Raw genomic sequence first — 458,779 nt, 5'->3', positions numbered from 1 at the left:
AGACAGACCCATCTGGGCCCACCCTCGACGACCTCTTCGTTGACCTGCGTCACGGCCTCCTCAAAAGAACCGTGGCCGCAGTTATCACACGGCGGGTCGTTCTCCTCGTGGGGTTTGCCACACCATTCACACCGCCATTTCATTGTTGATTCTCCGTGGTGGGCGAATAAAACCTGCCCGATGCCAGGCCACAGTGTCGCGGTTTTCTGGGGACGGTCCCCCGCAGTCGGTCGGTCAGTTGGCTCGACAGATACAATCCACCCTGTGGACAGGTCCTGCCAGTAGCTAAAAAAGATATGCCCGCAAACAGTGAGAACTGACATGGAACCTTGAGGCGCGGAGAAAACCGATGCTATCTGAGGCGTCGGGAAAACTGCGGCATACAGAGAGACAGGTACGTGTGTTTACTATTGCGACCCCAAGCCGGAGACGGCGTTACAGTCGGACCGGAATCCCCTTGCTGTCGAGATACTCCTTGGTCTCGGCGATAGAGTACTCGCCGAAGTGGAAGATAGAGGCGGCGAGGCCGGCGTCCGCGCCTGCGTCGACGAACACTTCCTCCATGTCTTCCGGACTACCACAGCCTGAGGAGGCGATGACGGGCGTCGAAACGGTGTCACAGACGGCTTTCATCAGCGGGATGTCGTAGCCATCCTTGGTCCCGTCGGCGTCGATGGAGTTGACGAACAGTTCGCCCGCGCCGCGCTCTTCGGCCTCGGTGGCCCATTCGATGACATCCAGTCCGGTCCCTTCGCGGCCGCCCTTGACCGTGCATTCGAACCAGCAGGACTCGCCGTCGACCTCGGTGTAGTGCTCACCTTCCGAATCGAAGCGACGGCGGGCGTCGACGGAGATGACGATACACTGGCTCCCGAAGGCCGCCGCGCCCTCATTGATGAGGTCGGGTTCGGCGATAGCGCCGGAGTTGATCGACACCTTATCTGCGCCAGCCCGGAGCGTCTCCTTGATGTCGGCACGGGTACGGATACCGCCGCCGACGGTCAGCGGGATGAACACCTCGTCGGCCACGGCCGAGACAGTATCAAGCATCGTTTCGCGTCCCTCAGCGGAGGCAGTGATGTCCAGAAAGACGAACTCGTCGGCGCCGGACTCGTTGTAGGCCTTTGCCATCTCCACCGGGTCGCCGGTGTACTCCAGATCCTCGAAGTTGACTCCTGTGTACACCGCCGCGTCCCCGTTCTCGTCCACGTCCACGTCGATACAGGGGATGATCCGTTTCGTAAGCGTCATTCGATACCTGTGAGTTCGACGCAACGCCGTTTGACCGTTTCGACTGGTGCAAGTGTCTGGCCGATATGCAGTGGGAATCCGACAGCTACACGTATGGCGCCCCAGAAGCACCGACCATGGCAGACGACCACCACGAGGAGGACCGGCCGGATTACGACCCCGAACACGTCGAACTGCCCGCGCGAGAACCGCCGCTTCGGTCGACGGCCCCACAGAGCTCGTTCACGATGTCTCAAGTCGGCACGGGGCTCGGCGTACTGCTGGTCGGACTGGTGCTTACCTTCGGCATCGCGCTGGCGCTTGCCTGATCGAATTGGCATGACCACGGCGGCCAGCATGAATATCAGATCTGATACTTCTGGGGAGAGTATATAGGTTTCCACGCCAACAACTGTTGTACTATGCCGTCCCAGTCGGACGCGAGTACGGTGGTCGCAACAGGAACGTCAGTGGCGACCACTGGTCGGCGCGCTGGCCGAGAGGCGACCAGCACTGCTCGTGACCGACTGGATGCCGATCGGGTGGACTTTTGTCAGGTGTTTTCCAGCACTGGGTTCGATGCTGAAGCCGTTCTGGCGGGCGTAACTGCCCTTGTCGACGATGAGACAGCCGTTGTCGGCTGTACGGCCGGCGGTACGTTCACCGAAGAGCGAGCGATGGACGCCGGCGTGGCAGTCACACTCGTTACCAGTGACTCGTTCCGGTTCGATACGGCCCTGGCCACCGGTCTCAGCGAGAACACCCGCGGGGCTGTCAGAGACGCCGTCCGGTCGCTCCCGGAAAACATCGAGGAACCATACCAGTCAGCGCTTGTCCTCCACGACGGGCTCGCGGGCGTCGGTGAACAGTTGTCGCTGTCGGTCCAGCGACGGCTTGGCCCCTATGTCGAATTTGCAGGTGGGGCGGCGTCTGACGGTCTCCGAATGGAATCGACGCCAGTGTTTTGCGATGCGTCGGTTGTTGAGGACGCAGTCGTTCTCGTGCTCATCTCCGGGAAAAAGCGTCCGGTCATTACCGTCAACCACGGGCACACCCCCATCTCAGAGCCGTGGGAGGTAACCGATGTCTCCGGAAATGTGGTTCACGAACTCAACGGTGAACCAGCGTTCGAAGTGTGGAAAGACGCTGTTCGAGACCACGTTGCGGAGAGAACAGGAATAGCGGTCGATGATGTCCCAGTCGGTTCAGCGGAGCTCAGGAAGCTCATGGTCGCATACCTGTTCGGTATCGACCAGGGCGAGACCTACAAGATACGCTGGCCCCGGACTGCGATTGAAGAGACTGGCGCACTGCAGTTCGCCGTTGATATTCCGGAGGGGACTGTCCTCCGTATAATGCATGGCAACAGAGCGGACCAGATCGCGTCCGCTGAGCAGGCTGCTGCAGACGCTGTTTCGCTGTGTGACGGGAATATCGCTGGCGCGTTCGTCTACGACTGTGCGTGCCGTCAGATTCTTTTCGACGACGCGTTTTCATCGGCTGTCGATGGGATCACATCGACCCTGTCGGCCCCAGTCGCTGGATTCGAGACGTACGGGGAGCTGTGCATGCAAGCTGGGCAACTCAGCGGCTTTCACAACACGACAACAGTGCTCTTTGCACTGCCGGAGTAACAGATGAATCGAACCGGGCTCGTTTCAAAGTTCGCAGAAACGGTTGGTATCGAAAAGGCGTCGGCTATCGTTGACGACGCAATGGCTGACCTCGGTATTGGTGGCGAAACGGAGATAGACGGCACGGATGCACAGGATATCTGTGATATAATCCAGCACAACAACGAGGGATATATCGCGCTCGTCGCGAGTGAGCTCCGCGTACAACTGGCGGCACAAGAACGGTTTGACGCGCTCCTTGGGAATATCCCTAACCCGGCTGTTGTCGTCGAGTTTAAACAACGAGAACCGTACGTCAAGTCGATCAACGAAGCGTTCGCGGACTCGTTCGGCTACGACCGGACGGATGCAGTCGGAACGGAGCTTCGGGCACTCCTCGCGCCGCCCGGAGCCGACGCCGAGGTTATCAGGGCAGACTGGTGGGAACAGACCGGCCAGTCAGAGCAAGAGGTCAGACGGATGACTGCATCAGGGGAGGTCCGGACCTACCTGTTCCGGAGCACTATTGTCACGCATGACAGCAGTCAGCTGGAAGGGTACGGGATATACACCGATATCACTGAACGAAAGCGCCGCGAACAACAGCTGAAACACCAGAACGAGCGCCTCGACGAGTTTGTCAGTATCGTCAGCCACGACCTTCGGAACCCGTTGAACGTCGCATCCGGCCGCACCCACCTCCTGCTCAATGACACCGAGGATGCGGCTGTTCAGGAGGGGCTACAGGAGGTCGCTGCGGCACATGAGCGGATGACGCGGATCCTCGATGACACCCTGACGCTCGCTCGGCAGGGGCGCGTCGTCGGAGAAACCGCAAGCGTCCCCATCGAAACCGTCGCAGCCGACGCATGGCAACAGGTCGAAACTGAGGACGGAACGCTCACGGTCGAAACTGAAGCGGTCATCGAGGCGGACTCAGAGCGCCTCCAGCAGCTATTCGAGAATCTCTACCGGAACGCCATCGAGCACGCCGGCGCGGAATGCACCGTTGTCGTTTCCGCGCCCGAGGCACACGAGCAGAACGGGTTCTCTATCGCGGACGACGGCCCTGGCATTCCACCAGACGACCGTGAGCTGGTGTTCGAACACGGCTACTCAACGAACTCGGATGGGACAGGGTTCGGCCTGTCAATCGTTCAGAGCATCGCTGAAGCGCACGGCTGGTCGGTCGCAGTCTCTGAGAGCGAAATGGGCGGTGCGCGGTTCGATATCCGCTGGTAATCAGGCTATAGTAGCCATTGCAAGTCATTACACACCCAATCGCAGGACGGCACTGCGATCGGTGTGTAAATCGTTCCAATTGTTACTATAGTTCGTCGTCGATGACCGACCGCAGGTCAGCGATGTCCGCAACGTTGTACGCCAGCGTCTCGTCGTTGACCGTAATATCGAGTCCGTTCGAGTCGTTCGCCTCGCCCAGTTCCGTCACTGGGGCGACGCCGTCGAAGGCCTCCCGGACCGCCGCCGGGTCAGTCGTCTCGAACACGACCCGGCCGGGCCGCTCGTTGAACAGGAGTCGAGCCGGAGTGCCGTGCTCGGTGGTCCCGATTTCGACCGACGCACCGGCGTCCTCGTGGACCATCTCGGCCAGCGTTACCGCGAGGCCGCCGTGGCTCACGTCGTGGCTTGCCAGCACGTGGTCGGCGTCGGCGACCTCGGCAATCGTCTCGACAACGTCCGTTGAGTCCACCGGGAGGGCGGGGAAGCGGTCGGTGCCGCCGAACTGCGCGGTGTACTCGGACCCGCCCAGACGCGGGTCGGTTTTGCCCTCCAGTGCGGTGTCCCCGACGACGACGAGCCTTCCCTCGCCGGACAGCGACAGCGGCGGGGCATCGTAGCCCTCCTTGACGCCGACCAGCGCGAGCGTCGGTGTGGGGGGAATCGGTCCGTCCTGGGAATCGTTGTACAAGGAGACGTTCCCCCCGACCACCGGCACGTCAAGGTCGCTGCACATGTCCGCCAGGCCGTCGACAATGCCTTTGAAGCCGCCGTACACGTCAGGCTTCTCGGGGTTGCCGCCGTTCAGACAGTCCACAGCCGCATGGGGTGTCGCGCCCTTCGCGGCGACGTTCGTGGCGTTTTCCAGCGCGACGGCGCGTGCGCCTTCGTACGGCGCGGCGTCGGTCCAGTTGGGGTCCGCGCCGGCAGAGAACGCCAGTCCGGTCCCGGCCTCACGGATGGCGAGCAGTGCGGCGTCGTCGCCGGGCAGGACACTCGTTCGGACCTGCACCTCGTGGTCGTACTGGCGGTACACCCACCGTTTCGAGGCGCAGTTCGGGCTGCTGACGATGCGCTCGAACGCCTCGTCCAGCGACACGGTCGGCAGGTCCCGTTCCTGTTTCGGTGGCGCGTCGCTCGGCAGGTCGTTCATCGGCGCACCGTCCCCGAGGAACGCCGCGTCCACGTCGACGACTGTCTCGCCCTCGAACGTGCAGACGTAGTTTGTGCCCGGCTCGGTGAGTTCGCCGATGACCGAACAGCCGAGGTCGAACCGCTCGGCGAGTTCGGCCACGCGGTCGACGTCCTCGGGCGCGACCTCGTACACCATCCGTTCCTGACTCTCGGCGAGCAGGTACTCCATGGCGTTCATGTTGGGCTCGCGCTCGTGGACGCGGTCGAGTTCGATACGTGCACCGAGGCCGCCCTTGGCGATCAGTTCGGACGACGCGCCGCCGAGGCCAGCGGCCCCAAGGTCGCGGGCCGACTCGACGAGTTCCTCGTCCAGCAGCGCCTCGTTGCACTCGACGAGTAGCTTCTCCGAGTACGGGTCGCCGACCTGCACGGCCGGTCGGTCCTCCGTTTCAGCGTCCTCCGCGAGGTCCTCGCTGGCGAAGGACGCCCCGCCGAGCCCGTCTCGCCCCGTCGCGTTGCCGACGAGAACGAGCTTGTTGCCCGGCTCCTGGGCTTCGGCAGTGATGGTCCGCTCGGGCTCCAGCAGGCCGATACAGGATACGTTCACGAGCGGGTTCCCCTCGTAGTCGTCGTGGAAGGCGACGCTCCCGGTGACAGTTGGAACGCCGATGCAGTTCCCGTAGTGGGAGATACCCTCGACGACGCCCTCGAAGAGATAGCGGGAGTGCTCCCGGTCAAAGTCGCCGAAGTACAGACAGTCGGCCAGCGCGATGGGGTAGGCCCCCATCGACAGTGTGTCGCGGACGATACCGCCCACGCCGGTCGCTGCCCCGTCGAACGGGTCGACGTAGGACGGGTGGTTGTGGGACTCGACGCCCATCGTGATGTACATCTCCTCGCCGTCGCCGTGGGACGGCAGGGAGACGACGGCTGCGTCGTCGCCGGGGCCGATGACGACCTGATCGCCTTCGGAGTCGAACGCCGACAGCAGGGGGCGAGAGGAGCGATACGCGCAGTGTTCGCTCCAGAGGTTCTCGAAGAGAGCGGCCTCCGCCCGTGTCGGCTCCCGACCGATCTCCTCGACCACGAGTTCGTGGTCCGCGTCGGACAGGCTCATTACCTCCTCGTGGCCGCCCACAAGATAAGTCCCTTTCCATGCACCCGCGCTGGCAGGACGCGAACGTCCGGCAGCACACAACTCGCACCTGTCGAGGCGAGCGCCTGTTCAACAACCCGACACACCGCCCATAGCTGAGACTCACAGCTGAATACGAGTGGGCACCGGCATCGGCTATGGACTTTCAGGAGGGACAATATTGGTCTTTAGAATAGCTATCCCGCGTACAATTACCTCAAAATCTCTGGAGAGCCCATATCTCTCTCCTTTTCAAATCAGATAACTGGCCCTCGCAGTATATATGGCCGCTAGCCATACCCGAATGCAGTATGGGTGCTGGCGATGGTGACTGGCTGACACTGGAGGGGAGTTCCTTCTCCAGCCGGTCCTTCTCCAGTGTGTGGGCGGTGGCGCTGGCGACCTACGGCGTCGGCGACGTGGTCACCACTATCGCCATCGTCTACTTCGTCCCGACGTTCACCGAGGCGAATCCAGCGATTCGGTGGGCGATCCAGTCGTTCGGCGGCGGCGGCTTCCTCGGACTCAAACTCCTCGTTATCTACTGCTGTCTCGGCCTGAGCATCTGGGGCGGCGTGCTTGAGGAGGACCCGCTGCTCTACTACGGGCCGCCGGCTCTCCTGACGGTGCTGGGGCTCGCCGTGACCGGGTTCAATCTCACGCTCCTGTTCTCCTGAAAGGCCCTCACGGGCGTGGTCCTTCGGAGCGGAGGCGCAAGCAAGAAGTCTCAGTCGTTGCCAGACTATTCAGCCGTCATGTTGCTGGTAGTGTTCCCGGCCGACTGGGTAGGAGCCGATGTCGGGGTTTCGGTGAGGAGCGAACTCGGCGGTGGCGAGCCACTGCCGCCGCTTTCGGTCGGTGTGGAGTCAGTTCCGTCCGGTGTCTCTGTTGGTGTCGATTCTGTCGGGCTAGGCGTCATCTCGGTGGTGGGCTGGTCGGGGGCCGAGTCGCTGCTGTCGGTGAGACCAAGGGTCCCGACGCCAGCACCGATGACGGCGAGTAGAAGGAGAAGAACCAGTCCAAGAAGCCGCTTGTTGTAGGTCCCGTCCGCATCTCGGAAGATACCGCTACTCATCTCAGCTCTGCCTCCGGCCCGCCGCGACACCACGCTGGAAGTAACCCGGTCTCATCGTTTTCTGATAGTTTGTTGCTTTTGTCGTGGAGGAGGCCTCCACTGTCCCACTAAGCCACCGATGTCCCACCCAGTTGACTCAGTATACGACATGTCGCCCAGCAAACCGTATAATGGTTTCCATGTCTTCAGCCGTCAAGACAGGCAGTTTACTCCCACAGTATTGCGGCAGTGTGAGTCCCGGGCCGACCATCTACCCAGAGATTGTCTCGATGTGAGTACACGGAAAGCGCTACTGCGATGACTGTCCGCTGTCAGAACGGCACGCTGTCGTCGGACGCTTCATCTCCACCGTCCGTCCGGAGTTCGCCGGTTTGCCGGTACCGCGTTTCGAGTTGCTGGAGTTTGTCGTTGATGCTCGCGCTCTGGTGATGGTTCGGACTCACGCGGACGCGGACACGGTCGTACTCGTGGCGGTCCGACAGCCCGTTCCAGGCGCGGAACGCGCCGACAGTCAGCGTGTCGCTCTGGGGGCAGAACTCGGTCGTCGGCGTGAACTCCGCTCTGAGTACACTGCTGTCGTCCGTTTCACGGCCGTAGCGGAAGCCCGCGTCTGGGTGCCGGTGGTCGAGGTTTAGCCGTGCGAGGTTGTACCCGAAGGTCATGTCGTACACGCCGCGCTCGTCGAACAAATCCATCGTGAGGCGGTGGAAAGTGGCGTGGTCGTCGCCGGTCAGTACTGCGGTCTCAGACAGGAACGGACCGGGGTCCGGGTTACGTTCGGGAACGAACGTCCCGTAGCTATCGAACCCGACATCTGAGCCGCCACGGAGGCCGGAGAGAAGGCTCATATTGAGCAGAACACGCGGTAGACATCAGGCCTTACTCCCGAACGTGTTCGGGGGAACCCCCTCCACGGCTCCCAGTAAACACGCAGGTGATGCCAGCAACCACACTCGACCTGCGGGAAACGCCGCCGGCGGAACGACACGCCAAGATACACGACTCGTTTGAGGCGCTGTCCGCCGGGGAGACGCTTCGGATTATCAACGACCACGAGCCAAAGCCGCTGTTCTACGAGTTGCAAGCCGAAGTCGAGGCGTTCGACGCGGCGAACTACCAGTGCGAGCAGGACGGCCCACAGAAGTATATCGCCGACCTCCCAAAGCAATGAGCGAATCGACCGCCGCAGAAACGGAGCGAGCGACACTCGACGGCGATTCGGACGGTCGGACCAGACTGTTCGACGGGGAGCCAAAAACCATCCAGTTGACGCTCGATGCAGGCGAGTCGATTCCGCCTCACACGCATCCCGATCGGGATATCGTGTTCCTCCTCCGTTCGGGCGCCGTGGACCTGACGCTTGGCGACGAGACGCTGTCACTCTCGCCCGGAGACATCGTTCGGTTTGACGGTGACCAGGACATCTCTCCCGCTGCAACGGCGGACAGCGAGGCACTGCTAGTGCTCGCAGCGTCGTCGGAATAGGCTCACTACCGGCTGTACCTTCGTACAGCTATGTGCGCCCCCGGGGGACCAATCTTATTCACGGGCGTACAGCCCAGTATCACTCGAACAGTGAGAGCGCTGTTTCGATCCGTTCGTCGTCCGAACTCCTCGCCGCGTCCCGTAGACTCGCTCGAGGGACAGCGAGCAGTCGCTCGACGAGTCGTTCGCTCAGTTCCTCAACGACGAGCCGCTGGTCAGCCGTTAGTTCGCCATCAGTCTGTAGCTGTGACAGCGTCCGTTCGAGTTGCTCCCGCTGAATCTTCGCTCCTCGGCTGTCGATCCGAGCGATCGCTTCGTCGACGTCGACAGGTGGCTCTGTGTTCCGACTCATCTGCGCCAGATGATTGTCACTGTCGCGTCGTCGGTCTCAACACTTTCGAAGTCGTAGCCTCTGTCCTTGAGTTTCGGGTAGAGATGCTGCGGGGCGCGGTCGTTGAACTGGACGAGGATGGTGTCATCGTTCAACTCCGCAAGCCGCTCTAGTGTCTGCTTGAGTGGCTTCGGTGGCCCGAGCGACTGCACATCAAGCCGTTCCATTGGCGCGTCATCGGGCGCATCCGTTTCCGAAATCAGGGCTGCGGTTTGCGCTGTTGGCTGGTGGTTCGCCGTCATGTGTTCCCGTTTGGCTGTGACCGGGCCGACTGTTTTCCCGAACATATTCGGCCACATTGCCAGCAAGGACAGGGTCGTAGTAGACAACAATGAGCGGAATACCTGCTGACGTGGACGCAGACGCCGCACCGCCAATGACGGTCCCGCTGCGTCATTTCGTCGTCGCACTGGCGTTTCTGGTCGCTGGTGTCTCCGTTGGCGTCGTCGAGGGGCGGGCCGGCCACCTCGCGCAGGTCCACCTCCTGCTTGCGGGGTGGGTCTGTCTCACGATTATGGGTGCGCTGACACAGTTTGTCCCGGTCTGGTGCGGAATCGAACTCCATTCCCGCCGCCTTGCTGCTGTGCAGTTACCGCTCGCTGCGGTCGGGTTCGCGGGGCTGGCGGCTGCGTTCCTGACAGCCACCCCCGCCATCTTACCGGTCGCCGGAGCGTTCGCGCTGGTCGGGGTCTGGACTCTCTGTTACAACATCGGTCGGACGCTACTCGCTGCAGCGCCCGATGTCACGGCGATTCATTTCGGCTGGGCGCTGGTATTTTTCGCCCTCGTGACGGCCGCCGGGTTCGTGCTGGCAATGGACCACGCCGTCGGCGTCCTCCCGCTGCTGGGAATCGGCCGACAGGGCCTCTTGCTTGCCCATGGAACACTCGCCGTGTTCGGCGCGGTCCTGACGACTGTCGCGGGCGCACTGGCACAGCTCGCTCCGATGTTCACGCAGGCAGACACCGGCAGAATCGACGCGGCGGTCCAGCGGGCTGAAACGGCCGTCTATCCGCTCGGCGTTCTTGCGTTGGCCGGTGGTCGCCTGGTCGGCTCTCCCGTTCTGGCCCGGCTCGGCGCGGTTCTCGTCGCTGCTGGTCTCGGCGCGGTGGCGGTGCTTCTGGCGCGACAGCTCGTCGGTGCGCGTGTCGAGTGGTCGCCGATGCTGACCCGCTATAGCGTCGCGGCGCTGTCGCTGTTTCTCTGGGCAGGGCTGACGGTGGTCGCGTGGTGGAACGACCCGCTCGCGTACACCGGGCTGCTCGGTCAGCCGTCGACAGCGCTACTCGTCGGCGGCATCGGCTTTGTCGTCTTCGGGACGCTGTATCACGTCGTCCCGTTCATCATCTGGGTCCACCGGTACAGCGACCGCCTCGGCTTCGAGGACGTTCCGATGGTCGATGACCTGTACGACCACCGCATCGCGGCGGTAGATGGTGTTGCAGTGACTATTGCGTACGCCCTCCTCGCGAGCAATCAGTGGTTTGCGACACCGGACGGCACGGCGCTGGTCGCCGGGATTTTCGCGTTTTTCGGGACGCTGCTGTTCGCGGGCAACCTCGTCGCTGTCCTCGTTGCGCATAGCCCACAATCGCTGCCAACACTGCTGACCGGTCGTGAACACACGCCTGCCGAGGACTCGTGACTCAAGTTGGCGTGGTCGGCTGGTCCGTATACAGCGAGTAGGTCAGAATAAAGAACCCAGCAGCGGTAAACAGTTCCTCAACAGTGACGCTCTGTGCCACCGGCAGCCCGACAAGCTGGTGCAGGCTGCCGCCGAGTATTGCGCCCAGTGTGACGAACCCGATTCCGAGACAGAGCGCTCGCATCGCCGGTGCCTGAGTACGGCGGTACGCGCGGTAAGTCAACGTTGTCAGTATCACGCCACAGAACAGCGTGACTGTTTTCATCCCGATTAACAACACTGCGTTCGCTCCAAGCATGACTCTGATTGACACGTCCTGCTAAATATACCGTCCGTAGCGTTTCCAGTCGGTGAGAATACCACTGTCACGACGCGGCACGGACGTTGCCCGCTCGAAAAAATCGAGACGTAAGAGATCAAAAGACTGCCGCGCAGGTGCGCTACGGACTCGCTACCGAACGTACAGCGAGTACAGGATGATGCCCAGGCCGATGGCCGTCAGCGAACTCGACGTGAAGACGCTCACGGGAAGCAGTTCCTGCCCGAGAAACCTGCCGACAACGATATCGAGAACGCCGCCGGCAAACGCACCGAGGGTCACCACCCCGAACCCGTATGTGAGCCACTTGTGCTGGGGGCTTTTCGTCCGGCTGTACGCCTGATACGAGTAGTACGTTATCAGTCCGCCAAGAATGAGGATCAGTGTCTTCGAGACGACGATGCCGACCTGTGAACTTGGGATGTGTACCATGGTTATGTCTCCTTTCGCACCTCAGACCAGAGGTTTTCGAGTCGTTGGTCCGGCGTCCGAGCGCGGTGTGAGATGTCGACGGTGAGCGACAGTTCCTCGTCGAGACTGATGACGACCTCCTCGAAATCAATCGCGTATCGGCTGGCGTGTTGGCCGTCCGACCGGACCTCAACGCCCTCGTACAGCAACGAGGATTCCGTCAGTAATTCGAGCTTTCGGTAGGTCGTCGATAGCGGTACGCCGCTCCGGTCGGATATCTCGCTCGCCGTCAACGGTTCCTCCAGTACGCTGACAATGGCGCGACAGTCCTCATCGTCGAGTGCGTCGAGGACCGCCTGTAACTCCGGCGTCTCCTCGTCAGCGAAGGGGTCCCGGACCATCCTTGCCCGAAACTGCCCGCCCAAGACGTTTAATGTAACCGACTTCGGAGCGCTTACCGCCCGATACAGCCGACGTTTCCGCCACACAGCACGCAATATATGGGGGACTTATCTGTAACCGTGCCCCGGTTCCCAGTAACTGAGAACGGTTCTGCCGGCCTGAGAACTGGCTTTGGGGGTTTATACTGTGGTGTCTTAGCCCCAGTTGCTTATGGAAGACCAGATCGGCGCACCCGGATCGGGCATCTCCCGTCGTGACTTCGTGAAAGCCTCTGGCCTCGGTGGCACGGTGGCGCTTGCGGGCTGTACCGCGCCGGGTGAGGTTCCAACCGAAGAGTCAGTCGACGCCAGTACGACCCCAGCACAGTCCGAGGGGGACCTCCCGACCACGTCTCCCCCGGAGATCGTCAACGTTGACGAGCAGGGTGGCGAAGTGACGCTGTCCTCCGTTCCCGCCAAACACGAGGCCCATCCCGGCAAATCGATGGGCGGCCCGGTCGAACTGCCAAAGGTGTGGGCGTTCAAGGCCGACGACGGCGAACCGAGCGTCCCCGGTCCGATTCTCCGGACGACGGAGGGCGAGGACATGGAGGTCACGTTCGACAACACGGACGGCATGCGCCCACATACGGTCCACTTCCACGCCGTCCAGAAGCAGTGGGAAGACGACGGCGTCCCGACGACCACGGGCATCCGCATCGACCCCGGCGAGAAACACACCTACACGATCCCCGCGAACGTGACGGGCACCCATCTCTACCACTGCCACTACCAGACCCATCGACATATTGACATGGGGATGTACGGTATCTTCCGCGTCGACCCGAAGGGGTACGAGCCGGCCGACAAGGAGTACTTCATGACGCTGAAGGAGTGGGACTCCCGGCTGAACCAGCAGATGGCCGGCATGGACGCCAACTACGACGTTCGCAACCGCCGCCCTGACACGTTCACGGTCAACGGCAAGTCGGCACCCCGGACGCTCCACCCGGAAGATGGCTCGCCGATCATCGTCGAGCAGGGCGATACGGTGCGCATCCACATGTGCAACAACGGGTACATGGACCACCCGATGCACATCCACAACCACCGCTTCCAGGTGACCCACAAGGACGGCGGGAAGATTCCGGAAGCCGCCCGCCACGACCAGGATATCACCAGCATCCCGCCCGCCGGTCGGCACACGATTGAGTTCGAAGCCGACGCTGATCCCGGCATCTACCTCGCACACTGTCACAAGGTCAGTCACGCGATGAACGGGACCGCGTACCCCGGTGGGATGATCACTGGTGTCGTCTACAAGGAGGCGATGGACACCGACATCTTCAAACAGCTGATGGACTACGCCGGCTACGAAGCGTAAGACGGCGACCCCGCGTGTCGATTCGCGTCGAAGCGGCTTTTATCAGACATCCCAGCCCCACAGGTGGAACTAGGTCACACTGGTCCGGTGTAGTGTGGCTGAGTGAGCGTTTGTGTTCCGGCCGCGCCGGAAATCATCGGAATGTGGCTCCTGTCCTGAGTTGGGAGCGAATGTTCGCAAGACACGGGCACCATCGCTCCGTCGGTGGGATGCTACGTTCGAAAAAAGTCGAACAGGTCTGTAGTTCAGCCCGATAGCCGATATGGCGTTACCGGACGATGACGCTGCCTTTCATCCCGAGTGCCTTGTGCGGCGTGCAGTAGTAGTTGTATACGCCGGTTTCCTCGAAGGTGTATTCGAACTTGACGCCTGTTCCACTAGCTGAGGACCCGGAATTGAACGTCTCGTCTTCCGCTACGACGTTGTGTGCGGCCCCCTTGCCGGTCCACTCCCATTGCACCGTTGTCCCGGTCGAAACCTCGATTGCGGCCGGGGCGTACGCGAAGTTCCCGTTGTTCCCCGATGCGCCGACGTCGACCGTGACGGTGTCCTGATCAGTCGCGTCGGTCGCACTGCCGTCGAAGTTACTCGTGTCGCTGAGATACGATGACACTGACGATGGGACGTCCCCGCTCCCAGACGCCGCAGCCTCCGTTTCCGTAGCGGTCGCTGTCTCCGTTGGCGCGGCCGTCTCCGTACTGGCATCCGCTTCGGTTTCGGCGCTCGGTGACTGCTCGCCCCCACTTGAGGTTGTCCCAGGTGCGGCACACCCAGCGATAGATGCTCCTGCAACCACTGTGCCGATGCTCGCGATGAACCGACGTCTGTCAAGATCGTCTGTCTCAGTCATAGGTATCGAATTGCGTTCCGCCCGACGCGTCACGCGACCATGTTGGTCATGAGGAAGTGAATATGTTCGGGGCGATAATAGCCGCGTGTGTTCCCAGGAGCTGGGAACGGTCTGGGCTACTGAAACCGTTCGTATGCCTACGCATGAACAAGGGTGCGTACGCGTTCGGTAGTTACAAACTCCTGTAGCCATCATGGACTCACACGAGTACACGAACTGCGCTGTGACCGAACGGTCTGACCGTGACGCCACACTATCGCACGATCATCTATGCAAACGAAGACACGACTACTCGTCGGCGGTGTGTTAATTCCGGTACTGTTCGGGGCGATGGCCGTCACCACGATGGGTGGTGCTGCCGAGTTTACGACGCCAACGAAGATAACGGACACCAACGAATACAACGGAGACAGAGTAAACCTCGAAGGAATCGTCATCGATATCGAACAGACAAACGATCAACTGTCTTTCAATGTCACTGACGAGAACGAATCGGTTCCTGTCGTCTATGACGGCCCGATGCCGGAAACGATGTCCGTCGGGCGGACAGTCGTTGCGAAGGGGTACTACAACGGAAGCGTAGTCGAGGCTGAGTCGCTGTCCATTCGCGCACACGAAGGTGAACACCCAGCAGGTCATAACAACTCAACGGAGTACGACGCCACGAAATACGAGTCGATGAACGGTACCCACGCGAACGTCACGGGCCACGAGAACGTGACGGCATACGGCAACGTGTCAAGCGATAACGGGACAAACAGCGAGCAAGTAGTCGCGGCACGGCCGGTATAATAACCACGTTATGATCCATGAGTGAGACGTCTGAGGTTTTTCAGGGGCGGTCCCGCCGCGCAATCACTGTCTTCACCAGCGGGGTCTCGGTTGTGGGGACCTCGTTCGCACTGTACGGGACGTCTCGGGAGTTCGTCATCATCGCGGCGAGCCGAACCGCGCTGGACATCCTCCCGAGCTCAGTAGTCGCCTCGATTATCTGGAACTTCGGCGACCTGTCGTTTTCGCTTGCTCTCCTCGTGTTCGGAATCGCACTGGCCGGGGTCACTGGTGCGGTCAGCTACGCTGGCTTTCGGACAGGTGAGCGGCTTGTCGAAGGGGCTCCGAACATCGGTGGCATGGTGCTATCGCTGCTTGCCGTCTGGGTGTTCGTCGCCGCTACTGTCTGGGCACCGCTGCCCGCCATCGTACCTGCCGCCGCCGGGACAATCGGGACCGGGCTGGTGATTGCACGCTCGACCGACAACAGCAACGGGCAGCCGGCGACCCCTGATGACAGACGTGCGTTCGTAAAGACCCTCGCCGGACTCGGGGCTTACAACGTCGTCGCGCACGCTGTCGGATTCGTGCAGGGTAGCGGGTCCCAGACAGAGGACCTTTCGACATCGTCATCAGAACGTGAAGACGAGTCTAACCCGGTTGAGCAGCGCCTCGCCACGGCCGCCGACCGGTCGTTCGATGTCGAGGGGATGACCGGCCTGGTCGACACGACGGATTCGTTTTTCACCGTCGATATCAACCCCCGTCCGCCGACTGTCGAGACGGATAGCTGGACGCTCTCAGTCACCGGCAACGTCGAGACGGAGCGAGAGTTTACATACGAAGACCTCAGACAGCGAGAAACGATCACCCGGTTCAAAACGCTCCGCTGTCTGGGCGACCCGGTCGACGGCGAGCAAATCGGGACCGCCCTCTGGACGGGCTGTTCGCTCATGGACCTCCTCTCCGAAGCCGGCGCGAACGGAAGCCACGTCGTCTTCCGCGCGGCCGACGATTACTACTACTCGATGCCGATGTCGATGCTTTCGGACGCGATGCTGGCCTACGGGATGAACGAGAGCCAACTCCCGCGCCAGCACGGGTTCCCGGTCCGCGCGCTGCTCCCTAACCGGTGGGGCAAACTCAACGTGAAGTGGCTCGACGAGATCGAGGTTGTCGACCAGTCGGAGAGCGGCTACTGGGAAGAACGAGGCTGGAACGGGATGGGAACAGTCAATACGGTCGTCAAAATCAGCACGAGTAACCGTCTTTCCGACGGGCGGGTCCAGCTCGGTGGACACGCCTATGCCGGAACAGATGGAATACGGGCGGTGCTTGTCTCACTCGATGGTGGCGAAACGTGGGACACGGCGACGCTATCGGACCAACTACCGGACCCGGACACCTGGCGGCAATGGAAGTACGAATGGCAGCCCGAACGCTCCAGCTACACTGTCATTGCGAAAGCAATCGACGGGACCGGAGCGGAGCAGACACGCGTGCGCTCAAGTCCGTTCCCGGACGGCGCGACCGGCTGGAGTCGGCTCGATTTGAGCGTCCAGTTGTAAAAACTGGCTCGGCCCGGTCAACCGGGACGGGAGCTGCGTTACTGATCGACGAGTTCCGAAATCTGTTCTTCGAGCGCCGTGACTTGGTTACGGAGATAGCCGACGTACATGATGAGTGCCAGAAAGACCGCGCTGTAGCCGACCAGAAGGAGGGGTTCCATCTTCAATCACCCCCCTGGCTTGGCCCCATCGCGTGGTCGTCGAGCGTCCGGTCGCGGCGGGCGTAGTTGACCCGACGTTTGAGTTCGCGTAGCTGTACCCGGGACCCGACGAGGTAGAGATAGACGAGCAGGAGTGCCGCGATGGAAAGGAGTAACGCCGGGACTGTAATCGTCGCGTCCGCGTCCGGATTCCCGGTCGTCGGTCGATGGAACGTGGGCGTCCAGAGCCGCGTGGACAGATACGAGAGCGGCACAGTCACGAACCCGACGATGCCGTACACCGACGTAATGCGCTTGAGAGAGGCAGAATCCCCGCCGGCGGAGTAGATGAGCAGGTAGCCCGCGTAGATGAACCAGATGACGAGGAACGTGACCAGACGGATGTCAGTCCACTCCCACCAGCTGTTCCAGATAACTTTCCCCCAGACGCTCCCGGTCACCAGCGTCAGCGTGACCATCAGGAACCCGACTTCGCCCGACGAATGGGCGAGGAACTCCCAGAACGGCGTCTCGGTCGCCAGATAGAGGGCACACCCGAGGAATGTCACTGTGAGCGCAACCGCTGCGGCCGTCGCCAGACCGATATGCCAGTACGCAATCAGGTTGATCTGATTGCTGACGCCGTACATCGAATCTGACGCCATGCCGAAGATGCTCCCCAGCGATGCAACCCCAGCGAGAAGGGTCAAGTACTTGATACTGCTAGACTGAAACAACGCGCGGAGATACGGAATCCCGCGGGTTTCGAGCCGTGACAATACGTTCATACGCTCAGTTCTTGAGGCCACACAAAAAACTGTTGTGCGGATTCTCAATCAACCACAGACCGGGAACCGATAGACTGCGCTTGTCTGCTTTAAGTATCCCCTCCCTGAATATTTACCGCTCCATTTTAAGAGGGCTAGGGAACATATGCGGTATATGTCGCGACAGCCGTTGGCTCGCGCCGTCTTCGTCGTTGGCATGTCGCTACTGTTGATTGGCGGACCTATTGTAAGCACCGTCGGTGCTGTGGATGGGGGGCCGTCAGGTGAAGCAGTGAGCGACACGCTTGACGAGACAGCGCAACAGACCGCACAGACGAGTAATCAGAGTAGCAACGAGACGTCCGATTTACCCGTCGAACCACCAACCAGTCAGCCGCTGCCGTCCTATGAGGAAGTCCGGAAGCCAAATGACACGGAGGCAAAGATCGAACTCGGCAAGAAACTGTTCTTCGATCCGCGCCTCTCTGACACCGGCTCTATCTCCTGTAACACCTGCCACAACGTGATGGAAGGTGGCGACGGCAGCCGAACTGTCGGTCGCGGTGTCCACGGCCAGACCGGGCCGCGCAACTCGCCGACGGTGTGGAACGCCGTGTTCATGAGCACTCAGTTCTGGGACGGCCGCGCCGACACGCTTGAAGCGCAGGCAAAAGGTCCCATCACCGCAGGCGTCGAGATGGGGATGCCGACCTCCGAGGCGGCGATGGAGAAGATACGTAACAACGAGGGCTACGTTGAGCTGTACGAAGATGTCTACGGCGGTGAGGACCCGGTCACGCTCAACAACACCGTCGACGCAATCGCTGCCTACGAGCGGACGCTCATCACGCCGAACAGCTCGTACGACCGGTACGTCAGAGGTGACGAGGACGCCCTGACCGAACGGCAGCTCAACGGGATGGAGACGTTCAAGGAACTGGGCTGTCAGGGCTGTCACTCCGGCCCCGCGTTCAACGGCCCGCAGTGGCAGATGGAGAACGGAAACGGATACTACCAGAAGCTAGGCGTCTACCAGGGTTCGAACCCGCAGTGTGACCAGTACATCGACCGATACAACCTGTACGCTGACTCCGGGCGCGCCGGAGTGACCGGTGACAGCAGTGACGAGCATATGTTCAAGGTTCCGACGCTCCGGAACGTCGAGCACACAGCGCCGTACTTCCACAACGGTCAGGTCCGGACGCTAGAGAACGCGACGAAGGTGATGGCGTCCTGTCAGGTCGGCCAGAATATCTCCGACCAGCAGGCCGAGAACGTCACCGCGTTCATGACCAGCCTCACCGGACAGTACCCCGAGCAGCAAATGCCGCGTATCCCGTCCCGGAGTGGCGGCGAGCCGATGCTCCCCGAAGATGCGGGCGACGCATCTGCGCCGGACACTGACGACGCTGCTTCGGTCGGAACGCCCGCAGAGACGGCCGCAGCACAGCAGACAGCGGAACCACAGCAGGCAGGGGTCAGCGGCGGTAGCAGCGACGGGAGTTCCCCGACCAGTGCCGCCGCGTTCATGATGGCCGCGGCGTTGCTCATCGCGCTCCTTGCTGTGGCGTACGCCCAGCGCAAGCGGTAACAGGAATCGACAGCCTTTCTGGCATCACATATTTTGACACAGTCACCAAATGAACGCTCGTAAAACGATCACCATCGCGTTCTTCCTGGTAGTCCTTGGGGTAGGCTACTATTCGATGAACGCTGCACCGGTGGTCCGAGACGACGCACACACGTATCAGGGCGGTTTAGAGTGGGAAACCGACCCCGGTACTGCGCTCGATGCGGCCCAGTCACAGGACAAGCCGGTTCTGGTCTACTACTGGGCGACGTGGTGTACGTACTGCGAGCGGTATGACAAGAACCACTACCGGAACGAGACTATCCGTGCTGCGATGGATGACTACGTCCTGCTCGCAATAAACATCGACGACCCGGGGAACGGGACAGCGCTGGTTCGCCAGCACCAAGCGACGTATCCGCCACAGCACCGGATTATGACGCCAAACGGCGACACTGTCGAGAGCGTTGAGGGGTACATCGGGCGGGACGAACTGCTTGCAACGCTTGAGAAGAGGTCCGAGGAGGCAACATGACAACAGTCGTATTCGGGCTAGCAGTCGGGACCTGGCTGCTGGCAATCGGCCTGTTCGGAAGCGTGCTTGCCACGGCGCTACTCGGCTACGAGTACGTGACCGGCGACGAGTCGTTCCTTCGCGTCAGCAAGGCTGCCGCGGGCGTCGCGACGGGGTCGTTCGTTATCGCACTGCTATACCTGACTTCGCAGTTTCTCAGTGGGGATTACACCAACGCGTATGTCTGGGACAACACTGCAAATTACCTCCCGACGCTGTACAAAGTCACAGGAGTGTACGCGTCCAACGCGGGATCGATACTGCTGTGGGCGATGCTCACGGCTGTTGTCGTCACGACGACCTTGCTTCTGGGCCGGTACAGCACACGCGGCGCACGTCTCTCGCAATCCCTTGGGATGGGCGTTGTCACCGTGTTCGCCTGGATGCTAGTCAACGACAGCCCGTTTACTCCCCTGTCGGCAGAGTACCCGTCGGTCGCGGCTAACGGGATTCCACAGGACGGCAGCGGGCTGAACCCGCTACTGGTCGACCCGTTCATGGCAATCCACCCGCCGATAACGTTCTCGGCGTACGCGCTCATGGTGGTTCCCTTCACCGTTGGCGTGACCCACTTCGTCGCCAAACTCCGGGGGACGGAGAGCATGTTCGACGACTGGCTGGGCAGCATGACGCGCTGGCTCCGGGGGTCGTGGCTCCTGCTGACTGCCGCGATCACGCTCGGCGGCATCTGGGCGTATCGAGTCCTCGGCTGGGGTGGCTTCTGGTCGTGGGACCCAGTCGAAACGTCAGTGCTCATCCCGTGGCTCGGACTGACCGCCGTGTTGCATACGCTCAACCAGTACCGGCGCTCCGGCCGGTACGCAGTACTCGCGCCGGCCGCCACGGCGGCGTTGCTCCCGCTCGTCATCTACGCGACGACCGTGGTCCGGAGCGGCGTCTTCCGGAGCGTCCACTCGTTCGCCGGCGGGGGCATCGGGAGCGGCGTCCTGTTCCTCCTCGGAACGACGAGCACGCTGGCGGTCGGTCCCGCGTTCATCCACTGGTTCAGGACTGAGCAAAGCGACGCCGAAGAAGCGAGCCTGCTCGACCGGGCGACAATCTACCACGCTGCCGTGCTCGGGTTCATCCTGCTTGCGTTCGTCTCGCTCTGGGGCCTCACGTTCCCCGTGGTTCGCAGCCTCGCTTCAGGTGTCGAAGTCAGCGTCGACGCGCGGTACTACAACCTCTGGAGCTTCCCGGTCGTCGTCGGGATGCTCCTTGCCGGAGGGATGTACGCACAACAAGAGCGCTTCAGTACGCGAGCGACAGTCGTGACCGCCGCTACAGTGCTCATCGCCGCCCTCGCCGTTGGTTTCGTGCTGGCACGACCTGAGTGGCAGCTGGCGTCGACTGAGCCGTTCGACCCGGTGTATTACCGCGCCATCGGGAGCCTCAGTGTGGTCACCGTGCTGCCGCCGGCCGTGTACTTCGCAGGCGCGTGGGTCGTCCGCTACGCGGGCCGTCTCCGCCGACTGACCGGACGGCAGGCGAAGCTAAACGAGACCGGCATCGCCCTCATTCACGTCGGCGCGGCGCTGCTCATCGTCTCCGTCTCCTTCGTCTATGTCTTCTCGACGACAGCGTCCGTCGGTATCGTGGGCGCGACAGAACTGGACGATACCGGCGAGCGAATCGTCCGCGACGTCGAGGGGTCGCCGTACACGGTCGAGGTAACCAACTACTCGCCGGAGAACACGCCGACGATGACCGAGGCGGCGATGACGCCGGCCGAAGTCGGCTCCGTTGACCCCTCGTCATCGGTGATTCTCGTAAAAGGAGAGGTGACCGCAGTGCAACGCTTCGAGGACACGACCATCGCACAGCTCAACGGGTCCCGCGTGTGGGTCGGTGCCGACAGCGGGACAGTGCAGTTCGAAGAGGGGTCGGTGATCGTCGCCCGCGGGACACTCTCTGACCCTCGTTCCGAGAACATCGACGCGCTCGTCTACACCAACGGGGAAAACGTCGGACCGGCGTCGGCCCCGCCGACAGACGTGTACTCGCCGCGGGTCGTCGACCATCGGTTCGACGTTCAACTGTACCGGGGCGACACGCTGGTCGCCGATGGCACTGTGGCCGAACAGTCATATCGCGGTCGCGATATGCAGACGAACGACCCGCTCATCGAACGCGGTATCACCGGCGACACGTACGTCGTGGGGACTCGAACCGCGGGCGGGCTCTCGATCGAAATCAGTCGCTACCCGCTTGCCAACCAGATCTGGTTCGGCGTCGCAGTGATGCTCGTCGGCATGGGGCTGGTCTTCCTGTTCGATCCAGCGTCGGGTGCCGCCGGTGGCCGTCGCTCCGGAAATCGCGATTGAGTCGAAGCGCGGTCAGGCCTCGATGACGAACTCGAAGCTCACCCACCCGGTGACGATGACGGTCCCGTCGTACACGAGGAGGATTCGGAACCACTCCGACAGCCAGAATGGCCCACCAGCGAGGCTCGTGAGTTCGATCCCTGCGAGGATAACCGGGACGACGAGCGGGACGAGCAACACCGGCAGGAGTGATTCGTTGACCTGTGAGTTTAACGTCAGCGCGGTCAACAACACGCCGGCGGCGCTGAATCCGGTTGCGGCGAGTGGGAACACGAGCGCCAGCTGGACGAGCAAGGCGGGTTCGAACGGCGTGCCGAGAAACACCGTTACAGCGACGAGTGTTACCCACCCGATTGCAGTCACGAACACTGCCGAACTACAGACCTTGCCGAGGTAAATCGCGGACCGGTCGACAGGTGCGAGCATCAGCCCCTCGATTGCGGCGTTGTCGTCCTCGACGGCGATGCCGCGGGAGAGGGCGAGTGTCGTGGCGAAGACGAGTGCGATCCACAGGCCACCGCGGGCGATGACCGCTTGCTCGTCCACGCGACGGACGAACACAAACGAGAAAATAACGACTATCAGCAGCGCCAGCACCGCCGCGCCGTTGGCCCGGCGCTTGCCCCGTGCTTCGAGCAGCAGGTCTTTCGCCGCGATAGCTCGGACGACGCGAAGATACTGCCGAATCATGATTGTCGAGGTGCGTTCACGTACTGTTGTTTGATCGCGTCCGGCCCGGGACACTCGGCCGTGTCGATATCCCGGACGAGCTGTCCGCCGTCGAGCACGAGCACCCGGTCGGCGTAGCGGAACCCGCGGTCCACGTCGTGTGTCGCAAAGACGACTGTCGTCTCCTCCAGTTCGCGTAGCTGATCCGTCACCCGCAGCAGTGACTCCTCGTCGAGCCCGGTGAACGGCTCGTCAAGTAACAACAGCGCGGGGTCGTGCAGCGTCGCCCGGGCGAGTGCGAGCCGCTTTGCCATGCCGTGGGAGAACTCGCTTACGGGGTCGGTCCCTCTATCGGTGAGCCCGACAGCGTCCAGTTGGGCCTCACATCGGTTCGGGTCAACCCCATGTAACCGGGCGTGCAGGCGAAGGTTCTCAAGGGCAGTCAGCTGTTCATACAGATACGTCTCGTGGGCGACGAACCCGAGTTCCCCGCGCTGTGTCGGCCGGTCGCGGGAGAACTCGGTGCCTTGCAGGGAAATCGTCCCTTCGCTCGGCCGGGTCAGCGTCGCCAGAAGTCTGAGTAACGTGGTCTTGCCTGACCCGTTGTGACCGAACAGAAGCACCGTCTCGCCGCGGCTCACGTCGATAGTAATCCCCTCAACACCGACCTTTGGGCCGAAATACTTTGAGACTGTAGACAGCGAGAGGAAGGCCATCACCGGAGACACGGACAGCAGATGTTTTTACCTTTTGTAATGCAAGTACGGGTATGGCAGCGGTTTCGCTTCTCGCGTCGTTTGCCGCCGGTGCCGTGACTGTCTTTACGCCGTGTTGCCTCCCGGTGCTTCCGCCGCTCCTATCGGGGAGCGTGGGCCATCGGCTGAAACCGCTCACGATTGTCGCCGGGAGCATCGTCTCGTTTACGCTCGTCGGCCTGCTCACGGGCTATCTGGGAACGCTCACGTCCGACTCGCTTCGGGCGCCCGCGTTCCTCATCATCATCGCCTTCGGCGCGGTCATGGCCGATGACGACCTCCACGAAGCGTACGCGGCGACCGCGTCGAAAATCTCGGGACGGGTCGACGGTATCAGCGTCCTCTCGAGTGCGGCCCACCCGCTCGCCGCCGGGTTCACGCTCGGACTCGTTATCGGGATCCTCTGGTTGCCGTGCGTCGGCCCGGTTCTGGGTGCCGTGTTGGCGTATGCGGGAACGACTGGCGATGTCTCACAGAGTGGTCTCCTGCTGTTCAGTTACGGTGCCGGATTCGGCCTCCCGATGCTCGGTGTTGCCTACGGAAGCAAGGTCGCCGGCGGACGGGTCAGAGACGCACTCCCGGGCGTCGAACAGACGGAAACGGTCCGTCGTCTCGCCGGGTATCTCTTGCTACTGAGTGGTGTCGCGCTGCTGTTCCAGCTAGACCGCGTCTTGCTCTCGAATATCTGACGCGGCAACAGCGTGGTGTCGCTGGTGTGCTATGTGGCCATTGCAGCAACACGGAGCATCAGGAACAGCATCATCACCTGCAGTGCCCCCTGGACGGTGAGCAGTGTCGCGGTACGAGCGCCGAGGGAAACAACGCGCTCGGGGTCGGGGTTCGCGCTCCGGAGTTCGCGGTAGATGAGAACGTCTGTCGGCAGCACGCCGAGCAGTGCGATGCCCGCGATAGCGACTGCGACACCGAGTACGGTCCGGATCAGCGTGGTCATCGGCCACACGATCTCGTACGTCAGCGCCATCGTGACGCCGGCGGTAATCGTCACGACTGCCAATGTGGGCAACAGGACAATCGTCGCTGGCACAAGTCGGCCCACTATCGCGTACGCCCCGTCTGTATCACGCTCCCGCAGCAGCGGTGCAACGATGAATCCATACATGAGCACGAGCGCCGTCCACGCGGTCCCGACCCATACGTGGACGGTGCGTAACGTCGCGATTGTACCAGTCAGGGACGCGTACCCGAACCCGACAGCAACGCAGGCTGCCAGTCCTGCACCGACGACCCCCGCGACGGTCGGTGTGCCTCGGTCGGCGACGGTATCGGGACGGTCCGGCATCGGTCTGTAGTACGTCCCGTCGATGAAAAACAAGTCGGTCGACACGCGCGATGGTTGGCTCACGCCGTCGTCCCGCCAGCGTCCGGCGGTGAGGATGCTGGGATTGCACAACGCTCATAGGTTCGGTCGAAAAACATCCGAACAAGGCTCCCAAATCGTGAATCGAAACCAGACGCGCCGGAAAACGCTCGCATTGCTCGGGTCCGCGCTTTCGATTCCTGTCGCCGGCTGTTCGTCCGGCGGCCTGTTCGGCGGCGAAACGACAACCCCCCCTGACACCGCGACACCGACGCCCGAGCGGACAGTGCAACGAGTGCCGACGGAGTACCAGTTCCGGCGCTGGCTCCCCCCGCTGTGGACGCTCCCGTATTCGACCCCTCAGAAGGTCGGCTATCAGACCGTGAGCGTCTCCGACCTGCGGTTCGCTCGGCTTGATGCGTCAGCCGGGAACGAACTCATCGCTGACGCGGCAAGCGATGCGCGGACGGAGAACAGCGTTCCGATGGCGATGACGTACCGGACCGAGGCGCTCGAAGTCGCCGTTATCGCCCGTGGGCCGACAGCGTCCCTGCTCGAATCGTTTGAAGCACAGGGCATGACGAAGGACTCGACCGTCGACGGCTACCAGGTGTATCACCAGACCGACGAGCAGGGCGAGCGCCAGCTCACGTACATCGGCGGCAACGAATGGAGTGTCTACGTCCGGTTCAGCGGCGAGCAAGACGACGACCTCACCTCGGCGCTCCTCGATACTAGAACGGGCAACGAGCCGTCGTGGACGGGAGCCAGCCCCGAGACTCGGCCCCTGTTTTATGACGCCTACGTCGCCGCTGACGCACAGGGCGTGCTGTTCCCGTCACCGAATCCGGGCAGCTTCGAGGGCGTTGCGGGCGACCTCTACGGTGCGCTCGCGAGTACCGTCTTTCCCAACAGCAGCGACCAGTCGTACGATACCGCGCGGATGCAGGTCACGCTCTCGTTTGCCCCCGACGCGCCCGCGGAACCCGCTGCCGTCGAAGCCGTCTATCGAGGTGCCGCAGAGTCCGCCGAACGGGAGACGTTCCGCCTGTCGTACTGGCCGGTCTTCGACGACCCGACCGTCGAGCGAGCGGGCGAGAGCACGATACGCGTCCGGCAGGACGTGGATACCCAGACGCTCCGTGACGCGCAGACCTCGGAGTGAGAAGCGGCTTGGCTGCAACAGTCTAATATCGCGCTGTGTTGGCACTGGTCACTGATATCGTTCGGATGGCGATAGCGACGTTTTCCGGTCGCTCCGAGACGCCACCGTCCGGGTAGTTCCCAGTAGCTGAGAACGCGCCAGTCCCGTTTTTCTTGGGGAGTCTAACAGGGGAGTATGGAAGAGTTCGACCACGAGGTAGACGCCCCGCGTGGCGCAACGAGTCGCGAGTGGGAGGTGTTCGTCCGCGAGGACACGGCGGACCCGCTCACTCACGTCGGCAGTGTCAGCGCGCCGTCCGTCGACATCGCCCGGGAGCAGGCCGCGTCGCTGTTCGCACGGACCGCCGTCACGCTGTGGTTGTGTCCCGCCGACAAGACCCGCCGCTACCAGACGGACGAGACGACGCTTGGGACGGGAAAGACGGAGGACGACGCTACCATGAGCGTCGACGAGATGGAATCGGAGACGCTCCGGGGTGAAAACCGATGATTTCGGTCTCGAAACTGCTCTGTGACCTCGACGCTGAGGGGGACGGGCTCCGATACGACGCGGCAAACGAGTCGACCAAACGCCAGATACGGGACAAAAAGCAGCGCCGACCCGTTGTCGTCTGGAACGTCACCAAGCAGTGCAACCTCTACTGTGACCACTGTTATGCCGCCGCCGACACGGAAATCGCCGATGGCGAGCTTTCGACCGCGGAAGGGAAGGCGCTGCTCGATGACCTCGCCGACTACGGCGCGCCGGTGGTGCTGTTCTCCGGCGGCGAGCCGCTCGTCCGGCAGGACCTCGAAGAACTGGTCGCCTACGCGAACGAGGTCGGCGTCCGACCGGTGCTTTCGACCAACGGGACACTCATCACCGAGGAACGCGCCCAGTCGCTGAAAGACGCCGGGCTGAAATACGCCGGCGTCTCCGTCGACGGCCTGCCGGAGCGAAACGACGACTTCCGCGGGGTTGACGGCGCGTTCGAGGGCGCAGTCCAGGGAATCGAGAACTGCCTCGACGCGGGCCTGAAGACGGGCCTCCGGTACACCATCACCGAGCGCAACGCCGCGGACCTAGAGGGCGTCGTTGACCTGCTAACCGACGTTGGCGTGGACCGTTTCTGCTTCTACCACCTAGATTACGGCGGCCGCGGAACTGAGATTGTCGACGCTGACCTCACGCCCGAGGCCCGCCGGGAGGCAGTGAAGCGAGTCTGTGACATGACCCGCGAGTACCACGACCGCGGCGAAGAAATCGAGACGCTACTGGTCGGGAACTACGCCGACGCGGCCTACCTCGTCGAGTACGCTCGCGAACACATGAGCGACGCGCAGGCAAAGCGGGTGTACGAGTACCTGCAGGTCAACGGCGGGGACCCGACCGGCGAACGCGTCGCCGACGTGGACTATCAGGGCAACGTCCACCTCACGCAGTTCTGGCAGGGGTACTCGCTGGGGAACGTTCGGGACCGCTCGTTCGGCGCTATCTGGGAGGACGAGTCGAACCCGCTGCTTTCGGCGCTTCGGAACCGCGAAGAGCATCTCACGGGGAAATGCGCCGACTGCCGCTACGCCGGGGTCTGCCGCGGGGCGTCCCGACTCCGGGCGCTCACCGTCGAAGACGACCTGTTCGCCCCGGACCCGCAGTGTTACCTGGAAGACACTGAGGTCCACGGGCCGGCGCCGTTTGACACCGGTGAGAACTCGCTGGCGAGCGGGAGTTCGGCCGACTGAGCCGCCAGCGTCCCACCCCATTTTAATCCCCGCCAAGCTGAGGGGCACGACTCATTCCTGCGTACCGGCAACTATCACATGCGACCGTCGACTGACGGTCGTATCGTCGGGAAACGCACGCTCAGTCTCGTGGGACAGATGGGCGTTCCTTCGGGCATTCGGCCGCCATGGACACGGCGGCCGGTTTGTTCTCTGTGAGCACTGGGGCGGACCGGGGCGTTTTTGCCCTGCCCCCCGTTATCGCCACCTGTGCAGTCGGTTGAGCTACACGCGCATTCGTCGCTGTCGTACGACGGCCGGGACCCGGTCGAGCTTCTCTTAGAGCAAGCCAGCGGCGTCGGTCTGGACGCGCTGGCCGTGACTGACCACGACGAAATCGACGCCAGCCTCCGGGCGGCCGAACTCGCCCCGGAGTACGGTCTCGTCGGGATTCCCGGGATGGAAGTCACGTGTGCCGCCGGACACGTCCTCGCTCTGGGGATTCAGGAGGCGATTCCGCCACACCTCCCGTTCGATGAGACGCTTGACCGCATCCGCGAGCAGGGCGGGCTCGCAGTCGTTCCCCATCCGTTTCAGGAGTCCCGCCACGGCGTGTTAGAACACATCTCGAAAGACGAACTCGCGACTGCCGACGCCATCGAAGTGTACAACTCGCGGCTGCTGACCGGACGGTCGAATCGACAGGCCGAGCGGTTCGCGCGACGGCGGGGGCTGCCGATGACCGCCGGCAGCGACGCCCACATCGCGGAGATGGTCGGGCAGGCGGTCACCAACGTCGGCACGGACGAGCGGACAGTCGAAGCGATTCTCGACGCCATCCGTGAGGGCAAGACGACCGTCGAGGGCAAGCGGACGCCGTGGCGAATCAGCTTCCGGCAGGCCGCCGGCGGGGCGAAGCGACGGGTCAAGAACGGCATCGCGGAGCTCCTACAGTGATGCAGGGAGCCGATGCGGACACCGTCGCCGACGCCCTCGCAAGCGACGACGCGCTCCCGGGTGCTGGCGGCTTCGCGGGCGAACTTGACGGAACGCTCGTCCGCGACGTTCTCGGACGGTACCCGCTGTTCGTGGAGCGTGCCGTTTCTGACGAGGCGCGGCTTGACCCCGGACAGTGGAGCCACGACCCGACGGCGCTGGCCGACCCGCGGTCGTTCCCTGCCGGCCATATTCGAAACGAGAGCGGGACCCAACAGCGGTGGTCGCTCCCGTCGTTGGACCCGTTCGGAGACCGTGAAACAGCTATCGAGACGGTCGGTGAGACTGTCGAGACGAGCATTGACGCTGTCGACACTGACTCTCTCGCAATCGCCTTTTCTGGCGGCGTGGACTCGGCGCTGCTCGCGGCCCGACTCGACGCGCCGCTGTACGTCGCCGGGTTCCCGGACAGCCACGATATCGAGGCGGCGCGGTCAGCCGCCGAACTGCTGGGGACCGAGGTCCGCGTGGTCGAACTCACCCACGACGCCATCGAACGGGCCGTCCCCGAGATCGCTCGCGCCACCGCACGCACGAACGCGATGGACGTACAGATAGCGCTCCCGCTGTACCTCGTCGCCGAGCGGGTTGCCGGAGACGGTTTCGACCGACTGGCGCTCGGCCAGGGAGCCGACGAGCTGTTCGGCGGCTACGCGAAAGTCGCCAAGGCTCCAGAAGACCCTCGCGTCGAGGCCGACACCGTCCGCGGGGCTCAGCGGGAGGTCATCGCCTCGCTCCCCGACCAACTGGAGCGGGACGTGCTCGCCTTGCGGGCCGCCGGCGTCGAGCCGGTAACGCCGCTGTTACACGACCGCGTTATTGGTGCCGCGCTCCGACTGGACGGCGACCTGCTCGTCGACGGCGAGACGCGAAAGGTCGCGCTCCGGGCGGCGGCCCGGGAATCGCTCCCGGACGAGATTGCGGACCGGGATAAAAAGGCCGCCCAGTACGGCTCGCTTGCCGCCCGAGAACTCGACCGGCTGGCGCGACAGGCCGGCTACAAGCGCCGGATGGACGACCACGTTACCCAGTACGTCGAATCGCTCGTGGAGTGAGCCGCGGCTACGCCTCGCGGACGGATTCGATTGCTCGCTGGCCGACCTCGACGACATCTGCCGGGAGTTCCTCACTTCGGGCCTGTAACTCATCAGCAGAGAACCATTCCCAGTCGTCAGCTGGCTGTTCGCCCGGCCCCGGTGTGATGTCGCGGCTGTCCGTCCGGCCATAGAAGATGAAGTCGATGTGCTGGTGGCCGACATCGCCCTCTGCGTTGACGTTGATGTCCTCGAGCAGGAAATGCTGTGGCTGGGGCATCGACTGAACAGTCTCGCTCTCGATGTCCTGTTGTGGTGCGATGAGGTCCACATCGAGGCCCAATTCCTCTCGGGTCTCGCGCAGCGCGGCCTCGTGAGGGAGTTCGTCGCGGTCGATGTGGCCGCCAGCGGGCAGCCACATATCGAGCTTACTGTGCTCGTGGAGCGCGACGGAACCATCGCTAACAACGTAGACGGTGGCGACAAAATGCCGAGTGGTCTCCATACCGATGGAACGGCACAATCGGTGGTTTAGGTTACGATACCGATTAGGGGTGGATGTTGTCCTCTGCTTCCAGCAGTTCGTGGTAGCGGTTGCGGATGGTAACCTCGGAGATGTTGGCGACTTCGCTGACCTGACTCTGGGTCACCTTCTCATTGGTGAGCAGTGAAGCGGCGTACACCGCCGCAGCGGCGAGGCCGACCGGGGACTTCCCGGAGTGGACGCCCTCTTGCTTGGCGTTCTGGAGGAGCTGGCGGGCGCGCCGTTCGACCTCCTCGGAGAGGTCGAGGTCTGACGCGAACCGCGGGACGTAGCTCTCGGGGTCGGCCGGCTGGATTTCGAGGCTGAGTTCCCGGACGACGTAGCGGTAGGTCCGCGCGATCTCGTCTTTCTCGACGCGGGACACGCCTGCAATCTCGTCGAGCGACCGCGGCGTGCCGGCCTGGCGCGCGGCGGCGTACAGTGACGCCGTCGAGACGCCTTCGATGGAACGGCCGGGCAGCAGGTCCTCGTCCAGTGCGCGACGATAGATGACGCTAGCTGTCTCGCGGACGTTCTCTGGCAGTCCGAGCGCCGAAGCCATCCGGTCAATCTCACCGAGGGCCTGTTTGAGGTTGCGTTCTTTGGAGTCGCGGGTGCGGAACCGCTCGTTCCAGGTCCGCAGACGCTGCATCTTCTCGCGCTGGCGCGAGGACAGGGAGTTGCCGTAGGCGTCCTTGTCTTGCCAGCCGATGTTCGTCGAGAGGCCCTTGTCGTGCATCATGTTCGTCGTCGGCGCGCCAACGCGGGACTTCTCGTCTTTCTCTTTCGAATCGAACGCGCGCCACTCGGGACCGGGGTCGATCTCGTCTTCTTCGACGACTAGCCCACAGTCTTCACACACCGTTTCACCGCGCTCGCTGTCGGAGAGTAACGCACCGCTACACTCCGGACAGACGAGTGACTCCGACTCCTCTTCCTCCGTCTGCTCTGTCTCCGTCTCGCGCTCGTTCGAGTATCGGCGGATGCTGGTATCGGTCATTTGTTGGGGGGTGGGACAACCGGGTATCGTACCCGAAAAACGTGTTGTAACCAATTATTGTATCTACGGCGACTTAAAAGTTTTGTCTGTTTCAGAAGTCCAATTTTCGGAACGGAAAACAAGAGTTGGCAAATCTTGTGTATTCCCTTCACTAATTGTTAATTGGTCTATAAGTCTGCCCGGTGTTTCGAAACGCTTACCGCGCATCCAGCACTCCGCCCCGACATGAGCGACCCCGCCGTCGATCCCGAGGAGGTTAAGCACGTCGCCGACCTCGCCCGTGTCGACCTCGCAGACGACGAGATCGAACGGTTCACTGAGCAATTTGCCGACATTCTCGACGCGTTCGAAGCGCTCGACGATGTCCCCGAGACGGAACGAGAGGCCGAACTTTCGAACGTGATGCGCCCCGACGAGACACGAGAGAGCCTCTCGCAAGAGGAGGCGCTCCAGAACGCCAGCGACACCGAAGAAGGGCAGTTCAAGGGGCCGAAGGTGTCGTAAATGACGGAGTACAACGGCTACGTCACCGACGAGACCATCGAGGGCGCGGATGACGGCCCACTGGCGGGCAAGACCGTCGCGGTCAAGGACAACATCTCCACCGAGGGCGTCCGGACGACCTGTGGCTCGGCGATGCTTGAAGACTACGTGCCGCCGTACGACGCGACGGTCGTCGAGCGGCTGAAAGACGCCGGCGCGACCATCCCCGGCAAGACGAACATGGACGAGTTTGGGATGGGGACGACCACTGAAACGTCAGCGTTCGGGGCCGTCGAGAACCCCGCCGCTGAAGGCCGCGTGCCGGGCGGCTCCTCCGGCGGATCGGCTGCTGTCGTCGCCGCTGGCGACGCTGACCTCGCACTCGGAAGCGACACTGGCGGTTCTATCCGCTGCCCGGCCGCTTTCTGTGGCGTCGTCGGCATCAAGCCGACCTACGGGCTGGTTTCCCGGTACGGCCTCATCGCCTACGCTAACAGCCTCGAACAGATCGGTCCCATCGCGCCGTCTGTTGAGGGCGCTGCGGAACTGCTGGATGTCATCGCCGGGCCCGACGAACACGACGCGACGACGCAGGAAGCGCCCGAGGCCGACGGCTCCTACGCAGCGGCCGCCGACGGTGACGTCGACGGACTCTCTATCGGCGTTCCAACGGAACTGCTTGACGGGGCTGACGAAGCGGTCGTCGAGACGTTCTGGGACGCAATGGACGACCTCGAAGCCCAGGGCGCGAGCTACCACGAGGTCGACCTCCCGTCGGTGGAACACGCCGTTGAGGCGTACTACGTCATCGCCATGTCCGAGGCGTCCTCAAACCTCGCGCGGTTCGACGGCGTCCGCTACGGCCAATCGGGCGGCTACGACGGCAACTGGAACGAGTCCTTCGCGAACGCCCGCGAACAGGGCTTCGGTGAGGAGGTCAAGCGCCGGATTCTCCTCGGAACGTACGCCCTCTCAGCGGGCTACCACGACAAGTACTACAAGAAAGCACAGGACGCCCGCGCGTGGGTCAAACAGGACTTCGACGAGGCGCTTGACGATGCCGACGTGCTCGCCTCGCCGACGATGCCCGTCCCGCCGATGAAACGCGGCGAAAGCCTCGACGACCCGCTCACGATGTATCTGGCCGACGCCAACACGACGCCGGTGAACCTTGCAAACCTTCCGGCTATCTCCGTTCCCGCTGGCGAAACCGACGATGGACTGCCGGTCGGGCTCCAGTTGGTCGGGCCGGCGTTCGGCGAGCGACAGATCATCCGGGCCGGCAGCGCACTGGCATAAGCACGCGAGTAAGCAATCATCCGAGCCGATGGCCTGAGGCTGGGGCCGAACCCTCCGTACACTTTTTATTCGTCATGACGAACAGACAATTATGGCTTCCCTCCTGTCCACTACGTGGTCCCTCCGCGCACGCCTCCTCGCGCTCGTAGTGGGACTTGTTGTGTTCGACGCCGTGGCCGTCGCCGTCGCGTACGTGCTGGGTCATGTCGCTTTTGGCCTCCTGCCGCTGGTCGGGTACGACACCGGGACGCTGTTCTGGACGATGGGGTTCGATATCGTGCCGCTGTGGCCCGTTATCCTCGTCGGGACGCCGCTCGTCCTCGCCGTCCAGTCCATCTACGGCTACCGGATGACGCTCCGGGGTGCTGGGACAACTGCAACGGAATCCAGGGCATCCGATCCCGAGTCCATCGATGAGATGCGGGCGGAGGTACGGCGCAGCGAAACCGCCGACCGTCTCCAAGGGCGAGTGGCTCGGTTAGCACAGACGGCAGACATGGCGACACCAGACGTGACGGTTATCGACGCCGAAGCGCCCAACAGCTACGTCGCCAGCCGGCCCGGCGAGCAGACGCTGTTCGTGACCACGGCGCTCGTCGACCAGCTCGACGACGCGGAACTCGACGCCGTCATCGCCCACGAACTGGCCCACCTCAAGAACGGCGACGCGTTCGTCATGACTGCGGCCGCGTTCCTCCCGACCGTCAGCGCGCTGTTTACTCGCACGCTCGGGAAGACAGTGCAGTACTCGGGGCTTTGTCACTGGTTCCTCGGCGGTGAGGACCGGGACGGGACGTGGTTCGCTGGCGGGAACATTCAAATCGTGATGCTGCTCTTTGCTGCCATTGCGATACCGGTCACGGCGACGCTGTATCTCGCTAGCACGGCCTGCTACCGGCTGTTGTCCAGAATCCGGGAGTACGCTGCAGACGCAGGCGGTGTCGCTATCTGTGGCTCCCCGGCGGCACTTGCCAGCGCGCTGGAGACGCTGACAGACAGTCAGCGCCCGGACACAGACATCCGAACCGCCGAGACCGGCGTCCGAGAACTCTGTGTGGTTCCCCACGCCATTGCGCCCGACGAGCAAACTCCGCCAGAGGGACGGGCCGAACGCCTCGCTCATCGCTGGCGAACAGTCACCGAACGTGTGCTACCCGGGTCGCATCCAGCCGTCGACGACCGCATCGATGCCCTGACGGAGCGACAGTCCACCCTCGACCAGCACGAGCAGCCGTGACGAATGGGTACAGTTTACTCGCCGGCGGCCCGAGAAGGTGTATGAGCGACGACGACGGGCGATTGAGCTGGCTCCACTGGCCGACGGTCCTGAAGGGGCTGGCCCTGGGCATCGGGGCCGGCCTGATACTGGCCGTGTCACTGGGGGATTTCTATCTCGGAATGCTGCTTGGAACGCTCAACGGGCTCGCGTTCGGTATCGGCTGGTCGCACTCGCGGGCCTGAGTTGCGTGACTCAGACGCTGCGTGGATGACGGCTACAGCACGCTGTCGTACACGTCGGCCAGTTTGTCGATGGCGTGCTCGACGCTAATAATATCGCGCCGGGCGAGACAGCGCTCTCGAAGATGTTCCTGCTCGTCGAGGACGCGCTCGATAGCTCGACGGAAGCCGTCGATATCGCCTTCGTCGTAGGTGTAGCCGGTTTCGCCGTCCTCGATAGTGTCGCTGAGTGCGCCGGCGTCGACACCGGCGACGGGCGTCCCACAGCAGTTTGCCTCCAGCGCGACCAGACCCTGCGTCTCGACGGGGCTGGGGAACGCGAACACGTCGAGCGTCGAGTACAGTTCGGGGAGCTCCACGCGGTCTAAAAAGCCGAGAAAGCGCACGTCGGCGTCGCTGTGCTCGGCCGTCGCTTCGAGTGACTCGCGGGCCGGCCCGTCACCGGCGAACACGACGGTCACGTCCAGCCCCTCGCAGGCGGTGACGATGTCCTCCAAGCATTTCTCGTAGCCGTGGCGGCCGGTGTAGCCGACGATAGGACCGTCAGGGAGGTCATAGCGCTCCCGGAACGCAGTTGTGTCGACCGGTTCGAACGCGGTCGTGTCGACGCCGTTCGGAACGACGGTCACTGTCGTATCGAGGCCAATAGACTCCCGGAGATGGGTCGCTGCGCGCTCGCTTGGCGCGATAACGGTGTCGGCACGGCCCAGGAACCAGCGTTCGTAGCTCTCGGCGCTGGAGCGGACCGCTGACTCGACAGCGCCGTTGAACGAGACGTACTCGGCGTACTCGCTCGTGGGCGTGTGATACGACGCGACGAACGGGATGTCGAGTTTCCCTGCGAGTCGCTGGCCCGCCATCCCGAGGCTGAACGGCGTGTGGGCGTGGACCAGTTCGGCGTCCCGGACGCCCTTCGGTATCTGTGGCATCCCGAGCCGAAACCCCTCGTAGAACGGGAACGGAAGGCTCCGGACAGGGTATTCGTTTTCGGATGAGTCGTGGTCGCTTTTCGGATAGACCACGTCCATGCGACCGCCGCGGTCGCGCCAGCGGTCCCGCCACGTCTCGACCGTGTAGGTCACCCCATTGACGGTCGGGAGGTACGTGTCGGTAAACGTCGCGACGTGCGGCAGTGCCATCGCCGCGGCGTAGCAGGACCAGGGCTTAAACCGTTGCCATTGGCAAGCCACACGTCAGACGACTGTCACCGGAGCACAGGCGCCAGAGCGCTTTTCAGGCACCGTGGTGGATTGTGGGTAATGGACCGGGACGGCTGGCTGTACGCCTGGGCACTCGCGTCGGTTGCGCTGGGCGGGGGCTCACTGCTTGTTCCGCTGTATTTCGTCGCCATCGGCGGCGAGACGTTCATGCTGGGCGTTCTCGCCGGGGTGGCCGCCGCCGCGGGTGCGCCGGGCGCACTCATCTTCGGACGCATCGCAGACAAAACGGGGAAGCGTCGGTCGCTCGTCCTCCTCGCACTGGGGCTTGCGACCCTTGCGCTGGTGCTTGTCTCGCTTACTGAGGAGCCGTGGCTTGTCATCGCCGGTAACGGCCTGCTATGGTTCGCAGCGGGCGCTGTCGCGCCGGTACTGACGCTGCTTGTCACCGCAGGGACCGTCGAGCGGGACTGGCCGGCGCGGTTCGCTGTATTGAACCGCTATCAGGGCTGGGGCTGGGCCGGTGGGTTAGTCCTCGGGCTCGTGTGGACGGCGTTACTCTCTGGACCACTTGGAGAGATTGCCGCCCAGCAGTCGCTGCTGTGGCTGTGTGCGGCTGCCGTCGGCCTGTCGGCGTTTCTCGCAGCGAAGTGGCTTCCGCCCGACCCCACGGAAATCGACCGTCCGCGGGCCAGCCGGGTGGCACGGGCTATCGCCCGGTCGCGCCGACTGCCGGTCCGGAGCGCAACGTTCCCGGTCGGTCAGGGCCGACTGTACTGGCTCACGCGGTCGCTACACCCCCGGGAGGTCGCGGCCCGGTTCTCCCCGGCACTGACAATCTACTTTGGCGCTGTCATCGTCTTCTTCGTCGGTTTCGGCGTGTTCTGGGGACCGTTGCCGCTGTATCTCTCGCGGACGCTCGGCTACGAATCGGGACTCGTCTTCGCGCTGTATCTCGTCTCCAGCGTCGGCTCGGCGCTGTGGTACGACCGTGCTGGCGCACTCGCTGAACGCTACAGCCCGAGCGGGCTCCAGGTCGGGGGCCTGCTCGCCCGCGCGGCGCTCCATCCGGCTGTTGCCGCTGTGGGACTGCTCCTCCCGGCCACGCTCGTCGGCACAGCGGTCAATGGTGTCGTGTTCGCCCTCATCGGCGTCGCCTGGGCCGTCATCGCCGTCACCGCGGCCAGCGTCGTCACCCAGCTCGCACCGCCGGCGATCCGCGGCGAGGCACTCGGGCTGTACACCGCTATCTCCGGGCTCGCGAGCGGTGTCGGGTCGATACTCGGCGGCTGGCTCGGGGGCTACGACTTCCTGCTCGCGTTCGGCGTCGCCGGCGCGCTGGTGCTGGTCGGCGCGGTGCTAGTCGCGGTCGTCTGGCGGCGCTCATCAACGATATCTGTCAACAGCGAACCGCTCTCAGCGTAACAACTGTCCGCTTCGAACGACCCTCAGGCTAGCTCTTCGTACGTCTCGACAAGCCGCCGGCTGACCCGGTCTAAGCTGTGTTCTCTGGCCGTCTCTCTTGCGTTCTCACCAAGCCGCTCCCGCAGGTCGGGGTTCTCGGCGAGGCGCTCCAGCGCTTCGCGGAACTCGGCCTCGTCCGCGCAAATGAGACAGTCGTGACCGTCCTCGTAGTACTCCCGGAACACCGGAATGTCCGAGAGGACGACCGCCTTCCCGCAGGCCATCGCCTCTAGCACGGCGATGCCCTGATTCTCGGCCTTCGTCGGGAACAGGTACACGTCGCCGGCCCCGAAGGCACCACGAATGTCCTCGACCCACCCGGTAAAGGTCACGTTCTCGGGCGGGTTGTTCACCCACCGGGAGACGGTCTTTGAGGCCTGTGGCCCGGCGTCGTAGGGGCCAAACCACGCGAAGTCGTGCTCCGTCTCCTGGGCGAGTTCACAGAACGTCGTCAGCCCCTTGCGCTCAAAGACGTTTCCGACAGCGAAAACCACCATCCCATCCAGGTCGTAGCGCCGCCGGTAGTCCTCTCGCATATCCTCGTGGCCCGCCAGTGCGTCGATGTCGACGCCGTTTGTCATCGGCCGTATCGGCGCGTCGACTGGGTACGATTCGAGGATACCTTTCGTGTATTCAGAGGGACAGAGGACGAGGTCGGCCTGGGAGTAAAACCACCGGAGGTAGCGGCCCAGAACCGGCGCGATCAGATTCGACCCGCGGAAGCTATCCCGGAAATCCTCGCGGGTGACGTGAGCGTGGAGGACGAGCGGGATGTCTGCCTGCGCCGCGTACCGGGCCACGGCAACGGAGCCCGGCCCGATCATGTTGCAGTGGGCGATGTCAAACTCGCGGAACATCGGGTCGTTGAACGCGATATTGCCCCCCAGCGCCCATGCCGGGTGCCCCTCCTGCCAGGGCGTCGTCTCGACCTCAATGTCGGTTTCGGACAGCGCCGCCCGCTGGTGGTCTACGGCGGTGCCGATGCCCGACCGGTCGAGGCGGTCGGCCAGTTCGAGATAGTTCAGGACGCGCACGTCTCGGGGCTCTCTGGCCGGGCCGAAAATCCTATCGACTTTCCCTGTGAGGGGCAGTGCTTGCGTCCCATACAAAAGTTCAGAACAGCCAGAAAGTACCCAAAGCATGATATCGAAGCTGCTAGCTCGTTCGGAAGGCATTTTCCCGCCGCCGACCCAGTACCGCCAATGACGGACGAGGCGACCATTGCCCGCGAGCGTATCGAGCGCCTCCAGTCGCTCGCTCGCGAGGCCGTTCAGGCCGGTAACGAGGAGCGCGCCCGGTCGTACGTCCGACGCGCTCGGCGCGTCGCCGAACGCCACCGCCTGCGCCTGCCACGGTCGTTCGAGCGGTCGACGTGTGACGCCTGTGATACGTACCTCCTCCACGGACACAACGCCCGGTCTCGAACCCAGGCCGGCCACGTCGTCATCGCGTGCGACTGTGGGTCACAGTCCCGCTATCCGTACGACTGAGGATTCTTTACGACTACTGGTTTTAAGAGGCTGTCCTCGCTAAACGGTGTACATGAGTGATTCTTCTCGACAGTCGCGGATACACGACCTCGACGCGACGCTTCGCGTCGGCAAACACGGCATCGAATCCGTCGCAGACGAACTCGACGACCAACTGGAGAACACAGACCTCGTGAAGGTGAAGTTCCTCCGCTCGTCCCGGGGCGGCACAACAGCCGAGGAACTCGCCGACGACCTTGCTGAGATGGTCAACGCCAGTGTGATTCAGGTGCGGGGCCACACCGCGGTGTTCGAGAAATGATGCAGGTCCAGCCACTCGCCGACCTGCTCGAAGGCTTTGGCGTGCCAGCCGCCGGCTCTATCGCCTCGGCGGTGGTTTTCGTCGTCGTCTTCGTCCTCGTCTACATCCTTGGGAAGGCGATTGTCCTGCCCATCGTCGACCGCTCGCTCAAGTCGCGCGACCTCGATACCCACGCTCGGCAACCGCTGAAGAAGGTCGTCAGCATCGGTATCGTGTTCGTCGCCATCTCCGTCGCCTTCGGGATGGCCGAATACGGGAACTTCCTGCAGTCGCTGGCGACCATCGCCGCGGCAGCGACGCTGGCCATCGGCTTCGCGATGCAGGACGTTATTTCGAACTTTGTCGCCGGCGTGTTCATCTACACTGACAAGCCGTTCCGGATCGGCGACTGGATAGAGTGGGACGGCAACTCCGGCGTCGTCGAGGACATTAGCCTTCGAGTCACCCGCGTCCGGACCTTCGACAACGAACTGCTGACCGTGCCGAACTCGAATCTAACCGATGGCGTTATTAAGAACCCTGTCGCCAAGGACCAGCTCCGCTTGAAGTTCGTGTTCGGCATCGACTACGACGACGACATCGACGAAGCGACTGAAATCATTCTCGACGAGGCCAGGGAACACCCAGAAATAATGGACGACCCTGAGCCATCCGTTCGCCTCGTTGAACTCGGTGATTCCTCTGTCGGACTGCAGTCCCGTATCTGGATCAAGAACCCGAGTCGGTCTGACTTCGTCAAGACGCGCGCCGAATACGTCAAGTCGGTCAAGCAACGCTTCGACGCCGAGGACATCAACATGCCGTACCCGAACCGGACCATCGGCGGCGGGCTGGAGATGACCGGGTTCGACGGCGTCGTGGAACCAGCCGACGACTGATCTGCCGCTGGCGCAACCTCGTCGTCAGGGACTGCAGCACACCGACCTACACCGACGTTTTGCGGTCTGTGTGACGTTACATGCGGTGCGGAATCGCCGTTCCGATTCTTCGTCTTCTTTTCACGCAAAATACGATGGGCACCTCACTGTTGGTCGCGTAGAAACGATGCTTCCTCAGACGGTGTTACTGCTCACCGACTTGCTCGTCGCAGAACACAGGCGCTGGGGGCGCTCGCCCATCTATCGAACGAATCAGCTTGTTAGGTTTGAGACGGCCAAATTCAATGGTTTTACTGTATAGATGGGGTTAGAAGCGCACGAAGCGCCAGCAAATACAAAGCCGCCCTGTCAGTCGTTGTCTGTCGCGAGTGTCAGCGAAACCACTGTGCCGCCCTGGTCGGTGGAGTCGATCTGGAGTGGCCCACCGTTTTTCAGACTCACCCACTGTGCGAGCCACAGTCCCATACCGCTACCATGTTCGAGTGGCGCCTCCACCGTGTCCTCGATAACTCGTGCTTCGTGTTCCGGAAGGCCCGGACCGTCGTCCACCACCTCTACCAGAGTCCGACCAGTGTCCTGTGTGCGAACGCGGATTTCTACCGTCGGACTGGGTTGGTCGTTGTGAGCGATAGCGTTCTCGACGAGTTCGAGAAGTCCAATTCTGAGTTCGTTGGATGGTGCCAGCACTGTCGTGTCGAGTGGTCCCTGGATACTGATTTCAGCGTCTGGGTTTGCCTGCGTGACTTCTTCCTGTACTGCCTCTATCGTCGGTCGCAGTTCCGTGCCCTGAGTCCGGTCATAGGATGTACCTGAATCGGCCAGTATGAGAAAGTGGTCGACTTTCTCAGTGACATTGTATAGTCGATTGGTGACTTGCCGTATGGTCTTGGACATGTCCGAAACATTCGATTCCGAGAGATCCGAGAGGTCCTCCGCGAGTCGTTTAGCCTCCACAAGTCGGGCATGCAGATCCGATGTGCGGGGAGAATCAACGTCTCTGGTCTCTACTTCCCCGTCAAGCGTCTCCAGCACATCTTGCAGTGCCCTTAGTCTATCGCTGTCAGGGAGTGTCGAGAGATGCTCGTCTAGCATCTCTGCCTGCCCCAGCAATGTGGTGACTCTGTTTCGAAGGTTGTGCCGCAGCATCCGCGTCGCCACGCTCAACTGCTGTTGCTGTCTATGCTCGTCGGTTGTGTCAACTGCAGCCTGCATGACACCCTTGATGTTGCCCTCGCTGTCACGCATGGGCTCGGCCCGGATATTGTATATCCTGTCACCTGTCGGCTTCTGGAATGTCACTTTACGAGTGACTGGTTCACCAGTCTCCAAGACGGCCTTCTTCAGTTCTAACGTCGGCTCGGCAATGTCGGGCGGAAAGAGTTCGTCATCCCGTTTTCCCAGCGCCTCTGGGTCGGAGATACTGTTGGGCCCCTGATCATTAACCCATGTGTGCCTGAGGTCAGTGTCGACCCGAGCGGCGGTGATATCGGCAAGTTTTAGAACGAGATTCAAGTGCTGTTTCGTCTTTCGCAGTTCCGCCGTGGAATCTACACTCTCCTCTTGGTTTTTATCCATCCTAGTACTTATTTGTTATAAAAAATTAGGAATCAATGCATAAATGGTTTTTGTTCATTGACTGTCAGAATCGGAATTGGCCAGCGGCACGATGACCACCACATCTATCACGTCGTGCCCAACAGAGAAAATGAAGTTAGAGGCGACAAATCGCAATATAACGGGTTGATAATGAGGGGGCGTGCCACGGACGGTTGAGTCAACCGTCATACAGCTCGACAGCGAGTTTTCCCACATCAATGCCCATCTCGAACTAAGACCGAATGCCCGGAAGCCGGACTCATAGTGATCGCAGCCGTGGTCGTCGGTGTCGACAGATTGTTGGATACGCTGGGTGGCGATACGACACAACCGGCTTCGCGGAGGGCGTGGCGCGTCCTGAGCTTCGGTCGAGACACCAAATGGGCGATCAAGTCGACTAATAGATACGCTACATCTTGCCGTCGCACTTCTCTCAATTGCTGAATAAGCCATGTCAGTGTGTGCGAGATGGAACTCACCACCTCAGGTGGCGAATTCCTTCAGTTCGTTACAGCCGGCAGTGCGGGCAAATGAATGCTGAAGACTGCATACACAGTGCAAGTCTGTCAAGGCTTTTGAAGAGACGACAGGTCGAGAGCAATTGGGTCACTCCGGAGTTTGTCGATTCGGATAATCGCCTACCGTATCGCCAGAAGACGCCAGAAGGTAGCCACCGAATGCGGGTAACCAGATGATGATAGGATAGACGACCCAGCGTTCGATGCCACCCGGTCCGAGTGGCTCAACTGGACTGGGGCCACCGACGAGCAATCCGTAGACGAAGACACTGACAAGAACCAGCAGAGAGATACCGCCGAAGAGGCCACAGAGGAACGAGAACGGTCTGGAAACGACCTGAGAAGAGAGAACGACGGTGATACCGCCGCTAAAGAAGGTGAGAAGAGCAAATATCCCGTGCCACGGTGTCACATTCCCTGGAAAAACGCCGACGCCGAACGCAGCGAACCCAAATACTGCGAGTGCGAGTGGGAACCCACGTCGGTCCATCGTCCGGTAGAGAAAGTATGCCGAGAGGAGTACCATCGCCCCCGTTACCAGCATCGTTGTGTTGAAGATTGTCGCAGACGGTTCGTGAATCACGGGGTTCGGTGGGCGGGTCGATCCCAGATCACTGATGTCCTGTCTCGTCGAATAGTTTGGGTAGAGGACCTCAGCGGTAATTATCCCCATGAAGCCAATGAACCCGGCCAACGTCAGACTAAATCCTGCCCCCGACGATTCGGAAAATCCGAGTCGAGACAGGAGACGGTCACTATTCGTCATTATTCGTCTGAACTTCTCCCAACATGTATAAAATGGTTGACTTTTTTACCCCTCGGTGCTGACTTCTCGCGCTTCATTAGGCCGGACCCTTGCCAGACGCGAGACTGCTCCCAGAGACAGTGAGGTCCCCCACACGAGCGGCGCCAATGGCCCTATTGGTGCTTAGTTTTCTCGCCGTGTTCTATGTAGATGTACGCAAATCACCAGACGATACTACTCCAATTCAGGACCGTTCAATGATTGAACGGAAAGGAACTACATTGCGTTCATCAGCAGAACCAGCCCACCGCTGTCGGGCGGTTAGAACCGCGAAATCTGATACGGGCGCTGAGGGATTTTCACCCGACTGCGAGACTCGCTCTCGCTCGTCTCGTGTGGTTCAAATCCTTCAGTTTACCGTGGCAGCCGCTCGCGAATTTGCTCGCGGCAGAACACGGGCGCTGAGGGATTTGAACCCCCGACGGTTTGGTCCGAAGCCAAGCACTCTGTCCAAGCTGAGCTAAGCGCCCTACGTACAATGGTATGATGGTGTTATGGTTTAAACCAACCGGTTCCGCCGCGCGATGGTACCGCAGTCAGGGGATTACTCTGAAACCGCTTCAGCTGTGTCGCTATCAGTGTCTGTGGCAACTTCGGCCACGATCGCGTCCGTATCGACACCCCGTTCTTCGGCGAGTGCCTCGATGAGCGCGCGCTGTTCGGCCAGTTCCTGCTCCATTCCATCGACGCGAGTATTCGTCTCGTCGACAGTGCTCCGTAGGTCCTCGAGCTGTGTCTTCAGCTCGTTGACCTTCTTATAGAGATCCTCGGCGATGTCGGCGACCTTCTGTATCTTTTTCGCGGTGGAGCCCAGTCCCATGGCCTTGGCTACGGCGAGCCGACATTTCCTCGTTTCGCTCGAACGTCGCTGTTAAGACGCCGCCGGACCGAGCGACGATATGGACGACTTGCGGCTCGCTCCGACTGTCGGCATCGTCGGGTGCGTTCTGTATCTCCTTGTACTTGCGGTCCCGTACGGCCTCGTCGAAACGGCGAGTGCCGTCGGGGCGTACTACAGTTCGGGGGCGCTCTCCCCGCTGCTGCCAGGCGTATTCGCGCTTGTTTGCATTATTGTGCTGGCGGCCGGCCGCGAGGGGCGGTCGGATCCGAGTGTCGCGGCGGGCGCGAGCATCGGCATGGGCGTATTCATCGTCGCCCTCAGTGTCCTCTGGGCGGTCACCGTCCCCGAGAGTCTCGTGCTGGGACTGACTGAGTCGACGCTGATGGAGCACCACCGCTGGGGCGTCGTCATCGCGGGCCTCCTCATCCCGATCGGTGGGACATGGTTCGCGCGGGCGCTGGACCTGCTGTAGGCCGGTCTGTCCACCGGCGCGTCGTCCAGCGGTCTGTGGGCGCATCCGAAAGGCCCTTATGGGGCGGCGGCGGACTTTCAGATGGACTAGGTCGGGGGGCTAGGCCCCCCTCCTTGCCCGCACTGTGGTCTTGAGCGGGGACCGAACACCGGGGGCGTCCGGTCTGACGGACGTGGACCCCGTGAGCTAACGTGGAAGCCTCGTCCCACGGGGACGGCGGTCCGCGTGGTCGCACCTGCAGGGGTGCGCCCACGTGGTTAAACGATGGCACTCCGCCAGGCACGGAAGTGAGCAGCGGACCATCGAACACCCGTCGCTCGTGGGGTCGCGGGGTGGAGGAGGCAAACGGGATTACCCGCGTCCGAACGCCGGGCCATCCTGGCTGTCCGTTCCATTCATACCTACAGTCACTACCCGTGAACAGTCGTACTGGACGCGTTTTTGCGGAGCTCTCTCAGTACATTGTGCGCGAAGGCCGGTATTTAGATGTAAATAGGGCATTTTATCCATAAAATCCGATATAGAAGATATATCTCACCATATATCGAGAATATATGGGCAAATATAGAGATATAGAGCAGTAATTTGCCTACTTATCCGTATATTTGTATAAAGGGGGGCTGCTTTTCAGCCTGTCGTCGTCAATATCTGGAGTCCTTAACTGATTTCGTCCATCCGACGGTATCGGTGGCGACACTTGAGACTACGGCGACTCGCCGGCGCTGTCGTCGGCATTCCACGCCTGTAATTCTTTCCGGCGGATCTTCCCGCTTGTCGTCTGTGGCAGCGCATCAGCGAACTCGATCTCGCGGGGGTATTCGTACTCGGCAAGGTGCTCTCTGACGATAGATCGGATTTCTGACCGGAGCGTCTCGTGGGCCGGCGCATCGGCCGATGCTTCCACGTACGCTTTGATGATTTCGCCCCGGGTGTCGTCCGGGACACCGATGACGCCCGCCTGAACTGCGTCGGGGTGTTCGAGAATCGCGCTCTCGACCTCCATCGGCCCGACGCGGTAGCCACTGGTGATGATAACGTCGTCCTTGCGCGATTTGAACCAGACGTAGCCGTCGGCGTCCTGTCGTGCCAAGTCGCCGGTAACGAACCAGCCGTCGACCTCTTTGGCCGCCGTCTTCTCCGGCATGTTCCAGTACTCGTCGAAGAACACCGAGCGGTCGTGCGGTCGTACCGCTATCTCGCCGAGTTCGCCGGTCGAGAGCGGCGCAGCAACGCCGCGGTCGGCGGCGTCGGGGTCCAGAATCGCTAGGTCATACCCCGGTAACGGCTTGCCCATGCTGCTGGGCTGTGTGTCGAACCAGTTCGAGTTGTTGGCGACAACGAGATTCAGTTCTGTCTGGCCGTAAAACTCGTTGATGGTGACCGAGTCGAACGTCTCCGCCACCCAGTCGACGATTTCCGGGGTCAACGACTCGCCGCCGACGGCAAACGTCTCGATGGCGAGGTCGTACGTCGTTGTCGGGTCCTCGATATCCATCAGCATTCGGAGGGCGGTGGCCGGCATGAACGACCGGGTGATATCGAACTCGGACAGCAGGTCGAACGCCGCCTCGGCCTCGAACCCTGAGGCGGGATAGCCGACGATGGTTCCACCGTGATGCCACGTCGCAAAGAGTGTCCCGCCGAGGGCCGCGCCCCAGGCCCAGTCCGCGGGCGTCCAGACTGTCGCGTCCGGTCCCAGCCCTTGGTCGAAAAAGTTGTACGCGGCTGCGGCTCGTCCGAGCCACAGTGCGTGTGAGTGCCGGACGCCTTTCGGCGGTCCCGTCGACCCGCTCGTGTACAGTATCGCCGTGTCAGTGTCCGGCGTGGAGTCGTAGGGTTCGATGTCGGTGTTTTCCGGCGCAGCAAGCATATCGCCGAAGGCGTGGACATCACCAGCCGGTGCGTCAGTTTCGATTTCGAGGACGTGCTCTAGCGTCGGACAGTCCTCGCGTATCGCGTCGATATCATCGCGCACGGTCGGGTCGATAACGGCGACGGTCGCGCCAGCGTCGTCCAGCCGGTACTGGAGCGCGTCCGTCCCGAACAGGACCGTCAACGGCACCGAGACGGCCCCGAGCTTCCAGTTCGCCAGGTGCGTTATTGGGTTCTGTGGCTTCTGTGGCACGACGACGCCGACCCGGTCACCGGCCTCGACGCCGAGACTGGCCAACCCCGCCGCGAGTCTGTCCGATAGCTCGTCCAGTTCGCGGAAGGTGTACTGCTCGCGCTGTCCGTCAGGATATGCCTGTTCGAGCGCCACCCTGCCGGGGTCCTCGTGTTTTTGCAGAAAATCGACCGCCGGATTGTACGACGACGGAAGGTCCCAGCTGAACTGCTCGTGGGCCTCGTCGTACCCCTCGAAGTCCGGCATCACTGTCCAGACCATGGCATACCGGTCGTCTGGGTGGCTGTTGCGTCTTTCGGTCGAACCACCGTCGCCACACCCGAGCCGGCAGAACTTTCCGTCTTCCCCTCCCGACTTCACCGTGGACTCTACCGACATTCGGGACGAGTGGGCCGAGCGGTCCGGCGAATACTCTCCCGCGTATTATGCCTACTATGGAGCGGACGAGACGAGTGAGCTGGTGCAGTCAATACTCGCAGAGCATGTCGAGCAGGACGCGGCTGTGCTGGAGGTTGGCTGCAGCTCCGGGCGGCACCTCGCTGCACTAGCTGAAGCTGGCTACTCGGATTTGACCGGCGTCGATATCAACGGCGATGCGTTAGATGTCCTTACTGAGACGTACCCCGACCTCGCAGCCACCGGCTCGTTTCACGCCATGGCTATTGAGGAGTTCGTCACAGATGTCGCGGACGACACGTACGATGTCGTTTTTTCCGTCGAAACACTGCAACATCTCCACCCAGATGTCGACTGGGCGTTCGAAGAACTGGCACGGATCGTAGATGACCTGCTGATTACCGTCGAGAACGAAGGCGGCGACCCGGGTGAAGTAAACTACGTCGATGACAACGTCCCGCTGTATTACCGGGACTGGAATGCGGTGTTCACAGACTGTGGACTTACCGAGGTCGATTCAATAGACGGAAAGCGGGATACTGTCCGCATCTTTCAGGTACCTGAGTAGGCCGTAGTGAAAGTAGGTTTGTATAGGGCGCTATTGAGGTGGGAAACTGATATAGATACATATATGCTCGAAGTTGAGTGGCAAAAATCTGAATGTGGCGGTAAAAATGCAGGTGGTGCTTGGAAAGCTCATGTGCAAATTTAGAGGTGTCTGTGGCTCATTAGAAATGCATATTGAACGGATGGTGACAGAGCGGAGCCTCGTTGATATTATATTGATATTAGTCCGATAATTGTGTATCTGATAGGAACTGAACTACTGAACGGCGGTGTTACACGGAACCGTTCTAGTATCATCACTCTCCGCTGTAGAAGTGGGCTTGGGAGCGGTGAGTATGTGTCTCACGACACGCTCACTGGGATACCAGAATAACGTCTGTACGCCTGTCATTCGTAGTGTTCCGTATTGCTGAACGGCAGTTCGCCCGATTGGGAATGGGTTGCCGGTCGACGGTAGTGCTTTCGCGACAGGCAAGAAGCATACCGTTGCCAGCACAAGATTCATGTATTGTTGCAGTTTGCAACTCTGTATGAGGTACTACCAGCTACGTGACGGGAACTCACAGCGGTTAGCGGTCGAAACTGGGGACGGTGTGTACGATTTGACCAGCGTCAAACCGCAGCTTCGAACGCTCCGTGACCTCCTCAAATCGGCCTCGATTGCGGATACCGCACCGGACGAACTCAGCGCCCGCCACCTCGATGCCGCTGAGGCAGTGTCCGAACAACGACTCGAAGCCACTGCTACCGATCCCGTCACTGCCGACGAAGTCTGGGCCGCTGGCGTCACGTACCAGATCAGTGAAGAAGCGCGGACAGAGGAAAGCGGCACGCCGGAGATGTACCTTGACGTGTACGATGCGGAGCGGCCGGAGATCTTTTTCAAATCGACGCCCACTCGGACTGTCGGCCCCGACGAAGCGGTCGGCATCCGAGCCGACTCAGACTGGGACGTGCCCGAGCCAGAGCTTGCAATCGTTCTCTACGAGGGCGACATCGTCGGCTACACTGTCGGCAACGACATGAGCAGTCGGTCTATCGAGGGAGAAAACCCGCTGTACCTCCCGCAGGCCAAGGTGTACGACCGCTGTTGTTCGGTTGGCCCAGCCGTCGTCACGGACATCGAAGACCCGCACTCGCTGGCACTTTCGATGTCGATTCACCGCGATGGTGACCGTGTCTACTACGGAGAGACCAACACCAGCGAGATGAAACGCACCTGTGAGGAACTCGTCTCGTACTACACCGCGCACAACGCAGTCCCCGAGCTGTCAGTGCTACTTACCGGGACCTCGCTCGTTCCCGACGACGATTTTACGCTGCAAGAGGGAGATCAAGTCAGCATCAACATTGAGTCCATCGGAACACTGAACAATTCAGTTACAGTCGTGTGAAAGGCTATGGGACCGGGGCGGTCTGGTAACCGCTTCGCAGAGGGTTTCACACTGTGATACCGTGCTCGGCTCTCGACTGGTTTCGATTGCGTGCCTGTGTGTCGGTCTGGTGGGAATTTGCGCCGACGGAATTATTACAGCCCTCCATCTGAATGCACGCTCCACGGATATCCCTACCTGCGACAATCGATCAGGGCGTACGTGTCAGTTTGCGGTGATTTGCTATCGATATGCCGTGAGAAAACCAGTGTGCCGTCGAGACCGCCGCTCTGTCCCAGATGTTTGAACAACTGTTTAGTACGAGGGGATACATGGCCGAGTATGGCAAAAACCGCTCAAAACCCAGTCAAATCCGCCGAGACGACGTTCGAGGTGCTTGACGCACTGAAAGATCTCGACGGAGCCGGTGTCACCGAACTGGCCCAGCACCTTGACATTCCAAAGAGTACCGTTCACAACTACCTGAGCACGCTGGAACAGGAAGAATACGTTGTCAACAGAGACGGTGTGTATGAGGTTGGGCTTCGGTTCCTAGAGCTGGGAGCGTACGCCCGCCACCGGCAGAAACTGTTCGAGATTGCAAAGCCAGAGGTCGACCGGCTGGCCGAAGAAACCGGCGAGCTCGCGAATATTCTCGTCGAAGAACACGGCCGCGGGTCGTACCTGTACCGTGCTCGGGGAGACAAAGCCGTGCAGGTCAAAGCCCACGTCGGAACACGCGTTCCGCTTCATACGACAGCGCTGGGAAAAACGATTCTCGCACACATGCCGACCGAACGGGTTGATGCGATCGTCGACCGCCACGGACTCGGCGGGGAGGCCAGCAAGTCGATCAGTAGCAGAGCGGCACTGGAGCAAGAGCTAGCGGACGTCCGAGAGCGCGGCGTCGCCTTCGATGATGAAGAGCGTCTCGAAGGACTCCGCTGTGTCGCTGCCCCGGTGCTCAACCACGATACCGAAATTATCGGTGCGATCAGCGTTTCGGGCCCGACAAATCGGTTCCGAGGCGATCGATTCCGCGAAGAATTCCCACAGAAAGTACTGGAAGTCGCCAACGTTATCGAGCTGAACGTTACCTATTCATAGCAGCAGTGTTCAGAAGCGGTGAACGGTATTACAGTCTTGTGGTAGTGATACCTGAACAGCCCATTTTCGACAGTAGCGCTGTATTCGGGCAGCGTTTGCAGCACGCATTGGATCCACGACGCGCATGAGTTCCTGCTTGCATTCGATAACCGCCAGTTCATAGCTCTGGCTGCTGAACGGTGTCCATACCCGATTCATGATGAGTGAACGGCTTTCCAACGCTATCTTACACTGTTCGATACGAGATACGACCACGACTCCGACACGGTCCCAATCTCAATAATGGATGTACTACTGTTACTCCAGACGAGACACATCGATTATGCGTTTCCTATCACTGGCTGTGCTCGAAATAGTAGCAAAACCCACCGTCGCTATGGCTAATATATCCAAATGTCGATTTTATATACAGCTATGCCTAATATAGACCTAATTCAGGCTCTGAAAAATCGACAGTGCAAAATACGTCTATAGATTTGGGTAGATAGAATTATATTTTGTCAATAATAAGGGTGAGCATGAACTATCCGCCCATATATATTGCTCAGGTAGCCACGCAACAGCAGCTATCGTTCCGGCGGTATCTCCCAACAAATCAGGGGTGCACGGTTACGCGAGGAACTGGACGCCCAGAGCCAGCAGGAACAGTACCACGACCCCGATCGATGACAGTTCGAGCCACCGGGACCGCACGTCTGTGGACCTGATGCTTGCGACGAACAGCGTTCCGACGACGCCGACGACGACGACCAGTGCCAGATACACTGCGTTAAGCGCTGATGCCATATAATACCATTTCACAGCAGTACAGTAAACACTGGTGGTCGAATCGCCATCCCCACAACGGTAATGAGACCCAATCACATAGTCAGGGGCATGCGCCTCGAACTACGAATCTGTAAACACTGCTACGAGGGAGAGCATGGGAACGACCAAAAGACGGCGGTGACGCAGGACATGGTCGCCTGTGCCGAACAGGTCCGCGAGTACAAGGACCTCATTGGGCTCGATGCGCTCTATATTACGAAGGTGACGGAGGGCGACCCCGGCGGCGCGGAAGCACTGGATGTCATCGTCGCCAGCATCGAGGGCGACCAGGTCGCGCTCTCCGACACACAACTGGTCATGGAGGACGGCGACGGCAACATGCTCGTCTACCCGGAGCCAAAAGACATCCTGCAGGTCCTGACCCGGAACCTGAACCAGATTCAGGAACAGACCCGGCAGGACGTCGATGTCGAGCTGTCGCCGGAAGGACAGGCACTCATCGCGTAGCTGCACGAAAAACGGCCCTCAGTCGGTTCAGTTTTCGCTGTCGTCTGATTCAGGCTGGCCGCCGTCGGTCTGGGGTTCGCCACCGTCGGCCGCGGCCGGCCGCTCGTCTCGTTCTAGCTGTTGTTCCCAGCGGATGCGCAGGACGTTCCCGTACATCGACAGCACGAGCCCGACACCGAGGACGACCATGCCGAGGTTGATACCGATAGTCAACAGAATGCTCGACGGACCGCCGCCAATGGCGAGTTCGCGGGGCACCGGATAGCCCTCGTCGAAGATGCTCCCAATGAGCACGGAAACGATGCCGATGACGGTCATCGCGCCAAAGATCGTCGAGACAGTCCGCCAGGACGGGGACAGCGAGAGGCGTTCGATCCCCGTGGTGTCCGGCTCCTCGTCGTCGTCACCGTGGTGTTCGGGCACCATGCTTCGGGGAATGAACGCCTTTGTCTCGACGGGATAGAAGGCAGGGTGCATCCCGTGCTCGAAGATGTGGAACATGACCCCCATCAGCATGATAACGCCCAGCAGGCCGTGGAACGTGACGAAGGCCATCGCGGCCGCCTTGGTCTGGAACATCGCGGCGAGGCCGGTCTTGCTCCAGATGAGCAGCCCCGATATCGCCAGCAGGGTCAGCTCGATGGAGAAGATGAACACGACGCCCTTGCCGATGTAGGACAGTAGCGGGACCTCGTCGGCCTTGTAGCCGGCGAACTGCCGCGCGCTCGGGTGTCGTTCGTCGGCTCGACCGAGCACGAACTGGATATCCTGAATGAACGCGTCGACGTCGTCTTTCGCCGGGAGGATTTTCGAGAAGTTGCTCCGGCCGGTCGAGGAGATAAGCTGGAGCGTAATCCAGAAGATGACGAGTGCAACCAGCCCGATGCCGGTGATGCGGTGGATCGCCGTCACGCCTGAGGCCCCGCCCATCAGCGTCAGCATCCACCACAGTTCGTCGTTGAACATGATGGCGTAGCCGGTGAAAAACAGGAGGAACACGTCCAGCCCCAAAAGCGAGTGGAACAGGGTCGTCACGCGCGTGAACTTCCCGTGGTCGAGATTGCTCATGCGCCGTCACCTCCCTGTCCGTCGCCGCGGGCCGGCGAACCACCGTCGGCCGCGACGGCCTCGCTGGTATCCTCACCCGGTTCGCGCATCTTGCCTGCCAGACGCTGGAACGCCGCCCAGTGGATGAACACCATCACGAGAATGAACGCGCCGAGGATGACGTCGGCCGCGTGGATGAGCGCGATGAGGAAATCGAGCGCGGGGATGGTGTTGCCGAACACCCAGTCCGCGCCGATACCGCCGCCCGCGACGCTCGGGTTGACCCGGTACAGCGATTCATAGCCGAGTCTGAATCCCTGTGCCCAGAACAGCGCCAGCGCCGCGACAGCGAGGCCGACGACCGCGCTGATGAGCACCGAAGCGCGGCTGTAGCCGTTCACCTCCGGGAGGTCTTCTGTGTTCGTCATTGGAACTCACTGGCGTCCTCGCCAAAGATGATGTCCATAGCCACGTCGTTGAAGAACGTGCCGCTGTCCCTGTTGTCCAGTTCGTCCGATATCTGGGCCGGCGTCCCGACCAGGATGGCGTCGGTGGCACACTCCTCGGCGCAGGCCGGCCCCTTGCCGACATCTTGACGTTCCTCGCACATGGTACACTTGTCCATGTTGCCACCGCTGCCGACGAGGTTGGCGACCCCGCTGTCCTCGTCGGGGAACTGTGGCGCGCCGAACGGACACGCCGAGAGGCAGTACTGGCAACCGATACAGAGGTCGTCACGGACCCGCACGAAGCCGTTCTCCTTCGAGATGAGCGAGTCGGTCGGACACACCGAGACGCACGGCGCGTTCGAACAGTGATAGCACTGCATCGGGACTGCTGTCTCGCCGGGTGACTCACCTTGGCCTATCGCCTGGCCGCTGCTGGCGTTGAGCCCCGATGCGGCTTCCTGGCCTTCGAGCATCGTCGCGATACTGATTCGCTGTTCGTCCCGTGGGACGTCCCACGTACGCTTACAGGAGACAACACAGCCACCACAGTCGATACACGCCTCAACATCCGGGAAGATGCGCGCATCCTCGCCGGTACTCATCACGCCGTCGTGCATCACTTCATTGCCTGTTGACATACTAGCTCACCTCATTGCACCGTCGAGTTGTCGCGGACATCGAAGTCCTTCTGCGTCCCGACGTCGTTCACGTCCTGCGGGAAGTCAAAGTCGAGGTCCACGTCAATATTGTACTGGTCCAGTACCTCCGGCGTCGCCGGGTTGACCGCGACCATCGATACTTTCGTCTCCTGCATCTGGGTTTCAACGTCGTAGCCGCGAGACGTGATGGCGTTCGCTGAGTCCCCGATAGCGTAGGGAACGTGCCCGTCAGGGTACTTGTCCTCCAGACTCTCGCCTTTGAACACGCCGCCCCAGTGGTACGGCAGGAACACTTCTCGGTCGTTCGGCCGGTCCGTCACGCGGGCTTTCACCAGCACGGAACCGCGGTCCGTCGAGGAGATGACGACGAGGTCGCCGCCGTCAATGCCGAGTTCTTCCGCCTTGTTCGGCGTTATCTCAGCGTACATATGCGGCTGGAGGTCGGCGGTGTGGATGTTGTTCCGCGTCTCCGCACCACCGCCCTGATGTTCGACCTGCCGACCGCTGGTCATGATCGTGTCCAGATCTGGCCCGTCGTCCTGATTGTGGATGATGTCCGTCGCCTGTTCCTGTTCGACGAGGTTGTTCTGGTCGAGTCGGTAGAAGTTCCGCTGCTGGCCGTTCGCCGGCCACTCGTTCAGCAGTTCCGTGTCCGGCCCCTCGATGGGTTCGCGGTGCACCGGCACCTTATCGAGGAAGCTCCAGACCACGGCGCGTGCCCGGCCGCGCCCGGTCGGCGCGTCGGGCTGTTTGAAGTCGTACTGCTCGTAGAATTCGGGGTCGACGCCTTCCCCGATCATCGTTTCGAGATACTCGTCGAACACTGCGCTCCCGGTGTCGGGGTTGTTCAGCGCCTGCGCGGCGGTGTACACCGACTCCTGATTGTCGAGTGCGTACTGTTGCGGGATGGTGAGTTCGTCTGGCTGGACCTCCTGATTCGGATCGATGAGGCTCTGTGGCGGCGTCACCTTCCAGCCAGGGTACTCCGGGATGCCGTGGATCATGCCGTCCGCAGCCGTGTCGTCGTCGTCGGCCCATGCGGGGTTGTACGGTGCCCGGGTCAGATCGAGCGCTTCCTCCTGACTCTCGTAGCGGTCGCCGACAGCGTCGAGCGTCTCCTGCATCGGGTAGTCGTCGTCTGTCGGCATATCGGCCCAGTCTTCAGGCGTGGGTGCCGAGACGCCCCAGCGGGTCCGGAAGTCCTGCCCCCCGTTGTTGGGGTCCAGATCGTCGTTCCAGATAATCGGCGTCCCCGGATGGTCTTCGCCCCAGCAGGGCCAGGGGAGCATCCAGTATTCGCCCGCGACAGGCGTTCCTTCGGCTCCTTTGAGGTCCTCGTTGGAGAACGCGTAGTCGTACTCCAGATGTTGCTGGAGCCGTTCGGGCGTCTGCCGGTAGCCGATGGTGTTCGTCCCGAGGTTGAACTCGCGGACGACGCCCTCGTATGAGGACTTGCCATTGTATAGCTCCGAGCCCGCGCCCCAGTCGAAGTGTTCGCCAAAGCCTAGATAGCCGGCCAGTTCCTGCATGATCTGGAGGTCCGGCTTGGAGTTGTGTGCCGGCGAGCGGACCGGTTCGGACCACTGGACCGACCGGTTCGTGTTGGTCAGCGACCGGTAGTGCTCGTACTGGCTAGACGCCGGCAACAGCAGTACCGGCGGTCCGTCCTCGTAATCCGGCAGGACGCTCGCGACGGAGGGGAACACGTCGACGACGACCAGCAGGTCGAGGTTCTCCATCCCCTCTTTCATCTGCTCCATCTCGCTGATAGAGTTCGCCGAGTGCCCCCAGAAGACCGCGATTTTCGTCTGGTCGGGCTGGTAGATCGGTGTTTCCTGATACCGGTCTTCCTGATCAAGCGCCGATTCGAACCAGCGGGCCACGGTCAGCCCGTTCTGGAACATCATCGAGTTCTCCGCCGGGTTGTTCGGCCCGTGGGCGGTGTTCGGCGGCAGCGAATCCGCGTCCTCACTCCCTTCGTAGGTCGGGCTCTGGCGGACGTACTTCTCCGGCGACATCAGCTCGAACCGGTTGTACATATCCGCAAACGACGTGTCGCCGCTGGTCTCGGGCGTCCGGTCCCAGATTTCAGCCCACCACGACCAGCCACCCGGTGACAGACCGTAATACCCCGGCAGGATGTGGCTAGCGACCGCAAGGTCGGTCGCTCCCTGAACGTTCGCGTGTCCGCGCATGACCTGCAGCCCGCCACCGCTCCGGGCCGCACTCCCGGAGGCGAGGCTCGCCACCGCGTACGAGCGGATGTTCTGGGTCCCGTTGTTGTGCTGTGTCCCGCCCATCGCCCACTCGATCTGGACGTGTGGTCGGGCCTCGTCGATCATGTCGGCGATGCGCTCTATGTCCTCGGCGGACACCCACGTGATTTCCTCGACCGTCTCCTTGTCGTACTCGTCGAGTTCCGCGTCGACGTCTTCCCAGCCCTGGACGCGGTCAGTGAGCATATTCTGCCCAATTTCGTCCGCGTCGGGGTCCATCGCGAGCCCGTGCTTGTCACGGAGCTCTTTGATGATGCCCATCATCAGAGCCACGTCGGTGCCCGGACGGAACCGCATGAACTCGTCGGCGTGAGCCGATGTCTTCGTGAACCGCGGGTCCAGATTGAGGATGGTTCCGCCCCGTTTCTGCCCTTCGAGAATGTGCTGCATCGCGATGGGGTGTGCCTCAGCCGGGTTCTGGCCGATGATGATGTTCAGGTCGAAGTTCCGGTAGTCCTGAACGGTGTTTGTCATCGCGCCGTAGCCCCAAGTGTTTGCCAGTCCCGTGACTGTCGTAGAGTGACAGATACGGGCCTGGTGGTCGATGTTGTTCGTACCCATAAACGCCGCCAGCTTCCTGATGGCGTAGGCCTCCTCGTTGGAGTGATGGGCGCTGCCGAGCAACATCACGCTCTCGCGACTGTGCTCCGCGTCGACGTCGACAGCCTCGTCCGGAGAGGTGTCGTCGTCGGGCCACAGGGCCCGGATGTCTGTCGCCAGACGGTCGTACGTTTCGTTCCACCCGAGTTTGCGCCACTCTCCGTCCTCCTGTATCATCGGGTGTTTGAGACGCTTCTCGGAGTGTTCGGTCTCGTATATGCCGGCCCCTTTCGAGCAGAGCGACCCGGCATTTATTGGGTGTTCATGCCACGGCTCCATGCCGACGAAGGAATTACCCTCCCGCTCACCACGGAAGCCACAGCCCACCGAGCAGTAGTTGCAGATCGTCTTGGTCAGTTCGGTGTCCGTATCTGTCCCGTCCGTTTCCTCGCTGTCCTCCTGAAGTGCCCGACCAGCGCCGCTGACGCCAAGGGCGACCCCGCCCGCGAGGGCGCTCGCCTTCATGAACGAGCGCCGGTCAAGATCCAGTGAGACTGGTTCCTGTTGTGTACTCATGGTGACTGGTGCCCACCCATCACCGATGCTGTCCGTGTTTGCCACGCAATCTGGTTTGTCATTGTCTATCTAGCCGTTGCACAAATTCAATGCCCTCCATGATAAAATGTGTCATAGTTAGCCATTATAGTTCATGAAATTTTCTGGTCTCCCCAGTATTTAGGGTTGAATTCATGAATAGATGTGTGAACACTCCGCAAGGTCTATTACCGGGACAGGATTTTGCATGATTAATGAATACAGGCGCCTTTGTGTGTTCCTGTGGGGGATCGTGTGACATCGACCTCGAAGCGGTTCGGGACGGTGTCGACGATGTCGATGTTGTCGCCAGTTCCGAACTGCTCTGTCAGGACGGCTTGGCGGGGATGTCGCAGGTCATCGAGGAGTACGATCTCGATCAGGTCATCGCGACGACGCCGGAACCGTCGTGTCAGGACCGCATCCGCGGGCTTGCCGACGAACACGACCTTCATCCCGAGGCATCGGTGTTCGTCGACCATCGGGAAACCAGCGCCTGGGTCCACGACGAGGCAGCGGCCACCGACAAGACGGCCCGTCTCATCAACGCGAAACAGGCCGGCCTCCGTGAGGAAGCGCCGTCGCGAACGGTGTCGAAAGACGCTGGGAACCGCGTCGCTGTCGTGGGCGACCCCGGCGCGGCGCGGTCACTGACCGACGATGCCGACGTGTTGTTCATCGCGGACGGGCGGGATTTCGCCGACGTTGACGGGCTCGGTGACGTGACGATGGAACGCGGGCGCGTCGTCGACATCGAGGGCTCCTACGGCGAGTACGAGCTCACGTTAGAGGCCCGCGTCACCGACGACTGTATCGACTGCATGGACTGTGTGCGCGAGGGGCCGGATGGGATGGTGACGGAGTTCCCCGTTGATATCCATCCGGACGCGCCCGACGGCGAGTGGACGAACACCTGCCCGACCGACGCCATCGATCTGGACGGCGTTACCCGTACTGTCGAAGTCGACCAGGTCATCTACCCCGGCGGCCGCGACGACGCTCGCGGCGGCCGGCTGGGCTTCTACACCGGGCCGGTCGACGCCGGAACCATCGCCGCAGTCGAATCGCAACTGGGCGGCATCGAGAAACCACAGTTCCTCGACCTCGAGATGGATGTCTGTGCGGCCGGGGCATCCAGTCAGGAGGGATGTACGGCCTGCGTCGACGCCTGCCCTCACGGCGCGGTCGACCGACCGACTATCGACTCCGTGGAGTTCGATGAGGTGGCCTGCGAGAACTGCGGGGCCTGTACGAGTTCCTGTCCGACGGGCGCGACACAGCTCCGCGAGCCCTCGAACCGACGGCTCGCCCGCGAGGTCGAGGCGTTGCTGGAAGACGACACGGACGAGGGACTACTCTCGCGGGGCGACAGCGCAGGTATCGACACCCAGGTCATCGCGTTCGTCTGTTCGGAGTACGCGATGGACCGCCTGCGGGCGCACGGACGCAAGGCCGTGCAGTCAGGCGACCTCGACTACCCGCCTATCCTTCCGGTTTCGGTCAACTGCACGGACACGGTCGGCAAGGCACACGTCATGCACGCGCTTGCGGCCGGTGCGGACGGCGTCGCCGTCGTCGGCTGTGGCGGCTCGTGTCTGCACTCCGGCCCGGATCCCAAGCAAGAGCTAGTCGACCGGCTCAATCAGGCGACAACCGACCTTGGGCTCGGTGACCGGGTCGGCTTCTTTGCGCCCGAGGCCGGCAACCCCGAGGCGTTCGTCGGGTCGCTGTCCGGGTTCGTCGAGTTCGGGCTCGACGAGACACCGATTCCGGCCGGCGGCTACGAGGCGACCGGCCGCAGCGACGCCGACCGGGAGGACCCTCGCCCAAACCCCGATTTCGACAGCCACGGCTGGACCTTGGAGAGCGTTCGAGCTATTCTCGACCACGTCGAGCCCGAACGCGAGGTGATTCGCGGGCTGAAGGACTTCGGGGTTATGGATGTCAACGACGCGTGTACGCTGACGCCGACCTGTACGAACCTCTGTCCGACCGACGCCATCCAGCGGACCGGTGAGGGCGAACTGGCGTTCAACCACGCGGACTGCGTCAACTGCGGCCTCTGTGAGGAGGGCTGCCCGGAAACGGCGATTACGATGCACGACGGACTGGACCTCTCCCTGCTTCCCGAGAACAGGGGCGGCGAGGCCTGGGTGACCGTCCACGAGGGCGACATGCTGGAATGTGTCCGCTGTGGCAAGCCCTTCACCAGCGTCGCCTCCGCCGACAAGATTGAGGAGGAGGTCGGCGATCAGGTCGAGGGTCTGGCTCCCGATGCCGACCACTCCGTCTTCGAGTACTGTAGCGACTGCCGGAGTCGTCTGCTGTTCGACCAGGGGGAGAAACGATGAACGACGCGGCCGTCTACGAGGCCCGCCTCGAACTGGTGGATTTCGTTATCGACGTGTTCTGGGACGTGCCCGAGGAAGCGTTCGTCGAGGGACTGTTGAGCGGCGAGGTGCAACTGCCGGAAGAATCCATCAACGACCAGCTCGACGAGGGCTTCGAGATGCTTGCGTCGTGGATCGACGAGAACGCCGACCAGTCGGTTTCGGCGGTGCAGGACACCCTCAAACGGGAGTACACGGACCTGCTTGTCGGCCCGCGACCGCCGGTGTTGCCCCACGAAACGAATTACCGCGAGGACACGGAGTTCATCGGGGAAGGGCTCGCCGAGGTCGATGCCAGCTACGGTGCGGCAGGCTGGGCACCGCCCGAGGACTACCCCGAAGAGGACGACTTCATCGCCGTCGAAATGGCGTTCCTGCGGTATCTCATCGAGCGCCAGCGAGAGGGCGACGAGGAGACCGTCGGCTACGAGCGGGTGTTCATTGAGCAACACCTCAGCGAGTGGGTTGTCGAATTCGCCGACGAGATGCGCGACGAGGCCGATGACGGACTGTTCCTCGCAGCGGCGCTCATCTGTGAAGGGCTCGTCCGCTTCGAAGACGAAATCGTCGCCCAGATCGGCTAGCAGGGCGGCTACCGGATTCGGAGCACGAGCCCGACGCTTGCGATGAGCCCGACAGCCATCAGAACCTTCACCGCGGGCAGCAGGAACGCCATCGCCTGTTCCATGAGAAAGAGCGACCGCCAGGTGTTGACCGACTGTGCGATGACCGCGACCGCTCCCGCGCCCGCGACCAGTACGCAGAGAAGCGTGACCGAGGCGGCCGCGACGACCCCGAATGGGTTCGCCCGCAATCGCTCACGCATCGGGGACCACCCGCCGACCGACGACGAGAACCACGAACAGCGGGACGAGGACGACCAGCAGGCGGCTGACGAACAGCCCGATGTAACTGATAGTCGATTCGAGGTGAATCTGCCAGTGCCAACTTCCCTTGAGCTCGGCGATGAGGCCGATCGTGCCGACGACAAGCAGTGACAACGCCAGCAGCGTAGCAAGGGTGTAGACGAGAATTCGGAGATAGCCGAGAAGTGACGCGGCAGTCAGCCGGGAGTTCGATTGTTCGGTGGCCATCAGGTACCGTCCCCAGCCCAGTGCTGCTGATAGATATCGTACGTGATGACAGCGAGGACGACCAGCCCGACACCGAGGACTGCCGCACCCATATCGGGTGGAAACGGGAGGTTAAGTCCCGATTCCGAGTGCATGAGTGTAGTTAACATGAAGTGAGGTACGGACTGGCAAGTAAAAAACCGTTGTGACCTGTTCTCATGAGACAAAGTTTTTCTCCGCGTAGCCCTACCCTGTGATAGTATACCATGACTTCGCGCCGTGGGCTGCTACTTCGGCTCTCCGCACTCACCGGAGCGGCCGGTCTCAGCGGCTGTTCATCCCTGCTAGCCAGGCAAGCGGAGTCGCCGACGGGTGACCTCGACCCGAACCCGCGGGCCGACGACCTCCCGATACGGCAACACGCCTGGAACGAGCGCCTTCGGAGCGACGGCGCTGGCAACGACCTGTTGCCACGTCATTTCCGACTGTTCATGCTCGACCTTGATGCCGCCCCGTCGGATTCTGCCGCGGAGACCGTCGAGCTAGCGATGCGGACGCTGGAGGACGCCTACGAGTTCAACAGTGCAGGGCTCCTGCATATGCTCGGCTGGGGGACGAGTTATTTCGACACCTACGGGTCGCTCGATTCGTCCCCGATACGCAGCCCGCGGGTCCTCTCTCGGACCGACGACCCCGACTTGCAGTCTTTCGACGCGATGCTCGTCCTTGCGAGCGACGTTCCGTCGAACCTCGCCGCCGCCGAGTCGGCGATGTTCGACACGCGGCCGAGGCTTGCGGATGCGGAGGTGCAGGGTCGACTCGGCGACGTGTTCTCTGTCGCAGACCGCCGCGGCGGGTTCGTCGGCGAAGGGCTTCCAGCGGCCCACGCCGACGCGGAAGGCGTCCCCGCCGATATCCCCGAAGAGTCACATATGTTCTCTGGCTTTTTTGCCGGCCGGGCCGGCACGCAGGCCAGCGAGGACCGCGTCACCATCGACGACGGCCCCTACGCCGGCGGGACGACAATACACCTCTCACGAATCAACGAGGCCTTCGACAACTGGTGGGAACTCGCCCAGTCCGACCGCGTCAAGCGACTGTTCTCGGCGGAGTTCTCCCCTGAAGACATCGACAGAGGGAGCCTCCCCTTCGCCGAGATGGTCCGTGAGCACGCGAGCAGCGAGGGAACGGTCGGCCACTTCGAGAAAGTGGCCCGCGCCCGCAAGGATGGGGAGCCGCTTCTCCTCCGGCGCGACTTCAACACGATTGACGGCGGCCAAGCCGGGATTCACTTCCTCTCGCTCCAGGAACGCCCGCGTGATTTCGAGGAAGTCCGGGACGCGATGAACGGCTGGTGGCTCCGGGAAGAACACGAAGAACTCCGGGACCGGCAGAACAACGGCCTGCTGGAATTTATCGAAGTCGCGTCACGCTCGAACTTCTACGTCCCGCCGCGTGACAGACGGGCCTTTCCGGCCCCATAGCTGTCGCTCGCGTGCAGGGTGGGCCACAAAAATAGGACAAGACCTGCCGCCGATAGCGGTTCACTCCTCGTCGTCGTCCGATGTCGTGTCGTTCTGGTTCACGTCACCCGGCCAGACGCCGTGGTCCCAGACCTCGAAGTCGTTGAATGTCTCTGTCGCGCCCTTGGGTTTCCACTCGCTTTTTTCGTGTGCCATTGTGTATCATCTGTCTCAGTGGTCGGGCTTAAGCTTTGGTGCCGTCACTCAGACGGCGTTCCCGGCGGTTTCTGCTCGTCCGTAACTTCATCAAGGAACGCGTTGGCGTAGAGGTCGACGTGCATCTTCAGGACCGCGCTCTCGTCGATGCCACTCTCTTCGGCCTGTCGACGGAGCAACGCGGCCAGTTCGGCTGTTGGTTCGTACCGTACCTCGCGACCGTCGACCTCAAACGCCACGTCGTGGGACTGTGAGACGAGGTGCTCGACCTCCAGTAACGCCTGCTCGACTTTCGTCTCCATCGCCTCGTCAATGTCCTCTAATCGCCGGTCAGCCCACTCCTCGGCGGCCGCATACAGTCGGTCACTCACCTCGAAGGCGAGCGTCAAAACGACACCCCCTCACCCTCGAACTCGGGCGTCCACAGCGTCGTCTCCTCACACACTGGACAGTCCTGTCGGCGCGGCTGTCCCTCGAACGCCGAGAGGTCTATCATCTGGCCGCATTCCTCGCAACTGTAGTAGGTCATTCTTCGGATGGCGGCCACGACTGTGGGGCCGGGTCCGACTCGGTTATCTCGGAGTACAGGACCACGAGCGCTCCGAGCACGATGGTCAACACCAGCACCCCGGCGATGCCGCCCAGCGCGTTCTGGCCGACATACGTTGCTGTGCCGGTCGCGAGGTCGATGGTCGACAGTACTTCGAACAGCGTCAGTAACAGCCAGACGAAGGCACCCAGTACCACGAACGTGAGTATCTTCGACTGTCGGACCGCGGTTCGGAGTGTCATTGTCGTTCGTGTATGACAATGACCAGCAAGCATTATAAATATACGGCGTCACTCATCAGCGAGGTCCCAGTCCGCTTTCTCGGCGGCGTCGGCGAGTGGGATGAACTCCCAGCCGGTCCGCTCTGCAATCGGCTCATCGTCCGGGCGGCCGACGAGGACCATCCGCTCGGCGTAGAACATAGAGTGCTTGTCGATGTCGGCAAGTCGCTCGGCTGGCTCCTGGCCCGCGCCGCTGAAGAAATCGGCGTCGATGCCATGGTCGCGCTGGAACTTGTTGATGACGAACGCCTCCACGTCGCCGACGATACCGACCCAGTCGGCCCATCCCCGCGCCTCACGGAACACCAGTTGCGGGTCGGCGAACTGCCGGGCCGCGTCGTAGGTCACGGCCATCGTCATGTCGTCGATACCGCCGCCGTGCGGACCGCTCGCTTCGACAGACGCCTCGCCAGCAGCGGGGTCCTCGGCGACGTTCGAGGCCGGGTCAGTGTCAGTCGCGGCTGCGCCGCCCGCGCCGCCGCTGTCCGTCGGAATGCCGACCGGCTTGTCCTTGTTCTCCCGCGGGACGTGGGGGACCGCCTGTCCCCCGGGGTCTGCGCTGGCCGTCTCTCCGCTGTTCCTCTCGGCATCAGTGGCCGCGTCGGGACTCGTATTTATGGCTGCAGCGGGACTGCCAGCCTCGGCGTCGCTGTCGGGCCGTACCGATTCAGTCCCAGTTGCTCCGGTGTCGGGTTCATCCACGGGGTCGCCTTCATCGCTCCAGAACCAGTCGCCCCGGTTCGGCGTCTCTTCGTCGTCCTGTACGTCGAGTTCATCGAGGTCTATTTCGTCTGTCATTCTCCGAGTGCTGTGTCCGCTGGTAGTGTCGACTGGTCGACGGCGTCCGCGAGGCCGAGTCGTTCGATTGTCTCGGGAGTGGGGTGGCCATCGGCGTCCCAGCCCCGTTGCCTGTAGTACTCGTCGAGCATCGCGTCGAAGGATTCGGTGTCGATTGCCGCGCCCGCGTTCGGGCCCGAGTCGAGCGGTTCCTGTAATTTTGCCGGCAGTTCGTCGTCGGCCCGGGAAATACCCTCGCGGACGTTGAACAGGCGCGTGAGTGTCCAGACCCGCTCGCCAACTGTCGCAAGGTCGCCGTCCGTGTCCAGTCCGACTGCATCAAGCCACTCAGCGCCGAGGTCGTCGAACGCGTCGCCGACGAAGTCGTCCACGACGAGACACCACAGCACCGAACGCTGGTCCTGTTCGCAGATGACGGCCGCGGCCGCCCGCTCGGGGCCCCAGTTGCCGTCGAACCCCTCCCGCTCGATGGGGAGCGCCCGCCGATGACAGGCCCCGCGGTCGCTGGTCGCGTACGCCAGTGCCATGCTCCGTGCGCCGCGGGGGTCGTACGCGGGCAGTTCCATGGCCTTGACCGTCGGCAGGAGGTCGTCCCCGCCTAGACGGGCCGAGGCCGCGTCAACGCCGTCGGCAAGAGCGTCGCCGAGCGTCGACTCCCGCGCGACGATTTCTTCGAGGAGCGCTCGCGCGTCGTCAGGACTCCCGTAATCGAGCGATTCCGCAAGCAGGCCGGCGTCGCCGGCTTTGATAGCCCACGCGACGGCGCTTCCGGCGCTGATGAGGTCGAGCCCCAGTCGGTTGCATGTCTCGCCCAGCGTCGCCACGGCGTCGAAGTCGTTGATGCCAAGCCCGGCCCCAAGGCTCATCGCCGTCGCCCCGCGGGGCACGGTCTCGCCATCTTCAGTCTGGACGCGAAAGCCGCCGGGACTGTCCGCGTCGTCGTACTCTCGGCCCGCGGCAAGTTCCTGTACGGCCTCGATACCGACGCTGTCGGCCCCCTCGAACTGGCCGTCTTCCCAGCCGCGCGTCGAGAGCGCGCCAATCGCGTTGGCGAAATCAACTGTCTCGACGGTCCCGCTGGCGTTGAGCCACTGTCCGGTGTCGCCCTCGCGGTACCGCTTGGCGTACTGCTCCCGTAGCTCCGCGAGGTCCGTCGGCGGCTCACCGCGGACGACGACGGCTTTCAGCCGTTTTGCGCCCATCACTGTTCCGGCACCGCCCCGCCCCGCGTGGTGTTCGCCGCCGTCAGAAGCGATAGTCGCGAACGCGACGCCCTGCTCGCCCGCCGGGCCGATACACGCCACCGCAGCCTCGGGGAACGCTGCGTCGGTTTCGGCTGTATCCTGCCCCCACGTCTCGGCGGGTTCGACCGTCGCGCCGTCGGCCTCGACGACGAGTTTGACCGGCTCCGAAGCGCGCCCGGTGACAAGAATCCCGGTGTGGTCCTGCAACGCGCCGGCCAGCGTGTCCGGGAACGTCCCGCCCGCATAGGAGTCGAGGAAGCCGCCAGTCAGGGGCGACTTCGTGACCGCCGCGTAGCGTGTCTCGCCGGGGAGCAGCCCGGAGACCGGCCCGAGCATGAACAACAGGATGTTCTCGGGGCCTAGCGGGTCGGTGCCGGCGTCGAGTTTGTCGTACAGGTACCGAGCGCCGAGTCCCTTGCCGCCCACAAACTGGCGACGCCAGGCCTCCGGAACCGGACAGCTCTCGACCGATGCCGACGACAGGTCGACGTGGAGCATCCGGTCCCGATTGGCTACTGTCATCATACCTCACTCTTCCGTCTGTCGACTAAAGGATTACCCACAGCACCAAGCACCTTTCTGCCAGACCCGAGAAGGCAGGGTATGCGCGCAGGTGTCATCGTTGCGGGCGGTCGGTCGACGCGGTTCGGCGACAGCGACAAAGCCGTCGCCGACCTCGCTGGGACACCGATGGTCCGCCGCGTCGCCGACCGCCTTGGCGAAGCCGTCGACGAACTCGTCGTGAACTGCCGCGAGGACCAGGTCGAGGCCATCGACACGGCGCTATCGGACCACACGCTTGAGCCGACGTTCGCGCTCGATGAGGACCCCGACCAGGGACCGATGGCTGGCATCGCGACCGGGCTGGGGGCCGTCGACAGCGAATACGCTGCGGTGGTGGCCTGCGATATGCCCTTTGTCGACCCAACGTTCGTCGACTACCTGTTCGAGCGAGCGGCGTCCCACGAGGCCGCAGTTCCACGTCCGGACGAGTGGTTTCAGACGACACAGGCGGTGTACCACGCCGACGCAATGCATGACGCCTGTCAGCGAGCACTGGAGCGCGGTGAGCACAAAATCGTCGAACCGTTGTTCGACCTTGAGTACGTTGTCGTTGAGCGCGAAGACGTACTCGCACACACCTCACTGGATACGTTCAAGAACCTCAACACCCGTGAGGAGTTCGAGGCCGCGGCCGAGCGGTTCTGAACGAGCGGGGCCGGTGTCGCCTCACTCTCAGACGACTGCCACCAGCGGGTCGTCGCTCCGCATCTCAGCAAGGACGACACGCGACACGTCGGCTTGGTCGTGAATCGCCTCGGCAACGGCCCGCGCGCTTGTTTCGAGTCCCGCGTCATCGACCATATTGAGTAGCGGAACCGCGGTCGCGTTGGCTGGCAAGTCTTTCAGCCCGCCCTGCTCGTGGGCGAGGACCGCAGCGACGTCTTGCGGTCGAATCTCGTCACCGCGAGCGAGCCCGGTAATCGCGGTAACTTCGTCGACCCGGTGGACGATGTCGTCGGTCAAGGGTTCGCCGACGACGTGGGCGCTGGCAATCGGGACGACGGTCGAGGCCGACGTGGGGAGCTGTGGCTCGCGGTCGCTCGGCGCTTTGAACTCTCGCATCCGTGCGCCGTCGGCTTTCACCAGAATCGGATGGTCGATATCAGCCAGGTCGGCAACAGTCCCCGGGTCGTAGCCGCGGTAGCGGTCCGGTCGCTCCTGTGCCGGGACGACGCCTAGCGGCCACGCAGACGCCTCGTCAATGGCTGTCCGTGGGGTTTCCGTCACGACAACGTCCTCGACCCACCCGTCGAAAATCGGAATCCGAACCGTCGCGGTGACGACGGCGTGTTCTAGTCGCGCTGCGAGCGTCGCCATCGTCGTTTTCTTGCCCCCAGCGCCGACAAAGCAGATGGTCCCATGTCGTGCGTCTAGCGCGTCGACGATGTCCATACGCAGTACACGGCGGTCGCCTGATTAATCGTTACCCCGTGTCCGATAGCGGAACCGGACCAGTCACGCCATTTAATAGGCTGTGCTGTGAACAGTTAGCAAGGATATGCTCGAAGACGACTTCGGTCGCGAGGTCTCCGGTGTCCGCGTCTCCCTCACCGACCGGTGTAACTTCGACTGCGTCTACTGTCACAACGAGGGGCTGGGCGACACACGGGGCCCGATGGAGGCACAGGACGATGAACTCACTGCTGACACCATCGTGGCCTTCCTCGAAGTCGCCGCCGAGTTCGGCGTCGACTCGGTGAAGTTCACCGGCGGGGAGCCGATGCTCCGGGAGGACCTGGAGGAAATCGTCCGGCGCGCCCCCGACGAGATGGAGGTGTCGATGACGACCAACGGCACCTTCCTCCCCGGCCGCGCCCCGGACCTCGTCGACGCGGGCCTCGAGCGGGTCAACGTCTCGCAGGACGCTCTCGACAGCGAGGCCTTCGCCGAACTGACCCAGAGCGGGGCCTACGACCGCGTCCTCGAAGGGGTCGAAGCGGCGCTGGACGCTGGCCTCGAGCCGGTAAAGCTCAACATGGTCGTCTTCGAGCCGACCGCGGGCTACGTCCCGAAGATGGTCGACCACGTCGCCGAGAACCCCGGTCTCCAGCTCCAGCTTATCGAGTACATGCCGGAACTGGCGGGCCATCCGGAGTGGGCCATCGACATCGACCGCGTCCACGACTGGCTCGAAGACCGCGCCGACAAGGTCGAACACCGCGAGATGCACGACCGCAAGCGCTACTGGATGCACAGCGGCGAGGCGGCGGTCGAAGGTGATAGTGCCTCCACCTCGCTGGCCGCGTCCGACGGCGGGATACGAACGGAGCCGGTCAACAACCACAACAGCGGGATGGTCGAAATCGTCGACCCCGTCGGCAACGAGAACTTCTGTGCGAACTGTCATCGCGTGCGGCTCACCCACGACGGCTACCTCAAGGGCTGTCTGAACCGCAACGATGACCTGCGTGACATCGGCACGACCAAAGAGTCGATGCGCGCCGCGTTCCGCGAGACGGTCGACACTCGCGTCCCCTACTACGGCGAGTACATGATTGAAACCGAGGACGGCGAGTGGGAGATAAACGAGGAGTACATCGACACCGACGGGGACCGTGCGCCCTACGAGTACTCGGAGTAGCGGCCGCCGCGGAGGGGTTCGCTCACTGTTTCGCCGTCTGACACGACCGTCATGAGTTTCACGTTCCGCGACCAGACGACAGTTTCGCTGTCGTGGAATGAACTGACCGGCGCAATCGGGGACTCGGCGACGGTACTCCCAGTTGTTGTCGCCGTCGCCGTGCTGACGAAGCTCTCGCTCCCGGTCATGCTCGTCTGGTTCGGCGTTTTTCAGGTCGTCTGGGGGCTGTACTACGGTGTCCCCATATCAGTCGAGCCGATGAAGGCGTTCGCCGCGCTGGTCATCGCCGGGACCATCTCGACTGGCGAACTCGTCGTTGCAGGGCTTTTGCTGGCCGGCATCCTGCTCGTGCTTGGAACCACACAGTCGCTCGAAGTGGTCAATCAGTACGTCGACGATACCGTTGTCCGCGGGGTGCAACTCGGCGTCGCGCTGGTCCTGCTCGAAACCGGCATCGGTCTTGGGCTCAACGACCCAAGACTCGTGACTGTCGCCGTTGGCATTGTTGCCGTCCTCGCGCTTCTGGGCCACAGCGGGCAGAGCGCCTTCGCCGTTTTTGTCCTTGGAGCCGCCATCGCCCTCGCGGAGACCGGGGTTCCGACGCCGGCCGTCCCAGCGGTTGACGCCATGTTTATGCTTCCGACAATGACGCTATCGTTGCAAACGGGGGAGGCCGTCCTCGCACAGATCGCGGTCACGGTCGGCAACGCAGCCCTCGCCACGTCGGTCCTGCTCGCCGATTATTTCGACCGGGACGTATCTGCAGACCAGCTCTCGAACAGCATGGGGCTGATGAATCTGGTCGCGGTCCCTTTCGGCGCGTTCCCGATGTGTCACGGGAGTGGCGGCGTCGCCGGGAAGTACGCATTCGGGGCCAGAACGCCCGGCGCGAATCTGCTACTCGGTGCGGGCTACGTGCTGACTGCGTTCCTCGCCGTCGGCGTCATCTCGGCCTATCCGACGGCGCTACTCGGGGTCATTCTGGTACTGATCGCATTCCAACTGGGCTGGACCGGGGTTTCCAGCACGGATGACTTGGCAGTTGTCGCTGCAATCGGTGTCGTCGGCGTGCTCGTCAACCTCGGCCTCGCGCTCGTCCTCGGCGTCCTCGTCCAGCAACTGCGTGCCCGACTGTAACTCAGCGGCTGGCCCCCACACGCTTGTAGCAGGAGCCCGAAGGGTCGACGAATAAATGCGCCCCGCAACAGAACTTGAAAATCTACTCGGAGAGGCGGAGTCGCTCACGATTGTCTGTCACAACAACCCTGACCCCGACTGTCTGGCCAGCGCGCTCGCGCTCGGTCGCATTGCGGCCGCCGTCGGCATCGACGAACGACGCATCCTCTACAGCGGCGAGATATCACACCAGCAGAACCGCTCGTTCGTCAATCTGCTGGAGATGGACATTCAGGAGTTCGATAGAGCCGACGTGATTGACCGGGACCCTTCGGAACTACTCGCCTTCGTCGACCACTCGATTCCAGGGGCGAACAACCGGGTTCCCGATGATGTCTCGGTCGATATCGTTGTCGACCATCACCCCGCCGAGGATATTACAGCCAGGTTCGTCGACCACCGTGTTGAGATCGGCGCGACGGCGACGATACTGACCGAGTACCTCCGAGACCTCAAAATCGAATTCGATGACCGTCTGGCGACAGCGTTGCTGTTTGCCATCCGCCGGGAGACGCTGGGATTCCTGCGCGGCGTGACGCCGGATGAGTACGGGGCGGCCGGCTTTCTGACGGACACGGCCGATTCGGACCTGTTGCGACAGCTCTCTTCGCCGTCGATCAGCGGTGCAACCGTCGACGCTATCGCGGACGCAATCGGAAACCGGACAGTCCGCGGGTCGGTGCTGATTTCACACGTCGGCCGGACGCCCGAGCGGGACGCCCTGCCGCAGTCGGCTGACTATCTGGCGACGCTTGAGGGCGTCGAGACGGCCATCGTCTTTGGCATTGTCGAGGACACGATTCAGCTCAGCGCCCGCTCGACGGACTCCCGGGTCAACATCGGTGACATTCTGAGTGAGTCCCTGAGCGATGTGGGGAGCGCAGGGGGACACCGCGAGATGGCCGGCGGCGAAATCCCGCTTGGCATCTTCGCCGATTACACGAGCGACGACACCGTGCTTGTCGATATTGTCGAGCAGGTGATTTCGGCGCGGCTCTTTGCCGGGTTAAATCTCTCGGAAGACAGCTAAGCCGCTGTTCAGGACAGCCGGAACGTTTCGAGGTTCTTCGGGTTGTGCGTCCGCATGTTGAACTTCTGGTACAGCGCCGAAGAGAGCTGGTTCGTCGTGGACGCGTCGCCGTGGACACAGAGGATCTTCTCCGGCCGCGGGTGCATTGTCTCGACGAACGACTCAAGCCCCTGTCGGTCGGCGTGGCCGGAGAAGCCATCGACCGTCTCCACGTTGAGTCTGAGGCTCACCCGCTCGGCGCGTGGCCCGCTCGTGTCGCCAAGGGTGATTTCGTCCTGTCCGCGCTGAATCTGGCGACCGAGGGTGCCTTCGGCCTGATAGCCGACGAACGCCATCGTGCTGTCCGGGTCGCTGCCCAGCAATCGGAGCCAGGACATCACGGGGCCGCCGGTGACCATTCCGGAGGTAGTCAGGATAATAGCCGGTTCGTCGTCGGCGATGTCCTGTCGCATCTCGTCGCCGCCGTCGACCTGCTCGAACTGCTCGGCGAGGAACGGGTTCTCGTCTTCGTAGAGGATTCGCTGGCGGAGGTCGTCCCGGAGGTACTCCGGGTACGCGGTGTGGATAGCCGTCGCCTCCCGAATCATCCCGTCGAGGTACACCGGCATCGTCGGAATATCGCCCTTCCGCATCGCTTCTTCGAGGACAAGCATGAGTTCCTGCGACCGCCCCACGGCGAATGCCGGAATCAGTACCTTGCCGTCGTTCTCGTAAGACTCGTTGATAACGTCTCTGAGAACCCGTTCGGAGTCGGACTGGTCGGTCTGGTAGTCGTTCTTGCCGCCGTAGGTCGACTCCAGCACGAGCGTCTCGACGCGGGGGAAGTCGTTGACGGCCCCGTCGAGCAGGCGGGTGTCTTTGTAATGGATGTCCCCGGAGAAGGCGACGTTGTAGCGGCCCTCGCCGATATGGAAGTGACACACTGCCGACCCAAGAATGTGGCCGGCGTTGTGCATCGTGAGCTTGATATCCGGCGCAATGTCGGTGACGTTGCCGAACTCCAGCGGAATCGTGTGTTTCAGTGCGTCCCGGACCTGCTGGCTCTCGTAGGGCGGTGTCCGCCCTTCTTTTGAGGCCACGTCGAGGTAATCCAGCTGGAGCAAGCCCATCAGGTCCCGCGTCGGTGCAGTCGTGTAAATCGGCCCGTCGTAACCGTATTTGAACAGAATAGGAATGAGCGCGGAGTGGTCGAGGTGGGCGTGTGTCAGGACGACGGCATCGAGGGAGTTCGGCCCCGCAGCGAGCGCTTCGGGAGCCTGGAGATACGGAACCTCGCCCTCAGCGCCGGGTTTGTCGCCACAGTCGATGAGGATGCGGGACTCCGGCGTCGAGAGGATGAAGGCGGCGCGCCCGACCTCACGACAGCAGCCGAGCGTGGTGAGTCGAACCCAGTCCTCGTCGCTCGTGGTTGGGCGGTTGATCTGTCGACCGACGCGCTGGAGGATATCTCGGCGTTCTTCGCGTTCCTGTTTGAGGTAGTTCCGGACGTTCGAGACAGTCGAGGACTCCATCGGCGGCGTCCGGACGACCTCGGGGGTCCAGCCGACGGATGCAGAAATCTCGTCCAGTGTTGCCCCGTGGCGGCCGATGACGCGACCGGGCTTTTCGGCCTCAATAAATACCTCGCCCGTCTGGCGGTCGAAATCCAGATTCTGGACGCCGGCGTCCTCGGGAATCGTCTGCGTGATTTGGGCCCGGGCTTCGTTCGGCGGCACGAGGGCTTCCTGCGTGGGGCGAACGTTGATACGTTTGCGGAGCGTCTGTGCGAGATTTCTGACGATGCCGTCGCGGTTGGCGACCGTCTGCGCGTCCGGCGTGTAAATAACTAGTTCCGGCCCCTCGAACGCGACCGATTCGATTTCGATGTCGTCTGGTGTCTCTTCTTCGACCTGTGCTTTGATTCGATCAAGTGTCTCGTCTGCGGAACTCATAAGTTTGGAGATGGAGGCCCGATAGCCGTCGGAAAACCACGGCTCTCGACTGCCGTTATCTAGCGGGAGTGCAAGCACGGTAAAGAACCTTTGCTTGTCTCGTTATGTCATCGCGTGGTCGTGTCTCGGCAGGAACCGGCGAATTTTAGTGTTGGACTCCGAGTTGTATCTATATGGGCTTTGGTAGCTACGATGAATCCGAACAGAAGGACAACGACGTAGACGCGGACGACAGCGAGGGCGTTGCGGTCCACGAGAACGACCACGACGGGTCGGTCTCCTTCGAGACGGAGGCGACCACGAGCGACCTCGTCGACAAGCTCGGCGACATGAAAGACGAAGACGAAGAGTAACGCCGCCACTCCCGACCGCGCTTACTGACCGACTTTTTGTGCAAGTTCGCCGCGCTCGTCGAGCTGTTCGAGGATATCACTGCCACCGATGAACTCCCCGTCGACGAACGTCTGTGGGATTGTTTCGCGCCCGCTGTGGCGCTCCAGAGCTTCCCGATAGGCGTCGGTCGCTTTGAGTACGTCCACTGTCTCGATGTCGTCGCGGTGTTGTTGCAGTAGTGCGAGTGCCTTCTTCGAGTAGCCACACTGTGGCATCAGCTCGTTGCCTTTCATGAACAGCACGACCTCGTTGTCCTCGATGACACTGTCTACCTGCTCCGTGACCTCTTCCGGGGAAAGTTCTTCGGGCTCGAATGCCATACCGCCACTAACGGCGTCGGCAATAAAGGCGTACCGACGGGGCGAGTGAGGCCCCATCATCGAGACCCGGCTACTCTGCTTCCGCAGGTGTCAGCGTCGTCAGCTCGATGGCGTGAATGTCGCGAGTGAGATGGTCCCCCAGCGCGTCGTGGACGAGCTGGTGCTGGTCAACTAGCGACTCCCCTTCGAACACCGGCGAAACCACGCGTACGGCGTAGTGTTTGTCGTCGTCAGGGTCCCGCGGTGTGGTGACCGTCGCCTGTGCTTCCGGAAGCGCTTCCTCGATGAGTTCGGCGACCGCATCCTCGTCCATACGCGTTCTGAAGAGAGCGGCGGGCAAAACAGTTGGCGTCACAGTCGCGTCGTGGGCACCAACTGAGCGACAGTGCCCGGTCGAAGGCGGCCAGTCACAGGGGTACAAGCCCGCCAGTCACGACCGGTTTGACCAACCGATTCACGTCCGCGTCTGTGGTGACCGGCTGTGAATCCCTGCCGGCTGAACCACAGGTGTTTGTGCCCCGGATGCGTAGACCGCATATGAGCGACGCAACGCTCGTCTACGACGACGACTGTGGCTTCTGTACATGGTGGGCGGACTTCATCGGCGAACGGTCTGATCTCGAAATCGTTGGCTTCTCTGCGCTCGGCGACGACCTGCTAGAGCGACTCCCAGACGACTACGAGTCCTGTTCGCATCTGGTGACCGAGGAGGACGTGTATTCCTGCGGGAAATCCATCGAAACCGCGCTTACATACACCGAACTCGGCAAGCCAGCACGACCGCTGGTCTCGTTCCTCCGGCAGTTCGAGGACTACGAGCGGTTCCGCGAGCGGGCCTATCGACAGGTCGCGGATAACCGTTCGAAGTGGGGGAAGGTCATGTCAAAGACGCCGCCAGCGCGCAGGGATAACTCGGACTGACGCCACATTCCCAAAACTGCTGGACGACGTTCACACATCAGTCAGCGGTAGTCCGCGACAGTCGCCCGTCCACTCACCTCATCAGTTGCTGGTGGGTCGGCTTCATACAGCGGTCCTGAACGACGCGGCGGCCAGCCGCCTCAGCGCGTTCGACGGCGTCGTCGTCGTGGATACCAAGCTGGAGCCAGATGACGGCGTCGTCGTCGCGTTCTAGGGCCGCGTCAACGATGTCGCGGACCTCATCGCTGGGCCTGAACACGTCAACGATGTCTATTTCACCCGGAACCTCTGCCAGTGAGTCGTAGGCCTTCTGCCCGAATATCTCGTCAGCGAAGGGGTTGACCGGAATTACCTCGTACCCCTGTTCGCTAAGATACTTCGGAATCTCGTGGGCGTCCTTGCCGGGGCTGGTCGAGCACCCGACGACGGCGACACGGTCATGTTCGAGAATCTCCCGGAGTTCGTCGTCCGAAGTAACAGGCATACACGAAGGTTCGTCGGGCAGCAACAAAAGGGATTGCCTGCTGGACCTACTCCGCGGGCTCGTCGGCCTCTGTCGGTTCCTGCAGGTACGTCTCGCCCCACGCCGCCATTTCGGTGATTACGGACTCCAGCGACTCCCCGTGTTCGGTGAGCGAATAATTGACGCGAAACGGCTGTTCGTTGATTACTTCCCGGTCGACGAGCCCTTTCTCCTGCAGGTCTTCAAGGCTGTCAGAGAGGACTTTAGAAGAAATCCCATCGACGTTCTCTTTGAGTTCGTTAAAGCCTGATGGGCCGTTATCAAGCAATCGGTGGATGATAACGGGGTGCCACTTCTTCCCGATAAGGGACGCCGTCGTGGTTATGGGGCACCAGTCCTCGCCAGCACACCAGACGGAGAGCTTCTCGGGTGAATCGCTCATATCTTGTCGGGATTTCGGCCGCGGTCGGCTAATAACTACCCCTGTGCAAGTAGCCGGACTCCATCGTTTGGGAACCACATCGAGAGACTCAGCAGGACATCGCACACTGAGGCCTACCCAGAGCTATGAGCTATTATACCCGAGTGTGCCCCTCTCCGCTATTTCCTGCGGCGCGGTTACGCTGGGAGAGAGTAGCCATATTTTTCTCCGGTTATTCAGTGTATTCTTGTATGGTTGCAGTCACCGTGTGGAACGAAAATCAGCATGAACGGGCGACAGGCCCGGCCAATGCGATGTACCCCGACGGGATCCACACGACGTTGGCTGAGACGCTTACTTCGTACGGCCACACCGTTCAGACAGCGACACTCGATGACCCAGCCCACGGACTGACCGAGACGGTGCTCGCCGAAACTGATGTGTTACTGTGGTGGAGCGATATCGCCCACGATGTTGTTAGCGATGCGACTGCGAACCGCGTCGAGCAGGCCGTCCGTGACGGGATGGGGTTCATCCCGCTCCATTCCAGTCACGAGTCGAAGCCGTTCGAGGCACTCATGGGGGGGACTGGCACCCTGCGCTGGCGCGAGGAGGGCGAGCGTGAGCACGTCTGGGTCGTCGAAGCGAGCCATCCTATTACCGATGGACTACCCGAGGAGTTCGAACTCGAACGTGCCGAGATCTACGGAAAGGGGTTCGACCTGCCGACACCGGACACGCTAGTGACTGTAAGTTGGTGTGACGACGGCACGGTGTTTCCCAGCGGGTGTTGTTACTACCGTGATGCAGGAAGAATATTCTACTTTCAGCCCGGCCACGAGACGTTTCCAGTGTACCACCGGCCGGTCGTCCAGAAGCTCTTGCACAACGCCGTTACGTGGGCCGCGCCGAATGAGCCCGACCGCCCCTGCGCCGGACAGTCCTGACAAGCAGCACAATTGTTATGCTGGCCATTGGCCCCCGGATGACCCGTCTCCTGTTCAATTGACTGGCTGGAAACGGCGGCCTGAATCCGCACGTAGGTGATTAGGAGGGGTTTTCAGGAACAGTAGGAACTGTTTGCGCTCAGGAGGGGGAGCGAAGGTGACTGCAAACTTAGGGGGCTGGGTCACAACCGCGAGCCAGCATGCGAGGACAACAGCAAAGCCGTGGACCGATTCCAAAGGGTTTGTATCTAATGACTCCGGAGAGTGGCCTATGACAGAGAACGTAGTGGTGCTTGGTTCGGGGTACGCCGGCGCGGGGGCAATAAAGAGTTTCGAGGACGAGTTAGATGGCCAGACGGACGTTGATGTGACCTGGATTTCTGAGACGGACTATCATCTGGTCTTGCACGAGTCTCACCGCTGCATCCGGGACCCGAGCGTGCAGGAGAACATCGCCATCCCTGTCCACGAAATCAAGCAGCCGTCGACGTCATTTATTCAGGACGAGGTCGTCGGCATCGACACCGACGCCCAAGAAGTGGCCCTCGCCGACTCCGACACCGTCGAGTACGACTACTTGCTCGTTGGGCTGGGCTCCCAGACGGCCTTCTTTGGCATCGAGGGCCTCAAAGAGCACGCTCTGACGCTCAAGAGCCTCGACGACGCGCTTGAAATCCACGACAAGATTCAGCAAGCGGCCCGCGAAGCCTCCACAAACGACCCAGCACAGGTCGTCATCGGCGGCGCTGGCCTCTCCGGCATTCAGACCGCCGGCGAGGTTGCCGAGTTCCGCGACGAACACAACGCGCCAATCGACATCCACCTCGTCGAAGGCCTCGACCAGGTCTTGCCCAACAGCGACCCGGAACTGCAGGGTGCCCTGCGCAAGCGTCTGGAAGCCGCCGACGTGAACATCAAGTGCGGGGAGTTCATCGGCGAAGTCGACGAGGAGACGGTCTACATCGGCGACGAGGACGAACTGGAGTACGACGTACTGGTCTGGACGGGCGGCATCACCGGCCGCGATTGTATGCAAGACGTCGATCTGGACAAGGACGAGCGCAACCACCGCGTCCACGCAGAAGGGAACTTCCAGACCGAGGACGAACACGTCTTCGCAATCGGCGACTCGGCGCTGATCGACCAGCCGGGCGACCAGCCCGCCCCGCCGACCGCGCAGGCCGCCTGGCAGGCCGCCGAAGTCGCGGGCGAGAACCTCGCTCGCGCCGTGCGAGGCCAGCCGCTGAAGACGTGGACCCACAAGGACAAGGGCACGGTCGTTTCGGTCGGCGAGAAAGCCGTCGCCCACGACGTGGTGAACATGCCTATCGAGACGTTCGGCGGGATGCCCGCGAAACTGCTGAAGAAAGCGATTGCCGCCCGCTGGATCAACGACATGACCGGTGTCGGTCGGGCCGCCAAGGCCTGGCCTGACATGTAGCGAGTCCCTTTTTACGTCACCCCCTCTCCTCGCGCCTCCGGCGCTGCGGGGAGTGGGTTCGCAAAAATCTACGCTAAAAACGACCTCCGAGTCGCGTTCTGCGAACGCGCTCGGAGTGAAACCGCGTTCGCTCCGCTCGCGCGGTATGCCGTGTCTGCCACCTTCCCCAGTAGCTATTGATATATGCCGCCGTCTGTAGGTCGCTACCAAGCAGACTCTAACACGCCGACAATATCGTCCCGGGTTGGCTCCAGCCCCGACGGGACGTTCATCATGAAGGCGTCTTCAAGGACGGCGTCGGCGACTTCGGGAAACTCCGCCCGGTCGGGGCCGGCTACGTCCCGGAGTTGTGTTGGCAGTCCCAGCGTCGTCACTACCTCACTGACTCGGTCAACGACCGCCGTCCCAGGGTTGTCAGCGTCGCCGACCCCGAGTGCGTCGGCCAGAAGTGACCGCCGGCCGTCGACCTGCTCGAAGAGGTACGAGAGCGCGTGCGGAGCAATGATTCCGTGAGCCGCGCCCTGCTGGACGTCGTCGGTCCGGGTTAGTCCGTGGCCGAGGGCGTGGATCAGCGAGAGCGTCGTCCCGTTGGCCCGCGAGATACCGTACTGGACGAGCATGAGTCCCTGCGTGACCGACTGGTACACCCATGGGTCGTCGTCACCGTTACCGAACGCGAGCAGGCCTTCTGTGAGAAGGCCGAGGCCGTGCGACGCTGTGGCGTCGGTTATCGGAGTTGCGTTGGCCGCGTACAGCGTCTCGATACCTTTGTCGAAGCCGTTCATCGCCGACGCCGCGAGGACCGACCGGGGCGTCGTCGCAATCAGTTCGGGGTCGTAACAGGCGGCCGCGGGCATCAGTTCCGGGTCACTGACACCGCCGCTGGCCGGTTCGTCCACAGGACAGGTGTCTGGTGCGGCTGTGACGCCAGCAACGATAGAGAGGTCAGCGCCGGCCAGCGTCGTCGGGACGGCGATAATCGGTGGCAGTGCTGCTTCGGGGACAGCTATCGTTCCGGAATCAGCGAACGCCGTGCCGACAGCGGTTGGGTCGCGGTCGGTCGCCGCGAGAATACTGATGATTTTTGCCACGTCGAGGCTGCTCCCGCCGCCGACGGCCACAAGACAATCGGCGTCAGCCTCGCGGAAGCGTTCGAGCCCGTCGTACGCAGTGCCGAGCCGCTTGGCTGGCGTTGTCTCCGCGAAGACGCCGGCAAGTCGGTCACCGAGTCCGTCCCGAACAGGGTCCATCACGGCCGGCGTCTCACCGACGGTAGTGCCACAGACGACCAGTGCACGGTCGTAGCCCTGCTCGTCTAACTCCGTACCCAGCGACCGCACGGCGTCAGGGGCGTATCGGAGCGTCGCGGGGTCGTACTCGAACCGAAACGGGGCCTCAAGGTCGCCGGCAACCGGTGTGTCGGCCATCGGTGTGACGCATTCGGCCCCGCTCGTCTTTAGGCCTTCAGGTCGCCAGAGCCGTCAATCGCCACGACTTGCGCTTTCGATGACTGCAACGCGGACACGTGACGGTCCCTTGCAGGACGGCAGCGTATTCTCGGCTGAAGTCCCCGCGTTCGGGTAAACGCCGTTACTGCGGTTCCATACCAGCTATCCCGTCGGCCAGCGAGTCGAGGTCGTCGAGCGCCTCCTCAAGCGCACCGACGCTGTGTTTCTCCCGTCGGTCCGGGTTCGCGAGTACCCGGACCTGCTGTGTTCCCAATGAGACGAACCCGAGGTCAAGTTTCGCCGCTGTAGCGTGAAGCCCGAGCCCCGCATCCGCACCGCCCGCCATGACCTTTCGAGCGGGACTCTCGTGGGCTTTTGTCGTGAGTTCGTAGCCTTCGATGGCATCGACGACCTCCGCGCGGCCGACGCCCCGGTCCTCGCCGAGGGCGTCGAGCGCGTCGTCGAAGCTCCGTCGCAGTCCGGAGGCAGTGTCGCGGTTGACAAAGCGGTAGTCACCGTCGACGAGGTCGCCCAAGTCGGATACGTCGGTATCAGGACCAACGACAAGCCCCCATTCGCGCTCCCAGCCGCCAATGTCGGCCGCGTCGTGGTCATCGGCGGCCGGCCCCGCAACGACGGCGACGTCGGGCACGCCGTTGTCGAGGCGGCGGAGCCCCTCAGTAGATCCAAGCGGGAGATACCGCGGCCGGCCAATCGTGTCGAGCAGGCGCGAGAGCAGCGGGTCGTCCTCGCCCATCCCCAGAAGCGTCGGCGGCCTGACTGCCGGAGAGAACAGCGTCACGTCGACTGCCTCCCCCTCTGCCAGGTAGTCCGTCCCCGGCGGGACGTCGACGAACCCGTCGGCGTCGACGAGGCTTGTCGTCGCGCCGCTGCCCTTGTCGACGGGGTAGACCAGCAGCGACCCCGTTTCGTCCTCAACCAGACCCGCCGGCATGAGGCGTCTGCGCCCCTCGCCGTAGCGTTCCTGAACTGCCATCGTGCCAGAGACCGTTGCTGTCCGTGGCGGGTCCCGTCCGGCGGCGTCCCGGACTGCCGGCGCGACAAACGTCTGGAAGATGGTCAGCGCCGACACCGGGTACCCCGGCAAACCGACGTACGCCGAGTCGCCGATAGTGCCGACGAGCATCGGCTTGCCGGGCTTGACGGCGACGCCGTGGAGCCTGAGTTCGCCCCGCTCCTCGATGACGCGGTAGATGACATCGACCGCGCTGGCGCTCGTCGACCCCGACGAGAGGACGAGGTCGCACTCGTTGGCTGCCTCGTGAAGTAACCGCTCCATCTCCTCGTAGTCGTCGCCGGCGTGGGGGTACATCACAGGGTCGCCGCCGGCCTCCGCGACCGCGCCCGCCAGCGTGTAGCTGTTTACGTCGTATATCTGGCCGGCAGCGCTGTCGAGGGGATTCCCGGGTCGGACGAGTTCGTCCCCGGTTGAGAGGATTCCAACCTGGGGCCGGCCACGCACCGGAACCTCGTCGACGCCCAGCGCGGACAGGAGTCCGATTTCCCGGGGCGTGATTCGCGTTCCGGGGCCGAGCGCGCGCGCCCCGGCCGCGATGTCCGCGCCGGCGAGCATCACGTTGTCGCCGGGCGCAACGGACGTGCGTATCTCGATGCCATCGTCAGTCTCAGTCGTTCGTTCGACCATCACGACGGCGTCCGCGCCGGCCGGCATCACCGCGCCGGTCGAGATTTCGGCGAGTGAACCCGGTTCGACGGTTACGTCGGGCTCCTCGCCCGCGTGGACCTCCCCAACGACCGACAGCGTCACCGGGTCAGCCTCGTCAGCGCCGAATGTGTCTCTGGCGTGTACAGCGTAGCCGTCCATGCTTGCGCGGTCGAACCCCGGCACGTCGATGTCGGCGTCGATCCGCTCCGCAAGGACACGGTCGCGGGCGTCCGCAAGGGGAACGCTCTCAGGTTCGGGTTCAATGTCGAGGCCAGCGACGACTTCGTGGGCCTCTTCGGGTGACGCCAGGTCGCGGAACTCGCGGCGGTCGCTCACTGTGACCACTCCCAGTCCTCGACGGTCACGGTGTCACCGGCGTCGTACCCCTCAACGGACTCCGGAACGACAACCCAGCCGTCAGCGAGCGCGACGCTTGAGAGGACACCGGAGCCGCTGGCCCGCGTCGGCGTCGCGGTCGTTTGTTCGTCCGCGTCTTCATCGTGCAGTTCCACCCGCGCGTAGGTTCGGGTCCCCGGCTCGCTGGCGATCTTCCGCGTGAGTTCGGCCTTGGTCGTCGGCGGGTCGGTCGACCGGAGATGGCCGGCCTGCCGGAGCGCTGGCCGGAGGAACTGGACGGCGTTGACGATACAAGCGACCGGATACCCCGGAAGCATGAGAATCGGCGTCCCCTCAGCCACGCCGAGCGCGACCGGGTGGCCCGGCTTCAGTGCGACCCCGTGGACCAGCACCTCGCCAATCTCGCTGACGACCTCCGGGAGCAGGTCACGCTCGCCGACAGAGGACCCGCCGGTCGTCACGACGAGGTCGTGGTCAAGGTCGTCACTGATGGCCGCCCGGAGTGCGTCCACGTCGTCGGTGACGATGTCGCGGTAGGTCGCGTCGCCGCCCCAGCGCTCGACGTACTGGGTGACGGTCTGGCCATTCGTCTCGATTACCTGCCCCGGTTCTGGGTCATTTTGGACCAGCTCCTCGCCGGTCGGGATGACGCTGACCGTGGGCCGCTCGTACACCTCGACCACGTCGTTGCCGACCGATTTTAACAGCCCGAGGTCCGACGGTCGGAGCCTGTGGCCATCCTCGTACAGCGTCTGCCCTTGCTCCACGTCCTCGCCGACAGGGGCGACGTTCTCCCCGCCAGCGACCGCATCGAACACTGTGACGCTGTCGCCGGTTACCTCGGTCTCCTCAACCATCACGACGGCGTCGGCGCCCTCGGGGAGTTCGCTCCCCGTGTGCACGCGAGCCGCTGTTCCCGTTGTCACCGCCTCATCGACCCGGAGCGATGCCGGCGACCGCTGGCTCGCGCTAAACGTGTCCTCTGCTCTGACAGCGAAGCCGTCCATCGCCGCACGGCGGTAGTGGGGCACCGCTCGCTCGGCCGTGATTTCACCCGCGACGACGCGTTCGTCGGCGTCACGCAGCGGGACACGCTCCGTCCGCTCGTGTGGGGACACTGCGTCCAGCAGCGTCTCCCTGGCCGTCGTCACCGGCGTTCGGTCCTTGAACCCGGCTGACTTCCGGGACTCGTTGCTCATACGTGTACGAATGGCCGGCACATCAAAAAGCTCGCCAGATTCAGGAGGCTTCGGGCAAACAAGAACGTATGGCTGAGTTGGACCTTCGCTGTCGGCTCTGTGGGAACGAGCTCTCGAAAGGACTGGTCGCAACCGACAGCCGGCACTGCTGTCTCAATGCCACCCCTATCGCCGGGACCTGCCCCGAACACGGTCCGGTCGGCCCGCATCACGCTGTGGAGGACTAGCCGGGCTGCGCGTCGCGGAGGTTCAAGTACGGGAACGGGGCCACGCCTCAGTGTGCTTCCGGGGCTTCCTGCCGCCGACCCGACAGCGACGCTCGCGCTCCTCACAGCGATCGGGGCAGGGGTCGGACTGGGAACGCTCAGCGGACTCGTTCCGGGGCTACACGCCAACACGTTCGCGCTCTTGCTCGCTGCTGCGGCGAGCAGTTTGCCCGGGCCGCGGCTCTACGTCGGCGTCGCGATGCTTTCGGCCGGGGTGACACACACCTTTCTCGATGTGATTCCGGCGCTGGCACTGGGCGTGCCGGACCCGGCGATGGCGGCCAGCGCGCTGCCGAGCCACCAGCTGGTGATAGAGGGCCGCGGTCGGGAGGCGCTTCGCCTGTCTGCGCTGGGGAGCGGACTCGCCGTGGTGTTTGCCGTCCCGCTCGCGGTTCCGCTCACTCTGGTAATGAAGCGTGTGTACCCGCTCCTCCGGCCGTGGCTGTCGGTGCTACTCGTCGGGGTCGCCGTCCTGCTCGTGGTCACGGAGCACGGCCGCCGCCAGCAGGTCGGCGCTGCGTGTTCGCTCGCCGCGAGCGGGCTGCTCGGAGTCAGTCTGCTCGATGCGCCAGTGACCGGCGCGTTGCCTGTGTCGGACGTGCTGGTCCCGCTGTTTTCGGGGCTGTTCGGCGCGCCGGTGCTCTTGGCCGCTATCGAGGGGGATGGCGTCCCGCCACAGTCCGACGCGGCGGTGACGACGCCGCGGCGAACAGTCGGCGTCTTAGCAGGCATCGGCACGCTCTGTGGGGGTGCAGTCGGCTACATCCCGGGAATCTCGAGTGCTATCGCGGCGACGCTAGCGTTGGGTCTGGTCTCCGACCAGGGACCTCGGGCGTTCATCGTCACGACGAGTGGGGTCAACACGGCGACAGCGGTGTTTGCCCTGTTCGCGCTCATCTCGCTCGGGACGCCCCGGACCGGGGTCCTCGTCGCGCTGGACCGGGCGGAAGTCCCGCTGGTGCTTCCAGCGCTGCTTGCGGCAGTCGCTATCGCTGCCGTCGCCGGCGCGATACTCGTCCCGACGCTGGGCGACCGGTACCTCCGAATTGTCGGCCGACTGGACCCGACATACCTCTCGCTGTCGGTGATTGCAGTACTCGTCTGTCTCTCCGCGCTCTTCGCCGGCCTCGTCGGCGTGGGCGCGTTCGGGGCCGCGACTGCAGTGGGCCACCTGCCCCCGAAGTTCGGAGCCCGGCGAGCAACCCTGATGGGGGTCTTACTCGTCCCGCTGGCGTTATAGGTAGCCCCGCTGGCGGAAATGAGCGAGCAAGACTCCGACGACGATCACCATCCCAATCATCACCGCGGGATACCCGAACGCCCAGCCCAGTTCCGGCATATTGTACGGGCTGTCGGTGAAATTCATCCCGTAGACGCCGACCACGAATGTCAGTGGGATGAAGATCGTCGCAACGACGGTCAGCATCTTCATCACCTCGTTTGTCGACTGGGACACCGTATTCAGGTAGATATCCCGCGCCCCCGAGACGAGGTCGCGGTAAGTCTCAGTCAGGTCGACAATCTGGACCAGATGGTCGTACACGTCCCGGAAGTATTTCTCCGTCTGTGGCTGGATCTGTTTGGGGTCGCCACGGGCGAGCACGCCAATTGCCTCCCGTGCCGGCCAGACCTGTTTGCGGAAAGACAACAGGTCACGCCGAACGTCGTTTATCCGTTCGAGCGTCTCGATATCGGTGGAGGTAGTCACCTCCTCTTCGATCTGTTCGATATCGGTCTCGATCTCGTCCAGCAAGTCGAAGTACGCGTCGACGATGACGTCGATGACCCGGTAGGCAGTAAAATCCGGGCCGCGGTGAAGGAGTCGCTCGTCCCCACGGCCGACAGCGTCCATCACGCGCTGGATGGATGGGACGGCGCCCGTCGACAGCGTGACAACCCAGTCGGAGCCGACAAACAGGCCGAGCGGCGTCGTTTTCACCTCCTTGTCGAAGGTCGTATCGCCGGGCGTAAGCGACGCAGATTTGACGAGCACGAACGTGTAGGCGTTGAACTCCTGAACGTTCGCCCGGACGTCGTTCTTGATGTCATCGATAGCCAGCGAATGAAGGTCGAAGGCGGAACTGACGGCGTCGACCTCATCGGCTGTCACGTCGGTGACGTGAACCCACGTCGTTCCGGCAGCCGTTCGGGCGGTCGTCAGATCCTCGTACTCTATCGCCTGCCCGTCAGCGTACACCACTGCGGAAATCACGGCGTGTCCTCCGTCGGCGTGGCGTGGCCGACGGCCGCCACAGTCAGCCCGACCATCACCGCCGTTACTGACACAGACCGGCCGGGATAGGCGACGCTCGTCCCGACGGCGTAGCCGGCGATACCGACAAGCGTGAGCACCACACCGGCGACAGACAGCCGATTCATGCCTCCGTTATCACTGGCCCGAAAGAAAACAGTGTCCCCGCAATCAGTTGCCCGAGTGCGAGAGGCCGCCAAGCAGCGTATCGACGCGCGGCCCTTCGCTGTCGTCAAGCCGCTCAGGGTAGACGGCGACGGCGACGACCACGTCGCCCTCGTGTTCGAAGCTCGTGAGGTGGATCAGGACATCGACACTCTGACCCTCAATGGTCGTCGTCCCGGAGAACACAGCCACCTCACGGGACTCACCCAGCGCTTCCACTGTGCGGTTACGCTCGAACTGGACGTCGTTGATCTGGTCGTTTCGACTGGCGACTTCCTCGACGAGGCGTTCATTGGACCAGCTCGCGGCGGGGTTCAGCGTCTGTCCCGCCACACTGGCGCTGGGCGTCGAGAAGACGATGAATCGACCGGCGTTGACCTCACCGACTGGTCCGAGATCGATGCCACGCTGGTACTGTCGGACGTGGTTCGTGACACGGATGGTTCGCTCTTGGCCGGCGACGGTGACCGTCCGCTCGATTGTTTGTTCGTCCGCCATCGACTGCTCGTAGCCGGTTTCATCGAGCGCACTGTCGCTGACTGTCGCCGGTGCGGAGTCGAACGCTACCGTCTCCCCGGTTATCAGGCCGGTACAGCCCGATGAGACGACGAGTACCCCGACAAGAAGCGTGAGTATCCCCTTTCGCATTGTTGTCCTTACACTGTGTCCAGTATATAAAGTACATGGCCGTTCAAGGTATCTGCCGGACTACAGAATTCACCGATACGCGTTTAGAGCCGGTATATCGTCCCTTCAGAGGCGATAGGTCGGCCCGTCGTCGGTGTCCTGCACCTCAACACCGAGCGCTTCGAGTTCGTCTCGGAGTTCGTCGGCGCGCTCGTAGTTACCGGCCTCCCGTTCCTGTTGACGGACGGTCAGAACGAGGTCGACGACGTCACCGGCCAGCGACACGTCGCCGCTGTCGTCGTCGCCGAAGGCCAGTCCGAGGATGCCGCCGCCGAATTCCTCGAACGTCTCGACGGCGCGGCGGAGCCCCTGGTAGTCGTACTCGTCGTGGCCGTCAACGTGCGTATTGACCGCGGCCGTCAGGTCAAGCAGCGCGGTCATCGCTTCCCGCGTGTTGAAATCGTCGTTCAGTGCCGCCTCGAACGCCGAGCGAGCATCCTCAACAGCGTCGCGAAGCGTCTCGTCGGTCACCTTCGTGTGGGCGTCCACGTCGTCGCAGGCTTCGACCGCCCGCTCGTAGCCACGGGAGAGGCGGTCCCAGCGTTCTTTGGCCTCCGCAATGGTCTCATCGCTGTATGTTGCCCGCGAAGTGTAGGCCGTCGACAGCAGGAAGGTTCGGAGTACGTCGGGGCCGAATTCCTCTACAGCGTCGGCGACGGTGAAGTAGTTGCCAAGTGAGGATGACATCTTCTCCTCCTCGGTTTCCAGCAGGCGGACGTGGAGCCAGTAGTTCGCGAACTGCTTTCCGGTCGCGGCCTCGCTCTGGGCTACCTCGTTCTCGTGGTGGGGAAAGACAAGGTCCTGCCCACCGACGTGGATGTCGATGGACTCGTCGAGGTGGGTCATCGACATCGCCGAGCACTCGATGTGCCAGCCGGGTCGCCCCTCGCCCCACGGCGAGTCCCATATCTGAGCGGTCTGGCAGGCTTCCTCGGCGGGTGCGGCCTCGGGATGTTGATGTTCGGCGATGTCTGCCGGATCGACGCCGCCAGCCTTCCAGAGCGCGAAGTCTGCGGGGTGCCGCTTCTCCCCTTCGGTGTCCGCGCCCTGTGATTCGATGTCGTCGACGGACTGGTTCGAGAGTTTCCCGTAGTCCTCGAAGCTCGTCACATCGAAGTAGACGGAGCCGTTCTGCTCGTAGGCGTGGCCCTGCTCGATGAGTCGCTCAACGAGGTCGATGATTTCCGGGACGTGCTCTGAGACGCGGGGGTACACCTCCGCGCGGCCGAGGTTGAGCGAGCGCATATCGTCGATGGCCTGCTGGACGTAGTGGCGGGCCACGTCGGCCTCGCTGTCGCCGTCCTCGCCGACGCGAGCGACGATCTTCTCGTTGACGTCGGTGAGGTTCTCGACGTGGTGGACGTCATAGCCCAGATAGTCGAGCCAGCGGGCCATCACGTCAACGTGGACCCAGCCGCGCGCGTGGCCGAGATGGGGCGGGTCGGAGGTCGTCAGCCCACAGTAGTACAGCAACACGGAGTCGGGGTCGCGCGGCTCGAAGGGCTCTTTCTCACCGGTCAACGTGTTCGTCACGCGAAGCGTCATTACCCGGGAGAACTGTGTCCGCCCGCTTTAAGCCGTCGGAAGGCGGCTCACTTTTGAACTGCAGCTTCAACTGTTCGGAGTACGTCAGGCCCCGCGCGGCGGCTCACTACCACGACGAGCGCGGCGTCGGTGACACCGGCAGCGTCGACGGAGACGTCCGCCGCTCGCAGGCGTCCTAGCACCTCGCCGAGGGCTTCCGGAGCAAGAGCACCGCTGGCGATGATGCCTGTCAGCGAGCCAGCGTCCTCGGCGAAGGCGGTGTCCGCGACTTCGAGGACAATAGCTGACTCCGCGTCGGATGATTCGACCCGCCCAAGCCCGCTCTGCATCGAGACTCTGGCGTCGCTGTCGTGTGGCGAGTCGGCAGGCAATTCCTCGGCGAACCGACGGAGCGCAGTCGCGATCGCTTCTTCCTCACCCTCGATGTCGAGCGTGCGTGCGGCGGCCGTGTAGTTGACGACGCCGGCCCGAAGTGCATCATAGAGGAACGGGCGCTCGCGGACGGCGTCTCTGGTCGCGGCTGCGAGTGACATTGGCGGCAGGCACGAACGGCGCGGGCAAAAGCGGTTCTATCAGGCGCGAGGGAACGCGGTGCGACTGGACAGTTAGCTGCAAGCCTCACATCACCCCGTGATACCCACTCTACGGACGTGTTGAACCCGCAGAATTGTGGACTGCTCCCAGCAAGTGAGAACAGTCAGGGGGGATTGTCCCTCTGGACGCTCACTCTCTACATGAGGGAAGGACAATGGCTATTGCACAACGTGAACGGCAAGTGTTCGGACAGCCCCTGAAAACGGCGGAACGAGTCATTGGTGGCCTCGTCGTGGTCGCCGGCGCGCTGGGACACGCCGCACTGCTGGCAGCCGCCGGACTGTTGTTCTACGTCCTCCTGTTCGGGCTGTGACTAAGTAGAATCAGTCGGCAACGACACACTTTCGGCACGCAACACTACACAGCTCGCCGGCTACCCGAGCAGGTCAACGAAGGCCCTAAGGACGGCTCGCACCAACCAGTGGATATGGACGAAGCACTCGTTATCGCGGCCCACGGCTCCCACCTGAACGCCGAGTCGAGTACGCCCACCTACGACCACGCGGACACGATTCGAGCGACCGGCGCGTTCGCCGAGGTCCGTGAATCCTTCTGGAAGGAGGAGCCGTCGTTCCGGGAGGCACTGCGGACCGTCGACGCCGACGAGGTGTATCTGGTTCCGTTGTTCATCTCTGAGGGCTACTTCACCGAGCAGGTCATTCCACGGGAGTTCCGGCTGGAGGACTGGGACCCTGAGCTGTGGGACTCCGACGGGACGAGCGCGACCAACGCGACGCTAGCCGCCGAGGACACGGACCAGACGGTCCACTACTGCGGCCCGGTCGGAACGCACGATTCGATGAGCGATGTCATCGTCCAGCGGGCCGAGTCCGTCACCGGTGACCCCGATGTCGGCGACGGGTTCGGCCTCGCAGTCGTCGGTCACGGTACGGAGCGCAACGAGAACTCCGCGAAGGCCATCCAGTACCACGCTGACCGCATCCGCGAGCGGGACCGCTTTGATGAGGTGCAGTCGCTGTTCATGGACGAGGACCCCGAGGTCGATGATGTCGCGGATTACTTCGAGAGCGACGACATTGTCGTCGTGCCGCTGTTCATCGCCGACGGCTTCCACACGCAGGAGGATATTCCCGAAGACATGGGCCTGACCGACGACTACCGGACGGGCTACGACGTGCCGACCACCGTCGAGGGCCACGACATCTGGTACGCCGGCGCGGTCGGGACGGAGCCGCTAATGGCTGACGTGGTGCTCGAACGGGCCGCCGACGCGGGGGCCGATGTGAGCAGCGCCATCGAGCAGGTGCGTGAGGAGACTGGCGGGGGCACCACGGCCGCTGGGGACTAGCGGTAGCGAGCGACGATTGCTTCGGTCCCCGAGTGGACTATGATGTCCTCGGTAACTGCGTAGAGAAAACTGAAGTCGAGACGAGGCTCGTGCCAGCGGAGAGTGCCGTCGGTCCCAAACTGAAACAGCCCGTGGTGCTTCGTGTTGAGAAACACTGACGCGCCGTCTGGGGCCGGGACCGCGCCCGTTGCCCCGAGATCTATCTCGAATTCGCTTCGCCCTCGTTCCATGGCCGCCAACCGCTCATCATTGAACCGCCACAGTTCTTCGCCATCGGCGGTGGCAATCGCTATCAGGGCGTGACGCTCCGGAATATAGACGATTTCGCCGTCACGGCTGAACCGCAACGGTCCATCCGGAATAGTGGTGCCCCTGTTCACCCAGCGGGGTGCCCCCGAGTCGCGGTTGAACGCCCGGAGGAATTCCGAGCGGGCGTAAACCGTGTCACCGCGCACGTGCGGCCGGCCGTTGAGGCTCCGCTGTAGGGGCTGGTCCCACAGAACCGAACCATCCGGGGCGTACACGTCGAGTTGGGACTCCTCGCTGGTCCCCCAGTCGACAGCGAGGCTGCCGTGTCCCGCACCGACTGTCGGCAGGTCGCTCTTGGATGGGTCAGTGGGGACCGGAAGCGACTTCGACCACCGCTCTGCGCCGCTCTCGCCGTCGAAGGCAACGATGCGTCCGCCGTCGGTCCCGACGTACACACGGCCGTCAGCGGCGGCGACACTGGCTACTGGGTGGTCGACGGTTTCCGTCCAGGCTCGTCCGTCGCCGGCCACCGCGACGACGTGGCTGGCTTCCGTTCCCACGTATAGGTGGGCTCCGTCGCTGGCCCAGTCCGTAGCTACGCCCTTGAACTCGAAGCGACCCAATCTGGTCCCATCAGCGAGTGTGTATCGAGCAACAGCGCCTACCGGGTAGTCGTCAACGAAGCGCGTCGCATCGAACGTCACTTCGAACAGCGTCCCGTCAACCAACGTGACCAGCCGGCCGCCGTCGTCGGCGGTTTCCCACTTCTTATCGCCCGGGCCGGGGCGATAGCCACACCCGGCGAGCGACCCGACAACGCCGGTCAGGCCCGTAAGAACCGTTCGGCGGCTGTACTCCGTCACGTCGGTCCCTCCGTGGCCATCGCCTCCAGTCGTTCGATGCGGGCCTCGGTTGGGGGATGGGTCTGGGGGAACACGTCGTTGGCAACGAAATCAGGCGCGTCTTTGAACTGTGTCTCGTCGATGGGTGCGATATAGAGCGCGTCGAGACCACCGTCTTGCGCCCGGAGGTCGTGGTCCGGGGCCGCCGCCATCTCGTCATCGATGGTCGCCAGCGCGCTGGCGAGCGCCGCAGGGTCGCCGGTGATAGCGACGGCCCCGCGGTCTGCGGCGTACTCGCGGTACCGCGAGAGCACGCGAAACAGCGTGAAACTGGCGAGCCAGAACACGGCTGAGACAGCGAGCGTCAGTAAGGCACTGACTGTCAAAATAAAGATGCCGAGTAGGAGGCCCCGGGCGCTGTCGCTATCGGTGTGTCGGAAGCCGGTGAAAGCACCGGGGATGGCCTGAAGAAGCCCGAGGGTGCTGGCTGCGAGGCTGTAGGTTAGCGTCGGGAGCACGTAGGAAAGCGACATCACGGTGGCGTCGCGGTTCTTGATGTGAGCGAGTTCGTGGGCGATGACGGCGTCGCGCTCGTCGTCGTCGAGTGCGTCGAGCAGTCCGGTCGTGAGCACCAGCGTGGCGCTGTCGGGGACTCCGGCCAACAGTGAATGCGTTCGGCGCGTCGCTGTCTGCAATGGCGACTGCCGGTGCCGGAAGGTTCACTGATTGCGCTAGCCGTGTCACGTTTTCAACCAGACCGGGTTCGTCGTCGGGGCCCACGGGGCGAGCGTCCAGCGCCCGCAGGGCGATGGTGTCACCAACGGCCAACTGGGCGGCGAACCCGAGCACGACGCCGCCAGCGACCAGCCACGGCTCGATGTAGAACTCGCCGGCCAGCACCCAGTCGGTGGCTAGCTTCGCCAGCCATATTCCGGCCGTGTTCACGAGTGCAAGGCCCGCGTAGACGAACCCCACCGGGAGGAGTCCCACAAGGACGACAGCAGTCGCCATTCGGACCTGTAACCCCCGGTCAGTCGGCCAGTCCACAGCGTCCACCTCCGGACACGGACCGCCCCCACCAAGATGTCATAAATCATCTACGATTCTTGTAAAATATAATTTTATCGAATTTGGAACTATCTCCACTCCGATTGCCAGAACAGGCGACTTTTCCCGGTGCGACACCTACGGCGGCGGTATGGACGACACCCATGTCGAGGCGTTCGCCGAGGCAGCGTCGGACGGTATCGCGTTCGACGGTATCGAGGCAGCGGTCGAGGGTGGACGCTACGCCGTCGAGACGACAGCGGAAGCAGAGAGTACGAGTATCGCGGACCTCGATGGCCTGGCCGCGTCGTACCCCGAGTACATCTCGAACTGGTACTTCTGGCACGCAAAAGCGCCTCAGGCGGAGCCTCGCTGGGCGTATCTCCGGTGGCTCGAAAACGCTGAGTCGACGCCGATTCCGGACCGATACGACCAGTTACGAGAGGGGCTGACGACGACGTGGGGTGAGCTCTCGATTACCGTGACACTGGACGAGGACGACGAGCGGGTGTACGACCTCCGCCACGTCGACGACACGGGGACAGACGCCGATTCGCTGGACGCGTACGACGACCCACTGGACGCCCGTACCCTCGCCAAACACGACGACCGTGACCGCTACCGCCCGCTGAAAACAGCCCCCACTCTCCAGTCAGGCTGGGTGTTTCCCGAACTCGGACCGACGGAGCTAGTCCAGGCGGTGGACTTCTTCTATCCGGCCACGATTTCGAACTGGCACCGTGAGCGCGAGGGCGAGTTGGACGTGAGCCACTGGCGCGACACCGTCGACCGCCAGACCGGGATTTACGGCGTCGTCAAGACCTGGGACCGCGGCGACGGCTACGAACACGTCAACTGGGTCGCCGAGGCTTGCTGTGACGATTCCCAGTGTCTCAAGCGCCGGGAGTGGCAGTACGACGACGAAACGGAACTTGACGTCGACGGTGGGTCGGGGAAATTCCCCTGCCGTGAACCCTGTTCCCTCGTCATCGCTGGCGCACGCAAGTGGACGAAACTCGAAGGCGAGCAGTCCCAGACCTACGAGTTCGAACTCACGCCAAGCGAGAAAGAACAGTTGGAAGCCATCATTGATGCTGTCGCCGACGGCGAGGCAGACGACATCCGCGAGGCGGACATCTACGAGGGAGCCAACCGGTACCGCGCACGGTTCCTGCGGGCGAAGCTGTTCGACGACGAGGAGAACCTCGGCGGCGTCGAGACGGAGCAGTAACCGGGTTTCAGGACGAGCGAAGAGTCACGGACAGGAGTCCCAACACGATTGCGACCGCAAATACGGCGGCAACGGTCAACAGCACGCTTTCGGTGAGTACCAGCGTGATGAGCCCCGCAATCAGGGCTGTGAAACCGCCAGCCGCCAGTATCGGTCCAGCCGACAGGTCTTCGAGGCTGGGTTCTGAGTCCGTCGCCGGTTTCGGCTGTGGCTTTGACAGTTCCTCGTCGACGATGACCGGTTCGTTCTCCGTCCCGCCTTCCGGGATGTAAATGTCGATGTATCGAGTCTCAGCGCCGTATCCAGTCACGACCTTTAGCTTGCCACGGACTGGTCCGTCACCGTCGACGGTCACTCTGGCCAATCGGTCGGTTTCGGCCCGCACGTGGTGATTTGTGGCGTTAAGCGAGGCGACAGAAGAGAGCGAATCGCTGAGGTGGAGATGGACGTGCAGCGCCTCGCCGTGATTGACTAGCTGTACATCGAAGCTCCCTGTCGCGTCGAACTCCTTTGGAACGTCCAGGCTGTGGATGTCCGTCCGGTTGAGGTGCACGGGCAGGGAGTCAGGCACGGATGTGACTCCGCGTGGCGAGGAAAAAAAGGTTCAGGCCGGTGCCTCGTCGCGCATGTCCGGCGGGAGCAGGTTCGGAATGCCGTCCTCGATGGGGAACGTCTCGCTACACTCGGTACAGGTGAGTTCGCCCGACAGAATCTCGCCATCGTCGCGCTCCGTCACTTCGAGGTCAAGGTCGTGCTTGTCCAGAGGGCAGCAAATAATTTCCATCAGGTCCTCTTTCATACATTCGACCAAGACCGGCGGTCGCAAAAGTCTGCCGCTCTCTCAGTGATACCGCCCCACCGCTGGGCGAAGGTAAGTGGGCACTCAAACGCCGAACCCGAGAGGAAGGGCGCTCAGAACGGCTGTTCGCGGACGATAGTTTCGCCGCGGCCGGGACCAACGCCGATGGCGTAGGCCGGTGTGTCGAGTTCTGATTCGATGTATTCGACGTAGGCTTTCGCGTTCTCGGGGAGTGCGTCGTACCCCTCTTCGGCGGCGTCCGCCCAGTCGACCTCGGGCCAGCCGTCGAACGACCGGAAGTTCGCCTCGCACTTGGCCCACTGTTCGGTGGTCGCAGGCATCGATGCCAGCTCCTCGCCGTCGAGCGTGTAGGTGTGGCCGACCTTCACTTCGTCGAGGCCGGCGAGCACGTCGAGGTGGTTGATGGCGATGCCGGTAAAGCCGGACACGCGCGTGGAGTGGCGCAACATTGGCAGGTCGAGCCAGCCGACGCGCCGCGGACGGCCGGTAACAGTGCCGTACTCGCCGCCTTCCTCGCGGATGTAGTTCGCCAGCTCCTCGTTTTCGCCCTCGCCCTGCTCGTCGTAGCCGGGCGTATCGCCGACGACACCGCCGAGTTCGGTCGGCAGCGGGCCACTGCCGACGCGGGTGAGGTACGCCTTCACAATCCCGATGACTTCGCCGTCGCCGACGACACCGGGACTGAGTCCGGTCCCGGTCGCCGCGCCGCCGGCCGTCGGGTTCGATGACGTGACGTAGGGGTAGTTCCCGTGGTCGATGTCGATGATTGTCCCCTGTGCGCCCTCCAGCATGACGTTCTGGCCCTCGTCGATGGTCGCGCTGAGGAAGGCCCCAGCGTTGACGGTCATGTCTTCGGCCTCGAAGCGGCGGCCGAACTCGCGGAACTCCTCGAAGATGGCGTCCACGTCGAAGGCGTCCGGATCGTCAAGCTCGTCGACATCGAGGTCGTACACGTCCTCGACGACGGCCCGCTTCTGCGGAACGACGTATTCGAGGCGCTCCCGGAGCACGTCCGGGTCGAGCAGGTCGCCGACGCGGACGCCGCGGCGACCGGCCTTGTCCTCGTAGGTCGGGCCGATACCCCGGCCCGTCGTCCCGACTTCGTCATCCGTTTCGCTTTTTAGTTCCTCCTCGATACCGTCGAGCACGCGGTGGAACGGAAGAATGACGTGTGCTCGTTCGGCGATGCGAACGTCCGGGTCGAGGCCCCGTTCCTGGAGCGTGTCTATCTCGTCGAACAGCGTTCGCGGATTGACGACGCACCCGTTGCCGAGTACGCCGACCTTGCCGCGGATGGCTCCGCTCGGAACCAGCGAGAGCTTGTACTCCTCGCCCTCGTGGACGACGGTGTGGCCGGCGTTGTCGCCGCCCTGATAGCGCGCGACGACGTCTACGTCGTCGCCGTACAGGTCGACGATGCCGCCCTTCCCTTCGTCGCCGAGCTGTGAGCCGACGATGGTTACGGTCATCGCACGCACCTTCCAGCCACCGTGATAAACAGATTACGGTCCGGAACTCACGCTCGTGAGCAGTACCCATGTGAATCGTTACGACGGTTTTAAGACACCCCTGTTCAAACGTATCAACGTTGTAGCGATTATCCGAGGGAGAACCTTTAAATACCGCAAACACAAGTTAACAATTGCCATGATAGACAGGCTTGAAAAGGAAGTTGACATGCTGGAGCGCCACTTGCAGGTGCTTCGCATGGTTATCGAGAACGAGCCTATCGGTATCGTGAAGATGTCCAACGAAACCGGCTACCCGCACCACAAGGTGCGGTACTCCCTGCGCGTTCTCGAAGAGGAGAACCTCATCGAGCCCTCCAGCCAGGGTGCGATCACGACCGAACAGACTGGTGAGTTCGTCGACGACCTTGACGAGAAGGTCGACGAAATCATCGACAAGCTCGAAGGTATGAAGATCGAAGACGCAGCCGAAATCGAAGGCTAAGCTTCTTTCTCAGAGTTCCGGGACCGCCAGGTGGAACTCCTGGTTTCTCGCTTCTAACAGGCAGAGGTGAAAGCCCTCTTTGCGCGAGAGGTTCACGAAGCTCTTCCGCTTATCCCGGTTGAACAGCCCGCTAGAGGTAGCTTCTTCGGCGGTTTCGAGTGCGCCCGGCTCGAAGAAACTACTCGTGACGAGAAACGCTGACGCGAGCGACCCGGAAGCGTTGCCGACCCGCTCGGCGTTCCGGATGAGATCCGACATCTGGCCCTCGGAGGCCGGTTCGCGCGAGTTGTTGATGTTTGCAACAACCAGCGGGTTCCCCATCCGGTCGCGGACGACCACGTCGAACCGTTCCTGCGAGCGGTTCTCCTGTCCATCCTCGGTGTAGGTTACCGTGACGTTGCCGTTCAGTTCGGCACGGTCGATAGCTGGAAGGCCTTCATAGAGGTCCTTCATCGCTCCCGCGTGTCCGGTGTCCCGAATCTCGTAGAGGAGGTTCCGGATGAGCCAGTTGACGAAGCGGTACTGGATGCTGTCTTCGAGGAACTCCTCGAACGGCGTCCCGTTGACCGCAGCGCCCTCGGCCTCGAACTGCGTGTGGTACTCCAGCCTGAGGTTCGCTTCGACCTCCTCGCGGCTCGCCTCGCCGTCCTTGGCCTCTTCAAGCGTCGCCTTGCCCTTCGAGTCGTACCTGACGAAGAGGTTCGTCCCGTTTATCGCCTCGCCGGCGCTGAGCCGGGTACCACCTGCGGCGTCGTCGTTTTGCTCGTCGAGTTGTTCTTCCAGCTGGTCGATCTTGGCCCGCGCGTCGGCTAGCTCCGACTCCAGGCGGTCGCGTTCGTCACGAAGCTCTTGATTTGTTGCCTCCAGATCGGTGAGTTCGGATTCGAGCTCCGACACCGTCTCGGCTCGCTGTTCGAGTTCGGATTCGAGTTCTGCGACGCGCTCCCCCTCGCGCGGTGTTGGCTCTTCGTCGGCAGGCGACTGTCGCTGGTCCCCTGTCGACGGCTGGGACTGCGGCGTATCGACCGGCTGTGGTTCTTTCGTAGGTGTGCCACGGCCTTCCTGAGCCGGTGCTGGTCCCTGCACACTGGGTTCGGTTGACGATGTCGGGTCGTCTTGGGCTGGCTGGTCACGTCGTGGCGTCGATACCTCTTGCCCACCTGTTGGTGGCGTCTGGGTGGATGACACGCTGGAGGGTGTGCTTTCCTGCGCACCGCCGGACTTGTTCGGGTCCAGCGACGGGACCGAGCGCGTCTCCAGGTCCGTACTTGCCCCGCCAGAGCCGGCTTCGGGTGTCGGAGTTGGCGAATCAGTCCCGGGCTGTGCCTTGGACGGCTGTGGCTCGGTGCTCTGGTTCGGTTTCGAGTCGGTCGGTTCAGGGTGGCGGTCTGTCGAAGCCGTCTGGTCGGTCTGTGCCGGTGAACTGCGGGTACTGGCTTGCTGGGCTTCCCGTGTCTGTGACGGCTCGGCCCCCCGGCGTTTCGGCTCTGTCTCCCCGGTAGTCTCACGCACCCCGGTCTCCCGTTCAGTCGGTTCCGTCTGTGTCGCGGTGTCGGTGTCTGCCGTCGCCCGGTCGGTCACCCTGCTGTCTGGCCGGCTGTCCGCATTCGGCTTTTCGTCCACGTTCGGTTGCTCGTCCGATTCGGAACTGCGGCGGGACCGGCCCGGATTCGCACCGGCAGCTTTCGACCCCGGCGGGCCGCTGCTTGCAGGGCCGCGGTCCGGTGTCGACTCTGCTGCGGTCCGAGTCTGCCCAGCGTCGTCGGCTCTATCGGTTCCGCTGTCCCTGGTGGCTTCCGGTGGCGTCTCGACCGACTCGTCGCTGCGAGCGTCGTCGCGTTGCGGTGCCCCGTCCGGCTCTTCCTCGCCTGTCGCCGCGGCGTCCGCCACACCAGCATCAGCCGGTTCGTCGGTAGCGGCTGTCTCGTCACCAGCGTCGAGCGGGTCGACGCCGGCAGCCGCCGGGTCCGCTGACTGCTCGTCCGTCTCGTCTTCCGGCGGTTTCAGAATCTCGATCGGCTCGATGTCGACCGGCATAACCTCGTAGATGCCGACCTCGTCGTTGGCCGTCTCGAACGCCTCATCGTCAGTGAGCAGATTGTCAGAGTTCCCGACCCACGCGACGCTCATCGAGCGGCCCTGGTGGTAGACGGTGTAGTAGTCGCCCGAGAGGACATTCTCGGAGAGTTCGATAAAGCCGGTAAAATTGCCACTCGACAGGGTCTGGTCGACTTCCGCAAGCGCCGTGTCTTCAGTGTAGTACTGTGCTTTCACCTCGTCGGCGCGCTCCTGCATCACTGCAAGCAGTGGCAAGGCCTCGTGCGGTGACCGCTTAGCTGTTCCCGACGCGTCCTCGAAATCCTCGATGGTGCCGTCGAGGACGCCGACGACGGTCCCGTTCAACATGAACAGGCGCGTCGGACCCGTGATGACCGCGCCGGAGAACTCCTGCCCGGCGAGGTCCTGTAGGCCCGCGAACCCGCCGTCGAACGGAACCGACTCCCACCCGTCGACCCGCTCGACCGTGCGTGTACTCATTACTCCCACCAAGCCGGATGGTGAACAAATAGTTTGTGCCCACGGGCGCGGTCCGATGGACATATGATGATTCGAACCGAAGTGTTGGTATGGCAGAGGAGCCGGGACTAAGCGACCAGTATCCGACTGCGAGTCCGTGGCCGCTGTTCGTTGCACTGGGATTAGCACTGTCAGAGATCGGCGTGTTCGTCGGACTCTTTCCAGTGGCTGTCTTCGGGCTGATACTGTTTGGCGGTAGTATCGCCGGCATCCTCACGGAGTCCGGGTACGTGGGGCGGCCGTGGCCGACCATGCTGGGTGTGGGCGTCATTCTCATTGTCCTCGCTGCTGCGTTTACGCTCTGGCAGGTTCCGGTCGCCGACATCGCGCTCTCGAATGTCGGGACCGGGCCGCTGTTCACTCGGCTGGTGGCTGTCGCCGTGGCGGGCACAGTGATGATCGCAATGGGTGGCGTTGCCTCGATAATGGAACAGACCGCTGTCTGAGACGGGTCCCTGCCCGATACGGAAACCAACAATCTATTTACTGGCCTGTGCTAACGGGCAGACATGGCACTGTTTGGGTTCGAAAAAGACACCCTGCTCGACCTCACCGTGAACATCATTCCGCTTGGGATCCTCTTCTTCTTCATCGTTGCATTTGCCGTGTTCCCGGCGTTCGGAACGGACCCCGTTTTCTCCGGGCTGCAGTTCGCGTTGATTATCTCGATGTTCCTGTTGCTCGCTGTCCTGACGTACTACGCGGGGAAGGCTGTCGAGAACGCCGAGAAAGAGAACGACGAACTGGGCCACGAAGGCTGAGCGGCCAGTTGCAGACAGACCGTTTCGAAGACGCCCGCGCTTGGTACCGGGCGACAGTGTGAGTGGTCCCTTATTTTTGAAGCTGTAATGCTGGATGGGAGCCGTATTTTATGGTCGTTGCTGCAGGAATCGACCCTTTGATAATGTCCCAGTCCTGAAGGACGACTATGGTAGCAGGAGATATTGTGCTGACGGGGCTGATGGCCGTCCTCCTCGTCGGCGTCGCCGCGCTTCTCACCCGTGTCGAGAACTGGCGTTCGTATACGCCGCTCGCGGGTGGCGGGGCCGTCACGGGTGACGAGACGGCGGTCATCAACCGTGAGAAACCCGCAGGTATCATTCGCTGGCTAACAACTGTCGATCACAAGGACATCGGTCTGTTGTACGGGGTGTACGCGGTCATCGCCCTGGCTGTCGGTGGGATCATGGCGATGCTCATTCGTATCCAGCTCGTCACGCCCGCAGGGGCCATCCTCGGCAACAACGCCTACAACTCCATCCTGACGAGTCACGGCATTACGATGCTGTTCCTGTTCGGGACGCCCATTATCGCGGCGTTCGCGAACTACTTCATCCCCCTGCTTATCGGGGCTGACGACATGGCGTTCCCGCGTATCAACGCCATCGCGTTCTGGCTGCTCCCACCAGCAGCACTGCTGATCTGGGCGGGGTTCTTCCTCGCGCCGGTGACCGACAACATGATCGAGCCGGCCCGCACGGCCTGGACGATGTACACGCCGCTGTCCGTCGAGCAGGCGAACCCCGGTGTCGACCTGATGCTGCTGGGGCTGCACCTTTCGGGCGTCGCAGCGACGATGGGGGCGATCAACTTCATTGCGACCATCTTCACGGAGCGCAATGAGGAGGTCAACTGGGCGAATCTCGATATTTTCTCGTGGACAATCCTCACCCAGTCCGCACTGATCCTGTTCGCCTTCCCGCTACTGGGGAGCGCCATCGTGATGCTGCTGCTGGACCGGAACCTTGCAACGACGTTCTTCGCGGTCGAGGGCGGTGGCCCGCTGCTGTGGCAACACCTGTTCTGGTTCTTCGGCCACCCTGAAGTGTACATCCTCGTCCTGCCGCCGATGGGACTGGTTAGCCTCATCCTGCCGAAGTTCTCCGGGCGAAAGCTGTTCGGCTTTAAGTTCGTCGTCTACTCGACGCTCGCCATCGGTGTACTGTCCTTCGGCGTCTGGGCCCACCACATGTTCTCGACGGGCATGGACCCGCGGCTCCGGGCCTCGTTCATGGCTGTCTCGTTGGCTATTGCAATACCGAGCGCGGTCAAGACGTTCAACTGGATCACAACGATGTGGAACGGCCGCCTGCGTCTGACGACGCCGATGCTGTTCTGTATCGGCTTCGTCTCGAACTTCATCATCGGCGGCGTGACGGGCGTGTTCCTCGCCTCCATCCCCGTTGACCTGATCCTGCACGACACCTACTACGTCGTCGGGCACTTCCACTACATCGTGATGGGGGCCATCGGCTTCGCGGCCTTCGCGGGCATCTACTACTGGTTCCCCATCTTCACCGGTCGGATGTACCAGCGCACCCTCGGGAAGGCCCACTTCTGGTTCTCGATGGTCGGGACCAACATCACGTTCTTCGCGATGCTCGCACTGGGTTACCTGGGGATGCCACGGCGGTACGCCACCTACCAGTTTGACGGCGCTATCGCACCGCTGACGCAGGTGTCGACGTTCCATCAGGCGGCGACGGTGGGCGCATTCATCCTGTTCATCGGTCAGCTGTTCTTCGTCTGGAACATTGTCCAGTCCTGGCTCGAAGGCCCGAAAGTCGAGGACGGCGACCCGTGGGACCTCGAAAGCGACGGGATGCTGGACCGCGAGTTCCAGTGGTTCGACGAGCAACTCGAAGCCGAGGCACCCGAAAAGGACCCATCGCTACTCGCTGACGGCGGCCAAGAAGAACAAGACGACTCGTAAGCGTCCCGAACCCTGTTTTCGTCCGCTTCTTTTCGTTCGCAGCCAGAACGGACAGTGCCTGTTAGCTTGCGCCAGAGACCAGTACCATAGCCGTCACGAACATCATGAGCGCGATTCCGGTCAGGACGAGAAACAGTAGCTCTTTCTGTGACATAGGATAGCTACGGCGTGGAAGTGAAAAAGGCTAATCGTCTCCGAGCCGTTGGTCTCACATGAGCGAGTCAGCCGAGGCCAGATCCGGGCAGCAAATCGTCCTTCGCCTGTACGTTGCTATCGTTGTGCTTGCCGGTGTGATGGGGTTCGTCCTTGGAAGCATTCGTCCGGAGGACCTCGAACCGGAACTGTTCGGTGTAATCGCACTGCCGCCGACGCCGTTCGGTGTCGCTATCTACGGGTTTGTCACTATCGGTATCGTCCTTGGCGTGTTGCTTGGCCTCGTCATATACGTCTCCGAGCGAATCGACGACGCGGCCAGTTCGTGACCAGAGCGACACGGTGATCAGCGGCGTTTTCGACGAAGCAACACGAACGCACTGCGATGAGACGCCTATCGTGACTCGACAGGTCCGGGCAGCGTGCTACGAGAGCGCCGTTACGCGACACTGGCCGTTTCCTGATAGCTCCCGTACTCTGCCTCGAAGACAGCCATAATCTCGCCCATCGTCGCGTAGGCTTTCACCGCGTCGATGATGATGGGCATGACGTTCCCGCCGTCGGTGACCACTTGCCGTAGGTCATCGAGCGCCGCTTCCACAGCCGCGTCGTCGCGCTCTGCCTTGACCGTCGCAAGCTTGTCCCGCTGGCGTTCCTGTACGTCTTCGTCGACGGTGAGAATCTCGGGTTCGGTGTCTTCCTCGACGGTGTACTTGTTAACGCCGACCATGACTTCTTCCTCGCTCTCGACGCGTTGCTGATACTCGTAGGCAGCGTCCTGAATCTCACGCTGGAAGTAGCCGTCCTGAATCCCCTGAATGACGCCGTCCCGGACCGACCCGTCTCCAAGTTCGTCTCTGATGTGATTGATGTAGGCCATTGCCTTCTCTTCGACCTCGTCGGTCAGTGACTCGATGGCGAAACTGCCGCCCATCGGGTCGACGATGTCGGCGGCCCCCGACTCCTCCGCAATGATCTGCTGTGTCCGGAGGGCGACCCGAACCGCCTGTTCGGACGGGAGCGCCAGCGCCTCGTCGAAGCTGTTGGTGTGCAAGCTCTGGGTTCCACCGAGAACCCCCGCGAGGGCCTGAATCGTCACGCGGACGATGTTGTTCAGCGGTTGCTGGGCAGTCAGTGACTGGCCAGCGGTCTGGGTGTGGAACTTCAGTTGCTTGCTCGCGTCGGCCTCCGCGTCGTACCAGTCGCCCATTACCCGGGCGTAGATGCGCCGGGCCGCGCGGAACTTCGCGATCTCCTCGAACATGGAGTTGTGTGAATTGAAGAAAAAGGAGAGTTGTGGGGCGAACTCGTCGACATCCAGCCCACGGTTCAGACAGTCCTCGACGTAGGCGAAGCCGTCCGCGAGCGTAAACGCGAGCTCCTGTACCGCTGTCGAGCCGGCCTCCCGGATGTGATACCCCGACACAGAGATGGGCTTGAACTTCGGCGTCTCCTGACTGGCGAACTCGATGGTGTCGGTCACAAGCTTCAGCGACGGCTCTGGCGGGATGACCCACTCTTTCTGTGCGATGAACTCTTTGAACATATCGTTCTGGAGCGTCCCACGGATTTCCTCGCGTGGGACGCCCTGCTGGTCGGCCAGCGCGATGTACATCGCATAGATGACGGGAGCGCTGGGGTTGATAGTAAAAGAGGTTGACACCTCGCCGAGATTGATGCCGTCGAACAGCCGTTCCATGTCCGCCAGTGTGTCGACGGCGACACCCTCCTTGCCCACCTCGCCGTCGGCCATCACGTCATCAGAATCGATCCCCATCAGCGTCGGCATATCGAAGGCCGTCGAGAGCCCGGTCTGGCCCTCGTCGATGAGGTAGTGAAACCGCTCGTTGGTTTCATCAGCGGTCCCGAAGCCCGCGAACTGTCGCATCGTCCACTGCCGGCCACGGTACATTGTCGGATAGACACCGCGTGTGAACGGCTCCTCGCCGGGGAAGCCGATATCTTCCTCGTAATCGAGGCCATCCACGTCGCGTGGCGTATACAGCCGGTCTACATCGAGGTTTGAGACCGTCGCGAACCGCTCCTTGCGTTCGCCGTAAGCGTCCAGTACGGGGTCCAGTGTCTCGGCTTCCCACTCGTCTTTCTGCTCGCGGATTCGTTGGAGGTCTGACTCGTCGAACATACTCCGGTGTATGTCATGATTTAGTAAGAAGGTTCGGGCAAAGCGGGGTGCTACCGTCGATCACACCGCTAGGGACTAGTCTTGGAGTCGTTCCGTTGTCTGTACGAGCGGGTGGTGTGCGTAGTCGACGACCTCGATATCGTCGATTGACTCCAGGTCGGAGTCTGCAGCCGTCTCGGCCATCCCCAGTTCGACCGTCTCATCGAGGACGATGACGTAGGCGTCCATCTCGTCGATGTCGAGTCTGGCAGCGGCTTTCACGCGGTGATGGCCATCCGCCAGCAGGAGGTCTCCGCCGTTGTCGATGACGACGAGTGGTTCCGCCAGTCCCCGTTCCAGTTCGTACACCCGGCCTTCGAGTTCGTCGGCGTACACCGTTGTCTGTGTTGGCGTCAGGTCATCGAGGTCCACCTCACGGCGGCCTTCGTGTGTCGTGATCCCGTGGATATTCTCGAGCGTCCGGCCGAGCTTGTCTACCTTGCCCGGTGTCGCCCGTTCGATCTGGGAACGGATCACGTCGGCGTTCGAGATGATGCCGACAAGATGGCCGGCGTCGTCGACAACCGGGAGTTTCTGGATGCCCGACCGCAGGATAACGCGCGCCGCGTCCTGCACGGCCATGTCTGGATGTGCCACAAGGATATCGTCGGTCATCACGCGGAACATCGGCTCGTGGTCCTCTGCGAGCAGCAGGTCGCGCGCGCTAACGAATCCCTCGACCCGGCGGCCGTCAGTCACCGGAAACCCGCTGAAGTGGTCATTGTCGGCGATTCGTCGGGCGACCTCTCCCACGGTGTCGTCGAGTTCGACGGTGGCAACCTCGCGTGTCATATAGTCCCCGACCGTCGGGCGATTCGAATCCTCCATCGGCACTGGGTTCTCGACCGACAGCAAAAAAGGCTCGCCTACAGCGGTTCGCCGTCGTCGGGTTCGACGAGCGTTTCCGGGCTGTCCTCTCCCTGTTCTGCCTCGTCGTCTGTCGGTTCAGCCGCGTCGGCTGCTTGGTCTGGCTCGTCACCACCGTCTTCGTCGCCGTTCTCCAGAAACATCACATCGCTGTTCCAGTCCGCTGTGCCGTCGTCACCAGCCTCTCCAGATGCGCCTTCGGCCGTCGCTGAGGTGTCGTCGCTGTCCTGACTAAGCGCCGTCGACTCCGTGAACGCGGCCACGTCGTAGTCAGCACGGGCGTAGACGCGCCCAAGCAGCCGGTGGGACCGCGACTGGACAGCGTCGAGGAACCGATTGGAAACGATAGCGCGGACAATCTCCTCCAGTGATTCCTCGCGGTCGTCGACGGTGATCATCCCCACGTCGATCTGTGCGCCCGCCATATCGGCGTGACCGCCCGCGGACCCGATCTGTCCGAAGGCGTCCCGCAGCGCCTCGCCGAGGTCGATATCTGCCCCACGTGCCCGAGCGGAGACGTATATTGTCCCATCGACGACGCCGTACACCATCGTCGTCTGGACGCCTTCGAGGTCGAGGAGCCTGTCAGCCGCCTGTGCGAGTGCATCCCGGTCACTGATCTCACCGACACCAGTCAGGAGCACTGAGCCCTCCTGATCGCGGTTTGTAATCGCGCGGCCGATGACCGACAGCGTCTCCGGGCTCACGCTTGGGTCTTCGATTCGCTGGAGCGTCGCCATGTCGGCGTTCGTCACGAGATGCGCGGCGGCCTCGAAGTCCGCGGCAGCGACCTCCCGGCGGAAGTCCTTCGTGTCGACCTGAATGCCGAACAGCAGGCCCGTTGCGATAGGTGTCGGAATGTCAACGTTGAACCGCTGGAGGTAGTCGACCAGCAGTGTGCTCGTCGCCCCGACGCCGCTTCGGAGATCGACGAAGCGGGCTTCGATCGGAACGCGTGGCGGATGATGGTCAATGACGATGTCGATGGGGGTCTCCGGCGGGAGTTGGTCGTTGACACCGGCTCTGGAGTGGTCAACTAGCGCAAACGCGTCGAACGCTTCCAGTTCGTCTGGTGAATCGGCGTCAAGGTTTCGGAGGTCAAACTCGAGGAGGTTGACGAACGCCCGGTTCTCCTGATGGGATATCTCCCCGTAGTAACAGATCGTCACCTCGCAGTCGGCTCGTTCAGCGAGCGCTCCGAGGGCGACAGCGCTGGCAATCGCGTCAGGGTCGGGATTGTCGTGCATGACGACAGCGAGATGGTCGTCGATGTCACGCAGTACCTGATGGAGCTGTCTGGCCCGCGTTCCTTCGTCGCCGACCGACTGGGTAACGTAGTCGGTGACGACGGTCTCCGGTGTGACCAGCCGGTCCGCCACGCTGTCAAGCCGGTCGCGCTGGTCGGTTGTCGCGCCGTGGCCGGCGTATGCGAGGAGGAACGCATCGGGAAAGCAGTCACGCGCGGCCGTTGCCGCGTCGGCGTTCTGTTTGGGATCCTCACTGGCGACGATGATGCTTTCGGGGTGAAAGTCGAGGTCGGCGAGAACAGATGGGTCGGCCTGGTCGGCTTCGAGCACGTTGATGCCGTCCGCCCGGAGCGTTTCAGCACGGTGCTCGTCCTGAGTCACGACCGCCAGCTCGCCGCGGTCGTCGCTAATCGCGTCGAGAAGGTCCGCGGCCGTCGGCCCGAGTCCGAGCACCAGCCGAGAAAGCATACCGTGCAGTCAGCACTGGAGCGTCTAAAAACCCGTTACTTCAGCCGTTCCTGCAGAAACGACGGATGTGCGGCGGTAACACCGTCGAGAGCGAGGATCTTGTCTTCGATGACGTCCGCCAGCGAGTCACCGTCCATCGCCCGGACTTCCGCCATCAGCATATGGTCGCCGCTAGACGTGTACAGTTCCTCCATCTCCGGAATCTCCTTGAGGTTCCGCGTGGCTTCGACGTAGCAGTCGCTCGCGATGTCGATGCCGACCAGCGCAATCGACTGGCCCGCCAGCTTCTTCGGGTCGACATCGGCGGAGTAGCCGACGATGACACCCTCCTCTTCGAGTTTCTGGATGTATTTCCGGACTGTCGGCTTCGATACCTCCGCTCGCTCTGCGATTTCTGCGTACGAGGCCTGTGCGTCCTGTTCAAGGACCGACAGGATTCGACGCTCCGTAGACTCGGCACTCATGCACTAATCTTTTCGGTGCATGAAAAAATATCTTCCGAACCAGAAACCCACGTTCGGGGGGTATCCGCAGTCCGGCAGCGAGCCTTATTTGTGGTGTTCGAGGAGGTTGTCGTAGGTCCGCTCCCACTCCGCGTCCTCGTCGAAGTACCGCTCTGCGAGCGGTTCCTCGGGCATTTCGCCGATCTGGCGCTTCTCCTCGCCGTAGGAGGGGCGCTCGTCTTCGATGTACATCCGACCGGTGAGCACTTCGCCTTCGTACAGTCGCTCTTCGGTCTTTCGCATCATCTCGGCGGCTTCCGCGCGGTCCGAGACGTCGAAGTCGAACTCGTCGGACTGCTGGACGTCCGTGTACGGGACGTAGTGTTTCGCGTCCTTGTTCCAGGTCGGACACTGGGTCAGGAAGTCGATGTGCGCGAAGCCGTCGTGCTCGATGGCTTCGGCGATGATTTCCTTCGCCTGGTTCGGGTTGACAGCCGCGGTCCGGGCGATGTAGGTCGCACCGGCGTTGAGCTGCTGGGACAGAGGGCGGATCGGCGACTTCGCCGAGCCGTGGGGCTGTGTCTTTGACTTGTGGCCCTTCGGCGATGTCGGGGATGTCTGGCCCTTTGTCAGCCCGAAGATCTCGTTGTTGAACACGATATACGTCATATCGTGGTTCTCACGGGCCGTGTGGATGGTGTGGTTCCCACCGATACCGTAGCCGTCGCCGTCCCCACCGGCCGCGATGACTTCGAGGTTGGGGTTGGCGAGCTTCGCGGCCCGGGCGACGGGCAGCGAGCGGCCGTGGATGGTGTGGAAGCCGTAGCTGTTGAAGTAGCTGTTGAGCTTCCCCGAACAGCCGATACCGGTGAACAGCGCGACTTCGTCGGGGTTCTTGCCGACTTCCGGCATGGCCTGCTTGAGCGCCTTGAGGACGCCGAAGTCGCCACAGCCCGGACACCAAGTCGCCTGGGGTTCGATGCCGGGTGTAAACTCGTCGCGCTCGATTTCGCGTTCTTCGTTGATTGCTGAGAATGCACTCATAGGTTAGTCACCTGCCGCGGGTACGTACTTCATGTTGCTCGCGGCGAGTTCCTCGCCGTCGATGCTGGATTCGAACCCGTCGACGATCTCGGCGGGCTCGAAGGGGTTGCCGTTGTACTTGAGCAAGCTCGACAGCTTGTCGCCGTACTTGCCGAGTTCCTTCTGGGTAAGACCGCGGAACTGGGCCGTCGCGTTCATCTCGACGACAAGTGCCTCGTCGACTGATTCGAGCCACTCAGAGACTTCTTCCTTCGGGTACGGAGCCATGTCGGAGACGCCAAGCGCCTTCACGGAGTGGCCGTTCTCGTTGAGTCGGTCGACGGCCTCGAAGACGGTCCCCTGCTGGCTGCCCCACACGAGGATGCCGTAGTCGGCTTCCTCGGGTCCGTGGTAAGTCTGGTGGGACGTGTTCTCGTCCAGATCAGCACGGATGTCGTCGAGCTTGTTGAGCCGACGGTTCATCTGGGCGATGCGGTTCTCGGGGTCCTCGCTGATGTGACCCGATGGGTTGTGCTCGTTGCCTGTCGCGAGGAAGCGGCCGTCCTTCTGGCCCGGCACGGAGCGCGGGCTGACGTTCGAGCCGTCCTCGGGCTCGTGGAGGAACCGCTGGAACTTCCCGGAGGAGTGGTGTGCGGCGTCCTGAATCTCCTCTTCGGTGAGGACCGAGCCGGGATCGGCGTTTGGCTCCTCGTCGAAGTGGCTGGCCGGGAGGTTTCGGAGTTCGCCCTGAATCTTCTGGTCGTAGATAACGATGACCGGGATCTGGTACTCGTAGGCGATGCGGAACGCCGAGCGGGTCTGCGTGTAACACTCGCGGATGTTCGCCGGTGCGAACACGACGCGGGCGGAGTCGCCCTGTGAGGTGTACAGGACGTGCTCAAGATCAGCCTGCTCGGGCTTGGTCGGCATCCCCGTCGAGGGGCCGGCCCGCATCGCTTCGACCAGCACGATAGGCGTCTCGGTCATCTCTGCCAGTCCGAGCGGTTCGGACATCAGCGCGAAGCCACCGCCGGAGGACCCGGACATGGCCTTCACGCCGGCGTGGGATGCACCGAGCGCCAGCGCAGCGGCCGCGATCTCGTCTTCGACCTGTTCGGAGATGCCGCCGAACTCGGGCAGATGCTGTGACATGATCGTGAACACGTCGGTCCACGGAGTCATGGGGTAGCCCGAGATGAAACGACAGCCCTCGTCGATTGCGCCGTAGGAGATGGCGTTCGAGCCCGAGAGAATGACCTGCTCCTCGTCGTGGGAGCCCTCGGGGACCTCGATGTCGTGGTCGACATCGAGTTCGCTGGCGGCTTCGTAGGCGTCGTGCAGGACGTTAAGGTTCGCCTCCTGCATGTCGCCGCTCATATTCTGTGTGATGAGTTTCTCGAACTCGTCGGTGCTGATATCGAGAATCGCCGCTGTCGCGCCGATACCGGCCGTGTTCCGCATAATCTCGCGGCCGTGCTCCTTGGCGATGCCGCGGAGGTCCATCGGGACGACGTGCCAGTTGTTCTCCTCGGCAGCCTCTTCGAGCCCGATTTCGTCGACATCCTCGTCGTCGAGCAGCCCCTCGTCGTAGAGGAGAACGCCGCCTTCTCGGAGGTCGTCGAAGTTCTCGTACAGCGGTTTGAGCTCTTCTTTCCCGTAGTAGGCCTCTTCCTGTGGGTTCCGGGCGAAGGAGTCACCCAGTGCCAGCAGGAAGTTGTAGCCGTCCCCACGGGACTGTACCGGTTCGTCCTTTGCACGTACTTCCACGTACGTGTGGCCGCCGCGGATACGCGACGGGTAATGACGGTGTGTGAACACGTTCAGCCCCGACCACATCAAGGCCTTCGCGAAGTTCTGGCTTGTCGAGTCGATTCCGTCACCGGAACCACCGGCGATTCGCCAGATTAGTTCGTTGTCTGTCATGGTGAAATCCTCGGCCCCAGCTCTGGTGCCGTATCATTCCGTTGGGGGGCCATGACTAAAGATTTTCCACTATGTCACCACTCATTAATCGTTATCTTTCGGCTCAGGCACCTCAGATTGCCGTTTTCGAAATGGGGGTTCGTCACTAGTGAGACAGATTCATAGGGTCGATATATTCAGCTAACCCACACGTGTCAGCCGCTACTAGTAAGTCGCGTAACTCCCTCCCGCAACGACTAACACGGTGAATACCGATGTACAGTCGAAGATGTCGTTAACGGAACTCATCACCGGCGTCGAGGACCATCAGAAGACGCTGACTATCTTTAACGCCGGGCCGACAGCGGCCGAGGACCTTCGCGAGCGCTTCGCGGACCGTAACGTCCACGTTCAGACCGAGCAGACCGAGAGCGGACGACCGGGCGAGTTTATCACCCTCAGCGAGGACACAGAGGTGATCGCGGCCGCGAGCCTCAACTCGTTCACGGACGCGCTCAACGAAGGTCGGCAGTACATCACGCGTGACAACAGCCCGTACGTGTCGATTCTCGACCACCTTGATGAGACCATGTTCACCTCGTGGTCGATTCAACGGATGACCGCCGCATCGCGCGAAATAGAGGATCGCGCATGGCGAGTGGGACAGGGAACCCTGCACGCCGGCTTTCAGACACTCTCGACGCTTCAGGGCGAACTCGACCTCTATGAACGACTGGGTGAGACCGACGTGGATGTTCACGCCTATGCCGTCCCTGACGTCGAACCGCCCGAGTACAGTACGTTCTCGCTGCATCTGGAACGGTCGAACGAGATCGCCGACTCGTGGTTCGTCGTGTTCGATGGCGGGGGTGACCCGACCCAGAAATGCGCCCTGTTGGCCGAGGAGCGCGAACCGCGCGAGTTCTACGGCTTCTGGACCTACGACGAGTCGACGGTCGACTGGATCATCGACTATCTGGAGGAGACGTACGGCTATCTCGAACAGTGACAGCCGCGCGCAAACGGGCCAACGCGGCCACTGCCACGGCACGCCGTTGGCTGCCATCTCGTCTGTGACATGACGAACGTTGCTGCGTCCCGGGAGTTCCGTATCGAAGAGACCGGCGAACGCGTCAACGGTCTCGAACTGGAGTTACACCTGTTTTTCGGCGTGTGGGCAGTCGTTGAGCGGCACGATAACCGGTGGATCGTGGCAACTGAAAACGGCGAGCGCCGAACGCTCGTCGTTGTCTCGGACTGACCCAACGAACCGCGTCTCAGTCTGTCGCCCCGGCTACGTCCTCAAACACCCCGAGGTCGTGGCCGAGTAGGACTTCAGCCCCCGTGGCCCGCTGGCGGTCGCGGCACCGTTCGAGGCTCTCCTTCCACGCGCCGTTGTTCCACAGGAGGCTTGTCGCCATTGGTTGGCCCGCGTAGTTCGCCTCAACGTAGGCTTCGTCGCCGACGACGAGGAGCGACTGGTCCGGGCGGTCGATGAATGCACCCATGAGCCCTGGGGTGTGGCCAGGGAGGTGAAGCAGTTCGATACCATCGGTGAGGTGATAGCTGTCGCCGTGAACGATCTCCCAGTTCAGGTCGCGGTCGAAATCGCTGGCGAGGTAAGCGATAGAACCGTCGTCCGTGTTGGCGCTGTAGTACGCGTATGGGAGTTCCTCGCGGTGGACGTAGATTGGCACGTCCGTTCCCGCGAAATTGCGCAGGCCGCCAGCGTGGTCCAGATGCAGGTGGCTCATCACGACGGCATCGATCTCGTCGATGCTGTAGCCCGCATCTTCGAGATCTGCCGGCAGGGCATGCTCGGCGGCATCGGTGTGTGCGAATGCCTCGTACAGCGGCGTCGGCCAGTACCCGTCGCCGGCCTCTGGGTGAGAGCCGGTGTCCCAGAGGACGGTTAGCTCGGGCGTCTCGATGATGAGGTTCCATACAACGTACGTTTCGTACTCGTGCTCCGGGTCACGGTGAGAGGCTGTCGCGACGCTGTGGCCGTCAACGACGAAGTTTCGGTCAGCCTGTACGCGGCCTCGGTCGATGAATGTCACTGTGAGGTCGTCCATACAGTGTCTACGGCCTGTCACAAAGTAAAGACGATGCCGTGCGCAGTGGGCTGGCTCGGTGCACCAGCCGCATTTCGCTGTGGAATGGGGTTTCATGCCGTGTGGACATTGAGTGAGATTTCTGCCAAAATATTCGTGACAGAGCGGGACCCACACACACCACCCTGCAAGTGTTCTCGGGGTTTGCAGGGGGTGGGGGCGGGGAGTGGCGGAACCACGTCACTATATTTAAATAGAGTGGAGATTGTTCTGTCTCGCCGAGACTGTGTGGTCGGTACTGTACCTGAATACATAGATTTAGCCGTTACAGACCCCTTCCGAAGTAGATTCTATAGACTGTGCTATTCAACAGTAACCAGACTATATTGCATATACCATAAGATATAAAAATAATATCTAGTTCCATATCTAGTCATTGACTAGAGAATGAAGAATCGCAGGAATCAAGTGTGTTAAGTCAGGTATCGGTGTAGCAGGCCGCTCGTAACTGTTTTCGAGTGGGAGCGGAGAAACACTTGCAGGGTGGTGTGTGACTGTTCGGCGTGAAAACACTTGAAACACTTGAACGGTGGTCACTGGTTTTATATAGAGCCACTCAAAAGGTGGAATACGATGGTCGACGTGAACGAGAACCCGTTCGACGGGACTGATTCGATCTTCGAACGAAAACAACCGCTGAAAAAAGACACGTTCACGCCGGATACGATCTTTCACCGCGACGAGGAAATCGAATTCTACATCAACGCACTTCAGGATGTCATTGTCGGCCACGACCCCAACAACGTCTTCGTCTATGGTCCAACAGGAGTCGGCAAAACTGCTGTTACAAAGTGGGTACGAGATAAACTCGAAGAGAAAGCCGAGGCTGAGGATATCCCGCTCACCGTTGTCGGTCCGATTAACTGCCGGAACTACCGGTCGGCGTATGCACTGGTAAATACGCTCGTCAACGAGTTCCGGGATCCTGAGAACCAGCTCCCGGAGAGCGGCTACAGCACTGACAGCGTCTTCGAGTTCCTCTACGAAGAGATAGAGGCTGTGGGCGGGAACGTGCTTATTATTCTGGACGAGATTGACAACATTCCTGCGGATGCACGGAACGACTTTCTCTACGAACTGCCGCGGGCCGAAGCGAACGAGAACACGCCGATCACCGATGCGAAGGTTGGACTTATCGGTATCTCAAACGACCTCAAGTTCGTCGACGTACTGGAACCCAAGGTGAAATCGACGCTGGGGGAGCGAGAGATCAAGTTCGGCCCATATGACGCGACTGAACTTCGAGATATTCTTGGCTACTACGCCGACATCGCGTTCCGGGAGGACGTGCTCGGCGAAGATGTCGTCCCGCTGGCAGCAGCCTTCTCTGCACAGGAACGCGGTGACGTTCGGCAGGGACTCCGAATCCTCGAAAAGGCCGGGGAGTACGCGCGGATGGAGGGTGCAGAGGGTGTAACGGAGGCACATACACGGCGGGCGACGGACACTATCGAAACCGATGAACTGCTGGATTACTTCGAGCACGATCTGAGTTCACAACAAGCATTGACCTATCTCGCCACGACGCTTGCACTCATCGAGCCGAAACACGAGGCGTCGACAAAACGGATCTACAATCTCTATTCCTCTATCGCGGAGTCGAGCGGTCGCCGCGTGAAATCCGAGCGGAAGATATACGAGTTCCTTGACCAGCTCTCAATGCAGGGACTGGTCCGTTCTGCGGAACGCAACCTTGGCCGCAAGGGCGGACGCAAGTATATTTATGAAGTCACTGATGACCCGACCGACATCATCAACGCTGCACTCCAGTCCTCCTACAGCGATGCTGTGCCGAGTAACGTCAACGGGATTCTCGAACATTATCTGGAAGACGAGGCGACTGAGTTCGAGGCACCGGACACTACTGACGACGAGCAACAGAACCTCTGGCAGTTCACGTAGCCACCCCCCGTCGGCTCACACGGCAGAACACTTGCACGGTGGTGTGTGTGTGTTCAGCGGCGGTCTAACTATTGTGGCGTCCAGAACAGTTGCAGGGTGGTGTGTGTCCCCACAGTAGACAGTGAAAGGGGGTGCAAACAGGCGGTTATCTGGTATCTGTTCCCCGCTGCAGTGTGTAGAACACTTGCAGACCGGTGTGTCCGTCCGGTTCCACCACGACCCTACGTATTCCGTTTCGAAAACACTTGCAGGGTGGTGTGAACCCGATCCGACGGGAAAACCGCCCAAAACGGCCTTTTGGAACACTTGCAGGGTGGTGTCTCAGCATACTCTCACACACCTCAAGCAGTACGTGAAACACTTGCACGGTGGTGTGCAAGGGCGAATCGGAACTCGGAACAACGCCACAAAAACACTTGCAGCGTGGTGTTTTCGTAGATTCAGACGCTTGCACACCTTCCGTGCGAACACTTGCAGGGTGGTGTGTGAACACGTGTTCACCATTCTGGTCTGGCTGTAGTCGAACTGGAAACACTCGCAGGGTGGTGATAGAACACTTGTATGGTGGTGTCGGGTCAACTGTCTGGTGATGTCAGAACACTTGTAGGGTGGTGTACCGACTCAGTATCACTCGCATGGACTTCGTACAGTAGCGTAATCCCTGTCTGGTTGGTATATCCGGGCTGTACAGGCTGTCCAGTCGTGAACAGCCGCTGGAGTGATAGCTGGCCAGCCACGCTCCTCCAAAGAACACTCGAAGGGTGGTGTTCCCGCGAAAAACACGCCGTTTGCGACGCAATCAATCGACAGTGACCGCTACTCTCTCCGTTACATCGGAGCCTGCTTGTAGATGAGGTTCCGCTGGATGTCGTTGGCTCCCTCGTAGATAACCGGAATCCGAACATCGCGATACACGCGGGAAATGCGGTTCTCCGTCAGCACGGACCGCCCACCGTGGAGTTGCATCCCCTTCTCCGCACAGTCCATTGCGGCTTCGGTCGCGTTGGTCTTTGCTAGTGCGGCCCAGTAGCCGGAGTTCTCCTGATTGGCGACGCGTTCGGCCGCGTGCCAGGTGAGGGTCCGGGCGGACTGGAGGCTGAGTTGCATATCGGCCAGTTTGTGCTGGACCGCCTGGAACTCGTCGACGGTCTTGCCGAAGGCTTCGCGGTCATGGACGAACTCCCAGGCTTCCTCGATGGCTGCGGCGGCCAGCCCGAGACCGTGTCCGCCGACGACGACGCGGCCGTGATTGAAGAACTCGGCGAGCATATAGAAGCCGGCCCCTTCGACGCCGACCAGATTCTCCTCCGGAATCCGGCAGTCGTCAAGCACGATGTGGGCCTGCTTGGACGCCCGGAAGCCCATCTTCTCGGGGATGTGCTCGGCGTGGTAGCCGTCGGCGTCTGTCGGGACGATAAACATCGAGTAGTTCCCGTAGCGGTCGTTCGGGTCGTCACCGGTCTTGGCGTACAGCGTCACCCAGTCCGCCTCGACACCGTTGCCGATCCAGTATTTTTCGCCGTTAATTACCCACTCGTCACCATCTTTCTCAGCGGCCGTCGTCATCCCAGCAAGGTCGCTCCCCGTTTCCGGTTCAGAGACGGCGAGACCGGTAAGCTGGTCGCCGGCAGCGACGGGCTTGAGGAACTCCTCTTTCTGCCAGTCCGCGCCGTGGTCCTCGACGATTTCTGCCCCGAAGCTGGCGAGCTGGATCGTCAGCGCGATTCCTGCGTCGGCTTTGTACAGTTCCTCTGCCATCGCAAGCATCTGCTGGAGGTCGTAGCCGCTCCCGCCCCACTCTTCGCCGATATCCTGTGCGACGAGCCCGGCCTCCGTCGCCGCTTCAAGCACGTCCCAGGGGTACTCCCCGGACGCGTAGTACTCACCCGCGACTGGCTCGATGTGCTCCGCGGCGAACTCCCGAGCCTCCTCCTTGACCTCGTGTGCGTGCTCCGGAACGAGTTTCTCGGATAGCAGGTCCATAGAGATTATCATGGTTTGTGTACTCATATACTCCGTGGAACTCTGCCAAACACCGTCGTAGTTGTTTCTGGGAAACTCCTGATAATCGGCCAGCACGCTTTTCCATGGCTGTAGCCTTCCTCGGACATGAATCGTCGAGACTACTTGCTCGCCGGAGCCACCCTTGGAACTGCCGGGCTTGCGGGGTGTTCGTTTCTGGCCGCAGCCGAGGCACCGCCACCGGACGTTCCGACAGCGCAACTGAACGACGGTGGCTGGACGCAAACGGCCCAGTCCTCGGAAACAGTATTCGACCGGAGCTACGGCCCGGTTTCGGTCGAGGCCGTCTCCAGTACGGTTCAGTACGTCGACGAACAGCTACAGGAGCGTGTCGCCGACCGTACTCTTGACCAGGTTCAGACTGCACTCTCCGTGTTTTTCGCCACCCGAGTGGATTTCAGCCCCAATCTGGACAATCTTCCGGCTGGCGTGGGGCGTGAGGAACTGCTGGCGGAAGTCAAAACAAACGCCCGCGACAGCTTCGAACAGCAGATGGAAGCGCAGGGGCTGACCGACATCGAGAAATCCGGCGAGGGGACAATCGATATCGACACCGGAGAGACAGCTGAGACGGTGGAACTGTCCGCCGTGTACCCATTCGAGGGGATTTCCTTCGACGTGACCGAGGACGAGGCCGTCGAGATACCAGCCAGCGACATCGACATCTCGGCGATGTTCGCCGTCTGGCACCACGGCGACTTCGTCGTCATTTCCGGGGGCGCGTACCCGGCACAGAACTTCGAGCAGGTCGTCGAAAACGACCTGAGCGACGGCATCACAGTCACCGTCGATGTCGACCTCGGACTCCAGCCCGAAACCTATCGGACCGAAGTCCGGAACCTCGTCACTGGCGTCCAGTAACGCTACTGAGCGGCTGAAAACGCGCCAACTCCCCTATTCCGGCGCGGCGTCGTCAGGGACGCGACCTTCGACGAGCGATTCGTCGGCGTACTCGTCACGGAGCGACTTTTTGTCGAACTTTCCGGTTGCCGTCTTCGGAACCTCGTCGATGGTGACGAAGTTGTCCGGAACCCACCACTTGGGGTAGGACTCGAGAATGTACTCACGGAGTTCATCACCAAGCGTCTCCTCGTCGGCATCGGCCGTCGGAACGATCATCGCAAGTGGGCGTTCCTGCCAGCGCTCGTGCGGGACACCGATGACTGCCGCCTCGTTCACGTCGTCGTGGGCTATCAGCTCGTTTTCCAGTTCGAGCGAGGAGATCCACTCTCCGCCGCTCTTGATAACGTCTTTTGCTCGGTCGACGATCTTGATGTAGCCGTCCTCGTCGACGGACACCACGTCACCAGTCTTCAGATAGCCGTCCTCGAACTCCTGTTCGTTCGCCTCCGGCCGCTTGAAGTACTCTGTCGTCACCCACGGCCCGCGGATGTGGAGTTCGCCGAAGTCCTCGCCGTTGTGTGGGACCTCGTCGCCGTTGTCGTCGATGACACGGAACTCCAGCCCGGGTGTGATGAGTCCCTGTTTCGAGCGCTTGTCCAGTTGCGTCTGGTAGTCAGCGTCCTCTAGGTCGCTCCGCAGGGACGCCACCGCACCCACCGGGGCCGTCTCGGTCATTCCCCAGGCGTGGACGAGTTCCACGTCGCGGTCGTCGAAGAACCGGATCATCGCTTCCGGTGCGGCGCTTCCGCCGACGATGAGGCGCTCAAGGGATGAGAGGTCAACGTCGTTCTCTTTGATGTACTCCATCAGTCCCAGCCAGACGGTCGGGACGCCGGCGGTGACGGTGACGTCCTCTTCTTCGATGAGCTTCGCAAGGTCCGCAGGCTCCGGCTGTGGGCCGGGGTAGACGTGCTTGGCCCCGCCGGCAGTTGCCGAGAACGGGAGACCCCACGCGTTGACGTGGAACATCGGGACGACGGGCATCATCACGTCGTCGTCGTCGAGTGGAATTCCCTGTGGCGATTGAATCGCCATCGTGTGGCTCCACAGCATTTGCTGGGTGTACTCGACGCCTTTTGGTCGCCCGGTCGTGCCGGACGTGTAACAGAGGCCGGCAGCGCGGTCTTCCTCCAGCTCGGGCCAGTCGTACTCCGTCGGCTGGTCGGCGATGAACGACTCGTAGGCAACGGCATCAAGCTCTGTCTCCGGGACGGAGTCACTCATTACGATGAACTGCTCGACCGTTTCGAAGGACTCTGGGTCCGCTGTTGCAGCGCCTTCGAGTTTCGGCAGGAGCGATTCGTCGACGAAAATGAGTTCGTCCTGTGCGTCGCTGACGATATACTGGATGTGTTCGTCGGGCAGGAGCGGATTGATAGTGTGTAGCTGCGCACCGGTTCCGGGTACCCCGAAGTACGTCTCGAAGTGACGGCTGTGGTTCCAGCAGAACGTCCCGAGCCGTTCACCGTCGCCGTAGCCGGCTTCTTCGATCGCGTTCGCTAACTGTGCCGTCCGTTCGGCATATTCGGCGTAGTCGTGGCGGACGATGCCCTCGTGGGTACGAGAGACGACCTCTGTGTCCGGATACAGTGTTTCTGCACGCCACAAGAACGGTCGTAGAGTTTGCGGGCTGCCTCCTGGCATATCATGACGCAAGGGCCCACGGTACAAGAAACACTGCTAAATCTTTCATGAGGGACAAGGAGTTCATCCGCAGTTCCCGCCGCCAGAATAAGTTCGGACCGCTTACACTTCGATTTCCTGCATCAGGTCGACCAGCTCTTCGAGTTCCGGAAATGTGTACACCTTCACGTTGATGTCGGACTCCAGTGCGTGGACGCGGGAGTCGAACATCAGCGCCATCTCGTTGTCCCGGTCGCCGACGAGCTGGTCCACCATCCCGCTCCCCGGGCCGAACGTGAAGTTCGGCGTGGAGATGTCGATGGTGGTATCGAGAACGTTTGCCCAGCCGTCGATGAAGCCGCTGGTCATGATGTTGCCGATCTCCTGAATCGCCGAGCGTTCCATGTCGGTGAAGCCGTTCGCGTTGGGGTCCGTCTCACCCATATCGCCGATCATCCCGGTGGCGAGGTCCTTTGCACTGGCGGCGTTGAACAGGAACAGGATGTGCCCGTGGGGCTTTTCCACCATTTCGATACTGATACCGATCTGCTTCTCGTCGCCGACGTGTGTTTTGATATCCGGGATATCGATGAAGTTGATCTTCGTGATCTCCATCTCCGTCTCCATCCCAGTCATCTGGCTAAGGTGGTTCGCAACGGTGTTACCGCCCTCTTTAGCCATCTGATTGAACAACCCGAGCTTCCGAATATCTATCATCAGACTCATTCGTTAGGACCAGCGTTGCCGCTGAGTTGTGTGCCCTCATACATAAGCTATGCACCCGCATTTTCGTCGGCGAGAATCGGAGCGTGTTGCTGCCGCTTGCTCACTCCACCCGGACGCTCACAGCGACGCCCTCACCGAGCGGTAGCAGCCCGGTCTCGAACGCCGGGTCGCTGCCGACGCGTTTGAGATACGCGGCGATACCGCGACTCGTTTCGTTGGCGTTGATGTCCTCGCCAGCCAGCAACGCCCGTACATCTGCAAATTCCAGCGGCCCGGCCTCGATCATGTTGTCAGCGACCACGGCCCCACCGACCGGCACCTTTGCCTGGACAGCCTCGAAGGCCTCTGCATAGCGGTGTTTCTCGTTATCAATAAGCACGACGTCGAACGGGCCGTCGTAGTTCTCGACGATTTCGATTGCGTCACCGTGCTCGAAGGCGGCTAGGTCGGCGAACCCGCCGCGGTCGAGGAACTCGCGGGCATCCTCGAGTTCGTCGGCGTCGATCTCCGTTAGGACAATCTGTCCATCGTCGGACACAGCGGGTGCCATCCAGTACGCCGAGTAGCCGAAGCCGGAGCCGAACTCGAAGACACGGTCGGCGTCGACCATCCGGGCGACGAGGCGGAGCCACCCGCCGACTGCGGGACCGACCGTCGGGAATCCCTCTCGGTCGGCTTTGGCGTCCATCTCATCGATAATTGCATCGCTGGCTGGCGCCAGTGTGCGAGCGAACTGCTCTGTCACTTCCGGGAGCGGGGTTTCGTCCATGTCAGGCTATGCCGGTAGCGGCAACATAAACGAGTGGGTCCGGACCGGAACTAGCCGAGTTCGAGGCGTTCGACGTACTGAATCACGGACTCCAGCGCGGGATTGGCGTAGTACTCAACAGTATTATCAGCTGTCTCGTACGAGAGAATCCCCAGATCGTCCAGCCGCGGAAGGTGATTGTGTGCCAGCGACACGCCAACCTCGTCGCGGGACTTCGGCGTCGTTCTGGCTGGAATAGCCTTTTCGCGTTCGTAGACGCGGTCGACGAGGTCGTCCAGTGGGACCTCGGTTTCAGACCGGTCTTTCAGGTGATACAGGAGACTGCGTCGCCGCGGAGCGGAGATCAGTTCCAGTACCTGGTCAAATGAGTACGGTATCGGAATCGTTTCGGGCTCCTCCGGGTCGCCCTTCTTCACGCCGCCAGGTGGGGTGACAGTGTCCCGAAACGTCGGCGTCTCTTCTGCGTCTTGCGACGCCGTGACGGTCCAGCCGTGGTCCGGGAGATACTCGTACACGACATCATACAGTGGCCGAAACATCTCGACTGTCTCCTCCGTATGGGCCTCGGGGTCCATGTGGTGATGGCTCGAGACGTCCATCTCGGCACATTGTCGGTTCAACGCAGTCACCAGCGCGATGACGCGGTCACGCTCCCAGCACTCGAGCAGCCCAGTTAGTGAATGCAGGCACAGAAGCAGCGGTGTATCTTCCTGCTCCAACCGACCGAGATGGCGAGAGACGGTCGCGCTGATGTCTATCGGCGCCACTGTTGCGGGAAGGGTATCAAGCGTCAATGAAGGAAACGCACCAGACGCTGCTGCCTGTGAGGTAGCCGGTAACTCGCTGCCGGCGTCGACGATGATCGCCTCTTCGGGCATCTCGTCGTCGAGGTGCTGCTGCCACAGCGAGAGGCGCGAATCGGGGGATTCGGACACTGTGACACAGATCGCCTTCGACTTACTGACCTCCTGCTCAGCCAGGAACCCGGCACACCCCTCTCGTTCGGCGTCGCTTGCATTGCGTGCCAACACCAATACGGACGCAGCCTCTTTCAGAGGCTGGTCAACTGTCCCACTCCCGGAGTTCATTGCGTACTGTATCGTATCTGGAACCATAAAGCCATCAACAAATAAGCGTTCCCTTGACATACGGTAACTTTTGATGAGCGCCACTCGAATACGAGACAGTGCTCGTCTCGGCTCTCTCTATACAACTAGCCTCTAGTGCCTATTCTATACCGTCTCAAGTCCGAGGATTTTTGCGGTACGATGCCGTATCAGTGTCTATGCCAGTCATGTCGAGTAGCGACTTTTCTATTCATATCGAGGAGTGTGATGAGTTTGATGATGGGATGCCGATAAGTTCACTTCCGGACGAAGTCACGTCCATCGACGACCTCGACTGCGAGTGCTGGAGCGGGTTCGAATCTCTGGACGAAATCTAACAGCAGGTATCGACGCCCGGGTTTCCAGAACTGGCTTCAGTTGACTGGTCGTCGAGCATCTCGTTGACGACCGTCTTCACCTCGGTGCTGAGTTTCTTATACTGTATGTATACTGACAACTAACCACTACCTAAGGTTCCCGTAGATACGATTGAAGTTATAACTAGTGCGTCTACTGGGTCACCATCTCAGCACGGGCAACGCATTTGTCTCGGTTGTCTTGCCCACGCCGGGCCATCCCGATCAAACGTCCCAGTACGCGGGTTCGTTACCGGGCTTCCACTTTATCGAGCACCCTCTGGATGGTTTCTCGACCGCCGTAATCTGGTCGCCATCCAGCAACGTTTCGACGTGTGTAGCCATCTCCCGCTCGCTCGGTTCGTCGTCCGGGTTCGGCGCGTCGTCAAGGCGGCCGTGGTACGCCAGTTTGAACGCCCCATTGTCGTTCCGGAACAAGAACGGGTCGGGGGTACAGCGGGCACCGTACGCGGCTGCGACATTTTGTGACTCGTCGAATAGATACGCGTCGTACTGTATCTCTCCGCGCTCGACGAGTTCCTGCATCCGCTCGAACGAGTCGTCGGGGTACTCCTCGGGGTCGTTGGCATTAATCCCGACGACAGCGAGGTCGTCGTATTCTGTCGCGAGGCGATTTAGCTCGTCTATCTTCGCTTTCGCGTATGGACAGTGGTTGCACGTAAATACAATTAGTAGTGCGTCCTTGTCCGCGAAATCCGACAGTGAGTACGTCGCCCCGTCGGCCCCCGGCAGTTCGAACGTCGGTGCTTCGTCCCCACGTCCGAGCACGTCGGACTCCGAATCGAGTGAAACCATCGCCTTCCACTACGGCTGTCGCCGTCAAAAGTCCACGGACGCTAGGCTGCCTTCTGTGACAGCCGTTTTTCGATCAACTGTCCACGTCGCTGGATGTCGCTGCCGCAGTATCGAAGGCCTTCGCTGCCTCGAACGCTGCGCTCCCGTCATCGACCGAGAACAACGTCTCTTCGCCCTCCGCTTCGTGCTTTTCCAGCAGCCCGACCGTCACTAGCTCTTCGAGCGTCCCGTCAAGGTATAGCGTCTTCAGCGGCACGCCAGCTTCCTCACTCAGGGCCGTTTTCGTGTACGTCTTGTCCACGTCCAGGCGGAGTATCGTGTCAATAACTGTTGCCGCCTTGTCGTGATTCGCGACATGTGCCCATCCAGTGTCAGAATCAGCCCGCTGGCCACCCTCTTCGAACATTAAGCGATATATAACCAGCAGAGATATTAAAACCGTCTGGTGCATTCCCGACCGAATGATGTGACGCTCTCTCACTATTGAGCAAGGCTTTTGTCCGCGTCACTCTGCTGGCACTGTATGAGCAGTCGCCGCGAGATACTCGACCTGCTACGGGAGAACGCTCGCTACACGACCGAGGACATCGCTCGGTTGACCGATTACTCCGAGAGCGAGGTAGCCGAGATTATCGACGAATTCGAGGAGGCAGGCATCATTCGCGGCTATCAGGCAGTCGTCGACTGGAACGCGGTCGAGAACGACGAGGAGCGCGTCCGCGCTACCGTCGAACTCAACGTCACGCTGGACCGTGAGACCAGCTACGACGACATCTCCGACCGGATCGCGAAGTTCCCGGAAGTGACTTCGCTACGCCTCGTCAGCGGCGACTACGACTTCGATCTGGAGGTCGAGGGCGATTCGATGCGCGAAGTGTCGCATTTCATCAGCGACAAAATCGCGCCGATCCCCGAGATCACGCAGACGGTAACCCACTACATCATGGAGTCGTACAAGGAGCAGGGGATGGAGTTCGACGACCACGACGACGACGACCGCCTGTCCGTCTCACCATGACATTCGAAGCAGCGGACAGAGTCGACAGCGTGCCGCCATCAGGCATCCGTCGGTTCTTCGAACTGGCCGAGGAGATGGACGACATCATCTCGCTCGGGGTCGGCGAACCGGACTTCTCGGCCCCGTGGTCGGCCCGTGAAGCCGCTATTGCGTCGCTCGAACGCGGCCAGACCTCCTACACCGCCAACCGCGGGAAACGGGAGCTCCGGGAGCGCATCGCGGACTACGAAGCGGCGACGCACAACCTGCAGTACGACCCCGATGAGGAAATCCTCGTCACGGCGGGTGCGAGCGAGGGCCTGGATCTCGCTTTTCGGGCACTGCTAAACCCCGGCGATTCGATCGCTATCGCCCAGCCGTGCTACGTCTCGTACGTCCCCGGTGCGACGTTCGCTGGTATCGACGTTATCGACGTTCCGACGCGCGCGGAAGATGAGTTCAAACTCACCCAAGAGGTGCTGGAATCGTCCGGTGCGGCGGAGGCCGACGCACTCGTATATTGCTTCCCGAACAATCCGACCGGAGCGACGATGACGGCCGAGGAGATGGCGGATGTTGCGGCCTTTTGCCGCGAAAACGACCTCCTCGTGTTCGCCGACGAGATCTACGCCGATCTCACGTACGAACACGACCACACGTCTATTGCTACTCTCCCCGGGATGCGTGAGCGGACCGTCGTGTTCAACGGCTTCTCGAAGGCCTTTGCGATGACGGGGTTCAGACTGGGATACGCGATGGCACCGCCGGAGGCTGTCGAGGCGATGAACCGAATCCATCAGTACTCGATGCTTTCGGCCCCGACGACGGCTCAGCACGCCGCTATCGAGGCGCTCGACAACTGCCGCGACGAGGTCACGGACATGGCCGCTCAGTACGACCGCCGGCGGAAGTACGTCCTCACGCGCTTCGAAGAGATGGGGCTGGACTGCTTCCCGGCGGCCGGAGCGTTCTACGCGTTCCCGGAATGTCCCTGGGACGATGCCGGTGAGTTCGCCGAGAGTCTCCTTCAGGAAAAACGGGTCGCGGTTGTCCCCGGAACCGCGTTCGGGGAGGGCGGGTCGGGCCATCTCCGAGTGTCATACGCGACGGGTCTCGACGATCTCAAGGAAGCAATGGCCCGGATTGAGTCATTCCTTAATTGACAACTAGGATCGGCGAAACATTCAGTATGGTCCACTTACTACCGTAAGGAGACCGTGATACGAACAACCGGAACTTCTTTTTCATCGACATTTGGTGGGGATAAACTTTTTTCCTGCCTAACGGGAGATAAATAACAATGGCTATCGATGATACTGGGGGAGGTGAGTCAGAACAGGTCAACAGTGGGGGGAATCTGACTGACGAGCCTGTACGGGTCGGCGAATACACGTGGGATGATCTCCGGCGAGAGGTACACGATGGGGGGCGGTTCGACCGGAGCGTGTACCTCGGCTTCGAGCCGAGAGAACTCAGTCAGCGACTCGAAGACGCGGCGAGTGCCGGGAAAACACTGCAAGCGCCGTTCGAAGAGTATCTCGACCCAACTACGACACCAGTCGCGAAAGACATCTACACGTGGGAGCATTTCAAACAGGAGTACTATTACGAGGACGGCAGTCTCCCCCGTGACAGTGACGGCGAAGTTATTCCGTTTGATGCAAGTGAGTATCTGCACTTCGACTCTGAACACACGGAAAACAAACTGTCCGCCGCTGAAGACATCGCCAGTGAACTGCACGAGTACGTCGATGAAAACACCGTTGACGTGAACCCGGAGCTGGACGAAGACGAGTTCTTCTCGACACGGGACGGCCACACGACCGTCGTCAACCGCTACGACCTCGAAAAAGCTGTTCCCCAGTCGAAGAAATCACATTTCAACGAACTGGAACGGTACTGGGTCAACAAACCCTACGCCTGCGTTATCATCTTCCACTCACGGAAAGAGAACGAGAAGAAGTACTACGTCATTGAGCCGTATCTCACCGATATTGAGATCGACCTTCGAGAGTTCCTCTCGGGCAAACTCAAGACCGCGATCAAGTACTCCGAGGACGACGTGATCGTTCAGGGGACTGATGCTGACCGGGCACAGGTCATCCAGCGGGAGGCCGAACAGCTCCTCTCGCGGTATGACCTCTACGACGGCTCAGTTTCCAGCCGTGGTGAAGAGAGCGTTCTCGGACAGGTCAAGGAACTGTTCGGGCTGGACGAGGAAACACAAAGTGAAACGACGGGACAACTCTCCGGCATTTCGACACGTCCCGAACCGGCTATTCTTGAAGATGACGAACCGAAGCTAAACGAGTATCAGGTCGAGAAGCTGCTGTATATGCTCAAGCGGGACTTCGTCGGCTACGCCCGCATCGACGGCGTCAAACACGATATCAACGTGGAAGATATCTCCTGTGACGGGTACAACTCCCGGGTGTTCGTCTATCACACTGACTACGAGCAGATCATCTCGAACGTCGAACACGGAAAAGGGGAACTCGACGACTTCGTCGTGAAGCTCGCACAGCGGTCCGGGAAGGGTATCTCGAAGCGCCAGCCACAGGTCGATGCGACGCTCCCGGACGGGTCGCGTGCCCAGCTGACACTGGGTAGGGAAGTGTCCGACCACGGGACGAACTACACTATCCGGCAGTTCAAGGACGTCCCCTTTACCCCTATCGACCTCATCAACTGGAACACGTTTTCGCTGGACGAGATGGCGTTCCTCTGGCTCTGTATCGAGAACAACAAGAGCCTCATCTTCGCCGGCGGTACTGCCTCGGGGAAGACGACAAGCCTGAACGCCGTCTCGCTGTTCATCCCATCGAACTCCAAGATCGTCTCCATTGAGGACACGCGTGAGGTCGAACTGCCACAGCGAAACTGGGTGGCAAGCGTTACGCGCCCTTCCTTTGGTGAAGACGACAAGGGTGACGTCGACGAGTTCGACCTGCTGGAAGCCGCACTCCGTCAGCGTCCGGACTACATTGTCATGGGTGAGATCCGCGGTGAAGAAGGTCGGACGCTGTTCCAGGTCATGTCGACCGGGCACACCACCTACACCACGTTCCACGCCGACTCGGTCGGTGAGGTCATCAAGCGGTTCACCACCGAACCGATCAACGTCTCGAAGACGCTGTTTACCGCGCTTGATCTGGTGTCGATTCAGACCCAGACGCGGGTCGACGGCAACAAGGTTCGCCGAAACAAGTCCCTGACCGAAATTAACGAGTACTCCGCGGAGAACGATGAGATCAACGTCCGGGACGTGTACGAGTGGCGCGCCGAGACGGATGAGTACATCCAGATGGGGAACTCGAACACGCTTGAAGAGATCAAGTTCGACCGTGGGTGGACCCAAGAAAAACTCGACGAAGAGCTGTTCAAGCGCAAAGTCGTCCTCGCATATCTCATCGAGAAGGGGCTCAACACCTACACGCAGGTTGCGGCGACCATCCAGGCGTTTATTAATGACCCCGACACCATTCTCACGCTCATCGCCAACGACCAGCTCGAACTGTCACTCGAGGACCTCCGAGAGATGGAATCTGTCAAGATCGATATCGACCCCGAAAAAGAGGAAATGGTGCCCCGGCCGGACGCGCCGCCGGAAATGGTCGAGGAGACAAAGCAGGTGCTTGACAACGCCCAGCCACTGTTTAACACCTACAAGAGCCGCGAAACGCCGGACATTGTCTCAGCGTTGATGGACGATTCCGAGGAGAGCGCTGACGAAGACAGCATCGACTTCGGTCAGTTCGTTCCGAAGGCCGGTGCGGAGGCAGATAGCGAATGAGCCTCGACACACCGGGTCAGCAACAGGTCGGCAGCGGCGGTGCGCTCGGCGACACGTTCTACCCGGCGTACCAGATGGTGTTCGACGACGAGGGCGACTTCGTCAGCAGTGTCGAGAACAAACTCGCGGAGGCCCGGATGGCCGACAACGTAGAGATGTTCCTCGCACGTGCACTCGCGGTCGGTGTCATCGCGGGTCTAGCGCTGTGGCTCGTCGGCACGTTCCTCGGGTATCTGCTGGTCCAGTTGTTGTTTGCCAGTGGAGAAGCGCCGACGCTCATCGGGATTCCAGTGTCTGAGAGCGTCTCAGAGATTCTCGCCGTGCTGAAACTCCCCTTCCTCGTCATCGTGACCGGCTTCGTCTTCGGTGCCATCGGGTTCGGTATCGGCTTCGGGTCGCTGGTCTCGATTCCGTATTTCCGTTCGAGCGCGCGTGAGCGCGAAATCAACGTCTTGTTGTCCGACTCAATTTCGTTCATGTATGCGCTGTCCGTGGGTGGGCTCAACCAACTCGAAATCCTGCAGTCGATGGGGAAAGCCGAAGACACGTACGGTGAAGTCGCAAAAGAGTTCCAGTCCATCGTACTGGAGACGGAGTATTTCGATACCGACTACCGAACCGCCGTCCGGAACCAGGCGCTTCAGACGCCCTCAGACGAACTGTCGCAGTTCCTGACGGATATGCTTTCTATCATCAATTCCGGCGGTGACATGACCTCTTTCCTCGAAGACCAGAAGGAAAAGCACATGCGAACCGCCCGGCAGGAACAGGAGAAGATGCTGGAGACGCTGGAGCTGTTCGGCGAGATGTACATGACGCTCTCGCTGTTTCCACTGCTTCTCATTATCATTCTGGTCATCATGTCGATGATGGGGAACGCACAGCAGTCGCTTATTTATGGGACTGTGTACGGGTTGATTCCCCTGACCGGCCTGGGCTTTCTCGTCCTCGTTTCGACTGTCACGCAGGACTCAATCGGGGACGGCTATCTGCGCTCGAGCCCCGGCGAGAAGGAACTCGTCGTCGATGAGGGCGTCGGCGTGTTCAACCTCGGGCTCATCGAGAGCTACACGGGGACCTACAGCGTCTTCGACCGGATCAAGAGTCGGGAGGGAACTCACGAACTTCTCGCCATCCTCACACGGCCTGACCTGTTCTTCCGTGACCATCCCCTGTTGGTGCTGTGGCTGACGGTTCCACTGTCAATTCTCGCTGTTGTCGCGGCTATCGTCATCGGCTGGGCCCCGTTATCGCTAGACGGGATGATCGCTGTCCCGGTTCGTTCGACGTTCTTCTGGGTGTACGTCCCGATGTACCTCAACTTCATCCCGCTGATGATCTTCTACGAGTGGAACCAGCGCTCGCGGAAGGCAATCATCGGGAAACTCTCGGAAAACCTCCGGAAGCTTGCATCGGCCAACGACACCGGGATGACGTTGCTAGAGTCGGTCAAGGTGGTCTCCGAGACGTCTTCCGGAAAGCTTTCCGACGAGTTCGAGACCATCCACGCAAAGGTCAACTACGGAACGAGCCTGAAAGACGCGCTTCGAGAATTCAACAACAAGTACAACGTCCCACGACTGGCGCGGACGGTCAAGCTCATCGCGGAGGCACAGGAAGCCTCCAGCCAGATTCAGGACGTGCTCTCGACGGCCGCGCAGGCCTCGGAGAATCAGGACGACATCGAACGGGAGCGCAAATCCCGGACGCGGATGCAGACGGTCATCATCCTGATGACCTACCTGACGCTGCTCGGCGTGATGGCGTTGCTAAAGACACAGTTCCTTGATGTGATGTCGGGGCTGGCGACGCAGGCCTCCGGGTCAAGCAGCTCGAGCGCGCCCGGTGGCGGCTTCGGCGGCAGCGTCGACACGGAACTGCTGTCGATGCTGTTCTTCCACGCAGTGACGCTGCAGGCGTTGCTGTCGTCGTTTATCGCCGGCTACATTCGGGAAGTGAAGCTCGTCGCAGGCGTCAAGTTTGCAGTCGTCCTGTCGACGATTGCACTGGTGGTGTGGATCGCCGTGGGTTAGCGCCTCACTCGCGGTTCGACAGCGGACGTATCAGATAATAAATAGGGTGTGTGGGATATGGATTCAAGAGCACAAACACCGCAGGACTTCGCCGTGGGGGTGAGTGTCCTGCTCGTGACGATAATCGGGGTATTGGCCTTCGTACAGGGTAGTGCGGTCGGCGTGTACGAATCCCCAGACGTACAGCGTAACCAACCAATTGCGGACAGAGCGGCGACGTACCTTGTTGAAAACCACTCGGTTGAGGGGACACGGAACCTCATTCGATACAACACGAGCGGTGGGATCAACGAGTCCCTCAACAATGACATAGCCAAGCACAGCGGAACGCTTGGCGACCTGAAATCGAGTGCCGGTCTCGACACCGCAACACAACGCCGGACAAACGCCACACTCAATGTAAGTGTGGTCAACGCGTCATCGCTCAAAGCAGGAACACGGGACCCGGCAGTTGATGACCACGACCAGCGGCTCGCTTGGGGGCCTGATGTCGCCGATAGAGACAACGTTGCGACGGCGTCCCGCGTAGTGAAACTGACCAACGCAACCGGCCAGTGCGACCCGGTCTGCTGGCTTGTCGTGAGGGTGTGGTAACGATGCGTGGCCAAGCCTACACCTTGGAAGGCGTTCTCGCGGCTATTGTCGTTGTGACCGCGACCGTTTACGGCCTGTCGGCAGTCGACACCGGCCCGTTCCAGACCGGCGCCCAGCAACGAACCGCGGCACTGGAAACCCGCGCAAGCGACACGCTATCACTGGCGGCAGAAACCGGCGCGCTGCACAACGCGACGGCGTGTTACAGCGTCGGCACACCGACACTCAACGGTAACCAGACGGGCAGCTCAACCGAGTTCGAGCGGATGTTGAACCGTACTTTCGACCGTCAGGGAGAACAGTACAATCTCTACTTCAGTTACTCGGATTCAGGCGTGCGCCAGACAGTTCTTGCCTCGCAGGAATCAGATGAGAACGTCGCTGAGCGGCCGGCTGATGCAGCTGTCGCAACCGAAACGGTGACCCTGACCGACAATATGCCTGCCCGAATCGGCGACTGCAGCGGTACCGGCCCGCCTCTCTCGGCGGTCGGCGGGTATTTTGCTCCCGACGCGGAGCCTGACTCTATCGTCTACAACGTCGTGGAGGTGCGTCTGGTCGTATGGTAGCCAACGAGCGCGGACAACTGCTGTTGATCGGTGGCGTCGCCATCGCTATCGTCGTGTTCAGTACGATACTGTTTGCCCACAGTCTCGCTGTCACTGACGGCATCACGACCACCGGCAGTGCGGATACTATTGAACGGTCGGCTGACCGCGAAGCCTCCGTTGAACGTGATCTCGGACGGCTTGCGGCCGAAACGCGGGGCGATGACCTCGATGAATTTGAGGCGCGATACGAGAACGCGCTTCAGAACTATACGGAGACGCACAATCGCGTCGTCGGAGGCAGCGGGGGGGCCTATCTGAACGCGACGCTGAACGAGTCGGCGTCGAATGGAACCGAAGTGAACCAAACGTCCTCATCTCGGTTCAATCGACCCGGCGGTACGGGATCAAACGTTGACTGGGATATCGCTCGAAGCGTGGACCGCGCTGTCGTATTCAATCTGACAGTGACCCGTATCCCTGGAGTGGGGCAAGAATTTATTGTCAAAGTGGAAGGCGACAGTGGGGATACTTGGAAGATGGTCGTGACAGAACCCGGCAATAAGGAGGTGGCGGTCACCCCACCTTCCGGATCGACGACTACCTGTTCAGGGGCCGGTGACGCCGATGTCGACCTCCTCGCCGGGACCTGTGACATCGGCGGGACGCCCGGAACATTCCCGGCGTTTACTGAAACACTCGACGCACCGTACACTGTCAGCATTGAGAAGGGAAACCGCGCACGTGGTACTTACCGCTTCGCGGCCATCGGTAACTTCCCAGGCACGAGCTACGATTCCGGAGACACCGCACCGTATCCCGTCGTTCCTGCTGTCGACTTGACCTATGACACACCATCTGCGAGCTACAACCGAACAGTCCTTGTGGAGGTGGACGACGGATGAGCCTCGACCGTCTCCTGTCCGACAGCCGTGGCGTCTCACCTGCAGTCACGCAGGCGCTCACTATCGGTATCACGTCGCTGCTGGTGACTGGTCTCCTCATCGGCGGGAGCCAGATGGTCGATTCACAGCGTGAGCGAGTGACCGAAGAAGCCCTAGAGAACGTCGGCGATGGTATCGCGCGCGACCTGGTTCGTCTGGATGCGTTCAACACTGAGAGCCTCAATTCGACGGTGTCGTTTCGTGCGACGTATCCGGAGCGGATCGCTGACCAGTCGTACAATGTCGAGGTCTCTCCAGATACCTCGCGCACACGCGTGTACGTGAATGCATCAGGACTGAATCGGTACGCTGTCGTCCGATTCGAAAATGAAACTAATGTCTGCCCATCTGTCGTTTCCAGCGGGCCACTAGCCGTCTCGTACAATGCGACGGCCGACTGCATGAAGGTGACACGCGGATGACATCGCCACTGTCAATCCCAGACAGTCACGACCGTGGCGTGTCCGATCTGCTTGCGTTTACGCTTACGTTCAGTATCATCATCACTGGCATTGCGCTGGTGACGCTCGGTGGGCTCGGTGCGTTCGACGCTATCCAACAGGGGGCAACAACTGATGTCGCCGAAACGTCGATGATCGGGTTCGCGGAGACTACAGATGACCACATCCAGGGCGATGCCCCACGACGGACCACGAGTATGAAACTCCAGGGCCACGGGCTCTCCATCCGGTCGTCAACGCTGAACGTAACTGTTGACGGACGGTCAACGAATATCTCGACCGGAGCGTTCATCCGGGAGACTGACTCCGAGACGGATATCGTCTACACCAGCGGTGCAGTGTATCGGGTCCAGCAGGAGGGACTGGTCGTCTCACGGAAACCCAGTTTCCGGTGTACCCCTGATAGCAGCAGTGCATACCTCTCCGTCCTTTCGCTTGACGGACAGACGGACTTCTCCTCGTCGAGTCGCGTCACAATCGAGACTGCTGTCCAGAATAAGACGCTCGTTTCGCCCTAGGCTGGCAAGCCACCGTCCGCGACAACCGTCTTGATCAACGTCTCGGAGACTGCGTACCCGGATGCGTGGCACCGTCTATTTGAGCAGGAACTACCAAACTGGTCGGGCCACTCGGAACCACACACGTACCAGTGTACAGGCATCAGCCGCGCTGTCGTCCACAACACAACGGTTGATATCCGTACCGTTACCTAACGGCCTGTACGCGGTGCATAGATCTGTCGCTATGGGATTTCAGTCCTGAGCGGTGAGAAAGCCGTTATGCAGCAGTCATCAGCGCCGCGATGAATGACCACTCCGTCCCGCTGTTTGCTTCTTCTTGTTTCGCCATAGCCGCAGTCTTGTCTCGTGGGTGCTTCCAGTTCATTACGACTATAGGTACGTGCTCAGCAGTCATGAAGTGTTCGATAACTAATATATTGTCGTGGTTTTTCATGATTGAGAGCGCTTCGCAGGTCAGCAGCCCACTCAATTACGTTAACCAGTATTGAGTGATAATTGACACGACAAAGTTTCCGCCGTTACATTTAATATTAGGGCCTGAAAGAAGAATATTACTATCTGTAACCGAAAGCACAAGAGGTAAACGGTACTGCGCCGGTAGACAGCTCTATTTTTGCAACTGAGATTGGTGAGTGTTGCATCCGAATGAGCATTACGTGTGGGTCATTGGCAAGGTAGTACTATTACCCTTCACTCCATAAGATTGGATACTAATGAAGAAGCAAGAACTCATTCACCTTCACAGTCTTCTCGCACAGGTACAACACCACTACGAGCACGAGGCGGACACAAGCGTTGAGCACGATCTCTACGCTGACCTTGGTGTCAAACCGACATCAATCCACAAATCGAAGACAGACCACAAAGAAGGGGTCTTTGCGCTCGCGTCCGGACTGACGGATGCGATGGCCGAGGAAGCCGACGAGCCACAGGCCCTGACTGCCGACTGAATCAACGCACTGTCGCCAGTCCGTTCTTATCGTTTCACTGCTTCCGATAGCTATTGGTCAGCTCTTGCCGTGGTACGGCCGTTGTGTCGGATCCATGGTACACGCTATCCCGCCTCTCAAACGACTTATACGGGAGGCGACCGTATTTATGCTGTGAGCGACGATTCAGGGCGGCGGAATCTCCGCATGCCTACAAACGACGAGATGTTTGCAGTGGTAACAGAGCACCTTGGCGGGAACCACGTCCGCATTCGCTGTGAGGACGGCGAAACCCGACTCGGCCGGATTCCAGGTCGGATGAAGTTCCGGACCTGGATTAACGAGGATGACATCGTTCTCGCCGAACCGTGGGACTGGCAAGACGAGAAGGCCAACATCGAATGGCGCTACAAGGGGCAAGACGCCGACCAGCTCCGTTCGGAAGGCCACATTGACTCGCTGACCGCCTAATTTTACCACTGTACCCGCGTCCTGGTTCACAACGACCTGAGATAGTTCTCTATCACAACCCCGGCGGGCCCCTGTTCTGACTGCTGTCTTCCTGCGTCTCCTGACGCCTGTTTCGTCATAGTGTCTGGTATACTACGACTGTCTACCGTCAGGTCTGTATCCCTTCCAATTGATATATAATGGCTTTCTGACCTCCGGTCATTGAACCCCATGTCAGGATTCAAGAACAAATACACATTGGATGATAGACAGACTGGCGCTGTCTTGCGATTATGCGTGTCACGCCATCACGTTACGTATGCGTCGTGTGTGTCCTATACAGGGCGGGTGTGAGACGATTCATTTATATGTTCCCCCGTCTTCTGGACTAATGCGAAGGTCGCACCGGGCAGCGAGCCCGGGTCGACACGCTCGGTCGGCCACCTGGGTCGGCTTGAGCTACGAGAGGATCTCGCTTTCCCCTCTGGGGCCTGCGAGATCCACCCTATGAGGATTCCACCCCTGCGGTCCGCCGTTAAGATGGAATCTGATGTGAGCCCACGGACCCATGCAGTAGTCAACACTGGTGTAGGAACCAGTGTGTTAGCTTCCGACGGAGTGCAACCACTTCCGCCGCTGATGTATATCAGCACATTCCGGTTGATCCTGCCGGAGGCCATTGCTATCGGAGTCCGATTTAGCCATGCTAGTTGCACGAGTTTAGACTCGTAGCATATAGCTCAGTAACACGTGGCCAAACTACCCTACAGACCGCGATAACCTCGGGAAACTGAGGCCAATAGCGGATATCACTCTCAGACTGGAGTGTCGAGAGTGAGAAACGTTCCGGCGCTGTAGGATGTGGCTGCGGCCGATTAGGTAGATGGTGGGGTAACGGCCCACCATGCCGATAATCGGTACAGGTTGTGAGAGCAAGAGCCTGGAGACGGTATCTGAGACAAGATACCGGGCCCTACGGGGCGCAGCAGGCGCGAAACCTTTACACTGCACGACAGTGCGATAGGGGGACTCCGAGTGTGAGGGCATATAGCCCTCGCTTTTCTGAACCGTAAGGTGGTTCAGGAACAAGGACTGGGCAAGACCGGTGCCAGCCGCCGCGGTAATACCGGCAGTCCAAGTGATGGCCGATATTATTGGGCCTAAAGCGTCCGTAGCTTGCTGTGTAAGTCCATTGGGAAATCGACCAGCTCAACTGGTCGGCGTCCGGTGGAAACTACACAGCTTGGGGCCGAGAGACTCAACGGGTACGTCCGGGGTAGGAGTGAAATCCTGTAATCCTGGACGGACCACCAATGGGGAAACCACGTTGAGAGACCGGACCCGACAGTGAGGGACGAAAGCCAGGGTCTCGAACCGGATTAGATACCCGGGTAGTCCTGGCTGTAAACAATGCTCGCTAGGTATGTCACGCGCCATGAGCACGTGATGTGCCGTAGTGAAGACGATAAGCGAGCCGCCTGGGAAGTACGTCCGCAAGGATGAAACTTAAAGGAATTGGCGGGGGAGCACCACAACCGGAGGAGCCTGCGGTTTAATTGGACTCAACGCCGGACATCTCACCGGTCCCGACAGTAGTAATGACAGTCAGGTTGACGACTTTACTCGACGCTACTGAGAGGAGGTGCATGGCCGCCGTCAGCTCGTACCGTGAGGCGTCCTGTTAAGTCAGGCAACGAGCGAGACCCACACTTCTAGTTGCCAGCAACACCCCTGCGGTGGTTGGGTACACTAGGAGGACTGCCATTGCTAAAATGGAGGAAGGAATGGGCAACGGTAGGTCAGTATGCCCCGAATGGACCGGGCAACACGCGGGCTACAATGGCTATGACAGTGGGATGCAACGCCGAAAGGCGAAGCTAATCTCCAAACGTAGTCGTAGTTCGGATTGCGGGCTGAAACCCGCCCGCATGAAGCTGGATTCGGTAGTAATCGCGTGTCAGAAGCGCGCGGTGAATACGTCCCTGCTCCTTGCACACACCGCCCGTCAAAGCACCCGAGTGGGGTCCGGATGAGGCCGTCATGCGACGGTCGAATCTGGGCTCCGCAAGGGGGCTTAAGTCGTAACAAGGTAGCCGTAGAGGAATCTGCGGCTGGATCACCTCCTACTGACCGGGATCAGGGCTCTGCCCTGACCCACCTACACTGACTGGTGACCACAAGTCACCGCGAGTCGGTAAGCGCCGACTACTGCATGGGCCCGCTGGGCTCACAAGACCTATCCGAGGCGGATATCCCCTCACAGGGATGTCGGGTGCAACTCCCGACGGGTCCGTACTCCGTATCGCTTCGAAATCCGTCCCCTTAAGTGTGGGACGGCGTTCGAATGTGATACGACGACAGATGCACCAAGCCGGGTAAAACCGAGCCTGGGAAGGGTCGATTCGCCCACCATCTCCACCTTGGGGGCGAGTATGAAACCGTGTGTACGTGCGATCCAGGCGTCCACTGGACTCGTTCAGTTGAACGAGTCACAACGACGTTGGCTACTATGCCAGCTGGTGGATTGCTCGGCTCAGGCGCTGATGAAGGACGTGCCAAGCTGCGATAAGCCATGGGGAGCCGCACGGAGGCGAAGAACCATGGATTTCCGAATGAGAATCTCTCTAACAATTGCTTCGCGCAATGAGGAACCCCGAGAACTGAAACATCTCAGTATCGGGAGGAACAGAAAACGCAATGTGATGTCGTCAGTAACCGCGAGTGAACGCGATACAGCCCAAACCGAAGCCCTCACGGGCAATGTGGTGTCAGGGCTACCTCTCATCGTCCGACCATCTCGACGAAGTCTCTTGGAACAGAGCGTGATACAGGGTGACAACCCCGTACTCGAGACCAGTACGACGTGCGGTAGTGCCAGAGTAGCGGGGGTTGGATATCCCTCGCGAATAACGCAGGCATCGACTGCGAAGGCTAAACACAACCTGAGACCGATAGTGAACAAGTAGTGTGAACGAACGCTGCAAAGTACCCTCAGAAGGGAGGCGAAATAGAGCATGAAATCAGTTGGCGATCGAGCGACAGGGCATACAAGGTCCCTTGACGAATGACCGAGACGCGAGTCTCCAGTAAGACTCACGGGAAGCCGATGTTCTGTCGTACGTTTTGAAAAACGAGCCAGGGAGTGTGTCTGTATGGCAAGTCTAACCGGAGTATCCGGGGAGGCACAGGGAAACCGACATGGCCGCAGGGCTTTGCCCGAGGGCCGCCGTCTTCAAGGGCGGGGAGCCATGTGGACACGACCCGAATCCGGACGATCTACGCATGGACAAGATGAAGCGTGCCGAAAGGCACGTGGAAGTCTGTTAGAGTTGGTGTCCTACAATACCCTCTCGTGATCTATGTGTAGGGGTGAAAGGCCCATCGAGTCCGGCAACAGCTGGTTCCAATCGAAACATGTCGAAGCATGACCTCCGCCGAGGTAGTCTGTGAGGTAGAGCGACCGATTGGTGTGTCCGCCTCCGAGAGGAGTCGGCACACCTGTCAAACTCCAAACTTACAGACGCTGTTTGACGCGGGGATTCCGGTGCGCGGGGTAAGCCTGTGTACCAGGAGGGGAACAACCCAGAGATAGGTTAAGGTCCCCAAGTGTGGATTAAGTGTAATCCTCTGAAGGTGGTCTCGAGCCCTAGACAGCCGGGAGGTGAGCTTAGAAGCAGCTACCCTCTAAGAAAAGCGTAACAGCTTACCGGCCGAGGTTTGAGGCGCCCAAAATGATCGGGACTCAAATCCACCACCGAGACCTGTCCGTACCACTCATACTGGTAATCGAGTAGATTGGCGCTCTAATTGGATGGAAGCAGGGGCGAGAGCTCCTGTGGACCGATTAGTGACGAAAATCCTGGCCATAGTAGCAGCGATAGTCGGGTGAGAACCCCGACGGCCTAATGGATAAGGGTTCCTCAGCACTGCTGATCAGCTGAGGGTTAGCCGGTCCTAAGTCTCACCGCAACTCGACTGAGACGAAATGGGAAACAGGTTAATATTCCTGTGCCATCATGCAGTGAAAGTTGACGCCCTGGGGTCGATCACGCCGGGCATTCGCCCGGTCGAACCGTCCAACTCCGTGGAAGCCGTAATGGCAGGAAGCGGACGAACGGCGGCATAGGGAAACGTGATTCAACCTGGGGCCCATGAAAAGACGAGCATGATGTCCGTACCGAGAACCGACACAGGTGTCCATGGCGGCGAAAGCCAAGGCCTGTCGGGAGCAACCAACGTTAGGGAATTCGGCAAGTTAGTCCCGTACCTTCGGAAGAAGGGATGCCTGCTCCGGAACGGAGCAGGTCGCAGTGACTCGGAAGCTCGGACTGTCTAGTAACAACATAGGTGACCGCAAATCCGCAAGGACTCGTACGGTCACTGAATCCTGCCCAGTGCAGGTATCTGAACACCTCGTACAAGAGGACGAAGGACCTGTCAACGGCGGGGGTAACTATGACCCTCTTAAGGTAGCGTAGTACCTTGCCGCATCAGTAGCGGCTTGCATGAATGGATTAACCAGAGCTTCACTGTCCCAACGTTGGGCCCGGTGAACTGTACATTCCAGTGCGGAGTCTGGAGACACCCAGGGGGAAGCGAAGACCCTATGGAGCTTTACTGCAGGCTGTCGCTGAGACGTGGTCGCCGATGTGCAGCATAGGTAGGAGTCGTTACAGAGGTACCCGCGCTAGCGGGCCACCCAGACAACAGTGAAATACTACCCGTCGGTGACTGCGACTCTCACTCCGGGAGGAGGACACCGATAGCCGGGCAGTTTGACTGGGGCGGTACGCGCTCGAAAAGATATCGAGCGCGCCCTATGGTCATCTCAGCCGGGACAGAGACCCGGCGAAGAGTGCAAGAGCAAAAGATGACTTGACAGTGTTCTTCCCAACGAGGAACGCTGACGCGAAAGCGTGGTCTAGCGAACCAATTAGCCTGCTTGATGCGGGCAATTGATGACAGAAAAGCTACCCTAGGGATAACAGAGTCGTCACTCGCAAGAGCACATATCGACCGAGTGGCTTGCTACCTCGATGTCGGTTCCCTCCATCCTGCCCGTGCAGAAGCGGGCAAGGGTGAGGTTGTTCGCCTATTAAAGGAGGTCGTGAGCTGGGTTTAGACCGTCGTGAGACAGGTCGGCTGCTATCTACTGGGTGTGTAATGGTGTCTGACAAGAACGACCGTATAGTACGAGAGGAACTACGGTTGGTGGCCACTGGTGTACCGGTTGTTCGAGAGAGCACGTGCCGGGTAGCCACGCCACACGGGGTAAGAGCTGAACGCATCTAAGCTCGAAACCCACTTGGAAAAGAGACACCGCCGAGGTCCCGCGTACAAGACGCGGTCGATAGACTCGGGGTGTGCGCGTCGAGGTAACGAGACGTTAAGCCCACGAGCACTAACAGACCAAAGCCATCATTCATACGCACTGTGACTCATTCACCGACGATTTAACTCGTCGCTGAACGAGTCCAGGCGCAAACTGGATCGCACGTAATCACACGGTGGAAGAGTTAATCGAGACTGGTACTATCGCGGTTCGATTCCGTGACTCGACGTTAGGCGGCCACAGCGGTGGGGTTGCCTCCCGTACCCATCCCGAACACGGAAGATAAGCCCACCAGCGTTCCGGGGAGTACTGGAGTGCGCGAGCCTCTGGGAAACGCGGTTCGCCGCCACCATTCATACCTTTCATAGCCCACTCAGGAGAGGCATCTCTCCCGAGTGGGCTTTCTGTATTTAAACAGACTCACATCAAATCGACAAGCCAGTCGCCGTAGCTTGAGAGACGAAGCGGCAGCGCTATCCGAAGGAATGCCAGTCTGTGCGGAGAGATATGAACTATTAATACTCTAACGGCGCTCAGTTAATATATGGGCGTTGTAAGTATCTCGATGCCGGACGAGCTGGAGGAGCGAATCGACACGTTCGCCGACGAACATGGGTACACGGGTCGCAGCGAAGTCGTTCGAGAAGCAGTCCGGAATCTGATGGGAGAGTTTGAGGACAAGCGGCTGGAAGACCGCGAACTGATGGCGGTCGTCACTGTGTTGTTCGACTACGAGACGACAACCGTCGAGGAGAAAATGATGCATCTCCGCCACGACCACGAGTCCATCGTCGCGTCGAACTTCCACAGCCACGTCGGCGACCGGTACTGTATGGAACTATTTGTGCTGGAGGGCCAGTTAGAGGACATCTCTGCGTTCGTCGGTAAGGTCCGAGCCACGAAAGACACGCTGTCAGTCGATTACTCGGTGCTGCCGGTCGACGACATAAATATGTTCACGTGAGACGGTGTCGACGCCGGAAAGGACTGCCGCGTCTCGGAAGTCCACGAACCGTTTGAGACCTTCAGTAGGCGTTTAAGTCGGGGCCGCGTAGCCGGCGGCGATGAAAGACTCTATTCTCGATACAATCGGGTCCCCACTGGTCTCGGTTCGCGCACCGGAGGGGGCAACCGTTGCAGCGAAGATCGAGTCGTTCAATCCCGGTGGGTCCGCGAAGGACCGGCCGGCGAAGTACATGATTGACGACGCCGAACGAAACGGCTCGCTCCAACCGGATGATACGCTTGTCGAGCCGACGAGTGGGAACACCGGCATTGGGATGGCGATGGTCGGGGCAACGAAGGGGTACGACGTGGTGCTAGTGATGCCGTCCTCGAAGTCGCCGGAGCGCCGGCAGATAATGAAGGCGTACGGCGCGGAGATCGAACTTGTCGAGGGTGATATCTCCGACGCGAAAGAGCGCGCAAACGAGCTATGCGAGCGCGATGACTACGTCCAACTCCGGCAGTTCGAGAACCCGGCGAACCCGACAGCGCACTACGAGACGACGGGCGAGGAAATACTTGAACAGGTGGGCGACCGGACTGTCGACGCGCTGGTGGCCGGTGTCGGCACCGGCGGGACACTCACCGGCACCGGCCGTCGACTGCAGGACGCGTTTCCTGGGATGGACATCGTCGCGGTCGAGCCGGCGGACAACGCTGTGCTTTCGGGGATGGAACCGGGCACTGGCGAGGATAGCTTTCAGGGAATGGGGCCGGGATTCGTCAGCGACAACTTAGACACCGATCTGCTGGACGACGTGATGACGGTCGAACTCCCGGACGCGGAAGACGAGTGCCGCCGCCTCGCCCACGAGGAGGGAATCCTCGTCGGCCAGTCCTCTGGTGCGTCGAACCTCGCGGCAAGAGAGTTTGCTGAGCAACTCATCAGGGACGGTGTTGACGACCCGCTCGTCGTCACAGTCTACTGGGACAGTGGTGAGCGATACATGTCGACCGGAATGTTCGACTGAAAACGGTCTGTCTTGCGCGCAGCGTGACCCGACTCAGGCCCCGAACTCCGACTCGGTCACTCTAACGATGAGCGTTTCGTCCACATCTTGGAGGTCGTAGTCGGGAATCGTGTCGCCAGTCCGTGTCAGGAGCATCGGCTCGACCAGTTCCGGTGGGCCGTCGGCTTCCACCGACTGCGTGTCGGGCGTTGACTCTCCTTCCGTCGGGCCTTCATCGTCAGCGTCGCTGGTCCTGTCCGGGTCGACGATGCCGTACACCTTGAGAAAGCGCCCGGTCTCTTCGGGCGCGATGTCGTCGTCTCGTATCGCTGCGGCGAGGTTTCGAGAGAGCCATTCCGTCTCACTAATTGACGGATCACGAACGAACGCGGCGTCAGCGAAGCGAACGAGATACCAGTTCAGGTCGTTGAGCAGCGCCACCGCCGCCCCGAGGCTCACGGTGTCGACGGCGACGGTATTCGCAAACGGTTCCTGCAGGTCGTAGGTGGCGAGTGCGTTCCGTGCGGTCTCGCGAGAGAGGAGTTCGTATCGAAGATTCACGTCGTCGCTCCCGACGAGACAGACCTGCGTCATGGCTCAACCCTGGCCCGCCCCGGAAATTTAGCTTTCGATGGGGACGACAGTACGGTCCTGGGCGCAGGCTTCGGCGCGCTCGAACAGGTCGTCGGGTTCGGCTACCCGAACCGCCTCTAGCGAGGCATTGGTTTCCGGATGTGATGGCGCGACGCGGTTGCAACCGGTGTCGATTGTCGAATCCTCAAAGGTCTCGATGGTTCGCGCATGATCGGTTATCTCGGACTTGTCGACGGTGAGGTTCGGTCGGTACACGGGGAGTGTGGTTGCGGCATCGGTGACTGCGATGTTCGCGCTCGTCTGGCTGGATTTCTGCCCAATAGCTTCGCCGGTGACGATGCCGACAGCGTCGTAGTCGTGCGCGATAGCCTCAGCGACTGCGAGCATGAACCGGCGGAGAACGAGCATTCGGAGCGACCCGAGATTTTGAGAGAGGTCGGTGACGACGTCACCGGCCTCAACGACGTTGACGGACAGGTCGTGCCCGGGTGCGTACGAGGCGAGTGTTTTGACGGTCGAAACGGCTCGTGCCCGGTGGTCGGGGCCGCCGTAGTCACCGAGGTCGACGTAGACTGGAATCACGGGTGCGCCGCGTTTCATGAGCTTCCAGGCGGCGACCGGCGAGTCGATACCACCGCTGATGAGGGCAACGACGGGCCGCTGGGTCCCGAGTGGGAGTCCGCCCGGGCCCGAACGTTTCTCACAGAAGACGTACGCCTCGTCGGCGCGACACTCGACGAACAGTTCGAAATCGGGGTCGTTGAGGTCGACGGCGGGCTCGCTGCCCAGTTCTTCAATTGCCTCCCAGACGGCGGTCCCGCCATCGGATTCGATGTCCGTACTCGAAAAGGGGTGTGCGTCTGCTGGCCCTGCCCGGCGAGCGTTGACAGCGAAAGTGCCGCCGTCGTGCTGTTCTCGTGCGGTCGCGGCCAGTGCCGTTTTGATTGCAGACAACGTCGGATCGACGGTCGTGACCGCCGAGGCGGAGGTGACGCCGAACGTGTCGGCCGCGGCTGCGGCCACACTCTCTGGCTGGTCAGTATGGATGAACAGCCGGTTCCGTCGCTGTTCAATGCCTCCTGACAGGTCGCGCACGTCGAGCATCGCGCGGAGATTGTCCGCCAGTTGCTGCTCCATCTTTCGACGGACTTGGTTGCTCTTGACGCCGAGTTCGCCGTGGCGGACGAGCACGCTGTCGGCGTCTGGCGGATGCATGCCAGCGAGTTGACTAGCAGTGAGTAAAGGGGTGTCGCCTCGCCGTCTCAGAACGTGGAGAGGTCGCCCTCAATGACCTGCCGCGTGATGTCGGTCACATCGGCCAGTTCGTCGTCAATTGTGGCCTGAATGTCTGCTTCGACATCGCCGACCGCAACGCCGTCTTCGGTGACGACCGTCGCGTCAGCAACGTGGGGCTCGTCAATCGGCGACCCGATCTGTGAGAGCAGGCGCATCTGGACCTGTCGGATGCCATCGACTTCATTTGCGACGGACTGTGCGATTTCTGTCGAAAGGAGATTGTAGATCTTCCCGATGTGGTTGACTGGGTTCTTGCCAGATGTCGCTTCCATGCTCATCGGGCGGTTCGGCGTGATGAGGCCGTTCGCGCGGTTCCCGCGCCCGACAGAGCCGTCATCGCCTTGCTCGGCGCTTGTCCCGGTGGTGGTGAGATAGATGGACTCGGCGTCGTAATCGTCGGCCGTGTTGACGTGGACCGTTACGTCTCGGTCGGTGTACTCTTCGGCGAGGTCAGTAACGAACGCTCGCACGTCCGAAACGGCAGTTTTGTACGCATCGAGGTCCGGGACGTGTTCGTCGACCATCGCAACGGCCACAGTCACGTCGATGTGGTCGCCCTCGCGCTTGCCCATCACCTTCACGTCTTGGCCGACGACTGGGTTGGACTCGGCGTACTCGCCGGTCAATTTCTGCTCGGTGTTGCGGACGATCTGTTCGGTTTCCGTTAGCGGGGCGTGGCCGACACCGTAGCTGGTATCGTTTGCCATCGGAATTGCTGCTTCCTCACCGAACACGGTCTGGAGGTCGCCTGACCCTTCGCCGAACTGAACGTCAACGATGACGTCGGAGCCGAGATCGAGGTGGGGGAACTGCTCGTCGAGGTAGTCGCGTGCGGCCCGGAGGGCGATGCTTTCAGCCGGGATACGCTCGCCGTCGAACTTCTTCGTCGCTCGACCGACGACCAGAATGTAGATCGGCTCAAGCACTTCGCCGCCGCCGTACGCAGGGGCGGCAGTGCCGGCGACGAGCTGTGTCTCGTCTGTGTTATAGTGCAAGACTGTGCCGAACCGGTCGATGTACGTCTGTGCCAGTGCACGTGAAACCGTCTCTGCGATGCCGTCACAGATGGTGTCCGGATGGCCGATACCCTTGCGCTCTACGACTTCGATGTCCTGATCTTCGACTGCGAGTCCGCTTGCAGGTTGGACGTGGATGTTCCGCTCAGTCATTGACTCGACTTCGTCTGGCCGGGTTCTATAACTTACGGGAACAGATAACAGCGGAATGATTACTCGTTCGCATCGCTAAGTAGCATCCCGAGATAGGAGGTCCGTTGCTGGTCGTTGGGGTTCAGACTGAGGTCCCGAAGCACCTCGTAGGCTCCTTCTCGAACGGGTTCGATATCGCCGTCGGTTTCGCGCTCGACTTCGACGAACTCGCCGACATCGTCGACAGCGTCGAGAGTGACATCGTACTCTCGGACCTCGTAGACTCGGCGGTTCTTCCGGACCGTCGCCGCGGGCTCGAAGCCGAGGTGCTGGACGATAGCGTCGATGTGGTCGCCGTTCTCGACGCCCGTTTCGAACTCTTCTCGGCTCTTCGACTCCGCTTCGAGGAGTGGCCCCTTGTAGGTGACTTTCGCGTTCGTTACCCCTTTTCTTGTTTCACGGCGGACCCGGAACGCCTCGTCTGTCTCGGCGAAATCCCGGTGGGGCGCATCGTAGTACGTGTCCGTCTGTATCACCGTATCGACCTGTTCGGCTCCGAGCTCGTCGAGTCGCTCCGCGACAGCCTCGATATCCGCCGGCACTTTCACCTCGACTTCGTACATACTGTGTGGCTGGGCCGGGCCGCTGAAAAACACTCCCGTCGACCGCGCCCTTTACTGTGTCCGCCCTCCCGGGTAGTAGTATGGCCGGTCGCTACGAACCGATCGACTCCCCGGACGAGACGACCCTCTTTCCGTACCACGACCTGACGCCGCCGACAGTTGCAACGGTCGCTCGCGCCCGGCAACGCATCCGACAGCACCTCCCGGAGACGCCCCTGGTCCGAAGCGAAGCCCTCTCCGAAGCCCTCGACGCGGATGTCTTGCTCAAGCGAGAAGATACGCTCCCGACCGGCGCGTTCAAAGTCCGCGGCGGGGTGAACCTCGTCGCGTCCCTCGACGAGGAGTTCCACGACGCCGGACTGCTCGCCGCGAGCACGGGAAACCACGGCCAGTCTATCGCCTGGGCCGGGCGTGAGTTCGACGTACCCGTTACTATCGGCGTCCCCGAAGAAGCCAACGCCGGAAAGGTCGGCGCGCTGGAGCAACTCGGCGCAGAAGTCATCCAGTACGGCGAGGACTACGACGAGGCCCGCGAACACATCGAGGACTTGGCGACCCAGCGCGAGGCGCGCTACGTCCACTCGGGCAACGAACCGAAGCTGCTCGCCGGCGTCGGCACGGCGGGGCTCGAAATCCTTGACGAGCGCCCCGACGTCGACCGTGTGTTCTGCCCCGTCGGCGGCGGCACCGCCGCGGCCGGGTACTGCACTACGCTCGGGGCGATGACCGACGCCGATGTCGTCGGCGTGCAGGCTGCGGGCGCGCCCGCGGTGTACCGCGCTTGGCAGGACGAGACGCTGGACGCCCTCGACAGCGTCGACACTATCGCCGAGGGTGTCGCAACCCGGGTTCCGTTCGCGCTCCCGACCGAAATCCTGCAGGCGGGACTCGCCGATTTCCGACTCGTGTCCGAAGACGCCATTACCGATGCCGTGGCGCGCCTGTTCGAAACAGACCGCATCGTCATGGAAGGGGCCTGTGCGACGGCTGTCGCCGCAGCGATTCAGGCTGGTGACGAACTACGGGGCGAGACGGTCGTCCTTCCCATTTCGGGACGGAACATCGACCGAGAGAAGTTTGACCGACTGCTGGCCGAAAGCGAGTACTAGCCGACCACTTCCGAAGTTCTTCGACCGCTACTGACCGGGAAACGTTGTCCTTAAGAGTGCCACGACTGACGAACAGGGTATGAGCAACGAGTCTGAGACCGACGTAGACGAGGAGACCGCAGACGAAGAAGAACAGGCTGAGGGACTCCAGAAGGGCGATGTCGTCAAGCTCGCCTACACTGCCCGCACCGTCGACGGCGGTCAGCTTGTCGATACGACCGACGAGGAAGTCGCCGAGGACGACGGTATTGATACCGAACAGCAGGAGTTCGGTCCGCGAACCATCGTGCTGGGTGAGAACCACATCTTCCCGGATGTCGAGCAGGACATCTACGGGAAGGAGGTCGGCGACGAGGGTGACGTGACCGTTGCGGCTGCCGACGCCTTCGGCGAGTACGACGAGGAAGAGGTCCGGACGGTTTCGAAGGACAAGATCCCCGAGGACGACCGCTACCCCGGCGCGCACGTCGACCTCGAGGGCGAACACGGCCACGTCGAGACCATCATCGGCGGCCGCGCGCGAGTGGACTTCAACCACCCGCTGGCCGGTGAAGACGTCGAGTACGACTACGAAGTCCTCGAAGAGGTCACGGACCGCGAGGAGAAGGCACAGGGCATCATCCAGATGATGCTCGACATGGAACTCGACGTGTGGTTCGAGACTGACACCGTCGAGGAAGAACAGCTCGTCGAGAGCGAGGACGAGGATGAAGACGAAGAGTCCGAGCCCGAGTACGAAACCGTCGAAGTCGAGAAGGAGACGCTCTACATCGAGGCGACGCCGCAGCTGACGATGAACCAGCAGTGGATGATGGGCAAACAGCAGATCGCCCAGCAGCTCACGCAGCTACTCGATATTGACCGCATCATCGTGCAGGAAGAGATCGGTGGCGGCGGCATGGGCATGCCCGGCATGATGGGCGGCATGGGCGGTGCCGGCGGTGCTGACATCGAAGACGCGCTGGAAGACGCCGACGTTGACGCCGAGGAGATCGTCGAAGAGATCGAAGGCGCCGAAGAGTAACTTCGCCGCGAGCACGCCGAGCGGTTCTACGGTGCTGAGCGACAGCGAACGGGGTTGCGGTATCGAGCGGTAGCGGGCGGTTTTACCGTTCTAGGCGCTAGCAACTGCCACTTTCTGACGGCCAATACGGGAGAACCGTTATACGCACGACACGTCATCACTACGCATGCGAGTGTCGCTGGTGTACCCGTCACTGCTCGCGCTCCCGCCGGGAATCGCGTTTGGCGTCGGCACGGTCGTGCTGACTGGAAGCACCGGCGCAGGATTGGCAGCAGGCGTTGGCGTTGGTCTCGGACTATTCTTGTTGATACTCGTCGGCACTGAGTTCGGCTCGACGGACAGAGAGCCACGGCCCGGCGGCGAATAGAATCAGGCGATGTCGCGGCTCGTATCGATGCTGACCTCTTCGACGAGATTGAGCTTGATGATATCAGTGGGAGCGCGCCCGCCGCGGAACTTCGGAATCGCGAGCCGGTTTTCGACCTCGTCACCGTTCGTTGTGGTGTTAAGCTGGAACACCACGTCAGCGAAGTGCTCGGTCGTATCTCGAAGCGGTGGCACGTCACGGCCGTCGAGACAGTGGACGATAGCGAGGCTCCCGGTGTTGACGATATGGTTCTGCAGGTCGTTCATGAACGCGCGAAAGCGCGAGTGTGGCTCTTGGGCTTCCAGCACGTCGAGCGGGTCGACGATGAGGTTTGAGGTCTCCGGCAGTGCCGAGACGAGCTTGCCGGCGTTGTCAAGCGGCGCTTCGCCGGAGATGTGCCGCACCGTCGGGTCGCCGGTATTGGCCGGCGTCTGTTCGATGCTCGCGATGACTGATTCGGCGGTCCGGTCGAGCGACAGCCACAGCGTCCCGCGCGTGGCGGTAAGTTCGTAGAGGAACAGCTCCGCTTGGCTAGCCGGCTGGGCAGAGAGCACGACGATACTCCCCGCAGGGATGCCACCATCGAGCTTTCTGTCGAGGACATCGATGCCCGTTCGCAACCGGTTGGCCATACCACTGAGAGCTTATTTACCCACGAGATTAAGTATTCCGCTTGGCGAGAACGTTCGCCATCTCGACGTATTTTGCCACCGCCCGGTCCGATTCCAACGGCCTCGACACCGATGGAACGTGAACCGTTCCCGAGCAGGACAGCAGGTCCGATGGGTCCACGGACCCGTCACCGCCGACGAGGACTGTGAGGGCGGGCGGCGCGTCAAGCGCACGGGCAATCGCCGCGGTTTTGGCTGTGTCGGTGAGGCTCTGTCGGGTTGGTGCACTCACAAGCACCGTCCTGTCGGCCGCCCGTAGCGGCTGGGCGGCATCCGGGCCAGCGCCGGCTGGACAGTCGAGTACTACAGGGCCATCACACCGAGACAGACTGTCAATAGCATTGTCGATAGCGGCTCCGGGTGCGGTCTGACAGGGAAGTACGTCGACGTTCTCGACGGTCGTGGCGGGCTGGGCAACTGCGGTCGGCTCAGCCGAGGCTGTGATATCAGCGATTCCGGGTGTCGGAGCGACGCCAGCGCGACGGTGGAGGTTCGGCATGTCGCGGTCGGTGTCCACGACTAGCGACCGCCGGGTGGGCGTTCCCAGTGCCTGACCGAGCCCGAGGGCGATGGTCGTTTTGCCACAGCCACCCTTGCCGCCAGCGATTGCGAGCATAGTGAGGGTGGACTGCCTATCGGTTTTGAATCCTCGTACTATGAATCACAAACAGTGACCGCAAAACTGGGCCGGAAGGTCTGACTTACGTCGGTTGGCTGTTGCCTACCCTTACGCGCTGGGTTCCATTGTCGGGCGCAGTTTCAGGTTGTGGCCGCTGTCGGCCGGTGTTAGCCCGGCTATAACAATACCGATGTACCCGAAGGGCTGGGACATGAACCTACACCACGAGCGCATCGAAGCCTCGCCGCCGGCGAGTACGATGAGCTTCTGTCTTACAACCGACCTCACGGGGAACGGCCGACCGGACGTCATCGTCGGGGCGCTCGGCGACACGCACGAGGTCCAGTTCCCACTCGTCGACAAGTCAGTCGACTTGCTGTCCGTATTCGGTATGGGGCCGCTGGCCCGCTGGCTCCAGACGAACGTGTTCTGGTACGAAAACCCCGGCTGGGAGCGCCACGACGTTGCCAGCGCACCGGAACTATCCGTCGGTGGCTCGCTTGGTGACATCACGGGGAACGGCCGACCGGATATGGTCGCCGGCCAGAACATCCACCAGCACAAACTGTGGTGGTTCGAGATACCGGACAACCCACGGAAGCAGTGGACGCGCCGGCTCATCACCGACGATTTCGAGAAATATCACGACACCGCTGTGGCGGACGTGGACGGCGATGGACAGAACGAGGTCGTTGGGCTGTCCCAGGAGTCAAAGACAGTGTTCTACTACGATATTCCTGCGGACCCGACGCGAGAACCGTGGCCGGTGGCCAACCGACACGTCGTCGCCGAGGACCTCGATGTTGAGGGCGTCGCTGTCGAGGACATTGACGGGGACGGTGCGGTCGAAATCGTCGCCGGCCCCAACGTCTTCCACCGGACGGCCGACGGATGGGACCGGGAGCCAATCGCCGAGGACTGGCAGTGTACTCGCGTCGCTATCAAGGACGTTGACGGCGACGGCGACCTAGAGATAATCCTCGTCGAGGGTGACGAACCGTATCTCGACGACCGCCCGGCCAGGCTGGGCGTGTTCGACCCACCCGAGTGGGACCTGACCCTGCTGCACGACGACCTTTCGAACCCGCACAGCCTCGACGTGGCGGACTTCGACGGTAACGGTAATCCCGATATCTTCGTCGCAGAAATGGGTCTAGAGGACGGACACGAACCGCGACAGCTCGTGTTCCACAACGACGGCGCGGGGAATTTTGAGCAGAAGGAACTGAACACCGGCATCCCCACCCACGAGGCGAAGGTCGTCGACCTCGACGGTGACGGCGTCCCGGACATCGTCGGCAAGGCGTACACCGAGCCCCGCGTCGATGTCTGGCAGAGCAACCCCTGACGAGTCGCCTCGTTGTGTTATTTTGGCCGCTAGGCTCTCTCTGGCCTTGCTTTCGAACCCAGCGACGATGTTCCCGAAGCCGAACCTGACGATGTAAGTGACCGTTCAATTCCCGTGTCGGGGGATTCAAGAGCGTCCGGAGCGCGGTATCGAGTGAAATGCGGCACGACCACATCATCAGCGCGAAACAACTCTCGCGGGGCGACATCGAGACGGTGCTCGACCACGCGGCTGACATCGCGGCTGACCCGGGAGCGTTCGCGGACCGGCACAGCGACACGCTGCTTGGCCTCCTCTTTTTCGAGCCGAGCACCCGGACGAAGATGAGCTTCACAACGGCGATGAAACGCCTCGGCGGCGACATCGTCGACATGGGCTCTGTCGAGTCCTCAAGCGTGAAAAAAGGCGAGTCACTGGCTGACACTGTCCGCGTCGTCGAGGGGTACACCGACGCGCTCGTGCTCCGGCACCCGATGGAGGGTTCCGCGAAGATGGCGAGCGAGTTCGTCGACGTGCCGCTCGTCAACGCCGGCGACGGGGCCGGTCAGCACCCGACACAGACGCTGCTCGACCTCTACACGATCCGTGAAAACGCCGGCTTCGACGACTTGACTATCGGCATCATGGGCGACCTGAAGTACGGACGAACCGTCCACTCGCTGGCCCACGCACTCACGACCGTCGACGCCAGCCAGCACTTCATTAGCCCGGAGTCGCTCCAGCTTCCGCGGTCGGTTCGCTACGACCTCCACGAGGCCGGCGCAGGCATCCGCGAACACACCGAACTTGACGACATACTCCCGGAACTGGACGTGCTCTACGTGACCCGCATCCAGGCCGAGCGGTTCCCCGACGAGAGCGAGTACCGCGAAGTCGCCGGCCAGTACCAGATCGACGGCGACACGCTTGCGGCGGCCAAAGACGACCTGACCGTGATGCATCCGCTCCCACGCGTTGACGAGATCGCTCACGACGTCGACGAGACCACCCACGCACAGTACTTCCAGCAGGCCCACAACGGTGTTCCCGTACGGATGGCGCTGCTTGACCTGATGCTCGGAGGCGACCAATGAGCGACAACGACCAGCAACTCCGCGTTTCGAAGATCCAGAACGGCACCGTCATCGACCACATCGCGGGCGGACAGGCGCTAAACGTCCTGGCGATTCTCGGCATTGACGGCACCAGTGGCGACTCCGTCTCCGTCGCGATGAATATGCCCTCGGACCGCCTGGGTCACAAGGATGTGGTCAAGGTTGAGGGCCGCGAACTCTCACAGAACGAGGTCGACGTGCTCTCGCTCATTGCCCCTGCGGCGACGATCAACATCATTCGCGACTACGAGGTTGTCGAAAAAGGCCGCGTCGAGCGCCCGTCGGTCGTCGAGGGTGTCCTCGAATGCCCGAACCACAACTGCATCACGACCGAGAACGAACCCGTCGACTCGCGCTTTGCCGTCGGCGACGACGGTGTCCGCTGTGAGTACTGCGATACGATCATCCGCGACGACCTGCCGGCACACATCCTCGCAGAGTAAGCCGACCTTGCTGCCGCTTTGCTACTGTAGCCAGATGCTCGCAAACGAGTCGAAGTAGTCTTCGCCGGTATTGATCAGTACGTGGTCTGCACCGAGTGCCGTAACGCGGTTTGACACCGAATCGATGTGGGCGTCGAGCCGCGACTGGTACGTCTCTGCCAGCGAGCCGCTGAAATACGATCGGCGTGTCTCGTCGCTCTCGGGGTCGGCAAACAGCACGTCACCGACGACGCCAGGGTCCCGTTCCGCTGGCGCGACCACGCGGACCAGCAACACGTCGGCGTCGTTGCGTGCGAGCGCGGCGATACCGGATTCGAGTGCCTCCGGGTCGGCCAGACAGTCGCTGAAGACGACGACGAGCGAGCGCGACCGAATGCGTTCGGCGTACGCTTCCAGCGCGGATTCGAAATCGGCCGTCCCGCCGGGCGTCATCTCGTTCAACTGGTCGATGAGCGAGAGGAGTTCGCCGCGGTTCGACTGGCCGGTATCGATCCGGTTCACACGGTCGCGGAACGTGCAGAACTGGAAGTCGTTGTTTTCCTCCGCGGTAAGGTAGGCGAAGCCGAGCCCGAGCTTGGCGGCGTACTCGAACTTGTGACTCGTCGCGTCGCCGTAGTCCATCGACGCGCTCGTGTCGACGAGCAGGTGGACGGTCAGGCTCCGCTCTTCCTCGTATTGCTTGATGAAGTACTCTTCTGTGCGGGCAAACAGCTTCCAGTCGATCCGTCGCGTGTCGTCCCCCGGCGAGTACCGCCGGTAATCGCTGAACGTGAGCCCCTCGCCGACCCGCGGGGACTGCTGGTCGCCCTGCCGAATCGAGGTCGTCTGGCGGTTCAGCGCGGCGGTGAACCGGCCGAGTTCGTCCAGAAAGTCCGGTTCGATAGTCACGACTGTCCCTCCCATTCTTGCTGTGCCGCCCGCTGAACCGCGGTCACTGAGTCGCTCATTCCAGCAGGGCTGCGATGAGGTCGTCCGCCGTTCGACCCTCCCGCTCGGCCCGGAAGTCAACGATAATCCGGTGGCGGAGCACGGGGGCTGCCAGCGCCTCAATGTCCTCGCCGGTGACGTGCGAACGGCCGTGGAGGAACGCCCGGGCCTTCGCCGTCTGGACGAGTGCCATGCTCGCCCGCGGGCTGGCACCGAACTCGATGTCGTCGGCCTCGCGCGTCCGGCGGACGAGCTGGACTGCCCGGTCGCGCAGGTCGTCTGCGATAGGCATCTCACGGACCAGTTGCTGTATCGCCTGAATTTCTGAGCGGGTCAGCGACCGCTCAACGGGGACCTGTTCTGCCCCAGCGGTGTACATGTCGACGATAGTCCGTTCCTCGTCGTAGTCCGGATAATCGACCAGCAGCTTCAGCATGAAGCGGTCGGTCTGGGCCTCCGGAAGCGCGTAGGTCCCCGACTGGTCAATCGGGTTCTGGGTGGCCAGGATAAAGAACGGGCGCGGCAGTTCGTAGGTCTCGCCCGCGGCGGTCACCTGTTTCTCCTGCATCGCTTCCAGCAGGGCGGCCTGTGTCTTCGGCGTTGCCCGGTTGATCTCGTCGGCCAGTACGACGTTGGCGAACACCGGCCCTTTCTCGAAGACGAACTCGCGGCCGCTGTCGGTCTCGCGGATAATCTCGGTCCCAGTGATATCGGACGGCATCAGGTCCGGGGTGTTCTGAATCCGGGAGAATTGGAGGTCGGTCACCTCCGCGACGGTCCGGACCATCGTCGTCTTCCCAAGCCCTGGGTTCGATTCGAGCAGGGCGTTGCCGTCGGCCAGGATACAGATGAGCAGTTGCTCCAGTACTGCCTCCTGACCGACGATCCGCGTGCTGATCTGTTCACGTGCGTTCGCGATCTTCTGCTGTAGTTCGTCGATGTCTTGCTCTGGGCTCATGGGTCGGTGTCCTCGTCGTCTGTGTCCTGATCTCGAATCCTGAGATTGTACTCGCGGATGAGGTCCGCATCCTCGACGTCTTCCTGACCGGCGAACCCGGCCTGCTGGCTGTCGACTGTCCCACTGCCGCTCCCCGGCCCCTCGGTGTCCGACGACGGGAACGACTGACTCCGGTCGATTTCTTCGTCGCCGCCCGTCGAGTCAATCTCGGCGGTGAGGTTCTCGTCGCCCGCCTGTACGTCCTCGCTGTCGCCGAGTATCGCGTCGCCGTCTTCGAGCCCCTCGTACTGGCTTGGCCGGTCGTTTGGTGACTCCGTCTCGACCGGGTCGCGGTCGAGCAGGCCGATGTCCACGACGGCTACCTGCACTGTCGCCAGACTCAGCAGGATAACGACAACAAGCGTCCCGAGCAGTCGCCGGCTGTCGACGAGCGCGACGCTTGAACTCTGTTTCAGCCCATCGAGGACATCCTCGTAGAGCCGGGCCGCCATCCGTGTCTCGGCCTCGTCTTCCACCGTATCCCGCGCCGTTCGGAGCGCGTCGGTGACGTTCGCGTTCGCCGCCTCGAACTGCTCGACGAGCGGTTGACGGACTCGGTACAGATACTCGCCGATGAGCCAGCACACTCCGATGGCGATGCCAACGACTGCGCCTGTCGGGAACGACAGCGCAGGTACCGAGCGGCCGACAGCCGCCTCAACCGGGTCCGTCACCGCCGCCGGAACCGACACCTGTGTCGGGAGTTCGGCCGGCGAGAGGACAGTCAGGAGGATGTTCACCAGAAGAAAGAGCAACACCGCGTCAACGATGGCGTAGACGAACGCCGCCTTCTTTCCCTCGCGTCTCACCTCGGCGATGGCGGCGGCCATCCGTTCGCGTGCTTGTGCCCGTTCGCTTTCAGGCGGCTCCTCACCGCCGTTCTCTCCGATGTTTGTATCTGGTTTGTCCATCAGTAGCCCTCGCAGGTAGCTTTCTCCTGGTTCTCCGGCTGGCTACAGAGCGTCTCGATATCGTCTCGCAGCTCTTGGTTCTGGTTTTCAAGCTCCTCAATATCGTCTTCGAGCGTACTTATCCGTGATTCCAGACTGTCGATGTCGTCCTGCAGGTCTGACACCTGGTCCTCCAGTTCGGCACGCTCGTCCTCTAGATCCTCGTTTTCGCTCTCCAGATCATCGATCGTCGACTCAAGGTCGTCAACCTCGTTTTGGAGCGTGTCGCGCTCATCCTGCAGGTCATCGACCGTCCCCTCTAGTTCTTCGACGCGGTCCTCGCTATCCCGGAGCGACTGCCGAGTCTCTGCTAACTGGCTCTCTGTGGCGTTCAACTGTTCTTCTGTCTGATTCAGATTGGTCGCGACCTGATCGACGTCCTCCGACCGCGTCTCCAGTTGGTCTTCGAGTTCGTCAACGCGGGTCTGGGTAGATTCCAAGTCATTTCTGGTGTCGTCTAGATTCTCCCGGAGTTCGGCGTTTTGCTGGCGAAGCTCCTGATTCTGCGAGCGCAGGTCGCTGGCTGAGTCTTGGTACAGCACCGTCGTTCCGCCGGTGCCAACCATCGAGAGGGCGACGAACACCACGAGTCCGAGGTTGATCCGGCGACCGATTGCGCTCACGGGAGCCCACTCTCCAGAGAGGTGCGACCGCGGTACACTTGAACACGCCGGGCGACCACCTCGCCGGTGAACAGCAGGAGCGCGCCGAGCAGGGCGACCCAGTCCCAGGTGTCCTGAACGGTGCGGACCCGGGTGGACTTCTGGCGTGCCTCACTGGCTATCTGTTCGCCCTGGTCTGGGGTGAAAGTCTGTCCGCCGGTCGTTTCGACGAGCGCATCGAGGCTGTCACTTGGGCCGAAGGAAGCGTACTCGACGGGGTAGTTCGCCGCATATTCAGTGTCGAGCGCCGCCTGATACCCCGCTTCTCTGGGCGTAAACTCGCCGCGATACCGGCCGTCGCCGACCTGACGGAAGGAGATGTTTGCCGCGTCCGGGCGGCTATCGCCCTGGTAGGTCAGCGTCGTTGGCCGTCCCACGCGGGCATCGCCGACCGCTGTGACGCCGGTTTGTGTGCGCATGGGGTCACCCACCGCGTAGTTGACCGATTTCGTGACGACTAGCGAGTCCGGTCGGTCGAGCAGGCCGCCCATCGTGTTATCCGAATCGTAGGCGGTAATAGAGACCACGCGGCCCAGCCCAAACCGCCAGGAGGCGATGGCCGGCTTCCCGTCCGCGGTGGCGACCTGATAGTCCGCTCCGGGCTTGACTTGGACGTTGTTCGCCTGGCCGGGATTGGCCGTCAGCTCGACGCCGGCGGTGATGAACGTGTCCTCCGTGACGATGGTGAGGTTTTCGCCCTGGTAGCGCCGCGAGGAGCCGCCAAAGAGGAGCCGCAGGCGCTCGGTCTCGTCGGCCGCAAAGTACGAGCCGCCGGACTCGCTGGCGATCTGGCGCATCGTCGCGACGCCGACGCGCTTGCCGACGCCGACCGAGACGACGCGGGTCCCCTCGCGGCCCAGTTGGTTGGCAACGGCCGCCGGCGGGCCGAGCCGGTCCTGCCCGTCACTGAGGAGGATGATCGTCCCCTCGCGGTCGTCCAGCAGTTCGTCAGCGCCCTGAAGTCCGACGGCGATGTCCGTCGCGCCGCCGCTTTCAAGCCGCCGTATCTTATCGGCAGTCTCTGCCCGGTTCTGACCGAGCGCTTGCATCTCCGAGACGCGGTACGCGTTCTGGTTGAACGCAACGACACCCACCTGATTCTCGTCGCCGAGCTGGTCGAGCACGTCAAGCGCGACAGCTTTCTGTACCGAGAGGCCGCTCTCAGCGCTGCCGGACACGTCGACGAGGATGACAATGTTCGACTCGCCGCCGGTCGCGTTCCCCACCCGGACCGGGAGCATCGAGGCCACCGGCGACGTCTCGTAACCGCCGTTCTCGTAGGCGTTGTCGCCGCCCGCGACGACCAGCCCGCCGCCGTTGATGACGAAGTCCTGCAGGGCAGTGGTGTTCCCCATATTGCCCGACGGCGTGTCTTGCATGACGACGGCGGCGTAGTCATCGAGGTCCGCCGGGACTGACGAGGCCGTCGAGACGTTGTACAGCGAGTCGAGGTAGTTCCGCAGCGGGTACTCTCCCTGTGAGACGTACAGCACGTCGGGCTGTTCGACGACGCGGACGCTCTTGTAGAACACGTCGTTTCGCGCGTACTCGTCGTCGCCGGACAGCGTCGCGGTCACCCGGTGTGACCCGAGCGCCTCGAACGTGTGGTCGACGGTGAGCGTCCCGTCCGGCCGGAGTTCGCCCTCGGTGACCGTTTCTCCGTCGATGGTCACCTCCACGGGCACTGGTTCGAGGACGCTCACGCCCTCCATCGAGACGGTGTACTGCGACCGGACGCCGCGACTCACCGTCGACGGCCCGGCTATCGTCACGGCTCGCTCTGTTCGTGGCGACTGGGGAGTGACGCTGTGGACGGTCGCGTTGAGCCCGGCGGCGTCCTCGGCAGCCGTTGCAAGGCTTCGTCCCTCCGTGACACGACCGTCGGAGACGACGACGACCGTCCCGTTTTCCTGGAGGTTTGCCGCTACGCCGTCGCCGAGCCGCGAGTTCGACCCGCTACCGATCGTCGCCCGCGTCACCGGGACGCCCTCGTCCTCGATATCCCGTACCAGCGCGTCGGTCGTGTTCGGATAGATGCCCATGCTCGCGGAGTCGTCTGTCAGCAGTGTCACGCCCGGCTCGCCCGGTGTCTCCCGGGTCTGGACGGTGTACGGCTCCATCGCACCGAGCACGAGCAGGCAGACGATGAGCACGCGGCTGGCAAGCAGGAGTCGGCGGCTCCGGTTCGAGGCCGACCGCGTCCCGCCCTCGCCACGCCGGATGAGATATGCGAGGAGCCCGACGGCGACTGGCAGGGCCAGCAGCGGCCACAGCTGCTCGACACCAACGGTGAGTCCTTCTGTGAGGGTGTAGGAGACCGCCATCAGAGGTCACCCCGCCGGCGGAGATAGCCGACCTCGGCCAGTGCGAGTACCAGCCCGCCTAGCGCGACGTACTCGGTCAACGGCTGTGGCACCGACCGCCGTTCGGTCCGGGTGAGGTTCCCGGCCGTCCCGGAGCGCTGGTCGAGTGCTTCGACATTGGTGTTTGACTCGCTTTCGTCCAGCAGCGACGCACTCACCTGCCGGCTCTGGCTCCGGTAGAGGCCGGCACGCTGGAGCGGGACCGAATTCCCGGAGACAGGGCCAGCCGGCCCCTCGACAGTGGTGTTTCCGAACCGGACGGTCTCGCCGGTCTCGTGGTTCAGCGCCGGGAGCGGTTCCCTGTCCGCGAGGTAGTACACTGCCCGCTTCCAGAACACGGGGTACTGGTAATTGAACTTGAAGCTGGACCGGTCCTCGATGTAGCCGTAGTACATGAGGCGGCCACCGTTCCGGTCCTCGGTCGCAATGAGCGGCGTCCCGTCGCTCAGTTGTACCTGGGCCGACCCGGAGCGCAGCGAGCCCGAAACGTACTCCTCGGGAGGCTGGAAGTCGATGCCGCGGGTGAGCTGTGTCTGTGCTGTCTGGCCCACCGTCGCGCCCGCCTTGGTCTCGCCGGGTTCGATGAGGAGGAGGTCCCGGTACCGCTGCGGGAGGTTGTCCTGTGCCAGCACCGCCACGCCGCCACCGTCTTCGACCAGTTCGCGCCCGGTTTCGACGTTCCCGGGGAGCAACGAACTCCTGTCGACGTTGCTGTACAGGATGATGTCGTAGTCGCCCTGAATCGTTGTCGGCGGCTGCCTGACTGTCACGTTCACCCGGTCAACGACCGACAGCGCGGTGGTCAGGTACCGGTTCCGGTCGTTTGTCAGCACCAGCACGTCGACGGCCGCGTCCGCCGGTGCGGCGACGTAAACGCTGTCATCCGTTGGGAAACTGTCGCCTGGGCTAAGCCGGGCCTCACTCCCACTGGCCGGGACCGGGAGCGTCACCGAACCCACGTCGTCGGGCCCGAGCTGGAGCTCTTGCCGGGCGTTCCCGAGCCGGACGGTCCGGGTCACGGTCGAGTCGCCGTAGTTTTTCACCGACAGCGTCACCGCCGAGCCGGAGAACCGCCGGTCGATGAAGCCGACGTTCCCGTCGCCCCCACCGTCGAACTGCTGGAGGTCGACGGAGAGCCCGCGCCCGCGAGCCGTCGTGACCGCGGTCGTCCACTCCTCGCCCGCGAAATCGCTCAGGACGACGACTCTGGCGTTCTCGCCGGCGAGCGAGGCTGCCTGCGAGATAGCGCCGCTGAGCGCTCCCGGCGCATCCGTCGGACTGAGTCCGTCCAGCGTTCCTTGGGCCGCTGTCGGCGTGCCACGCTGGAGTACCACCTCGCCACCGTTGGTCGTCGTGACGACAGAGGTTGTCCCAGTCACCTCATCTCGGGCGGCCGCGACGGCCTGCTGGAAGCGCGTCTGGCCGTCAGCGTCGGTCTGCATTGACGCGCTCGTGTCGACGACGATGACCGTCTCCGCTACTGTCGCCCGCTCGGAGACGGTGACGTACGGTGTCGCCAGTCCGACCGCGAGCACCAGCACGACCAGCACCTGCAACAGCAGCAGCAGGCTCCGTGAGATCCGTTCGAGAAACGGCGTCGCTGACTGCTGGCGTTCTCCGGCGACGAGAAACTGGAACGTCGGCAGCGTGAGTTCCTGCGGGTCCGGTCGAATGAGATACAGCACGACGATCGGCACCGTAAGGAGGAGGGCGGCCAGTCCCAGGGGGGCAAGCAAAACGTCCGAGAGGACCATTGTCGATGTATCAGGCGGAGGCGGCATTTATCTTGTGTCTCTGGTGACACCAACATGTGAACATGGCCCCGACGCCGTCTATCTGAGACACGACGTGGCACAGTTCATATTCGGAGCCGTCGTGACGTCAGGAAGCTATTCTCTATGAACGTTCTGGACAAACCTGCCGATGTCTGTCGGTTACGATGAGAATCGACAAAACGTATTTAACTGAACGTCGGAGATGAACAGACAGAATGGACCAATCCGAAAGCGGGCTCACAGGGACAACAACGGGCACCGCTTCCGAACGGACCATTGAGGTTCTGTTTGAAATTGAACTGCCCGATGACTGTTCGTGTCCACTTTCGGATCCGGATGCAGACATCGAGAACGTTCATAACCAGATCGACGACGGAGTCTGTCACGCGGAGATGACCGTCTCTGATGAAACTGGTACCCCGCGGGTCCTGCATTCGACAAATCAGGTCGGGGACGCCTGTCTCTGTCTGGCGTTTAGCGAGGTCGGGTGTGTACCACGAACCCGGCGCGTAGACGGTGACTCACTTTTTATCGAGACGTACGTCTCAGACCGGAGCGTCATCAGCGAGCTGGTCGAGCAGTTGCAACCAGCGGCTGAACGAGTGCGCCTGCGACGGCTGACATCCCGGCAGGACAACAAGACAGAGTCGGACCCTGCGACTGTCGACCTCGCCTGTCTCACGACAAAACAACGGGAAGCAGCGATAATCGCGGTCGACGAAGGCTACTACCAGCAGCCCAGACAGACGACTCTCGACGACCTCGCATCGACACTCGGTATCTCGAAATCTGCGCTCTCTCAGCGCCTGAACGCCGTTGAATCGAAACTCGCGACGGCCGCCTTCGACCCGTAACCTCATTTTTTCGGTCAGGACGTACTGGCGGTAGCATCGACGCCGGCGTTGTAGCGACCGAGACAAACGCGAACAGGCCGTTCCATGGGTGAAACCGCGTTTCGGTCGGCAGTCTAGCTTCTCGACACGCCATCGGCCTATCGGCTACACCGTGGGTTCAAGCTGAGTGGCGCGGTTCTCACCTGTATTTAAACCCCTTCATAATACAGCGCGTTTCCTACCGAGTTCCGAGAGCAATCGACAACTAGAGCCATGAATAACCCACAGCAACCGAGATTGACGCCGATTGAGGAGTGGGAAGATGAAGCAACAGCGATGCTCGACGGCGTCGAGTACGATACTGATCTGGGGCTACGGATGGCTCGTGACGCGATCCGCGTCTCAAATGGGGAGCTGAGCGACGCCGAATTCCACGAAAAGTACCACGAGGCGGTGCTGGCGGAGTTCGGTGCAGACGAGCGACCGACCAAACCTGAGGGATTCGACGATGACTGACAACGATGGGCTGTATCGGCGTGATGTACTGAAAGCCGGGGGAGCGGCTGCTGCCCTTGGTCTCGGCGGCGGTGAGTTCCTTCAGGGACTGGCCGAACGCGGGGACCACACGGCGGCGTCAAAGCACAACACGGGTATCGAGAACTACGTCGGGCAAAATGACGTCATCCAGACCGTCTGTTCGCCGAACTGTCGCGGGAAGTGTCCCATCGATGTCCACGTCCGTGACGGACAGGTGAGAAAGGTCGAGCCACACCCGCCGGAAGATGAGCAGTACAAGCGGGCCTGTGTGCTCGGGCTCTCACACACCCAGCGCGTGTACGACCCGACGAGACTGAAATACCCGATGAAGCGCACCGACTGGTCGCCCGACGACCCCAATCCCGACGGCCGCGGTCCGGATGCCGAGTTCGAGCGCGTCTCGTGGGACGAGGCGCTCGACCTCGTCGCCGACAAGATGCAGTCGTTGAAAACAGACCACGGCGCAGAGAGCGTCCTCTTCCATGAGGGGTCGGGGAACTACGGCCAGACCGGCAAGGCGTTCAGCCGCCTGGCCTCTCTATTCGGCTCAACCCAGTCTGCATGGGGAATCGACGCCAACGTCGGTCGCGGATTCAACCGGGTCACTGGGACCGGCTTCTTCCTGCCACCGACGAACGAGGCCGAGGACTGGGAGAACGCGAACACCATCATCGTCTGGGGGTCGGACATCTTCTCCAGTCAGTTCCAGATGGACGCCTCAAAGGTTCTCGATGCCGTCGAGAGCGGCGCGAAGCTTGTCGTGGTGGACCCGGTATATACGACGACAGCGTCGAAAGCCGACCTGTGGCTCCCGGTCAAGCCCGGGAAAGACGTGCATCTCGCCCTTGCGATGATGCACACCGTCTTCGAAGACGAGACGTACGACGAACAGTTCCTTCGGAAGCGGACGACCGGTCCGGCGCTGGTCCGGAAAGACACTGGTGACCTGCTCAAATCGAGCACCGTCTTCGACGACGGCAGCGATGACCAGGTTGTCGCCGTCGAGCAGGGGAGCAACACGCCGGTCGAACTCGAACCTGAGACCGACGGCCCGTATGCCCTCTTTGGGGAGTTCACTGTCGACGGCATCGAATGTGAGACAGCGCTGACCAGACTCCGGGACCACGTCGCTGACTACGCCCCATCGAAAGTCGCGGAGAAGACCGGCGTCGACGCGGAGAACATCCGCACTGCAGTCCGATGGCTGGCGACTCGTGGCCCCGGTGGCATCGCCCCGAGTTACGCGATCGGGCGGTACAAACACGGGCACGTCTTCGGCCAGACCTATGCGATGCTGATGGGGCTGACCGGTGACTACGGTCGGCACGGAAACATCCACGCGCACCATGCCGGCGGTGCGTCGCTCAGTACCGGTGGCTGGGGCACTCCGGAGGACGCCGACCCCGGACCGTCGCTGTTCTTCCCCGAATACCCGGACGCGATGATCGACGGTGACCCGCACAAGGTCAGGGCTGTCTACTCTATCGAGTCGAACATGATGGGGAACCAGTTCCCGGACCGCCAGCGGTTCAGAAAGGCCATCAGGAGCCTTGAAATGTACGTGGTCGCGGATATGCACCACACGGATACGGTCCAGCACGCGGACATCATCCTCCCGGCCCCACACTGGTTCGAACAGGAGGACATCACTTCTGGCTGGGGGTCCCATCCACACCTCGGGTACCGACACAAGGTGCAAGAACCGATGTGGGAGGCCAGAGACGACTACTACGCGGTTCGCGGGCTCGCGGAACGACTCGGCTTCGGCGACTACTTCCCGGAGACGAAACGCGAGATGCTTCGGGAACTCGCCAGCCGGGACGACGCCATCGATTTCGAGACGCTGTTCGAGCAGGGGACTCAAAAGAAGCAGGACGTTCCCATCGTCAAGTACACCGACGAGTTCCCCACCGACACGGGGCGCATCAAAATGTACGACGATGACGCCCCGAGCGAGGAGGGCGTGACGTTCGACGTCCCACGGCCGCTCGAAGACCGGACAGCCGACGACTACGAAAAGGCCGACGAGTACCCGCTGATGTTCATGCAGAAGCACAGTCGGTTCCGCATCCACTCACAGTACGAGATGGTGAACTGGGTGCGCGAGGTCAACCCCGAGCCGCAGCTGGACATCCATCCATCGGATGCGAAAGCTCGTGGTATCGAGGACGGCGAGTACGTCCGCGTGTACAACGACCGCGGCGAGATGATTGTGAAGGCAAAATACAACGAGGCATTCCAGCCGGGGCTGGTAAACACTGACCAGGGATGGTGGTCGCGTGACTACCTCAAGGGTCACCACAACGACCTCACGCACAACGAGGTCAGCGAAGTCGGCCAGACAATGTCGTTCTACGATGTCCGTGTCGCCGTCGAGCCGGCTCCTGACGACCTTGACACGGAGAAGTACGAAACGGACAACCCGCGTGGAACTGGCGCTGAAACATCACGTGTGGGAGGTGACTAACGATGACGAACTATGGCCTCGTAATCGACCAGGAGCGGTGTATCGGCTGTCAGGCATGCGCAGTGTCATGTAAACAGGAGAACAACGTCCCGATGGGACAGTTCTGGAACCGCGTCCTCACGGAGGGCGGCGACAAGATGGACACCCCGTCCGGTGGCTACCCCGAAGACGGCGGCAGCGGGGCGCTAGATATGCAGTACCAGCCGACGGCGTGCCAGCACTGCGAAAACGCGCCCTGCGTGAAGGTCTGTCCGGTCAACGCGACGTACACCCGGGACGACGGAATTGTCGAAATCGACTACGACAAATGCATCGGCTGTCGCTACTGTATGGCCGCCTGCCCGTACAACGCGCGGGTGTTCAACTGGGACGAACCCGACCATATGCCCGAGGAGGGGACGGGCGACGTTGCCGCCCGGCCACAGGGCGTCGTCGAGAAGTGTACGTTCTGTAGCCATCGCGTCGACGAGGGACTCGACCCGGCCTGTGTCGTCAACTGTCCTGCCGACGCACGCATCTTCGGTGACCTTGACGACGAGGGAAGCACCGTCTCGAAGTACATCAACGAGTACGAGACGGACCGGCTCCTCGAAGACCGCGGGACGAACCCGAAGACACACTACATCAGCGGCGAGATGAGCCCCGGTCGGCCACAGACGTCGGATAAAATGGAGAGCGAGCTCGACGATGTCTCTCCGTGGTCCGATGGGTCAGAGGACGTGCCAGCTGAGGCCGGTGAAAGCGACAGCAGTGGCTCGGGTGGAAGCCACCACTCCATCGAGGGTGATGCAGCTCCACACGTCCCAGCAGTGGGGTCCGGAGGTGATGACTGATGGCCGCTGACTCATCCCGAATCGCGATTCCGGCCTTCGGAACGAAAGGAAAGCTGTGGCTCGGCCTGCTCGCGAGCCTCATGGTCGCTGGACTGGCAGCCTGGGGCTACCAACTCACCACGGGCCTTGTGGCCACGGGGATGCGCAACGTCTTCTCGTGGGGCCTGTATATCATGATGTTCGTCCTGTTCGTCGGGCTGTCCGCCGGCGGGCTCATCATTTCGAGCGCACCGAAGTTCTTCCACTCACACCGCTACGAAGGGTTCGCGCGGCTTGGCGTGCTGGTCAGCCTCGCCTGTATCACGGTCGCGGGCCTGCTCATCCTCCCGGACATCGGGCGGCCCGAGCGGCTCTACCAGTTTTTCACCTCGCCGGACTTCCGCTCACCGATGGTGTGGGACTTCGGGATTGTCATTCTCTACGGCGTGCTAAACCTCTGGTATCTGTGGCTCCTGACTCGGCGTGACCTTGCTGCGCGGGGGTCGCCACTTGCACTGGGTGTCGATGACACCGACGCCGGACGCGAGCGTGACCGCACGCTCATGTTCTGGACCGCGGCACTCGCACTCCCGACTGCAGTCGCCCTTCACTCGGTGACCGGGTGGATTTTCGCGACGCAGATCGGACGTGGAGACTGGTTCAGCCCCCTTGTCGCACCGGTGTTCATCGCCAAGGCACTCGTCTCCGGACTCGGATTGTTGCTGGTCGTGTCGATCCTCGCAGACCGGCTCACGAACTACGAAGTCAACCGCGAGGAACTCACGAGCCTCGGCAAGCTACTCGGTATCTTCCTCGCGCTTCACGTGGTGTACCTGCTTGCGGCCGAACGACTGCCCCACGCTTGGGCGAACCACTTCGAGTTCTGGGCCATCACAGAGAGCTTCCTCATCGGCGAGTCCGTTTATTTCTGGCTCTGGACCGTCGTCGGCGGGGCAGTCCCGCTTGTCATGCTGATGATTCCATCGCTGCGAAAGCGCGTGTCGGTCATCTTCACCGCGAGCCTTCTCGCGGTCTTTGGCACAATGTTCGAAGGCATCCGTCTGGTGTTCACGGGATACGAGGTCGCTAACATCAACCTCCCACCGGGCATCTCGCTCGGTGGCGAGTATGCCGGCATCACGACCGGCATCTGGGCGACTGCCGGAGCCTACACCCCGACGCTGGTCGAGGTGGTTGTCACCCTCGGTATCGTCGCCTTCGGCGCGCTCATCGTCACGCTCGGCCTCAAGTACGTCCCGATTCAGCGAGTCGACGGACAGTATGCAACTGATGGCGGCACACAGGAACGACAATGACTGGACAGACTGACACCTCCACCACACGTGAGCGATCTCCTGAGCACGACATCGGGAGCGATGGGTTTCGGTCGGACGCCGCGGCGACCTACGCTGTCCTCGCCGAATGTTGGCGAGAACCGACCGAGCAACTGACCGAAGCCATTGAAGCCGGTGAGTTGGCTCCGGTGGTCGGTGACCTCGGCTCGGCTGACCGACATCGTCTCAGGACCGAGTACACCCGACTGTTTATTGGGCCAGCGGGACCGCCATGTCCGCCCTACGAGAGCGTCTATCGCGACGGCGAAGACCCAGATGCACTCGGCCCGGTCAAGGGACCAGCCACGATGGCTGTCGTGCGCTGGTACAGAGAGTTCGGCGTCCAGCCCGCGGCTGCCTATTCGGACCTCCCGGACCATATCGCCACGGAACTGGAGTTCGCTGCCTATCTGGCAGAAGCGGGCTTCGACGACCAGCTTGACCAGTTCTTCGAGGAGCACCTCGCTGCTTGGACTGACGAGTTCCTCAGGCAAGTCGAGACAGAAACACGGGAACCGTTCTACGCGTCGCTGGCAACGACGACCCGAGAGGTCATACATCAGTAGTGACGCTTCGGGGCGCTCCCCGGATTTGTAGCGGCGACTAGACGCGTTCTCTACGGGTGGTCACCCCACAGAACTGCTATTCTCACTTGGGGTCGTGACAGACCGGTTCTGGGGTGACAAACCGCACCTATCGGCGGTTGGACCGACACCCGCCTCGCCGGCGGCGTCGGGGAGCGTCCGCTACGGCGGCGTCTATTTGCTTCTCGGCGTCGAATTCCGCGTATGCGTTTCAGTCGCGCCCGTACGGAGGAGGTTCTGCGCGCTCTCGTTCACGAAATCAGGGCGGAACGGCTCACGTTCATGGCTGGCTCGATAGCCTACCACGCGTTCCTGTCGATTCTTCCGCTGTTATTGCTGGTGTTGACCTTCGTCCAGCGAACGGAGAACGTCACGCTACGGGCCTCCATCGTCGGCATCATGGAGGCTGTTCTGACCACACAGGCAAGCGGCATCATCCAGCAGGGACTGACCGAGGCCGACGCGTCCGTGTCGGCGCTGGGCGTGGGCTTTCTTCTCTGGGGCTCGCTGCGAATCTTCCGGGGGCTTGACACGGCCTTCTCCGACATCTACGAGACGGGCGCGTCGAACACCTTCCTCGACCAGCTCGGCGACGGGCTGGTACTGCTCGTGACCGTCGCAGTGGCGATACTCAGCGCCAGCGCGCTCGGCAGCGTCCTGCCCGAGACCGGAAGTGGCCCGCTGTGGACAGTCGCCAGCGGGCTGGTCCGGGCCGCCGGATTGTTCGTTGTCTTCTATCCAATGTACTACATTTTCCCGGACACGGACGTTTCACCGCTTGAAGCTGTTCCCGGCGTCGCGTTTGCCGCAATCGGACTTACCGTCGCGCAGGTTCTCTTCACGGCGTTCAAATCCGGTTCGACGGGCGGGAACATCATCGCCAGCATCCTCGTCCTGCTGAGCTGGCTGTACATCATCGGGCTGGTGATACTGCTCGGGGCGGCCATCAACGCCGTCCTCTCGAACCGCTCTGCGGACGTGGATATCGACCCTGTCGTTGGCGAACATTCCCAGCAAAACACCATCCGGACAACGACGATGTCCCGCGAGGCGCTGCTGGCCGAACTTGAGACACTTGCCGACCGTTTTCAGCAAGGACAGGGGACAATCACCGTCGAAATCGCCGACGAGCGTACCGATATCGACTGCCCGGAAACCGCGACTGTCGACCGTTCGTCGGACGTGTTCGGTCTGGACCAGTCGGTCGCGCTCACGCTCAGATGGTGGCCGAACGAGAAATAACGCCGTCCTACTGCGCGTCGCGTCGCTCCCACGCCTGTACCGTCGGCAGTGACCACCCGCGGCCGATGCCCAGTCCTCGGGCCAGCAGCACTGCGAGTGCGCACCCGGCCGATGCTACGCTGACGCTCACGCCAATCTGTGCCAGCGCCCAGAAGGCGAGGCCGCCGATAACAGCACAGGACGCATAGAAATCCTCACGGAGAATAAAGGGCGTTCGGCCCAACAGCAGGTCCGATATCGCGCCGCCGCCGGCCGCGTTGACCGTCGCCAGCGCGACGACGGCAAACACCGGGAGGCCGGCCTGCTGACCAAGCAACGCTCCGGTGGTAGTGAACGCCGCCAGCCCGATAGCGTCGGCCGTCAGGACGACCGGATGCTGGTGCCCGTCATCGAGGAAATGCACGAACAGCACAGCGGCGGTGACACCAAGCAGCGACAGGGCGACTTCGCCGGGTGACTGCAGGGAGTTCGGAACCCTGTTCAACAGCAGGTCCCGCGTCGTCCCGCCACCCAGTGCCGTCATCACGCCGACGACCGTGACGCCGAACACGTCGTAGCGCTCTTCGATGGCTTTCGCCGCGCCGACGAATGCGAACCCGACCAGTCCGATAGCGTTCATCACCGCAAACGCGTCGGTCACGTTCCCCCTCCGGCCCACTGGGACCTGACACGTATGCGACCGCGAGCGAGTCGGCCCGCCGCCACGAGTATAGCGGTCATTACCGTATTACTATGGGTGCGGACAATTATGCCTTTAGACCTGCGCTGGCGGCGTGATACTATTTGTCACTGCTTACTGCCAGCGACTATACCTACGGCTTGGCTGTCTCCAGCACCCAAGCCTCGGGCGTTTCCCGACGGACTTCGAACGGGTCGAAGGCCTCACGTGGCGCCTCCGCAAGCCGGCCCAGGAACTGTCCGACGGGGGTCGGGTCGCGGTCGCTGACGAGGACGAACGGCTCGCCGCTGTCCAGCGCGGTGAACCGTTCGCGAACCCGGTCTTTGCGCTCTTGTGGTTGCAAATCCCGGATATCGGCGGTCGGGTCGACGCCTACTTCGCCGGCGGTGTCGAGGGCGGACTCGACGGCGTCCCCCAAACTGCTGACAGCGTCGGGCACGCTGCCGGGTGCTGGCGTCCCCTGCAGGTCGTGCGAGAACGGGAGTTCGGCCAGCACCTCGGCATCGAGGTCTCCCAGCGCGTCGCCGGTGAACAGGTCGTTCGGTTCGCCACAGCAGTCACAGACGTATTCGGCCATGTTGACGACGGTTCCCAGCACCGGCACGTCGTTGTCGCGGAACAGTTCGACGGTTCGGCTGGTGTCGCTGACGCTCGCGTGAAACGGCGTCGTCACGACGACCACGCCGTCGACCGGGACCTCCTGTAGCGTCGTCAGCACCACGTCACCCGTTCCCGGCGGCAGGTCCAGCACCAGCACGTCGTCGTTTCGCCAGGCGGTGTTCTCGAAGAGGTCGTTGAGCGCGTCGTGGGCCATTGCCCCGCGCCAGGCCAGCGGCGCGCCGCTTTCCATCAGGCCGACGCTCATCACGTCCATGTCGCCCGCACGGACCGGAAGCGGGTCGCCCTCCTCGCTGGAGTGGACCGGGCCGCTCACGTCCAGCAACTCGGGGACGTTCGGGCCGTGGATGTCGGCGTCGAACAGCGCCACGTCGTTGTCGGCGGCCAGCGCACAGGCGAGATGCGTGGCCACCGTCGACTTGCCGACGCCGCCCTTCGCGCTGGCGACGGCGACGACGCGGTCGAAGGACTCGACGCCGGCGTTGCCCTCACCCGTGGGCGTCGTCCGTTCGACGTGGACGCTGTCGACGCCGTCCACGTCGTCGACCGCGTGGAGCATCGCTTGGACGACCTGCGTGCTCGTCTGCCCGTCCAGCGCGGTCAGGTCGGCTTCGATTGTCACCTCGCCGTCGGCTGCGTCGATGTTCTCGACGAACCCTGCGTCGAACACGGAGAGGTCAGCGTTCGGGTCGCGCACGTCTCGCAGTGCGGCTTCGATACGGTCGGTCAGTGTAGTGGGCGTTCCGTCAGTCATCGTCAGAGGTCGGGCATCCGATTGAGTCTGTCTTCGCCGGGCAGTAGTCGCGCGTCGTTCTCCAGCGCGCCGCCGAACTGCCGGCGGAACCGTCCGGGATCCACGTCGAGCGACCGTTCGGCGGTCTGTCGGACCACGGTGGCCGGGTCGTCAGTTAGTTCGCGCAGTCGCTCGCGGGCGCGGTCCTCGTCGACGCCGCCGAGCATGTGGGCGGCCCACTCGCGGACCCGCTCGCTGTCGTCGTGGCTCTGTTCCAACAGCAGGTCGGCCATCGCCTCGCCGCGGAGTTTGAACAGCGAGATAGCCGCGTTGCGCCGGACCGCGTGGTGGTCGTCGTCGATTGCGGCCGCGATATCGTCCTCGTGGGCCTCGCGGTCGACGTTATCGAGCGTGACGACGGCCTCCGCTCGGACCCACGGGTTGGGGTCGCCCAACAGTTCCACCGCCACTGCCGCGGCCCGCTCGCCGCCGTGGGCGGTCAGCGCCTCAACGGCGAACTGGCGCACGTCGCTGTCGTCGTCGGTCGTCGCAGCGCGGGCCAGCGCCGCCACGATTTCGTCGGTGGACGCGCGGTCTTTGAGTTCGAGGGCGGCGCGGCGGCGGTCGGTCTTCGCGCCGTGTTCGATGTCGGACAGCAGCGACGCCACCGCGTCGTCCGCGACGGGTTCGGTGTCGCTGGCGGCCAGTTCCTCCGGCGTCGCCTCGCCGATGGTCACGTCCTCTCGGCTCACCTCGATATCTTCGAGCGCTTCGATGTCGGTGTGCAGGCCCGGGCTGCGCTCGGGGTCCAGTTGTGGGTCCGGGTCCTCTTCGAGGTGCTTCTCGAACTCGTCGTCGTCGTGACAACCAGTCATCGTCTCCCCTCCTGTGCGGTGAGCGCGGCGATGCCGAGCGCGAACGGGAGCGCACGCGGGAGCGACGCCGGGACGCCGGCGAACGCGACCAGTGCGACGCCGGCGAGTAGCGGCCACCGCCGCGTTCGACTCGCGGCGCTGGCCGTCGTCACCGCACCGGCAGCGGCCAGTGCGATGACCGGCAGACTCGTTCCGACGACGCCGGTGCCCGTGAGCGTGACCGCGCCAGTGACGAACGGGACAGCGCGACCGACGCTCAGAACGACGGCGAAGGCGGCGAGGCCGCCGATTACTGCGCCCCAGTCCGCCGTCGACAGCGAGCGCCAATCGGTCGCGGCGAACGCCGGTGTCGACGCGATGCCGAGCAGTGCCACGTTGGAGGCAACCGAACGGAGGTCCGTCCAGCCGCCGACGCCGCTCGCCAGCCCGATGCTCAGCGCCGCGACGAGCAGGGCGGCCGCGCCGGCCGAAACGAAGTCCAGCTGCCGTCCCGTGACGGCGGCGACGGTCGCCGTCCCGAGGACGATTGCGGCGGCCGCCGGCAGCGCCGCGGCGCTACTGAGCAGCGACAGCAGCCCGAACACGCCGACGAACAGCAAGCCGATGCCGGTGAGCGGGTCGGCGTCGGTGACGGCCACGGCGATTGCCGCGGCGGCGACGACGGCCGTCGACGCGACCGTCACCGGGCCGGGCGCGACCGGAACCTCATACCCCGGTGCGTTGACGAACAGCACAGCGAAGTAACGGGCGGCGACCGCGACGGCCGCAGCGCCGACTGCGAGGTCCGCCAGCGAATGGCTTCCGCCGTGTAGCAGCGGTCTGACTCGCTGCTGTAGCGCCGCCGTCATCGCTGCTCCTCCAGCCGTGCCGCGAGGTCGTTGCGGTCGGCTCGGACGAACGCCTCCAGCAGTTCGCCGAAGCCGCCGTAGATTTCCGTTCCCGGTTCGTCAGCCAGTCTGTCTGCGACGCCTGCGGCCGCGTGGCCAAGATGGCGGTCGTGGAAGTCCAGCCGAGCGATTGCGGCGTCCTCGCCGACGGCGGCTTCACGGCGGGCCAGATAGCCCGCGAACTCCAGTTCGTAGGTCAGCGCGTCATGGTTGTCCCGCTGGTTCTGGTCGATTTCGAGGCCATAGTGACTGTAGGCACGCGATAAGTCGAGATTCACGTCGTTCCAGGAATGGGCCGGCCGGTACTTGGACTCGTACAGCGGGACCGGCGGCCCCTCCGCCTCCAGCGAGCCGTCGGTCCGGTCCGTGTACTCGCTGTAGCCGAGTTCGAAGATGTCGTTGTAGCGGGCCGCGAGCGTCTCGTAGTCGTCGTCGGTGGTGAGCGATGGGATGGCCACGTCGAGGCCCGTCCGGTCGAGACACGCTCTCAAATCGGCTTCCAGCGTCCCGTCGGCCGCCGCGCTGTGGAACGACTCCTCGGGGTACTCGAACGCCTTGGCGAGCGTGGCGTACACCGCACCTCGTGCGGCGGCGCCCTCGTCGAGGTCGTCCATGGGGTCAGTTGGTGTCGTTGCCATCACTCGGCCCCCCGTGTGCGGTAGATGCCGAAGCTGGTGACGCCGACGACGCCGACGATAGCGATGCCGGCGAGGCTCCACAGCAGCGTCTCGTAGGGCGGGCCCTGCGGGCCGCCGCTGAACGGGTAGTAGTGCCACTCGCTGACGGCTTTCTGGCCGGAGCGCTCGCCGTTCGAGCCGTTCCAGACGGCGAAGGCCACGTCGAGGTCGCCGTCGGTCCGCAGGTCGGTCCGGTTCTCGCTCGGCGCGTCAAGCTGGCGCGAGTAGACCACCGTCCAAGTGGCGTTGCCGCCAGTGCCGCTGTGACTCGCGTTCGCCTGCACGGTTGGGTTCTCGAACGCTGTCGTCGAGCCAGCGCCGCCGGCCAGCAGTTCCTGGGTTCCGGTCGCTCCGCTCCAGTACCAGACGTTGACGCGGTTGTCCGGGCCGCCCATCGCTATCGGTGGCCGGGAACTCGTGTTCGTCGGGAACTGGACCGCGACCGCGTCGGCGAACTCACGCGTGGCGCTAGCGTTCATGTCCTGTGTCGCGTCGTGCCACTCCAGACGGACGAACAGGCGCTCGTCAGTGCGCGCCGCCTGCACGTCGACCGTCTCGACGGACGTGTCGTCGGCGTTCGGCACGCTACTCGGGGCGCTCGAAAGCGGCACGTCCGAGGCCGGGACCTCATCCCAGCCGTCGGCGTTCGGTTCGGCGAGGTCGGCCGTCGATACCTCCGAAACCGGGATCTCGTGTGCTGGCCGGGCGCTCACCATCGGCGCGGCCACCGTCGAGACGACGATGAGCGCCGAAAGCACCGCCGTGAGTGTGAGCGTGCGTCGGTGGTCAGTCATCGTTGACCACCCCCTGAGCACGCTCAGGGGCGGCCAACTGGGACCGCTCGCGGGCATCGCCCGCTCGCGTTTCCGAGCCGCGTAGCGGCTCGCTACTCATCTTCGAACACCGCTGGCGTATTCGCCAGCGGATTCGAACTCGCTCACTACGCTCGCTCGTTCGAACGCCGGAAGACCGCAGGTCTTCCGAGCTCGACGTTCGTTCGCGGTGCTCACTCATCGTCGAACACCTCCAGTCGGTACTGTTTGGCCGGGTTCTTGTCCTGGAGCAGCTCCATCAGTTCGCTGTCCTCGCCTTGTCGGGCCCGCTGGCGCTCCCGTTCGATGGTGTCCAGCGCCTGGTCGACGCCGTCGCCGAACAGGTCCCGGAGGTACTGACGGGGAATCCGATCGATGTCGACTGTCTCCCCGTCCTCCGTGTGCTGCCCGGGGGCAAAGGGTGGAATGTAGTAGACGTTCGGCTGCGTGCGGAACTCCGGATGGAGCGGGAGGGCCACTTCGTACTCATTGACGAGCTTGTGGATCGGTCCCTCCTCGTCGTCGAGGAAGCCGACCAGCCGGAGCTGGGGCGGGCACTCCTCGGCACAGGCCGGGGCGAACGTCTCCCCGTCGGGGCCTTCCCCTTCGATGCGGGGGTAACAGAAGATGCACTTCTCGGATTTCTTCGAGACAGTGTTGTAGTACACCTTCTTGTACGGACACCCCTCGACGCAGTAGCGGTAGCCCCGACAGCGGTCCTGGTCGACGAGAACGATGCCGTCTTCCTGGCGCTTGTACAGCGCCGAGCGTGGGCAGGCCTCGACACAGGAGGGATGGGTGCAGTGGTTGCAGATACGCGGGAGGTAGAAGTAGTAGCTGTTGGGGTACTCGCCGGCCCCCTGGTCTTCGTCCCAGTTTGGCCCCCACTCCGCGCCGTCGCGGGGCCGCAGCGGCTCGTCGCTACCCTCGTACATGATCTCCTCGTGGTTGAACTCCCAGGCGCGGCCGTAGTCCTCCTCGTCGGGAATCTCGCCGGGCTGGCGTTCCTTGTGCTCGCCGGATTTCCACCCGCCGCCCGAGTCCTCCCAGCCGCGGGGGTAGCCCTCGCCGGGCTTGGTCTCGACGTTGTTCCAGTACATGTACTCGCTGCCGCCGTCCTCCGTCCAGAGGTTCTTGCAGGCGATGGTACACGTCTGGCAGCCGATGCACTTGTTCAGGTCCATCACCATCGCGACCTGGTGGTCGACGCCGTCAGCGACGTTGACCAGCGTGTCCTCTTCGCCTTGGTCGTCCTGTTGGTCGGTACTCATTCGGTGTCACCTCCGCTCGGTCGGACATCGACACGCACGTCGCTGTTGACCCCGGTCGGCCCCCAGTAGTTCGGGAAGAAGTGCAGGTGTTCCCCGGTGTCTTCCGGGTACTGGACCAGCTGGGTCGGCTTCATGTACATCGGGACGAGCGTGTTGAAGTTGTCCCGGTCGGGGTACTGGAACTTCTCCCAGGAGAAGAAGTGCCGGACGGTCCCCGGTTCGCTGGAGGGGTAGATCTTCGCCTGCACCTCGACGCTCCCGAGGTCGTTGTACACCTCCACGGTGTCACCGTCCTCGATGCCCCGCTGCTGGGCGTCCTCGGGGTTCAGGTACACCACGGGCTCGCCGCGCTGGAGCCTGAGCATCTTGGTGTCGTCGCGCCACGTCGAGTGGATGGACCAACGACCGTGAGGCGTGTTGTACGACAGCGGGTAGTCCCCGCCGGTGTTCTCCGGCCCCTCCTTGTGGGTCGGGAGTTCCTCGCCGAGTTCGAGATACCAGTCGTGGTCGATGTAGTACTGCTGGCGGCCGGTGAAGGTCGGCCACGGGTTCTTATCGTGGACGTAGTCCTGCCACGGGACGTACGCCTCGTCGTCTTTGATGTCGGAACTCCAGTGGTCGCCAGCTTCGAGGAACCGCTGTGGTTGCTCGTCGATGTCGTCGAAGGTTATCTGCTCGTCGCTGCCCTCGGGGTTGGTCTCCTCAGAGTGTTCGAGGATGAACTCCGCCGCGGCTTTGTCTTCGACGAGCCCTTGTTCTTCGCCGGTCTCCCAGTCACGGACGTAGTCGTCGTAGATGGTCGTGAGATCGATGGTCCGGTCGAACTTGCGGTCCTCGATCGGCTCGACACCGCGTTCCTGGGCGCGCTCTTGTATCTTCTCGGCGAGCAGGCGGAATATCTCCCAGTCGGTCTTGGCCTCGCCGAGCGGTTCGACGGCCGGCGTGAACGGGTGCACGTAGGTGTGCATGTCCGTCTCCGAGAGATCGTACTTCTCGTAGTGGCTGGCCGCCGGCAGGACGATGTCGGAGTACATCGCCGTCGAGTCCATCCGGAAGTTGATGTCGACGACGAGATCGAGTTTGGGCCAGAGCTGTTCTTCGAGGGCGACGTTGCCCTTGGCCTGGTTGAAGTAGTTCCCGCGCCAGACGAACATCGTGGACGGGTCCGGTCGGTTCCCGTCGTCCCGTTCCTCGGGGTAGACCGGCATCCATCCCTTGTCGATGGACTCGCGTATCTTCTCTGCGGTGTCCGGATCAGTGTTGTCGAGGATACCTGCGTGGAAGTAGGTCCACAGCGTCGTCGGGACGCCGCGGACGTTCCCGGTCGGGAACGAGAGCACCTTCCAGCCGTGGAACGACCAGATCTTCTCCTGGCCGACGTAGTGGTCCAGTCCGGTGCCGGGGTCGCCGAGGTTCCCCGTCAGCGTCACGAGCAACTGGATGGCGCGGTTGCCAAGGTCGTTGTGGTACCAGTCGTTGACGCCCTTGCCGTGGATGATTTTCGCGGCGTCGGCCTCGGCGAACTCACGTGCGACTCGCTGGTAGGTGTTCTCGCCGACGCCGGTCTCTTCGTGGACAACGTCCGGCGTATACTGGCTGAGCTCGTCGGTGAGGTTCTCCCAGACCGACCGGACCGCGACGCTGCCCTCGTCGGTATCGACGCTCCGCTCGACCGATAACTGCGGGTCGAAGTCGAGTTCGATGCTCGCGGAGTAATCCTTCTGGCCGTCCCGCTCGCCGAGCGAACCGGGTGCACGACGGAGGGTGCCGTCGGCGTCGACCATAACGAAGACCTTCTCGGGGTCGTCGGCATCCTCGGCGAGGCCGACCTCGCTCGCCCGGAGGAACTTCCCGGTGTCCTCCCGAACGAGCAGCGGCATGTCGGTCTGCTCTTTGAGGTGTGCCTCGTCGTGCAGTCCCTCGTCGACGATGGTCTGGGCCATGCCCAGCGCGAGCGCGGTGTCGCTGCCGCCGTGGGGCGAGAGCCACTCGTCGGTGTGGATGGCCGTCTGGGAGTAGTCGGTGAAGATACCGACCCGCTTTGCGCCCTCGTAGCCGGCGTCGAGGAAGTACTTCGCGTCGGGGATGCGCGTGACGTTGATGTTCGACCCCCAGGCGATGATGTAATCGGCGTTGTGCCAGTCGGCGGACTCGGCGTTGTCCGTCTGGGTGCCCCACGTAATCGGCTGGCCCGGCGGCAGGTCCGAGTACCAGTCGTAGAAGCTATGGGAGACACCGCCGAGCAGATTGACCAGCCGGGAGCCGGAGGCGAAGCTTACTGGGGACATGGCCGGAATGGGGGTAAAGCCCGAAATCGCGTCGTACCGGCCCGCCTGCACCTCGTCGATGACGTGGTCGGCGATTTCGGTCAGCGCCTCGTCCCAGCTAATCCGCTCCCACTGGCCCTCGCCGCGCTCGCCCGTGCGGCGCAAGGGGTGGAGCACGCGCTGGTCGGCGTTGACGTAGTCGGTGTAACACGCCCCCTTCTGGCAGCCCCGTGGATTGGGGTCGGGGAGGCTCTCGTCGAACGTCGGGTAGTCGCCGGCCTGTTCCTCGCGCCAGACCTGGCCGTCCTTGACGTAGACGTTCCACGAACAGGAGCCGGTGCAGTTGACGCTGTGGGTCGAGCGGGCGACGGAGTCCCAGTCCCACTCGTCGCGGTACAGGTCCTCCCAGTCCCGATACGGATACGACCCGATGGGGTCGTCGACCGCTTCGAGGCCGTCCATGCCGTCGTCGGCGAAGGACAGCCCCGTCGCGCCAAGCAGCGATGCGGCTCCGAGGCCACGAACGAAGTCGCGGCGACTGATTCCAGCACTGTCCCCCTCGTCGTCGGTCAGGTCGTTTCTACTCATTGGTGATGAACACTGTCGCAGTCGCGCAGGCAGCCCCGACGATAGCCAGTGCGATGCCGGCGAGCGTGCCGCCGCCGACTTCGAGGCCGGCGGCGACCAGCGCGAGGCCGACCAGCTTGCTCGTCGTATCCAGCAGGCGATACTGCCGCTCTGTGAGCTCGACGCTCGCAGTCATCCGTCTCCCTCCGGTTCGGTGTTATCTGGTTCATCCCCGACGGAGCCGCCGTCCGCGGCCACGTCGCTCTCCTGTGCCGGCGTGGGCTCGCCGTCGCGCAACAGCAGGTACGTGATGCCGCCGAAGATGGGTGGGACGACCAGCAGCGCGGCCGTCAGGATGGGGTTGACCACGTTCGTCGTCGTTCCGAGCACCTGGTCCGCGAGGATGTTGTTCATCCCCGCAATCGAGGCGATCATGATGAACGCGACGGCGGCCACGCCCACACCGGTCTGCCAGGCCCGGTCCAGCGGGTCCGCGGTGAAGTGGGTCGGTTCCGTCCGATCGATGAATGGCCAGATTGCGACCGCGGCAAACACCAGCCCCGGGAGGACGATGCCGCCGACAAACTCCCCGTTGATGTGGGCCGGGCCGACGTTGAAGCTGATCTGTGGCAGGAGCTTCAGGAAGCCGTACACCCACATCAGAAACCAGTCCGGCATGATGAGGGCTGGCGTAGATGCGGGGTCGTTCGGGCCGTATTCGGCGACGTTGTGGACCGGCAGCAGGCCCGCAAGCGCCGACAGCGTCGCCGCGGTGACGAAAAACACCACCGCGGAGACGGCGGCCTGATTCGGGAACGCGGGCAGGCCGATGATGATGTCGTCGTCGTCCTCGTCGACGGACTGACGGCCGCCGGTCACGTCGCCGTCCCGCGGGGCTTCGGTGTGTTTCTGTCGGATGAGGATGGCCATGTGGACGGCCAGCCCCACGGCAATAGCCGCCGGTATCACGAGGACGTGCAGGAAGTACAGCCGCGGGATGGTGGCGCTGGAGGGGAACTCCCCTCCGAACACCACCTGGCCGAGGAAATCACCTAACAGGGGGATGGAGATGGTGAGGTTGTAGCCGATGCTCGTGGCCGTGGCCGCGAACTCGTCGAACGGCAGCGCGTAGCCGGTGTAGGCCGCGCCCATCGAGAGGGCCGCGAGGCCGGTGCCGACGATCCAGTTCGGCTCCCGCGGATTGCGGTACGCGCCCGTGAAGAACACCCGTAACATGTGCAACCCGATGGAGGCGACAAAGAGGTGGGCCGCCCAGTGGTGGAGCCGGCGGATGAACATCCCGAAGGGCACGTCATAGGTGATGTGCAACACCGAGACGAACGCTTCGGGCATCTCCTCGCCCTGGAACTTCTGGACGCTGCCGTCGTACTCCACGTCGGAGGTTGAGGGTTCGAAGAAGAACCCGAGGAAGACCCCCGACAGAATCAGGAGGAGGAAACAGAACAGCGCCACCTCGCCCAGCAGGAACGAGTCCTCGGCCGGGAACGCCTTGCCGAGGAACGTCTGGCCGTTCTCCAGGTCGAGGCGCGTGTCGAACCAGTCGTAGACGGCTTTGGCGCGGGACATTATCCACCTCCGGGGCCGACTGGCCCCTCGAAGTCACCGGTGGCGACGAGGAATCCGTCGCTGGTCATCGTAATCGGGAGCTGTGGGAGCGGTCGTCCCGGCGGGCCGCCACTGACTGCCGCCCCCTCCAGAACGTTGAATTTCCCGAAGTGGCAGGGACAGACGACCAGGTCCTCCTCCCGATCCGAGACCATACAGCCGGCGTGGGTACACACCTTCGAGAAGGCGGCGTAGCCGTTGACTGTGAACCCCTCCGAGATGTCGCTGCCGTAGTCGGACTCGGCGTAGCGCACCAGCAGTGTGGGCGCGTCCTCGATGCCGGGTCGTGGCTCCGGGAACACAGTCATGTGTTCGCCCTCGGAGAGTCGGCCCTCGGTGATGCGCTCGCCTTCGCCGTCGACGAGGTGGATGCCGTCGGAGTACACAGGTCCCTTGTAGCCTCGCTCAAACACCTGCGTGGTGCTGGCGAGGGGCGCGGTGAGGCTGGCGACGGCAGTCAGGCCGCCGACGGTCGCGAGGAACTTCGCGAAGTCACGCCGGCGGAGTTCCGCACGGGCGTCCCCGTACAGCGTTGGAGATGTACCGGTGGCCCCGTCACACGAGCAGTCGTCGCCCTGTTCCTCGTCGTCGTCATCGGGTTTCGGATAGTCTATCATTCGTGCCCCCTGATCTCGGCGACTTCGACGTGTGGCATGAACCAGGCGTAGTACGCGACCGTCGAGAGCGCGAGCGAGAGGAACATCCCAGTCGCGTACAGCCCGAAGTACTGGGTGCGGGCGAGCGTGAGGTACTCGCCGGTGAACAGCGCCGCGAAGACGATAGAGAGGACCGTCAGCCCGCTCATGGCGACGAGTCCTTCTATGGCGTCCGAGGCGTCGTGGTACTCGACGACCCAGCGGTGGTCCGTGTTGAGCCACGGCAGCGAAACGGTCCCGCCGTCGGTGACCGGCTCGGCCTCGTCGGGCGGCCGGACCGCCCTGTTCATAAACTGGTGGGCGGCCGTCAGCACGCCCACGAGACCGAACAGGGCGACCCAGACGACGACACCGACCTGGCTCGGCGACAGTTTGTTCGGCGTCTCTACTGGGCTTTCGAGCGGCCGGATGTCGCTGACGCTCTCGTCGATAGCGATTTCCTCCGACGGTGGTTCGCCGTGCAAGGCGACGTACCACATCGGCAGCAACACCGCTGTTATCAACAGACCGATGAGTATCGTGTTGCGTCTCATAATCTTGTGTTATCTCGGTTCGCCAGCGATTCGAACGGCTATCTGCGTCGCTGTATTCGGGGTTTATGCCAGCACCCCGATGAACTGCCAGCCCGACATCTTAGGCCCATTATATGGCGGTTTTTTATACGAACATGTTCGCGTGACCTTTCTTATGTGAGCCGAGTCATCTATCGAACATGTCGGGCCGAATACTCGCCGAGGTCGAAGTGTTCGGTCCTCGGTCCTGTCACGTACAGCCCCACGCTGATGAGGAGTGGTCAGTGTCGTCGGTCTCCCGAAGCGTAACGAGTGCCGCTGCTGACCCCGTCATCGAAGAGTTTACCCTCAAAGGTGGTGACGGGCCGCCGTCAGTGCTACAGACCGATGGTCTGAACGTTGACCACGTGTTCGCCTACGAGCAGCGACACGTTTTCCAACTGTCCAGAGCGGCCGGGCAGGGCTGCGTGTGTGAACGTATCGAAGCAGCCGGCTGCGTCGTTCATGAGTTCACGGCGGACACCGAATCCCTCGTCGTCACCTTCCTCGTTGACGATGTTCCGACCCTGCGAGAGATTGTCGCTGACCTCCAGTCGGAAGGCGAGGCCGTCAAACTCCGGCGGCTACTGGAAGACACCCCCACCGAGGCGGACCGGCCGGTCGTGCTTGACCGCGCAAAACTGACTAGCCGCCAGCGCGAGGTGCTGGCTCGGGCCCACGAGATGGGCTATTTCGAACATCCGCGCGATGCGACCGCCGGTGACGTGGCCGACGCGCTGGATATCTCCACTTCGACGTTTACCGAGCACCTCGCTGCGGCCCAGCGAAAACTCCTTGATGACCTGCTTGACTCCTGCTGAGTGGCTCCACTCTGTGTCATGTCAGTGAGGCTGGCACATTCCATAGCAATTATTCCAGCCGGCACGCGAGGTGCCACTGCCGCTAATGACACAGGAACTGGGTCCCCTCGCTCGAACACTGTCGATGCCGTACTACGACGACGCCCTCCCAGCGCACGACCAGTTTCACGCCAAGCGAGTTCGAGACATCGCGCTTCGGCTCGCGGGCGACTGCAATGGATCGGTCGACCGGGATGTCCTTGCCGCATCAGCGTGGCTCCACGATATCGGTCGGCCCCGGGAGCGGGCCGGTGAAATTGATGACCACGACGACTGGGCCACGGCGGAAGCCGCACAGCTACTCGCGGCCGAAGGCGTGAAACCCGACCGAATCGGCCGTATCAAACACTGCATTCAAGCACACAGTATCCGCACGAGTTCGCCGGAGCCAAGAACGCTGGAGGCGAAACTCCTCTTCGATGCGGACAAGCTGGACGCTGCCGGGGCACGCGGACTCGTCCGACTGGCCTGTATCGTCGGCGAGCGGTCTGGGCGGACGGGTGAGAAATACGCGGTCATCGATGACACGTCAGCTACCGACCTCGGAACGTCGAATTCTCCGGATATCGAACTGCTTCGAGACTGGGCGCAGGAACGATTAGATACGCTGTACACCCAACCCGGCCGGCGTCTCGGTCAGACACGCCGGGAATTCATGGACGAGTTTTTCACCCACTTTGCCGGTGAAATCGGGGCTTCGGGGGAGTGGTAAACGACGTCCACGGAGTCACAGAACCTTTTCCCCTCGCCCCGGCGACACTGCATCTATGACCGAGTTCGACGCCGAGAAGTTCGACGAGAAATACGTCCACTACTTCGAAGAGCTCGAAACGGCGTACTCGAACGCGTATCAGGAACTGCACGGGCAGTACGACTCCGAGGTCCTTCGTGGGATCGACCGGCAGATTCTCAGCGAGAGCGAGCCGGTGTACGAGGGCAACGGGACGTTTAGCATCCGGCTTCCCGACGACACTGCAGCGCGTGCGCAGTCGTTGCCGGGCGACGAAGCGACGTTCGACACAGTGCTATCGGCGTTCACTGACGCTATCGAGCGCGAACTCCGTCGGCTGTTCGAATTCGAGTAATCGCCCCACGCTGCTCGACGGCTCGCTCGATAGCAGGCGTGCACAGCCTGTTTGCCACTCCTTCTAGCAGCGTTCGGCCCGGCGGATCGAAAACACCAGAATCAATGCAGTTCCGGTGCTAGTCCAACCAATTATACTAATGGCGACCGATTCAGATCTTCACTGTCTCTTTACCGCACCCGTTGAGGAGCAGCACGACTCGTACGTGATCGAGATTCCAAAACAGGAGGTCGAGCTGGGAACGCTGGCCCCCGAGACGCTGTACCGGATCGCACTGTTCCAGTCGGCGGCTGAGGCACCCGCGTCCCAGTCAGAGTCCCACTCCAAGCAAGAGCCGCAGTCTGGTTCCGACTCCAGGCAGGAGCCGCAATCCAGTTCTCAATCCGGACTGCAGTCCGATTCACAGTCCGACGAGCGGAGCAGGGAACCGGAGTTTGGACCGTCGTCCCCGCCCGTTGCCGAGGGTGAGACGCGTGTGGTCGAAATCGAGAACATCGGGGACAAAGGCGACGGCGTCGCGCGCATTGACGGCGGGTACGTCGTCATCGTCTCCAATGCGGATGTCGGGGAGCGCCTCCGCGTCGAGATGGATCAGGTCCGCGAGAACGTGGCCTTCGCGGAGATCGTCGAACGGCTCCCCTACTACGAGTAAGCCACCGGCTCTCTCGGCTGGTTCCTACTTTCGCACTCTGTCCGAGTTGGCCCGACCACTGGCCACGCAGCCGAGGGTATATTTTGCCGCCGCCTATCATCTCCGGTATGGGGCACGACCACGACGAAGCGACCGGCCACGACGAGGCAGGTCACAGCCACAGCGAGGATGAACACGGAGAGCATAGCCACGACCACGGAGAGCACGAACACGACAGTGACCACGACCATAGCCACGAGGAACACACCCATGACGACCATCACGCCCACGACGCCGAAGGGGTTGACATAGGGGTTCTCACAGTTTCCACCTCCAGAACACTCGATGATGACCCGGCGGGGGACATCATCGCCACGGCCTGCGAAGACGCGGGCCACAAAATCGCCGAGCGCCGCCTCGTCGCGGACGAGATGGACGCTATCGAGGACGCTGTCGCTTCCCTGCTAGATGACGGCGTCGACGTGGTTCTGACGACCGGCGGGACTGGGCTCACGCCCGACGACGTGACTGTCGACGCCATCGAACCGCTGTTCGACCGGCCGGTTCCCGGCTTCGGTGAACTGTTCCGCTGGCTCTCCTACGAGGAAGTCGGGCCGATGGCGATGGCCTCGCGCGCGACCGCCGGCGTCGTCGACGACCGCCTGGTGTTTTGCCTCCCTGGCAGCGAGAACGCCGCCCGGACGGGCGCGGAGAAACTCGTCGCGCCAGCCGTGGGCCACCTGCTTGGGCTCGTCCGCCGGTAACGCGGACCCGCACGGTTTTGGGCCGGCGTCGGCTACGGATAGCTATGTCCGAGGAGTTCACGCACGTCGATGAGGAGGGGGACGCACAGATGGTCGATGTGGGCGACAAGGCCGAGAGCCAGCGCCGCGCAGTCGCACGCGGACAGATTCGACTCACCGAGTCCACGCTGGCGGCCATCGACGCCGACGAGGTGGAGAAAGGCGACGTGCTGGCGACAGCCCGTATCGGCGCGATTCAGGCGGTAAAACACACCTGGGAGATGGTGCCAATGTGCCACCAGATCCCCATCACGAACGTCGACATCGAGTTCACCGTTGGCGACGAGGCCGTCGAAATCGTCGTGGCCGTCGAGACGGTTGGCAAGACTGGCTGCGAGATGGAGGCGCTGGAGGGCGTGACGACCGGCCTCAACGTCGTCTGGGATATGGTGAAAGCAAACGAGAAAGACGATGACGGCGAGTATCCCACGACAGCTATCGAAGATATCCGTGTGGTCGAGAAAACTGTCGACCGCTGAGGAAGGGCTACTGGCGACAGCTGCGACACCGCTATGAAAAAGGTCTATCTACGTCGCCCTGCTACTGGCGCGTATGCAAGTCCTCGGTATCGTCGGCCACTCCGACTCGGGGAAGACCACGCTGGTCGAGCGGTTGACACAGCGGCTCTCCGGGACCGGCCGTGTCGCGACGGTGAAACACTGCACGCACGCGCCGGATGTTGACACGGACGGAAAAGACACGGTTCGCCACCGCGACGCCGGAGCGGCCGAGACCGTCGCGCTCACCGACGACGGCGAGTGGTACGCGACGGGGCAGTCGCGGACGCTCGACGAGACGCTGGACGACCTTTCGCCCGACTACGACTACGTACTCGTAGAGGGGTATTCGGACGCGAACATCCCGAAAGTTGTCCTCGGCGACCGCGAGGCCGCCGACCCCGTCATCCATCGCACGCCCCACGGTGCAGACGCTGACCTTGACGACATCCTCACCGCGATGGAGGAGCGAGACCCCTACATCACGCTGGAAACACTTGTCGCGGACGTAAAGCGGGACCCGGACGAGGTGTACTCGGGTGCAATAGCGACGTTTACCGGGCGCGTTCGTGCACAGGAGGGGCCGGAGGACCCGCCAACGGAGCTGCTGGAGTTCGAACGCTACGACGAGGTCGCCGCGGAAAAGATGGCCGCACTTCGGCGGGATCTTGAAGCACGCGACGGCGTCTACGCGGTTCGACTACACCACAAAACCGGTGTGGTCGATGCTGGCGAGGACATCGTTTTCGTCGTCATTCTGGCCGGCCACCGAACTGAGGCGTTCCGCGCCGTCGAAGACGGTATCAACCGGCTGAAAGAGGAGGTGCCGCTGTTCAAGAAGGAAGTCACCGTCGACGAGGAGTTCTGGGCACACGAGCGATAAGCTGGTGGTGCGACTTTTCCTGCAGTAACCGCTACCGCCACGGCGTCGCCCGCAGTGCATGGACCACCAGCAGCGTCCCGAGCGCGACGCCGAGCAGCACTACTGCCACGGGCAGCGCCGCATCCAGTCCGTCAGAGATGAACGAGGCCCAGATCTGGACAGGGAGCGTCCGCGGATAGTACGCCAGCATCATCGTCGCGCCGAACTCGCCCATCGCGCGGGCGAAGGTCAGTACGAGTCCGGCGAGCAGCCCGGGCTTTGCGAGCGGGACCGTCACCGAACGCATCGTCCCGACCCAGTCGCGTCCGAGCGACCGTGAGGCTTCTTCGAGCCGGTCGTCAATGCCATCGAAGGCGGCCTTGGCAGTGACGACGAAAAACGGCGACGCGACGAACGTCTGGGCGGCGATGACGCCAAGCAGCGACCGTGTCAGCGTCAGGTCGGTAAGACCGCCGAGTCCGTTCGGGCCGACGACGGTCAACAACAACATCCCGCTGACAACCGGTGGGAGGACGAGCGGGAGGACGACGGCACCCATCGCTGCAGTCGCCAGCACGCTGGTGTTTCGCGAGAGCCAGTAGGCAAGCGGGAGGCCAAATACGACAGCGATGGTCGTACTGCCGAGTGCGGCAACGAGAGATGTGACTGCGGCGTTGATGACGTACGTCTCTGTCAGACTCGTCAGCAGCGCCGCCGGGGAGTACGTGATAACGAGCACCAGCACCGGAACGACAAAATACAGGAGTAGCACCGCTCCCAGCGCGGGAACGAGCTCGCGCACGCCGACCGTGTGGCCGGCACTGGTCTCACCGCGTGACAGTGTTCGGGACATCTCCCACTAGTCGAGGATAGGCCTGACGGAGAGTAAATCCGTGTGATGCGAGCCAGTCTCCGGACAGGACTGCCTCGAAGGCTGTACGTGTCGCTTCCTGGGTATTGCGGCGGATAGCCCCGTACTCGATAGGGCTGCCAGTGATTGCCGAGCCGTTCGGAAGCTCGTAGCTGGTGGTCTGATACTGTTCGGCGTATGCGGGGTCGCCAAGATGTATTTCCGGCGGGAACTCCCGGAAGGGGTAGTCCCGTTCGACCGCCATACTCCGGTAGACGAAGGCGGCGTCGACGGCTCCCGTCTCGAACTGCGCGAGCAGTTGTGTCTCGGGGTACGTCTGGTCCGGCGAGAGGATAGCATCTGGTAGGCCGGGTTCGTCGTAGTAGTCCGCCGCGAGGGCCAGCACGAACAGCGTTCGATAGCCAAGCGGGTCAAGCGCCGGGTCAGTACGGCCGAGCGAGACGCTGTCACGTCTGAGCGGCACGTACCACGGCTCTGCGTCCGTGATACGGGTCCCGGCGCTTGTCTCTGGGTTGTACGCAAGTACCATCTCGTTGCTGGCGATCACGGCGTGCCAGGCGGTGTCCATGACCCGGTTGAACAGGGTGGGGTCCGCCAGCGCGACAATAGCCGGGTCGCGCTTCCCGTCAGCGACCAGGCGGGCGGCCTGCACTGAACCGCGGGCTTCGACGGCGATTTCGACGTCTGTCTGGGTCTGGAGCGTCTCGCTGGCTGCCTTCTGTAAACTCCCTGCCACCAGCACGTCTACCCGTTCCTGCCCGAATGCCCCACAGCCAGCGGTTGCGGCGATACCACTCCCCAGTGCCGCAAGTACTGCACGCCGGGTTTGTCGGGCCATTATTGGCTCATTTCTCGTTCGGGTACATCCGTGTTGGGGTTGTTCCCAGTATTGACGGGGTGTCTTTCACGCGTTCGACCATAGTGTTTTATAACTTGGTAGTATAACCTAGTGATTATGACGCAGATGGCAGCAGCGCGGAACGGAACCGTCACCGAGGAGATGGAGCGAGTCGCAGAGCGCGAAGGTGTCGACCCGGCGTTCGTTCGACAGCAAGTCGCTGACGGACAGGCGGTGATTCCCGCGAACGTCGGCCACGACTCGCTGGACCCGATGATTATCGGCCGGGAGTTTGCGACGAAGGTCAACGCAAACATCGGCAACAGCGAGGAGACGAGCGATATCGAGGGCGAACTGGAGAAGCTTCACACCGCTGTCCACTACGGCGCGGACACGGTGATGGACCTCTCGACTGGGCGCAACCTCGACGAGATACGGTCGGCCAACGTCACGCACTCACCAGTGCCGGTCGGGACAGTTCCCATCTACGAGGCGGTCAAGCGCGCCAGCGACCCGAGCGAGATCACCCACGAACTGCTGCTTGACGTTATCGAGAAGCAGGCAAAGCAGGGGGTCGACTACATGACTATCCACGCCGGTGTCCGGATGGAACACCTGCCGCTGACTGACGGCCGTAAAACGGGGATTGTCTCTCGCGGCGGGTCCATCCTCGCCAAGTGGATCGAGGAGAACGGCATGGAGAACCCGCTATACACGAAATTCGAAGCCATCTGCGAGATATTCCGTGAGTACGACGTGACTTTCAGCCTCGGCGATGGCCTCCGGCCGGGCTGTCTCGCCGATGCCGGCGACGACGCACAGTTCGCCGAACTGGATACGCTCGGGGAACTCACGCGGACCGCTTGGAAACACGACGTGCAGGTGATGGTCGAGGGACCGGGCCACGTCCCGATGGATCAGGTCGCTGAGCAAGTCGAACGTCAGCAGGAGGTCTGTGACGGCGCACCGTTCTACGTTCTCGGCCCGCTCGTGACCGACGTTGCGCCGGGCTACGACCACATCACGAGCGCCATCGGTGCAACGGAGGCAGGCCGTGCCGGTGCGGCGATGCTCTGTTACGTCACTCCAAAGGAACACCTGGGCCTCCCGGAAAAATCCGATGTGCGGGACGGACTCGCGGCCTATCGCATCGCGGCTCACGCCGCCGACGTGGCAAACGGCCGCGAGGGGGCACGGGACTGGGACGACGCCCTCTCGGAAGCCCGGTACGCCTTCGACTGGCGCGAGCAGTTCGACCTGGCGCTGGACCCCGACCGCGCCCGCGAGTACCACGACCAGACGCTCCCCGGTGACAACTACAAGGAGGCACGTTTTTGTTCGATGTGTGGCGTGGAGTTCTGTTCGATGCGCATCGATCAGGATGCACGGTCTGACGGCGACATGGAATCGATCGAGGCCGACGCTGACGACCGGACTCCCCTCGAAGACTCGTCAGCGGCAGCGGTAAACCGACCGCCGGTCGGTACCCACGACGGGGCCGATATCCCCGGCCCTGACGCCGATATGCCCGCTGATACAGAGGGGAGTGCTGACGATTAGCACGGCGGTAGTTCTTTATAATCGGTGTTCGTTTATTGAAACGATGTCAAAGAAAGTCATCGCCCTCGTCGCGGTCATGGCACTTGCCCTCGTGTACGTCGTCAAGCGGTAACGCTGCGCGAATCGGCTGTATCACCCTCTGAACCTACTGCCGGCCGCCCTGCCTACTGGTCCTCAACGGCGTTGTATTGGGTCGGGTACTATGACGGCCGGCAGTATTCTCTCGGCTTCTGCGCTGTCAGCGGCAGCGCCGTCGCTTTCCGAACCCTTACCCGGCGAACCGCCGTACCAGCGTGTATGTACGGCGTCGTCACCCGTAACGAGGAGGAGACGGAGTGGTCTGAGTTCGACCGGGCGTTCTACGAGGTCAAGGACGTGACCGGCCGCGCTGTCGAACCGATTGCGGGCGCGGTAAACATGGTGTCCTGTTTCGGCGACAACGCGGTCGAAAGCGAGGAGGACCTGCTCGCGTTCGACGACGAGGGGACGCCGGCAACGCGGAACCAGCCGTACTTCGACTGGACGTACGTCTGCCCGACCCACGACCGCTACCGCGAGGGCCTGCTCGACATCATCGAGGAGGCCGCCGCCGTCAACGAGGACGTCCGCCTCGATGACGTGGGCTTTCCACGGGACGAGTACTGCCACTGTGACCGCTGCGAGCAGCGCTTCGCCGACAGCGAGTTCGAGGACTGGTCGGCCTGGCGCAGCAACGTCATCACGGAGTTTGTCGCCGAGGCTCGCGAGCGCGTGCCCGGGAAGATGTACCTCACGCTGTATCCAGACCCCTACCCCGGCCACCTCGAGGCCCGCTCGGGCGTCGCGGTTGACGACATCGCCGAGTACGTCGATGAGTTCGTCGTCCCCATCTACGACATGGCCTACTCGACGACCTACTGGCTGGAGATCCTGGCGAAAGGGTGGCAGGACCGCCTCTCGACGCCCTTTAGCATCGAACTGTACGCCGTCGACGTGGACGTGGACGACCTCTCGAAGGCCGTCGAGGTGGCCGAGGAGTACGCCGAGACCGTGCTGTTCGGTTACGACGCGAGTAACGCCCGCGCGACCATCCGCCGGATGAACGCCGACGCCCGCGACGGGCAGTCGTTCGGGCCGGAGTAATCGACCCGACTTCGGCGGCTCACGCTCTGCCGCTGAACCGCTGTCCGCGCCACTGCAGGATCTCTTCGCGGTCGCGCGTATCGGCCGGTAGTTTGTCAAACCACTGGGCCTCGCTGATTTCGTGGTCCGGGTCGTCGACGGCGATGTCGGTCGTCTCTGCTTGCGCCTCGTACACTGGCAGCACGCCCCAGGCCATATTACCGTCGCAGTAAAACTCGACCCGTCCGAGCATCCCCAGTCCCTCGATGGTTGCTTCGATGCCGCTCTCCTCGCCTAATTCCCGCAGTGCGGCCTCTTGGAAGGACTCGCCTCTGTCGAGCTCGCCGCCGGGTAGAACCCACATGTCGACGCCTTCGTGGCGGACGAGCAGGAGTTCACCGCTGGGTCGGTAGGCGAGCGTGTGTGCGCCGTAGGGTGCGCCGTGATCCCGAGCGCCGGTCGCCACGTCTCGGAACCGACTCCGCGGGACGTTGCGGTGGCGCGTGAACTCAATGAAATCCGTGTAGCGCTTCCGGAGGTCGTGATACGTCTGTTCGGCCGTCTGACAGGCCTTATCAGAGAGGAACCACAGGTCGTCGACGCTCGTCATCTGTGTCCTATCTGTGTCTGACACCTCGACGAAACAGCCGTCTCGATGGGGGAAAGCGGTGGATTGATCATGTCGATGGTTAGTTTAGAGAGTCCCATAACAGTTGTTGTGACAGATCGGCTGTCGTGGCGAATCTCGGGCGGCTTCGCTATCGAACCCGTTGCGTTGCTGACACTGGTGGGGAAGTGTGGATGGGGATACACGCTGGGCTGGCTCATTCGAAACGAAACACGGGAAGGTGTCCGAACAAGGAAAGCCACGCTCCCGTGTAGCAGGAACTCTTTGGTTTTGTGACGACCTGACGGTTCGTTCTACCCACTCGATCTATACGCCTTTGCGTTCCGTGGTTGACAGAACGCACGTGACTGTGGAGCTCCCCGGCACTTAATTCTATTTGTCTAAGCAAATATTTAGACAAGTCTAATTAGTGTTGGACCTTCCACAACCGAAGTGATAGAGAACATGGGAACGGTCATCGCTGGCCGGCGCACCGCTCGGTCTACGTTGATCGGCGTTTATCGCTGTCCCGATTGGTCAATACAGGACGTGTCACCGCTCCATTTACTGACCAGTCCACGGTTAGGCCAAGCAAACCCGAATCAGTCCCTTTTTGACGAGCCACCGAGTACCGCCGGGTATGGCATTCGAAGAGGACGACAGCGTTATTCTCCACGACGAGCACAGCGACTACGACGGCGAAGAAGGCACCATCACGCAGGTCGTTGAGACGATGTTCGGCGACGCCAACTACACGGTTTCCTTCGAGGACGGCCAAGAACAGGGCGTCCCCGAGGACAACCTCGAAGCCGCTGAGGACGAGTAGGGCCGCAATGTCGTCGGTTCCGTTCCACTACGTTGACCTCCGGACTTTCTGCTACGCAACAGAGGACGACAAGCGCGTTGAGGACGCGCTCCGGACGTTCCTCCCTGAGGACTACCCTGTCGAGCGCGCACAGAGCGAGGGGCACTACGGCGACCGGATCATCGTCCTTTCGGCTCGCGTCGAGAACGCCGACGACATCCGGCACGTGCTCACGCAAGTAGCGTCAGCGCCGGAGATCGACGCGGTGCGTGCGGAACTTGACGACCGGGTTGACGACAACTGCTCGTTTTTCCTCACGTTCGGCAAACAGGCCGCGTTCGGCAGGAACGTGGAACGCGGCGACGGCATCACGCTCCGGGCAAAAGTCGAGGCCTACCCTGCAAAGCGGGAGAAGGCCGTCGAGAACGCCCGCGAACTCCTAGAGGAGTTGTGATGTACGAGGCCGTCTACGCTCATCCTGACGGCGACAGCACCGTTGCCCGACACGCGCTGACGGCCGCTGATTCAGAGTACGACGGTATCGTCGTCAGGAACCACGGCGACGAACAGGCGGACTACGACGCCGATGCCATCAGCGACGCCTATGGGGTTGATGTCGCGGCCGGCATCGAGGTCCGAGCGGACGACCCCTCACGGGCGAGTGGCTTCGTCGGGAACTACCGAAGTGACCGGACGGTCGTCGTCGTCCACGGCGGCGACCGCCGCATCAATCGGTTCGCGGTCGAGCAACCGACTGTCGACGTGCTCGCCCATCCGATGCGTGATGACGGTGATTTCAACCACGTGCTGGCGAACGCGGCGGCTGACAACGGCGTCCGCGTCGAGTTCGACTTCGGCCCGGTGCTCCGGGCCTCCGGCGGCAGTCGCGTCCGGGCCATCAAGGAACTCCGGAAGCTCCGGGAACTGGTCGAGAACGCTGGCGCGCCCTTCGTCGTCTCGGCGTCGCCGAGCACTCATCTCCAGATTCGGGCACCGCGAGATATCATCGCGGTCGGGGAGACCATCGGCTTCGACGCTGACACCGTCCGCGAGGGCCTGACGGAGTGGGGTCAGATCGTGGAACGCAACCGCGAGCGCCAGAGCGGTGCCGTCATCGAACCCGGCGTCCGGCTGGAAGACGACGCAGACGATGCCGAGTAACTAGCGCTGATACCACTCTCACTGGACGGTATCGGTTCTGTGCAGGATGTAGTGCGTTGCAGCCCGATTCCGCTTTTTTCTACGACATGTCATCTGACTGACTTGACCCGAATGCGTTTGCATCCGACCGGAGTACACGAGACGTATGAAAGAACGACAGAAACACAAACTCGCGGACACGGCTCAACAGATCGTCGGCGGATTCCTGTTGTCCGGACCGTTCGTCGTGACCCAAGAGGTGTGGGCGCTCGCGCTGAACATGACCGTCTTCCACAACGTATTCCTCGTCTGTATTGTCGCAGCCATCGGATACGGCGGGCTGTACGGCGCTGACAACGACCGTGACCCCAGACGCGAAGCCGCGGTCGCCGGTGTCCCAGTCAGGTTCATTTCTGTCCTGCTTGTCGCGTTCGGCTCCGTCGGAACGCTCGCAATCGCGGTCACCGCTCCTGACCAGTTCCTGGGTGAGCTTCCCCTGGCTGACCAGATGATCGTCACTTTCCGCGCCATCAGCGTCGGGGCTGTGTTCAGTGTCGTCGGCGCGGTGACGACCGACAGCCTGTTCTGACCCGACGCCGGACCGCTCTACTTCTCGGGGCACTGTGCTGTGTGACTGAGACAGACTACCGCCGACTCCCACACCACACCGCTCATTGTCCTCCGTTCCAACGCTTGTGTATGAAACACCTCCCGAAGCATCTCCGGCCCCGGTGGCGTTATCTTGCCGTCGGCATCGAGACGTGGCCGAACGCCTCCTTTGGCCGCCGGGCGTTCCAGCGCGAGGTGTGGTACGCCGCCCAGAACCTGCTTGGCGACACCGGCAGCGCCGAGACGGATATGACCGTCCTCCAGTTCCACGACTACGACGGCACGGCTGAGGCTATCGTCCGGACCAGACGCGGCCAGACGAACCCGGCACGGGCCGCGCTGACCTGTCTGGACAGCGTCGATGACGATGACGTTCGGGTCCGTGTCCGGGGGATTAGCGGCACCGTGCGTGCCTGTGAAGAAAAGTATATACGCGGGCCGCCGGAATTCACTGAACAGAGACACGTCGTGTTCGAGAACGCAGACCGGAGCGCTACTGTTCGGCCTCCGCGCTACGATGTCGAAACGGCCTCCGACGGTGCGTTCGTCGGCGCGACAGCACTCGATTTCCGATAACTATGCAGGGACAAAACCAACAGCAGGCCTACGACCGCGGGATCACTATCTTCTCGCCGGACGGACGCCTCTACCAGGTCGAGTACGCCCGCGAAGCGGTCAAACGCGGCACAGCAAGCATCGGCGTCAGAACGAGCGACGGCGTCGTTCTCGCCGTGGACAAGCGCATCCGGTCGCCGCTGATGGAGCGCTCCTCGGTCGAGAAGATCCACAAGGCCGACGACCACATCGGTATCGCCTCGGCCGGCCACGTCGCCGACGCCCGACAGCTCATCGACTTCGCCCGCCGACAGGCGCAGGTGAACCAGCTCCGCTACGGCGAGCCGGTCGGCGTCGAGACCCTCACCAAGGAAATCACCGACTACATTCAGCAGTACACGCAGGTCGGTGGCGCGCGCCCATTCGGCGTTGCCCTCATCATCGGCGGCATCGTGAACGGCGAGCCGCGCCTGTTCGAGACCGACCCCTCCGGGACGCCCTACGAGTGGAAGGCCCTCGCTGTCGGGGCCGACCGCGGCGACATCCGAGACTACCTCGAAGAGCACTACGACGAGGGGATGGACCTTGACGAGGGTGTCGACCTCGCGCTGGCCGCTCTCGCGTCAGTCAACGACGACGAACTTTCGCCGGAAGGCATCGGCGTCGCTACGGTCGACGTCGAAACGGAGACCTTCGGCCAGCTGACCGACGAGGAGAAGGAGGCCCACCTCGCGGAGGCCGACCTGCTTGACACCGGCGAAGACGCGGACGACGAAGCTGAAGACGAAGACGCCACCGAAGAGTAACCCTTCCGACAGCCCTCGCGGGCGACTGGACTTTTTCTGTTCGACCACGCAGTAAGGCCTTTAACTGGCCCACTGCTACCGACGGGTATGATATCGCTTGACGAGGCGGTGACGGCGCGCCTCGAATCCCACGGCCAGCGGTTCGAGGTACTGGTGGATCCGGACGCTGCGCTGGCGATAAAACGTGATGACTTCGACGACGACCTCGAGGACGTTATCGCAGCGGAGGACGTGTTCGAGGACGCCTCGCGAGGGGACCGGCCGCCCGAGAATATGCTCGAAGAGGTGTTTGACACGACTGAGCCGATGGCTATCATCCCCGAAGTCATCAAACGGGGTGAGATCCAGATCACGGCCGACCAGCGCCGCGAGATGCAGGAACAAAAGCACAAACAGCTCATCCAGCGGATCACGCGCAACGCGGTCAACCCGCAGATGGATGATGCGCCACACCCGCCGGAGCGAATCGAATCTGCCCTCGAAGAAACGGATTTCAGAGTTGACCCGATGGAGCCCGTCGAGGCGCAGGTCGACGACGCCCTCGATGCGCTCCGGCCAGTCATCCCAATCCGGTTTGATGAGGTCACTGTTGCCGTGCAGGTCCCTGCGGACTACGCCGGGAGCGCCCAGGCACAGATCCGGCAGTTCGGAGACCTCGAACGCGAGGAATGGCAGTCTGATGGCTCGTGGGTCGGCGTCATGACGTTCCCAGCCGGCCTACAGAACGACTTCTATGACGTGGTGAACGAACACACAAGCGGCGAGGCGGAAACCCGAATCATCAAAGACGAAGACGACATCAGTACACGCGGCTGACGCCGCGGCGTCGCGTTATCCCTTCTTGAATCCGACGAGGAAGCCGGCCGTGAAACCAGCGCTGACCGGCAGGGCCGAAAGCAGCGACGTGACCCAGGACGGCGGTTGCGTCGCCGCCGCGTTCCCGGCGGTGCCAGTCGCGTTCTGTGCGGCCCCGCCTATCGCGTTCCAGTTCACCTCGAGAATCCCGCGCGTCTCAAGGAACTTGAACAGCGCCAGCTCGATGCCGACGATGACGGCGATGAGCTTTGCAACCTTCTTTGCGGCGAACCCGATGATACCGCCGATAAGGCCGCCGCCACCGAATTCGAGGCCCATCTGCTGGAGGCCCAACCCATCTAGTTGGAGTACGAACTCACCCATACCGCGTACCTGACCGCCTGTTTTTAAATCCTTTGTGCTCCCCCTGGGGCACTCCTTTTATACACAGCTTCTGCTACAGAGGTCTGACATCGCTGCTCCCCGGACGTCCCACAGAATTCAGGGAGAATGTTTTTCACACGATGCTATTTCTTTACTCATATCCAAAGATTTGTATGCTGCCGACGAATCTTACTTACTGTTAAGATGGCAGAAACACCGAACTCTGATATGAGCGGCGCCACAGGCGGACGGTCGAAGCGACCAAAATCTAACCAGGACTGGTGGCCAAGTAAGCTGAACCTCGAGATTCTCGACCAGAACGCTCGGGATGTCGGCCCGGTGGAGGATGACTTTGATTATGCGGAGGAGTTCCAGAAACTCGACCTCGAAGCGGTGAAGTCGGACCTTGAAGAGCTGATGACGTCCTCGCAGGACTGGTGGCCGGCCGACTACGGCCACTACGGCCCGCTGTTCATCCGGATGGCCTGGCACAGCGCCGGGACGTACCGAACCGCCGACGGCCGCGGCGGCGCGGCGGGCGGCCGACAGCGTTTTGCACCGATCAACAGCTGGCCTGATAACGCGAACCTCGACAAGGCGCGACGGCTGCTCCTGCCGATCAAGCAGAAGTACGGCCAAAAGATCTCCTGGGCCGACCTGATGATTCTCGCAGGGAACGTCGCCATCGAGTCGATGGGATTCAAAACGTTCGGCTACGCCGGCGGCCGCGAGGACGCCTTCGAGGAAGATAAGGCTGTCAACTGGGGGCCGGAAGACGAGTTCGAGACACAGGAGCGGTTCGACGAGCCGGGCGAGATACAGGAGGGCCTCGGTGCCTCCGTGATGGGCCTCATCTACGTGAATCCGGAAGGGCCGGACGGCAACCCGGACCCGGAAGCATCGGCGAAGAACATCCGGCAGACGTTCGACCGCATGGCGATGAACGACAAGGAGACGGCCGCACTCATCGCCGGCGGACACACGTTCGGGAAAGTCCACGGCGCTGACGACCCCGAAGAGAACCTCGGTCCCGAGCCGGAAGCGGCTCCAATCGAGCAGCAGGGCCTCGGGTGGCAGAACAAGAACGGGAACAGCAAGGGCGGCGAGATGATCACAAGCGGTATCGAAGGGCCGTGGACCCAGTCGCCGACCGAGTGGGACATGGGGTATATCAACAACCTGCTCGACTACGAGTGGGAACCGGAGAAGGGGCCCGGCGGTGCGTGGCAGTGGGCACCCAAGAGCGAAGAGCTGAAAAACAGCGTCCCGGACGCCCACGACCCGGACGAGAAGCAGACGCCGATGATGCTGACGACGGACATCGCCCTGAAGCGAGACCCGGACTACCGAGAGGTCATGGAGACCTTCCAGGAGAACCCGATGGAGTTCGGGATGAACTTCGCAAAGGCCTGGTACAAGCTGACCCACCGCGACATGGGGCCGCCCGAGCGGTTCCTTGGTCCGGAGGTTCCTGACGAGGAGATGATCTGGCAGGACCCGCTCCCGGACGCCGACTACGACCTGATCGGGGACGAGGAGATCGCCGAGCTCAAGGAAGAAATCCTCGACTCGGACCTCTCTGTCTCCCAGCTCGTCAAGACTGCGTGGGCGTCGGCTTCGACCTACCGCGACAGCGACAAGCGCGGCGGCGCTAATGGCGCTCGTCTCCGACTCGAACCCCAGAAAAACTGGGAAGTCAACGAGCCGGAGCAACTGGAGACGGTTCTGGGGACGCTCGAAAACATCCAGACGGAGTTCAACGACTCGCGCTCCGACGGGACGCAGGTCTCGCTTGCTGACCTGATCGTGCTGGGCGGCAACGCGGCCGTCGAGCAGGCGGCAGCGAACGCCGGCTACGACGTCGAGATCCCGTTCGAACCCGGCCGCGTCGATGCGGGACCGGAACACACCGACGCCCCTTCCTTCGACGCTCTCAAGCCGAAGGTCGACGGGGTCCGGAACTACATTCAGGACGACATCACGCGACCGGCGGAGGAAGTGCTGGTCGACAACGCGGACCTGCTGAACCTGACGGCCTCGGAACTGACGGCCCTGATCGGTGGGATGCGCTCGATCGGTGCGAACTATCAGGACACCGACCTCGGCGTCTTCACCGACGAGCCGGAGACGCTGACCAACGACTTCTTCGTGAACCTGCTCGACATGGGCACGGAGTGGGAGCCGGCAGCGGACTCAGAACACCGGTATAAGGGTCTCGACCGCGACACCGGCGAGGTCAAGTGGGAAGCCACACGCATCGACCTCATCTTCGGCTCGAACGACCGGCTCCGGGCCATCTCGGAAGTCTACGGCTCTGCCGACGCGGAAAAGAAGCTCGTCCACGACTTCGTGGATACGTGGAGCAAGGTCATGAAGCTCGACCGCTTCGACCTCGAATAAGCCGGAGCGAACGCCACTGCCGTGGTGGCTGTCTCAGACATCGCGAGACAGAACGGGCAACGGTTAGCAATCGACCGCCGCTACCCGCGGCATCTGCCATTTTACCGCCTTTCTGCCAGCGCACTGGGCGACGCTGTGAGCCGCCCGGGGGGTTAAATAATCGGACGCCGTATCTCCATAACGAGTGACGGCGACACACACCACGAAACGAGCGGTTATCGCGAAGCGCGTCGACAGTGGCACCGCCGACACGACGGAAATCCGGGACCTTGCCCGGGCGGCCGGGTACGACGTTGTCGGCGAAGTGACACAGACCAGAACGGAGGACCCGGCGTACCACCTCGGCGAGGGGAAGGTAACGCGACTGAGCAACGCGGTCGCCCGCGAAGGGGCCGCTGTCGTCATCTTCGACAATCAGCTCGGCCCGTACCAGACGTACAACATCGGGAACGAACTCCCAGAGCGGGTGCGCGTCATCGACCGCTTCCGGCTCATCCTCGAAATCTTCGGCCAGCGAGCCCGGACGCGGAAAGCCCAGCTTCAGGTCGAACTCGCGGAGCTTCGCTACGAACTCCCGCGTGCCGAAGCCAAGGCCAGCCTGGCCAAACGCGACGAGCGGCCGGGGTTCATGGGGCTCGGCGAGTACGACGAGTCCCGCGAAGAGGACATCAAAAAGCAGATCTCCAACATCCGGGACGAACTGGAATCCATCGAGGAGACCGAGCGCCATCGGCGGGAACAGCGCCGGGAGTCCGGCTTCGACCTCGTTGCACTTGCCGGCTACACTAACGCCGGAAAGTCGACGCTCCTGCGCCGCCTCGCCGACGACCTCGACGTCGACGAGAACGACGACCTCCACCCCGACCTCGACACGACGGCCGAGAGCGAGGACCGTCTGTTCACAACGCTCGGGACAACCACTCGCCGCGCCGAGGTCGGCAAACGCGAGGTACTGGTCACCGATACGGTAGGGTTCATTCAAGACCTCCCACACTGGCTCGTCGAATCGTTCAAGTCGACGCTGGGGTCGGTGTACCACGCCGACCTCGTCTTGCTCGTCGTCGATGTCTCCGAGTCGGTCGAGGAAATCCGGGAGAAACTGGTGACGAGCCACGACACGCTGTACGAGCGCAACGAAGCCCCCATCGTCACGGTCCTCAACAAGACCGACATGGTCGACGACGAGGAGGTCCGTCGCAAGCGAGACGCGCTCTCGTCGCTAGCCCCGAACCCTGTCGCCGTCAGCGCCGAGCAGGGGCTCAACATCGACGACCTGGCTGAGCGAATCGACCACGAACTGCCGGACTACGAACGGGAGCGGCTCGTGCTCCCGATGACCGACGACACGATGAGTCTCGTCTCGTGGATTCACGACCACGCCAGCGTCGAAACGGTCGATTATGGCGACCAAGTTGTCATCGAGTTCGAAGCGCGGCCGGCCATCATCGAGCAGTCCCGGGCGAAAGCGGGGGACTTGGTCGGTGCGTCGGCCTGACTACGCCCTACGGCTCTGCGTCTCGCTGCCACAGAACGCTCGGTATCTCGTCTAGCAGGTCCGTCGCGACCAGCCCGTAGCCGCGGTCGTCGACGACGCGGTCGCCGACGCTGCCGACAGTATAGGCGGCAATAGCGGCCGCGTCAAGTGGGTCCTGCACGGAGGCGAGTGCGCCCGTCACGCCCGCGAGCACGTCACCGGTTCCGCCGACTGTCATCCCCGGATTGCCCGTCCGACCGACGCGGGTCCGCTCACCGTTGGAGACGATGTCGTACGGGCCTTTGACAAGCAGTGTCTGGCCGACCTCCGCTGCGAAGGACTCCACGAGGTCCGCTCGCTCCCGCCAGTCTTCGGCTGTCTCCCCACCCATACCGAGCAGTTCGCCTTGGTGGGGCGTGCAGACGAGGTCCGCGTCCGTTTCGATGTCCGGGACCACTGACAGGGCGTCAGCGTCGACGACGGCCGTCCCCGCAAATCCGGACAGCAGGTCCGCGACAGCATCCAGCGTCGCGTCGGCGTTCCCGAGCCCCGGCCCGACAATCAAGGTATCGTGGTCCGCCGCCAGCTCGGCGAGGCGGTCGACGTGGTGCGGCGCGAGGTGGTCCCCGTCGAACGGCCGCATGATGAGGTTCTCGCTGTAGGACTGGATTTCGCGCGCGACGACGGCCGGGCAGGCGACCCGGACGAGGTCGGCCCCGCTTCTGAGGGCGGCCTGGGCCGTGAGCGCCGGCGCACCGGTGTACGGGCCGCCACCGACGACTAGCACCTCGCCGTTGTCGCCCTTGTGGCTCGCTGGGTCCCGTTCGAGGCGGGTGAGGTCGCCCCGCTCGATGAACAACTCCGCAGTGTCGGGGATGCCGATGTCGGCGACGGTGACCGGGACGTCGAGGTCCGGAAGGCCGGGCTTGGTGTCGTGAAACGTGACGACGTGGTCGGCGTCGACGGCGTTCTCGGCCAGCCGCCCCGTTTCGGCGTCGAGGCCCGACGGGACGTCCACAGAGAGGACGGTCGCGTCGCTCTCGTTCATCGCCGTGGCGGCCGTTGCCTCCGGTTCCCGGAGGGCACCGGCGATTCCCGTTCCTAGCATCGCGTCGACGACGATGTCAGGGCTCCCAAGGTCGAAGGCCGAGGAATCTTTGACTGGTTCCGTCGGATACTCGGCGTGCTGGAGCGCATCCCAGTTCTCCCTGGCAATCGTCGTCGAGATGGCGTCCGGGCGGCCCAACAAAAGGACGCGGAGGTCGTACTCGTCGAGAAAGCGGGCGGTGACGAGCGCGTCTCCGCCGTTGTTCCCTCGACCAGCGACGATGGTGACTTGGTCGCCGGGGTCAGCGAGGGTACGGACCGCCCGTGCGACAGCGTGCCCGGATGACTCCATCAACTGTTTGCGCGGGACGCCGAGCGCCGCGGCGTTCTCATCGACGACACCCATTTCGGAGCCGGTGAGCATACCCGCGGGTTCGCCCGCCAGTGAAGTAACTCTACGGGACGGCGCCTTACCAGCGGACTTCGAAGCCGTCGACACCCTCCGGGTCCTCGTACTCGACTTCGACGTCGGTCACGTTCGCGCGTTCGCTCCCCTCGTGACAGAACTCGACCATCGCTTCTACGTCGGCGTCGGGGCCTTCGAACACCGCTTCGACGCGGCCATCGTCGAGGTTACGGACCCATCCGTTGACTCCCTGATCCTGTGCGCGCTCCCGCGTGGTCGCTCTGTAATAGACGCCCTGAACACGACCGGAGACGAACACGTGTGCTCGCGTGTGAGCCATATCCGAGGACTTGCCGGCGGCCTTCGTTATACTGTCGCCTTCCGCCACGCGTGTCAGTCCTCGTTGCTGCCCGTTCGGAGGTAATGAAACAGATACGTTTGCGTGTAGCCGGCGTACTCACCACCCAGTGCGCCCCGGATGGCCCGCGACGTGTCGGCGTAGTTCCCCCGCTCACATTCTGGATAATACTCCTCGATTGTCGTCCGGATCCAGGTGTCTAGCGGGACCGCTTCGAGGTAGTCAAGCGAGAACAGCAACACGCAATCTGCGACCTTATCGCCGACGCCGACAAAGCGGGTGAGCGATTCTCTGGCGTCCTCGTAGTCGAGGCCGACGGCTTCTTCGGGGTCGGCCTCGCCGCCTGCGACCATCTCCGCAGTGCGCTGGACGTACGGCGCACGATAGCCCAGCCCGAGGTCCCGGAGTCGTTCTTCTGTCGTTTCGGCCAGCGCCGATGGCGTCGGATAGGCACTGTACGTTCGCCCGCCGAACTCGACCTCCTCGCCGAATGCGTCACGGAGTGCCTGCTGCATACTGTGGATTCTGGCGACACGCATCTGGGCCGAACAGATGAACGAGATGAGGGACCCAAACGGAGGGTCCTGAACCAGTCGCATCCCCCAGAACGTCTCATAGGCCGACTGGACCACGTCGTCGTCCGGTGCTGTCGAGCGAATTGCAGCGAGGTCGTCGTCAAGCCGAAGGAGTCGCCTGAGGTCCGCTTCGGCGTCGACTGTCGATTCCCATTCGAGCATTCCATCTTGCTGTCGGACGCGGATGACCTCCGGTGACCCATCGCGGCGGACTGTTGTCCAGTACCATGCGTCCCCACCAGTTGCCCCATCGCGCTGATACATTTTGCCGTCATCGCGGTCCCAGAGGTAGGACTGCCCGCTCTCGACAGTTGCCTGCAAATCGATACCGCCTGCCAGCGACCCGACATCGATGACGCCCTGTTCCATTGTCTACGTGTACGGACCCGGAGGTAATGGCGTTACGAGTTCCACTCGCACTGGCGTTGCACGTGTACCAGCAGTTCAGGAACTGCAGTTGTCTTACCTGTCACTGGTTTTGTCGTAGTGACGTTTTGGCGTGCTCGTGTGTGTCCCGCTCGATTGGGCGCTCCGTCTCTCTGACACCCAATATCCGTCGCGTGTGGTACACTCTGGTTCAGGGCTAACCTTCATTATATTGGGAAACAAACATACTGGCATGAATTGCCGAGTTGTTGTCGAGGCCGCAGTCCCAGTGTACGACGTGGCATCTGCGGACGAGGCAGTTCGTATCGCCATCTCGAAAACAGGGGAGATGCTGAACCCTGACCTCAACTACGTCGAGATCAACATGGGGGATCGGCACTGTCCACACTGCGGTGAGACACTGGAACCCGCGTTTCTCGCAGCTGATGAGAGTCTCGTCGCACTCGAACTGGAGATGACCGTGTTCAACGTCGAACGAGACGAACATGCCGCCCGAATTGCACGCAAGGAGATCGGGCAACGGCTCGAGAATATCCCGCTCGACGTGCTCGAAATCGAGGAGATTCCAGAGGAGTCCGACGAGACGACAGAAGACGAGTCCTCGTCCGCAGAGTCGGAAGCTGACGCCGATGACCCGCCGTCGGACCAATCCGCGGACGAATCGGACGACGTGTTACCCGAGTTCGAGGAATTAATCGACGAGTAGCCAGGCTACCGAGCAGCAAGGGCATATCTAACTATACGCTCGACGTATAGAAATTCTAATATAAGTCTAAGAGCTGTTATACGGTCACTAATGGCATTGCTTGGCGGGAGAACTGCGTAGAAACTACTGAGAACCGTTAGTCCGCGGCGGCAGAAACAGGCTCTTTAGTCTCGTCGGCCATCTCGGAGGCAATACCGTCAGCAATCGCAAAGACAGCGGCTTTGTGGTCTGTTTTCGACTTGTGAATCGATGTCGGCTTGACGCCCAGTTCCTCGTATTCGTCGTGGTCCACTTCTGTCCCGGATTCGGCTTCGTAGTGGTTCTGTACCTGTGCAAGCAGGCCGTGAAGGTGGATGAGCTCCTGCTTTTTCATAGTCAACCCAAGGTAACAACTCGAAGGTTATAGTACTACTCTGATGAAGGTTAACACACGTCTCTGCTAGTACTACGTAATAGTTTATGAATAATTCTCGCCACGAAGTATATTTTGAGTATTTTACACTAAATTTTACCATTTCTCCAAAGTTGTAGGCGTGTGCTAGCAAAGCACGCTTTTCGGCGATGGACCACAACGAGCTGAACACTGCCGTCGCAAACTCACCGCGGGTGTCTGCGACTGGCACTCAGGGTTATGGACTGTCTACGCCTACTATCGGTATGGATTAGGCGGCGCTTCCATCGGACACCGAGATTGGCCGGGTAGGCCTAACTGTTGCTGACTTACTATCGCCCGTCGATTTTGAACTCCGCCTGCGAACCCGTACACGGGACATTTCGACCGATTGACTGATGTGCCAAGTCAAGTGTCTTCGCGCGCTATCTGGGATATGCACACGATACGACGGCTGGCTTCGGCAGGTGGACGAACGGAAGCAGAGACTGACTGTGTGGGCGTGATAGGACCCAGCCGACGACCGGGAGGGGAGCAATGAGCGACCCGCATCAGAGCCAGCAGCTCGTGACTGCGGGAACCGCGCTGTCGGAGGCGAGCGCGGCAGCGGTGCTGGTCCACGGTCGGGGCGCGACGGCTCGGAGCATCGTCCAGATGGGGGCGGAATTCCAGCAGGACGGGCTGGCTCTTCTTGCACCTCAGGCCGCGCGAAACACCTGGTATCCCAACTCGTTCCTCTCGCCGGTCGAGCAGAATGAACCCGGACGGTCATCGGGGCTGCAGGCTATCGAAGACGCCGTCACGAAGGCAGCAGAAGCCGGGATTCCGACTGATCACGTGCTCATCTTGGGCTTTTCACAGGGAGCCTGTCTTGCGAGCGAGTTCGTGGCTCGCAACCCACAGCGCTACGGCGGTCTCGTGGCCCTCAGCGGCGGTCTCATCGGTGAGTCTATCGACGAAAGCGAGTACGAGGGCGACATCGAGGAGACGCCGGTGTTTCTGGGCTGTAGCAATGTCGACCCACACATTCCCGAAGAACGCGTACACGTCACAGCCTCGGTCTTCGAGCGTCTGAACGGGGACGTGGAGGAACGCATCTACGAGGGGATGGGCCACGGCGTGAACGAAGATGAACTGGCGTACGTCTCGTCGCTGACCGCTGGCCTCGTCAATTAGGCGGTCCGGTCACCGGGATCCGCTCGATGAGCGGCCGAACAGGAAGTTACCGGCACCTCACCGCGAGGTTTTGTGGTTGGAAAACTCACACGTAACATGAGGATTTCCCGCCGACGATTTCTTGCGACAGTTGGGGCCGGTGTGACGCTCGGCGGCGCAGGCTGTGTTGGGGATGAGGGTGCTACCGCTGGAGGTGGTTCGGAACCCGACTCCAGCACTGGAACCAGCACGGCGTCGATGGCAACTGATCGGAACGACGGCTCAGAACCACCCACAACTGATAGCCGCCTGCATTTGGACTACGAGATCGGGACACTCGAAGAGAATATCGTCAGCGGTGGTGTTCCCAAAGACGGGATTCCAGCCATCGACGACCCGACGTTTGCGGATACGCCCCCGGACGGATTAGCCCCGGACGACCCGGTGTTCGGCGTGGTCCGCAACGGGGAGGCGAAAGCCTACCCGCAGTACATTCTCGTTCACCACGAGATCGTGAACGACACCATCGCCGGCGACCCCGTCGCCGTGACGTACTGTCCGCTGACGGGCACCGCACAGGGGTTCGAGCGTGGTCCAGTGGAGTTCGGCGTCTCAGGGCGGCTTGTGAACTCGAATTTGACGATGTACGACCGGGGCACTGACAGCTGGTGGCCACAGATGCTGGCGACAGCGATTACGGGCCCATTAACTGGCGAGTCGCTGCGGGAGTTCCGGGTCATCTGGACGACATGGAGCCGCTGGTCCAGCGCGTACCCGGAGACACGCATCCTCACCGAAGACACCGGCTTCTCGCGGCGCTACGGTGTCGACCCGTACGGCCAGTACAACGAGAAGCGCGGCTATTATTCGAGCACCCGGACACTGTTCGAACCCCTGCACAGCGACAGTCGCGCTCACCCGAAGGCTGTCGTCATCGGGACCCGGACTGAAACCGGGGGACTCGCGTTCGACAAGGAAACACTGCTGCGTCAGCGCGTGCTGACCGGCCGTATCGACGACACACCGTACGTCGCGGTCGCCGATACCAACCTCGCCAGCGGGTACGTGTACGCGAACCCAGAATCGATGTCAGTTGCAGCGTCGGACGACGGCTACATGATCGACGGGACGGCATATGATGCCGATTCGCTCCCGCTGGACCGCACGCTGTCTTTCGACGCGATGTGGTTCGCCTGGGCCGGCTTCTATCCGGAGAGTGGGTATGTCAACTGACAGCCCGACCGACGGGGCAGGTGCAGCTGCCAGCGTCCAACGCTTGTTTCGGAACACTGTAGTTGCGGTCAGCGGGGCGCTCAGCCGCCGTGACGGACGGGTGTCTCTGAGTGTGTCCGGACTGGCGTACTTCCTGCTGTATCTCGCTGGCCTCAGACATCTCGGCTTCGGCCCGTCCGGATACGAGGTGTCTGTCGTCAGTAACCCGCTTGTCCGTGCGTTCCGGCAGGTTGGCCCGTTCCAGTGGGAACCGATCGCACTGGTGGTCGTCGGCCCGGTCGAACTGCTCGTCGCGCCGCTGAATATGCTTCTCGGGGCAGTTCTGGCAGCGCTGGTCGGACTCAACCTCGCTGTCTCCATCGTCGCGTGGCGCGGCCCATCGGCCTGCCGTCTCGGCCCGGGTGCAGGGGCTATGTCGGGACTACCAGGACTGCTTTCCGGGTTTGCCTGCTGTGGCCCCACTATCCTGCTCGTTGTCGGTATTCAGGCAAGCGCTGGGCTTCTCTCGCTGTTCCAGTGGCTCCTCCCCCTCACTGTCGTGGCACTACTCGGAACCCTTCTCTGGGTCGGGAGTCGAGTCGAGACGGCGCAACAGGTAGCGTAGATAGTACCTACTACTGGGGGGAAAATAGTAGCAACAGGCTACCGGCTCAGATAGTGGGTGGACCTTTTTTCCCTCGATTTGAGGGAAACATATAACTACTCCGTACGACCCATCTACCAGTATGACCGCTACTGTCGTGAGCGAGGTCAACCGACCCTACGTGCCGACGGGCGGGGCGAAACTGACTGCTGAAATCGAAGTCGAGCCCGGACGGCTGGAGGAACCACCCACGCGACAGATTGCCCTCTGTATCGACGCCAGTGGGTCGATGGCCGGTAACGACATCGAGCAGGCACGTGCCGGCGCTGAGTGGGTGTTCGGACTCCTCGACGAGGACGACTACGTCTCGATCATCGCCTTCGACAACGAGGTTACGACAGTACTTGCGCCGACGCGGTGGGGCACTATTTCGCGCGAAACGGCAGTAGACGCGGTCGCTGACATCTCTGCTGGCGGGGGCACTGATATGTACAGCGGCCTGCTGGAAGCGAAGGCGTCCCTGCAGGATTTACCGACCGACGACAACACGGCCCGGCGGGTCCTGCTCCTCTCTGACGGGAAGGACAACTCCCACGACCCGGAAGCGTTCGGGACGCTAGCTCGCGAAATCGACACTGAGGGTATCAGAATCAAGGCGGCCGGCATCGGGAGCGACTACCGCGAGGAGACGATCCGGACGCTCGGGACCGTTGCCCGCGGCGAATGGACACATCTGGATGCTGCCGGTGACATCGAGTCGTTCTTCGGCGACGCAGTCGAGGAGGCCGGGACCGTTGTCGCTCCCGACGCTCGTCTCGAACTCGACGTGGCTGACGGCGTTGAGGTGAGCGAGGTGTACCGCTCACTCCCACAGACGCAGTCCGTGAACCCCGACTGGGAGGACAACACGGCCGTCGTGCCGCTGCCCGACCTGCTTGACCGGGAGACCCAGCGGGTCGTGCTAAAGATACACGCTCCGGCTAACGACCCGCAAGACGCTGTGTCCCTGGCGGATGTCACACTGCACGCCGGCGGCGAGACGACGCGGGAATCAATCACCGTCGACTACACCGACGACGAGTCGAAACTGGCAGAACACAACGAACAGGTCGATGTGGACCACCGGCAGACCGTTATCAAGACGGAACTCGGCAAGGGCAACGTCGCCGAAGCCCAGACACAACTGGAGCGGATGACGCGCATCCACGGCGAGGACACCGAGGCCGTCCAGACAGCAGAGCGAGAGACGCGTATCGTGATGGAAGGCGGGCGCAAGGAGCAAAACAGGGCGACGAAAATTGTCACTGACGAGGGCATCCAGAAGTGACTGTCCCAATCTGCGGTGTCGGCAAGGCCGCTACTGGCCGGAGAAACGGGTAATTAATGACTTGGGAACCTGAGAGCGGTGATGTCATCGCCGGCCAGTACAAACTTGCGGAATTCCTCGGCAAAGGAGGGTTCGCAAAGGCGTTCCGCGCTAAAGACACCGAGACTGGCGAGTCTGTCGCCGTTAAATACCCCAACTACACCGAATCCCAGAACGACCCCGACATCATCGAGGAGTATTTTAAAAAGGAGGTCGGCTCGCTGGAACGTATCCGCCGGGCCGGCGGCCACGAGAACGTGATGGACTACTACGACCAGGTCACAGAGCGTGACGTTCCATTTCTGGTCGTCCAGCTAATTGTCGACGGGATCGAGCTCGACGAAGTCATCGACCAGCACGGCCCGATCGACGACAGCGAGCAGGTCCGCCAGATCGGTATCGACCTCTGTGACGCGATGGGGTTTCTTCACGAAAACGAGATCGTCTACCGGGACCTGAAACCCGAGAACGTGATGCTCACGCCCGATATCACGCCCACGCTGATCGACTTTAATACGGCGACGGGGTTCGATGCGACGGAGGACCCGTCCTCCGGGAACACCGGGACAACGATTCTGGGGCCGTTCAAGCCCCGGGAAGTCGCTGAAGCCAGCCGAACCGACGTTCGGCAGGGCCCCTGGTCGGACGTGTACTCGATCGGAAAAATCCTCCTGTTCCTGCTCAAAGGGAGCGTTCCGAAAAAGGACGGCGTGAACCCGCAGGCGTTTGGGGCCGACTGCGACGATTATCTGGCTGAAATTGTCGAGCGGGCCACGCAGTCACACTACCGCGACCGATACCGGAACGCGACCGTCCTCAAAGAGGTCCTCGAACGACGAGATCCAACGCCGCCCGCGACGGCGTCGGTGACGTACATTCAGGCGAACAGGCAGTTCACTGTCGAACCGGGCGACACTATCGGGCGACAGGGCGCAAGCGGCCCCCCGGCATCGATAACAATCGAAGACCCACAGGGAGAGTACATCTCCTCGGTGCAGGTACAGTTCGATATCGAGGACGGCGAGTGGTCTCTCCACGACCGGAGTCTCAACGGGACGTTCGTCCAGAAAGGGGCTGGTTGGCAGCGGGTCCTCTCTGAACCCGGACGTAACCGCCTGCGCTCTGAGGGCGAGGACCCGACCGACAGACACGGTGATGTGCCCCCCGAGTCAGTGACACTGACTGACGGCGATCTGGTGTCGCTGGTTCATCCGACCTACGGGGTCACGTTCGAGTTCCATCCGGAGGAGTCATGAGATACAGCACGAACTACGACATCGGCGACAGGAAGCGAGGACAGGGCATCAACGAGGACAGCGTCTCGCTGACGGTGTTCGAGGAGGGCCATCGGGACGGCTACCGCGGGCAAGACAGACCCCAGTCGCAGGACCCAGCCACAGCAGACGACAGCGAGACGGCGGATGCGACAGACGAGACAGCCGGTACTGAGACGGCGGCGTATACGGCTGCCGACACGGACGGTGCTGACATTGACGACGCGGATACGTCCGAAACCGATGGCAGCGGACAACCGATGAACCGCTCGGCCGGCGTGTTCGTTGTCGCTGACGGGGCCGGCGGGCACGACGCCGGCGACATCGCGTCGTACATCACGACGACTATCGTGGCCGAACACCTTGCTCCTGTGGCGATCCGAACGGCCCGGAGCTATCCCGGTGACTTCGATGTCGATGTGGCCCGTGATGTCCTGCCGGACCCGCCCGGTGAACGGGAACTCGAAACTGCCGTGGCGGAGGCGATTACGGCGGCCCATCGCGAGATTATCAGGTACGCAAACGAGACCGGGACACAGTCCTACACGACAGTTGTCGCGGGGATCTACGCCGACGGCAAACTCCATTACGGCTGGGTCGGTGATAGCCGAGCCTACGTCGTCAACAGTGCCCGTGAGACGATTTCGCCGTTGACCAGAGACCACGCCGTAGTTCAGGAATGGGTTGACAGCGACGAAATCGACCCTGTGGAGGCGCACGTCCACCCCAACGGGAACGAAATCACACGCGCGCTGGGCGGGTCCGGCTACGAGGACCCTGACGAGGCGACTGTCGGGGTGGACACGCGAACGGTCCGGCTGTACGAAGAAGACACGGTGCTGGCGACCAGCGACGGACTCATCGATGCACAGACCGATGCGCCGGAACTGTACGAAGAGTACGTCGATTCGGACCACGCCGAGTCGGTGGCCGAGCGTATCCGCGACGAGGTCGTCACCGACGAGGAAATCCGTGACGTGGTCCTTGGTGCATCGTCCCTCGATGCGGCGAGTCGAGAGTTCGTATCACTGGCAAACGACCGCGGCGGGAAAGACAACATCTCCGTGCTCCTGTTTGCTGACAGTGCGCTCCCGAAAACACCGGAAAGCGGTGGGATGCCAGTTCGAGATATCGATCCGGACCTCGATATTTCCGAACGTGACACAGTGATTATGACAGACGAATAGAGAGAAAGTTTCGTGGGACAAGTATTTTATTTCTCGACTTTGTAGGACCTAACGAAATCCATGCCTGAATCCGACCGCACGGTAAAATGCCCCATATGCGACGAGGACTTTGATCCGACAGTCGCGGGCGGATGGTGCACAAACCCGGACTGTGGTGAGTGGAAACACACCGACGAAAGCGCTGCTGATTTTGAGACTGACGATGGGGTGCCGGACGACGCTGACCTGATACCGGAAGGCACGGACGAGGCGGACCCGATGGATGGCCGGTCGGTGGCGGCTAGCGGCGAAGCCGACACCCCGGGTGGGAACACTGTCGACGATGATAGCGACGACGAAGCATCGGCGGATGCGGCCTCGGACACTGGGGCACCCGAGGCCGAAGACGAGACGGTGGGGACGACGGAGACGGCGACGGAACACGAAATGGAAGCCGACACTGAGGCCGAGCCGAACACCGAGAGAGAACACAACGAGGCCGACGACACGCCGGATCAGCCAAGCAGTGACTCCGATGGGGACGACGAGATATTCGACGAAACTCAGGAGGCAGATGACGATTCGGCAACGATTACCTGTCCGGACTGTGACCGCGAACTCGACGCCGACGCGAATTTCTGTGTCGCTTGCGGTGCCGACGTACAGGACATTACACCGGGGGACGACGGGTCGCTTGACGCGTGCCCGTCCTGTGACACCGCTGTCGACGACGACGCCAGTTTCTGTGTCAACTGTGGGGAGGATTTAGACGCACATCGTGGCGGGCGTGACACGTCGACGGCTGATTCGACAGCAGGGTCGGCAACTACCGCTGAGACAGAGAGTGAGTCAGCAGCTACGGGTAACGCCGTCGACACACTCGCGTCACAGTCCACCGATGACGCAACCGTACCGGACAAACTCGTCCTCTCGGTCGAGGGTCGAGACATCACTGTTGAGGACGGGGACCGCATCGGCCGGGAGATCCGGGCAGCGCTACTGGACGCCGGGCGACCGGAAGACGAAGCGGTTCGAATCCACCGCGAACACGTCCGGTTCGACCGCCAGTCGGAAGGATACTATCTGGTCGACCTCGGGGACAACCCGACGCGGCTGAACGAGACCCAGTTGCAGAAAGGCGACCGGGAACCGATCCAACCGGGCGATGAACTCGAACTGTCAGGTGTTGTGACGATGACGATTCGGGCGGCGTGACCACCCACAATTAAGCGGTCGGTCGGAAAATATCAGGCTGATGGAGCGTGGTCGACTGGGGTTGGAACTCCGCGAGTCCGCTGCACTACTGCGAACTGAAACCTGGCTGTTTGTGGGTGTCGGTCTGGCATGGCTCGTCTACGGTGGCTGGGTGCTTGCGACGGGGCTGCTGTTGGCGCAGTTCTCGGGACTCGAACAAACTGTTCTTGTGACACTTGCTGGCCGAACTGTTTCGCTACGCACTGTGCTTGCCGGCGGTCTTTGGCTCGTCGGTCCGTCACTGGCGACCGTCGTCCTCATTAACCGACGGCTCCGGAACAGGCACGGCAACCTTGCCGACGCGTATCGGCTGGACCACCCGAGTGTGTTGCTCGCTATCCCCGGCAGTGTGCTCCTTGGCTGCCTGCTGGTAAGTCTCATTCTCGGTCAGCGACGCCCGCTCACGGTGATTGCACTGTTCGGAACAGTGCATCTGGTCGTCCGGACCGTCGCGTACGGCCACCGCGTGTACACACTTTCGGTCCCCACATTCCTGTCGCTGCTGGTGTTTGTAAGCGCAGTCTCGCTTAGTACTGGGTGGCTGGTCCAGACGGTCACCGCACCAGGCGTATTGTCGGCGCTGTCCCCGTGGCTGACCCAGACTGGCATCAGTCCCGTGGTTGAAACAGCGCTCCAACTGACCGGTGTCCAGCCAGCACAGGCCACACCCCTGTTAGTTGCCGTCCCGGGTGTGCTGGCGAGTGCGTACCTCTTCTTCCAGCTGCTCGCCGGGACCGTCGTCAGAATTCGCGCGCCGCTTTCGAACCCGCAGCGCCGTCCGGACCAGCGATTCCCGATTATGCCACCGGTCAGGACGGCGGAAAGCGGCACCGAGCGTCCAACTGCCGAGCGGACTGTCAACGCTGAATCAGACTCTCGGGAACAGACTGGGGACAGGGCTGACACCGCAGATACTGGTAGCGACGAAGAGTCACCGGGACACACCGGGACCCGAGTGTTTTCGCCCGACGAGGTCCCGGCGGCGGAACCGCCCGCTCACGAATCGGCACCGGACAACGCGCAGTCATCGGATAGTGGGGAAGAACCGGAAACGGCGGGTGACGACAGCGGGACAGACACTGATTCGGAGACAGCGGGGCCCGACGATACGAATAAGGCTGCTTCAGCAACCGACGAAGCGTGGATGGATGATACGTCCGTCTTCACGCCGGGCGGCCGGGACGCCGGGCAGTCGTACTGTAGCGAGTGCGGCGAGTCGCTGCCGCCCGACGCGGACACCTGTCCGTCCTGTGGCAACCCTGTCGACGGGTGAGGCGGTCAGCGGTTCGAAACGGGGATGTCGCCGAGCGCGACAGTGTACTGTGTCGACTGTACTGATTCCCCGTCCGGGTACACGAACACCGTTACAGCGACGGTGCCCGGGCGCTCACCGGGCGGGAGGAGCCACGACTTGGTCACGTCGTCAGTGTCCCCCACTGGTAGCTGTCCAGTGCTCGCGGTGTCCGCAACTGTCTCTCCGCTGCGGGTGGTAACGCTGTCGAGACGAACCGCTGTGGGGTCTGACCCGGTGTTTGTCACGTTCACTGTGAGCGTGAACCGCCACCCCTCGTCAGCGGTGACGACAGACGCCGCATCGATGCGGGCTGAGACGTTGGCGGATTCCAGAATCGGGTCACCAACGCTGGCACCGGATTCGGCCGCTGTCGGCGTTTCAGGGACCGCCTCACCCCCAGTGTCTCCCATCAGGTGATGCCCCATCATACTCCCGAAGGTAACGACCTCAATGAGGATCGGCAAGCCGATTCCGACGATGATGAGGAGTCGTAACAGCGTCTTCTGCTCCGGACCGTCGACGTCTTCGAACATGATGAGAGAGTAATGAAGTGGTGTTAGACTGGGATTGGCGGGCTACCGGGTGCGAATAGTCCGTCAGCAACCATGCTGGCGAGTGGCGGCCCGTAGGCAATCACGATGAGCAGCAGGGCAATCGCCGTCCAGAGCTTGTAGTTGTCCAGAATGCGTGGGCTGTGGTCCGCGCCGGACAGCGGTTCTGGAATGTGGCCGTTGACCGATAGCGTCCCGCCACGGCGAGCGAGCAGGGTGTCGGCCATGACGATGAGGAACATCGCTGCGCCGACGAACAGGAGGAAGCCGCCGATGGCGATCTGAAGGCGCATTTCGCCGACCGTTCCGGCGACGCCCTCGAACGCGAACTCGTCGTACGTTGGTTCGGCAGTCCGTCGCGGGATGCCCGCGAGGCCAGCGCGGTGCATCGCGTTCGACATCACTGCCATGCCCACGAACCAGACGTACGGCTGAAGCGAAGCGAGGCCCCGCAGCTGGAGTTTCTTCCCCGTAATCTGTGGGACCAGCCAGTAGCTGATAGCCATCGCCGTCAGCGCGAACGCCGTCCCGACGGTGAGGTGGAAGTGGCCGGGCACCCAGATGGTGTTGTGGATGAGGTAGTTGATGTTCATCCCGGCGTTTATCATACCGGAGAAGCCGCCTGCTGCGAACATCAGGCCGGCGAGCATACAGCCGGCAAAGGCAGGCTTGCCCCACGGCAGATTCCGAAGCCAGGAGAGGTAGCCCTTTGCACCCCGCTGGCGAGCCCCGTGTTCAACAGAGGCGACCACGGTAAACGCGGTCAACAGCGAGGGCAACAGCAGGAACATCGTATTTGTCATCGCGATGAACTTGTACCCCGATGGAATCCCGGGGTCGGTGTACTGGTGGTGGAAGCCGACCGGGGTCGAGAGCAGCAGGAAGGCGACGAAGACCACGCGGGCCAGCGGGTCACTGAACAGTCGCCCGCCAGCCAGCTTCGGCAGAATCGTGTACCAGACGAGGTACGCCGGCATGAGCCAGAAGTACACGACCGGGTGGCCGAAGTACCAGAACAGCGTCCGCGTCAGCAGTGGGTCGATGTTCTGGATCAGTCCGAGCGACCACGGAATGAGGAAAGCAACGACCTCGACGGCGACGCCGATGGTGGAGACGTACCACATCAGCATCGTCGTTACGACCATGAACGTCTGCAGCGGGATTCGCTCACCCGGGTTCTCAGACCGCCACTCCCACAGCGCCTTGAAGTACGCGAGGCCGGCGACCCACGAGCCGACGATAATGAGCGCGGCACCGATGTAGAACGCCGGGTGCGCCTTCATCGGGGCGTAGAAGGTAAACAGCACATCCGCTTTGAGGTCGTGACCCAGAATCGACGGCGCACCGACGAGACCGCCGATGATGGACACGGCCGCAAGCACTGTTCCCGTGAGCATTATCCAGAAGGCCGACCAGGCGATGCGGTGTGGCAACTCGCGTTCGAGGCTGTTAGCGACAGCCCACGTGAACAGCCCCGCGATGAAGAACGTGGTGAACACGAGCGCCAGCAAGACGCCGTGGCCCGTCAGGATCGTGTAGTAGTCCGCCGAACTGATGAACCCGCGGAACACGCCAGTGCGGTGAAGCGACTGGATGATGCCAAACAGCGCACCGATTCCAAGGGCGGCGAATGCCACAATGAACTCGCTACGGACGAGCTTCGACGTTTTCGGATAGGAGTCGACGAACACCATTACTGATCCGCTTCCTCCTGAGCCTGTGCATCATCCGCAGACTGGTCAATGTTCTCTTGTTGCATATCGTATTCCTCTGGCGGGACCACTTCGACGGAGCCACCCATCGTGTGATGGGCCGCCCCGCAGTATTCGTGGCAGATAAGCCCGTAGGTACCGGGTTCGTTGAACCGGGCCGAGACCTCAGAGACCTGTCCCGGGATGACCATCGTGTTGATGTTGGTTTCGACCACGGAGAAGCCGTGCACCACGTCTGCACTGGTCACCCTGAACGTTACGTTGGCACCTGCTGGCACCTGAACCGGATTGTCACCGCTTCCTGGAACGAACTGGAACTGCCGGGCGACGACGTACACGGTGTACTTATCCTCGCCCGTCTGAACGACACCGGGGTCGTCGAACTGAGTCCCAGTGTTACCGTTCTGTACCGCTTCCGCACTTATTTGTCCGCCCGAATCGTCGACCATTCCGACACCAACGCCGACCGAGCCGTACGCGATGGTCGCAATGAACCCGACGATGAGCAGTAGCGCTGCACCGAGCCAGACTTTTTCGAATCTATGGACCTGCATGCTATCACCCGATTATTGAGACACGGCCAAGGAACTCGACAAAGTACATGAACACCCACAGCAGGCCGATCAACACGAAGTAGAAGGCGACCAGCGCCGCTGTTCCCTTCGGGTCGTACTCGTCGTGGCCCAGCTCAACGGCCGGTTCAGTCTCTGCAGCCTCTTCAACCGGCTCCGGGCCGGTTGCCCGCTGCAGTTCGCCACCTTCACCCATCTGTGGCGGCCGCCCGTTCTGGCGGCGTCGCATCGCAACGGCAAACAGCAGCGGCGAGAAGAACGCCAGCAGGACCGAGCCTGAGAGAAGCCACTGCGGGCCGGAGAGTTCGATACCGCCACCCTCCTGTCCGCTTTCGCCCCCACTGCCGCCACCGCTACCATCAAGCGGGCCACCGACAACGACAGCGCCCTTCATCCCGAGCGATTCGTGGGGTGTACAGACGTACTTGTACACGCCCATCTCTTCGAAGGTATGGCTGTATGTGGTCCCGGATTCGCTGACCGGGTCACCGGACTCAAGCGGGCCGTCACCGTCCGAGACGACGTTGTGACCGCCGCCTTCACCGGTCCAGGTCCACGTCACTTCGGTGCCGGGTGTCACCCGAACCGCTGGCGGGTCGAAGGCGAACGCGCCGTTGTTGCCCTGTGCGCCGACCGATATCTCGACGCTGTCAGCGTCGGTCCTGTCGACGGTCGTTCCGTCGTAGTTCGAAACATCGTCGAACCAGCCGCCGTAATCCGGGTTCTCGGGTGGGCCTTGCTGCTGTTGTCCGCCGGAGCCGCCGTCACCGGAGCCACCGGGCCGAACGACGACGGCACCCTTCATCCCGAGCGTTTCGTGAGGGACACAGACGTATTTGAACATTCCCTCCGACTCGAAGGTGTGGCTGTAGGTCGTTCCGGCCTCGCTGACCGGGCTCCCGGAATCAAGTGGCCCGTCGCCGTCCGAGACGACGTTGTGACCGCCGCCTTCACCGTTCCATTCCCAGACAACCTCTGTACCTGGGCTGACCATCACCGCGGGCGGGTCGAAGGCGAACGCGCCGTTGTTGCCCTGCGCGCCGACGGTGATTGTCACGGTGTCCTGGCCTCGCTTGTCGACGGTCCCGTCGTAGTTCGAAACGTCGTCGAACCAGCCGCCGTAGTCCGGTTCCTCCTGTGCTGTCGCCGTGCCGGTCGCGGCCAGCGCCGCTGTCCCGGCTGCGGCACCGACGAACTGTCGCCGACTCAGCGCCATTGTCGCACCCCCACCGCGTCGTGCGAATCTGGCAGCTGGCTGCTTCTAGCTTCGTGCCGTACCATATCTGGGAGAATAGCAGATTACCTAAAAAAACCCAGATGGTGTTTTCAGTCGTCAGGAACGACCCATTTCTTTTTATATTCCCTCTAACGTACGGCCAGATATGTCTGCGTCAAGCCCTCGGCTCGTAACGTTGCTGGCGCTGCTCGGACTCGCGCCGGTCGCGTACTATATGCAGGGAACCGGCCGCACCATCGTCGCGCTTTCGCTGATCAGTGTCGTCATCATTGCCGGTAGTCTGTTCCTGATGACAAAACCGACAGAGTCGAGTCTCGCCTGATATGCAGTTCGGGACGGCGGGGCTGAGTTCCGGTGAGACGGCTGGCCTCGCGGCGTTTGTCGGGCTTGGGCTCGTCGGGAGCGTCCATTGTCTCGGGATGTGCGGACCGTTAGTCACCACCTACGCCGATAGACTTGACGACGGCGGGCCAGTATCAAGCCACGAGATACGTCAGCACGCGCTGTTCAACGCCGGACGGACGCTGAGCTACGCGCTCGTCGGGACAGTGCTTGGCGCTGCCGGCAGTGTGCTGTACGACGTCGCCGGCCTTGCGCGCCTCGGGACCGCTGTCCGGGGGGCCGTCGGGGTGTTCGTCGGGCTCGCTATCATCACCGTGGGGCTGGGGTATCTCTCCCGTGGCCGCGCCGTCGACGTGGCCCGGTCGCTACCGCTGGTCGGGGACCTGTTCCAGCGACTCTCCGCGTCGCTCGTCGCCAGAGTCGACCGGTGGGTCGACGGCCCGGGGATGGTCGCACTGGGCGCGATGCACGGCTTGCTCCCCTGTCCGCTGCTCTACCCGGCGTTCCTCTACGCGTTTGCGACCGGCTCTGCGTTCACCGGCGGGCTCTCGCTGGCCGCGCTTGGCCTCGGGACGTTTCCGCTGGTGTTCGCCTACGGGACCGCCTTTGGCACGCTGTCGCCGGGCCACCGCGCGACATTGCACCGGGCACTTGGTATCGTTTTCATCGCGCTCGCGCTCGTCCCGCTGTCGAACGGACTGGCGGCGTTTGGTATTGCTATCCCGAAACCACCCCTGCCGATGCCCTGGACATGACTCACTGCACGCTCTGTGACCTGCCGGTCGATGCGCCAGTCACCGATGACGCGGTCGAGGGGACGTTCTGCTGTCGCGGCTGTCTGGAAGTCGCACGGACGCTCGACGACCCGGCGACGGAGACCCGCGACGCCGCCGACACTGGCCCCGACCCGGACGACGCTGACGGCGAGACCGCTTTCGTTTCCGTCGACGGGATGCACTGTGCAACCTGCGAGACGTTCCTCGAAGCGCGGGCCACAGACCACGATGCCATCGCTGCCGCGGCCGCCAGCTATCCGACGGGAACGATGAAACTCACCTACGACGCCGACGCACTCTCGGAGTCAGCCCTCACAGACGTGGTGGCCGGCACCGGCTACGACGCCAGTCTGCAGGCCACTGAGACTGACGACGAGTACGAACTAGAGGGGCGTCTCATCGTCGGCGGCTTCTTCGGGATGATGACGATGCTGTGGTACATCCTCTTTCTCTACCCGGCCTATCTCGGCGTCGATTCGTCCCTGTTGCTGTTCGACCCCTCAGGGCAGGCGGGGGACTACCTGCTGTGGAACATGGCCGTGATGACCGGTGTTGTGGTCGGGTACACCGGGTGGCCGTTGCTTCGCGGGGCCTACGTCAGCCTCCGGGCCGGCCGGCCGAACATGGACCTGCTGGTGGCGATGGCTGCCGTGACCGCTTTCCTGTACAGCGTCGTCGCCGTCATTTTGGGACATACAGAGGTGTACTTCGACGTGGCGACGGTCATCGTGATGGCCGTCTCGGTCGGCGACTACTATCAGGACCGGGTCCGGCGACGCGCGCTGGACCGGCTCACGGAGTTCACCACACAGCGGGCCGATAGCGCTCGACGGCGCACCGATGGGGGCCACGAGGAGGTCGACGTGGGGTCGCTGTCGGCCGGTGACGAAGTCGTCGTCCGCTCCGGCGAGCGAATTCCCGTTGACGGGTCTGTACTTGAGGGGACTGCTGCTGTCGACGAGTCACTCGTCACCGGCGAGTCGCTGGCTGTCCGGAAGACGGACGGCGACGAGGTCATCGGGGGGTCGCTGGTCACGCAGGGCGGCGTCGTCGTGCGGGTCGGGCCAGACGCCGAGAGCACCGTCGACCGGCTGACGAACCTCCTGTGGGAAGTCCAGAGCACGCGCGGCGGCGTTCAGCGGCTGGTCGACCGCATCGCCGCCGTCTTCGTCCCGCTGGTGGTCGTTCTCGCTGTGCTCGCCACCGGTGGGCATCTCGTCACTGGCGCAACGCTGACCGACGCGATGCTGACCGGGCTGGCGGTGCTCGTGGTCTCCTGTCCCTGTGCGCTGGGGCTGGCGACGCCGCTTGCGACCGCGGCCGGCATCCGCCGGGCGCTGGACGGCGGCACCGTCGTCACCGGCGACGCAGTGTTCGAGACGGCGACCGACGCGGACGTGGTCGCGTTCGACAAGACGGGCACGCTGACGACCGGCGAGATGGAACTGCTGGAGCGGGCCGACGACCGGGCGATGGCCCGAGCCGCCGCGGTCGAGCAGTTCGCGGACCATCCCGTCGCCGAAGCGGTGACGGCCGCCGTGTCGGTCCCCGACGCGACTGTCTCCGAGTTCGAGCAACACCCGGGCCAGGGCGTCAGTGCGACAGTCGATGGGGAACAGGTCGTCGTCGGGACGCAAGCGCTGTTCGACGACCTCGGGTTCGACGTGCCCGCCGACCTCCGGACCCGGTGTGAGCGTGCGACCGAGAACGGGCGTGTCCCGGCGCTCGTCGGCTGGGACGGCGAGGCACGGGATGTACTCGTTGCGGGGGACAGGCTCCGCCCGCACTGGGAGTCGGTCGTCTCGACGCTGGCCCGTGACCGCGATGTCGTCGTCATCACGGGCGACCGCCCGGAGGCCGCCGTCCCGTTCGAGCGCCACGACGGCGTCGACGAGGTGTTCGCTGGGGTGCCGCCCGAGGCGAAAGCCGAAGTCGTCGAGCGACTGCAGTCCCGCGGGACTGTCGCGATGGTCGGCGACGGGAGTAACGACGCCCCGGCGCTGGCTGCTGCCGACGTTGGCATCGCCATGGCGTCTGGCACGTCACTGGCCGCTGATGCGGCAGACGCGGTCGTCACGACGGACGACCTTCGCGCCGTCCCTGACGTGTTCTCGGTGACAGCCGCAACCCGGACGCGGGTCCGCCAGAACCTCGCCTGGGCGTTCTGTTACAACGCCGTGGCGCTCCCGCTCGCGCTGCTTGGCGTCCTGAATCCGCTGTTTGCGGCCCTGGCGATGACGGCCAGCAGTCTGCTCGTCGTGGGGAACTCCACGCGGACGCTGGCGGGCACGGCCTCACACGGCGATGCGAGTGTCGATGGACCGGCTCCGCCACAGCAACCAGCAGCGGCCGACTGACACCGGCTGTCGATTGCTGTCTTGCCAGCGACCGCCGAATGGTTGTTATTTGGTATCATGTCTGAAACAGATTTAATATATCACCAGTTCTGGTCATATATACGTCGCTTTCACCGACGTGGTGACCCATGACCTACGCAATTCCCGTTCCCGCGCCAACGTCGTTCGCTCGCTGGCTGTACAGCGGGCGGTCGGCCATCGAACGTAGCCTCGACGCTACGGTCGAGTATGCATCCCTTATCGGGGAACGGGTCGCCGCGGACACCCGCTCGGTGAAGATTCCGCCCGTGGCACCATAGACTGGTTCGCCGCCGTGGGACCGGCGTCCCACTCACGGACGCCGCACTGCGGTGGGGATTCGATCTGGCTCACTGTCGAGCGGCGGGGCTCTACCCCCTGCTTGGCCGCTCCGTCTGAGAGGCCTGCACCACCCAGTGTGGTCTGTCGGCGTGTCGCCACTCGGCCCTGAGCCTGCACTGTATCGTGTCGCCCTCTCGCTGTCCAGCCCTCGGGTTCCCCATCGTCCTGGTGTGGGAATCCCCTACCGGCCGCTCCGCGCCGGACGTACGCGCCCGCCACCCGCGCAGTCCCCGACCGACGCGACTCGATTGGTGAGTGCCCTTTCGGCCCGGTTCGACTCCGGCCGTCGGCGTTATGTCGCTGCAGGCGACTCCCCCGACCGAGGTATCGGCCGACGTATCACTGCGCGTTCCGCGTGGCGGGTCCGAGACCCTCGAAGCCGGTGTCGCCGGCGTCCTTGCGGCCGTCGACGGCGTCGAAGACGTGGCCGTTGACCGTGTGACAAGCGTGCGTCCCACTTGGACCGACATCCGGGTCGACGCCGATGTGTCGCTGACACTGCGGGTCGACGACGAACGGAACACTGCCGACGGCCGCACCGAACTCCTGCAAGCGGGGTTCGGCGTGATGGCAGTCAACTGCGTCGACGTGACCGGTGACGCGTAAGCGCAGCCCTCCACTCTCTCCCGTCTTCCCGAATATCCCAACCGGACCCGGGCTCTCGCCCGGCGCAGGTTCGAGTCCTGCCGGGAAGTCCACACGTATGCACAACCTCTACCTCGCCACTGTCATCGACAGGCGGCGACGCGACTCGAAGAGCAGAGCACAGTCACGCCGCACCCGGCGGCTGTAGCCGCCGGGACCGGTCGCAGTCGTCCGTATCCGGACTAGTCTGCTGGCCTGTGTGGCCGAGCCTGTAAGATACTGGAGCGCGAACTACCACATATGACGGTCCACACCTCCGACGACCGCTGGCTCGATGCGCCAGTCGAGACGGTCTTTACGTTCATGGACGAACCGTCGAATCAGGCGGCCGTCACGCCAAGTTTGTCCCGCGCCGAGCGCATCGAACGCCTGCCGAACAGCGGGAACCGCGCCGCCTACGAGTACAGGATGTTCGGACTCACTTTTAACGGCGAGGTCCGAGCATCGACGTACGAGCCGCCCGAACGAATCGTCTACGACATGGACGGCGACCTGACGGGGCGGATCGACTGGCGGTTCGAACCGGAGCGCGGTGGCACGCGACTCACGTATACGGCCGACTACGATGTTCCGGGGCCGCTCCCGGAGTTCCTCCTCGCGCCGCTCATCCGCTGGTACAACCGTCGAGAAGTTCGGCAGTTGCTTGACAACGTCGCCAAGGCAGTCGAAGCGGAGGAGGGGGCTGTCGCCAGTTCGCTGTCGTAACCGCGCTACTCGTCGGTCCAGAGCGCGTCCGAAAGCGTCCGCTGGACCGCTTCCTCACCGACGGCTGTGGCAAGCGTCTCGAACCCGCTGCGCTCGACCGGGTCGCTCGCGTTCGCGACCAGTCGGGAGACGATGAACTCCGGCGTGGATTTCCCGACGGTCCCAAAGCGAGGTTGATAATCGACCTGCAGGTCGAGGTCCTGATTCAGCCCTTCGGCGAAGATGCCGTCGACACGGGCCTCGATGGGCAGCGGTTCGAGGTCGTCCGCGAGGTGGGTGACGAACACGCCCAAGGCGTCGCGGTCGACAGTCAGCGTCACGAGTCCGTGGAGAAGGTCGGCGGCGGAGCCGGGTTCGGTGATGGCCTCGAACTCGTCGACGAGCATCAGTGTCCGGTCGCTCTCGGTCAGCGGCGGCACAACCGAGCGCAGCGTCGATTCGAGGACGCCGGCGTTGAACGACGCGTGCCGACGGTGGAACACGACCGTGTCGACGATGCCGACCTCGGCGGCCTCAGCGGGAACCGGAAGCCCCATCTGGGCCAGCAGTTGCACTTGACACAGCGTCTCCAGCAGGGTCGTCTTCCCGCCGGAGTTCGCGCCGGTCAGGACAGCCACCCGGTCGCCGCTGGGCGGCTGGTTCGCCCGGTCCAACTCTAGCGTGTGGTCGCCGATAGCGTAGGTGACCGGCTGGACACTCTCTACGTCCGCGATGGTGAGGTTCCGTGCTCGCTTCACCGCGATAGTTTTGCGGTCCTCGACAAAGCTGGGCCTTGTCAGGTCGAACGCGATGGCAAAGCGGGCGAGCGAGACAGAAAAGGCGATGTCGTCCACCGCCTTGACTGCGGCGTCGATGTCTTCACGGGCGTCCGCGAGGTCGTCTTCCAGCCGGTCGGCAACGGCTTCCTCTCGCTTCTGTACGTCGCTTCGTAGCGTGTTCCGGAGGTCTCGGAGCGCCACGTCGACGAAGTCCCGCGCGTCGGTCGCCTCACGGGGCATCGCATCCCGGACGCGGGCGGCGTCGATGCCCGTCTCGCTCGTGACATGACGGACGAGCGCGTCTTGGAACTCGTCGGGTCGCCGTGCGCCTTCTTGCACGGCTTCGACGACTTCCATCGATGCCGCTGCAAGGTCCTCTATCTGTCCGAGCTGGTCGCGCAGGCGGTCGAGTTCTTCATCGGCCCCTTCGCCGACGAACTCGCCGTCGCCCGCGAGCCCGGCGAGCGCCGCCCGTCCGGCCGTCAGCGACTCGCCGTCGAGGGCCGCTAGCGGTTCGAACACGCCGCTTTCAATGCCGGTGTCCCGGAGGGCGAGCGCCACGTCGACCGCGGCCAGTTCACCCCCGCCGGCGTCGTACTCCTCGAACGCGTCGAGAACGGCCCGCTGGTCCGACTCGGAGAGGTCAGCCCAGGTGTCCCGCGCTTCGAGCACGTCGTCCAGCCGCTCGGCCATCGCCTCGCGGGTCGGCAGCGGCGTCAGCACCCGGATGCTGTCCGCCGCATCCGCCGTGACCGCGTACTCCTCGGCGAGGTCGAGCAGTTCCTTGTACACGTCGCGGGTGTCTCTGGTGGCGAGCAGGTCCATCGACTCGGCCCCGGTCGCCCGCCGGAGGATGCGCGTCGCTCGTCCCCGGGAGAGGCCAGCCGTAGTTAGCGCTCGTGTATCCGCCGACTCGATGGCCTCGATGGCCCGCTCGACGCCCAGCTCCTCGGTGAGCAGTTCGGACGTCTTCGGGCCGATGCCCCAGTACTCCTCCAGTCGCATGCACGGGTGGAGAACGGCGGCCCGCTTAGGCGTTTTCAGTTGTCGGGCTCGTCGTCGTCGATACCGAAGCGCTCATGCAGTGGCCCCGGTTCCCCGCGGGCCTGCCGGTCAGCCCGCCGAGCGGCACGGCGTGCGATGAGCGCCCCCAGTGCTGCCGGAATCGCCAGACCGAGCGATACAAGTGCGGTCTGTTCCGAGACCACCGACGGCCCATCTGACAGGAGGACTTCGTAGCCGACCACAAGCACAACCACGGCCACGCCGGCGACGACGAGGTATAGCCCGCGGGCAAGCACCTCACTGGGATTGCGAAGCCGCGAGAGATACGCCGCCGGGCCGAGCCAGCCCGCTAACAGGACGCCGACGGCCACGGGAAGCGAGAGGTCGCCGACGAGGATGACGACGGCGTACAGCACGAGCGGCGCAATGGCGATACCGAGGGAGAGGCCAGTGAGCGCGACCGCCCACGTTGGCGTCCCGGAATCCATCGACTCCAGCGTCTCGGTCAGGCGCTCGTCGAGCATTTCGGCCTGTTCGTCAGTGAGTAGCGACGCGTTACAGTGTGGACAGGCCATTGCCGTGGGCTCCAGCGGCTCGCCACACTCCGGGCAGGCGGGGTCCGACGCGTCACGCCACTCGGTCATATTCTCCTTTACACACCGAGCGGTTTGAGTGACCCGGATAGTGTCATATTAGCAGAATACAGATCTGGGGAGCGCTAATACTCTATCACAGTGTAGCACGACCCATGCAGTCAAATCGCTGTCTCTGCCGTGGGTTTCCGGCTGAAGATTGTATTCTAAGTGATAGAAAGAAATAATCCAGTACAAGCCCACCGTGACATATGGGGGGCGTTGATATTCTACACGTTGACGACGACAAGGGGCTTGCTAGCCTGACTGCCGACCTACTTGAACGCAAGGACAGTCGGTTCAACGTGGAGACTGCCACAAGCGCGACAGAAGGGCTACAGCTGCTCAGCGACCTCTCCCCTGACTGCATTGTCTCTGACTTTGAGATGCCCGGGATAGACGGACTTGAGTTTTTAGAGGCCGTCCGGGCGGAACACGCTAAGCTCCCATTCATCCTGTTTACTGGCCGAGGAAGCGAAGAAATCGCAAGCGATGCGATCTCTGCCGGTGCAACTGACTACTTACAGAAACAATCCGGGACTGAGCAGTACGAGCTACTGGCCAACCGCATTAACAACGCTGTCACCCGCAATCGCTCAGAACAACAGCTACGCGAGACCAAAGAGGAGTATGCTGCCGTTTTCGAGAACGCGCGGAACGGGCTCTTGCTTGTTGATGTCGAACAAGACGGGTTTCGCTTCCGGCGGTGTAATTCACGGGTGCTTGAGTTTACCGGACTTGCAGAGTCGGAACTTATCGGGAAGACCCCACAGGAGGCACTCGGCTACGAGAATTCCAGAGCGGTCGCCGGCGCGTATCGGAAATGTGTCGCCATGCGTGAGACAATTACATATACGGTGACACTTACTCATCCAGTCGGCGACGTTGTTCATGAAGTCAATACCACGCCGATCACCAGAGACGGTGAGGTCGAGCAACTCGTCGTCGCGTTTACCGATATCACCGAACGACACGCCCGTGAGCAGAAGTTACGCGAAGAACGGGCCGTCATTCAACAGGCGCTTGATGCGCTCGATGAGCCGCTGTTCGTCACCGATATAGATGGCCGCCTCAAGCATTGTAACCATCGTGCACTCGAGCTTACCGGGAACACCGAAGAGACAGCCGTCGGAACGCCGATAACTGCCCTGTTTCCCGACGAAGAGCGGGAGACGATTGCTGACGCGGTTGACGATGCGCTCCGCACTGGCCGAACGACTATCACGGCCAGCCTCTGCCTCGACAGCGGTCAGCAACAGCGGTATGAGTTCCGCGCTCACTCCTTGACTGATCTGGACAACAACACTGCAGGGCTTGTCATACTTGGTCAGGATGTTTCTGATACCTGATCGAGTGTCTCTCTGTTGCAGATGCCGGTCACTGTGGCCGGCCCTGTGTGCTGGACTGTGCTGACCGGCCGCCATACGCAGACGTGTCCGCCGACAGACTATTTATTCGCCCTGCAACTCCCTGAGCCTTATACCATATGACGGCTGAATTGAACAATGCCAATGAAAGACGTGCTCTCCAGAATCGGCATCGGGTCTGCTACGGTAGACACGGTTTTGCCCACAGATTCCGTCAGAGCCGGTGAATCCGTCCGGGCCGAAGTCCATGTTGAGGGCGGATCGACAGACCAGAACATCGATTCGGTCTACTTCGCGCTGGAAACTGAATACAAGTCCGACGAGGGGTACAAGGACGCCATCATCGACCAGTGGCAACTCACGGAGCCGTTCACTATCGAAGCGGGCGAGAAACGACGTTTCGAGACTACTATCGATATTCCCCGGGAGACGCCGGTGACCACACGCTCGACGGCCGTTGAAATCGAGACTGGCCTCGATATCTCGATGGCGGTCGACCCCGGCGATGAGGATTACATCGAAGTCGAACCAACACACCGCACGCAGGCAGTGTTCGACGCGCTCGATTCGCTCGGCTTCTCGCTCCACGCCTCGGCCTGTGAGGCAGCAGCTGGGAGCCTTTTCACTACCTCGGCGAACTTCGCGCAGGAGTTCGAGTTCCGGCCCCAGCGCGGCGAGTTCACCGGCGCGGTCGACGAGGTCGAAATCGTCCCGGTGTTCGACGATGACCGGCTCACGGTGTACCTAGAAGTCGACCGCAGCGCCGGACTGCTTTCGGAGGTGACTGACGCCGACGAGCGACACACGAAACTCACGATAGAAGCTCCTGACCCTGACGCTATCGAGCCACGACTTGCGGAAGCGATTCGGGAACTGAGTTAGCCCGCTGGCGTACTGTGCCGCCCTCAACCCCAGAACGACTGCGTCCGTGCGTACTCCCGCTCTTGTCGGAGGATGTCCCGGTAGAACTCGTCTTCGTCCTCTCGCAGGCGGTTGATAATGCGGGCGGCGTTGTGCGGCCCGACACCGCGGGCGGCCAGCGCGACCACGGCTTGTTTCCCGTGGCTCTGGACCAGCGAGGCCGAGCGGTAGGCTCGTTCGGTCATCTTCTCCTGCTCCTCGTCCTTGTCGTCGGTCCGGACGGCCGAGACGACTTCCTCGGCCCACGGATTCAGCGCGGCGATTCGGGTCGAGCCACACTGCGGACACGACGGCTGATCCCGCACGCGCTTGACTTGCTGTTTGCGGTCCCACTTCTTGCAGTGCAGACACGCGAGGATGACGCGGTCACTCTGGATGCGCTCCTTGACGGTTTTGATGACGCTCGCGTCGGCGTTCTCCGGTGAGAGGAGTTCCCGCCCGGAGGAACTACCGCCAGTCCCGATTGGCGTGTGTTCGCCCACTGTTTCGAGCGCCACGTCGCCGTTCTGGATATCTCGGAGAAGGTCGGCTGTCGCTTCGATAGCGAGGTCCTCGTGGCGAACCTCGCGCAGGGCTTCGTCGTACATCGGCGTGTCCTCAAGCGCTGCCAGCAGGCGGTCACGGCCGAAGTCAGTCGACCCCCGGCCCCGCCAGCGCTTGAGCGAGCCGAACTTCGTCGCCACCTGCGCGAGCTTGAACTTCAGCGCGTCGGCGTTTTTCAGGCTGAGTTCGATGAGCGCTGGGAGGTGGTCAGGATCGGTGTCCTCAATGACTTCGATGACATCGCCGGCGGTGATCCGGCGCGGGACCTCCAGCGTAATCCGGTACGGGTCGACGTCCATCGCGACCGACGACCCTGCCCGTTGACCGAGCAGCGCCGAGAGGACCCGGCCCAGCGTTTCGTTGATTTTGTGCCCGTAGCAAGCGTTGACGATGACCTCCCGGCCGTGGAACTCCACCAGAATAGTCGTGTCGTCCGGAATCGGCCCTTCGTGTTCTTCCACCTGCGAGAGCCCGTCGACGACGGTTTCGGGGCCGGCGGCATAGCGAGTCGCCACGTCTCTGGCGACGGCCTCGGTGTCCGCGCCGTCCTGGAGTTGCCGACCAGCCACACGACGGAGTTCGCCGACTTCCGCGGCGACGGCTCTCGGAACCGGAATCTCCTGCCCCACCCACGACGGGACCTCACCGGCGGGGTCTTCGATGGGTGAGACGGTCACGACTTCCTCTTCCTCGTCGATATTCGTGATGCGCCACATCTCCCCGCGCTGGACGAACACCTCGCCGGGCGTGGCGAAGTTGACGACGAACTTCTCATCGAGGGTCCCGACCTGCTGGCCTGAGGCCACGTCCTCCACGTCGTAGGTAGCCTCGTCGGGGATCATCGAGAGGTTCTGATAGAAATACTGCCAGGTCCCCCGGCGCTTCTCTAACGTGTCTCGGTCCTCGTCCAGCCAGATGACGTTGTTCGCCGCGAGTTCCTCGACGACCTGCTTGAACTGGGCCTCGTCGAGGTCCCGGAACGGGTACGCGCGGGTCAGTATCTCGTAGGCCCGCATCGCCCGAATTTCGCCGGCATCCATCACCAGTCCGGCGATCTGGTTGGCAACTGTGTCGAGGCTCCCGTCGTGGATTTCGGCGGGCTCGACATCGCCGGCTTCGGCCTGTCTCGCAATCGCCAGCGCCTCCAGCGTGTCGTCGGTGTCAGTCGTAACGACCGTGCCCGAGGAAACGAGGTCCCGGCGGTGGCCGGCGCGGCCGACCCGCTGGACGAGGCGGGACACCTGCCGGGGGCTGCCGTACTGGACGACGTGGTCGACGTGGCCCACGTCGATACCCAGTTCCATCGAGGAGGTACACAACAGGGCATCGAGGTCGCCGGCTTTGAAGCGGTCCTCCACGTCGATCCGGGCCTCTTTCGACAGCGAGCCGTGGTGGACGCCGAGGTCGGTTCCCAGCTCTTTGAACCGCGAGCCCAGTGCCTCCGCTGTCTGTCGGGTGTTGACAAACAGCAGGACAGATTCGTTTTCGTCGATGAGGTCCGCGATGAACCGGACGTGGCTAGCCGTTCCCGCGTCAGTGACGAGGGAGCTCGACAGTTCCTCGTCCCGGTCAGTAATCTGGGGCCGAACCACTTCGATATCTAGCCGGCTGCCGATGTCCACTTCCACGATGGCGCAGGTTCGGCCGCCAGTGAGAAACCGGCCGACTTCGTGTGGGTCGCCGACGGTCGCCGAGAGGCCGATTCGCTGGAACCGCCCGGACAGTTCCCGGAGCCGTTCGAGTCCGATAGTCAACTGTGCGCCGCGCTTGGCCGCGGCGAGTTCGTGGACCTCGTCGATAACGATATGCTCGATATCCTCTAGCGCTGTCCGGAGCTTCGACCCGGTGAGCATCGCCTGTAGCGTTTCCGGCGTAGTCACCAGCACGTCCGGCGGGTCGTTTGCCTGCTTCTGGCGCTGGTAGTCAGTCGTGTCGCCGTGGCGAACGTCCACTTCGAGGCCGAGCGTTTCGCCCCACCAGTCGAGGCGCTGGCGCATGTCGCGGTTCAGCGCCCGGAGCGGCGTGATGTACAGCGCGCCGATGCCAAAGCGGTCCTCGGATTCGGCCAGCGCGTCGAAGACCGGCAACATCCCCGTTTCAGTTTTTCCGGTTCCGGTCGGGGCGACGACTAGCGCGTCTCGCCCGTCAGCCAGAGTTGGAATCGCCTTTCGCTGTGGGTCGGTCGGCGTCGTGAAGCCGCGCTCGGAGAGCGCACTGCGGACGGCCGGCCCGAGCGCAGTGAAGGCGTCATCGCCGCGAGCGACCCCGTCAGTCATCGCCCCTCTCTAGCGACTACACCGGGTTAAACACGTTGTGTCACATTCTCTCGTTCCCCATCGGTAACCAGAGCACTGCGGGCGTTGCGGGGGAGAACGGGTACAGCCTTATGTCGTTGCCCTGGGATATGTGGAATCATGACCGACGCCTGTGCAACTGCGGCCGGTGATGGCCTGTGAACACGCTTGATGAGATCGAACGGGCGGTAAAGGACACGGCCCACTACGTTAGCGGGAACCTGGCGAACTACGCCAACAGAGCCGCTGGCGAGAACCCGAGTGGGGAGCAACAGGTCGGTGGCGACGTGTGGGCCGATGACCTGTTTTTCGACGCACTCGCGTACATCGACGGCATCGGCGCGTACGCGAGCGAGGAACGTAGCGACGTGGTCGACTGTGGCGAGGGCTACAGCATCGCCATCGACCCGCTCGATGGCTCCTCGAACCTCGCCTCGAACAACTCCGTGGGGACGATAATCGGGGTCTACGACGCTGAACTGCCCGCGGCGGGCCGGGAAATGGTCGCATCGCTGATGGTGCTGTACGGCCCATACACGACGCTGACAATCGCCCGGTCCGACCGCGATGTCGTTCAGGAGCACCTCCTCCGGGATGGGCACAGCGAGCGCTGGGGCCAGTTCGAACTGCCAGCAGAGGCGACTGTTGTCGGGTTAGCGGGCAAGACTGGCGAGCGAAGCGACGCGTTCAACGACATCGCCCAGTCCTTCGAGCGGGACCTGAAGCTCCGCTACGGCGGCGCGACCGTCGCCGACCTGGCACAGGTGCTCGAATACGGCGGGCTGTTCGGGTATCCGGTGACGTCGGGGTATCCAAACGGCAAGCTCCGGGTCCACTTCGAATCAGCGCCGCTCGCGTACCTCGTCGAGGCTGCCGGTGGGGCCTCTAGCGACGGCTCGCAGTCGTTGCTCGACGTTGAACCGGACGGTATCCACGACCGGACGCCGACGTTCCTCGGGAACGCAGAACTGGTCGACGAACTCGAAGCGGCGCTTTCGGAAACATAGGCGGGTACAGAACGCTGGCTCAGACCTGTCGGTAGGCCCCTAACCGCGTGCCATCAAGCAGGAACGCCTCGGTATCCGCCATGCCCTCGGGCAGGAACGGGGCGAGGAACTCCTGGCCGTCGACGTTGACCCACGTCCCGCCGGAGCGGTCGTTAAACGCCGGAAAGACGACGATGTCCGGCGCGTTCTCGACTGGTTGGTCGAACTGTTCGGCAAAGGGCTCAGTCACCAGCGAGCCGCGGAGCCAGGCCCGCTCCTTCTGGGCCCCACCGACGCTGTCTTCGAGTCGGACGACGGGATGTTCGTGGCCGACACAGACGACGTCGGCTTCGAGCACGTCCGGCGCGGGCCAGGTGTGGCCGTGGGCGAACCCGACCGAACCGAGACGGGTTCCATGTCCCGGTGTTACCTCAACATCGGCGTCGAGGTCAGACAAGACTGGCTCCAGACCGCCGTCGTGATTCCCTTTCACCAGTGTCACGGGCACGTCAAGGGCGTCGAACAGCGTTTCGAGCTCCGCTCGCTCGTCTGCGAACGGGTCGCCGATGGCGTGGCCCAGGTCGCCGATGACGACCAGCCGGTCGGCCCGGGCGCGTCTCAGGCATGTCAGCAACCGCTCCCGGCGGGCCTCGGCGGCCGACTGGAGTTCGACCCCCTCGTACCTCAGTCCTGCTTCGATGCCGGCGTGATAATCGGCCACCGCCAGCAGTCGCTCTCCGTCGGTGTCGACTGTGGCCGCTGGAACGCCGGGAAGCGGTTCGACACGCATCTGCGCTCGGTTGGGTCGCAGGGGAGAAAAGGACCGCGGCTCGGTGCGTCAGATGGGTGTGAGCTTGCCGTCCTCGGGCTCGTAGCAGCGTCCGCCCATCAACGCGTCTTGGATGGCGTCCTCGACGGCATCGGCGTCCGCGCCGTGGCGGCTCACGACCGTCGAGCGGAGTTCCTCGCGGTCGGCCCCACTGCCGTCGTCGAGGTCATCCATGACCGCCATGACGGCGTCTTCGAGGTCCACGTCCTCGGTAGGCGCGTCCTCGCTCGCCGACTCGTCTGGTGTGGTCTCGTCGGCTGCGGCGTCGGTCGCTGTTTCGGGCGTCTCGGCGGGTGCGTCGCTTGTGGCCGCGTCAGCGGTCGGCTCGGGGGACTCATCGCCGGCCGGTGCACCGGGCGAACCGGGTGCGGGCTCGGCGTCGGCGGCGTCTGCGGGCGCGCCCTCCTGGGCCGCGTCGGCCAGTTCTTCGTGGTCCGGCGTCTCGATGTCGGCCTCGCCGGGCTCATCCACTTCCGTCCCGCTCTGGAAGTCAGTGCCGTACTCCTGTTCGATTTCCTCGCGTTCGTCCTCGTCCAGTTCGAACTCGGTGTCGAAGTCGCCGAGGTCACCGCCGTCGTCGGGTTCGGACGACGACTCCGGTTCGTCCTGTCCCATCGCGTCGGCGTCGGTCACCGGCTCACTCGACACCGGTGGTTCGTCCACGGGCTCGCTCTGTTCAGGCGTCGAGGACACGTCCTCACCCACGGACTCTCCCGGCGTGGTTTCGTCGGCTGCGGCGTCGGTCGCTGTCTCGGGCGTCTCGACGGGTGCGTCACTCGCGGCCGCGCCGGCGTCTGGCTCTGTCGACTCGTCGCCGGCCGGTGCGCCGGGCGAACCGGGCGCGGGCTCGGCGTCGGCAGCGTCTGCGGGCGCACCTTTTTCCGCCGCGTCGGCCACCTCTTCGTCTGTCGTCGGCTCAGTAGCGCCGGAGTCGGTTGCCGTCGCGTCTCCCTCTGCGTCCTCAGTCGCCGTCTCCGGGGTGGAAACGTCAGTATCGAGGTCGAGAGAGGCAAGGAGCGGAATCGGGTCGTCGGTCCCGTCGTCTGGTGACAACGACAGCCCTTGCGCCTCGTCCGTGTCGTCGGCGACGACGCGAGCGGCGTCGAGCGCCGTCGTCCGGAGCGCGTCGAGGTAGTCGCCGGTCGTGCCGTAGTGGTCTAGCGCGAGCGTGATGCCGGCCGCGGCGCTCTCGTCGATGCCCCGGTCGAGTAACGCAAGGCGGAGTTCGTCGCCGGCTAAACCGGCCTGTTTCGCGCTGGCCATCTGTCCGATGCGCGAGACGGTCTGCTCGGCGGCCTGAACGACCCAACGGTCCCGCGTATCCGCGTCAACCTCGCTGATGCTCTCGGGTCGCACCGAAGTGAACACCCGGTCGCTGTCGTCGGGCTGGAAGGTGCGAGCCTTGCCCGTGACGGCGACGAACATCGGCGGGTCAGCGGCTTCGAGGAAGGCCAGCTCGTCGGGCTGATACTGACCAGCGTAGATGACGAACGGGCCGGTCGGGTCCACGACGCGAGCGCGCAACACGTCGTCGTTGACCTGTTCGAGTTCGGTGAGAACGCCAACGAGGAACAGCCGGTTGACCCGCGCGCCGGTCGGCGTGACGACGTAGTTCGGGGCCCGTTCCTCGTCGGATTCGGAGTACGAGAAGTCGGCGTCATCGAACTCCGCGGCGAACAGTCGATGGGCGACCTCCCGGCGGCCGGGGCCGCTGTCTCCGGATTCGCTCATGTGTCTGCCTCCTGTAGCAGGGCCTGCGCACGCGTCGCCGGGTCGTCGTCGGCCTCGGCGAAGGTCGAGGCAGTGAGGTTCGCGCCGTACTCGTCGACCGACAGCGACCCGCGGACGACGTACTCGCGGCCGACGATGCGGTCGCTGATGCGCTCGGCGACGACCTCTTTATCCATCGCATCGCGGGCGTGCTCGCGGGCGTCGTCGAGGTCGCCACCGTACACGCGGGCGGTGAGTTCGTCATCGAGCACCGCGGTGACGGTGTCGGTGCCGTCGTCGAGGATGGCCTTCGTCCGCAGGTCGTCCTCGCCTTCGACCGCACCGTGGGAGCGACACTGGCCGTTCTGGATGACGCGGCCACACTCCGGACAGCGCTCGATGAGGCCGGAGCCGTCCCGCACCTCGATGACATTGCCGGCCAGTTCCACGTCGAACAGGCCGCCGCTCTCGACGGCCTCACGGACTGACAACCGCGGTGCGTCTTCAGTGACGCCGACCGTGCGGTCCAGCGCGGTCACCGCGGAGAACTCCGAGACGTTCACCGATGGCGCACCACGGAACTCACGGACGAACGTCTCGTCGAGGCGCACGGACGCCCCTTCCTCGATTTCGTCGTGGGGATCCCAGTCGGTAAACGGGAGCCGCCCGCTCTCGTCGCCGAGGACACCGCTGAGAATCGTCGTTTCGCCGTCGCGGCCGTCGATGACCTTCTGCTCGCATTCCAGTACCTGCACCTCGACAGTGATGCCGCGGTCACCGGGCGCGAGGTCCTGCAGCGCGGCGCGGCCGCCCACATCGTAGTCGATGTCGAGCGTTTCGTCGACGACTTCGGGGTCGGTGCTGTCGCCCAGATTAAGCTCCGGCTGGCCGTCCCACTCGCGGACGCCGGCGTTGCCGAGCTGGACGGTCTGGCCGGGCTGGAGGTCGCCCGAGAAGCCGTCCCACGCCGTGTAGGATATCTTTCCCGTTTCGTCGGCGAGTTCGCCCTCGCGGATGACGTGCTGTTCCCCGTTGTACTGGATAGACCGGCGACCCGACGTGAGCACCACGGCGGTGACTGTCACGTTCGAGTCTTCGGTCGAAACCTCGTTGATGGCCTTGCTTGACGGCGTGCTATCGCCGCCCGAGCTGCCATCGCCATACTTCCGTCTGAGGCTTTGCTTAGCCTCGTCCATCGGGACGGAGTAGTTCACGAGGTTTTCCAGGTCGCGTGTGACCTCCTCTTTGTCAACACCGAGGTCGGAGGCGAGCTCCTCGGCATGGTCTTCGAGAGACATCGACTGACGGTTCGACGGGAGCACTCAAAAGCGTTTTCGGCCAGCCGTGCAGGGTACAGCCGTCGATACCTGTTTGAAATCGCCCAAAATTCTTATTTATGATACTGTAATCTCTCAGCATATGCTCCCTGACCGAGTTAGTGCATTTCAAACGGCCGAAAATTCCGCTACTGGCCACGTCAAGCTAACCGGACAGAAAGTTATTGTCACTGATAGCGAGTGTGGGCATAGGGGAGCCTGACCATGGGGAGCGTGTTCGGGTCGAAGCCGTCAGAGGCCCACGTCATCTGGCGGAGTGGCCGGAACAACGACGGCAAAAAGAAGTTCGATTTCGAGTATCTGGAACTGTGGGCCGCCCATTTCGGCGTCGACTTCGAGCAGTGGACCCGCGTTGACCACGACCGTGCGGACGAACCTCGCGAGCAGTTCGCCTGCGTGTTCCGCTGGTCGAAAAGCGGGGGACAGGAACTCTCCGTCGGCGACGAGGAGTGGACGATGGGCTCACAGCGCAAGCCCCGTACGTTCGTTGAAATCGACGAGGAAGGGGTGGTTCGACTCCGTGGCTGGAACAGTGAGACGACGCTTGACGTCGATGAACTGGTGCTGAAAAAGACGGTGCTAAAGCTGAAAACCGCCGATGGTACGGTAAAGAAACTCGACGTCCGGAAGCTCTCGAAGCGTCCCGAGACAACATCTTCCTGACTGTAACCCAAAAGCCGTTTGACGTGTCGCCGGCACGAACGAGTATGCACGTCATCGTCAACGCCGCCATGAGTGTGGACGGGAAACTCTCTTCTCGCCGCCGCGAACAGATAGCTATCTCCGGCCCGGACGACTTCGACCGCGTCGACCAGCTCAGAGCCGACAGCGACGCGGTGATGGTCGGCGTCGGCACAATTCTCGCCGATGACCCTTCGCTGACCGTCGACGACGCCGACCGCCGCGCCGCTCGGGCCGAGCGTGGCGACCCCGAAAACCCCGCGCGCGTCATCGCTGACTCCCGTATCCGCACGCCGCCGGACGCCACAGTGCTTGACGGCCGCGCACAGACCTACCTCCTCGTTAGCGAAGCCGCGCCACCGGACTTCATCGAGGAGATGGAAGACGCCGGCGCGTACGTCATCGCCGCCGGGCAGGACCGGGTCGACCTGACGACGACGCTTGCAAAGCTGGAAGGCGATGGCATCGACCAGCTCATGGTCGAAGGTGGCGGCGAACTCATCTTCAGCCTGTTGGAGGAGGCGCTGGTCGACGAACTGTTCGTCTACGTTGGTCCGAAGGTTATCGGCGGCCGGGACGCGCCGACGCTGGCCGACGGCGACGGCTTCATCGAGGACTTCCCGGAGCCGGAGCTAGCCGACGTCGAACGGGTCGACGACGGCGTGGTGCTACACTGGCAGTTCTAAGAACTGGCCGACAGAATTAGTGGTCGTGGCCGGTCAGCTCGGCGAAGGACTGGCCGAAGCGCTCTTCGAACAGTTCGCTGGTTTCCTCTTCGAGCGCGACGATCTGCTCGTCCGGCTCGCCCTGCGCGTGGTGGACAGCGCTGTGAATCCGCTGGGTCATGCCGAACATCGCGATGTCGCCGACGACCTGCGGGTCCGTCTCGTCCGGTGACTCGCGGAGGATGTCCACGAGTTCGCTCGGAACTGTGAGTTCGTCGGTCTCTTCGCCGTCGTCAATAGTCAGCGTGACAGTGTCTGTTGCCATGCGGTTTACTCCGGGGGCTATCCTAAAGGGTCTGTGGATGTGAGAACGGAGAAACAGGCGCGCTAGTCGTCGGCTTCTGCGGCGGCTTCGGACTCTGCCTCTGCGGTAGCTTCGGCCTGTGCTTCGAGGTACTCGTCAGCGTCGATGGCGGCTTTACAGCCCATCCCGGCAGCGGTGACGGCCTGCTGGTAGTGGTAGTCGACCACGTCGCCGGCACCGAAGATACCGTCCACGTCGGTGGCGGTCTGGTCGCCGCCGGTGCCGCCGTGGGTCTGGATGTACCCGGTATCGTCCAGCTCGACGCCGGTGTCTCCGAGGTAGTCGGTGTTAGGCGTGTGACCGATGGCAATAAAGACGGCACCAACGTCGAAGTCGAAGGTTTCGGTCCCGTCGGCGTCGAGCTTCTCGCTGGGATGGCCCTCGTCGTTCTGTGCGAGGGTGACGTGGTCGACGCCGTCCTCGGGGGAGCCGTGCATTTCCAGCAGCTCGGTGTTGCGCATGATCTCGATTTCGCCCTCGTCGACCTTCTGCTGGACGCGGTCGATCCAGTAGTCCTCGGCGCGGAACTCTTCGCGGCGGTGCGCGATGTAGACGGTGTCAGCGAACTTCGTGAGGAAGTGGGCCTCCTCCATGGCTGCGTCGCCGCCGCCGACGACGAGCATGTCTTCGCCACGGAAAAACGCGCCGTCGCAGGTCGCACACGTCGAGACGCCGTAGCCCATGAGTTCGTCCTCGCCGGGGACGCCCAGCGTGCGGGCGCTGGCTCCGGAGGCGGCGATGAAGGCGTCGCAGGTGTACACGTCGCCGTTTGACAGCTCTACGCGGAACGGCCGCTCGCTGTCGTCGATGTCGGCGACGATACCGTGTTCCAGCTCAGCGCCGAAGCGCTCAGCCTGCTCTTTCATATTGTTGATGAGGTCCGGCCCGGAGAGGCCCTCCGGGAAGCCGGGGAAGTTCTCGACTTCACTAGTCAGCGTGAGCTGCCCACCGGGTTCGTCACCTTCGAGAACGAGTGGGTCGTTGTTGCTCCTGGCGGCGTAGATGGCCGCTGTCAGTCCCGCTGCGCCCGTGCCAGCGACGATGAGTCGTCGGTGTTCGACCGATTCTGTCATTAGCCAAGTTAGACTACCGGGCCGTATTTAGCTTGTGTTGTCGTGCGCCGAACGCGGGCTGGGACGACACGCTTAGGCCGCTGCCACCGTTCGCTGAGGGTATGGCTGCCGATATCGAAGAGAAGACTGACCGCTACGAAGGACTACTCGCGGAGGCACTTGATGCGGCATCAGTCGCACCCCCTGAAGGGACACCGATGCACAATGCCGCCTTGGAGTGCGAGGAGATGGCGTCAGCGTATCTTGAAGATGGGCGTCACTTCAGGGACGACGACGACCTCGTGAACGCCTTAGCGTCGTTCTCGTACGGGCACGCGTGGCTGGACGCAGGCGCACGTATCGGGCTCTTTGACGTGCCAACTGAGGGGCATCTGTTCACTGTCTGAAACCGCGGCCAGATGGATCTGTGGTTGGCGCTCACAGAGAGCTGTCTGTCCGTCTACTACTATCTGTTCGAACCGCAGGTCGCTGCCCTACTGCGAAACGGCCCCTCGCTCCAGTCGCACGATGACGTTCGTTGCGGCACTTGAGTTCGGTGGCCTTGTGGTCTGGGTCGCCCCCGATTAATCGGTCGCGGGCCGCTCCAGTGACAGGGCGTCATCATCACCGTATGTACCTATCTGGTATACAACCGTAGCTAAGCTGTGTTACTCGGTAACATCGCTTTTTACATCATATCACTCCCTCACGATGTGCGGAACCACACTGTGACTCCCGCTGACCCGGTAATTTCGGGACCCACTCGCCGTTCTCGACTGAACTGGAATGACTGGAGCAAGGTGTGGGCTGGTCGTTCAGCGCTGCACCGACGGAGTCACACGGCGTTGCAGTCCCCCGATTATGCGTTATGTCCGGGCGTTGGCGGCCACCGTCAACTTTATACATCCCTATATCGGGACATGCTATACCCTACCACGCCGCTGTACTGCGGTTTATGCCAGAAGCCGGCAAAAGATTTATATACTTTACGGACTAACTATAGGGTAAGACAAATCCCCAATCAGTCTTAAAATTTCTGCACCCGGCAGAACAGGACTTCCAATCATGAGTGAATCAACAACGCGGACAAGCACACGAGAACGAGACGAGAAAATCACCGAATCGACGGAACAGGAGGCTGTAGAGACCTGTCCCGAATGTAGTGGCAACGTCGTTACGGATACCGAGCACGGCGAAACAGTCTGTGAAGACTGTGGGCTGGTCGTTGAGGAAGACGAGATCGACCGCGGGCCGGAATGGCGTGCGTTCAATTCCGCCGAGAAGGACCGCAAGTCCCGCGTCGGCGCGCCGACGACGAACATGATGCACGACAAGGGTCTCTCGACGAACATCGGCTGGCAGAACAAGGACGCCTACGGGCGCTCCCTCTCCAGCGAACAGCGCCAGAAGATGCAGCGGCTCCGGACCTGGAACGAACGGTTCCGGACCCGTGACTCCAAGGAGCGCAATCTCAAGCAGGCACTGGGCGAAATCGACCGTATGGCCTCTGCGCTGGGGCTCCCCCAGAACGTCCGTGAGACATCCAGCGTCATCTACCGCCGCGCACTCGGTGACGACCTCCTTCCGGGTCGCTCTATCGAGGGCGTTGCGACCGCTGCGCTGTACGCGGCCGCTCGCATGGCCGGGAACCCCCGGTCGCTGGACGAGATGGCCCGTGTCTCCCGCGTCGAAAAGATGGAGCTCACACGGACCTACCGCTACATTGTCCGGGAACTCAGTCTCGAAGTTCAGCCGGCGGACCCGGAACACTACCTCCCACGGTTCATCTCCGACCTGGACCTCAGTGAGGAGACCCAGCGACAGGCACGGGACCTCGTCGAAGGTGCTCGTCAGTCGGGGATGCTCTCCGGCAAATCGCCGGTCGGCATCGCCGCTGCGGCCGTCTACGCCGCCGCGTTGCTGACCAACGAGAAGGTCACACAGAGCCAGGTCAGCGACGTCGCTGACATCTCTGAAGTGACCATCCGAAACCGATACAAGGAACTCCTCGAAGCCGAGGACCTTCCGGCCTGACGCTCGGATGAAGGCAGACTAATGGGGAGACGACAAGGCTTTTTATCATTGGCTATGTGTGTGAGTAACATACATGGAGGAAGCGTACGTGCGATTGCTCTGCCCTGAGTGTAAGAAAGACTGGGAGTCGACGCCGACAGACTTGCCGCGACACGACACGACGTTCCACTGCCCGAACTGTCACGCGAGCCATCGGCTCGCTGTTTTCACCCGTACAGAAAACGACTTGCAGACGCTGAAAGGACTGCAGTAACTACTCGCTCGTCGCCGAGCGTGCGCCACACGCCTCACAGCGGAGCAACAGCGCACCCTGTTCCCGCTCCAGTTGCGTGTCCGGCAGTCCACACTCCGAGCAGAGCACGAACTCGTCGACGTACTCGTCGATGGACGCCTCGATACGGGTGGCATCGAATTCACCGGTCAGGCGCACTCGACCGCTCTCGTCGATGTGGCCGCTCGTTCCGAGGTCGTTCTGGAGGAACTTCATCACGTGGTCGTCCTCGCGTCCAAGCCGGGAACACGTCGACTGGAAATTCTCGTAGACGGTGACGTTCCCCTCCTGTCGGATATCCGGGTCCGGGACCTCGAACCGCTCGCTTGTGCCATCAATCTCGGGCGTCTCTTCCATCGCCCGGTCAAGCATGTCGTCGTATTCCATACTCCTACGTCACAGAGCAGCCAACAAAAACTTTTCAGCCGGTGGTCGTCCGTTATCGCCAGGCTGTAAGTGTACAGGTCTCGTCCGCTACCATCGAAATCCAGGTGTCATCGTGGGCAATATCGGCGATGACGAACCGCTGCTGGCCGTCGACATCGTCGACAGCACACATCACATCAGACGCAGTTCCCGACCGACGGGTGGGACGTTCAACCTCGTAAGACACAATTGTTCATCTAGGATGTGCGGTAATGAATGTGTCGTACTCGTTTCGTCTTTTGATACTCTGAAACCCGGCCGTTTATGCAACAAAACGACTTGTGTCTTGCTATTGCCGTTGTGAGTATCAAGGTCGATTCAACAATTGTCGATGGTCGTAGCCGGAGACAGTCGCTCTGAACCGCCGAGAGAAGTGCCGGACCTGTCAGGGGGCGAGCCGGTTCTTGCGCCCCTTCATCTCCTGTTCGTAGTACTCGAAGGTCTTGGGACACCAGTCGGCCGCCAACTCGAGCATCTCCTCGGTCATCTCTCGGATCTCCCACTGTGCGTCCGCCGCGGCTCGCATATCCGCGACGTGCATCAGCATTCGGGCGTTCATCGACATCACGATGTTCACCTTGGTGCCGATTGGCAGTACGAACCGGGCGTCTTCCGGCGGCATTCCCAGCTCAAGCAGCTCCTGATACGATTCGACCGCCTGCTCGATGGTGTCTTTGAATATCTCCGCGCGTTCTTCGAACTCTTCGTCGGAGACGCTTGCCTTCTGCTGGTTCCGGCCGATCCAGTCCGGATCCGTCGCAGATGGCGGCGTCACGACCAGTTCCCCCTCGCGGACGGCTTCGGGGTCCACGTCGTCGAAGGAGACGTACCGCATCGACTGCACATCGAATGAGACGTGTCGGTGACGGGTGATCTGGGCCATACAGGAGCGGGAAACGCCTTCGACGGCGAAAGTCGCCTGCGCGTGTTCGAAGGGGCCGAAGTGGCCGTGGTCGAGGAGATGCCCGATGAGCGTCTCCTTTTTTTCCTCAAGCGAGTCTCCGTCGACCTCAGCCATCGTCGCTTCGAACGACTGGCTGCCGACGGAGGTGTCGCTGTAGTCGTTGCGTGCTGCCTTGCAGATAAGATCCTCGGGGTCGTCTGTGGCTTCGAGCAGCTTGACGTCCATATCGGGTGGGTGTCCCGGAGCGGCAAAATACTTCCTTCCCGGACCGACACGGGGTTCGGACCGCCTGTGGATGGGGACGTACTCAGATGTCCTGCCAGTCGGTCGGCTCGCCGGACAGCCCGAGTACGCGGGCCTCGCGGCCGCCGCCCTCGGCGTCGCGCACGTCGATCATCCCGTCGAACGCCTGCTTGATGACCTGCAGGGTCTGGTCGTCGTGGGCTCCCGAGTCGATGGTAAACACGCCGATGTAGCCAGCAGAGTCCAGCCGTGAGGACAGCACGTGACAGAACTTGAACACGGTCTTCTTGTCCGTGTAGGTCAGCATTGTCGACAGCGAGACGAGGGCGAGACGGCCCTGTTCGTTGCCGGCGTTGTGCAGCCCCTCAAGCGCCTTTGTGATACCGATACCGATGCCGGTGAGATCACCGGGCGAAGAGACGTGATGCGCGTGAGCGTTACCGATTACCTCCTCGTCCGTGCCACTCTCCCCCCGGCAGTCGATGACACCGAGCTGGGAGTCGTCGAGGTCGGGCACGAGCGACCGGAACTCCTCGACGACGCTGCCTGCGCCGTCACCGGTCGTCACGACCACCGCGCCGTCACCTCTGTCCAACCCGTCGGCGAGAATATCGTATGCGAGTCGTTCCTTCCCGCTCATTGCTGGGCCGGATATCAGGATGCTTGACCCTGGCCGGACCTCACTGAGCGCATCGAACTCTAGTACTGAGGTGAGATCATACATTGTTTGTCGCTCAGTTGTCTTCATCGTCGCTCAGTCCGCGAAGCGTTGCGATGAAATCGGAGTCGTCTTCGATGCCACCGAGTGTATCTGAGAGGTCGTCTCGCATCTCCGCGATTCGCTGGCTCAGCTCGTCGTACTGACTGCTTTCTGCCAGTTCCGCGCTCGATTTTGTCGCTTCGAGCGTCGCCTGCTTCTCGACGAGTGCGTAATACTCCTGCAGCAGCGAGTCGTATTCGGAGCGGTCGAGCAGATTGTCGACCGTCTCATGTAGCTGTTCGCTCCGGATCGGCTTCGAGAGGTATGCATCAAAACCCATCTCAAGAATATCGAAGTCCGGTTCGACAGCGGTGACCATTGCCACCCGACAGCCAAGATCACGCTCGCGAATGCGCTCAAGCACTTCGTCTCCAGAAAGTCCGGGCATCATCCGGTCGAGCAGCACCACATCGACATCCGCGTCCAGTTGCTCCAGGCCCTCGTCGCCGTTCTGTGCCATGCGGACCTCGTACTCCTGTTGCAGCCACAGTTTGTACGTCTCGGCAACATCTGGTTCATCTTCGACGATAAGCACCACAGGTAGGTCCGAATCTGACATAATGTTCTACTATCCCTCGTTTGCATATCCACGTACATAGCCCTGTGGGTGCGGGCGTGCAGCGCGTCTCGACCGGTAACAGAACGATACCCACATCCGGGACGACGGCAAATAGGCGGGTAATGATTCGAAATCTCGCCCGTGGGCAACAGGCCTTCACGAGCAACGTGTTCCTCGTCACTGGGGACCGAACTGTGCTGGTGGACGTCGGCAACGAATTCGACGTGGTGTCGACTGTCGAAGAGCACGTCGACGATATCGACGCTGTCGCCGTCACCCACACCCACTACGACCACGTCGAGAACCTCGACAGCGTCGTCGACGCCTTCGACGTACCGGTGTACGGCTACGATACGGATCAGGATGGCGTCGAGTACGCTATCGCCGACGATGAGACGATACAGCTAGGTGACCACGACTACCGGGCGCTGCACACGCCCGGCCACAAGAACGACCATCTCTGCTTCTACTCGGACGACGCCGGCGTCCTGTTCGCCGGCGACCTCGTGTTCGCTAACGGGAGCTTCGGCCGGACCGACCTCAACGAAGGCAACCGGGACCTGCTCGTCGACAGCATCGAGCGGGTGCTGTCGGTCACCGACGAGGACTTACAGGAGATGCACACCGGTCACGGACCCAGCATCACCGACGCGCCGTACCAGGACATCGAACTGGCGCTGCAGGCCGCGAAGTTCTGAGATCGCGGGACAGCGCACAGCTTTTAGTCGAACGCACAGGCCAGCAAGGCGTCGTAGGCGTGGTCGTACGCATCGGCGACAGCTGCCGGGTCACTGCGCTGCTCGCTGTCGAGCGCGGGGAGCCGTACTGCCGCGACCTGTTCGATGAGGTCGACGACGTTCGGCACTCGTTCCTCCAGTTGCCCGTCGCCGGGACCACCGGTGGCGATCTGACAGGCCTTGCTGTATCGGTCGCCGTCGTAGATGCGGGCTCGGCCGGGTTCGACGACGGCCACGGCATCTGGTTCGATACCTGACAGCGGCCGAGCCACATCGCCGTAGGATTCGATGACTGCCCGGTCCGTCGCTTCGATATCCGCGGCGACCGACTCCAGCGCCTCGACGTGCATCACCCGCATCAGGTCGTTGAAATCGGCGATCGAGGTTACTCGTGGCGCATCGGCAAGCGGGAGTCGCTCGGAAACGGACTCCGGAATGTCGACAGTCCCGTTGACGACATACTCGACGCCCGTTTCCGTACTCGGGCGGCCGACCCGGTCCACGACGAACTGCTGGTTTTCTTTCCCGAGCAGGCCCGTCTCGGCTCCCGGTGAGGGGTGCCAGAGGCGGTGAATCGGATTGATCTCTTCCGGTGCGACATCGCTCGGTGACGCGGCCGCGAGGCGCTTGGCGTCCTTGCCGTACAGCCGCCCCTCGTTTGTCGCTCGCTGATAGTCGTCGTGATCGAACCAGTAGTTGTTGCCCGCTCTGGGCTTGAACCCCTGAGCGCTGGTCCGTTCGAGCAGGCCGACGCTGAACGTGGTCTTGCCCGCGTCGACCCGGTCACTGCCGGCAACGAGGAGCTTCATGACTCAGCGAGGCCGTACAGCCCGACAACATCATCGTCCTGCGGGTCGGCGATCACGAGGTCGTCCTGATTGAAGATCATCCACGGGATCGCCCAGTCGATGAACACGGACTCGTTGGCCTCATTAAGTTGGGCATCTGCCGGGAGGCCCTGCAGCAGGCGGGCGATTTCCGGGATGGTGTACAGTTTGTCGGGGTCGAGAATGTCCGCGGGCTCGTGGAGCTCGAACGACAGTATCTCGTCGAACTCCTGCTTGTCGACAGGCATACCCGCCGGTATGCCGAGCGAGTGTGTAAACCCCTCGAACTGGGCGGAACCCATTTACTCGCTGGGCCGGATTATACGGTAATGGCCACGCTGCTCGTTGCGTACGCCTTTCTCCTGCTGGCTGTGGCCGTTGTCCTCGGGACGCTGTCGGTGTACGCATGGGGGCGGCGCGACTACAGCGGCGGGACCGCACTCGCGGTTCTGCTCGCCGGCCTCTCGATATGGGACCTCTGTGCTGCGGCCGGTGTTCTGACACGCGGAACCGAGTTGGCGCTGCTTTTCGCGTACGGCGTGTTCGTCGGTGTGATGCCCGCGATGGCCGGCCTGTTCGCATTCGCGCTGGCCTACACCGACCGCGACCGCTATCTCAGCCGGCGGACCGTCGCGCTACTGACTGTCGAACCCATCGTGTTCTTTGCTGCACTGTTTGTCGGCCCCGACGGCGCGATATACAGTATCTCTGGCCCGACAGACGCTGCTATGTACGGCTGGGAAATCATCGGCGGGCCTGTTTTCTGGGGCCATCTGGTGTACTCCTACGCACTTATCGCCGTGTCAAGTGCGCTCATCATCCACTACGCACTCGTTTCCGGCGGTCTGTACCGGAAGCAGGTGTACGCCGTCCTGCTGGCCATCGGCCTCCCGTGGTTCGGGAGCGTCCTCAGCATCTTCGGCGACACCAGCATCGAACTCACACCGCTGTTGCTGGCGGGCACTGGGCTCACCCTCTCGTGGGCGTTCTTCAGGGGGCGATTGCTGGACATCTCACCGGTCGCCTATCGAGAGGTCGTCGAGTCGCTCAACAGCGCCGTGTTCGTCGTCGACACGAACAGCAAGATAATCGAGGCCAATGACGCCGGCCGCCAGCTACTTCGAGAGGAGACTATCGTCGGCCAATCTGTCGAGGACGCGCTCGAAACGTCGCCCGAGCTACTGGAAAAGTACCGCGGTCTGAACGACGACGCCAAGGAAACACAGGCCGTTATCGAGCAGCGCGACCGGTTTTTCGATGTCCAGCTCACCCCGCTGTATGACTCCCGCGACACACTGGTCGGGCGCGTGTTTCTTGTCCACGAAATCACCGAACAAAAGCAGCGGGAGCGAGAACTCGAACGCCGGAACCAGCAGCTCGACCAGTTCGCCGCCGTCCTCTCACACGACCTTCGGAACCCACTGAGCGTGGCTTCGGGGCGACTGGCACTGGCCCGAGAACGCAATGACCCCGAGGAGTTCGACCGCGTCGAGGAAGCCCACGAACGGATGAGCAGCCTCATCGACGAGGTGCTCGCCTTCGCTCGCGACGAGAAGACGACCGACCGAGTCGAGCTACGGCTCTCGGCGCTGGCAAAGGCGGCCTGGGCCCACGTCGACACCGGCGAGGCAACGCTGCAAATCGACGGCGACAGAGAAATTACCGGCGACCGTGACCAACTTCTACAGCTGTTCGAAAACGTGGTTCGGAACGCCGTGGAGCATGGCTCCACAGGCGGTCGACCAGGGGGCGACGACAGTACCGAGCACGGGCACAGTCGGCCGGAATCCGACAACAGCGTAGAACCGGCGGGCACAGGAGTAACGATACGTGTTGACGCCACCTCGGACGGGTTCACAATCGGCGACGACGGCCCCGGTGTCCCACCCGAGGAACGGGAAGAGATATTCACACACGGCGTTACCAGCTCCGAGTCGGGAACCGGCCTCGGACTGGCAATCGTCCAGCACGTCGTCAAATCTCACGGGTGGGCCGTCGAGATGACCGAAAGCCGGTCCGGTGGCGCGAAACTCGTTGTTTCGGGGCTCGAAACGTAGTCGGTCCAATCGCCCGAGACGCCGTCCTGACCAGTCGACACTCTAAGGCCCGCCCGGCCGTGAACTCCGGTATGGCCGATGACGACCACATTGAAGCGGTACTTGCCCGGCTGTCCCGTCCACAGAAACTCGCTCTCGTTCGCGGTGCAACCGACCCGGAGGGCACAGCGACGGGGTACCTTTCGGGTGTCGAGGAAGCCGGGATTCCGCCGTTTCGCCTCGTCGACGGGCCGCTGGGAATCCGCGCCGAGGGACAGCGTGCGACTGCCTTTCCGGCGTCAATTGCGACAGCAGCAACGTTTGACCCCGATCTGGCCCGACAACAGGGGGCGGCGATGGGCCGCGAAGCAGCGGCGCTCGGACAGGACGCGCTGCTCGCGCCCGGCGTGAACATCATCCGGGTCCCGCACTGCGGCCGCAACTTCGAGTATCTCTCCGAGGACCCAGTCCACGCCGGCGCTGTCGGGGCCGGCCTTATCGACGGCATCCAGTCCGCTGATGTCGTCGCCACAGTGAAACACTTCGTCGCCAACAACCAGGAGACACATCGCACGACCGTCAGCACCGAAGTGGATGAACGGACGCTCCGAGAGCTGTATCTTCCACCGTTCCGTTCGGCTGTTGACGCTGGCGTCGGGTCGGTGATGACGGCGTACAACCGAGTGAACGGCACACACATGAGTGACCACGGGCGCCTCGTCGGCGACGTACTCAAAAGCGAGTGGGGGTTCAACGGTTACGTCGTCTCGGACTGGTACGGGCTGGAGAGCACTGTCGGCGCGGCGAACGCAGGCATGGACGTAGAGATGCCCGGGGTGGCGGCCCCCGGGGCAGCGGAAGCCGCCAACAGCGACACTGCGGATGATGCCGAGGAGTTCGAGTGGCCCGACGGCATCCCGGACGCGACCCGCGCAGGCCTGTTCGGCGACCCGCTCGTCGAAGCCATCGACAGCGGCGAGGTTCCAGCCGAGCGCCTTGATGACATGGTCCGGCGGGTTCTCGGTCAGATGGACCGATTCGGGCGACTGGACGGCAGCCGTACCGCCGCCGAAGACGGTGCAAGCGACGACCAGGCGGGCGAACTCGACAGCCAGCGACACAGAGATATCGCTGCGGACGTGGCGGCCCGCGGAACGGTGTTGCTCGATAACGACGGGGTCCTGCCGCTGGCTGACGGAGCGGACGTGGCTGTCATCGGACCAAACATCGACGAGCCGAAATTGGGCGGGGGCGGCTCTTCCGAAACGACGCCGGTCCACTCGGTTACACCAGTCGCGGGAATCGAATCCCGCGCCGAGGGCGCGGTCACGACGGCGTTTGGCGTCCCGCAGATAGAGTCCGTTTCGCTGTTCGACCTCCTGCCGTTTGTCGGTGAGGACGACGATACCGACGGTACGGCAGCGGACATCGCCCAACAGGACCCGTCGCTCGACGACGCCGTCGACGCGGCCGCGGCAGCCGATGTCGCCGTGGTGTTTGTCCGCGATGCGACGACGGAGGCGCGGGACCGCGATTCACTGGCGCTCCCGGGCCAGCAAGACGACCTCGTCTCGGCCGTCGCGGCCACCAACGAGAACACTGTGGTCGTCGTCAGGTCCGGCGGCCCCGTGGAACTCCCATGGCGCGAGGACGTGGCCGCGGTCCTCGAACAGTGGTACCCCGGGCAGGCGGACGGGGACGCAGCGGCCGCCGTCCTCTATGGTGACCGTGACCCGAGCGGCCGGCTCCCGGTCACGTTCGCCCCAGAAGGCGAGTATCCGACCGCCGGGGCCGAACGCCGCTACCCCGGTGTCGACGACGAAGTCCACTACGATGAGGACGTCTTTATCGGCTACCGACACTTCGACGACGAAGACGCCGACCCGACCTATCCGTTCGGTCACGGCCATTCGTATGCGACGTTCGAATACGGCGATGCCGAAATCACAGGCGAGTGGACGGTCGCAGTTCCAGTCAAGAACGCCGCCGACCGGCCGGGCCGAGAAGTAATTCAGGCTTACGTCCGACCGCCGTCCGTGGACGGCGTCGACCGCCCGCGGCGCGAACTCGCCGGGTTCGAGGCTGTACAGTTAGATGCTGATGAACAGAAGACGGTAGCACTGACGCTGGACGACCTGGCGTTCTCGCGGTACGACCCGAATTCCGGCTGGACGGTCGACACCGGAACGTACACCGTCGAAATCGGCCGCTCGTCGCGAGACATTCGGACGACTGTTCCAGTCGACCGCTAGCGCGTCCAGCCCTATCCCAACTGAAATCCCGATGTATTAGCTGAAGCTCGTCTGACTCGCGGAATTCGTGGCCGGGGATTTCAAGCCCCCTGACTACATACAGCCGGTTATGAGTCAGACGCTCGAAACCATGGAGCCGAATCCGGTGTGGGTCGAAGACGCCTACGCTGACACCGTCGACGTTCTCACACGCTACGCTGACGAGTTCGAGTACAAGATCTGGGGCGGCGACTGGTGTAAGGACTGCCGGGCGCAGCTTCCCGACTTCGGGGCGGCGCTGAAAGCCGCGGGTGTCCCAGAGGGGCAGGTCCACCACTACCCCGTCGAGAAGGAAGACGACGGCTCGAAGACCGGCCCGGAGGTCGAGGCGTACGACATCGAACTCATTCCGACGGTCGTCGTCGAACACGACGGCGAGGAGATCGCCCGATTCGTCGAGGAAGAGCCGGTCCCTATTGCGGTGTATCTCGCTGACAAAATCGAAAACGCGATGGCGTAACTTTACTCCGAATCGTCGGCCGTTTCGCCCCAGTCTAACGCTGTCCCGAGGTCGTGTTTCGGCGGTGAACAGGCGAAGTTCCGGCAGGCGTACACCGTCGGTCGGTCGTCGACCTGCGTGCGGCCGGCCCAGATCGGCGGCGACTCGTCCACCTCCAGTGTGTCGAGCCACTGCTCGAAACGACTTTTCTCGGCTGGCCGGTGGGCCAGCAAGCGCCGCGGGATGTACTGCTCGGCGAGGGTCTCCGTCCACTCAGTCGGGTAGTCTGACTGGTCGCCGACCAGCGTGACCTCCAGCGCGCCCTGCTCGTAGGTGTCCGTCGCCAGCGTGAGCGAGGCGTGCTGGAGCGGGTTCGAGGAGACGCGGTCGGCGTGGGTTCGGATGACCCGCTCGGCCACGCTTTCGAAGCGGTCGTCCTCGCTGAAATGGGACAGCGACAGCAGGAGGTCGACGGCGACGCCCGTGCTCGACGGCGTCGACTGGTCGGTCAGTTCCTGGGGCCGTGCGACCAGCGATTCGCCGCCGGTCGGGGTAAAGAAGAGCGTGCCCTGCTCGTCGTCCCAGAACGCCTCCGTGATTGCCTGGCCGAGGTCCATCGCAAAGGCGAGGTGCTCGACGTCGCCGGTCGCCTCGAACAGCGTCAGCGCGCCGCGGCCGAGGAACGCGTAGTCCTCCAGATAGCCGTCAATAGCCACGTCGTCGTCCTTGTACCGGCGATTGAGTCGTCCCGCGTCGGCGTCCCACAGGTGCTCCCGGACGAACGAGAGGGCGTCGGCGGCCACGTCGGCATACTGGTCATCGAGGACAATCGCCCCCTCAGCGAGCGCCCGGATCATCAGACCGTTCCAGCCGGCCAGTACCTTCTCGTCGCGGGCCGGTCGCGGTCGGTCCTTTCTGGCCTCGAAAGTCTCGTTTAGCGCCCGCTGGAGGCTCGCCGTGATTTCGTCCTCGCTTCGCTCGTACTCCTCGGCCAGCACCGGCACCGGCTTGCGGACGGCGAGTACCGTTGCGCCCTCGAAGTTGCCTTGCTCCGTGACGCCGTAGTAGTCACAGAAGATGTCAGCGTCCGTCTCGTCGTCGACGGCGTCGTGGACCTGCTCGGGTGTCCAGACGTAGAACAGCCCCTCCTCCGTCTCGCCGTCGGGGTCGTCTCGCGGGCTTTCCCCGCTCGACTGTTCCGAGTCGCTTCGCGACTCGCTATGCGGCGCACTCTCGGCATCGAGCGTGCTGAAAAAGCCGCCGTCGGGGTGCTGGAGTTCGCGCTGGACGAACTCGAAGGTCTCCCGGACGACCGACGCGTAGCGTTCTGAGCCGATGGCCTGATAGCCCGCGAGAAAGGCCCGCGGAATCTCGGCGTTGTCGTACAGCATCTTCTCGAAGTGCGGCACGGCCCACTGCTGGTCTGTCGCGTAGCGGTGGAAGCCCCCACCAACGTGGTCGTACAGTCCTCGGTCGGCCATCACGTCCAGCGTCTCCTCGACGACGTTCAGGTAGTCTTCTTGCCCACCGTCAGCATATGCCCGCAGCAATGCGTGTAGTCGCCCGTTCTGGGGGAACTTTGGGCCGCCGGAGCCCCAGCCGCCGTCCTGCCGGTCGGCCCCGCGATGGGCGATGGTGCCGGCGGTCTGAATGATGTCCTCTGCGGGGTCCTCAGGGTCAGCCGGCGTCGCTTCGAGGTCACTCTCGATTGCCTCGGTCCACTGCTGGGCGCGGTTCTCCATCTCCGCGCGCTGTTCGGGGTCCGACCACGAGCCTGAAAGGCGCTGGAGCAGGTCGCCAAAGCCTGGCTGTCCGCGCTTCTCCTCCGGCGGGAAGTATGTCCCGACGTAGAACGGCTCCCCCTCCGGCGTGAGCCAGGCCGATAGCGGCCAGCCACCGCCACCGGTCACCTGCTGACAGATGCTCATGTACACCGAATCGAGGTCCGGCCGCTCCTCGCGGTCGACCTTTATCGGGACGAAGTTCTCGTTGAGTTGTTCGGCAATGGCCTCGTCCTCGAAGCTCTCCTCCTCCATGACGTGACACCAGTGACACGCTGCGTAACCAATCGAGAGGAAAATGGGAACGTCCCGCTCTCTGGCGGCTTCCAGGGCTGTCTCGTCCCAGGGCTGCCAGTTGACCGGATTGTCAGCGTGCTGGCGGAGATACGGGCTCTCCGCCTCGTCGAGTCGGTTTCGGGCCGTCGGGTCCGTGGCGTCGCTCATACCTGTGGCTGGGAGCGCCGCGGTGAAAAGGAACGCGACGCCGGCAGCGACGCCTCACTCGCCAGCCAGCCGGATTCCACGGGCAATGACGTACATCAGGACGACACCGGCTCCGATGGCGAGGATGAAATTACCGAGCAGGGCCAGTACTACACCCAGTACGGAGTTCTCCGCACCGAAGAACGCGATTGCATAGAGAGGGAGGCTCCCGGCAACGAACACGCCGATGAGCTTCGCGAGTGGCATGGCCTCTGAGAGTATCTGGGCCCTGTCTATCTCTCCTGTCGCGGGGTCGATGAAGGGGCGGGGAGGGGACATATCTCTGTGTGTCAGACAGTCGGGCAAAGTAGCTCCCGGTCTCCGTCCGGCGGACCTGCACACGAGCGCGCTCGACACAGAAACGACTGCCACAGTCAGCGCAAACCGGCGAAAAGACAATACTTACGTGAGAGCCCATCCGGCCTTCGGGTATGTCAGAGACAGTGCTGCTCGTGGGTGGCGGCGGCCGGGAACACGCGATTGCGCGCTCGCTCGGGAACTCGCCGGGAGAGCTGTACGCCTGTGCCGGCAACCGGAATCCGGGCATCGTCGCCCTCGCCGACGGCTTCGAGGCACTCGATACGACCAACCCGACAGCCGTGACGACCTACGCTCGAGAGGTCGACGCCACGCTGGCGGTCATCGGACCCGAGGCGGCCCTCGCCGCAGGTGTCGCCGACGCGCTGGACGACGCCGGTATCTACACATTCGGGCCACAGGAGCAGGAGGCCCGCATCGAGACGGACAAGGCGTTCCAGCGGCGGTTCATGCGGGAACACGATATCCCCGGCTGTCCGGATTTCGAGACGTTCGAGGACATGGACGCCGCCTGCGAGTACATCGACGAGTACGACGGCGACCTCGCGGTCAAGCCCGCCGGGCTGACCGGCGGTAAGGGCGTCCGCGTCATCGGCGACCAGTGCACTGCCGAGGAGGCCAAGGAGTACCTCCGGAGTTCCGACTACGACCGCGTCGTCCTCGAAGAGCGCCTCGTCGGCGAGGAGTTCACCGTGCAGGCGTTTGTCGCAAACGGGCAACTGCGCGTCACGCCGGCGGTACAGGACCACAAGCGTGCCTACGAGGGCGACGAGGGACCAAACACCGGCGGGATGGGGAGCTACTCCGACGCCAGCCTCCACCTGCCGTTCATGGACGAGGACGACTACATGGACGCCGTCGACGTGCTCCGGGCCACCGTCGAGGCCCTTGACGGGTACAAGGGCGTCCTCTACGGGCAGTTCATGCTCACCGAGACTGGGCCACGCGTCGTGGAGTTCAACGCTCGCTTTGGCGACCCCGAGGCGATGAACACGCTGCCGGTGCTCAACACGGACTTCCTCGACGTACTGACCGCCGCACGCGACGACGACCCCCTGCCACAGCTCTCCTTCCGCCCGATGGCGACCGTCTGCAAGTACGCCGTCCCGGACGGCTACCCGACCGACCCCGACGCCGGGGCGAAGGTACCAATCGACGACGACGTCATCGCGGAGGTCGTCAACGACCACCGCAAGCAGTCCGGTGACGACCCGGAGACGGCCCCGGAGGCGCTGCTGTGCTACGCCAGCGTCGACGACCGTGAGGACGGTATCTACACGACTACCTCTCGCTCCTACGCCGTTGTCGGCCTCGCAGAAACGATTGGCGACGCGGAGGCCATCGCCGAAGAAGCGCTTCAGCGGGCCGGCACGGAGGGGCTTCGGGTCCGCCACGACATCGGTACGGCCGACCTCGTCCAGCAGCGTATCGACCATATGGACGACATCCGCGGCGGCGCGGACTGAGCGCGTGGTGGCAGCGTCAGCGGTCACGCGCCGGAAAATCGCCGGGCGGTGAACGCCCTTGGCACTGACCACTGTCGACGTGCGGTCGCCGCTGAACGTTCTCGGTGCGATTTTGCAGTGGTTGGCCGTTCCGCTGGTGATTCCCGCACTGGTGGCTGTGTTGTACGGTGAGTCGCCGCTACCGTATCTCGTCACGATAGCGATTACGCTGGGCGTCGGCACAGCGCTCGCTCGCCTCCAGCGCGAGCGCATCGACGACCGCGAGGCGTTCCTGACGGTGTCGTTGGCCTGGCTGTCCATCGCCGTGGTCGGCGCGATACCGCTGTTCCTTGAGGGGACCGGCGTCTTCGCCACCCCCGTCAACGCGCTGTTCGAGGGAATGAGCGGCATCACCACCACAGGCGCGACCGTTATCCGGGACTTCGACGCCCACTCGCAGGCACTGCTGATGTGGCGGCAGGTCCTCCAGTGGCTCGGCGGCCTCGGCGTCCTGTTGCTCGCGACGGCCGTGCTCTCGCGGCTCTCGGTCGCCGGCGCACAGCTCATGGAGACGGAGACGCGGACCGAGAATGTGACAAAGCTTACGCCCGGCATCGAGGATACGGCGCGCATCCTGGGGTTGCTGTATCTCGGTCTGACAGCTGCTGCGGCGGCTATTCTGTTCGCGCTGGGAGTGAGCGGCCTCGCCCCGAAGATGACCCTCTTCGACGCGATTGCTCATGCGTTCACCGCCATCGCGACGGCTGGCTTCTCCCCACGGGCCGAGAGCATCGGCGCGTTCTCCCCGCCCGTCCAGTGGGCGGTGACGCTGTTCATGATCGTCGGCGCAACGAACTTCGTCCTGCTGTACGCGCTCGTTCGGGGCGACACTGACCGACTCCGGCAGAGCGAGGAGTTCCACTTCTACGTGGGGATTCTCGGGGTCGGCACCCTGCTCATCGGCGGCCTACTCGTGCTCGATCAGGGATTCACCGGTGGCGTCGGGGCGACGGTTCGCCACGCCGTCTTCCAGACCGCCGCCATCGTCACGACGACGGGCTACGCCTCAACGGATTTCAGCACCTGGTCGGCCGGCGCAAAGAACGTCCTCTTCGTGATGATGTTCATCGGCGGGATGGCCGGAAGCACCACCTGCTCTATCAAGACGCTGCGCTGGCTCATCGTCACCAAGTCCTTCTGGCGGGACCTGAACGTTTCGGCCCACCGTTGGAGTGTCCGCCCGGTCCGACTGGGACGGGAAATCGTCGACGAGGACACCGTCCGCGACGTGTATGCGTACACGCTGGTCGCGCTGGTGTTTTTCATACTCGGTACTGTCCTGCTCGTGGCCGACGGCGAGCGGGCGGGCGCACCGATAACCGAGTTCGAGGCCCTCAGCGCCGCCGCGTCGATGTTCTTCAACATCGGTCCGGCGTTCGGTCAGGCCGGCCCCTACGGGACCTACGAGGGATTCGCCCAGTCGAGCAAGGTGCTGATGATACTGCTGATGTGGGTCGGCCGAATCGAAATCGTCCCCGTGCTGGTGATGCTGACGCCGACGTTCTGGACGCGGTGACCGCCGGCGAGCCGACGGGTTTGATTATCGCGGCCCCGTACACGACAGACGTGAGTGGTCCACGACACGACCGGCTGCGCCAGCACCCGACGCCCGGCCCGCACAATTCCCTGTTCCCGTGGCCGGACGCCAAACACCCGCTCCGGGTGATGGTCAACTACGTCGTCATCCTCGTCTGTCGCATCTCGCCGAGCCTCCGGCTGAAGAACTGGCTGCTCTCGCGACTCGGTGTCACTGTCGGCGACGGCGTCGCGTGGGGCTTGGAGTCAACGCCGGACGTGTTCTGGCCGGAACTCATCACCGTCGAGGACCACGCTATCATCGGCTACGACGCGACGCTGCTGTGTCATGAGTTCCTGCAGGATGAGTACCGCACTGGCGAAGTCGTTGTCGGGGAGCGGGCCATGATTGGTGCGGGCGCGATTGTGCTTCCCGGCGTCGAGATCGGCGCGGGCGCTCAGGTCGCCGCGAACTCGCTGGTGGCTGCCGACGTGCCGCCAGAGACGACCGTTGCTGGCGTCCCGGCCGAACCGCTGGGCGCGGACGACGAGACAACCGAAGAAGCGTAACCTCACTTAGCCGCGAATACGGACGATACCCGTGTTGAACACGCGCTTGTTCGGGATGATGTACTCCTCGCCGTCGCTCTCGATACGCGTGACGAGGATGTCGACTTCTTGCACGATGCCGCTCTGGTCACCGATGACAATTTCGTCCCCGATGCTGTATGGCTCTGTCAACAGGAGGTAAAGACCGGCTGCACCGGCCTGCAGGATGTCCTTCAGTGCCAGTCCACAGACGAACACCAGCCCGAACGCGTACGCCCCGAGGAGAATGAGCAGGGCGAGCGTCTCGACGCCCAGTTGCCCGAGTGCGATGAGTACTGCCAGATAGAAGATACTGTACTTGACGAGTTCGGGCAGCACCGTCGCCTCGGGCATCTTGACGCTGCGCAGTCGCTCGGAGACGATGAGCTTGGCCTTGTCGCCCGCGATGAGGCCGATGATGACGGCGAACAGGGCGATAAACAGGTCAGGTAGGAACGACGTGAAGCGGGCCCAGTACAGTTCCGGGTCTGTCAGTTGCGCGATGTTGAGGACGGCGGTGACCGTCGTAATGTAGATAAACAGCGCCGCTAGGTTCGAGACGATGCCGACAGTTGATGTGCCGAGTCCCCGCGCCGTCCGCTCGAACGGTGTCCCCTCAACTGCCTCTGGCACACCGAGTTCGCGCATGAACCGCCGGGACGAGCGCCAGACGAGATAGCCGAGCACGATGCCAAACGCCAGTACCACGAGCGAAAAGACGAACGTTCCCTGTGGCGAGAACACCTGCCGGATGATGGTTGCCCAGTCGAAACCAAACTGCATCCTCAGTACTCCTCGGGATCGATCTCGAGGACTAACTCCCCGCCTTTGAACGCCCGTACGAGCCCGTCACTCTCTGAGAGAACGATAGCCGTCGCCATGGTGTCACGGGTGACCGCGCCGGCCGCCATGTGCCGGGCCCCGAGGCCCTTGGGGATGTCGACCCCCTCCGCGGAGGGTTCAAGATACCGGTATGCGGAGACAATCTTGCCGGCGTCGGAGATGACGAACGCGCCGTCGAGCCGCGAGAACTCCTTGAGCATCACGTTGACAATGGGGTCGCCGACGTGGACGTGGGACTTCTCGAAAGGGTTGTACGACAGCGGCCGGGACTTGTTCATCACCTTGCCGGCGTCGCCGACGACGAACAGAGCGCCGACAGGCTTGCCCTTCTGGCCTTTCTTCCCCAGTTCGATGGCGACCTCGAAGACATCACGGACGACACTTGCGTCCGCCCGCGAGTTGACGAACATGTCGTACACGCCGGAGGGTGAGAAATCGTTGGTCTGGACCCGCACGAGCGTGTTCTCGGCCCCGTCCAGCACCTCGGTCACACAGAGCACTTCGTCGCCCTCGTCGACGATGCCCTGCTCCAGTGCGCCCTCGATACCGAAGCGGAGGCGGCCTTCAAGGTCGGTGAAATCGATCGGTAGCTCGACAAACGGTTCCGCATCGAGAGTGTTCTCCGGGCCGACAACGACGATTTCTTCATCGACGTCGTCGAACTCCTCGAAAAACGACGCGTTCGGGGAAAACAGGAACACGGCGTCGACGTCTGCGACCAGGTCTCCGAGTAGGTCGCGCAACTCGTTCATTATCAGAACGAGGCTGTCTGCCGAAAAAAAGGTTGCGGGCAGTCAGCCACGCGTCCGACGGCTGGCCGTACGTCAGATATCCTTCGAAGGCACTGCAAGCAGACGGTCGAACGCGCCACTTTCGCCGTGGCAATGACAGTACGTCCCGATGGTGCTGTATTCTGTGAGGCCGTCGTGTTCGCCGTCGATACCGTCGCCCCGAACCATGTCGAAAGCGAACGACGCATCGCTGCCGAGGGTCGCTGCAGAGTAGTGGAACTCGTGTCCGCGGCGGTGCGCCCCCGACGTGGCCGCAACGGTGTCCGCCCGTGCCTCTAGCTCCACGTGGTCGAGCGCCTGATACCGGTCCTGCATCTCGATGTCTGCGGGGAGAACACCGGCCATCTCGTAGGTGTCGCCGTCGGTCGTCGTCAGCGACTCCGACAGCGCCATCAGCCCGCCACACTCGCCGTAGACGGGGACACCGTCGGCGGCACGAACGGCTATTTCATCGAGTGTCCCGCCGGTTTCGAGCGACTCGCCGTGGAGTTCTGGATAGCCGCCGGGCAGATATATCGCATCGGCATCAGGCACTGAGTCACCGGCGACCGGCGAGAACGGCTCGACGGACGCCTCAGACCGGAGTCGTTCGAGTACTGAGGGGTAGATGAAACAGAACGCGCTGTCCTGTGCAACGGCGACCCGGCGGTCAGCCGGCGAGTCGCCAGTATTTCGCTCCGTAGTCGCCACTTCCGGTGGTGCCCGTGCCGTTTCGACCAGCCGCTCGATATCGATGGTCTCTGCCGCTGTCGAGAGTGCGTCACGGTCGAGCCCGGCCTCTGAGCCCATATGTAGCCCCAGATGGCGGTCGGGAATCTCAAGGTCTGACATCGGCGGAATTCGACCGAAGTACGTAAGATCCTCGGGAAGCGCGTCCCTGATACCGTCGGCGTGCCGGCCGCCGTGGGCGCGCTGTGCGAGGATGCCGGCCACCTCGATGTCGACACCGATGCGGTCGGCGTACTGTGCGAACCCGAGCGCCGTCGCGGCGACGCTCTCCATGCCAGCCTTCGCGTCCACGACCAGAACAACTGGGAGGTCCAGCCCCTCGGCGACCGCTGCCGTCGACGTCTTCGTCCCGTCGTAGAGCCCCATCACGCCCTCCACGACGCAGATATCGCCCGTGCCGCGCCAGTAGGTCCGGCGCATCCCGTCCTCGCCCGCAAGCCAGGGGTCGAGCGTCCGCGACGGCGTGTCGACGAGTGCTTCGTGATGACTCGGGTCAATGAAGTCCGGGCCAGCCTTGGCCGGCTGGGGCTGATACCCGGCGTCTTCGAGCGCTGTCAAGGTCGCCAGCGTGGCAACGGTCTTGCCGACGCCGGAGCTTGTGCCGGCGAGAACGAACCCCTCCATGTTCACGTCCTCTCCTCGGCCGTTGCTGTGGGCGCGTCGCCGATCAGGTCGTCGTAGATGGCCGCAAAGCGGTCCCGAACCTCTGCCATCGGAATGCCGGCGCGGTCGGCCAGCGCCAGCGCGCCGCCCATCCCGACCCCCTCCTTGGCTTCGCCGGCGACGAACCGTTCCATCGCGACGTGGTCGCTCCGGTCGAAGCCGGGGTCCGTTACCGTCAGGTCGAGGTCGAGTCTGTCAACCGACGCCCGCACGTCGGCGCTCTCGTCGTCAGCCACGTAGCTTGTCGTCGCCAGTCCGAGCGGTCCCTCGTAGCCGCCGTGGCGGACCAGCGCAGCGACGGCGACGCACTGGCTGCCGCCGGCCAGCGTCACTGCGGTATCGCTCTCGACGGCCCCTGCGGTCAGCCCGGCGAGCGTTGCCAGAACGGGGTCACCCATCCGGCGGACCGCCCGTTTCGGTTCGTTTGCGGCGTCGCCCGGCTCCAGCGAACTGGCTTGCAGTCCCTCGGCGACCACCTCCGATTTCTGCGCTGTGGGGTTTTCGGGGAGCGACGAGGAGACCATCCCGTCTTCGCCCAGCGCACGGAGGACGCCGAGTGCCGTCGTCGTCCCGCCGGGAATGGTTTCGCCCAGATACAGCTCGTCGGCCGGGAGCGACTGGCCGAACTGTCTGGCGGCCGCGAACGCCCCGTGGGCCGTCGACACCGGGTCCTGCTCTGCGATGTCTTTTCCCGGGCGTGCGCCGACTGAGACTGTTGGCGCCCCCGTTTTCTCGGCCAGTCCGCCATCGACAACTGTGACATCAAATCCAAGGACTTCTCGGGCGGCCCGTGTCACCAGCGCTGGCGTCGGACAGCCGCTCGGACTGACTGGTGTCACGTCCGTCCGAACTGGTGTGCCGTATGTCACTAATTCAGCGTCTGCGGCGGGCGTTACCGACATTAGTTCGGGATCGGCTCCGGCGGCGCTGATCCCCGCCCGACCTGCGGTTTCCGTGGTTCCTGCGACGAGTGCAAAGCGCGTGCCGCCACCGGGTGAACTCATTGTGGTTGTATTACCACAAGTCAACTTTAATACCTTGGTGCTGGGGCGGCGTATGATTTATGCCGTACGCCCGCGGTAGCCCGAACATGGACGATTTTGACGAACTCCGCTCGTCGCTAACGCCGCGCGAGGATAACGAGGCGATCGCTTCTTACCAGAACACGACGGCCGTGGCCTGTCCGTCCTGTGAAGAACCGTTCGACGATATGGTCGTCTGCAAGCAGGAGTTCACGTCCCTCAATCTCGACTTCGAGATGGATCTCTGTACAACGATCAACGACGGGAGCGTTGTATTGTTCACCCATAAGTAGCTGACTGAAACCGGGCTACGGCGCCGCTATTTCTCCGAATATTCTCTGCACCAATGGCGTGGAATCCGGTACTGGCGAGCTATCGAAAAATCAGATATGATAACCACAGCGGTGACTTTTTATACAGCTCCCCGCATTGTTTCTAACAGGCACCATACTGGTGCCGCACCACCCCCACCCCCACCCCCACATTCCTTACCTTTCCACTTCCTGTGAGGCGTCGGATCCCACATCGACGCCTTGCACTACCTCACCGCCGACAGTCAATTCCAACTTTCAGCGGTACCGTAGTTCTTGATTAGCGACCCATCAGATACGGCCGACTGAGGTGCTGCTGAGAAAACAGACTGCAGTCGCTATCAGCGAGACGCAAAAATGGAAGGGGCGGGAGTCGAACCACGCGGAGCCCTTTGCGGGGTAACCACCAACCGATTCTGGCATGTTGGTTGGTAGCGCTCTACCACTGAGCCACCCTTCCAAGCTACCTATAATACGTTCCTGACAACCAAGTAAGTGATGATTCCGGGTGTTTCCGCACCCAAAACTCCTGATACTCTGCTGCGATTTAACCGGACGCTGGTCTGTGCCTTCCAGCGGCAACGCACAGGGTGTGAGTGGTATCGCCCCTGCGCTCTTTCTTTTCGGATTCACAACAACTTACTTTGTGCTGGCCAGCGACAGCAGTGGATGTGAGCTACACGAAAGTCAACTACACCGACGTGGAACCGGTCGCAGATGCGATGCACTTCCTCCGAGACCCGCTGGACTGTGAGCAGGTCGGCGTCACTGTACTGGACTGTGAGGCCGGCTGGACTGGCAAGCCACACGATCACGCCGACGAAGGCCATGAGGAGGTGTACATCCTCGTCGAGGGGACAGCCACCGTCGAGGTTGACGGCGAAAGCGTGTCTCTGGAAGCGGGCGACGCAATCAAGCTCCCGCCGGAGGCGGAACGGACAATCCACAACGGCGACACCGAGAGCACGTTCGTCCTCGTCGGCGCGCCCTGAAATTCGCAGAAACAGATATTGCAGCCGACGGTCAGGTCGTCAGTACGACCGGACCTTCGGTTCGTAGGTCTCTTCGTCGCCTTCGAGGATGACGGGCTTGTAGTACAGCTCTGGCTGTCCTTCGTTCCAGGCAAGCATCGTGTGCTTGATCCACTCCTCGTCCTTGCGTTCCTGGTGCTCAGCACGCCAATGTGCGCCGCGGAACTCTTCGCGGGCAAGCGCGCCGAGCGTGATGGCCTCGGCCACATCGAGGATGTTGCGAGTCTCGATGGTGTGGATAAGGTCCGTGTTGTAGGTCCGGGATGGGTCTTCGACAGCGACGTTCTCGTACTCCTTGCGCGCCGACCGGAGGTCCCGAAGGGCCTTCTCAAGGCCTTCTTCAGTCCGGAACACGTTGACGTTGTCAGTCATCGTCTCCTGTACGTCTGCGCGGACTTCGGCGTGGTTGATGCCGTCGGATTCGATGAGGTCCTCGATGCGCTGGCGTTCCTGCTCAACAGTGCTTTCGAGCACCGCTTTCGGTTCGATGGCGGCTCCGTCGGCGGCGACGTCGCCGCTGCTGGCGTCGATTGCGCCGGGGTCGACCGGCGGCTCCACGTCGCCGGGTTCGCTCTTGGCGGACGGGCCAGTCTGGATTTCGGCGGTCTTCATGTCCTTGCCGGCGGCGTGGTGGCCGGCCCGGGCACCGAACACGAGCAGTTCCGGCAGGGCGTTGCCCCCGAGCCGGTTCGCGCCGTGCAGCGAAACACACGCAGTTTCGCCGGCCGCGTAGAGGCCGTCGATGCACGTCTCGCCGTTCTCGTCGGTTTCGACGCCGCCCATGGCGTAGTGTTGGCCGGGCTTGACCGGCATCGGCTCGTCGAGGCCGTCGACGCCCTCGAAGTCCTCCGCGAGGTGGAGGATGTTCTCAAGGCGGTCGAGAATGCGCTCCTCGCCGAGGTGGCGCATGTCGAGGTCGACGTACTCGTCCTCGACGCCGCGGCCCTCGTTGACCTCCGTCAGTTCAGCACGGGCGACCACGTCGCGGGAGGCCAGTTCCCCCTCGTTGTTGGCGTAGCCGTGCTCGAACATGAACCGCTCCTCGTTGTCGTTGTAGAGGATACCACCCTCACCGCGAACCCCCTCAGAAATGAGGACGCCCGTGGACGGCAGCGTCGTCGGGTGGAACTGGATCATCTCCATGTCCTCCATCGGGACGCCGGCGCGGTAGGCCATCGCACAGCCGTCGCCGGTGTTGGCGACGGCGTTCGTGGTGTGGTCGAAGGCCTGTCCCAGCCCACCGGTTGCGAGAATCACGCCGTTGTTGGCGCGGAAGCCCTGAACTTCGCCGGACTTGATGTCGTAGGCGACACAGCCGTGACAGACACGGTCCTCGGGGTCGTCGTGGTCGGTGACCGCGAGCTGGGTCACGTACCACTCGTCGTACACCTCGATGCCGCGCTTGACCGCCTGTTCGTACATCGTGTGCAACAGGTGGTGACCGGTTTCGGCACCCGCGTACGTCGTCCGCGGATAGGAGAGGCCACCGAACGGTCGCTGAGAGACGCGGCCGTCGTCCTCACGCGAGAAGGGCATCCCCCAGTGTTCGAGCTGGATGACCTCTTCCGGAGCGTCCTTGGCGAAGGTGTCGATGGCAGGGGCGTCGCCGAGGTAGTCGGACCCCTTCATCGTGTCGTACGCGTGGAGGTCCCAGGAGTCCCCTTCCTGAAGGGCGGCGTTGATTCCACCCTCCGCGGCACCTGTGTGGCTCCGAACCGGATGGAGCTTGGTCACGAGGGCAACATCTGCACCCTCTTCGTTCGCTGCAATAGCCGCCCTGAGGCCAGCGCCACCCGCGCCGACCACGATGACATCGTGTTCGTACATTGTGAGAGTGTCTCTTGGCGTGGTTTCGGCTTAGGATTAGCCAAACTTAAGCCTCCCTGTTGCGTTACCGAGAGCTTCGTCACCGATGGGCCGCATTCCGCTTCTGCTATCGGGACGAACTATTAGACGAACTGAGTTTTGTTCCCTCCGATGGAATTATATCACGTGCTGTGAATACTTAGGAACCAACTACTGATATCGGACCCCACAGACAGTCCTACCACGGGCGTTGACCCGCTTCAAACCTGATGCCAGACCAGTACCTCACGTCAACTGACGATTTCGAAGCGGTGTTAGCTGAGGCACCCACGGTGCTGGCAGTTACTGACGAGGAATTGACAATACGGTTTGTAAGTCCAGCAATCGAACGCGTACTGGGGTACGATATGGAGTCGCTTGTCGGCACGAACTGGCTGGATCTCGTCCACCCAGCGGATACAGATCGTGTCCTCGCCACACTTACCGGCGAGCGTGAGGATGACGGGACTGAGTACCGGTTCCGGAACGCCGATGGCGACTGGGTCTGGCTCGAAACCATCGTCTCATCAGACACCGAGACAGACCGCGATTGCCTGGTGTTCACCTCCCGCGACGTCAGCGACCGACCGCGCTTCGAGGCCCGGTTTCACCAGTTCGTCACCCACACCTCTGACGTGCTCACTGTGTTCGACGAGCAAGGCAATGTCGAGTACATCAGTCCGTCCGTGGAACGCGTCCTCGGCTACGAGCAAGACGAGATGCAGGACTCAGACCTCTTTGAGTACGTGCATCCGGACGATCTCTCGAACGCCCTCACCGAGTTCGGCCGGATGATAGACGAACCGGGGTACGTCGCCGTCATCGAGCACCGGTACCGCCACGCAGATGGCGACTGGATCTGGGCGGAGTCCCGCGGCCAGCAAGTCGCGAACGGCCCGCTGGAAGACCACGTCGTCGTGACGACCCGCGATATCTCCGCACGGAAACAGCGCGAACAGGAACTCGAACGACAGAACCAGCGCCTTGAGCGATTCTCGGACGCGATTAGTCACGACCTACGGAACCCGCTGGACGTCCTTGACGGCTCGCTCGAACTCGCACGTGAGACAGGCGAAGAAGCACATTTCGAGCGTGCCGAGCGGAGCATCGACCGGATGTACACGCTCATCGATGACTTGCTCGTGCTCGCCAAACAGGGCGTTAATCCCGCAGAAATCGAGACAATCGACCTCAACGCCCTTTCACAGCGGGCCTGGTCGATGGTCGACACGCAGGATGCGACGCTTGAAACCGAGGCCGACGACAGCATCAAAGCCGACGAAGGTGCGATGCTGGAATTACTGGAGAACCTCTTTCGGAACGCTGTCGAACACGGTGGCGACGACGTAACCGTCACTGTCGGGACAGAATCGTGGGGATTCTACGTCACGGACGACGGGGCGGGCTTCCCCGACGGGACTGCAGACCTGTTCAAACCCGGCTATTCAACGGCCGATGACGGAACCGGGTTCGGGCTCTGTATCGTCGAACAGATCGTCGACGCACACAACTGGGAGGTCATCGCGACTGACAGCGAGAGCGGCGGTGCGCGATTCGAGTTCATCTGTTGCGGTAGCTGAACTGAATTCTGCGCTCATGCCTGTCCCTTCCGAAACCTAGCTCACCCAGTTCAGCGCGCAAATCTATATGAGACCTGTGGCGATTCGGCTCGAATCACAGTCGCTACCGCTGCTTACTCAGTACGCGAACGGAAAACTAGCCAGTCGAACCGCGTTACCAGAACTTCAGGTTGTTCTTGACCGCTTCCCGCTTGAGTTCCTGGATGTGCTCGGTCAGCGGGATATCCTTTGGACACACTTCGGTACAGGAGAACTGGGTCTGGCAGCGCCAGACGCCGTGTTCCTGCTCGATGATACGGAGGCGTTCCTGCTTGCGGTTCTCGCCCTCGCGCTCGTCCATCGCGAAGCGGTACGCCTTGTTGATAGCGGCGGGGCCGAGGTACTCGTTGTCGCCGGCGGCGATGTTACACGAGGACATACACGCGCCACACCAGATACACCGCGTGGACATCTTGACCTTCTCGCGGTTCTCCCGGGTCTGGCGCTGCTCTTCGAGCTTGTCGTCCGGGGTCTCGTCGGCATCGAAGTACGGTTCGACGGCCTCCATCTGGTCGTAGAAGTGCTCCATATCGACGACGAGGTCCTTCACGACCTCCTGATGGGGCAGCGGCTCGATGCGGACCGGGTCCTCAAGCTCGGAGATCTGCGTTTTACAGCCGAGGCGCTGTCGTCCGTTGACGAACAGGGCGTCTGACCCACAGACGGCCTGTCGGCAGGAGTGTCGGAAAGTCAGCGAGGAGTCGTAGTGGTCCCGTGCGTAGATGAGGGCATCGAGGATGGTCATGCCCTTGTGGAACGGAACGCGGAAGTCGTCAAAGCGTGGTTCCTGCTTCCCCTCGACTTCGGGGTCGTAGCGGAACACTTTCAGCGTGATCGTGTCGTCGTCGTCGAGCGTCTCCTCTTCGACTTCCCGCTGGGCCTGCTCCTGTGCCTGTCGTTCGTCTCGCTGTGCGCGCCGACGGTCGCCCGGGGATTCGACCTCGGGCTCTGTTTCCTCGTCGGCCTCTGTCTCGGTTTCCTGTTGTTCGATTTGCGTACTCATAGTTCAGACGAGGGTTGTCATGGCCAGCGACACGCGGGTCCCCTGCACGACGAGCAGAAGGCCAGCGATGCCGAGCATGTATTTGACTGCGTTTTTCTGGGAACCGGTGAGTCCCTGATTGACCAGCGCGTTGTACACGCCGTTGACGCCGTGGAACGTCGCGGTCACGAGGAACAGCCACATCGTCGCAAAGTAGCTGACCTGGCTCATCCGAGCCTGCGTGCCAAGGAACGTGATATCCGAAGCGTGGTTCACGAAGTGCAACAGCATGAAGTGGAACGCGAGCACGCCGATGAGGAACACCGCTGTCAGGCGCTGGAACAGCCAGCGACGCCCGCCGCGGTCAAAGGAGGAGTAATGCTGTGCCATCAGGCTAGTTTCCCCCCGAGGAACGTCGGCACGCTTGCGATGACGATTGCGCCGGTCAGCAGGAGCGACGCGTAGAAGCTCTTGTCCTGCGATTCCAGTCCCACGCCGAGATCAACCATCAGCAGCCGAATCCCGTTGAGGATGTGGAAGACGGCGACGGCCAGCAGGCCGACTTCAAGGAACCGGACGATCAGCAGCGATTCGAGGCCGCTGAGCGTGCTGGTGTAGAGGTCGCTGCCTGCCTGCGCGCTCGCCGGATCGACGCCGACCGAAGTGCTCAGCACCGCGATGTGGGTGAACAGGTAGCCCACGAGAACCCAGCCGGTGAACTTGTGGAAGATCCAGGCCCACATCCCGGCCGTGAACTCCCGCCACCGTCCGAAATCCTCGACGGTGCCGCGATTGTAAGACTGACTCATACACTGGGGGGTTAGTCCGGGGACAGATAGTAGTTTCTACAATGGACGCGTATCGCCGGAATCTCGTCCGAAGACGTTCGTCAATTGACTACTCTGCAGTTACCAATCGTCGTCGTCAGCCCGGCGGTTCCACTCGATAGCTCGCTGTGTCCGGTCATCAAGTCGGACCAGATGACAGAGAGGGTTGCCGGGATACACCAGTGGGTTCTCAAGGATGCCGACCAGCAGGCCGGTAAACGGCGCACGCATCAGTGTATTCTCCGTCTTGAACGGGTTCGCGATCGTACAGATCACGTCGTCTTCGTACACCAGGTCACCGCGGTCGTAGTGCATATCCACCAGTCCGCCCGAGTCCGCACGGATCCAGGTTTTCTCACCGCTGTCGTCGATGACTGTCCGCCAGCCCGGCCACCGGACGGTGTCGGAGTCCCGGAGACCAAACTCCGCAAGCACCGACCGCACACTCTCCAGCGCTGAGTCGATGAGCGGTCGCTGGAACCGATGGGCTTCGCCCATCTCTATCGTGATCGTCGGGACGCCCGAATCGCTCAGCTCCCGCCGGAGCGACCCTGACGGGCCTTCCGAGGAGATGATGACGTTCGACGAGAAGGCGTTTGCGACCCGCGCAACCTTCGGGTCGTCCATGTCCGCCCGGACGTGGAGCATATTCGTCCGCCCACGCGTTGACGTGTGGAAGTCGAGGCCCACGTCACAGGGAGCCAGAAAGTTCCGGAAAATCTCGTGGGCCATCCGTTTCGCGCTCGTCGACTCGGGGTCGCCGGGGAACGAGCGGTTCAGGTCGCGGTCGTAGATCGGCAGGTACCGCTCCTGTGCCAGAAATGCAGGGACGTTCAGCACTGGCAGACAGATCAGCGTCCCCGCCAGCCCGTCGTGGTTCCATTCGTGGGCGACCTCTCGAACGACCTCGATGCCGTTGAGTTCGTCGCCGTGTGCCGCTGCAGTGAGAAACACGGTCGGACCGGGCCGCTTCCCGTTGACGATGGTAACCGGCATCCGGACGGCATCCCCCAGATACGTCTCGCTGACCGTGTAGCGAATGTTGCGGGTTTCGCCCGGCGCAACGATTCCCCCGTCGTAGGTGAACGGCTCGGCCTCGTCCATGCCATCACAACGAGAGGCGGCGGCTAAAACCCCTCCGGCAAGGCGGTCCCCCGGTAGAGTCGTCCCGCATTACATATCCGTACACCTATACTGCGGCCGGCAGAAGGCGACAGCATGAGCGACCGGGATATTACCGTTGGCGTTCTCAGCCTCCACTCCAGCAAGGAGTCGAAGGCCATCCTGAACGCAGTCGATGAGATGGGCTACGACACGGAGTGGCTTCGCGCCGAAAACACCGCGATCAGCGTTACCGACGGCGAAATGACGCTCGAGCCCGCCGTTGATGTGGTCGCAAATCGGCTGCTGCTCTCCAGCGACGAACACCCCGCGGAAGGGATCGGCCTCGGGATGACTATCAGCCGGCTCGCACCGACGTTGAACGAGCCGATGGCGGCGACGACGGCCCTCCACAAGTTCGCAAGCGCTGCCGCGCTGGCCGATGCCGGCGTTCCGGTCCCGGACGCCCTGCTCGCGCTATCGAGTGACCTGCTGAACGAGGAACGGGACCGCTTCGGTGATCGTGCGGTGTACAAGACGGCCATCGGCACCCACGGCGGCGGGACGTGGATGGTCGATCTGGAAAACCAGGTCAACGCACAGGTCGGTGGCCGCTACGCGTTCTTACAGGAGTACATGGAACACGACGAGCAGCGCCACCACGACCTTCGCGTGTACGTCGTCGGTGACCAGATCGTCGGCGCGATGAACCGTTACGCGCCCGAGGGCGAGTGGCGGACGAACGTCGCGCTCGGCGGCGAGGTCGAGGACATGACGGGTGAACTCCCCGAGCGAGTCAGGGAAATTGCGCTCGATTCGGTCGACGCCATCGGGCTGGATTACGCCGGCGTCGACATCGTCCAGAGCGATGACGGCTACTACGTGCTCGAAGTGAACCCCACTGCCGGGTTCCGTGGCCTGTTCAAGGCCAGCGGCGTCAGCCCTGCCCCGTACATCGCTCAGCTCGCCATCGAGCGGGCCGGCGGGAGTGTCGATCATGAAACCGTCGAGCGACTCTCCGACCGGCTTGACGACTCCAAGCCTGCGTGTACGCCGAAGAAGCCACAGCCGAAAGCACAAGAGAACGTCGTCGTCGGCTACATCGAGGAGGTTGTCGTCACCGGGACGCAGGGGACCAAGTCCGTCCTCGCGAAGTCCGACACGGGTGCAACCCGGACCAGTATCGACGCCAAGCTCGCCGCGGAAATCGGAACGGGGCCGATTCTCGACATCGTGAAGATCAAATCAGGGAGCCTCAAGTCCGGTCGTTCGCGCCCGGTCGTCGACCTCGTCGTCGGCGTCGGCGGGACCCAGCACACCGTCACCGCCAGCGTCGAAGACCGCGGGCACATGGACTACCCGCTGTTGCTGGGTCGGGACATCCTCAAGCACTATCAGGTCGACGTGACCCGCCGTGCGGACGACGAGTCAGACGTGGAAACAGAGGAAGAAGAGCAGAGCGAAGAGTAGCGACGCGTTCGTACCAGCTTTCGAGCCGTCTCAGTCCTCGCGCACTTCTGCGACGCTTTCGGCGATATCCTCGCTGGCCCGCCACAGATACAGGCTCGCGTAGCTCCGATACGGCGACCACCGCTCGGCGTACTCGCGCATCTCCGCGCGGCTGTACCCGTCACCGACGACGGCCTCGAACCCCTTGCGGATGCCGAGGTCGCCGACCGGGAACACGTCTTTTCGGCCGAACGCGAACAGGAGTTGCATATTTGCGGTCCAGTCGCCGACCCCCGTAATGGCGGTCAGTTCCTCGTGGATCTCCTCGTCGGCGGCGTCCTCGAACGCTTCCAGCGAGTAGCCGTGTTCCAGAAACGCATCGGCGACCTCGTTGACGTAGCGGGTTTTCTGCCGCGAGAGCCCGGCGTCCCGGAGGAGGTCGTTGTCAGCGTCTTTGATGCCCGCCGGTGTCACGGTGACGGCGTCGAACAGTCGCTCCCGTGTCGCGGCGGCCGACGCCATCGACACCTGCTGGCGGAGAATCGAGACGACGAGCCGCTCGAAAAGGTCCGACGCCGGGTCGAGCGTGAGTTCGCCGTGTGTCTCGACCAGCGGCCCGATATCGGGGTCTGCGCGTAACACCTCATGTGGCGAGTCACTCATGGCTCTGTGATACTGACTCGACGGAAAAGAACGTATCTGTCGCCGTTAGCCGTCAGCGATGATAGGGTCCGGATTTGGTGAGGCGACACCGGCAGCGCCGACAGGCTCCGCCGGGTTGCCCACGACTGTCGTGTCCGGGGTCACGTCATCGACGACGACTGCGCCAGCGCCGACGGACGCGTTCTCTCCAACGGTGATCGGTCCCATTATCGAGGCATCAGCGCCGATGGTCGCGCCGTCCTTGACCGTCGGGTGGCGCTTTTCGCGGCGCATGGACGTGCCGCCGAGGGTGACACCGTGGTACAGGAGCACGTCGTCGCCGATTTCGGCCGTCTCCCCGATGACGATGCCCATCCCGTGGTCGATGAACACGCGCTCGCCGATCTCCGCGGCGGGGTGGATCTCGACGCCGGTCAGGAACCGCGCGACGTGGGAGATGAGTCTGGCGAGCAACGCTCGGTCGTTCGCCCAGAGCCAGTGGGCGACACGATAGGCCCAGATCGCGTGCAGGCCGGGGTACGTGAGCGCAACCTCCATCGCGCTGGTCGCCGCCGGGTCCTTTGTGAGTGCTGTACGAATATCTGCTTTCAGTCGGTCAAACATGGTGTGTAGTGTGGGTGGTGTCGTCTGTAGACGGGACGGCTGGCCGGGCCGAAGCACTGGACATTAGAATCGACAACAGCGACGGGAGAAGCGGTGACTGCCTGTGGTTCGAAGCGGGCGAGCAACGTGGCGTGAAGTTCGGTCGCCCATGATTACCACAACTACGACGCTCGATAGCTTAAAAAGCAGTGGTTCGACCAGCAATTAAAGAAAGCAGCGGGAGGTCCACAGGCCACTAAGCGGTGACCGAGGCAAAAATCATGCAGTTTCGAGGCGGAGCCTCCGGCCTCAAGGAGTGAGCGAAGCGAACGAGTAGGCCGGAGAGGAAGCCGACAACCCGGACACAGACCACGGACTGTTGCCGTCTGTTCTCCCTAACGCTGATAAAACACCGAGCACACGTCTGAGCCATGGAAGTGCGGCGCACTGTTTCAGTCAAACTCGACGTGGACAGCAACGACGCCGCACTTCTCCGCGAAACCGTCGATGAATTTCTGTGGGCTGCCAACTACGTCGTAGACCACGCATGGCAGGGCGAATACAAAACGACGAGCAAGGCCCAGTTGCAGGCAGAAACCTACGACGACGTGCGTGAGCAAACACGATTGCACGCGAATCTCGTCCAGAACGCTCGCAACAAGGCCGCCGACGCCGTACAGAGCGCCGTCGCCCGCTGGAAGCAGGGCGAGTACGCGGGAAAACCGCACTTCACGAGTCCGACCGTGGTGTACGACAAACGGTGCGCGACATTCCACGACGAGTACGTGTCGCTGGCGACCGTTGAGGGCCGTATCGAAGTCGAGTACCTCCTTCCCGCCGCCGACCGCGACACACCACACAGTCGGTATCTCGACAGCGATGACTACCAAGTGACGGGCGCAGAACTGCACCACAGAGACGGCCAGTGGTTCCTTCATCTCCGTACAAACGCGGAGGTGGAGTCTGACACGCCGAAACAGGCGACGACCGGGCACAGGACAGTCCTCGGCGTTGACCTCGGCGTGAACCAACTCGCTGTTACTTCGACAGGGACGTTCTGGAGCGGCCACGAGTTCGACCACGAGGCGCGAGTACGAGGAGCGGCGTGGCTCGCTCCAGCAGTGTGGCACGCGGGCCGCTCACGAGAATATCCAGTCGGTCGGAGGGAAGGAAACGGGCCGGTTCAAACTGATGCTCCACCGGATTGCCAACGGTATCATCGAAGAAGCCGCCGAGAACGGGTGTACGATCATCGCCTTCGAGGAGTTGAGCGGCACCCGTGACCGACTCCCCGAAGCGTCGTGGGGCCACAAGTGGGCGTTCGAGCGGTTGTACGAGTACGTGAAATACAAATCCGAGTTGCACGGCATTGATGTGGCAGTGGTAGACCCGGAAAACACGTCACGTCGTTGCTCACACTGCGGGTTCACCCACCCGGACAACCGCGACAGCGAGGCGTTCGTGTGCCTGAAATGCGGCTACGAGAACCACGCCGACTACAATGCGGCAAAAAACATCGGTTTGCGGTATCTCCGTCGTAACCAAACTGGGGACGGTGGAGGCGCACCCGTAGGCGTGCGCTTGAATCGCGGGACATTGAACGCGAACGGAGAGTATGAGACTCCTGCCGGAGATTCCGGCCAGAGCGGGAGTCCACGCGAAAGCCCCACCCTCAACGAAGCGAGGTCGTCAGACCGAGCGAAGTAGGGTGGGGTAGTTTACGTCATGCCCTTCCCGAGCAGTTCTCGGGCGATGATATTCTTCTGGATCTCGGTCGTCCCCTCGTAGATCTGGGTGATCTTGGCGTCGCGGTAGAACCGCTCGACGTCGAAGTCGTTGACGTAGCCAGCGCCGCCGTGGATCTGGACGGCCTCGTCGGCTGTTTCGACGGCGACGCGGGAGGCCTTTTCTTTGGCCATTGAGGCCAGCTGGGTGAGCTTGTCGGCGTCGTTGTCGACGCTCCAGGCGGACTTGTGAGTTAGCTGGCGTGCCGCCTCGATTTCGGTGAACATCTCGGCGAGTTTGTGCTGGGTGGCCTGGAACTCTGAGATGGACTGGCCGAACTGCTCGCGGTCTTGGGCGTACTCCAGCGCGCGCTCGGCGGCCCCGCGAGCGATACCGACGCCCTGTGCGGCCACGCCGGTCCGGGTCTCGTCGAAGAACTGCATTATCTGGAGGAAGCCGGCCCCGCGCGTTCCCACAAGGTTGTCTTCGGGGACGCGCACATCGTTGAGAATGAGTTCTGCGGTATCCGACGCACGGATACCCAGTTTCCCCGTAATCTTCTCGGCTTCGAACCCGTCGCGGTCGGACTCAATGAGAATCTGCGAGAAGCCGTTGTACCGCCCCTCCGCGTCCGGGTCAGTCTCACAGAGCACGACGAAGTAGTCGCCGACCGAGCCGTTAGTGATCCACATCTTGTTGCCGTTGATGACCCACTCGTCGCCGTCCTTTCGTGCCTGCGTCGACACCGACGACACGTCCGAGCCGGTGTCGGGTTCGGAGATGGCCGCGCCCATGATGGCGTCGCCCGTGGCAACGGGCTCCAAGTACTCCTCCTTCTGGGCCTCTGAGCCAAACCCGATGAGGGCGTCAGCACCGAACGCGGCCGACTGGATGCTCAGACCGATACCGGGATCGGCCGCGAACAGCTCCTCGGCGATGATGGCGTTCGTCAGCGTATCGTAGCCTGCGCCACCATACTCCATCGGGATGTTCGCCCCGGTTAGCCCCATCTCAGCGGCCTTTTCGACGATTTCTCGTGGGAACTTCTCTTCAGTGTCGTACTCGGTCGCGACGGGTTTGATTTCGTTTTCCGCGAACCGGGCTATCTCGTCCTGTATCTGTCGCTGCTCTTCTGTCAGTCCGAAGTCCATATGTGGTGTGTTGACGTGATATGCATTAATGGTTTGTAATCCGAAATAAACTGGAGAGTGGTTTTCTAATGAGAGAAACGTTGAAGCCTCGGCCGGCAGTGGAACGATATGTCATGGATTTCGAGGATATTGACACTATCGCCGTGCTCGGTGCCGGGAATATGGGCCATGGAATCACCGAAGTGGCCGCGCTCGCAGGCTACGACGTGCGGATGCGAGACATCAAAGACGAGTTCGTCGAGGACGGCTACGACAACATCGAGTGGTCGCTGAACAAGCTGGCCGAGAGAGACCAGCTCACCCAGGAGGAAGCCGATGCGGCGCTTGACCGCGTCACGCCGCTGGTCGATGTCGAGGAAGCAGTCAGCGACGTCGACGTGGTCATCGAAGCCGTGCCGGAGAAAATGGAGATCAAGAAGGACGTGTACACAGAGGTCGAAGAACACGCGCCCGAAAACGCCATCTTCGCCACCAATACATCCAGCCTCTCCATCACGGAGTTGTCGGAAGTGACCGAGCGGCCCGAGCAGTTCTGTGGGATGCACTTCTTCAATCCGCCGGTGCGGATGCAACTGGTCGAGGTCATCTCCGGCGCACACTCGGGCGACGACACGCTGGAAGCCATCGAGGCGCTTGCCGAAGACTTCGGCAAAACACCGGTCCGCGTCCGCAAGGACTCGCCGGGATTCATCGTCAACCGCATCCTCGTCCCGCTGATGAACGAGGCCGCGTGGCTCGTCCACGACGACGCGGCGACCATCGCCGAGGTCGACTCGACGACGAAGTTCGACATGGGCCTGCCGATGGGGTCGTTCGAACTCTCGGACCAGGTCGGCAACGACGTGGGGCTGCACGTGCTTGAGTACATGCACGAGGTCCTCGGCGAGCCGTACGCCCCGTGTCCGCTGCTCGAAGAGAAGGTCGAGAACGAGGAACTCGGGAAGAAGACCGGGAAGGGCTTCTACGACTATGAGAACGGCGGCGTCGACATTCCGACGGATGCCGGCCGCGAAGATGTCGAGCACCGCCTCGTCGCCGTGATGGCAAACGAGGTCGGGAAACTCGTCGAGAACGACGTCGCTCCCGTTGCAGACATTGACCAGGCCGTCCAGCTCGGCGGCGGCTTCCCGGACGGTCCCGCAAAAATCGCCGACAAGACCGGTCTGGAGACGCTTATCGACACACTCGAGGAAACCCACGAGGAGACCGGCGCGGACCGCTATGCCGTCGCTGACGGCCTCCGAGAGGCCGCCGAGTCGGGCGGCTTCTACGGCAGCGACGACGATGCGCCGGCGGAGTTCGACAACGTCACCGTCGAATATCCCGGTGACATGGTCGGTCACATCGAACTCGACCGCCCGCACCGGATGAACACCGTCAGCCCGGACCTGATGGACGACCTTGCCGACGCCGTCGACCTGCTCGAAAATGACGACGAGGTGCGTGCCATCCTGCTGACCGGAGCCGGCGACAAGGCGTTCTCCGCCGGGGCCGACGTGCAGGCGATGGCCTCGAACGCGACGCCGCTGGACGCCATTGAACTCTCCCGCAAGGGCCAGCAAACCTTCGGCAAGCTTGAGGAATGCTCGATGCCAGTCGTCGCCGGAATCGACGGCTACGCGCTGGGCGGCGGGATGGAACTGGCGACCTGTGCCGACCTCCGCGTGGCCTCGGAACGCTCCGAACTGGGCCAGCCCGAACACAACCTCGGCCTACTGCCGGGCTGGGGTGGCACGCAACGCCTCGCTCGCATCGTCGGCGAAGGCCGCGCCAAGGAGATTATCTTCACCGGTGACCGTTACGACGCCGACGAGATGGCCGAGTACGGCTTCATCAACGAGGTTGTCGACAACGACGCTCTGCACGAGCGGGCGCTGGAGATGGCCAAAGACATGGCCGCCGGCCCGCCGGTCGCACAGAAACTCACCAAGCGCGCCATGCTCGCCGGCCGCGACGACATCGACGCTGGCCTCGAAGTCGAATCACAGGCCTTCGGCCACCTCATCGGGACCGACGACGTGATGGAGGGCATCAACGCGTTCATGGGCGACGGAGAGCCGGACTTCGAAGGGAAGTAATAGCGGACAGTCGCCCGCCGAGCAAATACGTCCCATCTTTTTGCTGGAGACGTCTCGGGGATGGTCTGCTTACGCTAGCCACACGCCTGTGGTACGCATCCTCAGGTAGCGTCTATTTCGATGGGGTTAAATTGGTCCACCCGGAACGATTGAGTACGCTCGGTTGGTGTAGTCCGGCCAATCATCTTGGCCTTTCGAGCCGAGGACCAGGGTTCAAATCCCTGACCGAGCACATTACTGTCGCAAACAAGTTCGCAAGCAACTGCTGCATCAGCCGTTCGGTGCAGCACCCCGCTGAACAGGTGTGGTGCGCACTCGCGCTTTCAGCCTCCGAGTTGCACGGTGTACCTGGTCTGTGTCCCGAGATACGTCCTGGAATCTGTGACCGTTAGGGGGATCGTTGTTCCCCGACTGATGCCGCTCCATATCGGGTCGCCGCCGAAAGAAAGCGCGTGCACACCGGTCGCGTCATCGCTCCGGGTCCAGCAGACAACTGTGTCAGCTGTCGTCTGTATCTCCCGTAGCGACCGTCCGAACGAGCAGCTCCAGACGCGCTCTCCGGCAATTCGATAACGGCATGGACCGTCGTCTCGCCACCAGAAACGCACACTATCCCATCCCGCACGATCGGCCGATTCGTCCCGCAATGACCCCACTGCCCCGCCAGTGGGCTGTTCGTCTGGTATATCCACCGAACTGCGTCACTTTCCGGCGGGCCGGGACGCTTGTCACTTGCCGCTGGTCCGTCGCTGTCTCAGGACGTTGGTCGGACCCCCTTGTCGTGCCCGTCGGAGACGCTGACGGTAGGCAAACCAGTGGTATCCGCTATCCTGACAGTCGATTGGCCCAAATAAATCTACAAGATTTTATTTTGGATGATAAGCTGTTATCCACTCATATTTAACAAATAAATAACTAAAAGAAAACATATTTGTATGTGTATATAAACCCAGTAGTACATGGACCGACGAACATACATCGGTACGATTGGAAGCAGCATGGCTGCACTCAGCCTTGCCGGATGCAGTGGTAGCGACGGGGGAGACGGAAACGAGTCAACATCAACGCCCGAACCCACGTATGAAGTAGACCAGGAAGCACCGGCGCGACTGAAATTGCTCTCAGTGAGTGGGCCAAAAGAGGTCGCGTTCGGTGACACCATCAAGGGTGACGTGACTGCTGTCAACGTCGGTGGCGAGCCGATCTCCGGGGATGCGACCATCGAGTTCGTCCATTCAGAATCGGGTGCCACTGAGCCACAGACAGTTACCGTCAACGCTGATGGCCTGAAATCCGGCGAAGAAGTCTCGCATAGCTATCGTGTTGACGCCAACTACGCCGGTGCATGGGCGTTTGAAACGTCTTCGGACTTCTACGCTGTCGACGATACAGTCACGTCAACCGTGTCGGTCCTCCCGAAGCAGGGGAGCACTGGGGAAACCATTGAGCTTGCGAGTGGGGTTCAGGCCACAGTGTCCGATATGACCTATGAACAGATGATAGCCTACGAGTTGTCTCCTGGCGAACGGACCATAGGCGACAACACTGCACATGCTATCCGCGAAACGGTCTCAGATAATATCCTGCTGATTCTGAGCGTTACGTTCGAGAATGGAACGGGTGAGGCAAAGACAGTGTCAAAAGACGACTTTGTTGTTCCCGAATCGAGCTTCGTGAGCGAGTCGGCCGCAGGTCGTGACGGAACGAATGCAGCCGGGGAGAACATCAACCCGGGACAGACCTACAGCGGCCACCTGATTTACGCTGTCCCGAAGGCTCAGATTGACGACCTCACATTCGGGATAAACCTCGCTGAGGGGAGTGCGGTCGCTGATATCGAAATCCCGCTACAGTCTCCCGGTGGCTTCCCCGAGTTCGAACTGGCGAATATCGATGTGCCACCGGAGGATGTTACAGGCGATGAAGCAACAGTTGCGATGGAGGTCGAAAATGTGGGTGACAGCGCCGGAATGTTCAAATCTATCTTCGAGTTCAAAACACCCGAAGAGTCAGGCTTATTTGCCAGCTATTCCGCCGATACGTGGTACATTGACGCCGATGGCCCCTTCACACAGCGGATTCCCGCTGGAGAAACTAGAACCATCGAACTGGTGACGGAGCCGGATTCGGACAGACGGTGGGACTACCGGACGACACCTTTCGGAGCGGAGTGGACGTTCGAGGCCGTAGAATAGGTGTAGGGCCCCTCATGAGTACACTACTGTGACTTCTATGTCTCCCGCTTCTCGAACGAGTCAACAGCGGTAGGTATTTTTCGGGGCCGGGCGACGGGCAGACCATGCAAGCTGTCGTACTCGCGGCGGGGCAGGGGACGCGTATGCGGCCGTTGACGGACCACACACCGAAGCCGATGCTTCCGGTCGCTGACCGGCCGCTGGTGGCACACACCGCAGACACCGCGATTCAGGCGGGGGCCGACGAACTCATCTTCGTCGTTGGCTATGGGGCCGAGGCAGTCCGCTCGTACTTCGGCGATGAGTACGGCGGCGTCCCGGTCAGCTTTGCCGTCCAGGAGGAACAACTGGGGACCGCCGATGCGGTGGCCGCCGCAAAGGAACATCTTGAGGGTCCCTTCGCAGTCCTCAACGGCGACAATCTCTACGACGCCGAGAGTCTCAGCGGCCTCTTTGACGCCGCGCCGTCGGTCGCCGCCTACCGCGTTGACGACCCGACAAGCTACGGCGTCTTATCAACTGAGGGCGACACCATCACCGGCATCGTCGAGAAACCGGACGACCCGCCAACGGATCTGGCGAACGCAGGCGCGTACGTCTTCCCGGCCGAGGCACGGGACTGGCTGGACGTGCCCCTCAGCGACCGCGGGGAGCGCGAAATCACGGATGTCCTTGCGAAAGTCATCGAGGAGTCGACAGTCACCGCCGTTGCGGTCGACCGCTGGCTGGATGTGGGCCGTCCCTGGGAGCTACTGGAGGCCAACGAGTGGAAACTGGGACAACTGGACCGGCGACTCGACGGCGAGGTGCGAGGCGATGCGGACCTGCGCGGCGAAGTCGTCGTCGAGGCGGGTGCAGTCATCGAACCCGGCGTCGTCATCGAGGGGCCAGCGCTGGTCCGCTCTGGCGCTCACGTCGGGCCGAACGCCTACATTCGTGGGGCGACCCTTCTGGGTGAAGATACCCACGTCGGCCACGGGGTCGAACTCAAGAACACGGTTTTGATGGCTGATTCGAACGTTCCCCACGTCTCCTACGTGGGTGACAGCGTCATCGGTCGCGATGTCAACTTCGGCGCTGGAACGCAGGTGGCGAACCTTCGCCACGACGGCGACCCGGTGCGGATGACGGTGAAAGGCGACCGCGTCTCGACGGGCCGGCGGAAGTTCGGTGTCGTCGCGGGCGACGGCGCAAAGACGGCCATCAACACCAGTCTGAACGCCGGCGTTGTCCTCTCATCGGGCGCGACGACGACACCCGGCGAATCCGTCACTCGGGACCGATAGCGAGGACCTCGCAGCGAGCATCTGTGTACGATGACTCCACGCAGGTGTCCTTTTGTTTCTCATTCGTCATTCGTGTATGTTCGTGACGTTCAGTGCAAGTATGTGGGATTAAGTGTCGTGAAAGACATTCCCAACTAAGATGGTCGACCCGACATCGGATCACCACGAAGATATCGACGAGGACGAGGCACCGGAGTGTGCTACCTGCGGTGACGCTATCGCTAACGAAGTGACTCACCGCGTCATTACATGGATTGAGGACAGCACCGTCGAAACAGCCCACTTTTGCAACGAAGACTGCCGGCTAGAGTGGCAGTAACGCGTCTGTATTCCCTCCCGGTTCAGGCCCAGGTACCTGTTCCAGTTTGCGTCCCTCGGTGCGTCTTTGACAGACCACAGATGTGTGTCAATGATTTATACGTGCCTACACAGTTCCGGTATCGATGTGATGCACTGCATCGGGGGAGAATAGTCTCCCTGTAGGGAGTTTGACCCATCCGTTTGCAAGAATACGGACCTCACCTTCGTGGAGGACTGTCCCTTGTTCTTTATCAGCATAGACAATCGCGTTCTGATACTCCTGTACGAAGTCGTCCATCGCGTTTCCCCAGACCGGCTCAGATGAAATTACCATGTAAAGAACACGGGACGCTCTGATAAAAATGGTACTGTAATGACGGTTCCGCAGGATTCTCAGAGCAGATAATCTGGCCACAATGCGTATAAAACAGATTATATTGTTGAAACGTGATGGATCGAATCACAAGACGAACTGTTCTCTCAAGTGCTGGCAGTACCATTCTTACACTCGGTGCAACTGCTGTGAGTGGAAATCCAGGCCGCGGCTCCGGCCGTAATAATACGACTGTGCAGATGAGAGAGACCGAAGATATCGGCTCTGCGGAGCGGTGCCGGCTTCCACAGTCGATGATGGACGCTCTCGGTGTTCAGGCGGACCAGCAGGTTCGACTCGTGTACGACGGCGAGGCCGCAGTATTCACTGTTGCTCTCTCGGACGATACGTTCGGATACATCAACAACAATGGGAGAGAGCGTCTGCGAGCGAAAAGCGGGTCGTTCCGCGTTGCTGTTAGCGCAGACGTTATTGATTCGAATCTGGACGAAGAGCAAGCCAAAGCAGAAGGTGGGTTTATAGAACGGACAACTGAGTCGGAGCAGTCTGAACTGGCAGTCCTTGCGCCACACGGTGGATACATTGAGTGGGGAACTGACACGCAGGCGGAACGCATGACAGCCCAACTGGACGCAACCAAATGGTGTAGTTCGGGATGGTCGCCCGGCGGCGGCGCGTTCCGTCGGTGGCACATTACCTCGACAGCTATCCACCCGGACTCGTTCCCGGCCTTACAAGATATCTCTGATCGGGAGTTCGACCACGCCGTCGCCTTCCATGGCTGGTCAGAGTCTCACGTGGGTATTGGCGGCGCTGCACCCACCTGGCTCCGTAGAGACGTTCGCGACGCCATCTCCGAGGTTGTCGACTGTGACGTTCGCCTTGCTACTGATGGCTCACGGGCCGGCGATTCGCCGGAGAACATCATCAACTGGATCACCGCATCCGGGAGCGACGGCGTCCAGATTGAGCAACCGTGGGCGGTCAGAGACGAACGAAGAAACACCGTTGCTGACGCAGTTGCCGATGTATTTGAAGTGTTGTAGGAGACAGCGCGGGCCCAGCCAACCGCTTAGCTCCCGTCTCCAGAAACTATGGCGGAGCGATTGGATCCGAGCGCGGTTTCGTCTTCAGCCGTCGAACAGCGCCGATCCGACAGCAGCAGCGATCAAGTCACTGTACTTTCGCCTGTCAGCGATGGGCTGTCCGATCCAGATCCCGTTCGATTGGTTCTCAGTAACCCGATTGACGAGCGTCTGTGGGCTGTCTGCTGCGTAGTGACTCTCACCCAGTTTGACCGGCGACCCGTCGTGTGGCAGCGCACTGTCAATCGAATCGGCAACCGACTGTCGGATGTCTTCGGGTGCAGCGCCACCGACATAGATCGTTTTCTCGTTGATACCGTTGAAACTGACTGCGTAGTCGTATGTTTGCTCGGACAATTCGGCGAGACGCGGATAGCAGATAGTCGAGAGCTCTGCCGATGGGACGTACCACCGGTAGAAACTCGTGTCCGACCCGTATCCCTGAAGCTTCCAGGACGTGACACTGGCATCGGAGAATTCCGAACGGAGACGTGTGACCTGCCCGCCGGTGAACGGCTGTATCTGTCCGCCGTGCGGTGCCAGGACGGCGTACTCACTCCCACCCATATTGAGCGTTTCGATGAGTTCACCGCGTTCCTTTGCTTCACTGGGGCTCAGGTCTGCAGCAGGGACTCGCGGATCAATCTCGACGTCAAACGCTTCGCCGGCGAGGCTACAGTTATCATCCCCGCGCAGGGAACCCCATCGCCGTTCGTCAGAGAAGCTCCCGTCCTCGTAGAAGGAAACGCGGCATTTGCCCTCTGCTGAGGTCCGAACGGTACTTGCGTCTCCACTGATAGTTTCACTGATCGTATAGACTGCGGCGTCGTTTCCGCGAGTAACACGCACTTGATCGCCACGGTCGCGGTCGAGCATATTGCGGACCGGCTCCGCAATGTGAAGTTGTCTGTAGCGGTTCGTTGGGAGATTCTGTGCCGCCTGTTCGTCGACCGTGACGGTCGCACTGTCCATCTGACCAGCCGTCGCAGTGCCGCTTCTTGCCTGCTCTAACGGACTGGCAGCCCCGACACCGATGAGACTCGGCATACTCGGGATGCCGAATGAATCTACGGCAGCAAAGCCGGCCCCGAACAGAGCGGGAGAGCCGAGCGTCCCAGCGATTACCGCCCGTCGGCGGATGCCACTGGTTTTCGCGCTTACGTCTGCCGCTGTGTCCTCAGCTGTTGTTTCTGCCTCGGTGGCCGACTGGCTACTGTCGTCGCCAGTGGTAGCAGGGGTGTTTGTTGACTGTGCGCCGTCGTTATTGGTCGTCTCATCTGTCATTGGTAATCGTTATTGTGGACGTTCGATTGCTCGTTTCTCGTTCGCTGACGTGGATTTCTCCGGCATTCCCTGGCTACTGTCTACCCGCCGTGCCTCGATTTCGGCTTCGAGGTCGCGCATGAAATCGGCGACAGTGTTCCCCATGATGAAAACCGGCCAGCCCGGTGACAGTGCTGCGTCTAACACAGCACTTGCAGATTTCGACGCATCGTGCGTCGCAACCGGGAACGACGCCTGATTGTCAAACAGTTCCGCGTGCGGGCCAACAGCGTGCGTTACCTCGAACACATCATCCGAATACAACCCGTCCAGATAGGACAGAAACGACGCTGTTCTGGCACGGCGGTCTGGACGCAAGTATATCAGCGGCTGGATAGTGTCAACATCATTATCATCGAGTGCCCGGCGGACGATTTCGGTACTATCGATGTCGTTGACTGACGCAGCATTATAGACGCGGCCGTCGGCCAGTGTTGTCCATCTGACCTGCATTTCATCGATATAGGCCTCTATTTGCCGGTCAGAGAGCGGCTGTTCGCCAAGTGCTTCAAGCACGTCATTCAGACCGAGTATCGTTTCTGCGCCCGGCACATTCTGTAGTGCCTTCGGAACCAGCACCCAGCGGATCTGAACATCAGTCTCCTCCAGTTCTCGCTTCAGCATTGCGCGAAGAGTCGGACGCTGTTCGCCGACGACGAGCGTCACACCATCGGGAATCGTTCTGGCGAACGACCGGGCTATCTGTGTGGGAGTGTCCCCGAGCCAGTCGAGGTGATCGCTCCTGATGTTGGTGAGAAAGATGACATCGGGGTCCGTGAACCGCTGATGGACCGTTCGCGTGGTGTACTCCCCAATCGCCTGATTCTCGAAGATTGCTGTTTCGACCGGTGCGTACTGTCGCAGCTGGGCCTCGTTTTCGTACAGCGTGACTCGCCGCCCTCGCTCAATCGGGTGGGATTCCCCGTCATGCAGAACGAGCGGCCGATTCCCGGTAATCTTCGCGAACGCGTCTCGTCCGCGACCGTACAGAATCTCGTAGAGCCAGCGCGTTGCGCCGGATTTCCCGCGGGTGCCGGTTACGACGATCTTCTCGTCTATGTTCTCTAATCGGGCTTTGTGCGACGGTCCTCGGTTCGCAACCTTGCGCAGCCGCTGGATACATTTTTTGAGATTCATACCGAGTCTCTCCTGACTGGTCGCCATCGCTTATCGAGTCGTCGTTGCTGTTCAAGCCGGGCAGCCGTCAGCCCGCCGGGGACGAGCGCTACAACCGTCACCAGCGCAATCCATCCCATTCCACCGGGCACTGGTGGGGGAGCCGTCAGTGCTGACACCAGCAGCACAAATACGGCAAAAATGGCTGCCGAAAGCCGGGTCGACTGGCGGAGTTCGGTCACAGAGAGGCGGTGGACGTTGTATGCACCGATTCCGCCGATCAGCGCGGTAAACAACAGGTAATTGCCCGGAAGAGCGGTGAGCATCTCGGCAGGGACGGACAGCAACACAGCAGTGACGGCTGCCATTGAAACGAGGACCCGCCCATACACCAATGTCCGTCGATGGATGAACTGAATGATCGCATACGTCGCCAGCAGGAAGGCGGCATAGAGCAAAAACACGGAAGGCTTGGCGACAACAAAGAGTGCCAGTAGCGGGAGGGCGATAATCCCGTATAGCCGGACGTTCCAGACCGTCTCCACGAACAACGATACCAGTAGTCCCAGGAACAGAACGCTCAGGCCGACTGCCGGACCGTGCATCATCCCGAAATTACCGCCTGCAACAGCGACATTCCGGAACTGTGCGACATCAGATGCTGGCGAAAACAGGAGCGTTGCGTCCGTACCGAGCAGTGCCAGTGTGGTCTCCGAGACCAGTGCAGAACCGAGTATGAGCAGGCCAATGTACGCAGCGCCGGTCGCGACGAGATCATCAACCAGTCGCTCAAACTCAAGTCGGTGGAGGTTATACGCTGCGACTCCCGGGAGAATGCTTCCGATCGCATACACCTCAATCGAGCTGGTGTAGTAGCCGAACGATGCTAGTACGGCGACGGCAATACACGGAATGACCGCGCCAAACAAGATTGCGGTATATAATAGCCTTCGACCGTACAACAGTGTCCGTTCGGAAACGACCGTAAGGCACCAGTACGCAGCCGCGACACTGACGACCAGCACTGGCAGGGATGAGACGTCATATAGTGTGTACAGTGCAAACAGGGGAACGACAATAACCCCTGACAGCCTGAGATCCCACAACTGCGTGGCTGTCACCCCAAGTACCAGGCCAGTGATAACAATTGCTCCGGAGAGTATCATTCCTGGCTATGTCGAAGTCCCGGTGTACGTGCGACGGCTATTTCTGCAGGCAGCTGTTCCTCGATGGTCGGATCTACATGAGCCGACAGAGAGTACCGTGTATCATTTAGGTGCATCTCTTGTATCTATAAACACTGATATGAATTTGTTATACACCTGCAAAATGTAAGATTGATATATAAAATGCCGAAACTCAACTGATAGTATGACTCTTATTTCTGTTGTTTGGCGGCTAAAGAAAGTCTACACGCATGGTATGGGGAAAAACGACACCTTACTGCTTTATCTATCATATTGTCAATTAGTAACACCATCTGTCCCGTCGTCTGAGCGATATATATCGAGTAGTTGTCGTAATCTGGATCGGTTGCTAGTTGCTGTCTGGGTACCCGACGACACCGCGGTGAAACAACTCTAACAAACCCGAAAAGTGTTAACATCCTGTACATATTTGGGATGGCCTAGTGAATACCGCGGTATGACATGACCGGAGGCAATCACGCTGACTGGCGTCAGGCCGAGGAAGAGTACACTGACGAAGTCATCGGCGACGACACGCTGGGCGAGATGTTCGCCGCAAGCGCGGCACGGAACGCCGACACAACAGCTCAGCTGTACAAGGGTGGCGTCTACGACCGGTCACTGACTGACGACGTGATACCGGCGGCTCCTGACGGCGACTACGCCGCTCTCAGCTACGAACGGATGCATCAGCTCGTCAAATACTTGGCCGCAGGATTCCGTGACCTCGGTGTCGGCTCGGACGCTCGCGTCGGTATCCTGTCCAACACCCGGATGGAGTGGGCGCTGAGTGACTTTGCCATTCTGTCTGCGGGTGGGGTGGTGACGACCGTGTATACGGATTCCTCGTCGAAACAGGTGCAGTATCTGTTGTCGGACCCAGAGGCGAGCGCCGTCGTCGTGGAGAACGCTGCGATGCTGGACCGTGTGCTGGCTATCGAGGACGACCTGTCGCTCTCGTTCATCGTTGTCATGGACGACACCGATGTGGACCGCGAAGACGTACACACGCTCAAAACGGTGTACAGGCGCGGCGAGGAAACGTTCAGCGAGACGGCATACCAGTCCTGGCTGGACGAACGCGACCCCGACGACCTGGCGAGCCTCATCTACACCTCCGGGACGACGGGCCAACCGAAAGGGGTCCGGCTTACCCACCGCAACTTCCGGGCGAATGTCAATCAGACGCGCAAGCGAATCGGGCCACGACCGGACAAGCCGTCGGACCTCCCGACCATTACCGCAGACACGCGTTCGATAGCGTTCCTCCCGCTGGCGCACGTGTTCGAACGCCTTGCAGGCCATTTCTTCATGTACGCCTCTGGCGCAGCTGTGAGCTACGCCGAGAGTCCGGATACACTGGCTGATGACCTTCAGACTGTGAAACCGATGACCGGGCTGAGCGTCCCCAGAGTGTACGAGCGCATTTTCGACAATATGCGAACGCAGGCCAGCGAGTCCCCGCTGAAAAAGCGCATTTTCGACTGGTCGATGGACGTAGCCCGCGAGTACGCCCGCACTGAGAATCCGGGACCGATACTCACAGCGAAACACTCGCTTGCGGACCGCCTCGTCTACAGCACCGTCAAAGAACGGCTCGGCGGGAACATCGAGTTCATGGTCAGTGGGGGCGGCAGCCTCTCGAAAACGCTCTGTGAGACGTTCCTCGGGATGGGACTGACGATACTCGAAGGATATGGACTCACGGAAACGTCACCGGTTCTGAGTGTGAACCCGCCGGAAGACATCAGGCCCGGCACCCTGGGAGCCCCGTTGCCTGCTGTCGACGTTCACATCGACACCGGTGTCGTCGACGCCAGCGAGTTCGACGGCGTGACCGGCGACGTGGGCGAACTGCTCGTCGACGGCCCGAACGTCACGCAGGGGTACTGGAACGCGCCCGATGCGACGGCGCGGGCCTTCACGGAAATTGACGGCACCCAGTGGTTCCGCACCGGCGATATCGTCGAACGCACCGACGACGATTTCCTTATTTATCACGACCGCCTCAAAGAACTGCTCGTCCTTTCGACGGGAAAAAACGTCGCGCCACAGCCCATCGAAGACCAGTTCGCGACGAACGACCGGGTCGACCAGGTCATGGTCGTCGGCGACGACCAGAAGTTCGTCGGCGCGATAATCGTCCCGAACTTCGAGGAACTCCACCGGTGGGCCGACAGCGAGGGTATCGACCTTCCCGATGACCCCGAGGCACTGGTCGATGACGAACGCGTCCACGCGTGGGTCCAGACTGCCGTCGACGCGGTCAACGAGGAACTCGAACGTGTCGAGCGGATCAAGTCGTTCGCGCTCGTCTCCCGGGAGTGGACCGCCGAGAACGACTTGCTCACGCCGTCGATGAAAAAGAAGCGACGCAACATCCGCAGCGCGTACCGCGAGAAACTCGCCGAAATATACGGCGAGCAGCAGGTCGAGGCAGCCTGACTGGCGGTCACCGGAACTCCGACTCAGTCGGTGACGACTACGTCAACCGCTCGTTCGCGCGGCCCGTCACAGTCAACGAACAGCACGGACTGCCACGTCCCCATATCGAGGTCCCCGTCGCGGACGGGAATCGTCTCGCTTGGCCCGACGAACATCGCCCGGACGTGTGAATCCGCGTTGCCGTCCAGTTCGTCGTGGTCCCACCCGCTGTCCGGAATAAGGTCCCCGAGGGCGTCGCTGAGGTCACCCAGCAATCGCGGCTCGGCCTCGTTGACAGTGATGCCAGCCGTGGTGTGACGGACGAAAACGGTGCAGGTCCCTTCGGCGTTTTCAGGAATCACGTCCCGAACCCGGTCGGTGATATCAATCACGTCTGTGTGCGTGTCGCTTTCGACGGTGAACCGAGTTGCGCTCATATCGAATGCCACTCCCCGGACCTATGTGAAGATAGGCCATTTTCACCCCATGACCACGCTACTCAAGGGCTGATATCTCGGCTTCCATCGGTCCCGACGGCCGCAGTGTCACACTCGGCTGTAAATCAAGTTCATCCGCAGTCACCTGTACGTCGTAGTGCTGCAGCACGTGCGCAAGGGCGAACTGTGCCTCGGTCAAGGCGACCTGGCGACCGATACACACCCGTGGCCCGCTGCCGAAGGGGTAGTACGCGCTATCGCCGCGGGAGGCTGAACCGGCCCACCGGTCCGGGTCGAACGTCAGGGGGTCCGACCACACGCGACTGTCCCGGTGATGAGCGTATATGGGGAGCATGACAAACTCGCCTGCGTCTAGGTCGGTTCCTGCAAGCGTGACCGGCTCCCGAGCCTCGCGAGACACGCTCCAGACCGCCGGCGTCAGCCGCAGCGTCTCCCTGACAACACGCTCCGTGTAGGTGAGGTCGGACAGGTCGGCCCATCCCGGCTGTCCCCCGTCCAGCACATCCTGTGCCTCCGCCCTGACACGCTCCTTTGCAGCCGGGTTCTGAGACAACCAGTAGAACGCGTAGGCAATCGTCAGTGCTGTCGTCTCTTGGCCACCAGTCATGAACAGCACGGTCTGGTCGATGAGCTCGTTCTCGGAGAGCTCGATGTCCGGGTCTGCCTTTGCGTCGATAAGCGCAGTAATCACATCCCGGGGCGGGTCCTCGTGGTTGAGATGCCAGTCCACGAACTCCGTTGCCACCGAGTCAAGTACTGCATCGGCTTCCTCGAACTCCGCGGAGACGCCGGACTGTAACTGCTCGGGCAGGACCAAATCGAACACAGAGGCGTCGAACTCATCATTAAGCGCGGCCAGCGCTTCATGGACGGTTTCCCCGCGTTCGCGGTCGGTGTCCTGGCTGAACAGCGACCGTGTGATGACGCGCATCGTCAGTATTGACAGCTCTTCGAACAGGTCTACGCGCCCCGACTCAGGCCAGGCTGTCAGCGTCTCCTCTAGAGTGTCGCCGGCAATCTCGGCGTAGTCCGCCAGCCGGCCGCCGACGAACTCCGGGTCCAGCACTGACCGCTGTTGCTCCCAGAGCGCGCCGTCACTCGATACCAGTCCCTGTCGCCGTTGCTCCTGCGCTCCGACGTTTGGGCGGCGGAACCGGTCACGGTCCGCGAGGACCTCATGGGCGATGTCGGGGTCAAGCACAACTGTGACTGACTGTCCAACCTGTGGGTCGACCCGGACGAGCGGGTACTGGTTTGCGTAGGCGTCCTGCATCCCGGTGAGAAAACGCAATGGGTCCCTCGCCAGTCGTGGCAGATTCCCCACAACCGGAAGCCCCGGTGGCGTGTGTGCCGTTCGCTCCATGGCCGCGGGTTAGCCCAGACAATGAAAAATATTTGGCAGAGACTGTCACACAACCGTCTCCGGTGCGACGGCGGTTCTCCTCCAACCGTCTCATTCAGTCGTCAGCGAGATAGACGGTGAGGTCCGTGGCCGAGAGGATACCCGTCACCCGGTTCTCGTCGTCGACGACCGGCACGTGACTGATATTGTTGTCCCACATTGTGCTTGCGACCGCCGAAAGCGCCGTCTCGGGCGACGTGGTGACGATATCGGTCGTCATGTGCTCCCCCACAGTCGCTTCAGTGGGGTCGACGCCGTCGGCGGTCATCCGGACGTAGTCTGTCGAGGTGAGAATGCCCTCCGGCTGACACGCCTCGTCGACGATGACGACTGACTTTATCGACTGGTCATCCATCGCCGCTGCAACGTCGAGCGCCGGTTCGCCGGCAGTCACTGTCAGCACTGGTTCGGTCATGCAGTCGGCGACGGTCGCGCCACTCATGTTCCGGGGTTAGGACCGATTTCACATACGATTTGGGTCGGTACTGCGAGAAATACCCGACGGCGTGGCGGAGTTGGTTTCCGCTCGAATCGGGGGTGCCACACAGCGCTCAGGCCAGCCATTCGTCCGGCTTGGTGTTGTAATCGATGTCGGTCGCGGTGAGGTGTTCGACCTCGGCCCAGTCCACGTCAGTGACGGTCACCTCGTCGCCGTCGTAGCGGATTCGCTTGCCGATTTCTTCGGGCTCGGGTTCGCGGTCGCGGCGCTTGGCGACCTCCACGTCGTGGTCGTCGAACTCCTTGACGATGGTCAGGAGGTTCACCGGGCGGCCCCAGAGTTCGAAGGTGCGCTTGAGCACTTCCTTGGCCTGCCCGATGTCGAGCATCACGCCGTTGTACTGATGAGCGAGCAGCAGTTCGTTGCGGTTCTGGTAGTTGCCGTCCTCGACGACGACGGTTGGCTTCCCGAAGTTGGTGAACTGCAACATCAGTTTCTTCTTGACATCCTCGTGGTCTGTCGAGGTCACCCGGTAGTCGCCCGAGGCGTGGGTGTACTCGTAGGTGAAGTAGTCGTTGTCGTCGACGAACTCCTGGGTGAGGAACTCATCGAGGAAGGTCACGTCGTTGTGGCTCTCCCGGATTTCCCGCATCCGCTCCCAACCGCGGGTGTAGTCCACGTCCGAGAGTGCCTCCGCAACGCTGTCGTAGCGCGAATCGTCAAACATGTAGCGGGCGGTCCGTTCCAGTTCCTCTTGCCCGACCCGGGAGACGAAGCCGCGGTACTGGGGTTTGACCAGCGAGTAGTGCCGCTGGGCCAGCCCCTCGTAGGTCAGGACTTTCCAGGGGTACTGTTCCACGTCGAACTCGCCGTCGCGGGCCGCCGCCAGTCCGTCGGCGTCGACACGGGCGTCCTCGGGGTCGAGGTCGTCGAGGTGGCCCGGAATGTCGGTGAGCCACGCTGGGGGTTCGAGACGGCCCTGTACCATCTCGTAATCGACGCTGTCGTCGAAGTTCCGCCAGGTGATGCCCTTGACCCGGAGCAGACGCTCGATGACCTCGCGGCGGTTCTCCGTGTTCTCGACGTACTCCCAGATTTCCAGCCCGAGGCTGTAGGGGTTCAGCCCGCCCGACCCCAGTACCTTCGACATGTGGTCGGAGTAGAGGATGAACTCGTCGTCGCCGGCGAACTGCTCGCCGGTCATCATCAGGGATTCCCAGTAGGAGGCCCACCCCTCGTTCATCACCTTCGTCATCTTCTGTGGGGCGAAGTAGTAGGCCTCCCGGCGGAGCAGTTCCAGCAGTTCTATCTGCCAATCTTCCATCTCCGTAGCGCGCTCGGCGTCCGCGTCGTACTGCATCCCGTGCTTGCGGAGGAACCCGAGAACATCCTTGTCAGGTTCGGCGGGGAACGTGACGTTCTCGTCGTCGTCGCGCTGGGCGTCCAGCCACTCCTCGTCGAACACCTGCCGTTTGACCTCCTCGGAGAGTTCAAGATCATCCAGCTGCTCGGTCACGTCCGCCCCTTCAATGTCCTCGAACTCCTCGGGGACCGTCTCGACCGGGCTGTAGGGAATATGCTGGTCGATGTTGTCCTCCAGACAGAGGACGTGGTCGATGAACCGCTCGACCTCGGCCCGCTCAATGTCGGGGTCTTGCATGTACTCCTGGATGGTGTCGCCGTGGCGGGCGAGCATCCCGGCGGCGTCAGGGCCGCGGCGGCGGTCCTCGCCGGACTCATCGGTCGTCGTCCGGGAGGAGCCGTCGGTGAACATCCGGAACCACTCGTTGTTGGCGAAGAAGTCCGCGTGGGCTTCGACGTGGGTGATGACGGCCTTCTGGTCAGCCAGCGTGTTCGATTCCTGAAGGAATGCGTGGGCTGGGTCGTCGTTGTTGACGATTTCGAAGGCCTTGCCGCCGAGGAACTGGCCCTGCTTCTGCTGGCGGTCGTACTGCATTCCCCAGCGCCAGTGCGGGTATCGCTGCTGAAACCCGCCGTAGGCGATGAGTTCGTTCATCTCGTCGTAGTCGACGATCCAGTAGTTCACCGGATACGGCTTCAGACCGAGCTTTCTGGCGAGATTGCCAGCCTCCTCGACGGGTTCGTCGAGGTCATCGGCTACGCGCTGTTTCGCGAATCTATCGTTGTTCATTGGTCCTCCGTGCTGAGTATGTCGTAGATGGCGTCCACCACGTCCTCCGGCGAGGAGACGTACGCGACCGCGACGTTGTCGGCGTCCCGGAAGTTGCGTTCGACCTCCTCGGCGTGGGTGGCGTTGATGGCGTTCCCGCTCGGCTGGGTCTCCACGTAGGCGTGGAGGTTCGCCGGAATCTGTTCCATCAGCGGGATGACCTTCTCCTCGGTGTCGTTCGAGGAGTTTTCGCTGTCGCCCGCCGCGAACACGTAGCGGTTCCACTCGCTCCAGGGGTACTCCTCTTCGAGCACTTCGGCGGCGAGTTCGTACGCGCTGGAGATACGGGTGCCCCCGCCCGAGCGGATGCCGAAGAACTCGTTGCGGTCGACTTCCCAGGCGTCGGCGTCGTGGGCAATGTAGACGAACTCGGCGTTGTCGTACTTGCCTGTGAGATACCAGTCAAGCGGCGTAAAGGTCCGTTCGACCAGTTCCCGCTTCTTCTGGCGCATCGACCCGGAAACGTCCCGGATGTTCACGACCACGACGTTCTTCTCGCGTTCCTCGACGATTTCGGGGTAGCGGTAGCGTTCGTCCTCGCGGCGGAACGGGATCTGGTTGACTCCTTCCCGGCGGATACGCTGGGAGGTCTCGACCTCCTCGACGTTGTCTTCCATCTCTTCGATGGAGTCCCAGACGGCTGTCTCCTCGCTTGGCAGTTCCTCATACGCGTCGTCGATCCACGCCTTCGAGACGGGCATGTTCTGCTCGCGGGTCCACTCGTAGACCGTGGCCGGCCCCCAGCCGTCGACTTTGAGCGCCTCGCGGACGTAGTCCTCGTCGAAGTCCATCGCGAGCTTCCGCTTGAGCCCTTTCTTGAACAGGCGCTCGAAGTCAAGCGTCGAGGAGGGGCCGGATCTGGTGATGTCCGTGAAGTCACCCTCTTTCTCCTCGATGACCTTCTTGCCCTTCGGTTCGAGGTCGAGCCCCAGTTGTTCGTCGAGTTCCTCGGCGAACTCCTCGGGGTCCATCTCGTAGTACTCGTGTTCGCCGCCCTCCTCGCCGGGTTCGCCGTCCTCATCACCGTCGTCGCCGGGCTGGGGCTGTGGCTGGCCGACTGGGTCACCCTCTTCGGCGCCTTCGCCCTGGCCGACGCCGCCCTGGTCGCGCTGGTCGTACTCGAATTCAGGGAGGTCGACGATCTTGATCGGGATGCGTACCGAGTCGCCCCGAGACTGGCCCAGATCGCCGTACTGGATAAACTCGGAGAGGTCCTGTCGGCGCTCCTCGCCCACGTCGCGGTACCGTTCGAGGTCGTCTTTTAGTCCCATCTATAACTCACCTGACTCATGACGTGTCGGCTCGTCAACTCGGCCGACGCCGCCGTGTAGTCGAACATCTCGACCATGTTGTCCAGCGTCTTCGCCTTGAGCCGAGCCGTCTCGGTCCCGGACGGCGGGTTGTCCCACTGCCCGGGCTCGAAGTCCTCGTAGGTCCGCTGGATGTCGTCCCAGTCGTAGCTCCCGAGGACGGTGTTGATGACCGGAATCTCCTTGGGGTTCACGTCGCCGACACGGAACTCCTCGTCGCGGCGCTGCCACGCGTGGCGGTTCAGTGCCGTAATGATCTTGTCGGTGCGGAACTGCTCGACGGCGTGGTCGGGCTCGTTGCCGTCGTAGTTCTTCTCGTCGAACCGGCCCAGATGCTCGATCTCGAACACCTTCATCTTCAGCGGGTCCGGGTCGACGCGTTCGCCCCGCTCGTTTTCGATCTGGTCGTCCGATTCCCAGGCGTAGACGTGCTCGATGTACTCCTCGACGGTCGCCTCGTCGACGCGCTTGTCCCGCATCATCGCGTCGAGCACGTCCTGTTCCTGCTGGCCGAAGATGTAGTTCTTGACAGTCACGACGCGTTCCTCGTACTCCGTGGCCTCACCGGTCGAGAATACAGGCGCGTCCGAAAGCCCTTCAGCGACGGCGTTGAGCACGTCTCGGGGCATCAGCACGTGTTCGACCGGGAGGTCGGGGTGGTGCCGGTCCTGTGGCTCGTGCAGCAGGTCAGCGATGATGTCGCGGACGTAGGTGACCGGGATACCGTGGTCGCCGTCTTCGGCGGTGGTCTCCAGGTCGTAGTCGTCGATGTCGACGCGCTCGTCACCCTCCATCAGGTAGCCCCGGTCGAACAACAGGGCCTTGTCCACAAGGTCCAGCCCGGTCGGGATTTCGGCGCTATCGAGCCGCGAGACGACAGCGTAGAGCGCCGCGGACTCGACGGTGTGTGGGGCCAGCTCCTTCTCGGTGGCCGTCTCGACCTGATCCCGGACCGAGATACTCAGTGGCTCCTGAATCCACGTCTCCAGTTCGTCCCACGTCTCGGGGTCCCAGACCTGCGTCTCGTTTGTCAGCTCGCGGCGCAGGAGCTGGGCCTCCAGTGAGAGATTCGTCAGATACGTGAACTCGTGTTTGTCAAGCCGGCGTTTCAGCGCCTTCAGCGGGTCCTGCCCCTCGCGGTCGGCGTGCTTGTTCAGCTGGGCTTCAAGATCCGGGTTCGAGATGATGACGAGCTGGGTGTCCACGTCCATCCCGATGCCCTTGTCGAGCTTGACGTGGGACTCGTCGGGGACGTTCAGCAGCTTCTGGAGCAGGTCGGCGTGCTGGGCGGCGTCCTCGACGACAGTCAGCAGGCCGTTGCCCTGCGAGAGGACGCCATCGTAGCTGAACGCCTGTGGGTTCTTCCGGCCCCGCGAATCGAGTTCGCGGAGCATCCCGTGCATCCACGAGCCGACGAGGCGCTCTTTGGGCGTTCCTTCGTCTTCGGAATGGAGGATGCCGATGCCGCGGCCCACGTCCACGACGAAATTCTTCACCCGGAGATGCGATGGCTGGGTGACCGCCGAGAACAGGTCCGTCTCGCCCTGCCGGCGGTACTGCTCTTCGAGGAAGTCGTAGGCTTCCCGCGAAAACGGGTCCAGCTGGCCGTCGACGCGGATGGGGATGTGGTCGTCGAGGCGCTCGTTGACCTCGGCGAGCAGGTCTGTCCGTACGTCCTCGGGGAACACCGTCAGCGGGTGGGCCTGAACGGGACTCTCATACCAGTCGTCCTCGTCCTCGATGGCCGCATTCCCGTAGGTCATGCTGGTGGCGTCGTTGCCGGCCCCGGCGACGTTCCATTCGACGGTGTAGCGCCGGCCCTCGGGTGTTTTCGAGTACTCCCGCAGGCCGTTGATGAGACAGCGCTTCAGCTCGGATTTCCCCGTGGCTGTCGGGCCTTCCAGCCAGATGATCTTCTCGTCTTTCCCGCGGCCCGCCGCAATCGAGCGGAGGTCGTCGACGAAGGCGTTCAGCACCTCGGTGTTGCCGAGGATGGCGTGTTCACCGTCGTTGTACGGGTCGTCGAAGAAGCGGTAGCGCTCCTTCTCCTCGCCCTCCTCGATGACCATCCGCGTCCCTGCGTCCTCGATGGCGTCGAGGAGGTACTTCGAGGCGTGGGCCGCAACCTGTGGCGTTTCAAGGACGGTGTCGACGTACTCCGCGAGGCTCATCGGGGCCTCGTAGGCGGCGTCGAGTGACTCGTCCGCGCGGTCGATGTACTCCTGGCCTGTCATTACTCTTCCATCTCGCTTTTGGCGACCTCCGCACCAGCGAACTCGAGCACTTCCTTGGCGCCCTCCTCGGAGTAACCCTGCTCGATGAGAGCGTCAACCCACTGGTTGCGCTCCTCGTCGTCCATTTCCGAACTGGAGACCAGCGCGGAGAAGTTGATGTTGTGTTTCTTGTCTTCCCAGAGCTTGCGTTCGAGGGCGCGGCGCAGGCGGTCGTTGTCCTGTGGGTTGAACGTGTCACCCTCGCGTGCGCGACGGGACACCCAGTTCGACACTTCCTGCCGGAAGTCGTCCTTGCGGTCCTCGGGGAGGTTCAGCTTCTCTTCGACGGAGCGCAGGAACTGCTCGTCGGGCTCTTGCTCGCGGCCGGTGAGTTCGTCCTCGACGGTCGCGTCGTCGATGTAGGCCATGACGTGGTCCATGTACTTCTCGCCCTGGCGCTGGATCTCGTCCATGTCGTAGGCCAGCGCATGACGCACGTCCTCGATGGCCCGCTCCTTGTACTCCTCGCGGACGAGTTCGAGGAAGCGGTAGTACTTGCTGAACGACTCCTCGTCGATAGAGCCGTGGTTCTCGAGGTTGCCTTCGAGGTGATTGAACGTCGTCAGCGGCGAGAGGAAGTCCCGGCTCCGGTGCATCGAGTCCATGATGGCCTCGGCGATCTCGTCGCCGATGAACCGCGGAGAGACGCCGTCCATCCCCTCGCCGATGTCGGCCATCTTCTCGGCCTCTTCACGGAGTTTCTTCACGTCGACGTCGTCGGCCTCGTCGATTTCGCCGTTGTAGGCTTTCGCCTTCTGCACGAGGTCGATGGACTCGTTGTCGGGCTCCTCGATGCGGGTGAGGACGCCGAACAGGCCCGCCATCTCCAGCGTGTGGGGCTCGACCTGTATATCCGGTAGGTCGGCGTTGCGCAGCATCTTCTGGTAGATGTTGGCCTCAGCCTCGTACTGGAGGACGTACGGGAAGTCGATGCGCTTGGTCCGGTCGTTGAACGCCTCCATCTTCTCGTCGCCCTTCTTGTCCCGGTACTCGGGCATGTTCGTCCGGCCGACGATGACCTGGTCGATGTCGATACGGGGGTTGTTCTTTGGCTTGATTGTCTGTTCTTGACTGGCATGGAGGAAGTCATAGAGGAACTCCCGCTGGAGCTTCAACAGCTCCTCGCCGGAGAAGATGCCGCGGTTGGCGTTACAGAACGCCCCGGAGTAGTCAAAGGCTCGCGGGTCGCTCTCGCCGTAGATGGCGATCTTCGAGTAGTTTACATCGCCGGTGAGTTCTGTCTCGTCCTGATTCTTCTTGTCCTTGGGCTCGAAGGTCTCGATTCCGCGGCGCTGGTTCTCGTCAGCGACGAAGCGGACGATCTCGACGTGGTTTTCGAGGACGGCCTGGAGGTCGTCGTCGTATTCGGCCAGCAGGCGGTCCATGTAGAACTCCGAGGCGGGGTCCAGCGACTGCTCGTTTCGGATAGTGTAGGGGGCATCGAGTTCCGCGTTGATGTCTTCGATGACCTTGTCCCGCTGTGCCTGTGGGAGGAGCACGAGCGGGTCCTGGTTCATCGGCGACCGGACCACGTCGTCGGCGGGGTCCTGATCGTGGATGACATCACAGAGGTTCGTCCAGCGGAACGTGTACATCCGGCCCTCGTCCCGGCTGGTGTAGTCCTCGAAGTAGCGCCGGACCTGCCGGTCGAAATCGGACTTCCCCGACCCGACCGGCCCCAGCAGAAGCTTGATACGCTTCTCGGGGCCGAGCCCGCGAGCGCCGGATTTGACCTTGTTGACGAACTCGTGCATCGCCTCGTGGATGACCCGTCCGTAGAAGGTGTTCTCACCGTCGTGGAGCGGGTCCTCACTCGCCAGTTCGTATTCGACGACGCCGGCCTCCTCGTCATAGCTTTTGCCGTAGTAGTCGAACATATCCGCCACGCGCTGGTGGGCGTTGCGGGCGATCTTCGGCTCGTCGTACAACTGTTGCAGATACCAGTCGAACGTGTTCGTCTTCCGGAGGTCCGCCGGTATCGTGTCACGGTACTCCTTGCTCAGCGCTTCGAGTGTCTCGTTGTTCTTGCTCATGCTATCTCAGTAGTTCGTCGTGGCTGCAGGCGACCACCGACTGTCGCGGGCTGGTCTCGGGGCTGTGTCGCTCCTCGGTGTCGGTGCTGTCCGCTGCAGATGTGACCGCAAACAGCCGCTGGTTCACCCTTCACTGCGGGGTGACGCGTGTGCCCTTCCATGGCTGACCTGCCGGACGGAACACGGGGACTGTTCCGACCTGGTGTGGTAACGGGAAGCAGTGTCGAACTGTTTCCGATACTATTTACCGTACGAGTTCTGTTCATATAAGAACTTTGCCCTCTTATGTGCATACCGCCGATAAATTCCGGTCCGATAGTCGTCCGAATGCGGGGATGGCGGGGCACACCCATGTTACCATGTCTCATTATTTTGGCATTGGTTTATATACTGTGTCGGTTGTCAACTGTTCTCTCTGGTGGGTCGGCCAATGTTTAGCGCTGGATTGATGTGAATCTGTTGCCGGATTGATTGACGAACGAGAACGGGACACACGGCAGCGCAACTCAGCGCATCGCTGTTGCCGTCGTGCAACCGAGTGCCGGTATCTGGGCCTGGGACGGACCAGCGGATTCTTGCCCGTCCACACCGATTCGGCTGTATGGACCTGTCGGGCCTCCCCGATGACTGGACGGTGTGGAACGAGACCGACGAGAAGCTCATCCTCGCGTACCGCCCGGACGTATTCGACTCGGAGCAGTTCCCGGCACCGTGCCTGCCGACTATTTACCTCACGCGCGGGAAACGGACCCGCCGCCCCGGCGCTGACCGGACCGGGGAAAGCTGGTACGTCACCTTCTATTTGGAGCCCGAGGTCGAGCGCGACGCCGATTCCTATGAGCGCCGCGAGGCTGCCGTCGAGGGCGCTGTGGACCTGGCCACTCGGTTTGCCGACGGCGAACTGGACTACCGCTCGCTGTATCAGGTGCCCCGCGAGGCGTATCTGGATAAACTGGACGACCTGACCGGGCGGACATGATGCTTTACCGTGGCGGCGTTCTATAGCCCGGTATGACCACTGTCACGCTCGTCGGGACGCGCCTCGCCGAGGTCGGCGCGGAGTTCGTCTACCGCGGCGAAGCCAGCGGCTGTGAGGGCTGTCCCTACCGCGACCAATGCCTCAATCTGACGACCGGAAACCGCTACCGGATCACCAACGTCCGCCAGAGCGGGCAAACGCTAGACTGTGCCGTGCATGAAAACGGCGTTCGGGCCGTCGAGGTTGAGCCCGCACCGATTCAGGCCAACGTCCCCTCGAAGGGTGCGTACGCTGGGAGTAAGGCGTCGCTGCCGGGCCCCTGTCCTCACACCGAGTGTCCCAGCCACCCCTACTGTGAGCCTGCTGGGGCTGAGTTTGATGAGGAATATCGGATATCCGAGATTGTTGGTGACCCGCCGCATGACTACTGTATGCTAGATCGTGATTTGACGCTGGTGGAGCTGGAAGCGCCCGGAGAATAGAGCAACTACCCCATCCTCTGTTGTTCACTCTGTCGGCAACCTTGGGAAAACCCCCGGTAGAATAGATCAAAGCGGTTCTAGCACTCCCTAGACACCCGGCGACAAGCGCGACGAACGGGCAGGCGGGCGAAACACGACGAAAAGCCAAGTGAGCGGGGCGCTGCGTGGGAAATACAGATCGCTCAAGCGGAACATACCAATATCCCAATCAGTGTCAACTTTAGACCGAATCGCCAGACAGCAACTAAGGTTGGAAATCCATGTACGCCATATCTATCAACTTAAATTAACAAATTCGGGATTCACGGTATTTCCAGACTGCCCGCAAGCAGGGCGCTGTCCCATGAAAAGTGCCCCGTTGGCCAGTGAGCCACGGCATTCGCCAGCTGAATTCCCCACGCATCTAGCCAGGCTCGACAGCGATTATTCACCTTGTTTCGGGGTTGGGGCCCAAGGTTGGACATACCCAGATCGACAAAGGACGGTGTTGGCCCGATTTGGCAGTCTCAATCGCCCCCGATTAGCCTTGCAAGTCACGCGTATCCGATCCGGACTGGGACGACACAGGATGCACTCCGTCAGATTACAGTCCTTGATTCGTACGGCCGGACGCTCCGGGCACCCGCCCTCGACTCGTCGATTGCGCTGGATACGATAAATGGAACCTACGAAGGTAGTTTCGGGATCGCTGCCAGAGCGCCACCGGACGACACTGACCAGTCGGTTCAAGCAATTGGACTCGTTCGGCGGTCACCGACACGGCTGTCACCAGAGACGACGGCGAATCTCCCGGTGAACCGGAGTGAGCTGCGTCTCACTGTCCAGAACACGACCGCAGACACCGTGACAGTCACGGTGACACTCAGAGACGCTACAACGGGTGCGCCTATCGAGACGGCCGCTCGTGACGGGTATATCCAGCTGGATGGGAAGCGAGTCAACACGACTGCAAACGGCACCGTCCACGCGACGATCCCACGGCAAGGGAATGCGATCACTGCGACGTACCGACCGGGCGACTGGTGGCGGACGATCCCGGGCTACGTGGGTGACACAACGACTGTGGGGGCCGGTGGAACGGTCTTGCGGTACGTCCAGATACTGTTCACGGTTAGTGTTCAGATCGGCGTACTCCTGCTGGCTGGCCTGTTGATCGACCGCATTACCGGATGGGGATTCTGGCCACCATGGAGGAATCTGTGATGAGCCGCCCGCTGTGGTCGGACAGGACAAGACAGAGCAGGTCGGCGCGGAACCGACGGTCACCCAACAGCACCGCGAGGAAGATATGACACAGTCACTGGGGGACGTCTTCGTCGACGCGCTGGAGCGGTTCCTGAAGAAACTGGTCGACCCCGTGTTCGGGTTCGTCGGCGACAACATCGGCGCACTCATCGACCTGATCGTGACGACACCGCGTCCGGATGCAGTGTTCAGTCAACCGTCCAACGGTGGCTGGCCGTCGATTTACACATACTACTGGGAGACGATGGTCCCGCTGACACTCCTACTGTGGGGACTCTCGCTTGGCGTGATCATCCTTCTAGAATCGACAAGCCACCTGTTCAGCGGGTACCATCGAACGAAGCTGAAAAAGCGGGCGTTTGCCGGCCTGCTTGGCATCCTGTCGTGGTGGTGGATGGCTGCACTGTCATTGCGATTTATCGACGGCCTGGTCGACTTTATCGTGCCGAGTCTCGACAGTATCGGCCTGTTCGAGACAGTGTCGTTCGGTGCGATGGGGCTTTCGGGACTGACGCTTGCAGCGACACTCGATCTGACGATCTTCCTTGTACTCGCGCTGATCTATCTCGTCCGGCAAATGGCGCTGTACCTGTATGTCCTCCTGATGCCACTGGTGATCGTGTTCTGGGTCCCTGGTATCGGGCCATTCGCACCGGTTGCACGGCTGATGTCGCGACTTGCGGGCTTTTATGTCCCGTTCCTGTTCATGACGGTTCCCATCGCGGTCCTGTTTCGCCTGGGCGAGTTGCTGGGTGATTCAGTCACGGTTTCGATCGGCGGATTCGGGCAGTGGCTGCTGGCCATCGTCACGCCGCTCATCGCAGTTATCGCCCCGTTCGTCCTCTTCTGGCAGGCCGGTGCGCTGTTCTTCATGGCTGACCGTGCGGCCCAGCACGGTTCACGCCGGCGTGCTCGCGACCGAAAAGCAACGGTCGAGACCGCAGGTGAACGCGGAACGCTGGGCCTGAAGAACCTCCGTCGTGGGCTTGCCGGACAGTCTGCGATCAGAGCCAGTGGTCAGGAAGTACTCGGGTCAGGCTCATCCAGCGCACACACTGTTGGCCGTAAAGTGGACCAGACGAAGCGAACGCTTCGTTCCAGGCTCGGTACATCGACGACCGATGACTCGGGAACGAGCGAGCGGAGCGATCCCGACCCATCTGACGAATCGAGAACCAGTGCGGATAGAACCGGCGAAAAAACGCCCGACGATGATCACGAGAGCGAATCGACCGAATCCGATCCGTTTGACGAGCCGGGCTCGGACGCAGAGTCGGTCGAGACTGACGAGTCGGATGGCGACTCGGACGACGATGATAACCCACGCTACATCTACTAGGCATGGCTGAAAGAACTCCTTCGAAACGAATCCCGAAGTCGCTCGGTACCGAAACAAAGCTACTGGGGTCATACACCCTCGGCGACGCCGTCGTGGTATTGTTACCCGCCGTTGCTGTCGTCTTGCTCGTCCAGCTAGTTGTCCCGTCGTCGACACGGATTGCTGGCTACACGGTCCAGGCGATACTTCTCCCGATCGTTGCAGTCGCGATCTGTGTCGGCGCGGTGTTCGTGTACGTGACACCAGCGTACACGTCGAGCCTCGACTGGCTGGTGACGATGCTCCGATTTCACACGACCGTGACGGAGGAGCCTCATTCTGAGGCGCTGGACCATCATCAACTTGAGCGCGTGTATCCAGATGCCAACGTAATCGAACGCCAGGACGGCGCCGTCATTGGCCTCGTTCGGGTGTCGCCACCGTCGATGGCACTGGCAACAGACGAAGAATGGGCCACAACGGCCGATAGCTTTCAGGATTTCCTGAACACGACCGTTACGTTCCCGATACAGATTTACTCGACGACCCAGCCGTTCCCCGTCGAGACGTATCTCGACCACTATCGCGAGCGCCTGGCAGATCCGGACGTGAAGACAAACACGCAACTCCGAACGCTCATCGAGCGGTACATCGAGTGGTACGAACAGGATCTGGCAGCCCGGCAGATGACGATCCGGGACCACTACGTGATCGTCACAGTCTCGCCCGAGGAAGTTCAGTTCGAACGGGAGAGTATCCTCGCGACGCTCAGTGGTGTCCCGGTACTCGGCGTGTTCGTCCGTGCGCTGACGGCCCCACCACCTGAACGCCAGCGTGAGGCACTGTTCACGACACTCGAAGAGCGGCTTTCTCGCGTCCAGTCCGGAATCCGCGATATCGAAGGGTGTGAGGCGATGATCTGTGACGCAAGCGACGGCGCACAGGTCATCAGCGAGTTCTGGGCCGGCCAGACGCTAGAGTACGGTGACTTCGAAGAGATACTCCGGACACGCCCGCTCGTAGGGGACCGCTCATGACGTGGGACTGGCTGCCCTTCGGTGGTGACTCGGACACAGCAGCGGAATCGTCTGAGGAGGACACGCCTGCGTTCGATGTCGTCGACATAGAGAGTGACCGATCGCTGGAGACACCTGCAGATATCCATCAGTCACTCGTCGCGCCATCGGAGATTGAACGAACGCCGACGGCGATACGAACTGGTGAGCGATGGGCACGGACGTTCTGGATCGGGCAGTTCCCGGACGCACCACGGGACGGGCTCTTCGAGAACCTGTATTCGACGGCCGAGACGCGAATGACAGATATCTCGATGCACATCACACCTAGAGACACGCAGACGACGCTGGATTCGCTGGAGAACAAGATCGAGGACCTGGAAGCGGAACTGGAGTATCTCTCGGAGAAGCGCCGGGCAGGCGCACGGGGAGTCAACAAGGACCTGCAGGACTATCAAGAACTGTACGATGTGCTTCGGAACACATCGATGGAAGCGTTCGACGTGTCGATGTATCTCACCGAACGAGGGGAAACGAACGAGGATATTACGTCCGAAACGGTTGCGAACGCGGCCAGACGAGCGCCAGCAAATCTGACACCAGTGTCGCCGCGATGGGCGCAACTGGACGCACTCATCTCAGCCAGTCCAGTCGGTGTGGACAAAATGAATCTTGAACAGGACACACAGACGCCGATGCTGGGTGGTGCGCTGGGAGCGATGTTCCCGTTCGTATCGGGTGCGATGGCCGAACACGGGATTGAGTACGGGACGTATGCGCTCAACGAGAGCCCGTTGTTGCTTGACCGCTTTGCCAGGCAAACGGGGTACTGTGTGATGGTGATCGGCAAACTCGGTGCGGGGAAGTCCTTCTCGACGAAACTACAGTTGCTCCGGCGTGCGATGCACGATCAGGACACCGTCTTGGTGATGCTAGATCCGCTTGAAGGGTTCGCGTCACTCAACGATGCACTCGGTGGTGAGCGTGTCACAGTCGGCGGCTCCCGGTCGTTCAATCCACTGGAGATACAGCCAACACCGACGACCGTGTTAGATACCGTCCCGGATCTGGACCCGTGGGCCGAGCAAATCGCGTGGGTCCTCACGTTCTTCGAGACGTTCTTCGAACAGGTGGCAGGGAATCCCCTTGGTGATCGGAAGCAGACACTTCGCCGGTGTGTTCAGGAGACCTACGAGCAACAGGGTATTACCCGTGACCCAGCAACGCACGACCAACCATCACCGACCGTCCGTGACGTGATTGACGTTCTCGAACAGCTGCTAGACGATCCGGCGGCGTTTGGCTACGTCACAGCTGGTGAACAGGAGAACGTCCGGACGGATGCAGAGTCACTGCTAATCGACCTACGTCCGTCCTTCAGGGAGGGCGGCGATCTCGCGAATCTCGCCGAACCGACGGAGCTCGATATTGCGTCCGATGTCGTGTATCTCGATCTCCACCAGGAAGAGGGGACACGCGGGCGGTCCGAAACGAGTCTGATGATGCAGGTGTTGTTCAACGCGGTGTATGAACGCGCCAAACAGACGGACAAACGGGTCGTGTTCGCTATCGACGAAGCACATTACCTGATGAATGACGCAACATCGCTAGATTTCCTCGAGACGGCTGTCCGTCACAGTCGCCATTACGATATCTCCCTGCAGTTCATCACGCAGACGGGGGGTGAGTTCGCACTCACGCCGGAGGCCCGGACGATCGCAAACCTCTGTTCGATGACCGTCATTCACCGCGTTGACGAGGCGGCGCAGCAGCTAGCTGAGTGGTTTGGCCTCAGTGATCGGGAAGTGGACTGGGTCCAGTCGGCGAAAGCCGGGAACGGTGCTGATGGCTACTCCGAAGCACTGCTTGGTGTTGATGAAGAGGGCTGGTTCCCGATTCGAGTGCGAGCGAGTGAGTACGAGGTTGAGGTCATTGGAGACTAGCGGTTGACCGTTGTATTCCGGACCATATGGCACGAGCAAAAATATTCTAAACCCCTACAGATGTGTCGTCAATATGAACAACCGAACCCTGAACGATTCCGGGACGTACACCGACAAATTGACCGAACAAGACGTGCTGAAAGCATTCGACTACGAAACTACTGCGGAAGCACCGATGCTTACAGCTAGCGAGATCACCGATGCAGTCGCCGAACACTTTGATACCGAAGTCAGTAGCGAGACGGTTCGCCGTCGGCTCCGCGAGATGGAAGACAGCGAACTGGTTGCAAGCAAGGAGTTCGGTGCATCGGCTGCGGGTTGGACCCCACTCGTTGGGCCGCGACTCTCCGATGACGTGCTAGCCAACATCGAGGCTACCGAGAGTGAACTATAGCGTGGCGAGACTCGGTCGCACGACGAACTCTTTGAAAACGAATACTGATCCAAGCTTTGCAAAAGATATATTTGGCGTCCAAATTATATCTTATGTGAAGGGTTGCATCTCTCTGACCGTCAGAGAGAGCGAATCCACAACTAAGCGAGGATCGCATGAATTTCGACCCAACTGAGGAATACGAGGACGTGAACGAGGCAGCGGTTACCGACTGGAAGAGCGAGACGACGACACGCGAGCGAATCAAGGCCGTCATCATGCGAACGACCGAACCGACGTCAGCCTCCGAGGTCGCCGACAAAGCAAGCGCGAGCGAGCCAGTCGTCCGTGATGAACTCACCGACCTCGCTGATAGCGGACTCGTCGAGAAGATCGATGGTGGACAGGGCGCACTGTACAAGCGTAACGACCAGATGTACATCTATCAGCAGGTGCTGAAACTACACGATGAGTACTCTGCAGACGAACTGGTCGAGAAACTGCAGGACATGAAACAGACAGTCAGTGACATCAGAACGACATACGGCGTTGAGTCGCCCGCAGAACTCGCCCAGCAACTCGACCCGGACGACCGCGAAGGGTGGGAAGATCACACGACCTGGCAAACCGCCCAGAAGAATCTCTATCTCGCGAAAGCTGCAATCAGCTTCTATGACGCGGAAAAAATGGTCGTTTAAGCGATGTCATATCTCACAGGGAATACGGGACCAATCGATATACCGAGACAGATGGTTCAAAAGCGCTGGCGCGAAAAGAATAGAGTTAGGAAGCGTCGACAATGTCGATATCCACGAGTTCGTGTACAGGCGTCTTGTCGAAGTCGTTCTTGTCGGCAGTCACGAACGTGGCTTGGTGCTGGCGCGCTGTCGCGGCTATGAGCAGATCGACATCGTCGAGTGAGACACCGGCAGCTTCGAGCGATGTCTCCATGCTGGCCGCCTCGGCAGCAGTATCGCCATCGAAGCTGATCACGGTATCGACAGCTTGTGTCAGCTGGCTTCGCCGCTTGCGCTGTTTTGCCTGTGTGTCGTAAAAGGACAGAAATTCGAAGAGGACAATTGCTGAGATACCCCACGGTTCAGTTCGATGCTCGGATAAATAGTTGAGAACGGCTTCATCCGGATCCGGGTGGGCGTATTTTCGGATGATATTATTGTCGAGGAGAATCATTCCAGGTCCGTTGTCCGGGCCTCAAACGAGTCGTTGAGGTCCTCACGTTTCTGTTTCATGTGTTCCTCGATTCCCTCCTCAGCAAATCCTGCCATTTCACGGATGTCTTCCTCAGTCCGAGTGATTGCGAGCCGGTCCAGTAACTCGTCGAATGTTTCGTCTTCACGCTTCACTGCTTCCAGCTTTGCTTTTGTTTCATCTGAGATTCGGATTGATGAGCTCATATCGAATACAACGTATTCGACTGGGTTAGTGATTTCGCCCCAGAATTGCCAGGCCCGACTTGTCGCAAAACCAAGGTTCAATCAGTAGATTGTCTGTACTGACCGGAGCCAATTCAGAACGTATCACCGGCTGAAGATTCCAACAGAGCCAATTAATCTGCTGTGTTGAATAGCGCCTTCTGAGCGACGGTGAAGTGACACCGATCTTTAGACCACCGGCATCAACCCCTGACGAGCCGCCTCAAATCCGACTACCTCGACCAACACCGCTATTCAACAGAGCACAATAGAGGATGACGCAGTTAACTCCGAATCCAGTGTGTCTCTGTTCTGCTCTGTTGAATAGATGCTGAGTCATTGTTAGAGCGGCTCACAGAGTGATTCTATGTTAGTAATGGCAAACATCAGGACGATTTCACGAAACTGCCGATACCAGTCCAGCGCTCGCACGGCATCGCCGAGCGAGCGCTTCGCTGTTGAATAGGATGTTTCTGCCATCCAGCGCTGAGAGTATCCTTTTGACCGGATGAGCGCATTGTTCGCGGTTGCCATCAGTGACGAACCACGGTAGTGAACGAGATAGTCAAGATCGTGCGCAGCAATCTCGTATTCGGTGTGCCAGTCTTGGAACGCGTTATCAGCGGCGACAGTGTGCAGATCGTCCGCGTTTCGGCGGACGATCTGCGGACCAGTCTTCGTATCATGCCTCCATTGGGCGTGACACTGCACATCGAGAACGGCAAGTGACTCTGTGTCAGTCAGCGTCGTCACTTTGAGCGTTTCTACCGACCGATCAGACCGTACGGTAGTACGCGGAAGCGTGGCCACGGTCGAAGAACGTGCTGTCGAGAGCTATATGCCCGGACTGCGGGTGTTGCTGCGCTGAGGCGCGCAGCAACGCCCGCCATACCCACATTTTGAACCGATCGAAGGATTTGTTGAGGGTGGTGAAGTCAGGGATATTTTCTTCCTCCAAATCGAGTACCTCCAGCAGTGCGGTCATGTACTCCAGCCGGTTTTCGGTTTCACGGAAGCTGTGGCTCTCTTCACGCCGAAAACAGTGAATGACGACATGCTTCCAGCGGGCGAACCCGCCGCTGGCGGGCTCGCCCGCATGCTTCCCCAACGCTTGTTTAGCCAGGTGCCGACATTCTTCGACGAAGTCGAGGATATCGACTTCCATTGGATAGGATCGAATTCCTCGGCTTCACCCTTCTAAACCCGTGATATCAGTCGATAAAATCGCTATTCAACAGAGCACTCTATTGCTGTCTTCAGACGTGACCCACCCCACTGTGTCGAGGGTTCCAGCTATCTTGATCCGAACGTGTTGGTGACACAGACACCCCACCATGTCGAATGTTTTTAGTCAGCACTCAATACGCTATCTCTGTAAAGACTCTTTAAGAACCATCCACAGGAAATCTCAAAGACACACACCTCGTTCCGAGTTAGTGAGATTGAGCCATAATTTAGTCACTCAGTTGGACTCCACTACGTTGAATGTACCATCAATCGCCTCCTGAACCCAGAGACACACACCCGATTCCGAGTTAGTCACCGGTCAGTATCCACTTGGGCAGAACCGGGGTTCATTTTAAACACGACATTCGGATCCCAGAGAAGCCGGTGTTCTTTGTACGTCCCTTTTCCCATACCGCCGTGTTCTTGATTCGACTCCGTTATCTCGAGAAACGCGAGTTCATTGAGTAGGCCGCGGATCGTATCTGTGGTTAGTGTGTCGGTTGCTTCAGTTTTACAGACTTCCTCGTACACATCATAAATCACCGTTGTTCGGAACCAGTCATTGCTATTTGTGGTTCCGTCTGTAAGGTTCGCAAGTGCATAGAGAACGTACTTGCTATGCGGTGGCAGACCTGAAATGAGTTCTTTGAGTCGTTCAACTTCAGCCTGTTCTTGGGCTAATTCGAGATGTGACTCTTTGACCGTCCCAATGTTGTTGGTCTTCGCGTAATCTCCTGCATGCCGGAGCAGTCGAATTGCCTTTCGAGCGTCCCCATGGCGCTGTGCAGCAAGCGCAGCTGTTTTTGGGATCACTCCGGGCATCAAGATATCCTCCTGAAAAGCATCTTTCCGGTTTTCAAGGATTTGCCGTAGCTGCTCTCCATCGTATGGGTCAAAGATCATTTCGTTGTGGCCGAGGCTACTTTTGACCCGTTCGGTCATTTGTTCCCGAAAATTCACCTTATTTGAGATCGAAATAATTCCAATTGGGACATCTACCTTCCCCGCTTCGCGGGCCCGTGACAGTATCATGAGAATATCATCGTCGCTCAGCCGGTCGACTTCATCCAGCGTAATTAATGCAGCATCGTATTCGGTACCAAGGATTTGCCACAGTCGGTTGTAGTACTCATTGGTAGAAATACCACGCGTTGGGACTGTAACACCAGATGTCGATCGATTAATCTTATCTGCAATTGTCTGGACTGTATCGGCTTCTCCTCTTGACTGGGCACAGTCGACTGTCACCGTTGCTAGTCGCCGGTCACGCCGCTGGGCTTCCCTCCGTGCTCGTTCCATCACATGATTAGCAACGAGTGACTTCCCAGAGCCTGTCTTTCCATAGAGGATCACAGAGTTCGGTGGTGATCCTGTAACGGCTGGCCCAATCTCGTTTGCTAATTCAGTAATATGCTCATCCCGGCCAACAATCCGGTTTTCATCTGGAACGTGATCAATATTCAGCAGTTCTCGATTCGCGAAGATCTCACCCTTGCCGTCCCCATCCACTTCTTCAAAGAGCTCATCCCCAGCATCAAGATCTCCATCTTCGCTCTGCTCCATACATATTTTATTTTCAGGTGACATATATACTCTTTGGACCTGATTTCGAGTTAGTTAGAGGTCAAGAGTCTATAAAAGCCGCTGCAGAAGCATATCAAAACTAACTTTGAATTAGGTAGTAACACACCAAGTTCCGAGTTAGTGGTTGCTGGAGTTTCAAACCAGATTGCATGCTGACAACACTTGACTTTTCGAGTGGCCTGTGTCCTGAAGAGGTTCGAATTCGCGATAGTGTACTGAACTCTTACCGTGCAGACACCCAATTCGGAGTTAGTTTAATTACCAATAGTAATATATGTGAGCAAGTCACAAACTCAGATGAGTTCGGACACACCTGCTTCCGAGTTAGTATTGATAAATTTCCAACTAGTGTCTAAAGTCATTAGAGTTGATCTGCGTTTGATTTCCCTCTAACACATGAATTTGAGAACTGAACTAACTCGGAAGCAGGTGTGTGTCCCAGGGGCCAATGGCTGTACTGGATGTTCCCATCTGATCTGGTTCCAGCCATTCGATAGAGATATTTGCTACCAGAGCACTCTTGTGCCGATAACGATCAGCGGTCAGTACACTCGGTACCTGGTGTGTGCCTGCGAGAGCCGCTCGCGGACTAGTGTAAAACGGCAGTCGGGTCGCATATTCGATTCAACCCGCGACTTCGCGGCTTTGTCCGCTTTGCGTCCCGAAACCCGGTTACTTGCCGCTCATCAGAAATATCGTGGAGGTCCCGAGTTTTCACTCGGTGCGGGGTGTGTCTGAGACGAGAATCTATCGACCAAACAATGACAACCAGTCAGTACACTCGGTGTCAGGTGCGTCTGGGACAAGCTTTCCACTAGTCAGGCAGGGACCAGCACACCTGTATCAACGGCACACCCACCCCAAAGCGCCACCCACGGCAGCAGCCGCGTAGTCCATATGAGAGCTCACGAAGGAAGCGATACGACAATCCGGGCACGGACGATTCGAACGCAGTACGACGTCATTCATCACCGGGCGGTGACAGGTACACTCTTGGCCCGGTGGATGCAAGGGGCTGACTCGTACACGGAGACGCTTGACGGCTTATCGGTTAGGTGTTAATAAGTGGAAAGAGTAACACTGAGTATGCACCAGCGGTGGTCAGACTTCGCACCAGAACTCGAATCCGGTGAATCGGACCGCGTCAACGACGTTATTGACGACATTAGCAACATGAGCCTCAGCGAACGGAGCGAACTTTTCAACGGCTGCTTCGACGAGGTAGTCCAACTGTATGAGGCGGCCGACGATGGATACGTCCGGCAGTCAGTTGTCCGCGTCGCAGACCAGCTTGCACCTGGACTTCCGATCGTAACGGCACTCGACAATGACGACCGATCTATCGCTATCGACGAAGCAACTTTCCAGGACCAGACGGATGCACTGTGTGGCTTTCTACTAGAGGCGCTCACGGACGACGATGGCCGTGTCAGACAAGCGGCCAAGCGTGGCTTGAAAGACGTGTTTCGAACCTACGACGCGCTTGACGATGAGGAGACACTGGAAGCGCTTGTCATCGAACTGGACGAGATGGCAGGGGAAACGTCGGGGACGCAGGCGAAGCACCTCCGTGAAGCGAAAGAAGACGCCAAATTCTCGCTTCAGTCGGGCGTCGCGCGTCTTGTCGAGGGATTCGAAGGGGAGTTCGGCGATTCGATTTAGAAGGACACGTAACTCCCCAGTTCCATTCCTGAGCCCAGAGACACACTTGACACCCAGTTAGACGCTCAGATGTCCACAAAGATAGCTGCTGAAGCATAGCCCTGCCTCACGAAGTTGAGAACTGAACTAACTCCGAATCGGGTGCGTGTCTCACCGGTCAATGGATATCTCTGGTGCTATCGAGCTAGTTCCAGCCATCACCCAGTCAAACCATTGAGCGCGTTCGAGCGGGTCCCCCAGCGGGCGTCCATTGTTGAGAAACCGCTACTGGCAGTGCGACTAGTTTCACCGAAGCGCTTGTATACATTGAAAACATAGTATACATATGGGGTCGATTTCCGCACGCGTTCCTGACGACTTAGAAGAGGAGTTGCAGACATTCATCGACGAGGAACGTCTTGATACGAGCACGGCGATCCGAAAACTGCTCTCGGAAGGATTAGACGAGTGGCGAACGGAACAGGCGCTCGAACGGCTTGAGCGCGGTGAGGTGACATTCAGTAAAGCGGCCGAACTCGCGGGCGTGGATACGTGGGAACTTGCCCGCCTCGCTCGCGAACGAGACATTACGTGGGGCGGCGACGACCACCTCGAATCCGACCTCGACGATCTCTAATGTTCGTCTTCGACGCGACGCCGCTCATCTACCTCGCAAAAGCAGAGCGACTCTCGTTACTCAGTCGTCTCGATGCATCTCGACTCATTCCACAACGCGTGTACGAGGAGGTTGTGACGGTCGGTCTTGATGCCGGCTATCCGGATGCCCGCCGTATCGAACAATCGGTAGAAGAGGGTACGTTCGATGTGGTGTCAGTACCCGAGACCACGCTCTTCGACCGGCTCAGCGGGAACCCGAACGTCAGTGACGCTGACGTTGCGGTACTGGCACTCGCGGCTGACCACGGTGCGACAGCCGTGATGGACGACGCGTACGGGCGGGACATCGCCGCTGTGGAAGCCATCGAAACACGGGGTACCGCCTATCTCGTTCTCTCCCTGGTCCGGGACGGCGAACTCGAAGCGGACGACGCGCGGGAGACGCTGGAGGCGATGCTTGATGCGGGTTGGCACTGCTCGCCAAGCCTCTATTCGAAACTGCTCTCGAAGCTGGAGGAGCTAGCAGTTGGCGGAGCCGATAATCGATAGTCGGCCAAGCGTGGCTCACAACGTACACACAAACAGTCAGTATACTCGGTATGGGGTGTGTCCGAGACAGGCTTTCTGACAGTTAGGCAGCGACTGGTACGCTCCATTGAATGGCACCATGTTCTGTACCAAGAGTTATAGCATTCCCACGTTAAGTGGGAATATGGCGAAGGTGGACTCAAAAGGCCGGATCGTTCTCCCACAAGAGGTCCGAGAGAAACTGGGCATTTCTCCTGGCACAGAAGTCGAAATCCACGAAGAAGACGGGAAAGCAGTTGTTGAACCTGAAGACAACCCCGAACAGATCATTGAACGGATGGAGAAACTCGTTGCGGCTACAGATTCGGAGCGCGGGAAGACATCGCCAATAGACGAGGGAGTCGACCCGATTGCCAAGAAGCATAGAGACGCTGTCCGGAGAGGAGCCGAAAAAAACAGCGATGAGTGATGCTGGTGGCCCGTATCTCTTCGATGTCGGAGTAATTGCACTCGCACACACTGAGGCCCCTGTTCGTGAGGCTGCACTTACGTACGTTCGGGATGCCATCGCTGGCGATATAGATGCCGTTGTTCCGTATCCTGCGTTGTTCGGAGCGCACACCGTTCTGACGACGTACTACAGCCGTTCAAACGCAGAGGCATCTCGACTGCTACAGAATTTCATGGATGCAAAGCGAATCCATTGGAACGGGGGACTGTCCGAGAGTACAGTTCGTGATGGGTTTTCACAGGCGAGTGAAACAAATGTTGGTGGATGGGACGGGTACTATGCTCAGGTAGCGATCGACGAAGGAGTGAATACTGTGTTGACAATTGATGACGACTTTGAACGGTTTGATGCATTCGATACCGAGGTCATTCTGTCGCCTGCTGAATTCAGCGAACTGAACAGGTTTCTTGAGAACTGAGTGCATCCCGGGTTCTGCTCTGGCGATTACTCGAGCCGCCGGTTGGGTCCTGTGTTTTCACTCGTTGTTGGGTGTGTCTGGAACGTGAATCTGTCAAACTGGCAGTGACCGGCACATTTCAAATCAAGATGTATTCCGGCGAGACTCACCTAAGCGAGGCATCCATGATAGCTATCCAGACACTTAGCGAAACGGTGGAAGCCGTGGGGATTACTGAAAAAGTACACCAGCATCTTGATCGGAGTGACTGACTTCTCCTCGACACAAAGTCGTCCAACTGCTACCAAAGACACTGTACATGGTGGAAGCCATTATAATGGACGCACTGTCCACTCTTCACCGGAATACTATGCGACACGCAGACTCTCCCACACAAGGCATTTCCTCGCACACGACCTCAGCACTACTAACCAGAGAATGGTCCTCCCGAGCGAGCATTTCATTATCGCCCTCCTCCCTGTCGCAGTATACGCACTCCTCCGGGACAGACACCTCCCGTCGCTCCAGTTGGTCGCAGTCACGTTTTTCGGCAGCCAGTTCCCAGATCTCATCGACAAGCCGTTAGCGTACGAACTTCATCTCATCCCCTCCGGTCGGGTGTTTATGCACTCGCTCCCGTTCGCAATTCCGCTGTCGATCGTCGTCATCGCGTACGCAGTCCGAACGGACCGGACTCGACTTGGAACGGCGTTTGCGTTCGCCCACCTCTCACATCTGGTAGCCGATAATCAACAACTCTTGCCTCCGAACCTGTACGTGTCGTCGGATTTGCTCTGGCCGCTCCAGCCGCCCGTCGCACGCTCGCCAGTCCCACAGTGGGTCGGTGAGGGCGCAGTGAATCTGCATCTCTGGACCGGGTTTTCGGTGCTCGTCCTCACGCTGGTGGCGTACGTGCTAGTCGTGGACCTGCAAGCCCAACTCGACAGTAGATAGCGGTGTCGGCACCACGCTGGAGCCAGAACTGCATATCAGGCGGAAATAACGATTCTCCGGAGACGATTGCCAGGCAGACAGCAGTTCCAACCGGAGCGGCCTGATCACTTGCATTCTGTGCTTGTGTCTCCACCTGCTTGCAACCTATGCGCGTAAACGGGAAAGTGGAGTTACTGACGACGCAGTGACCCCATTCTGCCGGGAGCTTCCCCTATGATGTAGCGAGGGCGCTGTTTTCAGCTGTTGGGCTGTCACGAATCGGACCCATGATGTTTTAGACGGACGGGCGAGCGAGAACACTGTATGCGACGATTGGTCCTCGCCGTATGCCTCGTTTCCTTCCTTGCCGGGTGTGGTGCATTCATGACTGATAGCCCGCCACTGAGCGACGAACGAGCCGTCACGGCTGTCGAGGAGGCGAACAGCACCGTCGCCGCCGTCGAAGCGTACCGATTCGAGATGGAGATGCACGTGACAGCGTCGGATGGTGAGCAATCACGGACTGTGAGAGTCGACGGCGATGGTGCCGTAAACGTTTCCGCAAAACGGATGCAAGCGACGACGCGGACACAAGACCAAACGGTCGAATCCTACATCGACGGGTACAGAGCGTACCAGGGCTGTCAGGACCCTTGGGGTGGCTACGCCGTTGAGAACGTCTCGCGCTCCGAGCCGTGGGCGACCACGACGCCACTCCATCGGCAACTGCTGCTCTTCGAACGCTCGAACGTCTACTGGCGGGGCAATGAGACGCTTGACGGTAACCGGACTGTCCTTGTCACGGCGTCACCGAGCACTGAGACTATCAGGTCACTCATGGATCGCCGACAGGCTGGTGGCATGGAGCTACGCCGCGGCTCACTTGAGAACGCGACGGCGCGACTGTGGCTTGATCCGGAAACGAACCGACCGGTACAGTCGGAACTCAGAATACAAATCTCACAGCGTGGAGCGACTGCAACCGCGACGATTACGGTCCAGTACAGTGAGTACGGTGACCCAGCCGCCATCTCGATTCCGCCAGCGGTGTACGACGACCCGCACGAACTCGGGTGTCCCGGTGCGAGCTGAACCCGAGAGAAACCGCTTCAACCGTCGGCGAACACTCGCTTAGTCCGTCCAGTTCTCGTACAGCCCGCGTCCGACGACACCGAGGCCGACGAGCGTTATGAGGTTGAGGAGGAGGCTGCCGACGACTGGAATTGCGAAGGGGACGGCCAGTAACAGCCCGCCGGCGACGCCATCTGTTGCGCTGACGGTTCCGTCATCGCCAATAACCGAGTTCCCGACCCAGACGGCGGTAATGCCGGTACCGACGAGACTGAGGATGCCGATGAGAAGTAGTCCGGGGATCGAGACCAGAGCCCCGATAATTGTCAGTGCGAGTAGCACCAGTCCGATAGGGACCAGAATGCCGACGAGGACGCCCCATCCGATTGCACCGCCGGGGTCGTCCTGAATCTCCCGCACGGCGTTTGTCGTATACGTCGGGCCGATAGCGGCGGCTGCGGCACCCAGAACTGCGAGAATAACAAACCCGACACCGAAACGGAGGACAACGTTGAGGGCCGGGCCCGCACTCCCACCCGGGGCTGTAGGCTGTGCTGTTGCGACCCCGGCGAGTCCGAGTACGGCGAGCAGACTCCCGAGGCTACTGACGGCTTGCTTGGAGGGCATCGTAGCAGTTGTTCGGTTTCAACTGTGCTTATAAACCTCTTTTGTCTGTTTGCCATCTGTCATCGCAGCCGGTGACTCTACGTTCCGTTCCAGTTCGAATCGCGATAGCATTCGCACAAACCGGCACGGAGTATCCGATCTGGTCGGACTGTGTTGGCGGCGAATCCGTTCACATTCAGCAGCGACATCAAGCGGGAGACGTATCTTTTTGCGGTCTGGGACCTGACTGTGCAGTGTGGACGTGACCGTATACGGGCCGCTCCGGGCGGCGACAGGAGCGAAAACAGTCGAGATTACCGTCGATGGCGACACCGTCGGAGCCGTGATTACGGCCTTCGTCGACGCGTATCCGCGTGCGGAGTCACAGTTAGTCGATGCGGACGGCGAACTCCGACCGAGTGTGCGGGTGATGGTCGACGGGGACAACGCGACCCATGACCAGCGGGTCCCGTCCGGCGCGGCGGTCGAACTCTTTCCGGCGATGCGAGGTGGGTGAACGCCAACAGCCGCCGTCCAACTACAGGTCGTACTGTTCGCGGACGGTTCCGGCGAGCCCCTGTTCTTCGAGGAGGGCCATCGGCGCGAGCATCGAGAGCTGGACAACGCCGGGCAGTCGCGCGATTTCGACGCCGCCGGTGAACGTACAGCGTGCCCGGACTTCACCCTCTGACATACCGAAGAGCGTTCCAGCCCGTGCGAACGCGTTCTCGGTGGCGTCGTTGATAGTCGCGCCGGACCCGATAATCTGGAGCGGCGCTGCATCAACGACGTTATCGACGTGGTGTTCGGCGGCGAGGGCCTTGCCTGTCTCCCGCTCAGCGTCCGTGTACGGCTTGGCGATATCCGGCAGGTCCGACTCGTTTGGAAGCAGAAGCGGACCGTCGATGTCGAGGTCCTTGATGACGCTGACTTCGAGTTCGGTGCGGCCGCTCACGTCGGTCGTATGAAGCGAGAGTTCGCCGTCGCCCTGGTTGGCGTGCAGGTCCCCGACGTAGAGGCCCGCGCCGTCTATCTCGACGGGGCAGATGAGCGTCGCGCCGGGGCGGACATCGTTCGAGTCCATGTGGCCATCCGTCCGGGCCGCAAGCGCCGATTCGTCGGCGAGGCCCCAGTCGTGGTCGGCTCCGATGAGGAACTGGCCGAAGTCACCGGCGTTGTGTGAATCAGGAAACTCGACCGACGGCGTCGTCCCGATGTTCCCGATGAACGGCCGGAGGTGCCCGAGCGTGCCCGGGATTTCATCGGGCTTGTACAGCAAAATCGGGTGTTGCCGGGAGTGGTCGGGCAGTGCCGTCGCCTCGTCAGCGCGCTCCGCGAGGTCCGCGGCACCGTCGGGGCCGACCGTGAGGCCCACCGAGCGGTCCTCGTCGAAGGCAACGGTGTACCCGAATTCGAAGCCAAAGGACGAGGCGTTGGCCCCACACTCCGCACAGTGAATCGCGTCTTCGCCGGTGCCCTCGACGACGCTGTCGGGCCACTCGGTGCCACACTCCGGGCATCGATGGTCGACGAACGGGTCACTCCCGAAGGCGTCCTCCCGTTCGGCCATGCTGCCCGTGCTTGTTGCGACACTCGTCACCTCGACGTCTTTGATGTGGACGACGAGCGCGTCACCGGGTTCGGCGTTCTCGACCCGGATCGGTCGCGTCACCTCATGGCCGCCGCGGAACTCGGGGGTGATCATCGGCCCCCAGCACGCGGGAGGCGTATGGGTGCGAACGGTCCCGCCGTCGGCAACCGTACCGGCCCATTCCTGATCCGGCCCGACGAGTCCCAATGTAAACCGGTCGACATCGAGTTCCTGCTGGATTTGCTCTGACATACATTCTCAAGCACGGGCTATTGGAGAATAAATCATAGCGTGGATCGAACCGTTCTAGTCGTCGCCCTGCACAAGTGGAAGTCCGCCACGATGCGTACCTCAGTTCCACCGCCAAGTCCCACCGACGAACCCATTTGTATCACAACTGGGCGTTGGATGGCCCCGCTTTGCAGACTTCTGGAACCAGCGGGCGAGTAGACTCGGGCGTTGGATGTCCGTTTATTACCCGTCAAGCAAGGTTCGCTTCACGCGCACCGCTGACATCACACCAGGTCGGCCGAGGATCGCGGCCAGCGTCTCGATTATCCTCGGAAACTTTTGTTTCCGCTCGTAATAGGCTGATTTAATAAAACACTGTATTGCTTGCGCTGACCAGATCTGTTCGTTAAGATAGTTCCGTCCCTGACGCTCGTACCACTCTGCAAGGAGATCTCGACGTATCTCTGGATACTGATTGTATATGTCCTTTTGATGACGAATGTTCTGTAGTATTTTTTTAAATCTCCGTTTTCCGGTCCATAACTTATTTCCTTCTTGACGATAGAACGTCAGACACTCGTCGACGTAGTCGGCTTTCGTCCGCTTCGCGAGTTCTATTTTGAGGTCTGTGTCGCCCAGTTCGATGTCCAAGTCGTCTTCCTCACCCATCCCAGCCATTGGGAGACAGTCACACAGTACTTCTCGTTCCATCAACATCGAGCCTGTCCACATGGGAAACGTCTGGAACCGGAGCGCTGGTTCCAGAAAATGGCCTGACACCTCCTGTTTTGGGTAAAAATCCCCCTCATCACCACGGACTACGCCGCAGTACGAAACACCGACCTCCGGGTTCTGGTCGAGAACGTTCGCCGTTTTTTTCAGTTTCGTCTCGTAGAGGTAGTCGTCATCGTCCAGAAACTGGATGTACTCGCCGGTCGACTGCTCGATTCCAGTCGTGTAGGCTGCCTGCCACCCCTCGTTCTCCTCTTTTATTATCGGCCTGTCTATCACCTCGTCGTACTCTGAAAGCACCGGTTCGGCGTACCCTTCGCCCGAGTCATCAACTACGATCAGCTCGACGGGTTCGTAATCCTGTCGGGCCACGCTCTCGATCGCTGTGGGGAGGAGGTCATTTCGGTAGTGAGTGGGGATAATCACCGATATTTTTCTGCCCATGTGAAATGTATTCTGAGTGAATATTTTTTGTTAGGAGGTGTATACAGGCGTTGGACGATACGTTACAGCGCTGCTGTTTGACACTGGACCCCGATCGGCTCATCCTGAAAGTCTGGTCATCCCTTTGCCGCTGAGTCTCACCTCTCCGCTACGATCACTTGGTACAAACGCAGAGATACTCAGGAAGCGCCGTCACCACGGCGCGCAAATTCATTTTGCGAGTCCCCTCTCGGAATATCCGCTTAAGAATGGGTACTCTCCATTACAGTCAGTCAAATCATACAAACCCGTACGTAGAACCTCTGCTGGTGGAATTGTCCTGCCTCACAGCCGAAAATACAGTAGTAAGCTTATAACAAGGAAAGCAGGTCGACTTTTTCCACTATATCAATGTGCAGATGGCAACCGTTGGCGTGTACTGGCCGAACCGCTGTAAACGAAGATGCCACAGTCTGTTCCAACGGTCCCGTGGATGACAACTGAACAGATGACCGGCAGAAACTCAGACACCATTTCACGGCAGGAGAAACTTGATGCGCTTCTCTATGCGGCCCGATATGCCCCAAAATTCACGGTGATGATCGTCGGGCTCGGTCTGGTAACGGCCGTATTAGAAGGCGTTGGACTGACGTTTATCATTCCAATCATTGAACTCATGCAGTCATCAGAACCGGTGACACAGGCTGATGGCATAGCGGGTATTTTCTTTACCGTTTATCAGACACTCGGGATTCCGTTCACGATCGAGTACGTCATTGGCGGAGTGGCGTTAGCGACCTGTCTGCGCTATACGTCGTCGTTTCTCCTCACGTGGCTACGCGATGTACTCCAGCTTTCCTACGAGCGACACATCCGCGAGAACCTCTTTGACAGCGCTCTGGAGACAGAGATGGAATTTCTCGACCGAAAGGGGTCAGACAACATCTTGAACGCGATCGTCACCGAGTCGAAAGCAGCCTCGAAAGTCATCAAGCGGTTCGTGAAACTATTCGATCTGCTACTACTCACTGTTGCCTATCTCGCTCTTGCAACGTGGATCTCACCACAACTCACAGCATTTGCTATTTTTATCATCGGTGGTGTGGGACTCGGTCTGCGGCATCTCATCGGCTCAGGATACGATCTGGGTGATCGCGTTGCAGCGGCAAACGAACGGATGCAACAAGTGGTTCAGGCCGGCATGATTGGCATTCGAGACATTCGAGTTTTCAATCTCGAAACAGAAATCTATGACGAGTATGAGGAAGCCCTAGAAGAGTACACGCGTTCGAAAGTCGCGAACCGCCGGAATCGGGCAGCGATCAAAAAGTCACAGAATCTCGTCGTCTCCGTACTCATCTTCGCACTTATCTACGTGGCCCTGACATTCACCAATCTCTCGTTCGGTGAACTCGGCCTGTTCTTGTTTCTCATGTTTCAGCTCGGTCCCAAAGCAAGCGGGATTAACAAGCGGTTCTACAAAGTCGAAGAGAACCTTCCCCATCTGGTTCGGACACAGTCATTCATGCGGGATCTCGAAGAGTGGGAAGAACCGGACACCGGAGAGCAACCGACCCCGAAAGAGGTCGAAACAGTCGAGTTCGACGATGTCACGTTCTCATATACGGACGACGAGGTCGTTCTTCGGGAGGTCGATTTCGAACTCAAGAAAGGCGAGTTCGTCGCCTTCGTTGGACAGTCCGGTGCCGGGAAGTCGACAATAGTCTCCCTGTTGGCTCGCTACTATGAGCCAGACAGCGGTCAGATACGTGCAAATGGGAACCCAATCGGCCAAATGGATATCAGCGAGTGGCGTGACCGAATCTCAATAGTCCGCCAGAACCCATATATGTTCAACGACACGCTTCGACATAACCTCACCGTCGGCAATCGGGATGCGACGGACGCTGAGATCAAACGGGCTTGCGAAATCGCGAAGGTGGACCAGTTCATCACGGACCTCCCGAACGGACTTGATTCTCAACTCGGTGACGACGGTGTCCGCTTGTCGGGTGGGCAGAAACAGCGCGTCGCTCTTGCGCGAGCGATTCTGAAAGACGCGGACCTGTTAATTCTAGACGAAGCAACGAGCGACCTAGATTCGAACCTTGAGAAGGAAGTGCAGGCGGCAATCGAAGCGATGGAGCGAGATTATGCGATTATCGCTATCGCTCATCGCCTTTCGACTGTCGAGAATGCTGATCGCATCTATACGATGGAAGACGGGTGGATTTCCGAGTGTGGCGGTCACGACGAACTGGTTGAAAGTGAAGGGAAATACGCTGAATTGTATGCGATACAGTCAGGTGGGTAACTGTACTGTACTCGGTGTTACCGCAGACACAGCTCAAGAAAGCTATCGCTGGTACTTCTCTATCCTATTGTCAAATTGGATGCTGAAACTACTCACTGGCATCGCTTCGTAGAGGACTAAGTATCACGTGCGATGATACGCAGAACAGATTCTACCTTTGATCTCGATTCAAAGGGCGGGCAATCAGACTCCACTCTCACGGAATACGAACACAACCCTACAATCACAAGTTGCTGCCTCTGACTTGTAAAATCCGGAAAATAAACAATGGGAACTCTACTTGGCTGCAAGACAGGGTCAGGCATCACGACTAACACTTATTCTGACCTTTGAAAAAGCGCAGCAGCATACCCGAACCACCTATCCAAAATACTAGTAAAAACTCTCTACCACCAGTTAGGCAGCTTATCGCTAAGTGATGCGTAGAAGTGTATACTACCATGACCAAACTGCAGAGGTACATACCGGACATCTGGAGGTCAAACCAATTGATGGCCTCACGATATCAATATACAAATGATGGGATTTTTGACGGTATCGTGAACAAGTATTTCGATACGGTTTCACCGAGTGGCTTTGATTTGATGGCCGAGGACTGGGATAATTGCTATCTTCTTGATGCCTGCCGATACGATATGTTTGCGGATCTGCATCCTTTTGAAGGGCGGCTGAAACGGCGGCTATCCCAGGCGTCTAGTACACCCGGTTTCCTAGAGGCGCACTTCTCTGCGGGAAGATATTACGACACAGTGTACGTAACCGCCAATCCGATGCACTCAGTTGACGAGTGGTGTACCGTCGAACTCGACACTGTTTTTCATTCTGTCATCAACGTGTGGGAGACAGAGTGGGATGAGGACATCGGAACAGTGCCCCCAGAAGACATGGTAGCTGCTGTTAAAGCGGCCAGAAAAACGTATCCGAACAAGCGGATACTCGCACATTTTATTCAGCCTCATCATCCATTTCTCGGTCCAACAGGCAGAGAAATGGTTGATTCCGGAATGCAAGGTCGGGAGAAAGCGAAGGGTGCGGACGTTAGTACCTCAGCGAATGATGAACAGAAAATCTGGGCACGGCTGAGACAGGGAGATGTCTCAGAACAACGTGTCTGGGAAGCGTATCGGGAAAACCTCAAACTGCTGTTCCCACATCTTCGAGAACTGCTTGACACTGTTGATGGCAAAACAGTGGTCACGTCAGATCATGGGAACCTAGTTGCAGACTGGCTGTGGCCGTTCCCCGTACGAGAATATGGGCATCCCGGAGAACTTCGTGTCCCAGAACTCATTGAAGTACCGTGGCTGGTTTTCGATACCGATGAGCGGATACCAATTCAATCGGACCGTCCACTTGAGTCCGGCGTCGAACGCGGCTCTACCGAGATTCGCGACCGGTTGTCTGACCTCGGATATCATTCGTAGTCTTGCGATGGTCTCAGCCTGATGTTGCGTGGCTCTCTTTTCGGTACCAAGTGTAACGAGTCGTCTGGCTGCTATGCCACCCAGATTATCCTCTCTTCCCAGCTACACACGCTACAGAAACGAAGTAAACTCCTCTGTAGAGCCAATCGAATCGCGGGGACTCCGTTTCAGCATGGTTCCGATGAAATCGTAGCACAGAGCTGTAAATTATATCTCCATCATCACATCACTAATATTTCACTTCCTCAGTCCATATCTGAATCAGTTGAATTATAAAGCTCATACCAATACAGCCCCCGTTCTACCAGCATGATTGTAGCGGATAAAACTGAGGAAAATGAAGCGACCACAGCAGTCAGCCGACATGGCTCCCGAGCAGAATGGTACGACCACGGTCCCTACTCTCGGGTTCGGTACCTACCGAACCGGAGGGTACAAATGCTACAACGCGGTTAAGAATGCGCTTGATTGTGGCTACACGCATATCGACACTGCGATGGCATACGAAAACGAAGCGGCCGTCGGTCGCGCAATCGAACAATCCAGCGTTGACCGCGAAGACATCTTCTTGACGACGAAAATCAAGGGATATCCCGAAATGGTCGAGTATGAACGCTTGATAGAGGCCGCGAAGGGATGTCTTGAACGGCTGGGAACGGAGTATTTAGATCTGTTATTGGTCCATTGGTGGAACCCACTGGCCGATATGGAAGAAACATTCAACGCGCTCAACACACTCGTCGATGACGGGCTGGTCGGTCAGATCGGAGTGAGTAACTTTTCTATCAAGGAGCTCAAGCAGGCGATGCGACTTTCGGACGCTCCTATTGCGACGAATCAGATTGAATACCATCCTTACTGGGGTGACGAGGAACTCGTCAGATTTTGCCAGGACAACGATGTCACAGTCACCGCATACAGTCCGCTTGCGGAGGGGCGAGCTGTTGAAGACGATGTCTTGCGTTCCATTGGAGATCGGTACGGCAAATCGGCAGCGCAGGTATCTATCCGGTGGCTGATACAACAGGAGAATGTTGTCACGATTCCGAAAGCGGCGACGCCGAAACACATAGAAGCGAACATCGACGTTTTTGACTTCGAACTCACTGACCGCGACATGCGGCGGATCAGGAAACTCAAGCCTCCGTTCTGGTACAGAGAAAACCGCGAAGGCGGGTCGATATATGAGGCTCGCAGTGTTCTGGGAAATTTTGTTCCGGACAGTCTCTACAATCGGATTGCCTGAGCTCCTTTCCAGGTGATTGAATGGACTCTCGGCAACTGAGAGGTAAACGCGTTTGACAACTGACACCCGGCAGTCAATACGGGTTCTGTTCGGTCTTCCGAAAGGCGTTTGCCGTCTAAATCAGCGGGTCAGCAATCTGTCTCAGTCAAGCATCCCGATCCGATCTGCAGTAAAGCCGAACACGTCCTCGTAGCCGTAGGCTGAGAGTAAGACTGGGTGGAAGGGTTCCTCTGCGACGACAGTTTCGTCGTCGGCCGCTGCTACCGGGTCGCCTTCGGGGACCGGCTCGAAGTTCCTGACGAACACCTCGTACTGGTCGGCCGCTGCCTTCGGAATCGGCTCGCCGAGCTGGAACACTGGCAGTGACGTCTCTCGCTGTGGTGGCGACGCAGCGGTGACGCCGGTGGCGGCGAGGAACTCTCGGATGACCTGTGCTGCGTTCTCAGCGGCGTCCGCGGAGCCCTGATACCCGCACTCGACTTCAAGCACGGAGTCCACTGTCGCGATCATTCGCCCCTCGTTTGCGCCTTTCGTCTGTACGACAGCGTCTACGGAAAGGACGCTACAGAGGTCCTCCATCTCCGGTGTGAGTTCGTCGACGAGGGCGAACATCCCGTCGTAGGACTGCGTGGAGTGTAACGAAAGCACGGTGCAGTCACGGAGTTCAGACGCGATGGCGGCGGCTAACCGTGTCTCGCGGGACTCACTGTCGGCGTCGCCGGGGAACGAGCGGTTGAGGTCTGTATCGAGATACCGCTGGTTTGCCTCGAGGGCAGCTTCGTTCGCGATAATAAATTTGACGGGGCGTTCAACCGCGGGCGGGTCGGCAAGGACGGCTTCGATGCCGTCCCGGCCGCACGGTTCGTCGCCGTGGATGCTCCCCACGACGGCCACTTCCGGAACCCCGTCTCCCAGTTGCTCGATTCGCATCTACCCGTGATAACGCGTCCAGCCTTTAGAATTATCCGGATTCAGTCAGTGTTCGAGCGACTCCGCGAACTCGATGTCCTCCGGGCGACACGTCGGGTACTCGCCGTCGAGACGGATCTGCCAGCCGTGCAGTGCCGACGGGTCCGACAGTGCGTTCGTTACTGTCGTTCGCACGTCTAGCAGGTCGACGCCGTAGTAGTCGTTGGGGACGCCCCGGAAGTACTGCAGTGACGTGCGAAACAGCGACCGCATCCCGTCGTCATCCTCGAAATCGAAGTGCTTGTACGCGCCGGCAGCGACCTGTACCATTCCGTGGAGAAACTTGCTCTCCGTGTTCCCGCGGCCGTAGTTGTACCACTCGTCCTCGAAACAGTCGTGTGATTCGTGGAACTCGCCGGAGTTGTACAGGCGGACGCCGTGGACCACGGCCCGTCTGAGCGTCTCGTGTTCCCACTGGCCGTCGGTCCGCCACCCCGATGGGTTCCCGTCGGGGGCCTTGACGGTCGGGTCACGCGTGTGGTCGTCCATGCCTACGCTACTGGTTCACGGTGGGTCAAACCACCGGTTCTGTCAGCTATGATCGCCACTGAAACCCAGACACCATCTGAGCGCACGACAGCAGTCCGATCTGGTGTCGTTTGTTCAGTTGCTGTGAGCCCGGCTGGCCCTGAGTCGCTTCCGTACGACATTTATACCGCACTACCATGTATCTGAATGCAATACGCGTGCGAGGGTAGCCAAGCCAGGAAACGGCGGCGGACTCAAGATCCGCTCCCGTAGGGGTCCAAGGGTTCAAATCCCTTCCCTCGCATCGTATAGGGGCCGCACAGCGCGGCGCCGAAGGATGCACGCGGAAGGGTTTGAATGAGAGCAGGCGGGGCGGTTGCCCGCCTCCCGTAGTTCAAATCCCTTCCCTCGCACTGTTGGACCGACACGGTCCCTCGCAAAAAGTGAGCGGCCATCGTCACGGTCGCGGGTTCGCCGCCGTTCCCGGTGGTGACTCGCGGAGAAGACACGGGCCGATCGGTGCCGGAAGACTCGCACGGAGCGATCTTCCCTCGCAATTCTCCGACCCGATGTCCCGTAGATGTGTCTCAGCGATGCAGTTTGCTGTGGTCCTGTGCTCTCGCCCCGACTGAATTCCGACGGGCGTCTTCCATGTTACAATCCGTCCGAAAGCAAGTCGATGTCATGCGTTCGGGCATTCGGTGGGAATCAGGTGGAATTGCAGCGCCGCGTACCCGGCAACCCTCAGTGACTAGCCCATGAAGCCTGCCCGATGGAGCCACCCCTCCACTGGACTGTCCCAGACCAGTTCCGTAATTACAGCGCTAAACGCGGACTGCGGTTACTGATTAGTATACAGACTAGTTTAGCATCGGTTAATTACCAGCTCATTTGCTAATACTTATAGAAAACAAACAATTTTAAGAAAACAATCAATTCTGTCCCAGTTTTCACTCTAAATGCTCTTAGAAGGGTTCTGAATGCACCAAAATAGTATCGCTGCACAAGAAATATGTCGCAGGATTCAGTAATGTTTCAGTAATGGTAAAAATACCAATAGTAAAACCGATTGCCATTTTCGTGATGGCAGTCGCGTTGATACTCGCTGGTCCGGTATCAGTGATGTCCACTGTCGGGGCAACCCCAGTTGCCGAGAGTCAGTCAGTCTCGGTGACCGAAAACGTCGACGTGTGGGAGCGGTCCCCGCTCACGCTGCGAACGACCTCAGAGGGGCCGACCACGATAGTGGCACCGCGGACGTTCATCAACGTCGAATCAGCTGCGACTGGCGACTTACCGCTCAACAAGCGGACGGCGACGATCCATGAGCGCAACGAGTCGATAAACATGTCTTTCGAACCGAGAATCGGTGCCGGGACGAGGGCACTTGCCGGCGACGAGGCGCAACTACTGGCTGTCAAGTTGGATGAAGCCCCGACCACCGAAGGGGCAAACACCAGCGATATCCCGGGCTCACTCGGAGACGTCCTCGCAAACAACTCGAATATCACCTCGTCGGAACTACTTGATGATGCAGAGGGCGTTGGAGCGATAAGTGACGAGGGTGAACTAAACGCGTCCTACACTCCCGAGTCAGGCGGTGTCTACGCCTTCGCCCTGGTGACTGTCGACAGCGGCGAAGAGGGGCTGTCTGTATCTGACGGCAACGTGTCGGTGAACGGGAACGTGACCGTCGTCGGTGTCGAGCAGGCGGTTGTGCAGGACAACGCTTCGACCGTCGAGCCGACGCAGAACCCGGTCAATCCCGGAAACAACGTCACGCTAGACGTTGCAACGGAGATAGAAGATGAAAACGTCACGCACGCAGTGGTGCTGGTAAAGCAGGGCGAACTCCAGCAGCAGTCGAGTACGGTGACGGTGTCTGGTGAGCTAAACGAGAGCTTCAGTCAGGACCAGATCACTGTCGAAAATTCCTTTGACAACGTCAGCGGTGTTGCGACAGTTGATGACAACATCAGTATCGCAGGTGTCAATCTCTCCACAAACCAGTCGATACCTGCAATTGGGGTACAGGGTCTATTCGGCACAGTGGTTTCCGAGGCCGAATCGGATGCCGACGGCGAGGTCATCCACGCCTCTGCAACGGTCGTCAGCGCTGACTCCGACGCCAACGTAACTGTTGAGACGCTGGATTCTTGGCTGAACGGTGCGTATCAATACGTCCACGTCGCAGTCGGTACCGAGTCCGGTACCATCAACTCTGATACCGGGACGGTGGCAATAAGTCCGGGCGGCGGCCCTGATAACGGTGGTAGCCCGGGTAACGGCGGCGGTCCACCGGATAACGCTGGCGGGCCAAATAACACTGCGGATGACGACGAAGACGAGGAAGAATAACTGATCGCCGGCCGTCACTGGCCGCGTTCACCGAATAAGTCACACATTTCACCATCGACCTTTACTGCATCAGACCGACCCCACAGCGATATCTCATCCTGCTTACTCCACATACGGGTACGTTGTCGATTAAATGGCCGCAAACCGTCGCTCTCCTGTACAGTTCTCATCGTTGCGAATAGGGTGTCGTCTCAAGACACGATTCGGGATTCGCGCTGTAAAATCCCAAGACAGTGTCGACGTGTTTTGCAACCGTTATATGACACTGTGTGGCGCTGAGTGTCACTGCATAAGAATTATACCGCACCCCTCCGAAAAAATTCAGTAATGTATAAAACACCAAGAGGGAAACATACTGTAATTTGTGCGATTACAGTGCTGCTGGTGTTAGCGGCTCCCTTGTCGGTAACGTCGGCGGCGGCAACGCCAGTAGATGACGGACAAACGACGGCAGTGACGGAAAACGTGGATGTGTGGGAGCGGTCACTGCTCCCGCTTCGGACGTCTTCTACCGGCCCAACAGCGATAGCAGCCCCAGAGACGTACATTAACATCGAGTCTGCACAGACCGGTGACGTTCCCCTCAACAGGGACGAGTATACGATTCACGAGACGGGCGAGTCAGTGGATCTTACGTTCGAATCAACTACGGGGGCTGGAACCACTGGACTAGCTGGCGACGAGGCACAACTGCTTGCTGTTAGACTCTCTGAAGGCCCAGAATCGGCCGGATTTAGCGAAGGAAGCGTCAGAACCGATCTAGCGAGTATCTTTACGAACGATTCCAACGCCAACTCGGTCGAACTGTTAGACGACGCGGAAGGTGTCGATTCAATAGATGACAACGGTGTGCTCGAAACCTCGTACACACCTGACTCGGGCGGTGCCTACGGCTTCATTCTGGTCACTGTCGATGACGGACAGGGCCTGTCCGTTTCGGACAACAACGTTTCGACCGATGGCAACGTGACCGTTGTCGGTGTCGAACAGACGATAGTTCAGGAAAGCCCATCGACGGTCGAGACGACTGCCGATGATGTCGCCGCAGGGGATAACGTCTCACTCGATATCGAGACCGAACTAGAAGACGACGCTGTCACGCACGCCGTGTTGTTGTTCGACGAGGACGAGCTGCAACAGCGAACGAGCACCGTCCGGGTGACCGGCGACATTGATGAGAATTTCTCCGAAGATCAGGTCACGGTCGAGAACTCCTTCGACGGCGTCAACGGTGTCTCGTCGATGGATGATGACGCCACCTTTTCGAGTGGGGACTCGACAACGGTAGGGGCGATGCCGTCCGCGGGATTGATTGGCCTGTTTGGATTTGTGCTCTCTGAAGCATCGCCGGATTCAACCGGTGATGACATGATGCAAGCCTCGGCGACAACAGTATCTGATGCCGCCGATACGACCGTTGATGTCGAAACGCTCGATTCCTGGTCGAACGGGACGTACACGTACGTGCACGTTGCCGTTGGCGAAGACTCCAACGAGATTAGTTCTACCACCGGAACGGTCACACTGTCAGATTCGGATGACGGCAGTGACAGCAACGACGGGAACGACGACAGCGACGACAACAACGACAACAATAACGACGACAGCGACGACAACAACGATAACGACGATAACGACGACAACAATAACGACGGAAGCGACAACAGCGACGATAACAACAACAACGAAAACGACAACAGCGACGACAACAACGACAACGACAACGACGACAGTGATAACGGAGATAGCGATGAGGACAGCGGGGACGACGACTCCGATAACGAGAGTACTGAAGAAGACACGGCGGACGAAACTACGACTGACACCGACACCGAGGCTGGAGGCGGAGCGGACCCAACGGAAGCAGCTACGACCGCAGGTGGTGGGGCACAGCAACCCGACAATACGGACACAACCGGAACAGAGGGCACGGTCGAAACCACGAGTTCGAGCGGTCCCGGTTTCACCGTCCTCGTCGCGGTGCTAGCACTGCTAGGCGCCGGGTTCCTGGCACGGCGCGACTAACGACCGCGCCAGTTCACGCAGCGCAGCGGTTTCGGTTATTCTCTGACGCGATCTTCTTTCCCGCTGTATACCTATCCGAAGTCTACGTTTTGCGGATAACTGAACTATCATGTCACCAACGGTTGCAGACACAATGTTGCTGAAAGGGGTAATTTTATATTATTTTACAGATAACATGACAATGTAAGGTACATACAATGGGGGACTACGCAAAGCCATCCCGTGCGGCGAAGATCAAGTGCATCAAGTGTAACTCACCGGTCGTGCTCACCGTTGACGACGAGTACATCTGTGTCAACTGCGGCGAAGCGCCGATCGAATCCGCGGCCCCAGCCTGAGGCAGCCGTTTTACTTTTTCCCTGAGTTCAGTGCTGGAAACAGCAGCGGCGACATCTGGCTGCTAACTTGAGTCTGCCGCTGGCGAACCGCCACTTCGGCTTACAAGGACCGATAGACGAAGCGCTAGCGCAGTGGTATCTCTACTGTGACCCGTTTGTCGCTCCGGTACACCGTCACGAGACTGTAGCTGACGGCCACTCCGAAGACAATCAGAGGGACAGCAAGCGAGAGCAGGCTGTCGGGCGAATGCGCCGCAAACGACGGCGTTCTATCGGGGTTTGCCGCCAGCAACGGCCAGAACAGGTTCGGGAAGAAGTAGTACTCCATCCCGAGCCGCGCAATCGGATAGAAGTCGCCCGCGATGTGTGAGAGGTAGCCGGCGGAAAACACCATTCCGTACTGCCCGTAGCCACGGTGGGCAGCCAGCAGTACAACGACGGTGAGGACAGGTAGCGAGACGACAAGCGAGTGGGCCAGCATTCGCCCGCTCGGAAGGATAGCGAATGTCCACGCGAGCGGCTTGTCGATTACATCCGGCAGTTGCGTCGCGACAAGCAGGAGCAGTACCACCGGCCCGGACGGGAGGCGACGCCACCGAGCCACCGTATACACCGTCAGCGGGACGGCTGCGAGGAGGAAGTGGCCTGCGGGGTACACCATGAAACAAATGGGCCGAGAAAACAAAAGCTGTTCGCCGGATTCGATGTTCAAACCGCAGGCAGCAGGACAGCCCCGTTTTACCGGGGTCGTGCTGTCCTCTACGAGAACGTGGGTCAGCCGGTTACGTTCACCCAGAGATGGACTTCACGGTACGCGGTCGACTGGTCCACGGTCTCGGGTGGTGAGCCACGGTACAGCAGGTACTGGAGCCGGAGTCTCTCCCCAGTCATCTCTGGCTCGACCTCGTGCTGGCGCTGCCAGGTTTTGTTGTGTCCCAGCGTCGGCTGGAAACGCCGTAGCTCAGACCGCTCCCGGACTTGCGTTTCGTTGCCGACGCGCTCGACGCGCTGTAACTCGGCGATAACGGTGTACTCCGTCTGTTCGTGTTCTTGGTTCCCAATACCGACGATCAACGAGCGGCCTTCGCCCCGCTCAAACTCCGTTGGGTAGCCGTCAGCGACGAGTTCGCCGTCTTCGCCCTCCGTCAGCAGGTAGAAGTCGCTGAACCGCTCACCGTCTTTCGGCACCGTGACAGCGTACCCGACACTGGCGGCTGCAAGCAGGATGCTCAGGACTAGCAGCACGTTCAGGGCGGCGTCCGTCCGCGAGGCCGGCGAGAATAGCTCCTCACGTCCGGCACTGAGCCACGCACGATACGGAACGCGGAACCGTTCGTCGGCGGGCAACGCCCAGCGTCGGACAGCCGCGACAGCGGTCAACACGAGCGTCAGTCCACTGAGCGAGACGAGAATCGGAAGCAATCGGATGCCCCACGGCGTGAAATTCAACACCAGACCGACCAGCGGAACGAGAGCGATGCTGAGCCCGAACGAGAGTGCAGTCCGTTCGATCCCGTCGATTCCGTCCGCTTGCGGGTTCGAACCGGTTTCACTGTCAGTACTGGGGCCGCTCCCGGCTTCTGGAAACAGCGCTGCAATGAACGCATAGCCGGGGATAAAAAGGACAAACACAAGCCCGGCGATGATACGGACCGGTGTTTCGGAGACGACCGGCAGCAGGGCGGCCAGATTCGTCAGAATCACAACGCAGACAACGCCTGCTAGATCGGCCGGGAGGTGGCGGAGCTGGCGCGGCAAGAGTAGTTTCCACGCCTTGGTTTCAGCCATTGGCAGTGAGTCATATCGGCACGGTAAAAAAATAGCTGATTGCTTCGCTTTCTGTCTCAGTCCATAATTGCAACTGTCTCCGGTAAGCCAACCGAACGCATTTTATCAAACCGGGAGAATACCTCGGTGTGTTCCGGAGCCAGTCGTTGGCCGTGTTTACTATTTTGACCATACTAGGGCTTACAGCGGGCGCTGGTGGGGTGGCAGCGATGGGAACCGAGGTCGGGGGGCCGGCTCTGGACCGTCAGGTGGAGACCCCGGCGGACAACAACGAGACGCAACAGGAAAACCCGGATTCGGTATCAAACGGTGAGTACAGTGACGAAACAGCCGTCTGGTTAGCTCGGACAATGGGCGGGCGGCTGGAAAACAGCAGTATTGCGCTGTCGAACGCCCAGTACGACCAGGCCCGGTCGGTCCTCGGTGACGACTACGACACGCGTCTAGAGCAGTACGTTGAGGTCGCCGGAGACACGTCGTCGGAGACGGACGACACCGCGGCGAGGGAGTTCGAGGCTGCGCGCGAGAACCAGCGGAATCTCACGAACGAGGTCCAGCGGTATCGGCAACAGTACGCGGCGTATCAGACAGCACGCGAGCGCGGTAACGAACGCGAGGCCCGCATCACTGCGCGTGCGATGGAGCGAACAGCGTCGAACATCAGCGACAGAGGCGACGAACTGAATCAGAACTTCGAACGGATCGAGAACACCACATCTGTCGACCTGTCTTCTGGACAGACCGAGATCAATGAAACGACAGCGAACATCACGGCGACGCAGGCGGCTATCCGTGAAGAGACGCTCGTCGGAACGACACTCACGGTTCAGCCGATAGATTCGACCGCATCGTTCAGTGACCCCGGAACGGTCTCCGGGCAGATACAGACTGAGAACGGCTCAGTCATCGCGGACAAGGCGGTCGAACTCAGGATCGAGAACCGGACGCGGACTGTGCAGACTGATTCGAGTGGTGTATTCGAAACGCAGTACCGGCCGCGCTCGGCCAGGCTGGGGTCGCAATCCATATCGATCGAGTATGTCCCAGAGGCTGACTCGGTGTACCTGTCCGACAACGACACGTTCACCATTGACGTACAACAGGTAACCCCGGACGTGACGAGCGACATTGCACCGGACGTGGTGGGATACGGCGACCAACTCAACGCCACGGCGTCCGTGATAGTCGCGTCGGACGGTGTCGATGCGGTCCCGGTTGAGTTTGCTATTGGTGACACTGTCATTGCACGGACGACGACCGGACCGAACGGCACCGTCACAGAAACGATCCGACTCCCGGCGACGGTAAACGACGGGGAGCGTCAGGTCGTCGCCCGGGTTCCGTATGCAGACCGAGCGATTGCAGGCGTCCAGTCGGAGACTCCTGTTGTCGTCGTCGAGACTCGAACGAACCTCTCAGTGAGTGCATCACGCACGGATGGCGGGGCTCTCGTCAGGGGGCAACTCCAGACCGTTGCTGGAGACCCTGTGACTGGTCGCCCGGTACGCCTGCAGATCGGTGCTGGCGGAACACAGCGGGTCGAGACGAACCGGAACGGGTCGTTCCAGACCGTTTTCGAGAATCCGCAGGGCAACGAGTCCGTTACTGTTACCGCCACGTACGACGAGCCGAGGACAAACCTCGGTAACGCGACTGCAACGGCGACGCTGGCGGCCGGGTCCGGCGGCGGCAACCCACCGGTTGGCTCAGACGGGAACCCGGCAGCAGCCTTCGGGAACGCGGTTATCGGCTCCAGCTGGCTGCCCGTCTTCGGCGGCGGGGTAGCGCTTGCGGTTGTCGTCGCCGCTTGGTTTGTCGTGCCACGGGTCCGCCAATCCCGGGAGACGGACTCGCCTGTCCCGACGGAGACGGGTGACACGTCAATGACTGACCCTAACCCATCGGCGACGTCGTCAGACGAAACGACGCCGACGTTCGAGGACCGCGCCGAATCGTATCTGGACAGCGGGAACTACGACGCCGCAGCGATGGTCGCGTACACCGCCGTTCACGACGTGCTAGCAGTGGAAAACGGGATTGATGAAGGGGCAACACACTGGGAACTCCTCCAGCGGAGCCAGGAGCACGGCGTTCCGGAGGACCGGATGGCAGATCTCGAAACAGTGGTCGAAACCTTCGAGACCGCAGCGTTCGCGCCGACATCAGTCGACCGGTCACAGGCCGAAGCGGCTGTGGACCGCGCCCGTGAGATCAAGTCGAACGGGGACCGCTGACCGTCCAGTCCCTGGCCTTCGTTGCTGTGGTCCGCAATTCTGTTTGGAACTGCTGTCTTCAGCGCGCACCAGCGGAAACGAGTGACGCGTACGAACTGTTGGATCTGATAGTGGCAACCCGGCAGTCGTGGTTCGTTGGTGTCGGGGTCGACGGGTCGGCGGCCATCGCTACCGACAACGCAGGGACGCCCATGTAAACTCAGACGAGGACAGTAAACACGACGGGGCCGTCGGAATGCGGTAACTATCTTACACCCACCCGCTGTAGGACCCGCCAATGAGTGACGGCCGGACGGGACGAGTGCTGCTCATCGTGGCTGTGCTGGCCGTGGCAGCCGCGGCCCGACTGACGACGCTCCACTGGACACCGCTGCCCTCGACGCTAGACGGATTCGGCTACGTCGCGCTGGCGAGAGACACGCTTCGGACGGGGACGTTTCCACTCACACGGTTCCGCGCGGACAACATCGTGTTTACTGCTGTGCTGACGGTCGTCGGTTCGCTTACCGGTGAGCGGCCGCTGTACATCGCCCAGCCGGTCGTCGCGGTCACCGGTGCAGCGTCCTGTCTGACGGCGATGGCGCTAGTCAAACGCCTCGCACAGTCGAGTCGCTGGCGTCACTCCCGGACGACGCTGGCGATGGGCGTGGTCGGGATGGGGCTCGCAGTGGAGGGAATCTATCTCCGTCGGACTGGCCAGACCGACGAAGAGGCGCTGGCCTTCCTCTTGCTGCCACTGTTTGCGATTGCCGTCCATCGGTTGCTCACGACGGATCGATACAGGCGTCGCTGGGGGGCAGTCGTGGTCGTCCTGTTCGCTGCTTTCCCGCTCCTGCATACGTTCAGTTCGCTTATTGCCGGGCTGGTACTGACAGGAGTGCTAGCCGCCCACCTCGCTATGATTCCGTCGCGTCGTGACGCTGTTACTGCCCTCGCCGTCGTCGCAGGCTTCTGGGTGTATATGTGGGGGTACTACCGGTTCGCGGAGCAGTCCCAGCTGGTGGTTCCCTACGTCGACCGTATCAGCGCGTATCCGGGGCTGTTCCTGGCCTGGGTGGTCGTGCTGGTGGCGACGCTTGTCTGGTTCCAGCGGACGAGCGCTCGCCTGCAGCGGGTGACCGTCGGCGGCGCGGTTGGTCTCTGGTTCCTGACGCTCGGCGCGAACGCGTTACAGACCGTGTTTCCCGGGACACAGACCACGCCGACCGGCCTTCTGGTGCTTGTTGCGGCCTTCGCTGTCCCGGTGGTGTTTGCGGTCGTTGGCCTTCCGCGCGCGAGCCGCGACCGCCGGCTGGTCGGCCCGGTCATGCTTGCGCTGCTGCTAGCGCCGATCGTTATTGTGTACTTCTCGTTGACCGCCTCGCTGACGCCGGAGTACTACGGGACGGCGCTCCGCGGACAGACGTTCGTCCATCTGCCCGTGTTCGTGCTCGCTGGCATCGGCATCGCGTCAGTTGCCTATCGGCGGTCGCCATCACCGGACGGCGGACTTGGGTCGCCAAAGGCCCATAGCCACCGACTCGCAACAGTTCTGACAATCGTCGTCGTGGTCGCCGCAGTCGTGACGATGCCTATCGCGTTCGTCAATCTCGACACGCTAGCATTCCCGACGGGGGCGACCGAATCGCAGTTCGCAGCCGCGACGTTCACCGCAGACCACGTCGACGAACAGTGGGCTTCCGACCATCCGTTCAGCCGTATCGTTGACCTGTACTATCCGGGTTCAACCAACGGTACGTACCAGCCGACCGCCCGATGGCTCGGTGGCGGGATGGAACCCAGCTGCCCGACGCTGTCGCGGGCGTCGTGGGGGACAACCGGGGCGCACCTGTTTCCGGCAGGAAGCGAAAAGACCACGCCCGCGGCGCTGGGGGAGTGGCGGTACGAGAACGACGTAGTCTATGACACCCGGGGGCTCGACTCCGTGTACCTCGTTCGCCCCGGCGGGAACCGAACGAACTGCTGAGCGCACACGGTTCGTGGGGGCCACCTTATGTCCATTTTTCCCGTGTATGTAACCGTGGCATACAATACGGGGCCGGCAGAAAGGCCGACAATGACTGACCCCGTCCTCGTCGGCTCAGGGCTGTGTGTCACACGACGGGGCACCAAGATTCTCAATGGCGTCTCACTTACCGTCGGGTCCGACGCGGCAATGCTCGTGCAGGGACCTAGCGGGGCCGGGAAGTCGACCCTGTTCAACGTCCTCGGACTCCTAGAACCACCGTCTAGCGGTCGATTGGAGGTCGCCGGCCGAGATGCGAGTGCCCTGTCCGAACGCCAGCGCGCTAGCCTGCGGCGGACGACGCTCGGGTTCGTCTTCCAGGACTTCCAGCTCATCGGTGACCTGACCGCCCGCGAGAACGCGTCGCTCCCGCAGGAACACGCGGGCAACCGTGACCCCGACTGGCTGGACACGCTGTTCGAACGATTGGGCATCGCCGGACTCGAACACCAGTACCCCGCGACGCTGAGCGGGGGCGAGAAACAGCGGGTCGCTATCGCACGAGCGCTTGCAAACCGTCCCGAAATAATTCTCGCCGACGAACCGACCGGGCAGCTAGACCCGGACACCGCCGAGTCGGTGCTAAACCTCCTGTTTAGCATGAAGGAATCGACGGAAACTGCACTCGTCGTCATCAGCCACGACCCGCAACTGGCACAGCGGTTCGACGAACGGCTGTTCATCCGCGGCGGCACGCTCGTCTCGGATACTGCCTCGACGCCGGACGCGAGCCCGTCAACGGAGACGAACTAACGAATCGATGGGATACAGAAACGCTCTCCTGTTTCGCTGGTCCAGACGAGATCGGCTCACCGTCGTCGTCGTCGCCGTGACGGCCGCGTTTCTCATCGGCACGGTCTTGCTGTTGTTCACCGCCGTCACGTACTCGGAAACGTTCGCCGAACCGCTTGCGAACTCCGGGACGGTCACTTACCACGACGCGGAACATGGCCCGCCGGAACCCGGTGAGGATGTCACCGTGCTCCCGACAGCGACGGCGACCACAGACGGGACCGACCTTCGTCTCGTCGGCATCCCACCCGATGCGCCCAGAGTGCTCATCGAGGGGTCGGCACAGTGGCAGGAGGGGCGATTACCGACACTTCCTGACGGCGTCGACGGCCGAGGACCGGTCTCCCAGCAACAGACCCGAACGGTCAGCGGGTCGAACAGCACCGTCTCGCTCACGGTCGTGCCACAGCAGCGGGGAACGACGTTCCTCTCGAACCAGTGGTACGCGACGAACGCCTCGACCGCCCAGCGGGTCGGCGTCACCGGCTACTTCGTCATCAACCACAGTCCGAGCGGAACCGGGCTAGGGAGCCTTCCGAGTGAAGGGGCACCGCTTGTCAGCGCGCTCCTGTACGTCCTTGGCGGTCTGGAGCAGGTGCTCTGGGCGCTGGGTATCGCCGCGGCTGCCGGCGGATTGCTGGTTCTCATCGTCGTCTACAACGTCACGCGGATGAGCGTCCGCGACCGACTCGATGCGATACGGGTAATTCGCTCGACCGGCGCGTCGGGGTGGCGTGTGGGGCTTCTGTTTACGCTTCGTGCCGGCCTTCTCGTCACGACCGGCGTCGTGCTGGGCTACGCCGTCGGACTCATCCTTATCAAGGCACTCGTCAACGTCGCGATTTTCGTCGGGCTCCCAATCGCGCTCGATATCACTGTCACCGGCCAGAGCGCTACTGTCGTCGCTGGCGTCGCCGGCATTTTTGTTCTGATGGGGCTGGTTGCCGGCGCGCTCGCGGCCTATCCTGCGGCGACTCGTCCACCGGCCTCTCTCGGAAACCGCCATACTCGGTCTGGCCAGTCCGGGCAGTCGACGCTTGCGACGCTCAGAAGCTGGGTCACACCGACGTTCCTTTCGTGGCGCTCGGTCGTGCCGACGGCGGCGACGCTGACCGTGTTCGGCATCACGTTCCTGCTGGTTGTCTCGCTGGCCGGCCTCGCCTCCCCGCTTGGCGGTGAAGCGGGCGGCACTGGGACCATCACCGAAGCCGGCGCGCCCCACCCGCTGAACAGTCGGCTCGATGCTGAGTACGCCTCCGCCCTGAGTGCCGACGGGACACCGGCCAGCCCGGAGATCATCTACGCTCAGGTTTCGGACGGCCAGCCGTACATGGCTCACGGGGCGAAGTACGATGCGTTCGCGAACGTCACTGGAGCCACGCTGGTCGAAGGCCAGCGACCACAGCGACACGACGAGGCCGTCATCGGGAGCGACCTTGCACAGACGCTCGATGTCGAGGTCGGTGACGAACTGACCGTCAGTGGGAGCGTCAAGCCTGGGGTTCGCCGGGTCACCATCGTCGGACGGTACGACGCCCCCAGAACGCTCGATGACTTGCTCATTCTGCCGCTTGACTCCGCGGCCGACTTGGCGACCGGGCCAGGGCAGGTCCACATGATTCGCGTCAAGGGCCCGGTGTCTGAGATCGACGATGCCGACGGTGTCGCGGCTAACCAGTCGGGCGCTGTCGTGACGGGGTTGTCAGGTCCGAGACGCGTCACAAAAGGTGACACAGTCACCCTCACCATCGCCGTCCGAAACGTCGGCAACGAGCGGGCGGACCGGGAAGTCACAGTCCGGTATCAGGGCGACCGGCGAACAACGACAGTGGCTGTTCCGCCGGGACAGGAGCGGACTGGTACTGTCTCCGTTACCGCGTCGGAGCTGGGGACCGCAAACGCTACTGCCGGGGAGTACACCCACCCAGTGACCGTCGTCTCGCCGAACGCTATCGAGATTCCGAGCCAGTTGCCCTCACAGGCTCCGCCCGGGTCGGGACTCTCCGTCCCTGTCGTCACGAAAACTGGCGAGCGCGTTTCGAACGCCACCGTCACGGTAAACGGCCCGTCGCTCAGAACTGGCTCGAGCGGTGTTGCCGTTGTTCCCCTGCCACGCGAGCCGGGGAACTACACGATAACGGCCCGGTCCGGAAACCAGACGGCGACACACGATATTCAAATCGTCCGTGGAACTGAGCGGGAACTGTACGGGGAGCTGTCGATAGCTCCGTCATCGGGCTCGGTCCTGACGACGCCGACGCTCAGGGTCGGGCTCGCAAACCCATGGCAGGAACCGCTCACGCGCAACGTGGGCGTCATCGGTCCCGGTGTCTCCCGGAACCGGACCGTCTATATGCCGCCCGGAAACGTCACGCAAACGCGGTTCTCCCCGGACGGTGGACGTAGCCAGCCCGGAACGTACACCTATCGAATGACAGTCAACGGGACCACCCTCACCACGGCGGACTACGAGGTGACCGGCGACCGCCGGCTGGCATCTGCGGTGGCAAGCAGCGGGTCGTACGCGTCCGGAACGCCAATCGAGCGCTCCGTCGAGGGCGTGTTCGGGAACGTCCAGTTGATTCTCGGCGTCCTTGTCGTTCTCTCGGCGTTGAGTACCGTCGGCAGTACCACGGCGACGTTCGCACAGGGGGTCCACGCGCGCCGGCAGGCTATCGGCATCCATCGCTCAACCGGCGCGACGCAGTGGCGGGTCCTGCGGACGATTCTGGCCGATATCGCCCGGATAGCGATCCCAGCGACCGGTCTCGCGCTTGGCCTGTCCGTTCTCGCGTTACAGCTGCTGGAGCGGGCTGGCTGGCTCGTCTTCTTCGGCTTCCGTCTTTCCGCGCGGACGCCGCCAGCGATCCTCACAGCGATATTCGTCGGTGGCGTCTCGCTCGCCCTGTTCGGTGCCCTCGTCGCAACGGTGCCGTATCTGACGGCCTCACCGGTCTCGTTGCTCCCGAGTGGTGACCGAACGCGGACGCCCGACGACGAGTCGGTCGACGAAAGACAGCCTAGCGACGACTGACCGAGTCCCTAGCATAGGGATCAGCTTGTCCAGTGGGAATCTGAACCTTGCCCGTCGGTCGGAACTTTGACTGTCTACCGACAAGAACGCCGTATCATGGCGACCCGACAGCGACAGCAGTTCATCTACGGGCATCTCATGTGGGTGCTTGGAACCATCCTCGTGTTGACCCTCCTGGATGCGCTGACACTGGAGCTGTTTTTCGTCGTCTCGCTGATCGGGTTTCTCGTTACTGTCGAACTGGTCGCACCGCAGGCCGTGTCGCCGCGCTGGCGACGGCGGCTCTGGTGGCTCATCGGGCTCGGTCTGGTGGGCTTTGCTTACGTGGTTATCAAACGTATCCTTGCAATTCTCCCGCCGGGGCTGATCTGATGGTATCGGAACCGTCTCCCGACGATTCCTGGCTCCCGTCGCTCACTCTCCCACAGCTACTGCTTGCCACCTACACTGCCCTCACGGTCATCGCGCTCGTCTACGCCGCGAGCACGTCTTCAGCGGCGTTCGGTGCGTATAATTCCCAGTGGGACGGGGCGGGCGAGCTTCGAACTGTCGCAGCTGATGCCGGTGCAAACGTAACCGTCGGAACGAACGTGAGTCAGTATCCGACGAGTGACGCGGACGGAACGGTTGCAGTCGTTCTCTCGCCGGCGGAGCCGTACTCGTCGAGCGAGCGGGCACGAATCGCGGAGTTCGTTCGAAGCGGCGGGACACTCGTCGTTGCCGAGGATTACCGCCCAGAAGGGAATTCCCTGCTCGCTGCCGTCGGTGCTGACGCGCGTTTTGACGGTCGCCCGGTGTACGACAACCGAAATTACTACCGCAACTCCTCGCTCCCGGAAGCGACGCCTGCCGGCGACTATCCGGAGACTGCCGGCGTCGATACTGTCGTCCTCAACTACGGCACGACTGTCAGGGCCGGCAACGCGACGCCACTCGTCAACACCTCCGAATACGCCTATCTCGACACCAACGGTAACGCCAACCTCGACGGTGCGGAGCAGTTAGCATCTCGACCTGTCGTCACGAGCGAATTGGTCGGCGACGGTCGAGTTATCGCCGTCAGTGACCCGAGTCTCTTCGTGAACGCGATGCTCGAACGAGGTGACAACCGACGGTTCGTCCGGAACCTCGTCGCCGATCACGACACGGCCCTGCTGGATTACTCACACGCCAGCAGTATCCCGCCAGTGGCCGCTGCCGTCCTCGCCGTGCAGCGGTCGGACGCGTTGTTACTGTTCTGTGGCGTCGTGCTTGTCGGGGCGCTACTCGCGTACGACCGCCGTCTCGACGAGCCTATTCGGGATCGATTCCGCGAATACAGCGGCCGCGAGCCGGACCCGCACTTGTCCCGAGACGGCGTGGAAAAGTACCTTAGCGGCCGTCACCCGGACTGGGAATCCGCTCAAGTAAAGCGAGTAACGGAAGCCGTTATTAAACAGCGGCCCGACCGTCAACGTAATGACTGATCCGGCGGTACTGTACGACCGTCTCAGAGAGGAGACGGAAACAGTTCTTATCGGTAACGAGCAGATTCTTCGACACATTACTGTCGCAATGCTTACGCGCGGTCACGTGCTTTTAGAGGGGGTTCCCGGTGTCGCAAAAACCACAATTGCCACGCTTATCGCCAACGCGACGGATCTCCAGCACTCTCGGGTCCAGATGACGCCTGACTTGCTCCCTGCAGATATCACCGGAACGACAGTGTATCACCAGCGAAACGGCGAGTTCGAACTGCAGAAAGGCCCGGTGTTTACCAATCTGGTCATCGCTGACGAGATCAACCGCGCCCCGCCGAAAACGCAGAGCGCGCTGCTCGAAGCGATGCAGGAGGGGCAGGTGTCTATCGAAGGGTCGACGCTCGAACTCCCGACGCCGTTTACCGTCGTTGCGACGATGAACCCACTTGAGATGGAAGGGACGTTCAAACTCCCGGAGGCCCAGCGCGACCGATTCCAGATGAAACTCGTCACTGAGATTCCCAACTCAGAGGATGAGCGCGCAATCCTCGACCGGTTCGACGCGAATCCGACGCTTGATGCGGACTCTATCTCGCAGGTCATCTCTCGGGACGAACTTCTGGACGCCCGGACAGTGGTCCCTGGGACACATATCGAAGACAGCATCAAGGAGTACATTCTCGCTATCGTCGGCGCAACGCGGGACCACCGAAACGTCATTCACGGCGCCTCACCGCGGGCGACAATCGATCTGCAGAATACAGCGAAAGCGGTCGCTCGTCTGAACGGCCGTGAGTATGTCATTCCGGACGACGTAAAAGAGATGGCGCTCCCGGTGTTGCGCCATCGTCTCATTATGAACAGCGACGCCGAACTGAGCCAGATCACCGCTGAAGCGGTTATCGAGGAAATCCTCCAGTCGATAACGCCGCCGGGGTCTGACACCGACCACAGTGTGGATGTCGAGACAGCGGTCGGTGACGGCGGGACGAAACGCGACTCCGAATAGCGACCGGACCGCAGTTAGCTGGTTTCCGGGATTGTGGTCGTCGCTTGTTCCGGAGTCGCCGTGCCACTGGACTGCGCCGATGGTTGTTCGAGTGCGTCCCACGACACGGTCACGACGCCGCTGAAGCGCTCGTCATCGCGGGTGTCGACGGTAACCGGTCTGTCAAGGCCCGTGGCAAACCCCACCGCGAGCAGGGACACCACCGGATGATCTAGTCGGTGAATGTCACCGAACGCAGGATTATCGATGGCAATAGAAGCGGTTCGGTTCTCGCCACCGATTTCGATTGTTGTGTCGTCGACGAGTTCGAACTGCTCGGACAGGGCCGCAGTCAGCTGTGTCGCTATTGCATCGGGGTCGTCATCGAGTTCACCCGACAGGGTTCGCTCGAACTCGGTGTATAGCCGGACACCGGTCGGGGGAAGCGATATACCTTGCTCCGCTTCGACGCCCGTGACGAACAGCTCTCCCAACTGCTCCGGGTCGGGAACCGCGTACTCGACGTGCTGGGGGACGAACAGGCGCGCAGCCATCTCCGGGTGGGATGCTGTTGGGACATACACCGTCTCAGTCTGGAGTTCCAGTTCGCTGACAAGGTGCTGCTCGACATCGGCTAGCGTGTCGAACACCGTGTCACCGACCGACGCCGAAACGAATCGCTCGGGAGTGAGATAAAACGTGACGATGCCGGCGAACACACCGGTCCCACCGAACGCGATGAAAATAGTTTGCAGGGCCGGAAAAACGAACGCCGCTATGAGGGAGAGCCCACCGACCGCAAAAAAGCCCAATGCGGTCCGTCTGAACGTTGCCCGCTTTGCATGCGCGTAGGACTCGCGTAACCGGCGGTTCTCCTCTCGCAATACGCCTAGCTCCGCTTCGAGTGTCTGGCGATCCGGTACAACATCCGTTTGCTGGTCGCTGTCATCAGTTGATGCGTCCAGTTGCGAGGGCTCGGGTTGACTCATAGGAATTCACGATCCGAAGCTGCGTCTTCAGTCACGATGTCGAGTTCTAGCAGCAGATAGCGATGGAACAGATAGCCGACGATGGCAATCCCAACGAGGAGGGCGGACCCGGCCCTGAATGGGTCTAGGTTCAAGCGTCCGAGCGACAGCCAGGCGAGACCGCCGAGCAGTGGCACGACAAGCGCCACGAGGCTGCCAGCGACTCGACTGTCGGGTGTCTCAATAGTGACCGAAAGCAATGCGAGGAACAGGCCACCTTCGACAAGGACGAGCGATAGCAGTGACGGTGCACCAACTGCGATGAGTGCTATCTGTCCCAGCACGACCGCGAGAACGACTGTTCCGGACAGATAGAGCCCGCCCAGGACAACACCGACGAGGCCAAGCCATACCGGTCCACCTAGGACGAGCCCGCCTGCCGCGGCGACGATGCCCAGCAGGCCGAGCATGGTCGGCAGTGATTGAAGCGACCGTCCCCTCGCCAGTGCCATACTCATACGGACCCCCGCTGGTCTGTGTTCGCTGGGCTGCCGGACAGAATCGCCGAAATCTGGTCCGGCGACCCAACCTCGTAGGCCGTCACCGAGTCGATTTCGTTCAATTCACGCCGGAACTGGTCGAAGGCCCGATACCGCTCGTAGGCGGTATCGAGGTCCGTGAGGAGGTCCGTATCGAAGGCCACTGACGGCGTGATAAACACGACGACCTCTGTTGCGTTGCGTCTTGCCAGTCCAACTGTGTTCCGCAGTTCGTTCGGGTTGCTGTCGTCTGTACAAATGACCAGCAGGTCCGCGCTGCGTACCTCCTGTGGTGCCGCCTGCAACCCGTTGTACAGTGGCTGGTCGGGAAGGTGTCGCTTTGACCCAGCAGCGCTCCGATACGCGAGCAGCGTCGCTTCTATCGGTGATTGTGTGTCCGCCGCCGGATTTACCATCCCTGTCATCGTTCCGGTGTGCGTCGCTGTCGTGGTGGCTGTCGGCGGCGTCTCAGTTTCGGTGTCGAGGTCACCGATCCGATGCTGACACGACCTGTAAACCTCGGCTCGCGCTACTGGGACTCTCGATTCCGTCACGCCTGCGTCATCGATAGTCACGTACCCTAACGGGTCGCGGGTCGCTTCGGCACGCTGCTGGAACGCCGCTGCGACCGCTTTGAGATGCTCTAGCTTCGTTTCGCCAGGTGCGCCATCGCCCAGCGTTTGACGGTGATCAAGGACGAGGACCACGCTACGGTTACTCTCGGCCTCGTAGTTACGGACGTGTGCCTCGTCCAGTCTGGCAGTCGCCTTCCAGTCGACGTATTTCAGTGCGTCACCCGGAACGTATTTTCGAATTTCCTCGGCTGACAGGCCACCCGTCCGCCCGCGGGCATCGTGCTCCCCGACACCGCGTAGCAGCCGTTTCCCACTCTGGCCAACGTGAATCGGGCCGACCGACGGCGACTCGACTGTTATTTCGGGGCCGGGCCCCGTCGTGAACGACTGGGTAAACAGCCCAGTGCCGTCACTGACCGTCACTGTGGCTCCGGGAACGGTGTAGTTGCCAACAGTCTCCCAGGTGAGCGGGAGTGTCACTGATGACGACTGCATCGACGCACCGAGATCGACATCCGGAGTGGGGCCCGCTTCCATCCGCGCTGCGAGTGGAATCTGTGCTTCGATAGAAAGCGGCAGGTGATCGCCGGCAGCGTTGACCGATGCTTCAACTGTGTAGTTTGTTTCGGCGTCGGTCCGTATTCGGGACCGGTCGAGCGACTGGCTGACAGTGAGTTCGTCCTCGAGCCGTGAAACGCCACGGACGAACGCAAACTGCATTGCGAGCAGCCAGCCTGCGAGCCCGACGGCCCCGACGACTAACAGGGGTGCATCGAGCAGCCCACCACCCACGACGAGACTACCGATAGCAGTGATCGTGAGCCAGAACCGCCGGGTGACACGCATTAGCTTCGGTTACTGAACCGAGCCCATTGAAGATACCGACAGACACAGCCGAGTGCTCGGAGTTCGCATCCCTCATCAATATCGGAATCGATATTGATATTTAGGGGATTATTTACTTAACCCTCAGTCGAAAATTCTGGGACATGACTGGCCCAAGTGCCCTATATCTCGAAATTCGGGAACTTGGGTGAATGTAGCTATCGGAATCAGTATTAATATTACAACTATGTTCACAGACATCTCAGCTGGCGCCCGCCGTCTCGCGGACAACTGGTTCTGTCGCCTGCCGGTGGTTCGCGTCGGTGCTATCGTCCTCGTGACGCTGCTTCTCGCCGGTGTCGTGTTTCCAGCCGTCGGGACGTCGCCGCAGGTGAACACTGCTAGCGGTGGTGGGGCCGACACTCCGGACGTACAGCAGGCACAGGCCGATGCGAACGCCACTGATACGGACGGAGACGGCCTGTCGGATTCGCTAGAGCGGTCCGTTTACGACACTGACCCGACCGACGCAGACACGGACGGCGACGGCTATCCGGACGGCATGGAAGTCCGCTGCGAGCAGGCTATTCCGGATGCAGACCCGCTCCGAACGGACATCTACGTCGAAGTCGATTCCACACAGTCGACGACGCTCAGCGACCCGGTCCGGACATCCATTGTCGAGACGTTTGAGAATGCACCCGTTTCAAACCCTGACGGCTCCACCGGGATCGATATCCATCTCGTCACAGACGATACGAACCTCTCAGCCAACGGGACGGTATACTCGAAATCCCGTGCTGGTGCCGGGAACGACATCTACGACTTCCGGGCAAACCATTCCGAGTACCGTTCTGACGGCTACTACTACGTCCTGCTCACCGACGACGTCGCCTACAACGGAGACGACTACTTCGTCGGCGCGGGCCGACCTGAAATCGCGGCGATGGAGCGGTTCGATTCACCGAAGATCACCGCCTCGCTGTTCATGCACGAGTTCGGGCACGCGATGGGGCTTGACGCCCATCAGGACGGTATCGACGAGGAGCGCTACTCCCAGACAGAATACGACAGCGTGATGAACTACAACGGGCTGTACAGACAACTCTCCTATTCCAACGGCACCGACAGCGTGGGCCGAAACGAGTGGCAGTTCGTTGCCGAGAACCGAACACGGCCCGACATCGACTGCGTCGAGAACGGAACGTGCTCTAGCAGGTGTACGCAGAACTGACTACTCCAGCTAAAGCGACAGTCAACGGTTAGGTGCTGTCTGCTAGCATACTCATGAAGAACGACCCGAACACTGTCTGTAGCCCGAGCACCACGACTGTCGAGGCCAGAAGGGTTGCCGTGGCTGACAGTAACGCCGCTTCGCCGGCGAGCAGCCACTGTCCGAACACGCTCCCGAGGTACAGAACGCCGACTGCAGCCATGAGAATGCCGATGGACGCGCCGTGCTCCAACTGGAACTGCTCCCGTATCATGCCGACAAGCACACCCTCGGGCTTGTTGATCGGGTTCGCAGCGATGGAACTGAACAGCGCCAGCGTCCAGACCTGATACCCGACGATCGCCAGCAACGATCCGCCGACCATCGTCTGTATTCCGAAGTTGACGCCGCCGATCGACAGCCGGGCGATTGACAGCGACATCAACACCGCCCCGACTGAGACTAACAGTAGGGCCGGATACGAGAACAGGTAGTCCGGCGCGTTCACGAGCATGAACCGGACGTGTCGCCAGCCGTCACTGAAGCTATCGAGCGTTTCCTCGCCCTCCCGCTCGTGGTAGATAATCGGGACTTCTTCAATGGTGAGGTCGTTCGCACCGGCCTCCATGATCATCTCGCTGGCGAACTCCATCCCGGTCGTCTCTAGCTCTAGCGTTTCGAGCGCGTCCTTGGTGAACACCCGGAACCCGCTGTGTGCATCGCTCACACCGGCTCCGTAGAACGTGTTCAGGAACCGCGTCAGCAGCGGGTTCCCGACGTATTTGTGGAGTAGCGGCATCGACCCGTCCCGGATCTCCCCCTCCAGCCGGCTTCCCATACAGATGTCCGCGTCGCCGTTCTGGACCGGTTCGAGGAGCTGCGGAATCATCTCGAAACCGTACGTCGTGTCGGCATCGTTATGTACTCTCTCCGTGTCTTGTCGAAACGCGTAGCGATACGCATAGCCATAGCCCGGTTCGTCAGGTGTCACGACTGTCGCGCCCCGCTCGCGTGCTATTTTTATATCTGGATTGTACAAATCCTTCCGATAAGTATAAATAAATTGGCTTTAAGTATTGTTTCATATACATAGGTTTACTCCGTGTCATGTCAAGTATAGGATTACAGCGAAGCCGTAGATTGGGGGGAAATCAACAATAATGCAAGGTGGAATAAGCACGGCCGAAAGTGCGGCGCATGAACAAACTGGAGGCGATAGTTCGTTATCGCCTGAGACGAAATCACCAAGGCTTTCAAACACATTAGTTGCGATTCCAGCCTACAACGAGGAAATTGGCATTGGTAGCACCGTTCTTTCGGTTCAGAAAATAACCAAGAACGTGCTTGTCGTCGATGATGGAAGTTCCGACGCGACGGCTGATATCGCTAGGGAAGCTGGGGCGACAGTCATCGAACACGAACAGAATCAGGGGAAGGGTGGTGCTGTCCAGACTATATTTGACTATGCCGCGGGCTCGGACTACAAGGCGCTGGTGCTCATCGATGGGGATGGCCAACATGTGCCCGAAGAGATACCAGAAGTAGTACATCCCGTCCTCAACGGCCATGCGGAGATGGTAATCGGGAGTCGCTATATCGAATCTGAGACGACGGAAACGCCGCTGTACCGTCGGGTAGGCCAGCAGACGCTAGATTCGCTCACCATCGGATCATCCGGAGAATCCTTGACTGACACACAGAGCGGTTTCCGTGCGTTCTCGGTCGAGGCAGTCGAGAAAATCTCAATTACAACTGATGGTATCGGCGTTGAAAGTGAGATGATAGACCGTGCAAGTGCTGCAGACCTCGAGATCTCTGAAGTTCCGATTGACGTCCGGTATGATGGGGTCGACGGACAGACCTACAACCCACTGCGACACGGGCTTGCTGTCGTAGTGTTCATCCTGCAGTTGGTCCGGGACAAACATCCGCTGGTATTCTTCGGCGCACCGGGAATGCTTCTATTTTTGTTCGGCACATTGTACGGACTTCAGGGTATACTCGTGTATCAAGCTACCGGCGTGTTTTATCCAGCGAAGGTTCTAGTAGCAGGCTTCAGCACGGTGATTGGCGTTCTGGGCGTTTTCGCCGGCTTGATACTGAATCAAATAGCGAACATGATCACTGAAACATAAGTGTAGATGTTCGACAGAATCCAGCTTTGTGCCCGGTATCAGCACCAAAGTAGATTACTCTCAGTATGAAAATCAGTATCATCACTGCAGTATATAATGACCCGCGAGTCGAGCGGTGTCTGGACTCTGTCGCCAGCCAACAGGGCAACTTTGAGGTTGAGCATATTGTCGTCGATAGCGAATCAACGGATGACACTGTCGACGTAATTGAGCAGTATGAAAATCACATAGACTGTCTGATCTCCGAGCCAGACGACGGAATGTACGACGCCATCAACAAGGGCATCGAGGCGGCGACGGGCGATGTCATCGGGCTACTCAACGCGGACGATTACTACCAGGACCAGCGCGTGCTCCACGATGTCGCGAGCCAGCTGGCCGAGACAGGGGCTGACGCCTGTTACGGCGACCTCGTCTACGTCGATGCGGACGACGATGTGGTTCGATACTGGAAAAGCGATGAGTATAGCCGGTACAAGCTTTATTACGGATGGATGCCTCCACATCCAACCTTCTTCGTCAGGCATGAGATCTATGAGAGGCACGGCGGCTTCGACCTCTCGTACGAGATTTCGGCCGACTACGAACTCATGATTCGATTGCTGTTGAATACGGATATCTCGGTGACATACCTCGATCGCGTGCTGGTCAGGATGGAACTGGGCGGCATGAGTAACCAATCAATTGAGAACATGCTAACCGTTATCGAAGACATGTATCGTGGGTGGAAGAAACACAACCGGTTAGGGCGGTTCGTCGCGCCGTTTTTGCATCCGGTTGAGAAGGTGCCACAGTTCATCCGAAGTCCGCCAGGAGAAAAAGAAGGTACTTGAATCTGTCTGGTGAACTGAGGGCGACTTACAAACTGCAAATCAGTTGACTATCCTGTAATATTCTGTCACAGCTGCCTTCGCTACAGCCTCCCAGGAATATCGTTCCTCAACTAACGACTTGCCAGCCCGGCCCATCTCTGTTCTGAGCTGCTCATTCGAGAGCATCCCGTCTACTGCAGCAGCAAACGTTTTCGGCTCTTTAGGGGGAACTAGCCGTCCCACTTGGTCCGGTATCTGTTCCGGCAGTCCACCTACTGTCGTCGAAACAACAGGAGTTCCTGCCGCCATTGCCTCCAACGTTACGAGTGGGAAGACATCGGATCGCGTTGGGAAGACGAACAGATCTGCACGTCGATACAGCGCATCAAGCTCCGCTTGTTCGACGTAACCGCGGTATTCGACATCATCGCTGAGGGTATGAATCTGATCCTTGAAATGTTCATCTCGCATGGGGCCCACTATTATGAGCTTGCAGTCGTGTTCGAGAAGCGAGAATGCTTCCAGTAAGTCGTCTACCCCCTTACTCGCCATTATTCGGCCGACAAAGAGCAGGACCGGTTTGTCCGGTAAGTCCACTTTGGTGTCGACCTCGGGAGCTTCAGGTGAGACGTTTAGATCGACCCCATTCGGAAGTACACTCACAGACTGATCCGAGAACCACTCGGTAATTGTATCTTGATCCCCCTCAGACAGTGCGAATAGATGAGTGGCATTCGACAGGACGTTCTTGTAGGCGCGGAGAAACCCATGATTGAAGACGATACGTTGACCTCTTGACAGGCCAAGTTCCTCTGGAATCTTGGGCACCTTGCTGATGCCGTGGGTTGTGACACAGTACGGTATGCCCTTGATCCGACAGTGAAGTGCTACACTTACCATCCCAGCAAGCGGGACAGGGTTGTGAATGTGGACGAGGTCGTAGTCTGAAAGTGGTTTCGGCGGTGTCAACCGTGTTCCAATGAGGACGTTCCAGATGTTATTCGATGAAGCAAAGATTCGGTTCAGCCCATCTCGAATGAATGTATAGGATGGTATCGACGCGATCGACTCCGAAAGGCCCAAATCGGCGAACAGATCAGCGTCGTCTTTTCCTTCCATCATGACAGTATCCACATTAGCGTGGGCTGCCAGCGCGTCGCCGAACCGGAGTCCGGCCCGCTCTGCACCCCCAACATGTGCCTCTGGTATCGTCACGACGACATTGAGTACGGAAATCCGACCATCGAGCGGTTCAGCTGTCACACGACGAACTATTCCATGGAGGAATAATGAATCTGACCTTCGGAATTTACTCAATCGGCGGCAACTGGCGCTCGCGATCTAAGCAGTAGAATAAGCGAATTCGGAGGTGTTTAATTAGCGTCAGTACTAGGATATCATAGACCACTACCTAGAAATTATATATGAAAGTTGCTCACGTTCTCCATCCATATCAGCCGGACTTAGGATATCAAGAGAACTATCTTCCTGCGAAGCAATGTGAATTAGGCCATGACGCGCGGATATTCACTAGTGACTACGCTCCCGTTTCAGAAGGCGACAACTTACAGTACGAAAGGGGGTATCACGAGTACAAGTCTGTCCCGACGTATCGCTTAAAAACAACACTAAATTTGGATTCGATGGAGAAAGTGTATCTAAAAAAGTTGTTCTCGGCCCTCTCGGATTTCGACCCCGATGTGATTCATGCCCATGGTCTGTACTCCATCACTACCTTCCAGTGTGCCGTGTACGAACTGCTGAACGATGTTGATTTGTTCGTCGATGTTCATGTAGACAACGACAATCTCCACACAGACACCCCAGCGAAAAAGCTACTCTACGGCAGTCACCGCACTCTGGGTGTTCCATTTTTGACTTCCAGAGCGGAGGCCTTCCTTCCTGTAAATCCCCAAGCCGAACACTTCATTGTCGACAAAATGGGGATTTCAGAAGAACACGTCGAGTTCTTGCCTCTTGGGGTTGACACGGATGTGTTCTCGCCACAGGCCGCTCAATCCGATTTCCGAGACGAATTGGGGTACGACTCCGATGAAATGGTAATTATTTCATCGGGCAACCTAAATGAGACGAAAGACCTTGAGGTTCTAATCCATGCGTTCGACCAGGTCAATGATGCTCATCCAGAGGCTCGACTCCTCCTCGTCGGCCCCTGCCCCGAAGAATATAAGCGCTCACTGAAAGAACTAATTTCGAATTTTGGTTTGGAAGACTGTACGCGATTCGAAGGCCGAGTTCCTCATGAAACTCTTGCCGACTACTACCTCGCGGCGGATATCGGTGTCTGGCCCGGAAAGCTTGGGATTACAATCATCGAGGCGATTGGGTGTGGGTTGCCGGTCGTGGTATGTGAGAGTGCTGCGACTTCCTTTCTAGTGGCAAATCATAATGGAATCTCATTTGAGCGGGGAGATATAGATAAATTAGAAACATGCCTCACCCAATACTGTTCGAGCACTGATCTGCAAGAGCGTCACGCAGAAAACGCATTGAAGTATGCATTGGATCAGCTCTCATGGAGTAATATCGCAGAAGGAAGTATAAGATTGTATGAAAACTCATAATAAAGACTCATTAGATATTATTTAAATTATAACTCATACAATTGTAAAATTTTAGTGTTTATTCTTCGTTTTGGGATTGATATTACGGACACAAATACCGGATAATTAATAAGTGGGTCGAAAGAATAATCATTCTGTGACAATTGAGGATGAGAAGCCGGTTCTAATTTACTCGGCAGGGGGTGGACGTTTAGGAAACCAGTTGATTAATTTTTGTAATTTATATTCAATTAGTCAGGAATATGATTTACGAGTCCATTGTCTACCATTCTACGATTACACGTTTGCATTTGAAGAAATTGAGGGCCACGATTCCATTCAGTTAGATTGTGAGGAGCTGTCGACGGTATGGAAAAAATCAATAATAGATCTGTGGAGCGGACGTTTTTCAGATAATGTGATCATAGAAACGATAAGGCCAGCAGTGCTACATACAATTGCAAGAACTTCAAAGAATGCTCAAAGCATTATTGCCGGGGATAGCCATCTACCAATTCCACTGCTAGGAAAGCATTACCCTGAGATTGATTTCACAGAGGAAACGATCATTTCAAAGGTCAAAGATAACCCAATTTCGGTAGTTAGTGGATGGAACGTACGTGCTTGGCCGCTAGTTAAAAAATATAAACAGTTACTGGTTGAAGAATTGCAAATTAACAAAGATTATCGGGACCCTGCGATGTCACATCTGTCTCGCCTACGGGAAGAGCATGACATTATCGTTGGAGTGCATATGAGACAGGGAGATTATCGCACTTGGAGAAATGGGAAATTCTATTTTGATGCCGCTTATTATAATAAATGCATGGAGATAATAGATAAATTCTTTGAAAAAGAGGATGTGGGGTTTCTGGTTGCATCAAATACGTCTCAACAGAATTCTTTTGAGAACGTTTCTTCTCACCTCTCTCTTTGTCAAGAAGATAGTACCTTAAGTTATGTGACCGATTTCGCTGAGCTTTCACTTTGTGACTATGTTCTAGCACCACCAAGTAGCTTCAGTGTATTCGCAGCATTTCTCGGGGATATTCCTGTGATTCCAATCCACTCGGAATTTGAGAATTCACCAGTAGAGATCCTTGAGAAGCCCTTGATAGAGTCGATCGATCACGATATTTTGAGCTACGCAATCAAATGAGATTAGAATATCCCATTGAATACACTTGCTGGCACAGTTTGAGATTGTAATAGAGACAGTATTATTCCAATAAATAGATGAATAAAAAATCGAAGTCAATTATCGTCATAGGCCTTCTCTCTATTTCTGGGCTCATCATGTCTATTAGATTGGGTATTTCGACTATTCCGCTTTTGATTATATATTCAGCGGTATTTGTAGTGGCAACAAGGCAACAAAGCAGTCTATCATCGGTAGTACTATCGATCGCATTTATTATATTTGTGGGTGGTATATTAGCATATCAATCAGGGAATCTGAGGGGTTTTTCAGATGTTTTTCTTCACACCTACGTGGTATCTAGTATAGGTGCCTCAATCAACAGTGTACCCGCAGGGAATGTTTCACTAGGGTACCCTGGTCTCTACATTTTCACAGTGATACTACAGAGGATTCTCAATATAGGGATTGTCTCAGTAGCTAGACTTGTTCCTCTTTTCTCAGTAGTAATTTTTGGGTTGTGCTATATCGTCTTTGCAGATTCATATCTACTGAAAACAAAGTTTTCTGCTGTAGCAGCAGTATTATTTGTAACGAATTGGGGAATTTTTCGTTTTGCTACAGAGTACCGGACACTTTCAGTAGCACTTATTGGTACTATTTGTCTGCTTATACTACTGACCCGATCCAGATCATTTAATAAAGAGCAGATGATCATTTTAGGGATTTTATTCTCAGCTTTAGTAATCATCACTCACTTTGCGACATCAGTCTTCACTCTGATTATTATTTTCTCCGTGTTTTCTTCTGAATATGTAATTGATAAAACCCACTTCGCTGAGCGCGATATCAAAATCGGCGGATTGTGGCTTATTTTGGTATTGTATATTGTGATTCTATATGCGGTATCGGTCTACGCTTTTGATACGTTTAGTGCTTTTGTCTCTACAGTATCATCGCAGATAGGATTCGTAATTTATGATATTGCGTCGCTTGTGACGACAACAGAACAGACGACTCCTGATGCTAGTCCAGAAGGTTTGGTTGGACTAACTTATGGATTCTTACTATTTGTATCACAATGGTTGATAAGATTGATATATATGTTTACTTTTTTTGCTCTTCTTATACAAATACATCGTAAACAGAAAATAAAGTGGATCCAATTGGTGTTTATTACTATCCCCATTGGGCTGCTACTGTTTATTCCGTTATTCCTCGGAAGTACAATTAGCCCTTCAAGAATATTCACATTTTTTGCAATACCATATGGTATCATTATGTCATATGGGTTGAAATCACTGGCGAGTACAAATAAATTGAATCGGATAGCTATGGTAATAATGTTTGCTCTTGTAGCACTGGTCTTATTGACTAATTTTATGAAACTACCACATTCCACTATTGGACCGACATTTCCCATCAGGGGATCTGAACCTGTCGATCAACTAGTTCAGCCCTGGTTAGTTTCGCACGGTGACATAGCCATTCGAAACTTCTTAGGAGCTGGTAATATGGAAAACCTTGATAAGCTATCTGTGAGCCCTGAATACGTATTTAACAAGCAAATGGGTACGGACGGTCGAGATATAATTTACTCTAATGGAAACAGATATATACTTAAGTAATATAACACTTCAATATATGAAACGCATCGGTTTACCCCCAGAACGACTTCGGTACTCTCTCGTAGATTGCCCTTGACCTGCCAGCAGGTCAATGCAGGCGACAAAGACAATTGCCAGGGATGGTCTCTCTGAGGGAGACCATCCCGTGTCGTCTGGTTTAGGGAGTGCAGTCGCGTGACTTCCTCAGATGACAGCGTTGAGGTTTCGCGTGAGGAACTCCTTGCGCTGAAAAAGCGTGTTGAGAAGCTTGAACAGGAGAATCAAGACCTCCGCCAAGAAAACAAGCGGCTCAAAGCCAAACTTCGCTGGCATGAAGGACCGCACACTCCTTCCAGTCAGAAACAATCTGACCCTGAGGAGTCGTCCTCGTCGGATGAAGACGAGGACGACGAGGAACCTTGCACTGACGGCGGGACACCGGGTCGAAAGTCCGGCCATGATCCCGAGTGGCGGTCTGCACCCGATCCAGATGAGGAGGTCGAAGTCACGTGTGACTGTTGCCCTGATTGTGGTGAGCAGTTCGACGAGTCGGAGGGCGTCAGCCCGCGACTCGTCGAAGAGATTCCTGATCCGCAGCCTGTGGAAGCTACCCAGTACAACCGTCATTACTACGAGTGCAACTCGTGCGGAACCGAGACGGTGGCATCACATCCCGACTGCCCCGATGAGGGGCAGTTCGGGGTGAATGTCATCGCGCAGGCGGCTCTCTCCCGGTACGATCACCGGCTTCCCTACCGAAAGATAGCTGATCGCTTCAACCAACTTCACGGATTGGACCTTTCGGGCGCGTCTGCGTGGCACGCAACCGAGCGCGCTGCGCGCGCCGGTCGCTGTGAATACGAACGGATCCGCCGCCAGATACAGCAAGCCGACGTTGTCCACATTGACGAAACAGGAATCAAACGAGACGGTGAACAGGCTTGGATATGGACGTTCACTACCGAGGAGCATACGCTGTACGCAGTCAGAGAGAGTCGAGGAAGCGATGTCCCCGCAGAAGTCCTCGGAGAGGACTTCGCGGGAACGGTCGTCTGTGATGGCTGGACAGCGTATCCGGCCTTCAGTAGCGAGCTACAACGATGTTGGGCGCACATTCTTCGGGAAGCTGAAGACGCAGCCGAGAAAGAGGCCGAAGGCGAAGCAATTTACCACGCTCTCAGGCAGTTGTACGTCGCTCTCCAGACCCGACTGGAGAGCGACTTGACAGTACGTGAGCGGGCAGAACTACAGCGTGTAGCACGGAGGGAGCTTGAATCCCTGATTGAGCGGTCAGTGCCCGACGGACCAGTGGCAACACTGCTCGGAAAGATCGAGGGTGGCCTCGACCACTGGCTCACCTTCGTCGGTGAGCCAGCGGTCTCTCCAACGAACAATGCAGCCGAAAACGCCCTCCGTGAGCCTGTGGTTCTCCGGAAAATTATCGGAACTCTCCGCAACGACCGCGGGATGTTCGTTCACGAAACGTTGCTGTCCCTGCTGGCGACGTAGCGCCAGCAGGGACGCAATCCCTACGACGAACTCAAGCGGGTCTCCCGAGATAACGAGATGATTCCACGGGCTCACACCGTGCCGGCAGTTGAATCATCGGGGTAAAGACATACTATGAAACAGAACAAGTTATTAATTAGGGAGTCGTCAGGCACCATGCTGTCAGCATGACTGAGTATAATCTTTCACATGTTAAAAGGGGACTGAGGAACCCTCATCGAGTAGCTCTGGAGATATACAAGCTGTATCAACGAAAAATATTGAAGAATACTGGTGTTCGAATTCTGGATAGAGACTGGGATAATCTTATAATATTAGATGGATGTCGGTACGATATTTTTGCTAAGTCGGATTATCCCGATGGACAGCTTCAAAAAGAAATTTCTAGAGGGTCACAGACTGAAGAATTCCTAAAAAAGAACTTTCCTTCAAAAAAATACCCAGACATAGTCTATATCTCAGCAAACCCAAATATCAAGTACCTTAACTCAAAATTTTTTAAAAGAGTTCGTCTATGGGAGAATCAATGGAATAATGAGTTGAACGTAGTACACCCAGAATCTGTAACTGATTGGGTTATTGAGAATGCAGAAGAGTACGCAAATAAAAGGATGATAGTCCATTATATGCAGCCGCATTATCCATTCATTGGTGATACGGGCCAAGATTTGATGTCATCGCCTGAGATCGCGCATTTGACAGACGGGAATGAATTCTGGAGACAGTACAAGAAGCTATCAGAACAAGATAAAAGTAGATTTCGGGAAGCATACAACGAAAACTTGGCAATAACTATTAATCATGTAGATCGAGCCCTCGGTTCTCTCAAAGGCAAAACAGTAGTTACATCTGATCATGGAAATGAATTTGGGAAGTGGGGAATTTATGGGCACCCTGCTGGAGTATATTCAGATGGTCTTGTTGAAGTCCCTTGGTTAGTCATTAATCAGGAAGGAAACACTCGGAAGCAGATTATAGGTGGAAATGCGACAGATGGACCTGCGAATAATGATGCGTTAGTTGAGGAGCGCTTGAAGTATCTTGGATATAAGTAGTACATGAATATTCAGAAGAGTGTCGTATTTTCTATAACGAGGACATCTTTCACTATTGCGAGAGGTTTCATTTTTATTTATCTGATCACTACCCAACTGTCTGAATCTGCGTACGGCCTTTGGAGCGTGATATTCACGATAATTATTACTACTGTATCAATTGGCGGCTTACATCTTAATGGGTCACTGATCCGATTTATTAATAAGAGTGGAAAAAGAAATCAAGTATTTTCAGATATAATGTTTATTATCTCTGTGATATATGTGATCATATTCATCATTCTTAGTACATCATTAAAATATTTCACTAATCTGGACGTTAATTTCATTATCATAATATTGGCGCTAGTTTTTATAGAACTTTTTATAAAAATCGAATCAACATTTTATCGTGCTACACACAAGGTTGTCTACTATGAATCAGTTCAAATCACGAAACTTCTACTAGATATTGTTGTATTTATTACTGCTATCGAAATGGGCAACGGCATACAAGATGGTTTTTATTCGCTTATAATATCTGGAACACTTGTACTAATCATGTTGACATACAATCTCAACTCTCATATTATTAAGCCTGAATTTTCAAACTTCGATAGGTACCTGAGATATGGCATTCCCATGGTGCCGCGGGAGGCATCAGCTCAAATAATTGCAAATACGGATCGATTTCTACTTCTGTATTATCTGTCGCAGGAAGCGGTTGGGATATATGTAGTATGTTACACACTTTCAGCTATGTTACAACATATAAGTTCAGTACTGAAACCGGTTCTATATCCCTTAGTAGTTGACCTGTGGGATCAAAACGATCAGGAATCTCTTTCTGAGGTTTATACAAAAATATTCCAAGTTCTTTCAATCTTACTTCTGCCAGCTGGAGTCGGATTAGCTTTATTAGCGGACGATATAATCTTACTGACATCAACTCGTTTGATAGCGACACAGTCTGCTAGCCTTGTACCAATTCTTCTTATTGGGTTTATCATTAAGGCACTTCGGGACCCGTTAGAATTCATATTCAATGCACGGCAGGAAAATCAACTATTAGCTATCTATTTAATAACAGGATCAATAATCAACGTAAGCCTGAATATCATACTAATCCCGAGAATCGGATTAGTTGGGGCTGCTTGGGCCACCTCAGCAGCCCACATTGTTATTCTTTTTCTCTTATCATACAAAGTCTTATCATATATCCATCTTGATTTGGATTATAAGATGATCATGTATTCAATATTGTCTTCAGTTGTAATGTTTATTGTAATATCACATATAGAAACCCAAGACCCACTCCTAAATATTATGTTACTACCTATCTTAGGAGGGAGTTGTTATTTCGTTTTATTATATGGCGTATCCCGCGGCCAAGTTAAATCAATGGCCGAAAATTTACGAAATCACACCCAATAATAAACCATGAATTACATATAAGTATATATTTAGCTGACGAATAATAAATTTTACACCTGATAATCAGTTACTTATTTATAATACACATTGAAATCGAGTCGTCACTAGGATGCTCGAAAGTTAAGCAGGATAACACAAGCCGCCCACGACATCTGGGCCCTCTGGTATGGACGATCCTATACCGGCACCTACTATTACAACCATATAAATGGGTGCTGTTCGTTCTGCTGACTTCACAAGATTGCTGGCATCTTTTAATCCAGAACGTCATCGAGCGCAGATTTCTGCGAGTGCGTCAAGGATATATCCACTGCTGGAATGCTTGTTAGTGGCAACGGTAGTCACGCGAGTGAGACAGCATCGTTTAGTCTTAAATTGAGGATTTAAATTTGTCCCACACCAGCATCACAAAGATACATCTCAACGCAAATCCGTAGGCTTCTCGTCAAACACTTCGACGGCCTCGTGCTGATCGTCCAGTGAAAACGACTCCGCGTCCGTACTGACCACGAATCCTTGTGGCACGTAGTGTTTGCCCCCGACGTCTTCGAGCGCAGCCATACCATAGAAGCGCTCATAGGTACCAGAGAACGCTCTATAGTCATCTCCACACCCAGCTCAGTCTGAGCAACGCGGTGGAATGCTTCCCAGAGCCGTTGTCCCTTCCGGACACGCCCTCCAGGAACGAACCACTTCCCCCTTGGCGGGCTCGTTCGTACGCTTCGAGGGGACGATTCCTTCGCCGGCCTTGTCCACAAGGTCGACCAACGCAATCGGCACCGAGCAAACGGTCTCCCAATCGTCATCCGAGATATGACCCGGCCCTCTCAGCCCGTCGGGGTCGTCACGCATCGGCGCGTGGACCGCCAGCAGGATAGTCCGTCCGAACTGCTTCGTACCAGTCGATGGTCCGCCGTAGCCCGTCCTCGAAATCCGTCTGCGCGGTCCAGTCGAAGTACTCCTTGGCTCGACTGGTGTCCAGACGACGACGTGGTTGCCCATCAGGTTTGGAGGTATCCCATTTGATGTCGCCCTCGAAGTCAGTCATGTCCGCAATCCGTTCGATGAGTGCTCGGATGCTGATTTCTGCCCCGCTACCGAGGTTGACGGGGTTGCTCCGGTCGTAGCGTTCGGTCGCATCAAGGATACCACGGGCCGCGTCTTTCACGTAGAGGAACTCGCGTGTCGGTTCACCGGTTCCCCAGGCAGTGATACTATCATCTCCGCGCTCGCGGGCTTCGATGCATTTGCGGATGATAGCTGGGATCACATGAGCGGAGTGGAGATCGAAGTCGTCGCGCGGGCCATAGAGGTTCACCGGCATCAAATAGATACTGTTGAAATCATACTGTTTCCGATAGGCCCGTGACTGTGTGAGCAGTGCCTTCTTTGCGATACCGTAGGGTGCGTTCGTTTCCTCGGGATACCCGTCGAAGAGGTCGTCTTCGCTGAACGGAACCTCCGTGTGATTTGGATACGAGCAGATCGTTCCCAGAATCGTGAACTTGTCGACATCGAACTGACGGGCCATCTCCAGCAACTCGATGCCCATAATGGCGTTGTCATAGAAGTACCGACCGGGGTTCTCGCGGTTAGCGCCGATACCACCGACCGTCGCCGCTAGGTGGACCACGACATCGGCCCCGGACTGGGTAAAGGCTCGACGGATGTCCGTCCGTTCACGCAGGTCATATTCATTGCTTCTGGGAACAAACACGTCGACAGTATCCGACCGGGCTTCCAGTTCCTCCACGAGATGACTGCCAAGGAAACCAGCGCCGCCGGTGACCATGACGGTCTGGCCCTCCCAGTACGAACTCATCGCCAGTCCACCCGTCCGTACCATGACCGTTTGTTGTTCGCGTACCAGTCGATTGTCTGTCTAATTCCCTGACGCCAGGTGACCTGAGGTTCCCAGCCGGTCTTTTCGGTGAGTTTCTCGTGCCCGACGAGGAGCTCTTCAACATCACTATCACCGGGTCGGTACCGGTCATCGTCCTGAACGATTTCAGGATTATCCCAATAGCCGTATTCGCTACCCACTTCAAGAATCGTCTCGGTCCACTCCCGCATCGAGGTGTTCTCACCGTACCCGTAGACGTACTGTTCACCGGGATTGCCACCGAGCGCGACGTGGAGATGTCCTCGAACGCCGTCACTGACGTAACACATGTCCCGTTTTGGCTGAAGATTCCCGAGTTCGACGATGTCGCGTTCGAGCGCTTGCGTAATGATGGTCCCAGTAATGTAGCGTGGATTCTGACGCGGCCCATAGTTATTGAACATCCGCGTCGTAACTGTTGGGAGCCCGTATGCGTCATTATAGTTCATCGTGAGGAAGTCGGCCGCCAATTTGGACGTGGCATAGATACTCGTGGGATTGACCGGCGACCGCTCGCTAAGCATAACACGCCCGTCCTCTTCGAACTCGTGTTTCTCGGCCATCTCCTCTTTGACGTTTCCGTACTCTTCACTTGTACCTGCGGTGTCAAATTTCGTAATATCGAGATCAAGGTCGACAACCGACTGCAACAGATTCAGCGTCCCGGAGACGTTGGTATCTATTGTCTCGTAGGGTCGGTCCCAAGACTCGCCGACGTGGGCCTGTGCTCCAAGGTGGAAAATGAGCGTATCATCGTACTGCTGAAATGTTGAGAGGGCATCATCAACCGAGTGCTTGTCGCGGAGGTCGCCACGATGGACGGTGATATTTTCACGCTGGTGACGGATATTATTCAATTCTCCGCTGGAGGTTGCCCGAACAAACGTATGCACGTTCGCCCCGTACTCAACTAGTGTATCGACGAGATGTGAACCAACGAAGCCGTCAGCACCCGTTACGAACACAGGCCGGTCATCCAATTCTGCTTTCAAATCCATTTTGCTGATCGCAGCTTATCTGGCGTATGATATTTTTCTTTTGATACAGGGTAGAATTGTTATTAATTTGTACTTTGTTCAGTTACACAGGCCCTCAGTACGAACCAGGAAGTGATTTTCAGCACCTCACAAGGTGTCTTTGTCTAACCCTATCCGATGTATGAGTTCATTTACGAAACAGCGGCTGGACCAGCGGTTGATGCTCACTCCATGCCAGCGATGCAACGAAGCTGTCGGAACCGGCGGCAGAAAGCCGCTGACACGACAGCGTTGCCACTGCCAGAGGCATCACCTTTGTTAGTAATTACTGTTCGAACTGGTCGCTCAATGAACGATGTGCTAGGCTTGACCGCTGAACTGAAAGAGCGTTCCATGCTGCGCAGATGATCATACGAATAAATCCTCATAGGGTTACCACCAGTGGCGCCACCGGCCTCCGCGGAGCGTTGCCGGTGTTTGGACATATCTCGGCGATTGTTTCACTCACCCAACCGGTTTATAATACTTTTATTATCTAATCGAGCGGCAGTAGATCTGCATGTAATCTAGTACACTGACCTAGTTTTGACCGAAGATATTTACAGAGACTAAAACAGAAGGACAAAAACGGTCTCACGTACTATTTATACATCTCAATATCATTTCTAATAACTAGTCCCCACTCTATAATATGTGACGACTATAATATCGTTCTATGGCTGTTGAAAGTCCTGATAAGCAGGCCGAGTCGCCCACGACGTCAGGTCCCGCTCGTTTCAGTGAGCGGTACCTGCAGGTTGAGATGCCCGGTGAAGAGGGTCCGGATGGCCAGCAGCACTACCCGTCGCACACAGACGGCTGCTACTACGACCGCGTCGAGAGTTGCTGTACGTTCTGTTACCTCCGCAAGACCTTCGACGCCTTCTAGCGCAGTTTTTAATGGGTCTAGGCGAGAGATATAGTGTCGTGGCTAATCCGCTGACGAGATTCACCATGATAGCGCTCACGAACCCACTCGAAAGCTGAGGAAATATCACTGATACCACGCACGCTCTTGAAGCCGCTGACCAGTTTGGCGACAGTATCGATGGCCCAGAGGCTGGGAGCCGCCAGCCGATGCGATGAACGCACCCAGCACACCTCCCCTGCGGCGTTGACTGCGACTATTCGCGGTTGGTCCAGACGTTATATTCGGGGTAGTCTGCGCTGATGATGTTGGCCCGCTCAATATTGTGGTCCATGGCGACCTGCACCGAGAGCATATTCATCGGATAGCTAATACTTATCCACGTAATCTCATGGATTCCGCTCGGTGGTAAGACGACAACTGGCGCGCCGACGAATTGAGAATTGGTTAAGTAGATATCGGCCACACTGAACTGGCGTTCCCGGTGGTAGCTATGGCCTCGCCGATTGAGACGGTATCGTTCACCACGAGGTCGTACTTGACACCCATGGGCTCGTCGATGACCACCTTGTGTTACATTGGCCCATCGTAGCTCTCGCTGGCGTAGTGGATGTCGCTGTCAAGATTGTCACCCTCAACGTAGTTAACGCCAAGCCCGACGGTACCGGCGCTGGCACCGACGACAGCCTTGTACTCGGTGCTGTCGGTGCTGATGTACAGCGTCTAGAAGATGAGCGGGTTCGTCGTCTCAACGTTCTCGGGCGCCTCAAGTTCGCGATCGAACGTGTGCGTATCGATGAGTGAGTTCTCGAAGTCGCCGACCGATCCGGGACGCTGCTCAAATGGCTCGCCGATGACCCAGAGGTCCCGTCCAGACTGGTCGAACTACGCCAAGAACACATTGAAATAGTGCACGGAATCGCATTGAGTATTATTTGCGGCAGTTGTCTTCCGGTGCATTGACTAGTGTTGCACTGCGCAGCCAAAGGCGCAGACTACCATCAAAAATATATCAACTTCGACGTTCTTGGTGAGTCGAAGCTACCCACGTATCGAAGCCATATATGCATATCTTTGAGATAGTCGTCGGGAGAGATAATCAATATTTGAAATTAGAACGATTTCTGTAACCCAGGCCGTAGCTTTAAATCGTTTCCCATGTTATATTGTAACATGGCTACAGACCAGTCCGAGGGGGCCAGCCTGCGCGTGCCACCGCTGGAGAATACAGCGTTTTTCTCCATTGAGGACGATGACGGCTATGTCCGTATAGAACAGTCACTGGGGAATCAGGTCCTGTACACGCCCAATGAGGCGCGGGACATCGCTGAAGCCATTCTCGACGCTGTTGACGAGGCTGTCGAAGAAGAGTAACCCATCCCAGCCGTCGGCCCTGTTTTGCTGGAAGGCGAGATGGTTTGAACACGGGCGGTCCAGCATCAGATATGACAGATGCAAGCCACCGGGCGGCGGTTGCCGAGCGAGCGGCCCGCGCTGGCGGTGTCGTTGCCCGCGAGCAGTTCCGGGGCGACCTCAGTGTCGATTCGAAGGCCAACAAGAACGACCTCGTTACGGAGACGGACCGCGACGCCCAGCGGCAGGTCGTCGCCACGATTCGAGCAGAGTTCCCTGACGACCGATTTCTCTGTGAGGAAGACCTTTCGACGCGGGCCGGGCCCGAGGCTGACCGCGAGCCTGAAGCGGTCGATAGCGTCCCCGACAGTGGTTCCCTGTGGGTCATCGACCCGATTGACGGGACGGCGAACTACGTCCGTGGGATGCGTCTGTGGGGGACGGCCGTCAGCGCAATTGTCGACGGTGAGCCGGTCGCATCAGTGACCTATCTCCCCTCGTATGGCGACCTCTATGCCGCCGGCCCCGAGAACGTGACGCGAGATGGGACCGAGCTTTCGGTGAGTGGCCGAACCGACCCGGAGACGTTCGCCGTGGCCCCTGTCGGCTGGTGGGACCGTGACGACAGGGCTGAGTTCGGTCGGTTGTGCAGTGCTGTCGGCGACCGCTTCGGCGACATTCGGCGTCTGGGTTCGTTTCAGGCGACGCTGGCACACGTTGCCGACGGGGCGCTCGAAGGGCTCGTTTGCACGCGCCCGATGGCACCCTGGGATACGCTCGCCGGCGTCCATATGGTCCGACAGGCTGGCGGCACGGTCACTGACCTCGATGGCGAGCCCTGGACCCACGACAGCGATTCCGTCGTCGCCTCAAACGGCGAAGCACACGAGGCATTCGTAGCGGCCGGCAACGAGGCACTCAGGGGAGAGTAACCTCACTTTTCGCATCCAAACCTCGCCGCGTCTGGCTCGCGGAATTCCGCTGTGAGCACACGCGACCGGAACGCTAAAACCGCCTGCCACCGGTCACTGGGCCATGGATACGCTCGAGCGAGCCGTTGATGAGTACGGGCCCGGCCAGCTCTGGGTGGGCTCTTTCGTTGCAGTCCTTCTCGTCGCGGTCGGCGCTGTTACGGCCGCTCCACAGGCTGTCTGGGACCGGTTCCTCTGGCAGTACTTCTGGGGGCCAGTGTACGCGGACGCCAAGTCGGCTAGCTGTGCCGAAATGACTGCGTCCGGCCCACAACCGCTGTACGATGGCTGTACGGCGGCCATTCAGGAGGGGCGGCTCATCGCCGAACCAGGATACACTATCGTCTCCGAAATCGGCTATATGCTGATTCTAGTGTACATGCTCGTCGGTGTCTACTTCCTTCTAGAGCGACTGGACATCGCCGAAGACCCGAAGCTCTACTTCGCGTTCGTGCCGTTCATGCTGCTTGGCGGTGCGTTGCGGACCGTCGAAGACGCAACCGACCGCGCAGTCGACGCCGGAGTGTCACCGATCGTCGAGTATCCGCTCAGTTCGCTCATCATCAGTCCCGTGATTTACGGCACGGTATTTCTGCTGACCCTGCTCGTCCTCGTCGTCTGCGTGGACCTCGAACAGCGTGGGGTCGTCGACAGCTACTACCGGACGACCGGCGCTATCGGCGGGGCCTTTGTCGCCGTGACGCTTCTGTATCTCACGTTTGTCGCCCTCACCCGCGAGTACGCCACGCTGTACCCGTCAGTCCTCATCACGACTGTCGCACTCGCGTCGGCACTGGCGTACGGACTGTACCGCCTGTTTGAGTCCTACCGCCCGGTACTGAACGACGGAACTGGCTATATCGGCCTGCTGGTCATCTGGGGCCACGCAATCGACGGTGTTGCGAACGTTCTGTTGGCCGACTGGCTCGACGCACTCAATGTCCCGCTAACGTACTATCCGAAACACCCGGCCAACGAGTTCATCATTACGGCTACCGAGGCACTCCAGCCGGCCGGTCTCTCGGCTGCTATCGGCACATCCTGGCCGTTCTTAGTTGTCAAGCTTGCCGTCGCCTCGCTGGTCGTCTCGTTGTTCAACCAGGAGTTCATCGACGACAGCCCACGGTACGCACTGCTGTTGCTCATCGCCGTTACCGCCGTCGGCCTCGGGCCGGGCTCGCGGGATATGCTGCGGGCGACGTTCGGTATCTGACAGCCACTGGTCCGATTAGGGGAACGGGTGGTGATCCCGGTCAAGTCGCGGTTCGAAGCCGAGGTCGGCCGGCACGGTTTCGGCCCGCTCGCCGAAGAACGACTCACCGAAGAACAGCGGCTGTGCCGACGGACAAACGACTCGAACCGCCTCGAACCCGAGCTGTTCGAGGTCGCGCGTCGTCAACCGCGTCCCGTACGGAGCGAGCCCCGCGTCGGCCGCCCGGTCACACAACGTCTCTAGCTCTGCCTCGCCAGAGAGGTCCACATCAGGGCCAAGCGAGTCCAGCGGGACTGCCGTCTCCGAAGCCGTCAGGTCGGCCGCCTCACCGGGCGACTTGGCGTAGCGCCCGATAGCACCCTGTGCATCCATGGCCGCCTCGGGACCCATACTATCGAGTTCCATCCAGTTCTGGAGCGCCTCCTCCAGCGCGCCGACGGCGGCCGCACCCGGGTTCAGATCCGCGTCGGTCCCGAGCGCGAAGCGCGGCCACTCGTCCTGTGCCAGTGCGACAGTGATGACTGGCACGTCCACGTCCTGTGTCAGTAACAGCGCCGTCACATCGAGGCCCTCAGATGTGGCGCGCCGCCGGAGCGTTTCGTACTGCTCGTGCTCATCGATGGCAACGCGGAGCGGGTCGAACGTCGAGTACCACGACAGCATCGCGGCGTCGCGCTCGATAACCTCGTACAGCCCGGTCAGCAAGGCCTCCGTGACGGTGTTGCCCAGTCCGAGCCCGGTCGTCGTTGCCGGTCTGACAGCGTTCGAGGGCGGCGGATAGTGGACGGTTTCGGCGGGCAGCGACCGCTGCTCGTCGGTCAGCAGATTCTCGGCAGGAACCCAGGGGAGCGCATGCGATTCGTCCCACTCGGCCTCGTCTCTGACGAACGTATCGGGTGTGACGGCAGCCGGTACATCGGCGACTGTTCCGTGCTGTAGATTCCCTTCCCGGTAGACGCCGGCCGCGTACCGCTCGTAGTTCTCGCCCAGCGCTTTCATGAATGCTGTGTCCCAGTCGATGGCAACACCGGCGGCCTTGGCGGCGGCCGACACGTCGCTGAATCCGGCGGTGTCGGCGAGCGTCGACAGGTAGTACGGAGCCGGGAACGATTCGACCTCACCGACCTCCGTGGCGATACCGACCCGGTCGTCGAGGCCCAGTTCCGCCCGCGATAGCGCCTCGCTGTCGGGGGCCGTCTGCCGACCGTCGCCGAGGGAATGGCCCTGTGTCCCGCCACAGTCACAGCCTGGGACAGGCAGGAACCGCCGCTGGGTGTGTGGAAGTTCCGTGACGGTCCCGAGGAGAGCAGCGTCGCCGTCGAGAAACTGGGTCACCAGTCGACCGGCCAGCGCTCCCGCGAATCGTTGCGTGGCTGCTGCCGGGGCTCCTGTGACTTCCTCGGTGTCATCGACCGTCGCCTCGACCCGCGTCCGGAGACAGTCGAAACAGCCCGTCTCAGGTCCGAAGCCGCTAATCGCGGCGTCAGTCACCGGGACACCACCGACGCCGCCCAGTTCGACGGCGACCCACGGAATGGCATCGTCTTTCGCCCGGTCGTTCCACGCCGCAAACCGCTCCGAACCGACGGTATCGACGACGATGGCGAGGTCGCCACTGCTGTCCGCTGGTGTCGACGGCTGTGCTACTGAAACGTCGATATCAGCGAGAAACGCGGCAAGTGCATCAACAGCCGGTCCACGCCCGACGACTTCGACAGTTCGCATGCCGAAGCCCTCGTGGTGAAGGGAGAAAAACCTACGCGGCGAGGATGGATTGGGCGACGGAGGCCAGTTCGTCCGGGTCGGCGTCTTTGAGTCGGTCGTCACCGAGCATCAGGCGGAGTCGCGGGCGACCCACGTCAATCGGGACCTTCTCGGTGTCGATGAGGTTCATGTCTTCGAGTTTCGTCTTCGTCCGCGAGAACGTCGCCTTGCTCGCCAGCCCGACATCCTCGCCCCACTTGCTGATGTCGTACAGGAGTTCGCCGTTTCGGGCAGCCACGAGCAGACTGATGGTGACCTCATCAAGCCCGTCACCATCGCCGCGGGCCGTCGACAGCGAGCTGAGAACGTCGTTGAAGTCCGACGCGGTTTCCGGGCCGATATCGGATTCAAGCGTGCTCTGGACGCGGTTGAGTGGCGGCGTCCGGAGTGAGTACTCGTCGGCGTCCGTCCAAGCTGAGTCGTGGTAGTCGTAGGCGTTGTCCACGAATGCTGCGTCGTCGGTCCCGAGACCGCCGACCGTATCGCTGATCGTGACGAGCGCGTACACCGTGTCAACAGTTACCGCGACCGAGTGGTTCGGCACGTCGTCGAGCAGTCGCATCGTGAGCCGCCCCTCATCGATGAGGTCGGCCGCGGTGCTCGCAACGAGGAAGTCGTCCATGACGTCTTTCAGTGCCCGCTCGTCGGCCAGCAGCCGAACTTCCGGAGCGCCCGAATCTGCGTCTAGTGTCGATACAAGCTCAGAAATGGTCTGCCGCGACGGGTTCACGACGTACACCGGCTCGTCGGTTGCCCCAAACACCGTGGTCAGCATGGACCCGATGTCGTCTTGCAGGAGATTTTCGGTCATTGTCCCTTGCCAGTATATAGTGTACTGCTATATTTAATTTTACCGGCCATACTGTGTTGATTTCGCCAACAATCCGACAACACCCACTAGCGAACAGCGATAAAATATTGGTCAATTATCCTAAGCAGAAGCCGTTCGACCCACGGACTGAACCACCAATGCCGCTCGGTGACGCCGCGTAAATTCGGCCGAATCAGTGGCTGGTATCACTGTTTCCTTCCCGCCAGAAGTTACGACCCGGGTATCGTCTCAAATCTGACCTCCAGTACGAAAGGTTCCCGGAAGATGTCGCATCGCCGCAACGACTCGGTCGGTCGGTTCGGAAACAGACGGCGGCCGCCTCGGCTCCGGCCATAGAGTCTGATAGCTCTCCCTTCCTCAGAAGCCCGTCCGGAGGCGCGCGGCCAGGTCATCGGACCAGTGGAACTCCCCGTCGTAGATGACAGGCAGCGAGGTCTGGCCCAGCGCGTCGGCCAACTCCGTAGCACTGAGCGAGTGGCTCGTCTGTTCGCCGTTCAGCGCGGCGCTGTCGTCGAACGGCAGGCGGTAGCTCTCGCCGGGCCGTTCCGGGGACACGACCGTACACTGCACGTCGAATCCTGTCTCCCCTTCGGAGAGCCAGACGACTGCAGGATGCGCGGGATTGGGAACGATGGAGTAGGTCCCGTCCCCGACAACCGCGTAGTCTTTACACATCATTATCCGCCGGCGAGCGAGTTCCAGCGCTCGCTGGATGCTGAATCCGTTACTGAGCAAGCGCGCGAAGGCGGTCCCGACCAGGGCGGCGTGCTTGTCCAGCACGTCGGTGAGTGTCACTGCGCCGGCGACTGCGCCCTGTTTGACCAGATCAAGCCCTTCATCGTAGGAGCCACAGGCGTTCAGGAAGAACGTTTGCGTTCGGGCTTCCGACAGCGACGACAGTGCCAGATTACCGTCGGGACAGCGCAGTCCCGCCTCGTCGCAGTGCCCGATGAAGTGGACGAACTCCGTCGGCTGCCGGAACACGTCGGCCAGTTCGTTGACCGACAGCAGTTCGCTGACCCGTACGTCCATGGGGAGGTCAGCTGCCCGATATATCTCCGTGACTTCTGTGTGTTCGTCTGCCATCTCCTCGTCGTTGAGGACAACCGCGACCTGTTGGCTGTCGGTGTCACGGTTCTGACTCCGGTAGCGGTTCACGTACGCTTCCGGTGGCGTTTTGCAGGCGTCTATCGGGTTCCCCGGCGCGAGCCACGAGTGCAGTTGGCCCTCGCGCAGGTTCGGCTCGATGACTGGCGGGCGCTCGGCCGATCCGCGACTCAGATACGAATCCGCCAGCGTTCTGTCGAGTAGTTCATCCTGATCAAGCCGTGAGCTGTCTGGCAGGTAGATGAGACTGAGCCGGTCAAGGAGGAAGGGCAGATAGCGGACCCGCTCCGGTTCGGGTGAGACGTACGTCGAGAGTGGCCACTCCGGCAGAATCGAGTTCACGGCCTCGTCGGAGACATCGATGTACCGCTCGAGCCGTCCAGCCGGCGACAGCGACCGAACTGTGTCCGGGTCGAGCGAGAGGGCGGACGTGATACGAGGGCCACTCTCGGCCGGGTCGACGCGTCTGACCAGACAGTCGAGGTAGAACACCTTCCGGAGCAGCGCCGCGACGCCGGTCTGTAGCGACGGCCACGCGTCGAAAGAGCGGTGTACCGACGTGCCGTCGGCCGTCAACAGTGCTGCATCCCGTGACTCGACTACCACTTCGGCCCCGAGATAGTACGCCAGCGGGGCGCTGACGAGCAGTTCCGCCTCGCACTCCGGAACACGGAGCGTGATACCAGTCTCTGGACGGTTCTGTCGCACCGGCTCCGGAATACGGGTTGTCTCGCCGGTCGTGACTATCGGCGGGTGTCCACGGAGTTCCGGATGCGAGCGGGACGGCTGCATCGTGTGATGCGCTCCGCTCAGATGCGTAATCGCCGTTGCGAGCCCTTCGGGCGTCGCGGGGACCTGCAGATGCGGCCGCTCCGTGTTCGTTTCCCAGACGAACCCGACGGTAATGCTCGTCGGCTCTTGGAAACTAAGCACGGTGGTAATACCGGCCGAATGGAGCGACGCCGGGCCGTCGAAGTGGACGTGGATCCGGATGTCGTCGACGACGCCCAGCGGGGATTCCCGGTCGCTATCCGCAGCACGGGCCTGCATCGTCAACAGGTACTCGCCTTCCTGCAGCGTTGTCGGTGAATCAACCGTCCCGCTATCGGCGTCAGTATCAACGCGGGTTACCATGGCATCGACCGCCGGCAGCGCTAACTCGGTGACGGACCCGCGGTAACAATCGTCGACACGCCGTGGTAACTGTTCTCCGTCAGTACTCTCTCGATTGTGTAATTGGTGCACCAGTGCGGTCGGGTCGGCCGTTTCCCCATCCCAGTCCAGCGCTTCACCGCCGTCCCGGCCCACCCGCTCGCCTGCCACCCCCCAGGTGACCATGTGTGCATATGTGGAACGTCATCTGATATATACGTACGGTTGTCAGCACGTCGTCACCGCCCACCACACCCCGGAACCGAACAAGTATTGATAACATTACACGCGCGTGGGTCAAAGGGTAGATTATTGTCGTATCGGTCCTGAATCGGATACATGAGCTACGAAACCGTACGGGAAGCGGACCCGGCAGTTGCAGACGCCCTTGAGGGTGAACGAGGCCGGCAGAACGACACACTGGCGATGATTGCCAGTGAGAACCACGTCAGCGAGGCTGTGATGGAGGCACAGAGCTCCGAACTGACGAACAAGTACGCCGAGGGCTATCCCGGCGAACGCTACTACGGCGGCTGCGAGTACGCCGACGACGTCGAGGAACTCGCTATCGACCGCGCGAAAGAGCTATGGGGCGCGGACCACGTCAACGTCCAGCCACACTCCGGTTCACAGGCCAACATGGGCGTCTATCTCGGCGTCCTCGAACCCGGCGACAAGATCCTCTCGCTTGACCTGACCCACGGCGGCCACCTCTCGCACGGCCACCCGGCGAACTTCGCCGGGCAGGTGTACGAAGTCGAACAGTACAAGGTCGACGAGGAAACCGGCTACGTCGACTACGAGGGGCTCCACGACCACGCAGAGGAGTTCGAACCGGATATCATCGTTTCGGGCTACTCGGCGTACCCCCGAGAGGTCGACTTCGAGCGGATTCAGGAAGCCGCCGATGCGGTCGACGCTTACCACCTTGCGGACATCGCTCACATCACTGGTCTCGTTGCTGCCGGCGTCCACGAGTCGCCGGTCGGCGTCGCCGACTTCGTCACCGGGTCGACGCACAAGACCATCCGCGCCGGCCGCGGTGGCATCATCATGTGCGACGAGGAGTACGCCGACGACATCGACGCTGCCGTCTTCCCCGGCTCGCAGGGCGGCCCGCTGATGCACAACGTCGCCGGCAAGGCTGTCGGCTTCGGTGAGGCGCTTGCTCCCGAGTTCGAGCAATACGCCCAGCAGACTGTCGACAACGCCATTGCGCTCGGCGAACAATTCAAAGAGCACGGCCTCTCGCTGGTCTCCGGCGGCACGGACAACCACCTCGTGCTCATTGACCTCCGGCCGTCCCATCCTGACACCACCGGCAAGGAAGTTGAGGAAGCGCTGGAGGAAGCTGGTATCGTCCTCAACGCCAACACGGTTCCCGGCGAGACCCGCTCGGCGTTCAACCCCTCGGGCATCCGCGCCGGCACGCCCGCGCTCACCACGCGTGGCTTCGACGAGGACGCCTGCCGCGAGGTCGCGGACCTCATCTACAAGGTCGTCGACGCTCCCCACGACGACGATGTCGTCGCGGAAGTCAGCGACCGCGTGGACGAGATGACCGACGAGTACACGCTGTACGAATAACGCCGGAAGCCTGCGGTTCTGCTATCCGCACACTTCGCAACTCACTTTTTACCATTTCCAGCCGACACGTCCGGTATGCTCCGCACAACTCGGCGCCGGCTACTCTCTGCACTGGGCGCGTCCCTGTCGATACTTGCCGGCTGTACACAGTTTGATGTCGAGTCCGGGGCGGAAACCGGACAGAGCGATGGCAGCGGGAGCGAGGCGACTGCGGCGGCCACGGTGTCAGAAACGGACACTGCTACTGTGACAACTGAGCGGGCCACTCCCGGCCAGACGACCGATGGCGAGGAACTCGACCTGCGGGAGGCCAACGTCGTCGGCGTTGAGGTCAGTGACGAGGACGGCGGCGACTACCGCTTCGACGTCACACTCTATCATGACGACGACGGCGAGGACGGCTACGCGAACTGGTGGCAGGTCGAAACCGTGACGGGCGACAGACTCGGCCGCCGGGACCTCTTGCACGCTCACTCGACGGCCCCGTTCACCCGGTCGGCGACGATTACGATTCCCAGTGACGTGGGCTGTGTCGTGGTCCGGGGGCACGACCAGACCCACGAGTACGGTGGGCAGGCGATGACGGTGGCTGTCCCGAGCGGCGCGACGCGGGCTATCCAGCAGGGAGCCGAGCGCAAGTCGGTTGCCGAGTCGGACTGTCCCTGAGTGGGAGCGTGCTAGCCTGTCGCGGCTGACTGAAATCCGGGACGTTCATACCGCCCCGCGCCGCCGTTGTACCTAATGACAGAGATTATCGACGGCAACGCCGTCGCACAGTCGATTCGGGACGACCTTGTTGCGTCCATCGACCGCCTCGCCGATGCCGGCCACCGCCCGTCGCTGGCGACGGTGCTGATGTCCGAGGACCCGGCCAGCGAGACGTACGTCTCGATGAAACAGGACGACTGCGAGGAGGTCGGTATCGAGGCCATCGACATCGACATTGACTCCGACGCGGACGCCGCCGAACTGTACGACACCATCGAGGACCTCAACGCCGACGAGGATGTCAACGGTATTCTGGTCCAGATGCCGGTCCCCGACCACGTCGAGGACAGGTCGGTCCTGCGCGCCATCGACCCGATGAAAGACGTCGACGGCTTCCATCCGGAAAACGTCGGTCGGCTCGTAGCCGGTGACGCACGCTACAAGCCCTGTACGCCACACGGTATCCAGAAGCTCATCGAGAGCGCGGGCGTTGACACCGAAGGCAAAGACGCCGTCGTCGTCGGCCGCTCGGACATCGTCGGCAAGCCGATGGCGAACCTGCTCATCCAGAAGGCACCCGGTGGTAATGCGACGACGACGGTGTGTCACTCCCGCACCGAGAACCTCGCCGAACGGACGCGCAACGCCGACATCCTCGTCGCTGCGGCCGGCGTCCCGGAGATGATCGACGGCAAGATGATACAGGAGGGCGCGACGGTCATCGACGTGGGTATCAACCGCGTCGACGCAGACACGGAGAAGGGGTACGAACTCGTCGGTGACGTGGAGTACGAGAGCGCAAAGGAGGTCGCTGGCGCAATCACGCCGGTCCCCGGCGGCGTCGGTCCGATGACTCGCGCGATGTTGCTGTACAACACGGTCAAAGCGACGGGCCTGCAACACGATATCGACGTCGACCTCCCCTGAATGCCGACGCTTGCGGATTTTGCGGACCGCGACGTGCACACCCGCCGAGTAACCAGAGAGACTGACACGGCGGGCGTAGACGGCGTCCGCGCCCGTGCTGACCGCGGCCTTCGCTGGGCGGTCGGCGCGCTCGTCACCGACCCGGCGGACCGCCTGCTGTTCGTCTACGAGGACGACATCTGGAAGCTCCCGGGCGGCGGCGTCGAAACCGGCGAGACGCGTCAGGAGGCAGTGTGCCGCGAGGTCCGCGAGGAGACCGGTGTGCGTATCGCTGTCGACGAACTGGCTGCCGTCACCGAGGTCACAGTAACCGACGGCGACCGCAAGGCGACGTTCTTCTTCGGGACCTATCGCGGGACGGCAGATGCAACGGCGCTCGCGTCGGACCCCGGCCTCGACGGCGAATCGATAGAGACCGTCACGTGGCGGGACTCGGTTCCCGAAAACTGTCTGGACGAGTCGCTTGTACGGCGACTCCGGTGACGGTTACACCGTGTCGTCCTCGATTCCGGTGAGCCAGTTTTCAGCTCTGACGAAGGCGCTCTCGTCGCCGGTGATGTACGACCCCAGGTCCCGCGCTGCATGGACGAGGCGGTTCGCGTCCGCGGGGTCGACATCGCCGTCCAGCGCCTCGACCCGCTTTCGATGGTCGCGAATCCGACCGGAGAGCTGTCGTGCGGTCGGTTCCGAATTGGCGTCCAGATACGTCCGCACGTCGCGCTGATAGCTGTCGACAGCGGCCGACATCGCCAGCCCGTACGGCACGCGAAGGGCCGACGGGACCTCGTCGACGGCCGGACGGTCGCCGTCATCAGCCCCGCCGAGCAGTTCATAAAAGTACCGCTCTGCCGGGTCGCCGCTGCGTAACTCCCGGGCGAGGTGTGCGCCGACGTGCTGGAGTTCGACCGCGGCGACGAACGTCGGGTCGAGCGGGCGGAGCTCGCCCGCGTCGATGAACCCTCGCTTGCGCGTGTACTCCCGGCAGCGCTCCGCTGCCGCGTCGGCGACTTCTCGGGTCGTATCCGCATCGATTCGGCTCCGCACCGGCGTCAGGTCGAGCGTGGCCGGTGCGTCGGTGTGTTCGGTGTGCTCGTCGATGCCGACACTGTGGATGCTGCCACAGTCCGGACAGGCAATGCTTCCCGTCTCGTAGTACCGCCACCGCGTGCCACAGTCCTGACACTCGCGCTCCCCGCGGACTTTCATACCTGATGCTGAGAGGGCAGCCCTCAAGATTGTTCCGTGAGGGCTGTCTACACCAACGTATGCGCTCGGAAGACGAGATCCGTGAGCAGTACGAGTTCCTTGCTGAACAGTTAGACGACGAGGAGATGGACCACGAGCGGGTCCGAATGATGTTTACCCACTACAAGCGGGCACTTGGATGGGTACTTGAGGAAGAACACATCTAGGTTAGTTACAGCTTACATTCGATTCTAATTCGATAACTAACATCTGCTGGACGGGGCCGGTACTTTTAAGTTATTCTGCCCCATTCGACCAAGTGACGCTTCGCTTGGAGGGCCGAAGCGTCAGCGGGGACCAATTCAGGGCGGCAAGCGGTCGCGTTTTTCGCGACCGCTTTCCACTTACTTCGCTGCAAACAACCTGACACGAGTGATTTCTGTACGTCCAGAAAGTGACTACTGGACGATGTGATGGACTTGCTGAACAGGTCTGCCTCTGTCGCGCTCCCAAGCCATTCCAGTTTGACCTCATTAGTGAGTTTCCCATTGCCGCCCTTGGACCACCGCGCTCTACTTTCAATTCAGACGCGACCTGTACTGTCGGCGTGAACGTGGCCTTCTCCCCTCCACGTTGAGCGTGGTCGCAACCCGGTCTTCCAGAGAGTCAGCTATCGCTCTGCGTTCTGCCGCGATGACGGTGGGGCCAACTACAGCCTTGCTTTCACACAGGACCGTTCTATCATCTCTCTCCTGGGCTGACAAATAATACTGTTGCCATCAGTTTCCGGAGAATGATGATATACTGACTGTATTTACCGTATGGACAAAACGATGACTGAGGGCCTAAATACAGAAAATTCGATACCCGAAACTACTGAAACCACCTCAAGTTCTCTGGGCCGATATATTTAACAGTATAGATACTAAATCATTACATAGGAGAATCGATGCACGATTTGACAGGATTCCAGCGTGACCTTCTCTACGTGATCGCTGGCAGGGAGGAACCCCACGGCTTAGCTATCAAGGAGGAACTCGAAGCGTACTACGAGAAGGAGATCCATCACGGTCGCCTGTATCCGAACCTCGACACGCTTGTCGACAAGGGGCTGGTCGAAAAGGGCCAGCGCGACCGCCGGACTAACTTCTATACGCTCACGCGTCGCGGGCGTCGTGAGATAGACGCCCGCCGCGAGTGGGAAGACCAGTACGTCGACCTCTGAGGATGTTGCACCGCGGCTTGTGCTGAGGCCGTCGTATCGTCGGCAGTGATAAGTCCGTCTTCGGTGACGGGAGCGGATAACGCTACGATGACGACATTCGTCGCTGGAGACATACAACACCTTGTACGCCTGTAGCCCAGTCGACGGAGTCGTTCAGCGTCATGTGGTGCCAGGTTGGTTCACCATCGGTGACTCGTGGCACTCGACCACGAACCTGGCTCCGCCGCTCTCGGCCTCAGTGACCGAGATTTCCCAGCCATGGGCCTGCACGATGTCTTTAACGATAGCGAGGCCGAACCCTGTCCCCTCCGTGTTCGTCGTATATCCCTGTTCGAACACGGCGTCGCGCTCCTGGTTGGGGATGCCCGTGCCGGTGTCTTCAACATAGAAGCCGACGCCGTCGGGTAAGGACCCGACTTCGACAGTCAGGTCGGTCGACTCGTTATGTTCGACGCTGTTCCGGAACAGGTTCTCGAACAGATTCCGGAGCCGATTACGGTCACCGTCGAGTTGGAGCGTCGTTTTGACGACGAGGGTCGCCCCGCCAGTCTCGACGCTCTGCCAGGCATCGTAGGCAATCATCTCGAGATCAACCTCGTCTGTTTCAGTGACCGTTTCACCTGAGCGAGCCAGCGTGGGCGAGTCGTCGATAATCGATTCCATACGCTCGAGTTGCTCTTGAATCGCGTTGATCGACGCGTCGTGGCTAGCATCGACATCGCGCTCAAGCAGACTGAGACGTCCGCTTGCGACGTTCAGCGGGTTCCGGAGGTCGTGCGCAACGATGCTCGCAAACTGGTCGAGCCGTTCGTTCTGCCGTTCCAGTTTCCGCTTTCGCTGTAGTTGCTCGGTCACGTCCCGGGAGTTGAGGACGATGCCCTCGACGAACGGGTCGGCAAGCAGATTTGTCGCGCGCGCTTCGATGAAACGCCAGCCACCCGCTGCGTCGCGGAACCGCACGACGTACGTGCCAGAGTAGCCGTAATCGTCGACGTACTTGGCCAAATCCTCAGCAACATCCCGTCTATCATCGGGATGGATGTATTCAATGACGTTCTCGCCGACCAGCTCGGTCGGCTCGTATCCGAGTATCTTCTCGACTGGCTGGCTGACGTACGTGAACTCCCCGACCTCGTCCAGTATAGTTACCATGTCCGAAGACCGCTCGATGAGTCGCTGAAACCGCTCTTCCGCGATACGACGCTCAGTCACGTCACGGTAAATGAGCAGTTCTCCGATCACTGAGCCAGTTTGGTCGGTGAGCGTCGAACAGTTGATATCGAAGTACCGGGGCCCGCTGTTGGACTCGATGACAACATCGGCGTCGGCACTGTCGTCGCCGTCTGGTAGCGAGTCGTAGGACGGCATGACCTCCGTCGCAGACCGGCCCAGCGCCGTCCCTTCATTGTCGAGGAGGGCTGCGCCAGTCTCGTTTACGTCGACAAGCCGCTCGTCTTTATCGACGACGAAGACGGGGTCGGCCATTTCTTCGACGAGCGTGTGCCTCGCGACGGGCATCAGGTCAAGGAGGTCAAAGCGAAAGAGCGCGATCGCGAAGACAATCCCGGTAAAAGTGAATGCGAACGCCGTCTGGTCTGCGGATCCCATCGGACCGCTGCCGAAGACGAACACCACGCTCGCAATCAGCGGAATAATGCCGCCAAGCAACATCAACGTCGCCTGTGTTCGGTACCGACCGCTCCGCCTGAGTCCGAAGAGCGCGACGATGACGTACGTCGTCCCTATCAGACTATACTGGTACAGGAGATTGAGCCAGAAGATGGGGCCGTTCTCGCGCTCTGGATTCGCGAGCGGCGGTCCCTGCACGAACCCGTCGAGGGTCCACATCAGGTCGTGTGACTGTGCGGTCACGACAAACCCCAAAATGACGACCGGCGGAGCGAGCAGTAGCGCCCAGCGTCGGCGAGTGAGAACCGATTCCCGGCCGCTGTATGTCAGCCCGAACCAGAACTGCGTTGGCCCGAGTCCGAGCAACCCGAGGTATTTGACAAGGAGACCGGCCCGGTACGTCGACATAGACGTGCTTGCTGCCAGTATGCCGTTACCGAGCGAATAAACCGCTACGCAGACCATTATCGCGGCGAGCGGGACCGCTCCGCGGACTCCCCTCCGGCGGATCGCAATGCCAGCAATTCCCAGATTTATACCGAAAGCGATGAGGAGAATCCACGTCGGTATGCCTGGCGCTAATCCCACACAAAGGAGTTGATTTAGGGCTTGTTTATAACTTCCTTCTATTATCAATGTTGAATAAGTATGTCTGTGAGTACATACATTATGCCTGAATATACCGTCTTATCCATGGATAACGGAAGACAGTAGACAGCAATCAGGTAGTCGATGTTTGATTGAGTGATACTCGTGGGAATACAAATACCGGAAACTGAGGGCGGAGGTGTGTCTGTGCTAAGAGCGATGATGTAATATTTCACGCATACAGCCTCGATTATCGGCAGAATACACTGTCTGTTTCATGCCAGTATGTAGCTCTCAAGCCAGAGACAACTTCCGAGAGATGTAATAGGCTGTCATAGCGGAGAGAGGAGTGAATCAGTCGCCGCATCTCGGACATTTCAGACTAGACATCAGGTAAACGGGTGCGGAACGAATGTATGACATCACCAACTGTTAACTCACAACTCACGTATGGGCGCTATGTCGACCCTCCTGCAACTATCCCCGGAGCCGATTCAGGCGACCGTGTTTCGAATCCTGCTTGCGGGGGCGCTCGGGATGTTTCTGGGCCTCGAGCGGGAGTGGTCACAGAAGTCAGCCGGTGTGCGGACGTTTGCACTGATTAGCCTGCTCGCTGCGGTGTTCACGCTGGTCGAGAACCAGGCGCTGCTCGTCGTCGGCGGCGTGCTGGTCATCGTGCAAGGGATCTTGCTCGCAGTGCAGGGACTCCTTGACGATGGGGAAGAAGAGGGGCTCTCACTCACTACCTCTGTATCGATGCTCGTTGCATACGGCATCGGGGCGCTGGTCGCACAGGGGTTCATCCTCGAAGGCGTTTCAGTCGCGGTTTTCTCGTCGCTCCTGCTGGTGCTCAAGCGGGAACTCCATTCCTTGGCGTGGGGGCTCTCCCGCGAGGAACTGCGGTCGGCGACGGAGTTCGCCATCATCGCCTTTGTGATCTACCCCTTGCTCCCGTCAGAACCGGTCGAGATACCCGGCGGACTGGTTGACGTGGCCGTGGAACTGCGCGTCATCTGGCTGATGGTAGTGTTCGTCGCCGGCATCGGCATCGTCAACTACGGCATCGTCCAGACGTACGGCGGCCGTGGTATCGCCGTCACCGGCTTTTTCGGCGGCCTTGCGTCGTCGACGGCGGTAGTCGGGACGATGCTCGACCACGTTCGACAGCGGCCGGACGCCACCTCGTACGCCGTGGCTGCGATTCTACTGGCCGACGCAGCGATGGCGCTCCGGAACCTCCTCATTACCGTGTTTTTCACTATCCAGCGGGGCGTTCTGGTCGAAGCGATCATTCCGCTGGGGGCCGTCATTGTCGGCAGTGTCGTTGTTGCCGCATACACCGCTGATTGGTCTGAGACGGTCGATATGGGGCTTGAAAGTCCGTTTTCGCTTCGGAATGCACTTGCCTTTGGCGGGGTATTCCTGCTGGTCGTGGTCGCTGGCGGGTTCGCGGAGACGCAGTTCGGGACGGCGGGCCTCTACATCACGTCGGCGCTCAGTGGCCTCGTTTCCAGTGCCGGGGCGACGACTTCCGCTGTGTTGCTGTACCGCGGCGGCGCTATCGACGGGCCGACGGCGATGGTCGCCATTCTGACCGCAACTGCCGCCAGCATCATGGTCAAAGCAGCGTTGACTGCCTCGGGGCCGAACCGCGCCTTCGCCACGCGTGTCGCGTTCTGGAGTTCAGTGGTCCTTGGCGTCGCCACGGTACTGGCGCTGGGGCTCTTGATTTAAAACTGGTAGCGCCGGTCGTCCTTGTCCTGTTGCTGGGGGAAGTCGTTCCCGGTCATCTGGTCGAAGGTCATCCCCGAGAGGTACTCGTCGTACGTGCAGTCGTAGCTCGACCGGAGGTGGAAATCCAGCGTCCCGCGGTCGACGGTCGACTGAAACAGCATGTGGACCGCGCGCCTGACGAGTTCGTCCGGGTCGTCCGGGTCGAGTGCGACTGACAGCATCGCGAGTTCGTTGCGCGTCTCGCGGTCGATCGAGAGTGCGAACTCGTCGTCGAAGTCGCCGTACGCCGCTTCGATATCCTCCTGTAGATCCTCAAGGCTCATACGAAAGAGGACGATGAGCGCGAGGAAACCACTTACGACTCGTCTGGGACCGTACCCCGAAACGCAGGTGTCGACGATTATAACATATGATAAATTATATCATGGACTAAACATAACGACGGGTAGCGGTCAACTACCGAAGGATTCAGATCAGATAATGACAGGTGGTGGGGACGAGACAGCAGCGTCCAGTCAACCCGATGGGCTGCTAGAGCGGCTTCACGCAGTCGTCCTGAACAGGAGCTACACGGCGAAGTTCGCTGTCGCCCTGGCAGTAATCGTCATCGTACTCGCAGCCGTCGGTTTCGGCAGCTATCTGCAGATACAGGAACGGATCGTCAGCGACGCGGCGACGGACCTCGAAACGTCGGCCACGCATCACGCCGACAGTATCGAGCAGTGGCGGACGACCACCGAGACGGAGACGATTGCTATCGCAGCTGCAGGCGTGTACGACACTGGGACGTCCACAGACATCAGACAGTACCTCACCACGGCAGAGTCGTCACAGGTTCGTTCGCTCCACTACGTCTCCACCGTCAACGGCTCCCAGATGGTTGTCGCCAGCACTGAGACGAGCACAGAAGGCCGGTCACCGTGGGCGGTCGAACCCGTCTGGGAGTCCCCTGTACTGGCGGCGATGAACGACACCACTGGTACTGAGACAGTCGTGCGATCGACAACATACGCGGACGGTGACGGCTATTCGATAGCGTTCGTGACTCCCGTCCCCGATAGCGATGGGGCACTAGTTCTGGTTGCCCGGGTCCCAGCCGCACAGTTTCACGATGGGCGCAACGGGTTCAAAACGCAACTGCTCACCGGGGACGGGGGCCCGCTTATCGGCGGTCAGGGCGATTCCACGCCCATCAGTCAGGACGGCCGCCGAGCCGCGACAGCGGGCCAAACGACGACCATCGAAACTGGGGACCGCGTCGCAACGTACACACCCGTCAACGGCACGTCGTGGGTGGTTGTGACGAGCGCTGAGCGCGAGTCGCTGTACGGAACAAGCCGGCTCGTCCGCTGGGGATTCCTCGCTGTCATCGGGACGGCAGCCATCTCGCTGGGCGTCGCAGGGTACCTCTTCGGACAGCACACGGTTCGGCCTCTGAGACAGCTCCGTCACCGGACGCAGGCGATGGAACAGGGTGACCTCGGTGTTGACATCTCGACAGCCCGGCAGGACGAGGTCGGGCGGCTGTACGACGCCTTCGGAAATATGCGGGACACGCTCCGGAGACAGATACAGCAGGCGCAGGCAGCCCGGAAGGAAGCTGAGCGTTCGAGCCACGAACTCGAGCGCCAGAACGAGCGGCTGGACGAATTCGCATCGACGCTGAGTCACGACCTCCGAAACCCGCTCACGGTCGCCCGGGGGCACGTCGAACTGCTTGCGACGCGGCTGTCGGACCCGGGGACGGATTCGGCTGATCTCCAGTCCCACATCGAGAAACTCGAGGCCGCACACGACCGTATCGAGTCGATAATCGACGACGTGTTGACGCTGACGAGAAAGGGCGCAAGCGTCGAGGAGACGGCCCCGGTGCCGCTGGAGGCCGTCATCACCGATGCGTGGGACAACATCGACAACAAAAGCGCCAGCATCGAAGTCGCGGGCAGTCGAACCATCGACGCCGACCGGACGCGACTCTTGCGAGCCCTCGAAAACCTGTTTCGCAACGCCATCGACCACGTCGGCCCGGAAGTGACCGTCACGGTCGGGCTGACGGACCACGGGTTCTACGTTGCCGATGATGGGCCGGGGATTCCGACCGACGCGGTCGACAACATCTTCGAGTACGGCCACACGACGAGCGAGGACGGAACTGGGCTCGGCCTCTCTATCGTCAAGACCATCGCGGAAGCCCACGGTTGGCGGCTGTACGTCGATACGACCTACCCCGACGGCGCGATGTTCGTGTTCGCGGACGTGTTCAGCGAGGACGAACCGGACTGGTACGGAACCGAGTTCGAGTGGGGACGATCCGAAGCCAGCGACTGAGACTATCGGCTGTCGCTATTGCACGCTGCTTTCGATTCTGGGGCGGCATTTTTCCAGACGGACAGCCGATGGGACGCGCGACAACGACCGCCACGCACAAATCAGGACAGGGCTAAGCGAGGGTATGACCGACCAGTCGACAGCGACGGACCGCCCGGAAGGCGTGCCCGCGGACCCGTCGGCTGTCCAGAACGCGCTCGTGGAGTGGTACGAGGCGGACCACCGCTCGTACCCGTGGCGAGAGACGACAGACCCGTACGAGATTCTCGTTTCCGAGGTGATGAGCCAACAGACCCAACTGGACAGGGTCGTCGACGCCTGGGAGGATTTTCTGGACCGCTGGCCGACCGCAGCGGCACTGGCCGAGGCCGACCGGTCGGACGTGGTGGGCTTCTGGACCAGTCACTCGCTGGGATACAACAACCGGGCGAAGTATCTCCACGAAGCAGCCGGTCAAGTGGTCGATGACTACGACGGCGAGTGGCCCCGCGACCCGGACGGCCTCAGCGACCTGATGGGGGTCGGTCCCTACACCGCCAACGCTGTCGCCTCCTTCGCGTTCAACAACGGGAACGCCGTCGTCGACACGAACGTCAAGCGCGTCCTGTACCGTGCCTTCGACGTGCCTGACGACGATTCGGCGTTTGAAACGGCTGCGGGCACGCTCATGCCAGCAGGGCAGTCGCGGGTCTGGAACAACGCTATCATGGAATTGGGTGGTGTCGCCTGCGAGAAAACGCCGGATTGTGACGGCGCACAGTGCCCCTGGCGCGAGTGGTGTTCGGCATACGAGACGGGCGATTTCACCGCACCGGATGTCCCGACCCAACCCGAGTTCGAGGGGAGCCGTCGACAGATGCGTGGCCGCGTCATCTCGGCGCTCAAGGAGTATGACGACCTGCGACTGGACAAACTCGGTCCGCGTGTGCGCGTCGACTACGCACCTGAGGGGGAGTACGGCCGGGAGTGGCTCCGCGGCCTGCTGGACGACCTTGCGGACGACGGCTTGGTCGATGTCGAGGTCGGCGATGGCGAGACGGTCGCGCGTCTCCAGCGCTGACCGCGAGTGGCATACACACTTGAACCCATGCGGTCAATACGTCCACAATGGCTGGCTTGCCGGGTTCGGTCGCTCTTATCATCGTCGCAACCGCTGTCATCTGGAAGGGGAGTGCCTACTTCGAGCGGGCCGCGGAACGGCTGAGCAAGTACTACGGATTACCAGTGGCGGTCCACGGCGCAATCGTCGTCGCCGTCGGGTCAAGCTTTCCTGAGATTAGTTCAGTCGTTATCAGCACCGTCATCCACGATGAATTCTCGCTAGGCGTCGGTGCTATCGTCGGGAGCGCGATATTCAATCTGCTCGTGATTCCGGCCCTCGCAGCGCTTTCGAGCGAGGAGCTTCGGTCCACGCGTGACATCGTCCACAAAGACGCCCAGTTCTACATCATCAGCGTCCTCATCCTCTTTATCGTGTTCGCGCTCGGGGCGACGTACGTCCCGGGCGGCACCAACCGGGCGGCTATCCTGACCCCGACGCTCGTCGCCGTTCCGCTCATGGCCTACGGTATCTACGTCTTCTTGCACCAGCAGGACGCCAGTGAGCACGTCGCAGACGAAACCCACAGCGTCCGTCCGGGACGGGAGTGGGGAATGCTGGGGGTCGGACTCGTCATCATCACGGTCGGCGTCGAGGGGATGGTTCAGGGTGCGCTCTCTCTCGGTGTCATCTTCGATACGCCGACGTTTCTCTGGGGGCTGACAGTTATCGCCGCCGGCACGAGCCTTCCCGATGCCTTCGTCAGCGTTCGCGCGGCGAAAGACGACGACAGCGTCACGAGCCTGACGAACGTCCTGGGAAGCAATACGTTCAATCTGCTAGTGGCGATTCCAGTCGGTGTTCTTCTCGCGGGCCGGGCGACCATCGATTTCCTCGTGGCGATCCCGACGATGGGCTTTCTCGGGGCTGCAACGCTGGTGTTCATCGTGTTTATCCGGACCGATCTCGAACTCACCGACCGCGAAGCGTACACCCTGCTTGGGCTGTACGTGGTGTTCGTCTGCTGGATGGCCCTCGAATCGGTCGGGCTTATTGAGACGGTCAGCGGTATTTGAGGCGGGTCCACAGTGCCGTCACTGGTGAGCCAGCATCCGCCCTCGATGCCCTCGGGAAACTGCCCTGTTGGGCTTACTCATCGCCTTCTCCGGGCGATAGTTCGCGGGAATACACAGCCTCGTCGTAGGGATCGCCACCGATAGTCAGTGTGCGAACATTAGTCCGCTCGAAGCCGAGATTCTCGAAGAACTCCCGGCTCCGGTCGTTCGAGGCCAGGTCGAGCGCCCGGAACTGCTCGACGCCGTGCTCCAGAAAGATGTCTTCGAGCCGGTCGTACAGTGCCGTCCCGACACCCTCACCGTGGTGCTCCGGATGGACGTACAGCCGCAGCATCGTTCCCATCGTATGCATAGTGATACCCTGAGTGAAGCCGATAATTTCGCCGTCTTGTTCGGCGACCAGCAGTGTCGCCTCGATATCGTCGAGGTCGTTGGCGGGGACGCCGCCGGCCCAGCCGTGGAGCGCGCTACCCAGTGGGTCGGCGTACCAGTCGGATATCGTCTCGTCGATGACCTCGGAGTCCAGCGAGTCGTAGGCGTCGTGCCACGCTGCCCGTGCGACCCGGCGGATGCCGTCGGCGTCGGCGTCGAAGGCTCGGCGGATAGCCGTCATCTGTGCCTCGACGCCGGACAGAGTGATTGTTCCGAGCCGGCTTTACACCGGGTAGACTGACGCGATAGACGGCGCAGTCCCGGCGGCTCGGCCGGATGCTGAATCGTGTCGCGTACCATAGATGCTGTGTCTATCGGTTCGTTTGGGCTATCATGGCTAATATCCTCTCCTTGGTGTGTGAACCGCTCTCACTATCTATAATGGTTTATCATTAGGTTTATGTAGGTGACACCCATTGATGCTCTTGTATGAGGACAGTCATCCTCGGTGTCATCGGCTCCGACGCGCACGTCGTTGGGATTACCATTCTGGAACGAGCGTTCGAAGCGGCAGGGTTCAACGTAGTCAACCTCGGTGTCCAGTCGTCCCAGTCGGAGTTCATCGACGCCGCGGATGAACACGACGCCGAAGCGATACTCGTTTCGTCGCTGTACGGCCACGCCGAGCAGGACTGCCAGGGATTCCAGCAACAAATTAACGAGGCAGGACTCGACGTGACGACGTACATCGGCGGCAACCTCGCCGTCGGGCAGGACTCCTTCGAGGAGACGCGGGAGACGTTCAAAGCGCTCGGCTTCGACCGGGTCTTCAATTCGGAGACCGACCCGGAGGAAGCCATCGAGGCACTGAAAGCCGACCTCGGCCACCGCTCCCGTGAGGAGGCCTCGTCCGAGAAGGTCCAGCTCGGCTCCTGAACCACGGACGCCTTTTTTAGCCGCTCACGCCAGCAAACCATACGTAATCCGGAACACTCTCAGCTACTGCTGCCGGTCGATCGCGCACAGCCCGGGATGCTTTACGACCAGAGTGAGTATGGTATACAATGTCGCATATGACTGCTGAGCTGAGTGACGGTACCGAAATCAAGAATATTCACGACGTGGTCGAAGGGTCGAACGGTGTCCACCTGAAGAAGGAGGTCGGCGGTGGCGGGCTCGAACGGGTCGCGTACATCCCGTATCCGAACCTCCTCTACGTGTACCACGACAACTGAACGTCGGCCAGAGCGACCTTCGTAATCATGGTAATCCGGCAGCAGAACCGAGACTAGCGACGCACCTAGTCCCCCACCAATATATCGGCCCCACTGCATAGGTCTGCCATGTCCGAACCACGCGTCGTCGGCGTCGTCGGCAGTCTCAGGGAGCAGAGTTACACCAGAGTCGGCATCGAGCGCGCACTCGCTGCCGCCGAAGAGACGGGAGCGACGACGGAACTGCTCGACCTCCAGGAGTTCGATCTGCCGGTGTTCGACGCCGACCACCGCGAGGCCGGTGACGCCGTCGCGTTCGCTGACAGCATCCACGCGGCTGATTCAGTTTTGCTGGGGACGCCGGTGTATCACGGGTCCTATTCCGGCGTGTTGAAGAACGCACTCGACTACTGCGGGTTCGACGAGTTCGAACACAAGACCGTGGGGTTACTGGCGGTCGCTGGCGGGGGCTTTCCCATCACCGCACTCGAACACCTGCGCTCGGTCTGTCGGGCGCTGAACTGCTGGGTCATCCCACATCAGGCTGCAGTTCCGAACGCGCGCAACCATATCGCCGATGGCCAGATAGTTGACGCCGACATCGAGGAACGCGTGGTGACCCTCGGCGAGGAAGCGGTCCAGTACGCGAACATCGAGCCGGACCCGGCGTGTTTCGAGAGTGCGGAGAACGTCGGAGCGGATGATTAGCCGTGAGGACCACTCTGCGTGTCCGAACTGTGAGCGGCCGGTTCGAAGGAGCGGACGATTAGCCGCGAGGACCGCCGTGGGTGTCCGAGCCGTGAGCGGCCGCTGACCGAGAGAAGGAAACGGTCAAACCGACCCACGTCTTATTGACGGTCGTGACTCAGTGGGTCGAGAATCCGACCGGTGGCCGGGACCGGGGGCCAACCGCGCTGGTTCGCGCGTGGGTCGAGATACTACGGCGTCCGCGGCGCTTTTTCCGCACCGGCGTCGCGCCGGGCGACCAGGCTCCGGGGCTGGTGTTTGCGGCGACGGTTGTCCTCTTCGAGGAGGTGAGCCGCTATGCCGTCGTCAATCTGGCCGAGCGGGGGCTACTTTCGACAGGGCCGTTCGATTACCCCGCTATCGGCGGGTTCTCGCCCGGCGTTGCGGTACTGGCGCTGTTTGCTATCCTCGTGTTCGTCACGCCGGCAACGGTACATCTGACGGCGGCGTTGCAGACGCTGCTGTTGCTCCCCGTCGCGTCGGACCGCGGCGGCGTCAGTGAGACTGTGCAGGTGATGTGCTACGCGATGGCCCCCTGTCTGCTGGCGGGTCTGCCGAGCGCAGAGGTCCGGGTGCTCGTCACCGCCTGGGGCGCAGGGCTGTACCTGATCGGGACCGCTGTCGTCCACAACGTCAGGCTCCCGGTGGCTGCAATCGTCGGGGCCATCCCCGCCGCGATTATTTTCGGCTACGGCTTCCGTGGCTTCCAGGCCCTCTCGGTGCTGGCCGCTAACTACGGGTTTTAGGGTCCGGCGGCGTGCGTTTCCGCACGATGCTCAGTATTGATATCGACCAGTTCATGCTGGAACTCAAGGATGGAGCGTTCAAGAGCGTCGGCCCCTCAAACAAGGAAGCGACGATCAAGATGTACGACGTGGACGGCGTCGACGTTCGCGAATACGGCGACAAGCGCGTGAAAATTGCCTTCGAAGACGAACAGGGAAGCGAAATCGAGGTCGCCCTGTTCCCGGAACAGGCGAAAGCCGTCGCTTCAGGGCTAGAGCTACTCGAAGAGGAAAGCGAGATGTTCGAATAGAGATCCCGTTTGGCTCGTCCGGAATTCGACAACCGTTTTAGGCCCGACATGCTTGCACCGTGTAATGGGTTCGTGTATCATCTGCGGCAAATCTGTCGAAGGACGCATCTGTGACCTCCACGAGGAGGACGCCCTGTTCGAGTTCCGTGGCTCGCGTGCCGACCAGCTATCGGTCGACCGCTACTACCGCGGCAGTGTTGACGGCTTCGCCGAGTTCGGCGTGTTCGTCGACATCGGCGACAGCGTAACGGGGCTGCTCCACCGGAGCGAACTGGACCAGCGGCTCGATTCCCTCGACTGGGACTCGGGCGACACCGTCTACGTCCAGGTCAAGAACGTACGGGACAACGGCAACGTCGACCTCGGCTGGTCGATCCGCCAGTCCGAACGCGAGTTCCGCGGCGTCCTCGTAGACGACCCGGAAATCGGCCATTCCGTCCTGCTTGAGAACGAAGACGACGAGGTGGACGAGGAAGCAGCGCCTGAATCGACAGCCGACGAGTCAACAAGCCAGAGTGACGACGAGTCGAGTGCGGACGACGACTCCGGCGCAAGCCAGCCTGACTCCGAGAGTTCCACAAGCGCTGGTGCTGTCAGCCGAGCCAGCGACGACGACCGCGTCGAGGGCACTGCGTCCGTTGGCGGCAACGACAGTGGGTCGAACACCGCCGTCATGACCGAGTCTGACGAGGAAGCCGACGCAGAGAGCGAGGCAAGCCAGTCAGACGAGACGACCGATGAACCGGTCGCCGCGGCTATCGGCGACCTTGACGACCACGTCGGTGCGGACGTTCGGCTGGAAGGCGAAGTCGTCGGCATCCGACAGACCTCCGGGCCGACAGTGTTCGAACTGCAGGACGAGACCGGCACTGTCGATTGCGCGGCCTTCGTCGAAGCGGGTGTCCGCGCTTACCCCGAAGTCGAAGAAGACGACTACATTCGACTGTCGGGCGACGTCCGTGAGCGACGTGGCGAACTGCAGGTCGAGACCGAGGACCTCGACGTGCTCGAAGCAGAAGAGCGCGAAGAAGTCGAACAGCGGCTCGCCGACGCGCTCGATGATGAGGCCCGACCCGACACGGCCGACCCGCTCGCCGAAGACACGGCGGTCGCGGCCCTCTCCGATGAACTGGTCGAGGCGGCGACCCAGATCCGGAAAGCAGTGCTGACCGACCGACCGGTCATCGTCCGCCACGCTAACACTGCCGACGGCTACCTCGCCGGCAGCGCGCTCGAACGGGCGGCGCTCCCGCTCGTCACCGAGCAGCACCGCCGCGCCGACGCGAAGTATCACTACTTCGACCGGCGACCTATCGAGGGCGGCGTCTACGACATGGACGACGCAACGAAGGACACGACGACGATGCTCGACAACCGAGAGCGCCACGAGGAGAAGCTCCCGCTGTTCGTCTTCGTCGCCGCCGGCGGCACGCGCGAGAGCCTCGACGGCTTCGACCTGCTGAACGTCTACGGCGCGCCGAGCGTCGTCATCGACGACATCGACGTTGACGGCGCAGTCGTCGACACAGTCGACGCCGTCGTCTCGCCCTCGGCTGACGCCGTTTCCGAGACCACCTCGACGGCGCTCGCGGCCAACGTCGCCGCACACGTCAACGAGGACGTTCGCGACGACCTGCAACACCTCCCGGCCGTGAGCTTCTGGGAGGATATCCCCGAGCCGTACATCGACGCCGCCAGCGGGGCCGGCTACGACGAGACTGCGGTGTCGGAACTCCGCGAAGCTGTCGCCCTCGAAGCCCACTACCAGTCCTACGAGGACAAGCGCGAACTCATCACCGACCTCGTGTTCGGCGACGACGAGGAAGACGTGGGCGGCCTGGCCGGCCACATCGCCGAGCAGTTCCGCGAGAAGGTTGACGAAGAGGTGTCCACCGCTCGAGCCAACCTTGACCACCGGACTGTTGACGGCGTTGACATCGCCGTGCTCGACACGGACGCGTTCACTCACCAGTACGAGTTCCCGCCGGAGTCGCTCCTGCTCGACGAACTCCACCGGGATGTCCGCGACGAGAGTGACGCCGTGCTCGGCATCTCAACGGACACGATGTACGTCCGTGCCAACGGTGATCTGGACCTGCACGAGCTAGTCAACGAGGTCAGCGAGCGAGTTCCCGAAGGCGGCGTCGCGACACGGAGCGTCCGCGAGGGGACCATCCGCTATCTGGCTGGCGAGCGCCCGGCTGTCCTCGACGCCACGCTCGACGTGCTGGCCGACGAACTGTAACGCAACAGACTTTTTCTCCCTGCCGGCAGTCTGACCGGGCATGAGCAACGGCCCCGTCAACGAAGCCGACCTCGACTGGACCGACCACGAACACGGCGACCGGACGTTCAAGCGCAAGCAGATCGGTGACGCCGCCGGGGGTGAGCAACTCGGTGCGAGCCTCTACGCCGTCCCGCCGGGCAAGCGGCTCTGGGTGCGCCACTACCACGAGGGCAACGAGGAAGCAATATTCGTCCGTGGCGGAACGGGAACGCTCCGGCTCGGCCCCGAGGCCGACGAACACGCGCTGGAACCGGGCGATTACGTGGCGCTCCCGGCTGGCGAAGAGAGCGCGCATGAAATCGAAGCCGGTGAGTCTGAACTCCGGCTGCTGATGGTCTCGACGATGGAGGAGCCGGACATCACTGTCTACCCCGACCGGGAGATGGTCGGACTGTACGCCGGGTCGCCTCCGGGCGGCGAGAAAGCAGACCGGACGCTGTCGACGTATCTCGACAGGAACGCCGAAAAAGAGTACTGGGAGGAGTGAGTCGCTAGCGGCTACCGACCTCGAACTCCGACAGCATCGTCTGGAGCCGCTCCGATTGGTCGGCGAGTGATTCGATGCTGGCACTGACTTGTGACATGGACGCGGCCTGCTCCTCTGCCGTCGCCGACGCGGTTTCGGTTTCCGCAGCGGTCGCCTCACTGATGTCCACGGCTTCCTCGACCATCGCCACCGTTTCCTCGGTCGTGGCGGCCTGGTCATCGGTCGTGTCGCTGATCTCCTGAATACCGTTGTCGGTCGCCTCGGCGTTTTCAGCCACTTGCGTGAACGTGTCGACGACAGCTTCCACGGCTTCGGTACTCTCTTGCATGTCCTCCTTGGCTCCCCGTGCCTCCGTGACCGTGGTTTCGGTCTGCGCCTGGGTCTCCGCGATGAGCTGTTCGATTTCGCTTGCCGAGGTTTGCGTCTCCTCAGCTAGCTGTTTGACCTCGTCCGCAACGACGGCGAACCCGTCGCCGCCAGATCCGTTCCCGGCCCGGGCTGCCTCGATGTTGGCGTTCAGGGCCAGCATGTTCGTCTGTTCGGCGATGTCGCCGATGAGTTCGACGATGTCACCGATCTCGGCCATCTTCTCGTCCAATCGCTCCACGTTTTCAACGGTCGAGTCGATCGCCGTCTGGACCTCACGGGAGCCCGCTATCGCTTCCTGTGCCGTCTCCTGGCCCGCGTCTGCAATCTCAGCCGTCTCGCGGGACCGCTCCGCGACGGTTTCGGCGGACGCGGCGACTTCTTCGACGGTCGCCGACAGATCGGTCATCTCGTCGGAGACGGTTTCGAGCATCTCCCGTTGTTCGTCCGCCCCGCTGGCGATGCCCTGAATCGACTCGCTCATGTCCTCGCTGGCTCCGGTCGCCTCGTTCGCACCGGCCGTGACCTGGTCGCTCGTCGTTGCAACCTCTTCCGAAAACGTCTGTATCTCCTCCATCGCCGACTCCGTCTCCGTCATCATCTTGTTGAACGATTCTGCGATCTGTGCCATCGCTTCGTTGTCGGCCACATCGGGGTCGACGCGAACCGTCAGGTCACCGTCAGCGGCAGCCGCCATCGCCTCGCTGAATCTGCTGGCTGTCTCTTGGAGTTCCGTGTTTTGCTGCTCGGCGGCCTGCATTTTTGCCTCCGCCTTCTCGCGGGCTTCCTTTGCCTCTGCGCGTTTCCGCTCTATCTCCTCTTGTTTGGCCTGAAGGTCGTCAATCTCCGAGGCGCGTTGTTCGGCTTGTTCGAAACGCTCCTGTGACTTCTCGCGTGATCGCTCGGTTGACACCCAGTTGTTCACGAGGGCGACACACAGCATCAGGACGAACCCACCGTGGATGAGCCCCCACGCCCATGGGTTATTAATTGCTGCCGCGTGGTTATAGACGCGACTCGGGTCGATGGTCCCAAAGTACCCGTGGGTGAGAACCACATACGCCAATCCCCACAAGAATGGGACCCAGTCTTCGTACACAGCAACCATTGCCATCCCGACAAAGAAATGAAAATGAGCTTCGATATAGCCGCCGGATAATTGAACGAGGGCCAGTGACGACACAAACACCGCCGTGACTGAGAGGATTGTCCTGACACGCCGCCTGAAGCGAGCGATGAGGCTCCCAGCTGACAGGGCGAACACAACCCCACAGAGTAACAGTACCCGTGGCAGCGCGGTAGCAGGGATTTGCGCTTCAGCTATCGGAGTTGACCCGGTGTAGATGCCAAGCCCGAACAGAAACGGGATATGTAGCAACGTCACAACTACCACACTCCGGTGTCGGTTACGCCACTGTTTATCAGGGATTGTAGACCCGTCCGGGATATAGGATACGAAGCTTTCTAGCCGCTCGACTGGGCCTGGATTGCGATCTGTTTGCTGCCCAATGTCTCCCGTTGGCTGTGCCATATGCACACATGGTATGGATACCGCAAATTAACCTTTTCGCGCAGATTATCATTTCCTGAACTGCGGTATTGCCATGGACTCCATGCACTGAAAGAACTTTGCGCCGCTCCTGTAACCGACACTGGCTCCCGTTTATGCTTGCAGGCGGACGCAGTATGATGGATTGCTCGCAACCAGTGGATTGGAAATAGTGGTTGGAGCCCAGCGTTGCTGTATTACCCGTCACTCACACGCTGCGTTCAAACACAGAATACTCATCCGGCAGTATCAACTGACATACCGAGGCCAGGTACCTGCAGTCACGATCTGACAGTCTATGTGCTGTTTCCAGTTGCGCACTGTCTACCAACCGCGACTCCGGCCGTGCTACTTATTAGCCCCTGAAACAGACTTAGCCGCCTTCTTTGCGCCGTAGTATGCCCACTCAGCGCTGTAACAGAACACGCAGCCGCGGAAGGTCGGCCGGTCGAGGCTCTTGGTGTCGTCCGTTTCACCGCTCATACTTCGATATGGGGTGACAAGATAATGAACCCCACGGCTATCCCCGTCGCTGACGATACCCGAGCGACACGCTTATTCGGCCGAGACGCCGATTTCGCACAACGCCGATGAGCACGGAGACGCCGGACCCAGACGAGACAGAGACCTTCCAGCAGGTGTGTGCGGAGCTGGTCGACCGGATTCTCGCAGGTGAGGTCGAGCGCGACGACGTCGAATCAGCCAAGATCGATGTCTGCCGCGAGTACTCCGCGCCGAAAGTGCCGAAAAACTCCGAACTGCTCGATTACGCGCCACAGGAGCACCGCGAGGTGCTGGAGGAGGTTCTCCAGCGCAAGCCGGTTCGGACCGCCTCGGGTGTGTCCCCCATCGCTATCATGACCTCGCCAGAGCGGTGCCCCCATGGGAAGTGCCTGTACTGTCCCGGCGGCCCCGACTCGGAGTTCTCCTCCGCCCAGTCCTACACCGGTCACGAACCCGCGGCCGCACGCGGCGAACAGAACGACTACGACCCGTACGGGCAGGTCACCCTCCGGCTCAACCAACTTCGGGAGATCGGCCATCCCGTGGATAAGGCCGAACTCATCGTGATGGGCGGGACGATGACAGCCCGGAGCCACGACTATCAGGAGTGGTTCGTCAAGCGAGCCCTCGAAGCGATGAATGACTTCGATGTGGACGGAGAGCCGACGCCCGCAGAGGACGTGAGCTTCGCCGAAGACGACTACGAGTTCCGCTATCTGGAGGACGTTATCGCTGAGAACGAGACCGCCGATGTCCGCAACGTCGCCACGACGTTCGAGACGAAGCCCGACTGGTGTGACCCCGAGCAGATCGACCGGATGCTCGACCTTGGCGCCACGAAAGTTGAGGTGGGCGTCCAGACCACCTTCGAGCGCATCAACCGCGAGATGCACCGCGGTCACGGCGTCCAGGCCTCCATCGACGCCAACCGCCGCCTGCGCGACTCAGGGTTCAAAGTTGGCTTCCACATGATGCCGGGCCAGCCCGGGATGTCAAAGGAGATGTGTCTGGAGGACTTCCGACGTATCTTCGAGCAGACCGACTGGCGGCCGGACTACCTCAAAATATACCCGACGCTGATCGTCGAAGGAACCGTCACCTATGACTGGTGGCGCAAAGACGAGTTCGACCCGCTGGACAACGACGAGGCCGCCGAGTTAGTCGCCGAAATCAAGGATATGATTCCCCGCTACACCCGACTTCAGCGCGTCCAGCGGGACATCCCGGCTGACTTCATCGAAGGCGGGGTCTGGAAGTCGAACCTCCGGCAACTCGCCTGGAAGCGGATGGAAGAACACGACTGGACGTGTGACTGTATCCGCTGTCGGGAGGCCGGACACAGCGATGACGTCGCCGAGAACATCGAACTCGACGTGATGACCTACGAGGCCTGTGGCGGCATGGAACACTTCATCTCCTTCGAGGACTTCGAGAACGATGTCCTCGTCGGCTTCTGTCGGCTTCGGTTCCCCAACGACCCGGTGCGCCGGGAGCTACAGGACGCCGCAATCGTCCGCGAACTCCACGTCTACGGCAACGCCGTCGGCGTCGGGCAGGAAGGTGACGATGAGGACCACCAGCACAAAGGCTACGGAAAGAAACTGCTGGAGAAAGCGGAGGTACTGGCCCGGGACGCCGGCTTCCCGAAACTGGCCGTCATTTCCGGCATCGGTGTCCGGCAGTACTACCGGGAGAAACTGGGGTACAAGCAGGACGGCCCGTACGTGAGCAAGCGTCTCTGATAGCGTTCCGACCTGACTTTCCCATCGCTACCGTGTAACCGTACGGCTTGTGAGTGGCCCATAGCTACAGAACTGCGATGTTGTGTGTCCGCTCAGCGTGCGGTGCCGCCACCGCGCCACGGGTGCTGGGCGACGATTGAAAGGACAGACGTCATTTGAGGTACTATATGTATACCGACGTGACAGCCGTATTGCCGGAGTGGTGTGACTAGCCCATTACCTGTAATGTCTGGCTGCATCCCTTATTAGACTAGAACTGGCAGTAGCGGACGGCGGGCGCGATAATAGGACCTTCGCTCATCCGTAGCACATTGTTGATTTCACAGCGTTGCTTGAACAGCGTGTTTGAGAGCATCTCGGCCGGGTTTCCGAAACAGCTCTCGGCGTAGCTGAAACGCTCTAAGATACTGTGTCAGCTTGTCTTTGGAGATACCTCGGTGGGGCGAGAGCCACCGTCGCACCTGCGACGCGTGGCTCTCGCAGGTGTTGACGTGCACCTCATCGTCGGCGTATTCACCGTCGCCATGGACGACGTATTCGCGGTCGAATGCGTCGTCATCTTCGAGCGGTTCGTACGCTCGAAAGCCGTCGGTATAGACAGTGAGCGACTCCTGCTGGCGGTCGGCCAGCAGGAGTCGAATCGTCGATTCGTCTGCGGCTTTCGCTGGAATCACGTACCGCTGTTCGGTGCCACGGTCGGCGATGATGAAGATCGGTGGCTTGTCGCTGCTATACGAACCACGCCCGCGCGTAGACAGGCCACGCGAGCGCGACTCCCGGTCGCGCTCGCGGCCTTTCTTCCCGGCAGAGACGTACACTTCGTCGATTTCGACCGGGCCGACGAGATTGAGGGAAGGCGCATCGAGCGCTCTGGCAAAGCGCTCGATGCGCCGGTGCATCGTTTTGTGTGTCACCTCGATTTCGCACTGTAGTTGGCGGAGACTCGTATTAAACCGGAGAAACGCGTAAATTGAAAACAGCCACCGTCGGAGCGCAATCTTCGAATGAGCGAAGATTGTGCCAGTCTTATCGTTGAACGTGCGGTCGCAATTCTTACAGAGATACCGTTGAAACTCTCTGTAGCTGCCGTTTCTGACCGTCCGGTCAGAACGGCAGCGAGGACAGGTAACACCATCACGCCAGCGAACCTGCTCCAACAGGTCCGCTGCGACCGATTCCGACCCAAACACATCTAGCGGAATCATTCGTGTCGGGCACCGCTGGCGCGGTGCTCTTGTCCTCTTCGACTCCGCAGCTACTGCTCTCCAGTATCAACAATCTCCTACGCAAGAGCGTAGGACCTTACTTGGCGATTCGTTCCCGCTAACTAATTACCATACTGTCATCGGCCAACCCATGGGTAAGATTACGGGCCTGTGGCTATCAGCGATGACGCTACTGGCTGTGGTTGCGGTGTCGACGGCCCCGATGTTTGGGCCGGGCGTTGCGGCTGCGTCTAATCACGAGACAGGGACATCTGAAGGACCGGACGTCAAGATACAGGATGTCGGACTGATAGACACACAAGCTAATACGGGCCAGAAGAACACGCCGGAACTCGACCTGTGGGTCACGTTCGAGAACACAGGCGACATGGAAGGGAAAGAAACGATTACCGTCGATATCGGCGGGCGGGAAGTGACGGTCATCGGCCCCGACGAAGCGACGGTTGCGCCGGATAAGTCGAGAAACGTGACCACGACGTACGTGCTGGAGACCAGTGACGGCGGCTATATCGAAAACGGGGAACACGAGGTGACTGTCAACGGTGAGTCCGCTGGTACGCTGGTCGTCGACGAACCGAATATTACCGTCACATCTCACGCATGGAATACGACGACAGTCAGCGAGGGCGGTGCCGTCGAACTGGCCGTCACCGCGGAGAATACCGGAGCCGTTTCCGGACAGCGGGATATCTTCACCTACGTAGACGGGAAGTCCGTCGACGCAGTGTCTTTCAACCTCGAACCGGGCGAATCAGGGACGGAAAAATACGCATACACGTTTGATAATCCGGGTGAGTACAGCTTCGGCACCAGCAACCAAACCCGGACTATTGCCGTCGGCGATCCGGCCAACTTGGAAGTCTCCGATCGGGAACTAAGCCAGTCGGCTATTAACGAGGGCGACAGTGTCAATATTACAGCGACGGTGGAAAACACAGGCGACCGGCAAGGGAGCTACGCGGTTCCGTTCGTCATTGACGGCAAGACCGAGGTGAGGGAAAATGTGACACTCTCCGGCGGTGAAAAAACACAAGTGTCATATATTCGTTCATTCAACAACGTCGGAACTTACACTGTCGGTATCGCGGACAAACAAGTAGGAGAAGTCGAAGTGGCCCCGCCACCGGTCATTGAACTGCAGGAGGCTGAATTAATCGATACACGAATTGACTCGGGACAGATGATAACGCCGACGCCTAGGCTGTCCATAGTATTCGAAAACACGGGCGGATCAACAGGCACGGTTCCAGTAGATATCGAAGTCGGTGGGCAAAAAGTGGGGATTATCAGCTCATCAGAGGTGACTGTCAAGCCTGGCAATAAAAAAAGAGTGAACGCAAGCTACAGACTGGAGACTAATGATGGTGGCTATGTCAATGACGGTGAACACGAAGTCACCGTCAATGGGGAACCTGCTGGCACACTAATCGTCGGCCGTTCAAATATTACTGTCACAGACACCTCTGTAAATACAACGACGATAACTGAGGGCGGAGCTGCTGCACTCAACATCACTGCGGAGAATACAGGTGTCGTTTCGGGAAGCAAGCCTGTCCGTATTTTCCTTGGTGAGGACAGGGTTAGCACTGTCGAGATCGCTCTTGAACCAGACGAGAGGGGCACGGCGACGTACGTGCATACTTTCAATGAGGCTGGTGAGTTTACTTTTGAGATTCGCGGCGAGACTCAGGCAGTCACAGTCGAGCAGCCAGCGACGTTCGAGGTCTCTGATAGGGCCCTGAACATGACGAGTGCGAGCGAGGTCAAGAGCGTTGCGGTGACCGCAACAGTCACGAACACCGGCGACCAGGCAGGCACCTACGAGGTCCCGCTTACGGTCGCTGACGAGCGTGCGGACGCTACGGAACTGCGATTAGGTCCCGGCGAATCGACGACTGTCTCGTTTACCGAACCGTTCACCGCCGTGGGAACGTACGCTATCGACCTCGACGGCGAGCGGGTCGGGACGGTCCGTGTGTCCGAGTCGGCGACGTTCGAAACCACCACTGTCGACCTGAACCGAACGGATGTCGTCACCGGAGCGCCGATAGCAGTCGCCGCGACTGTTCGGAACGAGGGTGACCAGACCGGAACGGCCGAAGTGCGGTTACAGGAGGACGGTACCACGATAGATACGCAGTCGGTGACACTCGACGGCGGCGAGGAAACGACCGTCACGTTCGTCCAGTCGTTCAGCGATGCGGGGACGCGAGCTATCGCCGTCGACAACCAGTTCGGAGCCCGTGTGACAGTGACTGACCCGGCGACGTTCGAGATCAGCAACGCGGCGGTCAGTAGTGAGTCTGTGACTCAGGGAGGCGCTGTCGAACTTAGCGCGACCGTAACGAACACCGGTGGACAGGCGGGGAACGCCACGGGGAACTTCTCAGTGGCGAGTTCCGTTGTGGAGAGCCGAGAAGTGACCTTGGATGGCGGTGAGGCGAGAGAAATCACGCACGAACACGTCTTCAACAGCAGTGGGAACTACGTAGTCGATATCAATGGTGAGCGGGCTGGCACGGTCACGGTCAAGGAGCCGGCGGCGTTTGACACGGCTGCTGTCGAACTGAACCGGACGGGCGCTCGAACAGGCGAGCCCGTCGAGGTGACTGCCACGGTCGTTAACAACGGTGACGAGACGGGAACCTCCCCGGTTCGACTGCAGGCCAACGACGACATCGTGGACACGACGAACGTCTCGCTTTCGGGCGGTCAGCAGACCAACGTCACGTTCGTCTACGTCTTCGAGAGTGGCGGTGAGTACGACGTGGCGGTCAACAGTGACTCCGGCGGAAACATTTCAGTGACCCAACCCGCGACGTTCGAGGTTCGCGACGTAAAACTGAGCAATCAGTCCGTCGAAACCGGCGAGTCAGTAGATGTGACAGCGACTGTCGCAAATGTCGGTACAGAGAGTGGAAACTACACCGCGGCGCTCACAGAGAACAACCAGACGCTTAAGTCCAAAACCATCGGTCCGATTGCCGGCGGTGAGACGGCAACTGTCTCTTTCAGTATCTCCTTTGACAATGAGAGCAACCGGTCGCTCGCTATTGGTAGCGCCACCACCGAAACGCTCGCTGTGGAAGCTGAAAGCAATAGTGACGACGGTGGTGGAGGCGGCGGTGGCGGCGGAGGCGGTGGTGGCGGCGGAGGCGGTGGTGGCGGCGGATTCAATTTCAATGACGAGTCCGACGAGACCGACAACGGCGGCGGTGCAGAGGCTCCTGCTATCTCGCTGTCGCAAATCGATAACGGCGTCACTGTTCAGGTGACCGCCGACGCTGCGAACTCGACGGTCTCCCAGTCGCTGAACCGCTCCGGGCCGTCCGAGACCGCGCCGGCCTTTACCCTCTCTGCACTCTCGCTCAACGTAACCAACGAAAGTGATGGGTTCAACGCGACACTGCTCGGCCCACACGCTACGCCGAACGACATGGCCGCGGTTCAGGAAGACGGTGTGCGCGGATACGTGACCGTCACTTCCGGCGCAAATGCGTCTGCCATCAGCCGGGCGACGTACACCCTGCGGCTCAACGAATCGGCGCTTCCGGCCAATGGGTCGATGGACGCCGTCAGAGTGTTCCAGTACCACAACGGGTCTTGGAGGCAGCTACCCAGTACTGTTAACGCGACGAACAAGTCCATTCGGGCGACGGCGTCCAATCTATCAACCATCGCTGTCGTTTCCCCGGCCGCTAATGCGTCCACTCCGATGACAGCCGACTCTTCGGATACAAATATGTCGACGTCGACGCCCGCAGAACTCACCGTTGCTGATGCGTCGCTGATGGCTGACTGGGTCCGGGCCGGTTTCAACACGTCGGCGCGAGCGACAGTCGAGAACCCGACCGACGAAACCGCCGAACAGACGCTGACGGTCACTGTTGACGGCGACCCGGTTGCTTCCCGGACCGTCCGGCTTAACGCCGGCGAACAAACGACTGTGACAATAGAGTTCGAGGCTGTCGACGGCGCAGTCGCGGTCAACGGCGTCAGTGCCGGTGACCTGCGTGTTGGCTCGGATACCGCCCAGAGCACAGGCGGGTCCGCGACTGACGAGACTGGTGAAAGCGGTGGTGGCGCAGAGCCAGCCGCGGAAACGGCCGCAGCGTCTGGCCCGGGATTCACTGTCCAGCTGGCCGCACTCGTGCTAGCGCTGGTCGCCGGTCTTACTCGCGTCTATCGTCGGGTGTAGAGCGCATACAGGCGGCAGACTTTCCGGGCTCGCTCACAGTCGAAGACCAATCTGTTTCGGTCACTGACGGTGCTGGCTGGGCAACGACTGCAGCACAGGGTCCGGCTTCTCGCTCCCACAGGTGGGCGTCGGTGTCACGATACTCACTGTCATCGGCTGGGCGTGTTGGGGCCTTCGACGCAAGCGGAGCCGCTGAATCGGACCGCTGGCTGGCGGTCCGAACTGGTTGTGTGGTGGATTTTTACTCGTACCGTCCGACGGGCAAGTATGGCTCGTAATCTCGCAGTCGTTGGTGCCGGTGGTGCCGGTGCGGCAGCAGCGTACGCGCTCCGCGACGCGGACGTCAACGTAACAGTGTTCGAGAAGAGCCGCGGCGTCTGCGGGCGCGCTGCGACCCGGCGGCACGGCGACTGTACGTACGAGTACGGGGCGAACTATCTCAAGGCCGACGACGGCCGCGTGACGGAACTGGTCACAGAGACCCTCCCGACTGAGGGACTCGTCGATATCGAGGAACCGGTGTACGCGTTCGACAGGACCGGCGACATCGGCACTGGGCGGGATGCTGACGAACACAAATGGACGTACGAGGCAGGCATTACACAGGTCGCAAAGCGGCTGTTCAACGAGGCAGACGCCGACGTAGAGAACGGCGTGCGGGTTGAGCGTCTGGAGCGACAGCGCGACGGCTGGCGGCTTGAGGACGATGAGGGGGCGGACCTTGGACACTTCGACGCCGCGTTGCTAACACCGCCGGCTCCCCAGACGGCTGACCTGCTGGGGCAGTCGCGGTGGGACCACGACGACTGTCGGGAGCTTCGGCAGGAAATCGCCGCCGTCCCCTATCGAACGGTCATCTCCGGCGTGTTGCACTATCCCTTCGAACTCGACGTGCCGTGGTACGCCGCGGTCAACAGCGACAAAGAGCACGATATCGGCTGGGTCGGCCGCGAAGAGTGCAAGGACGGCCACGTCCCCGACGGCGAGTCCCTGCTGCTGGTCCAGATGAACGAACCGTGGTCGATTGCGAACTACGACGAACACCCCGACACGCTCATCGACGACATCGCGTCGCGGACGGCCCGATTGCTGGACGACGACCGGCTGGCCGACCCCGACTGGACCGACCACCAGCACTGGCGGTACTCCCAGCCCGAGGGCGAAGTCGACCACGATCTGCTGTCGTGTGCGGCCGAGCACGACCTGCACTTCGCTGGCGACTGGGTGGCCGGCGAGGGGCGACTCCACGCGGCGTTACGGAACGGACTGGAGACTGGCGAGGCAATCGCCGACAGCAGGTAACGGAACGCCTTTGGGTGCCCGCCGACAGCCACCGACATGGACCACAAGCGGGAACTGACGAGCGTCGACCTCGCCGCTCTTGAGGGCGAACTCGCCGGCTACGAGGGCGCGAAGCTCGACAAGGCGTACCTCTACCCCGAGGACGACCTCGTCAGACTGAAGCTCCGGGACTTCGACCGCGGCCGCGTCGAGTTCCTCATCGAAGTCGGTGATGTCAAGCGCGCCCACGTTGCCGACCAGAGCCACGTCCCCGACGCGCCGGGTCGGCCGCCGGACTTCGCGATGATGCTCCGGAACCGGCTGTCGGGCGCTGACCTCGTCCGCGTCGAGCAGTTCGAGTTCGACCGCATCATCGAACTGGAGTTCGACCGCGAGGACGCGTCGACGACTATCGTCGCGGAGCTGTTCGGCGACGGGAACGTCGCCGTGCTGGACGAATACGGCGAGGTCATCGACTGTCTTGAAACGGTCAGGCTCAAATCCCGAACCGTCGCACCCGGGACGCCCTACGAATTCCCGTCGGCGCGGTTCAACCCGATGACTGTCGATTACGACGGGTTTGTCGCTCGCATCAAGGAATCCGACGCTGACCTCGTGCGGACGCTGGCGACGCAACTGAACTTCGGCGGCCTCTACGGCGAGGAACTGTGTACCCGCGCCGGCATCGACTACAACGTCGCCGTCGACGACCTCGATGAGTCCGATTTCGAGCGGCTGTACGAACTCATCGACGAGATGGGGACGCGCCTGCGTGAGGGAGATGTCGACCCGCGGGTGTACTACGAAACGCTCGACGACGGTGACGGTGCAGGCAACGGGGAATCCGGCGATGACCCGGACCGCCGGCGCATCGACGTGACGCCGATTCCGCTGGCGGAGTACGAAGAACTCTACAGCGAATCTTTCACGGAGTTCAACCCCGCGCTGGACGACTACTTCTTCAATTTCCAGCGGGAGGAGGAAGTCGAGGGCGGCGAAACACAGCGCCCGGACTTCGAGGCCGAGATAGAGAAACAGCAGCGCATCATCCAGCAACAGGAGCAGGCTATCGAGGACTTCGAAGCCGACGCCGAGGTCGAACGGGAGAAGGCCGAGCTGCTGTACGCCAACTACGACCTCGTCGACGACGTGCTCTCGACGGTGCAGGCCGCCCGCCAGGACGACGTGTCCTGGGACGACATCGAGGCGAAGTTTGACGAGGGGGCCGACCGCGGCATCGCGGCCGCCGAAGCAGTTGTCTCGCTTGACGGGAGCGAGGGGACGGTGACCCTCGACATCGACGGGACGCGGGTCACAGTGGACGCCTTCACCGGCGTCGAGAAGAACGCCGACGAACTGTACAAGGAGGCCAAACGCATCGAGGAGAAGAAGGAGGGCGCGCTCGCTGCCATCGAGAACACCCGCGAGGACCTCGAAGCGGTCAAAGAGCGGCGCGAGGAGTGGGAGGCCGACGACGGCGAGGACGAAGCCGATAACGACGAGGCCGAGGACGAACCGACGGACTGGCTCTCGATGCAGTCCATTCCGACCCGGTCGACCGAGCGCTGGTACGAGCAGTTCCGCTGGTTCCACACCTCGGACGGCTTCCTCGTCATCGGCGGCCGCGACGCCGACGACAACGAAGAACTCGTCCAGAAGTATCTGGAGGGCGGTGACAAGTTCTTCCACGCGCAGGCCCACGGCGGCCCGGTCACGGTGCTCAAGGCCACCGGTCCCAGTGAGCCGTCCAAGGAGGTTGAGTTCCCGCAGTCGTCACTGGACCAGGCCGCCCAGTTCGCGGTCTCGTACTCCTCGGTCTGGAAAGACGGGAAGTTCGCCGGCGACGTGTACATGGTCGACCCCGACCAGGTGTCGAAAACGCCGGAAAGCGGCGAGTATCTGGAGAAGGGCGGCTTCGCCGTCCGCGGCGACCGGACGTACTTCGAGGGCACGCCGGCCGGCGTCGCCGTCGGTATCACCTGCGACGACGAGACGCGGGTCATCGGTGGCCCGCCGGCGGCTATCGAGGGACAGGCCGCGACGAGCATCACCGTTGAACCGGGCCAGTACGCCCAGAACGATATCGCCAAGCGCCTCTACCGCGAGTTCAAGGAGCGGTTCGCCGACGAGACGTTCGTCCGCAAGGTCGCCAGCCCGGACCAGATACAGGAGTTCCTGCCGCCCGGCGGCAGTCGGATGACTGAGGATTGACGATGCGGGGGCAGAGAGAACACCGCGCTGGAGGTGACTGACCGGATGAGCGACCTCGGGAAAATCGACCGCGACCTGTTCGATACCGTCATTTACCCGGAACTGGGCGCGGACCGAGAAGACGTGACGCTGGGGCCGACGCACGGCATTGACTTCGGCGTCATCGACGTGGGCGGTGACGCTCTCGTCACAGCCACCGACCCGCTGTCGGTGCTCCCCGATCTGGGGTTCGAACGGGCTGGTCGGTTTGCACTCGATGTGGTACTTGCCGACGTTGCCGTTTCCGGCATCCCGCCGTCGCATCTCTCAGTGACGTTCACGCTCCCGCCCGAGATGACAGACGACGAACTGGCGGCGATGTGGCACGGCTTCGCTGAACGGGCCGAAGAAGTCGGCGTGAGCGTCGTCACCGGCCACACCGCCCGGTATTCGGGCGTCGACTATTCATGGGTCGGTGGCGCAACGGTGCTTGGCGTCGGGCCCCACGAGGACATCGTCCGCCCGGACGGCGCACGACCGGGCGACAAACTGGTCGTCGGGACCGGTCCCGGTGCGGAAGTCACGGGCCTGTTCGCGACCCTCTTCCCGACGCAGATCGGGCTGTCGCCCGACCGAACCGCCACTGCACAGGAACGTCTGGCCGACACCGCACTCGTCGAGGACGCCATGGCTGCGACGAACGCTGGAAACGTGATGGCGATGCACGACGCCACCGAGGGCGGCATCACTGGTGCGCTCATCGAGATGGCCGACGGTGCGGGCGTCCGATTCGACGTGGACAGCGATGCGATGCCGCTTGCTGACGGCGTCGGCGCGCTCTGTGACGCGCTCGATATCGACCCCTGGCACGTCAGCAGTTGCGGGACGCTCCTGGCCGCCGTCGACCCCGCAGATGCCGACGATGTTGTCGGTGCGCTCCGCGACCGCGGGACGCCGGCCGCCGTCGTCGGCGAAGTGACCGACGGTGAGGGGCTGTACGTCGACGGCGCCCGGCAGTCCCACCCTGGAGCGGACCCCTCGTGGGAGGCGTTCGCCAGCTTACAGGCGGCCGCCGACGGCACCCCTGACCAGCAGTGAGACGCTGAGAATTGCCCGACTGCCGGCTACAACTGCCAGCACGGCGCACGTACTGCTATATATACCTGTACGTTGTATTATAAATTGATGTGACACCTTGTCGAGACTGACGTGGCAGCGACCACGCCAGCCAGGCCGATGTCACGGAGTACCACCATGTTCCAAGAAGCACTATCGTATCCGCGGGACAGCGACAGCGCAGTGAAAACCATCGCCATCGGGGGCGTGTTGCTGTTCCTGAGTTTCCTCGTCGTGCCGGTGTTCTTCGTCCTCGGCTATATCGCCCGGACACTCCGAGCGGTGCTGGACGATGAGGCCGAACCGCCGGTGTTCGACGACTGGGGCGACCTGGGTATGGACGGCCTGAAGGTGTTCGCTATCGGATTCGCCTACTCACTCGTCCCGGCGGCCATCGCCCTTGCGGCGGTGTTCGCAAGCGGTGCGACGCTAGGTCTGGGCGGCAACGGGGCCGGAAGCGGACTGGCTGTCGGCCTCATTGCCCTCGTCGCGACGCTCGCGGTGACCGTACTTTCGCTCGCTATCGCGTACGTGCTCCCGGCCGCAATCGTCGCGTACGTTCGCACGGACAGCATCGCGGCGGCGTTCGCACCGGACGAACTTCGCCGGCTCGCGTTCAGCCGGACCTACGCCACTGGCTGGCTGGTCGCGTTCGGTATCAGCCTGATCGCCGGCGTCCTCATCGGCGTCCTGAACGCTGTCGTCATCGGCGCGGTGCTGGCCCCCTTCGTGACGTTCTACGCGAACGTGGCGGGGACCTACGCCATCGGAACGGCCGTGCGGGATATGCCCGCCACTGACGCAGGCGATGAGACGCCCGCGACAGGCTCGGTTGCCTGATCGGCACAGTACGCCGATTCGGTGTCTCACCGTTCCGGCGAATCGAATGGCAGAACACTTGTGTCCCTGAAGCGGACGCTTCAGTATGCAAATACAGAGTCAGGAGACCACCGCGGAAGGGGCAGAACGCATCGAGGTGGTCCCCGAGACGCTTGACGACCTCTGGCACCTCTCGTATGTCATCGAGCCGGGGGACCTCGTCTCTGGCGACACGACGCGGCGCATCCAGCGCAACGATGACAACCTCCGGGACAAAGGCGGCGAGCGCGAGCCGATGTGGATTCAGATCGAGGTCACCGACGTGGAGTTCGCGAAGTTCGCCAACCGCCTCCGTGTCGGCGGCGAAATTGTCGATTGCTCCCGCGAGGACCAGCTGGGCTTTCACCACACGCTCAACGTCGAGGAACACACCGAACTCACCGTCGAGAAGCACCTCAAGCCCGATCAGGCCGACCGTCTGGAAGAGGCCGTCGAGGCGACGGAGAACCCCGACGTGGCGATTGCGACCGTAGAGGAAGGAGAGGCTCACGTCCACACTGTCGCCCAGTACGGCACCGAGGAGCGAGCGACGATCACCTCGACGACCGGGAAGGGGGAGTACGCCCGTCCACGGAAGGAACTGTTCGACGAGCTGGCGTCAGTCCTCAAGCGGCAGGACGTGGACGCCTACATCCTTGCGGGTCCCGGCTTCACCAAACAGGACGCGCTGGACCACTTTCAGGACGAGATTCCCGATATCGCCGAACAGATTACTGTCGTCGACACGTCCGCTGTCGGTGACCGCGGTGTCCACGAAGTACTCAAACGCGGCGCTGTCGAGGACGTCCAGCAGCAGACCCGCATCGCCGAGGAGGCGGACTACATCGACGAACTGATGGCGCGCATCGGCTCAGGCTCGGAGGTGGCCTACGGACCGGAAGAAGTCGCCAAGGCGGCCGACTACGGCGCTATCGAGACGCTGCTCGTGCTGGACGAACGACTCCGGCTGGAGCGGGCCGGCGAGGGCGACTGGGATATCGATGTCGACCAGATCATCGAAACGACAGAACAGAAAGGCGGCGACGTAACCGTCTTCTCCGCGGAGTTTGCGCCCGGACAGCAACTCTCGAATCTGGGCGGTGTCGCGGCGCTACTGCGTTACCGCCTCGATTGAGGCCGCTACCCACGATACGTGTCTACCGTCTTTCATTCCGCCGGTGAGTCCCCCGAAACCGTTTTTTGCCCCGCTCTCCATTGGTACGTAGTTCCAATGTCTGCGAGGAGTGGGTGATATGTCGTTCGAAGAACAACAGGACTTTGCCAGACAGGTCGCCGACCTGAACAAATACGGCCAGGCACTCAACCGCTGCGAGTCCGTCGATGAAGTCGTCTCGCTCACGCTCGAAGCGATGTCGCTGCTGTTCGAGTTCTCGTACTCTACGTTCGTCGAGGTTCGCGACGACGAGCTCCGCGTCGTCCACAGTACGAACCCGAACCTCGTGCAGGGCGAGCCACCGAGTGACTTGGCTCGACGGGCGCAGGAGGCCGGCGAAACGCTGGTCGAACAGGGCGCTGATGCCGCTGTCACGGCCGACTCGGATGTGACGGGTGCGCTGGCTGTCCCGTCCCGGATGGGCGATGAGGTGACTGCGGTGTTGGTCACTCGGTCACAGACCGTCGAGGAGTTCGGAGACGAATACGTCAGACCGATGGAAATTCTTGCCACCCACGCCGCGACGGCCATCTCCAATATCCGCTCTCGCGAACGGCTAGAGCGGGCTCATCGGGATCTGGAACGGCGAAAGGAGATGATTGAGATGTACGACCGACTGCTCCGCCACGACCTGGGTAACGACCTGCAGGTCATTGCTGGGTTCGCCGATGTCGTCGCTGGACAGGTCGACGGCCAGACTGAGGAGTACGCCGGCAAGATCCAGCGCGCGGCCGAGAGCGCCGCCGACCTCATCCAGCGCGTCGGCGACCTCGTCTCGACGCTGGAAGCTCAGGACAACCCGGAGCCACAGGACCTCGAATCGGTCCTCGGGGACACGGTGCGTGATGTCAGAGACAACTACGGGTCACTGACTGTCGATTTTGCGCAGTCAGACTTCGAGTATCAGGTGTACGGCGGTGACCTGCTCGACTCGGTGTTCACGAACATCATGTCCAACGCGGCGGTCCACAACGAGGGCGATGTCCACATGCGAGTGCATCCGGCGGAAGTCAGCCCCGACGAAGTTACGGTCTGTTTCGCCGACGACGGGGACGGTGTCTCGCCGGACTTGCGCGAGGATATTTTCCAGATGGGTGTGAAGGGCCAGGAGAGTTCGGGGACCGGCTTCGGCCTCGGGTTCGTTCGGGCGCTGACTGAATCCTACGGCGGCAGCGTCAGCGTGGGCGAAAGCGACGCTGGCGGGGCCGAGTTCCGCGTCACGCTCGAACGCATCTAGCTAACTGTTATCGTCAGGCTGTCCTCGGCAAACTGCACGTCGCCATCGTAGCTGTCCGCTATCGACTCAAGCATCTCCTCGTGTCGCCCTTCCGTGTGTGGGTACAGGTGGGTGAGGTACACGCGCCCGACCTCGGCGTCGGCATCGCGCAGCGTCTCTCCGAGTGTTGTCGGCGTCGGGTGGTTCGACACGTCCACATCGTCCGGGAACGAACAGTCGTGGACGAGTACGGCCGACCCGTCGGCGAACTCGATGAGATCCGTGAACGCCTCGGAGTCAGCGCCGAGCGTTATTGCTGGCCCGTCATCGACGGAAAGCCGGTAAGCGAAACACTGCATCGAGTGGCGCGTCTCGCAGGTGTCGCCGCTGAACCCAGCCAGTTCGAAGGGCCCGCCATCGAGATCCCTGAGTGTCAGGTCCAGTCGGTCCTGCATGTAGTCGTGTGTTTCGAGCAGGTCCCGAACCAGATCGCTCGTCCCCGGCGGGCCAGCTATCGTGAGGTCCGTCTCACCGGCCAGCCAGCGGGCCTTCATCAGCACGTCGAGGTCGGAAACGTGGTCCAGATGGTGGTGAGTCAGCAAGACAGTGTCGACGCCTTCGTACCCCGTGTCGGTCTGTGCCAGCGAGTGCAACACGCCGCTACCACAGTCGACGAGCAGCCGGTTCCCGTCGCGCTCCAGCAGATAGCCGGACTGCATTCGAGAGCCGGTGGGCATGGCGCTGCCGGTGCCGAGAAACGTGAGACGCATACCGGACGACAGCGAGCGAACGGACAAAGGGTTGGTGTCTGGGGGAACACGTTGCCAGGGGAACCACCAGGGAGCGTCAGCGGAGTGAGGGCGGTGGCCGTCGGCGGGGACGGGGTCAGGGCGGCCGCGTGGGAAGGTCACCCGTCGACGGCGCAGTTCATGCTTGGGACGGGGATAGCAAAAATTCACCCGTGGCTCAAAAACTGTTTTAACCGAACCGCGTCTGCGGCAAAACCGCGAAACGGAGCGGGAGACACTTGTGCGAGTACGACGAGAAGCGAGTATGAAGAAATCACTCGACGAGCACGCCGAGCGGTTCTCCGACCACGCCGACGCGTACGACGAGGACCAGGATTCGGCGGCGTATCGCGCCTGCGTCAATTTCGTTGTCGACCACGCGGCCCCCGAGAGCGACGACGTGGTACTTGACCTCGGCACGGGCACCGGAGCGATTGCGTTCGCACTCGCGTCCGACGCAGCGGAGATTATCGGCCGCGACATCAGCGACGGGATGCTGGAGAAAGCTCGGGAGAAAGCCGACGGGCGAGGCGTCGAGAACGTTTCCTTCGGCGACGGCCGCTTCCGCGCTCCGAACGTCGACCGGCCGGTGGACATCGTCACATCGAACTTTGCGATGCACCATCTTGGCGACGACGAGAAACGCGAGGCTATCGACACAATCGCCGACCTGGGGCCGCGGCGCATTGTCCTCGGGGACGTGATGCTGTTTGGCGACGACGACCCCGACGCACCATTTTACAGCCCTGAAGTCGACGACCCGGCGACGGTCGGCGTCCTCGCTGATGCCTTCACCGATGCCGGCTACGCACTGACGGCCGTCGAGATGGTTACCGAGCAGGCTGGCGTGTTGGTCGCCGAACGCGTTAAATCGGACTGAAGCGACTGAACCGTTAATCGACTTAGCGGTAGTTTCTGTACGCCCAGAACGAGACGTACAGCGTCAGGACCAGCAACCCGCCGAGGAAGAAGGCCACACCGGGCTCAATTTGGAAGCCGCCACTGGCCGCGGCGTCGGTCGTCAGTTGCCGCGCCTCCTCGGTCATTACTTCGACCGGGGTGTCGGCCTCCGGAGCCGGAGTGCTTTTCGGGGCCGGCGTGGCTTCTGGGGCCTCCGTCGCCTCCGCCACCTGGAATCCGCCGTCGTCCGCCGCTGTCGGGGTCGGTGTGGTATCGGCCGTCGCGGCTGTCTGGTTCGCCGCGTCCAGACGCTCGACGTCTCCGCCACCCTGCGCACCGTCACCGGCGGTTCCTGCGTCGCCGGCCCCGGAGCTCCCGAACTGGACCGGGAACTGCCCGAGCAGGAGTTGCAGCATGACGCTGGCCGCAGTGAGGATGCCGATAACAGGCAAAACGCGGCGGACGAGCGACCGGAGCGATTGCTTGCGGTCCTGTGTGCCGACAAACAGCACCAGCGGGTCATCCGGGGGCTCGTACACCTTCATCTCCTGGCCTTTCTCTGAGTACTGGACCCCGGCGACAGCGATGAGTTCCTCGTCTTCCAGTTTCTCCAGATGATAGGAGACCTTCTGTATCGACATATCGAGCCGGTCGGCCAGTTCTGAGGGTGTCCCCGGCTCCTCGTAGACCGTGTTGAGTATTTCTCTGGCCGTTTCCGAGGAGAGGGCATCGAGTACGGCCGAGACATCTTCGTCGACCCCGACGACCTGTAGCTCCCCGTCCTGTGAGGTGCTTGTGTCGGGACCGCGGGAGGGCAGCAACGACATATATTCCGTTCACTGCCGCCCAGCGTAATGAATCTCGTGGAACCTCACAGACCCATTTGAGTCTAGAGACTCACTCCAGCCGTTCGGTCACCGACGCGACCGCGTCCGACGAAAGCGAGGTTCTGGGCGGTCGCACCGTCGCGTGGTCGATGACGCCGCGGTCGGCGAGCAGCGCCTTCACCGTTGGCGCAAAACCGAATTCGGCACACGCGTCCGAGAGCGGCGAGAGGACGTCCCGCTGGACTGTTCTGGCCTGTGCAACATTGCCGCTTGCGACGGCAGTACCCGCCTGCTCCAGTTCGTCAAACAGTAGGTGCGAGAGCGCGCTGATGCCACCGTCGCCGCCCAGCACAATTGACGGGACGAACAGGCCGTCGTGGCCCTGGTAGACGGTGAAATCCGCAGGCGTCTGATTCATGACCGCGGTGACGTACGGGAGGTCGCCCGAGGAGTCCTTGAGTCCCGCGACGGCGTCGGACTGAGCGAGCGCGGCGACCGTCTCGATGGAGAGTTCCTGTCCGACGGCCCCGGGGATGTTGTAGAGGTAGACGGGCAGCGGCGCGTCGGCCAGTACCGCGTCGAAGAACGCCTCGTTGCCCGCTCCGCTCGCCTGGCCGCCGTAGTACGACGGCACGACCAGCGTGCTGTCTGCGCCCTGCTCGGCGGCAAACGCCATCCGCTTGTGGACAGTCGCAACGTCGGTGGCGGCCGTCCCGACGATGACGCGGCAGTCGTCGGGCGCTGTCGTCGCTGCGGTTCGGACGACGGTCCGGTACTCCTGCGGCGACAGCGTCTCGAACTCGCCAGTCGTCCCGCAGGGAACGATGCCGTCGACGCCGGCCGCTACGACGTGCTGGACCAGCGACTCTATGCCAGCGACATCGAGGTTGCCGTCGGCGTCGAACGGTGTCACCAGCGGCGTCAGTACGTCGAAGGAGTCGGCCATGCCACAGGCCAGACGTGGCGGTCGCTTAGTCGTTTTCCCGTCGATATGGCGGAACCCACTTGCCCCGGCAGTCCTACAGGTCGGTAAGAGCCGACAATGGGAGGACGCGAGCGTCTCGCAGCGACGGACCCGGAGTTCAACCCGGAGGCGGTCGACATCGACGACGCCGAGGTGCTTGACCGCCTCGCGCCCGTCGTTCAGGAGTGGTGGGTCGAGCAGTTCGGCGAGTTCGTCCCCGGTAACGGCGGCTTCTTCACGCCGCCACAGAAAGAGGCCATCCCGCTCATCCACGAGCGCGAGAACGCGCTCATCTGTGCGCCGACGGGGAGCGGCAAGACCCTCGCCTCCTTCACTGGCATCATCAATGAACTGTTCGGGAAGGCCCGCGAGGACGAACTGGAGAACTCCGTCTACTGTCTGTACGTCTCGCCGCTGAAGTCGCTGGCCAACGACATCCACCGGAACCTCGGACAGCCACTCGACGGTATCACTGCCAAACTCGATGAGCGTGGCGAGGACGTGGAGATACGGCACGCCATCCGCCACGGGGACACCAGTGACAGCGAGCGGCAGGCGATGCTCGAAACGACGCCCCACATCCTCAATACGACGCCGGAAACCCTCGCAATTCTGCTGAACTCCCCGAAGTTCAAAAAGAAACTCGAAACCATCGAGTACGTCATCGTCGACGAGATTCACAGCCTCGCAGAGAACAAGCGCGGGACCCACCTCTCGGTGTCGCTGGAGCGCCTAGAGGAGATGGTCGAGGAACCGCCGACGCGAATCGGCTGTTCGGCGACCGTCGAACCGCTCGACACCGTCGCGGAGTTTCTGGTCGGCTGTGAGGAGCCCGGCGGCGAGCCCCGCGACTACGAAATCGTCGACACGCGGTTTGCCCGCGACTTCGACATGGAACTGTCCTGTCCGGCCGACGACCTCATCAACACGCCGCGGGACATCATTACCGAGCGGTTCTACACCCAGCTCCACGACCACATCCAATCTCACACCAACACGCTCGTGTTCACGAACACGCGCTCGGGAGCCGAACGCGTCCTGCACAACCTCCGCGAAAAGTTCGGTGATTACGACGAGTCCAACTCCGGCTGTCACCACGGCTCGCTCTCGAAGGAGCGACGCCGCGACATCGAGGAGTCGCTGAAGGAGGGGTCACTCGATGTGGTGACGACCTCGACCAGCCTGGAACTGGGCATCGATATGCCTCATATCGACCTCGTCGTGCAGGTCGGCTCGCCCAAATCCGTGGCCGCGTTGCTCCAGCGCATCGGCCGCGCCGGCCACCAGCTCGGCGAAACTGTCGAAGGCCGGGTCATCGCACTGGACCGCGACGAACTCGTGGAGTGTGCGGTGATGCTCGAAAAGGCCGAACGGGGCTTTGTCGACCGCGTGTTCATCCCCGAGAACGCACAGGACGTGGCCACACAGCAGATATACGGCATGGCCATCAACGATGTCCGCCCCGAGGAGACGTTCAAAAGCGTCCTCCGTCGGGCCTACCCGTACCGGGACTACGACGACGGGGACTGGGAACGGCTGATGCGGTACATGACCGCCGACTACCCGGGAATGGAGGACAAGAACGTCTACGCCAAAATCTGGCGGGACACGAACGATGCGCCCGACGGCGAGCACCACTACGAGGACTACGACGTGGGTGAGCATCTCATCGGCAAGCGTGGACGGCTCGCACGCGTCATCTACATGACCAACATCGGAACGATTCCGGACTCGTTTACCTGTGACGTTGTCACCCGGAGCGACGACAGCTGGGTCGGCCAGCTGGACGAATCGTACCTGGACACGTTAGAGAAAGGCGACGTGTTCGTACTGGGTGGGAACAACTTCGAGTACCGCTACCGCCGCGGGTCGAAGGTGTACGTCGACCGGACCGCCGCCCGCCCGACGGTCCCGTCGTGGTTCTCCGAGCGCCTCCCGCTGTCGTACGACCTCGGCCGCGAGATACTCGACTTTCAGGGCCAACTGCTGGACCGACTGGCCGACGGCGGGATGTCGGAAGTCCGGAACTGGCTCCGGACGTTCCCCGTCGACGAGAACAGCGTCCGGGCCATCGCGCGGATGTTCCGCGAGCAGGTTGCCTACGCTGGACCTGATAGCGTCGCGACGACCGACCGCCTCGTCATCGAGGAGACGCTTGACCACGACGAGTACGAACGGCACTACCACATCCACTCGAACTACGGCCGGCGGTTCAACGACGGCTTTTCTCGGCTACTGGCGTATCACATCGCCCGGGAGGCAAGCGCGAACGTTCAGGTCGCCGTCGCCGACAACGGCTTCACGCTCTCGATGCCGCTGAACCGGAAGGTGGACATCGCGCGAATCGTCCGCGATTTGGACCCAGAAACAGCCCGCGAGGACCTGCGGGCCAGCCTCGACGGGACAGACCTCCTCCAGCGATACTTCCGCATCAACGCCACGCGGTCCCTGATGATACTCAAACGCTACAAGGGCTACGAGAAATCGGCCAGCGAACAGCAGGTCTCCTCGGAGATGCTGCTCGGGTTCGCCGAGGACCTTGGCGATTTCGCCGTCGTCGAAGAGACATACCGCGAGATTCTGGAGGATAAGCTCAACGTCGACGGCATTGAGACTATCCTGCGTGCGATGCAGGACGGCGACGTGGACGTGGTCCGGACCCGCGTCGACTCGCCGTCGCCACGCGCCTTCGGCCTCGCAACGCTGATGGCCAGCGACGTGGTCCTCGCTGAGGACGAGTCGGCCGTCCTGCAGGAGTTCCACCAGCGCGTGCTAAACGAGATTGACGACGGAAACGGCGAAGACAGCGCCGTCGCCACTGACGACTGAGTGGCTGGGACTGTTCGACTCGGATTACTTTCCTCCGCTGTACTGCCGACGAGCAAGCAGTAAAGGCCACGGGGCACAAAGGCGTGTTCTGCAATGCCACATCACACACACGGGAGTGACGACGCGCACGACCACGAAGAGCCGGAGGCCGGCCACGTCCACGAATCGGTTGACGACGGCGTCGACGCGAGGGACGACTGGGCGCGTCGACGGCGCAAGGGCATCCCGACCGACAAGCAACTGCTCGTCGTCGCGTGTATGGACGAGCGAATCCCCGTCGAGGACGCGCTTGGGCTCTCGCTGGGCGACGCACAGATATACCGAAACGCCGGTGGGAAGGTAACAGACGACGTAATTCGCTCGGCGGCGCTGACAACACAGTATTTCGATACGACGGAAATCATCGTCGTCAACCACACCGACTGCGGGATGATGAGCGCGTCCGACGAGGACGTCGTCGCGGGGTTCGAGGCCGCGGTCGACGGTGACCTCGATGATATCGATCTAGACCCGGCACTGCCGGAGCTAGACATCGGTGACGCGTCAATCGCGGAGTGGGTCCGGATGACCGACGACATCGATGCGGCCTGTGCGGCACAGGTCGAATACCTCGAAAACCACGAGCTGATTCCCGATGATGTCACGGTGACAGGCTACGTCTACGAAGTCGAGAGTGGCCACCTCCGCCGGCCCGGCGAGCGCGTCGCTGAACAGGTCAACGAGCGCGTGTAGTCCGATACGGTCATCACCGGGCGGCTTACGACGCAGTCTCGTTTTCCGTCATTCCGTCATTCATTTCGTCGTCACCCATCGACTCGCCGTCCGCTGCCTCCGTCATCGATTCGGTCATTGCGCTGCCGTCCATCGCTGTGTTATTCTCTTGGGCCATCGAGCTGCTCGTTTCGCCGCCCTCCATCGAGTCAGTCATCCCCTCGTCGTCCATCGAGTCAGTCATCCCCTCATCGTTCATTGACTCTGCCTCCTCGTCTGCGGATTGTTCGTCGCCGCCGGCACAGCCAGCGAGCGGGAGCGTGACACTTGCAGCGGCGAGCGTCGTCAGAAACGTCCGTCGGCTTCGTGACATACGCTTTGTCCGGCGTCGGGGGCATACAAGGACGTTTTTCGAAGTTTCAGACGATTCTGCCCACTGTTTGACCCATGTGTGGGTCGGAACGCTTCCAATTTCGTTCCGGAGCCAAACCGTTAATCCGCGGCCGGCCCCTCGATTCGGACATGGAGTCGCTTCACCCGCGAGTGAGACTGCTGTGGGTTCTGTCGACAGTTATCCAGGCGTCGGTGCTCGGCGTCATCGCGTATCTTGTCGACCGGTTCGCGGTCTCACTGCCACAGACGGTGGTCGTCGGCGGCTGGGTTGTGCTCGTGCTTCTGGGTGTTGCCCATGCCATCGCTGCCCACCGGATTTGGCGTTTTGACCTACAGGACGACGCGCTCTTTCTCCTCCGCGGTGTCGTGACCCGGACCGACACGTCGGTCCCGTACGTTCGTGTTCAGCACGTCGACACCACGCGCGGCCCAGTAGAGCGAGCTATCGGGCTGGCGAGTGTCGTCGTCTACACTGCCGGGACCCGCGGCGCGGACATCACGATTCCAGGCCTGCGGCCCGAACGAGCCACCGAACTGCGAGAACAACTCCGTGACCTCGCGAACGAGAGCGAGGCCACGGACGCGGTATGAACCGGCTCCACCCGCGAAGTGCGGTTCTGAGCGTCGCCCGAGCGGCGCTACAAGGCGGCTTCTTCGGCTTCTTCGGCGGGTCCGTCGGGACCGGAATGCTTGGACTGCCAGCGTTCGCGGTTCCGCTGCTGGGCCTGCTCGGCGCGCTGACGTTTGGCGGCTACGCGCTGGCACGGTACTTCCGCTTTCGCTACGAACTCGACGGGGACACGCTCACCGTCGAATCTGGCGTCTTCGCCAGACAGTCCCGCCAGATTCCGCTGGGCCGCGTCCAGAATCTCGATGTCGAACAGAACATCCTCAACCGCCTGCTCGGGCTCGCAATCGTCCGCTTTGAGACGGCCGGTGGGAGCGCGACGGAGGCCACGCTGGACGCAGTTGACGAGGCAGAGGTCAAACGCCTCCGGAACTACGTGCGGACTCACGACCGGGACGAAGCCGCCGAGTCGGCGGCAGAAACCGCCGGCGCGGTGTCTGGGACTGCAACATCTGGCCGGTCGGCCCACGCTGACCTCCCCGGCGTGACCGGTCCCACACCTGCACACACCGGCGACGCCCAGACGGCGAACGACTTCGAGGACTCGGCCTCGGCTTCGGACACGGAACCACGCGACCAGCCGGACGGGTCGCTGTTGTTCGCGTTCGACCAGCGCGAGCTCCTGACGTACGCGCTTGTCTCCGTTCGGCCGGCCGCGCCGGTCCTGACGCTGGCGTCGCTCCCGCTTGGGATGGACGTCGTCTGGGCCGTCCTTCGGTTCAACGCGACCCTCGTTGGCGCGTCGCTGAATGGACCCGTCATCCGCTGGCTGGCTAGCTCGCCGGAATCCACGCGACTCGTCGTCTTCGCCGCGATTTCGCTCGTCCAGTTCCTCCTGCTCGCACTTGTCGTCAGCGTGGCGCTGACAGTCATCGAATACTACGGCTTCCGGCTCACACAGGCCGACGGCGACCTCCGGTACGAGCGGGGGCTGTTGCGCCGGTACAGCGGCAACATCCCGCTGGAGAAGGTCCAGACGGTCACCATCCGCGAGAACGTACTGATGCGGCGGTTCGGCTACGCGACGCTGGCCGTTGAGACGGCCGGCTACAGCGGTGGGAACCAGCAGTCAACGCAGGGCGTCGCCGTCCCGCTCGCGCCCCGCGAGGAAGTGTACGAACTGGCCCGTGACATCGAACCGTTCGGCGACCTCGATTTCGACCGCCCGCCGAAGCGCGCCCGTCGGCGCTATCTCGCGCGCTTTTCGCTGGCGGCGGCCGGACTCACCGCAGTCGCCTACGCCGTCGACTCGCTGGTGCTTGCGACGGGCTACTGGTGGCTCGCCGCCCTCCTCTTTCTCCCGGTCGTGCCAGCGGCACACTTCCGCTGGCGACACCGCGGGTTCGACCTCGATGGCTCGGTCTTGGCGACCCGGAGCGGGTTCTGGCGGCGGACGACGCGCATTGTGCCGTACTACCGGCTCCAGACGGTGTTCGTCACGCGGTCGCCGTTCCAGCGCCGCCGTGACCTGGCGACCGTGGGGGCTGACACGGCGAGTTCGTCGAGCCTGCTCGGCGGCGTCGCTCGGGTGTACGACATCGACGAGGACACCGCAAAAGAACTCAGAGACACGCTACGGGACCGGCTCACCGCACACGTTGCAGGGCTGCGGACAGGCGACAGGGGCGACGCGGACGCGTAGTCAGCCCCGCGCCCACTCGACCATCCGACCGTACACCTCGTCGGTCGCCAGCGCGTCGCCGTCGCCGACGAGGACGAGCGCCTTCTTCGCCCGCGTGAGTGCGACGTTGATACGCCGGTAATCCTCGAAGATCGGGCTGTCGAGCGTCTCGGTGGCGACGAAGGAGATGACGATGACCTCCTTGCTCGACCCTTGGAACCGGTCGACCGTGTCGACGGTCACGTCCGGCAGGCGCTTGGAAATCTCCGCGACCTGCGCGCGGTACGGCGCGATGACGCCGATGTCGGCGGCCGGAACCCCCGCAGACCGATACGACGCGAGGATTTCGGCAATCCGGTCGGCTTCGGTCGGGTTGGTGTTGCCGACCTGACTGCCGCCGGAGTCGACAAACGCCACTCGGTCTCGGAGTGCCTCGGGTAAGCTCGCTGTCGCAACGCCATCGAGGTCATCGAGCCGCTGGGCCGCCACCTCGCCGGTCGCGGGTCGCAACTGCCCGTCGTAGAACTCCCGCGAAGCGAAGGCCTGGATGTGCTGGGCCATCCGGTACTGGCGGTCGAGCATCACGCCAGCGTCGGGGTGGGCGTCGATAAGCCGTTCGAACAGCGAGGTCGACAGCGTCTCGTCCTCGGACTGGACTACGGGCGGGAGCTGCTGGTGGTCGCCGACGAGCACGAATCGGTCGGCCAGCGTCGTCGCCGCCAGCGTCCCTGGCTCGGTGAGTTGGCCAGCCTCGTCAACGACGGCCACGTCAAACTCCTGCGTCTGAAGCGTGCTTCCGCCACAGGTGGCCGTCGTCGCCGCGACGACCTGCGCGCTCTGGAGCCGACTCGCACACTCGCCGGGGTCGCCGCTGGTCTCCAGCCGGTACTTCTGCATGTCATCGCGGACGCCGCTCTCCGTGCCGACGCGGACGATGTCGGTGTAGCCCTGTTCTTCCAGCGCTTCCAGCAGATTGTCGACGGCGCGGTTGGTAAACGCCGAAAGCAAGACTCGGTCACCGCGAGCAACGAGGGCCCTGACCATCCGCGCCAGCGTGTATGTCTTGCCCGTCCCCGGCGGGCCGTGGACGAGCGCGAAATCCTCCGCGCCGACCGCTAACTGGACGGCCTCGTTCTGGGCGTCGTTGTTGTCAATGAACGTCTCCTCGACCGGATTGAACTTCGGCTCTCGCCGCCCGAACAGCACGTCCTTCTGCTCGGGCGACTGGAGGAGGACGGCGTCGTGGAGCGCGTTCTGGAGCCGGTCGGTCGTCAGTTCGGAGGGATACACGTCCAGCCGGCGGAGGTCCAGCGGCTCGTCGGCCGTGACGACGATCTCCTCGTTCACGGCGTTGCCGTTCCCGCTATCCGAGGCGCGTGGCGCCTCGTTGCCCAGTCGCTCGACGCGGGCCAGTTCGGCGTTGCCGGTCACCGGGTCGCCGTCGCTGGCGAGCACGAGATTACCTTCGCGGATCTTCGAGACGGCCCCCGTCCCGGTTGCCCGGAGTTCCCAGCGGCCGCCGTCGAGTTCCCGGCGACCGGTCGGTTCCAGGCCGATGAGCGCCCGGTCGTTGTCGGCCCGCTCTTCGGGCGTCTGCTCCCAGAGCTTCGCGTACTCCCGGTGGACGGACCGGCGTTCGGCCTCGACGGCCGTGTAGAACCGCTCGAAGTAGTCCAGTTCCTCGTCGGGCACTGCCCGACCGACTGTTCCTGCTTTGGATTCCTGGTCGAGGCGGCCGGAGACGGCCATGCAGGTGTCCTGCTCGAAGCAGTACTCGCATTTGGCGTTGGCCTCGTAGCCCGTCGGCACGCCAGAGTCGTACTCCATGGCCGCAATCGCGTTGCGGGTCCGGACGACGTAATTTAGGAGTCCGCTCCCGATAGAGAACTCCTTTGCCGGCGAGAGGTCGCCGCTCTCCTCGTTGCGGTCGACAGCGGCGTTCTTGGTGTAGAGAAGTGTGCCCGTATCTGGAGCTGCGTCGACGGCGCTGCCCGCGCCAGCCGCGCGCTCGCCCAGCATCAGGGCGTACGCCGTCGCCTGTATCTTGTCCTGAAACCGCGGCTCTCGTTTGGTGTTTTTGCCGGTCTTGAGTTCGACGGGCATCCCACGCCGGACGGCGTCTGCTCGCCCCTTCATGCCGAATCGCTCGGAGATGAGCGTCATCTCGGAGCGCCATTCATCGGTTTCTGTAAGCGTCCCCTGCTGGAGCCACCCCTGGATGGCCGACGCGTGGTCGCGCACGTCCCCGGCCACTTCGTCGGCCTCCCGGCCGAGCAGTCCGATGTCGAGGCCGGCGGCGTCGACCTGTTCCTCGATGGCGGTGTCGAGGTCCCGGCCCCGAAGTAAGTCGCCAAAGACCTCGTGGACGACGGTCCCTTTCACCAGCGGGTAAGCGTGCTCCGCGCCGTCGAGTTTCCGGAGGTAGTACATCCGCGGGCACTGCACCCACGCCCGGATGTCAGTCACGTCGACGAGGAAATCCGGCTGGACGACCAGCGTGGCGTCACCGCCGACAGAGTACTGCTGTTCGCCCTGGTACTCTCGTTCGTCAGGATTGTAGACGGCGATCTCCATGCCCGTCTCGATGGCGGCGGCGTTCTCGGTCCACTTTCCCCAGAGCGTGACCGTCGTGGGCTCCCCGGCCCCGCGGTCGGGGCGTATCGTCACCTCACAGAGGTCGCTCTCGCCGTACTGAGTGTTCACCGTCTTTGGCTCCTCGATGTCGACGACGACGCCACGAACGCGGTCCACGCTCATCGCTTGGCCCTCCCCTGTTGCACGGCCAAAGCGACGGGGCGGTCCCTCAAAAGTCGTTCGCGGCGTGGCTCATTCAGCGGTCGCGTCGGCATCCGAGTCACCATCGGCAGCGTACTCCTGCAGCGTTTCCAGCGACACGTCTTCGAGCACGTCCTCGCTCGTCGCGTCGAGGTTCACCGGCGGTGCGCGCCCGGCCTCGTGGGCCTCTATCCAGCGCGGGACACAGACACACCAGCTGTCACCGGGGTCAAGACCCGGAAAGTTCAGCTCCGGCCGCGGCGTCACGAGGTCGTTGCCCTGTGCCTTGCTGTACTCCAGAAACTCCGCCGTCATCACGGCACAAATCTCATGCCGGCCCGGGTCGCGCTGGAGCGGGTAGCAGTACCCGTCGCGCATGAACCCGGTCTCGGGGTCCATCGAGCAGGGAGCCAACTCCCCGCCAAGGACGTTGCGTTCGCTTTCCATACCACGTCTGGCTGTTCCGTGGAGTAAAGCCGTTCGGCTACCCGCTCGCGCTCACTGTCCGTGTCCGATGTCGTCCTCACCACTCCGGCTCGGCGTGTCTCCTGCCGAGTCGGTGGGCTGGCCGTCATCTCCGTCCAGTTGCGTAGCTTCGTTCTCCGCTGCTTCACCAGCACTCCGTTCGGGGCGCTGCCCGGAAGAATCGCCGTCTGGTGTCGCCTCCGATGGTGAGTCAGCGCGTTCGGACCCGCCTGTTGTCGTCGGTTCGGGCGTGTCGTCCGGCGCATTCGGTGAGACTGCGGGCACGTCGACGGCGTCCAGAGCGGCCTGAATCACGTCGGCCTTCTCCGTTCCTTCGATGGTGGCCTCCGTCGTCAGGACCAGTCGGTGACTCATCGTCGCGTTCGCCAGCCGCTTCACGTCGTCCGGAGTGGAGTATCGCCGGCCGGCGATGACTGCACTGGCTCGGACTGCCTCGAAGACCCGCTGGACGCCTCGCGGCGAGACGCCGATCTCTGTCCGGTCGTCTTCGCGTGTCGCCCGCGCCAGGTCGACGATATAGCGACGAACCTTGGTGTCGACGCGGATGTCTTCTGCACACTCCTGAAGGGCACGCACCGTCTCTGGGTCAACTACCGGGTCGACCGACGGCGAGAGTGTTCGCCGGTTGGCCCGCCGGTCGAGCAGCCCCATTTCCCCCTCGACATCGGGATAGGCCATTGACGTCTTCACGCTGAAGCGGTCCCGCTGGGCCTCGGGAAGCTGGAAGGTCCCTTCCTGCTCGATGGGGTTCTGGGTCGCGATAACGACGAACGGTGTCGGGAGGGGATGCGTCGTCCCGTCGACACTGACCTGCCGCTCTTCCATTGACTCAAGCAGTGCAGACTGGGTCTTCGGCGGTGCGCGGTTGATTTCGTCTGCGAGCACGACATTCGAGAACACCGGCCCCTGTGCGAACTCGAACTCCCGCTCGTGTTCGTTGTACACGTTCGACCCGGTCACGTCCGCCGGCAGCAGGTCCGGTGTGAACTGTATCCGGGTAAATTCAAGCCCCAGCGCCTCCGCCAGCACCCGCGCCAGAGCAGTTTTGCCCGTTCCCGGTACGTCTTCCACCAGAACGTGTCCTCTGGCGATGACGCCAGCCAGTGTCTCGAACAGCACTCGGCGTTCGACAACGACAGCCTCCTCAACTCGCTCCACAATGTTGAGACAGTGTTCTGACGCCGACGCAACGCTCAAATCCGACGATAACCCGGCCATGCTCCATGCGTTGCACTCGGGGTGTATCAATATGTACCATTAGCCGGTATCTGTCAGTTCACAGTGGCTACTGGTCCATCCCGGATGGGATAGCATGAACCAGTCCCTTAGCCACGAAGCGGGGCAAGCAGCAGTAACACACCGATTGCGGCGAGTGCCATTGTCTCCGGCGACCCGATTGCGGAACCGACGGCACGGCGCGCTGCATCGACGATGCCGACGGCGGCGATACCGAGCAGCCCGACGCCGACGGCGAACACGCTGTGATACAGCTCCAGCCGTCGTGTTTCCGGACGATGACCCAGCTCTGCTGTCAGTCCGAGGCCGAATGTACCAACGTCCCAGGCGACGAGGCCGCTGACGACACCAGCAAACACCAGTAGCGTGGGAAGGTCGGCCTGTGCCGCACCGATGCTCGCACAGATAAGTCCTGAAGCGGTCAGTGCTGCGGGGCCGGCACGCGCTGGCAACAGGCCAAATGTGAGTGCCCCGTTGACGAGCACGAGCACCAGATACACGAGCAACGGGAGGAGGAGTGCGCCGAAGAACACAGTTATGAACGAGCCGAACTCGAAGATGCCAGTCCGCAGGAGGAACAGGGCTAGCAACACCAGATAGCCAACTGCCGCGATGGCGGCTCCGACAGTCCGCACCGAGGCGGCGTTGAACTCAGTCGTGAACTTTCGGATGACAATCGCACCGCTACCAGCAACCAGCGCGCCGACTGTGACTGCCAGAAGCGGCGCAAGAACGACCCACGACGACAGCACTCGGATACCGAGACTGAACGGTGGGGACGCGACAAGCTGACCAAACGGCGTCAACAGCAGTGCCAACGGCACGACTACAGTGAACGCCGCTGAACCGATTGCGACCAGTTTGAGCGCCCGAGTCCCCCGTTTCAGTCTGGTAGCTATCGCGTCGCGGCGGCTCCGCGCTGTCAACTGCACGAGTGGAAGCTGTGCCACGGCAAAATACAGGCAGCCCGATGCGGCGACACCGAGGACACCGAGACAGACCGTGGCGGCCATCGGCGATGTTCCACCGGCGACAGCGCTCACCAGCTCCCAGCTAAACCACGCGAGCGCGAGGACGACAGTGCCCACGACGAGGCCCGCCACTGTGAACAGATACGAAACGACGCTGCTCACTGTCGCCGCTGACACTGTCTCTCTGTCGAGCACGTTGGTCCAGGCAGCCGCGACGCCAACCATTGCGACGGCGACACCGAGCGCGAGAAGCGGGGCGACTGCCACCTGCCCGACCGAGGCAATGAGGCCAGTCGCTGCCGGCAGGAAACAGAGGTGGCCAATGACCGTCGGTCCCAGCCCGTCTCGGTCCAGCAGGGTCAGCCCCGCCACGGCAATGCCGGCGAGGAGTGCGATACCGCTGAACAGTTTCGGGTCGCCAGAGAGAACGCCTGTCGTCAGGGCGAACGCGGCGATGATGAGCGCGGCGATAGTCAGACTGGTCGCCCGCGGCCGCCCCTCCTCGCCGACGGCCGATGGTGTGTCGAGTCGCGGCCCGCCAATCATTTACGCTCCGCCTCCTAGCTGGGCGCTGCCACTTGGCTGGCGCGCTGCGACGGCGAAGGCGTAATCGAGGATGAGCGGCAGCGGTGTCCCACGTCGCCAGTCTATCGTCCGGGCCCCGGACGCCTGACACCGCGCCAGACGGGTCCGACGGCGGACGTGCTCGTACTGTCCACTGACGGTGCTCGCCGCGGTTACGTCCGTCGAGAGCACGGTTCGCTGGCAATCGAACGCCGCCCACGACGCCATCGCAGTGACTGGCGCGTCGTCGAGCAGCGGCGATACGAGCACCAGCTGGCAGCGGGGTCCGGCCATCTCCATCACCTTCCGGAACTGTCGCTGTGTGTCGGCCTCGTCTGCTGGCCCACCAGCCGGGTCGCTCTCGGCAGCATCGGCAGCGGCCCGTAGCTGTTCGACAGCTAGCGACCGCTGATTGGGTCCGTCGCCTGGCTGGAGCCACGTCAGTCCCGCTGGCCCGTCGCCGTCGATGCCGACGATTGCCAGCCCGACCTCGTGGCCGGCATCCAGCAGCGATGTCAGTGCCTGCGTGGTCGCGTACGCGCCGAGTTCGACCGCTGTTGGGCGACCGGGACCGGCAGTCACCCGGGCTGGCGAACGGGCATCGACGACGAACACGACCGTCGTCGATACCCACTGCTCGTAGTTGACCGTCGACAGCTCTCCGCGCTTCGCGTAGCCGCGCCAGTCGATGCGGCCGGCCGGGTCCCCGCGCTGATACTCCCGCGTCGAGTGGAAGGTGAAGCCATCGCCGGGGGCGTCGGTTGTGAGTTGGCCCACGCGGTCGGTCCCCCGGTCGGACAGCGGCGGCGCCTGCGCGTCCAACTGACACACCAGCCTGTCATCGCCTCCGGGGTGTCGCGTCGCAGTCGCGACTTCACCGGCACCTGTTCCCCGGACGCGAAGCCGTGGCTCGTCGAAGTCGTGTTCGCCCCGGCGGGCGATGAGCGTGTACTCTATCGTGACTGATTCGCCGGCAGCAAGCGTCTCGCCACCGCGTGGCGACCCATCCAGCACTGCGAGGTCAGTCGGAACGCCGTCGACGACCCGGACGTCCGACAGTGTCTGCTGGCCGCTGTTTGTCACCGTCAACTGGACTGTCACCGGGTGCCCCGGGGGCGCTGGCGTCGGGTCGACCGCCCGCGACACGACGAGTGCTGCCGGGACAGCAGCGGTCGACAGGACTCCGTAGGCCAGATACGAGAGCGGGAGCGTCGCGGCCAGCAGCAGTGTCCCGTTTCCCTCCCAGATGCCCGCTCCGGCGAGTGCCAGCGCGGCAACGATTGCGCCGCGCCACCGCGTGGCCCGTCGCCCCATCAGTCTCTCCCCTCCGTTACATCGCCCCAGTCGGCCCCGTTGGTGGCTGTGGCATCCGTTCCGTCATCGTTGACCAGCGTCGTCCCGTCAGTTTCCGATTCACTGCTGGTCGCGCCGTCCGCGGCAGTTCCGTCCCTGTCGACGCGGGCATCTTCAGATGTGCCGTTTTCGCTGGCCTCGATGTCTTCTCGCTTGGGAATCGACCCGTCGATGGCCCGCTGGAGGCTCCCGTCAGCCGCCCGCTGCAGGTCGGCGACTGCTGGGGCGACGACTGGCACCGGACGCGGCGCTCGCTGGCCGACAACCGTCGGCAACGCGTCGTCGGCCGCAACGCTGACTGCCGCCATTGCCCGCGCGCACCGCTTTCGGACGGCCTTTTCTGGAAACAGCCAGGCCCGGAGGCGAGCGCGAAACGGCCGGTCCGGCGGCGCGACGGATTCGTCCAGTACCGCGGCGGCAACCGGGTCGTCCGTCCAGCTCCCCGCGGCTAACTGTGCTTTCACCGAGTCGGGGTCGTGGCCGCCCTGGACCAGTGCCTCCGTGAGCGTCGCCCGAAGTGGTTCCCGAACAGGACCGACGCTCCCGTCGACTGACCCGTCGTCGCGGGCCTGCGCAACCGCCGCCTCCACGCGTTCTGCGAGGTCGGTTCCGGAGACAGCGTCATCTGTCGGCGTCGTCTCCAGATATTCTCTGGTGAACCCGTCGTCAGCAGCCCACGGTGACGGTGATATCGCGGGGTCGTCGGGCGTCCGCAAAAGCTTCCAGAAGGCTACGAGCACGCAGACGAGGAGGACGAGGACACCCGCCGCACCCGGTCCGGACGCCGCCGGTTCTGGCGTCCCTATCAGCCCGATAACCGCGCCGGCAGCCACAAGTAGCAGGCCACACAACACGGCGATTCCCAGCCCGACGTGACGACGATTCATTCTGTGTCCTCCTGCTCGTCGCTCGCGCTCACCAGCGCATCGTACGCGTTACGGGCCTGTTCACGGCGACTGTCACTCGACTGGCCGCCGTATTCGACGTCTCGGAACGCCTCTGTCAGTGCTTCGACGGGTGCCCTCGGGAGGCCGCTGTCGATTGCGGCCCGGGACACCTCGCCGGGCGTCCGCGTCCGCCAGTGTCCGGGGACGACGTGCCTGGCGAACGCACGCCAGATGTCCCGGAGCGACGGAAGAGCAGACTCGTCGCCGTCCGACGAGTCAGTAACCGACTCGCTCGGTCCGGAGCTAGATGCCGCAGTTGGGCGGTCCGTATCGTCGGTCAGGCCAGAGGTGTAGACACTGACCGCACCCAGCCCCACTCCAGCCACAGCCACGGCGGCACCGGTCGTGCCCCAGCGAACATAGCTCAGTATCACGACGACACACGAGAATCCGAGCGTTACAATCCGGCGTGGTGTGGTTTCAGCCCTGGCCACAGTAATGGCTCGATACCCGGCCGACCGGAGCCACTGTTGGAAGCGGCGGGACAGTCCTGTCACCGTTAGCGGCAGCGACGCGAGCCATGCGGCCAGACGGATAGCCAGTCGTCGGCCAATGCTCAGCATGGCTTCGATACGGCCAACCAGCCAGAGTGCTGTTCGCCGACTCAACTGAACGACCCGGGCGACGTAGCCAGCAAGCATTTTACCGCTGTTCTTGACTGCATACGCGACCGCCTGCCCGCCGGAGAGCGCATCCGCCCGATAGTGATACAGCGCGGCGACGCTCACGACTGTGAGCGCGATGGCCAGTCCGTCGCGTTCCCAGAGCACGCCGATGAAAAACAGCGAATCGAAGAGCGCCCAGAGAACACCGATGCCGCGTGCGACCCTGGGGGTGTACAGCAGTGCGGCGATAGCGATAGTCACCACAGTTGTCACCAGCAGCACTGAACTCACTACGACGGTCCCGATGTACGCGTCCCAGAGCGTTGTTCTCGCTGTCTGTCTGTCTGTTGCCGCTGTAACGGTAAGCGAGGGATTTGCCGGGAGTGAGACAGCAACGGTGCCGTCAGCGCCAGTCGTCCCCCGGCGCTGGTCGCCGAGCGTCACAGTCGCATTCTTAACTGCCTCTCCGTTTCTCGTGGCGTTGACTGCGGCGCTATCACCCGGGACTGGGAGGGTCTTCGCTGGCATGACGCGAACGTGTAAGTTCAGCACGTCAACGCGTGCGGTGCCCTCGAACTCGCCGCGGGACACGGTTACCGCAGTAGTATCGGTATCTGGGACTGTTAGTTGAGACTGGCCGGTGGTGTCAGTTCGGCCGACGATATCGCCGTCGTGGCTCACAGTCGCGTTTCGTACCGGGACGCCGTCGACCGTTGCAACAAGCGGGACAGTCGACCCGGGATACGGTTCGCCAAGCAGTGTCACGTTGACGCTCCCGGCGACACGGTACTGACCGGTGTCGTTGTCGGCCGCTGTCTGCTGGCGTGTGGCTGTCGAATCACCCGCGCCAGATGGCCACATATCACCTTTCGCGAGGCGGTCAGCCGTTTCAGCGCCTGCTTCCTCGTCCGGTCGACGGTAGAACTGACATGGCTCTGGGCCCGGCGATTCGACCGTTACGTTCAGTTCGCGCTGGTAGGGCACCTGTCCGGTCACCTGCCCGCTCTGGTCAGTCCAACCGACATACCGGTCATTGAACCAGACACGGGTCGCGCCCGCTGGTTCCAGATCCTGATACACCAGGACTGTGAGGGGATGCCCGGCTTTTGGCGTCGATTCAATGAGGACACCACAGCCGTCTTCAGTGGGCGGGGCAGTCTCGCCGGGAATCGGAATCGGCTCTGTGTCGCCTGTGACGTTGCTGCTCCCGCCACCGTCGCGACGCTGTTCTCGTGTATCGGCTGGCGTCTGCGTCAGTGGTTCAGACCCGGGGCTCCCGTCACTGCCCCCACTGCTGTCGACCCCGCTCTCGGTGACCGGTGGTGGGGCCAGAAACGCAGCGACGATTAGCCCAACGAGGCAAAGACTTACCAGTAGTAGCTGCCGCCAGTCAACGCCGCCATGGTCAGTATCGGATGCTGTACCCACTTGTCGCCCCTCGTAACGTACGCCCGTACTGCGACACCCCGAGCTGTTATCATGGAAACTAACGTGAAAGATAATCAATCCCCGGTATGGTTCTCGACAGTGGCCACAGTCGTCAGGGCAGCCAAGCCAGTATATCCGACATTTCTTCGCCCCTGGCAGCAGTCGGGACCGATGGGTTCATTCTGACCCAGTCCGAACAGGAAACTGACAATGCGCGTTCGTGACTGGCAGGACATTCTCGAAGACGTGATGGAGAGCAATGCCAATCCGGGGGACTGGCGTGCCGTCGGGGGCGACCGCGCGAACGGAATCGGCGAGGACATCTACTTCGGTCACCCTGACGCCGGTGTCTATCAACTCAAAACCTACGCAAAGAACCCCTTCGAGGTACAGGGCGTCGGGTCGCAAGTGGCACGCCGTATCGACGATGACATCGACCCGCTGTTTCCAGACGACGGGTCCGGCATTTTCGGTGTCCAGCAGGGGCCGGAAGACGAGGACGACGCCAAAGAGAAGGCGAAGAACCTCGAAACGGTCCTCGAAACGCATGCGGACGCACCGACGTCACCGCAAGCGCTGCTGGAGGACATGATGGACGCGATGGACTCCCCGGCCTACGGGCCGATGGAGTTCGATCACCACGACCGACCAGACCAGATGAGTGAACTCACTGAGACGTTCGAAGAAGCGGAGGAACTACTCGACGCGGAGTTCGAGGACGTTATCGAAGAAGACGTAGAGCGGGGCTTCTACTGATGGTCAACCGAACACTCCCAGTCTGTACCGGGGGTCGCTAATGGTCGGTCCCTCGATGACGGACGCCGACCGGAAACGATTTCTCAGATACACGCAAGTCGGATTCGCGCTTCTCATCGGCGTCTCGATGGGGCTTGTGACGTTGTACGGCGGTGCGGAACTGCTGATTGTTGCTGGAATGTTTGTTGGCGGAACCGTCGTTGGCGGTGGTCTCGCGTGGTACATCATCCCGGAGAGTATCGCGGAAACGCCGTACGAGTCAGTCGACAGAGGTCCGAAACCCGGCGCAAAAATGAAACAACAGCGGCAGGAAGACAACGGCTCCGGACAACGGGCAGCCGAGGACGACAGCCGACTCTCACAGAACCGCGATTAGAGGAAATCGTCCTGCATTGCCGGGTCCTGCTGTTCGGAGGCCGTCTGGTCGAAAATCTCTTCATCAAGCGTCTCGGTCTCTTCGGTCGTGGTATTGTAGGCCGAAATCCCTCGCTTTAGGAGGTCTTCCACGGCTTGGTCGCGGTTGAGGAACTCGCCCTGTTCGACGAGTCGCTGGATGTCCGAGTCCACCTGGTCCGGGAGTGACACCTTGATCTTGCTCACACTTGCCGCCTATACTGTTCGGACATAAAAACCCACCCCTGCTTTTGCGAGGGGTCAAAAAGGCGCACGCGTGAATGCGCGAAACCGTCACACACTTGCCGGCGGCCGACACGAATCACACTGTGAACGCGAACGACCGAGCGATCACCGCACTGGTCATGCTCGCACACGGACTCGTCCACACCTACGAGATGGCAGTCCCGATCTTTGTCGTCATCTGGCTCACCGAATTCGACCTCATCAATCTTGGTATCGCCCAGTTCAACGTGACGACGGCTACCGTCGGCGTCATCGTGACGCTGGGCTACGGCCTGTTCGGGGCTGGTGCGCTCCCGGGCGGTATCGTCGTTGACCGTATCGGCTCCCGTCGCCTCATCACGGGCTGTCTGCTCGGCATGGGCGGCTCGTACATCCTGCTTGGCCTTGCCCCGAGTATGGTCGTCATCGCGCTGGCGCTTGTCCTCTGGGGCCTCTCGGCCAGCGTCTACCACCCAGCCGGGCTCTCGCTCATCAGCAAAGGTGTCGAACAACGTGGGACCGGACTGGCCTATCACGGCGTCGCCGGCAACCTCGGAATCGGCCTCGGCCCGCTCGTCGCCGCAGTTCTCCTGCTGGTCGCCGAGTGGCGGACCGTCGCGCTCGTCCTTGGCGTTCCGGCGTTGCTCGCCGCTGTCTATGCCTCACAGGCGAGTTTCGACGAGACGGCGGCGGTGACGGCCGCGACTGACGGCGGGTCGAAAGCCAGCAGCGGTATCGACTCGCTCGGGGAATTTCTCACGGAGAGCAAGCACCTGTTGACCGGGAGCTTCTTGCTGGTGTTCGTCGTCGTCATGTGCTCGGGGCTGTACTACCGCGGCGTCCTCACGTTCCTTCCGGAACTCCTTCGAGGCCTGCCGGGCTTCGAGCCCATCCCGATAGAGACGCTGTTGCCTCCCGGCGTCCTGTCGGCGCTCGGTATCGAGGTCGGGACGGGCCAGACGCTCAAGCCACAGGACTACTTTTATGCCGGCCTGTTGCTCATCGGCGTCCTCGGCCAGTACGCTGGCGGCAAACTGAGCGACCGGATTCCCGTCGAATACGGTATCGCCGGCTCGTTCCTGGTGCTTGCCGTCCTTGCGGTGCTGTTCGTTCCGGTGTCGGCGATGGGCTTCGGGCCGCTGGCAGTGCTGGGTGCACTTCTGGGCATCGCACTGTTCGTCGTTCAGCCGATGTATCAGGCCGCCGTCGCGGAGTACACGCCCGCCGGAACGCGCGGACTCTCATATGGCTTCACGTATCTTGGCGTGTTCGGGGTCGGCGCACTTGGCGGTGGTCTCGCCGGGTCGATTCTGGCCTTTGCGAACGCGACAGCACTGTTCGGGACGCTTGCCGGCATTGCACTTGTCGCCGCTGTCACCGGCGTCGCTCTCGCTCGTCGCAAGTAACTGGATACCGGTCCCGATCTGCTGTTGGAAAAACGGTTATGTCGTTTTCAATCGTTGTAATTGGGTGGTAACGTATAACACAATCTCAAGCTGATACTGTTTCATGCAAACAGGACTGGCTGCACTCGACCCACACAAAGCCGTACTCCCTATCGTTGCGCTTATCGGACTCATCCCGGTACTGCTGTACTACCGGCGAAGTTCCCGGTTGTTCGTAGTCGGTTACGTACTGCTGATTCTGGCAACGGTCGTGACTAACGTCGAGAACCTGTTTCTGGGAACAGTACTCAACTACGCTGAGCACTACCTCGGCTTGATGGGGTCGGGGCTCGTGTTCCTGTTTGCGGCGTACGTGCGCCGGAAGCAAGTACTGGCGGACGATGCCGGTGGTGACGGCCCGGAAATCGGTCTTGAGGACGGCCCAGATGTCGCCGCCGATGGCGGGAGGACAGAACCGTGAGTGCGCCCATCATCCTCGCGGACTTCATCGCGGTTACCGCCTACGCCGCCACGGTCGTTCTCGGCGTGAAAACGTACCGCGAAACCGAGCTCGATTCGGGGTTCTGGGCGAACTTCTCGTTCGCCGCAGCACTCGGGTTTCTCTGGACCGGTGTTGTGTTCCTCGAATGGATCGGCATCGCGGGAGCGATCATGGATGCGCTGGGTACGTCCCTCTTGGCAGTGCTCATTGGCGTAACCGCGATTGCCTCGACAGGAACCATCGCAACTGTCGAGGACCTCAAGACGGCTACCAAAACGGCCGCGAGTCGGCGCGCGGAGGCGGAGGAACAGCGTGAGACCGCTGAGGAGCAACGCCAGCAGGCGGAGGCGGCCAAACGGGAAGCTGATGAGGCCCGGCAGGAAGCTGAGCAGGCGAAACAGGCGTCAGAGAAACTAAACGGTCATCTGCGAGCGAAAGCCGAGTCGTTCAGTACAACGATGCATGCGGCCGCTGAGGGTGACTTCACGCAGCGGATGGATCCCGAAAGCCGAACAGAGGCCATGACTGAGATCGCGACGGCGTTCAACGACATGATGGAGACGCTCTCGGAGACGCTGACGACCGTCACGCAGTTCGCCGGACAGGTCGACGACTCGACGGACGAACTCGGCGCTAGTGCCGAGGAGGTGCGGAGTGCGAGCAGGGAGGTCAGCGAGAACGTCGAGGAAATCGCCTCGAACACCGACAAGCAACACGATACCGTCACGAAGGTCACCGACGAGATGACCGATCTGTCTGCGACCATTGAAGAGATAGCGTCCTCGACCGACGAAGTAGCACAGAAATCCGCACAGGCGTCCGAACTCGGTTCTGTTGGCAGCGAGCACGTCACCGAGGCGAAATCGGAGATGGAGGCCATCGAGCGACAGGCCGATTCGACCATCGACAGTGTCGAATCGCTTAACAACGAGATGGAGCAGGTCGGTGAGATCGTCAGCGTCATCGAAGACATCGCCGAGCAGACGAACATGCTGGCGCTCAACGCCTCTATCGAGGCCGCTCGCGCCGGCGAGGCCGGCGAGGGCTTCGCTGTCGTCGCCGACGAAATCAAGGGCCTCGCACAGGAGACCGGGGAAGCGACCCAGCGCATCGCGGACCGTATCGAAATGATTCAGGAGTCGACGAACGAGACCGTCGACGGGATTCACGAGATGGATGAACGCGTCGACAACGGTCTGGAAACGGTCGATGAGACTATCAGCGTTCTCGAAGATATCCTCCAGCACGTTGAGGAGGTCAACACCGGCATCCAGTCCGTCGACGATGCGACCGACGAACAGGCCGCCTCCGCGGAGGAAGTGGTTGCGATGGTCGAGGAGTTCGACTCGATGACCGAGCAGACGAGCGCGGGGGCCCAGACCGCAGCCGCGGCGGCCGAAGAACAGACTGCGGCCATCGAAGGTGTGACAGACGACGTGGTCCATCTCTCGGATCAGGCCGAGAACCTCTCGGAACTGCTCAGTAGCTTCGAGTTCGCTGTCTCCGGCGGGACCGGCCACGCGACAGCGGCGACCGGCGACACCGCACCGGTGACCGACGGGAGCGGCCAGCCAGAGCGGAACTGAAATGGGCTGTCGTCTGCCGTTTCTCCGGTGACTACCCGGATCGGTGACTCGAAGGCAAGTTCACCGCTGCCTGAGACCCGCGCTCTCCTGACCATCGGATAGTATTTCTGTCTGTACGGTGTAGCGGCGGGTCAGATGGACGCCGCAGTTATCGTCCCGGCCTACAACGAGGCGGAGTCGCTGGCCCGCTGTCTGGCTCCCTTCGAGTCACAGCCCGTCGAACTGGTCGTCGTAGTCGGCGGCGACGACGGCACGGAGCAGGTGGCCCGCGACACCCCTTTCGTCGACACCGTTGTCCGGTGCGACGAGGGCGGGGCGGGAATCGCCAGAAACCGCGGAGCCGCGGCCGCAACAGCCCCGATTCTGCTGTTCACCGATGCCGACACAGTGGTCCCCGAGGACTGGGTTCGCCTGCATCTCAGGCACTACGCTGACGACGAGGTGATCGGCGTTGGTGGGCCCGCACGGCCGCTCGAAGACAGTCTCAAACACCGCGTGTTGTTCAAGCTGCTGTCGGACTACTGGTATCGGGTGTCTTGGCCGCTGGGCTTCGTCCAGCAACCGGGCTTCAACTGTAGCTTCCGGGCCGACGCCTTCAAAGCCGCGGGCGGCTTCAACGAGGACATCCCGTTTATGGAGGACACGGAACTCTCACTGCGGATGAAAGACTACGGCCGAATCGTCTACGACGCTGACTCCTGTGTCGCTACGTCGGCCCGCAGAGAGGCAGACGAGGGATATGTCTCGCTATTTGCGAAGTATGTCCGCGGGTACGCGAACCACTACATCCTCCGCCGGGAGTTCGATGCCGATTACTTCTGAGAAGGGCAGTCTTTTCAACTCACACCCCGGAGCGGTGACACGATGAGTGGCTGGCGGTCACTGTCCCGACGTGCTGTCGAACAGGTACGGTCGGACTTCCGGGACGACCCCTATCTCCGCTACGTGCTCCTGCTGTCGACTGTTATCGTCGGGTTCTGGTTCTGGCATCGCATTCCGAACTTTGCGACTCGTGACGAGTACAGTCGGTTGCTCGACGCCATGGTCGTCTACGGATCGGTTCTCGAAGAACCGAGCTTCGAGGGGCTCAAAGCCGGTATCGAGTGGGGCCGGGCCCCCTTCGGCGCGACGCTATATCTCTATGCGCTGGCCATCCTCCCCGTCGTGCTCGTCGCGGCTCTCACCGGGGATCTAGACGCGTTCACCACGATTGCCTTCCCCAGCTGGGAGTTCGGCCACTACGAGGTCTGGGCCGCCACGCCCGAGTGGATATGGACCTGGAGTCTCGTCTCCATCCGCCTGACAAACGTCGTCGCTGCGCTCTGTGCTGTCTACCTCACCTATCGCCTCGGTGTCGCAATCGAGGGGCGCAACGCCGGCCGGCTCTCGGCCGTCGTGCTCTCGCTGACTTTCGGCTTTCTCACAATCTCGAAGGAGGCCGGCGAGGATATGCCGGCGCTGGTGTTCGTCCTCCTCGCGCTGTACCTGCTGGTCAGGTACGTCCAGACCGACGACGGAACGCTGTTTCTGGCGGCGAGCGCGGCCGGTGGTGTCGCCATCGCATTCAAACTGACGGCCGCGCCGGTTATCCTTCTCATCGGCGTCGCCTTCGTCCTGCGTGCCCGTGCCGCTGACGCGCCGCTGACGGAGACGCTCTACCGGCCGAAGCTCCTCCTGAGCGGCGCTCTGTTCGGGTTCGCCATGATTGTACTCGGATTTCCAACCGCCCTCGTGGCGGGGCCCGAGCCGTTCATCGAGCGGGTGTTCGGCGGCTCGACTTCGCGGATGAGCCACCCAACGGGTCCCGACGCCCCGATGTGGTGGTGGTTCCTGCGGGGCTATTTCAGCGCGCTGGGACTGCCGCTGGTTACCGCGGCCGCCGCCAGCGTCGTGGCGACTGTTGCAACCATTCGTGACCGCGGTTCTGCATTTCACGGGACCGTCCTCATTCTGACCGGCCTGACGGCCTACATCGCGATGTTCTCCCAGTGGCACGACTTCCGGGTGCACCACCTCATACCGACGTTCCCGCTCATCGCCTTACTCGTCGGGGGGCGACTGGTGGAGCTCCGCGAACGCTCGTCGTCTCTGGCACGACCGGTGATGGCGGTTCTGTTGGTAACAACGGCCGTCTACGCCGGTATCGGGACGGCCCAGTTCGCGTCGATGCCCCGGGACGAAGCGACAGCGTGGCTCGAAAAGAACAGCGAGGATGGCGACGTGGTGGAGACGTATCGCGTCCATATTCAGGACACTGCCGTCCCGCACTCGCTGACCGCCAGACACGTCGCCGGCCAAGACTCGGAGGCAGAGGAAGCGATGGCGTGCCCGCGATACATTCAGGTCGGGTATCGGGACCTGCTGTACCTCAAGGAGGATACCTACTACCGCAACGGTGACGCACAGGCGACCTACCTCCGGAATCTCCTGAACGAGGAGTACAACTACAGAATCGTCGCCGAGTTCGGGGAGCGGCCACCGAACTTCGTGCCCCAGCGACCGACCCCCGGCTCGTTCACCGACCTGCTCCGGCTCGGCGTCGTCCCGCACACGGACCAGTTCGCCGACGAGCAGGAACTCGCGGCAAATCAGTACACCCTCATTCTGGAACGCGATGGCGAGTGCGATACGAGCCGTCATCCGCCGTTCTGAGTCCGCTTTGATGTATCCTGGGGGCCGGCTACTCCGTCGTCAGTGACGCGACATCGAGCCGGACAGAAGGATACCAGCCTGCGAGTGACGGCAGGTAGATACTCAGGAACCGGTCGACGAAGATGATGGGGATGATGACCTCCGCTGGAATACCCAGCGCGACGAACACCGCCGTCGCCGTGGCCTCGGTGATGCCGATGCCGCCGGGCGTCAGCGGCAGGAGCGTCACGGTGTACGCGACCAAGAGATACAGCGGCAACGCGACCAGCGGTTCGAACGCGACGCCGAAACTCCCCAGCAGCAGGCCGACGCGGACACCGGGTGCGAGCACGAGGTCGACGGCCCAGCCGACCGCGTAGCGGAGCCACACTGCCGGCTCGCTCGCGAGCGACCGAAACGTCGTTGTCGAACTGTCGGTGAACTCGAGCAGGCCGTCGAGCCGTGCCGCGAGTCCCTCACCGAAGCGTGGAACCCGGACCGCGACCCCGGACAGCCAGCCGATGAGCCGGTCCAGATAGGAGAGATTGAGGCCTCCGAACAGTATGGCGAGGCCGGCCGCGAAGTACAGGCTTGTCGCAAGCGCCAGCAACAGAATAAGTTCGACCCGGAGCAGTGGAATCGCCAGGATGAGGCCAGCAGTCGCCGCGACGCCGTAGTATAGGGCAAAGATGCTGGTGTGAAGCGCCGACGCGGCTGCAGCGTCGCTGTAAGCCATTCCGGTCTGGCTCCGGAGGACGAACGGCGCAGCCAGCCGTCCCGAGAGCCGCGACGGGAGCAACTGATTGACGAAGTTCACAATGAGCGTCGTCCCGGCGGCGGTCCGGAACTGGACCGGTGCGAGCGGGGTGATTACCGCGTGCCACGAGTAGGCCCGGCCACAGATACCGAGAACGCTGACGGCGACGACCGCGAGCGCCGTTTCGGTTTCGACGCTGGCGAGCAGGTCGATTGCGCTCGCGATGTCGAACTGCGTGAGCAGCCACGAAAGCGCAACGACGGCGATACCGTACTGGGCGACCGTGATCCCCAGATCACGAGCCCGACTCGTCACGGTGTCTCGCCCCTCTGTAGCTGCGTCGCGGCCGCTTCACCGTCCACCAGAGCTGTCCGCACGGTCGTGAACTCGAAGTCCTGTTGGAGAATCCGCTCGACGGCCCGGCGCATCCAGTCGCCGGTCCTGACGTACACCCGCGTCGGCACCCCTTCGACAGCTGGCAGGTCGACCAGTTCCCAGGGATGGACGTACAGCATCGGTGTGATACCCCGGCGGGCCAGCAGTTTCATGCCCAGAATCGTGTATCGCGGGCCGAAAAACCGGAGCCAGGTCCCGGTGAGGGGCAACTGCAGGCCGGGCATGACGCTTGCCGGGAACTCGGTAATGCTGTCCGGTGCGTCCGGGCGGACCGCCGTCGCTTGGACCGGTTCGTGAATGTCGTACTCGCCGCCGTACCACCCCGGAATCGACCGGCTTGAGACGACGCTAGAGTCGTACGTGTATCCGATGTCGGAAAGCAGATCGAAGTGGTCGTCGGTGATGTCGAAGGCGGGTGCTCGGAACCCTGAAACCCGCTCGTTGGTGACTCGCTCCAGTACGTCCTTCGATTGGGACAACTCCCTTCGTTGCCCGTCGCTGTCGAGATCCGAGAGCAACTGATGGGTGTGCGTATGCGAGGCGATTTCCAGACCCGCGTCAGCAAGCGCCCGCACGGCGTCGGGATGGGACTCGGCAACCGAGGAGACCACGAACGCGGTCGACGTCGCGTCGTACTTTGCGAGCGTGTCCCTGAAAAATCGACCGCCGTCGAGGCCGACGCCGTCGCGGTCGGTCGTCCCCGACGCGCTCCGGTAGGCCGGTGTCTGGGTAAACAGCTCGAAATCTATCGACAGCACCGCGCGGTTACTCATCCTGCTTGTCCTCGGTCTGTAGCTGATGTTCCTCAAGTTCGCTCCGGAGAAGGCTCAACTCCTCGTTCAGCCGCGACAGCCGGTCGTACATGTGCCCGATGCGGTTGAGCAGGTACGTCACCGCCACAAACAGCGTCAGGTTCGAGATGACGAGGATGGCGCGGGCTTTCCACTCCAGGCCCAGTAGCCGCGCCACGACCTCGAACACGTTGGGGACGATAGCAACGACGATGAGCCCCGTGCCGAGCAGCAGCGACATCACGAACAACTCCAGCGACTCGCGTTCGCTTCTGACGATAATAAACCCGTTCGCGAGGAACGCCAGCCCGACGACCAGCGACAAGAGGTTAACCAGTGAGTAGTCGAATCCAAAGACCATAGTTAGCGAAAGAGGAGGACGCGAAACACCGTGTCAGTCATCCGGAGCGGGTAGAGCACGAGCGTGTCGAGGCTGAACTGTGACTCGCCCTCGTCCCGGATCGGCATCGCTATCGATACTTCTTCGATCCGCTGGCCGCGCTGGGCCGCATCGAGCGTCTGTTCGACTGCCCAGTGGTTGTCCGAGCGGTGGAGGATATCCTGCAGCGCCGACACGCGGTAGACGCGGAAACCGCTCGTTACGTCGGTAATGTCGATGCCGCCCAGCTTCCGCACGACGGTCGTAAAGAAGGTGATTCCCAGCCGCCTGATAAGCGGGTAGTCGTCGATGCTCTCGTTCAGGTAGCGGCTGCCGATGACCATGTCCGCGTCCTCGGCGTGGTCAAGCAGGGTCGGAATCTTCTCCGGGTCGTGCTGGCCGTCGGCGTCGACCTGCACGACGAAGTCGTAGTCGTGCCGAATTGCGTACTGATAGCCCGTCCTGACGGCCCCGCCGACACCGGTGTTGAACACGTGTGTAACGACGTGTGCGCCGTGCTCACGGGCGATGGCCGCGGTGTCGTCCGACGAGCCGTCATCGACGACGACGACCTCGTCGACGTAGCGGCTCGTTCCGTCGATCACCGACCCGATGGTGCTCGACTCGTTGTACGCGGGGATGACGGCGACTGTTCGCACTGGTGGAAACGCCGCTAGCAGCGAACTTAGAATTGTCGTTCTCTGGGATAGTTCACTTGTGGCCTGTGCGCCTGTCGTTGACCGCTCCACTCACGCCAAGCCGGCCTCTGTGAGCCACAGCCGACGTGAACCTCGCCAGTCGGGACGCCCGCACTTCTCGCGAGCGAGGCAATGGTGGCTGTTCACAGAACTCACGCTTCGAAGTCCGCTCGTAATAAAAATAGATCATGATGGATAGGGCAAGAATGAAAACACACCGCGCGGTACGTACTGGCATGAGTGTCGAGCAGGAGCAGACGGAACGGACCATCAGGTGTCTGGTGGCGAAAGTCGGACTCGACGGACACGACCGGGGCGCACACGTCATCGCGCGGGCGCTCCGTGACGCTGGCTTTGAAGTGATTTACTCAGGGCTCCATCGAGCGCCCGACGAAGTCGTGCAGGCCGCTGTGCAGGAGGACGTAGATGTCGTCGGCATCTCCATTCTCTCGGGGGCGCACAACACGCTGGTCCCAAAGATTCTCGACGGGCTAAGAGAGTATGACGCGTTCGATGACCGGCTCATCCTCGTCGGCGGCATCGTCCCGGATGACGATCAGGAGGAACTCCGCGGGCAGGGCGTCGACGAGATATTCGGCCCGGGCGCGTCCATGGAGGAGATGATCGACTACATCCACGAGAACGCGCCCGAGCGATGAGCGACCTCGTCGCTGACCTGCTTGCGGGCAAGCACAGCGCCCTCGCCAGAGTCATCACACTGATAGAGAACCGTTCCTCGGGGTACCGAGAGATAATTTCCGACCTCCATCAGCACACCGGCACAGCCGACGTTATCGGCGTCACCGGCAGCCCCGGCGCGGGCAAGTCCACGCTGGTCGATAAGGTCGCAGCGACCTACCGTGAGCAGGGACAGACCGTCGGCGTCATCGCTATTGACCCATCCTCGCCGTTCTCCGGCGGCGCGGTGCTCGGCGACCGGATACGGATGGCCTCGAACGCTGGCGATATGGATATGTTCTTCCGGTCGATGTCTGCTCGTGGCTCCCTCGGTGGGCTGTCGACGGCGACGACCGACGCCGTGACCGCGCTGGACGCGTTCGGCAAGGACAAGATCATCGTTGAGACGGTCGGCGCAGGGCAAAACGAAGTCGACATCGTCCGCACCGCCGATACCGTCGCCGTGCTCGTGCCGCCGGGCAGCGGCGACGACGTCCAGATGCTCAAGGCCGGCATCCTCGAAATCGGTGACGTGTTCGTGGTCAACAAGGCCGACCTCGATGGGGCCGACCGGACCGTCCAGCAACTCCGGGAGATGTTACAGGGACAGAGCGGACGCCCGGACTCCGGCCATCACGGCGCGACTGAACTCGCCGGCGACCATGGCGATGCGTCCACCGATGCCGCCGATGATGAGGCGGACGAGTCGGAGACGTGGAACCCCCCTATCGTGGAGACAGTCGCCAATCGGGGCGAGGGCGTCGAGGATTTCTTAGACGCGCTTGCCAACCACGGCGCGTATCTGGACCGAACCGGCCGTCGAGAGGGGCAAGCCCGGGAGCGTTTCGCCGCCGAGATTCGAACTCTCCTTCGGGAGGATGCCAACGAACTACTGGTCGACGAACTTGACCGCCGCGGCGGCATCGAGCAGTACGTCGACGCCGTCATCGAGCGCCATACTGATCCGTACACGGTTGTCGACGAGGTGCTCGAACCGCTCCGAGAGTGTCTCGACGAGCGGCGCGACGGGAACTAACTTCGGGACTGTTGCGTTCGCGGAACCATGTCTGCCCGGACCGATAGCGACAGCTATCTGACGATCTTCCAGCATGTATAACATACTCCGGGTCCCAAGTCATCAGTATGAAACTCCGCAAGGCGCTCGGTGCGGTCGTTGGTGCGGTCGGCGCGACAGCCGCTGCCAACCGCGTGCTACAGTCGCGGGCCGGCGCGTTCGAACCGATGCTCGACGGGGAACAGGGGACGTACCGCTGGCGTGGGTTCGATATCGCGTACACTGAAGCCGGCGACCCGTCGGACCCGGACCTCGTGCTGTTCCACGGCATCAATGCCGCTGCCAGTAGTCACGAGTTCCATACGGTGTTTGACACCCTCGCAGAGGACTACCACGTCATCGCACCGGACCTGCCGGGCTTCGGGCACACGGACCGGCCACCGCTGCTGTACTCGGCGTCGCTGTACACGGCGTTCGTGCGGGACTTTATCGAGGACAACACGGCCGACGCGACCGTGGTCGCGTCATCACTGACCGGGGCCTACGCCGCCAGCGCGGCACAGGAGGTCAACGTCGAGGAACTCGTTCTCATCTGCCCGACGGACACCTCGATGGGCAACCGCACTGTCTGGCTCCGCTCGCTGCTTCGCGCGCCCGTCATCGGCGAGGGAATCTACAATCTCACTGTCTCGAAAGCCTCCATCCGGCACTTCCACGCCGACCACGGCTACTACGACATGGACAACCTCACCGAGGATGTCGTCGACTACGAGTGGCAGAGTGGCCACCAGCCCGGTGCGCGCTTCGCGCCGGCATCGTTCGTCTCCGGCTTCCTCGACCCGGAAGACGACCTCGGCGAAGTACTGGCCGGTCTCGACGTGCCCGTGACGATGGTCTGGGGCGAGGACGCCGACATCACGCCGCTGTCGAAGGGTCGCGACATGGCCGAGCAGGCGGACGCGATGCTCGTCGTGTTCGGTGACTCGCTGCTCCTGCCCCACGTCGAACACCCCGGTGAGTTCGTCGATGTGGTCCGGGACAGAGTGACTTCGGTAACAGTCGAAAACTGAGCCCTAGCGCGGTCGGAACACGACCGCTCTCTCGCCGGTTGTCACGCGTTCGCCGACATCGATGCCGACCACGTCGTCGATGGCAACGTCGTCCGGGTCCACGTCACGGACGAGGCCCGTGACCGATACCGGTCCGAAATCAGCGATGGCAGTGACGTAGGGCGCGTCGTCCTCGAACTGCGGCGTCGGGACCGTAATCGTCGTGTGGCTCGCGATTTCACCGGACTCCGGCAGGTCGACCGCCGAGAGGTCCTGGTCGTGACAGCGCGGGCACACCCGACGAGGCGGGAGCCAGCCGTGGCCGTTCGAACATTCGAGGTAGTACCCGTCGCCCGATTCGATGCTGTCGAGCCACGCGTCGTACTCGCCGTCTTGTGCGGATTCAGTCATTCTTGCACCTCCATGACGTGGACGGTCGTAGACGCGACCGTGCCGCCCGCGTTGTGTGCGACCCCGACGGTGCTGTCCGGCACGGCGTCGGCCCGCGGGTGTGACCCGTCGAGGAGCCAGGCGACCGTCGCTAACTGGGCAACACCGGTCGCGCCGACCGGGTGACCCTTGGCCTTCAGCCCGCCCGAGAGATTTATTGGGCGGTCGCCGTCGCGGGTCGTCTCGCCGTTGCGCGCCGCGGCGATGCCCTCGCCGCGCTCGTAGAAGCCAAGCGATTCGATTGCGAACACTTCCGCGATAGTGAAACAGTCGTGGACCTCAGCGAAATCAACATCGTCGGGACCGACGCCGGCGTCCCCGTAAGCCTCCTCCGCAGCCTTGTCGGCGGCGGGTGTCTGTGCCAGATGCGGGCGGTCCTGCAATGCGAGGTTGTCGCCGCCCTGACCGGTCCCGGTGATAGCGACTGGGGCGTCTAGGTCGTGTTCCTCGGCGTAGGACTCCGTGGTCAGGACAGCGGCCGCGGCCCCGTCAGTAATCGGACAGGAGTCATAGAGGCCGAGCGGGGACGCAATCGTCGGGGCGTCGATAGCGTCCTCGACCGTGATCTCCTTCTGAATCTGGGCGTGTTCGTTGACCAGCGCGTGCTCGTGGTTCTTGACGGCGATGTGAGCGAGGTCCTCGTGGGAGCCGCCGTACTGGTCGAAGTACGACCGGGCCATCAGCGCGTAGGCCCCCGGGAAAGTCATCCCGGCACGGACCTCGTAGAGGTCGTCGGCGGCGATGGCGAGCGCGTCTGTCGCCGCTGCGGTCCCGATATTGGTCATCCGTTCCGCGCCGCCGACGACGACGACCTCTGCCTCGCCATTCCGGATCGTCTTGACGGCTTCACGAACGGCTGTGCCGGCAGATGCACAGGCCGCTTCGACACGGGTCGCCGGAACGTCCAGCCCGATAGCCTCGGCCATCAGCGGTCCCTGATGGCCCTGATGTTCCGCGAGTTCTCCCATGAAGTTGCCGTAATAGAGCGCCTCAGCGTCTTCCGGGTCGATTCCGGCCTCCGATAGCGCTTCGAGTCCGGCCTCGGCGAACAGGTCTCGGCCGGTCCGTTCGGGGTGTTTCCCGAACTGTGTCACGCTGGCCCCGGCGATACGTGGGTCTGACATTACCTCCCAGTGTGCGCTGACGGCTTAAATGCCTACTGCTCGGGTGCTTAATTAGGGAATATTCGACGCTTTGAACGCCTACAAACGGGATATTGGTTTTCTTCAGGAATTCCTTCTTACAACGGAATTATAGCCTTCAACGGAACTATTGCGTCAATTCACGATTTCGGCGATACGCTGGGGTTCGCCCGACAGCGCCGGTTCCGGCTCGACCATCTGCAGCACCTCGTGGTCGGTCACGTTCGGATACGACTTCTGGATGGCGTCCTCGATGAGGGCCTTTTCGAGGCGGAACTCCGTCCCCTCGTAGACGACATCGACACCCTGTTCGTCGAACGACAGTACAGTCATACCGCGGATTACGCACGGCACAAATAAAAGGATAGTCTCTCGGGCGGCCACGCCGATTCAGGTAATCCGGTGGCCATCCGGCGAAACGCGGGTTCAGAACGGTCCGTGGGGGCCGTTACGAGTCGCCGTCGCTACCGACTCGGATGACCTGGAGCAGGGAGTACACCGGGACGCCGCGGATGTCGCCGATGCCGCGTTTGTCAGCCAGCACGACGCAGGCCACGGGATTGCCGCCCTGTTCGTGGATCGCGTCGATGGTTTCGCCCATCGTCTTGCCGCTCGTAATAGTGTCGTCGACGACGTAGCAGTCTCGGTTCCGGATCTGCGCGAAGTTCCGGGAGAACGAGCCATCGCTGGTCTCGCTCTCGTCGTCGTCCCACTGGTGTTTGGTCGGGGCGTACGTCCCGAGGTCGGTTTCCAGTTCCCGCGCAACGGTCGTCGCAAGCGGCGCGCCGGCCTTCTCGATGCCGATGGTAAGGTCCACATCGTCGCCTTTCTTCGAGAGCAGGTCCGCCATCGCCGCGCCCGCGTGGTACAGTCGGTTGCTGTCCCGACCGACAGCAGACCAGTCGACGTGGATATCGTGGGGACCGCCGTCGTCGCTCGTATCCGGTTCCGTGCCGGTGCCGCTACGTTCGACAAGCCAACTCGCCGTCTCGCGGGAGACGTTAAGCTCGTCAGCGATTTCGCCCTTAGAGAGGCCACGCTGTGCCAGGTCGGACGCGCTGTCGACGAGGTCGTCGATATTCTTCATACCATCATCTCCGTGTGCGAGGATTTAATAGGCAGTGTTCTTCAGCCATCAAAATCTATTTACAACACTAGTTGTACAATTCTAGCGGCTGGGTACATTCCCCCTGCTATCCGGGACTATGTGAGACCGCTGTTCGGTCAGCATCGTTCCCCACCAGCCCCACCCGGCCGACGCCAACTGTCTGCCACGCAGCATGGTTGTCCGCGGGACCGCACGCACCAGCGGTCAGGCGGGATTCTCCCGCCCTTTGCCGTCCATCGTCTCTCTCTGGGTCGAACCCGAATAGCGTCTCGAACACCAGACCTGACACCGGTTCGGCCGTTCAGTGTGTCTGGTTCAGTTGTCGTCCAGTTCAAAGGTGTAGAGTCGCTGCTCGCAGGTCGGACAGACGAGCGTCTCGTCGGGGTCCTGACGTGGGCCCAGATGGCCGCCACAGCACGACACCGACGACGACTCGACCAGTTCGGAGCCACAGACCGGGCAACTATCGAGAAACATCCGGAAGGCCTCCGCACCGGCGATTCTGAGCCCTTCGTCGTCGAGACGCTCGCCGAGAACCTCGTATGCTGCGAGTTCGGCGACGACGACCGGACGGGGAAGGAGCTGTTTGTGCTCGGAACCGAGCACGACCCACTCCGCGTCGTCGACGTACGGCTCCGCGTGCCCGACCTGCTCCAGCGACGCCTGCAGTGTTGTCGAGAGACTGTCGAGTGATTCCGCTGCCAGTTCGTCCATTCGGTCGTGCCAGGCAGTGTCGACGCTCGCTTCAGGAAACAGCCGTTCGCCCTCGAGTTCGATGACGCCCGCTGCCGAGAGTTCCCGAAGGATGGTTTCGCCGTCCAACTCCACATCCTCGGCCAGCGAGTCACGCTCCTCGTGGGCCATGGCTTCCTGCGTTGCCGCGTCGTGCGCGGACTCCCCGTGAAACCACTCGTCCGGGACCGGTGATATCGCCACCAGCCGCGGGGCAAATTCAGGCGTGTACGGAACCAGATACCCCCGGAGATAGACCACCGCGACGCCAACAACAGCGACCAGTAGACTCAGTAACGAGCGTTTGCGTGCACGCAAGAACAGTGCCAGAAGCCCGACAAGCCCCAGGTTCAAGACCGTACACGGCCAGCATCTGTTCACTCCGGTGTAGGACTCGTCGCTGAGGGTTTCAAGTACTTCCATCGGGTCAGATTCCTGCGGTGCGGACTCTCGGTTCATGTTCGGACAACGGTATGCAGTCCCAAAATTCTTTAACAACAGCTGTGGTACAAAGTGTCATGAGCGACTCGCCGGTGACATACACCACGCTCGGGTCGACAGGGCTCGACGTGTCTGAACTCTGTCTCGGAACGATGAACTTCGGGAGCGCGGAGCCCTGGATGCTAAACGACGAGGCCGAGAGCCGTCGGATACTCGAACGGGCGCTCGATCTGGGTATCAACTTCTTCGATACAGCCAACGCCTACTCGAACGGCGAGAGCGAGCGGATTCTTGGCGAGGCCGTCGACTCCGCTCACCGCGGCGAACTGGTCCTGGCATCGAAGGTGTACTTCGATATGCACGACGGACCGAACGGGAGCGGACTCTCGAAGAAACACATCATCGACCAGTGTCACGCCACGCTGGACCGCCTCGGCGTCGACTATCTCGACCTCTACCAGATCCACCGGTGGGACGACGACACGCCTATCGAGGAGACGCTGGACGCGCTGACGTATCTCGTCGACGAGGGGCTGGTCCGCTATATCGGCGCGAGCACGATGGCAAACTGGAAGTTCCAGAAGGCGTTGTACACTGCGGATATCGAGGGGTATGAGCGGTTCGTCTCGATGCAACCGGAGTACAACGCTGTCGACCGTCACGAGGAGGCGAACCTCTTGCCGGTGTGCGAGATGGAAGGGATCGGTGTCATTCCGTGGTCGCCGCTGGCCGGCGGCTTCCTCGCCGGGAAGTACGACCGCGACGACGACCTATCCGAGGGGCGGGCGAGTACGGACGAGTACACAGCAAACCGGTTCAGCGACGAGAACTGGGCGGTCCTCGACGAGGTGCAGTCGATTGCTGACGAAAAGGACGCAACGCCGGCACAGGTTAGCTTGGCGTGGCTCTGCCATCAAGACGTCGTCGACGCACCGATCATTGGCCCGCGGACGATGGAGCATCTGGAGGAAAACGTCGAGGCGCTCGACATTGACCTGACTGCTGAAGAGTGCGCCCGAATCGAAGCCCCGAAACAGCCACAGTGGCCGGTTGAGGGGAAGGACTGATCCATGACTTCGATAGATAACCATGCACGTTAACTGCGTACTCAGTTTTCCTGTACACATATGGACGACAGCGAACTAACCGATGTCCTCGAAGATGCCGGTCTCTCTCCGTATCAGGCGGAGGCCTATGTGGCGTTGCTGGGGCTGGGGACCGCATCGGCGACTGATATCGCTGACTCCTGTGACGTTCCGGACCCGCGGATTTACGATGTGCTCCGGGACCTGGAAACGAAGGGATATATCGAGACGTTCCAGCAGGACAGTCTGACCGCTCGCGCCCGCAACCCAGATGTAGTCCTTGAAGACCTGCGGTCCCGGTCGAGCAAGTACCTCAACGCGGCAGAAACGATCGAGGAACGCTGGAACCAGCCCGAGATATCCGACCACGAGGTCAGTATCGTCAAGCGGTTCGAAACGGTCGTCAGCCGGGCCCGGGAGCTCATCGAAGCGGCCGAAAACCAGATTCAGGTCGGTGTGGACCCGGAGCAGTTCTACGCGGTTCGGGAAGAACTCATCGCCGCTCACGACCGCGGCGTGAACATCAAACTCAGCATCTGTACGGGTGCTGGTGAGGACGTACCGCCGCTTTCCGACATCGAAGGCACCTGTACAGAGGCCCGGAACCGCGAGATTCCAGCCCCGTTTTTCGTTCTCGTCGACCGGACCTGGACGTGCTTTGCCCCACACCACGACTCGGTCAACGAGTACGGCGTCCTCGTCAAGGACCGGACCCACACCTACGTCTTCCACTGGTTCTTCCTGACCTGCCTGTGGGAGATCTGGGACACATTGTACACTGAGCGGACGCCGGAAACCCCGACGACGTACGTCGACCTTCGCCACGCTGTCCGGGATATCGAACCGCTGCTGAACGAGGACGCGATCATCGAGGCCGTCGTCGTGGGGTACGACACGGAAACCAAAGAATCGGTTGAGCTGACAGGGCGCGTCACCGGCATCGACTACACCGGGAGTAACATCGGACGGACGGACCCGGTCCCACTGGCACAACTGGCCGGCCGAATCAGTGCGACGCTGGTCACTGACGACGGGACATATGAGGTCGGTGGCTGGGGGGCTGTCATCGAGGAGGTCGAGGCCACCGAAATTACGATTACGAACGTCGAGTACGAGTAACGAGACGCGATTTTCTCGGGACGAATAAACCTTCCCTCAGTTTGTGCGTTTGAGGTCTTCTGTGTGGCAAACAGCTGTTTGACCTATCCCTGCGTATATATACTGAAAGATTTATACAGTGGCGAACAGTCAATAAAGTATCACTATCGCCGGGCTGCCGACGGTAATTAACAACACCTGTGGTTAATTATGGACAACCTTTAAGGTGTGTCCGGGATAGCTCAGAATAGATATGTCGGACAATGGCACAAGCGGCGAGCGGAACTCAACAGGCGTCTCCCGGCGACGGTTCGTCCGTGCTGCCGGAGCAGCAGGTGTCGTCGGTGGACTGGCAGGCTGTGCTGACTTCGTCGGCGGCGGCGACGGCGGTAGCGGTGACGGGAGTGACGGTGGATCGACTGGTGACGGGAGCAGCAGCGAGACCACGACGGTCCAGTGGGGCTTCGACCCGGTGGCCGTCCAGAACAACGGCGACGCAATCAAGCAGGCACTCCACGACAACGGCCTGTCGGACGACATCGAGATAGAGTTTGTCCCGCGTGACCAAGACACCGGTGCGGCCCGGTCGAACTACAACCGACTGCTCTCGGCCGGCGAGACGAACCCGGACATGTTCCTGATGGACAACGGCTGGACGAATATCTTCATCCAGCGAGGGCAACTCCAGAACCTCTCCGAAACGCTACCAGAGGACCTCCTCTCGGACGTCTCGGACAACTACTTCTCGGCGTTTACGGACACGGCACGAAATCCGAGCAACGGGAACCTGTTTGGTGTGCCGGTGTTCCCGGACTTCCCGACGATGCAGTACCGCAAGGACCTCGTCGAGGAGGCCGGCTACAGTCCCGAAAGCAACAACTGGGCGACCGAGCCGATGACGTGGGAGGAGTGGTCGAACATCGCCGCGGACACCTACGACAACGCCGACGTTGACTTCGGCTTTACGACCCAGTGGGATATCTACGAGGGCACCTCCTGCTGTACGTTCAACGAGGTCATGTCCTCGTGGGGCGGTGCGTACTTCGGCGGCCGCGACAACCTCTTTGGCCCGATCGGGGAGCGACCGATCACGGTGAACAACACCGAGGTCCACAACGCCCTGAACATGATGCGGAAGTTCGTCCACGACGAGGACTTCGGCGGTCAGTTTGAGGGCTACGGCGGCGGCTTCACCCCGACCGAAATCCTCGGCTGGAAGGAGGAAGACGCTCGCGCGCCGTTCGTCAACGGTAACGCTGTCTTCCACCGTAACTGGCCCTACTCGCTGGCGCTTGGCGGCCGTAACCCGGAAGAAACCGAGGACCCGGCGCTCGGCGAGAACCTCGGTGCAATGCCGATTCCGTACGCGGTGCCCGAGAGCGAGGCAGCACAGCCCGGCACGGGTGGCTCCACAGCCGCGCTCGGTGGTTGGCACATGACCGTCAACCCCAACAGCGAGCAATTAGACGCCGTGACGCAGGTCATACGTGCCGCGATGCAGCCGGACTTCCAGCTCACGCTGCTGTCCGTCCAGGGATGGCTGCCGCCGCGGCCTGAACTGTTCAACTCCAGCGAGGCCCAGAACGTGCCCGTCGTTGGCCGGTACATGGACACGCTGCAGGTCGCTGGTAACAACACGATGCCGCGCCCGGTGACGGGCGTCTGGAGCGACCAGTCCAGCAAGATCGCACAGCAGGCGAACCGCGCAGTCGGGCAGGAAGCCTCTTCGGCTGACGCGATGGCGACACTCGAGTCCGCGCTGGCAGAGACCGAGCAAACCTGAAGCCACAGGCAAACGTTACACAACCACCCCTGTGATTATTTACCATGACACATTCAAACGACGGACGGAGGTAACCGAATGAGTACAGAAACCGGCCGTGAATCCAGACGCTCGGGGGCACTCGTCAGCGTGATGCGGTGGATGGAGAACCTCAGCGACACGCAGTACGCGTATCTGCTGTTGGTGCCCGTGTTCGTCCTTCTGGGCATCGTCGCGCTGTACCCGCTGTTGCGCACCTTCGAGCTGTCGCTGTTCGCGCTCTCGGCGGACTTTTCAAGCACTACCTTCGTCGGCGCTGGGAACTACGTCGAACTGTTCACTGGCGAAAAGAACCGGTACCTGCCGGGCGGAACGACATTCCTTCCCGAAGGAGTTGGCACGAGTGCATTGCTGAACAGCGCGCTGGTCGTCACGATAATCTTCGCCGTCGTGAGTGTACTGTTCGAGACACTCATCGGCCTCGGACAGGCACTCATCCTCGACCAGGACTTCTACGGGCGGCGGTGGATTCGCGCGGCCATCATCATCCCGTGGGCTGTCCCTATCGTTATTCAGGGGATGATATTCTTCCTGATGTTCAATTCGAACGTCGGGTTCCTGACGCCACCGCTTGCTGACCTTGGATTGCTCGCACCGACGAACACGCTCAACGACACGGCAAGTGCGACGTTTATCATCATCGTCGCCGATATCTGGAAGACGTCGGCGTTCATGGCCCTGCTCATTTTGGCGGGGCTCCAGAGCATCGACAGAGGCCTGTACGACGTGGCGAAGGTCGCCGGCGCGACGAAATGGCAGCAGTTCAAGCTCATTACGTTCCCGCTTATTCTGCCGACCATCGGCGTCGCCGTGCTGTTCCGGTCGGTGCAGGCGATGCGTGTGTACGGCATCATCGATACGGTGTCGAGCTGTACCGTCGTGCCGTCGCTGTCATGCATGGTCGTCGCGACGTTCACCACCCGCGAGGGGACGTCCGCGGCCATCGCGTTCGTGACGGCCGCGATTATCGGTATCGTCGTGATGGGACTCATCGTCTGGCAAGGGGAGGACGCGATCTAACATGGCTACGTCAACCGACACTCAGGAGCAGTCGAGCGACGGACCGCTACAGCGCTGGACCCAGAGCGCCATTCAGGACCCCGAAAAAGTGTACCGGGCGCTGTTCTACGTGGCCATGATTTTCTTCCTGGTGACGACGCTGTTCCCCTTCTACTGGCTCATCGTGCTGGCGGTGACTCCCGAAGGAAACCTGCTCTCGGGCAGTTTCCTCCCGACGGTGAACCTCTTTGGCGTCAGCGGGACGTTCCCGCTGCCAGTTCCGAAGGGCTTCAACCCGGGTGCGTTCGTCACCGTCTTCGAACAGGTGCCGTTCCACCTGTACATGTTGAACAGCTTCGCGCTGGCGGTCACGACGACGGTCATCGTGCTGTTCGTCGCCAGCCTCGCCGGCTACGTGTTCGGCCGCCTTCGGTTCCCCGGCCGCGCACTGCTGATGCTCGGTATCTTGGCGATCAGCTACTTCCCGCCGGCCGCGTTCGTCATCCCGCTGTTTCAGGCGTTTGCCGGTAACGCGCCGATTACGGTTCCGTTCACGTCCATTCCGCTGTTTACCCCACCACGGCTGCTGAACACACCAGGGTCGATGGTGCTGCCGTTCAGCGCGCTGTTCATGCCGCTGTCGATCTTCATCCTGACGACGTTCTACGGCCAGATTCCCGACGGGCTGGAGGACGCCGCGCGGGTCGAAGGAACGACACGACTGGGCGCGCTGTTCCGGGTCATCATGCCGCTGTCCGCGCCGGGCGTGGCGACCGCGGCCGTGCTGACATTCATCGCCGTCTACAACGAGTACTTCTTCAGCTCGATCATGGCAACCTCGCCGGAGGCGGCGAAATGGTCGCCGATCGTCGGCGGGATTCTCAGCTATCAGACCCAGTACACGACGCAGTTCAACCTCATGGCGGCCGCGAGCATCGTCGGGGTCCTCCCCGTCGTCATCCTCGTAATCGTCGCACAGGAACGCATCGTCAGCGGACTGACCTCAGGCGCACTCAAAGAGTAACACAATGGCACGAGTACAACTCGAACACGTGACGAAACGCTACGACGACCAGGGTGACGTGGTCACCGCGGTCGACGACATGAACCTCGACATCGACCACGGCGAGTTCATCTGCTTCGTCGGCCCCTCGGGTTGCGGGAAGTCGACGACGATGGAGACCATCGCCGGGCTCACCATCCCGACCGAGGGTGAAATATACATCGGCGACCGCGAGGTGACGAACCTCCCGCCGAAGGACCGCGGCATCGCGATGGTGTTCCAGAACATCGCGCTGTTCCCGCACATGGACGTGTACGACAACATATCCTTCGGGCTGCGGCTGCGGGACTATCCACAGGACGAGATTGACCGACGGGTCGAGCGAGCCGCGGACATCGTCCAGCTAGAGGGGATGCTCAACCGGATGCCCGAGGAGATGTCCGGTGGACAGCGTCAGCGCGTTGCCATCGCCCGCGCTATCGTGCGCGAGCCCGACGTGTTCCTGATGGACGAGCCGCTGGCGAATCTTGACGCGAAGCTCAAGGTCCACATGCGAACAGAGCTCCAGCGCCTGCACAAGGAGCTGGACACGACTATCATCTACGTGACCCACGACCAGGAGGAGGCGATGACGCTGTCAGACCGGATCGCTGTCCTCGATTCGGGCCAACTCCAGCAGATCGACCCGCCGCTGACCTGCTACAACGAGCCGGATAACCTCTTCGTCGCCGGGTTCATCGGCTCGCCGTCGATGAACTTCGTCGAAGGGACAGTCACTGAGACCACACTGGAGACGCCGAACTTCTCGCTCGAGTTCAATCCGTCGTCTATCGAAGGTGTTGGAGTCGGTGACAATGTGACGCTTGGCATCCGCCCGGAGGACATCTATCCGGGCGACCTCCAGTCGGAGGTTCCCGATCCCTCGGGAATGATTACGGCGACGACAGACATTCTCGAACCCATGGGCGACGAAATATTCGCCTACCTGCTGCTGGGCGACGGCGAAACGTCGATGTCTCAGGAACTGGCGACGAACGACCAGTTGCTGATGAGTATCGACCCCGACTCGGATCTTGAAGAGGACGAAGAGCTGGGGGTCGTCATCGACCGACGGAACGTTCACCTGTTTGACTCGGCTACCGGAGAGGCAATCGTCCACGACCTCATTCCGTACGAGGCCGAAGGTACTGCATCCAGTAGCGAAGTAGAATCAGACGACTGATATGAGTAGCCACCTCGCGATGCTGTATTGGAGCGGGATGCTCGTGCTGTTTTTCTTCTGGGCGTACGGTATCGTGTCGTTCGTCCTCGATCTGAAGAACAAAATCGTCCCCGGAATCATTCAGTATCGGCGCGGCCGACGCCGCGAGAAGGCGAAACAGGAACAGGAAGAGGAACGTGAAGAGCGTGAACAGCAGTTGTATTAATCCAATTTTGTGACACCTTTTACCAATGACTGAGACCGTTCGGATAGGCATCATCGGATTAGGGAACATCGCGGACATTCACTGTACTAACCTCCGACAACTCGACCAGCCGGTCTCGATAGCGGCGGGCGTCGACGTCGATGCCGATGCGCGCCGCCGGTTCACCGAAACGTACGACGCGGCAGTGTACGAGGAAGCCGCGGCGATGTTTGAGACGGTGGATGCCGTGCTGGTGACGACGCCGAACAGATACCACGAGCAGTACGTCGTGGCGGCGCTTGAGGCGGGGCTTGACGTGTTTGTCGAGAAGCCGCTGGCACACACGCTCGAAAGCGCCGAACGGATCGCTGCGGCCGCTGAAGTGGCCGACGGGTTCTGCATGGTTGGCTTCCACAACCGCTTTGCCGACCCGGTCGAGACGCTTGTGGGCTACCGAAACGCGGGCGACATCGGTGCGGTGTCACATATCGAAGCGAACTACATCAGGCGTCGTGGCGTTCCCGGCCGCGGGTCGTGGTTCACGCGCAACGACGTGGCGGGTGGCGGGTCGCTCATCGATATTGGTGCCCATGCTATCGACCTGGCGCTGCACGTCGCCGGCCATCCGGACGTCGTCGAGGTGTCGGGTGACACCCGCGCTCAGTTCGGCATCGACGAGGAGTACGCCTACGTCGAGATGTGGGGCGAGGATCAGGACGCAGCCGAGTTCAGCGTCGACGATTCCGCCAGCGCATTCATCCGCTGTGGCGACGGCACAACGATATCTCTGGAGGTTGCGTGGGCGACGAACCGACCGGACAGTCAGGAGTACTACGTTCGCGGGACGGACGCAGGCGCGAAGCTCGACCTCGCAGACCAGTCGCTGACACTGTTCGAAACGGCCGATACTGGCCGGATGCACCACCGAACGACCGACATCGAGACACAGCGGTCTGACCCACAGCGAAAGGAGCAGGGACGGTTCGTCTCGGCAGTCCGCGACGGGACGCCACCATCGATGAACACCGTCGAGCAGGCGCTACGGGTCCAGCGCGTGATGGACGGAATCTACCGCTCCGGCGAAACTGATGCGGCCGTCAGCATCGGTAGGACAGAGACCTGAAGAAAGACTTAATCCCCAGTGTTCTCACTCTCTGCCTGGCATGAAAGTGATTGGTGTTACGCGGGACGACGACGGTCCACAGCTCTTAGAGCGGGAGCGACCGTCGCCTGACCCGGGCGAGGCACTCGTCCGCACACTCCGCGTTGGTGTTGACGGCACAGACCACGAAGTCCTGAACGGGTCCCACGGCGGGTTCCCCGACGGGGCAGACCACATGATTCTCGGACACGAGGCGGTCGGCGTCGTCGAAGAGCCCAATGGCACGGGGCTCGAGGCGGGGCAGGTCGTCGCACCGACCGTCCGACGGAAACCGAACGGTGAAACGAACGAGTACTTCCGCCGGGGTGAGCCAGATATGGCACCTGACGGCGAGTACACGGAACGGGGCATTGTCGGCGACCACGGCTTCATGGCCGAGTACTTCACGTCACCGGCGGATTTCCTCGTCCCGGTCCCCAAATCAGTCGCAGAGTACGGCTTCCTCGTTGAGCCGCTCTCTATCACCGAGAAGGCCAACGAGCACGCGTATGCGACGCGGGAACCGTTCGACTGGCGACCGGACTCCGCCTGCGTGCTGGGCAACGGGTCGCTCGGACTGTTGACGCTGTGGATGCTCGACCAGGAGTACGACCGGACGTACTGTGTCGGTCGGCGGGACCGCCCTGACCCGACGGTCGACATCATCGACGAGATCGGCAGCACGTACGTCGATTCCCGCGAGACGCCGGTGGACGAACTTCCGGGTGCCTACGAGGCGATGGACTACATCTACGAGGCGACCGGGTTCGCCCCCCACGCGTTCCAGACGGTCAAGGCGCTTGACCAGAACGGGGTCGGCGTGTTGCTCGGCATCCCGGAGCCGTGGGAGTTCGAAGTCGATGGCGGCTCGCTACACAACGAGATCGTCTTGCACAACAAATGTCTCATCGGCACGGTCAACTCACACGTCTCGCACTTCGAGGACGCCGTCGAGACCTTACAGGAACTTCCGGCGTGGCTGCTCGATGATTTAGTCACGACGGTTACCGACCCGGAACACGTCGAGGCTGCCTTCGAGGATGGGGACGATCAAATAAAAGCAGTCGTCGAGTTCGATTCGCTGTAAGTCCTCGGGTACAACCGCGCCCGAGCTTTTTCGCCGCAGTATGGCCTGGATATACCCCATCCAGAAGGGGATACATCGGTCATATGTAAGATAACAGATGTAAGATGGTGAGGTATTTACTCGCATACGATTAATTTGTTCCACCATTCAGACCCGAAAATTCGGGAGATATAGATGATTTATCGGGATTGATTCGAATGTCAAATGCTGACTTTCGCTATACAGAAGTATTAAGTGCGAATCTTCAATAAGGAATTATGAGGTATTGGTGCAACCATGACTGACGACAATTCAAATAAACGGTTGACGCGGCGTAACGCTCTTCGGATTGCTGGTGCAGCAGGTGCGGCCTCGCTGGCTGGCTGCGGTGGGAGTGACGGCGGCGACGGCAGCAGTGGCGACGGCAGCAGTGGTGACGGCGGTGACAGTACCAGTGGCGACGGCAGCAGCGGTGACAGCAGTACTGACAGCGGGACACAGTACAGCACACTTGAGGTCGCCCACTGGTGGGGTGAAGGCGACGGACTGGAAGCGATTCAGTCCGTCATGGACGCCTTCAAGGAGCAACACCCGGACGTTCCGTTCGACGAGAACCTCATCGCCGGCGGTGCCGGTGACAACCTGCAGGCGAACATCCGAACACGAGTGCAAAACGGCAACCACCCGAGTACGTGGCAGGCTTGGCCCGGAAACAATCTGATGCCTTTCACCGATGCGAACCTGCTGAAGGACATCGGCGACTCCGTGTGGTCGGAGAACAGCATGGAGGACGCGTACCTTCAGGGTGTCAAAGACGCGGCTCAGCCCGCCGGAAACTACGTGACGGTTCCGCTCAACATCCACCGGATCAACAACCTCTTCTACAACGTTGAGGTCGTCGAGGACGCCGGGGTCGACCCGACATCCCTCGAAACGCCGTCTGACCTCGTCGACGCAATGGCGACGGTCGACGAGGCTGGCTACACCGGAATGGCACACCAGACCGGGTCACCGTGGTCCAGCTTCCAGATGTTCGCGACGGTCCTCCTCGGCGAAACGGACGCCGAGACCTACAGCGCCATCTTCCAGAACGGCGAAGTCGACGCCAACAGCGACGCGCTGGAGTCGGCAGTCGAGACCACGCAGTCCTATCTCGACTACATCCCGAGCGACGCCGGGTCGATTTCCTGGACCGAGGCCAACAACCAGGTCATCAACGGCGAAGCGGCGTTCCTCCACCAGGGTGACTGGGCGGCCGGAACGTACATCACGAACGACCTCACGTACGGCGAGGAGTGGGACCATGTGACATTCCCGGGTACCGACGGCAACTACGCACTCAACATGGACTCGTTCCCGTATCCGGTCAACAACCCGTCCCCGGAAGCGACCACGCTGTGGTGCCAGTTCGTCGGGACGTCAGAGGCACAGGAGATCTTCAACCCGAAGAAGGGGTCGATTCCGCCGCGGACTGACGTGGACACCGACCCGTTCAACGACTTCTCCAAAGACCAGATAGAGGACTTCCAGAACAGCGATGCCCAGCCGCCGTCTGTGGCACACGGCCTGGCCGCACCGCCGGCAGTCAAGTCCTCGCTTGAATCCGCTATCTCGTCGCTGAACTCCGGTGCTGCGCCCGCGGACGTCGTCTCACAGATCTCCAACGCCTACTAATAGCGCATCGCAGCGCGCAGTTTTTTCGCTGTAGCAACTCGAACAATCGGGGTCCGCAGGTGGCCGCTGTGACGGAACAGTGAACAGTAGCGGATAGGCGCGCGACTGGGCCTGAAATTGTCTACTGAGGAGAGTGCCGAAGTTCTTAGTACTCGACTCGCAAACGCCACACTATGTCTAGTGACGACTTGGAAGCATCGCTCGAACAGGTAATTGCGCGGTTCAATCTCGGCGAGTACGAGATTTCAGCCTACCTGGCCGTGTTGCAACACGGCGAGCTGACAGCGTCGGAGATATCGGAGAACACGGACATTCCACAGCCGCGGGTGTACGATACGGTTCGAAGCCTCAGCGATGTTGGGCTGGTCGAACTCAAGGAGTCCCGACCGATGAAGGTCCTGGCTATCGACCCGCGGGAAGCGTTCGAGGGCATACAGGACTCGCTTGATGACCTCGTTGACGACCTGTCCTCACGCTACACGGCACCCGCCCGAGAGCCCGAAGCTGTTTCGCTCGTCAAATCACGGCCGACGATACTCCGGTACCTCGAAGACATAATCGAAACGGCCGAGTACGAACTGACGCTGTCGCTGACCCCGGCCCTGTTAGAGCGGTTCGAAGACAGACTGGCAAGCCGGAGGCAGTCCGGCATCGCTATCGAGATCCTCATTTCACCGGGCGTCGACGCTCCCGACCCGGCGCGGTTCGATTACGAATCCATCGCGACCACGGTGAAGGCTCGTCGCGGTATCACGACACCGGTCGTCGCTGTCGCCGATGGAAACTACTCGATGTATGCCACCCGCGAGAGCGTCCGCGGTGACACGGACCGGTACGGCGTCATCTTCAATCGGTCGGAACTCGGATTTCTGGTGTCCGGGTTTCTTAACACGGTGCTGTGGACGACTGCCGAAACGATTGCCAGTGACGGCGAAGCGCTGCCGTTCCCGCGCCGCTACGGGACGATACGGCGCTGTATCTCTGATTTGATGACACTAGATGGGGAGTTCTACGCGACTATCGAGGGCCGGGACGTAGAGACGGGCGACCACCGGGTCATCGAGGGCAAAGTGGATCAGGCGTCGTTCAGTTCGAACCGCGAGGTCGCGACGCTGGTCGTTGAAACGGCCGATGGGCCGGTCGAGGTCGGTGGACAGGTCGCTGCGTTCGAGGATATCGAGGCGTACGAGATCCGAATCGGGACGGACGAACCGCCAGAGAACTGATCCTGTCCTGTCGGCTGTCGCTGTTTCTCACGATGGCTGCCCGAGTGTAGACAGTCGATACGGGAACAATGGACAGCAGTCCATACTAAACGGACGCGGCTGGACGAGTCGACCGCTGAGACAATGAGCACCGTGGGTGGGCAACCCACGGCGATTGCATGACCCTTCGGGCTGGCGAAGTATGTCAGAGGCACGACATCGCCGGGCCCGAACGTGGCAATTCCACGAGACCAGCGTGCTCCATTGCGTTCAGCGGGGACGTGGTCTTGCGTGGACAGCAACAGTGTCTGCGTCGTGAGCGGTAAAAAAGATGGACACATTGGCTGCAATAATATCCAGTGCCCGGGAGAATAGTGTCCCATCTGAAGAACATTCCATTACAAATGGAAACTGATATGTACGAAAAATATGAGCTATAGTATATGGGGACAGTATGGGCGTAGAATCGCTTATTCAGTACGTCCGAACGTCGTCCGTCCGGACGGACATCATCGGTTCGCTGTGTCCCAGAGCCAAGGCCACCAACGAACTGCTGTCAGCAGTCACTGCCAGCGAGTCAGCGATCTACGATGCGCTTTCGAACCTCGAAGGCCGCGGTCTGGTCACCTCGATGGATGACGGGTGGCAACTGACCGGCACTGGCCGTCTGGTCGCCGATACGATCCACCGCCAGCACCGTCTTGAGGAACTTTTCGCCGTGGCTCCCCAGTACTGGGAGTCCCACGATACGTCAGTGCTGCCACAGCCGTTCCGGTGTCGCCTGCCTGAACTTGACGAATACACGGTCGTCCGCGGCACACAGACTGATATCAACCGTCCTGTCCGCGAAGTCGTCACCCGCGTTGAGAGTGTCTCTAGTTGCGATGTTGTCTCGCCGGTCTACCACCCTGAGTACGAGGCTGCGATGCCAGACAACGCCGATTCGAGGCTTGTGGTGAGCTGTGCTGTCATCGACGAAATCCTCGGCAAGGAGTCCGTCTCACTCGATACGAATCGGTACGAGGAAACGACCGTTCGTGTCACGCCGGTCCCGTACGCACTCGCCGTCGCCGACGACTGGATGATTCTGACGCTTCCAGAACTCGACGGAGCCTGGCCGTCAGCGAAGATAGTCTCGGAAGCGGATAGCGCGATTTTATGGGCAAGAGACCTCTTTGCGCATCTCTGGGAGGATGCAACCCCGATAGAGACGTATCTCGCCGACCGCTGATTTTGGCAAACCTAAACATTCAAGAACCGTGGGTTCTGACGGATGAGCAATGGCTATTCAGGGTTCGCGGACCGAAGGACTGGGCGGCTACACGTTCGACGACCTCGCGGTCGTCATGGGGACGTACAACGAAGAAGAAGCGATCGGCACCGTTCTTGATGATATCGCGACAGTGACCGACGGGCGCGCGGAAGTCATCTGCGTTGACGGGTCCAGCGACCGGACACCGGAGATCGCCCGCGACCACGGTGCGACAGTCATCGAACAGGAACCACAGGGGTACGGCGTGGCGGTCCGTGAAGCCGTGTTGACACCGGATCGGCCGGTCGTCGTCACGACGGACTGTGACGACACGTATCCGATGGAACGCCTGCCCGACTTCCTCGCGGAAATAAACGACGGGGCCGACGTCGTTAGCGGCGACCGGCTGTACTACGGGGCCGAACAGATGCCTGCGATGAACAAGCTGGGGAACGAGCTGTTTGCCCTGCTCGCAAGCGTGCTCATGGGCAAGCGCGTCCACGACACGACCACCGGAATGCGCGCCTACCGCCGTGAGGTCCTCCAGAAAATCGTCTGGACCGAAAACACCGGACTCTCGGCCGAACTCCTCATGCGGCCGCTGATGCGCGGTTACGACGTGCGTGAGCGTCCTATCGAGTACGACGAGCGGAAAGGCGAGACGAAACTCGACCCGTTCTCCGGCGGGGCCGCCATCGCAAAGTCTATCGTTCGGGTTGCGCTCGAAGAACGGTTCCGCTAACGGACCGAGCAATCGCCGCCGGGACCCGGCTTACCGGTCGTTCGGTGGCTGCTGATAGCTACTCGTTCCGCCGGGGTAGCCCTGCGGATTCTCGATACCGACAAGCTCGCCGCCCGTCGGCGAACTGTACAGCGCAAACAGGAGGTCGTTGACGAGGTAGTATCGCACGCGGTGTCGCGGGTCGCCATGTGGGTCCGGGTCGGAAGCGTTGACACCCATTCCTCGCAGCGTTTCTTCCTGCGTCTCTGTGTCTAACGCAGTGAAGACGGTGTCCTCCCACTCTCTGGTGTAGGCGTCCAGATCTGCAACAGCGGTCGCCATTTCCGCCGCCCGCTCGGGGTCTGCCTCGACCCGTCCGGCGACGTAGCTGTCGACGAACTCCTGTACGCCTGCCACCTCGCTCGGATAGACAATAGCGGCGACGGCGCGGTACGTCTCGCGCTCGTGCTCGCCGAACTCCGATTCGGACGCATCAGCGTCGTCCTCGGCTGACTCGACAGTATCGTCGTCTTCGGACTCGTTCCAGGCGAGCGCCGCCGCGCCACCGGTGACGGTGACACCCGCCGCGCCGAGCGCTTTCAGTGCGTCACGTCTGGTGAGTTCGTAGTCAGTCATCGATTAGTTTCACGTATTTTCCGCCGTCGTGGTTGCGTTCATGCCGATTCCATCACGGTGCGCGCCCGGGACGTAAGCTGCTTCGCCGTCACAGCGGCGCTGATCCTTACAGACTTCGAGCCGCGGCGTCAGCGTCCGGACGCCGCCGTCCGTCTGTGCAACTGGGAGTTCCGCCCGGTATTCGAACCCTGCGCCAGTGCCGTAGTCGACGAACATGATGAGCGTGACCGACCCATCTTCCGGCGTCGGCACGCCGACCTGCTCGTCGATGCCGTCGCCGGTGAGCCGTGTCCGATTCTGGTCGGTCGAGAGCTGCAAATCGAGCCTGTCAGCTCCAGTAACCGTCGCATAGTCGTTCTCACCCTCGCTTGTGAGCCGCATCGAAACCAGCGCGGCCTGCTCCGGAACTGCCGCCGATACATCTGTCCGAACCGTCTCGCCCTCCGCCACAGACACCGGCTGGAGTCGCGGTTCGACGGGCAGCCCCAGATACGGGACCCACTCGCCGCGGAACACGTAGCGGTAGTAGGTCCGGTCGGGGTAGGCGTCGATCACCTCGAACTGTCTGTGTTGCATCGCGTAGACTGTGTCGCCGTTGAAGCCCGGGTCGTTGCGGACTGACTGGAACGGATGATTGAGCCAGTCACCGTACGGCGTTGGGAGTAAGACGAGACTGTTGTCGAGGTCCCGCTCCTCGAACGGCTCGTAGGCCTGTTCGAACTGCTGGGTCACCTCGTAGTTGTCCGAAACCGGCTCGGCCGCCGTTGTGACGGCCGCCCCGCCGCCCAGCGCCGCGCCACAGAGCGCTACCGTGAGTAGGACTGGGCGGACCCGGTCCGCGCTGACCCGCTCTGTGACCAGCCGCCGCGTCCACTGGGCAACGGTCACGACGCCGACAGCACCGAACGCAGTTAGCGGAACAAGCATATCGACGTGGTAGAACGGCCCCAGAAAGGTGACCAGCCCGTCGGTCGGGTCTGAGAGATCGCCGAGCATATTCACCGTGCCCCAGAAGTAGCCATTGCCGAGCGGAACCGTCAGGAGGACGCCGGCCAGCGCAGCCTGTCGACCGTCTATCCCGCGGCGCACGACGGCCCCGAGGCCGATAGCTGCTGCCACCGTCCCAAGCGGCCCGGCGACAACCCACTGGGTGACGAGTTTCCAGAGGAGTTCAGTGTTCGCATCCAGCGACATCGCCGGCGTGAACTCCCGAGAGTAGCCCAGAATCTCACGGTAGCCAAAGCCCGGCCCGTCCTGCGGGGCGAACACCTCGTAGGGGAATAGCATGGCGGAGCCGGTGACGACGTGGTTGTATGCAAGCGTCGCGGCGACGCCGGTGAGCCCGCCGACAGCGGTCAGCGACAGGCGCGTGAACCGCGCTGGGTCCCGCGTCCGGAGCGACCACAGCGCGTGGATAATGAACGGCGTCGCAAACAGCACGGCGGTGTATGGTCGCGCAAAGAAAGCGAGGCCAATCGAGAGGCCGGCACAGGCCGCTGTCTTTCGGCTTCCGGTCCGGTCGGCGTGGAGGTACGCCGCGGCGAAGCCGAGGTTCCAGAGCGTCGCCGGCACGTACGAGAGGAACACCGAGGCGTCTATGAGAAAGAGCGGCGACCCGAGCATGAGGACACTCGCCACCACGCCGGTTCGAGCGTCGAAAGCCTCGCGGACGGTGTGATACGTCAGCGCCAGCGCGCCGGTCGAAATCAGGCCGAGCGCAACGCGGTACCCGCCTAACAGTTTCCCGACGGCGAACATCGCCGCCGGAACCGGCGCGTACTTCGGATACAGCCGCTCGCCGTCGGCCACGAAGAACCACGGTCGGAACGACTCCTTGACCGGCGGGTAAATGAACAGTTGTCCCTCCAGCAACATCGCGGCCTGCTGGAGGTAGACGCCCTCGTCGTGGTTGGTTGTGTGATGTGGAAAAACGACGTGAGCGAGCGCGAAGACGACGACCCCGCCGAGCAGTGCCACCAGCCCCGCCTGTACCCCCGGCTGGCGCAGTCGCTTCATTCCGTCGGATACCAGGCCAGGTCGTGGTCGGCGACCAAGTCAACCTCGACGGGCTGGCCCGGTTCGAACGTCTCGACGTGGTTGTGCATGCAGTGGACGACGTCACCGCTGTGGAGTTCGACCCGGTAGACGAACGAGGGGCCGTTGTACTGGCGGTGAACGACGTAGCCGTCGGCTTTGGACTCGTTTGTCGGCATCGCCTGCAGGTCGTCGGGCCGGACGAGCACGTCGACCATCGCCCCGTTGTACGCCTCGACCGGCCCGTTCAGTAACTCGACATTGAACGAGCCCAGCCCCGTCTCGATGCGGTCGTTGGTCACCCGGGCGGAGAGGAAACTCGCCTGGCCGAGGAAGCTCGCGACGAAACGGCTCTCGGGGTTTTCAAACACTTCAGCGGGGTCGCCGATCTGGGCGATAGTCCCGTCGTTCATGATAGCCACGCGGTCGCTTATCGACAGTGCCTCCTCCTGGTCGTGGGTCACGGAGATGGCGGTGACGCCGGCTCGCTTGAGGATTTTGCGAACCTCCTCGCGCATCTCGACACGCAGGCGCACGTCCAGATTCGAGAACGGCTCGTCGAGCAGGAGGACGTCTGGCTCCGGAGCCAGCGAACGGGCGAGCGCGACACGTTGTTGCTGGCCGCCGGAAAGCTGGCTCGGCATCTTGTCGTGATGGGCCGAGAGGTCGACTAGCTCGAGCAGTTCGTCGACCCGTTCCGCGACGGCGTCTTCTTCCATCTCGGTCAGGCCGAAAGCGATGTTCTCGGCGACGGTGAGATGCGGGAACAGGGCGTAGTCCTGAAAGACGATGCCCACGTTTCGCTCCTCTGGCTTGCGGAACGAGGAGCCGTCGGCGATGACTTCGTCGGCGATCGATATCTGTCCGTCAGAGGGGCGTTCCAGCCCGGCAATCATCCGGAGCGTCGTCGTCTTCCCGCAGCCGGACGGTCCCAGCAGTGTCAGTAGTTCGCCGTCTTTCACGCCGAGCGAGAGGTTCTCGACGGCGACTTCGTGACCGTAGTCTTTGGAGACATCGTCCAGTTCCAGCACGGTCCGGTTCGGGTTTGCCACCGCTGCGTCCACGTCGTCGAAGTCCGATGTTTGCTGTGTGCGTGTTTGTCGAGACATTAGCTTGTGTCCTCCCGTCGAAGAATGACCAGCATGGAGAGTCCGGAAAGGCCAACGAGCACGAGGGCCGGAACCGCCGCCTGTCCGTAGTAGCCGGCACCCTGGACGAGCCAGATGTACGTGACGAAGGTTTCGAAGCCCGTCGGGCGTAACATCAGCGTTGCCGGCAATTCCTTCATGGTCGTCAGGAACACCAGCGCGGCCCCGGCGGCGATACCCGGGGCAACGAGGGGCAAGACGACCTTCCGAAACGCCGAAAGCGGGTGATAGCCAAGCGACCGCGCCGCCTCGATGTAACCCGGGTCGACCTGAAGAATCGAGGACTCGGTCGTCCCGACGGCCTGCGGGAGGAACCGAATCACGTAGGCAAACACCAGCAGGATGACGCTCTGGTACAGGAAGGGGACGTACCGGAGGCCAAGGTACACCAGTGCCAGCCCGAGGACGACACCGGGGACGGCGTAGCCGACATACGTAGCTCGCTCGGGAAGCGACGAGACACCCGACGTGCCGCGCGCGGAGAGATACGCTATCGGGAGCGCCGCCACGACACAAATAGCGGCTGCAGCGGCCGCGAGACCGACCGAGTTCCAGGCGTAGGCCGCCTCGAACGCAAAGCCACCGGCACTGTAGCCCGTGCCGGAGCGCAGGAGCCACTGCAGCAGGATGCCGATGGGTAACACCAGACACAGTGTCGCGATGGCACCGCAAAACAGCAGTGCCGGGACCTTCCAGTAGCCGAGCCTGATGAGCCCGGGCCGGCGCGAGCCGCTGCTGACGTAGGCACCGTCCCGCCCGGCGCTGAGGCGGGACTCGACGGCAAGGATACCGAGCGCCATCACGAGCAACAGCATCGAGAGCACGGAGGCATAGTCAAGCCGGCGAGCGCCGAACTCGTTGTAGATCATCCGGGTGAACACGTCGTACTGCATAATCGCCGGTGTCCCGAAGTCGGAAAGGGCATACAGCGCCACCAGCAGCGCGCCAGCGGCGATACCGGGTGCGATCTGTGGCAGCGTGACGCGGCGGAACGCCTCCCAGCGCGTGTGGTTCAGTGTCCGGGCGGCCTCGACGACGGTCCCGTCGAACGACAGGAGCGACGCGCGCGTGGTCAAGAACACGTACGGGTATGTAAACAGCGTCAGCACCAGTATCGCGCCGTGCAGGCCGTAGATAGTCGGAATTTGCTCAATTCCGAGCGGCGAGAGCAGGTCCGCGAGGACGCCACGGGGGCCAAACGCCGAAACGAACGCGAAGGCCCCGATATAACTCGGGACGACCAGCGGCAGTGCGGACGTAATCGTCCAGAATCGCTTGAACGGCAGGTCCGTCTGGGCGGTGAGAATCGCCAGCGGAACGCCGATAAGAATCGATGCGACAGTGACGCCAGTCACCAGCGCCAGCGTGTTCAGCGTCACCGAGACGGTCGTATCGCTCGTCAATAGTTCGACCGCACGCGCGAACTCGATTTCGCCCGCCCGGAGAAACACCCACACTAGCGGCG

General features: G+C 61.4%; 438 protein-coding genes, 4 tRNA genes, 3 rRNA genes, 1 other RNA gene and 5 pseudogenes (2 of these 451 only partly in view). 245 read left to right on the top strand and 206 right to left on the bottom strand.

All coding sequences use genetic code 11. The features are described 5' to 3' along the window. Together RR_RS10175 and hisF are read right to left on the bottom strand one after the other, a co-directional pair. Positions 1–143, bottom strand: partial view of a hypothetical protein gene (locus RR_RS10175; protein ID WP_049919026.1) — the beginning only. Its footprint begins 706 nt before the window's first position; 143 of the gene's 849 nt are visible here — the first part of the coding sequence; its start codon is at positions 141–143; its stop codon lies beyond the left edge, outside the window. Positions 144–435: 292 nt separating this feature from the next. Continuing rightward, positions 436–1,251, bottom strand: coding sequence for an imidazole glycerol phosphate synthase subunit HisF (gene hisF, locus RR_RS10170; protein ID WP_007187768.1), 816 nt, complete (start codon positions 1,249–1,251; stop codon positions 436–438). Positions 1,252–1,316: 65 nt separating this feature from the next. Between hisF and RR_RS10165 the strand changes: the two genes are divergently transcribed. From RR_RS10165 to RR_RS10155, 3 genes are all read left to right on the top strand, one after another. After that, positions 1,317–1,559, top strand: a complete 243-nt coding sequence (locus RR_RS10165) for a DUF7550 family protein (RefSeq protein WP_004956993.1) — start codon at positions 1,317–1,319, stop codon at positions 1,557–1,559. 93 nt (positions 1,560–1,652) lie between these two features. Next, complete coding sequence (locus tag RR_RS10160) at positions 1,653–2,864, top strand: FIST signal transduction protein (RefSeq protein WP_004956991.1); 1,212 nt, start codon at positions 1,653–1,655, stop codon at positions 2,862–2,864. A gap of 3 nt (positions 2,865–2,867) precedes the next feature. Beyond that, on the top strand, positions 2,868–4,085 hold the full coding sequence (locus tag RR_RS10155) for a sensor histidine kinase (RefSeq protein ID WP_011223596.1): 1,218 nt from the start codon (positions 2,868–2,870) through the stop codon (positions 4,083–4,085). Between the two features lie 85 nt (positions 4,086–4,170). Here the strand turns inward: RR_RS10155 and purL are convergent, their stop codons facing one another. Continuing rightward, positions 4,171–6,333 (bottom strand): phosphoribosylformylglycinamidine synthase subunit PurL, encoded by a 2,163-nt coding sequence (purL, locus tag RR_RS10150; protein ID WP_011223595.1) that lies wholly within the window; start codon positions 6,331–6,333, stop codon positions 4,171–4,173. A 329-nt stretch (positions 6,334–6,662) separates the two neighbouring features. Here purL and RR_RS10145 point away from each other — a divergent pair, with 329 nt between their 5' ends. After that, positions 6,663–7,028: a hypothetical protein gene (locus RR_RS10145; RefSeq protein ID WP_004956984.1), complete on the top strand. Its 366-nt coding sequence runs from the start codon at positions 6,663–6,665 to the stop codon at positions 7,026–7,028. A gap of 65 nt (positions 7,029–7,093) precedes the next feature. Here the strand turns inward: RR_RS10145 and RR_RS10140 are convergent, their stop codons facing one another. Beyond that, positions 7,094–7,426, bottom strand: a complete 333-nt coding sequence (locus tag RR_RS10140) for a hypothetical protein (protein WP_011223594.1) — start codon at positions 7,424–7,426, stop codon at positions 7,094–7,096. A 311-nt stretch (positions 7,427–7,737) separates the two neighbouring features. Further along, positions 7,738–8,274: a hypothetical protein gene (locus RR_RS10135; protein ID WP_011223593.1), complete on the bottom strand. Its 537-nt coding sequence runs from the start codon at positions 8,272–8,274 to the stop codon at positions 7,738–7,740. Between the two features lie 89 nt (positions 8,275–8,363). On the opposite strand from RR_RS10135, the gene RR_RS10130 reads away from it, so the two are divergent. Both RR_RS10130 and RR_RS10125 read left to right on the top strand, forming a co-directional pair. Further along, a complete protein-coding gene (locus RR_RS10130) occupies positions 8,364–8,597 on the top strand; it encodes a DUF2249 domain-containing protein (RefSeq protein WP_004956978.1) in 234 nt (77 codons plus the stop codon). Continuing rightward, the gene (locus RR_RS10125) at positions 8,594–8,911 is read left to right on the top strand and encodes a cupin domain-containing protein (protein WP_011223592.1); all 318 of its coding nucleotides are present in this window, start codon (positions 8,594–8,596) and stop codon (positions 8,909–8,911) included. The genes RR_RS10130 and RR_RS10125 overlap by 4 nt, the downstream gene beginning before the upstream one ends. Positions 8,912–8,990: 79 nt before the next feature. On the opposite strand, the gene RR_RS10120 is transcribed toward RR_RS10125, so the two are convergent. Beyond that, a complete protein-coding gene (locus RR_RS10120; protein WP_004956974.1) occupies positions 8,991–9,263 on the bottom strand; it encodes a glutamyl-tRNA reductase in 273 nt (90 codons plus the stop codon). After that, positions 9,260–9,544 carry a DUF2249 domain-containing protein gene (locus tag RR_RS10115; protein ID WP_049919043.1) on the bottom strand — a complete coding sequence of 95 codons (285 nt, stop codon included), beginning with the start codon at positions 9,542–9,544 and terminating at the stop codon, positions 9,260–9,262. Before RR_RS10115 ends, RR_RS10120 begins: the two co-directional genes overlap by 4 nt. Positions 9,545–9,633: 89 nt before the next feature. Here RR_RS10115 and RR_RS10110 point away from each other — a divergent pair, with 89 nt between their 5' ends. Then, entirely contained in the window at positions 9,634–10,947 is a 1,314-nt protein-coding gene (locus tag RR_RS10110; protein ID WP_011223591.1) for a hypothetical protein, read from the top strand. 1 nt (position 10,948) lies between these two features. Here the strand turns inward: RR_RS10110 and RR_RS10105 are convergent, their stop codons facing one another. From RR_RS10105 to RR_RS10095, 3 genes are all read right to left on the bottom strand, one after another. Then, entirely contained in the window at positions 10,949–11,245 is a 297-nt protein-coding gene (locus RR_RS10105) for a DUF7521 family protein (RefSeq protein ID WP_011223590.1), read from the bottom strand. 153 nt (positions 11,246–11,398) lie between these two features. After that, positions 11,399–11,698 carry a DUF7521 family protein gene (locus tag RR_RS10100; RefSeq protein ID WP_004956966.1) on the bottom strand — a complete coding sequence of 100 codons (300 nt, stop codon included), beginning with the start codon at positions 11,696–11,698 and terminating at the stop codon, positions 11,399–11,401. A 2-nt stretch (positions 11,699–11,700) separates the two neighbouring features. Continuing rightward, positions 11,701–12,078: a helix-turn-helix domain-containing protein gene (locus tag RR_RS10095; protein ID WP_004516178.1), complete on the bottom strand. Its 378-nt coding sequence runs from the start codon at positions 12,076–12,078 to the stop codon at positions 11,701–11,703. Between the two features lie 211 nt (positions 12,079–12,289). Between RR_RS10095 and RR_RS10090 the strand changes: the two genes are divergently transcribed. Then, complete coding sequence (locus RR_RS10090) at positions 12,290–13,441, top strand: multicopper oxidase domain-containing protein (protein WP_004956964.1); 1,152 nt, start codon at positions 12,290–12,292, stop codon at positions 13,439–13,441. Positions 13,442–13,709: 268 nt separating this feature from the next. Here the strand turns inward: RR_RS10090 and RR_RS10085 are convergent, their stop codons facing one another. Then, a complete protein-coding gene (locus RR_RS10085) occupies positions 13,710–14,291 on the bottom strand; it encodes a halocyanin domain-containing protein (RefSeq protein WP_049938877.1) in 582 nt (193 codons plus the stop codon). Between the two features lie 270 nt (positions 14,292–14,561). On the opposite strand from RR_RS10085, the gene RR_RS10080 reads away from it, so the two are divergent. Together RR_RS10080 and RR_RS10075 are read left to right on the top strand one after the other, a co-directional pair. After that, positions 14,562–15,083, top strand: a complete 522-nt coding sequence (locus tag RR_RS10080) for a cytochrome c maturation protein CcmE (RefSeq protein WP_004956961.1) — start codon at positions 14,562–14,564, stop codon at positions 15,081–15,083. 17 nt (positions 15,084–15,100) lie between these two features. Continuing rightward, complete coding sequence (locus RR_RS10075; RefSeq protein ID WP_011223588.1) at positions 15,101–16,630, top strand: sulfite oxidase; 1,530 nt, start codon at positions 15,101–15,103, stop codon at positions 16,628–16,630. A gap of 38 nt (positions 16,631–16,668) precedes the next feature. Here RR_RS10075 and RR_RS22690 read toward each other — a convergent pair whose 3' ends face one another. Both RR_RS22690 and RR_RS10070 read right to left on the bottom strand, forming a co-directional pair. After that, a complete protein-coding gene (locus tag RR_RS22690) occupies positions 16,669–16,791 on the bottom strand; it encodes a hypothetical protein (protein ID WP_004956957.1) in 123 nt (40 codons plus the stop codon). Positions 16,792–16,793: 2 nt separating this feature from the next. After that, positions 16,794–17,558 (bottom strand): cytochrome c biogenesis protein, encoded by a 765-nt coding sequence (locus RR_RS10070; RefSeq protein ID WP_004956955.1) that lies wholly within the window; start codon positions 17,556–17,558, stop codon positions 16,794–16,796. Positions 17,559–17,703: 145 nt separating this feature from the next. On the opposite strand from RR_RS10070, the gene RR_RS10065 reads away from it, so the two are divergent. The 3 genes from RR_RS10065 to ccsA are packed head-to-tail and all read left to right on the top strand — an operon-like array spanning position 17,704 to position 22,005. Further along, on the top strand, positions 17,704–19,128 hold the full coding sequence (locus tag RR_RS10065) for a cytochrome-c peroxidase (RefSeq protein ID WP_004956952.1): 1,425 nt from the start codon (positions 17,704–17,706) through the stop codon (positions 19,126–19,128). A 49-nt stretch (positions 19,129–19,177) separates the two neighbouring features. After that, a complete protein-coding gene (locus RR_RS10060) occupies positions 19,178–19,642 on the top strand; it encodes a thioredoxin family protein (RefSeq protein WP_011223587.1) in 465 nt (154 codons plus the stop codon). Continuing rightward, positions 19,639–22,005 carry a cytochrome c biogenesis protein CcsA gene (gene ccsA, locus RR_RS10055; protein ID WP_011223586.1) on the top strand — a complete coding sequence of 789 codons (2,367 nt, stop codon included), beginning with the start codon at positions 19,639–19,641 and terminating at the stop codon, positions 22,003–22,005. Before RR_RS10060 ends, ccsA begins: the two co-directional genes overlap by 4 nt. Before the next feature lie 12 nt (positions 22,006–22,017). Here ccsA and RR_RS10050 read toward each other — a convergent pair whose 3' ends face one another. Further along, positions 22,018–22,695: a heme exporter protein CcmB gene (locus RR_RS10050; protein ID WP_007187753.1), complete on the bottom strand. Its 678-nt coding sequence runs from the start codon at positions 22,693–22,695 to the stop codon at positions 22,018–22,020. Further along, positions 22,692–23,390 carry a heme ABC exporter ATP-binding protein CcmA gene (gene ccmA, locus RR_RS10045; protein ID WP_011223585.1) on the bottom strand — a complete coding sequence of 233 codons (699 nt, stop codon included), beginning with the start codon at positions 23,388–23,390 and terminating at the stop codon, positions 22,692–22,694. The genes RR_RS10050 and ccmA overlap by 4 nt, the downstream gene beginning before the upstream one ends. Before the next feature lie 53 nt (positions 23,391–23,443). On the opposite strand from ccmA, the gene RR_RS10040 reads away from it, so the two are divergent. Continuing rightward, positions 23,444–24,118 carry a cytochrome c biogenesis CcdA family protein gene (locus RR_RS10040; RefSeq protein WP_011223584.1) on the top strand — a complete coding sequence of 225 codons (675 nt, stop codon included), beginning with the start codon at positions 23,444–23,446 and terminating at the stop codon, positions 24,116–24,118. Between the two features lie 29 nt (positions 24,119–24,147). Here RR_RS10040 and RR_RS10035 read toward each other — a convergent pair whose 3' ends face one another. Beyond that, complete coding sequence (locus RR_RS10035) at positions 24,148–24,792, bottom strand: hypothetical protein (RefSeq protein ID WP_232508562.1); 645 nt, start codon at positions 24,790–24,792, stop codon at positions 24,148–24,150. Positions 24,793–24,886: 94 nt separating this feature from the next. Here RR_RS10035 and RR_RS10030 point away from each other — a divergent pair, with 94 nt between their 5' ends. The 5 genes from RR_RS10030 to RR_RS10010 all read left to right on the top strand — a co-directional run bounded on the left by RR_RS10030 (position 24,887) and on the right by RR_RS10010 (position 29,663). Next, positions 24,887–25,912 carry a hypothetical protein gene (locus RR_RS10030; protein WP_007187749.1) on the top strand — a complete coding sequence of 342 codons (1,026 nt, stop codon included), beginning with the start codon at positions 24,887–24,889 and terminating at the stop codon, positions 25,910–25,912. 174 nt (positions 25,913–26,086) lie between these two features. After that, positions 26,087–26,401, top strand: a complete 315-nt coding sequence (locus RR_RS10025; RefSeq protein WP_011223581.1) for an Htur_1727 family rSAM-partnered candidate RiPP — start codon at positions 26,087–26,089, stop codon at positions 26,399–26,401. Further along, complete coding sequence (locus RR_RS10020; RefSeq protein ID WP_007187747.1) at positions 26,398–27,633, top strand: TIGR04347 family pseudo-SAM/SPASM protein; 1,236 nt, start codon at positions 26,398–26,400, stop codon at positions 27,631–27,633. Before RR_RS10025 ends, RR_RS10020 begins: the two co-directional genes overlap by 4 nt. Positions 27,634–27,882: 249 nt before the next feature. Further along, positions 27,883–28,569: a PHP domain-containing protein gene (locus RR_RS10015; RefSeq protein WP_004956929.1), complete on the top strand. Its 687-nt coding sequence runs from the start codon at positions 27,883–27,885 to the stop codon at positions 28,567–28,569. Further along, a complete protein-coding gene (locus RR_RS10010; protein ID WP_011223579.1) occupies positions 28,569–29,663 on the top strand; it encodes an asparagine synthase C-terminal domain-containing protein in 1,095 nt (364 codons plus the stop codon). Before RR_RS10015 ends, RR_RS10010 begins: the two co-directional genes overlap by 1 nt. Before the next feature lie 7 nt (positions 29,664–29,670). Here the strand turns inward: RR_RS10010 and RR_RS10005 are convergent, their stop codons facing one another. Next, positions 29,671–30,147: an NUDIX hydrolase gene (locus RR_RS10005; RefSeq protein WP_011223578.1), complete on the bottom strand. Its 477-nt coding sequence runs from the start codon at positions 30,145–30,147 to the stop codon at positions 29,671–29,673. 43 nt (positions 30,148–30,190) lie between these two features. Continuing rightward, positions 30,191–31,165 (bottom strand): transcription initiation factor IIB, encoded by a 975-nt coding sequence (locus RR_RS10000; protein WP_004591831.1) that lies wholly within the window; start codon positions 31,163–31,165, stop codon positions 30,191–30,193. Positions 31,166–31,390: 225 nt separating this feature from the next. Here RR_RS10000 and gatC point away from each other — a divergent pair, with 225 nt between their 5' ends. The 4 genes from gatC (at position 31,391) to RR_RS09980 (ending at position 34,408) form a co-directional block, all read left to right on the top strand. After that, positions 31,391–31,669, top strand: a complete 279-nt coding sequence (gene gatC / locus RR_RS09995; RefSeq protein ID WP_004956920.1) for an Asp-tRNA(Asn)/Glu-tRNA(Gln) amidotransferase subunit GatC — start codon at positions 31,391–31,393, stop codon at positions 31,667–31,669. Beyond that, positions 31,670–32,947, top strand: a complete 1,278-nt coding sequence (gatA, locus tag RR_RS09990; RefSeq protein ID WP_011223577.1) for an Asp-tRNA(Asn)/Glu-tRNA(Gln) amidotransferase subunit GatA — start codon at positions 31,670–31,672, stop codon at positions 32,945–32,947. Positions 32,948–33,038: 91 nt separating this feature from the next. Next, positions 33,039–34,184, top strand: a complete 1,146-nt coding sequence (locus tag RR_RS09985; RefSeq protein WP_011223576.1) for a M48 family metallopeptidase — start codon at positions 33,039–33,041, stop codon at positions 34,182–34,184. A 41-nt stretch (positions 34,185–34,225) separates the two neighbouring features. Beyond that, positions 34,226–34,408 (top strand): hypothetical protein, encoded by a 183-nt coding sequence (locus tag RR_RS09980; protein WP_004956911.1) that lies wholly within the window; start codon positions 34,226–34,228, stop codon positions 34,406–34,408. A 32-nt stretch (positions 34,409–34,440) separates the two neighbouring features. On the opposite strand, the gene RR_RS09975 is transcribed toward RR_RS09980, so the two are convergent. Beyond that, on the bottom strand, positions 34,441–35,544 hold the full coding sequence (locus tag RR_RS09975; protein ID WP_011223575.1) for a glycosyltransferase family 4 protein: 1,104 nt from the start codon (positions 35,542–35,544) through the stop codon (positions 34,441–34,443). On the opposite strand from RR_RS09975, the gene RR_RS09970 reads away from it, so the two are divergent. After that, positions 35,530–36,987 (top strand): MFS transporter, encoded by a 1,458-nt coding sequence (locus tag RR_RS09970; RefSeq protein ID WP_269764279.1) that lies wholly within the window; start codon positions 35,530–35,532, stop codon positions 36,985–36,987. The two genes, RR_RS09975 and RR_RS09970, sit on opposite strands and share 15 nt — an antisense overlap. 23 nt (positions 36,988–37,010) lie before the next feature. On the opposite strand, the gene RR_RS09965 is transcribed toward RR_RS09970, so the two are convergent. Beyond that, a complete protein-coding gene (locus RR_RS09965) occupies positions 37,011–38,060 on the bottom strand; it encodes a glycosyltransferase family 4 protein (RefSeq protein ID WP_049938876.1) in 1,050 nt (349 codons plus the stop codon). 168 nt (positions 38,061–38,228) lie between these two features. Between RR_RS09965 and RR_RS09960 the strand changes: the two genes are divergently transcribed. From RR_RS09960 to RR_RS09950, 3 genes are read left to right on the top strand one after another with little or no spacing between them, the layout of a single operon-like run. Further along, complete coding sequence (locus RR_RS09960; RefSeq protein ID WP_011223572.1) at positions 38,229–38,516, top strand: ribonuclease P protein component 4; 288 nt, start codon at positions 38,229–38,231, stop codon at positions 38,514–38,516. Positions 38,517–38,568: 52 nt separating this feature from the next. After that, entirely contained in the window at positions 38,569–38,817 is a 249-nt protein-coding gene (locus tag RR_RS09955) for a YhbY family RNA-binding protein (protein ID WP_004956895.1), read from the top strand. Then, a complete protein-coding gene (locus tag RR_RS09950) occupies positions 38,817–39,695 on the top strand; it encodes a mechanosensitive ion channel family protein (protein WP_004956892.1) in 879 nt (292 codons plus the stop codon). The genes RR_RS09955 and RR_RS09950 overlap by 1 nt, the downstream gene beginning before the upstream one ends. Positions 39,696–40,043: 348 nt before the next feature. Here RR_RS09950 and RR_RS09945 read toward each other — a convergent pair whose 3' ends face one another. The 4 genes from RR_RS09945 to RR_RS09930 form a co-directional block, all read right to left on the bottom strand. Continuing rightward, positions 40,044–41,270 (bottom strand): sensor histidine kinase, encoded by a 1,227-nt coding sequence (locus tag RR_RS09945; RefSeq protein WP_004956890.1) that lies wholly within the window; start codon positions 41,268–41,270, stop codon positions 40,044–40,046. A 627-nt stretch (positions 41,271–41,897) separates the two neighbouring features. After that, complete coding sequence (locus RR_RS09940; RefSeq protein WP_011223570.1) at positions 41,898–42,575, bottom strand: DUF998 domain-containing protein; 678 nt, start codon at positions 42,573–42,575, stop codon at positions 41,898–41,900. Positions 42,576–43,009: 434 nt separating this feature from the next. Beyond that, positions 43,010–43,084: transfer RNA gene (locus RR_RS09935), tRNA-Arg, on the bottom strand. Between the two features lie 74 nt (positions 43,085–43,158). After that, entirely contained in the window at positions 43,159–43,434 is a 276-nt protein-coding gene (locus RR_RS09930; protein ID WP_007187739.1) for a DUF5798 family protein, read from the bottom strand. A 79-nt stretch (positions 43,435–43,513) separates the two neighbouring features. Between RR_RS09930 and RR_RS09925 the strand changes: the two genes are divergently transcribed. Both RR_RS09925 and ffs read left to right on the top strand, forming a co-directional pair. Then, complete coding sequence (locus tag RR_RS09925; protein WP_011223569.1) at positions 43,514–43,927, top strand: DUF7548 family protein; 414 nt, start codon at positions 43,514–43,516, stop codon at positions 43,925–43,927. A gap of 79 nt (positions 43,928–44,006) precedes the next feature. Then, positions 44,007–44,319: signal recognition particle sRNA (ffs, locus tag RR_RS21475), an RNA gene on the top strand. 311 nt (positions 44,320–44,630) lie between these two features. Here the strand turns inward: ffs and RR_RS09920 are convergent. Continuing rightward, positions 44,631–46,313 carry an acyl-CoA synthetase gene (locus RR_RS09920; protein ID WP_049938875.1) on the bottom strand — a complete coding sequence of 561 codons (1,683 nt, stop codon included), beginning with the start codon at positions 46,311–46,313 and terminating at the stop codon, positions 44,631–44,633. Between the two features lie 100 nt (positions 46,314–46,413). Here RR_RS09920 and RR_RS09915 point away from each other — a divergent pair, with 100 nt between their 5' ends. The 3 genes from RR_RS09915 to RR_RS09905 all read left to right on the top strand — a co-directional run bounded on the left by RR_RS09915 (position 46,414) and on the right by RR_RS09905 (position 49,495). After that, positions 46,414–47,016: a class I SAM-dependent methyltransferase gene (locus tag RR_RS09915; RefSeq protein ID WP_049938874.1), complete on the top strand. Its 603-nt coding sequence runs from the start codon at positions 46,414–46,416 to the stop codon at positions 47,014–47,016. 529 nt (positions 47,017–47,545) lie between these two features. Next, positions 47,546–48,409, top strand: a complete 864-nt coding sequence (locus RR_RS09910; protein WP_049938873.1) for a fumarylacetoacetate hydrolase family protein — start codon at positions 47,546–47,548, stop codon at positions 48,407–48,409. A 321-nt stretch (positions 48,410–48,730) separates the two neighbouring features. Next, positions 48,731–49,495, top strand: a complete 765-nt coding sequence (locus RR_RS09905; protein ID WP_011223565.1) for an IclR family transcriptional regulator — start codon at positions 48,731–48,733, stop codon at positions 49,493–49,495. 609 nt (positions 49,496–50,104) lie between these two features. On the opposite strand, the gene RR_RS22415 is transcribed toward RR_RS09905, so the two are convergent. Continuing rightward, positions 50,105–50,281, bottom strand: coding sequence for a hypothetical protein (locus tag RR_RS22415; RefSeq protein ID WP_004956869.1), 177 nt, complete (start codon positions 50,279–50,281; stop codon positions 50,105–50,107). Between the two features lie 90 nt (positions 50,282–50,371). Here RR_RS22415 and RR_RS09900 point away from each other — a divergent pair, with 90 nt between their 5' ends. Then, the gene (locus RR_RS09900) at positions 50,372–50,770 is read left to right on the top strand and encodes a hypothetical protein (RefSeq protein WP_004956867.1); all 399 of its coding nucleotides are present in this window, start codon (positions 50,372–50,374) and stop codon (positions 50,768–50,770) included. 27 nt (positions 50,771–50,797) lie between these two features. On the opposite strand, the gene RR_RS09895 is transcribed toward RR_RS09900, so the two are convergent. From RR_RS09895 to RR_RS09880, 4 genes are read right to left on the bottom strand one after another with little or no spacing between them, the layout of a single operon-like run. Further along, positions 50,798–51,838: a cytochrome b/b6 domain-containing protein gene (locus RR_RS09895; RefSeq protein WP_004956864.1), complete on the bottom strand. Its 1,041-nt coding sequence runs from the start codon at positions 51,836–51,838 to the stop codon at positions 50,798–50,800. Continuing rightward, entirely contained in the window at positions 51,835–52,245 is a 411-nt protein-coding gene (locus RR_RS09890) for a hypothetical protein (protein ID WP_011223563.1), read from the bottom strand. The genes RR_RS09895 and RR_RS09890 overlap by 4 nt, the downstream gene beginning before the upstream one ends. Continuing rightward, the gene (locus RR_RS09885) at positions 52,242–52,904 is read right to left on the bottom strand and encodes a 4Fe-4S dicluster domain-containing protein (RefSeq protein ID WP_011223562.1); all 663 of its coding nucleotides are present in this window, start codon (positions 52,902–52,904) and stop codon (positions 52,242–52,244) included. The genes RR_RS09890 and RR_RS09885 overlap by 4 nt, the downstream gene beginning before the upstream one ends. Positions 52,905–52,915: 11 nt before the next feature. Continuing rightward, positions 52,916–56,317 carry a formate dehydrogenase subunit alpha gene (locus RR_RS09880; RefSeq protein WP_011223561.1) on the bottom strand — a complete coding sequence of 1,134 codons (3,402 nt, stop codon included), beginning with the start codon at positions 56,315–56,317 and terminating at the stop codon, positions 52,916–52,918. A 233-nt stretch (positions 56,318–56,550) separates the two neighbouring features. Here RR_RS09880 and RR_RS09875 point away from each other — a divergent pair, with 233 nt between their 5' ends. Together RR_RS09875 and RR_RS09870 are read left to right on the top strand one after the other, a co-directional pair. Then, positions 56,551–58,686, top strand: coding sequence for a 4Fe-4S dicluster domain-containing protein (locus RR_RS09875; RefSeq protein WP_011223560.1), 2,136 nt, complete (start codon positions 56,551–56,553; stop codon positions 58,684–58,686). Further along, positions 58,683–59,309 carry a TorD/DmsD family molecular chaperone gene (locus RR_RS09870; protein WP_011223559.1) on the top strand — a complete coding sequence of 209 codons (627 nt, stop codon included), beginning with the start codon at positions 58,683–58,685 and terminating at the stop codon, positions 59,307–59,309. The genes RR_RS09875 and RR_RS09870 overlap by 4 nt, the downstream gene beginning before the upstream one ends. Positions 59,310–59,317: 8 nt before the next feature. Here RR_RS09870 and RR_RS09865 read toward each other — a convergent pair whose 3' ends face one another. Genes RR_RS09865 through RR_RS22410 form a run of 3 tightly spaced genes read right to left on the bottom strand, consistent with a single transcriptional unit; the run spans position 59,318 to position 59,968 of the window. Beyond that, entirely contained in the window at positions 59,318–59,551 is a 234-nt protein-coding gene (locus RR_RS09865; RefSeq protein WP_004956847.1) for a hypothetical protein, read from the bottom strand. After that, positions 59,544–59,819, bottom strand: a complete 276-nt coding sequence (locus tag RR_RS09860; RefSeq protein ID WP_011223557.1) for a hypothetical protein — start codon at positions 59,817–59,819, stop codon at positions 59,544–59,546. Before RR_RS09860 ends, RR_RS09865 begins: the two co-directional genes overlap by 8 nt. After that, positions 59,819–59,968 (bottom strand): hypothetical protein, encoded by a 150-nt coding sequence (locus RR_RS22410; protein WP_011223556.1) that lies wholly within the window; start codon positions 59,966–59,968, stop codon positions 59,819–59,821. The genes RR_RS09860 and RR_RS22410 overlap by 1 nt, the downstream gene beginning before the upstream one ends. 96 nt (positions 59,969–60,064) lie before the next feature. Here RR_RS22410 and RR_RS09855 point away from each other — a divergent pair, with 96 nt between their 5' ends. Continuing rightward, positions 60,065–61,282 carry a DUF7405 family protein gene (locus tag RR_RS09855; RefSeq protein ID WP_011223555.1) on the top strand — a complete coding sequence of 406 codons (1,218 nt, stop codon included), beginning with the start codon at positions 60,065–60,067 and terminating at the stop codon, positions 61,280–61,282. Positions 61,283–61,342: 60 nt separating this feature from the next. Here RR_RS09855 and RR_RS22960 read toward each other — a convergent pair whose 3' ends face one another. From RR_RS22960 to RR_RS09835, 6 genes are read right to left on the bottom strand one after another with little or no spacing between them, the layout of a single operon-like run. Then, the gene (locus RR_RS22960; RefSeq protein WP_004956837.1) at positions 61,343–61,477 is read right to left on the bottom strand and encodes a hypothetical protein; all 135 of its coding nucleotides are present in this window, start codon (positions 61,475–61,477) and stop codon (positions 61,343–61,345) included. Between the two features lie 44 nt (positions 61,478–61,521). Further along, a complete protein-coding gene (locus tag RR_RS09850; RefSeq protein ID WP_004956834.1) occupies positions 61,522–61,866 on the bottom strand; it encodes a hypothetical protein in 345 nt (114 codons plus the stop codon). Then, positions 61,863–62,006 carry a hypothetical protein gene (locus tag RR_RS22405; protein WP_004516231.1) on the bottom strand — a complete coding sequence of 48 codons (144 nt, stop codon included), beginning with the start codon at positions 62,004–62,006 and terminating at the stop codon, positions 61,863–61,865. The genes RR_RS09850 and RR_RS22405 overlap by 4 nt, the downstream gene beginning before the upstream one ends. Then, a complete protein-coding gene (locus RR_RS09845; RefSeq protein ID WP_004956823.1) occupies positions 62,003–62,269 on the bottom strand; it encodes a hypothetical protein in 267 nt (88 codons plus the stop codon). The genes RR_RS22405 and RR_RS09845 overlap by 4 nt, the downstream gene beginning before the upstream one ends. Before the next feature lie 48 nt (positions 62,270–62,317). Beyond that, complete coding sequence (locus RR_RS09840; RefSeq protein ID WP_011223552.1) at positions 62,318–63,106, bottom strand: DUF7124 domain-containing protein; 789 nt, start codon at positions 63,104–63,106, stop codon at positions 62,318–62,320. Beyond that, positions 63,103–64,875, bottom strand: a complete 1,773-nt coding sequence (locus RR_RS09835; RefSeq protein WP_011223551.1) for an aldehyde ferredoxin oxidoreductase family protein — start codon at positions 64,873–64,875, stop codon at positions 63,103–63,105. The genes RR_RS09840 and RR_RS09835 overlap by 4 nt, the downstream gene beginning before the upstream one ends. A gap of 78 nt (positions 64,876–64,953) precedes the next feature. On the opposite strand from RR_RS09835, the gene RR_RS09830 reads away from it, so the two are divergent. Then, positions 64,954–65,559, top strand: a complete 606-nt coding sequence (locus tag RR_RS09830; protein WP_011223550.1) for a molybdenum cofactor guanylyltransferase — start codon at positions 64,954–64,956, stop codon at positions 65,557–65,559. Positions 65,560–65,586: 27 nt separating this feature from the next. On the opposite strand, the gene yqeC is transcribed toward RR_RS09830, so the two are convergent. Then, positions 65,587–66,306: a selenium cofactor biosynthesis protein YqeC gene (yqeC, locus tag RR_RS09825; protein ID WP_011223549.1), complete on the bottom strand. Its 720-nt coding sequence runs from the start codon at positions 66,304–66,306 to the stop codon at positions 65,587–65,589. 106 nt (positions 66,307–66,412) lie between these two features. On the opposite strand from yqeC, the gene moaA reads away from it, so the two are divergent. Genes moaA through RR_RS09810 form a run of 3 tightly spaced genes read left to right on the top strand, consistent with a single transcriptional unit; the run spans position 66,413 to position 69,701 of the window. After that, positions 66,413–67,495: a GTP 3',8-cyclase MoaA gene (moaA, locus tag RR_RS09820; protein WP_004956809.1), complete on the top strand. Its 1,083-nt coding sequence runs from the start codon at positions 66,413–66,415 to the stop codon at positions 67,493–67,495. Between the two features lie 51 nt (positions 67,496–67,546). Next, positions 67,547–68,632, top strand: coding sequence for a putative sulfate/molybdate transporter (locus RR_RS09815; RefSeq protein ID WP_011223548.1), 1,086 nt, complete (start codon positions 67,547–67,549; stop codon positions 68,630–68,632). Between the two features lie 55 nt (positions 68,633–68,687). Further along, a complete protein-coding gene (locus RR_RS09810; protein ID WP_004956804.1) occupies positions 68,688–69,701 on the top strand; it encodes a DHH family phosphoesterase in 1,014 nt (337 codons plus the stop codon). A gap of 8 nt (positions 69,702–69,709) precedes the next feature. On the opposite strand, the gene RR_RS09805 is transcribed toward RR_RS09810, so the two are convergent. Next, positions 69,710–71,632: a beta-CASP ribonuclease aCPSF1 gene (locus RR_RS09805; RefSeq protein WP_007187723.1), complete on the bottom strand. Its 1,923-nt coding sequence runs from the start codon at positions 71,630–71,632 to the stop codon at positions 69,710–69,712. Positions 71,633–71,805: 173 nt separating this feature from the next. Here RR_RS09805 and RR_RS09800 point away from each other — a divergent pair, with 173 nt between their 5' ends. Further along, the gene (locus tag RR_RS09800) at positions 71,806–71,985 is read left to right on the top strand and encodes a DUF5786 family protein (protein ID WP_004516241.1); all 180 of its coding nucleotides are present in this window, start codon (positions 71,806–71,808) and stop codon (positions 71,983–71,985) included. A 21-nt stretch (positions 71,986–72,006) separates the two neighbouring features. On the opposite strand, the gene RR_RS09795 is transcribed toward RR_RS09800, so the two are convergent. Further along, a complete protein-coding gene (locus tag RR_RS09795) occupies positions 72,007–72,345 on the bottom strand; it encodes a glutaredoxin family protein (RefSeq protein ID WP_004956798.1) in 339 nt (112 codons plus the stop codon). A gap of 70 nt (positions 72,346–72,415) precedes the next feature. Next, complete coding sequence (locus RR_RS09790) at positions 72,416–72,658, bottom strand: BolA/IbaG family iron-sulfur metabolism protein (protein WP_004956795.1); 243 nt, start codon at positions 72,656–72,658, stop codon at positions 72,416–72,418. 224 nt (positions 72,659–72,882) lie between these two features. Here RR_RS09790 and RR_RS09785 point away from each other — a divergent pair, with 224 nt between their 5' ends. Next, positions 72,883–73,266, top strand: coding sequence for a thiol-disulfide oxidoreductase DCC family protein (locus tag RR_RS09785; RefSeq protein ID WP_004956793.1), 384 nt, complete (start codon positions 72,883–72,885; stop codon positions 73,264–73,266). 73 nt (positions 73,267–73,339) lie between these two features. Here the strand turns inward: RR_RS09785 and RR_RS09780 are convergent, their stop codons facing one another. Continuing rightward, a complete protein-coding gene (locus RR_RS09780; RefSeq protein WP_011223545.1) occupies positions 73,340–73,750 on the bottom strand; it encodes a CoA-binding protein in 411 nt (136 codons plus the stop codon). A gap of 46 nt (positions 73,751–73,796) precedes the next feature. After that, positions 73,797–74,171 (bottom strand): winged helix-turn-helix transcriptional regulator, encoded by a 375-nt coding sequence (locus tag RR_RS09775; protein WP_004956789.1) that lies wholly within the window; start codon positions 74,169–74,171, stop codon positions 73,797–73,799. Between the two features lie 230 nt (positions 74,172–74,401). Between RR_RS09775 and RR_RS09770 the strand changes: the two genes are divergently transcribed. Together RR_RS09770 and RR_RS09765 are read left to right on the top strand one after the other, a co-directional pair. Continuing rightward, positions 74,402–75,097, top strand: a complete 696-nt coding sequence (locus tag RR_RS09770) for a ThuA domain-containing protein (protein WP_007187719.1) — start codon at positions 74,402–74,404, stop codon at positions 75,095–75,097. 271 nt (positions 75,098–75,368) lie between these two features. Then, entirely contained in the window at positions 75,369–76,538 is a 1,170-nt protein-coding gene (locus tag RR_RS09765; RefSeq protein ID WP_011223543.1) for an NAD(P)/FAD-dependent oxidoreductase, read from the top strand. A gap of 203 nt (positions 76,539–76,741) precedes the next feature. On the opposite strand, the gene RR_RS09760 is transcribed toward RR_RS09765, so the two are convergent. The 3 genes from RR_RS09760 to glp form a co-directional block, all read right to left on the bottom strand. Next, entirely contained in the window at positions 76,742–77,965 is a 1,224-nt protein-coding gene (locus tag RR_RS09760) for an iron-containing alcohol dehydrogenase family protein (RefSeq protein ID WP_011223542.1), read from the bottom strand. A gap of 163 nt (positions 77,966–78,128) precedes the next feature. Next, complete coding sequence (locus RR_RS09755) at positions 78,129–80,009, bottom strand: molybdopterin biosynthesis protein (protein WP_079890981.1); 1,881 nt, start codon at positions 80,007–80,009, stop codon at positions 78,129–78,131. After that, on the bottom strand, positions 80,006–81,229 hold the full coding sequence (gene glp, locus RR_RS09750; RefSeq protein WP_004956755.1) for a molybdopterin molybdotransferase MoeA: 1,224 nt from the start codon (positions 81,227–81,229) through the stop codon (positions 80,006–80,008). The genes RR_RS09755 and glp overlap by 4 nt, the downstream gene beginning before the upstream one ends. Before the next feature lie 68 nt (positions 81,230–81,297). Here glp and RR_RS22400 point away from each other — a divergent pair, with 68 nt between their 5' ends. Together RR_RS22400 and RR_RS09745 are read left to right on the top strand one after the other, a co-directional pair. Continuing rightward, complete coding sequence (locus tag RR_RS22400; RefSeq protein ID WP_165896843.1) at positions 81,298–81,456, top strand: hypothetical protein; 159 nt, start codon at positions 81,298–81,300, stop codon at positions 81,454–81,456. A 52-nt stretch (positions 81,457–81,508) separates the two neighbouring features. Continuing rightward, positions 81,509–82,735 (top strand): tripartite tricarboxylate transporter permease, encoded by a 1,227-nt coding sequence (locus RR_RS09745; protein ID WP_049938871.1) that lies wholly within the window; start codon positions 81,509–81,511, stop codon positions 82,733–82,735. Here RR_RS09745 and corA read toward each other — a convergent pair. From corA to RR_RS09725, 5 genes are all read right to left on the bottom strand, one after another. Beyond that, positions 82,730–83,707, bottom strand: coding sequence for a magnesium/cobalt transporter CorA (gene corA / locus RR_RS09740; RefSeq protein WP_004956748.1), 978 nt, complete (start codon positions 83,705–83,707; stop codon positions 82,730–82,732). The two genes, RR_RS09745 and corA, sit on opposite strands and share 6 nt — an antisense overlap. After that, entirely contained in the window at positions 83,704–83,874 is a 171-nt protein-coding gene (locus RR_RS22395; protein ID WP_011223538.1) for a hypothetical protein, read from the bottom strand. The genes corA and RR_RS22395 overlap by 4 nt, the downstream gene beginning before the upstream one ends. Before the next feature lie 43 nt (positions 83,875–83,917). After that, entirely contained in the window at positions 83,918–84,559 is a 642-nt protein-coding gene (locus RR_RS09735; protein ID WP_004956742.1) for a DUF6517 family protein, read from the bottom strand. A gap of 105 nt (positions 84,560–84,664) precedes the next feature. Continuing rightward, positions 84,665–86,143, bottom strand: coding sequence for a cysteine--tRNA ligase (gene cysS, locus RR_RS09730; RefSeq protein ID WP_011223537.1), 1,479 nt, complete (start codon positions 86,141–86,143; stop codon positions 84,665–84,667). 47 nt (positions 86,144–86,190) lie between these two features. Continuing rightward, complete coding sequence (locus RR_RS09725) at positions 86,191–86,676, bottom strand: DUF7523 family protein (protein ID WP_011223536.1); 486 nt, start codon at positions 86,674–86,676, stop codon at positions 86,191–86,193. Between the two features lie 215 nt (positions 86,677–86,891). Here RR_RS09725 and RR_RS22390 point away from each other — a divergent pair, with 215 nt between their 5' ends. Continuing rightward, positions 86,892–87,050, top strand: a complete 159-nt coding sequence (locus tag RR_RS22390; RefSeq protein ID WP_011223535.1) for a hypothetical protein — start codon at positions 86,892–86,894, stop codon at positions 87,048–87,050. A 114-nt stretch (positions 87,051–87,164) separates the two neighbouring features. Next, complete coding sequence (locus RR_RS09720) at positions 87,165–88,046, top strand: CbiX/SirB N-terminal domain-containing protein (RefSeq protein ID WP_011223534.1); 882 nt, start codon at positions 87,165–87,167, stop codon at positions 88,044–88,046. Here the strand turns inward: RR_RS09720 and RR_RS09715 are convergent. After that, the gene (locus RR_RS09715; RefSeq protein ID WP_049938870.1) at positions 88,043–89,158 is read right to left on the bottom strand and encodes a PQQ-binding-like beta-propeller repeat protein; all 1,116 of its coding nucleotides are present in this window, start codon (positions 89,156–89,158) and stop codon (positions 88,043–88,045) included. The genes RR_RS09720 and RR_RS09715 overlap by 4 nt on opposite strands. Further along, positions 89,155–90,148 (bottom strand): annotated as a pseudogene (locus RR_RS23115) (M48 family metalloprotease). The gene RR_RS09715 and the pseudogene RR_RS23115 overlap by 4 nt, the downstream one beginning before the upstream one ends. Before the next feature lie 187 nt (positions 90,149–90,335). Here RR_RS23115 and RR_RS09705 point away from each other — a divergent pair. Continuing rightward, complete coding sequence (locus RR_RS09705; protein WP_004956723.1) at positions 90,336–91,415, top strand: DR2241 family protein; 1,080 nt, start codon at positions 90,336–90,338, stop codon at positions 91,413–91,415. A gap of 7 nt (positions 91,416–91,422) precedes the next feature. Here the strand turns inward: RR_RS09705 and RR_RS09700 are convergent, their stop codons facing one another. The 3 genes from RR_RS09700 to RR_RS09690 all read right to left on the bottom strand — a co-directional run bounded on the left by RR_RS09700 (position 91,423) and on the right by RR_RS09690 (position 93,704). Next, positions 91,423–91,986, bottom strand: a complete 564-nt coding sequence (locus RR_RS09700; protein ID WP_232508560.1) for a DUF7524 family protein — start codon at positions 91,984–91,986, stop codon at positions 91,423–91,425. Between the two features lie 33 nt (positions 91,987–92,019). Continuing rightward, positions 92,020–92,214 carry a methytransferase partner Trm112 gene (locus RR_RS09695; protein ID WP_004956717.1) on the bottom strand — a complete coding sequence of 65 codons (195 nt, stop codon included), beginning with the start codon at positions 92,212–92,214 and terminating at the stop codon, positions 92,020–92,022. 113 nt (positions 92,215–92,327) lie between these two features. Continuing rightward, a complete protein-coding gene (locus RR_RS09690; protein ID WP_004956714.1) occupies positions 92,328–93,704 on the bottom strand; it encodes an adenylosuccinate synthase in 1,377 nt (458 codons plus the stop codon). 178 nt (positions 93,705–93,882) lie between these two features. Here RR_RS09690 and RR_RS09685 point away from each other — a divergent pair, with 178 nt between their 5' ends. Next, positions 93,883–94,188 (top strand): hypothetical protein, encoded by a 306-nt coding sequence (locus RR_RS09685; RefSeq protein WP_004516266.1) that lies wholly within the window; start codon positions 93,883–93,885, stop codon positions 94,186–94,188. A gap of 9 nt (positions 94,189–94,197) precedes the next feature. Here the strand turns inward: RR_RS09685 and RR_RS09680 are convergent, their stop codons facing one another. Beyond that, on the bottom strand, positions 94,198–96,726 hold the full coding sequence (locus RR_RS09680) for a DUF7527 domain-containing protein (RefSeq protein WP_049938869.1): 2,529 nt from the start codon (positions 96,724–96,726) through the stop codon (positions 94,198–94,200). A gap of 89 nt (positions 96,727–96,815) precedes the next feature. Between RR_RS09680 and RR_RS09675 the strand changes: the two genes are divergently transcribed. The 4 genes from RR_RS09675 (at position 96,816) to RR_RS09660 (ending at position 99,960) form a co-directional block, all read left to right on the top strand. Beyond that, positions 96,816–97,211 (top strand): DUF7541 family protein, encoded by a 396-nt coding sequence (locus RR_RS09675; protein ID WP_007188907.1) that lies wholly within the window; start codon positions 96,816–96,818, stop codon positions 97,209–97,211. A 63-nt stretch (positions 97,212–97,274) separates the two neighbouring features. Beyond that, complete coding sequence (locus tag RR_RS09670; RefSeq protein ID WP_004956700.1) at positions 97,275–97,526, top strand: DUF6684 family protein; 252 nt, start codon at positions 97,275–97,277, stop codon at positions 97,524–97,526. A 167-nt stretch (positions 97,527–97,693) separates the two neighbouring features. Then, positions 97,694–99,478 (top strand): cytochrome c oxidase subunit I, encoded by a 1,785-nt coding sequence (locus RR_RS09665; RefSeq protein ID WP_004956695.1) that lies wholly within the window; start codon positions 97,694–97,696, stop codon positions 99,476–99,478. Between the two features lie 212 nt (positions 99,479–99,690). Further along, the gene (locus tag RR_RS09660) at positions 99,691–99,960 is read left to right on the top strand and encodes a DUF7520 family protein (RefSeq protein ID WP_004956692.1); all 270 of its coding nucleotides are present in this window, start codon (positions 99,691–99,693) and stop codon (positions 99,958–99,960) included. A 110-nt stretch (positions 99,961–100,070) separates the two neighbouring features. Here the strand turns inward: RR_RS09660 and RR_RS09655 are convergent, their stop codons facing one another. The 6 genes from RR_RS09655 to RR_RS09630 all read right to left on the bottom strand — a co-directional run bounded on the left by RR_RS09655 (position 100,071) and on the right by RR_RS09630 (position 107,784). Beyond that, complete coding sequence (locus RR_RS09655) at positions 100,071–101,774, bottom strand: methylmalonyl-CoA mutase family protein (protein ID WP_007188906.1); 1,704 nt, start codon at positions 101,772–101,774, stop codon at positions 100,071–100,073. A 75-nt stretch (positions 101,775–101,849) separates the two neighbouring features. After that, positions 101,850–102,641 carry a CBS pair associated ParBc domain-containing protein gene (locus RR_RS09650; RefSeq protein WP_004956686.1) on the bottom strand — a complete coding sequence of 264 codons (792 nt, stop codon included), beginning with the start codon at positions 102,639–102,641 and terminating at the stop codon, positions 101,850–101,852. Between the two features lie 38 nt (positions 102,642–102,679). After that, complete coding sequence (locus tag RR_RS09645; RefSeq protein WP_011223530.1) at positions 102,680–104,395, bottom strand: DHH family phosphoesterase; 1,716 nt, start codon at positions 104,393–104,395, stop codon at positions 102,680–102,682. Positions 104,396–104,430: 35 nt separating this feature from the next. Beyond that, positions 104,431–104,859, bottom strand: a complete 429-nt coding sequence (lrpA1, locus tag RR_RS09640) for an HTH-type transcriptional regulator LrpA1 (RefSeq protein WP_011223529.1) — start codon at positions 104,857–104,859, stop codon at positions 104,431–104,433. Positions 104,860–104,943: 84 nt separating this feature from the next. Beyond that, positions 104,944–105,882 carry a thiamine pyrophosphate-dependent enzyme gene (locus RR_RS09635; RefSeq protein WP_004516277.1) on the bottom strand — a complete coding sequence of 313 codons (939 nt, stop codon included), beginning with the start codon at positions 105,880–105,882 and terminating at the stop codon, positions 104,944–104,946. A gap of 3 nt (positions 105,883–105,885) precedes the next feature. Continuing rightward, positions 105,886–107,784: a 2-oxoacid:acceptor oxidoreductase subunit alpha gene (locus RR_RS09630; protein WP_004956672.1), complete on the bottom strand. Its 1,899-nt coding sequence runs from the start codon at positions 107,782–107,784 to the stop codon at positions 105,886–105,888. A 268-nt stretch (positions 107,785–108,052) separates the two neighbouring features. Between RR_RS09630 and RR_RS09625 the strand changes: the two genes are divergently transcribed. Both RR_RS09625 and RR_RS09620 read left to right on the top strand, forming a co-directional pair. Continuing rightward, positions 108,053–108,772, top strand: coding sequence for a DICT sensory domain-containing protein (locus RR_RS09625; RefSeq protein WP_004956670.1), 720 nt, complete (start codon positions 108,053–108,055; stop codon positions 108,770–108,772). A 69-nt stretch (positions 108,773–108,841) separates the two neighbouring features. Next, positions 108,842–109,024, top strand: a complete 183-nt coding sequence (locus RR_RS09620; protein WP_007188902.1) for a hypothetical protein — start codon at positions 108,842–108,844, stop codon at positions 109,022–109,024. Between the two features lie 16 nt (positions 109,025–109,040). Here RR_RS09620 and RR_RS09615 read toward each other — a convergent pair whose 3' ends face one another. Further along, on the bottom strand, positions 109,041–109,838 hold the full coding sequence (locus RR_RS09615) for an N-acyl homoserine lactonase family protein (RefSeq protein WP_049938868.1): 798 nt from the start codon (positions 109,836–109,838) through the stop codon (positions 109,041–109,043). 612 nt (positions 109,839–110,450) lie between these two features. Here RR_RS09615 and RR_RS09610 point away from each other — a divergent pair. Then, complete coding sequence (locus RR_RS09610; RefSeq protein WP_004956661.1) at positions 110,451–111,779, top strand: Cdc6/Cdc18 family protein; 1,329 nt, start codon at positions 110,451–110,453, stop codon at positions 111,777–111,779. Positions 111,780–112,607: 828 nt separating this feature from the next. Here the strand turns inward: RR_RS09610 and RR_RS09605 are convergent. Next, entirely contained in the window at positions 112,608–113,762 is a 1,155-nt protein-coding gene (locus RR_RS09605; protein ID WP_004956660.1) for an acyl-CoA dehydrogenase family protein, read from the bottom strand. 126 nt (positions 113,763–113,888) lie between these two features. Here RR_RS09605 and RR_RS09600 point away from each other — a divergent pair, with 126 nt between their 5' ends. Beyond that, positions 113,889–114,662, top strand: coding sequence for a DUF6517 family protein (locus RR_RS09600; RefSeq protein WP_004956656.1), 774 nt, complete (start codon positions 113,889–113,891; stop codon positions 114,660–114,662). 33 nt (positions 114,663–114,695) lie between these two features. On the opposite strand, the gene RR_RS09595 is transcribed toward RR_RS09600, so the two are convergent. The 4 genes from RR_RS09595 to RR_RS09580 all read right to left on the bottom strand — a co-directional run bounded on the left by RR_RS09595 (position 114,696) and on the right by RR_RS09580 (position 118,910). Then, positions 114,696–116,348, bottom strand: coding sequence for a long-chain fatty acid--CoA ligase (locus RR_RS09595; protein WP_007188900.1), 1,653 nt, complete (start codon positions 116,346–116,348; stop codon positions 114,696–114,698). A gap of 102 nt (positions 116,349–116,450) precedes the next feature. Further along, positions 116,451–117,053, bottom strand: coding sequence for a chemotaxis protein CheC (locus tag RR_RS09590; RefSeq protein ID WP_011223526.1), 603 nt, complete (start codon positions 117,051–117,053; stop codon positions 116,451–116,453). 100 nt (positions 117,054–117,153) lie between these two features. After that, entirely contained in the window at positions 117,154–117,822 is a 669-nt protein-coding gene (locus RR_RS09585) for an O-methyltransferase (RefSeq protein ID WP_011223525.1), read from the bottom strand. Between the two features lie 50 nt (positions 117,823–117,872). Then, positions 117,873–118,910 (bottom strand): DUF7504 family protein, encoded by a 1,038-nt coding sequence (locus tag RR_RS09580; protein WP_049938867.1) that lies wholly within the window; start codon positions 118,908–118,910, stop codon positions 117,873–117,875. A gap of 197 nt (positions 118,911–119,107) precedes the next feature. Between RR_RS09580 and RR_RS22385 the strand changes: the two genes are divergently transcribed. Beyond that, positions 119,108–119,266: a hypothetical protein gene (locus RR_RS22385; RefSeq protein WP_004956641.1), complete on the top strand. Its 159-nt coding sequence runs from the start codon at positions 119,108–119,110 to the stop codon at positions 119,264–119,266. A 243-nt stretch (positions 119,267–119,509) separates the two neighbouring features. On the opposite strand, the gene RR_RS09575 is transcribed toward RR_RS22385, so the two are convergent. Together RR_RS09575 and RR_RS09570 are read right to left on the bottom strand one after the other, a co-directional pair. After that, positions 119,510–120,100, bottom strand: a complete 591-nt coding sequence (locus RR_RS09575) for a thioredoxin family protein (protein ID WP_011223523.1) — start codon at positions 120,098–120,100, stop codon at positions 119,510–119,512. Positions 120,101–120,173: 73 nt separating this feature from the next. Continuing rightward, positions 120,174–120,506 carry a hypothetical protein gene (locus RR_RS09570; RefSeq protein WP_049938866.1) on the bottom strand — a complete coding sequence of 111 codons (333 nt, stop codon included), beginning with the start codon at positions 120,504–120,506 and terminating at the stop codon, positions 120,174–120,176. Positions 120,507–120,623: 117 nt separating this feature from the next. Here RR_RS09570 and RR_RS09565 point away from each other — a divergent pair, with 117 nt between their 5' ends. The 16 genes from RR_RS09565 (at position 120,624) to RR_RS09490 (ending at position 138,678) form a co-directional block, all read left to right on the top strand. Next, positions 120,624–121,118: an Lrp/AsnC family transcriptional regulator gene (locus RR_RS09565; protein ID WP_004956629.1), complete on the top strand. Its 495-nt coding sequence runs from the start codon at positions 120,624–120,626 to the stop codon at positions 121,116–121,118. After that, positions 121,115–122,260 carry a pyridoxal phosphate-dependent aminotransferase gene (locus RR_RS09560; protein WP_007188895.1) on the top strand — a complete coding sequence of 382 codons (1,146 nt, stop codon included), beginning with the start codon at positions 121,115–121,117 and terminating at the stop codon, positions 122,258–122,260. The genes RR_RS09565 and RR_RS09560 overlap by 4 nt, the downstream gene beginning before the upstream one ends. 137 nt (positions 122,261–122,397) lie before the next feature. Further along, a complete protein-coding gene (locus RR_RS09555) occupies positions 122,398–124,890 on the top strand; it encodes a type II/IV secretion system ATPase subunit (RefSeq protein WP_007188894.1) in 2,493 nt (830 codons plus the stop codon). Then, on the top strand, positions 124,887–126,923 hold the full coding sequence (locus tag RR_RS09550; RefSeq protein WP_011223521.1) for a type II secretion system F family protein: 2,037 nt from the start codon (positions 124,887–124,889) through the stop codon (positions 126,921–126,923). Before RR_RS09555 ends, RR_RS09550 begins: the two co-directional genes overlap by 4 nt. Positions 126,924–126,980: 57 nt before the next feature. After that, the gene (locus RR_RS09545) at positions 126,981–127,517 is read left to right on the top strand and encodes a DUF7287 family protein (RefSeq protein ID WP_011223520.1); all 537 of its coding nucleotides are present in this window, start codon (positions 126,981–126,983) and stop codon (positions 127,515–127,517) included. Positions 127,518–127,519: 2 nt separating this feature from the next. Beyond that, complete coding sequence (locus RR_RS09540; protein WP_011223519.1) at positions 127,520–128,086, top strand: DUF7288 family protein; 567 nt, start codon at positions 127,520–127,522, stop codon at positions 128,084–128,086. Next, complete coding sequence (locus RR_RS09535; protein ID WP_011223518.1) at positions 128,080–128,970, top strand: hypothetical protein; 891 nt, start codon at positions 128,080–128,082, stop codon at positions 128,968–128,970. Before RR_RS09540 ends, RR_RS09535 begins: the two co-directional genes overlap by 7 nt. Then, positions 128,967–129,431: a DUF7266 family protein gene (locus RR_RS09530; protein ID WP_011223517.1), complete on the top strand. Its 465-nt coding sequence runs from the start codon at positions 128,967–128,969 to the stop codon at positions 129,429–129,431. Before RR_RS09535 ends, RR_RS09530 begins: the two co-directional genes overlap by 4 nt. Then, positions 129,428–129,988 carry a DUF7289 family protein gene (locus tag RR_RS09525; protein WP_011223516.1) on the top strand — a complete coding sequence of 187 codons (561 nt, stop codon included), beginning with the start codon at positions 129,428–129,430 and terminating at the stop codon, positions 129,986–129,988. Before RR_RS09530 ends, RR_RS09525 begins: the two co-directional genes overlap by 4 nt. A gap of 716 nt (positions 129,989–130,704) precedes the next feature. Beyond that, positions 130,705–130,941 (top strand): UPF0058 family protein, encoded by a 237-nt coding sequence (locus tag RR_RS09520; protein ID WP_004956601.1) that lies wholly within the window; start codon positions 130,705–130,707, stop codon positions 130,939–130,941. A gap of 153 nt (positions 130,942–131,094) precedes the next feature. Then, positions 131,095–131,391, top strand: a complete 297-nt coding sequence (locus RR_RS09515; protein ID WP_049909223.1) for a translation initiation factor eIF-1A — start codon at positions 131,095–131,097, stop codon at positions 131,389–131,391. 632 nt (positions 131,392–132,023) lie between these two features. After that, a 16S ribosomal RNA gene (locus tag RR_RS09510) occupies positions 132,024–133,495 on the top strand. Between the two features lie 369 nt (positions 133,496–133,864). Further along, positions 133,865–136,795: ribosomal RNA gene (locus tag RR_RS09505) — 23S ribosomal RNA — on the top strand. Positions 136,796–136,931: 136 nt separating this feature from the next. Continuing rightward, a 5S ribosomal RNA gene (gene rrf, locus RR_RS09500) occupies positions 136,932–137,054 on the top strand. The 16S, 23S and 5S rRNA genes sit together here, the layout of an rRNA operon. 192 nt (positions 137,055–137,246) lie before the next feature. Continuing rightward, positions 137,247–137,666 (top strand): CopG family ribbon-helix-helix protein, encoded by a 420-nt coding sequence (locus RR_RS09495; protein ID WP_004960664.1) that lies wholly within the window; start codon positions 137,247–137,249, stop codon positions 137,664–137,666. Positions 137,667–137,766: 100 nt separating this feature from the next. Further along, the gene (locus RR_RS09490; protein ID WP_011223514.1) at positions 137,767–138,678 is read left to right on the top strand and encodes a PLP-dependent cysteine synthase family protein; all 912 of its coding nucleotides are present in this window, start codon (positions 137,767–137,769) and stop codon (positions 138,676–138,678) included. Between the two features lie 33 nt (positions 138,679–138,711). On the opposite strand, the gene RR_RS09485 is transcribed toward RR_RS09490, so the two are convergent. From RR_RS09485 to cyaB, 4 genes are read right to left on the bottom strand one after another with little or no spacing between them, the layout of a single operon-like run. Beyond that, complete coding sequence (locus tag RR_RS09485) at positions 138,712–139,251, bottom strand: DUF5804 family protein (RefSeq protein WP_007190076.1); 540 nt, start codon at positions 139,249–139,251, stop codon at positions 138,712–138,714. 27 nt (positions 139,252–139,278) lie between these two features. Further along, positions 139,279–140,466, bottom strand: coding sequence for a tRNA sulfurtransferase (locus tag RR_RS09480; protein ID WP_011223513.1), 1,188 nt, complete (start codon positions 140,464–140,466; stop codon positions 139,279–139,281). A 47-nt stretch (positions 140,467–140,513) separates the two neighbouring features. After that, complete coding sequence (locus tag RR_RS09475; RefSeq protein WP_011223512.1) at positions 140,514–141,716, bottom strand: methionine adenosyltransferase; 1,203 nt, start codon at positions 141,714–141,716, stop codon at positions 140,514–140,516. A gap of 59 nt (positions 141,717–141,775) precedes the next feature. Further along, entirely contained in the window at positions 141,776–142,318 is a 543-nt protein-coding gene (gene cyaB, locus RR_RS09470) for a class IV adenylate cyclase (protein WP_004960674.1), read from the bottom strand. Positions 142,319–142,398: 80 nt separating this feature from the next. Here cyaB and RR_RS09465 point away from each other — a divergent pair, with 80 nt between their 5' ends. The 3 genes from RR_RS09465 (at position 142,399) to RR_RS09455 (ending at position 144,818) form a co-directional block, all read left to right on the top strand. Continuing rightward, the gene (locus RR_RS09465) at positions 142,399–143,427 is read left to right on the top strand and encodes a threonine ammonia-lyase (RefSeq protein ID WP_011223511.1); all 1,029 of its coding nucleotides are present in this window, start codon (positions 142,399–142,401) and stop codon (positions 143,425–143,427) included. A gap of 79 nt (positions 143,428–143,506) precedes the next feature. After that, positions 143,507–144,451 (top strand): FKBP-type peptidyl-prolyl cis-trans isomerase, encoded by a 945-nt coding sequence (locus RR_RS09460; RefSeq protein WP_011223510.1) that lies wholly within the window; start codon positions 143,507–143,509, stop codon positions 144,449–144,451. Positions 144,452–144,617: 166 nt separating this feature from the next. After that, on the top strand, positions 144,618–144,818 hold the full coding sequence (locus RR_RS09455; RefSeq protein ID WP_004960683.1) for a hypothetical protein: 201 nt from the start codon (positions 144,618–144,620) through the stop codon (positions 144,816–144,818). A 2-nt stretch (positions 144,819–144,820) separates the two neighbouring features. On the opposite strand, the gene RR_RS09450 is transcribed toward RR_RS09455, so the two are convergent. Together RR_RS09450 and RR_RS09445 are read right to left on the bottom strand one after the other, a co-directional pair. After that, positions 144,821–145,450 (bottom strand): RAD55 family ATPase, encoded by a 630-nt coding sequence (locus RR_RS09450; protein ID WP_004960685.1) that lies wholly within the window; start codon positions 145,448–145,450, stop codon positions 144,821–144,823. A 28-nt stretch (positions 145,451–145,478) separates the two neighbouring features. Continuing rightward, positions 145,479–146,105 (bottom strand): MinD/ParA family ATP-binding protein, encoded by a 627-nt coding sequence (locus RR_RS09445; RefSeq protein ID WP_004960687.1) that lies wholly within the window; start codon positions 146,103–146,105, stop codon positions 145,479–145,481. Positions 146,106–146,298: 193 nt separating this feature from the next. Here RR_RS09445 and RR_RS09440 point away from each other — a divergent pair, with 193 nt between their 5' ends. From RR_RS09440 to pyrI, 3 genes are all read left to right on the top strand, one after another. After that, the gene (locus RR_RS09440) at positions 146,299–147,456 is read left to right on the top strand and encodes an FG-GAP repeat domain-containing protein (protein WP_004960690.1); all 1,158 of its coding nucleotides are present in this window, start codon (positions 146,299–146,301) and stop codon (positions 147,454–147,456) included. Between the two features lie 158 nt (positions 147,457–147,614). Next, positions 147,615–148,529, top strand: coding sequence for an aspartate carbamoyltransferase (pyrB, locus tag RR_RS09435; protein WP_004960692.1), 915 nt, complete (start codon positions 147,615–147,617; stop codon positions 148,527–148,529). Beyond that, positions 148,526–148,993, top strand: coding sequence for an aspartate carbamoyltransferase regulatory subunit (pyrI, locus tag RR_RS09430; protein WP_004960695.1), 468 nt, complete (start codon positions 148,526–148,528; stop codon positions 148,991–148,993). The genes pyrB and pyrI overlap by 4 nt, the downstream gene beginning before the upstream one ends. A gap of 21 nt (positions 148,994–149,014) precedes the next feature. Here pyrI and RR_RS09425 read toward each other — a convergent pair whose 3' ends face one another. Genes RR_RS09425 through RR_RS09400 form a run of 6 tightly spaced genes read right to left on the bottom strand, consistent with a single transcriptional unit; the run spans position 149,015 to position 156,646 of the window. Continuing rightward, positions 149,015–149,881 (bottom strand): DUF58 domain-containing protein, encoded by an 867-nt coding sequence (locus tag RR_RS09425; RefSeq protein ID WP_049939149.1) that lies wholly within the window; start codon positions 149,879–149,881, stop codon positions 149,015–149,017. Between the two features lie 55 nt (positions 149,882–149,936). Further along, positions 149,937–150,878, bottom strand: coding sequence for an AAA family ATPase (locus RR_RS09420; RefSeq protein WP_004960702.1), 942 nt, complete (start codon positions 150,876–150,878; stop codon positions 149,937–149,939). After that, the gene (locus RR_RS09415) at positions 150,875–151,828 is read right to left on the bottom strand and encodes a DUF7502 family protein (protein ID WP_011223508.1); all 954 of its coding nucleotides are present in this window, start codon (positions 151,826–151,828) and stop codon (positions 150,875–150,877) included. The genes RR_RS09420 and RR_RS09415 overlap by 4 nt, the downstream gene beginning before the upstream one ends. Then, the gene (locus tag RR_RS09410) at positions 151,828–152,490 is read right to left on the bottom strand and encodes a DUF1664 domain-containing protein (protein WP_004960708.1); all 663 of its coding nucleotides are present in this window, start codon (positions 152,488–152,490) and stop codon (positions 151,828–151,830) included. The genes RR_RS09415 and RR_RS09410 overlap by 1 nt, the downstream gene beginning before the upstream one ends. Beyond that, complete coding sequence (locus tag RR_RS09405; RefSeq protein WP_011223506.1) at positions 152,487–154,853, bottom strand: VWA domain-containing protein; 2,367 nt, start codon at positions 154,851–154,853, stop codon at positions 152,487–152,489. Before RR_RS09405 ends, RR_RS09410 begins: the two co-directional genes overlap by 4 nt. Continuing rightward, on the bottom strand, positions 154,853–156,646 hold the full coding sequence (locus tag RR_RS09400; RefSeq protein ID WP_049938865.1) for a vWA domain-containing protein: 1,794 nt from the start codon (positions 156,644–156,646) through the stop codon (positions 154,853–154,855). Before RR_RS09400 ends, RR_RS09405 begins: the two co-directional genes overlap by 1 nt. Positions 156,647–156,882: 236 nt before the next feature. On the opposite strand from RR_RS09400, the gene RR_RS09395 reads away from it, so the two are divergent. The 7 genes from RR_RS09395 to RR_RS09365 all read left to right on the top strand — a co-directional run bounded on the left by RR_RS09395 (position 156,883) and on the right by RR_RS09365 (position 164,476). Further along, the gene (locus RR_RS09395; protein ID WP_004960719.1) at positions 156,883–157,521 is read left to right on the top strand and encodes a helix-turn-helix domain-containing protein; all 639 of its coding nucleotides are present in this window, start codon (positions 156,883–156,885) and stop codon (positions 157,519–157,521) included. A gap of 252 nt (positions 157,522–157,773) precedes the next feature. Continuing rightward, the gene (locus RR_RS09390) at positions 157,774–158,016 is read left to right on the top strand and encodes a 4Fe-4S ferredoxin N-terminal domain-containing protein (protein ID WP_007190086.1); all 243 of its coding nucleotides are present in this window, start codon (positions 157,774–157,776) and stop codon (positions 158,014–158,016) included. Beyond that, positions 158,009–160,504 (top strand): molybdopterin-dependent oxidoreductase, encoded by a 2,496-nt coding sequence (locus RR_RS09385; protein WP_011223504.1) that lies wholly within the window; start codon positions 158,009–158,011, stop codon positions 160,502–160,504. Before RR_RS09390 ends, RR_RS09385 begins: the two co-directional genes overlap by 8 nt. Positions 160,505–160,506: 2 nt before the next feature. Then, on the top strand, positions 160,507–161,337 hold the full coding sequence (locus RR_RS09380) for a 4Fe-4S dicluster domain-containing protein (RefSeq protein WP_011223503.1): 831 nt from the start codon (positions 160,507–160,509) through the stop codon (positions 161,335–161,337). Next, a complete protein-coding gene (nrfD, locus tag RR_RS09375) occupies positions 161,337–162,632 on the top strand; it encodes an NrfD/PsrC family molybdoenzyme membrane anchor subunit (RefSeq protein WP_004960730.1) in 1,296 nt (431 codons plus the stop codon). The genes RR_RS09380 and nrfD overlap by 1 nt, the downstream gene beginning before the upstream one ends. Continuing rightward, positions 162,629–163,216: a TorD/DmsD family molecular chaperone gene (locus RR_RS09370; protein WP_011223502.1), complete on the top strand. Its 588-nt coding sequence runs from the start codon at positions 162,629–162,631 to the stop codon at positions 163,214–163,216. Before nrfD ends, RR_RS09370 begins: the two co-directional genes overlap by 4 nt. A gap of 222 nt (positions 163,217–163,438) precedes the next feature. Then, positions 163,439–164,476, top strand: coding sequence for a YhjD/YihY/BrkB family envelope integrity protein (locus tag RR_RS09365; protein WP_011223501.1), 1,038 nt, complete (start codon positions 163,439–163,441; stop codon positions 164,474–164,476). A 7-nt stretch (positions 164,477–164,483) separates the two neighbouring features. On the opposite strand, the gene RR_RS09360 is transcribed toward RR_RS09365, so the two are convergent. From RR_RS09360 to RR_RS09305, 13 genes are all read right to left on the bottom strand, one after another. Then, positions 164,484–165,116: a trimeric intracellular cation channel family protein gene (locus RR_RS09360; RefSeq protein WP_319946521.1), complete on the bottom strand. Its 633-nt coding sequence runs from the start codon at positions 165,114–165,116 to the stop codon at positions 164,484–164,486. Between the two features lie 172 nt (positions 165,117–165,288). Then, on the bottom strand, positions 165,289–166,527 hold the full coding sequence (locus tag RR_RS09355) for a P-loop NTPase (protein WP_011223500.1): 1,239 nt from the start codon (positions 166,525–166,527) through the stop codon (positions 165,289–165,291). A 2-nt stretch (positions 166,528–166,529) separates the two neighbouring features. After that, on the bottom strand, positions 166,530–167,381 hold the full coding sequence (locus RR_RS09350) for a HEAT repeat domain-containing protein (protein WP_011223499.1): 852 nt from the start codon (positions 167,379–167,381) through the stop codon (positions 166,530–166,532). Next, positions 167,378–168,229, bottom strand: a complete 852-nt coding sequence (locus tag RR_RS09345) for a hypothetical protein (protein WP_011223498.1) — start codon at positions 168,227–168,229, stop codon at positions 167,378–167,380. The genes RR_RS09350 and RR_RS09345 overlap by 4 nt, the downstream gene beginning before the upstream one ends. After that, positions 168,226–168,906 carry a molecular chaperone TorD family protein gene (locus RR_RS09340; RefSeq protein ID WP_011223497.1) on the bottom strand — a complete coding sequence of 227 codons (681 nt, stop codon included), beginning with the start codon at positions 168,904–168,906 and terminating at the stop codon, positions 168,226–168,228. The genes RR_RS09345 and RR_RS09340 overlap by 4 nt, the downstream gene beginning before the upstream one ends. Continuing rightward, positions 168,906–169,739, bottom strand: coding sequence for an ethylbenzene dehydrogenase-related protein (locus tag RR_RS09335; RefSeq protein WP_011223496.1), 834 nt, complete (start codon positions 169,737–169,739; stop codon positions 168,906–168,908). Before RR_RS09335 ends, RR_RS09340 begins: the two co-directional genes overlap by 1 nt. Beyond that, positions 169,732–169,959 carry a hypothetical protein gene (locus RR_RS22045; RefSeq protein WP_011223495.1) on the bottom strand — a complete coding sequence of 76 codons (228 nt, stop codon included), beginning with the start codon at positions 169,957–169,959 and terminating at the stop codon, positions 169,732–169,734. Before RR_RS22045 ends, RR_RS09335 begins: the two co-directional genes overlap by 8 nt. Then, on the bottom strand, positions 169,952–171,028 hold the full coding sequence (locus tag RR_RS09330) for a 4Fe-4S dicluster domain-containing protein (protein ID WP_011223494.1): 1,077 nt from the start codon (positions 171,026–171,028) through the stop codon (positions 169,952–169,954). Before RR_RS09330 ends, RR_RS22045 begins: the two co-directional genes overlap by 8 nt. Then, positions 171,025–173,883, bottom strand: a complete 2,859-nt coding sequence (locus RR_RS09325; RefSeq protein ID WP_011223493.1) for a molybdopterin-dependent oxidoreductase — start codon at positions 173,881–173,883, stop codon at positions 171,025–171,027. Before RR_RS09325 ends, RR_RS09330 begins: the two co-directional genes overlap by 4 nt. After that, positions 173,876–174,058: a hypothetical protein gene (locus RR_RS09320; protein WP_011223492.1), complete on the bottom strand. Its 183-nt coding sequence runs from the start codon at positions 174,056–174,058 to the stop codon at positions 173,876–173,878. Before RR_RS09320 ends, RR_RS09325 begins: the two co-directional genes overlap by 8 nt. Continuing rightward, positions 174,055–175,449: a cytochrome b gene (locus RR_RS09315; protein ID WP_011223491.1), complete on the bottom strand. Its 1,395-nt coding sequence runs from the start codon at positions 175,447–175,449 to the stop codon at positions 174,055–174,057. Before RR_RS09315 ends, RR_RS09320 begins: the two co-directional genes overlap by 4 nt. Continuing rightward, positions 175,449–176,105: a ubiquinol-cytochrome c reductase iron-sulfur subunit gene (locus tag RR_RS09310; protein ID WP_004960763.1), complete on the bottom strand. Its 657-nt coding sequence runs from the start codon at positions 176,103–176,105 to the stop codon at positions 175,449–175,451. The genes RR_RS09315 and RR_RS09310 overlap by 1 nt, the downstream gene beginning before the upstream one ends. Further along, positions 176,102–176,677, bottom strand: a complete 576-nt coding sequence (locus RR_RS09305) for a hypothetical protein (RefSeq protein ID WP_011223490.1) — start codon at positions 176,675–176,677, stop codon at positions 176,102–176,104. Before RR_RS09305 ends, RR_RS09310 begins: the two co-directional genes overlap by 4 nt. A gap of 179 nt (positions 176,678–176,856) precedes the next feature. Between RR_RS09305 and RR_RS09300 the strand changes: the two genes are divergently transcribed. The 7 genes from RR_RS09300 to RR_RS09270 all read left to right on the top strand — a co-directional run bounded on the left by RR_RS09300 (position 176,857) and on the right by RR_RS09270 (position 181,454). Continuing rightward, positions 176,857–177,516 (top strand): helix-turn-helix domain-containing protein, encoded by a 660-nt coding sequence (locus tag RR_RS09300; RefSeq protein ID WP_011223489.1) that lies wholly within the window; start codon positions 176,857–176,859, stop codon positions 177,514–177,516. 85 nt (positions 177,517–177,601) lie between these two features. Continuing rightward, positions 177,602–178,267, top strand: a complete 666-nt coding sequence (locus RR_RS09295) for an HD domain-containing protein (RefSeq protein ID WP_011223488.1) — start codon at positions 177,602–177,604, stop codon at positions 178,265–178,267. A 55-nt stretch (positions 178,268–178,322) separates the two neighbouring features. Beyond that, positions 178,323–178,640 carry a DUF5783 family protein gene (locus tag RR_RS09290; RefSeq protein ID WP_004960775.1) on the top strand — a complete coding sequence of 106 codons (318 nt, stop codon included), beginning with the start codon at positions 178,323–178,325 and terminating at the stop codon, positions 178,638–178,640. Positions 178,641–178,779: 139 nt separating this feature from the next. Beyond that, the gene (locus RR_RS09285) at positions 178,780–179,292 is read left to right on the top strand and encodes a TRAM domain-containing protein (protein WP_007190104.1); all 513 of its coding nucleotides are present in this window, start codon (positions 178,780–178,782) and stop codon (positions 179,290–179,292) included. A 107-nt stretch (positions 179,293–179,399) separates the two neighbouring features. Further along, positions 179,400–180,035, top strand: a complete 636-nt coding sequence (locus RR_RS09280; protein WP_007190105.1) for a MogA/MoaB family molybdenum cofactor biosynthesis protein — start codon at positions 179,400–179,402, stop codon at positions 180,033–180,035. 44 nt (positions 180,036–180,079) lie between these two features. After that, complete coding sequence (gene moaC / locus RR_RS09275) at positions 180,080–180,553, top strand: cyclic pyranopterin monophosphate synthase MoaC (protein ID WP_011223487.1); 474 nt, start codon at positions 180,080–180,082, stop codon at positions 180,551–180,553. Between the two features lie 73 nt (positions 180,554–180,626). Next, positions 180,627–181,454, top strand: a complete 828-nt coding sequence (locus RR_RS09270; RefSeq protein ID WP_004960787.1) for a molybdopterin synthase — start codon at positions 180,627–180,629, stop codon at positions 181,452–181,454. A gap of 31 nt (positions 181,455–181,485) precedes the next feature. Here the strand turns inward: RR_RS09270 and RR_RS09265 are convergent, their stop codons facing one another. Then, complete coding sequence (locus RR_RS09265; protein WP_004960789.1) at positions 181,486–182,286, bottom strand: ABC transporter permease; 801 nt, start codon at positions 182,284–182,286, stop codon at positions 181,486–181,488. After that, complete coding sequence (locus RR_RS09260; RefSeq protein WP_011223486.1) at positions 182,261–183,142, bottom strand: extracellular solute-binding protein; 882 nt, start codon at positions 183,140–183,142, stop codon at positions 182,261–182,263. Before RR_RS09260 ends, RR_RS09265 begins: the two co-directional genes overlap by 26 nt. Before the next feature lie 117 nt (positions 183,143–183,259). Between RR_RS09260 and thiC the strand changes: the two genes are divergently transcribed. Next, positions 183,260–184,702, top strand: coding sequence for a phosphomethylpyrimidine synthase ThiC (gene thiC / locus RR_RS09255; protein ID WP_011223485.1), 1,443 nt, complete (start codon positions 183,260–183,262; stop codon positions 184,700–184,702). Between the two features lie 297 nt (positions 184,703–184,999). Further along, a complete protein-coding gene (locus tag RR_RS09250) occupies positions 185,000–185,824 on the top strand; it encodes a hypothetical protein (RefSeq protein ID WP_011223484.1) in 825 nt (274 codons plus the stop codon). Positions 185,825–185,843: 19 nt separating this feature from the next. On the opposite strand, the gene RR_RS09245 is transcribed toward RR_RS09250, so the two are convergent. Beyond that, the gene (locus tag RR_RS09245) at positions 185,844–186,413 is read right to left on the bottom strand and encodes an NUDIX hydrolase (protein ID WP_011223483.1); all 570 of its coding nucleotides are present in this window, start codon (positions 186,411–186,413) and stop codon (positions 185,844–185,846) included. Between the two features lie 637 nt (positions 186,414–187,050). Here RR_RS09245 and RR_RS09240 point away from each other — a divergent pair. The 7 genes from RR_RS09240 to RR_RS09210 all read left to right on the top strand — a co-directional run bounded on the left by RR_RS09240 (position 187,051) and on the right by RR_RS09210 (position 191,141). Further along, the gene (locus tag RR_RS09240; RefSeq protein ID WP_004515500.1) at positions 187,051–187,236 is read left to right on the top strand and encodes a hypothetical protein; all 186 of its coding nucleotides are present in this window, start codon (positions 187,051–187,053) and stop codon (positions 187,234–187,236) included. Between the two features lie 7 nt (positions 187,237–187,243). Then, positions 187,244–187,669 carry an RNA-binding protein gene (locus RR_RS09235; RefSeq protein WP_007190109.1) on the top strand — a complete coding sequence of 142 codons (426 nt, stop codon included), beginning with the start codon at positions 187,244–187,246 and terminating at the stop codon, positions 187,667–187,669. Continuing rightward, complete coding sequence (locus tag RR_RS09230; protein WP_011223482.1) at positions 187,669–188,376, top strand: RNase P subunit p30 family protein; 708 nt, start codon at positions 187,669–187,671, stop codon at positions 188,374–188,376. The genes RR_RS09235 and RR_RS09230 overlap by 1 nt, the downstream gene beginning before the upstream one ends. A 145-nt stretch (positions 188,377–188,521) precedes the next feature. Further along, a complete protein-coding gene (locus tag RR_RS09225) occupies positions 188,522–188,944 on the top strand; it encodes a membrane protein (RefSeq protein ID WP_011223481.1) in 423 nt (140 codons plus the stop codon). Positions 188,945–189,054: 110 nt separating this feature from the next. After that, the gene (locus RR_RS09220) at positions 189,055–189,540 is read left to right on the top strand and encodes an Rpp14/Pop5 family protein (RefSeq protein ID WP_011223480.1); all 486 of its coding nucleotides are present in this window, start codon (positions 189,055–189,057) and stop codon (positions 189,538–189,540) included. Between the two features lie 2 nt (positions 189,541–189,542). Next, positions 189,543–190,325 (top strand): archaeal proteasome endopeptidase complex subunit alpha, encoded by a 783-nt coding sequence (gene psmA, locus RR_RS09215; protein WP_004960819.1) that lies wholly within the window; start codon positions 189,543–189,545, stop codon positions 190,323–190,325. Between the two features lie 87 nt (positions 190,326–190,412). Continuing rightward, a complete protein-coding gene (locus RR_RS09210) occupies positions 190,413–191,141 on the top strand; it encodes a ribosome assembly factor SBDS (protein ID WP_011223479.1) in 729 nt (242 codons plus the stop codon). Between the two features lie 15 nt (positions 191,142–191,156). Here the strand turns inward: RR_RS09210 and RR_RS09205 are convergent, their stop codons facing one another. Then, positions 191,157–191,504 carry an FUN14 domain-containing protein gene (locus RR_RS09205; protein WP_004960824.1) on the bottom strand — a complete coding sequence of 116 codons (348 nt, stop codon included), beginning with the start codon at positions 191,502–191,504 and terminating at the stop codon, positions 191,157–191,159. Between the two features lie 204 nt (positions 191,505–191,708). Here RR_RS09205 and katG point away from each other — a divergent pair, with 204 nt between their 5' ends. Together katG and hflX are read left to right on the top strand one after the other, a co-directional pair. Then, positions 191,709–193,904: a catalase/peroxidase HPI gene (katG, locus tag RR_RS09200; protein WP_049938864.1), complete on the top strand. Its 2,196-nt coding sequence runs from the start codon at positions 191,709–191,711 to the stop codon at positions 193,902–193,904. A 184-nt stretch (positions 193,905–194,088) separates the two neighbouring features. Next, the gene (gene hflX / locus RR_RS09195) at positions 194,089–195,399 is read left to right on the top strand and encodes a GTPase HflX (protein ID WP_007190114.1); all 1,311 of its coding nucleotides are present in this window, start codon (positions 194,089–194,091) and stop codon (positions 195,397–195,399) included. Between the two features lie 7 nt (positions 195,400–195,406). Here hflX and RR_RS09190 read toward each other — a convergent pair whose 3' ends face one another. Genes RR_RS09190 through RR_RS09180 form a run of 3 tightly spaced genes read right to left on the bottom strand, consistent with a single transcriptional unit; the run spans position 195,407 to position 198,133 of the window. Beyond that, a complete protein-coding gene (locus tag RR_RS09190; protein ID WP_011223476.1) occupies positions 195,407–196,849 on the bottom strand; it encodes a bifunctional ADP-dependent NAD(P)H-hydrate dehydratase/NAD(P)H-hydrate epimerase in 1,443 nt (480 codons plus the stop codon). 46 nt (positions 196,850–196,895) lie between these two features. Continuing rightward, positions 196,896–197,219, bottom strand: a complete 324-nt coding sequence (locus tag RR_RS09185; RefSeq protein WP_079890980.1) for an acylphosphatase — start codon at positions 197,217–197,219, stop codon at positions 196,896–196,898. A gap of 5 nt (positions 197,220–197,224) precedes the next feature. Next, the gene (locus tag RR_RS09180; RefSeq protein WP_007190117.1) at positions 197,225–198,133 is read right to left on the bottom strand and encodes a DNA-3-methyladenine glycosylase family protein; all 909 of its coding nucleotides are present in this window, start codon (positions 198,131–198,133) and stop codon (positions 197,225–197,227) included. A gap of 250 nt (positions 198,134–198,383) precedes the next feature. Here RR_RS09180 and RR_RS09175 point away from each other — a divergent pair, with 250 nt between their 5' ends. Next, positions 198,384–198,857, top strand: coding sequence for a DUF555 domain-containing protein (locus RR_RS09175; protein ID WP_004960839.1), 474 nt, complete (start codon positions 198,384–198,386; stop codon positions 198,855–198,857). Positions 198,858–198,993: 136 nt separating this feature from the next. Here RR_RS09175 and RR_RS09170 read toward each other — a convergent pair whose 3' ends face one another. Continuing rightward, on the bottom strand, positions 198,994–199,230 hold the full coding sequence (locus RR_RS09170) for a UPF0058 family protein (protein ID WP_004592453.1): 237 nt from the start codon (positions 199,228–199,230) through the stop codon (positions 198,994–198,996). Positions 199,231–199,785: 555 nt separating this feature from the next. On the opposite strand from RR_RS09170, the gene RR_RS09165 reads away from it, so the two are divergent. From RR_RS09165 to RR_RS09130, 8 genes are all read left to right on the top strand, one after another. Beyond that, positions 199,786–200,424 carry an alpha/beta hydrolase gene (locus tag RR_RS09165; protein ID WP_007190118.1) on the top strand — a complete coding sequence of 213 codons (639 nt, stop codon included), beginning with the start codon at positions 199,786–199,788 and terminating at the stop codon, positions 200,422–200,424. A gap of 96 nt (positions 200,425–200,520) precedes the next feature. Further along, on the top strand, positions 200,521–201,636 hold the full coding sequence (locus RR_RS09160) for a DUF3179 domain-containing protein (RefSeq protein ID WP_011223474.1): 1,116 nt from the start codon (positions 200,521–200,523) through the stop codon (positions 201,634–201,636). Then, the gene (locus RR_RS09155; RefSeq protein WP_011223473.1) at positions 201,626–202,240 is read left to right on the top strand and encodes a hypothetical protein; all 615 of its coding nucleotides are present in this window, start codon (positions 201,626–201,628) and stop codon (positions 202,238–202,240) included. The genes RR_RS09160 and RR_RS09155 overlap by 11 nt, the downstream gene beginning before the upstream one ends. 121 nt (positions 202,241–202,361) lie before the next feature. Next, entirely contained in the window at positions 202,362–203,546 is a 1,185-nt protein-coding gene (locus RR_RS09150) for a vWA domain-containing protein (RefSeq protein WP_007190121.1), read from the top strand. A gap of 56 nt (positions 203,547–203,602) precedes the next feature. Further along, positions 203,603–204,841: a serine/threonine protein kinase gene (locus RR_RS09145; RefSeq protein WP_011223472.1), complete on the top strand. Its 1,239-nt coding sequence runs from the start codon at positions 203,603–203,605 to the stop codon at positions 204,839–204,841. Further along, entirely contained in the window at positions 204,838–206,046 is a 1,209-nt protein-coding gene (locus tag RR_RS09140) for a PP2C family protein-serine/threonine phosphatase (RefSeq protein ID WP_011223471.1), read from the top strand. The genes RR_RS09145 and RR_RS09140 overlap by 4 nt, the downstream gene beginning before the upstream one ends. A gap of 60 nt (positions 206,047–206,106) precedes the next feature. Next, a complete protein-coding gene (locus tag RR_RS09135) occupies positions 206,107–207,240 on the top strand; it encodes a double zinc ribbon domain-containing protein (RefSeq protein ID WP_011223470.1) in 1,134 nt (377 codons plus the stop codon). Between the two features lie 40 nt (positions 207,241–207,280). Beyond that, complete coding sequence (locus RR_RS09130) at positions 207,281–208,552, top strand: zinc-ribbon domain-containing protein (RefSeq protein ID WP_011223469.1); 1,272 nt, start codon at positions 207,281–207,283, stop codon at positions 208,550–208,552. Between the two features lie 5 nt (positions 208,553–208,557). Here RR_RS09130 and RR_RS09125 read toward each other — a convergent pair whose 3' ends face one another. From RR_RS09125 to RR_RS09110, 4 genes are read right to left on the bottom strand one after another with little or no spacing between them, the layout of a single operon-like run. Beyond that, entirely contained in the window at positions 208,558–209,106 is a 549-nt protein-coding gene (locus RR_RS09125) for a hypothetical protein (protein ID WP_004960860.1), read from the bottom strand. 23 nt (positions 209,107–209,129) lie between these two features. Next, positions 209,130–210,818 (bottom strand): b(o/a)3-type cytochrome-c oxidase subunit 1, encoded by a 1,689-nt coding sequence (locus tag RR_RS09120; RefSeq protein ID WP_007190126.1) that lies wholly within the window; start codon positions 210,816–210,818, stop codon positions 209,130–209,132. Beyond that, positions 210,818–211,390, bottom strand: a complete 573-nt coding sequence (locus RR_RS09115; protein WP_004960864.1) for a cytochrome c oxidase subunit II — start codon at positions 211,388–211,390, stop codon at positions 210,818–210,820. Before RR_RS09115 ends, RR_RS09120 begins: the two co-directional genes overlap by 1 nt. 4 nt (positions 211,391–211,394) lie before the next feature. Beyond that, positions 211,395–212,624 (bottom strand): halocyanin domain-containing protein, encoded by a 1,230-nt coding sequence (locus tag RR_RS09110; RefSeq protein ID WP_011223468.1) that lies wholly within the window; start codon positions 212,622–212,624, stop codon positions 211,395–211,397. Between the two features lie 166 nt (positions 212,625–212,790). Here RR_RS09110 and RR_RS22380 point away from each other — a divergent pair, with 166 nt between their 5' ends. The 6 genes from RR_RS22380 (at position 212,791) to RR_RS09090 (ending at position 217,830) form a co-directional block, all read left to right on the top strand. Beyond that, the gene (locus RR_RS22380) at positions 212,791–212,967 is read left to right on the top strand and encodes a hypothetical protein (RefSeq protein ID WP_011223467.1); all 177 of its coding nucleotides are present in this window, start codon (positions 212,791–212,793) and stop codon (positions 212,965–212,967) included. A 1-nt stretch (position 212,968) separates the two neighbouring features. After that, complete coding sequence (locus tag RR_RS09105) at positions 212,969–213,742, top strand: sulfite exporter TauE/SafE family protein (RefSeq protein ID WP_004960875.1); 774 nt, start codon at positions 212,969–212,971, stop codon at positions 213,740–213,742. Further along, positions 213,739–216,120: a heavy metal translocating P-type ATPase gene (locus tag RR_RS09100; protein ID WP_011223466.1), complete on the top strand. Its 2,382-nt coding sequence runs from the start codon at positions 213,739–213,741 to the stop codon at positions 216,118–216,120. The genes RR_RS09105 and RR_RS09100 overlap by 4 nt, the downstream gene beginning before the upstream one ends. Before the next feature lie 128 nt (positions 216,121–216,248). Beyond that, a complete protein-coding gene (locus RR_RS22375) occupies positions 216,249–216,419 on the top strand; it encodes a hypothetical protein (protein ID WP_004960881.1) in 171 nt (56 codons plus the stop codon). Positions 216,420–216,774: 355 nt separating this feature from the next. Next, on the top strand, positions 216,775–217,086 hold the full coding sequence (locus RR_RS09095; protein WP_004960882.1) for a hypothetical protein: 312 nt from the start codon (positions 216,775–216,777) through the stop codon (positions 217,084–217,086). A gap of 279 nt (positions 217,087–217,365) precedes the next feature. Further along, entirely contained in the window at positions 217,366–217,830 is a 465-nt protein-coding gene (locus tag RR_RS09090; RefSeq protein WP_011223465.1) for an SRPBCC family protein, read from the top strand. Positions 217,831–217,835: 5 nt separating this feature from the next. On the opposite strand, the gene RR_RS09085 is transcribed toward RR_RS09090, so the two are convergent. After that, complete coding sequence (locus RR_RS09085) at positions 217,836–219,593, bottom strand: MutS-related protein (RefSeq protein WP_011223464.1); 1,758 nt, start codon at positions 219,591–219,593, stop codon at positions 217,836–217,838. A 35-nt stretch (positions 219,594–219,628) separates the two neighbouring features. Beyond that, positions 219,629–220,237, bottom strand: a complete 609-nt coding sequence (locus RR_RS09080) for a zinc ribbon domain-containing protein (protein WP_007190132.1) — start codon at positions 220,235–220,237, stop codon at positions 219,629–219,631. A 200-nt stretch (positions 220,238–220,437) separates the two neighbouring features. Here RR_RS09080 and RR_RS09075 point away from each other — a divergent pair, with 200 nt between their 5' ends. Together RR_RS09075 and RR_RS09070 are read left to right on the top strand one after the other, a co-directional pair. Continuing rightward, positions 220,438–221,574, top strand: coding sequence for a PAS domain-containing response regulator (locus RR_RS09075; protein ID WP_011223463.1), 1,137 nt, complete (start codon positions 220,438–220,440; stop codon positions 221,572–221,574). Between the two features lie 162 nt (positions 221,575–221,736). Further along, positions 221,737–222,474, top strand: a complete 738-nt coding sequence (locus RR_RS09070) for a sporulation protein (RefSeq protein ID WP_049938861.1) — start codon at positions 221,737–221,739, stop codon at positions 222,472–222,474. Between the two features lie 23 nt (positions 222,475–222,497). Here RR_RS09070 and RR_RS09065 read toward each other — a convergent pair whose 3' ends face one another. Next, positions 222,498–225,332, bottom strand: a complete 2,835-nt coding sequence (locus tag RR_RS09065; protein ID WP_011223461.1) for a DEAD/DEAH box helicase — start codon at positions 225,330–225,332, stop codon at positions 222,498–222,500. Positions 225,333–225,508: 176 nt separating this feature from the next. Between RR_RS09065 and RR_RS09060 the strand changes: the two genes are divergently transcribed. After that, positions 225,509–226,357, top strand: coding sequence for a class 1 fructose-bisphosphatase (locus RR_RS09060; RefSeq protein WP_049938860.1), 849 nt, complete (start codon positions 225,509–225,511; stop codon positions 226,355–226,357). 19 nt (positions 226,358–226,376) lie between these two features. Here RR_RS09060 and RR_RS09055 read toward each other — a convergent pair whose 3' ends face one another. The 3 genes from RR_RS09055 to RR_RS09045 are packed head-to-tail and all read right to left on the bottom strand — an operon-like array spanning position 226,377 to position 230,173. Next, positions 226,377–227,126: a metallophosphoesterase gene (locus RR_RS09055; protein ID WP_011223459.1), complete on the bottom strand. Its 750-nt coding sequence runs from the start codon at positions 227,124–227,126 to the stop codon at positions 226,377–226,379. 48 nt (positions 227,127–227,174) lie between these two features. Next, entirely contained in the window at positions 227,175–228,896 is a 1,722-nt protein-coding gene (locus RR_RS09050; protein WP_011223458.1) for a hypothetical protein, read from the bottom strand. Continuing rightward, positions 228,893–230,173: a Single-stranded DNA binding protein gene (locus RR_RS09045; protein ID WP_011223457.1), complete on the bottom strand. Its 1,281-nt coding sequence runs from the start codon at positions 230,171–230,173 to the stop codon at positions 228,893–228,895. Before RR_RS09045 ends, RR_RS09050 begins: the two co-directional genes overlap by 4 nt. A 243-nt stretch (positions 230,174–230,416) precedes the next feature. Between RR_RS09045 and RR_RS09040 the strand changes: the two genes are divergently transcribed. Both RR_RS09040 and RR_RS09035 read left to right on the top strand, forming a co-directional pair. Next, positions 230,417–230,875, top strand: coding sequence for a hypothetical protein (locus RR_RS09040; RefSeq protein WP_007190139.1), 459 nt, complete (start codon positions 230,417–230,419; stop codon positions 230,873–230,875). Between the two features lie 44 nt (positions 230,876–230,919). Beyond that, on the top strand, positions 230,920–231,579 hold the full coding sequence (locus RR_RS09035) for a 2,5-diamino-6-(ribosylamino)-4(3H)-pyrimidinone 5'-phosphate reductase (RefSeq protein ID WP_011223456.1): 660 nt from the start codon (positions 230,920–230,922) through the stop codon (positions 231,577–231,579). A gap of 16 nt (positions 231,580–231,595) precedes the next feature. Here RR_RS09035 and RR_RS09030 read toward each other — a convergent pair whose 3' ends face one another. Then, positions 231,596–231,883: a DUF7545 family protein gene (locus RR_RS09030; protein ID WP_004592488.1), complete on the bottom strand. Its 288-nt coding sequence runs from the start codon at positions 231,881–231,883 to the stop codon at positions 231,596–231,598. A 62-nt stretch (positions 231,884–231,945) separates the two neighbouring features. Beyond that, positions 231,946–232,995 (bottom strand): NAD(P)/FAD-dependent oxidoreductase, encoded by a 1,050-nt coding sequence (locus RR_RS09025; protein WP_007190140.1) that lies wholly within the window; start codon positions 232,993–232,995, stop codon positions 231,946–231,948. Between the two features lie 101 nt (positions 232,996–233,096). Here RR_RS09025 and RR_RS09020 point away from each other — a divergent pair, with 101 nt between their 5' ends. From RR_RS09020 to RR_RS22790, 3 genes are all read left to right on the top strand, one after another. Beyond that, a complete protein-coding gene (locus tag RR_RS09020) occupies positions 233,097–233,381 on the top strand; it encodes a DUF357 domain-containing protein (protein WP_004960922.1) in 285 nt (94 codons plus the stop codon). Between the two features lie 658 nt (positions 233,382–234,039). Next, positions 234,040–235,008: a transcription initiation factor IIB gene (locus RR_RS09015; protein ID WP_007190141.1), complete on the top strand. Its 969-nt coding sequence runs from the start codon at positions 234,040–234,042 to the stop codon at positions 235,006–235,008. Positions 235,009–235,081: 73 nt separating this feature from the next. Then, positions 235,082–235,261, top strand: a complete 180-nt coding sequence (locus RR_RS22790; RefSeq protein WP_004515550.1) for a hypothetical protein — start codon at positions 235,082–235,084, stop codon at positions 235,259–235,261. On the opposite strand, the gene RR_RS09005 is transcribed toward RR_RS22790, so the two are convergent. The 5 genes from RR_RS09005 to RR_RS08990 all read right to left on the bottom strand — a co-directional run bounded on the left by RR_RS09005 (position 235,262) and on the right by RR_RS08990 (position 238,171). After that, positions 235,262–235,666 (bottom strand): translation initiation factor IF-2 subunit beta, encoded by a 405-nt coding sequence (locus RR_RS09005; RefSeq protein ID WP_011223454.1) that lies wholly within the window; start codon positions 235,664–235,666, stop codon positions 235,262–235,264. A gap of 52 nt (positions 235,667–235,718) precedes the next feature. Beyond that, a complete protein-coding gene (locus RR_RS22370) occupies positions 235,719–235,892 on the bottom strand; it encodes a DUF7556 family protein (protein WP_154021034.1) in 174 nt (57 codons plus the stop codon). A 198-nt stretch (positions 235,893–236,090) separates the two neighbouring features. After that, positions 236,091–236,834 (bottom strand): FAD-dependent thymidylate synthase, encoded by a 744-nt coding sequence (thyX, locus tag RR_RS09000; protein ID WP_007190143.1) that lies wholly within the window; start codon positions 236,832–236,834, stop codon positions 236,091–236,093. A gap of 82 nt (positions 236,835–236,916) precedes the next feature. Further along, positions 236,917–237,576 (bottom strand): RAD55 family ATPase, encoded by a 660-nt coding sequence (locus tag RR_RS08995; protein ID WP_007190144.1) that lies wholly within the window; start codon positions 237,574–237,576, stop codon positions 236,917–236,919. Between the two features lie 10 nt (positions 237,577–237,586). Then, positions 237,587–238,171 carry a response regulator transcription factor gene (locus RR_RS08990; protein ID WP_007190145.1) on the bottom strand — a complete coding sequence of 195 codons (585 nt, stop codon included), beginning with the start codon at positions 238,169–238,171 and terminating at the stop codon, positions 237,587–237,589. Positions 238,172–238,293: 122 nt separating this feature from the next. Here RR_RS08990 and RR_RS08985 point away from each other — a divergent pair, with 122 nt between their 5' ends. Beyond that, positions 238,294–238,869, top strand: coding sequence for an MBL fold metallo-hydrolase (locus tag RR_RS08985; protein ID WP_011223453.1), 576 nt, complete (start codon positions 238,294–238,296; stop codon positions 238,867–238,869). Between the two features lie 23 nt (positions 238,870–238,892). On the opposite strand, the gene RR_RS08980 is transcribed toward RR_RS08985, so the two are convergent. After that, entirely contained in the window at positions 238,893–239,717 is an 825-nt protein-coding gene (locus RR_RS08980; protein WP_011223452.1) for an ATPase, read from the bottom strand. Then, the gene (locus RR_RS08975; RefSeq protein WP_004960968.1) at positions 239,714–240,037 is read right to left on the bottom strand and encodes a DUF5827 family protein; all 324 of its coding nucleotides are present in this window, start codon (positions 240,035–240,037) and stop codon (positions 239,714–239,716) included. The genes RR_RS08980 and RR_RS08975 overlap by 4 nt, the downstream gene beginning before the upstream one ends. A gap of 27 nt (positions 240,038–240,064) precedes the next feature. Between RR_RS08975 and RR_RS08970 the strand changes: the two genes are divergently transcribed. The 3 genes from RR_RS08970 (at position 240,065) to RR_RS08960 (ending at position 244,522) form a co-directional block, all read left to right on the top strand. Further along, a complete protein-coding gene (locus RR_RS08970) occupies positions 240,065–241,792 on the top strand; it encodes a histidine kinase N-terminal 7TM domain-containing protein (protein WP_011223451.1) in 1,728 nt (575 codons plus the stop codon). Positions 241,793–241,863: 71 nt separating this feature from the next. Beyond that, positions 241,864–244,023 carry a beta-glucosidase gene (locus RR_RS08965; RefSeq protein ID WP_011223450.1) on the top strand — a complete coding sequence of 720 codons (2,160 nt, stop codon included), beginning with the start codon at positions 241,864–241,866 and terminating at the stop codon, positions 244,021–244,023. Positions 244,024–244,132: 109 nt separating this feature from the next. After that, entirely contained in the window at positions 244,133–244,522 is a 390-nt protein-coding gene (locus tag RR_RS08960) for a thioredoxin family protein (protein WP_007190149.1), read from the top strand. Between the two features lie 2 nt (positions 244,523–244,524). Here the strand turns inward: RR_RS08960 and RR_RS08955 are convergent, their stop codons facing one another. Together RR_RS08955 and RR_RS08950 are read right to left on the bottom strand one after the other, a co-directional pair. After that, positions 244,525–246,726: a thioredoxin domain-containing protein gene (locus tag RR_RS08955; protein ID WP_011223449.1), complete on the bottom strand. Its 2,202-nt coding sequence runs from the start codon at positions 246,724–246,726 to the stop codon at positions 244,525–244,527. Between the two features lie 54 nt (positions 246,727–246,780). Beyond that, a complete protein-coding gene (locus RR_RS08950) occupies positions 246,781–247,044 on the bottom strand; it encodes a hypothetical protein (RefSeq protein WP_004960980.1) in 264 nt (87 codons plus the stop codon). A gap of 152 nt (positions 247,045–247,196) precedes the next feature. Here RR_RS08950 and purD point away from each other — a divergent pair, with 152 nt between their 5' ends. The 3 genes from purD to RR_RS08935 are packed head-to-tail and all read left to right on the top strand — an operon-like array spanning position 247,197 to position 250,673. Continuing rightward, positions 247,197–248,549 (top strand): phosphoribosylamine--glycine ligase, encoded by a 1,353-nt coding sequence (purD, locus tag RR_RS08945; protein WP_004960982.1) that lies wholly within the window; start codon positions 247,197–247,199, stop codon positions 248,547–248,549. A gap of 58 nt (positions 248,550–248,607) precedes the next feature. Then, complete coding sequence (locus tag RR_RS08940) at positions 248,608–250,104, top strand: TrkH family potassium uptake protein (protein WP_049938858.1); 1,497 nt, start codon at positions 248,608–248,610, stop codon at positions 250,102–250,104. Positions 250,105–250,124: 20 nt separating this feature from the next. Further along, positions 250,125–250,673 carry an acyltransferase gene (locus RR_RS08935; protein WP_171814239.1) on the top strand — a complete coding sequence of 183 codons (549 nt, stop codon included), beginning with the start codon at positions 250,125–250,127 and terminating at the stop codon, positions 250,671–250,673. Positions 250,674–250,679: 6 nt separating this feature from the next. Here the strand turns inward: RR_RS08935 and RR_RS08930 are convergent, their stop codons facing one another. The 4 genes from RR_RS08930 to RR_RS08915 form a co-directional block, all read right to left on the bottom strand. Further along, complete coding sequence (locus RR_RS08930) at positions 250,680–251,474, bottom strand: mechanosensitive ion channel domain-containing protein (protein ID WP_004960988.1); 795 nt, start codon at positions 251,472–251,474, stop codon at positions 250,680–250,682. Positions 251,475–251,476: 2 nt separating this feature from the next. Then, the gene (gene dacZ / locus RR_RS08925; RefSeq protein WP_004960990.1) at positions 251,477–252,286 is read right to left on the bottom strand and encodes a diadenylate cyclase DacZ; all 810 of its coding nucleotides are present in this window, start codon (positions 252,284–252,286) and stop codon (positions 251,477–251,479) included. Positions 252,287–252,358: 72 nt separating this feature from the next. Further along, the gene (locus tag RR_RS08920; RefSeq protein WP_011223446.1) at positions 252,359–253,678 is read right to left on the bottom strand and encodes a cobyrinic acid a,c-diamide synthase; all 1,320 of its coding nucleotides are present in this window, start codon (positions 253,676–253,678) and stop codon (positions 252,359–252,361) included. 2 nt (positions 253,679–253,680) lie between these two features. Beyond that, on the bottom strand, positions 253,681–254,721 hold the full coding sequence (locus RR_RS08915; RefSeq protein ID WP_011223445.1) for a nicotinate-nucleotide--dimethylbenzimidazole phosphoribosyltransferase: 1,041 nt from the start codon (positions 254,719–254,721) through the stop codon (positions 253,681–253,683). A gap of 86 nt (positions 254,722–254,807) precedes the next feature. Between RR_RS08915 and RR_RS08910 the strand changes: the two genes are divergently transcribed. Further along, complete coding sequence (locus tag RR_RS08910; protein ID WP_049919159.1) at positions 254,808–255,032, top strand: DUF7385 family protein; 225 nt, start codon at positions 254,808–254,810, stop codon at positions 255,030–255,032. Positions 255,033–255,408: 376 nt separating this feature from the next. Here RR_RS08910 and RR_RS08905 read toward each other — a convergent pair. After that, a tRNA-OTHER gene (locus tag RR_RS08905) sits at positions 255,409–255,510 on the bottom strand. Between the two features lie 211 nt (positions 255,511–255,721). Between RR_RS08905 and RR_RS08900 the strand changes: the two genes are divergently transcribed. Next, positions 255,722–256,042: a cupin domain-containing protein gene (locus RR_RS08900; RefSeq protein ID WP_007190157.1), complete on the top strand. Its 321-nt coding sequence runs from the start codon at positions 255,722–255,724 to the stop codon at positions 256,040–256,042. Between the two features lie 39 nt (positions 256,043–256,081). Here RR_RS08900 and RR_RS08895 read toward each other — a convergent pair whose 3' ends face one another. Continuing rightward, positions 256,082–257,908, bottom strand: a complete 1,827-nt coding sequence (locus RR_RS08895; RefSeq protein WP_011223443.1) for an FAD-binding protein — start codon at positions 257,906–257,908, stop codon at positions 256,082–256,084. 248 nt (positions 257,909–258,156) lie between these two features. Between RR_RS08895 and RR_RS08890 the strand changes: the two genes are divergently transcribed. Further along, positions 258,157–259,506 (top strand): sensor histidine kinase, encoded by a 1,350-nt coding sequence (locus tag RR_RS08890; RefSeq protein ID WP_011223442.1) that lies wholly within the window; start codon positions 258,157–258,159, stop codon positions 259,504–259,506. A 154-nt stretch (positions 259,507–259,660) separates the two neighbouring features. Here the strand turns inward: RR_RS08890 and RR_RS08885 are convergent, their stop codons facing one another. From RR_RS08885 to RR_RS08870, 4 genes are all read right to left on the bottom strand, one after another. Then, entirely contained in the window at positions 259,661–260,548 is an 888-nt protein-coding gene (locus tag RR_RS08885) for a succinate dehydrogenase/fumarate reductase iron-sulfur subunit (RefSeq protein ID WP_011223441.1), read from the bottom strand. A 3-nt stretch (positions 260,549–260,551) separates the two neighbouring features. Next, on the bottom strand, positions 260,552–260,917 hold the full coding sequence (locus tag RR_RS08880) for a succinate dehydrogenase hydrophobic membrane anchor subunit (protein ID WP_004592521.1): 366 nt from the start codon (positions 260,915–260,917) through the stop codon (positions 260,552–260,554). Beyond that, positions 260,917–261,336, bottom strand: coding sequence for a succinate dehydrogenase, cytochrome b556 subunit (gene sdhC, locus RR_RS08875; protein ID WP_004592522.1), 420 nt, complete (start codon positions 261,334–261,336; stop codon positions 260,917–260,919). Before sdhC ends, RR_RS08880 begins: the two co-directional genes overlap by 1 nt. 99 nt (positions 261,337–261,435) lie before the next feature. Continuing rightward, positions 261,436–262,458 carry a succinylglutamate desuccinylase/aspartoacylase family protein gene (locus RR_RS08870; RefSeq protein ID WP_007190161.1) on the bottom strand — a complete coding sequence of 341 codons (1,023 nt, stop codon included), beginning with the start codon at positions 262,456–262,458 and terminating at the stop codon, positions 261,436–261,438. Positions 262,459–262,572: 114 nt separating this feature from the next. On the opposite strand from RR_RS08870, the gene RR_RS08865 reads away from it, so the two are divergent. Further along, entirely contained in the window at positions 262,573–263,925 is a 1,353-nt protein-coding gene (locus tag RR_RS08865) for a RimK family alpha-L-glutamate ligase (protein ID WP_011223440.1), read from the top strand. A gap of 30 nt (positions 263,926–263,955) precedes the next feature. Here the strand turns inward: RR_RS08865 and RR_RS08860 are convergent, their stop codons facing one another. Next, positions 263,956–264,567, bottom strand: coding sequence for a DNA-3-methyladenine glycosylase family protein (locus RR_RS08860; RefSeq protein ID WP_011223439.1), 612 nt, complete (start codon positions 264,565–264,567; stop codon positions 263,956–263,958). A 45-nt stretch (positions 264,568–264,612) separates the two neighbouring features. Beyond that, a complete protein-coding gene (gene cysE, locus RR_RS08855) occupies positions 264,613–265,170 on the bottom strand; it encodes a serine O-acetyltransferase (protein WP_011223438.1) in 558 nt (185 codons plus the stop codon). A 410-nt stretch (positions 265,171–265,580) separates the two neighbouring features. On the opposite strand from cysE, the pseudogene RR_RS08850 reads away from it, so the two are divergent. After that, a pseudogene (locus tag RR_RS08850) lies at positions 265,581–266,856 on the top strand (RNA-guided endonuclease InsQ/TnpB family protein). A gap of 11 nt (positions 266,857–266,867) precedes the next feature. Here RR_RS08850 and RR_RS08845 read toward each other — a convergent pair. Further along, a complete protein-coding gene (locus tag RR_RS08845) occupies positions 266,868–268,025 on the bottom strand; it encodes an acyl-CoA dehydrogenase family protein (protein ID WP_011223436.1) in 1,158 nt (385 codons plus the stop codon). A gap of 113 nt (positions 268,026–268,138) precedes the next feature. Here RR_RS08845 and RR_RS08840 point away from each other — a divergent pair, with 113 nt between their 5' ends. From RR_RS08840 to RR_RS08820, 5 genes are all read left to right on the top strand, one after another. Then, complete coding sequence (locus RR_RS08840; RefSeq protein ID WP_049938856.1) at positions 268,139–270,103, top strand: 3-hydroxyacyl-CoA dehydrogenase/enoyl-CoA hydratase family protein; 1,965 nt, start codon at positions 268,139–268,141, stop codon at positions 270,101–270,103. 157 nt (positions 270,104–270,260) lie between these two features. Then, a tRNA-Glu gene (locus RR_RS08835) sits at positions 270,261–270,335 on the top strand. A 727-nt stretch (positions 270,336–271,062) separates the two neighbouring features. Beyond that, complete coding sequence (locus tag RR_RS08830) at positions 271,063–272,298, top strand: DUF4352 domain-containing protein (RefSeq protein WP_004961023.1); 1,236 nt, start codon at positions 271,063–271,065, stop codon at positions 272,296–272,298. A 104-nt stretch (positions 272,299–272,402) separates the two neighbouring features. Beyond that, positions 272,403–273,584 (top strand): bifunctional sugar-1-phosphate nucleotidylyltransferase/acetyltransferase, encoded by a 1,182-nt coding sequence (gene glmU, locus RR_RS08825; RefSeq protein ID WP_011223434.1) that lies wholly within the window; start codon positions 272,403–272,405, stop codon positions 273,582–273,584. A gap of 139 nt (positions 273,585–273,723) precedes the next feature. After that, entirely contained in the window at positions 273,724–273,903 is a 180-nt protein-coding gene (locus RR_RS08820; protein WP_004961027.1) for a DUF7576 family protein, read from the top strand. A 105-nt stretch (positions 273,904–274,008) separates the two neighbouring features. Here the strand turns inward: RR_RS08820 and RR_RS08815 are convergent, their stop codons facing one another. Then, positions 274,009–274,218: a hypothetical protein gene (locus tag RR_RS08815; protein ID WP_011223433.1), complete on the bottom strand. Its 210-nt coding sequence runs from the start codon at positions 274,216–274,218 to the stop codon at positions 274,009–274,011. 239 nt (positions 274,219–274,457) lie between these two features. Between RR_RS08815 and RR_RS08810 the strand changes: the two genes are divergently transcribed. Further along, entirely contained in the window at positions 274,458–275,264 is an 807-nt protein-coding gene (locus tag RR_RS08810; protein WP_117614923.1) for a poly-gamma-glutamate hydrolase family protein, read from the top strand. 84 nt (positions 275,265–275,348) lie between these two features. Here RR_RS08810 and RR_RS08805 read toward each other — a convergent pair whose 3' ends face one another. The 3 genes from RR_RS08805 to RR_RS08795 are packed head-to-tail and all read right to left on the bottom strand — an operon-like array spanning position 275,349 to position 278,908. Then, entirely contained in the window at positions 275,349–276,587 is a 1,239-nt protein-coding gene (locus RR_RS08805) for a poly-gamma-glutamate hydrolase family protein (RefSeq protein WP_011223431.1), read from the bottom strand. 9 nt (positions 276,588–276,596) lie between these two features. Then, positions 276,597–277,763, bottom strand: coding sequence for a Mur ligase family protein (locus RR_RS08800; RefSeq protein ID WP_170221563.1), 1,167 nt, complete (start codon positions 277,761–277,763; stop codon positions 276,597–276,599). Continuing rightward, on the bottom strand, positions 277,760–278,908 hold the full coding sequence (locus RR_RS08795) for a poly-gamma-glutamate biosynthesis protein PgsC/CapC (protein ID WP_011223429.1): 1,149 nt from the start codon (positions 278,906–278,908) through the stop codon (positions 277,760–277,762). Before RR_RS08795 ends, RR_RS08800 begins: the two co-directional genes overlap by 4 nt. Positions 278,909–279,391: 483 nt before the next feature. Between RR_RS08795 and RR_RS08790 the strand changes: the two genes are divergently transcribed. After that, entirely contained in the window at positions 279,392–281,374 is a 1,983-nt protein-coding gene (locus RR_RS08790; protein WP_011223428.1) for an AMP-dependent synthetase/ligase, read from the top strand. Between the two features lie 23 nt (positions 281,375–281,397). Here the strand turns inward: RR_RS08790 and RR_RS08785 are convergent, their stop codons facing one another. The 7 genes from RR_RS08785 to RR_RS08755 form a co-directional block, all read right to left on the bottom strand. Then, entirely contained in the window at positions 281,398–281,790 is a 393-nt protein-coding gene (locus RR_RS08785; protein ID WP_007190173.1) for a secondary thiamine-phosphate synthase enzyme YjbQ, read from the bottom strand. A 58-nt stretch (positions 281,791–281,848) separates the two neighbouring features. Beyond that, on the bottom strand, positions 281,849–283,174 hold the full coding sequence (locus RR_RS08780) for a cytochrome P450 (RefSeq protein ID WP_011223427.1): 1,326 nt from the start codon (positions 283,172–283,174) through the stop codon (positions 281,849–281,851). 94 nt (positions 283,175–283,268) lie between these two features. After that, the gene (locus RR_RS08775) at positions 283,269–283,655 is read right to left on the bottom strand and encodes a CBS domain-containing protein (RefSeq protein WP_011223426.1); all 387 of its coding nucleotides are present in this window, start codon (positions 283,653–283,655) and stop codon (positions 283,269–283,271) included. Between the two features lie 109 nt (positions 283,656–283,764). Continuing rightward, positions 283,765–285,804 (bottom strand): SpoVR family protein, encoded by a 2,040-nt coding sequence (locus RR_RS08770; protein ID WP_011223425.1) that lies wholly within the window; start codon positions 285,802–285,804, stop codon positions 283,765–283,767. Continuing rightward, entirely contained in the window at positions 285,801–287,114 is a 1,314-nt protein-coding gene (locus RR_RS08765) for a YeaH/YhbH family protein (RefSeq protein WP_004961042.1), read from the bottom strand. The genes RR_RS08770 and RR_RS08765 overlap by 4 nt, the downstream gene beginning before the upstream one ends. Beyond that, positions 287,105–289,387, bottom strand: coding sequence for a PrkA family serine protein kinase (locus RR_RS08760; RefSeq protein WP_011223424.1), 2,283 nt, complete (start codon positions 289,385–289,387; stop codon positions 287,105–287,107). The genes RR_RS08765 and RR_RS08760 overlap by 10 nt, the downstream gene beginning before the upstream one ends. After that, entirely contained in the window at positions 289,387–291,459 is a 2,073-nt protein-coding gene (locus tag RR_RS08755) for a PrkA family serine protein kinase (protein WP_007190177.1), read from the bottom strand. The genes RR_RS08760 and RR_RS08755 overlap by 1 nt, the downstream gene beginning before the upstream one ends. A 601-nt stretch (positions 291,460–292,060) precedes the next feature. On the opposite strand from RR_RS08755, the gene RR_RS08750 reads away from it, so the two are divergent. From RR_RS08750 to RR_RS08715, 8 genes are all read left to right on the top strand, one after another. Then, the gene (locus RR_RS08750) at positions 292,061–292,438 is read left to right on the top strand and encodes a DUF5820 family protein (RefSeq protein WP_004961048.1); all 378 of its coding nucleotides are present in this window, start codon (positions 292,061–292,063) and stop codon (positions 292,436–292,438) included. A 32-nt stretch (positions 292,439–292,470) separates the two neighbouring features. Then, positions 292,471–292,920 (top strand): UPF0179 family protein, encoded by a 450-nt coding sequence (locus RR_RS08745; RefSeq protein WP_011223423.1) that lies wholly within the window; start codon positions 292,471–292,473, stop codon positions 292,918–292,920. A gap of 456 nt (positions 292,921–293,376) precedes the next feature. Further along, complete coding sequence (locus RR_RS08740; protein WP_049938855.1) at positions 293,377–294,123, top strand: hypothetical protein; 747 nt, start codon at positions 293,377–293,379, stop codon at positions 294,121–294,123. 13 nt (positions 294,124–294,136) lie between these two features. Continuing rightward, a complete protein-coding gene (locus tag RR_RS08735; protein ID WP_049938854.1) occupies positions 294,137–295,504 on the top strand; it encodes a hypothetical protein in 1,368 nt (455 codons plus the stop codon). Positions 295,505–295,506: 2 nt separating this feature from the next. Continuing rightward, positions 295,507–296,520, top strand: a complete 1,014-nt coding sequence (locus RR_RS08730) for a hypothetical protein (RefSeq protein WP_011223421.1) — start codon at positions 295,507–295,509, stop codon at positions 296,518–296,520. Further along, positions 296,517–298,442 carry a VirB4 family type IV secretion system protein gene (locus tag RR_RS08725; RefSeq protein WP_011223420.1) on the top strand — a complete coding sequence of 642 codons (1,926 nt, stop codon included), beginning with the start codon at positions 296,517–296,519 and terminating at the stop codon, positions 298,440–298,442. Before RR_RS08730 ends, RR_RS08725 begins: the two co-directional genes overlap by 4 nt. 73 nt (positions 298,443–298,515) lie before the next feature. Next, positions 298,516–298,836: a winged-helix domain-containing protein gene (locus RR_RS08720; protein WP_011223419.1), complete on the top strand. Its 321-nt coding sequence runs from the start codon at positions 298,516–298,518 to the stop codon at positions 298,834–298,836. Between the two features lie 155 nt (positions 298,837–298,991). After that, positions 298,992–299,513, top strand: coding sequence for a DUF7342 family protein (locus RR_RS08715; RefSeq protein ID WP_011223418.1), 522 nt, complete (start codon positions 298,992–298,994; stop codon positions 299,511–299,513). A gap of 85 nt (positions 299,514–299,598) precedes the next feature. Here RR_RS08715 and RR_RS08710 read toward each other — a convergent pair whose 3' ends face one another. The 4 genes and pseudogenes from RR_RS08710 to RR_RS08695 all read right to left on the bottom strand — a co-directional run bounded on the left by RR_RS08710 (position 299,599) and on the right by RR_RS08695 (position 303,038). After that, positions 299,599–300,006, bottom strand: a complete 408-nt coding sequence (locus RR_RS08710; protein WP_011223417.1) for a type II toxin-antitoxin system VapC family toxin — start codon at positions 300,004–300,006, stop codon at positions 299,599–299,601. Further along, positions 300,003–300,230, bottom strand: a complete 228-nt coding sequence (locus RR_RS08705; RefSeq protein WP_011223416.1) for a DUF7557 family protein — start codon at positions 300,228–300,230, stop codon at positions 300,003–300,005. Before RR_RS08705 ends, RR_RS08710 begins: the two co-directional genes overlap by 4 nt. A 360-nt stretch (positions 300,231–300,590) precedes the next feature. After that, positions 300,591–301,413, bottom strand: a pseudogene (locus RR_RS08700) (IS5 family transposase). Between the two features lie 374 nt (positions 301,414–301,787). Then, the gene (locus RR_RS08695) at positions 301,788–303,038 is read right to left on the bottom strand and encodes an orc1/cdc6 family replication initiation protein (RefSeq protein WP_049938853.1); all 1,251 of its coding nucleotides are present in this window, start codon (positions 303,036–303,038) and stop codon (positions 301,788–301,790) included. A 1,107-nt stretch (positions 303,039–304,145) separates the two neighbouring features. On the opposite strand from RR_RS08695, the gene RR_RS08690 reads away from it, so the two are divergent. The 7 genes from RR_RS08690 (at position 304,146) to RR_RS08660 (ending at position 308,779) form a co-directional block, all read left to right on the top strand. After that, positions 304,146–304,721, top strand: coding sequence for a hypothetical protein (locus RR_RS08690; protein WP_011223412.1), 576 nt, complete (start codon positions 304,146–304,148; stop codon positions 304,719–304,721). Between the two features lie 325 nt (positions 304,722–305,046). Continuing rightward, entirely contained in the window at positions 305,047–305,337 is a 291-nt protein-coding gene (locus RR_RS08685; RefSeq protein WP_011223411.1) for a UPF0175 family protein, read from the top strand. Next, positions 305,337–305,867, top strand: a complete 531-nt coding sequence (locus RR_RS08680) for a DUF3368 domain-containing protein (RefSeq protein ID WP_011223410.1) — start codon at positions 305,337–305,339, stop codon at positions 305,865–305,867. Before RR_RS08685 ends, RR_RS08680 begins: the two co-directional genes overlap by 1 nt. A gap of 163 nt (positions 305,868–306,030) precedes the next feature. After that, positions 306,031–306,315, top strand: coding sequence for an AbrB/MazE/SpoVT family DNA-binding domain-containing protein (locus tag RR_RS08675; protein ID WP_007190274.1), 285 nt, complete (start codon positions 306,031–306,033; stop codon positions 306,313–306,315). Beyond that, positions 306,308–306,775 (top strand): type II toxin-antitoxin system VapC family toxin, encoded by a 468-nt coding sequence (locus tag RR_RS08670; RefSeq protein ID WP_011223408.1) that lies wholly within the window; start codon positions 306,308–306,310, stop codon positions 306,773–306,775. Before RR_RS08675 ends, RR_RS08670 begins: the two co-directional genes overlap by 8 nt. A 417-nt stretch (positions 306,776–307,192) precedes the next feature. Beyond that, positions 307,193–307,708 (top strand): metal-dependent hydrolase, encoded by a 516-nt coding sequence (locus tag RR_RS08665; RefSeq protein WP_011223407.1) that lies wholly within the window; start codon positions 307,193–307,195, stop codon positions 307,706–307,708. A gap of 303 nt (positions 307,709–308,011) precedes the next feature. Continuing rightward, positions 308,012–308,779, top strand: coding sequence for a hypothetical protein (locus tag RR_RS08660; RefSeq protein ID WP_011223406.1), 768 nt, complete (start codon positions 308,012–308,014; stop codon positions 308,777–308,779). Positions 308,780–308,818: 39 nt separating this feature from the next. Here RR_RS08660 and RR_RS08655 read toward each other — a convergent pair whose 3' ends face one another. After that, positions 308,819–309,385, bottom strand: coding sequence for a hypothetical protein (locus RR_RS08655; protein ID WP_011223405.1), 567 nt, complete (start codon positions 309,383–309,385; stop codon positions 308,819–308,821). Positions 309,386–309,620: 235 nt separating this feature from the next. Here RR_RS08655 and RR_RS08650 point away from each other — a divergent pair, with 235 nt between their 5' ends. Further along, on the top strand, positions 309,621–309,881 hold the full coding sequence (locus RR_RS08650; RefSeq protein WP_004961097.1) for a ubiquitin-like small modifier protein 1: 261 nt from the start codon (positions 309,621–309,623) through the stop codon (positions 309,879–309,881). 21 nt (positions 309,882–309,902) lie between these two features. On the opposite strand, the gene RR_RS08645 is transcribed toward RR_RS08650, so the two are convergent. Together RR_RS08645 and RR_RS08640 are read right to left on the bottom strand one after the other, a co-directional pair. Next, on the bottom strand, positions 309,903–311,207 hold the full coding sequence (locus RR_RS08645; RefSeq protein WP_011223404.1) for an acetamidase/formamidase family protein: 1,305 nt from the start codon (positions 311,205–311,207) through the stop codon (positions 309,903–309,905). 222 nt (positions 311,208–311,429) lie between these two features. Continuing rightward, a complete protein-coding gene (locus tag RR_RS08640; protein ID WP_011223403.1) occupies positions 311,430–312,362 on the bottom strand; it encodes a glycosyltransferase family 2 protein in 933 nt (310 codons plus the stop codon). A 472-nt stretch (positions 312,363–312,834) separates the two neighbouring features. On the opposite strand from RR_RS08640, the gene RR_RS08635 reads away from it, so the two are divergent. The 3 genes from RR_RS08635 (at position 312,835) to RR_RS08625 (ending at position 317,325) form a co-directional block, all read left to right on the top strand. Continuing rightward, complete coding sequence (locus RR_RS08635) at positions 312,835–314,655, top strand: ABC transporter ATP-binding protein (protein ID WP_198409021.1); 1,821 nt, start codon at positions 312,835–312,837, stop codon at positions 314,653–314,655. Positions 314,656–315,095: 440 nt separating this feature from the next. Continuing rightward, positions 315,096–316,079 (top strand): hypothetical protein, encoded by a 984-nt coding sequence (locus RR_RS08630; RefSeq protein ID WP_011223401.1) that lies wholly within the window; start codon positions 315,096–315,098, stop codon positions 316,077–316,079. A 337-nt stretch (positions 316,080–316,416) separates the two neighbouring features. Beyond that, positions 316,417–317,325, top strand: a complete 909-nt coding sequence (locus RR_RS08625; RefSeq protein WP_011223400.1) for an aldo/keto reductase — start codon at positions 316,417–316,419, stop codon at positions 317,323–317,325. Positions 317,326–317,466: 141 nt separating this feature from the next. Here RR_RS08625 and RR_RS08620 read toward each other — a convergent pair whose 3' ends face one another. Together RR_RS08620 and RR_RS08615 are read right to left on the bottom strand one after the other, a co-directional pair. After that, positions 317,467–318,255, bottom strand: a complete 789-nt coding sequence (locus RR_RS08620) for a succinylglutamate desuccinylase/aspartoacylase domain-containing protein (protein WP_004961101.1) — start codon at positions 318,253–318,255, stop codon at positions 317,467–317,469. A 45-nt stretch (positions 318,256–318,300) separates the two neighbouring features. Beyond that, the gene (locus RR_RS08615; RefSeq protein WP_011223399.1) at positions 318,301–318,783 is read right to left on the bottom strand and encodes a DUF309 domain-containing protein; all 483 of its coding nucleotides are present in this window, start codon (positions 318,781–318,783) and stop codon (positions 318,301–318,303) included. A gap of 199 nt (positions 318,784–318,982) precedes the next feature. Here RR_RS08615 and RR_RS08610 point away from each other — a divergent pair. The 4 genes from RR_RS08610 to RR_RS21890 all read left to right on the top strand — a co-directional run bounded on the left by RR_RS08610 (position 318,983) and on the right by RR_RS21890 (position 323,483). Further along, positions 318,983–319,066: transfer RNA gene (locus RR_RS08610), tRNA-Leu, on the top strand. Positions 319,067–319,845: 779 nt separating this feature from the next. Then, positions 319,846–321,120 carry a PGF-CTERM sorting domain-containing protein gene (locus tag RR_RS08605; protein ID WP_171814231.1) on the top strand — a complete coding sequence of 425 codons (1,275 nt, stop codon included), beginning with the start codon at positions 319,846–319,848 and terminating at the stop codon, positions 321,118–321,120. Between the two features lie 453 nt (positions 321,121–321,573). Next, positions 321,574–323,145, top strand: coding sequence for a PGF-CTERM sorting domain-containing protein (locus RR_RS08600; RefSeq protein WP_049939146.1), 1,572 nt, complete (start codon positions 321,574–321,576; stop codon positions 323,143–323,145). Positions 323,146–323,342: 197 nt separating this feature from the next. Beyond that, positions 323,343–323,483 (top strand): hypothetical protein, encoded by a 141-nt coding sequence (locus tag RR_RS21890; protein WP_004961121.1) that lies wholly within the window; start codon positions 323,343–323,345, stop codon positions 323,481–323,483. 124 nt (positions 323,484–323,607) lie between these two features. Here RR_RS21890 and RR_RS08595 read toward each other — a convergent pair whose 3' ends face one another. Further along, complete coding sequence (locus RR_RS08595) at positions 323,608–324,144, bottom strand: metal-dependent hydrolase (protein ID WP_011223396.1); 537 nt, start codon at positions 324,142–324,144, stop codon at positions 323,608–323,610. A gap of 113 nt (positions 324,145–324,257) precedes the next feature. Next, positions 324,258–325,271, bottom strand: coding sequence for a DUF1616 domain-containing protein (locus RR_RS08590; protein ID WP_011223395.1), 1,014 nt, complete (start codon positions 325,269–325,271; stop codon positions 324,258–324,260). A 209-nt stretch (positions 325,272–325,480) separates the two neighbouring features. On the opposite strand from RR_RS08590, the gene RR_RS08585 reads away from it, so the two are divergent. The 7 genes from RR_RS08585 to RR_RS08555 all read left to right on the top strand — a co-directional run bounded on the left by RR_RS08585 (position 325,481) and on the right by RR_RS08555 (position 335,805). After that, positions 325,481–327,505 (top strand): hypothetical protein, encoded by a 2,025-nt coding sequence (locus tag RR_RS08585; protein WP_011223394.1) that lies wholly within the window; start codon positions 325,481–325,483, stop codon positions 327,503–327,505. 277 nt (positions 327,506–327,782) lie between these two features. Next, positions 327,783–329,471 carry a hypothetical protein gene (locus RR_RS08580; protein ID WP_011223393.1) on the top strand — a complete coding sequence of 563 codons (1,689 nt, stop codon included), beginning with the start codon at positions 327,783–327,785 and terminating at the stop codon, positions 329,469–329,471. A gap of 90 nt (positions 329,472–329,561) precedes the next feature. Further along, a complete protein-coding gene (locus RR_RS08575; protein WP_004961131.1) occupies positions 329,562–330,263 on the top strand; it encodes an ABC transporter ATP-binding protein in 702 nt (233 codons plus the stop codon). A 7-nt stretch (positions 330,264–330,270) separates the two neighbouring features. Beyond that, on the top strand, positions 330,271–333,336 hold the full coding sequence (locus RR_RS08570; protein ID WP_011223391.1) for an FtsX-like permease family protein: 3,066 nt from the start codon (positions 330,271–330,273) through the stop codon (positions 333,334–333,336). Between the two features lie 96 nt (positions 333,337–333,432). Next, positions 333,433–333,708 carry a hypothetical protein gene (locus RR_RS08565; protein WP_004961135.1) on the top strand — a complete coding sequence of 92 codons (276 nt, stop codon included), beginning with the start codon at positions 333,433–333,435 and terminating at the stop codon, positions 333,706–333,708. Then, positions 333,708–334,802, top strand: a complete 1,095-nt coding sequence (locus RR_RS08560; protein ID WP_011223390.1) for a DUF4350 domain-containing protein — start codon at positions 333,708–333,710, stop codon at positions 334,800–334,802. The genes RR_RS08565 and RR_RS08560 overlap by 1 nt, the downstream gene beginning before the upstream one ends. Further along, entirely contained in the window at positions 334,795–335,805 is a 1,011-nt protein-coding gene (locus tag RR_RS08555; RefSeq protein WP_011223389.1) for an AAA family ATPase, read from the top strand. Before RR_RS08560 ends, RR_RS08555 begins: the two co-directional genes overlap by 8 nt. Before the next feature lie 14 nt (positions 335,806–335,819). Here the strand turns inward: RR_RS08555 and RR_RS08550 are convergent, their stop codons facing one another. The 3 genes from RR_RS08550 to RR_RS08540 are packed head-to-tail and all read right to left on the bottom strand — an operon-like array spanning position 335,820 to position 338,712. Continuing rightward, positions 335,820–336,773, bottom strand: coding sequence for a hypothetical protein (locus RR_RS08550; RefSeq protein WP_011223388.1), 954 nt, complete (start codon positions 336,771–336,773; stop codon positions 335,820–335,822). Then, on the bottom strand, positions 336,770–337,270 hold the full coding sequence (locus tag RR_RS08545) for a hypothetical protein (RefSeq protein ID WP_011223387.1): 501 nt from the start codon (positions 337,268–337,270) through the stop codon (positions 336,770–336,772). Before RR_RS08545 ends, RR_RS08550 begins: the two co-directional genes overlap by 4 nt. Beyond that, a complete protein-coding gene (locus RR_RS08540; RefSeq protein WP_011223386.1) occupies positions 337,267–338,712 on the bottom strand; it encodes a DUF58 domain-containing protein in 1,446 nt (481 codons plus the stop codon). The genes RR_RS08545 and RR_RS08540 overlap by 4 nt, the downstream gene beginning before the upstream one ends. A 226-nt stretch (positions 338,713–338,938) precedes the next feature. Between RR_RS08540 and RR_RS08535 the strand changes: the two genes are divergently transcribed. Continuing rightward, positions 338,939–339,925, top strand: coding sequence for a hypothetical protein (locus tag RR_RS08535; RefSeq protein ID WP_011223385.1), 987 nt, complete (start codon positions 338,939–338,941; stop codon positions 339,923–339,925). 28 nt (positions 339,926–339,953) lie between these two features. On the opposite strand, the gene RR_RS08530 is transcribed toward RR_RS08535, so the two are convergent. Then, a complete protein-coding gene (locus RR_RS08530; RefSeq protein WP_232508559.1) occupies positions 339,954–340,943 on the bottom strand; it encodes a glycosyltransferase family 2 protein in 990 nt (329 codons plus the stop codon). 121 nt (positions 340,944–341,064) lie between these two features. Here RR_RS08530 and RR_RS08525 point away from each other — a divergent pair, with 121 nt between their 5' ends. Together RR_RS08525 and RR_RS08520 are read left to right on the top strand one after the other, a co-directional pair. Beyond that, positions 341,065–342,039, top strand: coding sequence for a glycosyltransferase family 2 protein (locus RR_RS08525; protein WP_011223383.1), 975 nt, complete (start codon positions 341,065–341,067; stop codon positions 342,037–342,039). A 65-nt stretch (positions 342,040–342,104) separates the two neighbouring features. Further along, positions 342,105–342,872, top strand: a complete 768-nt coding sequence (locus RR_RS08520) for a glycosyltransferase family 2 protein (RefSeq protein ID WP_011223382.1) — start codon at positions 342,105–342,107, stop codon at positions 342,870–342,872. Between the two features lie 39 nt (positions 342,873–342,911). On the opposite strand, the gene RR_RS08515 is transcribed toward RR_RS08520, so the two are convergent. Further along, a complete protein-coding gene (locus RR_RS08515; protein ID WP_049938850.1) occupies positions 342,912–344,114 on the bottom strand; it encodes a glycosyltransferase family 4 protein in 1,203 nt (400 codons plus the stop codon). A 161-nt stretch (positions 344,115–344,275) separates the two neighbouring features. Here RR_RS08515 and RR_RS08510 point away from each other — a divergent pair, with 161 nt between their 5' ends. From RR_RS08510 to RR_RS23110, 6 genes and pseudogenes are all read left to right on the top strand, one after another. Continuing rightward, positions 344,276–345,436, top strand: coding sequence for a glycosyltransferase family 4 protein (locus RR_RS08510; protein WP_011223379.1), 1,161 nt, complete (start codon positions 344,276–344,278; stop codon positions 345,434–345,436). Between the two features lie 136 nt (positions 345,437–345,572). Then, on the top strand, positions 345,573–346,574 hold the full coding sequence (locus RR_RS22040) for an alpha-1,2-fucosyltransferase (protein WP_137440604.1): 1,002 nt from the start codon (positions 345,573–345,575) through the stop codon (positions 346,572–346,574). 77 nt (positions 346,575–346,651) lie between these two features. Then, positions 346,652–348,181, top strand: a complete 1,530-nt coding sequence (locus RR_RS22035; protein ID WP_011223378.1) for a hypothetical protein — start codon at positions 346,652–346,654, stop codon at positions 348,179–348,181. Between the two features lie 119 nt (positions 348,182–348,300). Continuing rightward, a pseudogene (tnpC, locus tag RR_RS08495) lies at positions 348,301–349,774 on the top strand (IS66 family transposase). A gap of 62 nt (positions 349,775–349,836) precedes the next feature. Continuing rightward, positions 349,837–350,724, top strand: coding sequence for a hypothetical protein (locus RR_RS22030; protein WP_137440603.1), 888 nt, complete (start codon positions 349,837–349,839; stop codon positions 350,722–350,724). A gap of 3 nt (positions 350,725–350,727) precedes the next feature. Next, a complete protein-coding gene (locus RR_RS23110) occupies positions 350,728–352,137 on the top strand; it encodes an oligosaccharide flippase family protein (RefSeq protein ID WP_011223377.1) in 1,410 nt (469 codons plus the stop codon). Between the two features lie 420 nt (positions 352,138–352,557). Here the strand turns inward: RR_RS23110 and RR_RS22785 are convergent, their stop codons facing one another. The 4 genes and pseudogenes from RR_RS22785 to RR_RS08480 all read right to left on the bottom strand — a co-directional run bounded on the left by RR_RS22785 (position 352,558) and on the right by RR_RS08480 (position 354,984). Further along, positions 352,558–352,698: a hypothetical protein gene (locus RR_RS22785; RefSeq protein ID WP_011223376.1), complete on the bottom strand. Its 141-nt coding sequence runs from the start codon at positions 352,696–352,698 to the stop codon at positions 352,558–352,560. 56 nt (positions 352,699–352,754) lie between these two features. Then, positions 352,755–352,943 (bottom strand): annotated as a pseudogene (locus tag RR_RS23105) (hypothetical protein); the annotation flags it as partial. Between the two features lie 38 nt (positions 352,944–352,981). Continuing rightward, positions 352,982–353,959 (bottom strand): GDP-L-fucose synthase family protein, encoded by a 978-nt coding sequence (locus RR_RS08485; protein ID WP_232508558.1) that lies wholly within the window; start codon positions 353,957–353,959, stop codon positions 352,982–352,984. Beyond that, entirely contained in the window at positions 353,956–354,984 is a 1,029-nt protein-coding gene (locus tag RR_RS08480) for a GDP-mannose 4,6-dehydratase (protein ID WP_232508557.1), read from the bottom strand. The genes RR_RS08485 and RR_RS08480 overlap by 4 nt, the downstream gene beginning before the upstream one ends. 727 nt (positions 354,985–355,711) lie before the next feature. Here RR_RS08480 and RR_RS08475 point away from each other — a divergent pair. The 5 genes from RR_RS08475 to RR_RS08455 all read left to right on the top strand — a co-directional run bounded on the left by RR_RS08475 (position 355,712) and on the right by RR_RS08455 (position 359,440). Beyond that, the gene (locus RR_RS08475) at positions 355,712–355,924 is read left to right on the top strand and encodes a hypothetical protein (protein WP_011223373.1); all 213 of its coding nucleotides are present in this window, start codon (positions 355,712–355,714) and stop codon (positions 355,922–355,924) included. 585 nt (positions 355,925–356,509) lie between these two features. Then, positions 356,510–356,707 (top strand): hypothetical protein, encoded by a 198-nt coding sequence (locus RR_RS08470; protein ID WP_049938846.1) that lies wholly within the window; start codon positions 356,510–356,512, stop codon positions 356,705–356,707. A 369-nt stretch (positions 356,708–357,076) separates the two neighbouring features. Continuing rightward, positions 357,077–357,277, top strand: a complete 201-nt coding sequence (locus RR_RS08465; RefSeq protein WP_049938845.1) for a hypothetical protein — start codon at positions 357,077–357,079, stop codon at positions 357,275–357,277. A gap of 71 nt (positions 357,278–357,348) precedes the next feature. Continuing rightward, complete coding sequence (locus tag RR_RS08460; protein ID WP_011223369.1) at positions 357,349–358,188, top strand: inositol monophosphatase family protein; 840 nt, start codon at positions 357,349–357,351, stop codon at positions 358,186–358,188. A gap of 103 nt (positions 358,189–358,291) precedes the next feature. Then, entirely contained in the window at positions 358,292–359,440 is a 1,149-nt protein-coding gene (locus tag RR_RS08455) for a DUF63 family protein (protein ID WP_004961153.1), read from the top strand. A 15-nt stretch (positions 359,441–359,455) separates the two neighbouring features. Here the strand turns inward: RR_RS08455 and RR_RS08450 are convergent, their stop codons facing one another. The 3 genes from RR_RS08450 to RR_RS08440 all read right to left on the bottom strand — a co-directional run bounded on the left by RR_RS08450 (position 359,456) and on the right by RR_RS08440 (position 364,481). Then, positions 359,456–361,165, bottom strand: a complete 1,710-nt coding sequence (locus RR_RS08450; RefSeq protein WP_011223368.1) for a YcaO-like family protein — start codon at positions 361,163–361,165, stop codon at positions 359,456–359,458. A 31-nt stretch (positions 361,166–361,196) separates the two neighbouring features. Then, positions 361,197–362,015, bottom strand: a complete 819-nt coding sequence (gene tbsP, locus RR_RS08445) for a transcriptional regulator TbsP (protein WP_004961158.1) — start codon at positions 362,013–362,015, stop codon at positions 361,197–361,199. Positions 362,016–362,393: 378 nt separating this feature from the next. Next, the gene (locus RR_RS08440) at positions 362,394–364,481 is read right to left on the bottom strand and encodes a hypothetical protein (protein ID WP_011223367.1); all 2,088 of its coding nucleotides are present in this window, start codon (positions 364,479–364,481) and stop codon (positions 362,394–362,396) included. A 153-nt stretch (positions 364,482–364,634) separates the two neighbouring features. Here RR_RS08440 and glyA point away from each other — a divergent pair, with 153 nt between their 5' ends. From glyA to RR_RS08420, 4 genes are all read left to right on the top strand, one after another. Further along, entirely contained in the window at positions 364,635–365,882 is a 1,248-nt protein-coding gene (glyA, locus tag RR_RS08435) for a serine hydroxymethyltransferase (protein WP_004961161.1), read from the top strand. Positions 365,883–365,957: 75 nt separating this feature from the next. Further along, entirely contained in the window at positions 365,958–366,548 is a 591-nt protein-coding gene (locus tag RR_RS08430; protein WP_011223366.1) for a hypothetical protein, read from the top strand. A 75-nt stretch (positions 366,549–366,623) separates the two neighbouring features. Then, a complete protein-coding gene (locus RR_RS08425; RefSeq protein WP_011223365.1) occupies positions 366,624–367,517 on the top strand; it encodes a bifunctional methylenetetrahydrofolate dehydrogenase/methenyltetrahydrofolate cyclohydrolase in 894 nt (297 codons plus the stop codon). Beyond that, positions 367,518–368,000 carry an NUDIX hydrolase gene (locus RR_RS08420; RefSeq protein ID WP_011223364.1) on the top strand — a complete coding sequence of 161 codons (483 nt, stop codon included), beginning with the start codon at positions 367,518–367,520 and terminating at the stop codon, positions 367,998–368,000. It begins immediately after the preceding gene. A gap of 3 nt (positions 368,001–368,003) precedes the next feature. Here the strand turns inward: RR_RS08420 and RR_RS08415 are convergent, their stop codons facing one another. Continuing rightward, positions 368,004–368,723: a DUF7117 family protein gene (locus RR_RS08415; RefSeq protein WP_011223363.1), complete on the bottom strand. Its 720-nt coding sequence runs from the start codon at positions 368,721–368,723 to the stop codon at positions 368,004–368,006. 59 nt (positions 368,724–368,782) lie between these two features. Between RR_RS08415 and RR_RS22360 the strand changes: the two genes are divergently transcribed. Next, on the top strand, positions 368,783–368,929 hold the full coding sequence (locus RR_RS22360) for a hypothetical protein (protein ID WP_004961170.1): 147 nt from the start codon (positions 368,783–368,785) through the stop codon (positions 368,927–368,929). Between the two features lie 722 nt (positions 368,930–369,651). Continuing rightward, on the top strand, positions 369,652–369,927 hold the full coding sequence (locus tag RR_RS08410; RefSeq protein ID WP_004518082.1) for a PadR family transcriptional regulator: 276 nt from the start codon (positions 369,652–369,654) through the stop codon (positions 369,925–369,927). 159 nt (positions 369,928–370,086) lie between these two features. Here the strand turns inward: RR_RS08410 and RR_RS08405 are convergent, their stop codons facing one another. Continuing rightward, positions 370,087–372,144, bottom strand: a complete 2,058-nt coding sequence (locus RR_RS08405; RefSeq protein ID WP_079890977.1) for a histidine kinase N-terminal 7TM domain-containing protein — start codon at positions 372,142–372,144, stop codon at positions 370,087–370,089. Between the two features lie 450 nt (positions 372,145–372,594). On the opposite strand from RR_RS08405, the gene RR_RS08400 reads away from it, so the two are divergent. Further along, complete coding sequence (locus RR_RS08400; RefSeq protein WP_011223361.1) at positions 372,595–373,878, top strand: MgtC/SapB family protein; 1,284 nt, start codon at positions 372,595–372,597, stop codon at positions 373,876–373,878. Here the strand turns inward: RR_RS08400 and RR_RS08395 are convergent. After that, complete coding sequence (locus tag RR_RS08395; RefSeq protein ID WP_004961175.1) at positions 373,875–374,201, bottom strand: hypothetical protein; 327 nt, start codon at positions 374,199–374,201, stop codon at positions 373,875–373,877. The genes RR_RS08400 and RR_RS08395 overlap by 4 nt on opposite strands. Positions 374,202–374,358: 157 nt before the next feature. Between RR_RS08395 and RR_RS08390 the strand changes: the two genes are divergently transcribed. The 3 genes from RR_RS08390 to RR_RS08380 all read left to right on the top strand — a co-directional run bounded on the left by RR_RS08390 (position 374,359) and on the right by RR_RS08380 (position 378,321). After that, complete coding sequence (locus tag RR_RS08390; protein ID WP_049938843.1) at positions 374,359–376,206, top strand: sensor histidine kinase; 1,848 nt, start codon at positions 374,359–374,361, stop codon at positions 376,204–376,206. Between the two features lie 124 nt (positions 376,207–376,330). Next, positions 376,331–377,266, top strand: a complete 936-nt coding sequence (locus RR_RS08385; RefSeq protein WP_011223359.1) for an A/G-specific adenine glycosylase — start codon at positions 376,331–376,333, stop codon at positions 377,264–377,266. A gap of 47 nt (positions 377,267–377,313) precedes the next feature. Beyond that, the gene (locus RR_RS08380; protein WP_011223358.1) at positions 377,314–378,321 is read left to right on the top strand and encodes a sodium:calcium antiporter; all 1,008 of its coding nucleotides are present in this window, start codon (positions 377,314–377,316) and stop codon (positions 378,319–378,321) included. 73 nt (positions 378,322–378,394) lie between these two features. On the opposite strand, the gene RR_RS08375 is transcribed toward RR_RS08380, so the two are convergent. Beyond that, complete coding sequence (locus RR_RS08375) at positions 378,395–378,934, bottom strand: GNAT family N-acetyltransferase (RefSeq protein ID WP_004961183.1); 540 nt, start codon at positions 378,932–378,934, stop codon at positions 378,395–378,397. Between the two features lie 248 nt (positions 378,935–379,182). On the opposite strand from RR_RS08375, the gene glmS reads away from it, so the two are divergent. The 7 genes from glmS (at position 379,183) to RR_RS08345 (ending at position 384,464) form a co-directional block, all read left to right on the top strand. Then, on the top strand, positions 379,183–379,629 hold the full coding sequence (gene glmS, locus RR_RS08370) for a methylaspartate mutase subunit S (protein WP_004961186.1): 447 nt from the start codon (positions 379,183–379,185) through the stop codon (positions 379,627–379,629). A 137-nt stretch (positions 379,630–379,766) separates the two neighbouring features. After that, positions 379,767–379,928, top strand: coding sequence for a hypothetical protein (locus RR_RS22355; RefSeq protein WP_004961188.1), 162 nt, complete (start codon positions 379,767–379,769; stop codon positions 379,926–379,928). Positions 379,929–380,036: 108 nt separating this feature from the next. Next, positions 380,037–380,615 carry an NADPH-dependent FMN reductase gene (locus RR_RS08365; RefSeq protein ID WP_004961190.1) on the top strand — a complete coding sequence of 193 codons (579 nt, stop codon included), beginning with the start codon at positions 380,037–380,039 and terminating at the stop codon, positions 380,613–380,615. A gap of 152 nt (positions 380,616–380,767) precedes the next feature. Continuing rightward, complete coding sequence (locus RR_RS08360) at positions 380,768–381,400, top strand: YIP1 family protein (RefSeq protein WP_007190316.1); 633 nt, start codon at positions 380,768–380,770, stop codon at positions 381,398–381,400. A 26-nt stretch (positions 381,401–381,426) separates the two neighbouring features. Then, on the top strand, positions 381,427–381,690 hold the full coding sequence (locus RR_RS08355) for a hypothetical protein (protein ID WP_004961193.1): 264 nt from the start codon (positions 381,427–381,429) through the stop codon (positions 381,688–381,690). A gap of 64 nt (positions 381,691–381,754) precedes the next feature. Beyond that, a complete protein-coding gene (locus RR_RS08350) occupies positions 381,755–383,935 on the top strand; it encodes a DHH family phosphoesterase (RefSeq protein WP_011223355.1) in 2,181 nt (726 codons plus the stop codon). A 40-nt stretch (positions 383,936–383,975) separates the two neighbouring features. Beyond that, the gene (locus tag RR_RS08345; RefSeq protein ID WP_011223354.1) at positions 383,976–384,464 is read left to right on the top strand and encodes a cupin domain-containing protein; all 489 of its coding nucleotides are present in this window, start codon (positions 383,976–383,978) and stop codon (positions 384,462–384,464) included. 4 nt (positions 384,465–384,468) lie between these two features. Here RR_RS08345 and RR_RS08340 read toward each other — a convergent pair whose 3' ends face one another. Both RR_RS08340 and RR_RS22955 read right to left on the bottom strand, forming a co-directional pair. Further along, positions 384,469–386,361 (bottom strand): methyl-accepting chemotaxis protein, encoded by a 1,893-nt coding sequence (locus RR_RS08340; protein WP_011223353.1) that lies wholly within the window; start codon positions 386,359–386,361, stop codon positions 384,469–384,471. Positions 386,362–386,727: 366 nt separating this feature from the next. Next, a complete protein-coding gene (locus RR_RS22955; protein WP_011223352.1) occupies positions 386,728–386,862 on the bottom strand; it encodes a hypothetical protein in 135 nt (44 codons plus the stop codon). Positions 386,863–386,969: 107 nt separating this feature from the next. Here RR_RS22955 and RR_RS08335 point away from each other — a divergent pair, with 107 nt between their 5' ends. Next, entirely contained in the window at positions 386,970–388,625 is a 1,656-nt protein-coding gene (locus RR_RS08335; RefSeq protein ID WP_011223351.1) for a tRNA uridine(34) 5-carboxymethylaminomethyl modification radical SAM/GNAT enzyme Elp3, read from the top strand. Positions 388,626–388,945: 320 nt separating this feature from the next. Here RR_RS08335 and RR_RS08330 read toward each other — a convergent pair whose 3' ends face one another. Next, a complete protein-coding gene (locus RR_RS08330) occupies positions 388,946–389,830 on the bottom strand; it encodes an IS1595-like element ISHma4 family transposase (RefSeq protein WP_011222227.1) in 885 nt (294 codons plus the stop codon). Between the two features lie 151 nt (positions 389,831–389,981). Here RR_RS08330 and RR_RS08325 point away from each other — a divergent pair, with 151 nt between their 5' ends. From RR_RS08325 to RR_RS08295, 7 genes are all read left to right on the top strand, one after another. Continuing rightward, positions 389,982–394,049, top strand: coding sequence for a CARDB domain-containing protein (locus RR_RS08325; protein WP_011223350.1), 4,068 nt, complete (start codon positions 389,982–389,984; stop codon positions 394,047–394,049). Positions 394,050–394,316: 267 nt separating this feature from the next. Continuing rightward, positions 394,317–395,351 carry an NAD(P)/FAD-dependent oxidoreductase gene (locus tag RR_RS08320; RefSeq protein ID WP_011223349.1) on the top strand — a complete coding sequence of 345 codons (1,035 nt, stop codon included), beginning with the start codon at positions 394,317–394,319 and terminating at the stop codon, positions 395,349–395,351. Positions 395,352–395,387: 36 nt separating this feature from the next. Then, positions 395,388–397,541 (top strand): ribosome rescue protein RqcH, encoded by a 2,154-nt coding sequence (gene rqcH, locus RR_RS08315; RefSeq protein WP_011223348.1) that lies wholly within the window; start codon positions 395,388–395,390, stop codon positions 397,539–397,541. Between the two features lie 45 nt (positions 397,542–397,586). Next, entirely contained in the window at positions 397,587–398,618 is a 1,032-nt protein-coding gene (locus RR_RS08310; protein WP_011223347.1) for an AIR synthase family protein, read from the top strand. Between the two features lie 156 nt (positions 398,619–398,774). Further along, on the top strand, positions 398,775–399,476 hold the full coding sequence (locus tag RR_RS08305) for a DUF4013 domain-containing protein (RefSeq protein WP_007190324.1): 702 nt from the start codon (positions 398,775–398,777) through the stop codon (positions 399,474–399,476). Positions 399,477–399,561: 85 nt separating this feature from the next. Further along, positions 399,562–400,629 (top strand): mRNA surveillance protein pelota, encoded by a 1,068-nt coding sequence (locus RR_RS08300; RefSeq protein WP_007190325.1) that lies wholly within the window; start codon positions 399,562–399,564, stop codon positions 400,627–400,629. 118 nt (positions 400,630–400,747) lie between these two features. Then, the gene (locus RR_RS08295) at positions 400,748–401,905 is read left to right on the top strand and encodes a sensor histidine kinase (RefSeq protein WP_011223345.1); all 1,158 of its coding nucleotides are present in this window, start codon (positions 400,748–400,750) and stop codon (positions 401,903–401,905) included. Here RR_RS08295 and RR_RS08290 read toward each other — a convergent pair. After that, the gene (locus RR_RS08290) at positions 401,902–402,654 is read right to left on the bottom strand and encodes an MBL fold metallo-hydrolase (protein ID WP_011223344.1); all 753 of its coding nucleotides are present in this window, start codon (positions 402,652–402,654) and stop codon (positions 401,902–401,904) included. The two genes, RR_RS08295 and RR_RS08290, sit on opposite strands and share 4 nt — an antisense overlap. 283 nt (positions 402,655–402,937) lie before the next feature. Here RR_RS08290 and RR_RS08285 point away from each other — a divergent pair, with 283 nt between their 5' ends. Further along, a complete protein-coding gene (locus RR_RS08285; RefSeq protein ID WP_011223343.1) occupies positions 402,938–403,552 on the top strand; it encodes a class I SAM-dependent methyltransferase in 615 nt (204 codons plus the stop codon). 22 nt (positions 403,553–403,574) lie between these two features. Here the strand turns inward: RR_RS08285 and RR_RS08280 are convergent, their stop codons facing one another. Together RR_RS08280 and RR_RS08275 are read right to left on the bottom strand one after the other, a co-directional pair. Next, positions 403,575–404,399, bottom strand: coding sequence for an ArsR/SmtB family transcription factor (locus RR_RS08280; protein WP_007190329.1), 825 nt, complete (start codon positions 404,397–404,399; stop codon positions 403,575–403,577). A 70-nt stretch (positions 404,400–404,469) separates the two neighbouring features. Beyond that, positions 404,470–405,345, bottom strand: a complete 876-nt coding sequence (locus tag RR_RS08275; RefSeq protein ID WP_011223342.1) for a dihydrodipicolinate synthase family protein — start codon at positions 405,343–405,345, stop codon at positions 404,470–404,472. A gap of 96 nt (positions 405,346–405,441) precedes the next feature. Here RR_RS08275 and RR_RS08270 point away from each other — a divergent pair, with 96 nt between their 5' ends. Beyond that, positions 405,442–408,192, top strand: coding sequence for an ATP-dependent helicase (locus RR_RS08270; RefSeq protein WP_011223341.1), 2,751 nt, complete (start codon positions 405,442–405,444; stop codon positions 408,190–408,192). 93 nt (positions 408,193–408,285) lie between these two features. Further along, the gene (locus tag RR_RS08265) at positions 408,286–408,924 is read left to right on the top strand and encodes a beta-class carbonic anhydrase (RefSeq protein ID WP_007190332.1); all 639 of its coding nucleotides are present in this window, start codon (positions 408,286–408,288) and stop codon (positions 408,922–408,924) included. Between the two features lie 25 nt (positions 408,925–408,949). On the opposite strand, the gene RR_RS08260 is transcribed toward RR_RS08265, so the two are convergent. After that, entirely contained in the window at positions 408,950–409,276 is a 327-nt protein-coding gene (locus tag RR_RS08260; RefSeq protein ID WP_011223340.1) for a hypothetical protein, read from the bottom strand. Positions 409,277–409,425: 149 nt separating this feature from the next. Here RR_RS08260 and RR_RS08255 point away from each other — a divergent pair, with 149 nt between their 5' ends. After that, positions 409,426–409,887 (top strand): PH domain-containing protein, encoded by a 462-nt coding sequence (locus tag RR_RS08255; RefSeq protein WP_004961231.1) that lies wholly within the window; start codon positions 409,426–409,428, stop codon positions 409,885–409,887. After that, entirely contained in the window at positions 409,884–411,566 is a 1,683-nt protein-coding gene (locus RR_RS08250; protein WP_011223338.1) for a PH domain-containing protein, read from the top strand. The genes RR_RS08255 and RR_RS08250 overlap by 4 nt, the downstream gene beginning before the upstream one ends. Here RR_RS08250 and RR_RS08245 read toward each other — a convergent pair whose 3' ends face one another. From RR_RS08245 to RR_RS08215, 7 genes are all read right to left on the bottom strand, one after another. Next, complete coding sequence (locus RR_RS08245) at positions 411,567–414,302, bottom strand: AAA domain-containing protein (RefSeq protein ID WP_011223337.1); 2,736 nt, start codon at positions 414,300–414,302, stop codon at positions 411,567–411,569. It lies immediately after the preceding gene. Between the two features lie 69 nt (positions 414,303–414,371). Continuing rightward, positions 414,372–414,767, bottom strand: coding sequence for a DUF2237 family protein (locus RR_RS08240; RefSeq protein WP_004961237.1), 396 nt, complete (start codon positions 414,765–414,767; stop codon positions 414,372–414,374). Positions 414,768–414,818: 51 nt separating this feature from the next. After that, positions 414,819–416,024: an AAA family ATPase gene (locus RR_RS08235; RefSeq protein WP_011223336.1), complete on the bottom strand. Its 1,206-nt coding sequence runs from the start codon at positions 416,022–416,024 to the stop codon at positions 414,819–414,821. A 107-nt stretch (positions 416,025–416,131) separates the two neighbouring features. After that, complete coding sequence (locus RR_RS08230; protein WP_011223335.1) at positions 416,132–417,559, bottom strand: DUF7519 family protein; 1,428 nt, start codon at positions 417,557–417,559, stop codon at positions 416,132–416,134. Continuing rightward, a complete protein-coding gene (locus RR_RS08225; protein ID WP_011223334.1) occupies positions 417,560–418,891 on the bottom strand; it encodes a DUF58 domain-containing protein in 1,332 nt (443 codons plus the stop codon). Then, positions 418,891–419,817, bottom strand: coding sequence for a DUF7269 family protein (locus RR_RS08220; RefSeq protein WP_011223333.1), 927 nt, complete (start codon positions 419,815–419,817; stop codon positions 418,891–418,893). Before RR_RS08220 ends, RR_RS08225 begins: the two co-directional genes overlap by 1 nt. After that, on the bottom strand, positions 419,814–421,910 hold the full coding sequence (locus RR_RS08215; protein ID WP_049938841.1) for a DUF4129 domain-containing protein: 2,097 nt from the start codon (positions 421,908–421,910) through the stop codon (positions 419,814–419,816). The genes RR_RS08220 and RR_RS08215 overlap by 4 nt, the downstream gene beginning before the upstream one ends. A gap of 210 nt (positions 421,911–422,120) precedes the next feature. Between RR_RS08215 and RR_RS08210 the strand changes: the two genes are divergently transcribed. Both RR_RS08210 and RR_RS08205 read left to right on the top strand, forming a co-directional pair. Continuing rightward, entirely contained in the window at positions 422,121–422,666 is a 546-nt protein-coding gene (locus tag RR_RS08210; protein WP_011223331.1) for a hypothetical protein, read from the top strand. 40 nt (positions 422,667–422,706) lie between these two features. Continuing rightward, entirely contained in the window at positions 422,707–423,042 is a 336-nt protein-coding gene (locus RR_RS08205) for a hypothetical protein (protein WP_004961249.1), read from the top strand. Here the strand turns inward: RR_RS08205 and RR_RS08200 are convergent. Next, a complete protein-coding gene (locus tag RR_RS08200; protein WP_004518043.1) occupies positions 423,039–423,266 on the bottom strand; it encodes a ribbon-helix-helix domain-containing protein in 228 nt (75 codons plus the stop codon). The two genes, RR_RS08205 and RR_RS08200, sit on opposite strands and share 4 nt — an antisense overlap. 74 nt (positions 423,267–423,340) lie before the next feature. Between RR_RS08200 and RR_RS08195 the strand changes: the two genes are divergently transcribed. From RR_RS08195 to RR_RS08175, 5 genes are all read left to right on the top strand, one after another. Further along, the gene (locus RR_RS08195; RefSeq protein WP_011223330.1) at positions 423,341–424,690 is read left to right on the top strand and encodes an MFS transporter; all 1,350 of its coding nucleotides are present in this window, start codon (positions 423,341–423,343) and stop codon (positions 424,688–424,690) included. Positions 424,691–424,793: 103 nt separating this feature from the next. Then, positions 424,794–425,150 carry a hypothetical protein gene (locus RR_RS08190; RefSeq protein ID WP_011223329.1) on the top strand — a complete coding sequence of 119 codons (357 nt, stop codon included), beginning with the start codon at positions 424,794–424,796 and terminating at the stop codon, positions 425,148–425,150. Further along, positions 425,147–426,757, top strand: coding sequence for a methyl-accepting chemotaxis protein (locus RR_RS08185; protein WP_049938840.1), 1,611 nt, complete (start codon positions 425,147–425,149; stop codon positions 426,755–426,757). The genes RR_RS08190 and RR_RS08185 overlap by 4 nt, the downstream gene beginning before the upstream one ends. Positions 426,758–426,892: 135 nt before the next feature. After that, positions 426,893–427,579: a glycosyltransferase gene (locus RR_RS08180; protein WP_011223327.1), complete on the top strand. Its 687-nt coding sequence runs from the start codon at positions 426,893–426,895 to the stop codon at positions 427,577–427,579. A gap of 42 nt (positions 427,580–427,621) precedes the next feature. After that, positions 427,622–429,409, top strand: a complete 1,788-nt coding sequence (locus tag RR_RS08175; protein ID WP_011223326.1) for an ArnT family glycosyltransferase — start codon at positions 427,622–427,624, stop codon at positions 429,407–429,409. Positions 429,410–429,437: 28 nt separating this feature from the next. Here the strand turns inward: RR_RS08175 and RR_RS08170 are convergent, their stop codons facing one another. The 4 genes from RR_RS08170 to RR_RS08155 are packed head-to-tail and all read right to left on the bottom strand — an operon-like array spanning position 429,438 to position 432,370. Beyond that, positions 429,438–430,460 carry a lysylphosphatidylglycerol synthase transmembrane domain-containing protein gene (locus RR_RS08170; protein WP_049938839.1) on the bottom strand — a complete coding sequence of 341 codons (1,023 nt, stop codon included), beginning with the start codon at positions 430,458–430,460 and terminating at the stop codon, positions 429,438–429,440. Beyond that, complete coding sequence (locus RR_RS08165; protein ID WP_011223324.1) at positions 430,457–431,314, bottom strand: polysaccharide deacetylase family protein; 858 nt, start codon at positions 431,312–431,314, stop codon at positions 430,457–430,459. The genes RR_RS08170 and RR_RS08165 overlap by 4 nt, the downstream gene beginning before the upstream one ends. Further along, on the bottom strand, positions 431,307–431,693 hold the full coding sequence (locus tag RR_RS08160) for a DUF2304 domain-containing protein (RefSeq protein WP_004961262.1): 387 nt from the start codon (positions 431,691–431,693) through the stop codon (positions 431,307–431,309). The genes RR_RS08165 and RR_RS08160 overlap by 8 nt, the downstream gene beginning before the upstream one ends. 2 nt (positions 431,694–431,695) lie before the next feature. Further along, positions 431,696–432,370, bottom strand: coding sequence for a glycosyltransferase family 2 protein (locus tag RR_RS08155; RefSeq protein ID WP_007190347.1), 675 nt, complete (start codon positions 432,368–432,370; stop codon positions 431,696–431,698). Positions 432,371–432,645: 275 nt separating this feature from the next. Here RR_RS08155 and RR_RS08150 point away from each other — a divergent pair, with 275 nt between their 5' ends. The 3 genes from RR_RS08150 (at position 432,646) to RR_RS08140 (ending at position 435,172) form a co-directional block, all read left to right on the top strand. After that, on the top strand, positions 432,646–433,068 hold the full coding sequence (locus tag RR_RS08150; protein ID WP_004961266.1) for a cobalamin B12-binding domain-containing protein: 423 nt from the start codon (positions 432,646–432,648) through the stop codon (positions 433,066–433,068). Continuing rightward, complete coding sequence (meaB, locus tag RR_RS08145; RefSeq protein ID WP_007190348.1) at positions 433,065–434,123, top strand: methylmalonyl Co-A mutase-associated GTPase MeaB; 1,059 nt, start codon at positions 433,065–433,067, stop codon at positions 434,121–434,123. Before RR_RS08150 ends, meaB begins: the two co-directional genes overlap by 4 nt. Positions 434,124–434,230: 107 nt before the next feature. Next, on the top strand, positions 434,231–435,172 hold the full coding sequence (locus tag RR_RS08140) for an alpha/beta fold hydrolase (RefSeq protein WP_011223321.1): 942 nt from the start codon (positions 434,231–434,233) through the stop codon (positions 435,170–435,172). 3 nt (positions 435,173–435,175) lie between these two features. Here the strand turns inward: RR_RS08140 and RR_RS08135 are convergent, their stop codons facing one another. The 5 genes from RR_RS08135 to RR_RS08115 form a co-directional block, all read right to left on the bottom strand. Further along, on the bottom strand, positions 435,176–435,562 hold the full coding sequence (locus RR_RS08135; RefSeq protein ID WP_004961272.1) for a Zn-ribbon domain-containing OB-fold protein: 387 nt from the start codon (positions 435,560–435,562) through the stop codon (positions 435,176–435,178). Further along, entirely contained in the window at positions 435,559–436,725 is a 1,167-nt protein-coding gene (locus tag RR_RS08130; protein WP_011223320.1) for a thiolase domain-containing protein, read from the bottom strand. The genes RR_RS08135 and RR_RS08130 overlap by 4 nt, the downstream gene beginning before the upstream one ends. 153 nt (positions 436,726–436,878) lie before the next feature. Then, positions 436,879–437,076, bottom strand: a complete 198-nt coding sequence (locus RR_RS08125) for a DUF5800 family protein (protein ID WP_004518030.1) — start codon at positions 437,074–437,076, stop codon at positions 436,879–436,881. 115 nt (positions 437,077–437,191) lie between these two features. Next, complete coding sequence (gene gfcR, locus RR_RS08120; protein ID WP_004961276.1) at positions 437,192–437,830, bottom strand: transcriptional regulator GfcR; 639 nt, start codon at positions 437,828–437,830, stop codon at positions 437,192–437,194. A gap of 336 nt (positions 437,831–438,166) precedes the next feature. Further along, entirely contained in the window at positions 438,167–439,042 is an 876-nt protein-coding gene (locus tag RR_RS08115; protein WP_011223319.1) for a hypothetical protein, read from the bottom strand. 59 nt (positions 439,043–439,101) lie between these two features. Between RR_RS08115 and RR_RS08110 the strand changes: the two genes are divergently transcribed. The 13 genes from RR_RS08110 (at position 439,102) to RR_RS08050 (ending at position 453,517) form a co-directional block, all read left to right on the top strand. Next, complete coding sequence (locus RR_RS08110) at positions 439,102–440,091, top strand: aldo/keto reductase (RefSeq protein ID WP_049938836.1); 990 nt, start codon at positions 439,102–439,104, stop codon at positions 440,089–440,091. A gap of 60 nt (positions 440,092–440,151) precedes the next feature. After that, positions 440,152–441,228, top strand: a complete 1,077-nt coding sequence (locus tag RR_RS08105; protein ID WP_011223317.1) for a TrmB family transcriptional regulator — start codon at positions 440,152–440,154, stop codon at positions 441,226–441,228. Between the two features lie 232 nt (positions 441,229–441,460). Then, the gene (locus RR_RS08100; protein ID WP_011223316.1) at positions 441,461–442,990 is read left to right on the top strand and encodes an extracellular solute-binding protein; all 1,530 of its coding nucleotides are present in this window, start codon (positions 441,461–441,463) and stop codon (positions 442,988–442,990) included. A gap of 78 nt (positions 442,991–443,068) precedes the next feature. Continuing rightward, a complete protein-coding gene (locus RR_RS08095) occupies positions 443,069–444,049 on the top strand; it encodes a carbohydrate ABC transporter permease (RefSeq protein WP_007190355.1) in 981 nt (326 codons plus the stop codon). A 1-nt stretch (position 444,050) separates the two neighbouring features. Further along, the gene (locus RR_RS08090) at positions 444,051–445,052 is read left to right on the top strand and encodes a carbohydrate ABC transporter permease (protein ID WP_004961287.1); all 1,002 of its coding nucleotides are present in this window, start codon (positions 444,051–444,053) and stop codon (positions 445,050–445,052) included. Between the two features lie 4 nt (positions 445,053–445,056). Continuing rightward, positions 445,057–446,253: an ABC transporter ATP-binding protein gene (locus RR_RS08085; RefSeq protein ID WP_007190356.1), complete on the top strand. Its 1,197-nt coding sequence runs from the start codon at positions 445,057–445,059 to the stop codon at positions 446,251–446,253. A gap of 1 nt (position 446,254) precedes the next feature. Continuing rightward, positions 446,255–446,458, top strand: a complete 204-nt coding sequence (locus RR_RS08080; protein ID WP_005534343.1) for a hypothetical protein — start codon at positions 446,255–446,257, stop codon at positions 446,456–446,458. A 25-nt stretch (positions 446,459–446,483) separates the two neighbouring features. Next, the gene (locus RR_RS08075; RefSeq protein WP_011223315.1) at positions 446,484–447,560 is read left to right on the top strand and encodes a Gfo/Idh/MocA family protein; all 1,077 of its coding nucleotides are present in this window, start codon (positions 446,484–446,486) and stop codon (positions 447,558–447,560) included. A 40-nt stretch (positions 447,561–447,600) separates the two neighbouring features. Further along, entirely contained in the window at positions 447,601–448,665 is a 1,065-nt protein-coding gene (locus RR_RS08070) for a glucose 1-dehydrogenase (RefSeq protein WP_049938835.1), read from the top strand. Between the two features lie 276 nt (positions 448,666–448,941). Then, on the top strand, positions 448,942–450,318 hold the full coding sequence (locus RR_RS08065) for an ABC transporter substrate-binding protein (RefSeq protein WP_011223313.1): 1,377 nt from the start codon (positions 448,942–448,944) through the stop codon (positions 450,316–450,318). Positions 450,319–450,491: 173 nt separating this feature from the next. Beyond that, the gene (trmB, locus tag RR_RS08060; RefSeq protein WP_004961299.1) at positions 450,492–451,544 is read left to right on the top strand and encodes an HTH-type sugar sensing transcriptional regulator TrmB; all 1,053 of its coding nucleotides are present in this window, start codon (positions 450,492–450,494) and stop codon (positions 451,542–451,544) included. Between the two features lie 433 nt (positions 451,545–451,977). Continuing rightward, a complete protein-coding gene (locus RR_RS08055) occupies positions 451,978–452,754 on the top strand; it encodes a helix-turn-helix transcriptional regulator (RefSeq protein WP_011223312.1) in 777 nt (258 codons plus the stop codon). 49 nt (positions 452,755–452,803) lie between these two features. Continuing rightward, positions 452,804–453,517, top strand: coding sequence for a dolichyl-phosphate hexose transferase (locus RR_RS08050; RefSeq protein ID WP_007190360.1), 714 nt, complete (start codon positions 452,804–452,806; stop codon positions 453,515–453,517). Between the two features lie 30 nt (positions 453,518–453,547). On the opposite strand, the gene RR_RS08045 is transcribed toward RR_RS08050, so the two are convergent. The 4 genes in view from RR_RS08045 to RR_RS08030 are tightly spaced (at most 9 nt apart) and all read right to left on the bottom strand, a layout consistent with a single transcriptional unit that may run on beyond the window. Continuing rightward, complete coding sequence (locus RR_RS08045) at positions 453,548–454,132, bottom strand: gluconate 2-dehydrogenase subunit 3 family protein (protein ID WP_007190361.1); 585 nt, start codon at positions 454,130–454,132, stop codon at positions 453,548–453,550. Positions 454,133–454,141: 9 nt separating this feature from the next. Next, positions 454,142–456,148 carry an ArnT family glycosyltransferase gene (locus tag RR_RS08040; RefSeq protein ID WP_011223311.1) on the bottom strand — a complete coding sequence of 669 codons (2,007 nt, stop codon included), beginning with the start codon at positions 456,146–456,148 and terminating at the stop codon, positions 454,142–454,144. Then, a complete protein-coding gene (locus RR_RS08035; protein ID WP_011223310.1) occupies positions 456,145–457,275 on the bottom strand; it encodes an ABC transporter ATP-binding protein in 1,131 nt (376 codons plus the stop codon). The genes RR_RS08040 and RR_RS08035 overlap by 4 nt, the downstream gene beginning before the upstream one ends. Next, positions 457,275–458,779, bottom strand: the 3' portion of a protein-coding gene (locus RR_RS08030) for an ABC transporter permease (RefSeq protein WP_004961311.1). It continues 118 nt past the right edge of the window; the window shows 1,505 of its 1,623 coding nt (coding positions 119–1,623); its start codon lies off the right edge, out of view; the stop codon is at positions 457,275–457,277. Before RR_RS08030 ends, RR_RS08035 begins: the two co-directional genes overlap by 1 nt.

The organism is Haloarcula marismortui ATCC 43049 (assembly GCF_000011085.1).
Taxonomy (GTDB): Archaea; Halobacteriota; Halobacteria; order Halobacteriales; family Haloarculaceae; genus Haloarcula; species Haloarcula marismortui.
Note: the sequence above shows the minus strand (reverse complement) of the source record. Positions and strands in the feature narration are given on the sequence as shown.

Coding starts and splice junctions, on each gene's coding strand:
- RR_RS09760 (WP_011223542.1), bottom strand. CDS start 77,965: ATGGCCGACACACCGGTTGCCGGCGACCTTGAGGCCCCGTTTCGGTTC.
- RR_RS09330 (WP_011223494.1), bottom strand. CDS start 171,028: ATGAGTACCGACCAACAGGACGACCAAGGCGAAGAGGACACGCTGGTC.
- RR_RS08195 (WP_011223330.1), top strand. CDS start 423,341: ATGCGCGAAACCGTCACACACTTGCCGGCGGCCGACACGAATCACACT.
- RR_RS22030 (WP_137440603.1), top strand. CDS start 349,837: ATGACTGAGTATAATCTTTCACATGTTAAAAGGGGACTGAGGAACCCT.
- RR_RS08625 (WP_011223400.1), top strand. CDS start 316,417: ATGAAGCGACCACAGCAGTCAGCCGACATGGCTCCCGAGCAGAATGGT.
- RR_RS08545 (WP_011223387.1), bottom strand. CDS start 337,270: ATGAGTATGGCACTGGCGAGGGGACGGTCGCTTCAATCACTGCCGACC.
- RR_RS09960 (WP_011223572.1), top strand. CDS start 38,229: ATGACGGACGAGGCGACCATTGCCCGCGAGCGTATCGAGCGCCTCCAG.
- RR_RS08760 (WP_011223424.1), bottom strand. CDS start 289,387: ATGACAGGCCAGGAGTACATCGACCGCGCGGACGAGTCACTCGACGCC.
- RR_RS10160 (WP_004956991.1), top strand. CDS start 1,653: ATGCCGTCCCAGTCGGACGCGAGTACGGTGGTCGCAACAGGAACGTCA.
- cyaB (WP_004960674.1), bottom strand. CDS start 142,318: ATGTACGAAGTCGAGGTGAAAGTGCCGGCGGATATCGAGGCTGTCGCG.
- RR_RS09865 (WP_004956847.1), bottom strand. CDS start 59,551: ATGCGTGAGCGATTGCGGGCGAACCCATTCGGGGTCGTCGCGGCCGCC.
- RR_RS09095 (WP_004960882.1), top strand. CDS start 216,775: ATGTCGCTGCAGGCGACTCCCCCGACCGAGGTATCGGCCGACGTATCA.
- RR_RS08985 (WP_011223453.1), top strand. CDS start 238,294: ATGATTCGAAATCTCGCCCGTGGGCAACAGGCCTTCACGAGCAACGTG.
- RR_RS09035 (WP_011223456.1), top strand. CDS start 230,920: ATGCACGTCATCGTCAACGCCGCCATGAGTGTGGACGGGAAACTCTCT.
- RR_RS08390 (WP_049938843.1), top strand. CDS start 374,359: ATGACAGGTGGTGGGGACGAGACAGCAGCGTCCAGTCAACCCGATGGG.
- RR_RS09260 (WP_011223486.1), bottom strand. CDS start 183,142: ATGGCCCGACAAACCCGGCGTGCAGTACTTGCGGCACTGGGGAGTGGT.
- RR_RS08385 (WP_011223359.1), top strand. CDS start 376,331: ATGACCGACCAGTCGACAGCGACGGACCGCCCGGAAGGCGTGCCCGCG.
- RR_RS09160 (WP_011223474.1), top strand. CDS start 200,521: ATGAGGATTTCCCGCCGACGATTTCTTGCGACAGTTGGGGCCGGTGTG.
- RR_RS08450 (WP_011223368.1), bottom strand. CDS start 361,165: ATGCGAACTGTCGAAGTCGTCGGGCGTGGACCGGCTGTTGATGCACTT.
- RR_RS22960 (WP_004956837.1), bottom strand. CDS start 61,477: ATGGCACACGAAAAAAGCGAGTGGAAACCCAAGGGCGCGACAGAGACA.
- RR_RS09350 (WP_011223499.1), bottom strand. CDS start 167,381: ATGACTGGTTGTCACGACGACGACGAGTTCGAGAAGCACCTCGAAGAG.
- RR_RS09340 (WP_011223497.1), bottom strand. CDS start 168,906: ATGGCAACGACACCAACTGACCCCATGGACGACCTCGACGAGGGCGCC.
- RR_RS10000 (WP_004591831.1), bottom strand. CDS start 31,165: ATGACCGATACCAGCATCCGCCGATACTCGAACGAGCGCGAGACGGAG.
- RR_RS08400 (WP_011223361.1), top strand. CDS start 372,595: ATGGGCGCTATGTCGACCCTCCTGCAACTATCCCCGGAGCCGATTCAG.
- RR_RS22395 (WP_011223538.1), bottom strand. CDS start 83,874: ATGAATCGGCTGTCTGTCGCCGGTGTGGTGCTCACGCTTGTCGGTATC.
- glmU (WP_011223434.1), top strand. CDS start 272,403: ATGCAAGCTGTCGTACTCGCGGCGGGGCAGGGGACGCGTATGCGGCCG.
- RR_RS10120 (WP_004956974.1), bottom strand. CDS start 9,263: ATGAGTCGGAACACAGAGCCACCTGTCGACGTCGACGAAGCGATCGCT.
- RR_RS09535 (WP_011223518.1), top strand. CDS start 128,080: ATGGTAGCCAACGAGCGCGGACAACTGCTGTTGATCGGTGGCGTCGCC.
- RR_RS10085 (WP_049938877.1), bottom strand. CDS start 14,291: ATGACTGAGACAGACGATCTTGACAGACGTCGGTTCATCGCGAGCATC.
- RR_RS08210 (WP_011223331.1), top strand. CDS start 422,121: ATGCGCGTTCGTGACTGGCAGGACATTCTCGAAGACGTGATGGAGAGC.
- RR_RS09305 (WP_011223490.1), bottom strand. CDS start 176,677: ATGAGACGCAACACGATACTCATCGGTCTGTTGATAACAGCGGTGTTG.
- RR_RS08745 (WP_011223423.1), top strand. CDS start 292,471: ATGACCACTGTCACGCTCGTCGGGACGCGCCTCGCCGAGGTCGGCGCG.
- RR_RS08970 (WP_011223451.1), top strand. CDS start 240,065: ATGGCCACGCTGCTCGTTGCGTACGCCTTTCTCCTGCTGGCTGTGGCC.
- RR_RS09210 (WP_011223479.1), top strand. CDS start 190,413: ATGATATCGCTTGACGAGGCGGTGACGGCGCGCCTCGAATCCCACGGC.
- RR_RS09795 (WP_004956798.1), bottom strand. CDS start 72,345: ATGGCATTCGAGCCCGAAGAACTTTCCCCGGAAGAGGTCACGGAGCAG.
- RR_RS09735 (WP_004956742.1), bottom strand. CDS start 84,559: ATGCGAAAGGGGATACTCACGCTTCTTGTCGGGGTACTCGTCGTCTCA.
- RR_RS08290 (WP_011223344.1), bottom strand. CDS start 402,654: ATGCGTCTCACGTTTCTCGGCACCGGCAGCGCCATGCCCACCGGCTCT.
- RR_RS09910 (WP_049938873.1), top strand. CDS start 47,546: ATGAGGTACTACCAGCTACGTGACGGGAACTCACAGCGGTTAGCGGTC.
- RR_RS09315 (WP_011223491.1), bottom strand. CDS start 175,449: ATGTCCCGCGCCAAAGCCGTCTACGACTGGTTCGACACGCGCCTCGAC.
- RR_RS08690 (WP_011223412.1), top strand. CDS start 304,146: ATGCACCAGCGGTGGTCAGACTTCGCACCAGAACTCGAATCCGGTGAA.
- RR_RS22955 (WP_011223352.1), bottom strand. CDS start 386,862: ATGAGCGGTGAAACGGACGACACCAAGAGCCTCGACCGGCCGACCTTC.
- RR_RS09300 (WP_011223489.1), top strand. CDS start 176,857: ATGTCGGGCCGAATACTCGCCGAGGTCGAAGTGTTCGGTCCTCGGTCC.
- RR_RS23110 (WP_011223377.1), top strand. CDS start 350,728: ATGAATATTCAGAAGAGTGTCGTATTTTCTATAACGAGGACATCTTTC.
- RR_RS08605 (WP_171814231.1), top strand. CDS start 319,846: ATGGCAGTCGCGTTGATACTCGCTGGTCCGGTATCAGTGATGTCCACT.
- RR_RS08770 (WP_011223425.1), bottom strand. CDS start 285,804: ATGAACAACGATAGATTCGCGAAACAGCGCGTAGCCGATGACCTCGAC.
- RR_RS22390 (WP_011223535.1), top strand. CDS start 86,892: ATGGCTATTGCACAACGTGAACGGCAAGTGTTCGGACAGCCCCTGAAA.
- RR_RS08460 (WP_011223369.1), top strand. CDS start 357,349: ATGACAGATGCAAGCCACCGGGCGGCGGTTGCCGAGCGAGCGGCCCGC.
- RR_RS09320 (WP_011223492.1), bottom strand. CDS start 174,058: ATGACTGCGAGCGTCGAGCTCACAGAGCGGCAGTATCGCCTGCTGGAT.
- RR_RS08960 (WP_007190149.1), top strand. CDS start 244,133: ATGAGTCAGACGCTCGAAACCATGGAGCCGAATCCGGTGTGGGTCGAA.
- RR_RS08310 (WP_011223347.1), top strand. CDS start 397,587: ATGAGCGACCTCGGGAAAATCGACCGCGACCTGTTCGATACCGTCATT.
- RR_RS08050 (WP_007190360.1), top strand. CDS start 452,804: ATGGCTATTCAGGGTTCGCGGACCGAAGGACTGGGCGGCTACACGTTC.
- RR_RS08225 (WP_011223334.1), bottom strand. CDS start 418,891: ATGGGGCGACGGGCCACGCGGTGGCGCGGCGCAATCGTTGCCGCGCTG.
- RR_RS08785 (WP_007190173.1), bottom strand. CDS start 281,790: ATGAGCGCAACTCGGTTCACCGTCGAAAGCGACACGCACACAGACGTG.
- RR_RS08420 (WP_011223364.1), top strand. CDS start 367,518: ATGCCGACGCTTGCGGATTTTGCGGACCGCGACGTGCACACCCGCCGA.
- RR_RS09130 (WP_011223469.1), top strand. CDS start 207,281: ATGGAGCGTGGTCGACTGGGGTTGGAACTCCGCGAGTCCGCTGCACTA.
- RR_RS21890 (WP_004961121.1), top strand. CDS start 323,343: ATGGGGGACTACGCAAAGCCATCCCGTGCGGCGAAGATCAAGTGCATC.
- RR_RS08675 (WP_007190274.1), top strand. CDS start 306,031: ATGGCGAAGGTGGACTCAAAAGGCCGGATCGTTCTCCCACAAGAGGTC.
- RR_RS09390 (WP_007190086.1), top strand. CDS start 157,774: ATGAATAACCCACAGCAACCGAGATTGACGCCGATTGAGGAGTGGGAA.
- RR_RS10025 (WP_011223581.1), top strand. CDS start 26,087: ATGGAAGAGTTCGACCACGAGGTAGACGCCCCGCGTGGCGCAACGAGT.
- RR_RS09325 (WP_011223493.1), bottom strand. CDS start 173,883: ATGAGTAGAAACGACCTGACCGACGACGAGGGGGACAGTGCTGGAATC.
- RR_RS09105 (WP_004960875.1), top strand. CDS start 212,969: ATGCAGTTCGGGACGGCGGGGCTGAGTTCCGGTGAGACGGCTGGCCTC.
- RR_RS09580 (WP_049938867.1), bottom strand. CDS start 118,910: ATGAACTCCGGGAGTGGGACAGTTGACCAGCCTCTGAAAGAGGCTGCG.
- RR_RS08160 (WP_004961262.1), bottom strand. CDS start 431,693: ATGGTCTTTGGATTCGACTACTCACTGGTTAACCTCTTGTCGCTGGTC.
- RR_RS09135 (WP_011223470.1), top strand. CDS start 206,107: ATGCCTGAATCCGACCGCACGGTAAAATGCCCCATATGCGACGAGGAC.
- purL (WP_011223595.1), bottom strand. CDS start 6,333: ATGAGCCTGTCCGACGCGGACCACGAACTCGTGGTCGAGGAGATCGGT.
- RR_RS09530 (WP_011223517.1), top strand. CDS start 128,967: ATGAGCCTCGACCGTCTCCTGTCCGACAGCCGTGGCGTCTCACCTGCA.
- RR_RS08580 (WP_011223393.1), top strand. CDS start 327,783: ATGAGTGACGGCCGGACGGGACGAGTGCTGCTCATCGTGGCTGTGCTG.
- RR_RS09775 (WP_004956789.1), bottom strand. CDS start 74,171: ATGAGCGATTCACCCGAGAAGCTCTCCGTCTGGTGTGCTGGCGAGGAC.
- RR_RS08915 (WP_011223445.1), bottom strand. CDS start 254,721: ATGAGTTCACCCGGTGGCGGCACGCGCTTTGCACTCGTCGCAGGAACC.
- RR_RS10130 (WP_004956978.1), top strand. CDS start 8,364: ATGCCAGCAACCACACTCGACCTGCGGGAAACGCCGCCGGCGGAACGA.
- RR_RS08270 (WP_011223341.1), top strand. CDS start 405,442: ATGGGAGGACGCGAGCGTCTCGCAGCGACGGACCCGGAGTTCAACCCG.
- RR_RS22375 (WP_004960881.1), top strand. CDS start 216,249: ATGACCTACGCAATTCCCGTTCCCGCGCCAACGTCGTTCGCTCGCTGG.
- RR_RS09845 (WP_004956823.1), bottom strand. CDS start 62,269: ATGACACTCCGAACCGCGGTCCGACAGTCGAAGATACTCACGTTCGTG.
- RR_RS08085 (WP_007190356.1), top strand. CDS start 445,057: ATGGCACGAGTACAACTCGAACACGTGACGAAACGCTACGACGACCAG.
- RR_RS09605 (WP_004956660.1), bottom strand. CDS start 113,762: ATGGACCTGCTATCCGAGAAACTCGTTCCGGAGCACGCACACGAGGTC.
- RR_RS10005 (WP_011223578.1), bottom strand. CDS start 30,147: ATGGAGACCACTCGGCATTTTGTCGCCACCGTCTACGTTGTTAGCGAT.
- RR_RS09395 (WP_004960719.1), top strand. CDS start 156,883: ATGGACCAATCCGAAAGCGGGCTCACAGGGACAACAACGGGCACCGCT.
- RR_RS09380 (WP_011223503.1), top strand. CDS start 160,507: ATGACGAACTATGGCCTCGTAATCGACCAGGAGCGGTGTATCGGCTGT.
- RR_RS09920 (WP_049938875.1), bottom strand. CDS start 46,313: ATGGTCTGGACAGTGATGCCGGACTTCGAGGGGTACGACGAGGCCCAC.
- RR_RS09785 (WP_004956793.1), top strand. CDS start 72,883: ATGAGCGACGCAACGCTCGTCTACGACGACGACTGTGGCTTCTGTACA.
- RR_RS22690 (WP_004956957.1), bottom strand. CDS start 16,791: ATGGAACCCCTCCTTCTGGTCGGCTACAGCGCGGTCTTTCTGGCACTC.
- RR_RS09800 (WP_004516241.1), top strand. CDS start 71,806: ATGGGCTTTGGTAGCTACGATGAATCCGAACAGAAGGACAACGACGTA.
- RR_RS22405 (WP_004516231.1), bottom strand. CDS start 62,006: ATGACCTACTACAGTTGCGAGGAATGCGGCCAGATGATAGACCTCTCG.
- RR_RS09770 (WP_007187719.1), top strand. CDS start 74,402: ATGGTTGCAGTCACCGTGTGGAACGAAAATCAGCATGAACGGGCGACA.
- RR_RS09905 (WP_011223565.1), top strand. CDS start 48,731: ATGGCAAAAACCGCTCAAAACCCAGTCAAATCCGCCGAGACGACGTTC.
- RR_RS08275 (WP_011223342.1), bottom strand. CDS start 405,345: ATGGCCGACTCCTTCGACGTACTGACGCCGCTGGTGACACCGTTCGAC.
- RR_RS08575 (WP_004961131.1), top strand. CDS start 329,562: ATGACTGACCCCGTCCTCGTCGGCTCAGGGCTGTGTGTCACACGACGG.
- RR_RS09015 (WP_007190141.1), top strand. CDS start 234,040: ATGAGTGAATCAACAACGCGGACAAGCACACGAGAACGAGACGAGAAA.
- RR_RS08805 (WP_011223431.1), bottom strand. CDS start 276,587: ATGACAGATGAGACGACCAATAACGACGGCGCACAGTCAACAAACACC.
- RR_RS08705 (WP_011223416.1), bottom strand. CDS start 300,230: ATGAGCTCATCAATCCGAATCTCAGATGAAACAAAAGCAAAGCTGGAA.
- RR_RS08355 (WP_004961193.1), top strand. CDS start 381,427: ATGCTCAGTATTGATATCGACCAGTTCATGCTGGAACTCAAGGATGGA.
- RR_RS09840 (WP_011223552.1), bottom strand. CDS start 63,106: ATGACAGACGAAATAGACCTCGATGAACTCGACGTACAGGACGACGAA.
- RR_RS09670 (WP_004956700.1), top strand. CDS start 97,275: ATGGCACTGTTTGGGTTCGAAAAAGACACCCTGCTCGACCTCACCGTG.
- RR_RS09405 (WP_011223506.1), bottom strand. CDS start 154,853: ATGGCGGTCTCCTACACCCTCACAGAAGGACTCACCGTTGGTGTCGAG.
- RR_RS08335 (WP_011223351.1), top strand. CDS start 386,970: ATGAGCACGGAGACGCCGGACCCAGACGAGACAGAGACCTTCCAGCAG.
- RR_RS08430 (WP_011223366.1), top strand. CDS start 365,958: ATGCTCCGCACAACTCGGCGCCGGCTACTCTCTGCACTGGGCGCGTCC.
- thyX (WP_007190143.1), bottom strand. CDS start 236,834: ATGGACGTCAAGCTGCTCGAAGCCACAGACGACCCCGAGGATCTTATC.
- RR_RS09490 (WP_011223514.1), top strand. CDS start 137,767: ATGAAAGACTCTATTCTCGATACAATCGGGTCCCCACTGGTCTCGGTT.
- RR_RS08510 (WP_011223379.1), top strand. CDS start 344,276: ATGAAAGTTGCTCACGTTCTCCATCCATATCAGCCGGACTTAGGATAT.
- RR_RS09895 (WP_004956864.1), bottom strand. CDS start 51,838: ATGAGCAATCTCGACCACGGGAAGTTCACGCGCGTGACGACCCTGTTC.
- RR_RS08815 (WP_011223433.1), bottom strand. CDS start 274,218: ATGGTAATTTCATCTGAGCCGGTCTGGGGAAACGCGATGGACGACTTC.
- RR_RS08570 (WP_011223391.1), top strand. CDS start 330,271: ATGGGATACAGAAACGCTCTCCTGTTTCGCTGGTCCAGACGAGATCGG.
- RR_RS08110 (WP_049938836.1), top strand. CDS start 439,102: ATGAGCGACTCGCCGGTGACATACACCACGCTCGGGTCGACAGGGCTC.
- RR_RS08440 (WP_011223367.1), bottom strand. CDS start 364,481: ATGGTCACCTGGGGGGTGGCAGGCGAGCGGGTGGGCCGGGACGGCGGT.
- nrfD (WP_004960730.1), top strand. CDS start 161,337: ATGGCCGCTGACTCATCCCGAATCGCGATTCCGGCCTTCGGAACGAAA.
- RR_RS09480 (WP_011223513.1), bottom strand. CDS start 140,466: ATGCATCCGCCAGACGCCGACAGCGTGCTCGTCCGCCACGGCGAACTC.
- RR_RS09115 (WP_004960864.1), bottom strand. CDS start 211,390: ATGCAGGTCCATAGATTCGAAAAAGTCTGGCTCGGTGCAGCGCTACTG.
- RR_RS08810 (WP_117614923.1), top strand. CDS start 274,458: ATGAGAGAGACCGAAGATATCGGCTCTGCGGAGCGGTGCCGGCTTCCA.
- RR_RS09655 (WP_007188906.1), bottom strand. CDS start 101,774: ATGTTCGACGAGTCAGACCTCCAACGAATCCGCGAGCAGAAAGACGAG.
- RR_RS08820 (WP_004961027.1), top strand. CDS start 273,724: ATGGTCGACCCGACATCGGATCACCACGAAGATATCGACGAGGACGAG.
- RR_RS22410 (WP_011223556.1), bottom strand. CDS start 59,968: ATGTTAACTACACTCATGCACTCGGAATCGGGACTTAACCTCCCGTTT.
- RR_RS09235 (WP_007190109.1), top strand. CDS start 187,244: ATGTCGTCGGTTCCGTTCCACTACGTTGACCTCCGGACTTTCTGCTAC.
- gfcR (WP_004961276.1), bottom strand. CDS start 437,830: ATGAAGAATATCGACGACCTCGTCGACAGCGCGTCCGACCTGGCACAG.
- RR_RS10010 (WP_011223579.1), top strand. CDS start 28,569: ATGCAGGGAGCCGATGCGGACACCGTCGCCGACGCCCTCGCAAGCGAC.
- dacZ (WP_004960990.1), bottom strand. CDS start 252,286: ATGAACGAGTTGCGCGACCTACTCGGAGACCTGGTCGCAGACGTCGAC.
- RR_RS08455 (WP_004961153.1), top strand. CDS start 358,292: ATGGATACGCTCGAGCGAGCCGTTGATGAGTACGGGCCCGGCCAGCTC.
- RR_RS09600 (WP_004956656.1), top strand. CDS start 113,889: ATGAATCGTCGAGACTACTTGCTCGCCGGAGCCACCCTTGGAACTGCC.
- RR_RS09940 (WP_011223570.1), bottom strand. CDS start 42,575: ATGACGAATAGTGACCGTCTCCTGTCTCGACTCGGATTTTCCGAATCG.
- RR_RS22785 (WP_011223376.1), bottom strand. CDS start 352,698: ATGGCTGCGCTCGAAGACGTCGGGGGCAAACACTACGTGCCACAAGGA.
- RR_RS09265 (WP_004960789.1), bottom strand. CDS start 182,286: ATGTCCCGAACACTGTCACGCGGTGAGACCAGTGCCGGCCACACGGTC.
- trmB (WP_004961299.1), top strand. CDS start 450,492: ATGTCTAGTGACGACTTGGAAGCATCGCTCGAACAGGTAATTGCGCGG.
- RR_RS09400 (WP_049938865.1), bottom strand. CDS start 156,646: ATGGTCCTCTCGGACGTTTTGCTTGCCCCCCTGGGACTGGCCGCCCTC.
- RR_RS08375 (WP_004961183.1), bottom strand. CDS start 378,934: ATGACGGCTATCCGCCGAGCCTTCGACGCCGACGCCGACGGCATCCGC.
- RR_RS08075 (WP_011223315.1), top strand. CDS start 446,484: ATGACTGAGACCGTTCGGATAGGCATCATCGGATTAGGGAACATCGCG.
- RR_RS09575 (WP_011223523.1), bottom strand. CDS start 120,100: ATGGTTTCACTCGATTCGGAGTCCGACGTGCTCGGACGTGGGGACGAA.
- RR_RS08800 (WP_170221563.1), bottom strand. CDS start 277,763: ATGAATCTCAAAAAATGTATCCAGCGGCTGCGCAAGGTTGCGAACCGA.
- hisF (WP_007187768.1), bottom strand. CDS start 1,251: ATGACGCTTACGAAACGGATCATCCCCTGTATCGACGTGGACGTGGAC.
- RR_RS09040 (WP_007190139.1), top strand. CDS start 230,417: ATGGGGAGCGTGTTCGGGTCGAAGCCGTCAGAGGCCCACGTCATCTGG.
- RR_RS08670 (WP_011223408.1), top strand. CDS start 306,308: ATGAGTGATGCTGGTGGCCCGTATCTCTTCGATGTCGGAGTAATTGCA.
- RR_RS08895 (WP_011223443.1), bottom strand. CDS start 257,908: ATGTACGAACACGATGTCATCGTGGTCGGCGCGGGTGGCGCTGGCCTC.
- RR_RS08295 (WP_011223345.1), top strand. CDS start 400,748: ATGTCGTTCGAAGAACAACAGGACTTTGCCAGACAGGTCGCCGACCTG.
- RR_RS09565 (WP_004956629.1), top strand. CDS start 120,624: ATGAGCAGTCGCCGCGAGATACTCGACCTGCTACGGGAGAACGCTCGC.
- RR_RS09420 (WP_004960702.1), bottom strand. CDS start 150,878: ATGAGCCCAGAGCAAGACATCGACGAACTACAGCAGAAGATCGCGAAC.
- RR_RS09205 (WP_004960824.1), bottom strand. CDS start 191,504: ATGGGTGAGTTCGTACTCCAACTAGATGGGTTGGGCCTCCAGCAGATG.
- RR_RS08255 (WP_004961231.1), top strand. CDS start 409,426: ATGGAGTCGCTTCACCCGCGAGTGAGACTGCTGTGGGTTCTGTCGACA.
- RR_RS08680 (WP_011223410.1), top strand. CDS start 305,337: ATGTTCGTCTTCGACGCGACGCCGCTCATCTACCTCGCAAAAGCAGAG.
- tbsP (WP_004961158.1), bottom strand. CDS start 362,015: ATGACCGAAAATCTCCTGCAAGACGACATCGGGTCCATGCTGACCACG.
- RR_RS09020 (WP_004960922.1), top strand. CDS start 233,097: ATGGCTGCCGATATCGAAGAGAAGACTGACCGCTACGAAGGACTACTC.
- RR_RS08540 (WP_011223386.1), bottom strand. CDS start 338,712: ATGCGTGTCACCCGGCGGTTCTGGCTCACGATCACTGCTATCGGTAGT.
- RR_RS08080 (WP_005534343.1), top strand. CDS start 446,255: ATGAGTAGCCACCTCGCGATGCTGTATTGGAGCGGGATGCTCGTGCTG.
- RR_RS09240 (WP_004515500.1), top strand. CDS start 187,051: ATGGCATTCGAAGAGGACGACAGCGTTATTCTCCACGACGAGCACAGC.
- RR_RS08365 (WP_004961190.1), top strand. CDS start 380,037: ATGTCCGAACCACGCGTCGTCGGCGTCGTCGGCAGTCTCAGGGAGCAG.
- RR_RS22385 (WP_004956641.1), top strand. CDS start 119,108: ATGCCAGTCATGTCGAGTAGCGACTTTTCTATTCATATCGAGGAGTGT.
- RR_RS10080 (WP_004956961.1), top strand. CDS start 14,562: ATGCAAACGAAGACACGACTACTCGTCGGCGGTGTGTTAATTCCGGTA.
- RR_RS09955 (WP_004956895.1), top strand. CDS start 38,569: ATGAGTGATTCTTCTCGACAGTCGCGGATACACGACCTCGACGCGACG.
- RR_RS09345 (WP_011223498.1), bottom strand. CDS start 168,229: ATGACGGCGGCGCTACAGCAGCGAGTCAGACCGCTGCTACACGGCGGA.
- RR_RS08190 (WP_011223329.1), top strand. CDS start 424,794: ATGCAAACAGGACTGGCTGCACTCGACCCACACAAAGCCGTACTCCCT.
- RR_RS09925 (WP_011223569.1), top strand. CDS start 43,514: ATGGACGACTTGCGGCTCGCTCCGACTGTCGGCATCGTCGGGTGCGTT.
- RR_RS08245 (WP_011223337.1), bottom strand. CDS start 414,302: ATGAGCGTGGACCGCGTTCGTGGCGTCGTCGTCGACATCGAGGAGCCA.
- RR_RS08135 (WP_004961272.1), bottom strand. CDS start 435,562: ATGACTGAATCCGCACAAGACGGCGAGTACGACGCGTGGCTCGACAGC.
- RR_RS08660 (WP_011223406.1), top strand. CDS start 308,012: ATGCGACGATTGGTCCTCGCCGTATGCCTCGTTTCCTTCCTTGCCGGG.
- RR_RS10140 (WP_011223594.1), bottom strand. CDS start 7,426: ATGAGTAGCGGTATCTTCCGAGATGCGGACGGGACCTACAACAAGCGG.
- ccsA (WP_011223586.1), top strand. CDS start 19,639: ATGACAACAGTCGTATTCGGGCTAGCAGTCGGGACCTGGCTGCTGGCA.
- RR_RS10155 (WP_011223596.1), top strand. CDS start 2,868: ATGAATCGAACCGGGCTCGTTTCAAAGTTCGCAGAAACGGTTGGTATC.
- RR_RS09170 (WP_004592453.1), bottom strand. CDS start 199,230: ATGAAAAAGCAGGAGCTCATCCACCTTCACGGCCTGCTTGCACAGGTA.
- RR_RS08220 (WP_011223333.1), bottom strand. CDS start 419,817: ATGAATCGTCGTCACGTCGGGCTGGGAATCGCCGTGTTGTGTGGCCTG.
- RR_RS09460 (WP_011223510.1), top strand. CDS start 143,507: ATGAGCAACGAGTCTGAGACCGACGTAGACGAGGAGACCGCAGACGAA.
- moaC (WP_011223487.1), top strand. CDS start 180,080: ATGTCCGAGGAGTTCACGCACGTCGATGAGGAGGGGGACGCACAGATG.
- RR_RS09875 (WP_011223560.1), top strand. CDS start 56,551: ATGAATACAGGCGCCTTTGTGTGTTCCTGTGGGGGATCGTGTGACATC.
- RR_RS09385 (WP_011223504.1), top strand. CDS start 158,009: ATGACTGACAACGATGGGCTGTATCGGCGTGATGTACTGAAAGCCGGG.
- RR_RS10075 (WP_011223588.1), top strand. CDS start 15,101: ATGAGTGAGACGTCTGAGGTTTTTCAGGGGCGGTCCCGCCGCGCAATC.
- meaB (WP_007190348.1), top strand. CDS start 433,065: ATGAGCGACCTCGTCGCTGACCTGCTTGCGGGCAAGCACAGCGCCCTC.
- RR_RS09450 (WP_004960685.1), bottom strand. CDS start 145,450: ATGGCCAACCGGTTGCGAACGGGCATCGATGTCCTCGACAGAAAGCTC.
- RR_RS09230 (WP_011223482.1), top strand. CDS start 187,669: ATGTACGAGGCCGTCTACGCTCATCCTGACGGCGACAGCACCGTTGCC.
- RR_RS09245 (WP_011223483.1), bottom strand. CDS start 186,413: ATGACGAGCGTCGACGACCTGTGGTTCCTCTCTGATAAGGCCTGTCAG.
- RR_RS09415 (WP_011223508.1), bottom strand. CDS start 151,828: ATGGACAAACCAGATACAAACATCGGAGAGAACGGCGGTGAGGAGCCG.
- RR_RS08655 (WP_011223405.1), bottom strand. CDS start 309,385: ATGCCCTCCAAGCAAGCCGTCAGTAGCCTCGGGAGTCTGCTCGCCGTA.
- RR_RS08755 (WP_007190177.1), bottom strand. CDS start 291,459: ATGAGCAAGAACAACGAGACACTCGAAGCGCTGAGCAAGGAGTACCGT.
- katG (WP_049938864.1), top strand. CDS start 191,709: ATGGCAGAAACACCGAACTCTGATATGAGCGGCGCCACAGGCGGACGG.
- RR_RS09815 (WP_011223548.1), top strand. CDS start 67,547: ATGAGTTTCACGTTCCGCGACCAGACGACAGTTTCGCTGTCGTGGAAT.
- RR_RS08765 (WP_004961042.1), bottom strand. CDS start 287,114: ATGGGACTAAAAGACGACCTCGAACGGTACCGCGACGTGGGCGAGGAG.
- RR_RS10115 (WP_049919043.1), bottom strand. CDS start 9,544: ATGACGGCGAACCACCAGCCAACAGCGCAAACCGCAGCCCTGATTTCG.
- RR_RS09025 (WP_007190140.1), bottom strand. CDS start 232,995: ATGACAGAATCGGTCGAACACCGACGACTCATCGTCGCTGGCACGGGC.
- RR_RS08525 (WP_011223383.1), top strand. CDS start 341,065: ATGCAAGGTGGAATAAGCACGGCCGAAAGTGCGGCGCATGAACAAACT.
- RR_RS10125 (WP_011223592.1), top strand. CDS start 8,594: ATGAGCGAATCGACCGCCGCAGAAACGGAGCGAGCGACACTCGACGGC.
- RR_RS08840 (WP_049938856.1), top strand. CDS start 268,139: ATGGATTTCGAGGATATTGACACTATCGCCGTGCTCGGTGCCGGGAAT.
- RR_RS09835 (WP_011223551.1), bottom strand. CDS start 64,875: ATGATGACAGTAGCCAATCGGGACCGGATGCTCCACGTCGACCTGTCG.
- RR_RS08830 (WP_004961023.1), top strand. CDS start 271,063: ATGGACCGACGAACATACATCGGTACGATTGGAAGCAGCATGGCTGCA.
- RR_RS08230 (WP_011223335.1), bottom strand. CDS start 417,559: ATGATTGGCGGGCCGCGACTCGACACACCATCGGCCGTCGGCGAGGAG.
- RR_RS08115 (WP_011223319.1), bottom strand. CDS start 439,042: ATGAACCGAGAGTCCGCACCGCAGGAATCTGACCCGATGGAAGTACTT.
- RR_RS08150 (WP_004961266.1), top strand. CDS start 432,646: ATGAGTGTCGAGCAGGAGCAGACGGAACGGACCATCAGGTGTCTGGTG.
- RR_RS08535 (WP_011223385.1), top strand. CDS start 338,939: ATGTTCACAGACATCTCAGCTGGCGCCCGCCGTCTCGCGGACAACTGG.
- RR_RS08750 (WP_004961048.1), top strand. CDS start 292,061: ATGGACCTGTCGGGCCTCCCCGATGACTGGACGGTGTGGAACGAGACC.
- RR_RS08180 (WP_011223327.1), top strand. CDS start 426,893: ATGGACGCCGCAGTTATCGTCCCGGCCTACAACGAGGCGGAGTCGCTG.
- RR_RS09440 (WP_004960690.1), top strand. CDS start 146,299: ATGTACCCGAAGGGCTGGGACATGAACCTACACCACGAGCGCATCGAA.
- lrpA1 (WP_011223529.1), bottom strand. CDS start 104,859: ATGAGTGCCGAGTCTACGGAGCGTCGAATCCTGTCGGTCCTTGAACAG.
- RR_RS09150 (WP_007190121.1), top strand. CDS start 202,362: ATGACCGCTACTGTCGTGAGCGAGGTCAACCGACCCTACGTGCCGACG.
- RR_RS22360 (WP_004961170.1), top strand. CDS start 368,783: ATGCGCTCGGAAGACGAGATCCGTGAGCAGTACGAGTTCCTTGCTGAA.
- RR_RS08340 (WP_011223353.1), bottom strand. CDS start 386,361: ATGGCACAGCCAACGGGAGACATTGGGCAGCAAACAGATCGCAATCCA.
- RR_RS08410 (WP_004518082.1), top strand. CDS start 369,652: ATGCACGATTTGACAGGATTCCAGCGTGACCTTCTCTACGTGATCGCT.
- RR_RS09880 (WP_011223561.1), bottom strand. CDS start 56,317: ATGAGTACACAACAGGAACCAGTCTCACTGGATCTTGACCGGCGCTCG.
- RR_RS08885 (WP_011223441.1), bottom strand. CDS start 260,548: ATGAGTACGCAAATCGAACAACAGGAAACCGAGACAGAGGCCGACGAG.
- RR_RS08620 (WP_004961101.1), bottom strand. CDS start 318,255: ATGCGAATCGAGCAACTGGGAGACGGGGTTCCGGAAGTGGCCGTCGTG.
- RR_RS08090 (WP_004961287.1), top strand. CDS start 444,051: ATGGCTACGTCAACCGACACTCAGGAGCAGTCGAGCGACGGACCGCTA.
- glp (WP_004956755.1), bottom strand. CDS start 81,229: ATGAGCAACGAGTCCCGGAAGTCAGCCGGGTTCAAGGACCGAACGCCG.
- RR_RS09650 (WP_004956686.1), bottom strand. CDS start 102,641: ATGGAGGATTCGAATCGCCCGACGGTCGGGGACTATATGACACGCGAG.
- RR_RS22035 (WP_011223378.1), top strand. CDS start 346,652: ATGAATAAAAAATCGAAGTCAATTATCGTCATAGGCCTTCTCTCTATT.
- RR_RS09120 (WP_007190126.1), bottom strand. CDS start 210,818: ATGGTGTTCGTCGACTCCTATCCGAAAACGTCGAAGCTCGTCCGTAGC.
- RR_RS09125 (WP_004960860.1), bottom strand. CDS start 209,106: ATGTTCGAAGACGTCGACGGTCCGGAGCAGAAGACGCTGTTACGACTC.
- RR_RS08730 (WP_011223421.1), top strand. CDS start 295,507: ATGGCTGAAAGAACTCCTTCGAAACGAATCCCGAAGTCGCTCGGTACC.
- RR_RS08175 (WP_011223326.1), top strand. CDS start 427,622: ATGAGTGGCTGGCGGTCACTGTCCCGACGTGCTGTCGAACAGGTACGG.
- RR_RS10090 (WP_004956964.1), top strand. CDS start 12,290: ATGGAAGACCAGATCGGCGCACCCGGATCGGGCATCTCCCGTCGTGAC.
- RR_RS09630 (WP_004956672.1), bottom strand. CDS start 107,784: ATGACAGACAACGAACTAATCTGGCGAATCGCCGGTGGTTCCGGTGAC.
- RR_RS08325 (WP_011223350.1), top strand. CDS start 389,982: ATGGGTAAGATTACGGGCCTGTGGCTATCAGCGATGACGCTACTGGCT.
- RR_RS09675 (WP_007188907.1), top strand. CDS start 96,816: ATGGCAGAGGAGCCGGGACTAAGCGACCAGTATCCGACTGCGAGTCCG.
- RR_RS22380 (WP_011223467.1), top strand. CDS start 212,791: ATGTCTGCGTCAAGCCCTCGGCTCGTAACGTTGCTGGCGCTGCTCGGA.
- RR_RS08040 (WP_011223311.1), bottom strand. CDS start 456,148: ATGAAGCGACTGCGCCAGCCGGGGGTACAGGCGGGGCTGGTGGCACTG.
- RR_RS10065 (WP_004956952.1), top strand. CDS start 17,704: ATGCGGTATATGTCGCGACAGCCGTTGGCTCGCGCCGTCTTCGTCGTT.
- RR_RS08965 (WP_011223450.1), top strand. CDS start 241,864: ATGGCCGATGACGACCACATTGAAGCGGTACTTGCCCGGCTGTCCCGT.
- pyrB (WP_004960692.1), top strand. CDS start 147,615: ATGCGGCACGACCACATCATCAGCGCGAAACAACTCTCGCGGGGCGAC.
- RR_RS08520 (WP_011223382.1), top strand. CDS start 342,105: ATGAAAATCAGTATCATCACTGCAGTATATAATGACCCGCGAGTCGAG.
- RR_RS09495 (WP_004960664.1), top strand. CDS start 137,247: ATGGGCGTTGTAAGTATCTCGATGCCGGACGAGCTGGAGGAGCGAATC.
- RR_RS08125 (WP_004518030.1), bottom strand. CDS start 437,076: ATGACTGTACTGTCGTTCGACGAACAGGGTGTCGATGTCGTCTACGAG.
- RR_RS09570 (WP_049938866.1), bottom strand. CDS start 120,506: ATGTTCGAAGAGGGTGGCCAGCGGGCTGATTCTGACACTGGATGGGCA.
- RR_RS08955 (WP_011223449.1), bottom strand. CDS start 246,726: ATGAGCGACGCCACGGACCCGACGGCCCGAAACCGACTCGACGAGGCG.
- RR_RS09810 (WP_004956804.1), top strand. CDS start 68,688: ATGCGCCCCGCAACAGAACTTGAAAATCTACTCGGAGAGGCGGAGTCG.
- RR_RS08095 (WP_007190355.1), top strand. CDS start 443,069: ATGAGTACAGAAACCGGCCGTGAATCCAGACGCTCGGGGGCACTCGTC.
- RR_RS08070 (WP_049938835.1), top strand. CDS start 447,601: ATGAAAGTGATTGGTGTTACGCGGGACGACGACGGTCCACAGCTCTTA.
- RR_RS09685 (WP_004516266.1), top strand. CDS start 93,883: ATGATAGACAGGCTTGAAAAGGAAGTTGACATGCTGGAGCGCCACTTG.
- RR_RS10040 (WP_011223584.1), top strand. CDS start 23,444: ATGGCAGCGGTTTCGCTTCTCGCGTCGTTTGCCGCCGGTGCCGTGACT.
- RR_RS09370 (WP_011223502.1), top strand. CDS start 162,629: ATGACTGGACAGACTGACACCTCCACCACACGTGAGCGATCTCCTGAG.
- RR_RS09930 (WP_007187739.1), bottom strand. CDS start 43,434: ATGGGACTGGGCTCCACCGCGAAAAAGATACAGAAGGTCGCCGACATC.
- RR_RS08395 (WP_004961175.1), bottom strand. CDS start 374,201: ATGAGCCTTGAGGATCTACAGGAGGATATCGAAGCGGCGTACGGCGAC.
- RR_RS22790 (WP_004515550.1), top strand. CDS start 235,082: ATGGAGGAAGCGTACGTGCGATTGCTCTGCCCTGAGTGTAAGAAAGAC.
- glyA (WP_004961161.1), top strand. CDS start 364,635: ATGAGCTACGAAACCGTACGGGAAGCGGACCCGGCAGTTGCAGACGCC.
- RR_RS08380 (WP_011223358.1), top strand. CDS start 377,314: ATGGCTGGCTTGCCGGGTTCGGTCGCTCTTATCATCGTCGCAACCGCT.
- RR_RS08795 (WP_011223429.1), bottom strand. CDS start 278,908: ATGATACTCTCCGGAGCAATTGTTATCACTGGCCTGGTACTTGGGGTG.
- RR_RS09145 (WP_011223472.1), top strand. CDS start 203,603: ATGACTTGGGAACCTGAGAGCGGTGATGTCATCGCCGGCCAGTACAAA.
- yqeC (WP_011223549.1), bottom strand. CDS start 66,306: ATGGACATCGTCGACGCGCTAGACGCACGACATGGGACCATCTGCTTT.
- RR_RS08350 (WP_011223355.1), top strand. CDS start 381,755: ATGGGTTCGTGTATCATCTGCGGCAAATCTGTCGAAGGACGCATCTGT.
- RR_RS08685 (WP_011223411.1), top strand. CDS start 305,047: ATGGGGTCGATTTCCGCACGCGTTCCTGACGACTTAGAAGAGGAGTTG.
- ccmA (WP_011223585.1), bottom strand. CDS start 23,390: ATGGCCTTCCTCTCGCTGTCTACAGTCTCAAAGTATTTCGGCCCAAAG.
- moaA (WP_004956809.1), top strand. CDS start 66,413: ATGCTCGAAGACGACTTCGGTCGCGAGGTCTCCGGTGTCCGCGTCTCC.
- RR_RS10070 (WP_004956955.1), bottom strand. CDS start 17,558: ATGAACGTATTGTCACGGCTCGAAACCCGCGGGATTCCGTATCTCCGC.
- RR_RS09620 (WP_007188902.1), top strand. CDS start 108,842: ATGACGAACGTTGCTGCGTCCCGGGAGTTCCGTATCGAAGAGACCGGC.
- RR_RS08975 (WP_004960968.1), bottom strand. CDS start 240,037: ATGGGTTCCGCCCAGTTCGAGGGGTTTACACACTCGCTCGGCATACCG.
- RR_RS08990 (WP_007190145.1), bottom strand. CDS start 238,171: ATGTCAGATTCGGACCTACCTGTGGTGCTTATCGTCGAAGATGAACCA.
- pyrI (WP_004960695.1), top strand. CDS start 148,526: ATGAGCGACAACGACCAGCAACTCCGCGTTTCGAAGATCCAGAACGGC.
- RR_RS08870 (WP_007190161.1), bottom strand. CDS start 262,458: ATGGACGAGGCCGAGCCGTTCACCTACGACGGGGGAATCGTTGCGCCG.
- RR_RS09045 (WP_011223457.1), bottom strand. CDS start 230,173: ATGTCTCTCGAAGACCATGCCGAGGAGCTCGCCTCCGACCTCGGTGTT.
- glmS (WP_004961186.1), top strand. CDS start 379,183: ATGAGGACAGTCATCCTCGGTGTCATCGGCTCCGACGCGCACGTCGTT.
- RR_RS09860 (WP_011223557.1), bottom strand. CDS start 59,819: ATGGCCACCGAACAATCGAACTCCCGGCTGACTGCCGCGTCACTTCTC.
- RR_RS09065 (WP_011223461.1), bottom strand. CDS start 225,332: ATGACTGACGGGGTCGCTCGCGGCGATGACGCCTTCACTGCGCTCGGG.
- RR_RS08035 (WP_011223310.1), bottom strand. CDS start 457,275: ATGTCTCGACAAACACGCACACAGCAAACATCGGACTTCGACGACGTG.
- RR_RS09475 (WP_011223512.1), bottom strand. CDS start 141,716: ATGACTGAGCGGAACATCCACGTCCAACCTGCAAGCGGACTCGCAGTC.
- RR_RS09985 (WP_011223576.1), top strand. CDS start 33,039: ATGGCTTCCCTCCTGTCCACTACGTGGTCCCTCCGCGCACGCCTCCTC.
- RR_RS08775 (WP_011223426.1), bottom strand. CDS start 283,655: ATGAGTGGCGCGACCGTCGCCGACTGCATGACCGAACCAGTGCTGACA.
- RR_RS08725 (WP_011223420.1), top strand. CDS start 296,517: ATGACGTGGGACTGGCTGCCCTTCGGTGGTGACTCGGACACAGCAGCG.
- RR_RS08645 (WP_011223404.1), bottom strand. CDS start 311,207: ATGTCAGAGCAAATCCAGCAGGAACTCGATGTCGACCGGTTTACATTG.
- RR_RS08860 (WP_011223439.1), bottom strand. CDS start 264,567: ATGAGTGACTCGCCACATGAGGTGTTACGCGCAGACCCCGATATCGGG.
- RR_RS09870 (WP_011223559.1), top strand. CDS start 58,683: ATGAACGACGCGGCCGTCTACGAGGCCCGCCTCGAACTGGTGGATTTC.
- RR_RS08950 (WP_004960980.1), bottom strand. CDS start 247,044: ATGTCCCCTCCCCGCCCCTTCATCGACCCCGCGACAGGAGAGATAGAC.
- RR_RS09355 (WP_011223500.1), bottom strand. CDS start 166,527: ATGACTGACGGAACGCCCACTACACTGACCGACCGTATCGAAGCCGCA.
- RR_RS09225 (WP_011223481.1), top strand. CDS start 188,522: ATGAAAGAACGACAGAAACACAAACTCGCGGACACGGCTCAACAGATC.
- RR_RS09285 (WP_007190104.1), top strand. CDS start 178,780: ATGGCGACCGATTCAGATCTTCACTGTCTCTTTACCGCACCCGTTGAG.
- RR_RS08300 (WP_007190325.1), top strand. CDS start 399,562: ATGCAAATACAGAGTCAGGAGACCACCGCGGAAGGGGCAGAACGCATC.
- RR_RS08055 (WP_011223312.1), top strand. CDS start 451,978: ATGGGCGTAGAATCGCTTATTCAGTACGTCCGAACGTCGTCCGTCCGG.
- RR_RS09180 (WP_007190117.1), bottom strand. CDS start 198,133: ATGGAACAGGGCGTCATCGATGTCGGGTCGCTGGCAGGCGGTATCGAT.
- RR_RS08930 (WP_004960988.1), bottom strand. CDS start 251,474: ATGCAGTTTGGTTTCGACTGGGCAACCATCATCCGGCAGGTGTTCTCG.
- RR_RS08485 (WP_232508558.1), bottom strand. CDS start 353,959: ATGAGTTCGTACTGGGAGGGCCAGACCGTCATGGTCACCGGCGGCGCT.
- RR_RS09625 (WP_004956670.1), top strand. CDS start 108,053: ATGTCGTTAACGGAACTCATCACCGGCGTCGAGGACCATCAGAAGACG.
- RR_RS08260 (WP_011223340.1), bottom strand. CDS start 409,276: ATGTCACGAAGCCGACGGACGTTTCTGACGACGCTCGCCGCTGCAAGT.
- RR_RS08555 (WP_011223389.1), top strand. CDS start 334,795: ATGACTGATCCGGCGGTACTGTACGACCGTCTCAGAGAGGAGACGGAA.
- RR_RS09720 (WP_011223534.1), top strand. CDS start 87,165: ATGGACGAAGCACTCGTTATCGCGGCCCACGGCTCCCACCTGAACGCC.
- RR_RS10135 (WP_011223593.1), bottom strand. CDS start 8,274: ATGAGCCTTCTCTCCGGCCTCCGTGGCGGCTCAGATGTCGGGTTCGAT.
- RR_RS08780 (WP_011223427.1), bottom strand. CDS start 283,174: ATGGAGCGAACGGCACACACGCCACCGGGGCTTCCGGTTGTGGGGAAT.
- RR_RS09190 (WP_011223476.1), bottom strand. CDS start 196,849: ATGCTCACCGGCTCCGAAATGGGTGTCGTCGATGAGAACGCCGCGGCG.
- sdhC (WP_004592522.1), bottom strand. CDS start 261,336: ATGAGTCAGTCTTACAATCGCGGCACCGTCGAGGATTTCGGACGGTGG.
- RR_RS10050 (WP_007187753.1), bottom strand. CDS start 22,695: ATGATTCGGCAGTATCTTCGCGTCGTCCGAGCTATCGCGGCGAAAGAC.
- RR_RS08845 (WP_011223436.1), bottom strand. CDS start 268,025: ATGGACTTCGGACTGACAGAAGAGCAGCGACAGATACAGGACGAGATA.
- RR_RS22415 (WP_004956869.1), bottom strand. CDS start 50,281: ATGGCATCAGCGCTTAACGCAGTGTATCTGGCACTGGTCGTCGTCGTC.
- RR_RS09220 (WP_011223480.1), top strand. CDS start 189,055: ATGAAACACCTCCCGAAGCATCTCCGGCCCCGGTGGCGTTATCTTGCC.
- RR_RS09335 (WP_011223496.1), bottom strand. CDS start 169,739: ATGACTGACCACCGACGCACGCTCACACTCACGGCGGTGCTTTCGGCG.
- RR_RS08130 (WP_011223320.1), bottom strand. CDS start 436,725: ATGTCAGACCCACGTATCGCCGGGGCCAGCGTGACACAGTTCGGGAAA.
- RR_RS09545 (WP_011223520.1), top strand. CDS start 126,981: ATGGATTCAAGAGCACAAACACCGCAGGACTTCGCCGTGGGGGTGAGT.
- RR_RS09555 (WP_007188894.1), top strand. CDS start 122,398: ATGGCTATCGATGATACTGGGGGAGGTGAGTCAGAACAGGTCAACAGT.
- RR_RS08240 (WP_004961237.1), bottom strand. CDS start 414,767: ATGGAAAGCGAACGCAACGTCCTTGGCGGGGAGTTGGCTCCCTGCTCG.
- RR_RS08565 (WP_004961135.1), top strand. CDS start 333,433: ATGGCGACCCGACAGCGACAGCAGTTCATCTACGGGCATCTCATGTGG.
- RR_RS08980 (WP_011223452.1), bottom strand. CDS start 239,717: ATGAAGCTCCTCGTTGCCGGCAGTGACCGGGTCGACGCGGGCAAGACC.
- RR_RS08715 (WP_011223418.1), top strand. CDS start 298,992: ATGAATTTCGACCCAACTGAGGAATACGAGGACGTGAACGAGGCAGCG.
- RR_RS08865 (WP_011223440.1), top strand. CDS start 262,573: ATGAGCGACCGGGATATTACCGTTGGCGTTCTCAGCCTCCACTCCAGC.
- gatA (WP_011223577.1), top strand. CDS start 31,670: ATGACGGAGTACAACGGCTACGTCACCGACGAGACCATCGAGGGCGCG.
- RR_RS09290 (WP_004960775.1), top strand. CDS start 178,323: ATGACCGAGTTCGACGCCGAGAAGTTCGACGAGAAATACGTCCACTAC.
- rqcH (WP_011223348.1), top strand. CDS start 395,388: ATGGACCACAAGCGGGAACTGACGAGCGTCGACCTCGCCGCTCTTGAG.
- RR_RS10145 (WP_004956984.1), top strand. CDS start 6,663: ATGGGTGCTGGCGATGGTGACTGGCTGACACTGGAGGGGAGTTCCTTC.
- RR_RS09485 (WP_007190076.1), bottom strand. CDS start 139,251: ATGACGCAGGTCTGTCTCGTCGGGAGCGACGACGTGAATCTTCGATAC.
- RR_RS09765 (WP_011223543.1), top strand. CDS start 75,369: ATGACAGAGAACGTAGTGGTGCTTGGTTCGGGGTACGCCGGCGCGGGG.
- RR_RS08320 (WP_011223349.1), top strand. CDS start 394,317: ATGGCTCGTAATCTCGCAGTCGTTGGTGCCGGTGGTGCCGGTGCGGCA.
- RR_RS09890 (WP_011223563.1), bottom strand. CDS start 52,245: ATGACGAACACAGAAGACCTCCCGGAGGTGAACGGCTACAGCCGCGCT.
- RR_RS08995 (WP_007190144.1), bottom strand. CDS start 237,576: ATGTATGATCTCACCTCAGTACTAGAGTTCGATGCGCTCAGTGAGGTC.
- RR_RS08920 (WP_011223446.1), bottom strand. CDS start 253,678: ATGGAGGGGTTCGTTCTCGCCGGCACAAGCTCCGGCGTCGGCAAGACC.
- RR_RS09295 (WP_011223488.1), top strand. CDS start 177,602: ATGACACAGGAACTGGGTCCCCTCGCTCGAACACTGTCGATGCCGTAC.
- RR_RS08475 (WP_011223373.1), top strand. CDS start 355,712: ATGGCTGTTGAAAGTCCTGATAAGCAGGCCGAGTCGCCCACGACGTCA.
- RR_RS09805 (WP_007187723.1), bottom strand. CDS start 71,632: ATGAGTTCCGCAGACGAGACACTTGATCGAATCAAAGCACAGGTCGAA.
- RR_RS09080 (WP_007190132.1), bottom strand. CDS start 220,237: ATGACCGAGTGGCGTGACGCGTCGGACCCCGCCTGCCCGGAGTGTGGC.
- RR_RS09270 (WP_004960787.1), top strand. CDS start 180,627: ATGCAAGTCCTCGGTATCGTCGGCCACTCCGACTCGGGGAAGACCACG.
- RR_RS09455 (WP_004960683.1), top strand. CDS start 144,618: ATGCGAGTGTCGCTGGTGTACCCGTCACTGCTCGCGCTCCCGCCGGGA.
- RR_RS09030 (WP_004592488.1), bottom strand. CDS start 231,883: ATGGCAACAGACACTGTCACGCTGACTATTGACGACGGCGAAGAGACC.
- RR_RS08890 (WP_011223442.1), top strand. CDS start 258,157: ATGCCAGACCAGTACCTCACGTCAACTGACGATTTCGAAGCGGTGTTA.
- RR_RS09250 (WP_011223484.1), top strand. CDS start 185,000: ATGTACGGCGTCGTCACCCGTAACGAGGAGGAGACGGAGTGGTCTGAG.
- RR_RS08640 (WP_011223403.1), bottom strand. CDS start 312,362: ATGGGCAGAAAAATATCGGTGATTATCCCCACTCACTACCGAAATGAC.
- RR_RS08630 (WP_011223401.1), top strand. CDS start 315,096: ATGACCAAACTGCAGAGGTACATACCGGACATCTGGAGGTCAAACCAA.
- RR_RS08585 (WP_011223394.1), top strand. CDS start 325,481: ATGGGAACCGAGGTCGGGGGGCCGGCTCTGGACCGTCAGGTGGAGACC.
- RR_RS09560 (WP_007188895.1), top strand. CDS start 121,115: ATGACATTCGAAGCAGCGGACAGAGTCGACAGCGTGCCGCCATCAGGC.
- RR_RS08710 (WP_011223417.1), bottom strand. CDS start 300,006: ATGATTCTCCTCGACAATAATATCATCCGAAAATACGCCCACCCGGAT.
- RR_RS08140 (WP_011223321.1), top strand. CDS start 434,231: ATGAAACTCCGCAAGGCGCTCGGTGCGGTCGTTGGTGCGGTCGGCGCG.
- RR_RS09465 (WP_011223511.1), top strand. CDS start 142,399: ATGGCCGGTCGCTACGAACCGATCGACTCCCCGGACGAGACGACCCTC.
- RR_RS10060 (WP_011223587.1), top strand. CDS start 19,178: ATGAACGCTCGTAAAACGATCACCATCGCGTTCTTCCTGGTAGTCCTT.
- RR_RS10165 (WP_004956993.1), top strand. CDS start 1,317: ATGCAGTGGGAATCCGACAGCTACACGTATGGCGCCCCAGAAGCACCG.
- RR_RS09695 (WP_004956717.1), bottom strand. CDS start 92,214: ATGAAAGAGGACCTGATGGAAATTATTTGCTGCCCTCTGGACAAGCAC.
- RR_RS08550 (WP_011223388.1), bottom strand. CDS start 336,773: ATGAGTCAACCCGAGCCCTCGCAACTGGACGCATCAACTGATGACAGC.
- RR_RS09680 (WP_049938869.1), bottom strand. CDS start 96,726: ATGAGTACACGCACGGTCGAGCGGGTCGACGGGTGGGAGTCGGTTCCG.
- RR_RS10110 (WP_011223591.1), top strand. CDS start 9,634: ATGAGCGGAATACCTGCTGACGTGGACGCAGACGCCGCACCGCCAATG.
- RR_RS09525 (WP_011223516.1), top strand. CDS start 129,428: ATGACATCGCCACTGTCAATCCCAGACAGTCACGACCGTGGCGTGTCC.
- RR_RS08560 (WP_011223390.1), top strand. CDS start 333,708: ATGGTATCGGAACCGTCTCCCGACGATTCCTGGCTCCCGTCGCTCACT.
- RR_RS08595 (WP_011223396.1), bottom strand. CDS start 324,144: ATGGTGTACCCCGCAGGCCACTTCCTCCTCGCAGCCGTCCCGCTGACG.
- RR_RS09140 (WP_011223471.1), top strand. CDS start 204,838: ATGAGATACAGCACGAACTACGACATCGGCGACAGGAAGCGAGGACAG.
- RR_RS08635 (WP_198409021.1), top strand. CDS start 312,835: ATGACAACTGAACAGATGACCGGCAGAAACTCAGACACCATTTCACGG.
- RR_RS09705 (WP_004956723.1), top strand. CDS start 90,336: ATGGACGACACCCATGTCGAGGCGTTCGCCGAGGCAGCGTCGGACGGT.
- RR_RS09090 (WP_011223465.1), top strand. CDS start 217,366: ATGACGGTCCACACCTCCGACGACCGCTGGCTCGATGCGCCAGTCGAG.
- RR_RS09100 (WP_011223466.1), top strand. CDS start 213,739: ATGACTCACTGCACGCTCTGTGACCTGCCGGTCGATGCGCCAGTCACC.
- RR_RS08425 (WP_011223365.1), top strand. CDS start 366,624: ATGACAGAGATTATCGACGGCAACGCCGTCGCACAGTCGATTCGGGAC.
- RR_RS08415 (WP_011223363.1), bottom strand. CDS start 368,723: ATGAAAGTCCGCGGGGAGCGCGAGTGTCAGGACTGTGGCACGCGGTGG.
- RR_RS09855 (WP_011223555.1), top strand. CDS start 60,065: ATGACTTCGCGCCGTGGGCTGCTACTTCGGCTCTCCGCACTCACCGGA.
- cysS (WP_011223537.1), bottom strand. CDS start 86,143: ATGACGCTTCGCGTGACGAACACGTTGACCGGTGAGAAAGAGCCCTTC.
- RR_RS08280 (WP_007190329.1), bottom strand. CDS start 404,399: ATGTCGTTGCTGCCCTCCCGCGGTCCCGACACAAGCACCTCACAGGAC.
- purD (WP_004960982.1), top strand. CDS start 247,197: ATGTCAGAGACAGTGCTGCTCGTGGGTGGCGGCGGCCGGGAACACGCG.
- RR_RS09635 (WP_004516277.1), bottom strand. CDS start 105,882: ATGAGTGCATTCTCAGCAATCAACGAAGAACGCGAAATCGAGCGCGAC.
- RR_RS09725 (WP_011223536.1), bottom strand. CDS start 86,676: ATGTCACTCGCAGCCGCGACCAGAGACGCCGTCCGCGAGCGCCCGTTC.
- RR_RS09365 (WP_011223501.1), top strand. CDS start 163,439: ATGCGTTTCAGTCGCGCCCGTACGGAGGAGGTTCTGCGCGCTCTCGTT.
- RR_RS08165 (WP_011223324.1), bottom strand. CDS start 431,314: ATGAGTAACCGCGCGGTGCTGTCGATAGATTTCGAGCTGTTTACCCAG.
- RR_RS09540 (WP_011223519.1), top strand. CDS start 127,520: ATGCGTGGCCAAGCCTACACCTTGGAAGGCGTTCTCGCGGCTATTGTC.
- RR_RS09980 (WP_004956911.1), top strand. CDS start 34,226: ATGAGCGACGACGACGGGCGATTGAGCTGGCTCCACTGGCCGACGGTC.
- RR_RS09950 (WP_004956892.1), top strand. CDS start 38,817: ATGCAGGTCCAGCCACTCGCCGACCTGCTCGAAGGCTTTGGCGTGCCA.
- RR_RS09050 (WP_011223458.1), bottom strand. CDS start 228,896: ATGAGCGAATCCGGAGACAGCGGCCCCGGCCGCCGGGAGGTCGCCCAT.
- RR_RS08265 (WP_007190332.1), top strand. CDS start 408,286: ATGCCACATCACACACACGGGAGTGACGACGCGCACGACCACGAAGAG.
- RR_RS08305 (WP_007190324.1), top strand. CDS start 398,775: ATGTTCCAAGAAGCACTATCGTATCCGCGGGACAGCGACAGCGCAGTG.
- RR_RS08615 (WP_011223399.1), bottom strand. CDS start 318,783: ATGGACGACCACACGCGTGACCCGACCGTCAAGGCCCCCGACGGGAAC.
- RR_RS08910 (WP_049919159.1), top strand. CDS start 254,808: ATGGACGATTTTGACGAACTCCGCTCGTCGCTAACGCCGCGCGAGGAT.
- RR_RS08465 (WP_049938845.1), top strand. CDS start 357,077: ATGGCTACAGACCAGTCCGAGGGGGCCAGCCTGCGCGTGCCACCGCTG.
- RR_RS09005 (WP_011223454.1), bottom strand. CDS start 235,666: ATGGAATACGACGACATGCTTGACCGGGCGATGGAAGAGACGCCCGAG.
- RR_RS22400 (WP_165896843.1), top strand. CDS start 81,298: ATGGCTGAGTTGGACCTTCGCTGTCGGCTCTGTGGGAACGAGCTCTCG.
- RR_RS08345 (WP_011223354.1), top strand. CDS start 383,976: ATGAGCAACGGCCCCGTCAACGAAGCCGACCTCGACTGGACCGACCAC.
- RR_RS09645 (WP_011223530.1), bottom strand. CDS start 104,395: ATGCTTTCTCGGCTGGTGCTCGGACTCGGGCCGACGGCCGCGGACCTT.
- RR_RS10020 (WP_007187747.1), top strand. CDS start 26,398: ATGATTTCGGTCTCGAAACTGCTCTGTGACCTCGACGCTGAGGGGGAC.
- RR_RS08720 (WP_011223419.1), top strand. CDS start 298,516: ATGAACAACCGAACCCTGAACGATTCCGGGACGTACACCGACAAATTG.
- gatC (WP_004956920.1), top strand. CDS start 31,391: ATGAGCGACCCCGCCGTCGATCCCGAGGAGGTTAAGCACGTCGCCGAC.
- RR_RS09310 (WP_004960763.1), bottom strand. CDS start 176,105: ATGATAGACTATCCGAAACCCGATGACGACGACGAGGAACAGGGCGAC.
- RR_RS10105 (WP_011223590.1), bottom strand. CDS start 11,245: ATGCTTGGAGCGAACGCAGTGTTGTTAATCGGGATGAAAACAGTCACG.
- RR_RS09690 (WP_004956714.1), bottom strand. CDS start 93,704: ATGACCGTAACCATCGTCGGCTCACAGCTCGGCGACGAAGGGAAGGGC.
- RR_RS09085 (WP_011223464.1), bottom strand. CDS start 219,593: ATGCGACTGGAGGAGTACTGGGGCATCGGCCCGAAGACGTCCGAACTG.
- RR_RS09975 (WP_011223575.1), bottom strand. CDS start 35,544: ATGGCACTGCCGCACGTCGCGACGTTTACCGACACGTACCTCCCGACC.
- RR_RS09175 (WP_004960839.1), top strand. CDS start 198,384: ATGAATTGCCGAGTTGTTGTCGAGGCCGCAGTCCCAGTGTACGACGTG.
- RR_RS08065 (WP_011223313.1), top strand. CDS start 448,942: ATGACTGACGACAATTCAAATAAACGGTTGACGCGGCGTAACGCTCTT.
- RR_RS08665 (WP_011223407.1), top strand. CDS start 307,193: ATGGTCCTCCCGAGCGAGCATTTCATTATCGCCCTCCTCCCTGTCGCA.
- RR_RS08790 (WP_011223428.1), top strand. CDS start 279,392: ATGACCGGAGGCAATCACGCTGACTGGCGTCAGGCCGAGGAAGAGTAC.
- RR_RS10100 (WP_004956966.1), bottom strand. CDS start 11,698: ATGGTACACATCCCAAGTTCACAGGTCGGCATCGTCGTCTCGAAGACA.
- RR_RS09945 (WP_004956890.1), bottom strand. CDS start 41,270: ATGGATAAAAACCAAGAGGAGAGTGTAGATTCCACGGCGGAACTGCGA.
- RR_RS09885 (WP_011223562.1), bottom strand. CDS start 52,904: ATGTCAACAGGCAATGAAGTGATGCACGACGGCGTGATGAGTACCGGC.
- RR_RS09595 (WP_007188900.1), bottom strand. CDS start 116,348: ATGCCAGGAGGCAGCCCGCAAACTCTACGACCGTTCTTGTGGCGTGCA.
- thiC (WP_011223485.1), top strand. CDS start 183,260: ATGACGCAGATGGCAGCAGCGCGGAACGGAACCGTCACCGAGGAGATG.
- RR_RS08235 (WP_011223336.1), bottom strand. CDS start 416,024: ATGGCCGGGTTATCGTCGGATTTGAGCGTTGCGTCGGCGTCAGAACAC.
- RR_RS09070 (WP_049938861.1), top strand. CDS start 221,737: ATGAAAGACGTGCTCTCCAGAATCGGCATCGGGTCTGCTACGGTAGAC.
- RR_RS09550 (WP_011223521.1), top strand. CDS start 124,887: ATGAGCCTCGACACACCGGGTCAGCAACAGGTCGGCAGCGGCGGTGCG.
- RR_RS08205 (WP_004961249.1), top strand. CDS start 422,707: ATGGTCGGTCCCTCGATGACGGACGCCGACCGGAAACGATTTCTCAGA.
- RR_RS08695 (WP_049938853.1), bottom strand. CDS start 303,038: ATGGAGCAGAGCGAAGATGGAGATCTTGATGCTGGGGATGAGCTCTTT.
- RR_RS09660 (WP_004956692.1), top strand. CDS start 99,691: ATGAGCGAGTCAGCCGAGGCCAGATCCGGGCAGCAAATCGTCCTTCGC.
- RR_RS09615 (WP_049938868.1), bottom strand. CDS start 109,838: ATGGACGACCTCACAGTGACATTCATCGACCGAGGCCGCGTACAGGCT.
- RR_RS08100 (WP_011223316.1), top strand. CDS start 441,461: ATGTCGGACAATGGCACAAGCGGCGAGCGGAACTCAACAGGCGTCTCC.
- RR_RS08590 (WP_011223395.1), bottom strand. CDS start 325,271: ATGGCTGAAACCAAGGCGTGGAAACTACTCTTGCCGCGCCAGCTCCGC.
- RR_RS09445 (WP_004960687.1), bottom strand. CDS start 146,105: ATGCTCGCAATCGCTGGCGGCAAGGGTGGCTGTGGCAAAACGACCATC.
- RR_RS09590 (WP_011223526.1), bottom strand. CDS start 117,053: ATGAGTCTGATGATAGATATTCGGAAGCTCGGGTTGTTCAATCAGATG.
- RR_RS09830 (WP_011223550.1), top strand. CDS start 64,954: ATGCGCGCAGGTGTCATCGTTGCGGGCGGTCGGTCGACGCGGTTCGGC.
- RR_RS09165 (WP_007190118.1), top strand. CDS start 199,786: ATGAGCGACCCGCATCAGAGCCAGCAGCTCGTGACTGCGGGAACCGCG.
- RR_RS10095 (WP_004516178.1), bottom strand. CDS start 12,078: ATGGTCCGGGACCCCTTCGCTGACGAGGAGACGCCGGAGTTACAGGCG.
- RR_RS09610 (WP_004956661.1), top strand. CDS start 110,451: ATGGTCGACGTGAACGAGAACCCGTTCGACGGGACTGATTCGATCTTC.
- RR_RS09780 (WP_011223545.1), bottom strand. CDS start 73,750: ATGCCTGTTACTTCGGACGACGAACTCCGGGAGATTCTCGAACATGAC.
- RR_RS22045 (WP_011223495.1), bottom strand. CDS start 169,959: ATGAGTGAGCACCGCGAACGAACGTCGAGCTCGGAAGACCTGCGGTCT.
- RR_RS09665 (WP_004956695.1), top strand. CDS start 97,694: ATGGTAGCAGGAGATATTGTGCTGACGGGGCTGATGGCCGTCCTCCTC.
- RR_RS09790 (WP_004956795.1), bottom strand. CDS start 72,658: ATGGACGAGGATGCGGTCGCCGAACTCATCGAGGAAGCGCTTCCGGAA.
- cysE (WP_011223438.1), bottom strand. CDS start 265,170: ATGTTTGACCGACTGAAAGCAGATATTCGTACAGCACTCACAAAGGAC.
- psmA (WP_004960819.1), top strand. CDS start 189,543: ATGCAGGGACAAAACCAACAGCAGGCCTACGACCGCGGGATCACTATC.
- RR_RS09155 (WP_011223473.1), top strand. CDS start 201,626: ATGTCAACTGACAGCCCGACCGACGGGGCAGGTGCAGCTGCCAGCGTC.
- RR_RS08880 (WP_004592521.1), bottom strand. CDS start 260,917: ATGGCACAGCATTACTCCTCCTTTGACCGCGGCGGGCGTCGCTGGCTG.
- RR_RS08250 (WP_011223338.1), top strand. CDS start 409,884: ATGAACCGGCTCCACCCGCGAAGTGCGGTTCTGAGCGTCGCCCGAGCG.
- RR_RS22355 (WP_004961188.1), top strand. CDS start 379,767: ATGACTGCTGAGCTGAGTGACGGTACCGAAATCAAGAATATTCACGAC.
- RR_RS08330 (WP_011222227.1), bottom strand. CDS start 389,830: ATGATTCCGCTAGATGTGTTTGGGTCGGAATCGGTCGCAGCGGACCTG.
- RR_RS09900 (WP_004956867.1), top strand. CDS start 50,372: ATGCGCCTCGAACTACGAATCTGTAAACACTGCTACGAGGGAGAGCAT.
- RR_RS09110 (WP_011223468.1), bottom strand. CDS start 212,624: ATGGCGCTGAGTCGGCGACAGTTCGTCGGTGCCGCAGCCGGGACAGCG.
- RR_RS09280 (WP_007190105.1), top strand. CDS start 179,400: ATGGGGCACGACCACGACGAAGCGACCGGCCACGACGAGGCAGGTCAC.
- RR_RS09055 (WP_011223459.1), bottom strand. CDS start 227,126: ATGCGTGTCGAACCGCTTCCCGGCGTTCCAGCGGCCACAGTCGACACC.
- RR_RS08105 (WP_011223317.1), top strand. CDS start 440,152: ATGGACGACAGCGAACTAACCGATGTCCTCGAAGATGCCGGTCTCTCT.
- RR_RS09520 (WP_004956601.1), top strand. CDS start 130,705: ATGAAGAAGCAAGAACTCATTCACCTTCACAGTCTTCTCGCACAGGTA.
- RR_RS08045 (WP_007190361.1), bottom strand. CDS start 454,132: ATGACTGACTACGAACTCACCAGACGTGACGCACTGAAAGCGCTCGGC.
- RR_RS08285 (WP_011223343.1), top strand. CDS start 402,938: ATGAAGAAATCACTCGACGAGCACGCCGAGCGGTTCTCCGACCACGCC.
- RR_RS09585 (WP_011223525.1), bottom strand. CDS start 117,822: ATGGACGAAACCCCGCTCCCGGAAGTGACAGAGCAGTTCGCTCGCACA.
- RR_RS09075 (WP_011223463.1), top strand. CDS start 220,438: ATGGGGGGCGTTGATATTCTACACGTTGACGACGACAAGGGGCTTGCT.